At 63.1% G+C, this 456056-nt stretch carries 429 protein-coding genes, 2 tRNA genes, 13 pseudogenes and 1 riboswitch; of the genes and pseudogenes, 208 read left to right on the top strand and 236 right to left on the bottom strand.

The annotated features are described in order from the left end of the window. Positions 1 to 84: 84 nt before the first annotated feature. Both V1280_RS36800 and V1280_RS36795 read right to left on the bottom strand, forming a co-directional pair. A complete protein-coding gene (locus V1280_RS36800) occupies positions 85 to 768 on the bottom strand; it encodes an aspartate/glutamate racemase family protein (protein ID WP_334535525.1) in 684 nt (227 codons plus the stop codon). Between the two features lie 12 nt (positions 769 to 780). After that, entirely contained in the window at positions 781 to 2463 is a 1683-nt protein-coding gene (locus tag V1280_RS36795) for a methyl-accepting chemotaxis protein (protein WP_334535524.1), read from the bottom strand. A gap of 298 nt (positions 2464 to 2761) precedes the next feature. On the opposite strand from V1280_RS36795, the gene V1280_RS36790 reads away from it, so the two are divergent. After that, entirely contained in the window at positions 2762 to 3262 is a 501-nt protein-coding gene (locus tag V1280_RS36790; protein ID WP_334535523.1) for a hypothetical protein, read from the top strand. A gap of 12 nt (positions 3263 to 3274) precedes the next feature. Further along, complete coding sequence (locus tag V1280_RS36785; RefSeq protein WP_334535522.1) at positions 3275 to 3682, top strand: hypothetical protein; 408 nt, start codon at positions 3275 to 3277, stop codon at positions 3680 to 3682. Between the two features lie 3 nt (positions 3683 to 3685). On the opposite strand, the gene V1280_RS36780 is transcribed toward V1280_RS36785, so the two are convergent. Continuing rightward, complete coding sequence (locus tag V1280_RS36780) at positions 3686 to 4285, bottom strand: TetR/AcrR family transcriptional regulator (RefSeq protein WP_334535521.1); 600 nt, start codon at positions 4283 to 4285, stop codon at positions 3686 to 3688. A gap of 165 nt (positions 4286 to 4450) precedes the next feature. Here V1280_RS36780 and V1280_RS36775 point away from each other — a divergent pair, with 165 nt between their 5' ends. The 3 genes from V1280_RS36775 (at position 4451) to V1280_RS36765 (ending at position 5696) form a co-directional block, all read left to right on the top strand. Further along, positions 4451 to 4828 carry a tautomerase family protein gene (locus tag V1280_RS36775; protein ID WP_334535520.1) on the top strand — a complete coding sequence of 126 codons (378 nt, stop codon included), beginning with the start codon at positions 4451 to 4453 and terminating at the stop codon, positions 4826 to 4828. Between the two features lie 102 nt (positions 4829 to 4930). Next, complete coding sequence (locus V1280_RS36770) at positions 4931 to 5299, top strand: hypothetical protein (RefSeq protein ID WP_334535519.1); 369 nt, start codon at positions 4931 to 4933, stop codon at positions 5297 to 5299. 1 nt (position 5300) lies between these two features. Then, complete coding sequence (locus V1280_RS36765) at positions 5301 to 5696, top strand: GFA family protein (protein ID WP_334535518.1); 396 nt, start codon at positions 5301 to 5303, stop codon at positions 5694 to 5696. A 3-nt stretch (positions 5697 to 5699) separates the two neighbouring features. On the opposite strand, the gene V1280_RS36760 is transcribed toward V1280_RS36765, so the two are convergent. Genes V1280_RS36760 through V1280_RS36750 form a run of 3 tightly spaced genes read right to left on the bottom strand, consistent with a single transcriptional unit; the run spans position 5700 to position 9035 of the window. Further along, a complete protein-coding gene (locus V1280_RS36760; protein WP_334535517.1) occupies positions 5700 to 6569 on the bottom strand; it encodes an urea carboxylase-associated family protein in 870 nt (289 codons plus the stop codon). Between the two features lie 45 nt (positions 6570 to 6614). Continuing rightward, positions 6615 to 7541 (bottom strand): CobW family GTP-binding protein, encoded by a 927-nt coding sequence (locus V1280_RS36755; RefSeq protein ID WP_334535516.1) that lies wholly within the window; start codon positions 7539 to 7541, stop codon positions 6615 to 6617. A gap of 3 nt (positions 7542 to 7544) precedes the next feature. Continuing rightward, a complete protein-coding gene (locus V1280_RS36750; RefSeq protein WP_334535515.1) occupies positions 7545 to 9035 on the bottom strand; it encodes an amidohydrolase family protein in 1491 nt (496 codons plus the stop codon). Positions 9036 to 9394: 359 nt separating this feature from the next. Here V1280_RS36750 and V1280_RS36745 point away from each other — a divergent pair, with 359 nt between their 5' ends. Genes V1280_RS36745 through V1280_RS36735 form a run of 3 tightly spaced genes read left to right on the top strand, consistent with a single transcriptional unit; the run spans position 9395 to position 13062 of the window. Next, positions 9395 to 9943, top strand: a complete 549-nt coding sequence (locus tag V1280_RS36745) for a sugar dehydrogenase complex small subunit (RefSeq protein ID WP_334535514.1) — start codon at positions 9395 to 9397, stop codon at positions 9941 to 9943. 33 nt (positions 9944 to 9976) lie between these two features. After that, complete coding sequence (locus V1280_RS36740) at positions 9977 to 11623, top strand: GMC family oxidoreductase (protein ID WP_334535513.1); 1647 nt, start codon at positions 9977 to 9979, stop codon at positions 11621 to 11623. A 2-nt stretch (positions 11624 to 11625) separates the two neighbouring features. Continuing rightward, a complete protein-coding gene (locus V1280_RS36735; protein ID WP_334535512.1) occupies positions 11626 to 13062 on the top strand; it encodes a c-type cytochrome in 1437 nt (478 codons plus the stop codon). A 444-nt stretch (positions 13063 to 13506) separates the two neighbouring features. On the opposite strand, the gene V1280_RS36730 is transcribed toward V1280_RS36735, so the two are convergent. After that, on the bottom strand, positions 13507 to 14466 hold the full coding sequence (locus V1280_RS36730; protein WP_334535511.1) for an AraC family transcriptional regulator: 960 nt from the start codon (positions 14464 to 14466) through the stop codon (positions 13507 to 13509). A 133-nt stretch (positions 14467 to 14599) separates the two neighbouring features. Here V1280_RS36730 and V1280_RS36725 point away from each other — a divergent pair, with 133 nt between their 5' ends. Both V1280_RS36725 and V1280_RS36720 read left to right on the top strand, forming a co-directional pair. After that, on the top strand, positions 14600 to 15136 hold the full coding sequence (locus tag V1280_RS36725) for a carboxymuconolactone decarboxylase family protein (RefSeq protein WP_334535510.1): 537 nt from the start codon (positions 14600 to 14602) through the stop codon (positions 15134 to 15136). Positions 15137 to 15177: 41 nt separating this feature from the next. Then, on the top strand, positions 15178 to 15684 hold the full coding sequence (locus tag V1280_RS36720) for a YkgB family protein (protein WP_334535509.1): 507 nt from the start codon (positions 15178 to 15180) through the stop codon (positions 15682 to 15684). A 113-nt stretch (positions 15685 to 15797) separates the two neighbouring features. On the opposite strand, the gene V1280_RS36715 is transcribed toward V1280_RS36720, so the two are convergent. Further along, complete coding sequence (locus V1280_RS36715; RefSeq protein WP_334535508.1) at positions 15798 to 16331, bottom strand: 2'-5' RNA ligase family protein; 534 nt, start codon at positions 16329 to 16331, stop codon at positions 15798 to 15800. 278 nt (positions 16332 to 16609) lie between these two features. Next, positions 16610 to 17299: a hypothetical protein gene (locus V1280_RS36710; protein WP_334535507.1), complete on the bottom strand. Its 690-nt coding sequence runs from the start codon at positions 17297 to 17299 to the stop codon at positions 16610 to 16612. An 88-nt stretch (positions 17300 to 17387) separates the two neighbouring features. Here V1280_RS36710 and V1280_RS36705 point away from each other — a divergent pair, with 88 nt between their 5' ends. The 4 genes from V1280_RS36705 to V1280_RS36690 all read left to right on the top strand — a co-directional run bounded on the left by V1280_RS36705 (position 17388) and on the right by V1280_RS36690 (position 21652). Then, positions 17388 to 18275: a hypothetical protein gene (locus V1280_RS36705; protein ID WP_334535506.1), complete on the top strand. Its 888-nt coding sequence runs from the start codon at positions 17388 to 17390 to the stop codon at positions 18273 to 18275. Between the two features lie 189 nt (positions 18276 to 18464). Then, positions 18465 to 18635, top strand: coding sequence for a hypothetical protein (locus V1280_RS36700; protein ID WP_334535505.1), 171 nt, complete (start codon positions 18465 to 18467; stop codon positions 18633 to 18635). A gap of 272 nt (positions 18636 to 18907) precedes the next feature. Beyond that, positions 18908 to 19990, top strand: coding sequence for a serine hydrolase domain-containing protein (locus tag V1280_RS36695; RefSeq protein ID WP_334535504.1), 1083 nt, complete (start codon positions 18908 to 18910; stop codon positions 19988 to 19990). A gap of 135 nt (positions 19991 to 20125) precedes the next feature. Beyond that, positions 20126 to 21652 (top strand): ABC transporter substrate-binding protein, encoded by a 1527-nt coding sequence (locus V1280_RS36690; RefSeq protein WP_334535503.1) that lies wholly within the window; start codon positions 20126 to 20128, stop codon positions 21650 to 21652. 15 nt (positions 21653 to 21667) lie between these two features. Here the strand turns inward: V1280_RS36690 and V1280_RS36685 are convergent, their stop codons facing one another. The 6 genes from V1280_RS36685 to V1280_RS36660 form a co-directional block, all read right to left on the bottom strand. Continuing rightward, complete coding sequence (locus V1280_RS36685; RefSeq protein ID WP_334535502.1) at positions 21668 to 22624, bottom strand: ABC transporter ATP-binding protein; 957 nt, start codon at positions 22622 to 22624, stop codon at positions 21668 to 21670. Then, the gene (locus V1280_RS36680) at positions 22621 to 23613 is read right to left on the bottom strand and encodes an ABC transporter ATP-binding protein (protein WP_334535501.1); all 993 of its coding nucleotides are present in this window, start codon (positions 23611 to 23613) and stop codon (positions 22621 to 22623) included. Before V1280_RS36680 ends, V1280_RS36685 begins: the two co-directional genes overlap by 4 nt. Then, on the bottom strand, positions 23610 to 24485 hold the full coding sequence (locus tag V1280_RS36675) for an ABC transporter permease (RefSeq protein ID WP_334535500.1): 876 nt from the start codon (positions 24483 to 24485) through the stop codon (positions 23610 to 23612). The genes V1280_RS36680 and V1280_RS36675 overlap by 4 nt, the downstream gene beginning before the upstream one ends. Further along, on the bottom strand, positions 24482 to 25396 hold the full coding sequence (locus tag V1280_RS36670; RefSeq protein WP_085403748.1) for an ABC transporter permease: 915 nt from the start codon (positions 25394 to 25396) through the stop codon (positions 24482 to 24484). Before V1280_RS36670 ends, V1280_RS36675 begins: the two co-directional genes overlap by 4 nt. Positions 25397 to 25662: 266 nt before the next feature. Beyond that, positions 25663 to 26541, bottom strand: a complete 879-nt coding sequence (locus V1280_RS36665) for a hypothetical protein (protein WP_334535499.1) — start codon at positions 26539 to 26541, stop codon at positions 25663 to 25665. A 16-nt stretch (positions 26542 to 26557) separates the two neighbouring features. Then, positions 26558 to 27472 carry a polysaccharide deacetylase family protein gene (locus tag V1280_RS36660; RefSeq protein ID WP_334535498.1) on the bottom strand — a complete coding sequence of 305 codons (915 nt, stop codon included), beginning with the start codon at positions 27470 to 27472 and terminating at the stop codon, positions 26558 to 26560. 1012 nt (positions 27473 to 28484) lie between these two features. Here V1280_RS36660 and V1280_RS36655 point away from each other — a divergent pair. From V1280_RS36655 to V1280_RS36640, 4 genes are all read left to right on the top strand, one after another. Next, a complete protein-coding gene (locus tag V1280_RS36655; RefSeq protein WP_334535497.1) occupies positions 28485 to 29543 on the top strand; it encodes an ABC transporter substrate-binding protein in 1059 nt (352 codons plus the stop codon). 47 nt (positions 29544 to 29590) lie between these two features. Continuing rightward, positions 29591 to 30487, top strand: a complete 897-nt coding sequence (locus tag V1280_RS36650; RefSeq protein WP_334535496.1) for an ABC transporter permease — start codon at positions 29591 to 29593, stop codon at positions 30485 to 30487. Further along, positions 30477 to 31304, top strand: coding sequence for an ABC transporter ATP-binding protein (locus V1280_RS36645; RefSeq protein ID WP_334535495.1), 828 nt, complete (start codon positions 30477 to 30479; stop codon positions 31302 to 31304). Before V1280_RS36650 ends, V1280_RS36645 begins: the two co-directional genes overlap by 11 nt. Before the next feature lie 61 nt (positions 31305 to 31365). Then, positions 31366 to 32904, top strand: a complete 1539-nt coding sequence (locus V1280_RS36640; RefSeq protein WP_334535494.1) for an amidohydrolase family protein — start codon at positions 31366 to 31368, stop codon at positions 32902 to 32904. Between the two features lie 104 nt (positions 32905 to 33008). Here the strand turns inward: V1280_RS36640 and V1280_RS36635 are convergent. The 8 genes and pseudogenes from V1280_RS36635 to bamA form a co-directional block, all read right to left on the bottom strand. Further along, a pseudogene (locus V1280_RS36635) lies at positions 33009 to 33481 on the bottom strand (phosphoglycerate dehydrogenase); the annotation flags it as partial. A gap of 714 nt (positions 33482 to 34195) precedes the next feature. Further along, complete coding sequence (locus V1280_RS36630) at positions 34196 to 35671, bottom strand: multicopper oxidase family protein (protein ID WP_334535493.1); 1476 nt, start codon at positions 35669 to 35671, stop codon at positions 34196 to 34198. Positions 35672 to 36241: 570 nt separating this feature from the next. Then, positions 36242 to 36733, bottom strand: a complete 492-nt coding sequence (locus V1280_RS36625) for a heme-binding protein (protein WP_334535492.1) — start codon at positions 36731 to 36733, stop codon at positions 36242 to 36244. A 72-nt stretch (positions 36734 to 36805) separates the two neighbouring features. After that, entirely contained in the window at positions 36806 to 37138 is a 333-nt protein-coding gene (locus tag V1280_RS36620; protein WP_334535491.1) for a cytochrome c, read from the bottom strand. A gap of 13 nt (positions 37139 to 37151) precedes the next feature. Then, positions 37152 to 38389, bottom strand: a pseudogene (locus V1280_RS36615) (molybdopterin-dependent oxidoreductase). Between the two features lie 448 nt (positions 38390 to 38837). After that, positions 38838 to 39341 carry a hypothetical protein gene (locus V1280_RS36610; protein ID WP_334535490.1) on the bottom strand — a complete coding sequence of 168 codons (504 nt, stop codon included), beginning with the start codon at positions 39339 to 39341 and terminating at the stop codon, positions 38838 to 38840. A gap of 237 nt (positions 39342 to 39578) precedes the next feature. Next, positions 39579 to 40532, bottom strand: a complete 954-nt coding sequence (locus tag V1280_RS36605) for a hydrogen peroxide-inducible genes activator (RefSeq protein ID WP_334535489.1) — start codon at positions 40530 to 40532, stop codon at positions 39579 to 39581. A gap of 2433 nt (positions 40533 to 42965) precedes the next feature. Continuing rightward, complete coding sequence (gene bamA, locus V1280_RS36600) at positions 42966 to 45242, bottom strand: outer membrane protein assembly factor BamA (protein WP_334535488.1); 2277 nt, start codon at positions 45240 to 45242, stop codon at positions 42966 to 42968. Positions 45243 to 45546: 304 nt separating this feature from the next. On the opposite strand from bamA, the gene V1280_RS36595 reads away from it, so the two are divergent. Both V1280_RS36595 and V1280_RS36590 read left to right on the top strand, forming a co-directional pair. Further along, positions 45547 to 46599, top strand: coding sequence for a hypothetical protein (locus V1280_RS36595; protein ID WP_334535487.1), 1053 nt, complete (start codon positions 45547 to 45549; stop codon positions 46597 to 46599). Positions 46600 to 47160: 561 nt separating this feature from the next. Next, positions 47161 to 47343: pseudogene (locus V1280_RS36590) on the top strand (catalase); the annotation flags it as partial. A gap of 203 nt (positions 47344 to 47546) precedes the next feature. On the opposite strand, the gene V1280_RS36585 reads toward V1280_RS36590, so the two are convergent. From V1280_RS36585 to V1280_RS36570, 4 genes are read right to left on the bottom strand one after another with little or no spacing between them, the layout of a single operon-like run. Continuing rightward, a complete protein-coding gene (locus tag V1280_RS36585) occupies positions 47547 to 48677 on the bottom strand; it encodes a M24 family metallopeptidase (protein WP_334535486.1) in 1131 nt (376 codons plus the stop codon). A 38-nt stretch (positions 48678 to 48715) separates the two neighbouring features. Next, on the bottom strand, positions 48716 to 50350 hold the full coding sequence (locus V1280_RS36580) for an amino acid ABC transporter permease/ATP-binding protein (RefSeq protein ID WP_334535485.1): 1635 nt from the start codon (positions 50348 to 50350) through the stop codon (positions 48716 to 48718). A gap of 24 nt (positions 50351 to 50374) precedes the next feature. After that, positions 50375 to 51646, bottom strand: coding sequence for a M20 family metallopeptidase (locus V1280_RS36575; RefSeq protein WP_334535484.1), 1272 nt, complete (start codon positions 51644 to 51646; stop codon positions 50375 to 50377). 49 nt (positions 51647 to 51695) lie between these two features. After that, on the bottom strand, positions 51696 to 52436 hold the full coding sequence (locus tag V1280_RS36570) for an ABC transporter substrate-binding protein (RefSeq protein WP_334535483.1): 741 nt from the start codon (positions 52434 to 52436) through the stop codon (positions 51696 to 51698). 258 nt (positions 52437 to 52694) lie between these two features. Between V1280_RS36570 and V1280_RS46935 the strand changes: the two are divergent. Together V1280_RS46935 and V1280_RS36560 are read left to right on the top strand one after the other, a co-directional pair. After that, positions 52695 to 52820 (top strand): annotated as a pseudogene (locus tag V1280_RS46935) (LysR family transcriptional regulator); the annotation flags it as partial. Positions 52821 to 52922: 102 nt separating this feature from the next. Next, a complete protein-coding gene (locus tag V1280_RS36560) occupies positions 52923 to 53627 on the top strand; it encodes a substrate-binding domain-containing protein (protein WP_334535481.1) in 705 nt (234 codons plus the stop codon). A 218-nt stretch (positions 53628 to 53845) separates the two neighbouring features. On the opposite strand, the gene V1280_RS36555 is transcribed toward V1280_RS36560, so the two are convergent. The 3 genes from V1280_RS36555 to V1280_RS36545 all read right to left on the bottom strand — a co-directional run bounded on the left by V1280_RS36555 (position 53846) and on the right by V1280_RS36545 (position 56128). Beyond that, a complete protein-coding gene (locus tag V1280_RS36555) occupies positions 53846 to 54340 on the bottom strand; it encodes a hypothetical protein (RefSeq protein WP_334535480.1) in 495 nt (164 codons plus the stop codon). A 180-nt stretch (positions 54341 to 54520) separates the two neighbouring features. After that, entirely contained in the window at positions 54521 to 54694 is a 174-nt protein-coding gene (locus V1280_RS36550; RefSeq protein WP_334535479.1) for a hypothetical protein, read from the bottom strand. Between the two features lie 471 nt (positions 54695 to 55165). Continuing rightward, positions 55166 to 56128 carry a GlxA family transcriptional regulator gene (locus V1280_RS36545; protein WP_334538498.1) on the bottom strand — a complete coding sequence of 321 codons (963 nt, stop codon included), beginning with the start codon at positions 56126 to 56128 and terminating at the stop codon, positions 55166 to 55168. A 101-nt stretch (positions 56129 to 56229) separates the two neighbouring features. On the opposite strand from V1280_RS36545, the gene V1280_RS36540 reads away from it, so the two are divergent. The 8 genes and pseudogenes from V1280_RS36540 to V1280_RS36505 all read left to right on the top strand — a co-directional run bounded on the left by V1280_RS36540 (position 56230) and on the right by V1280_RS36505 (position 63803). Beyond that, the gene (locus tag V1280_RS36540; RefSeq protein WP_334535478.1) at positions 56230 to 56997 is read left to right on the top strand and encodes a DUF899 family protein; all 768 of its coding nucleotides are present in this window, start codon (positions 56230 to 56232) and stop codon (positions 56995 to 56997) included. A gap of 182 nt (positions 56998 to 57179) precedes the next feature. Then, positions 57180 to 57650 (top strand): annotated as a pseudogene (locus V1280_RS36535) (hypothetical protein); the annotation flags it as partial. Between the two features lie 110 nt (positions 57651 to 57760). Further along, a complete protein-coding gene (locus V1280_RS36530; protein WP_334535477.1) occupies positions 57761 to 58174 on the top strand; it encodes a tautomerase family protein in 414 nt (137 codons plus the stop codon). Then, a complete protein-coding gene (locus V1280_RS36525) occupies positions 58146 to 59720 on the top strand; it encodes an MFS transporter (RefSeq protein WP_334535476.1) in 1575 nt (524 codons plus the stop codon). Before V1280_RS36530 ends, V1280_RS36525 begins: the two co-directional genes overlap by 29 nt. Positions 59721 to 59736: 16 nt before the next feature. Next, positions 59737 to 61803, top strand: a complete 2067-nt coding sequence (locus tag V1280_RS36520) for an FUSC family protein (protein WP_334535475.1) — start codon at positions 59737 to 59739, stop codon at positions 61801 to 61803. Then, positions 61800 to 62003 carry a DUF1656 domain-containing protein gene (locus tag V1280_RS36515; RefSeq protein WP_334535474.1) on the top strand — a complete coding sequence of 68 codons (204 nt, stop codon included), beginning with the start codon at positions 61800 to 61802 and terminating at the stop codon, positions 62001 to 62003. Before V1280_RS36520 ends, V1280_RS36515 begins: the two co-directional genes overlap by 4 nt. 7 nt (positions 62004 to 62010) lie before the next feature. Continuing rightward, on the top strand, positions 62011 to 62952 hold the full coding sequence (locus V1280_RS36510) for an HlyD family secretion protein (RefSeq protein WP_334535473.1): 942 nt from the start codon (positions 62011 to 62013) through the stop codon (positions 62950 to 62952). Between the two features lie 56 nt (positions 62953 to 63008). Beyond that, positions 63009 to 63803 carry an IclR family transcriptional regulator gene (locus V1280_RS36505; protein WP_334535472.1) on the top strand — a complete coding sequence of 265 codons (795 nt, stop codon included), beginning with the start codon at positions 63009 to 63011 and terminating at the stop codon, positions 63801 to 63803. Here V1280_RS36505 and V1280_RS36500 read toward each other — a convergent pair. The 5 genes from V1280_RS36500 to V1280_RS36480 all read right to left on the bottom strand — a co-directional run bounded on the left by V1280_RS36500 (position 63800) and on the right by V1280_RS36480 (position 69377). Further along, a complete protein-coding gene (locus tag V1280_RS36500; protein WP_334535471.1) occupies positions 63800 to 64756 on the bottom strand; it encodes a C-terminal binding protein in 957 nt (318 codons plus the stop codon). The two genes, V1280_RS36505 and V1280_RS36500, sit on opposite strands and share 4 nt — an antisense overlap. Continuing rightward, positions 64753 to 65493, bottom strand: a complete 741-nt coding sequence (locus V1280_RS36495; protein ID WP_334535470.1) for a fumarylacetoacetate hydrolase family protein — start codon at positions 65491 to 65493, stop codon at positions 64753 to 64755. The genes V1280_RS36500 and V1280_RS36495 overlap by 4 nt, the downstream gene beginning before the upstream one ends. Positions 65494 to 65611: 118 nt before the next feature. Further along, positions 65612 to 66430 carry an alpha/beta fold hydrolase gene (locus V1280_RS36490; RefSeq protein ID WP_334535469.1) on the bottom strand — a complete coding sequence of 273 codons (819 nt, stop codon included), beginning with the start codon at positions 66428 to 66430 and terminating at the stop codon, positions 65612 to 65614. A gap of 169 nt (positions 66431 to 66599) precedes the next feature. Further along, positions 66600 to 67343: an N-acyl homoserine lactonase family protein gene (locus V1280_RS36485; RefSeq protein ID WP_334535468.1), complete on the bottom strand. Its 744-nt coding sequence runs from the start codon at positions 67341 to 67343 to the stop codon at positions 66600 to 66602. Between the two features lie 1143 nt (positions 67344 to 68486). Then, positions 68487 to 69377 (bottom strand): AraC family transcriptional regulator, encoded by an 891-nt coding sequence (locus V1280_RS36480; RefSeq protein ID WP_334535467.1) that lies wholly within the window; start codon positions 69375 to 69377, stop codon positions 68487 to 68489. 72 nt (positions 69378 to 69449) lie between these two features. Between V1280_RS36480 and V1280_RS36475 the strand changes: the two genes are divergently transcribed. Beyond that, positions 69450 to 70661, top strand: coding sequence for an aldo/keto reductase (locus V1280_RS36475; protein WP_334535466.1), 1212 nt, complete (start codon positions 69450 to 69452; stop codon positions 70659 to 70661). Positions 70662 to 70958: 297 nt separating this feature from the next. On the opposite strand, the pseudogene V1280_RS36470 reads toward V1280_RS36475, so the two are convergent. From V1280_RS36470 to V1280_RS36450, 5 genes and pseudogenes are all read right to left on the bottom strand, one after another. Further along, positions 70959 to 71288 (bottom strand): annotated as a pseudogene (locus V1280_RS36470) (SDR family oxidoreductase); the annotation flags it as partial. 43 nt (positions 71289 to 71331) lie between these two features. Then, positions 71332 to 72963, bottom strand: a complete 1632-nt coding sequence (locus V1280_RS36465) for a GMC family oxidoreductase (protein ID WP_334535465.1) — start codon at positions 72961 to 72963, stop codon at positions 71332 to 71334. Between the two features lie 130 nt (positions 72964 to 73093). Then, a pseudogene (locus V1280_RS36460) lies at positions 73094 to 74451 on the bottom strand (aldehyde dehydrogenase family protein). A 54-nt stretch (positions 74452 to 74505) separates the two neighbouring features. Further along, a complete protein-coding gene (locus V1280_RS36455; protein ID WP_334535464.1) occupies positions 74506 to 75285 on the bottom strand; it encodes a glutathione S-transferase family protein in 780 nt (259 codons plus the stop codon). Between the two features lie 185 nt (positions 75286 to 75470). Beyond that, positions 75471 to 76352, bottom strand: a complete 882-nt coding sequence (locus V1280_RS36450) for a LysR family transcriptional regulator (protein WP_334535463.1) — start codon at positions 76350 to 76352, stop codon at positions 75471 to 75473. A gap of 93 nt (positions 76353 to 76445) precedes the next feature. On the opposite strand from V1280_RS36450, the gene V1280_RS36445 reads away from it, so the two are divergent. From V1280_RS36445 to V1280_RS36420, 6 genes are all read left to right on the top strand, one after another. Further along, on the top strand, positions 76446 to 77585 hold the full coding sequence (locus V1280_RS36445) for a Gfo/Idh/MocA family protein (RefSeq protein ID WP_334535462.1): 1140 nt from the start codon (positions 76446 to 76448) through the stop codon (positions 77583 to 77585). A 137-nt stretch (positions 77586 to 77722) separates the two neighbouring features. Further along, a complete protein-coding gene (locus V1280_RS36440; protein ID WP_334535461.1) occupies positions 77723 to 78724 on the top strand; it encodes a quinone oxidoreductase family protein in 1002 nt (333 codons plus the stop codon). A gap of 85 nt (positions 78725 to 78809) precedes the next feature. Continuing rightward, positions 78810 to 79427 (top strand): nitroreductase family protein, encoded by a 618-nt coding sequence (locus V1280_RS36435; protein ID WP_334535460.1) that lies wholly within the window; start codon positions 78810 to 78812, stop codon positions 79425 to 79427. 154 nt (positions 79428 to 79581) lie between these two features. Continuing rightward, positions 79582 to 80031, top strand: coding sequence for a carboxymuconolactone decarboxylase family protein (locus V1280_RS36430; RefSeq protein WP_074824414.1), 450 nt, complete (start codon positions 79582 to 79584; stop codon positions 80029 to 80031). A 165-nt stretch (positions 80032 to 80196) separates the two neighbouring features. Next, positions 80197 to 80532, top strand: coding sequence for an antibiotic biosynthesis monooxygenase family protein (locus tag V1280_RS36425; protein ID WP_334535459.1), 336 nt, complete (start codon positions 80197 to 80199; stop codon positions 80530 to 80532). A 376-nt stretch (positions 80533 to 80908) separates the two neighbouring features. After that, positions 80909 to 81334 (top strand): YybH family protein, encoded by a 426-nt coding sequence (locus V1280_RS36420; RefSeq protein ID WP_334535458.1) that lies wholly within the window; start codon positions 80909 to 80911, stop codon positions 81332 to 81334. A gap of 374 nt (positions 81335 to 81708) precedes the next feature. On the opposite strand, the gene V1280_RS36415 is transcribed toward V1280_RS36420, so the two are convergent. From V1280_RS36415 to V1280_RS36405, 3 genes are all read right to left on the bottom strand, one after another. Beyond that, complete coding sequence (locus V1280_RS36415; protein ID WP_334535457.1) at positions 81709 to 82128, bottom strand: hypothetical protein; 420 nt, start codon at positions 82126 to 82128, stop codon at positions 81709 to 81711. A 115-nt stretch (positions 82129 to 82243) separates the two neighbouring features. Continuing rightward, the gene (locus V1280_RS36410; protein WP_334535456.1) at positions 82244 to 82753 is read right to left on the bottom strand and encodes a DUF2147 domain-containing protein; all 510 of its coding nucleotides are present in this window, start codon (positions 82751 to 82753) and stop codon (positions 82244 to 82246) included. A gap of 25 nt (positions 82754 to 82778) precedes the next feature. Continuing rightward, positions 82779 to 83891 carry an NADP-dependent oxidoreductase gene (locus V1280_RS36405; protein ID WP_334535455.1) on the bottom strand — a complete coding sequence of 371 codons (1113 nt, stop codon included), beginning with the start codon at positions 83889 to 83891 and terminating at the stop codon, positions 82779 to 82781. On the opposite strand from V1280_RS36405, the gene V1280_RS36400 reads away from it, so the two are divergent. Together V1280_RS36400 and V1280_RS36395 are read left to right on the top strand one after the other, a co-directional pair. Continuing rightward, positions 83869 to 84294 carry a MerR family transcriptional regulator gene (locus V1280_RS36400; RefSeq protein ID WP_334535454.1) on the top strand — a complete coding sequence of 142 codons (426 nt, stop codon included), beginning with the start codon at positions 83869 to 83871 and terminating at the stop codon, positions 84292 to 84294. The genes V1280_RS36405 and V1280_RS36400 overlap by 23 nt on opposite strands. A 190-nt stretch (positions 84295 to 84484) precedes the next feature. Next, the gene (locus V1280_RS36395) at positions 84485 to 85330 is read left to right on the top strand and encodes an SDR family NAD(P)-dependent oxidoreductase (RefSeq protein WP_334535453.1); all 846 of its coding nucleotides are present in this window, start codon (positions 84485 to 84487) and stop codon (positions 85328 to 85330) included. Between the two features lie 81 nt (positions 85331 to 85411). Here the strand turns inward: V1280_RS36395 and V1280_RS36390 are convergent, their stop codons facing one another. From V1280_RS36390 to V1280_RS36370, 5 genes are all read right to left on the bottom strand, one after another. After that, the gene (locus tag V1280_RS36390; protein ID WP_334538497.1) at positions 85412 to 86638 is read right to left on the bottom strand and encodes an amidase; all 1227 of its coding nucleotides are present in this window, start codon (positions 86636 to 86638) and stop codon (positions 85412 to 85414) included. Positions 86639 to 86764: 126 nt separating this feature from the next. Beyond that, entirely contained in the window at positions 86765 to 88060 is a 1296-nt protein-coding gene (gene dctA / locus V1280_RS36385; protein WP_334535452.1) for a C4-dicarboxylate transporter DctA, read from the bottom strand. 65 nt (positions 88061 to 88125) lie between these two features. Next, complete coding sequence (locus tag V1280_RS36380; RefSeq protein WP_334535451.1) at positions 88126 to 89370, bottom strand: NAD(P)/FAD-dependent oxidoreductase; 1245 nt, start codon at positions 89368 to 89370, stop codon at positions 88126 to 88128. A 5-nt stretch (positions 89371 to 89375) separates the two neighbouring features. Next, entirely contained in the window at positions 89376 to 89699 is a 324-nt protein-coding gene (locus V1280_RS36375; protein ID WP_334535450.1) for a 2Fe-2S iron-sulfur cluster-binding protein, read from the bottom strand. Positions 89700 to 89720: 21 nt separating this feature from the next. Then, positions 89721 to 91037 carry a (Fe-S)-binding protein gene (locus V1280_RS36370; RefSeq protein ID WP_334535449.1) on the bottom strand — a complete coding sequence of 439 codons (1317 nt, stop codon included), beginning with the start codon at positions 91035 to 91037 and terminating at the stop codon, positions 89721 to 89723. A 104-nt stretch (positions 91038 to 91141) separates the two neighbouring features. Here V1280_RS36370 and V1280_RS36365 point away from each other — a divergent pair, with 104 nt between their 5' ends. After that, complete coding sequence (locus V1280_RS36365) at positions 91142 to 92104, top strand: LysR family transcriptional regulator (RefSeq protein WP_334535448.1); 963 nt, start codon at positions 91142 to 91144, stop codon at positions 92102 to 92104. A 691-nt stretch (positions 92105 to 92795) separates the two neighbouring features. Here V1280_RS36365 and V1280_RS36360 read toward each other — a convergent pair. Continuing rightward, the gene (locus V1280_RS36360; protein ID WP_334535447.1) at positions 92796 to 95903 is read right to left on the bottom strand and encodes an efflux RND transporter permease subunit; all 3108 of its coding nucleotides are present in this window, start codon (positions 95901 to 95903) and stop codon (positions 92796 to 92798) included. Between the two features lie 11 nt (positions 95904 to 95914). Beyond that, positions 95915 to 97153 (bottom strand): efflux RND transporter periplasmic adaptor subunit, encoded by a 1239-nt coding sequence (locus tag V1280_RS36355; RefSeq protein ID WP_334535446.1) that lies wholly within the window; start codon positions 97151 to 97153, stop codon positions 95915 to 95917. Between the two features lie 248 nt (positions 97154 to 97401). Between V1280_RS36355 and V1280_RS36350 the strand changes: the two genes are divergently transcribed. Together V1280_RS36350 and V1280_RS36345 are read left to right on the top strand one after the other, a co-directional pair. Continuing rightward, positions 97402 to 98058: a response regulator transcription factor gene (locus tag V1280_RS36350; protein WP_334535445.1), complete on the top strand. Its 657-nt coding sequence runs from the start codon at positions 97402 to 97404 to the stop codon at positions 98056 to 98058. Positions 98059 to 98202: 144 nt separating this feature from the next. Beyond that, positions 98203 to 99396 carry an ATP-binding protein gene (locus tag V1280_RS36345; protein WP_334535444.1) on the top strand — a complete coding sequence of 398 codons (1194 nt, stop codon included), beginning with the start codon at positions 98203 to 98205 and terminating at the stop codon, positions 99394 to 99396. Between the two features lie 338 nt (positions 99397 to 99734). Here the strand turns inward: V1280_RS36345 and V1280_RS36340 are convergent, their stop codons facing one another. The 7 genes and pseudogenes from V1280_RS36340 to V1280_RS36310 form a co-directional block, all read right to left on the bottom strand. Further along, positions 99735 to 100334: a LabA-like NYN domain-containing protein gene (locus V1280_RS36340; RefSeq protein WP_334538496.1), complete on the bottom strand. Its 600-nt coding sequence runs from the start codon at positions 100332 to 100334 to the stop codon at positions 99735 to 99737. 240 nt (positions 100335 to 100574) lie between these two features. Next, positions 100575 to 103771 (bottom strand): annotated as a pseudogene (locus V1280_RS36335) (efflux RND transporter permease subunit). A gap of 19 nt (positions 103772 to 103790) precedes the next feature. Continuing rightward, on the bottom strand, positions 103791 to 104954 hold the full coding sequence (locus tag V1280_RS36330) for an efflux RND transporter periplasmic adaptor subunit (protein WP_334535443.1): 1164 nt from the start codon (positions 104952 to 104954) through the stop codon (positions 103791 to 103793). A gap of 195 nt (positions 104955 to 105149) precedes the next feature. Further along, positions 105150 to 106163, bottom strand: a complete 1014-nt coding sequence (locus V1280_RS36325) for a zinc-binding alcohol dehydrogenase family protein (protein WP_334535442.1) — start codon at positions 106161 to 106163, stop codon at positions 105150 to 105152. Beyond that, on the bottom strand, positions 106160 to 107194 hold the full coding sequence (locus tag V1280_RS36320; RefSeq protein WP_334535441.1) for an LLM class flavin-dependent oxidoreductase: 1035 nt from the start codon (positions 107192 to 107194) through the stop codon (positions 106160 to 106162). Before V1280_RS36320 ends, V1280_RS36325 begins: the two co-directional genes overlap by 4 nt. Positions 107195 to 107305: 111 nt before the next feature. Next, on the bottom strand, positions 107306 to 107575 hold the full coding sequence (locus tag V1280_RS36315; protein WP_334535440.1) for a hypothetical protein: 270 nt from the start codon (positions 107573 to 107575) through the stop codon (positions 107306 to 107308). Between the two features lie 23 nt (positions 107576 to 107598). Further along, positions 107599 to 107826, bottom strand: a complete 228-nt coding sequence (locus V1280_RS36310) for a hypothetical protein (protein ID WP_334535439.1) — start codon at positions 107824 to 107826, stop codon at positions 107599 to 107601. 307 nt (positions 107827 to 108133) lie between these two features. Between V1280_RS36310 and V1280_RS36305 the strand changes: the two genes are divergently transcribed. Further along, positions 108134 to 108562: a MerR family transcriptional regulator gene (locus tag V1280_RS36305; RefSeq protein WP_334535438.1), complete on the top strand. Its 429-nt coding sequence runs from the start codon at positions 108134 to 108136 to the stop codon at positions 108560 to 108562. Positions 108563 to 109186: 624 nt separating this feature from the next. Continuing rightward, on the top strand, positions 109187 to 110113 hold the full coding sequence (locus V1280_RS36300) for a LysR family transcriptional regulator (RefSeq protein ID WP_334535437.1): 927 nt from the start codon (positions 109187 to 109189) through the stop codon (positions 110111 to 110113). Here the strand turns inward: V1280_RS36300 and V1280_RS36295 are convergent. The 4 genes and pseudogenes from V1280_RS36295 to V1280_RS36280 all read right to left on the bottom strand — a co-directional run bounded on the left by V1280_RS36295 (position 110097) and on the right by V1280_RS36280 (position 113158). After that, positions 110097 to 111197 (bottom strand): Gfo/Idh/MocA family protein, encoded by a 1101-nt coding sequence (locus V1280_RS36295; RefSeq protein ID WP_334535436.1) that lies wholly within the window; start codon positions 111195 to 111197, stop codon positions 110097 to 110099. The two genes, V1280_RS36300 and V1280_RS36295, sit on opposite strands and share 17 nt — an antisense overlap. Positions 111198 to 111629: 432 nt before the next feature. Continuing rightward, positions 111630 to 112145 (bottom strand): annotated as a pseudogene (locus V1280_RS36290) (IS66 family transposase zinc-finger binding domain-containing protein); the annotation flags it as partial. A gap of 536 nt (positions 112146 to 112681) precedes the next feature. Next, positions 112682 to 112756: transfer RNA gene (locus V1280_RS36285), tRNA-Glu, on the bottom strand. 57 nt (positions 112757 to 112813) lie between these two features. After that, entirely contained in the window at positions 112814 to 113158 is a 345-nt protein-coding gene (locus V1280_RS36280; protein WP_334535435.1) for a hypothetical protein, read from the bottom strand. Between V1280_RS36280 and V1280_RS36275 the strand changes: the two genes are divergently transcribed. The 3 genes from V1280_RS36275 to V1280_RS36265 all read left to right on the top strand — a co-directional run bounded on the left by V1280_RS36275 (position 113157) and on the right by V1280_RS36265 (position 115813). Continuing rightward, positions 113157 to 114164, top strand: a complete 1008-nt coding sequence (locus V1280_RS36275) for an RluA family pseudouridine synthase (protein ID WP_334535434.1) — start codon at positions 113157 to 113159, stop codon at positions 114162 to 114164. The genes V1280_RS36280 and V1280_RS36275 overlap by 2 nt on opposite strands. Positions 114165 to 114383: 219 nt before the next feature. Then, positions 114384 to 115283, top strand: coding sequence for an RNA polymerase sigma factor RpoH (rpoH, locus tag V1280_RS36270; protein ID WP_148741962.1), 900 nt, complete (start codon positions 114384 to 114386; stop codon positions 115281 to 115283). A 188-nt stretch (positions 115284 to 115471) separates the two neighbouring features. Next, the gene (locus V1280_RS36265; RefSeq protein ID WP_334535433.1) at positions 115472 to 115813 is read left to right on the top strand and encodes a hypothetical protein; all 342 of its coding nucleotides are present in this window, start codon (positions 115472 to 115474) and stop codon (positions 115811 to 115813) included. Positions 115814 to 115936: 123 nt separating this feature from the next. Here the strand turns inward: V1280_RS36265 and V1280_RS36260 are convergent, their stop codons facing one another. The 4 genes from V1280_RS36260 to V1280_RS36245 all read right to left on the bottom strand — a co-directional run bounded on the left by V1280_RS36260 (position 115937) and on the right by V1280_RS36245 (position 119436). After that, positions 115937 to 116560, bottom strand: a complete 624-nt coding sequence (locus tag V1280_RS36260; protein WP_334535432.1) for a peptidoglycan recognition protein family protein — start codon at positions 116558 to 116560, stop codon at positions 115937 to 115939. A 34-nt stretch (positions 116561 to 116594) separates the two neighbouring features. Next, on the bottom strand, positions 116595 to 117797 hold the full coding sequence (locus V1280_RS36255) for a GGDEF domain-containing protein (RefSeq protein ID WP_334535431.1): 1203 nt from the start codon (positions 117795 to 117797) through the stop codon (positions 116595 to 116597). A gap of 583 nt (positions 117798 to 118380) precedes the next feature. Next, positions 118381 to 118992: a LysE family translocator gene (locus V1280_RS36250; protein ID WP_334535430.1), complete on the bottom strand. Its 612-nt coding sequence runs from the start codon at positions 118990 to 118992 to the stop codon at positions 118381 to 118383. A 69-nt stretch (positions 118993 to 119061) separates the two neighbouring features. After that, positions 119062 to 119436 carry a response regulator gene (locus V1280_RS36245; protein ID WP_334535429.1) on the bottom strand — a complete coding sequence of 125 codons (375 nt, stop codon included), beginning with the start codon at positions 119434 to 119436 and terminating at the stop codon, positions 119062 to 119064. A 120-nt stretch (positions 119437 to 119556) separates the two neighbouring features. On the opposite strand from V1280_RS36245, the gene V1280_RS36240 reads away from it, so the two are divergent. Beyond that, complete coding sequence (locus V1280_RS36240; protein WP_334535428.1) at positions 119557 to 120399, top strand: SDR family NAD(P)-dependent oxidoreductase; 843 nt, start codon at positions 119557 to 119559, stop codon at positions 120397 to 120399. 145 nt (positions 120400 to 120544) lie between these two features. Here V1280_RS36240 and V1280_RS36235 read toward each other — a convergent pair whose 3' ends face one another. Then, positions 120545 to 121351: a lytic murein transglycosylase gene (locus V1280_RS36235; RefSeq protein WP_334535427.1), complete on the bottom strand. Its 807-nt coding sequence runs from the start codon at positions 121349 to 121351 to the stop codon at positions 120545 to 120547. A 744-nt stretch (positions 121352 to 122095) separates the two neighbouring features. Between V1280_RS36235 and V1280_RS36230 the strand changes: the two genes are divergently transcribed. Next, positions 122096 to 122332, top strand: coding sequence for a hypothetical protein (locus V1280_RS36230; RefSeq protein WP_027534326.1), 237 nt, complete (start codon positions 122096 to 122098; stop codon positions 122330 to 122332). A 13-nt stretch (positions 122333 to 122345) separates the two neighbouring features. Here the strand turns inward: V1280_RS36230 and V1280_RS36225 are convergent, their stop codons facing one another. Continuing rightward, a complete protein-coding gene (locus tag V1280_RS36225; protein ID WP_334535426.1) occupies positions 122346 to 122723 on the bottom strand; it encodes a thiol-disulfide oxidoreductase DCC family protein in 378 nt (125 codons plus the stop codon). Positions 122724 to 122828: 105 nt separating this feature from the next. On the opposite strand from V1280_RS36225, the gene V1280_RS36220 reads away from it, so the two are divergent. Continuing rightward, a complete protein-coding gene (locus tag V1280_RS36220) occupies positions 122829 to 125342 on the top strand; it encodes a DEAD/DEAH box helicase family protein (RefSeq protein WP_334535425.1) in 2514 nt (837 codons plus the stop codon). A 59-nt stretch (positions 125343 to 125401) separates the two neighbouring features. On the opposite strand, the gene rpoD is transcribed toward V1280_RS36220, so the two are convergent. Together rpoD and dnaG are read right to left on the bottom strand one after the other, a co-directional pair. Then, positions 125402 to 127552, bottom strand: coding sequence for an RNA polymerase sigma factor RpoD (gene rpoD / locus V1280_RS36215; RefSeq protein ID WP_334535424.1), 2151 nt, complete (start codon positions 127550 to 127552; stop codon positions 125402 to 125404). A 379-nt stretch (positions 127553 to 127931) separates the two neighbouring features. Next, a complete protein-coding gene (dnaG, locus tag V1280_RS36210; protein WP_334535423.1) occupies positions 127932 to 129971 on the bottom strand; it encodes a DNA primase in 2040 nt (679 codons plus the stop codon). Between the two features lie 304 nt (positions 129972 to 130275). Here dnaG and V1280_RS36205 point away from each other — a divergent pair, with 304 nt between their 5' ends. Next, positions 130276 to 130839, top strand: a complete 564-nt coding sequence (locus V1280_RS36205) for a chlorite dismutase family protein (protein ID WP_334535422.1) — start codon at positions 130276 to 130278, stop codon at positions 130837 to 130839. A 194-nt stretch (positions 130840 to 131033) separates the two neighbouring features. Here V1280_RS36205 and V1280_RS36200 read toward each other — a convergent pair whose 3' ends face one another. After that, positions 131034 to 131432: a gamma-glutamylcyclotransferase family protein gene (locus V1280_RS36200; protein ID WP_334535421.1), complete on the bottom strand. Its 399-nt coding sequence runs from the start codon at positions 131430 to 131432 to the stop codon at positions 131034 to 131036. A 181-nt stretch (positions 131433 to 131613) separates the two neighbouring features. Continuing rightward, complete coding sequence (locus V1280_RS36195) at positions 131614 to 132525, bottom strand: transglutaminase family protein (protein ID WP_334535420.1); 912 nt, start codon at positions 132523 to 132525, stop codon at positions 131614 to 131616. 93 nt (positions 132526 to 132618) lie between these two features. Between V1280_RS36195 and V1280_RS36190 the strand changes: the two genes are divergently transcribed. Continuing rightward, a complete protein-coding gene (locus tag V1280_RS36190) occupies positions 132619 to 133425 on the top strand; it encodes an N-formylglutamate amidohydrolase (RefSeq protein ID WP_334535419.1) in 807 nt (268 codons plus the stop codon). A gap of 49 nt (positions 133426 to 133474) precedes the next feature. On the opposite strand, the gene V1280_RS36185 is transcribed toward V1280_RS36190, so the two are convergent. Genes V1280_RS36185 through V1280_RS36175 form a run of 3 tightly spaced genes read right to left on the bottom strand, consistent with a single transcriptional unit; the run spans position 133475 to position 136136 of the window. Next, the gene (locus tag V1280_RS36185; RefSeq protein WP_334538495.1) at positions 133475 to 134092 is read right to left on the bottom strand and encodes a LysE family translocator; all 618 of its coding nucleotides are present in this window, start codon (positions 134090 to 134092) and stop codon (positions 133475 to 133477) included. Between the two features lie 50 nt (positions 134093 to 134142). Further along, positions 134143 to 134688 carry a hypothetical protein gene (locus tag V1280_RS36180; protein WP_334535418.1) on the bottom strand — a complete coding sequence of 182 codons (546 nt, stop codon included), beginning with the start codon at positions 134686 to 134688 and terminating at the stop codon, positions 134143 to 134145. Between the two features lie 2 nt (positions 134689 to 134690). Further along, on the bottom strand, positions 134691 to 136136 hold the full coding sequence (locus V1280_RS36175; RefSeq protein ID WP_334535417.1) for an LVIVD repeat-containing protein: 1446 nt from the start codon (positions 136134 to 136136) through the stop codon (positions 134691 to 134693). Between the two features lie 116 nt (positions 136137 to 136252). Between V1280_RS36175 and V1280_RS36170 the strand changes: the two genes are divergently transcribed. The 3 genes from V1280_RS36170 to V1280_RS36160 are packed head-to-tail and all read left to right on the top strand — an operon-like array spanning position 136253 to position 137539. Next, entirely contained in the window at positions 136253 to 136567 is a 315-nt protein-coding gene (locus V1280_RS36170) for an ArsR/SmtB family transcription factor (RefSeq protein WP_334535416.1), read from the top strand. Continuing rightward, positions 136560 to 137030 carry an SRPBCC family protein gene (locus V1280_RS36165; RefSeq protein WP_334535415.1) on the top strand — a complete coding sequence of 157 codons (471 nt, stop codon included), beginning with the start codon at positions 136560 to 136562 and terminating at the stop codon, positions 137028 to 137030. Before V1280_RS36170 ends, V1280_RS36165 begins: the two co-directional genes overlap by 8 nt. Continuing rightward, positions 137027 to 137539, top strand: coding sequence for an SRPBCC family protein (locus tag V1280_RS36160; RefSeq protein ID WP_334535414.1), 513 nt, complete (start codon positions 137027 to 137029; stop codon positions 137537 to 137539). The genes V1280_RS36165 and V1280_RS36160 overlap by 4 nt, the downstream gene beginning before the upstream one ends. 18 nt (positions 137540 to 137557) lie before the next feature. Here the strand turns inward: V1280_RS36160 and V1280_RS36155 are convergent, their stop codons facing one another. Then, complete coding sequence (locus V1280_RS36155; RefSeq protein WP_334535413.1) at positions 137558 to 137737, bottom strand: hypothetical protein; 180 nt, start codon at positions 137735 to 137737, stop codon at positions 137558 to 137560. 429 nt (positions 137738 to 138166) lie between these two features. Here V1280_RS36155 and V1280_RS36150 point away from each other — a divergent pair, with 429 nt between their 5' ends. Then, complete coding sequence (locus V1280_RS36150; RefSeq protein WP_334535412.1) at positions 138167 to 140395, top strand: ATP-binding protein; 2229 nt, start codon at positions 138167 to 138169, stop codon at positions 140393 to 140395. A gap of 12 nt (positions 140396 to 140407) precedes the next feature. On the opposite strand, the gene V1280_RS36145 is transcribed toward V1280_RS36150, so the two are convergent. The 3 genes from V1280_RS36145 to V1280_RS36135 all read right to left on the bottom strand — a co-directional run bounded on the left by V1280_RS36145 (position 140408) and on the right by V1280_RS36135 (position 143890). Continuing rightward, positions 140408 to 142018, bottom strand: coding sequence for an acyl-CoA synthetase (locus tag V1280_RS36145; RefSeq protein ID WP_334535411.1), 1611 nt, complete (start codon positions 142016 to 142018; stop codon positions 140408 to 140410). 3 nt (positions 142019 to 142021) lie between these two features. After that, positions 142022 to 143161 (bottom strand): epoxide hydrolase family protein, encoded by a 1140-nt coding sequence (locus tag V1280_RS36140; protein ID WP_334535410.1) that lies wholly within the window; start codon positions 143159 to 143161, stop codon positions 142022 to 142024. Positions 143162 to 143434: 273 nt separating this feature from the next. Beyond that, positions 143435 to 143890 (bottom strand): GatB/YqeY domain-containing protein, encoded by a 456-nt coding sequence (locus V1280_RS36135; RefSeq protein ID WP_148770881.1) that lies wholly within the window; start codon positions 143888 to 143890, stop codon positions 143435 to 143437. Positions 143891 to 144114: 224 nt separating this feature from the next. On the opposite strand from V1280_RS36135, the gene carA reads away from it, so the two are divergent. Both carA and V1280_RS36125 read left to right on the top strand, forming a co-directional pair. Beyond that, a complete protein-coding gene (gene carA / locus V1280_RS36130; RefSeq protein ID WP_334535409.1) occupies positions 144115 to 145305 on the top strand; it encodes a glutamine-hydrolyzing carbamoyl-phosphate synthase small subunit in 1191 nt (396 codons plus the stop codon). A 127-nt stretch (positions 145306 to 145432) separates the two neighbouring features. Then, entirely contained in the window at positions 145433 to 145954 is a 522-nt protein-coding gene (locus tag V1280_RS36125; RefSeq protein WP_334535408.1) for a cupin domain-containing protein, read from the top strand. A 125-nt stretch (positions 145955 to 146079) separates the two neighbouring features. On the opposite strand, the gene V1280_RS36120 is transcribed toward V1280_RS36125, so the two are convergent. Next, a complete protein-coding gene (locus V1280_RS36120) occupies positions 146080 to 146604 on the bottom strand; it encodes a Dps family protein (RefSeq protein WP_148770884.1) in 525 nt (174 codons plus the stop codon). Between the two features lie 104 nt (positions 146605 to 146708). Between V1280_RS36120 and V1280_RS36115 the strand changes: the two genes are divergently transcribed. After that, a complete protein-coding gene (locus tag V1280_RS36115; RefSeq protein ID WP_334535407.1) occupies positions 146709 to 147410 on the top strand; it encodes a class I SAM-dependent methyltransferase in 702 nt (233 codons plus the stop codon). Positions 147411 to 147665: 255 nt separating this feature from the next. Here V1280_RS36115 and V1280_RS36110 read toward each other — a convergent pair whose 3' ends face one another. Further along, on the bottom strand, positions 147666 to 148037 hold the full coding sequence (locus V1280_RS36110; protein ID WP_334535406.1) for an ArsR/SmtB family transcription factor: 372 nt from the start codon (positions 148035 to 148037) through the stop codon (positions 147666 to 147668). A 112-nt stretch (positions 148038 to 148149) separates the two neighbouring features. Here V1280_RS36110 and V1280_RS36105 point away from each other — a divergent pair, with 112 nt between their 5' ends. From V1280_RS36105 to V1280_RS36090, 4 genes are all read left to right on the top strand, one after another. After that, a complete protein-coding gene (locus V1280_RS36105) occupies positions 148150 to 149319 on the top strand; it encodes an MFS transporter (protein WP_334535405.1) in 1170 nt (389 codons plus the stop codon). 144 nt (positions 149320 to 149463) lie between these two features. Further along, positions 149464 to 152928 (top strand): carbamoyl-phosphate synthase large subunit, encoded by a 3465-nt coding sequence (gene carB, locus V1280_RS36100; protein WP_334535404.1) that lies wholly within the window; start codon positions 149464 to 149466, stop codon positions 152926 to 152928. Positions 152929 to 153153: 225 nt separating this feature from the next. Next, complete coding sequence (gene greA, locus V1280_RS36095) at positions 153154 to 153627, top strand: transcription elongation factor GreA (RefSeq protein WP_027534300.1); 474 nt, start codon at positions 153154 to 153156, stop codon at positions 153625 to 153627. A 134-nt stretch (positions 153628 to 153761) separates the two neighbouring features. After that, complete coding sequence (locus tag V1280_RS36090; RefSeq protein WP_442895263.1) at positions 153762 to 154157, top strand: DoxX family protein; 396 nt, start codon at positions 153762 to 153764, stop codon at positions 154155 to 154157. Between the two features lie 3 nt (positions 154158 to 154160). Here the strand turns inward: V1280_RS36090 and V1280_RS36085 are convergent, their stop codons facing one another. Further along, positions 154161 to 154640: an Lrp/AsnC family transcriptional regulator gene (locus V1280_RS36085; protein ID WP_027534298.1), complete on the bottom strand. Its 480-nt coding sequence runs from the start codon at positions 154638 to 154640 to the stop codon at positions 154161 to 154163. Between the two features lie 266 nt (positions 154641 to 154906). Between V1280_RS36085 and trxB the strand changes: the two genes are divergently transcribed. The 5 genes from trxB to V1280_RS36060 all read left to right on the top strand — a co-directional run bounded on the left by trxB (position 154907) and on the right by V1280_RS36060 (position 158912). Next, complete coding sequence (trxB, locus tag V1280_RS36080; RefSeq protein ID WP_334535402.1) at positions 154907 to 155872, top strand: thioredoxin-disulfide reductase; 966 nt, start codon at positions 154907 to 154909, stop codon at positions 155870 to 155872. Positions 155873 to 155877: 5 nt separating this feature from the next. Further along, positions 155878 to 156801 carry a LysR family transcriptional regulator gene (locus V1280_RS36075; RefSeq protein WP_187436649.1) on the top strand — a complete coding sequence of 308 codons (924 nt, stop codon included), beginning with the start codon at positions 155878 to 155880 and terminating at the stop codon, positions 156799 to 156801. Between the two features lie 448 nt (positions 156802 to 157249). Beyond that, positions 157250 to 158158 (top strand): 4-hydroxy-tetrahydrodipicolinate synthase family protein, encoded by a 909-nt coding sequence (locus V1280_RS36070; protein WP_334535401.1) that lies wholly within the window; start codon positions 157250 to 157252, stop codon positions 158156 to 158158. A gap of 329 nt (positions 158159 to 158487) precedes the next feature. Next, a complete protein-coding gene (locus tag V1280_RS36065) occupies positions 158488 to 158634 on the top strand; it encodes a hypothetical protein (RefSeq protein ID WP_187434883.1) in 147 nt (48 codons plus the stop codon). 131 nt (positions 158635 to 158765) lie between these two features. Then, the gene (locus tag V1280_RS36060) at positions 158766 to 158912 is read left to right on the top strand and encodes a hypothetical protein (RefSeq protein ID WP_254134304.1); all 147 of its coding nucleotides are present in this window, start codon (positions 158766 to 158768) and stop codon (positions 158910 to 158912) included. A gap of 74 nt (positions 158913 to 158986) precedes the next feature. On the opposite strand, the gene V1280_RS36055 is transcribed toward V1280_RS36060, so the two are convergent. Together V1280_RS36055 and V1280_RS36050 are read right to left on the bottom strand one after the other, a co-directional pair. Next, entirely contained in the window at positions 158987 to 159664 is a 678-nt protein-coding gene (locus V1280_RS36055; protein ID WP_008135848.1) for a ParA family protein, read from the bottom strand. A gap of 398 nt (positions 159665 to 160062) precedes the next feature. Further along, positions 160063 to 160401: a hypothetical protein gene (locus V1280_RS36050; protein WP_334535400.1), complete on the bottom strand. Its 339-nt coding sequence runs from the start codon at positions 160399 to 160401 to the stop codon at positions 160063 to 160065. A 298-nt stretch (positions 160402 to 160699) separates the two neighbouring features. Between V1280_RS36050 and V1280_RS36045 the strand changes: the two genes are divergently transcribed. From V1280_RS36045 to V1280_RS36030, 4 genes are all read left to right on the top strand, one after another. Further along, positions 160700 to 161644: an AEC family transporter gene (locus V1280_RS36045; protein ID WP_334535399.1), complete on the top strand. Its 945-nt coding sequence runs from the start codon at positions 160700 to 160702 to the stop codon at positions 161642 to 161644. A 203-nt stretch (positions 161645 to 161847) separates the two neighbouring features. Beyond that, on the top strand, positions 161848 to 162588 hold the full coding sequence (locus V1280_RS36040) for an outer membrane protein (RefSeq protein WP_334535398.1): 741 nt from the start codon (positions 161848 to 161850) through the stop codon (positions 162586 to 162588). 305 nt (positions 162589 to 162893) lie between these two features. Beyond that, positions 162894 to 163901, top strand: a complete 1008-nt coding sequence (locus V1280_RS36035) for an SHOCT domain-containing protein (RefSeq protein ID WP_334535397.1) — start codon at positions 162894 to 162896, stop codon at positions 163899 to 163901. Between the two features lie 294 nt (positions 163902 to 164195). Further along, a complete protein-coding gene (locus V1280_RS36030) occupies positions 164196 to 164366 on the top strand; it encodes a hypothetical protein (RefSeq protein ID WP_334535396.1) in 171 nt (56 codons plus the stop codon). Between the two features lie 46 nt (positions 164367 to 164412). Here the strand turns inward: V1280_RS36030 and V1280_RS36025 are convergent, their stop codons facing one another. Continuing rightward, positions 164413 to 164583 carry a hypothetical protein gene (locus tag V1280_RS36025; RefSeq protein ID WP_334535395.1) on the bottom strand — a complete coding sequence of 57 codons (171 nt, stop codon included), beginning with the start codon at positions 164581 to 164583 and terminating at the stop codon, positions 164413 to 164415. Positions 164584 to 165024: 441 nt separating this feature from the next. Here V1280_RS36025 and istA point away from each other — a divergent pair, with 441 nt between their 5' ends. Both istA and istB read left to right on the top strand, forming a co-directional pair. After that, positions 165025 to 166563 (top strand): IS21 family transposase, encoded by a 1539-nt coding sequence (gene istA, locus V1280_RS36020; protein WP_334538124.1) that lies wholly within the window; start codon positions 165025 to 165027, stop codon positions 166561 to 166563. An 11-nt stretch (positions 166564 to 166574) separates the two neighbouring features. Next, positions 166575 to 167318 (top strand): IS21-like element helper ATPase IstB, encoded by a 744-nt coding sequence (gene istB, locus V1280_RS36015; protein WP_334518610.1) that lies wholly within the window; start codon positions 166575 to 166577, stop codon positions 167316 to 167318. 174 nt (positions 167319 to 167492) lie between these two features. Here the strand turns inward: istB and tenA are convergent, their stop codons facing one another. From tenA to V1280_RS35990, 5 genes are all read right to left on the bottom strand, one after another. Further along, a complete protein-coding gene (gene tenA, locus V1280_RS36010) occupies positions 167493 to 168218 on the bottom strand; it encodes a thiaminase II (protein ID WP_334535394.1) in 726 nt (241 codons plus the stop codon). Positions 168219 to 168539: 321 nt separating this feature from the next. Then, on the bottom strand, positions 168540 to 170030 hold the full coding sequence (locus V1280_RS36005; protein ID WP_334535393.1) for a hypothetical protein: 1491 nt from the start codon (positions 170028 to 170030) through the stop codon (positions 168540 to 168542). A 117-nt stretch (positions 170031 to 170147) separates the two neighbouring features. Beyond that, a complete protein-coding gene (locus tag V1280_RS36000) occupies positions 170148 to 171581 on the bottom strand; it encodes a chromosomal replication initiator DnaA (RefSeq protein WP_334535392.1) in 1434 nt (477 codons plus the stop codon). Between the two features lie 146 nt (positions 171582 to 171727). Next, a tRNA-His gene (locus tag V1280_RS35995) sits at positions 171728 to 171804 on the bottom strand. Between the two features lie 292 nt (positions 171805 to 172096). After that, the gene (locus V1280_RS35990) at positions 172097 to 172528 is read right to left on the bottom strand and encodes a phasin (RefSeq protein ID WP_334535391.1); all 432 of its coding nucleotides are present in this window, start codon (positions 172526 to 172528) and stop codon (positions 172097 to 172099) included. Between the two features lie 660 nt (positions 172529 to 173188). Here V1280_RS35990 and V1280_RS35985 point away from each other — a divergent pair. Beyond that, positions 173189 to 176503: a PAS domain-containing protein gene (locus tag V1280_RS35985; RefSeq protein WP_334535390.1), complete on the top strand. Its 3315-nt coding sequence runs from the start codon at positions 173189 to 173191 to the stop codon at positions 176501 to 176503. A gap of 10 nt (positions 176504 to 176513) precedes the next feature. On the opposite strand, the gene V1280_RS35980 is transcribed toward V1280_RS35985, so the two are convergent. The 14 genes from V1280_RS35980 to V1280_RS35915 form a co-directional block, all read right to left on the bottom strand. Next, on the bottom strand, positions 176514 to 176885 hold the full coding sequence (locus V1280_RS35980) for a DUF1127 domain-containing protein (protein WP_334535389.1): 372 nt from the start codon (positions 176883 to 176885) through the stop codon (positions 176514 to 176516). Positions 176886 to 176946: 61 nt separating this feature from the next. Then, positions 176947 to 178512 (bottom strand): FAD-dependent oxidoreductase, encoded by a 1566-nt coding sequence (locus V1280_RS35975; protein ID WP_334535388.1) that lies wholly within the window; start codon positions 178510 to 178512, stop codon positions 176947 to 176949. Positions 178513 to 178832: 320 nt separating this feature from the next. Continuing rightward, positions 178833 to 179060 (bottom strand): hypothetical protein, encoded by a 228-nt coding sequence (locus V1280_RS35970; protein ID WP_442895262.1) that lies wholly within the window; start codon positions 179058 to 179060, stop codon positions 178833 to 178835. Between the two features lie 293 nt (positions 179061 to 179353). After that, positions 179354 to 180526, bottom strand: a complete 1173-nt coding sequence (locus V1280_RS35965) for a thiolase family protein (RefSeq protein ID WP_334535387.1) — start codon at positions 180524 to 180526, stop codon at positions 179354 to 179356. A gap of 211 nt (positions 180527 to 180737) precedes the next feature. Then, positions 180738 to 182327: a phosphoglycerate dehydrogenase gene (gene serA, locus V1280_RS35960; protein ID WP_334535386.1), complete on the bottom strand. Its 1590-nt coding sequence runs from the start codon at positions 182325 to 182327 to the stop codon at positions 180738 to 180740. Between the two features lie 170 nt (positions 182328 to 182497). Further along, complete coding sequence (locus tag V1280_RS35955) at positions 182498 to 183670, bottom strand: phosphoserine transaminase (RefSeq protein ID WP_334535385.1); 1173 nt, start codon at positions 183668 to 183670, stop codon at positions 182498 to 182500. Positions 183671 to 183749: 79 nt separating this feature from the next. Further along, positions 183750 to 183941 (bottom strand): hypothetical protein, encoded by a 192-nt coding sequence (locus V1280_RS35950; RefSeq protein ID WP_334535384.1) that lies wholly within the window; start codon positions 183939 to 183941, stop codon positions 183750 to 183752. Between the two features lie 173 nt (positions 183942 to 184114). Further along, entirely contained in the window at positions 184115 to 184579 is a 465-nt protein-coding gene (locus V1280_RS35945; protein WP_334535383.1) for a GNAT family N-acetyltransferase, read from the bottom strand. Positions 184580 to 184598: 19 nt separating this feature from the next. After that, positions 184599 to 185189 (bottom strand): glutathione S-transferase family protein, encoded by a 591-nt coding sequence (locus V1280_RS35940; protein ID WP_334535382.1) that lies wholly within the window; start codon positions 185187 to 185189, stop codon positions 184599 to 184601. Between the two features lie 66 nt (positions 185190 to 185255). Next, positions 185256 to 186092 (bottom strand): outer membrane protein, encoded by an 837-nt coding sequence (locus V1280_RS35935; RefSeq protein WP_334535381.1) that lies wholly within the window; start codon positions 186090 to 186092, stop codon positions 185256 to 185258. 232 nt (positions 186093 to 186324) lie between these two features. Next, positions 186325 to 187173 carry an outer membrane protein gene (locus V1280_RS35930; protein WP_334535380.1) on the bottom strand — a complete coding sequence of 283 codons (849 nt, stop codon included), beginning with the start codon at positions 187171 to 187173 and terminating at the stop codon, positions 186325 to 186327. Positions 187174 to 187503: 330 nt separating this feature from the next. Beyond that, positions 187504 to 188748 carry an MFS transporter gene (locus tag V1280_RS35925; RefSeq protein ID WP_334535379.1) on the bottom strand — a complete coding sequence of 415 codons (1245 nt, stop codon included), beginning with the start codon at positions 188746 to 188748 and terminating at the stop codon, positions 187504 to 187506. Positions 188749 to 189009: 261 nt separating this feature from the next. After that, entirely contained in the window at positions 189010 to 190356 is a 1347-nt protein-coding gene (gene glmM / locus V1280_RS35920; protein WP_334535378.1) for a phosphoglucosamine mutase, read from the bottom strand. A gap of 222 nt (positions 190357 to 190578) precedes the next feature. After that, a complete protein-coding gene (locus V1280_RS35915; protein WP_334535377.1) occupies positions 190579 to 190746 on the bottom strand; it encodes a hypothetical protein in 168 nt (55 codons plus the stop codon). A gap of 119 nt (positions 190747 to 190865) precedes the next feature. Between V1280_RS35915 and V1280_RS35910 the strand changes: the two genes are divergently transcribed. After that, the gene (locus V1280_RS35910) at positions 190866 to 192005 is read left to right on the top strand and encodes an alpha-hydroxy acid oxidase (protein WP_334535376.1); all 1140 of its coding nucleotides are present in this window, start codon (positions 190866 to 190868) and stop codon (positions 192003 to 192005) included. A gap of 195 nt (positions 192006 to 192200) precedes the next feature. Here the strand turns inward: V1280_RS35910 and V1280_RS35905 are convergent, their stop codons facing one another. From V1280_RS35905 to V1280_RS35865, 9 genes are all read right to left on the bottom strand, one after another. Continuing rightward, the gene (locus tag V1280_RS35905) at positions 192201 to 192830 is read right to left on the bottom strand and encodes a hypothetical protein (RefSeq protein ID WP_334535375.1); all 630 of its coding nucleotides are present in this window, start codon (positions 192828 to 192830) and stop codon (positions 192201 to 192203) included. A 76-nt stretch (positions 192831 to 192906) separates the two neighbouring features. Beyond that, positions 192907 to 193533, bottom strand: a complete 627-nt coding sequence (locus V1280_RS35900) for a hypothetical protein (RefSeq protein WP_334535374.1) — start codon at positions 193531 to 193533, stop codon at positions 192907 to 192909. A gap of 56 nt (positions 193534 to 193589) precedes the next feature. Next, positions 193590 to 194423 carry a shikimate dehydrogenase gene (locus V1280_RS35895; RefSeq protein WP_334535373.1) on the bottom strand — a complete coding sequence of 278 codons (834 nt, stop codon included), beginning with the start codon at positions 194421 to 194423 and terminating at the stop codon, positions 193590 to 193592. Positions 194424 to 194483: 60 nt separating this feature from the next. Continuing rightward, positions 194484 to 195128 (bottom strand): YoaK family protein, encoded by a 645-nt coding sequence (locus V1280_RS35890; protein WP_334535372.1) that lies wholly within the window; start codon positions 195126 to 195128, stop codon positions 194484 to 194486. Positions 195129 to 195198: 70 nt separating this feature from the next. Further along, positions 195199 to 196956 carry a SulP family inorganic anion transporter gene (locus V1280_RS35885; RefSeq protein ID WP_334535371.1) on the bottom strand — a complete coding sequence of 586 codons (1758 nt, stop codon included), beginning with the start codon at positions 196954 to 196956 and terminating at the stop codon, positions 195199 to 195201. Between the two features lie 87 nt (positions 196957 to 197043). Further along, on the bottom strand, positions 197044 to 197316 hold the full coding sequence (locus tag V1280_RS35880; RefSeq protein WP_200296043.1) for a helix-turn-helix domain-containing protein: 273 nt from the start codon (positions 197314 to 197316) through the stop codon (positions 197044 to 197046). 299 nt (positions 197317 to 197615) lie between these two features. Continuing rightward, positions 197616 to 199664, bottom strand: coding sequence for an elongation factor G (locus V1280_RS35875; protein ID WP_334535370.1), 2049 nt, complete (start codon positions 199662 to 199664; stop codon positions 197616 to 197618). 294 nt (positions 199665 to 199958) lie between these two features. Then, the gene (locus V1280_RS35870; protein ID WP_334535369.1) at positions 199959 to 200438 is read right to left on the bottom strand and encodes a DUF992 domain-containing protein; all 480 of its coding nucleotides are present in this window, start codon (positions 200436 to 200438) and stop codon (positions 199959 to 199961) included. Between the two features lie 302 nt (positions 200439 to 200740). Further along, positions 200741 to 201943, bottom strand: a complete 1203-nt coding sequence (locus V1280_RS35865) for a pyridoxal phosphate-dependent aminotransferase (protein ID WP_334535368.1) — start codon at positions 201941 to 201943, stop codon at positions 200741 to 200743. Between the two features lie 540 nt (positions 201944 to 202483). On the opposite strand from V1280_RS35865, the gene V1280_RS35860 reads away from it, so the two are divergent. From V1280_RS35860 to V1280_RS35835, 6 genes are all read left to right on the top strand, one after another. Next, a complete protein-coding gene (locus V1280_RS35860; RefSeq protein ID WP_334535367.1) occupies positions 202484 to 203134 on the top strand; it encodes a glutathione S-transferase family protein in 651 nt (216 codons plus the stop codon). Positions 203135 to 203289: 155 nt separating this feature from the next. Beyond that, positions 203290 to 203466 (top strand): hypothetical protein, encoded by a 177-nt coding sequence (locus V1280_RS35855; RefSeq protein WP_271613688.1) that lies wholly within the window; start codon positions 203290 to 203292, stop codon positions 203464 to 203466. A 73-nt stretch (positions 203467 to 203539) separates the two neighbouring features. Continuing rightward, a complete protein-coding gene (locus V1280_RS35850) occupies positions 203540 to 203713 on the top strand; it encodes a hypothetical protein (protein WP_334535366.1) in 174 nt (57 codons plus the stop codon). 129 nt (positions 203714 to 203842) lie between these two features. Then, entirely contained in the window at positions 203843 to 204655 is an 813-nt protein-coding gene (locus V1280_RS35845) for a PAS-domain containing protein (RefSeq protein WP_334535365.1), read from the top strand. A 74-nt stretch (positions 204656 to 204729) separates the two neighbouring features. Further along, complete coding sequence (locus V1280_RS35840; protein WP_334535364.1) at positions 204730 to 205185, top strand: GNAT family N-acetyltransferase; 456 nt, start codon at positions 204730 to 204732, stop codon at positions 205183 to 205185. 259 nt (positions 205186 to 205444) lie between these two features. Further along, positions 205445 to 206386, top strand: a complete 942-nt coding sequence (locus V1280_RS35835) for an aldo/keto reductase (protein ID WP_334535363.1) — start codon at positions 205445 to 205447, stop codon at positions 206384 to 206386. A gap of 16 nt (positions 206387 to 206402) precedes the next feature. On the opposite strand, the gene V1280_RS35830 is transcribed toward V1280_RS35835, so the two are convergent. From V1280_RS35830 to V1280_RS35820, 3 genes are all read right to left on the bottom strand, one after another. Next, on the bottom strand, positions 206403 to 206726 hold the full coding sequence (locus V1280_RS35830; protein WP_148775608.1) for an antibiotic biosynthesis monooxygenase family protein: 324 nt from the start codon (positions 206724 to 206726) through the stop codon (positions 206403 to 206405). Positions 206727 to 206876: 150 nt separating this feature from the next. Beyond that, a complete protein-coding gene (locus tag V1280_RS35825) occupies positions 206877 to 208094 on the bottom strand; it encodes a DUF1501 domain-containing protein (RefSeq protein ID WP_334538494.1) in 1218 nt (405 codons plus the stop codon). A gap of 2 nt (positions 208095 to 208096) precedes the next feature. Then, entirely contained in the window at positions 208097 to 209680 is a 1584-nt protein-coding gene (locus V1280_RS35820) for a DUF1800 domain-containing protein (RefSeq protein WP_334535362.1), read from the bottom strand. Positions 209681 to 209794: 114 nt separating this feature from the next. On the opposite strand from V1280_RS35820, the gene V1280_RS35815 reads away from it, so the two are divergent. Further along, positions 209795 to 210016, top strand: coding sequence for a cysteine-rich CWC family protein (locus V1280_RS35815; RefSeq protein ID WP_334535361.1), 222 nt, complete (start codon positions 209795 to 209797; stop codon positions 210014 to 210016). Between the two features lie 63 nt (positions 210017 to 210079). On the opposite strand, the gene V1280_RS35810 is transcribed toward V1280_RS35815, so the two are convergent. From V1280_RS35810 to V1280_RS35800, 3 genes and pseudogenes are all read right to left on the bottom strand, one after another. Next, positions 210080 to 210778 (bottom strand): glutathione S-transferase family protein, encoded by a 699-nt coding sequence (locus V1280_RS35810; RefSeq protein ID WP_334535360.1) that lies wholly within the window; start codon positions 210776 to 210778, stop codon positions 210080 to 210082. Positions 210779 to 210889: 111 nt separating this feature from the next. After that, positions 210890 to 211120 carry a hypothetical protein gene (locus V1280_RS35805; RefSeq protein ID WP_334535359.1) on the bottom strand — a complete coding sequence of 77 codons (231 nt, stop codon included), beginning with the start codon at positions 211118 to 211120 and terminating at the stop codon, positions 210890 to 210892. Beyond that, positions 211117 to 211896: pseudogene (locus V1280_RS35800) on the bottom strand (TSUP family transporter). Before V1280_RS35800 ends, V1280_RS35805 begins: the two are co-directional and overlap by 4 nt. 314 nt (positions 211897 to 212210) lie before the next feature. On the opposite strand from V1280_RS35800, the gene V1280_RS35795 reads away from it, so the two are divergent. From V1280_RS35795 to V1280_RS35775, 5 genes are all read left to right on the top strand, one after another. Then, positions 212211 to 213125, top strand: coding sequence for a LysR substrate-binding domain-containing protein (locus V1280_RS35795; RefSeq protein ID WP_334535358.1), 915 nt, complete (start codon positions 212211 to 212213; stop codon positions 213123 to 213125). Between the two features lie 307 nt (positions 213126 to 213432). Continuing rightward, a complete protein-coding gene (locus tag V1280_RS35790) occupies positions 213433 to 213660 on the top strand; it encodes a hypothetical protein (RefSeq protein WP_027534256.1) in 228 nt (75 codons plus the stop codon). Positions 213661 to 213699: 39 nt separating this feature from the next. After that, positions 213700 to 213930: a hypothetical protein gene (locus V1280_RS35785; RefSeq protein WP_334535357.1), complete on the top strand. Its 231-nt coding sequence runs from the start codon at positions 213700 to 213702 to the stop codon at positions 213928 to 213930. A 108-nt stretch (positions 213931 to 214038) separates the two neighbouring features. Further along, positions 214039 to 217035: an excinuclease ABC subunit UvrB gene (uvrB, locus tag V1280_RS35780; RefSeq protein ID WP_334535356.1), complete on the top strand. Its 2997-nt coding sequence runs from the start codon at positions 214039 to 214041 to the stop codon at positions 217033 to 217035. A 50-nt stretch (positions 217036 to 217085) separates the two neighbouring features. Next, positions 217086 to 218012 (top strand): HNH endonuclease, encoded by a 927-nt coding sequence (locus V1280_RS35775; protein ID WP_334535355.1) that lies wholly within the window; start codon positions 217086 to 217088, stop codon positions 218010 to 218012. 67 nt (positions 218013 to 218079) lie between these two features. On the opposite strand, the gene V1280_RS35770 is transcribed toward V1280_RS35775, so the two are convergent. Together V1280_RS35770 and V1280_RS35765 are read right to left on the bottom strand one after the other, a co-directional pair. Further along, entirely contained in the window at positions 218080 to 218466 is a 387-nt protein-coding gene (locus tag V1280_RS35770) for a hypothetical protein (RefSeq protein WP_334535354.1), read from the bottom strand. 249 nt (positions 218467 to 218715) lie between these two features. After that, the gene (locus V1280_RS35765) at positions 218716 to 218952 is read right to left on the bottom strand and encodes a hypothetical protein (RefSeq protein ID WP_334535353.1); all 237 of its coding nucleotides are present in this window, start codon (positions 218950 to 218952) and stop codon (positions 218716 to 218718) included. A 156-nt stretch (positions 218953 to 219108) separates the two neighbouring features. On the opposite strand from V1280_RS35765, the gene V1280_RS35760 reads away from it, so the two are divergent. The 5 genes from V1280_RS35760 (at position 219109) to V1280_RS35740 (ending at position 222039) form a co-directional block, all read left to right on the top strand. Beyond that, positions 219109 to 219384 carry a hypothetical protein gene (locus V1280_RS35760; protein WP_334538493.1) on the top strand — a complete coding sequence of 92 codons (276 nt, stop codon included), beginning with the start codon at positions 219109 to 219111 and terminating at the stop codon, positions 219382 to 219384. 196 nt (positions 219385 to 219580) lie between these two features. Next, entirely contained in the window at positions 219581 to 220021 is a 441-nt protein-coding gene (locus V1280_RS35755; protein ID WP_334535352.1) for a nuclear transport factor 2 family protein, read from the top strand. A 213-nt stretch (positions 220022 to 220234) separates the two neighbouring features. Then, complete coding sequence (locus V1280_RS35750) at positions 220235 to 221152, top strand: hypothetical protein (RefSeq protein WP_334535351.1); 918 nt, start codon at positions 220235 to 220237, stop codon at positions 221150 to 221152. 173 nt (positions 221153 to 221325) lie between these two features. Then, positions 221326 to 221754: a hypothetical protein gene (locus V1280_RS35745; RefSeq protein ID WP_334535350.1), complete on the top strand. Its 429-nt coding sequence runs from the start codon at positions 221326 to 221328 to the stop codon at positions 221752 to 221754. Positions 221755 to 221901: 147 nt separating this feature from the next. Then, positions 221902 to 222039, top strand: a complete 138-nt coding sequence (locus V1280_RS35740; protein ID WP_187437467.1) for a hypothetical protein — start codon at positions 221902 to 221904, stop codon at positions 222037 to 222039. Positions 222040 to 222104: 65 nt separating this feature from the next. Here V1280_RS35740 and V1280_RS35735 read toward each other — a convergent pair whose 3' ends face one another. The 3 genes from V1280_RS35735 to V1280_RS35725 form a co-directional block, all read right to left on the bottom strand. Then, positions 222105 to 222251, bottom strand: coding sequence for a hypothetical protein (locus V1280_RS35735; RefSeq protein ID WP_027534250.1), 147 nt, complete (start codon positions 222249 to 222251; stop codon positions 222105 to 222107). 201 nt (positions 222252 to 222452) lie between these two features. Further along, the gene (locus tag V1280_RS35730; protein WP_334535349.1) at positions 222453 to 222932 is read right to left on the bottom strand and encodes a MaoC family dehydratase; all 480 of its coding nucleotides are present in this window, start codon (positions 222930 to 222932) and stop codon (positions 222453 to 222455) included. Then, positions 222932 to 223384 (bottom strand): MaoC family dehydratase, encoded by a 453-nt coding sequence (locus V1280_RS35725; RefSeq protein WP_334535348.1) that lies wholly within the window; start codon positions 223382 to 223384, stop codon positions 222932 to 222934. The genes V1280_RS35730 and V1280_RS35725 overlap by 1 nt, the downstream gene beginning before the upstream one ends. 157 nt (positions 223385 to 223541) lie before the next feature. Between V1280_RS35725 and V1280_RS35720 the strand changes: the two genes are divergently transcribed. Beyond that, positions 223542 to 223838 carry a DUF4282 domain-containing protein gene (locus V1280_RS35720; RefSeq protein WP_027534247.1) on the top strand — a complete coding sequence of 99 codons (297 nt, stop codon included), beginning with the start codon at positions 223542 to 223544 and terminating at the stop codon, positions 223836 to 223838. 130 nt (positions 223839 to 223968) lie between these two features. Here V1280_RS35720 and ychF read toward each other — a convergent pair whose 3' ends face one another. The 4 genes from ychF to V1280_RS35700 all read right to left on the bottom strand — a co-directional run bounded on the left by ychF (position 223969) and on the right by V1280_RS35700 (position 227048). Next, a complete protein-coding gene (gene ychF, locus V1280_RS35715; protein WP_334535347.1) occupies positions 223969 to 225066 on the bottom strand; it encodes a redox-regulated ATPase YchF in 1098 nt (365 codons plus the stop codon). Between the two features lie 5 nt (positions 225067 to 225071). Further along, the gene (pth, locus tag V1280_RS35710) at positions 225072 to 225677 is read right to left on the bottom strand and encodes an aminoacyl-tRNA hydrolase (protein WP_334535346.1); all 606 of its coding nucleotides are present in this window, start codon (positions 225675 to 225677) and stop codon (positions 225072 to 225074) included. Between the two features lie 58 nt (positions 225678 to 225735). Continuing rightward, positions 225736 to 226476, bottom strand: a complete 741-nt coding sequence (locus tag V1280_RS35705; RefSeq protein ID WP_334535345.1) for a 50S ribosomal protein L25/general stress protein Ctc — start codon at positions 226474 to 226476, stop codon at positions 225736 to 225738. A gap of 320 nt (positions 226477 to 226796) precedes the next feature. Next, positions 226797 to 227048 (bottom strand): accessory factor UbiK family protein, encoded by a 252-nt coding sequence (locus V1280_RS35700; protein ID WP_148777675.1) that lies wholly within the window; start codon positions 227046 to 227048, stop codon positions 226797 to 226799. 184 nt (positions 227049 to 227232) lie between these two features. Here V1280_RS35700 and V1280_RS35695 point away from each other — a divergent pair, with 184 nt between their 5' ends. From V1280_RS35695 to V1280_RS35660, 8 genes are all read left to right on the top strand, one after another. Beyond that, positions 227233 to 227964 (top strand): dienelactone hydrolase family protein, encoded by a 732-nt coding sequence (locus tag V1280_RS35695; protein ID WP_334535344.1) that lies wholly within the window; start codon positions 227233 to 227235, stop codon positions 227962 to 227964. A gap of 209 nt (positions 227965 to 228173) precedes the next feature. Continuing rightward, entirely contained in the window at positions 228174 to 229019 is an 846-nt protein-coding gene (gene lgt, locus V1280_RS35690; protein ID WP_334535343.1) for a prolipoprotein diacylglyceryl transferase, read from the top strand. A 20-nt stretch (positions 229020 to 229039) separates the two neighbouring features. After that, entirely contained in the window at positions 229040 to 230158 is a 1119-nt protein-coding gene (locus V1280_RS35685) for a class I SAM-dependent methyltransferase (protein WP_334535342.1), read from the top strand. Continuing rightward, positions 230158 to 230925 (top strand): peptidoglycan editing factor PgeF, encoded by a 768-nt coding sequence (gene pgeF / locus V1280_RS35680; protein WP_334535341.1) that lies wholly within the window; start codon positions 230158 to 230160, stop codon positions 230923 to 230925. Before V1280_RS35685 ends, pgeF begins: the two co-directional genes overlap by 1 nt. Before the next feature lie 243 nt (positions 230926 to 231168). Beyond that, positions 231169 to 231798 carry a hypothetical protein gene (locus V1280_RS35675; RefSeq protein WP_334535340.1) on the top strand — a complete coding sequence of 210 codons (630 nt, stop codon included), beginning with the start codon at positions 231169 to 231171 and terminating at the stop codon, positions 231796 to 231798. 194 nt (positions 231799 to 231992) lie between these two features. Beyond that, entirely contained in the window at positions 231993 to 232946 is a 954-nt protein-coding gene (locus V1280_RS35670; RefSeq protein ID WP_334535339.1) for a ribose-phosphate pyrophosphokinase, read from the top strand. A 207-nt stretch (positions 232947 to 233153) separates the two neighbouring features. Continuing rightward, on the top strand, positions 233154 to 234182 hold the full coding sequence (locus V1280_RS35665) for a putative zinc-binding metallopeptidase (RefSeq protein ID WP_334535338.1): 1029 nt from the start codon (positions 233154 to 233156) through the stop codon (positions 234180 to 234182). Further along, the gene (locus V1280_RS35660; protein ID WP_334535337.1) at positions 234179 to 235213 is read left to right on the top strand and encodes a D-alanine--D-alanine ligase family protein; all 1035 of its coding nucleotides are present in this window, start codon (positions 234179 to 234181) and stop codon (positions 235211 to 235213) included. The genes V1280_RS35665 and V1280_RS35660 overlap by 4 nt, the downstream gene beginning before the upstream one ends. 8 nt (positions 235214 to 235221) lie before the next feature. Here V1280_RS35660 and V1280_RS35655 read toward each other — a convergent pair whose 3' ends face one another. Next, positions 235222 to 236307 carry a serine hydrolase domain-containing protein gene (locus V1280_RS35655; RefSeq protein ID WP_334535336.1) on the bottom strand — a complete coding sequence of 362 codons (1086 nt, stop codon included), beginning with the start codon at positions 236305 to 236307 and terminating at the stop codon, positions 235222 to 235224. A 129-nt stretch (positions 236308 to 236436) separates the two neighbouring features. Between V1280_RS35655 and V1280_RS35650 the strand changes: the two genes are divergently transcribed. Together V1280_RS35650 and V1280_RS35645 are read left to right on the top strand one after the other, a co-directional pair. Next, a complete protein-coding gene (locus V1280_RS35650; RefSeq protein WP_334535335.1) occupies positions 236437 to 236766 on the top strand; it encodes a PadR family transcriptional regulator in 330 nt (109 codons plus the stop codon). After that, positions 236763 to 237335, top strand: coding sequence for a DUF1700 domain-containing protein (locus V1280_RS35645; RefSeq protein ID WP_334535334.1), 573 nt, complete (start codon positions 236763 to 236765; stop codon positions 237333 to 237335). The genes V1280_RS35650 and V1280_RS35645 overlap by 4 nt, the downstream gene beginning before the upstream one ends. A 110-nt stretch (positions 237336 to 237445) precedes the next feature. On the opposite strand, the gene V1280_RS35640 is transcribed toward V1280_RS35645, so the two are convergent. From V1280_RS35640 to V1280_RS35600, 9 genes are all read right to left on the bottom strand, one after another. Continuing rightward, positions 237446 to 237904 carry an SRPBCC family protein gene (locus V1280_RS35640; RefSeq protein WP_334535333.1) on the bottom strand — a complete coding sequence of 153 codons (459 nt, stop codon included), beginning with the start codon at positions 237902 to 237904 and terminating at the stop codon, positions 237446 to 237448. Between the two features lie 10 nt (positions 237905 to 237914). Further along, positions 237915 to 238754, bottom strand: coding sequence for an XdhC family protein (locus V1280_RS35635; RefSeq protein WP_334535332.1), 840 nt, complete (start codon positions 238752 to 238754; stop codon positions 237915 to 237917). An 11-nt stretch (positions 238755 to 238765) separates the two neighbouring features. Next, positions 238766 to 239974, bottom strand: coding sequence for a vWA domain-containing protein (locus V1280_RS35630; RefSeq protein ID WP_334535331.1), 1209 nt, complete (start codon positions 239972 to 239974; stop codon positions 238766 to 238768). Next, on the bottom strand, positions 239971 to 240837 hold the full coding sequence (locus V1280_RS35625) for an AAA family ATPase (protein WP_334535329.1): 867 nt from the start codon (positions 240835 to 240837) through the stop codon (positions 239971 to 239973). Before V1280_RS35625 ends, V1280_RS35630 begins: the two co-directional genes overlap by 4 nt. 108 nt (positions 240838 to 240945) lie before the next feature. Next, a complete protein-coding gene (locus tag V1280_RS35620; RefSeq protein WP_334535327.1) occupies positions 240946 to 243366 on the bottom strand; it encodes an aerobic carbon-monoxide dehydrogenase large subunit in 2421 nt (806 codons plus the stop codon). Then, positions 243363 to 243863 (bottom strand): (2Fe-2S)-binding protein, encoded by a 501-nt coding sequence (locus V1280_RS35615; protein ID WP_334535325.1) that lies wholly within the window; start codon positions 243861 to 243863, stop codon positions 243363 to 243365. Before V1280_RS35615 ends, V1280_RS35620 begins: the two co-directional genes overlap by 4 nt. Positions 243864 to 243875: 12 nt before the next feature. Beyond that, a complete protein-coding gene (locus V1280_RS35610) occupies positions 243876 to 244739 on the bottom strand; it encodes an FAD binding domain-containing protein (RefSeq protein ID WP_334538491.1) in 864 nt (287 codons plus the stop codon). Between the two features lie 331 nt (positions 244740 to 245070). Then, positions 245071 to 246258, bottom strand: coding sequence for an MHYT domain-containing protein (locus tag V1280_RS35605; RefSeq protein WP_334538490.1), 1188 nt, complete (start codon positions 246256 to 246258; stop codon positions 245071 to 245073). A 101-nt stretch (positions 246259 to 246359) separates the two neighbouring features. Next, the gene (locus tag V1280_RS35600; protein ID WP_334535323.1) at positions 246360 to 246920 is read right to left on the bottom strand and encodes a 6,7-dimethyl-8-ribityllumazine synthase; all 561 of its coding nucleotides are present in this window, start codon (positions 246918 to 246920) and stop codon (positions 246360 to 246362) included. Between the two features lie 74 nt (positions 246921 to 246994). Then, a riboswitch (FMN riboswitch) is annotated at positions 246995 to 247152 on the bottom strand. 435 nt (positions 247153 to 247587) lie between these two features. Here V1280_RS35600 and V1280_RS35595 point away from each other — a divergent pair. Beyond that, complete coding sequence (locus tag V1280_RS35595) at positions 247588 to 248088, top strand: YbjN domain-containing protein (protein WP_148777657.1); 501 nt, start codon at positions 247588 to 247590, stop codon at positions 248086 to 248088. Between the two features lie 183 nt (positions 248089 to 248271). Next, positions 248272 to 249096: a pyrroline-5-carboxylate reductase gene (gene proC / locus V1280_RS35590; protein WP_334535320.1), complete on the top strand. Its 825-nt coding sequence runs from the start codon at positions 248272 to 248274 to the stop codon at positions 249094 to 249096. A 114-nt stretch (positions 249097 to 249210) separates the two neighbouring features. On the opposite strand, the gene V1280_RS35585 is transcribed toward proC, so the two are convergent. The 5 genes from V1280_RS35585 to V1280_RS35565 all read right to left on the bottom strand — a co-directional run bounded on the left by V1280_RS35585 (position 249211) and on the right by V1280_RS35565 (position 254219). Next, positions 249211 to 249603, bottom strand: coding sequence for a thioesterase family protein (locus tag V1280_RS35585; RefSeq protein ID WP_334538489.1), 393 nt, complete (start codon positions 249601 to 249603; stop codon positions 249211 to 249213). Positions 249604 to 249960: 357 nt separating this feature from the next. After that, positions 249961 to 251010 carry an IS110 family transposase gene (locus V1280_RS35580; RefSeq protein ID WP_334520477.1) on the bottom strand — a complete coding sequence of 350 codons (1050 nt, stop codon included), beginning with the start codon at positions 251008 to 251010 and terminating at the stop codon, positions 249961 to 249963. 196 nt (positions 251011 to 251206) lie between these two features. Next, a complete protein-coding gene (locus tag V1280_RS35575; RefSeq protein ID WP_283813012.1) occupies positions 251207 to 251461 on the bottom strand; it encodes a tautomerase family protein in 255 nt (84 codons plus the stop codon). 67 nt (positions 251462 to 251528) lie between these two features. Next, positions 251529 to 253049: a histidine--tRNA ligase gene (gene hisS, locus V1280_RS35570; RefSeq protein ID WP_334535317.1), complete on the bottom strand. Its 1521-nt coding sequence runs from the start codon at positions 253047 to 253049 to the stop codon at positions 251529 to 251531. An 87-nt stretch (positions 253050 to 253136) separates the two neighbouring features. After that, on the bottom strand, positions 253137 to 254219 hold the full coding sequence (locus tag V1280_RS35565) for a branched-chain amino acid aminotransferase (RefSeq protein WP_334535315.1): 1083 nt from the start codon (positions 254217 to 254219) through the stop codon (positions 253137 to 253139). Positions 254220 to 254558: 339 nt separating this feature from the next. On the opposite strand from V1280_RS35565, the gene V1280_RS35560 reads away from it, so the two are divergent. Genes V1280_RS35560 through V1280_RS35550 form a run of 3 tightly spaced genes read left to right on the top strand, consistent with a single transcriptional unit; the run spans position 254559 to position 257231 of the window. Continuing rightward, positions 254559 to 255098 (top strand): MarR family winged helix-turn-helix transcriptional regulator, encoded by a 540-nt coding sequence (locus V1280_RS35560; RefSeq protein WP_442895185.1) that lies wholly within the window; start codon positions 254559 to 254561, stop codon positions 255096 to 255098. Further along, on the top strand, positions 255095 to 255826 hold the full coding sequence (locus V1280_RS35555) for a response regulator (RefSeq protein WP_148777651.1): 732 nt from the start codon (positions 255095 to 255097) through the stop codon (positions 255824 to 255826). Before V1280_RS35560 ends, V1280_RS35555 begins: the two co-directional genes overlap by 4 nt. 19 nt (positions 255827 to 255845) lie before the next feature. After that, entirely contained in the window at positions 255846 to 257231 is a 1386-nt protein-coding gene (locus V1280_RS35550) for an ATP-binding protein (protein ID WP_334535311.1), read from the top strand. A gap of 185 nt (positions 257232 to 257416) precedes the next feature. Here the strand turns inward: V1280_RS35550 and V1280_RS35545 are convergent, their stop codons facing one another. Both V1280_RS35545 and V1280_RS35540 read right to left on the bottom strand, forming a co-directional pair. Next, positions 257417 to 257947 (bottom strand): DUF3617 domain-containing protein, encoded by a 531-nt coding sequence (locus V1280_RS35545; RefSeq protein WP_334535309.1) that lies wholly within the window; start codon positions 257945 to 257947, stop codon positions 257417 to 257419. Positions 257948 to 258015: 68 nt separating this feature from the next. Further along, the gene (locus V1280_RS35540) at positions 258016 to 258309 is read right to left on the bottom strand and encodes a hypothetical protein (protein WP_334535307.1); all 294 of its coding nucleotides are present in this window, start codon (positions 258307 to 258309) and stop codon (positions 258016 to 258018) included. A 182-nt stretch (positions 258310 to 258491) separates the two neighbouring features. Here V1280_RS35540 and V1280_RS35535 point away from each other — a divergent pair, with 182 nt between their 5' ends. The 4 genes from V1280_RS35535 (at position 258492) to V1280_RS35520 (ending at position 261159) form a co-directional block, all read left to right on the top strand. Beyond that, positions 258492 to 258956 (top strand): hypothetical protein, encoded by a 465-nt coding sequence (locus V1280_RS35535; protein WP_334535305.1) that lies wholly within the window; start codon positions 258492 to 258494, stop codon positions 258954 to 258956. 107 nt (positions 258957 to 259063) lie between these two features. Then, positions 259064 to 259777, top strand: a complete 714-nt coding sequence (locus V1280_RS35530; protein WP_334535303.1) for a ribonuclease T2 — start codon at positions 259064 to 259066, stop codon at positions 259775 to 259777. A 53-nt stretch (positions 259778 to 259830) separates the two neighbouring features. Then, positions 259831 to 260691 carry a 23S rRNA (adenine(2030)-N(6))-methyltransferase RlmJ gene (locus V1280_RS35525; RefSeq protein WP_334535301.1) on the top strand — a complete coding sequence of 287 codons (861 nt, stop codon included), beginning with the start codon at positions 259831 to 259833 and terminating at the stop codon, positions 260689 to 260691. 252 nt (positions 260692 to 260943) lie between these two features. After that, positions 260944 to 261159, top strand: coding sequence for a cold-shock protein (locus V1280_RS35520; RefSeq protein WP_027534220.1), 216 nt, complete (start codon positions 260944 to 260946; stop codon positions 261157 to 261159). An 86-nt stretch (positions 261160 to 261245) separates the two neighbouring features. Here V1280_RS35520 and V1280_RS35515 read toward each other — a convergent pair whose 3' ends face one another. Further along, complete coding sequence (locus tag V1280_RS35515) at positions 261246 to 261869, bottom strand: outer membrane protein (protein WP_187437463.1); 624 nt, start codon at positions 261867 to 261869, stop codon at positions 261246 to 261248. A 252-nt stretch (positions 261870 to 262121) separates the two neighbouring features. Here V1280_RS35515 and uvrC point away from each other — a divergent pair, with 252 nt between their 5' ends. The 9 genes from uvrC (at position 262122) to V1280_RS35470 (ending at position 270902) form a co-directional block, all read left to right on the top strand. Continuing rightward, positions 262122 to 264209 (top strand): excinuclease ABC subunit UvrC, encoded by a 2088-nt coding sequence (uvrC, locus tag V1280_RS35510; protein WP_334535296.1) that lies wholly within the window; start codon positions 262122 to 262124, stop codon positions 264207 to 264209. Between the two features lie 94 nt (positions 264210 to 264303). Continuing rightward, the gene (gene pgsA, locus V1280_RS35505) at positions 264304 to 264921 is read left to right on the top strand and encodes a CDP-diacylglycerol--glycerol-3-phosphate 3-phosphatidyltransferase (RefSeq protein WP_148777642.1); all 618 of its coding nucleotides are present in this window, start codon (positions 264304 to 264306) and stop codon (positions 264919 to 264921) included. Then, positions 264918 to 265169: a molybdopterin converting factor subunit 1 gene (gene moaD, locus V1280_RS35500; RefSeq protein ID WP_334535294.1), complete on the top strand. Its 252-nt coding sequence runs from the start codon at positions 264918 to 264920 to the stop codon at positions 265167 to 265169. Before pgsA ends, moaD begins: the two co-directional genes overlap by 4 nt. Before the next feature lie 3 nt (positions 265170 to 265172). After that, positions 265173 to 265655 (top strand): molybdenum cofactor biosynthesis protein MoaE, encoded by a 483-nt coding sequence (locus V1280_RS35495; protein ID WP_334535292.1) that lies wholly within the window; start codon positions 265173 to 265175, stop codon positions 265653 to 265655. A gap of 27 nt (positions 265656 to 265682) precedes the next feature. Then, on the top strand, positions 265683 to 266642 hold the full coding sequence (gene prmB / locus V1280_RS35490; protein ID WP_334535290.1) for a 50S ribosomal protein L3 N(5)-glutamine methyltransferase: 960 nt from the start codon (positions 265683 to 265685) through the stop codon (positions 266640 to 266642). 79 nt (positions 266643 to 266721) lie between these two features. Beyond that, on the top strand, positions 266722 to 267309 hold the full coding sequence (locus tag V1280_RS35485) for a phage holin family protein (protein WP_334535288.1): 588 nt from the start codon (positions 266722 to 266724) through the stop codon (positions 267307 to 267309). Continuing rightward, positions 267309 to 268349 carry a YihY/virulence factor BrkB family protein gene (locus tag V1280_RS35480; protein ID WP_334538488.1) on the top strand — a complete coding sequence of 347 codons (1041 nt, stop codon included), beginning with the start codon at positions 267309 to 267311 and terminating at the stop codon, positions 268347 to 268349. Before V1280_RS35485 ends, V1280_RS35480 begins: the two co-directional genes overlap by 1 nt. Positions 268350 to 268544: 195 nt before the next feature. Beyond that, positions 268545 to 270032 (top strand): EAL domain-containing protein, encoded by a 1488-nt coding sequence (locus V1280_RS35475; RefSeq protein WP_334535286.1) that lies wholly within the window; start codon positions 268545 to 268547, stop codon positions 270030 to 270032. A gap of 15 nt (positions 270033 to 270047) precedes the next feature. Further along, positions 270048 to 270902, top strand: a complete 855-nt coding sequence (locus tag V1280_RS35470) for a TIGR01459 family HAD-type hydrolase (RefSeq protein ID WP_334535284.1) — start codon at positions 270048 to 270050, stop codon at positions 270900 to 270902. A 64-nt stretch (positions 270903 to 270966) separates the two neighbouring features. Here the strand turns inward: V1280_RS35470 and V1280_RS35465 are convergent, their stop codons facing one another. After that, positions 270967 to 271362, bottom strand: a complete 396-nt coding sequence (locus V1280_RS35465) for a response regulator (RefSeq protein WP_007596883.1) — start codon at positions 271360 to 271362, stop codon at positions 270967 to 270969. 228 nt (positions 271363 to 271590) lie between these two features. On the opposite strand from V1280_RS35465, the gene V1280_RS35460 reads away from it, so the two are divergent. The 7 genes from V1280_RS35460 to arfB all read left to right on the top strand — a co-directional run bounded on the left by V1280_RS35460 (position 271591) and on the right by arfB (position 280624). Next, positions 271591 to 272562 (top strand): bifunctional riboflavin kinase/FAD synthetase, encoded by a 972-nt coding sequence (locus V1280_RS35460; protein WP_334535283.1) that lies wholly within the window; start codon positions 271591 to 271593, stop codon positions 272560 to 272562. Positions 272563 to 272778: 216 nt separating this feature from the next. Next, complete coding sequence (gene ileS / locus V1280_RS35455) at positions 272779 to 275787, top strand: isoleucine--tRNA ligase (RefSeq protein ID WP_334535282.1); 3009 nt, start codon at positions 272779 to 272781, stop codon at positions 275785 to 275787. A gap of 10 nt (positions 275788 to 275797) precedes the next feature. Further along, positions 275798 to 276292 (top strand): signal peptidase II, encoded by a 495-nt coding sequence (gene lspA / locus V1280_RS35450; RefSeq protein WP_334535281.1) that lies wholly within the window; start codon positions 275798 to 275800, stop codon positions 276290 to 276292. 110 nt (positions 276293 to 276402) lie between these two features. Then, positions 276403 to 277134 carry a hypothetical protein gene (locus tag V1280_RS35445; protein WP_334535280.1) on the top strand — a complete coding sequence of 244 codons (732 nt, stop codon included), beginning with the start codon at positions 276403 to 276405 and terminating at the stop codon, positions 277132 to 277134. Between the two features lie 193 nt (positions 277135 to 277327). Further along, positions 277328 to 278722, top strand: coding sequence for a M16 family metallopeptidase (locus V1280_RS35440; protein ID WP_334535279.1), 1395 nt, complete (start codon positions 277328 to 277330; stop codon positions 278720 to 278722). Then, positions 278719 to 280092 (top strand): M16 family metallopeptidase, encoded by a 1374-nt coding sequence (locus tag V1280_RS35435; protein ID WP_334535278.1) that lies wholly within the window; start codon positions 278719 to 278721, stop codon positions 280090 to 280092. The genes V1280_RS35440 and V1280_RS35435 overlap by 4 nt, the downstream gene beginning before the upstream one ends. 115 nt (positions 280093 to 280207) lie before the next feature. Beyond that, the gene (arfB, locus tag V1280_RS35430; protein ID WP_334535277.1) at positions 280208 to 280624 is read left to right on the top strand and encodes an alternative ribosome rescue aminoacyl-tRNA hydrolase ArfB; all 417 of its coding nucleotides are present in this window, start codon (positions 280208 to 280210) and stop codon (positions 280622 to 280624) included. A gap of 164 nt (positions 280625 to 280788) precedes the next feature. On the opposite strand, the gene V1280_RS35425 is transcribed toward arfB, so the two are convergent. Then, positions 280789 to 281097, bottom strand: a complete 309-nt coding sequence (locus V1280_RS35425) for a hypothetical protein (RefSeq protein ID WP_334535276.1) — start codon at positions 281095 to 281097, stop codon at positions 280789 to 280791. A 306-nt stretch (positions 281098 to 281403) separates the two neighbouring features. Here V1280_RS35425 and V1280_RS35420 point away from each other — a divergent pair, with 306 nt between their 5' ends. From V1280_RS35420 to V1280_RS35405, 4 genes are read left to right on the top strand one after another with little or no spacing between them, the layout of a single operon-like run. Continuing rightward, positions 281404 to 281790: a c-type cytochrome gene (locus V1280_RS35420; RefSeq protein WP_334535275.1), complete on the top strand. Its 387-nt coding sequence runs from the start codon at positions 281404 to 281406 to the stop codon at positions 281788 to 281790. Beyond that, positions 281791 to 282186, top strand: coding sequence for a VOC family protein (locus tag V1280_RS35415; protein WP_334535274.1), 396 nt, complete (start codon positions 281791 to 281793; stop codon positions 282184 to 282186). A gap of 37 nt (positions 282187 to 282223) precedes the next feature. Then, positions 282224 to 282772 (top strand): gluconate 2-dehydrogenase subunit 3 family protein, encoded by a 549-nt coding sequence (locus V1280_RS35410; RefSeq protein WP_334535273.1) that lies wholly within the window; start codon positions 282224 to 282226, stop codon positions 282770 to 282772. Between the two features lie 28 nt (positions 282773 to 282800). Next, positions 282801 to 284369 (top strand): GMC family oxidoreductase, encoded by a 1569-nt coding sequence (locus V1280_RS35405; RefSeq protein WP_334535272.1) that lies wholly within the window; start codon positions 282801 to 282803, stop codon positions 284367 to 284369. 213 nt (positions 284370 to 284582) lie between these two features. On the opposite strand, the gene V1280_RS35400 is transcribed toward V1280_RS35405, so the two are convergent. Next, positions 284583 to 284900 carry a ribbon-helix-helix domain-containing protein gene (locus tag V1280_RS35400; RefSeq protein ID WP_148777622.1) on the bottom strand — a complete coding sequence of 106 codons (318 nt, stop codon included), beginning with the start codon at positions 284898 to 284900 and terminating at the stop codon, positions 284583 to 284585. A gap of 242 nt (positions 284901 to 285142) precedes the next feature. On the opposite strand from V1280_RS35400, the gene mutL reads away from it, so the two are divergent. Beyond that, the gene (mutL, locus tag V1280_RS35395) at positions 285143 to 286948 is read left to right on the top strand and encodes a DNA mismatch repair endonuclease MutL (protein WP_334535271.1); all 1806 of its coding nucleotides are present in this window, start codon (positions 285143 to 285145) and stop codon (positions 286946 to 286948) included. A 106-nt stretch (positions 286949 to 287054) separates the two neighbouring features. Here the strand turns inward: mutL and rsmD are convergent, their stop codons facing one another. Together rsmD and V1280_RS35385 are read right to left on the bottom strand one after the other, a co-directional pair. Further along, positions 287055 to 287609 (bottom strand): 16S rRNA (guanine(966)-N(2))-methyltransferase RsmD, encoded by a 555-nt coding sequence (gene rsmD, locus V1280_RS35390; RefSeq protein ID WP_334535270.1) that lies wholly within the window; start codon positions 287607 to 287609, stop codon positions 287055 to 287057. A gap of 2 nt (positions 287610 to 287611) precedes the next feature. Next, entirely contained in the window at positions 287612 to 289648 is a 2037-nt protein-coding gene (locus tag V1280_RS35385; protein ID WP_334535269.1) for a pseudouridine synthase, read from the bottom strand. 119 nt (positions 289649 to 289767) lie between these two features. On the opposite strand from V1280_RS35385, the gene V1280_RS35380 reads away from it, so the two are divergent. Further along, complete coding sequence (locus V1280_RS35380; protein WP_092230031.1) at positions 289768 to 290226, top strand: nucleoside deaminase; 459 nt, start codon at positions 289768 to 289770, stop codon at positions 290224 to 290226. On the opposite strand, the gene V1280_RS35375 is transcribed toward V1280_RS35380, so the two are convergent. Continuing rightward, positions 290223 to 291128, bottom strand: a complete 906-nt coding sequence (locus V1280_RS35375; protein ID WP_334535268.1) for an alpha/beta fold hydrolase — start codon at positions 291126 to 291128, stop codon at positions 290223 to 290225. The genes V1280_RS35380 and V1280_RS35375 overlap by 4 nt on opposite strands. Positions 291129 to 291261: 133 nt before the next feature. Continuing rightward, entirely contained in the window at positions 291262 to 292545 is a 1284-nt protein-coding gene (gene purD / locus V1280_RS35370; protein WP_334535267.1) for a phosphoribosylamine--glycine ligase, read from the bottom strand. A 329-nt stretch (positions 292546 to 292874) separates the two neighbouring features. Between purD and V1280_RS35365 the strand changes: the two genes are divergently transcribed. From V1280_RS35365 to V1280_RS35355, 3 genes are all read left to right on the top strand, one after another. Beyond that, positions 292875 to 293165 (top strand): hypothetical protein, encoded by a 291-nt coding sequence (locus tag V1280_RS35365; RefSeq protein WP_334535266.1) that lies wholly within the window; start codon positions 292875 to 292877, stop codon positions 293163 to 293165. Positions 293166 to 293197: 32 nt separating this feature from the next. Then, positions 293198 to 293812, top strand: coding sequence for a GIY-YIG nuclease family protein (locus tag V1280_RS35360; RefSeq protein ID WP_334535265.1), 615 nt, complete (start codon positions 293198 to 293200; stop codon positions 293810 to 293812). A gap of 220 nt (positions 293813 to 294032) precedes the next feature. Next, positions 294033 to 295466: a HEPN domain-containing protein gene (locus tag V1280_RS35355; RefSeq protein ID WP_334535264.1), complete on the top strand. Its 1434-nt coding sequence runs from the start codon at positions 294033 to 294035 to the stop codon at positions 295464 to 295466. A gap of 1118 nt (positions 295467 to 296584) precedes the next feature. On the opposite strand, the gene V1280_RS35350 is transcribed toward V1280_RS35355, so the two are convergent. The 5 genes from V1280_RS35350 to V1280_RS35330 form a co-directional block, all read right to left on the bottom strand. Next, complete coding sequence (locus V1280_RS35350; RefSeq protein WP_334535263.1) at positions 296585 to 297301, bottom strand: AbiU2 domain-containing protein; 717 nt, start codon at positions 297299 to 297301, stop codon at positions 296585 to 296587. A gap of 142 nt (positions 297302 to 297443) precedes the next feature. Continuing rightward, complete coding sequence (locus tag V1280_RS35345; protein WP_334535262.1) at positions 297444 to 297743, bottom strand: winged helix-turn-helix domain-containing protein; 300 nt, start codon at positions 297741 to 297743, stop codon at positions 297444 to 297446. A gap of 3 nt (positions 297744 to 297746) precedes the next feature. Next, a complete protein-coding gene (locus V1280_RS35340; RefSeq protein WP_334535261.1) occupies positions 297747 to 298301 on the bottom strand; it encodes a hypothetical protein in 555 nt (184 codons plus the stop codon). Between the two features lie 11 nt (positions 298302 to 298312). Further along, positions 298313 to 298906, bottom strand: a complete 594-nt coding sequence (locus tag V1280_RS35335; RefSeq protein ID WP_334535260.1) for an inner membrane-spanning protein YciB — start codon at positions 298904 to 298906, stop codon at positions 298313 to 298315. Between the two features lie 354 nt (positions 298907 to 299260). Continuing rightward, positions 299261 to 300271 (bottom strand): alpha/beta hydrolase, encoded by a 1011-nt coding sequence (locus tag V1280_RS35330; protein ID WP_334535259.1) that lies wholly within the window; start codon positions 300269 to 300271, stop codon positions 299261 to 299263. Positions 300272 to 300410: 139 nt separating this feature from the next. On the opposite strand from V1280_RS35330, the gene xseA reads away from it, so the two are divergent. Further along, entirely contained in the window at positions 300411 to 302033 is a 1623-nt protein-coding gene (gene xseA / locus V1280_RS35325) for an exodeoxyribonuclease VII large subunit (RefSeq protein ID WP_334535258.1), read from the top strand. 269 nt (positions 302034 to 302302) lie between these two features. Here xseA and V1280_RS35320 read toward each other — a convergent pair whose 3' ends face one another. Beyond that, entirely contained in the window at positions 302303 to 302452 is a 150-nt protein-coding gene (locus V1280_RS35320) for a hypothetical protein (RefSeq protein WP_334535257.1), read from the bottom strand. A gap of 202 nt (positions 302453 to 302654) precedes the next feature. Further along, entirely contained in the window at positions 302655 to 303482 is an 828-nt protein-coding gene (locus V1280_RS35315) for a dienelactone hydrolase family protein (RefSeq protein ID WP_334535256.1), read from the bottom strand. Between the two features lie 182 nt (positions 303483 to 303664). Here V1280_RS35315 and V1280_RS35310 point away from each other — a divergent pair, with 182 nt between their 5' ends. Continuing rightward, complete coding sequence (locus V1280_RS35310; RefSeq protein WP_334535255.1) at positions 303665 to 303892, top strand: DUF2093 domain-containing protein; 228 nt, start codon at positions 303665 to 303667, stop codon at positions 303890 to 303892. A gap of 16 nt (positions 303893 to 303908) precedes the next feature. Here the strand turns inward: V1280_RS35310 and V1280_RS35305 are convergent, their stop codons facing one another. From V1280_RS35305 to V1280_RS35275, 7 genes are all read right to left on the bottom strand, one after another. Next, entirely contained in the window at positions 303909 to 304208 is a 300-nt protein-coding gene (locus V1280_RS35305) for a hypothetical protein (protein ID WP_334535254.1), read from the bottom strand. A 181-nt stretch (positions 304209 to 304389) separates the two neighbouring features. Further along, complete coding sequence (lpxK, locus tag V1280_RS35300; protein ID WP_334535253.1) at positions 304390 to 305406, bottom strand: tetraacyldisaccharide 4'-kinase; 1017 nt, start codon at positions 305404 to 305406, stop codon at positions 304390 to 304392. Continuing rightward, positions 305399 to 306727: a 3-deoxy-D-manno-octulosonic acid transferase gene (locus tag V1280_RS35295; protein WP_442895184.1), complete on the bottom strand. Its 1329-nt coding sequence runs from the start codon at positions 306725 to 306727 to the stop codon at positions 305399 to 305401. Before V1280_RS35295 ends, lpxK begins: the two co-directional genes overlap by 8 nt. Then, positions 306720 to 307433, bottom strand: coding sequence for a lysophospholipid acyltransferase family protein (locus tag V1280_RS35290; RefSeq protein ID WP_334535251.1), 714 nt, complete (start codon positions 307431 to 307433; stop codon positions 306720 to 306722). The genes V1280_RS35295 and V1280_RS35290 overlap by 8 nt, the downstream gene beginning before the upstream one ends. Further along, entirely contained in the window at positions 307430 to 307675 is a 246-nt protein-coding gene (locus tag V1280_RS35285; RefSeq protein ID WP_148776277.1) for a DUF4170 domain-containing protein, read from the bottom strand. Before V1280_RS35285 ends, V1280_RS35290 begins: the two co-directional genes overlap by 4 nt. Positions 307676 to 307732: 57 nt before the next feature. Then, complete coding sequence (locus tag V1280_RS35280; protein ID WP_334535250.1) at positions 307733 to 308545, bottom strand: inositol monophosphatase family protein; 813 nt, start codon at positions 308543 to 308545, stop codon at positions 307733 to 307735. Further along, positions 308532 to 309935, bottom strand: coding sequence for a TldD/PmbA family protein (locus tag V1280_RS35275; protein WP_334535249.1), 1404 nt, complete (start codon positions 309933 to 309935; stop codon positions 308532 to 308534). Before V1280_RS35275 ends, V1280_RS35280 begins: the two co-directional genes overlap by 14 nt. Positions 309936 to 310214: 279 nt before the next feature. On the opposite strand from V1280_RS35275, the gene V1280_RS35270 reads away from it, so the two are divergent. Then, entirely contained in the window at positions 310215 to 310733 is a 519-nt protein-coding gene (locus tag V1280_RS35270; protein WP_334535248.1) for a DUF6101 family protein, read from the top strand. Between the two features lie 115 nt (positions 310734 to 310848). Here V1280_RS35270 and ubiA read toward each other — a convergent pair whose 3' ends face one another. Beyond that, the gene (gene ubiA / locus V1280_RS35265; protein WP_334535247.1) at positions 310849 to 311781 is read right to left on the bottom strand and encodes a 4-hydroxybenzoate octaprenyltransferase; all 933 of its coding nucleotides are present in this window, start codon (positions 311779 to 311781) and stop codon (positions 310849 to 310851) included. Next, positions 311778 to 312437 (bottom strand): hypothetical protein, encoded by a 660-nt coding sequence (locus tag V1280_RS35260; RefSeq protein ID WP_334535246.1) that lies wholly within the window; start codon positions 312435 to 312437, stop codon positions 311778 to 311780. Before V1280_RS35260 ends, ubiA begins: the two co-directional genes overlap by 4 nt. Positions 312438 to 312648: 211 nt before the next feature. Here V1280_RS35260 and V1280_RS35255 point away from each other — a divergent pair, with 211 nt between their 5' ends. Continuing rightward, on the top strand, positions 312649 to 313404 hold the full coding sequence (locus V1280_RS35255; RefSeq protein ID WP_334535245.1) for a 16S rRNA (uracil(1498)-N(3))-methyltransferase: 756 nt from the start codon (positions 312649 to 312651) through the stop codon (positions 313402 to 313404). A gap of 117 nt (positions 313405 to 313521) precedes the next feature. Here the strand turns inward: V1280_RS35255 and V1280_RS35250 are convergent, their stop codons facing one another. Together V1280_RS35250 and V1280_RS35245 are read right to left on the bottom strand one after the other, a co-directional pair. Further along, positions 313522 to 314466 carry a helix-turn-helix domain-containing protein gene (locus V1280_RS35250; RefSeq protein ID WP_334535244.1) on the bottom strand — a complete coding sequence of 315 codons (945 nt, stop codon included), beginning with the start codon at positions 314464 to 314466 and terminating at the stop codon, positions 313522 to 313524. A 73-nt stretch (positions 314467 to 314539) separates the two neighbouring features. Beyond that, positions 314540 to 315046 carry a hypothetical protein gene (locus tag V1280_RS35245; RefSeq protein ID WP_334535243.1) on the bottom strand — a complete coding sequence of 169 codons (507 nt, stop codon included), beginning with the start codon at positions 315044 to 315046 and terminating at the stop codon, positions 314540 to 314542. 285 nt (positions 315047 to 315331) lie between these two features. On the opposite strand from V1280_RS35245, the gene V1280_RS35240 reads away from it, so the two are divergent. The 6 genes from V1280_RS35240 to V1280_RS35215 all read left to right on the top strand — a co-directional run bounded on the left by V1280_RS35240 (position 315332) and on the right by V1280_RS35215 (position 320879). Next, positions 315332 to 315556, top strand: coding sequence for a hypothetical protein (locus tag V1280_RS35240; RefSeq protein ID WP_334535242.1), 225 nt, complete (start codon positions 315332 to 315334; stop codon positions 315554 to 315556). A gap of 263 nt (positions 315557 to 315819) precedes the next feature. Next, positions 315820 to 316971 (top strand): ATP phosphoribosyltransferase regulatory subunit, encoded by a 1152-nt coding sequence (locus V1280_RS35235; protein ID WP_334535241.1) that lies wholly within the window; start codon positions 315820 to 315822, stop codon positions 316969 to 316971. Positions 316972 to 316974: 3 nt separating this feature from the next. Continuing rightward, positions 316975 to 317952, top strand: coding sequence for an ATP phosphoribosyltransferase (gene hisG, locus V1280_RS35230; protein WP_334535240.1), 978 nt, complete (start codon positions 316975 to 316977; stop codon positions 317950 to 317952). A gap of 86 nt (positions 317953 to 318038) precedes the next feature. Then, positions 318039 to 319085: a glycosyltransferase family 2 protein gene (locus V1280_RS35225; RefSeq protein ID WP_334535239.1), complete on the top strand. Its 1047-nt coding sequence runs from the start codon at positions 318039 to 318041 to the stop codon at positions 319083 to 319085. Beyond that, the gene (locus V1280_RS35220; RefSeq protein ID WP_334535238.1) at positions 319082 to 319927 is read left to right on the top strand and encodes a ChbG/HpnK family deacetylase; all 846 of its coding nucleotides are present in this window, start codon (positions 319082 to 319084) and stop codon (positions 319925 to 319927) included. The genes V1280_RS35225 and V1280_RS35220 overlap by 4 nt, the downstream gene beginning before the upstream one ends. A 127-nt stretch (positions 319928 to 320054) precedes the next feature. Then, positions 320055 to 320879 carry a DUF2076 domain-containing protein gene (locus tag V1280_RS35215; protein ID WP_334535237.1) on the top strand — a complete coding sequence of 275 codons (825 nt, stop codon included), beginning with the start codon at positions 320055 to 320057 and terminating at the stop codon, positions 320877 to 320879. Between the two features lie 464 nt (positions 320880 to 321343). On the opposite strand, the gene V1280_RS35210 is transcribed toward V1280_RS35215, so the two are convergent. Next, positions 321344 to 322141, bottom strand: a complete 798-nt coding sequence (locus V1280_RS35210) for a L,D-transpeptidase family protein (protein WP_334535236.1) — start codon at positions 322139 to 322141, stop codon at positions 321344 to 321346. A 312-nt stretch (positions 322142 to 322453) separates the two neighbouring features. On the opposite strand from V1280_RS35210, the gene V1280_RS35205 reads away from it, so the two are divergent. Next, positions 322454 to 323233, top strand: a complete 780-nt coding sequence (locus V1280_RS35205; RefSeq protein ID WP_334535235.1) for a protein phosphatase CheZ — start codon at positions 322454 to 322456, stop codon at positions 323231 to 323233. Positions 323234 to 323486: 253 nt separating this feature from the next. On the opposite strand, the gene V1280_RS35200 is transcribed toward V1280_RS35205, so the two are convergent. Continuing rightward, positions 323487 to 324008: a hypothetical protein gene (locus V1280_RS35200; RefSeq protein ID WP_334535234.1), complete on the bottom strand. Its 522-nt coding sequence runs from the start codon at positions 324006 to 324008 to the stop codon at positions 323487 to 323489. A 319-nt stretch (positions 324009 to 324327) separates the two neighbouring features. Here V1280_RS35200 and V1280_RS35195 point away from each other — a divergent pair, with 319 nt between their 5' ends. From V1280_RS35195 to V1280_RS35185, 3 genes are all read left to right on the top strand, one after another. Then, a complete protein-coding gene (locus tag V1280_RS35195) occupies positions 324328 to 324624 on the top strand; it encodes a co-chaperone GroES (RefSeq protein WP_045003881.1) in 297 nt (98 codons plus the stop codon). Positions 324625 to 324741: 117 nt separating this feature from the next. Then, on the top strand, positions 324742 to 326370 hold the full coding sequence (groL, locus tag V1280_RS35190) for a chaperonin GroEL (protein ID WP_334535233.1): 1629 nt from the start codon (positions 324742 to 324744) through the stop codon (positions 326368 to 326370). A 136-nt stretch (positions 326371 to 326506) separates the two neighbouring features. Further along, complete coding sequence (locus V1280_RS35185; RefSeq protein ID WP_334535232.1) at positions 326507 to 327718, top strand: hypothetical protein; 1212 nt, start codon at positions 326507 to 326509, stop codon at positions 327716 to 327718. 134 nt (positions 327719 to 327852) lie between these two features. On the opposite strand, the gene V1280_RS35180 is transcribed toward V1280_RS35185, so the two are convergent. Together V1280_RS35180 and V1280_RS35175 are read right to left on the bottom strand one after the other, a co-directional pair. Further along, complete coding sequence (locus V1280_RS35180) at positions 327853 to 328251, bottom strand: META domain-containing protein (protein WP_148776319.1); 399 nt, start codon at positions 328249 to 328251, stop codon at positions 327853 to 327855. 136 nt (positions 328252 to 328387) lie between these two features. Continuing rightward, positions 328388 to 330052 carry an L-lactate permease gene (locus tag V1280_RS35175; protein ID WP_334535229.1) on the bottom strand — a complete coding sequence of 555 codons (1665 nt, stop codon included), beginning with the start codon at positions 330050 to 330052 and terminating at the stop codon, positions 328388 to 328390. Positions 330053 to 330367: 315 nt separating this feature from the next. Between V1280_RS35175 and V1280_RS35170 the strand changes: the two genes are divergently transcribed. Then, positions 330368 to 332131 carry an ABC transporter ATP-binding protein/permease gene (locus V1280_RS35170; protein WP_334535227.1) on the top strand — a complete coding sequence of 588 codons (1764 nt, stop codon included), beginning with the start codon at positions 330368 to 330370 and terminating at the stop codon, positions 332129 to 332131. Between the two features lie 208 nt (positions 332132 to 332339). Here V1280_RS35170 and V1280_RS35165 read toward each other — a convergent pair whose 3' ends face one another. From V1280_RS35165 to V1280_RS35145, 5 genes are all read right to left on the bottom strand, one after another. After that, positions 332340 to 333344, bottom strand: coding sequence for a TorF family putative porin (locus V1280_RS35165; RefSeq protein WP_334535225.1), 1005 nt, complete (start codon positions 333342 to 333344; stop codon positions 332340 to 332342). Positions 333345 to 333797: 453 nt separating this feature from the next. Further along, positions 333798 to 334166, bottom strand: a complete 369-nt coding sequence (locus V1280_RS35160) for a histone (protein WP_334535223.1) — start codon at positions 334164 to 334166, stop codon at positions 333798 to 333800. 68 nt (positions 334167 to 334234) lie between these two features. Further along, positions 334235 to 335557: a glycolate oxidase subunit GlcF gene (gene glcF, locus V1280_RS35155; RefSeq protein ID WP_334535221.1), complete on the bottom strand. Its 1323-nt coding sequence runs from the start codon at positions 335555 to 335557 to the stop codon at positions 334235 to 334237. Continuing rightward, on the bottom strand, positions 335558 to 336793 hold the full coding sequence (locus V1280_RS35150) for an FAD-binding protein (RefSeq protein ID WP_334535220.1): 1236 nt from the start codon (positions 336791 to 336793) through the stop codon (positions 335558 to 335560). A gap of 33 nt (positions 336794 to 336826) precedes the next feature. Next, positions 336827 to 337516, bottom strand: a complete 690-nt coding sequence (locus V1280_RS35145) for an ArsR/SmtB family transcription factor (protein WP_334535219.1) — start codon at positions 337514 to 337516, stop codon at positions 336827 to 336829. Positions 337517 to 337837: 321 nt separating this feature from the next. Between V1280_RS35145 and V1280_RS35140 the strand changes: the two genes are divergently transcribed. Continuing rightward, positions 337838 to 338173, top strand: a complete 336-nt coding sequence (locus V1280_RS35140) for a putative quinol monooxygenase (protein ID WP_334535218.1) — start codon at positions 337838 to 337840, stop codon at positions 338171 to 338173. 48 nt (positions 338174 to 338221) lie between these two features. Here the strand turns inward: V1280_RS35140 and V1280_RS35135 are convergent, their stop codons facing one another. Further along, positions 338222 to 339385, bottom strand: a complete 1164-nt coding sequence (locus V1280_RS35135) for an acyltransferase family protein (RefSeq protein WP_334535216.1) — start codon at positions 339383 to 339385, stop codon at positions 338222 to 338224. 18 nt (positions 339386 to 339403) lie between these two features. Then, positions 339404 to 340897: an FAD-linked oxidase C-terminal domain-containing protein gene (locus tag V1280_RS35130; protein WP_334535214.1), complete on the bottom strand. Its 1494-nt coding sequence runs from the start codon at positions 340895 to 340897 to the stop codon at positions 339404 to 339406. 253 nt (positions 340898 to 341150) lie between these two features. On the opposite strand from V1280_RS35130, the gene cycA reads away from it, so the two are divergent. The 3 genes from cycA to V1280_RS35115 all read left to right on the top strand — a co-directional run bounded on the left by cycA (position 341151) and on the right by V1280_RS35115 (position 342282). Further along, complete coding sequence (cycA, locus tag V1280_RS35125) at positions 341151 to 341546, top strand: cytochrome c-550 CycA (protein WP_334535212.1); 396 nt, start codon at positions 341151 to 341153, stop codon at positions 341544 to 341546. Between the two features lie 118 nt (positions 341547 to 341664). Continuing rightward, the gene (locus tag V1280_RS35120; protein WP_334535210.1) at positions 341665 to 341961 is read left to right on the top strand and encodes a type II toxin-antitoxin system RelE/ParE family toxin; all 297 of its coding nucleotides are present in this window, start codon (positions 341665 to 341667) and stop codon (positions 341959 to 341961) included. Between the two features lie 9 nt (positions 341962 to 341970). Beyond that, a complete protein-coding gene (locus tag V1280_RS35115) occupies positions 341971 to 342282 on the top strand; it encodes a HigA family addiction module antitoxin (protein WP_334535208.1) in 312 nt (103 codons plus the stop codon). On the opposite strand, the gene V1280_RS35110 is transcribed toward V1280_RS35115, so the two are convergent. Beyond that, the gene (locus V1280_RS35110) at positions 342279 to 343235 is read right to left on the bottom strand and encodes an alpha/beta fold hydrolase (protein ID WP_334535206.1); all 957 of its coding nucleotides are present in this window, start codon (positions 343233 to 343235) and stop codon (positions 342279 to 342281) included. The two genes, V1280_RS35115 and V1280_RS35110, sit on opposite strands and share 4 nt — an antisense overlap. Positions 343236 to 343566: 331 nt before the next feature. On the opposite strand from V1280_RS35110, the gene V1280_RS35105 reads away from it, so the two are divergent. Continuing rightward, the gene (locus tag V1280_RS35105; RefSeq protein ID WP_334535204.1) at positions 343567 to 343749 is read left to right on the top strand and encodes a hypothetical protein; all 183 of its coding nucleotides are present in this window, start codon (positions 343567 to 343569) and stop codon (positions 343747 to 343749) included. Between the two features lie 63 nt (positions 343750 to 343812). Here the strand turns inward: V1280_RS35105 and glf are convergent, their stop codons facing one another. After that, positions 343813 to 345018 (bottom strand): UDP-galactopyranose mutase, encoded by a 1206-nt coding sequence (gene glf, locus V1280_RS35100; protein WP_334535203.1) that lies wholly within the window; start codon positions 345016 to 345018, stop codon positions 343813 to 343815. Positions 345019 to 345227: 209 nt separating this feature from the next. Between glf and V1280_RS35095 the strand changes: the two genes are divergently transcribed. After that, entirely contained in the window at positions 345228 to 346469 is a 1242-nt protein-coding gene (locus V1280_RS35095) for a hypothetical protein (protein WP_334535202.1), read from the top strand. A gap of 6 nt (positions 346470 to 346475) precedes the next feature. On the opposite strand, the gene V1280_RS35090 is transcribed toward V1280_RS35095, so the two are convergent. The 3 genes from V1280_RS35090 to ykgO form a co-directional block, all read right to left on the bottom strand. Beyond that, positions 346476 to 346736, bottom strand: coding sequence for a hypothetical protein (locus V1280_RS35090; RefSeq protein WP_334535201.1), 261 nt, complete (start codon positions 346734 to 346736; stop codon positions 346476 to 346478). A 125-nt stretch (positions 346737 to 346861) separates the two neighbouring features. Beyond that, complete coding sequence (locus tag V1280_RS35085) at positions 346862 to 347500, bottom strand: tetratricopeptide repeat protein (RefSeq protein WP_334535199.1); 639 nt, start codon at positions 347498 to 347500, stop codon at positions 346862 to 346864. A 108-nt stretch (positions 347501 to 347608) separates the two neighbouring features. Then, positions 347609 to 347734: a type B 50S ribosomal protein L36 gene (gene ykgO / locus V1280_RS35080; RefSeq protein WP_006611362.1), complete on the bottom strand. Its 126-nt coding sequence runs from the start codon at positions 347732 to 347734 to the stop codon at positions 347609 to 347611. A 297-nt stretch (positions 347735 to 348031) separates the two neighbouring features. On the opposite strand from ykgO, the gene V1280_RS35075 reads away from it, so the two are divergent. Further along, entirely contained in the window at positions 348032 to 348916 is an 885-nt protein-coding gene (locus tag V1280_RS35075; RefSeq protein WP_334535197.1) for an amidohydrolase family protein, read from the top strand. 143 nt (positions 348917 to 349059) lie between these two features. Here the strand turns inward: V1280_RS35075 and V1280_RS35070 are convergent, their stop codons facing one another. Genes V1280_RS35070 through V1280_RS35050 form a run of 5 tightly spaced genes read right to left on the bottom strand, consistent with a single transcriptional unit; the run spans position 349060 to position 355269 of the window. Continuing rightward, positions 349060 to 349431 (bottom strand): hypothetical protein, encoded by a 372-nt coding sequence (locus tag V1280_RS35070; RefSeq protein ID WP_334535195.1) that lies wholly within the window; start codon positions 349429 to 349431, stop codon positions 349060 to 349062. Further along, positions 349428 to 352631 carry an efflux RND transporter permease subunit gene (locus V1280_RS35065; protein WP_334535193.1) on the bottom strand — a complete coding sequence of 1068 codons (3204 nt, stop codon included), beginning with the start codon at positions 352629 to 352631 and terminating at the stop codon, positions 349428 to 349430. Before V1280_RS35065 ends, V1280_RS35070 begins: the two co-directional genes overlap by 4 nt. Then, on the bottom strand, positions 352624 to 353580 hold the full coding sequence (gene ihpB / locus V1280_RS35060; RefSeq protein ID WP_334535191.1) for a divalent metal ion exporter adaptor subunit IhpB: 957 nt from the start codon (positions 353578 to 353580) through the stop codon (positions 352624 to 352626). The genes V1280_RS35065 and ihpB overlap by 8 nt, the downstream gene beginning before the upstream one ends. Then, entirely contained in the window at positions 353577 to 354848 is a 1272-nt protein-coding gene (ihpA, locus tag V1280_RS35055) for a divalent metal ion exporter subunit IhpA (protein ID WP_334535189.1), read from the bottom strand. Before ihpA ends, ihpB begins: the two co-directional genes overlap by 4 nt. Before the next feature lie 55 nt (positions 354849 to 354903). Further along, a complete protein-coding gene (locus V1280_RS35050) occupies positions 354904 to 355269 on the bottom strand; it encodes a hypothetical protein (RefSeq protein ID WP_334535187.1) in 366 nt (121 codons plus the stop codon). Between the two features lie 160 nt (positions 355270 to 355429). Here V1280_RS35050 and V1280_RS35045 point away from each other — a divergent pair, with 160 nt between their 5' ends. Continuing rightward, complete coding sequence (locus V1280_RS35045) at positions 355430 to 356014, top strand: amidohydrolase family protein (RefSeq protein ID WP_334535185.1); 585 nt, start codon at positions 355430 to 355432, stop codon at positions 356012 to 356014. A gap of 57 nt (positions 356015 to 356071) precedes the next feature. Here V1280_RS35045 and V1280_RS35040 read toward each other — a convergent pair whose 3' ends face one another. Beyond that, the gene (locus V1280_RS35040; RefSeq protein WP_334535183.1) at positions 356072 to 356419 is read right to left on the bottom strand and encodes a MerR family transcriptional regulator; all 348 of its coding nucleotides are present in this window, start codon (positions 356417 to 356419) and stop codon (positions 356072 to 356074) included. Positions 356420 to 356503: 84 nt separating this feature from the next. On the opposite strand from V1280_RS35040, the gene V1280_RS35035 reads away from it, so the two are divergent. Then, positions 356504 to 357514 carry a zinc-dependent alcohol dehydrogenase family protein gene (locus V1280_RS35035; RefSeq protein WP_334535181.1) on the top strand — a complete coding sequence of 337 codons (1011 nt, stop codon included), beginning with the start codon at positions 356504 to 356506 and terminating at the stop codon, positions 357512 to 357514. A gap of 9 nt (positions 357515 to 357523) precedes the next feature. Here the strand turns inward: V1280_RS35035 and V1280_RS35030 are convergent, their stop codons facing one another. Together V1280_RS35030 and V1280_RS35025 are read right to left on the bottom strand one after the other, a co-directional pair. Next, entirely contained in the window at positions 357524 to 358102 is a 579-nt protein-coding gene (locus tag V1280_RS35030; RefSeq protein WP_334535178.1) for a hypothetical protein, read from the bottom strand. 71 nt (positions 358103 to 358173) lie between these two features. Then, positions 358174 to 358770: a superoxide dismutase gene (locus V1280_RS35025; RefSeq protein WP_334538486.1), complete on the bottom strand. Its 597-nt coding sequence runs from the start codon at positions 358768 to 358770 to the stop codon at positions 358174 to 358176. A gap of 535 nt (positions 358771 to 359305) precedes the next feature. Here V1280_RS35025 and V1280_RS35020 point away from each other — a divergent pair. Next, positions 359306 to 360046 (top strand): haloacid dehalogenase type II, encoded by a 741-nt coding sequence (locus V1280_RS35020; RefSeq protein ID WP_334535177.1) that lies wholly within the window; start codon positions 359306 to 359308, stop codon positions 360044 to 360046. A gap of 21 nt (positions 360047 to 360067) precedes the next feature. Continuing rightward, positions 360068 to 360535: a YbaK/EbsC family protein gene (locus tag V1280_RS35015; protein ID WP_148776362.1), complete on the top strand. Its 468-nt coding sequence runs from the start codon at positions 360068 to 360070 to the stop codon at positions 360533 to 360535. 108 nt (positions 360536 to 360643) lie between these two features. On the opposite strand, the gene V1280_RS35010 is transcribed toward V1280_RS35015, so the two are convergent. Continuing rightward, a complete protein-coding gene (locus tag V1280_RS35010) occupies positions 360644 to 360868 on the bottom strand; it encodes a hypothetical protein (RefSeq protein WP_334535173.1) in 225 nt (74 codons plus the stop codon). A gap of 164 nt (positions 360869 to 361032) precedes the next feature. On the opposite strand from V1280_RS35010, the gene V1280_RS35005 reads away from it, so the two are divergent. Beyond that, positions 361033 to 361866 (top strand): adenylate/guanylate cyclase domain-containing protein, encoded by an 834-nt coding sequence (locus V1280_RS35005; protein WP_334535171.1) that lies wholly within the window; start codon positions 361033 to 361035, stop codon positions 361864 to 361866. An 89-nt stretch (positions 361867 to 361955) separates the two neighbouring features. Here V1280_RS35005 and V1280_RS35000 read toward each other — a convergent pair whose 3' ends face one another. Both V1280_RS35000 and V1280_RS34995 read right to left on the bottom strand, forming a co-directional pair. Continuing rightward, positions 361956 to 362315, bottom strand: coding sequence for a hypothetical protein (locus V1280_RS35000; protein ID WP_334535169.1), 360 nt, complete (start codon positions 362313 to 362315; stop codon positions 361956 to 361958). A 97-nt stretch (positions 362316 to 362412) separates the two neighbouring features. Next, on the bottom strand, positions 362413 to 363399 hold the full coding sequence (locus V1280_RS34995; protein ID WP_334535167.1) for a tripartite tricarboxylate transporter substrate binding protein: 987 nt from the start codon (positions 363397 to 363399) through the stop codon (positions 362413 to 362415). Positions 363400 to 363546: 147 nt separating this feature from the next. Here V1280_RS34995 and V1280_RS34990 point away from each other — a divergent pair, with 147 nt between their 5' ends. Next, positions 363547 to 363804: a hypothetical protein gene (locus V1280_RS34990; protein WP_334535165.1), complete on the top strand. Its 258-nt coding sequence runs from the start codon at positions 363547 to 363549 to the stop codon at positions 363802 to 363804. A 111-nt stretch (positions 363805 to 363915) separates the two neighbouring features. Here the strand turns inward: V1280_RS34990 and V1280_RS34985 are convergent, their stop codons facing one another. Both V1280_RS34985 and V1280_RS34980 read right to left on the bottom strand, forming a co-directional pair. Beyond that, positions 363916 to 364437, bottom strand: coding sequence for an REP-associated tyrosine transposase (locus V1280_RS34985; protein ID WP_334535162.1), 522 nt, complete (start codon positions 364435 to 364437; stop codon positions 363916 to 363918). 130 nt (positions 364438 to 364567) lie between these two features. Next, positions 364568 to 365506 carry a LysR family transcriptional regulator gene (locus V1280_RS34980; RefSeq protein ID WP_334535160.1) on the bottom strand — a complete coding sequence of 313 codons (939 nt, stop codon included), beginning with the start codon at positions 365504 to 365506 and terminating at the stop codon, positions 364568 to 364570. Between the two features lie 119 nt (positions 365507 to 365625). Here V1280_RS34980 and V1280_RS34975 point away from each other — a divergent pair, with 119 nt between their 5' ends. From V1280_RS34975 to V1280_RS34965, 3 genes are all read left to right on the top strand, one after another. Further along, entirely contained in the window at positions 365626 to 366324 is a 699-nt protein-coding gene (locus V1280_RS34975) for a pirin family protein (RefSeq protein WP_334535158.1), read from the top strand. Between the two features lie 46 nt (positions 366325 to 366370). Then, a complete protein-coding gene (wrbA, locus tag V1280_RS34970) occupies positions 366371 to 366970 on the top strand; it encodes an NAD(P)H:quinone oxidoreductase (RefSeq protein WP_334535156.1) in 600 nt (199 codons plus the stop codon). A gap of 123 nt (positions 366971 to 367093) precedes the next feature. After that, the gene (locus V1280_RS34965; protein WP_334535155.1) at positions 367094 to 367228 is read left to right on the top strand and encodes a hypothetical protein; all 135 of its coding nucleotides are present in this window, start codon (positions 367094 to 367096) and stop codon (positions 367226 to 367228) included. 3 nt (positions 367229 to 367231) lie between these two features. Here the strand turns inward: V1280_RS34965 and V1280_RS34960 are convergent, their stop codons facing one another. From V1280_RS34960 to V1280_RS34945, 4 genes are all read right to left on the bottom strand, one after another. Beyond that, positions 367232 to 368116, bottom strand: coding sequence for a protein-L-isoaspartate O-methyltransferase family protein (locus tag V1280_RS34960; protein ID WP_334535153.1), 885 nt, complete (start codon positions 368114 to 368116; stop codon positions 367232 to 367234). An 82-nt stretch (positions 368117 to 368198) separates the two neighbouring features. Further along, entirely contained in the window at positions 368199 to 369344 is a 1146-nt protein-coding gene (locus tag V1280_RS34955) for a GNAT family N-acetyltransferase (RefSeq protein WP_334535151.1), read from the bottom strand. Positions 369345 to 369497: 153 nt separating this feature from the next. Beyond that, complete coding sequence (locus V1280_RS34950; RefSeq protein WP_334535149.1) at positions 369498 to 370850, bottom strand: O-antigen ligase family protein; 1353 nt, start codon at positions 370848 to 370850, stop codon at positions 369498 to 369500. Positions 370851 to 370890: 40 nt separating this feature from the next. Then, on the bottom strand, positions 370891 to 371958 hold the full coding sequence (locus V1280_RS34945) for a glycosyltransferase family 1 protein (RefSeq protein WP_334535147.1): 1068 nt from the start codon (positions 371956 to 371958) through the stop codon (positions 370891 to 370893). A gap of 308 nt (positions 371959 to 372266) precedes the next feature. On the opposite strand from V1280_RS34945, the gene V1280_RS34940 reads away from it, so the two are divergent. Further along, the gene (locus tag V1280_RS34940; protein WP_334538485.1) at positions 372267 to 373172 is read left to right on the top strand and encodes a glycosyltransferase; all 906 of its coding nucleotides are present in this window, start codon (positions 372267 to 372269) and stop codon (positions 373170 to 373172) included. Between the two features lie 18 nt (positions 373173 to 373190). On the opposite strand, the gene V1280_RS34935 is transcribed toward V1280_RS34940, so the two are convergent. Then, complete coding sequence (locus V1280_RS34935; protein WP_334535145.1) at positions 373191 to 374219, bottom strand: glycosyltransferase family 2 protein; 1029 nt, start codon at positions 374217 to 374219, stop codon at positions 373191 to 373193. Between the two features lie 411 nt (positions 374220 to 374630). Between V1280_RS34935 and V1280_RS34930 the strand changes: the two genes are divergently transcribed. The 5 genes from V1280_RS34930 (at position 374631) to V1280_RS34910 (ending at position 380179) form a co-directional block, all read left to right on the top strand. Beyond that, entirely contained in the window at positions 374631 to 375191 is a 561-nt protein-coding gene (locus V1280_RS34930; RefSeq protein ID WP_334535143.1) for an acyltransferase, read from the top strand. Positions 375192 to 375512: 321 nt separating this feature from the next. After that, positions 375513 to 377807, top strand: coding sequence for a GumC family protein (locus V1280_RS34925; RefSeq protein WP_334535142.1), 2295 nt, complete (start codon positions 375513 to 375515; stop codon positions 377805 to 377807). Further along, a complete protein-coding gene (locus V1280_RS34920) occupies positions 377800 to 378606 on the top strand; it encodes a WecB/TagA/CpsF family glycosyltransferase (RefSeq protein ID WP_334535140.1) in 807 nt (268 codons plus the stop codon). Before V1280_RS34925 ends, V1280_RS34920 begins: the two co-directional genes overlap by 8 nt. 15 nt (positions 378607 to 378621) lie before the next feature. Beyond that, positions 378622 to 379614 (top strand): UDP-glucose 4-epimerase GalE, encoded by a 993-nt coding sequence (galE, locus tag V1280_RS34915; RefSeq protein WP_334535138.1) that lies wholly within the window; start codon positions 378622 to 378624, stop codon positions 379612 to 379614. 223 nt (positions 379615 to 379837) lie between these two features. Continuing rightward, positions 379838 to 380179, top strand: coding sequence for a hypothetical protein (locus tag V1280_RS34910; protein ID WP_334535137.1), 342 nt, complete (start codon positions 379838 to 379840; stop codon positions 380177 to 380179). On the opposite strand, the gene V1280_RS34905 is transcribed toward V1280_RS34910, so the two are convergent. After that, positions 380153 to 383719 carry a bifunctional diguanylate cyclase/phosphodiesterase gene (locus V1280_RS34905; protein WP_334535135.1) on the bottom strand — a complete coding sequence of 1189 codons (3567 nt, stop codon included), beginning with the start codon at positions 383717 to 383719 and terminating at the stop codon, positions 380153 to 380155. The genes V1280_RS34910 and V1280_RS34905 overlap by 27 nt on opposite strands. A 292-nt stretch (positions 383720 to 384011) precedes the next feature. Here V1280_RS34905 and V1280_RS34900 point away from each other — a divergent pair, with 292 nt between their 5' ends. Genes V1280_RS34900 through V1280_RS34890 form a run of 3 tightly spaced genes read left to right on the top strand, consistent with a single transcriptional unit; the run spans position 384012 to position 387253 of the window. Further along, on the top strand, positions 384012 to 385064 hold the full coding sequence (locus tag V1280_RS34900) for an Ldh family oxidoreductase (protein WP_334535133.1): 1053 nt from the start codon (positions 384012 to 384014) through the stop codon (positions 385062 to 385064). Positions 385065 to 385084: 20 nt separating this feature from the next. Continuing rightward, positions 385085 to 386452, top strand: coding sequence for an LLM class flavin-dependent oxidoreductase (locus tag V1280_RS34895; RefSeq protein ID WP_334535131.1), 1368 nt, complete (start codon positions 385085 to 385087; stop codon positions 386450 to 386452). A gap of 15 nt (positions 386453 to 386467) precedes the next feature. Next, a complete protein-coding gene (locus tag V1280_RS34890) occupies positions 386468 to 387253 on the top strand; it encodes a fumarylacetoacetate hydrolase family protein (RefSeq protein WP_334535129.1) in 786 nt (261 codons plus the stop codon). A gap of 1 nt (position 387254) precedes the next feature. Here V1280_RS34890 and V1280_RS34885 read toward each other — a convergent pair whose 3' ends face one another. Beyond that, positions 387255 to 388175, bottom strand: coding sequence for a LysR family transcriptional regulator (locus V1280_RS34885; protein WP_334535127.1), 921 nt, complete (start codon positions 388173 to 388175; stop codon positions 387255 to 387257). Positions 388176 to 388263: 88 nt separating this feature from the next. On the opposite strand from V1280_RS34885, the gene V1280_RS34880 reads away from it, so the two are divergent. After that, the gene (locus tag V1280_RS34880; RefSeq protein ID WP_334535125.1) at positions 388264 to 388662 is read left to right on the top strand and encodes a hypothetical protein; all 399 of its coding nucleotides are present in this window, start codon (positions 388264 to 388266) and stop codon (positions 388660 to 388662) included. 57 nt (positions 388663 to 388719) lie between these two features. Then, positions 388720 to 389223, top strand: coding sequence for a hypothetical protein (locus V1280_RS34875; RefSeq protein ID WP_334535123.1), 504 nt, complete (start codon positions 388720 to 388722; stop codon positions 389221 to 389223). Positions 389224 to 389374: 151 nt separating this feature from the next. On the opposite strand, the gene V1280_RS34870 is transcribed toward V1280_RS34875, so the two are convergent. Further along, on the bottom strand, positions 389375 to 389830 hold the full coding sequence (locus V1280_RS34870; RefSeq protein WP_334535121.1) for an Lrp/AsnC family transcriptional regulator: 456 nt from the start codon (positions 389828 to 389830) through the stop codon (positions 389375 to 389377). A gap of 153 nt (positions 389831 to 389983) precedes the next feature. On the opposite strand from V1280_RS34870, the gene V1280_RS34865 reads away from it, so the two are divergent. Together V1280_RS34865 and iaaH are read left to right on the top strand one after the other, a co-directional pair. Then, a complete protein-coding gene (locus V1280_RS34865) occupies positions 389984 to 393433 on the top strand; it encodes an indolepyruvate ferredoxin oxidoreductase family protein (protein ID WP_334535119.1) in 3450 nt (1149 codons plus the stop codon). A gap of 75 nt (positions 393434 to 393508) precedes the next feature. After that, positions 393509 to 394933: an indoleacetamide hydrolase gene (gene iaaH / locus V1280_RS34860; RefSeq protein ID WP_334535117.1), complete on the top strand. Its 1425-nt coding sequence runs from the start codon at positions 393509 to 393511 to the stop codon at positions 394931 to 394933. Positions 394934 to 395066: 133 nt separating this feature from the next. Here the strand turns inward: iaaH and V1280_RS34855 are convergent, their stop codons facing one another. Next, positions 395067 to 395975 carry a LysR family transcriptional regulator gene (locus V1280_RS34855; RefSeq protein WP_334535115.1) on the bottom strand — a complete coding sequence of 303 codons (909 nt, stop codon included), beginning with the start codon at positions 395973 to 395975 and terminating at the stop codon, positions 395067 to 395069. Between the two features lie 306 nt (positions 395976 to 396281). Between V1280_RS34855 and V1280_RS34850 the strand changes: the two genes are divergently transcribed. The 3 genes from V1280_RS34850 to V1280_RS34840 all read left to right on the top strand — a co-directional run bounded on the left by V1280_RS34850 (position 396282) and on the right by V1280_RS34840 (position 399692). Beyond that, positions 396282 to 397466, top strand: coding sequence for an HlyD family secretion protein (locus V1280_RS34850; protein ID WP_334535113.1), 1185 nt, complete (start codon positions 396282 to 396284; stop codon positions 397464 to 397466). A 117-nt stretch (positions 397467 to 397583) separates the two neighbouring features. Next, a complete protein-coding gene (locus tag V1280_RS34845) occupies positions 397584 to 399203 on the top strand; it encodes an MDR family MFS transporter (protein WP_334535111.1) in 1620 nt (539 codons plus the stop codon). 27 nt (positions 399204 to 399230) lie between these two features. Then, complete coding sequence (locus tag V1280_RS34840) at positions 399231 to 399692, top strand: carboxymuconolactone decarboxylase family protein (RefSeq protein WP_334535109.1); 462 nt, start codon at positions 399231 to 399233, stop codon at positions 399690 to 399692. 128 nt (positions 399693 to 399820) lie between these two features. Here V1280_RS34840 and V1280_RS34835 read toward each other — a convergent pair whose 3' ends face one another. The 6 genes from V1280_RS34835 to V1280_RS34810 all read right to left on the bottom strand — a co-directional run bounded on the left by V1280_RS34835 (position 399821) and on the right by V1280_RS34810 (position 405561). Continuing rightward, positions 399821 to 400681, bottom strand: a complete 861-nt coding sequence (locus tag V1280_RS34835; RefSeq protein ID WP_334535107.1) for a D-amino-acid transaminase — start codon at positions 400679 to 400681, stop codon at positions 399821 to 399823. Between the two features lie 182 nt (positions 400682 to 400863). Beyond that, complete coding sequence (locus tag V1280_RS34830) at positions 400864 to 401595, bottom strand: amino acid ABC transporter ATP-binding protein (protein WP_334535105.1); 732 nt, start codon at positions 401593 to 401595, stop codon at positions 400864 to 400866. A gap of 12 nt (positions 401596 to 401607) precedes the next feature. Beyond that, positions 401608 to 402300: an amino acid ABC transporter permease gene (locus tag V1280_RS34825; RefSeq protein WP_334535104.1), complete on the bottom strand. Its 693-nt coding sequence runs from the start codon at positions 402298 to 402300 to the stop codon at positions 401608 to 401610. 4 nt (positions 402301 to 402304) lie between these two features. Beyond that, on the bottom strand, positions 402305 to 403036 hold the full coding sequence (locus V1280_RS34820; RefSeq protein ID WP_334535102.1) for an amino acid ABC transporter permease: 732 nt from the start codon (positions 403034 to 403036) through the stop codon (positions 402305 to 402307). Between the two features lie 129 nt (positions 403037 to 403165). Further along, positions 403166 to 404077: an amino acid ABC transporter substrate-binding protein gene (locus tag V1280_RS34815; protein WP_334535100.1), complete on the bottom strand. Its 912-nt coding sequence runs from the start codon at positions 404075 to 404077 to the stop codon at positions 403166 to 403168. A gap of 98 nt (positions 404078 to 404175) precedes the next feature. Further along, positions 404176 to 405561, bottom strand: a complete 1386-nt coding sequence (locus tag V1280_RS34810; RefSeq protein ID WP_334535098.1) for a M20 family metallopeptidase — start codon at positions 405559 to 405561, stop codon at positions 404176 to 404178. Between the two features lie 254 nt (positions 405562 to 405815). Between V1280_RS34810 and V1280_RS34805 the strand changes: the two genes are divergently transcribed. Then, on the top strand, positions 405816 to 407195 hold the full coding sequence (locus V1280_RS34805; protein WP_334535096.1) for an LLM class flavin-dependent oxidoreductase: 1380 nt from the start codon (positions 405816 to 405818) through the stop codon (positions 407193 to 407195). Positions 407196 to 407302: 107 nt separating this feature from the next. After that, positions 407303 to 408721, top strand: coding sequence for an IS1182 family transposase (locus V1280_RS34800; RefSeq protein ID WP_334535094.1), 1419 nt, complete (start codon positions 407303 to 407305; stop codon positions 408719 to 408721). A gap of 187 nt (positions 408722 to 408908) precedes the next feature. On the opposite strand, the gene V1280_RS34795 is transcribed toward V1280_RS34800, so the two are convergent. Then, the gene (locus V1280_RS34795; protein WP_334535092.1) at positions 408909 to 410570 is read right to left on the bottom strand and encodes a thiamine pyrophosphate-binding protein; all 1662 of its coding nucleotides are present in this window, start codon (positions 410568 to 410570) and stop codon (positions 408909 to 408911) included. Positions 410571 to 410715: 145 nt separating this feature from the next. Here V1280_RS34795 and V1280_RS34790 point away from each other — a divergent pair, with 145 nt between their 5' ends. Beyond that, the gene (locus V1280_RS34790) at positions 410716 to 411144 is read left to right on the top strand and encodes a TfoX/Sxy family protein (RefSeq protein ID WP_334535090.1); all 429 of its coding nucleotides are present in this window, start codon (positions 410716 to 410718) and stop codon (positions 411142 to 411144) included. Here V1280_RS34790 and V1280_RS34785 read toward each other — a convergent pair. The 3 genes from V1280_RS34785 to V1280_RS34775 form a co-directional block, all read right to left on the bottom strand. Further along, entirely contained in the window at positions 411098 to 411604 is a 507-nt protein-coding gene (locus V1280_RS34785) for a GFA family protein (RefSeq protein WP_334535088.1), read from the bottom strand. The genes V1280_RS34790 and V1280_RS34785 overlap by 47 nt on opposite strands. Positions 411605 to 411733: 129 nt before the next feature. Beyond that, on the bottom strand, positions 411734 to 412861 hold the full coding sequence (locus tag V1280_RS34780) for an alkene reductase (protein ID WP_334535086.1): 1128 nt from the start codon (positions 412859 to 412861) through the stop codon (positions 411734 to 411736). Positions 412862 to 412981: 120 nt separating this feature from the next. After that, on the bottom strand, positions 412982 to 414478 hold the full coding sequence (locus V1280_RS34775) for an aldehyde dehydrogenase family protein (protein ID WP_334535084.1): 1497 nt from the start codon (positions 414476 to 414478) through the stop codon (positions 412982 to 412984). 187 nt (positions 414479 to 414665) lie between these two features. Between V1280_RS34775 and V1280_RS34770 the strand changes: the two genes are divergently transcribed. Then, positions 414666 to 415511, top strand: a complete 846-nt coding sequence (locus V1280_RS34770) for an SDR family NAD(P)-dependent oxidoreductase (protein ID WP_334535082.1) — start codon at positions 414666 to 414668, stop codon at positions 415509 to 415511. Positions 415512 to 415520: 9 nt separating this feature from the next. Here the strand turns inward: V1280_RS34770 and V1280_RS34765 are convergent, their stop codons facing one another. Next, a complete protein-coding gene (locus V1280_RS34765; RefSeq protein ID WP_334535080.1) occupies positions 415521 to 417218 on the bottom strand; it encodes a S53 family peptidase in 1698 nt (565 codons plus the stop codon). Positions 417219 to 417384: 166 nt separating this feature from the next. Here V1280_RS34765 and V1280_RS34760 point away from each other — a divergent pair, with 166 nt between their 5' ends. Then, positions 417385 to 418944, top strand: a complete 1560-nt coding sequence (locus tag V1280_RS34760) for a flavin monoamine oxidase family protein (protein WP_334535078.1) — start codon at positions 417385 to 417387, stop codon at positions 418942 to 418944. Between the two features lie 5 nt (positions 418945 to 418949). On the opposite strand, the gene V1280_RS34755 is transcribed toward V1280_RS34760, so the two are convergent. The 6 genes and pseudogenes from V1280_RS34755 to V1280_RS34730 form a co-directional block, all read right to left on the bottom strand. Further along, entirely contained in the window at positions 418950 to 419156 is a 207-nt protein-coding gene (locus V1280_RS34755) for a hypothetical protein (RefSeq protein ID WP_014491844.1), read from the bottom strand. A 72-nt stretch (positions 419157 to 419228) separates the two neighbouring features. Then, positions 419229 to 419642 (bottom strand): Rieske (2Fe-2S) protein, encoded by a 414-nt coding sequence (locus V1280_RS34750; RefSeq protein WP_334535075.1) that lies wholly within the window; start codon positions 419640 to 419642, stop codon positions 419229 to 419231. A gap of 5 nt (positions 419643 to 419647) precedes the next feature. Further along, positions 419648 to 420760 (bottom strand): amidohydrolase family protein, encoded by a 1113-nt coding sequence (locus V1280_RS34745; RefSeq protein WP_334535074.1) that lies wholly within the window; start codon positions 420758 to 420760, stop codon positions 419648 to 419650. Positions 420761 to 420775: 15 nt separating this feature from the next. Further along, positions 420776 to 421838 (bottom strand): annotated as a pseudogene (locus V1280_RS34740) (amidohydrolase family protein). Positions 421839 to 422080: 242 nt separating this feature from the next. Next, positions 422081 to 422356, bottom strand: coding sequence for a YiaA/YiaB family inner membrane protein (locus V1280_RS34735; RefSeq protein WP_148778873.1), 276 nt, complete (start codon positions 422354 to 422356; stop codon positions 422081 to 422083). Between the two features lie 40 nt (positions 422357 to 422396). Next, positions 422397 to 423092: a PspA/IM30 family protein gene (locus V1280_RS34730; protein WP_334535071.1), complete on the bottom strand. Its 696-nt coding sequence runs from the start codon at positions 423090 to 423092 to the stop codon at positions 422397 to 422399. Between the two features lie 103 nt (positions 423093 to 423195). Here V1280_RS34730 and V1280_RS34725 point away from each other — a divergent pair, with 103 nt between their 5' ends. Together V1280_RS34725 and hydA are read left to right on the top strand one after the other, a co-directional pair. Next, positions 423196 to 423804: a TetR/AcrR family transcriptional regulator gene (locus V1280_RS34725; protein WP_334535069.1), complete on the top strand. Its 609-nt coding sequence runs from the start codon at positions 423196 to 423198 to the stop codon at positions 423802 to 423804. A gap of 114 nt (positions 423805 to 423918) precedes the next feature. Then, a complete protein-coding gene (hydA, locus tag V1280_RS34720; RefSeq protein ID WP_334535067.1) occupies positions 423919 to 425373 on the top strand; it encodes a dihydropyrimidinase in 1455 nt (484 codons plus the stop codon). 3 nt (positions 425374 to 425376) lie between these two features. On the opposite strand, the gene V1280_RS34715 is transcribed toward hydA, so the two are convergent. Further along, positions 425377 to 426054, bottom strand: a complete 678-nt coding sequence (locus V1280_RS34715) for a peroxiredoxin-like family protein (RefSeq protein WP_334535065.1) — start codon at positions 426052 to 426054, stop codon at positions 425377 to 425379. Between the two features lie 97 nt (positions 426055 to 426151). Between V1280_RS34715 and V1280_RS34710 the strand changes: the two genes are divergently transcribed. Then, complete coding sequence (locus V1280_RS34710) at positions 426152 to 427033, top strand: LysR family transcriptional regulator (protein WP_334535063.1); 882 nt, start codon at positions 426152 to 426154, stop codon at positions 427031 to 427033. An 87-nt stretch (positions 427034 to 427120) separates the two neighbouring features. Continuing rightward, entirely contained in the window at positions 427121 to 428743 is a 1623-nt protein-coding gene (locus V1280_RS34705) for an ABC transporter substrate-binding protein (protein WP_334535061.1), read from the top strand. On the opposite strand, the gene V1280_RS34700 is transcribed toward V1280_RS34705, so the two are convergent. After that, on the bottom strand, positions 428740 to 430083 hold the full coding sequence (locus V1280_RS34700; protein WP_334535059.1) for a glycoside hydrolase family 3 N-terminal domain-containing protein: 1344 nt from the start codon (positions 430081 to 430083) through the stop codon (positions 428740 to 428742). The two genes, V1280_RS34705 and V1280_RS34700, sit on opposite strands and share 4 nt — an antisense overlap. A gap of 189 nt (positions 430084 to 430272) precedes the next feature. On the opposite strand from V1280_RS34700, the gene V1280_RS34695 reads away from it, so the two are divergent. The 3 genes from V1280_RS34695 to V1280_RS34685 are packed head-to-tail and all read left to right on the top strand — an operon-like array spanning position 430273 to position 434072. Further along, on the top strand, positions 430273 to 431772 hold the full coding sequence (locus V1280_RS34695; RefSeq protein ID WP_334535058.1) for a DUF4153 domain-containing protein: 1500 nt from the start codon (positions 430273 to 430275) through the stop codon (positions 431770 to 431772). A gap of 12 nt (positions 431773 to 431784) precedes the next feature. Next, positions 431785 to 432489 carry a response regulator transcription factor gene (locus tag V1280_RS34690; RefSeq protein ID WP_334535057.1) on the top strand — a complete coding sequence of 235 codons (705 nt, stop codon included), beginning with the start codon at positions 431785 to 431787 and terminating at the stop codon, positions 432487 to 432489. Beyond that, positions 432486 to 434072, top strand: a complete 1587-nt coding sequence (locus V1280_RS34685; protein ID WP_334535056.1) for an ATP-binding protein — start codon at positions 432486 to 432488, stop codon at positions 434070 to 434072. The genes V1280_RS34690 and V1280_RS34685 overlap by 4 nt, the downstream gene beginning before the upstream one ends. On the opposite strand, the gene V1280_RS34680 is transcribed toward V1280_RS34685, so the two are convergent. Further along, on the bottom strand, positions 434069 to 434209 hold the full coding sequence (locus tag V1280_RS34680; protein ID WP_187435070.1) for a hypothetical protein: 141 nt from the start codon (positions 434207 to 434209) through the stop codon (positions 434069 to 434071). The genes V1280_RS34685 and V1280_RS34680 overlap by 4 nt on opposite strands. Positions 434210 to 434483: 274 nt before the next feature. Here V1280_RS34680 and V1280_RS34675 point away from each other — a divergent pair, with 274 nt between their 5' ends. From V1280_RS34675 to V1280_RS34665, 3 genes are all read left to right on the top strand, one after another. Continuing rightward, the gene (locus V1280_RS34675; RefSeq protein ID WP_334535054.1) at positions 434484 to 434903 is read left to right on the top strand and encodes a DUF3606 domain-containing protein; all 420 of its coding nucleotides are present in this window, start codon (positions 434484 to 434486) and stop codon (positions 434901 to 434903) included. Between the two features lie 444 nt (positions 434904 to 435347). Then, the gene (locus tag V1280_RS34670; RefSeq protein WP_334535052.1) at positions 435348 to 436922 is read left to right on the top strand and encodes a S53 family peptidase; all 1575 of its coding nucleotides are present in this window, start codon (positions 435348 to 435350) and stop codon (positions 436920 to 436922) included. A 274-nt stretch (positions 436923 to 437196) separates the two neighbouring features. Beyond that, complete coding sequence (locus V1280_RS34665) at positions 437197 to 438021, top strand: hypothetical protein (RefSeq protein ID WP_334535050.1); 825 nt, start codon at positions 437197 to 437199, stop codon at positions 438019 to 438021. 204 nt (positions 438022 to 438225) lie between these two features. Here V1280_RS34665 and tnpC read toward each other — a convergent pair whose 3' ends face one another. The 3 genes from tnpC to tnpA form a co-directional block, all read right to left on the bottom strand. Next, entirely contained in the window at positions 438226 to 439815 is a 1590-nt protein-coding gene (gene tnpC, locus V1280_RS34660; protein ID WP_334518647.1) for an IS66 family transposase, read from the bottom strand. A 69-nt stretch (positions 439816 to 439884) separates the two neighbouring features. Next, positions 439885 to 440238, bottom strand: coding sequence for an IS66 family insertion sequence element accessory protein TnpB (tnpB, locus tag V1280_RS34655; RefSeq protein WP_027545641.1), 354 nt, complete (start codon positions 440236 to 440238; stop codon positions 439885 to 439887). Further along, a complete protein-coding gene (gene tnpA, locus V1280_RS34650; RefSeq protein WP_334518652.1) occupies positions 440235 to 440657 on the bottom strand; it encodes an IS66-like element accessory protein TnpA in 423 nt (140 codons plus the stop codon). The genes tnpB and tnpA overlap by 4 nt, the downstream gene beginning before the upstream one ends. Before the next feature lie 85 nt (positions 440658 to 440742). Between tnpA and V1280_RS34645 the strand changes: the two are divergent. The 6 genes and pseudogenes from V1280_RS34645 to V1280_RS46925 all read left to right on the top strand — a co-directional run bounded on the left by V1280_RS34645 (position 440743) and on the right by V1280_RS46925 (position 446451). Then, positions 440743 to 442192 (top strand): annotated as a pseudogene (locus V1280_RS34645) (IS1182 family transposase). Positions 442193 to 442525: 333 nt separating this feature from the next. After that, positions 442526 to 443089: a GNAT family N-acetyltransferase gene (locus tag V1280_RS34640; protein ID WP_334525129.1), complete on the top strand. Its 564-nt coding sequence runs from the start codon at positions 442526 to 442528 to the stop codon at positions 443087 to 443089. Between the two features lie 553 nt (positions 443090 to 443642). After that, the gene (locus V1280_RS34635; RefSeq protein WP_334535048.1) at positions 443643 to 444155 is read left to right on the top strand and encodes a GNAT family N-acetyltransferase; all 513 of its coding nucleotides are present in this window, start codon (positions 443643 to 443645) and stop codon (positions 444153 to 444155) included. Between the two features lie 359 nt (positions 444156 to 444514). After that, entirely contained in the window at positions 444515 to 444862 is a 348-nt protein-coding gene (locus V1280_RS34630; protein WP_334535046.1) for a hypothetical protein, read from the top strand. Between the two features lie 254 nt (positions 444863 to 445116). Beyond that, a pseudogene (locus tag V1280_RS46930) lies at positions 445117 to 446103 on the top strand (serine hydrolase domain-containing protein); the annotation flags it as partial. A 78-nt stretch (positions 446104 to 446181) separates the two neighbouring features. Next, positions 446182 to 446451: a DUF3471 domain-containing protein gene (locus tag V1280_RS46925; protein WP_442895261.1), complete on the top strand. Its 270-nt coding sequence runs from the start codon at positions 446182 to 446184 to the stop codon at positions 446449 to 446451. Positions 446452 to 446722: 271 nt separating this feature from the next. Here V1280_RS46925 and V1280_RS34615 read toward each other — a convergent pair whose 3' ends face one another. The 3 genes from V1280_RS34615 to V1280_RS34605 form a co-directional block, all read right to left on the bottom strand. Further along, positions 446723 to 448159, bottom strand: a complete 1437-nt coding sequence (locus tag V1280_RS34615) for an IS1182 family transposase (RefSeq protein ID WP_334535040.1) — start codon at positions 448157 to 448159, stop codon at positions 446723 to 446725. Between the two features lie 122 nt (positions 448160 to 448281). Further along, entirely contained in the window at positions 448282 to 448803 is a 522-nt protein-coding gene (locus tag V1280_RS34610; protein ID WP_334535038.1) for an HD domain-containing protein, read from the bottom strand. Positions 448804 to 449012: 209 nt separating this feature from the next. Continuing rightward, a complete protein-coding gene (locus V1280_RS34605) occupies positions 449013 to 450020 on the bottom strand; it encodes a hypothetical protein (RefSeq protein ID WP_334535036.1) in 1008 nt (335 codons plus the stop codon). 603 nt (positions 450021 to 450623) lie between these two features. Here V1280_RS34605 and V1280_RS34600 point away from each other — a divergent pair. Next, positions 450624 to 452015 carry a hypothetical protein gene (locus V1280_RS34600; protein WP_334535035.1) on the top strand — a complete coding sequence of 464 codons (1392 nt, stop codon included), beginning with the start codon at positions 450624 to 450626 and terminating at the stop codon, positions 452013 to 452015. A gap of 190 nt (positions 452016 to 452205) precedes the next feature. Here V1280_RS34600 and V1280_RS34595 read toward each other — a convergent pair whose 3' ends face one another. Continuing rightward, a complete protein-coding gene (locus V1280_RS34595; RefSeq protein ID WP_334535033.1) occupies positions 452206 to 452622 on the bottom strand; it encodes a hypothetical protein in 417 nt (138 codons plus the stop codon). 531 nt (positions 452623 to 453153) lie between these two features. On the opposite strand from V1280_RS34595, the gene V1280_RS34590 reads away from it, so the two are divergent. Then, on the top strand, positions 453154 to 454353 hold the full coding sequence (locus V1280_RS34590; protein ID WP_334535031.1) for an MFS transporter: 1200 nt from the start codon (positions 453154 to 453156) through the stop codon (positions 454351 to 454353). Between the two features lie 296 nt (positions 454354 to 454649). Here V1280_RS34590 and V1280_RS34585 read toward each other — a convergent pair whose 3' ends face one another. After that, positions 454650 to 455831, bottom strand: a complete 1182-nt coding sequence (locus tag V1280_RS34585) for a sterol desaturase family protein (protein WP_334535029.1) — start codon at positions 455829 to 455831, stop codon at positions 454650 to 454652. Positions 455832 to 456056 lie beyond the last annotated feature (225 nt).

Raw genomic sequence — 456056 nt, 5'->3', positions numbered from 1 at the left:
TTCGATGATCCTGCTTCTTCACTTTAACCGCAGTCGTCAAGGGAGAGGAAGCGGTCGCCGGGGTAGCTCCCGCGGGCCGGAATATCAGTCGGCCGGTCGCGCTTCGATGAGGCGAATAATCCGCATCACGGCAGACGGGATCGGCGCGATGACGGGCACGGTGAACATCGGTTGCAGTTCGCGCGCGGCTTCGCCGAGCGGACCGCCACCGATGATGATAGCCTCGGCACCGTCCTGCGCGATGCAGGCCTCGACGGCGCCGGCGAGCGCAGCACGCAGCCGCCCGGGATCGCGCACCAACTCTTGCGGTTCGCCGTCGGCGAAGCGGGTACCGGTGTAGCGGGATCGCAATCCCAACGCGACCGGTAGCGCGTCGATCCTCGCCTTCAGCAGCGGTGTCGTCGTCGCGACGCCGAAGCGGCGGCCGCCTTCAGCGGCTTCCAGCATCGAGGACTCGCCGATGCCGACCGCGGGCAGCCTCGTCGCCGACTTGATCCCCGCGAGGCCGGGATCGCCGAACGCCGAGACGATGATGCCGTCGCAGGGGCTCCGATGTGCGAGCGCGATCTCTTCGACCTCGGGCGCGGCAGTGTCGAGCGCGTCGGGTGTCACGATCATCGCGGGCGCGCGCGTCGCCGTGACACCGACGATGTCGAAGCCATCGCTGGCGACAGACGCCGCAATCGCGACCATCATTGCGGTGGTCGCCTCAAGACTGTTCGGATTGATCAGCAGGATACGCGCGCGGCGATCGGAGTTTTGACCCATCCCGCTGCTATACTAGGCCGCCCGCACGCCTGCAACGAAAGTGCTGACCTCGTTCTCCAGCGATTGCAGCTTCTCGGTCAGGCGTCCGCTCGACTGCAGTACGAGGCCCGCGGCCTGGCCGGTCTCCGCCGTCGCATCGGTGACGCCGGAGATGTTTTGCGAGACCTGGTCGGTGCCGGAGGCTGCTTCCTGCACGCTGTGCGCAATGGCCTGCGTCGCGGCGCCCTGCTCTTCGACCGCAGCCGCGATCGACGAGGAGATCTCGTTGACCTCCATGATGGTCTTGCGAATGTTGTCGATGTTGCCGACGACCTGGTTGGTTTCGGCCTGTATCGCGGTGATCTGTGCGCCGATCTCGTCGGTCGCCTTCGCGGTCTGGCTCGCCAGCGATTTCACCTCGCTCGCGACCACGGCAAAACCCCGGCCGGCTTCGCCTGCGCGCGCCGCTTCGATGGTGGCGTTGAGCGCGAGCAGGTTGGTCTGCGAGGCGATCTGGTTGATGAGGTCGATGACCTCGCCGATCTTGTGGGCAGCGGCGGCCAGCCCCTGCACGGTGTCGTTGGTGCGCTGGCCATCGGCGGCGGCCTTGTCGGCCACGGCAGCTGCCTGCGCGACGCGCTGGCTGATCTCGGTGATCGAGGACGACAGCTGGCCGGCGGCGGAGGCCACCGTCTGCACATTGCTCGAGGCCTGCTGGCAGGCCGTGGCGACGAAGCTCGCGCGATCGGTCGCCTTGTTCGCGGTCTCCGACATGCCCTTTGCTGCCTGCTGCATGGCGCGCGCCTCGTTGAAGACGTCGCGGACGACGGCCTGGACGCTCGCCTCGAACTTACCGGCGAGATCGGTCATGGTCTTGCGCTTCTCGTCGTCGGCACGCTGCTTCGATTCCTGCTGCTCGGCGTGCATCCGGCCCACGGCCGATGCATTGTCCTTGAACACGGCGAGCGCCTTGGCGAGCCCACCGACCTCGTTGCTGAGGTTGGTGTAGGGCACTTCGAAGGCGCTGTCGCCTGCGGCGAGACGCTCGGTCAGGCCGGTGATTTTCGCGAGCGGCCTGGTCACGCTGCGGCCGATCACGAAGGAGCAGCCGAGCACGAGCACGAACACCACAAGGCACACCAGGCCGAACGTCATCGCGTCCTGGCGGAAGACGGCGTCGACATCGTCGAGATAGATTCCGGTGCCGACGATCCAGCCCCAGGGCGCAAAGCCCTTCACATAGGAAATCTTGGCAACGGGCTGGTCGAAGCCGGGCTTCGGCCAGAGATAGCTATAAAAGCCCGCGCCCTGCGTTTTGACGACGTCAACGAAGCCCGAGAACAGGCGGTTGCCCGTGGGGTCCTTCATGTCGGAGAGATCCTTGCCGTCAAGCTCGGGCTTGATCGGATGCATGATCATCTTCGCGGCCATGTCGTTGAGCCAGAAATACTCCACCTTGTCGTAACGCAGGCTTTTGATCTCTGCGATCGCAGCCGCCTGCGCCTGCTCGCGCGTGAGTTTGCCCTCGCTCTCGAGCTTCTGCTGGTGCGTCAGAATGCCGTAGACGACGTCGACCATCTGCAAAATCTTGGCCTGGCGGTCCGCGACCATCTGGCTGCGCAATGTCGAGAGCGCGATCGGCGCCAGCGCGATCATGCCGAGGAGGCTGATGCCGACAATGAGGACCAGCTTGAAACTGATGCGGGAGAAAATCATCGGTGCTCACAAAATTGGCGGGGCTGATATGCCATTTTATCCTGATCGTCTTAGCAAAGCCTTAAGCATTCGGGTTCCCGAACTCCGCAAAAGGTGCCCGGAAGCTGCCAGGGCTGGTTCGTCCCAAGCGCACTTTGGAATTCGTCGACATTTTGCGACTGCATTGGAATGGCTCCAAAGACCGAGCGTCCAATGCTTGCGCGTTTCTAGAAGACCTCGATATCGGCCTTGCCGGCGTTGACTTGCACGTGCCCCTGCAGAACGATCGGCGCAAAGCATAGCCATTTGCAGAGGCGCCATGTATCAATCGACAGACACTAGGACGCTCGATCTCCCGGCGCTGAGCGCGGCGGAGCGGCTCTTCATCTGGGGATTTCGCGCGAAGGCGCGAAGCGGGACCGCCGTTCCGACGGCGGCCGACATCCAGCAGGTCTACGACCATTTTCGCGTCGGCGACGCCGTACCGTCGCTGGACTCGATCATCGAGATCTTTGCTTGCACCGCGCATACGGCCATCGAAGTTCATTGCCCCACTTGCCCGAAGATGTCGGAGAGCGAGCACGGGATTTTGCACGCGATCGCAGCGGCGCAACAGGAGCGCATCGATATCGCGCGCGAGCAATTCGAGAGCTGGCTGCCTCCGGTCGGCGCGGATTGGGCGATCGCGCCTATCAGGGGACTTGCGACGATCTTCCGCGTAGCCGGTCTCATCCTGCCGGATCGACACATCAGGACTCCCGGCGTTGCGCAGACGATGGCGATGAAGAGCTGGTTCGTCGGAAGCCCCACATTGCACTGACGAGATCGTGTCATGACCCAGGATGCGCGCTGCTCGAGCGTCGAAGGCTGCGATGATTTTTGCCGCACGGCGCTCTCGCTGTTCCGGTTCATTGGGGCCGCCTATGCGACCGGCGCGTCCGATTGCTGGGAGGCCGCGTATCGCTTCGCCGACGAGGCGCCCGGCATTGCCGACAGTCCGTTGCTGGTCGCCCGCGTTGCCGCGCTGGTCAGAATCTTGCGCAGCGGACGCCCCTGCAATCTGTGCTTCATGCCGCCGTCTTGCCGGCGGCTGTCAAAGGACGAGGCGGAATTGATGCGGCTCCTGGCCGTCGCGCGTCGCAGGGAGCCAGGCGAACTCAAGTCCGCCGTCGGCCGGCTCGTCGGGATCGAGCAGGAGAGCGCGGCCACGCAGGCCGTCAACGCGCTTGCGTTCTGCTGAGGCCTAGCGAACGCCCTTGCCGAGCACGAGGTCGATAGCGTGGGCGGCGATCTTGCGCAGCTGGGGCTCGTCACCGAAGGCGCGTTCAAGCACGGCAAGACCGCGCGTCACCGCGATAATGTGCAGCGCTGCGGCCGCCGGATTGCCGCTGAACTCGCCGCGCTCGGCCCCTGCCGACAATGTCTCCTCAACCAGCGCGGTGATGCGCGACACCAGGTTCGCAAAAGCTCTCCGCGCGTCTTCGTCGAGCCCCTCGCCTTTGGCGGCGCCGAGCTCCATCAGCCCCCGCGTCGTCGGACAGCCGCGCGGCGGCGAGCCGGAACGGAAGTTGGTGATGGTCAGGTCGAAGAACGCGGTGAGGCGTTTACGCAATGAGCCCGCGCCGAGCGCCTTCTGCAGGGCGGCGAGATAGTCGCCGGCGTAGCGCTCATAGGCCAGGAGGAACAGCGCCTCCTTGCTGCCGAAGGCATTGTAGAGACTGCCGCGCTGAACGCCGGCATCGCGGGCGATGTCCGACAGCGAGGTGCCGCGCACGCCCTTGCGCCAGAACTGGTCGAATGCGATGCGCAGGACGTCGTCGTGATCGAATTCGCGCGGCCTCACATCATGCTCCTTGTCAGCGGTGTATTTGACACGATGTCAAAAACGTGCTTTCTGGACATCGTGTCAAAAACTAGCTGGGATTGATAGCCCGTTTCGTCAATGAGCCGAACCGCCGGTGCGGATGATGCGCCTTGGCGGTCGCGCCCGCTCGCAAAGGGACACGCGATGCCTCTGCTTCATATCTCGATGCGCGCCGGCAAGCCGGAAGCTTATCGAAACGCTATCCTCGACGGCCTCTACCGGGCCATGCGCGAGGCGCTCAACGTGCCCGAGGGCGACGAGTTCATGACCATCAGCGAGCATGAGCCCGCAAATTTCCGCTGCGGCAACGCCTACGGCGTCAAGCGAAGCGACGATGCCGTGCTGATCCAGATCACCGTGTTCGCCTCACGCACCCCTGAGCAGAAGAAGGCGCTGTATCGGCGGATCGCGGAGCTGCTCTGCGACAATCCCGGGATCCAGCCGGCGGACGTGTTCGTGAATGTGCTCGACGCCCCGGCGGAAAACTGGTCCGTCGGCCACGGCCTCGCGCAATTCGCGTGAGTTTGCGGGACCTGCCGACGCCCTCTTGAGAATTGCCGGCGGGAAGGGTCTGATAGGCTGCGGAGTGAACCTCCGCCGAGCCGAACCCGGGACCTGAACCGCATGACCATGTCGGTCGAGCAATTGTGGAGCCTGCCGGAGACCGCGCTGGTCGGCGCCTATGCGGAGGCGCGGCGCCGCTACGCGGAGAAGAAGTTCGAGCGCGACACCCAGCGGGCGCGGCTGGAATGGATGCGCGCAAAGCTTTTCGTCAACACGCCGGGCAATGTGACCGAGCGCAAGATGGCGGTTGATGTCTCCGAGGAGCTGGCGCGCAAGGGTCAGGAGGTGCGCGAGATGACGCGCGATCTCGACATGCTGAAGGTCGACGTCGACGTGATCGACACCATGATCCGGCTGCGCGGCTCGCAAGGCGTTCCCCCGGTCCATGCGGAAGAAGCCGAGAAGCCGGCCGAGCCGGAGGGGGAGTGAGATGGCTGCATTCCGTGGAAGCTGTTTGTGTGGCGAGGTCGCCTTCGAGGTCGAGGGTCCGTTCGATCGTTTCCTCAACTGCCATTGCTCGCGCTGCCGTAAGGCGACCGGGACCGCACATGCTTGCGAGGTGATCGTCAAAGCGAGCGCGCTGCGTTGGCTACGCGGCGAAGCATCCGTCACGCGCTTCGATCTGCCCAATGCGCGTAGCTTTGCCACCGCGTTCTGCAAAATCTGCGGCAGCCCGATGCCGCATCTGACACGCAGCGGGCGCGAGGCGATCATCCATGCCGGCGCGTTCGACGGGCCGCTCGGCGCTACACCCGACCGTCACGTCCAGTGGACGTCACGCGCGGAGTGGTATGTGCACAGGGATGGGCTGCCGGTGGAGGATTGAGGCTCAGCTTCCTGCATGCACGCCGTGGTGACGGTGATACGCACTCGGCGTCGGCCAGGTCCAACCCGTCAGCGTCGCTCGTTCCGGTTCGAAGATTTCGATCTTGAGCGGGTGGCATGCCGCAGCATCGCTGGAATGGGTTGCGCTACAGTCTCCACCGGGACAGGCCGACAGCGCTCCGAGCAGATCGATCTCTGCGAAGAACTCGATGAAGTCGCCGGGACGGACGGGGCTTGCCTTCATGAAATATTGGTGTGTGTCTTTGGTGAAGCCGGTGCACATGAAGACATTGAGCACGTCGTGGACGTGATGCTCGACCGCGCGTGGCTCCATCTTCAGCTCAGTGGCAAGCGCGCGGGACAGATTGGAATGGCAGCAGAAATCATAGCTGCCGCCGTTCAGCATCAGATTAGTGTAGGGATCGCAGCGCGTGCCGATGACGTCGTGAATTCCGGCGCCGTCCGCGTCGAAACCGTACCAGCCGAGCGTGTCGTGACTGATGGTCGCCATCGGCCGAAGATAGGGCATATTGCTCCAGAGCCGGTCGCCGACGCCGACATGCGTGCCATGGATCGCCCGCGTCTTGCCGCTGAAAAAACGCTCGGAGAGATCGTCTGCATTCCAGAGATTGAGATCGCCAACCTGCGGACCTTCGATGCCGACGATGCGGAAGAACTGGCCGCGCGCCACGCGAAATGGTCTGGCGTCGCGGGGCGGCACGATGAGCTCGTGCGTCTTGACCATCGTGCGGCGGGCTTGCTCGAGCGCGGCCAGGTCGGGCCTGGGCATTGTGCCGGCCGGGTAGACGATGGCCGGTTTGGCGGCGCGGCGTGAGGCGGCATCAGTGGGTGAGGGTGGGATTTTGGATGACATGTCAGGCTCATTCCCTGTGACTGCGATCCATCCTATCGCCTCATCTCATCCACTCGCAACGCACCCCTCCATAATTCCGTCGAGCTCGGCTTTCGATAGCACCCCAAGCTCAGCGATGAAGACGATGCGCGCCCGTGGCACGCCCGGTGTCGGCGCATCACCCGGCGCCAGCGTCGCGCGGCCGCCGGCGAACTGAAACACCATCTGGCGCCCCGGCTGTTCGATCGTTTCGAACAGGCCTTTTGCGCGCGCAAGCTTCGGCGCCAGCTTGCCGATCGCCTGCTGCAGGCGCGGCAGCGAGAGCGGCTGGTCCGAGGTCCAGCTCAGCGTCTCGAAGCGCTCTTCTGCCGGCCGTTTCGGCCCCGGCTCGCGCGGTGCCGGTGCGCGATCGCTCGCAGGAAACAGCAGCGCGGACGGAATGGCGCCATGCCTCGCATCGACCACCACGGCGGGCACACGCTGCGCGCGAATGGCTTCGCGCATTCGCCCTCCCGCCCCCTCGTCCGCCAGATCCAGCTTGCTAAGCGCCACGATGTCGGCGACGCGCAGCTGCGAACGCATCAGCGCGTCATCCAGGGCCGACGCCGGTGTCGCCGCGTCCATCACGCAAAGCACCGTCTCCAGCGGTGCCTCGCGCAGGATCACCGGATCCATCAAATTGCGGACGATGTCGGCGGGATCGGCGACGCCGCTGGTTTCGATCACGATGTATTCCGGCTTCGGGTCACGCCGTAGCAAGGTCGAGAGCGTGCGCAACAGATCGCCTTCGAGCGAGCAGCAGATGCAGCCATTGGCAAGGCTCACCACGCCGTCGCTCGCGCCCGCGATCAGCTCCGCATCGATGTTGATCGCGCCGAAATCATTGACAATTGCGGCGATCCGCCGTCCGTCCGCATTTGCCAGCAGATGGTTGACGACCGTGGTCTTGCCCGCCCCCAAAAAGCCCGTCACCAGGAGAACGGGGACCGGCATCGGTCAGCTCCCGACGACGGGGCGGCGCACGGGACGGCCGGGCCGCGCCGCGACGTCAAGCACGCCGTCAGTGATCAGCGGTTGGCCGCTGACGACGAGATGACGGACGCCTTCGGACGGACGGTTCATCGCGGTGAAGGTCGCGCGATCCGACAGCTTCTCGTAGTCGAACACCACGATGTCGGCATCGGCGTCCTTCGTAAGCCTGCCCTTGGCGCGCATCGCTGGCGTGCTCTGCGACAGGATCTCTGCGGGGATCAGCGCGCATTTGCGCATGCCTTCGAGCAGCGAGACGGCTCTGCGTTCGCGCACCCATTCGCGGATGAATTTTGTGAAGCAGCCGGCCGAGCGCGGATGCGAAGTGGCGTCATCCGGCAGCGGCCAGGCATCGCCGGTGTAGGTCTTGCCGTCCGACGTCGTCCACGGCATTGCGTCGGATGCGATCGCGCCGCCGGGATAGAGCACCGACATGTCGAGGAGATCGCGGTGATGCGCATTGTTCTCGGTGTCGAGGATGTGCCAGAGCACCAGCGAGGACGGCTCCTCGGCCTGGGCCTTGAGCAGCTCCTCGCGGTCGTGGAAGCGATAGCCGTCGGTCACGCGCTGCACGGAATCATAGCCGGTGCCGTTGCGCTCGACGAATTGGGGATCGCTGAAGAAGGCCGCCGCGAGCACGGTCGAGCCGGTGCCGTAGGGGTAGGCTTCGACCGTGATCGGCAGGCCCTGCGCCTGCGCCTTCTCGACCAGAACGCGACAGCGCTCGATGTCGGTCTTGCTCGACGAATTGAAATGGCAGATGTGCATGTGCGCGCCGGTGGCACCGGCATAGCCGATCAGGCGGATATAGGCCTCCGCCGCGCTCTCAGGGTCGATGCGCGACATGTAGGCGACGTGGGTGAAGGTCGGCACGTCCTGCTTGGCCGCGAGCTGGCACACCGCGGTCAGCTCCTGCACACCGGCGCCCGGGGCATAGGCGTTCAAGATGCCGATGCCGATGCCGCCCTCGTTCAGGCCGCGTCCAAGGCGGTCGAGGATTCCCGCCACCTCTGCATCGGTCGCAACGTTGTCCATCCAGCGGCGGTCGCGCATCGCATTGCCGAACGCTTCCAGCGAGCTTTCCGCATTGGAGCCCGTCATCGCGCCGATGCGCGCAAAGGCCCAGTTGGTGGCAGCGCCGTAGTTCAGCACCCGGCCTCGCCTCGCCTGGCGCTCGTACCAGGAGCCGACCGGCAGCACGCCGGCCTCGAGATCGAGCGTCGTCGTCACGCCGTCAAACGCCTGCATGCGGTCGGCGGGGATCGACTGGCCATGGGCGTGCAAATCGATAAAGCCGGGCGCGACCACGAGCCCGGTCGCATCGATCACCCGCTCGGCGCCGCCGAGCGAGGAGCCGACGGCGGCGATCTTGCCGTCCATCACCGCCACGTCGCCAATGGCGTCCATTCCGCTCGCCGGATCCACCACCCGGCCGCCAGAGATCACCAAACCGCTCATATCGTCACTCCGAAAAGCTGATGCCAGAGCCTCCAAAGGCCCGGCAGCAGCTTCGGAGGCACGTCGACCGCGCATGGGCCGTATCTATTGCCATAGAGGCAGATTTTCCCGCCCGGGACCACCTCCATCGATGCCGACGCATCATGCGTATTGCTGCGGTCGAACGCTCGGGACCTGTTCAGCCTGACCCTGCAATGACCGGTCGATGCTGCAATCACAGCGACCCATGCGTCACGGCGGAGTGGCCTCGACGTCGTATTATTGTCAGTATGCACGTTTATCCAACACGGCATCTGCATTGTTCAATACGGCACCTGGCGCCGTTGGGTTATGATGGGTTCGGAACAACGGAGCAGCCCATGCCCGACCGTTATCGTGATGACTGCCCCACAGCTTTCAGTCTCGCGCGCCGCGAGCTTCTGCTGGGCGGGTTGTCCCTGGCCGGCGGTTTTGCGGCTCTCCCGATGCTGCCGCCCGTCGCCGCGGCGGCTTCGTGGTCGCAGCAGTCCGAGGCCCAGTTCATGGAAATCTCGTCGCTGCTGGTTCAGCATCGCCTCGACGAGCAGGTCGGCAGGCGCATCGGCGCCGCGATGAGCACATTGAATCCTTCGCTGTCGGAGCAAATGGCCGGGCTCCTCGCCATTGCAAAGAACAAGAACGCGCGGATTGTCGAGGACTTTTTCCCCGACGTGCCGCAGGGGCCGCTCAAGGAGACCGCGCTTGCGATCATTTCGGCCTGGTACCTTGGCGTCGTCAGCGATGCCCCCGATGCTGAAGTGTTCGCCCTTGAGTATGCGCTCATGTATGGGCCGACGAAGGACGTCATGACCATTCCGTCCTATGCGATCTCGGGTCCAAATGGGTGGACCTCGGACGCCCCGCCATTGGACCGCATGCCGGAATTTTGACGACCGCATCCTGGCGCAGATGGGGGGCCCCATATGGCAAGTACCGATAGCGCAGATGTCGTGGTGGTGGGAACGGGTGTCGTCGGGTGTCTGATCGCAGAACAAGCGCTCGATGCCGGCTTGTCCGTGCTGATGCTCGAGGCGGGCCCTCGTGTCGATCGCTGGCGCATTGTCGAGAATTACCGAAACCTTCCGCCGGGCATGCGGCTGTTTCACTGGGACGCGCCCTACCCTCCAAAACCATGGGCACCACATCTTGAAACGCGGACGCCCAAGGAGGCGGAGCAATATCTGCAATTGGAAGGACCGAACGCCCGCGCCTACCTTCAAGGCTATGTGCGCTATGCCGGCGGTGCGACCTGGCACTGGGCAGGCATCTGCTGGCGGTTGACGCCCGAGGACATGCGCCTGAAGAGCCTCTACGGCGTCGGCCGGGACTGGCCATTCGCTCACGACATCATCGAACCCTATTATGCGCGCGCCGAATATGCGCTTGGCGTATGCGGCCCCACCGATCCCGCCATGCAATGGCCGCCGAACGTAAAGCGCTCCAGGCCCTATCCGATGGGGCCTACTCCGTTCGGTCCCGGTGAGCATCGTCTCACTGAAGTCGCAGCCAGTATGGGGTTGATGAACATCCCCGCACCACAGGCGCGCAACAGCGGCGTTGCCTATAACGGACGCCCAGCGTGTTGCGGCAACAACAACTGCTTTCCCGTCTGCCCGATCGCTGCCAAATACGACGCAGCGACTGCGTTGCCGAAAATCGAGGCCAAAGGCGGCAGGATTCTTGCCAACGCCGTCGTCTATCGAATCGAGACAGGCGACAAGAAGGCGGTCGAAGCCGTTCACTATTTCGATCCCGACAAGGGCACTCACAGGATCACCGCCAAGGTCTTCGTGATCGCCTGCAACGGCATCGAGACGCCAAAGCTCCTGCTGTTTTCGAAAGACGATCGCAATCCCAATGGTGTCGCGAACAGCTCCGACCAGGTCGGGCGCAACATGATGGATCAGCCCAAGCTGATCGCCGATCTGGAGCTTGCGGAGCCGCTTTGGACCGGCGTGGGGCCGGTTCAAAGCAGCAGCATCATGAACACGACGCAGGGAGAATTCCGCAGCAGCCATGCCGGCGCGCTGCTGCGCATGGAGAACTTCGCCCGCAGCCCGCTCGGAGCGGCGGCCGCTCTGAAAAAAGGACTCGTCGGCAAGGCTCTGGATACCGAGATTCGACGACTTTCCGCCTGCACCGCGAGGCTGACCGTCGAGCACGAACCGCTGCCCTGGCCGGACAACCGATTGACGCTGTCGGACAAGAAGGACTGGCTCGGCATCAACAAGCCGAACATCTACTATGATGTCAGCGACTATGTGCGCCGAAGCGCCAAAGACTACACCGTTCCGCTGCTGCAAAGGCTGGCGGACGGGCTCGGCGCGACCAGTTTCAAGCTGTCGCCCGAGTTTCTCAACAGCGACCACATCATGGGCGGCTGCATCATGGGGGCCGATCCCACGACATCGGTGGTTGATGCCGACTGTCGCGCGCATGACCACCACAACCTGTTTTTGCCCGGCGGCGGCGCGATGCCCAGCGGAACGGCGTCGAACAGCACGCTCACCATGGCGGCGCTGGCGCTGAAGGCAGCCGACGCGATCGTCGATCAACTGAGGCATGGCTGATCATGTCCCGCGCCGGTCATCGCATCTGTGCGCTTCTCATCCTTTTCGCCGGCTCTCTCATGGCAGGTGCTTCATCTGCGGCGGAGCAAATTGATCCGCCCGCCGACAAGGCCACGATCGAGCGCGGCGCGTATCTGGCCATTGCCGCCGATTGTGCCGCCTGCCACACCGCTCCGGGCGGCAAGCCCTTTGCCGGCGGGCTACCGATCGGCACGCCGCTCGGCACCATCTATTCCACGAACATCACTCCGTCCGCAGAGTTCGGGATCGGACGATACACGGCAGATGAATTTGCCCGGGCGCTTCGCCGCGGGATCCGCCGCGACGGGGCGCAGCTCTATCCCGCGATGCCCTATACGTCCTACGCCAAGTTCACGGATGACGACGCGCGCGCGCTCTACGCCTATTTCACGAAGGGCGTGCAGCCGGTCGACGTGCGGGCACCTGTGACCGCGCTGCCGTTTCCGATGAACATCCGCCTGTCGATGATGGTCTGGAATTTCCTGTTCCTCGACAGCAACGTCTATGCGCCGGATCCGCGACAATCGGCGGAGTGGAATCGCGGCGCCTATCTGGCACAGGGCGCGGCGCATTGCGGCACCTGTCATACACCGCGCGGATTCCTGATGCAGGAGGAGGCGAGCCGCGCGTTGGCGGGCGCCCAGGTCGGACCGTGGTACGCGCCGAACGTCACCTCGGATCCCGCGACCGGAATCGGAAGTTGGACCAGGGAAGAGCTTGCGGCATTTTTGCGCACCGGACGCCTGCCCGGAAAGGCACAGGCGGCGGGAAGCATGGGCGAGGCTGTCGAACACAGCTTCCAGCACCTGTCGGCCGCGGACCTCGACGCCGTCGCCACCTATGTGAAGAGCGTACCACCCGTCCAGGATGCGGCAAGCGGCTCCCGGTTCAGCGCGGGCAGGATGTTCTCTGAACTCAGCGTGCTGCGCGGACGCAACCCCATCAGTTCCAACAATGACGCCAATCCCACCGGAGCCCAGCTCTTTCAAGGCAATTGCGCCTCCTGCCATGCGGCCGAAGGGCAAGGCAGCAAGGACGGCTACTATCCGAGCCTTTTCCACAACTCCGCCACAGGGGCGAAAAACCCGGCGAACCTGATTGCCGCCATCCTGTATGGGGTGGACCGCACGGTATCGGGGAGACAAGCCTTCATGCCTGGCTTCGGCGGCCATCCGACCGATTCCAACCAACTCAGCAACCGCGATATCGCCGTGCTGGGGACCTACGTGCTCACCCATTACGGAGCGGGCGATACCACAATCACCGAACAACAAGTTTCCGAGGCGAGGCGCGGCGGGCCTTCCTCCCCGCTGCTGCCGCTCGCCCGCGGGGGCCTTGCGGCCGGAGCGGTCCTGCTCGTTCTTGGCGTTGCCTTTCTCATCTTCAGGAGGCGTAAGGCTGTGGTTCAGAAGGCGTAGGCTTTCTGCGCTGAGCTGCGAGGCAGCGGCGTCGCTCGATCGAATTTGCAGGCACATTGTGCGCATGCGCTCGTACTCTCGCGGCTTGTTTTGCCCGAGCTATGCTTTGCGGTTCACACCCTCTCCCAGGAAAGGGCGCAGGGAAGACCGGTCGCCGGCTGGCACCCATAAAGCCCCCATGCGAAAATGATGCACACGCAATGCACAGGGGACGTACGGGGCAACCGAAACTCGGCCTTCCCTGCGCGATGGTCTGACGGCTTATGCTCGCTCTCCCCGGAGACGAATTCCTTTTGCCTCCGTCGCGATCGCGAAATTCACGCCACCGCGCCGGTTGACGCAAGTGACGCCTTCGCAAAGGCTTGACCGTAGCGACGACGGCCAGGACCACACGGTTTCGCCGTACGCGAGCTTCCGACTGCTCGCAGGTGCGGCCGAACCGGATCAGGCTGCAGGCCTTTCGGGAGCCTCCCCGCTGAGTCCCTGGCTTTTGCGCCACTGAGCCGGCGTGATGCCCATGTGCCTCTTGAAGGCGCGCTGGAACGCGGCTTCGGATTGATATCCGACAATCTCCGCGACGGCGCCGGTCGAAAGCGAAGATTTCCTCAGCTCATTCGCCGCGAGCGCCATCCGGATGTCGGTCAGGAGATCGGCGGCTGAGCGCCCAAGCTTCTCCTGGAATTGCCGCGCGAGCGTCGCGCGCGACATGCCGCACAGACGCGCCAGCTCGGGCAACGACCATGCGCGCGCCGGCTCGTTGAACAGGGCGGCCACCGCCGGCGCGAGACGGGGATGACCGGCCAGGGCAAGCAGACCGCGTGGCGCGTCGTCGGTGAGGCTGGCGAGCCGCAGCACCAGCGCGAACATCGCGCCCGACAGCGCGTTCAACATCGCGCGGCCGCCGAGACGATCGTCTGCGGACTCGCGGCGCATCAGGGCGACGAGGCTGTCGAGTTGCCCCGCCGTGTCTCTGTCGCCAGCGTCGGCTCTGGCATGCACGACGAGGCGCGGCGGCAAATAGCTGCGCAGCAGGCGGTCGTGCGGCGGCGCGATGGCGAAATGTCCGCACAACAGATCGAGCCGTTCCCCCGAGCCGGGATTCTCGCTGATCGTGAAATTGAGAGACGCGCGGTTGCGCGCCCGCAGCGGCGCGGCCCCGCTGCCGTCGTGCATGACGTGTCGGGGATTGCCGGGAAGCAGCAGGATGTGGCCGGGCTCGAGTTTCAGCGGCCGCCCCCCCGCCGGATCGTCCAGCATCGCCGAGCCGGCAAGCACGGCGTGATACGGAATTTCATTCGGCTCGCCCGGCCCCTGGTCGATGCGCCATGGCGCCCCATAGGCGCAGCGCAGGTCGAGCCGACCGCGCACGGGCATCATCTCGAACAGCCGGCTCAGCCAATCCATCGCGGTCTCCCAAGCTCACCTCATGTCGAGACGTTTGAGCATATAATCGAGATTTACTGACATTCAAAGTATCAATTCGGGACCCTATTGTCGCTCCGCAATCGTTCACCAACCCAAACCAAGGAGTGCCAACATGTCCCGTCTTTCCGTCCCCCATCTCGACTCCGCAACCGGCGCGACCGCTGAAATCTATGGTCAGATCAAGAAGGCGATCGGCAGCGTGCCCAACACCTTTGCCGCGATCGGCGCCCACGGGCCGGACGCGCTCAAGGCCGTCCTGCTCGCCGACAGCGTGCTCGCTTCGGGTTCGCTATCGAAGCGCGACCAGGAAACCATCAAGCTCGTCATCTCCGAGGTCGCCGGTTGCGACTATTGCGTGGCCGCGCACAGCCTGCTCGGCAAGCTCGCGGGACTGAAGCCCGACGAGTTGAAGAATGTCCGCGAGCGCCGCGCGACCGGCGATGACAAGCGCGACGCGCTGATCCGCTTCGTCCGCAAGCTCGCACAATCCAGCGGCACGGTCAGCGACGCGGATTTCGCCGCGATCAAGGCTGCCGGCTACACCGATGCGCAGCTCGTCGAGATCAGCCTGGCCTTCGCGACAACCGCCTTCACCAACGTGTTCAACCGCATCAACGACACCGAGATCGACTTCCCCGCGGTCGCATGAGCGACGCGTCAAGTCCGATCATCGACAAAAGGATCATGACCATGACTACGATTGCCAGCACTACGCAAAATCCGTTTGTCAGCGCGCTGCAAAAGTCCGGCCTGCTCGCGGAGGATCTCGATTACCACGTCGTTCGAGCCTCGATGGTGATCATGTTTCTCTTCTTCGGTTACCAGAAATGGTTCCCGTATGAATTCGAGCGACTGGTCCCGTTCATCAGCAACGGGCCGCTGATCTGGTGGCTCTATCCCGTCTTCGGTCACGCCGGCGCCAGCTATTTCCTCGGCGCTTCGGAATGGACGTTTGGGACGCTGCTGCTCGCCGGCTTCTGGAGCAGGCGGCTCGGTGTCCTCGGCGCCCTCGGCTCGACCGGCACCTTCATCGCGACGGTCACGATCATTCCGTTCATGCCGGACGGCTGGGACGTCGCTGCGGGAGGATTCCCCGCGATGACCGGCAACGTCCCCTTCCTGATGAAGGACGTCGTTCTGCTGGCGGTGTCGTTCTATCTGCTGAGGCAGGATGTGGTTCGGCTGATCCGCGAATGAGGTTTGGGATCGACGTGTAAAACCTCCGGACCCAAGGGCCCGGAGGTCGCATGCTGGACGAGCCGTCGCTCAGTTCTGCCCGTGAATGGTGATGTTGACGAAGCAACAACCAACTACAACGCCAATCTCCGCTCGGCGACAATCCGCACAGGCGGAAACACAACGCAATCCACCACGTCGAACATCACTTCGATGCTGCGATCGAACGCCCGCGCAAAGGCAATGGCATCGTTGCGCAGCTCGTCGGCGATGTCCGTACCGAGCGTACAATGCGGGATCCATGCGCCCGGCCGGTAATGAGGACGACAATGTGCTGGGTCGATTGTCGCGCTGACAAGGCCATGGATGCGAGCCAGAGCCTCGTCGACCGCCGGCTCCGCCCAGAGGACAAGCGGAGAACCTTCGAACCAGCGAATTCGCTTGAACTGGATGAGCAATTGCGTTTCGCCAGCTACGGCTGCCAGCATGGCGTCCCACGCGGCCTTTTCGTCGATCGCGGGCCCGTCGTAGATCGCAAATGTAAAATGCGGCCGGTAGCCGAGCGCACGCATCGACGGCTCGGCCTCGAACGCGCCGACCTGATCCCACAGCCGCTCGATCTCGCCCGCTGACCTGTTGTCGGCTCGGATGTTGATCGCCAATGCCACAGACTCACCCCGCGGGTGGAACAATCAAATCGAGATCGAGGGGGATGGAGGACAATTTCGCCAAATGGTGCACCGGTCAGAACAAAACTGCGAATTCTTATACTCTAGAAATTGCCAAATAATTCAAAAAGGCGTCCACCCGCCGCCGTTGGCCCCCTGGCCGAGTCCCTTCGCTCACGCCAAGTTACATCGCACGCCTCAATCAGGCCGTGCTCGTATTTCCGGGACTGGCAGCATCGCCGAAGAATGCACGGGGATGAGCGATTGCAGGGCCATTACTACGCATCTTCCAAGGCGTGTGGCTCGACCAGCAGGCCCTGTCGTTCGTAACGTCGGCGAGTTCTGCTGAAGCGCACCACGACAGCATATCGGGTACTGTTCGCCTTCACGCGCCGCGTGAGGAGGGCATCGCCCGCCGGCAGAAACTCGAGATCATCGAGGCCAGCACAGCGCAGGCACGCGGGACCGGGAGTCTCCATTATCAGAAGATCGCCCGTGCCGCCGCACCGATGGCATGTCCACTCCGTTTTCAATGGTTGGACGACCACCAGTTCCGGTGCACGGCTTGCTTTATCCGCCAGGCGCTCGCGCTTAGCCTTGGAGAGCTCGGGCGACACCCAATGAGTCCGATAGGATGCCTCGATCCCGGGATCTCCGCTTCGGCTGAAGCGCAGTTCACGGCGTTGCGGCGTACGATCGACATATGCGGTCGGGCTCGCGAGTAGTCCTCTCGATATCGCCCATGACCGGAATATGGACGTTGCCTCCGAGATGCGGGGTAGACTGGATTGAACGTCTTGTTCCAGGCAATCGGTCTGTCCGCGGCGCCAGCGTTCCACCGCTCCATCATCAAGCCACCCGATCCCGGTAAGGATGTCGATGGCGCTCACAAAGTGCCGGGCCGCAAGTGCCCTTTCGGCTGCTTTGGCGACGCGATCGCCAAGTGGAACCCGATTCTTCCGGCTCATTGCAACTCTCAACACCGTTCCAATCAACGCCAAGCCCCAACCCCCGGTACCGGGACCGGCTCGGCGATTGCACCAAGGATCGGGCACATTGAAGAGTTTCGCAACAGTTCAACATGCAGGTCCAGGATTCGGCTCGCCCCGGCCAAATTCCTCGGAATGCGGCCGGTATACTGTTGATCCGGCGGGGTTGCTGTTTCACGAATCGATCCGCAGCGACTACGATGACGAGAGCTGGCGGTCCAACCTCCGGGAGCATTTTATGGCCCTTCCTCTCGCCCAACAACAGTCGATCTTTGCGTGGGGCGACGACATGCCTTCGACGCGCGAGGACATCCTCGCCCGCTACCTTCATTTTCGGGAAATCTCCAAGAGAATCCACGAGGAAGCTCTCAAGTGCATATCAGGCGACGCGCTGCTGAATCACGCGCGTCGACTCGGATTGGCACAAGGAAAGACGTTGCTTCTCGATGACATGGACGAGATGTACTTCGTCTACGACCTTGCCATTTACACCGCACCGGCGGATCGTTTGCGGGCCATCGACCGCTATGCGAAATCGGCCGGGTTCGAGGCGCAGTCCGACGAAGGGCTGATGCTGGACGCAATGCGCAGGTCGCAGTTTGCAATACTCCTGATCGAGCAACGTCACGACGCGGTGGGTCTGATCGCCACGGACATTCTCCGCCAATCGAAAGTATGGCTGCTCGACGTCGGGATTGAGAGTTCGATGGACGATGGAGAATTGATTGCCACCAGGCTGCTCACGCCCGGGCCCTTCTCGATGACCGCCGGCGTCATGGTGCCGTTCGAGATCGAAATGCTCGAGCAGATTTGCATGCTGCTGCCGCAGCGCATCGGCAACGGCAGGTTGAGCCGAGCAGCGGACGACAGGCGCTTCGCCGAAGCCGTCTACAAAGTGGCGCTCGCGGACGGCATCATGGATCGCATTGCCTATCTGGATCCTGCGGTGGAGTAGAGGAGGATCGCAGACACGGCTGGATTCGGCGGCTGTGGCGCTCCCTAGGGGAATCGAAGTGGAGAATTGGATGAGGGCGTCATCCGACGAAACCGGCGCACGATCTGTTGGGACACTTAGAACCCCCGCGGACACGCATTTGTGAGCACTCGGCTTAGCTTACGATTTCGCGGGGGTCATATGGAGCCGATGTCGATCGATTGGCGCGGCGGCGCCGCATCGTCCTGGCCTACCGCCGTCGAACTCTCGGCGAGCGTCATCCTCGCCCCGGGATTGCTTTTGCGTGAGCTTGAGAATGCCAAGTTAGTCTTGCAGCGCAAGGTATTGTCATGGCCACCGGTCTTGCGCGCGCAGACCTGAGCCGCTTCACCGGACGGTAGGCAATTACAGTGGGATGGTGTAGGCGTCAGGACACACTTCGGCGGGCGTTTTGCTCAATTCGTTGAAGCTGGAGATCGGTGACCGCGCTCCTGAAGAATCCTGGTTGAAAGAAAGTCATGACCTCCTGTCGTTCCAGCCTCCATGGACCAACCAATCAACCTGACCAGGATGCGAGTCTGACTACGGCCTATTACCCTGATGCGACGTGGCAGCACAGAACGCCCTCGGAGTCGGGTGTCAGTCCCAACCTCTTGAAGCGCGCGATCGATTTTGCAGTCGCCGGAGAGACGAAGGCCCCTCGTGACCTGGTGATGAACCATTATCAAACCTTTGGCCGCGAACCGTTCGGCTACGCGATCGGGCCGATCCGGGACCGGGGAGATCCGACTGGAATCATCATTCACAAGGGCTACATCGTGGCCGAATGGGGAGAACCGCTGAGGGTCGACATGACTCACAGCGTGACCAAGAGCTTCCTTTCCAGCGTCGTCGGAATTGCCGTCGAGCGGGGCATGGTCAAAAGCATCCACGACGTCGTACGGGATTATGTCCCACCGGTGCAGCTCTACACCCCGTCTTCGACCACCAACAAATCGGACCGGCTCAACGCGTCGGATCTGCTGTTCCCGTTTGAATCGCCGCACAACCGCACGATCACCTGGGACGATCTGTTGCGACAGACCAGCGACTGGGAAGGCACGCTATGGGGCAAGCCGGACTGGGCGGATCGGCCTGGCGACAATCCGGCGGAATGGGGGACGTTGCCGCGCAACAAGCCGGGCACATTTTACAAATACAACGACACCCGCACGAACGTGATGGCACTCGCAGCCCTCAACGTCTGGCGGCGCCCGCTGCCACAGGTTCTGAAGGAAAACATCATGGATCCGATCGGCGCCTCCAGCACCTGGCGCTGGTTCGGCTACGAGAATTCCTGGGTCGTTCTGGATGGCACCGTAATGCAGTCGGTGACCGGCGGCGGGCACTGGGGCGGAGGCATGTTTATCAATGCCTACGACATGGCTCGCTTCGGCTACCTCACGCTGCGTCGCGGCAAGTGGAAAGATTGTCAATTGCTCTCGGAGCAATGGATCGATCAGGCACGCACGCCTACCAAGCCGGAGCCGATCTACGGGTATATGAACTGGTTTCTGAACACTGACCGGAAGCGCTGGCCAAGTGCTCCGGCCACCGCTTTTGCCCACGTCGGCAACGGCACCAACATAGTCTATGTCGATCAGGAGCACGATCTCGTGGCCGTGGTTCGCTGGATCGATCCTGAGGCCATCGACGGTTTCCTGAAGCGGTTGCTGGCGGCCGTCGACCAGGGATAGAGGGCGCCATCGCTCGGCAAAGACCGCCGTGGCGGCAGGAGCCGCAGCGAGGACGATGGCATGCGGGTTGCTTCTATTCCGCGACGCGTATGTTCCTGCGTCGTCTGCTTCTTTTCGGAGTTGGGAGGACAATAAATGCGATCGGATACCTGGCTCCGCGGCCTGCTGCTGGCCGCCTGCACGACACTGGCAATGGCGGCCCCGGCGCGGGCGCAAAAATCGGCTGACACACTGCGCATCACTTGGCGCGATGCCATTCCCGATGTCGACCCGTACTATAATTCGCAGCGCACCGGCATGGTCGTGGCATTCCACGCTTTCGATTGTCTGGTGTATCGCGATCCCGTCACCATGGAGATGAAGCCTGCATTGGCTACGTCGTGGAAGCAGGTCGATGCCACCACAATCGACTTCACCCTGCGCGAGGGCGTGACGTTTCAGAACGGCGACCCGTTTACCGCGGACGATGTGGTCTACACGATCAACGATATCATCCACGACAAGCAGGTCGCAATCCCGGCCTATTACATATCCTATGCCGGCGCCGAGAAGATCGACGACTTTCACGTGCGCCTCAAGCTGACCGGTGTGTCGCCGGCCGTGATGGAATATTTGGCGATGGTCACGCCCATCTGGCCGAAGGCCTATCGCGAGAAAATCGGTGCCGATGCCTACGCCCGGGCTCCGATCGGCACCGGCCCCTACAAGATCACCAAAGTCGACGGCACCACCGAGATCGATATGGAGCGGTATGACGGCTACTACGCCGGCAGCCCCAAGGGCCGGCCTGCCATCCGTTATATCAAGATCCACGAAGTGCCCGATGCCACGACTGAACTGACCGAACTCCTCGGCGGAAAAGCCGACTGGATATGGGGCTATAATGCCGATCAGTTCTCGAATATCGCGCGGATGCCAAATCTGGAGGCGGTGCGGTTCGGCACCATGCGGGTCCATTTCATGACGGTCGACGGCGCCGGCCGTTCCGGCGCCGACAATCCGCTGACCAAGCTGAAGGTGCGGCAGGCGGTCATCTCGGCCATCGACCGCGGTACGATGGCCAAGCAGCTGATCCAGGGCGATTCGCAGGTCATCGACACGCCGTGTTTCCCCAGCCAGTTCGGCTGTGACGTATCGGCGGCCGTGAAATATCCATACGACCCGGCCAAGGCCAAGCAGCTTCTGACCGAGGCCGGCTATCCCAACGGCTTCGATACCGAACTCGTGTCCTATGCAACACCGCAGGTCGGCGCGGCCGTGCAGAACTATCTCAAGGCCGTCGGCATCAACCTGCGCATCCAGCAGTTGCAGATCGGCGCTGCCATCCAGTTGGCAGAAGCGGGCAAGGCGCCGTTGTATTCGGGGAGTTGGGGCAGCAATTCCGTCAACGATACCTCGGCGTTCATGCCCTATTGGCTCGGCGGCGGATTGAACGATTACGCGCGCGACGCCGATGTGCAAAAGCTGTTGAAACAGGCCGGAACCAGCATTGATCCGGAGGAGCGTCGCAAAGCCTTTGGCGAGGCGATCCACCTCGCCACGGAACGCGTTGATTTCGTGCCGCTGTTCAGCGACGTCCGCTACGTCGCATTTTCAAAGCAGCTGAATTTCCAGGGCTTCCCGGACGACGTGCCGCGTTTCTATCTGTCGACCTGGAAATAGCGACGGGCGCCTGCCCTATGACGGGATTGCCAGCAGACATTCGACCAGACGGCCATCCTTGCGGATGTTGTCCGGCATCGTAGCGGCGCATTTCGCCAATGCGCTCGGGCAACGCGGGTGGAAACGGCAGCCCGGCGGGATATTGGTGGGATCCGGGTAGGCATCGCCCAGGCCGACATCGGGAATGCCGAGAGCCGGATCCGGTGTCAGCACGGAGGCCAGCAGCGCCTGTGTGTAGGGATGCGTTGGGGTGCCGAACAGCTCCTGCGCCGGCGCCTGCTCGACGATCCGGCCGAGGTACATCACCGCAACTTCGGTGGCGATGTACTCCACCACCGCCAGGTTGTGGCTGATGAAGAGATAGGTCAGTCCGAGCTCCCGCCGCAATTCCGCCAGCAGATTGAGAATCTGCGCCTGCACGGAAACATCCAGCGCGCTGGTGGGCTCGTCGCACACCACGATGCGCGGATGCAGCACGAGGGCACGCGCGATGGCCACACGCTGCCGCTGGCCGCCGGAGAGCTGGCCCGGCATGCGCTCGGCCATCTCGCTGGAAATCCCAACGCGCGCCAGCATCTCCATGACGCGATCGACCTGCTGCGCCTTCGGCAGATTGCCCTGGGAGGCCAGCGGCAGGCCAACGATGTCGCGAATGCGCTGGCGCGGGTTGAGCGAGGAGTATGGGTCCTGGAACACGGGCTGGATCAGTCGGGCACGTTCGCGCCGATCCATTCCGATCAGGCTGCGTCCATCCACCAGAATCTCGCCCGAAGTTGGCGGCAACAGACCCATGATGAGCCGGGCAAGCGTTGACTTGCCGCAGCCTGACTCGCCGACCACCCCCAGCACATCGCCCGCTGGGAGCGAGAACGTCACCCCATCGACCGCGCGCACCGGACGACGGGCACCGGCCATGCGGCTGCGCTGCCGGAATTCGCGGTACACGTTCCGAACTTCGATCGCATGGGTCATGCCGCAGCAGCCCGCTTCCAATCCGGCGGCAGCCGGCAGCGATAGCAATGATCACCGCCGGCGTCGCGCAGCGGCACGCTCTCGGCGCATTCCGGCGCAGCCAACGTACAGCGGTCACGAAATCCGCAACCCACGACGCCCACCGCTATGCGAGGTACCACGCCTGGGATGTTGCCCAGCGGCTCGCCCGTCCGCGTCATGCCGGGCACGGGAATGCAGTCCAATAGCCCGCGTGTGTAGGGGTGCGTGGGCGCGGCGAACACCTCGGCCACCGTACCGGTTTCGACCACCTCGCCCGCATACATCACCGAGACTCGCTGCGCCATCCGCGCCACCACGCCGAGATCGTGCGTAATCAGCAGCAATGCCAACCCCAACTCCTGCTGCAGCTTCTGCAGCAGCCGCAGGATCTGCGCCTGTACCGTCACATCGAGAGCCGTTGTCGGTTCGTCGGCGATCAGCAACTCCGGATCGCACATCAGCGCCATGGCGATCATCACCCGCTGGCGCAGGCCGCCGGAGAGCTGGTGGGGATATTGCCCGAGGCGCATCCCCGGAGCGGTAATGCCCACGCGCGCCAGCAACTCGGCCGCCCTGTCCATGGCCTGCCGCCGTGTCGCCCCACGATGGCGTTCAAACACCTCGGACATCTGCGATCCGATCGTATAGGCCGGGTTCAGGCTCGTCATCGGTTCCTGGAAGATCATCGCCATCTTGTCGCCGCGCAGCCGTGCAGTCTGCCGCTCGGACATGCCCAACAGATCCTGCCCCTGAAAGCGGAGGTGATCGGCGGAGCGGGCGATCCCACGCGGCAGCAGGTTCATCACCGATAGCGCGGTAACGGATTTGCCGCAGCCGGACTCGCCGACCAGGCAATGCGTTTCGCCGCGCGCCACCACCAGCGTCACGCCCCGCACGGCTTCGGTCTGCCCGAAGGAGACGCGCAGATTGGCGACGCTGAGAACCGGGTCCGGTACGACGGGTGTCATCGCCGCATATCCGCCCCGAGCAAGTCGCGCAGTCCGTCGCCCAGCAGGTTGATGCCGAGCACGAGCACGAACAGCGTGACCCCGGGGGTCATGATCACCCACGGGCTGAAGAACATGTATTCCTTGGCTTCGGCGATCATCAGCCCCCAGCTCGGCAAGGGCGGCGGCACGCCGAGACCGAGAAATGACAGGGCCGCCTCAAGCAGGATCGCCAACGCCATTTCCAGCGTTGCCACCACCACCAGATGATTGGCGATATTGGGAAGCACCTCGCGCAACAGAATATGCAGGCGCGATGCACCGGCAGCCTGGGCGGCGGCGATGTAATCGAGGTTGCGCACCTGCATTGCGGTGGTACGTGCCACCACGGCGAAACGGTCCCACAGCAACAGCCCGAGCGTCAGAATCACCACCACAAGCGAACTGCCAACCAGCGCCACCACCGTCAACGCCACCAGGATCAGCGGGATCGACAGGCGGCAGGTGATCAGGAACATCACGACGTCGTCGGTCCGCCCGCCATAAAACCCACCGATGATTCCCAGCGTGATGCCGATCAGGCCGGATGTGATGACGGTCAGCGCGCCGATCAGCATGGAAATGCGCGCGCCATAGATCAGGCGCGACAGGTAATCGCGCCCGATCTGATCCGTGCCCAGCAGATGCTCCGGTAGGCTGCCGTCCATCCACACCGGCGGGATGAGGCGCAGGTTGAGGTTTTGAGCGAACGGATCATGCGGCGTCAGATAGGGTGCGAAAATCGCGACCAGCACCGCAGTGCCCACGATCACCGCGCCCAGGAGCGTGGCGAGGTGACGAAAGGCAGGTAACCGTCGGCGGCCCGGCCGGGCTTGTGCGATCAAAACACTCATCCGCGCAGTCTTGGGTCGAGCAGCGCATTCATCATGTCCGCCAGCAAGGTCAGCACGATGTAGATGACCGCCAGGAACAGCACGACGGCCTGCACCACCGGGAAATCATTTTTGGTGATGGATTCCCAGGCCAGATAGCCGACGCCCGGCAGTGCGAACACCGACTCAATCACCACGGACCCTCCCAACATGAAGCCAAGCTGCACGGCCGCGATCGACACGACAGGCATCGCCGCATTGCGCAAGGCGTGCTTGAGAATGATCTTGGGCCGGCTTAACCCCTTCGCGCGCGCGGTGCGAATATAATCCGCTGCCAATGCGTCGATCATTCCTGAGCGGGTCAGGCGCATCAGCGCCGGGATCGCCGAAAATGCCAACACGATCCCCGGCATGATGTAGCCCTGCCATGTCTCGACGCCGGAAATAGGCAGCCATTGCAACTCCAGTCCCAGCAGGACGATCATGACCAGTCCGAACCAGAATCCGGGCATCGCCTGTCCCAGCAGGGCCACCAACATGATGCCTCGGTCCATCGCCGAGCCCTCTCGCACCGCCGCCAGAATGCCGAGCGGCAGAGCGACCAACAGCGCGATAGAAAGGCCGGTCAGGCCAAGCGTCAGAGTGACTGGCAATCGGTCGCGGATCAGTCCCCATACCGGGACGTGGTAGAGGAAGGATCGGCCGAGATCGCCCTCGGCAGCGTGGCCGGCCCAATCGAGAAACTGCACCACTAAGGGCCGGTCGAGGCCATAATTACGGGTAATGATCGCGATGTCGGCTGCACTGGCGTTCGGACCTGCGATAGACGCGGCCAAGTCGCCGGAAAGGCGAGTCAAGATGAAGCTGACGACCAGAACGGTGAGACACACCAAGGCGGCCAGCCACAGTCTGCGGACGATAAGCAAGATCATAGTGGAGGACTACGATAGCGTGCGGGTCGCTGCAAGTTCTGATATAGAATCCTTAGCAACGGCGACATCCGCATCTGCCAATTGTTTTCTGCTTATCCACGCAACGTGCTCGCCAATTTGCCCAAAGCAGCAACGACCAGCGCTCTCGCTGTGTACGAGCTAAGAAGTTCATTGCGTTTGAATTGAAGCAGATCTCTAACTGGAGGTACGCCATAACTATTGCCTGCCGCGAATTGGGACTGAACTCTTTAGCGGAGGAAAACGCCTTAACGATACGGCTGCCGCAGCGGGTTGGCTTTAGCTGGCTGCAGCCGCAGCCGCGTGATCCGACTCGGATTGGTTTCTGCGAGAAGGATATCGCCGTCGGGCGTCCCGGAGATGCCGTGCGCGCCATTGAGAATCGGCCGACAGCGGCCGAGCCGCTCGCCTTTGGGGCCGACCTTCTGCAGGCTCGGCACCATGTCGCTGACGTAGGCGCAGCCCTCATCATCGCCCCAGATTGCGACGGGCTGGTAGAACTCACCCCAGGTTTCGAGGTGCTTGCCCTCGCGGTCGAAGACCTGCACGCGGTTCGAGCTGCGGTCGACCACGACGACACGGCCGTCCGCAAAGGTCCAGATCGCATGCGGCCAGCCGAACTGACCATCGCCCGACCCGTGGCTGCCCCAGCTTGCGATCAGAGCGCCGGCAGTATCGAAGCGATGGACCCGGCTCGCAGCGTAGCCGTCCGAGACATAGATCTCGCCCCAAGCCGAGACATGCACGTCAGTCGGATGGTTGAAGGGCGCAAGCGGTACACCGCGTTGGCCTAACCCGCCGAGCCGTTCGCCCGCTGGCGAGCATGTGATCACCTCATGCATGTCGCGGTCGACCGCGAGGATGCGCCCCGTGGCGTCGGCCGTCAGCATGTGGGAATCGGCGATCAGATCGCCGCCCCAACCCCTGAGATAGGCGCCGTCGGGCGCCAGCTCGATCACACGCGGGTCGTTGGGATGCACCAACGGATCGTGCCGCAGCATCACGAAGACATGCCCGCGCGGATCGACGGCGACGTCGGTAACAAAGCCCGTGTTCAGCGGCCAGGAGCCGAAGGGACGCTCGACGCGATAGAGCCTGTCTCCGAGTTCAACGATCAGTTCATGCATGGCCAAGGCTTTTCCTTCAGGCAAGTTTACCGGCGAAAGGATGCGTTGCTGCCCAGTGCCGGGCAATGTCTAGCCGCCGCGTCACCCATACCCCTTGATGGCCCTGGACATAGTCGAGGAAGCGCGCGAGGCCGGCCGCGCGCGCCGGATGGCCGATCAGGCGCATATGCAAGCCGACCGACATCATCTTCGGCTGCGTTGCGCCTTCCGCGTAAAGCATGTCGAAGGCGTCCTTATGCCACGCGAAATAATCGGCCGACGTGCCAAAGAAGCCGGAGCCGAACTTGCCATCATTGTTGACGAGCGAATAGGGAACGACCAGATGCGGCTTGCCGTCGACGACCTTCCAATAGGGCAATTCGTCGTCGTACGCGTCGGAATCATAGAGAAAGCCACCCTCCTCTACCACCAGCCGGCGCGTGTTCACGCTCGGCCCATAACGGCAATACCAGCCGAGCGGTCGCTCCCCGACCGTCGCCTTGAGCGAGGCGATCGCCTTGGCGATGTGCTCGCGCTCGTCCTCCTCGCTCAATTCATAATGCTTGATCCAACGCCAGCCATGGCTGCAGACGTCGAAGCCCGAGGCTCTGATCGACGCCGCTGCCTCGGGATTGCGTTCGATCGCGAGCGCGCAGCCGAACACAGTCAGCGGCAGGCCGCGCTCCTGGAAAAGTCGTATCAGCCTCCAGAAACCGACGCGGCTGCCATAGGCGAACATGCCTTCGCCGGCGAGATCGCGCCCTTTGACGCCTGCCGGCAAGCCGGACGACTCGGTCAGGCCGATCTCGGTATAGCCTTCGCCGTCCTGCACGGACGGCTCCGAGCCCTCCTCGTAATTCATCACGAAATTGATGGCCACGCGCGCGCCGGCCGGCCATTTGGGATCGGGCGGGTTCGCGCCGTAGCCGATCAGGTCGCGGTCATAGGTCATTGCCAGTCTCCGGGTCTTGGAAGGTCGTGAGGTTCGGAATTTTATACGCTCATGCGTTTCGTCAGCCCGATCAGCCAGTCCATGACGATGACCAGCACCAGCGTCGTCAGGATATCGTCTGTCCCCAGGTCGTCTACGCGAAGCGGCCAAGTCAGCCCAGCGCCATGATGCCGGCCAGCACGCTGAACAGCAGCGCCAGCGAGACCACAGACCACCATCGACTGCTGCCAGATCAGCGCCGGCAGCGGTCCGTGACGGCATCGGCCGCTCCTATTCTGCTGCAGCGAACAATGAGCGGCAGTCGATGGCAAGCTTTTCTGGCGGAGCCTTGATCAAGCGCTCCTCGATCGCGCTTAAGTGATTTTCGTGGCGGCGACAGCGCCGGTCACATTGCCTTTCTCGATCACGTCGATCAAGGCTGCACGCCACGGTGTTCGCGATCGAGTAGAGCGCTTTCAAGCGACCCTTGGATCCGGGAGTGAAAAGCAGTTCTCGTCTGCACCACGCGCGTTGTGGTGCGGCGACGCAATCGGAGCGCGGCAAACCGCCGCTACGCTGGATCGTGCTCGCGACGCTGTGGACGCGGCCTTCGGGTGGAACAACCATTGTCGACGGCTCGATTGTCTGCCTAGAAAATCGCCAACGAATTGCTGCGTGCGAACAAATCTTCAGCAACGACAGGTCGGCTCGCGACCGGCCATAGTCCAAGGCTTGCGGGAATCAACAGCTTATCCGGCTGGCACACATCGTGCTTCGCTCACGGTAGCGCAGCATCGTTCCGGCGATCGCTCCAGGTTGGCGTGCCACGCACTGTAAAGTTCATGCGATGATCGCATCCCGCTACCGGCTTGGCGTGCGCGCGCCGAGCCACCACAAAACTTCATATCAGAGGCGGCTTGGGCGCATTGCGCACAAGCATCTCCACACGATTGGAAGCCTCGCGCGCGCAGAGTTCCACTGCGGCGTCGTCCCATTTCCGATGCAACAACCGTCACAACGGAGGGAGTAATCCATGTGCGATCGAACCGGCTGCATGCACCCACCGAACTTCCGAACGATGGACTTCAGCCGCCGCAAGGTGCTCAAAGCTGCGGCGGCGACCACGCTGACGATGGCCGTCGGTGGCGGCTTGATGGGCGCGGCTCACGCGGCGGCGAACACCCTCAAGTCCACCCATGGCACCGGCTTCTGCAATCTCAATATCTTCCTGTCTCACGCCTTGCAGACTGCGAAGGATGACGGCGTCGAGATACAATTCATCAACACGCCGACATTTGCCGAACAGGTCACGTTCCTCGGCATCGGTCAGGTCGATGTCGGCCTCATGCCATACACGAGCTTCATGGCGCTGTACGATGCCGGCGCTCCGGTCAAGATCGTCGCTGGGGGCGGCATTGAGGGCTGCGTGATCGTTTCGCAACCCGGACTGGACAGCCCAGAGAAGCTGAAGGGCAAGACGCTCGGCACCTTCCAGCTCGATACGCTAGAGGTCATGCCTTACGACTTCCTCAAGAAGCACGGCGTCAGTTTCAAGGACATCAAAGTCCGTTATATGGGAACCACCCCGGAGGCGGTCGAGGCATTCAAGGCGGGCGCGCTCGACTGGATCTGCACCATCGAGCCCTATGGCACCGCGCTGCTAAACGACGTCAAGGGCTCGCACAAGCTCACCGACGGCACCGACATCTATGGCAAGGGCTATACCGACTGCGTGCTGGCGTGCCGCTCCGACCTGATCAAGCAGAATCCCGCCGGACTCAAGGCCCTCATCAAAGGCATGATGAAGGCGCAGGCGATGGCCGAAACGAAACCGGAGGAAACTCTCACCCAATTGGTCGGCGCCTATTACAAGACCTCGATGGAGAACGCCAGAATCGCGATGGGCAAACAGCCGGCGGTGGTCGACGCACGCAGCCAGACCCAGTTCATCCTCGACCGCACCGACTCGCTGGTAGAGATGGGTTACATCAAGAATAAGCCCGGCCGTGACGCGATCGACTGGACCCTGCTCGAACAGGTCATCGCCGAGAACAAGGAGCTCTACGCTAGTCTCAAATACAAGTCGGGATGAGCGGACCGGTGACCGACGTCGCCCACCCACCGGAAGGAGTAGCTGGCATGGCCGGCGCCAATGCGTCGCAGCGGCCTCGCCGATTCGTGCTGCCGGAGGCGGTCATCCGCGCCGCCCCGCGCATCTGCTGGGCGCTGACGTCGGTCGGCCTGTTCGCCGGGATCTGGGAACTGCTCTGGCTGTGCGGGGTGACGGACCCGAAACTGCTGCCACCGCCTCATATCTTTCTCGGCAACTTCCCCGAGCAGGCCAAGTTCTTCAATACGGCGCAACGCTGGCAGATCGGCGTCGGCCTCAACACCGGGCCATCCGCCGGCATGGCGCTCGTGATCACCGTGCTGGCGTCGGCGGCGCGGGTGTTCGCGGGATTGCTGATTGCGTCGGCCCTGTCGATCAGCATCGGCGTGGCGGTGCGGTATTTTCTCGTGGTGGAGAAGCTCGCCCTGCCGACCATCACGCTGCTGTCGCCGGTGTCGCCGATCGCTTGGCTTCCGGTCGCGATCTTCGTGTTCGGCATCGGCAACGCGCCGGCGATCTTCATGGTCGTGGTCGCGCTGTTCTTCCACATGGTGCTGGCCACCGTCAGCCAGATCGACGGCGTCAATCGCAACCTGATCAATGTCGCGCGCACCATGGGTGCGTCGAAATGGCAGATCTACAGCCGGGTCATCGTGCCGGCGATCCTGCCGGGCCTGCTGATGGTCCTGCGTCTCAATATGTTCGGTGCCTGGATGGTGGTGCTGGTCGCCGAATCCACGGGCGTCGGATATGGCCTCGGGCAGGTGATCATGCTGGCGCGCAACACCTTCAATCCCTCGCTGGTGTTCTTCACCATCGCGCTCATCGGTCTGCTCGGTTTCTGTTCCGACTCGCTGATGCGGCTGCTGCAACGAAAGATCCTGTATTGGGTGCCCGAGACGACGGGGGTGCTGCGTGGTCTCTAAAGCGTTCAAGCCGATCTCATCCCAGGACGCCGTGGTCTGCCGCAACGTCAGCAAGGTGTGGGCGGAAGGCACCAAGCGGGCGCATGTCGCATTAAGCGACGTGGACCTCGACGTGACGCCCGGCGAGTTCATCGTCCTGCTGGGTCCCTCCGGCTGCGGCAAGAGCACTCTGCTCTATCTGATCGCCGGCCTGGAACGGGAATCCGGCGGCGAGGTCTGGTCGTTCGGGGATCGCGTCGTCGGTCCGTCGCCCGAGCGCAGCCTGATTTTCCAGGAGACCTCGCTGTTTCCATGGCTCACCGTGGGGCAGAATGCGAGCTTCGGCCTCTCTATCCGCGGCGACAGCGCTGGGGCCCGTAGGACCGCGGCGCGCGAGGTGCTCGCCCGCGTCGGCCTGACCGAGGCGATCGATAAGCGGCCCGACGAACTGTCCGGCGGCATGCGCCAGCGCGTGGCCGTCGCACGCGCGCTGGCGATGCGGCCCAAGGTACTCTTGATGGATGAGCCGTTTGCGGCGCTCGACGTGCAGACGCGGGCCAAGATGCAGGACTTCCTGCTCGACGTCTGGCGCGACAGCGGCGCGTCGGTTCTGTTCGTCACCCATCACATCGATGAGGCAGTGGCGCTCGCAGATCGGGTCGTAGTGTTCACGTCACGTCCAGGCCGCATCAAGACGATCGTGCCGGTCGATATCCCGCGCCCGCGGGATCCGTTTTCCTCCGAAGCCGAACTGCTGCGCCGGCAACTGACCGAGCTGATGCGTGACGAGGTCGATCGCGCCTTCGCTGAGCAGGAAGCGCTTGCCGCCACTGCCTGACTAAAACGATCTGACCAAGTCCTACCCCGCACGTCGTCCGCGCCAAATCCGGAGCACCGCCATGTCCGCCTCCCTCATTCGCAGCCGTGCCATCATCGCCCAGGCGCTGGATCGCCAGACTTGGCAACAGATCGACGACGGCGCCGTGCTGCAGGAGGATGGCGTCATCGCCGCGGTCGGCACCTACGCGGACCTGCGCAAGCGCTATCCGAACACGGCCGTGATCGGCAGCGGCAACGAGATCATGCTGCCGGGCTTCGTCAACGGCCACCATCACGTCGGACTGACCCCGGTGCAGCTCGGCTCGCCCGACATGCCGCTGGAATTGTGGTTCATCACCCGCATGGTGACGCGCAATCTCAACATCTATCTCGACACGCTCTATTCGGCGTTCGAGATGATCGCATCCGGCATCACCACGGTGCAGCACATCCACGGCTGGATGCCGGGCACGCTCAGTGAGGTGGAAGCGAAGGCCGAACAGGTCGTCCGCGCCTACGAGGATATCGGCATGCGGGTGTCCTATTGTTACGCGGTGCGCGATCAGAACCGGCTAGTTTATCAGGCCGACGATGCGTTTGTCGCGAGCCTGCCGAAGGAGCTGCAGGGACCGATGAAGCGCTGGTTCGAGCGTTTCAAGCTCGGTCTCGACGACGCGATGGGCATGTTCGAATCGATGTACGCCCGCCACAATAACAAGCCGAGGGTGAAGATCCAGCTTGCGCCCGCGAACTTGCACTGGTGCTCCGACAAGGCGCTGACCTTGCTGTCGCAGACGTCGAAGAAATACCAGGTGCCGATGCACATGCACCTGCTCGAGACCTCGATGCAGAAGCAATATGCCTGGTCGCGCGGCGGCTGCACCGCGGTCGAATACATCGACCGCTTCGATATGCTCGGCCCGCACATGACGCTGGGCCACGGCGTCTGGCTCAGCGAAAAGGACATCGCGCGCATAGCGGAGGCCGGTGCGTGTGTGTGTCACAACTGCTCCTCCAATTTCCGGCTTCGCTCCGGCATCGCGGCGCTCAACCACTTCGAGGCCAAAGGGATCAACACCGCGATCGGTCTCGACGAAGCCGGCATTAACGACGACCGAGACATGCTGCAGGAGATGCGGCTGGTGCTGCGCGCCCATCGTGTGCCGGGCATCGGTGACGAGGTTCCCACCATGGCGCAGGTGTTCCGGATGGCGAGCATCGGCGGCGCGAGGACCACCGGATTTGGTGAACAGATCGGGACGATCGCGGAGGGCAAAGCCGCCGATCTATCCCTAATCGACTGGAAGCAGATTTCCTATCCGTATCTCGATGAGGAGATGCCGATGCTCGACGCGGTGATTCAGCGCGCCAAGACCGACGGCGTGCGCACCGTCATGTGCAACGGCGAAGTGATCTACGACAATGGCCGCTTCACGCGGGTCGATCGCGAGAACGCGCTCAAGACACTGCATGACGAACTGCAGCACGCGCTGAGCGATGATGAGGTCGAACGGCGCAATCTCTCCAAGGCGCTGCTGCCGCATGTGAAGAAGTTCTACACCGGCTATGTCGATCCCGCGAAACACGAGCCGTTCTACCGGCAGAGCTCGCGAATCTGACGCGGGAATCAACAGGCGTTTGCCCAAGCTGCCATGGTTCACGAAACTGCTAACGTTGGTTGTGGTACCCGGGGACTCCATTGTATGATTGCTTATAACAGACGAACACCGAGCATCTTGCCCCTGACCTCATGGCTGTCGGTCGCGGACTTGTCCCATTGGCCATCATGCGCGGCGTTGGATCGCGAGACGATCCGGCGCAGCAGAAAGACGATCTCGCCGATGACGAGCTCCGCGACGCTTCGGGTATTGGAGAAAGGCGCATTGAAAACGGGAATCCCGTTCCGCCTGGAGGTTTCGACATCAACCCGGTTGGTGCCTACGCTGAAGCAGCCGATGGCGATGAGCCGGTCCGCCGCCTCGAGAATGTCTGCGGTGATCTGCGTGCGTGAGCGGATACCGAGTGCACACCCCTGATGGCTTCCTTCAGCGCTTCCCCATCGAGGGCATTCGACAAGCGCGTCACGCTGGAATAGCCCGCGGTCGTCATCGTGTGCACGGCACTGTCATTCACGCCTTCGAGAAGCAGAACCCGAATCTTGTCTTTGGAGAGCGAGAATTGCGAAGGATACTGGATTTCTATCACAATAGCGATGTCCTGAAGAGATGTGTCAAATGCCGGCTGTCGTGTTCGGGGCGGAAACCCAACTCCGCTCGAAGCTGCATTTGCTGGTTACGATTCTATTCGATTTCAGAGTGCACATGCGGAGAGCCTGCTGCGCAGCATTTAACCGTCAACTCGTAACCGATTTCGCCCTTTTCGATTGCGAATCCGGTTGGCCATCGCTGGCCACTCCTTGGGGCTTCCCGTGTTGCGTACGCTTTCCTTGTGTACATGCTGTCGCCACTACCCCGGCGCAGCGGCTGGGCGTATTTTTCGCTCTGCTCACCCAACCGTATCAGCCTTCCCCGAAAGGGTTGTCGGGTCGGCCTGCGCATTGTCCTTTTCGAGGCTTGCGAGGCGTTCACTCGCGTTGCGGCCTGCACACTCGCGCTATCACCAATTCGTGACACGCTAACCGAAGGCTTCAGCCATTTCGTCTCCTCCATGACTGCTCCGGTTGCTTCCGGCTGGAGCGGTTGCCGGGTGGGCCTCGCACCCACTGGAAAGCGCCGCCTTTCCACGGCGCACACCCAACTCGGACATCGGCCCGATTGATGCTCGCGTCGAATAGATGGCCGTTTGCCGACTCAAGAATCAAGGAGTGCTGCGGCACTGCTTTCCGCGGCCGGCTTGCTTGGATTGCTTGTGGCCGTATCTCTCAGTTGACCGTTCATGGGACGTGTAGCGTCAGATGATCGCGGGGTAGCGAACCTCGGTCATCATGCCTGTCATCATGTGGTACAGGTTGTGGCAGTGAAACGCCCAACGGCCGGGATTGTCTGCGTCGAAGGCGATGGTGACGCTGCCCATCGGCGGCACCAGGACGGTGTCGCGCACGGCACCTGCGAGTTGGGCACCGTTTATCGCAACCACCTGGAAGGCGTGGCCGTGCAGATGCATCGGATGCGCCATCATCGTGTGATTCACCATTTCGATCGCCACACGCTGACCGTGGGCGATCAACAGCGGGGTTACGTTGGGCCAGTATTCGCCATTTATGGACCAGGCGAGGGTCACGCGGTGCGTCACGTCGGACGCGCGGGACGCCAGCGGGATGACCGCTTCGAGGCGACGTTCAAGCGAGAGATCGACCGGCGGCGCATTTTCTCCGGCCTCCGCAGCGAGGCGCGACACCACCGCGCCAGACGCTACAAGGACGATTCCCGTGCGTGCCCGCTTGCCCTCGACCTGGGCGAAGATTGGATAGGCACCGTTCCCCGGAAGATCAATCAGCACGTCAAGCCGCTGCGCCATGGCAAGCGGGAGACGGCTGCCGCGCGCCGGTCGAACAGGATGGCCGTCGACAGCGACGACGGTGCCGCTGAGCGCACCGAGATCGATCCAGAACTGCGTCGCTGACGCACCGTTGATCAACCGCAGCCGCACGCGACCGCGCGGTTCGGTGCGGATGACCTCCGGATCGGAGAACGTGCGGTCATTGGCGAGGAACGCGTCATAGTCGATGTCGTTCAGGTCCATCGCGGGGCCGGGCCCCATGTTAATGGCTCCCATAGTCTCCGAGTTCATGGCGTCCATGCTCCCCGAATCCATGTTCATGCTGTTGCCCATCGGCATCGCGCTCTGACCGCCGTTGGACTTGGTAAGTCCGGCGAGCAACTCGTCCGGCATTTGGAAGCTGAAATCATGCAGCATCAACACCACCTCCTGCCGGTCGGCGCGCATGTCCTCGGGGCTGCGCACGATCAGCGGCGCCGTCATCAGGTTCTGTTCCTGCATGCCCTGATGGGAGTGCATCCAGTACGTGCCGGCGATCGGCACGTAATCATAGGAGCGGATCTCGCCCTCAGGGATAGGCGGCGATTGCGGCCAGGGAAAGCCGTCCTGCCTCCAGGGTGGCAACTGGCCGTGCCAGTGTACAAGGGTGGATGTACCCGCCTGATTAGCAAGATCGACGTGAAAGCGCTCGCCTGGCGAGAGCGTGATGCCAGGGTTTCCGTTCGGCCCGACGAGGCCGAAGACTCGGGCCGGTTTGCCGTTGACGGCGAGAGTTCTGGTGCCCGCAGTAAGGCGAAACCCGGCGGCGTGGGGCTCGGTCGCGGCAGCAGCCCGCTCTTTCGTCAGGAAGATCGTGCCGGCGATGGCAACGCCGGACGCAAGGATCTGCCGGCGGGTCAGGCCCGTGGGCCTTTCATTCTCTTTCATTGCAGCTTACCCATTTCGTTCACGTTCGGACACTAGTCGAGACCCCACACATAGCGGATGAGCCTCTCGTATGGCCCGCCAGTCTGCCGAGAAGGGCCGCTTGGCCTTGCCCTCCGAAGGCGAAGGTCACACGTTCAGCTCGTGCGGGCAGCGTAATTGTCGCCATCGCCCCCATCTCCGCCCGTAGCCCAAACGGACCCGGCGCAAAGCGGTTGTAGGCGAACTCGTTCGTAATCGCGGAAGTCGCCAGATGGTTCAACGCCGTATACCGTCCCATTGCTCGAGCACCGCACCATCATTGGCATGTTCCTGCTTGTCGATAGCTCGATTTTCGACGACATCAGATCGATCGACAAGACGCAGGTCTCCGGAGCGCCTGACTACGCGCTCGCGTATTCGAGGTTGATTCTTCCCGCCCATTTGGTTGAAAAACGCATCCCTGGTTCTAGGATCGACCATCTCGACCGTTGCGACCTATCCGAGCGTCGCAGCTCATTCGGCGGCACACGCTCTAACTCACGAGCGCATCGTCTTCCACGCCGACAGGGGCCACACGAACAGTCATTCCAATCACCTACGCTGACCCGTCCTCGGTGAGGGACTCAGCGCCGCCGCTGCGGTGTTCGCGATTTCGGCGTCAGTCTCCTTGCTCAGGCCGGCGATACCTACTGCGCCCACGACTGCGCCATTGACACGGATCGGCATGCCGCCGCGCAGCACCGGGATGCCGGCAGTGACGAAGGCCGTGCGGCCCTGGTCTATGCTATCCTCGATCTCTGCCGTCGACCGTTGTAGCCGCGCCGCCGTTCGTGCCTTCTCGATGGCGAGGTCCGCACTTGCTGGGCGAACGCCATCCATCCGCTGGAAAGAAAGCAAATCCCCGGCAGGATCGACCACTGCAATTGCTGAGGGCGCACTGCGCTGCTGCGCGCGCTCCTTCGCTGCTTGCAGGATCGTTTGGGCTCCGTCTTGATCGAGAGCTATTATGTCGATGGTTTGGGCCCGAACTGACAAGCAGAGGACCGTCGCCAAGATACCAACGCTGATTCCAAGTTTCGTCATTGCGAGCTGACTCCGACCGGTTAGAGTTCAGCGGCGCGAGGGCACTATCGCTGAGGGCTTGCGTTGCCAGACCTATGAAGTGCCTTTGGTACGAACGAGATAATCAACAATCGCCTTGGCGTCGTCAGGGCTGATCGGAGCCTTGTAGGCCCTGAACATCTTGTTGACGACTTCTTGCCAGGCTTCCCTGGACAACGAGGGCTGATTCAGCACGTGGTCGGCAGAGTGGCAGGCGAGACAGTTGTTGTTGATCGCATCAGATCCAAGACCGGCGGGAAACATCGCGTCGCTGGTGGGGACATCCAGCTTGAGCGACTTCAACGTGGTGATCGTTGCAGCGTGGCCGGGATGTGACAACAGAACGAGACCGAGACCAGTGGCCATCGCCAGAATAGCACGGAGCATTCCTGATTCCTCCTCAGGCCGCGACCACATGGGTCGTTTCAACAGTATTGTAGATGTAGCCGGCCGGATTCCAGATCTTGAAATCGGGCTGCGCCTCGTTTTTGATGTTGCTGCAACGAACCATCAGGGTGTGCGCGCCGCGAGCAGGCAGCGTAAATTGCGTCTGCCATTGCCGAAAGCCGTATTTCCCCAGGTCGGCACCGAGTTGGGTGGGCTGCCAGCTCGTGCCGCCATCGATCGAGAAGTCGACGCGGGCAACGCCGCAATCGCCGCCGAAGGCGATACCCCGCGCCGAAACCGGCGCCCCCGCCGGCAGGCCGTCGCCGTTACGGATGTTGGTGATGAACGACCGCGGAACATTGCGGGTCACCGGCACCAAGTTGAAACCGGTCTCGCCAGGCTTGACGTTGTTGTGCGGCGTCTCGGGCACGCGATAGCCAGTCGCCGTCCAGTAATTGGTGTCGGGCTGATCGAGCACTTCGATGTCGTTCAACATCTTGATCCAGTAGACTCCGCACCAACCGGGCACAACTAGCCGCAGCGGAAATCCGTTCAGCAAGGGAAGCTGCTCGCCGTTCATGGCGAAAGCGATCATCACCTCGCCGTCGCGAGCGTGATCGATGGTGAGCGACTCAAAAACTTCGGTGCACCCTCCATCACCGGCTCATCGAGGCCGCCGAAGCGGACCTGAATGGCGCCGGCCTTTACACCCGCCCGGTCAAGCACATCCTTGAGACGTACCCCCGTCCAGATCGCGTTGCTCATCGAACCATCTGCCCATTGAGCTCCGGCGACGCGTGGGACAGCGTATATGCGCGAATTGCCTGCGCATTGGTTGACCGCGGCGATGTCGAATCTTGGCAATCCCTCTAAAATATCCCTGAGCGACAACGAGAGGGTCTGTTTGACCTGGCCGCGCACCGTCAGACGAAAGCTATCCACATCGATGTCGCCTGGAAAATTCGCCCAGTGCCAGCTAACATAGTGCTGGTCGTTTGGGGTGAATACGCCCTTGTCGAAGACTTCGAAGGGCGTCTCAAGCCATGGCGGACTCGTACGCTGCAAGATCATTCGGCCCTTTTGCGGATAGGATGTAGTGATTACCCGCGTGCTCGGACCGCCAGGCACGCGCAGATCGACCGTCTCTTGCGCTAACGCCGACGAGGACATTAGTGCCAGGCTCGCAATCCCCATTCCAGCCAGCACGCGCCGTCGCGTCAGCCCCGATGGTCGCACGCCGTGATCCTGCATCAGCTGCTCCTGACCTTTGCCCTTGTGGTAGGGCCGAACCTGATGCGTGGCGTCAGACTTGACGCACAACTTCAGCCGGCCGGAGTGTTCGCACTGCATGCAGGGCCCGCCTGCCGCACGGTTTTTCGTCTGCCATGAACGCAAGCCAAGCGCCTCATTTTCCGGATGTAGGAAGGAACGCGCACTATGCTCATCACGCTTGAGTGTTCGGCGACGACTGCTGAACGGATGCCCGGAAAACGTTCGTGAAAACTCTAATCTTGAACTTGCGCGCGCGAGCTCGGCTACGTGATTGCGGAGATGTGTCGGGTCGCGGCGACGAAGTATCCACCTGCCGCTAAAAACTGACCTCAGCGCGGGACCGCGCTGAGGTCTTCTCATGGCAATCGACGCTTAGGCAGTCGATTGACGTTTCAGACCACGAACAACATCGATAAGCGACGGTCGATCAACCGCATATCTTGCGGGGTTGCAGACGCCAGCCATGCGCAGTATGCACCCGCCGCCGAAGAACGTGGCAACTGCCGTCATCGTAGTAAGAATCGTCGTAAGTGTAGTACGGATAGTCGTAAGCGTAATCGTCCCAGGAGCCATACGGCCAGTAGCCGTAGTGGTGGTGCCCGTAGTCGCGGCCATTAAATCCTCGAACGACGGGACCGGGGCCAAAACCATGGATACCGCCATTGTTGGATCCGCGAACCATGGGTCCGGGGCCAAATCCGTAAAGTCCTCCGGCGAAAGCGCCACTATGGAAGCCGCCGCCGCCAAAGCCGCCCATGCCTCCTCCGTGGAAGCCACCGCCACCGGCAAAGCCGCCGCCACCATGTCCACCTCCGCCTCCGCCTCCGCCTCCACCTCCACCGCCACCACCGCGCGCCTGTGCACCCGTCGCGAGCAGAGAGCCGGCAAGGAGGGCAATTGCCAATACCATCATCGTCTTTTGTCCAGTCATGAATCTTTCCTTTCGACGCGCAGAACCATCAGTGATCATCGTGCTTTTCGCCCCAGCCCTCATGTGGTCGCGCGACTCCGAATAGCTAACGGGAACTTTCGAAGGCAGTAATCGGAGCAGCCGATGGCACTGTCATCAGCGCAGAAATGGATGATGCTGATCAGTCGCGCAGGTTCGAGGATACGGACCGACGCTCCTGACAGGCGTTGCCGTCATGGGCGGCTACTGACGCGCGGCTTAGCGCGCTGTTAATGCTTCAGTGTCCCGGTCAGATGCAAATGCCCTCTTGGTAACATTCAGACACTTTCGGATTAGATTCCCGAGCATCCTGAATTCGACGCTACGCGAGGATGTCGGCCGCCAAGCCAAGACCAAGGTCCGGAACGGCTTGTCTGGAGAAAGCGGCCGAAGCACAACATTGCGAGTTGAAGCAAGTTCTGAATCCACCGCAATCTGGGGCATTAGCGTGACACCAAGTTCAGCGGCCACCATCTGGACAAGCATTCGCAGGCTAGTCGCTTGGAAGACCTCATTGCGAACCGGATCCGCGATCCGGCATGCCTGCAGTGAATGGCTGCGCAGGCAATGTCCATCCTCGATCAGGAGCAACTGCTCGTGCGCAAGGTCATCACGGCTCACCGCCTTGTGATGGCAAAGAGGATGGTTGCGCGGCATCGCTACGACGATTGGATCTTGCACGATTTCCATCCGCTCGACGTCCCCAAGGTCATAAGGAATTGCCACCAACAAAATGTCGAGCTCTCCTCCAGCGAGCTTGTCCAGCAGCACCGCAGTCGGTGCCTCCCGCACGTACAGCTTGAGATTCGGCAGCGCGGTGCCCAGATGCGACAGCAGCGAGGGCAGAACATACGGCCCGACTGTCGGGATTACCCCGAACCGGAGCGGCCCGGACAATGGCTCCTGCGCGTTGCGAGCCAACCCGACCAGTTCTTCGGCGTCGACCAGGAGACGCTGGGCACGCGTCGCGATCTCTTTTCCCAAGGGCGTCAGCATCACGCGGCGATGGCAGCGCTCAAACAGCGCTATGCCCAGCCGTGCCTCGAGTTCCTTGATTCCTCCGCTCAACGTCGATTGCGTGACGGCACAGCTTTCCGCAGCGCGGCCGAAATGGCATTGCTCGGCAACGGCACACAGAAAGCGGAGCTGTTGAAGACTGGGCAGGATAGCCATCGGCATATTCAATGAAGCTGTGGATCTTTATCCATTGGACCAATGGCAAAGAAGGGCGGGCCCTCCGCGCACACACACGACATAAGAACCAGCAGCTGACCCTTCCATGGTCCGGTGCCTATAAATCAATCGCTTGCGAACATCTCACCATCCGGTGAAGCACTGTGAAACATCGTCAACATGCGGCCGCGAGCACGCTGGAAGAGTTCACGAAGCATATTCGCGAGGAAAGCGATCGCTGGAGCGCGGTCATCCGCGCCAATGATATCAAGCTTGACTGGGCGGGCGCCGAATATGCAAGTCCATCGCCATAGTCGAGATCAGGCCGCCGCCAGGCTCATCGCGTTCGCGAACGGGATGCGCGTTGCACCAACCATCTACATTGCTGCCGAGTTGTGGATTGTGGACTCATGAAGCGGTAAACGAGTCTGGTGCTTGCAGACCGGTGTGCTCGGCGATCTGGCGCGACCCAAGCCGAATCCTGCCCCGTAGCCATCAAGAGAGTGTGTCGAACTAACGATCGGTCTGGACCCCGAGGACGCGGTCTCGATCGAGCCCGTGGCAAGATCGTCGAGCTTGGCATGCTCAGGCTCACCTATTTGTTCGACAGCCGGATGGGTCGGCTCATCGACGCGTTCAGCTGGTTCAATCTTCAATCGGCCACCGATTGCCCGGAGCGGGCTCGACGCAAGACGATCCGGACTGGACCAAGCACTCGCCCTTCGAACTCAAGGACGAGCTCAAGCGGCGCGGCCATTGCTCGAGCGACGGTGCCGACGGCAGACCACGGTCCTGGTTCATCGACGTTGGGAGCGCCCAAGCCGCAGAAATCAAATACCTAGAGAAGACCACCTATCAGCGCGAGTTCGAGCCTCGAATGCAGATTTTGACTGCCTTCGACCGCTTCTCCTACCAGGACCTATGGGAACAAGGTCTATCGATCAGTTCCGATGTCCGTAGCCTTCGCCGATCCATCCCAAGCAAGATTGCGCGAACGTTGTGGTCGTACCGCGCTCCATGCACGCCGATAGGGCCTTGAGAAACGGCGGCTGATCTTCCTTTTCGGTGAAGTATTCGGCAGCTCCGTTTATCACAAGCTGCTCATGCCGATGACATTTGGGCAACAATGGCGACGGATTTTCCTGCGCGCATAGCATCCGACAGATGGGCCGCTCACAGCTGTCCGTCCATGTCAGAATGCATCTTTGAACCGTGCGACATAGTCGGGGCTCCCGTAGACCCACATAGGCTCGTCGCATTGGCTTGGGCCGTGGTCGGTCATACAAGCAGCGCTCCAAGGCGGAGCCGCAACCTCGCGCCCCACGGTTTCGAATGCCTGAGGGGGAATGCCGCCTTCGCGCGCTCGCGCCTGGCCTTCGTGCGTTCGCGCTTGAATGGTGGCCGGCGTAGCTAGTGGGGCGACGAGTAGCAGTGCTGCCAGAAAATAGTTCATCCTCATCGTTCGGTCCTCGTTTGCGAATGGCTCGTCTCTCTTCGTCGTCAACACGAAATTTTCGTAGCGCTCGAAATCGGATCATCGAGTGACTTCCTGCGGTAATCAGAAAATAGCGACGATCCATGGACCGGCCACTAAATTTGCTTTTAAACCACTTGGCGCGAACAGCCGTGACGAAAGCTGCTGCGCTGCCATATCGGGCGCGTATCGCGAGCCCGCGCACGCGAGGCGCCAGCTCGTAGCAGCCTTCACGATCAGTCAATTTTGTTTGAAGCCAATGAGCACCCCGCAGAATACGCAGACTAACACTCAATTTTTGTTGGCTCGGCCGGATTGCGGATCTACATCGAGGCCACGTACATCGAGCAACCAATTAGCCACAACATAAGATCCACGTTCGTGGCAACGTTCTGCTCGCGATTGTAACGTGATCATCGCAGTCGTCGGCGTGGCTGGCATCCTCAACAAGGTGGGCCCGGCTAATGAATCGCAGGGCAGCACCAGCCCGCAGAGGATCACGGCTGCGGCATTGTCGAGGGCTCACGCAATCGAATTTCCATCAGAGCCGCGTTCCGAACGGCGCTAACGATGGAGTTTCGGCATGGAAAAGCTTTCCGTTCCCTGCATCGCTCTTACGTTGCCATATCGACCACCGCGGCGTTTGCCCGCGGCGTATGGGAGGGCACGGCATAGGATGTCGCCTATGTCGATGACGGGGGGCGCCTACGGCACCAGCCCGCCACACCCAGCACCACTCATCGGGCACAGCGCTTTCATCGCATGGCGGAGGCCCCCATGAAAGGACCACTGCTTGGCACCAATCCCGCTATCAATCGTGAAGATGCGAAGGTCGATAAAATGATAAACTCGATCTGCCGGAGCTGCTGATCCCTGCGGAAATGTCGGCACTCACCATTATTGACGCCGCCAATCAGTTTACGCATTTGACCAAGGCGCGAGGCCGCATTCAATTCCCGTCAGAATCCTCCAGCAGTGAAGCCAAAGGGCTGAACCACGTCATAGGCGGCCTTTGTGACCGACACGGCATAGCTCGCTGTAAGCGAGCCGAATGGCGAGGCCCAGGTCAGCCCGACGCCGACGGACGAGCGGATGACATTCTTGTTGGCGACCTGTAACGCGGTTCCGCCGACCGTGTTCGCGCCGCTATAGCCAAAGACGCTGCCAGCATCGACGAAGGCCGACGCCCTGAGGCCGTATTCGTTTGGCACGCCAGGGATTCCGCTTTGCAGCTCCGCCGTCGTCGCCCAGTACATGCTACCGCCGACATTGTCCATCGTGGTGCCGGGCGTTAGGTCGCGCGGACCGAAGCCATTGGTCGCAAATCCGCGGACCATGGTAGGCCCGCCGAAGAAACTGTTCATCAGCGGCACCTGCTGTCCGCCCCAACCGGTGATGTACCCGCCTTGGGCGCGGACCAGGCCGCCGACGTCGCTGCTGAGCGACTGGTAGTAGCGCACGTCCTCGGCGGTCCGCAGGAATTTGACATCGCCGCCGAGGCCGGCAAGATCCTGGCTAAGTTGCGACTTGATTCCACTGGTCGGATTCTTGGCATCGTCGAGCGTACTGTATGTTGTCGTGCTGCCGATCGACGAAACCCAAGCCGGACCGTACGCCGCGGCCTGTTGGATGGCCAATGAGGGTGGCAAGCCTGAGTTGGTCGCGCCAAGCGTAATATCCTGATTGTAGACCGAGTAACGCCACTGCACGCCAAGCTGCTCGGTGATCGGCGTACCGATCTGAAACGTGCCGCCATAACTGGTGCTGTTGTAGGACTGATAGCTGGTCACGTCGGTCTGCCGGCCGAACAATTCGATCCCCGCCGAAACCTTGGTACCGAGGAAATAGGGCTCTGAAGCCGTCAGGTCGATCCCGCGTGCATACTGCCCATACGTCACCGAAGCCTGGACATTGTTTCCGGTACCATGGAAATTGCGATCGCTCGCCTTCACCTGGACAAGAGCGCCGTCAGTCGTCGAGTACCCGCCGGAAATGTTGAAGTCGCCGGTCGACTCGTCGACGGCTTCAACATCCAGGACAACGCGATCCGGTGCAGAGCCCGGCCGGTTCGAGATCTTGACCGTCTTGAAATAGTTCAGGCTCTTCAGTCGACGCTCGGCACGATCGATCAGTGTCTTGTTGTAGGCATCGCCTTCGGCGATATCGAATTCGCGCCGGATCACGTAATCACGGGTGCGCGCGTTGCCATGTATTTCGATGCGCTCGACATAGGTGCGCGGTCCCTGATCGATCACGAATGCGACATCGATCCGTTGCGCGGCAGCAACGCGAGTGACGCGCGGCGCGGCTTGGGCAAAGGGGTAGCCCAGTCTCGCCAGCTCGACTGCGAGATTCTCGCTGCTCTTGTCGAGCGCGTTGCCGTCGAACACTGCGCCAGTGTGCGCCAATGGCAATCCGCGAAGTCTTTCCGGGGCAAGTCCCGGGACGTTGCAGACGACGCTGACGTCCCCGAAATGATAGAGCGATCCTTCCTCGATGACGAAGGTCACTGCGAATCCTTTGGCTGTGGGATCGTATTCGGCTCGGGCCGATGGCACACTGGCATCGGCATACCCCTTGCCGCGGTAGAATAGCCGCAGTTGCTCCTGGTCCTGGGCTATGCGATCGGGATCATATGCGTCCGCGCCGGTCAGGAAGCTCAACATGTTTGTGGCCGACGTCTTGATCACGGCACTGAGCTGTCGTTGGCCGAAAACATGGTTGCCCGTGAAGTTAATCTGCCGCACTGGCGTTTTGACGCCTTCGGTGATCCCATAGACGAGGTCGACCCGACCGTTGCCGCGGTCGATGATTTCCGGCGTCACACGAACATCGTCACGTCCGACGTGCCGGTAGGCCTCCAGGATGCGGCCGACATCCGCTTGCACCGAAGCACGTTGCAAGCTGCCGCGCGGCCTGGATTCTATCGCTGCGGCAAGATCAGCATCCTTTACCTTCCTATTGCCTTCAAAGGCAACGCGATCGAGCACCGGTGCTTCGGTTACGTGCACGGCCAGCCGTTCGCCGACGCGCTCGATCGAGACCTTGTCGAACAGTCCTGTTGCGACCAGCCCCTTCAATGCCGCGTCGCGCGCAGCCTCGTCGAACCGCCGGTCGGGCGCGGCATGAAAATAGGAGCGAATGGTATCGGCTTCGATCCGTTGATTGCCCTCAACGGTGATTGAGCCCTGTAACGACAATGCGGTCCCGGCTGCGGCCGCCGACGCGGCGACCATTCCGACCGCGAGGGCAACCCACCAGCCCGTCATGCGCGGCCGAGACAATCGCCAATGTTGCATGATGCGTTTGGTCTTTATGTCCTACCGGCTCTCGCCGACTGGCCGTGATCGAATTGCTCGCGCGGGGCAAAAGAATGTCTTACGCAAGGTCAGTTGCTGGCAGGATTGGCCCTGGGTGCCACAATTTCAACGCCTCACCTTAATCTACGCATTCTCAGAATTGTCGTAATGGTCGCCTCATGCTTTGGGACCGAGACGCTCGCGCTGCGCGGGCCGCATGCGCCAACGCAAGGAGCATCACATGCGTTTTGCAGCTCTCATCGCCGCCTCGCTCATGCTGATTGAGCCGGCGCTCGCGGAGAAGACGCTAGACATCGATCCTCGCGCTTCGCTCGCCGTGGTCCAGCAGTGGATCTACAACTACCGCGCCAAACCCGACTACGCCCACATTCCAGCGGCCGTGCGCGTGCTCTTCCATTCGCAAAGCTTCAAGGAGCCGGAGAATTCCGGCATTTATCTCGGGTTCATCGCGGGCGCGATCGGCTCCGATCCGGCAAGGGCCGAACAGCTCATCGAAAGTTTCTTTCCCATACCGCCGGAAGATGAGTGGGTGATCGTCCGCGCTATCGCCTATTCGGGACTGCCCGACTGGCGAAACATATTGCGCCGGCTTGAGCCGCGGATACCCGAGCGCAGCGTGATGATCGACGGCTATCTCTCCGGTAAACTGCCGATTTTGACCGCGATTCCGTTGGAAGAGGCAAAGCCCGGCATGCTCGACAAGCTGCGGGGCGCGTTCGCTCGAAATCCCTTTTCCAAAGATGAGAAGAAATTGAACACCACCCTGACGTATGCCGGCAATCAAGACCTGCTGGACACCTTATGGGGATATTATTTCGCGACTGGGTCTCACCTGCCGGTTCAGCGCATCATCCAGATGCTGCCCTGGAGCAAAGGCCGCGACACCGTCGACAAGCTGACGGTCGGCAGCCTCGCGCGCTATACGCTGGCAAGCTATGCGATCCGTGATGCCAGCTTGCGCGACTATCTGCGCAGCGAACTGGTTACGCAACCGGCATCGATCAGGGGCCCCCTTGCAGAGGTGGTCGAGGCCGCCGATACAGTGGAAATAGGGGCGTTGCGCAAGGATGCCTTGGCTGCTGTCGATGAGCTCAAGATCAAAGGCTCGGACAGCCGGCGTGACCTGGACTTCTGGGGGCAGCTTGGTGTGGGCGCGGTGGCCTTGGGCTGTGTTTCGGCGGCGGCGCTGGGGCAGGTTGCGGTTGGGATCCCGTGCGTGATCGGCGGCTCGGCCTCGCAAGGCTTGTTGCAATTCTGGGAGAAGCAGCAGTGATCGATAAGACGCAATCACTCAACGTCTCCTTACGAACGGTCACTCTCGAATATATCGTACATTACGAAACCGTCCAATCTCTTGCCCCTGCCGCTGGATGGTTCTGATCAGTGCCTGCGCTTTTCATTTCGTCCTGCCTGCACCGGCAGGCGCCGTTCTTGCCAGGCAGAAATTGGCAAATGTCTACCTGTGACAACTCCGAAACAACGCAGTCGCTTCTACAGAAATTGGGGACGAGTTTGGCGTCAGAGAAACGCCACTACAATTCTGCCGCGGACCTCGGGCCCGGAGAGTCGATAGAGCGTCCGATAAACCCGTCGGCCGTAGCTCAACTTCTGACGATTGACGCAAAGCCGGCGCAATCGCAGCAAGAGAGCCAAAGTTATTGCGAAACCAATGGATACATTTCAGTTCGTCGCCGGCCTCTCGCCAGTGCAATTCTGTCAACGGACAATGTTGCGAACGGAGTAGCGCTGGTGAACCGCGGCAGCTCTTGCCGATATCTCTGTCACGCATGGCACGAGCGTCTGTAGCCAAACGGCCTAAATCTAGGAGAATTGAATGAACAATGATACCAAACGTCCGCCGACAGCGCATGCAGCCGGCGCGCCGGTCACGGTCAATCTTAACATCCGGACCGCTGGGCCGCGCGGGCCGGCGCTGTTGCAGGACGTGTGGCCGAGCGAGAAGCTCCCCCATTTCGCACGCCAAGTGATTCCCGAGAGCCGCATACACGCCAAGGGCCCGATCCCTCACCCCGGCGGCCCGTGCGTATGGCTGCCATGCTCACCGCCTCAGGTGTCCAGGCCTCTACAGCATGTGGCCAGTAAGCACCTGCGCAACCCTCTTTTCCTTCTCGTACTTCCCTAGGCTGACACACGCTTGTTGAGGGAGACACCGGCTTGCACAGCCGGTGAAGAATTACTGCTGGCCTGCTGCTTGGAGCCTCATACGCACGAGAAAATCTCGTCGGTCGGGAACTTGTCTGAGATCAGTTCCGGACCGTTCGGACCGATCAACAGCATATCCTGGATGTGCCAATGGTTGATGTGGGGCTCCATCGCGATCACCATACCCTCTTCCAGCAGCCGCGGATTGTCGCGCGAGATCACCGGCTCCTGCTGATGCCACCACGCGCCAACGCTATGACCGGCAAGCATCGACTTATACACCATGCCCTTGGCGGCGAACCGCTCCACGACGAAGCGGTAGACCTCACCCGCAGTCTTTCCCGGCACCAGCTGTTCGTTGGCGGCGTGATAGATGTCGCGGATGACGGCGTATTCGCGGCGCTGCTCCTCCGACGGCTTGCCGACCACGGCACAGCGTGATTGGTGGCCAGGATAGCCTTTCACGTAGGTCACATAGTCGGTCCGGATCGCGTCGCCAGCGGCAAAGGCAAAATCGCTCTCGCCGCCATAGGAAATCGTGTTGCGCGAGGAATTGAGAATGCCGTGGGTAAATTCCGACCCGTGCGAGAGGCAATAGGCCATCAACGCGGCGTGCAGATCCCGCTCGCGCATGCCGGGCCGCACGGTCGGGAAACACGCAAGATAAGCATCGTCGAGCATGTCGGCCCCAAGTTTGAAGCGCGCGAGCTCCGCCTTGGTCTTCACGGCCCGGACATGATCCATTACAGCGACGCAATCTGATGTGCGCATCTTCGGCAGCTTGTTGCGTAACGCCTCCCAATCAGCCGCGCTGATGAAGTTGGTCTCGAATCCGACCTTGCCATCGGTGAGCCCCATATCGCCGAGGGTCTTGGCGAGACGCTCGATCGGCGGCTCGGTGTAACCTTCATAGACGTCGAAATGCTCGACAAAGGAATCGCGCTCCGGCAGATCCTTGGCGATCGCGTTGACGACGATGCGCGGCTCTCCCTTCCGCGGCCAGACCAGATAGACGCCGCGCGGCGAGTCCGCGAGATCGAGGTGCCGCGCCAATGTGCCTGGATAGGCGAAGCCGGTAAGATAGGTGAAATTGATGCCGGCGCGCGCGACGATGGCATCCAATCCTTGCGCATCCATCTCCCTCTCCAGCCGAGCGAGCTGCACGAAATCCTTGGCGGCGGCCTTCATTTTTGTTCTCCTGGTAAGAAATTGCTTTGCAACGCGGCTCAACGCGGCTCAACCAGCCTGAGAAAGCGTTGGGTGCGTTCTTGGGTCGGATGATCCAGTACCTGCTCAGGCGAGCCGTGCTCGACCACCACGCCCTCGTCCATGAAGATCACGCGGTCGGCGACCTCGCGCGCGAACCGCACTTCATGCGTCACGATCATCATGGTCATGCCGGCTTCGGCGAGCCGCCTGATTGCGGCCAGCACCTCGCCGACCAGTTCTGGATCGAGCGCGGAGGTCGGCTCATCGAACAGCATCAGCCGCGGCGAGATCGCGAGCGCGCGCGCGATCGCAACCCGTTGCTGCTGGCCGCCGGACAGCCGATGCGGCAGATGATCTGCGTGGGCGGCAAGGCCGACCGCGTTCAACAGGCTGAGGCCGAGCGCGCGCATCTTGTCCGCGGGCTCGCCATAGACCCGCATCGGGGCCTCCACGATGTTTTCCAGCGCGGTCAAATGATCGAACAGATTGAAATGCTGGAATACCATGCCGATCCGCGCATCTGCGCGCGCCTTAGCGAGATTGCGGGTCGGCGCCAAGCCGCCCCCGGGCTGTCTGGCATAGCCGACATATTTGCCGTCGACGGTGATCTCGCCCCAATCGAGCGGCTCCAGATGATTGACGAGCCGCAGCAGCGTGCTCTTGCCTGAACCGCTCGGCCCCATCAGGACTACCACTTCCCCGCGCTTGATGGTCAGATCGACGCCGCGGAGAATTGCGCGGCTCCCGTAGGATTTCTGCACGTTCTGCAGGACAACGAACGCCTCGTCCCGGGTTGCCTCGGACGGTCCCGCCTTGACAGCGTCGGTCCACGCCGTGGGCGACACAGCGGACTGCGCCAGGGCCTTGGCTTCACGCTTCCGATCGGCGCTGAAATTGCGTTCGAGATAAAACTGCGCGATCGCGACTGCGCTGGTCAGCACGAGGTAGAGAATGCCGGCGGCCGCGAACACGGTGAAAAACTTGAAGTTTTGGCCAACGATCTGCTGCGCGCGGAACGTCAGCTCGTTGACGAAGATTACAGAGGCAATCGAGGTGCCTTTGATCAGCGAGATCACCTGATTGGCCATCGCCGGCAGGATCGCGCGCATCGCTTGTGGCAGTATGATTCGGCGCATGGTGAGGAACGCCCCCATGCCGAAAGACGCCGCAGCCAAGGTCTGCTTGCGGTCGACGGAGAGAATGCCGCCACGGATGATCTCGGCGCAGAACGCGGCCTCGTTCAGGGTGAAGCCGAGCAACGCCGTCGTAAAACTGTCGAGCCGGATGCCGACCGCCGGCAACGCGTCGTAGAGAAACACCAGTTGCAGGATCAGCGGAGTTCCGCGCATGAACCAAATGTAGAGCCACCCGGCCCCGCGCACTGGCGCCAACGGCGAAAGGCGCATCAGCGCCAGGCCGAGGCCCAGCCCGATGCCGCCGACCATCGCAAGCGCTGCGATCTTCAGGGCGTTGACCGCGCCCTCGAGCAGGAAAGCCGAGAAGACGTAGCCCAGCACTTCCATGACCGGCTCGGGCAGCATCCCTGCGTGGAGGCCGGCGGCTGCCGCCACCAGCGCAACCAGAACTGCCAGCCCGGCCAAGGCGGTAGGACCGGAGACCAGTTTCTTCTCGGCGGCGATCGCCTCACTCATCGCGCTCATCCCGTTCCTAGATCATTATCCGGAGAGTTTGACCGTCGCATGCGCGACGGCCTGCGCCGCCGCTACCAGATCGGACAACAGCACCCGCTCATCTGCCGTCGGCCATTCCTTGTAGATGCGGATATCGCCGGGACCATATTGCACGGTCGGGATGCCGAAAGCCGCGATGATGTTGCCGTCGCCGACATTGCCGAGCCGGCCCCAGCCACCGATCACAGCCGGCGCCCCGGAGGCGCGCATTTGTCCCTCGGCCAAAGTCGTCACCAGCGCATGGTCGGACGAACACGCCATCGGCTCCTGACACCAGCCATTCTCGGTGCCCTTGGCTGGCAGCTCGAACGAATAATTGAACGCCGGATGCTCGCGCTTGATGCCTTCGAGTAGCCGCGTCAGATCAGCTGCCACACTCTGCATGGTTTGACCCGGCACCGTACGGAATTGCAACAAGAGCTCGGCCTGCTTGCTGTGTAGACCGGACAGGTTCCTCTGGTAGTAGTGCTCCTTATGGAAGGTGTCGAATGTGTGGGTCGGAAATCCCGGCAACTCCGGATGCGACGTGAAGCTCATCCAACTACCTTCCGGAATCGGATCGAGGCTCGGTCCTATTCGGCGGATCACCTCGCAGAGCTGCTCGATCGGATTCCAGTATTGAGCCTTGGCTTCCGCGCTGTAGCGGAAGAACAGTTCCGGCGCCTCGACGCGAATGCGCACCATGAGGATGCCGACGCAGACGTTGGCGATGGTGTTGTTGGAATGCTCCATGTTGATGCAGAGATCGGCGCTGATGCCGCTCTTCAGCAGTGCCCGCGTGCCGGCGCCGCCGAGCTTGTGCGCGACGACGGGACACAGTAGCACATCGCCTTTCAGGCGCGTGCCGGACTTGATCACCGCCTCCAAGCCACAGAAAGCCGCGGTCAGTCCGCCTTTGTCGTCGTGGGCGCCCATGCCCCAAACCCAGCCATCCTCGAACTTGGCGCCATAGGGATCGACCGACCATCCGGGCATTTCGACGCCAGGATCCATGTGCCCATTGAGCATGAGGGACGATCCACCGCCGGTCCCGCGTAAAATGCCGACCGGCTGCCGGCTCTTCGATGCCGAATTGAACGGATGTTGGACCTCCATCATCATGACGTCGAGACCGATGTCGGTCATCCGCTCCGCCAGATGATCGGCAATTGCGTGTTCTTCGAATGCGGAGCTCGGAATCCGCAGCAACGCCTGTTCGATCTCCAGCACGCGCGCGGGATCGACGTGCTTCTGCACGCTCGTCAGTTCAGTGGTCATAAGTTTGGTCCGCTTAGGTCACACATCTGATCGGCACATACCGATCGGATCACTCGGTCAGTACGGTGGGGTCTGTCGTCAGGCTGTAGTCCACCTGGTATTTCTCGTAGATCGCCTTCTCGGTACCGTTGGCGCGGATCGTCGCGAGTCCATCCTTGATCGCCTTGACGAGGTCAGGGTTGCCTTTCGCGATGCCAACCGAAATCTTGGCCCCGGTGACGACGTCGAACGCGCTCTGCACCTTGTCCGGGCTGGAGGCGATCATGCTGTCGCCGACGAACTTGTTGACCGCCGCGAGGTCGGCGCGCCCGCTCTGCACCAGGCGCAGGCTGCTCGGCATGTCCTGCGACAGGATAATCGTCACGGCGGACTTACCGGCCGCGGTGCATTTGGCGTTTGCCTCGCGCAGCATCGCTTCCTGCGTGGTGCCGAGCTGGGTGGTCGCGGTCAACCCGCAGAGATCGTCCAGCGTGTGGGCGTTCTTAGGGTTGCCCTTTGCGACGAGCATTCCGGTCGCGGCATTCATGTAAACGACGAAGTCAAGCTTTTTAGCCCGCTCGGCCGTGTAGAGCAGGGTGTCCCACATGATATCGACCTGGCCGGACATCGCCGCCGGGATCAGGCCCGACCAGGTGCCGATGGTGAAATCGATGGGCACGCCGACGCAAGCGAATGTGGCGCGGGCGAGATCGGCATCGAGCCCGATCAGCTTGGTCAGATCCTTCGGGTCGCGCTGGCTGAACGGCACGCTCTCGCCATCCTGGCCGATCTTGATGGTCTTGCCGGCCAATCCAGGATACTTCGACGCCAGCTTCGTGGGCTCGCAGGCCGTATCGTCAGCATGGGCCGGCGCCGGGCGAACTGCGCAAAGAAGCGCCAGAGCAAGCACAAAAATTGCGCCTAGTGGCTGCAATCTATGCAGACTACGCATGGATAGGATTTCCCTTATCGCAAAAATTGGCCCGACTTCTCGGATATTGTTCGCGTCACACTACGATTACAAATGAAAGATGGACATTCAATTCATGCGCGTATTTTATGATTTAGAATGGATTCACGTCACCTCGAAACGCTTTTGTGGGTCGTGCGGCTCGGCGGCATCGGCGCCGCCGCGCAACACCTCAACCTTACTCAGCCGGCCGTCACCCGGCGCATCCAGGAGCTCGAGCGCGAGCTCGGCGCCAGAGTCCTGCAGCGGCAGGGCCGCAACGTCGCTTTGACTGCGTTGGGCCAGAGCTGTCTGGAGCGCGCCGAGCGCGTTCTCTCGGAAGTCGCGATGATGAAGGCGGCCGCCGGCCAAGACGCTGAAGTCGGCACCATCCGTGTCGGCGTGGTCGAGAGCATCGCGCTAACCTGGTTTCAAAGTTTCGTCGCTCGAATCGAGCAGCGATTTCCGAAAGTGCGTCTCGAGATCGACGCCGATCTTGCGGGCGGCCTCGCAGCCAAACTCACCCGGCGTCAGATCGACATTGCGCTATTGCCAGGTCCGGTCGATCTGTTGGGCGCGATTCGCGTTTCACTTGGGAGTTGCGCCTTGAAATGGCTTGGCCACCCTCGATTTTGCCCGGCGGATCGCAATCTCACGGCTGCCGCACTTGCGGAGCTTCCGACTATCGGCATGCCACAAGACGCAAGCGTCTATCATTTGATGGTCAATTGGTTCGAGGAGGCCGGCCTCAGCCCTCGCTTCATCCATCGCTGCAACAGCTTCAGCGTGATGTCACTCCTCGTTAGGCGAGGGATTGGGATCAGCCTGCTTCCAGCAGACCTTTTCACGGAAGACCTTGCTGCCGGTGCACTCAAGATTTTGCTCGAGAACTCTAGCGCGAAGGATATGGAATACTCGGCGGCCTATCTGCGAGCAAGCGACAATCCTCTGGTACCGCAACTGGCAGCGCTCGCACGCGAGGAAAGCTGGTTCGTTGGGACGAAGCGAGGCCGGGGCGATCAGCGCATCGCGAGCACCATATCCCGCTTCTAGCTCCAGCTAAGTGCGCGTGCCTCGAATTTTGAAACCTCATCTACCGGTGGAGAGGGCACTCTTGGTCGCTTATTCACAATGAACGGCCGCTTGCAGCCAGACGCGGCCGTTCCGAGAAATCAGCTTTTGACCCGGAGCGCGCACGGCTGCGCCGCTCTGGAGATAAAATTGGTTTAGAGCGACCGAGGCCGATTCAGCGGGAACGATGGCTCGGTGAATCAGATTTCGCAGTCGGCTGGACCCAAAGCCTTAAGCAAGCCACCAAACGCGCCTAGCCGGCAAGGTTCGGTGTTGCCGGCAGCCTTTCGCCGTTCGGTAGTTGTGGTTCGCTTGACCTCGGCTTTCTTTGGCTTCGACTTCGGAGAAGGGGCGGTGGTGACCTTCTTCGGCTTGGGATCGTGCCGATGGGGGTTCATCATCCTCGGCGGCTCCGATGGACCGACACTGGTGCCTTCCGGCGAAGAATTGCGTTCGTCGACGAGAGCAGGCTGCGCTGGTGTCTCGATGCTCGCAGCGGCCACTTCAAGTCGATCACCCTTTTCAAGTCGATCAGCCTTGGCCAACGCACCGCGTGGCTCGGAAATGCCTGCGGCTATCTCGGCAACGGGCCGGACAGGCACTGCTGCACTCCGCGCTGGAGTTTTGAGTTCCATTGCCGCAAGCACTCCCACACCCAGTGGGATGAGGAGGCCCAACAACATCATTCTCAGCATGATGCCTCCGGCTTGGATTGGCGCCGGTTAGAATTCTCCGATCTAATGAGGCAACTTGGCGGCGGCCGACCTGACAACGAGTCCCACGTGCAGAGCGTTTGCCGACAGGGTTAATAGCCGCTCCAGAAAATCCGCATTGCTTGGACCGCGGAACAGGGTTTGGTCAGGTTTGGTCGCGGGTCATCGCGATCGTCTTGAAGTCTTGTCGAGCTTGCTGTCGTACTGCCCGTCCTTGCACTTGGCGTCATCGACTTCAAAGCAGCCGCTGCCCTCGGTTTCCTCTTCCATCTTGCCGTCCGTGCAGCCGAGGACTTCCAGAGCAACCTTGATCTTCTCAGCCTCCCCCGGTGTCACGGGTGTGTCAGCAAGCGCGAAAGTGCTGCTTGCAAGTGCAGTAGCGAAAGCCCGGTGCTCCTGCGGATGATTGAAGGTCGCACCTGGCTGAAATCAGCCTTCGGGCGAATGCCCGCTTCGCGCCAACACCGGACGTCCCCATAACGACGCGAATGACCCCAACCGGACATTAGGCCGGCCGCAAACCGGCCTTCCCCACCTCCTCAAAGTGAGAACCGCACGATCGGACCGTGCTTTTCTTGAACAGCTTCCTCTCGCAGAGAATTTGGATTCGGCGGCCACAATTCATCGCCGCACTCGGCGGCATGGCCGCGTGCGGCGCGGGCTGCCCTGCGGCTCGCCGGTTGGCTTTCGGTCTTCTTCGTCGCCCTTGGCCTTCGCGCTCGTGGTTTGCGGCCATACCGTCAAGCGCCGTGTGCGCGAGCGTCCGGCGGCAGTAGGTTGCTGCTCATCTCCTGTCGGATCATCGGTTCAGGGTTCTGCGAGCTCTCTTTCCTTGATGGACACATATCCGCGCGACTGGCGCCGGATCACCTGCGGCGGTTGGCCGTAGGCGCGGAGAAAGGCGCGTCGCATTTGGTTGCGATCCCCGAATCCGGTCAGTTGCGCGACAACGTCAAGGGTGTGGTTGGTGTCTTCCATCAGCGCGCGCGCCCCCTCTAGGCGGAGGTTCTCGACAGCCTTCGCCGGTGTCTGTCCGGTTTCGGCCTGGAAGGCGCGGCTGAACTGGCGTGGTGAGAGATGCGCGACCTCGGCAAGATCGTCCACGCCCAGCCGTCCGGCAAGATTGCGTCGGGCATAGGTGAGCACAGTCTGAATCCGGTCCGATTTCGGTTCCAGTTCGAGGAGCGAGGAGAACTGCGACTGGCCGCCGGCTCGGCGATGGTACAGCACAAGCCTGCGCGCAACTATGCGCGCCGCTTCCATGCCAAGATCCTCTTCGATCAGAGCAAGCGCAAGATCGATGCCGGCGGTCATGCCGGCTGAAGTCCATACCGGTCCGTCAGCGATGAAGATCCGGTCCTCTTCGACCCGCACATTGGGATAGCGGGCCCGAAGCTCGCCAGCACGATCCCAATGGGTTGTTGCACGCCGCCCGTCGAGAAGTCCTGCCTCCGCGAGGACAAACGCCCCGTGGCAGGTTGCAACGATCCGGCGGCAATGCGACCGCGCATGGCGGATGAAGTCGATCATCTCGGGCGATGCATCCTCCGTGCTCGCACCTACGATGATGAGGTCGTAGGGTTCCGCGGCAAACGGCTCGGTCAACACCTGGAAGCCGAGTGAGGTGCGCACCGGCCCGCCATGCTTGGACAGCATTCGAATGTCGTAGACGGGTTCCGCTGCTTGCCGATTGGCGATCTCGAACGGAGCGGTAAGGGCGAAGCCCATCGACTGATAGCTGGGGGAGATGATGAAGCCGACCTTACGCATCATGCCTCCGCATGTCCGAAATTGACGCTTATATGACGTTTCGGTCGCCGCTTGGCAAGCCTACGCAGGGGTTGTCGAAGATTGGCAGAAGGACTGAAACAATGGCTCTCAAGGGCAAACCACGCGACATGAACAAGTGGCGGGAAGTGCTCCTAGACCCGAATGTCCATTTCCCCGGCGAGTCGAGCGAATACCGGCGCGCACGCAACGAGCTGTTGGAGGCGGAGGCAGAACTCAAGCGGCTGAACGAGCAGGTCACCGCCAAGCGTCGGGCACTGCCGGCGGGCGGCCTCGTCAGGGAGGACTACGTCTTCGAGGCCGCGGCCGATGGCAGCAAGGTGAGGCTCTCGGAGTTGTTCGCACCGGGCAAGAACTCGCTGGTCATCTACAACATGATGTTCCCGCGCTGGTCGGAAGACCAACGAGCGGGAGCCCCGGGGGGCAAGACAGCCGAGCTGCCGCTTGTCGAGCAGCCGTGCCCGTCATGCACATCGGTCGTCGACGGGCTCGAGGGTGCTGCTTTTCATCTCGCCGAGCGGACCAACCTCGTCGTGATCGCGAAGGCAAGCCCCGATCGCCTCCGCACCTACGCACAAGAACGCGGTTGGCGAAACCTGCGGCTGCTGTCCTCGCGCAACAACACCTTCAACCGCGACTACCATGCGGAAACACCGGACGGCGTCCAACTCGCGGTCTTGAACGTGTTCTCACGCGACAAGGACGGGATCCGCCACCACTGGGCGAGCGAGGGGACGTTCAAGCGCGGCGATACGAGCCCCATCGACCCGGTCTGGCCAATCTACGGCATTCTCGATTTGACGCGCGAGGGACGCGGAGACAACGCTGCCTACCCCAACCTGCAGTACTAGGAAGTTCTCGAATTCTCATGAAGCAGACACAGACGATATTTTGACGAGCCATGGCATGGATTCCATTTCTCGTGCTGAGCGGCGCGCCCGCCGAACGCTCACGGTCTGCGGGCAGTTAGGTATCAGTTTGGCATCGCTTGAGTTGGTCAGATTCAGTTGGACGGTTTGAGAGTGCAATGGTCATGAAGTGCCTTAGGGCGTTATTCGCGACGATTACCCTCCTCACAAGAATTGGAGCAGTCAATGCGACGGTTCGGATTGTGGATGACCCTGGCGGCCGGATCGGAACCTACGTCGACAGATATGAGGGCGTGCGAGTCTCGGCCGAGAGGGTGATCATCGACGGTTATTGTGCCTCGGCTTGCACTATCGTTCTCGGTGCGATTCCTTATGACAGGATATGCGTGACGTCCCGCGCCCGGCTCGGATTTCACGCCGCCTGGAATCCCGGACCTAACGGTCGCAGGATAACCAATCCCGAAGCAACGCAGAGCCTGTACTCCATGTATCCATTTGAGGTCCAGCACTGGATCGACCAACGCGGAGGGCTGACCTCGCACCTGATTTTCCTGGGCGTCCGCGAGCTCGCGGCTATGTATCGGCCATGCCTTATCGATCCCCACGTTTCTTCGAGCTCAGTCGGTCCAATATCTGCCAGGAGCGAACTTGATAGCTTTTCACAACTGCCTCGGGCCGTGTCCTTGTTTTCGGACGCGGCGCCAAGCGTCGCGCTGAATAGGCTAGCAGAATCAGGAGAAAAGATATGCCTCTCGTTCGAATCGATGTCCGTAAAGGCAAGGATGCAGCCTACCGCCAGAAGATCGGTCGCATCATCTATGACGCGCTTGTCAGCGTCGGCGTTCCGGAAAAAGACCGCTTCCAAATCATTGCTGAGCACGAAGCTGACGCCTTCCAGTTCGATCCCGAATATCTCGGCATCCAGCGCAGTGCAGATCTCGTGATTATCCAGATTACCTGGAATGAAGGCCGGACGACGGCGCAAAAGCAAACGCTCTACAAGGCCATCGCCGACGGCCTTCACGCAACTGTCGGACTCCGGCGCGAGGACGTCTTGATCAACCTCATCGAGGTCAAGAAGGAGAACTGGTCCTTCGGCAATGGTATCGCTACGTACGCAGAGACATCCGATGTATCGAACCGCCTCTTCGCTCGGTAGCTTGCGCGCAGCCGACCGCCATGCGCTGCTCGTGCTGATCTGCACTTCAGCGCCTTCTTTCATGATACAGCTCGACGCGAACATCGTCTCCGTGTCGCTACCGGCAATAGCTCGTTCTCTGGGCGCGAGCTTTGCCGGGATCGAGTGGGTGATCACGGCCTATATACTCAGCTTTGCGTCGCTCTTACTGCCGGCAGGAACACTGGCGGACCGCTTCGGTCGCAAGAGGCTGCTGATCCTTGGCCTGTCGGTGTTCACCTTCGCCTCGTTTCTCTGTGGGTCCGCACCGAATCTCACAGTCCTCATCATCGCCCGCGCGCTACAGGGTGCAGGCGCCGCCATGCAACTCAGTGCGGCACTCGCAACCCTCTCGCATGAGTTCCAGGGAGAAGCCCGTGCGCGGGCTTTTTCCTTTTGGGGATCGGTGGTCGGGATCGGCGCCGCCTTGGGCCCTGTCGTCGGGGGCCTGATCACCCAGAGTTTCGGCTGGGAATGGGCCTTCTATATCAATCTTCCTATCGGCGCGACTTTGATCGCGTTGATCATCCGTGTCATCGAGTCCTCCAGAGACCCCGACGCCATGCAGCTCGATCTGCCCGGCGTGGCCTGTTTCAGTGGCGGGCTTTTCTTGACGACGCTCGCGCTTATCGGAGGCAACCACCGCGGCTGGACCGATCCATGGATCCTTGGCGAAGGCGTGGGCGCGGTGATTCTCTTCGTCCTTTTCATTCTCGTCGAGCGCAACCAGGCCCGCCCGATGCTTGACCTCTCCTACTTCCGCAAACCGACCTACATCGGCGCCAACCTGGCACAGTTCTCCTTTTCGGCCGGAATGCTGACAATGCTGACCTTCATTCCGATCTTTCTTCAAAGCGGCCTCGGTTATGCCTCTGCGAGCTCAGGACTAATGATGCTGCCGATGGTTATTCCAATGTTCATCGTGCCGCGCGTCGTCACGCATTTTCTCGCGCACCGGTTTTCCGGTCGAGATCTTCTGACCGCCGGCTTGTCGTTGGTTTGCCTCGGCCTCTTCGCGCTTGCGCTGGCTGTACGGGACGTAGCGTATGGCCCATTGATCGGTGGGATGGTGATTGCTGGGGTCGGAGCAGGCCTGCTCAATGGTGAAACGACCAAGGTCGGAATGACGGTCGTTCCAAAGGAGCGCTCTGGGATGGCCTCGGGCATTTCGGGCACGGTGCGTTTCACTGGTCTCGTCGTCGGTATCGCCGCGTTGGGAGCGGTACTTTACAGTCGCGTCACCTTGGCCGTGGCTGAGGCGCTTCCCAAGGTCTCTTCTGCCGATCGAGCGACTTTTGTCCACGACATAACGGCGGGCAATCTTTCCGGGGCGACTCTTGCCGGTCACGACGCCTTGAGTTTCAGAGCGCTCGCCACGGTGAGCTTTGCAAGCGGCTATCACGCGCTCTTTTTAGCTGGCGCACTGTTCATGCTGATTTCGACAATTTTGACTTGGCGTTTGGTGAGTCCGGCTGAGACGCCGCCGATCCCGCCTTCATCAGCGCCGCCACAGTCAAAACCCCAGTAAGTCCAGCGAGATCCCCATGACAGATCGGAGTGTGTTAACGGCAGAAGGCAGCACGGCCGTCAGATCACATGTGACGCTGGCAAACGCAGCGCGAGCCGCGGGCCCTCCGCTGCTGTTCGGTTTCAGGCTGTGGGCTTCGGTTTGTCTTGCTCTCTTCGTTGCGTTTTGGCTAGAGCTCGACAATCCCTATTGGGCGGGCGCCTCCGCAGCGATCGTGTGTCAGCCATATCTCGGGGCGTCGCTGCGCAAGTCACGCTACCGCATCATCGGCACTCTCGTGGGAGCTACGATGATCGTCGTGCTGACGGCCTGGTTTCCCCAGAACCGCATCGGCTTTCTCGTCGGACTTGCGGCGTGGGGCGGGGTTTGCGCCTTCGCTGCCACCCTGTTCCGCAACTTCGCCTCCTACGCGGCAGCACTTGCTGGGTACACCGCGGCGCTAATAGGGGCCGGCACACTTGGCGCAACAGGTGGCGCGAGCAGCGAGGTGTTCATGCTGGCCGTTATCCGCGCCAGCGAAATCTGGATCGGCATCCTTTGTGCTGGCGCCATCCTCGCCCTAACTGATTTCGGCGGCGCTGCGGAAAGGCTTGCGGGAATGTTTGCGGCCGTATCTACCGAGACCGCGGCTCGATTCGGGGCCACTTTGAGACTTGCCGGATCGGATTCCGGGGATGCGCAGCAGCCGGCCAGACGAGAGCTCATTCGACAGGTCACCGCGCTTAACTCGATGATCGACGAGGCGATCGGAGAATTCTCAACAATTCGCTATCACTCGCCCGTTCTGCATGGCGCTATCGACGGGCTGTTTGCCTCGCTCGCTGCCTGGCGCAGTATTGCAGCGCGGCTCATCAAAATGCCGCCGGAGGTCGCAGACGAAGAAGGCAATGCGATTCTGGGCTGCATTCCAGAAGAAATGCGTTTCGCGCTGCCAGCAGGCCAGGCGACATTCTGGATGGACGATCCCATCGGCTCGCGTCGCCGTTGCGAGGCCGCAGTTCGGACGCTCATTGCCATGCCGGCCAGCACAGCCTCCCTGCAGCTGCTTGCCGATCAGACCACAAATGTTCTAGTGGGGTTTGCAGCGGTGCTCGAGGCGACGGCTTTGCTGGTTGCCGACCCAGCGCGCCCGCGTTCTCGCCGTCGCGGCTTCAAAATCTATGTTCCCGATTGGCTGCCTTCCCTCGTCAGTGCCGGCCGCGCATTCGTAGCGATCGGAGCGGCCGAGCTATTCTGGGTCCTCACCGCCTGGCCAGACGGCAGCTTGGCAATCGTCTTCGTCGCAGTTGCGGTTCTGTTGCTTTCGCCCCGAGCCGAACTGGCCTACGCTGACGCCATCGCATTCATGCTCGGCACAACGGCGGGTATTGCTATTGCAGCGGCGATCAAGTTCGCCCTGCTGCCTGGGCTCGAGTCGTTCCCTGCCTTCTGCACAGCCTTGGCTGCTTTTCTGATACCGGTCGGTACTGCGATGGCTGCAACTCGGCAGCATCCCGCTTGGGTCATATGCACCATTATCTCTGTGACCGCGCTCCAGCCTACGAACGAGATGATCTACGACACAGCGCAATTCTACAACTCTGCACTAGGAATCTTCGTGGGCTTTGCGGCGGCGCCTCTGTCGTTTCTACTTGTCCCGCCGCTATCTCCGTCGTTCCGAACCAAGCGGCTCCTTAATTTAACGTTGCGCGACCTGCGTCGCCTTGCGATGAACCGTCTTTCAGCAAGCGCTGACGACTGGCAGGGCCGCACATCCAGCCGGCTCGCCGCATTGCCGGATCAGGCTGGGCCTTTGGAGCGGATGCAGCTTTTGGCAGCGGACCTTGTGGGGACTGAGATTATCCATCTTGGTCATGACACGGCAGCGCTCGATTTGCCGATGCAGTTCGATGCCGCACTGCAGACATTTGCGGAGGGAAATAGCGCCGCCGCAATTGCTCAACTCACCCGGCTGGATCATCACCTGGCCTCAACTGAACAGGTCGACACTCAGTTCGTCGCACGAACTCGTGGCCGTATCCTTGGCATCTGCGACGCCCTCGCCGACCACCGTGCCTACTTCGATACAGGACCCTCTGCTTGAAGTTTTTCGAGATCAACCTACTCGGCGTCTACTTTGCGCCCATGTCGATGCTGATGCTCTCAGCTTGGCTGGCGACACTCGCGTTGCTGAGGGTGGCCGGCCGATACGGGTTGCTGCGTCATGTCTGGCACCCGGCACTGTTCGTCCTTGCTATGTATATAATCGCGTTGTCGTCAATGGTACTTGTCATAGCTCGCTGAGGTTGGCATGTCACACGCTGAAGCAAAATCGGCAGTAACCAAGAGCGTCGACTTTCGCGGCAAGGCGCAACGGTGGCGCGTCAAAATCGTTTCGGTGTTCATTACGCTCGCCACAGTTGGCATTGCCATCGTGCTGGGCCGCGCGATGTGGGACGCGTATATGGTTGCACCTTGGACGCGCGACAGCATGGTCCGCGCCTATGTCGTCACGATGGCGCCAGAGGTATCAGGGCGTATTTTGGAGATGCCAGTGCTCGACAATCAGTTCGTGCACAAGGGCGATGTGCTGATGGTCATCGACCCGACCGACTACAGGATCGCTTTCGACCTTGCAGAAGCAGGCGTGCTGCAGGCCAAGGCCACCGCCGAAAATGCACAGACCATGGCGGAGCGCCGGCGCAAGCTGAGCGATCTAGCGGAGACCGTCGAAGACAGGCAGACCCACGACGCGATCGCATTGGCAACCCATGCGCAACATCGACAGGCTGTTGCCCAATTGGATCGGGCGAAGGTCAATCTGCAGCGTACAGAGATCCACTCGCCGGTGAATGGATGGATAACCAATCTCCTTGCGCAGCAGGGAGATTATGCCAACGTTGGACAGAACGTAATCTCTGTTGTCGATGCCGATTCCTATTGGGTGGACGCCTATTTCGAGGAAACGCAACTTGCATCCATCCGCGACGGCGATCCCGTCAAGATCAAGTTGATGGGAAATACCCAGATCATTACCGGCGAGGTCGTTGGCGTCGCGCGCGGCATCAACGTCTCAAACGCGCTACCTAACCAGCAAGGTCTTGCCATGGTCAACCCGATCTTCACCTGGGTGCGCTTGGCGCAGCGCGTGCCGGTGCGCATACGGCTTAAATGCGTGCCTGATGGCGTACGCCTGGTCGCTGGCTTGACTGCAACGGTGCAGGTTGACCTGCGTTCTCGGCCTTCTAAATGATGGCCGAAATGGATGGACCGAGATGCAAGCTCCTCGCGAAGATGGTGGAGATTACAATGAGACAACGGCTTCTGGGTTCAGTGTTGCATGCCGGCGCGGCTCTGGATCTCTTTGCGACGGAACAACATGAATGGGGCACGACGGAAATTGCCGAAGCCTTGGCGCTTCCCAAATCCTCCGCGCACGCGCTGTTGGCCTCTCTCACCGAGATCGGTTTGCTCGAACGGACGCCGGATCGCCGCTTCCGTCTTGGACACAAGTTGCTCGGGTTCGGCGAAACCGTGCTGGCCGGGAGCGAGGTTTTCAACGCCGTGCGCGACATGTTGAACGAGCTGATGCAGCGGCTGGGCCGGTCGGTCTATCTGGCGGTTCGCGACGGTCAGCATGTGGTCTACATCAACCGAATGCAGGGCCCGAGTTCCGTACCGGCGTCTCTTGGTAGCGCCGGGCCGACACTACCGATGCACGCGAGTGCCGCCGGGAAGATCCTGTTCGCACACGCGCCAGAGGCGCAAATGAGGCGGATTCTGGATGGCCGCAGGCTCGAACAATTGACCCGAAGAACCATTACCAACGAGAGCACTCTGGTCGCCGAACTGAAAGCGGTGCGGCGGCAGGGATACGCGTTGAGTGAGGGCGAATATGTCTCCGAGCTCTTTTGCGTTGCCGTACCAATTCATAACCGCGATAACGAGGTTGTCGCGGCAATCGGGATCGGTGCAACGGCCGCCGACTTCGAGATGAACAGGGAGAAAATGGTTCGCGAAGTTATGCGCGCCGCTCAGATCGCCTCGCGCGAGCAAGGCTGGCGGCCCAGTCGGACCGCCGAGGTTGACCGGCGGCTGGGCTAGATCGTGTTGACCGGATAATCTGGTGCACGGCCTTCCAACACCGCGCGGATCTGTTCCGCTGCCTTGCGCTGGAGTTCAACGAGCGCCTGCTCCGAGTAGAACGCCAGATGGGGCGTAACAACGAGGTTGGGCACTTCACCAATTGGGGTGGAACCCGCTACGGGTGGTTCAGTTTCGAGGACGTCAAGGCCGGCACCACCGAGAGTCCCGTCGCGGAGTGCTGTGACGACCGCCTCGTAATCGACGAGCCCGCCGCGCGACGTATTCACCAGCATAGCGCCAGGTCGCATGGTTGCCAGACGCTCAGCATTGACCATGTGCCGGGTCTTCGAGGTCAGTGGCGCATGAAGCGAGACCACGTCCGACTCTTTGAACAGAGTATCGAGGTCGACGGCGCGAGCGCCTCCAGTCCGAACCGCTTCGTCGGACAGAAACGGATCGGAGACGATAATTTCGTAGCCAAGCGCCGTTGCACGATGGGCAAGAGCCCGGGCGATGCGGCCGAACCCGACCAAGCCAAGTGTCTGACCACGCTGGCGGTGAAGCGGTCGAAGCGATTTCACGTCCCAGCCGCCGCCGCGGGTCTGATCCAGACCGCGGATGATGCCGCGCGTGAATGCCAGGATCAGCGCCAAGCCGTGATCGGCAACCTCCTCGATACAATAATCCGGGACGTTCGTGACCTGGATGCCGCGCGAGGTCGCGACTTCCAAGGGGATCGTGTCAACCCCGATGCCATAGCGCGCTATGATCCGGCAGTTCCTCATGGCCTCGACGATGTTGGCGGAGAGCGGCCGGTAGCAGTTCAGCACCGCGTCCGCGTCCCGAGCCAATTCCAACAGCTCGGCATCTTTGACTGAACCGGCTTCCCGTAGCGTACCGATGCCCTCGAGGACTGCGTTTTCGGGATCGAGATTCGGAAAAACATGGTCCGTAACGAGAACCGTCTTCATGAACGAGATTCCTCGGTGGTGAGCGTGTTGGTCAGGACGCCAAGGCCGGCAATGCCGATCGCGACTTCGTCGCCCGGCTTCAGCCAAATCGGTGTCCTGTGACCCATCAGGACGCCTTCCGGTGTGCCGGTGATGATAACATCGCCCGCCTTCAGCGTGGCGTACCGGCTGAGGAAAGCGATGATCTCGGCAACGCTGAAGATCATGTCGCTCGTCGACGAGAGCTGGCGGACCTCACCATTGACTCGGCACTGGATCCTGAGGGCCTGCGGGTCCGGGATCTCGTCGGTTGTGACGAGAATTGGGCCTAGTGGCAGAAACCCGTCGAGCATTTTGCCGATCATCCACTGGCTGGTGGCGAGTTGGGCGCTGCGAGCAGAGAGATCATTGGCGCAGCAATACCCTGCGACGGAGTCCAACGCCTGATCGACCGACACGTCACGTGCCTCGCGGCCGATTATCACCCCGAGTTCGGCTTCGTAGTCATACTTGAAGTCGACGGTGGGGAGGGCGATGCGGTCGCCGGAGGCGCTCAGGCTATTTGCGAACTTTCCGAAGATCACCGGCGTTGTGGGGATCGGCATGTTGGCCTCGACCGCATGGCGGCGATAATTGAGCCCAACGCAGATGATCTTCTCAGGCGCCACGACGACCGGGGCAAGGCGCAAGCTCTCCATCGGGACGAGCGGACTGGCTGGCGCCCCGAACTTCGCGGCAAGCGCCGAGATGTCGCTCAAGGCGACGGGTGCCGATCCCTGCCAAAGGTCCGAGGCTGCGAGATCCTCGACGCCGCCGTCATGAACGAGACCAGCTTGGATGCCTTTTGAATCATAAAAATTGACGAGTTTCATGGTTTCACCCGCCCCATCCGCGAAGGAACTCGCGCAGTTCCTGATTCACGCGTTCCGGCTGTTCTTCTTGTGGGAGATGCCCGCACTCGGGGATGGCGACGCCGCGCACGTTGCGGGCCAACCCCTTCCAGACCTCCAGTACATCAAAGGCTTTGCCGACGAGTTCGAAGTCGGAGCCCCAGATTGCCAGCACCGGACAGTCGATCAGATTGTCCTCATCCTCGGTGTCCTGCTTCAGATCGACCGGCCCTGCGCGATAGTCGTTGAATGCTCCCCGTAGGGCACCAGGCTGGGAGTAGGCGCGGACATACTCGGCGACGGCAGCCTCCTCGATCGCACCGGGGTTGTAGCACCACGTGCTGTAGAAATGACGGAGGAAGATCTCCTCCCGTCCTTGGATCAGCGCTTCGGGCAGATGCGGGACCTGTTGGAAGTAGAAGAACCAATAGAGCTTCGCGAGCTTCGCGTCCGTCGCATTGAAGACGACCCGGGTCGGGATGTTGTCCAGCACTGCGAGGCGATTGACCATGCCCCGGTGATCTTTAGCGAAGCGCGTCGCGACCCGAGCGCCACGATCGTGGCCGACGAGTGCAATACGCTCATAGCCGAGAAGAGCGGCGACCTGCCGGATGTCTTCCGCCATGGTCCGCTTATCGTAGCCGATGTCGGGCTTGTCGGTGTCGCCGTACCCGCGCAGATCGGGCATGATTACGTGGTAATCGCGGGCCAGATCGGGCCACTGCTTCCGCCACGCGTGCCAGGTCTCGGGGTAGCCGTGAAGCAGGACGACGGGTGCGCCCTCTCCGGCTTCTGCGACATGCATTCGGATCCCGTTAACGGCAATCGTGTGACGCCTTAGAGTCGGTGTCATCTCGGTACTCACCTTATGAAAGGGGTCGGAACATGGACGGAACGCCTCGCTTCGAAGAGGACTTGTTGCCACTCAAACGCAACTGCACGCTGCAAGCGCTTGACCCGCCCCAACCGGAGCCTTAGTCCCAGAACTCGCCGTTCTGCGGCAGCTTCGCGAAATCGCTGGCGTCGTGGCAGAGGAACATTGGCACGCCGCTCCGCTCTAACTGTTTCATACGCATCCGCGTCATCGACATAGCGCTCGTGCTCCAGTCCCAAGGCATAGGAACCAAGCTGTCGAACCCGCTGCGCTGGTGGCCGGTATCGGCAGCCATACAGATGCGACCTCGGTTCGGCAGGTTGACGATCAGAACCTGATGGCCGGGAGCGTGACCGGACGTCTTCAGCAGACGCAGGGTGCCGTCCTCAAACAGGTCGAAGTCACCATCGATTTCGAGAATGTTGAGCTTCCGGATATCTCGGAAGTCGTTCTGGCAATAGACCGGGCTGGTCCAGGAGTCCGGCCACATAGCGTAGCGGATCTCATCGCGTTGAACGACGTGGACGGCGTCAGGAAAATACGACATGCCGCCAGCATGATCGAGGTGCAGGTGCGAGTAGAGCACGTAGCGCACCTCCTTCGGCTTGATTCCCAATTTCTCCAATTGGGCGTCAATAGCGTGCTCACGCTTGAATGCGTGCGGACCAAAGGCGGTGGCGACGTTTGCGCCCCAATAGGCGTCTCGCCGGTCCGGATCCGCAACCACACCATTGATGCCTGTATCCCACAGCACAACGCCATAGGTCGGATGGACGATCACGGCCGCGGTCGTGGGAATTTCCAGGTGGCCTGGTGCGAATGCGACCAGGAGGTTGGCGTCCACGCTAAGCGGTCCAACGTTCATCGCGCTCATTCGAAGACTAGTCATATTCCCTCTGAACTTATCTGCGCTGGCGATGCGCGAAGCATCTGTCGGTTCGAGCTTGGGGTGCGCCGCCCGGACCTTTCACGGAGCGAGCGACATGCCTGAGGCTCGAGAGCCTTCCTACAATGCATCGACGGGGCCGGTCTCACCGACGTTCGGCATTGCCGAACATCGGCGAAATAAAATCCGCTCTTCAATTCTCAAAGTCGGTTGCGCCAGAGAATGGATGTATCGGCGATCAGCCTATCGTCGGTGCGGAACTCCGGCGCTTGATGTTGAAAGGCTGCGCCTGTCGGAAATCAAATCCGGACATACTCGTGATGCAGTCCGCCGAGGAATGGGCGACAAACAATACGCCCTGCCCTTTTTACGGTCCGCGATAGAGGCGCATCCTTGTCCAAGGCCAAGTGCGTGCGGGTCTCATATTGTAGCGAGCGCAAGATTTCAGAACCGGCGCAGATGTGCCTCGTCCAGGACAACGATGTGGTCCACACACTCACGCCGGATCGGTCCGATCAGCCGCTCGGCAAGGTCGTTCTGCCAGGGTGAGGCCCGTGCAATAGGCTTTGAATGTCCATGGCACGCGATCGGTGTGTGACCACGGCGCCGCAGATCTGATCGTGGTCTCGCTTGGAGGATTTCTGGGTCGTCGCGACGACGCGTCACCTATTCACCAATGTCCGCTTTGCGCCACAAGGGGCCATTCCTTAAAAGTGAGCCGGACGCGACAAAACACGGCATGCACTTCGATCATAAGAAGCAAATGCACTGAGGCTGAGTCACGGTGATGGTCCAGGCGACAAGGATTGATATTGATTCGGAATCCAGAATGCGCCGAAAGCGTTGCAGCGTCTGATTGCCGGCGAGGACTTCGGAAGCGGCTCGTGAAAGTTGCCGATGCAGCTGCCTAGGAGTCGACCGCGACAATGCACACTCACCAACTTCGGGCCGCACGCGCAGCTGACTAGGCGTCGCCGCGCTCATCAACTTGCTGCAGCTAGGTGTGGCCATGACCGTATGGCGGTCATGACGGCACTGGAAAGCCGCAAGTTCGCCGACGGTCCTCGCGGAACTCCGCATGATGGAAGCCGAGCGACTGGTTCAATGAGCCGCGTCGCTCAATTCTTTTGAGCGGCGCAGGCGTTCTCCATCCTGGCCGGGCGGCGCGCCAAACAGCCGCCGATACTCGCGGCTGAATTGCGAGGGGCTGTCATACCCCACGGCAAAGCCGACGGCGGCGACGTCCTGCGATGATAACAAGAGCCGGGAGCGGGCTTCCTGCAAGCGTATCTGCTTCTGAAACTGGAGGGGGCTCAACGATGTCACCCCGAGAAAATGACGGTGGAAGGATGTGAGGCTCATGCCGGCCATGTTCGCCAGATCCTCGATCCGGACGGTTTCGGCATGGTGGTCCCGAATCCACCGGATGGCCCGGCCGATCTGCGTCATGCGGCTGTCAGCAAGGCCAAGTTGGCGTACCATTGCGCCCTGCGCGCCGTTGATCAGTCGCCAGAGGATTTCGCGCTCGATGGCCGGTGCCAGGACCGCAACGTCCTCCGGCCGATCCAGCAGCCGAAGGAGCCGGACGATCGGATCGAGCAAGTCGTCCGTCAGGTCGCTCACGGCAATGCCTGGCGGCTCGGTCTTGACCTTTCGCGGCGCGCTCGTTTCCAGCAAGAGCGCGGCGATCACGTCGGGTTTCAGCTTCAGGCCGAAACCGAGAAACGGCTCTGTAGCGCTGGCCTGCACGACGGACCCGCTCAACGGCAGATCGACCGAGAAGATGAGATACTGACCGGCGGCATAATCGAAAACCTGATTGCCCAGCACAACGCGCTTCGCGCCCTGCGCCACGAGCCCGAAAGTTGGTTCAGCCAGCAAGGCCGGCTCAGCCATATACGCGAAAGGCGGCGTCGGCAGATTCGACGCCGCAACCATGATGATGGGGAGAAGCCGGTGTGCTTGCGGCGCCTCCGCATGGCGGGCGATCAACGCCCTTAATTCCTTCATGAGAGGGGCATTTGATTTCAAGTTTTCCCCGTTCGCACACAATGGGGCGGATACATGATACTGCGCATTTTGGAAGGATTATGCAAGAGGCTGGCAGCTTCAATCTACCGCCTGGGTCTCCGGAATGGTTCGATGAAAGAGAAAGCGGCGGATTACCGCCCACCATTCTTCACATCCCAGGAGATCGATATGTCGCTCAATTCCTTCATTACGCTGGGCCGTTCCGGACTGCGCGTGAGCCCACTTTGCCTTGGGAGCATGACGTTTGGCGAAGACCTGGGATGGGGCGCCAGTGTCGCGGACTCGGAAACCATGATTGCCACCTATCTGGAGCGCGGCGGCAATTTCATCGACACCGCCAACGTCTATACCAACGGCCATTCTGAGAAGATCATCGGCGACTTCTTCGCAAAGAAGGGAAACCGCGATCGCGTCGTGATCGGCACAAAATTCTGTTGCAGCCTGTTCGAGGGCGATCCGAACGGCGGCGGAGCGGGCCGAAAGGCACTGATACAACAATGCGAGGCGTCGCTACGGCGCCTCCAGACCGACTATATCGACATCTACTGGCTGCATATCTGGGATCGCACCGCACCGATCGAGGAAACCTTGCGCGGGCTCGACGACCTCGTGGCCTCGGGCAAGGTCCGCTACATCGGCTTTTCTAATCTTCCGGCCTGGAAGGTCTCCGAAGCGCAGACCATTGCGCATTTCCGGGGCTGGGCGCCGATCATTGCCATGCAGCTGGAATATTCGCTGCTGGAGCGCACTGCTGAGGGCGAGTTGTTCCCGATGGCACAGGAGTTGGGCATCGGCATCATGCCTTGGTCGCCGCTCAAGCACGGCTTCCTGTCGGGCAAGTTCCGCCGCGAGAACGCCGGTTCAGTCGATACCAAGCGGACCGCGATGGGCGTTCCAAGTGAGACGGATTATCTGGTCATTGACGCGCTCTGCGCCGTGGCCGAGGAGGTTGGCGCAACAGCCGCCGCCGTCGCGCTGGCATGGGTGTGGAGCCGCCCAGGCGTCGAATCGACGTTGATCGGCGCGCGCCGACCGGACCAGCTTCAGGCGAACCTAGCTGCACTCGACCTGATCCTGACGGATGCGCAAATGGCTCAGCTCAACGAGGTGTCGAAACCAGTGCTCAATTTCCCGGCCGACATCAACGACCATGTGGCGCCCATGTTTGGCTTCCCGGGCACCACGATCGACGGGCACACCGCGCCCGCGTCACCCATGCTGTCGGCAAGCGCAAATCGCTACTGAGCAACACGCCGATCGAATGTCATGGAACGTTCATCTGCGATGTGTCGCGAACATTGAAGCAGCGACGGCGAGTGTGTCGCTGAAGCCTATAATCCGCCCGGCGCACAACGATTACGCCGTTGACGAAAGCGCTGTGGGTAGCTCCAGCAAGCGAGAGCTTAAGCTAATCCACCTTTTGAAAGGAGACTCAAAGTCGCTTTGCGGCACTAACGTCGACGATTTGCGAACGGCCGCTTCGCGCCACAAGCGGCCGTTTCCCGATTTCAGCTTGACAGAGAGGGATCACCTAAGACCACCTCACCCCGCGATAGTGCCGCCGCCATCCACCACCACAGTCGAACCTGTCGAGAACGGGGTGGATGCCAAGTACAATACCGCGTTCGCAACATCGGAAGATTCTCCGATGCGCCGGATCGGCAATCGCTCAGATGCGCTGGCAAACATTGCCTCGCGTTCGGTTTTTGCCATGCCGGCCCACAATGGAGTCACGACCATTCCGGGCGAGACTGCGTTCACTCTGATCGGAGCGAGCTCAAGAGCCAGGCCGCGCGCCAGCGCCTCGAGTGCGGCGTTGACGGCGCCTTGCAGAACGGTATTCGCCGACGGGCGAACACTGCGGAAGCCGGAGTCCGAAAATCCTGGGCGGAGCTTCTAGGGCTAAGGCGTCCGGTTACTGCGCGGCGGCAACACGCCCTGTGTAGGTCCCAGTCAGAAGATCGACGCCCTTGTCGGCGACCGCCATGACGGTGGCGTTCGTGTTGGCGCTGATGATCCTGGGCATAATGGAGGCGTCCATGACCCGAAGGCCGTCTATCCGCCTGACCCGCAAGTCGGGCGTGACCACGGTCGCGGGGTCTTCCGCCCTGCCCATTCGGCAGGTGCCGACCGGGTGAAAGTTGCTCTGCGTCGTCGCTTTCATGTATTCCACGAGCTCAGCGTCGCCCGTTATCGCCTGGCCTGGGGACAGTTCTTCTTCCACGATGTCGACGAACGGCGCCGTTGCAACGATCGTCCGGAGATATTTCAGCGCTTTCAGTAGCCGTCGTGTGTCTTCCGGATCGCTCATCCAATTCGGATCAACCTGCGCGTCCTCCTCTGGAAGCGCCGACTTCAAGCGAACGGACCCGTAGGAAAGCGGACGAACCAGATTGGCCAGAAGCGTAACCGCGTTGCGCGGACTGGCCGTCAGTGTTGGCCACATCAAACCAATGCAATAGATTTGGATATCGGGCGGCCCGGCGGGATCGTCCAAATTGACGAACGCCATCGTCTCGGATCCCGTTGAGGCGATAGGGCCGGTGCCAAAGGCATAATACTGAATGACATTTCGGATCAGCTTTATCCCTGCGTCTTCGCCGAAATAACCAAACGGGCCTTTCGTCGACAGCGACAGAAAGACCTCGTTATGATCTTGCAGGTTCTGGCCGACGCCCGGCAGATCGGCGATGATCGGGATGCCGAATTGGGCCAGGTGATCAGCGGGGCCGATCCCTGAGAGTATCAGAAGCTTGGGCGTGGCAAACGCCCCGGCCGTCAAGACGACCTCATGCTTCGCCTTCGCCTGATGGACTTTCCCATCTTTGACGTATTCGACTCCGATAGCCCGGTGACCGTCGAACAGCAGCCGATTGGCCCTCGCCTCGGTGACCAGGGTCAAGCGCTCGTCCCCGATGACCGGTTTCAAGAACGAGTCCGCCGAGCTCCGTCGTTTCCCTTTAAAGGTCGTCGACTGTTCGTACCCCACTCCATGCAACTCACCGCCGGTGAAATCGTCGGTAAAAGGGACGTTCAATTTCTGAAGCGTCCGGACGAAGATGTTGGCGGCCTCCGAGATGTAGGCGGGATCGGACACCTTAAGAGGCCCGTCTCCGCTGTGCGCGGCGTTCTCTAGCCTGACGTTGCCCTCCTGCTTGCGGAAGTAGGGGACCAGGTCGTCCCAGCCCCAGCCCGCATCGCCGGATAACGTGTTCCAACGGTCATAGTCGTCCTTGGAGCCGCGAGCGTAGGTCATGGCGTTGACCGAGCTTCCCCCGCCAACGACGTTCCCTTGCATAATGTCGACGGCTCGCCCCTCGAGCGCGGGCTGGGGCGTCGAAGTGTAGCGCTTGATGTAGGGCGATTTGCCGAACACGATTTTGACGGCGCCAGCGGGCATGTGGATCAGCATATTGTCGTCAAGCGGCCCGGCCTCCAAAAGCAACACCATCGCCCCATGGTCTTTGACCAAGCGGCTGGCCACGACGCAGCCGGCGCTGCCTGCTCCCACTACGATGTAGTCAAAGGTATCGGACACTGAGGTCATTTGGTTTTCTCCTGGTCGATCTCCCGGCCGCTTCAATGGCTGGCGCGAGGGACGGCTGAAATAGGGGGATTTGGCGTTGGCGTGAACCGATAGGACGGTTGCAGTTCACGCCAAATCGCAGATATGGACCTCAGGTCTTGGCTGAAATCACGCGCAAGTAACAATATTCCTTCAGGCCTTCGGCGCCATACTGCACGCCAAAGCCCGAGTCCTTGTTACCGCCGAACGGCACGTTCGGATTTACGACCAAGTGCTGGTTGATCCAAACGGTCCCAGCGACCTCAGAGGACCGAAGTTTTCGAGCTTCACGTAGTCGGCGTGGGGGGACGGGTTGTCGAGGATCGTGACTGGAAAGAAGTTGCCTTTCCCTTCGATCTCATCGCCGCGGTAAAGAACGGCGACGCCATCTTTTTGAATGGCCGCCCAAGTCGCCTGCAGCCGCAGGAGTTGCGCCCGGTTTTGGATGGGCCCGATCGTGGTGGCGGGATCGAATCCATCACCCAGGACTTGCTCGGCGGCAAATTTAGAGAGCGCCGCGGCCACTTCGTCGTAGCGGCTTTCATGCACCAACAGCCGCTTGATCGTGATGCAGCCCCGACCGTTTACCAAGAACATCCCCCAGAAAATGGGAGCGATCGCCGCATCAACGTCGACGTCCGGCAGCACGATACCGGCGTCATTGCCGCCCAACTCGAGGGTCAGGTGCTTCAGCGTCTGGGAGGCGGACTCGAAAACCCGCCGGCCGGTCTGAGTGGAGCCCGTGAACGAGATCTTGTCGGCTTCAGGGTGGGACGTCATCCAGGGGCCGACATTGTCGCCTCCAGTCACCACGTTCAGGATGCCTACGGGGAGAATGTCCCGCACCAGTTCCGCGACGCGCAACACGGTCAGCGGTGTGTAGAAAGACGGCTTCAGGACGACTGTGTTGCCCGCGATCAGGGCGGGAACGACCTTGTCGTACGACAGAAGTAACGGGAGATTCCAGGGACTGATGGCCGCGACGACGCCGAGGGGCGCATAGTGCCGGGTGACCCGGCCAACGCCCGATTGGGTGGTTTCCACGTCGGGAAGGCTTTGCGCGAGAACGCCCGGCGCGAAGTCATCCAAAACAGCCGCGACTTCCCACAAGGCCAGGCTTCTCGGGCGCCCCCCCTCGGCCATGAGGAGGGTGACGAGCTCTTCACGATGCGCTTTGACATTCTCGAACGCCTTCTCGAGGATCGATCGTCGCGCCTCCCAGGTCAGTTTGCTCCACGAGGAAAAGGCTCGGCGGGCGGCCGCGAACGCTGCATCCATTCCGTCGCGCTCAATGTCGGGCACTTCGGCGAGCAGCTCGCCAGTGGCGGGATCAAGAACATCCAGGGTGTTGCGAGCACCGACACTCTTTCCGTCGATCAGGTTTGTAAAAATGCCGCGGACGCCGGCGGCGGCGAGAGCGTTCTCGCGAAGCGCAGACACGGAGTCAGCCGGAACGGATTGCTCGACCATGAGCGTGTTTCCTTCAAATAAAAGCCAGGACTCCGCAAACTCTAGGCAATAGACCTAGAAGTCGCGATCGAGGTCGGGGAAGAACTCGGTAAGCAAATTGCCGATGTACTGCGTGAGATTCGGGAGGCTTCGGGCGTAGTCGGTCAGCCTGGGATGCATCTCGCGGAGCTGATAGACCAGGATGGTCATTCCGAAGACGACCGCGTCAAAAGACGTCGGCCGGTCGGTCCCGAGAAGATACCGATTTTCGCCCAGAATTTCGGCGACGGCCGCGAGGTCCTTGGACGCCTTGTCCACGATTTCGTCGGGCGTATAACGCGCGATGCCCTGCTTGTAGGTGCGGTCTTCCATGTCGTCCCGCAGCCCCTGAAGGCCGGGGCCCATTCCGCCGAAGGCATGCTCGAAGAACCAGTCCGAACCTTCTTGATCATAGAACTCGTAGATCAGCGCGATCCAATAGAGGTGGTCCTCCAGCGTACGCTGGACGAGGTGGCCGACAGCGCGCTGATGGTCGCTCAAACCGGCGTCGGGATCTGGAAAGGCGGTCTTCAGGAAGCCGACGACCAGATCGGAATCGGCGACTTTCACGCCATCGACCGTGATGAAAGGCACCTTTCCACGCGGCGCATTGCCAACGCCCTGCTCGGCGACGGGTTCGAAGGGGATTCCTTGGAAACGAAGATGAGCTGTCAGCTTCCCAGAAAAAGGCGACAGCGTCGGGACCCTGCGCGCGACGTCGGGATCGAAAATGCCGAAGCGGTGCAGAGTCATGACAGTCGACGGTCCAAAATGGACCTTATCGTACGGATTCACATGGACGGGGATCTTCTTCATCACGGGCGTCCTTCATCTCGATTCACGCTCACAGCCGTGAGCAGACCAGACCGAAGGCAGCGGCTCCGCCCGTCGTTTCTGGTGCACGTGGATATCGCGCATTGTCGAGACGATGATAATCGGATGAATGTCGACAGGACTTTTCGGGATTTGCGAGCAATGTCGTTAAAGCGGCACCGGAAAGGTCAGTCCGCGACCAGATTCTTCGCCAGGAAATCGATGAACGTTCGCACACGCAGACTGGAGAGGCTGCCTGCGGTGACAGCGTACAGATTGGCGTCGGAAGTCACGAACCTGTCGAGAGCGGTGACAAGTGCGCCAGAGGCAAGCTCCTTGCGGATATCCAAATCGTTTCGCATGACGACGCCGTGGCCGTCGAGCGCCCATTGGCGAAGAACGCCGCCATCGTTGGCAACGCGATTGCCCGCAACGCGAACCGTGACCGGTCGTCCCTCAATGGTGAAAGACCACGAAGAAAAGGTCGATCCAGGGCGCGGGTGGACGAGGCAATTGTGCGCGGCCAGGTCATCCGGGTGATTGGGTGCAGCATGGTTTGCCCAATAGGATGGCGCGGCGCACACCACGCGGCGCCCCCGAAGCATCAGTCGAGCCTTGAGAGCCGAATCCGCCAAGGGGCCATTGCGGAGTGCCAAGTCAATGTCCTGCTCCACGAGATCGACGACACCATCGGACAAGTGCAGCGCAATTTGTACGGCGGGGTGTAAGTCGAGGAAGTGATCGATCAGGGGCGCTACTTCGGTCCGGCCAAAATCTTGCGTGGCCGTCATCCGGATTGGGCCGCGCAAGGGCCCATCCTGAACCCCGGCGATGGATGCGTCCCAGTCTGCCAAGAGCTTTCTGGCGTCGGCGAGAAAACGTCGCCCCTCGAACGTGAAGCTCAATCTGCGGGTCGATCGCGTGATCAGACTAACACGCGCCTGCTCTTCCAACTGCTGAAGCGCGACCGTCACCGTTGAGGTCGAAACAGACGCTTGGCGGGCGGCGGCTGAAAAGCTGCCGGTCTCAGCTATGGTTACGTACAGGCGGAGGGCTTCCAGGGTGTCCATTTCTCGCAAATCCCGAAAGGTCCAATCGAGAATAGCCTAATTATCAACGAGACAAAAGCAATCGATATTGGCTTCAACAAGCAGGAGAAGCCCATGTCCACCTCATCAATGATAGCCGACAGTCGTGCCCCCTCTGCCGACCACACGAACATCCGTGTTGGCCTGATCGGCATCGGAAACTGGGCTTTGAACGGCCCCGTTCGCGTGCTCAGCCTTATGCCGCAATATGAAATGGCGGCTGTCTACAGCCAGCGTCGCGACGCCGCGCAATCGGCTGCGGACACCTTCGGTATCAGGCATGTCGTCGGATCGATCGATGAATTGGTTCGCCATCCAGACATCGACATCGTCCTCGTGCTCACGACAGGTCCGCAGCACGAGGAAGCGGTACGCGCAGCGATCGCTGCGGGGAAGACCGTGTACTGCGAGTGGCCCTTGACGCCGGACTCGAAGACCTCGGCTGAACTGGTCGACCTTGCGGCAAAAGCTGGTGTGCAAACCATTCTCGGCACCCAACGCCGGTTCGCCCCAGGGCTACGCTATCTGAAGGATCTTCTCGGCGGTGGCTACGTCGGTCGTGTGCGCTCGGTCAGGATGCATGTGACGGTGAGCAGTTTCGGCAAAAATCGCAGCAAGGCGATTCGTTGGAGCGCCTTCCCCGAAAATTTCATGGGCGTTACCTCAATTTTCGGCGCGCACTTGATGGACCCGCTCTTCTCGATCGTAGGCCGTCCGACTGAAATCTCGGCCGTTTCTGTCAACCAGTGGCCGGAAATCACAATCGTCGAAACGGGCGAGGAGATCAGCACGAAGGTTCCGGATCAATTGCTGCTGCAAGGCATCCTCGCAAGCGGAGCCGTGTTCGCCGTCCATATCGAGGGCGGGAAGCATCATGGCACCGGCGTTCAGATCGATATCACGGGCGATGATGGTGACCTGCGGATCACCAACACCTCGGCGTTCGGGGACGTGGGCGAAGAATATAATCTATTCGGTGCCCGCGTAGCGGACACCAAGATGGCGCCACTCGCAATGCCAGCATCGTACAACTGGTTGCCGCCCTCTGATCTTCCTAGCGGCGTGCTGGAGCTCGCCGATCTCTTCGAGGTTCATGCCCGCGATCTCGCAAGCGGCTCGCGAACCGTGCCCAGCTTCGAGGACGCCCTCTTCATGCAGCGGCTGCTTGAACAGGCAGCGGTCTCGTCAGCCAACGGACATCGCATCAAGCTTTAGACGCTGCCGCGGCCGGTCCTCCGCCTTGGGGCAAATCACACCGGCCGCGACCATCCTCCACCAACTGCCGGGTAACATTCGCGCCGCTCTGCGAGCAGGCGAACGATGATCGCTGGCGCTTTGAAAGGCGAAATGTCATGCCAACCACCGCGCGAGTCGCCCGTATTCACGAATATGGTCCTCCCGAAGTCCTGAGGTTCGAGGACATCGTCGTGGGTGAACCGGGCGACGATGAAGCATTGATCCGCAACACCGTCATAGGTCTCAACTTCGTCGACGTTTATTATCGTAGAGGTACTCTTCCGGTCCCTGCCTTTCCAGCGATCATCGGCGACGAGGCCGCCGGAGTAGTCGAAGCCGTTGGCAAAAACGTCAAGAACGTCAGCGTGGGTGACCGCGTCGTCTATGGCGATATCGCATTTGGCGCCTACGCTACGGCCCGCTTGCATCCCGCAGACCGGCTTGTCCGCATTCCGGCAGGTGTTTCAGACGACCAGGCAGCTAGTGCCTTTCTAAAGGGGCTCACCGCTCGCTATCTGCTCAAAGAGGTGCTCGAGCTCCGACCCGGTGACACCGTTCTGTATCATGCAGCAGCGGGCGGTGTAGGCCAGATTTTCGTTCAATGGGCGAAAGCACTTGGCCTGAAGGTGATCGGCACAGTGTCCAGCGACGCTAAGGCGAAGCTTGCACGTCATGCCGGCTGCGACCACGTCATCAATTATTCCTCCAAAGACTTCGTCGCTGAAGCGCTCGCGTTCACCGCAGGCAATGGCGTGGCAGCTGTTTTCGACTCCGTCGGGGCGGACACGTTCCGTGGGTCGCTGGCAGTTCTCAGGCCGCGCGGAATGCTTGTGCAATTCGGGAAGGCGTCTGGGTTCCCGGCCCCGGTGGACCCATTCGAGTTGGCACCACGCGCGCTTTATCTGACGTGGCCCATTCTCCCTCACTATACGTCCACTGCAGAAGATCTGGCGATCGCCGCAGCCGACCTATTCGACGCAATCGCGACGGGAATTCTCAAGGTCGATCCGAGCAATCTTTATCCGTTCAGCCAGCTAATCGAAGCTCACCATGATCTCGAAGAGCGCCGAACCACCGGCGCGGCAGTGCTGCGTGTGACGGCCGCCGATCTCCCTTGATCAAATCTCATGCGCTGCAACGTCCGAAGACGCCCGCGGCCCCGATCCACGAAACAATGCTCAACTAAAGGAAAGGAATATTGCGATGAATACCTCTGTGATTGAAGCGATCGAGCGCCAGAAAACCACCAACCTTTACGATGCGTCGAAAAGCATTCCCGACGATGAAATTCGTGAGCTGGTGCGCCTGGCGACATTCTCGCCGACCGCGTTCCACCTGCAGAATTGGCGCTTTATAGCGGTGCGGTCGCCGGAAGCCAAAGCAAGGCTGCGGGCGGTTGCGGCTGATCAGCCCAAGGTTACCGAAGCTGCCGTCACTTTCATCATGGTCGGTGAACTGGCCGTGGCTGACGTGATGGCTGATCGACTGGCGGGCTCGGTTGCGGCAGGTTTCATGCCTGTCGAGATGGTGCCGGGCTGGGAAGCCGCAGCAAAATCGCTTTACTTCGAGAAGCCTCAGACCCAGCGCGATGAGGCAATTCGATCGGCGACCTTTGGCGCAAGCGGACTGATTCACGCCGCGCAGGCGATGGGTCTGGGCACTACGCCGATGATCGGGTTTGATCCGGTCGGCGTGTCACGTGAGTTTAGTCTCAGCGATAATGAGGTCCCGGCACTCCTCGTTGCCGTCGGCTATCCGACGGAGGCGAATTGGCCGCAGAAGCCGCGTCGGCCGATTTCGGACGTGCTCGCGTTCGCGTAACTCTTCTAACCAGCGCCGGTCGCGTTTCACACCCGCCTCGTCGAACTCTCGGGAGATCGGTTGTGTGGTGAATCCACCCCTTTCATCCGCCGCCAGAACCGGTTGGTCCGCCCTAAACGCTGGCGTTATCTAACTCGACCTTGAGGAATATCCCATGACCCAACGTTTGAACTACACCACCATTGCGCCGGTCGGCGTAAAGGCCCTTGGCGGGGTTTACGCCTATATCGCGCAATCGAATTTGCCCGCTCAGCTCGTCAATCAGGTCTATCTGCGCGTCTCGCAGATCAACGGCTGTGCCTATTGCATCGACATGCATTCTCGCGACCTGCTTAAGGGCGGCTTGGCCGTCGAAAAGCTGGTGCTCGTCCCAGCCTGGCGCGAGGCAGGCTCTCTGTTCGACTCACGCGAACGTGCGGCTCTGGCTTGGGCTGAAACAGTCACGCGCGTCGCCGACACCGCTATACCGGATGGTGAATTCGAGTCTGCGTCGGCGGCGTTCTCTGAAAAGGAACTGGCCGACCTGACGATCGCGATCGGGCTGATGAATGCCTATAACCGGCTGGCAATCGGATTCCGCAACCCACCCAAGGCAGCTACTTAAATGTGAACGAAGCACGCCGACGGGCCGCCCATCCGGCGACCGAGGCTGGTTTCGCACGGAGCTTCAGCTCAGGCCACAAGACGGGAAGCCTCGATATGCTGTCCGGTCACCCACCAGCAGCGTACTCCGGCCTTATCTCGACCCCTCTCTGAAGGAAGCGACAAAATGACCACGATTTCTACGAAAAGCGACGTAATGACCCTGATCAACATGTTCACGGTTGAACCGGCAAATCAGCGACGGCTCGTTGAACTTCTAACCGGAGCCACGGAGGTTTCAGTGCGTCGGGCGCCGGGCTTTGTTTCTGCCAGCCTCCATCGCAGCACTGACGGGACGAAGGTCACGATGTATGCACAATGGCGGAGCATCGAAGATTATCAGGCGATGCGTCAGGATCCTGCCCCGCTTCCGTTTCTTCAGGAAGCGCTCACGATCGCCAAGTTTGAACCCGGCGTCTACGAAGTCGTGCGAACCTTCACTCCCGCCGGCGAGCCGAATTGAAGCGACTACGGTTTTGTCCGCTTTGCGCCAAGACCGGTCCTCCTTGCGAAGTCGCGTTTTTCACCCAACGAGGAGGTCAAGCAATAAGGGAAAGCTCTTCTTCGGCAGGCCGGCAAACTGCGAGACCTCATCGGCACACCAGTTCGGACGAACCCATCGTGGCAATTGAGCAATCTCCGCGAGAAATGGACGATGAATTCGTTGGCCACTCTCGTCGCTCCTATCCTACTTGGCAAGCTGGGCGAGGCGCTGTGTTGCCGCGGTTCGTCAATGTTATTGACGGTAATTCCCCGGAATTGCCGTTGCTCCAAACGCGGTCTGGGATGCGGCATTCAACGCATCCACTTCGACGTCAAGATCAGGATGGGAGATAATCATGCGCAGCGCAGCACTGGTGATTGCATTCGTGATCACGTTGACCGCACCGGCTTCGGCTCAGAAGGCCGAGATTGAAGCGATTAACACGAAATGGATTGAATTGTTCAACAAGGGCGACTTCTCCGGGATTGCGTCACTCTACAGCACTGATGCGACCGCTTTCCCACCCGGTTCTGCGATGGTACACGGCCAAGCGGCCATCGAGACAATGTGGAAAGGCATGGCGGAACAAGTTAGCGATCCGAAGCTCACAACCATTGACGTTAAGCCGCTTGGCCCCTCCGCGGCACGCGAGATCGGGACCTTCGTCCTGAAGACTAAGGGAGCGACACCGCAGGAAGTGACTGGAAAGTATGTCGTGGTTTGGGAAAAGGTCGGAAATGACTGGAAGCTCACCACCGACATATGGAACGAGGGCAAATAGGCATCTCTCGTTTTTAGGTCCGCTTTGCTCCAGAAGGGGCCATTCCATAACCGCTCATTCCGCGAATTGAACAAGGCCTGCGGACTGCAGCGAGTCGGCGCGTAGGCCATGAACGGATCGTACGATGCGCTCGCTTGTCCGCTCCGCTTCTTTCCGGAAGTGGCTCAACTTCAACACCGTATCTTCTGGCAATGGAGAAAGCGCCCGTCTCTGGTCTTGCCGCAGTAAGGCTCATCACCATCAACAGACAATGAGCACCGATCGCATTCATCGTCCCCCTAGCACGTCGATGCCAGATGGATGTTAGTTCAGAGTGACCTTCGGAAGCACCATCACGATTCCGATTTGACGCGCAATAAAGGACACGAAGATCGCTACTTTGCTGCAATCAGCGTTGCCCGTTTTAGGTACAAAAATCGGTACATACATAACAGAAGTAAAATTGCCCCGCCTCGTCCCAAATCGGCGTAGAGGTAAGCCGGATTTTTGGTCATGTTGAACGCTATTACTCCGGTGAAAAGCATATTGACAGAAATCCACAGAACGAAAACGACCGCGACGGACAACTCTTTATGTATCAAGTAGGCGACAAGACCAGACATCAGACCCAATGTGATGAATAGTTTGCCGTACAATTGGGTGACCGAAAGCAGCGCAACGTTCGAGCTCACATCACCTAGCTGTAGTGCATTCCCGATAAATGACGGATTAGCAAAGAGAATACACCCGTACACGATCTGAAACGCGGCACTCAAAAGTACTGCAAGCATCAACAAATATTTGAAAATCCGCACGTCTCGTCTCCGCAACACACTGATCGATAAGTACGGGCGTATCTGCCGACAGCTGACCATCAGTCATTGGGCTCCGTCAGATCGCCGGCGATAAGGCATATTTTATTGACTGAAGTTATTGGGAACGGACCCAAGTTTGGGTTCTGCAAAAGACCCCCATCACGCATCCAGTTACTGACAGTGAGTTTTTTCCTGTGACTACAAGCCGTCCGGAATAGCTCTTTCCGTCTCTCGGGTTGTAAAGCTGGCCTTCAAAACCGTCTGCCGTCGGAGTTGGCGCCTGAAGGATCATCAAGCCTTCCAGCGGTCGTGTTCTTAATCTCAGATCCGGGTTGTTTGCATCGACGGCACCTTTTGTGGCGTTGACGATAGATCCACAGTACCCGCGGCTACAGCGACTGATACGAACGGTCGAGCCCTGATCCTGCGTCAGCCAGATACCAGACAGATCACCGTCTGTTTGAGCGTTCGCGTTGCCAGATGTCGCAATTCCGATAACCAGCGCCAAACAAGCTGCCGTCATGCTTGAGACAAGTCCCATGGGGTCTACTCCTTCCTCTTCACGAGTTCGCGTGCGGGCGGGCCGGGCGTCGACGTTGTAGGCGCGCTGACGGGCGTTGATCATCCCCGCGTTCATTCTAAATGGACGCTTACGGTCGAGAGGACGAAATTCGTTGGATGACGACGACCTTCCCTTTAGCGCGACCGGTCTCAACGTAAGCGAGGGCCTCGGCGATTTTGGCGAAGGGATAGGTTTTGTCGATGATGACCCGAAGGTGACCTTGTTCGATCGGGTCCGCGAGCAGAGCCAGATCGCTCCCGCTCGGATGCATGAATAGGAATCTGTAGCCGACGCCCGCGCGCCGCGCCCGCTGCCTGACGCCGTAGCTCATGGCCCAGAAGGCTCCGGCCAGAATTCTGCGACCGCCGAGATCCTGCCGCGCGGTCTGCGGCTCCGGAACGGCGGCGACCGAGACGATCCTGGTCCCGGGCTTCATGATCTTGAACATCCGGTCCAAGGTCTCGCCCCCGATCAGATCAAAGCCCGCGTCGAAGTCCTTTCCGAACCTTGAGAGATCGTCGCTCGCATAGTCGATCACCTCATCAGCCCCGAGCGAGCGCACCAAGGCCTCTCCCCGCTTCGAAGCGGTCGTCGTCACATACGCGCCCAGCCATTTGGCGATCTGGATCGCGAACGTGCCGACGCCGCCGGCACCGCCCGAAATGAAGACCTTCTGCCCCGGCTTCACGCCGAGTTCGTCCCTCAAGGCCTGGAGCGCGGTCAGCGCCGCAAGGGGCACGCCCGCCGCTTCCTCGAAATCCATATTGGAGGGTATATGGGCGGCGCTGTCTTCACCGACAGCTGCCTGTTCTGCGAAGGCGCCCAGCCGATCCTTCTCGACCCGGGCGAACACCCGATCGCCGGCGGAGAACCGTGTGACCTGATCGCCGACAGCGACCACCTCGCCTGCGAACTCATTGCCGAGCACCTGGGGAAGCTTCAGCCGATAAACGGGCCGCAGCTTTCCTTGCCGAAATCCGATGTCCACCGGATTCAGACCCGCCGCGCGCACGTTGACGAGGATGTCACGCGGCCGAAGCTTTGGTTCTGGGAACTCCATCAACGCACCGGGCCGCCGTATCGCGTGAGGACGTATGCAAGCATTCGTTTTTCGCTCCTGGACTGCCTCGTCCGTAACATTTAAGTTAGGTTGAGGGTCAAGCGGCATTAGAGAAATCATGCAAATCGGAGTACTGGCCAAACGCACCGGGCTCACCGCGTCCCGGATTCGCTTCTACGAAGCCCAAGGCCTGATCAGCGTCGACCGGCGGGCCAACGGCTATCGGATCTATTCGCCCGCTGCGCTCGTGGCGCTGAACATCATCACCAGCGCCCAAGACGCCGGCTTCACCCTCGAAGAAATTCGCCGCCTCATGCCCGGTGACCTGTCCGGCGGCTACGATGGAGCTTTGCTCGACGCCCTGCGGAAAAAGGTCGACGACATCAGCGCGATGGAAAAGCGCCTGGCGCGGACGCGATTGCAGATCGAGGCCTTGATCGCTGATGTTGAGAACAGGCCTGAGGGGTTGACCTGTGAAGCGAACATCGACCGCGTTCTGAAGCAGTTCAAGGACCCGCAGCGGACGCAGGCCTTGGACAGGTGACGGATTGCGTTAGACCGGCATGGTCGGCGCCGCGAATGTCGATCGCACGTTCTCCGATTTGGCCGATTTCGCCATTACCGCTTGACCCTCAACCACACTTAAAGGTTAGGGCTGTGGCGATCAGTGTTCACACCGCAGGCTGCGCGGCGGGACGAACAAGCCAGGGACGAACATGTCTAAGACAGTTGTGGTGACCGGTGCGTCGACCGGTATCGGCTTTGCGACCAGCGTGGCCCTAGCCAAAGCGGGCTACGACGTCTTCGCTGGGGTGCGCTCAGAGGCCGCGAGCGAGCTGCTGCGCAAGGCCTCGGCCTCGACGCGGGGCAAGATCACTCCCATCACCCTGGAGGTCACCGATGCGGCCTCCGTCGCCGCCGCGGCCGCGCAGGTGAAGGCGGCGCTCGGCGGCGAATCGCTGTTCGGCCTGGTCAACAACGCCGGCATCGGCCTGGGCGGACCCTTGCTCTATCAGCCGATCAACGAAATCCAACAGGTGTTTGATGTCAACGTCATCGGTCTGCTGCGCGTGACCCAGGCCTTCGCCCCGCTGCTGGCGGCGACGCCGGCCAGCCAGACGCGGCCCGGCCGGGTGATCAACATGAGCTCGATGGCCGGCAAGCTCGGCGCGCCTTTCGTCGGCGCCTACGTCGGTTCCAAACACGCGGTGGAAGGGCTGTCGGAATCGCTGCGGCGCGAGCTGATGGTGTTCGGGATCGACGTGATCATCATCGGCCCGGGGGCGGTGGTCACCGCCATCTGGGACAAGGTCGAGGCCACCGATATCGGCTATCTCGCGGGCACCGCCTACGAGGGGCCGGCGAAACGGGTCAACGATTATTTCATCAAGACCGGCCGCCAAGGACTGAAGCCCGAACGGCTGGGCGCTGTGGTGCTCATGGCGCTGACCGTCGACAAGCCGAAGACCCGCTACGCCGTAGTCAGGAACGCCCTGTTCAACTGGACCGTGCCGCGGCTGCTGCCCAAGCGGGCGGTGGACCGCATCTTCGCCAAGAAGCTGGGTCTGACGCCTCGATAACCCTAGCGCGGTTCGTCAACGCGTCGACGACGATCAATAGCACCACCCTACTCCGAGGTCACCGCCCTCCGCGGAGTGTGATCACGTCCACTCCAAATCCAAAGCTGCGAACTTCGCAGCAATTCGGTGCGCCAACGCGAGTAGCTGACGGTCAGTACCGGGAGGTGTGATCAACGAAAGTCCATGTGGTGCATGGGACCTGCGCAAGAACGGAAGCGTCACCTGAGGACATCCACCAAGTCCTGCCATACAAAGAAGGCGCATGGCATGCCGCCGATAGGCCTCAAGCGTCTCCATGGAAGCGGACCGCAGCGGGGCTGCACCGGGAACGGTGGGAATCACAATCACTTGTGTCCGCCGCCAGGTTCGCTCCAGTTGGCGGCGAATATCGTCGCGCAGAGCCGCTGCGGCCGAGACCTGCTCGGCGGTCACGCTTCGAGCGGCTTTCATCCTCTCCGCGATGCCGGGCCCGAGCGCGGGTGTTGCGATCTCCAGCCAGTCCTTCAGCTGCGCCCAGACCTCCGCCAGCTGCAATGTCCGGAACGTCTCGAACCAGATGTCGAGCCCCCGTTCGCTCACTTCTCCGTCCTCAAGCCGGATGTTTGGGGACACGAGACCGGAAATCTGAACGCGGTGCGATGGGTCACACGCTTCCGGGATACTCCACGCCTCGAGATCCCAGTGGATTACCGATGATTCAAGACCGAGTTGGTCAGGCGGCAACAACACGTCTCCCACCCGTTCCAGTATTCCAGGCTCGCGCGCGCACCATCCGACGACGTCGAAGGAGGGCGCAAGTGCGCATACCCCAGTGGTCGACACTACGCCATGGGTGGGGCGAAAGCCGAACAGACCGCAGAAGCTCGCGGGAGCACGGATGGAGCCGGCCGTATCCGTTCCGAGCGCGAAGTCGCAGAGCCCTGCGGCGACAGCCGCTGCCGACCCGCAGGATGAACCTCCCGTCAGGCGATCGGGCGCAGCGCTGTTGAGCGGAGCGCCATAGTGGTGATTTACGCCGCTGAGACTGAAGGCCAGTTCGTCGGAGATGGTCTTGCCCACCACGCGCGCACCGCGAGAGAGCACACGCTCGACGGCCCAGGCATGCGCTGTTGCCGGCGGATGGGTTTGCGCCCAGACAGGATTGCCGAAGCCCGCTGTTGCTCCCGCAATATCGAAGACATCTTTGACGCCACAGGTTAGGCCATCCAACGGTCCCGAGCCTGTGGGATCGATATGAAGACGCGTTCCCGGCATGAAAGCGCCGACGGGATCATCCCTACGAGGAAGGGGTGGCGTGATGGGAGACATCATCAATCCTGCAGGAGGCCAACAACTCGATGCCCAGCGCGTTTCGCGGCGCGCTTGTTTTTGGGCCGATCAGATCCGGAATCGAAGCCCCCGGAACTCTGGAAGCGAGAACTCGATGACCGGCGCTCACACGTCCGGCGCCAAGGCTTGCATCATGGCCTTGTCGTCCAGTTCTCCTTGCCAGCGCGACACGACGAGCGTTGCGAGCGCATTGCCGATGGTATTGGTTACCGCGCGGGCCTCGTTCATGAAGCGGTCGACCCCAAGAAGTAGCGCGAGCCCGGCGACAGGAAGCGTGTGAGTAGTGGCCAGCGTGGCCGCAAGGGCGATGAAAGCGGCCCCGGCCACACCTGCGGATCCTTTGGATGTCACAAGCATGACGGCAAGCAGGGCGATCTGATCTGTTAGCGACAGAGTGGTGTTCGTCGCTTGCGATATGAACAACGCCGCAAGGCTCAGATAGATCGCACTGCCGTCCGGGTTGAAGGTGATACCCGCAGGCATCACCAGCCCGACGATAGGCTTGGGACATCCCGCGCGCTCCAGCTTCTCCATGAGTTGCGGCAGCACGCTCTCAGATGAACAGGTGCCAAGAACGATGGCGATTTCGGCCTGGATATAGCGCAGGAATTTCAGCATCGGCACACGAGCAATGCGCGCCACTGCTCCTAGTACAAACACAACGAAGAACGCTGACGTTAGATACATGCAGGCCACAAGCAGCGCAAGATTGACAACGGAACTGATCCCGTATTTCCCGATCGTGAAGGCAAGGGCGCCAAACGCGCCAATCGGAGCGAGCCGCATGACAATGCGCATCACGCCGAAAAACCCGTGGAGTGCGCTGTCCATCGCATCGACGGCCGGCTGAGCGAATTTGCCGCTCAGAGAAAGCCCGACACCAAAGAGGACGGCAAAAATCAGGACTGGTAATATCTCTCCCTTGGACATGGCCCAAAGGATATTTTCCGGCACCAGTGTGAAGATCGTGTCGGCAAGTGTCGTAGAGCTTTTCTGAAATGTAGCGATCGATGCGGTATCAATCTTGGAGACGTCAACATTAAATCCTGCGCCAGGCTGAACGAGATTGCCGACGATTAGCCCAATCGCCAGAGCCATCGTCGAGATTACTTCGAAATAGAGGATCGTCTTAATTCCAACCGCACCGAGCCGTTTAATGTCGGTCATTCGGGCAACACCGACGGTGATGGTCAGAAAAATGATCGGGATAAGCACCATCTTGACGCAGCGAATGAAGAAATCGCCGAATATCTTCATCTCCGTACCCAGCGCTGGGAGATACCATCCTAGCGCTATGCCAAATATCGCAGCGGTAACGACCTGGAAATAGATTGAACTCCAGACGCGTGGCGGACTCTTCTTTGGCGCTATGACCAGACCTTCGCTCAGAGAGATGGACATCTATTGTTCCTCAGTTATCTGGAAGACTTGGAGGTCTCGTTCGGCCTTTAGGCCTTTCGCCAACTTCAGTTATTTGCGGTCTGCGAAGGCGCTCGGAAAAGAGAGGCCAGGTCGAACTTGGGATCTTCGGCCTGTTGCGGCCGGATCGGGACACGTGCGCCCAAGAGGCGCCGGGTGATTACGTGCTCTGCTGGAGAATTCAATGTTTCGACGCTGGCAAGTCGGTCATCCTGAAAGGAAAATATCGAGAAGGATCGGTCATTTTTGGAGCGCCGCACGACCCGGTCGGCGCATTGCGGGACAAGCCCAACGATTTGCAGCTTGTCATCTGCCTGATCGCTCCAGAACCAAGGGACGGCGAAATATGAAGTCCGAACACCGGCAAGGCGTTTGGCGACGTGCTTGGCCTGATCGGCCGCATTCTGAACAGAGGTGAGCACGATAGCGCGGGAGGCTTCGCAAAGTGGAAATTGCGCGCAATCTCCGATCGCACTAATTCGCGGATCCGACGTCAGAAGATCGCGGTTGACGATGATTCCGATGCCCGTCCGAAGGTCAGCTTGCTTCGCAAGCTCGAGTCTCGGCGTGACGCCGACGGCTTCGACCACGAGGTCCGCATCGATCTGCACGCCGTTGGATAGGGTCAGAACACAGCCCAGCGAGCTATGGCGCCGGATGTCGGTCACGCCGACATCGAGGATGATCTTTGCGCCGCGCAGGCGGTGCCGATCGCCAAGATAACGGGATACGTCGCGCGACGTCGACCGTTCCAGCACTCTCGCAGCCCGATCAACGACCACCACCTCTTTACCAAGAGCCACCACGGCTGCCGCGAGCTCCATTCCGATGAAGCCTGCACCGGTGATAGCTACGCGGCGCGCGTGCGGCAACGCGCCGCGCAGGCGCTCGGCCGATTGCAGGTCATTGAGATTGGCAAGGTTTAAACCTTCCGCCACGGCGAGCCGGTTGGGCTGTGCGCCAAGGGCGAGTACAACATGATCGCACCGTATCTCGTCGCCTCGGTCCAAAAGCAACGCCAGTCGCGTTTGATCTATTTCTTTTACCCTCGCGCGAACGACATCGATCTTGGCGCTCACGAATGCATCCGGCGAACGCAGAGGCGTACTCAAGCCGCGCTGCAAGAAGGATTTGGACAGAGGTGGTCGCTGGTAGGGCAAAGTATCCTCGCCATTGATCAGCGTGATCGACCCGTCGAAGCCGTGAAGGCGAAGCGCAAATGCTGCCTCGGTACCGGCATGGCCGGCACCGATAATAGCGATACTCCCCAACGTTCCCGGATTAATGCCCATCCGCACTAGAACTGCGTTGCCGGGATTTCGACGAACAACCCGGACAAGTCGGGCGTGATAGCAATCTGGCAGGCGAACCGGCTGTTGGACCTGCGCTCCCCCGCCACCACCTCGAGCATGCTGCTCTCCGCTTCCGAGGGGGCCGGCAGGACCGCGCTGGCAGGCGCCGTGAGGTAAACATGGCAGGTGCCACAGGAAAGGGCACCGCCACACTCGGCCTCAATGCCGTGGATCGCATGATTGCGTGCAACGGCCATGAGGCTCTCGCCGATCTCAGCCTCGCATTCGCGATCGGTTCCCTGCGGAGTCCTGAAAACAATCCGTGTCATAATTGACCTGCTGTTTGGGTGTTAGGCAATTTCCCGGATCGCTCCTTGGAGCACCTTTGCCCCGAGCAGGTCGGCAATGAGGGCGTCCCGGGCTTCATCGGCATTGAGGCCGTGTTCGGCCAAGAGCGGCGCACTGTTCTGCAGCGCCTCATCTACGGACGCTGCGAGCGCCAGCTTCTTGTAGGTATCTTCCACGCGGATGCCGATGCATTCGCCGATGATCTCGACCACATTGACGATTTCGAAGGAAACATCGTTCTCGAACTTGCAGAGCTCCCGATGGCATCCGTGAAAAATGGTTGCGAGAGTGGTGATGCCCGCGCGCGCCGCCGCCTCGAATTCCTCCGCACGCAGGCTTTCCTTGAACTTCGGAGTGACGTTCAGATAGGTGGACATCAGTCCAGCCCGCGGCACGTCGAGGTGCACGAGCTCGATGCCTGAAATCTCGCTCAGCAACCGCTCGACTGCGCGCAAGACATCGGGTGTTCCGGGTCGCTCGTTGATGGCGACCCGCTTGCGGATGTCGTGCTTGAAGAGTGGCCTCAGCTTGTCGAGATTGCGCTCGAGAAAAACGAAGAACGGAGTCAGGCCGGCATCAACGCGCCCCGTCATGAGCCGGTGCGCGGGCAAGATGACGTCCTCGAACTGTAACTGGCAGCTCGGGCACCACGACAGGTTGGTAGTCGCCTGCTGGGCCTCGATTTGGCTCAGTGCGGCCAGGCCGGCACGCCCTGCGGTTTCGCCATCACCCGCTCGAAATTGGTTGATGCCGCAGCAGGCGCTCGAACCACCAAGGATCTCGCAGGACAAGCCCATCGCCTGCAGGATTTCGACACACAACAGGACAATGTGCGGTGTCTTCCCTACATTGCAACCAATATAGAATGCGATGTCGGGCTTGCATTCGTCCGTGACGGGCTTAGGCGTCGGCTGAAGCCGGGCAACTGTGTTCTGATCCACTTGAAGCCTGGACAGAATCCGCAGCGACTTGGCGACAGTGCGGAAGGAAGCGGCTCCGTTCTTCCGAACGGCATCGCCGTCACGGCGACGGACATTCGCGTAATTCGCCATTTTCACAAGAAAGAGCGGGTCCACCCCGTAGTCACAGGCGTCGCGGCAGAAGGCGCTGCTTGAGCATGCGCCAGCCCAGCGTTGCGCGGCTTCGTTGCCATCGCCCCCGCGTATCAGATCGATAATGCCGCCGAGTACGTCCTTCGGATCGGTCTCGGAGAGGCCGATAGACCCCTTCATTGGGCAGACTTCGAAACACTTGCCGCAGCCAACACACGCGGAGGCCACGTCTTGCATGCGCGTGTCGAGAGCCTCGATGAAATCCATTGGTCTGTTACTCCATCGGGCTGCCGACCCATTGGGCCGAACATGGAGTGCCTCGTCGTGTCTGCGGAATTGCCAAAGAGCGAATGGAGATATAAGAGAACGTTATGTCTACGCGAGACGATGCATTGCGGATGCGGCTGGGGCGTTCCCTGAAGCTTCGTGATCTCCACACTCTGACCGTGGTCGCCGAGCTCGGCAGCATGGCCAAGGCGGCGGCGTTTCTGTCGGTCACTCAGCCTGCCGTCTCGCAGGCGATCGCCGACTTGGAGCGTTTCGCGGGCATTCGTCTGCTCGATCGAGGCCCGCGCGGCGTGGTGCTCACCGTGGCGGGAGAAGCGATGGTCGCCCGCGGGCGTCAGGCGCTTGATACCCTCGACCTGGGCATGCGCGACATCGCGTTCCTGACGGATGGTGGCCGTGGCATCGTGCGCGTCGGTGCCGACATGGCGTTCATCGCCGGAGGCCTCCTGGCCGACATTATCACGCATTTGCGCAGCCGCTATCCCGGAATATCCGTGCATGTCTTCGAGACCAGCATGCGCGTTTCAGGGACTGAATACCGTGAACTCATGGAACGCGGCGTAGACGTTCTGCTGGGGCGGCGCTCACGCGAGGACATAGATAGCGAGTTGCTCATCGAGCACCTGATGGAGGAGAAGCTCAAGGTCGTAGTGAGCTCAACTCATCCTCTGGCAATGCGAGACCGGGTCGACTGGACGGACTTGACGGGAGAGTCCTGGATCCTGGCGGCCACCGACAGCATTGCCCGCACCATCCTGGAGGATGAATTCAGGCAGCGTGGCCTGACGGTGCCGGATGCAGCGATAGCGACCTATTCCATGCAACTGCGCTTGCAACTCCTCGGAACCGGAGGCTACGTCACCGTTATGACGGAATACTCTTTTCGCCATGGCGCCGATCGTTGGGGGTTGCACGCGCTACCGCTCGAATGTTCACAGCGCCTTCCGGTGGTAATCCAAAGACTGAGGCACAGGTTGCCGACGCCAGTGGTTGAGAGGTTCCTGCGATCGGCACGCACCGTCATCCTGGGATCGTTGCGCGGTTGATGAGGCAACCGCGTGAGCCGACGAGGACAAGTCGCAAGCTTGTCGCGGGTTCGCGAAAATCGCTATCAATACTGATTGCAAATCACGACCCATGATGTCTGCGTACACTCAGACCTCATCAAACCGCGCGTGAAGGCTGATCGCTCGCTGGTCTTCGACCAACCTTCCCATCATGGGTTCGTTGCGACCACAGTGAAGCGGGTGCTTCTGGAATGCACGGTGTCGCTCATTGATCAGGCGGTGAGCGGGAAAAGCCGATGCCAGCGGCCGTGCGTCGAACATCCCTTTGACTGTGAGACGAGATGTATCCTCCGGCGCGTCTGACGAAGGTCTGGTGGAGCCCGCTGATCCCGCCGCCGAAGCTCGACAGGTCGGGGCATTCCAGAAGCGAGTAGTCGAGATGGATGGCGTCCGAGTGGGGATCGTAGGTGGCGAAGTAGTGACCTGCCCTCGCCTGCGGTCCGCACGCGGACAGGACACGTTCCCTGACCTCGCGCGGCAGCCGGGCGATCCGATCTGTGCTCCACACCGGGTCGGCAGGCGGGACCGGCGAGGCGTGGGCCGCACACGCCCATCCGAAAACCAGCAGCCACGTGAACCAGGTTACAATTCGTATCATCGCGTATCACTTCCCGCTCGGTGAGGTCAGAGAGTTTTTCATGGCATGATCTCGTTATGATTGGTCGCAAGTTCACTCTGCAGGCTGGAGCGCATAGGGCGCGTCACCTGCAGCCGGGCGAACGGAAGGCCGCGCCGGACAGAACCAGGAATAGAGGGCGGGGAGCACCAGCAAGGTGAGCAACGTCGCGCTGATCAGGCCTCCGATGACCACGGTCGCGAGCGGGCGCTGCACTTCGGCGCCGGAGTTCATCGAAACCGCCATCGGCAAGAAGCCGAGGCTGGCTACGGTCGCCGTCATCAGCACCGGGCGTAGCCGCGTCATGGCCGCCTGCCTGGCCGCCGCAGCGGCGGCGAGTCCCTCCTTGCGCCGCTCCTCCATGTAACTGACCATCACGACGCCGTTTAAAATCGCGATTCCGAACAAGGCGATGAAACCGATCGCGGCCGAGATGCTGAACGGCATGCCGCGCAGCGCGAGCGCGAAGATTCCGCCCACGGCCGCAAACGGCACGTTGAAGAAAATCAGCGTCGCGAGCCGCGCGCTGCCGAACATCAGATAGAGCAGTAGGAAGATGACGGCGAGCGCCACGGGCACGACGGTCGACAACCGCGCCATGCCCTGCTGCAGATCCTGGAAACTGCCACCCCACGAGATCGTATAGCCCGGCGGCAGGCGGACTTGGGCCGCGACCGCCTGTTGCGCGTCGGTCACGAAGCTGGCGAGCGGTCGCGCGCGTACATTGGCCTGCACCTTGATGATGCGCCTGCCTTCCTCGCGCTCGATCTGCGCGGGGCCGGGCTCCCAGCGGATATCGGCCAGATCGCCGAGGGCAGCAGAGACCCCGGCGCCGTTGTTCACGCGCAGCGCCCGGATATGGTCGATGCTGTCGCGGTCCTGCGGAGCGAGCCGGACGCGGATATTGTACCGCTCGTCGCCGTCCTTCATGGTGCCGACGGTGCGCCCGCCCAGCGCTTCGACGAGGTCGAGCACCTGGGTCGCATTGAACCCGCGTCGCGCGATCTCGCCGCGATCCACGATGACGCGGAGATACGGCTGACCAACCGTCTGTTTTGCCTGCACGTCGGCCGCGCCGGGAACGGCCGAGACCACACGCGCCACCTGGTCGGCGAGGTCGCGGAGTGTTGCCGTGTCGGTCCCGTGGATGACGATGGCGAGGTCGGCCATCACACCCTGCAAGAGATCGTCCATGCGCATCTCGATCGGTTGCGCCCAGCTTTGCGTAATGCCGGGCACACTCTGATCCAGTGCCTCCTTGTACGCTTCGATCAGCCCGGCCTCGGTCTGCGCGGTGCGCCATTCCGATTTTGGCTTGAGAATGATGAAGGTGTCGCTTTGCTCGACCCCCATCGGGTCTGTCGGGATCTCCGAACTGCCACCGAGCGTGGTCACGCTCTGCACCTCGGGGAATATCTTCAGCGTCTTCTCCACCATGGTCTGAGTGGCGACCGCGGATTCGAGCGAGATGCCGGGCAGCTTGGTGGTCGTTACGGTGAGAGCGCCCTCCTCCAAACGCGGCAGGAACTCTGCGCCAAGACGGGAGCCGGTCAAGAGCGCACCGCCCAGCATCACGGTCGCCACCAGAATGGTGATTCCGGGATGGCGCATCGTTTTCGCGAGCACTGGCGCGTAACTGCTCCGAGCCACGCCAATGATGCGACTGTCCCGCTCGGCGACCGGCCTGCGCAAGAAGAAGGAAGCGAGCACCGGCATCAGCGTGAGCGTCAGCGCCAGCGACGCGGCCAGCGCGAACATCACGGTGAGCGCCATCGGGCGAAACATCTTGCCCTCGACGCCCTGCAGGCTGAGGATCGGCAAATAGATCAGAGTGATGATCGCGACCGCAAAGGCGACCGGGCGCGCCACGTCGTGCGCGGCCTCGCGCACCACCTGCTCGGCCGGGAGAGATGGCGCCTCCGCACGACGGCGCACGATGTTTTCGATCATCACCACCGCGCCGTCGACCAGGAGGCCGAAATCGATGGCGCCGAGGCTCATCAGGTTGCCCGACAGCCCAGTGAAGTACATCGCAGTGACGGCGGCCAGCATCGAGAGCGGGATGGCCAGTGCCACAATGAGGGCGGCGCGAAAATTGCCCAGCAACAACAACAGGACCGTGATGACCAGGAGAGCGCCTTCGGCCAGGTTGTGGGCCACCGTCTGCAGGACGCGGTCGATCAGATCGGCGCGATTGTAGTAGGGCACGATGCTGACACCAGGCGGCAAAGTCTTGTTGATCTGTTCAACGGCGGCGCCTAGCCGCTGCGCGACCACGCGCGTGTTCTCGCCCAGCGTCATCAGAGCGACGCCCACCACGGCCTGGCCGTCGCCTTGGCTCGTCACCGCACCGAGCCGCGGCATCGGCGCCTCTACCACCTCGGCGACGTTCTTGATGTACAGCGGCGAACCGCCGGCCGCGGTGCGCAGGACGATATTGCCGATGTCGCCGATGGATTCCAGCAGTCCTTCGCCGCGGATGACAGCCTGCTCGCCGTTGCGCGCGATCGTCGCACCGCCGGCCGCGCGGTTGTTCTGCGCCACCGCGTTGTAGACCTCCTCGACGGACATCCCAAAGCGCGTCAACGCGCTCTGGGAGACTCGGACCTCGTAGGTCTTGAGCTCGCCGCCGTTGACGTTGACCTCGGTGATGCCCGGGACCAGCTTGAGCTGCGGTGAGACCTGCCAATCCAGGATCGAGCGCAACTGCATGAGCGAGTAGTTCTTGCCCTCGACCCTGAACTGGTAAATCTCGGAGAGCCCGTCGGAGAGTGGCCCGAGCCGCGGTGTCCCGGCTTCTGGCGGCAGCGCTGTCTGGCTCAGCCGCTGCGCAACCAGCGTGCGGTCGGTCAGGATGTCGCCGCCGTCGGCGAATTTCACATAGATGACGGACAGCCCATAGCGCGAGATCGACCGGTAGCTCGTCATGCCCGGGAGGCCCTGCAAGGCCAACTCGATTGGCAAGGTGATCGAACGCTCCACGTCAGGCGGGGCCAAACCCGGTGCCTGGGTCGTCACCAGCACCTGCAGCGGTGAGATGTCCGGGTCGGCATCGAACGGCAGGCGTTGCATGCTCAAGAGGCCAGCAGCGACAAGCCCGGCGATGAGGATGAGGACGAGCATACGGTTGCCGAGGGCGGCATCGACGATCCTGTTGATCACGGTGATGTCTCCTAGCCCTGGTCCGGAATGGTGGACTGCATCAGAGCCGCCTTGAGCCAATAGCTGCCCTCGCCGACGACTGCGGTGCCAGCCGCAAGCCCGCTCGTGATCTGGGTCTTTCCGTTTGCGACCGGGCCGGTGCGAACCGCACGCCAGGCGAACTGGCGATCACCTGTCGGAATGAACACGACGCTCTGCCCGTTGACTTCCTGCAGGCTTTCGCTCGGCACCAAGACAGCGTTGCCGCCCTGTGGTGAGAGGATGTTGACGGTGGCGAACATATTGACGCGCATCGCGCCGTCCGGGTTGGGGATCTCGCAGCGCACCTTGGCCATCCCCGTCGTCGTCTCGATCTGGTCGGGGATGTAGGTGACACGGCCGGTAAAAACGCGACCTGGAAAGGCACGCACTCTCACCTCGACCGCATCGCCCACCTTGACTGCGCCGAGATCCCTCTCCGCTACGTCGGCCTGGACCCAGACGGTCGAGAGGTCCGACACGGTCAATATCGACGCCGCCGGATCGATGATCTCCCCTTTCGCCACAGAGACCGAATCAACCACGCCGGCGAATGGCGCGACAATGGCGCCCCGCGAGCCGAGCTTCGGCTGATCGCTGGAAGGGTCTGCGTCTGCGGTGGCGGCCCGCATCGGCAAGAGCCGCGCCTCTTCCTCCTGGTACTGCTGCAACACGGCCTGCTTGGTGCGGAGATCGGCTTCCATGGTGGCAACGGTGGCGCGCCGAGCCTCGACCTCGGCCTGCGTCACGAGGTCGTTGCGAATAAGGCTTGTCGCGCGGTCGTAAGCAGCATTTGCGGCCCTGAGTTGCGCTTGTGCCTGACTGAGCGCCGCCTCGGCGCTCAGAACCCTGCTGTGGGCGGCACTGAGGTCGAAATTGTCGAGGACCGCCAACCGCTGACCCGCTACGACCCGATCGCCGGCGTTTACGTCGAGCGCTTCGATCCGGCCGCGCGCAACGGGCCTGATGCGGGCAAGATGGAGCTGATCGTAGCCGACGCTACCCGTCGCCGACACGGCACGAACCAGCGGACCGGACTTCGCCTGCTCGATCTGCAATTGCAGGTTCGCGAGCTTCGGTTCGGAGAGAGTAATTGTGGCTGGCAGCTCCGGATCGGCGGCGACCGCCGCCGGGGCACTCACGGGCGCCGCGGTCGAGGCGGACGGCAACGAACGGCCCACCGCAAATCCTGCGGTCAAGGCGATCGCGACCGTCGCGACGCTGAGGAGCAATCGGCGCTTCGTAAGCGGCAATACCCGACGAAGAGGCAACGGCCCATGACCGGCCTCCGACCCATTGATCGCGAAAGCGTGAGCTGTGCGTGATAGGCTTGTGTGCATCATTTTCCGCTCCGAAGAAAACCGTTGGCCGGGATCGTTAGCGGGCTTTTCTGACGCCGGCCTGAAGACTATCTCCATGACGTTCAGGTTGGCTTCAGCTTTCTCCTTCAACTACCTTTCATGAGCATCGTGAGCGAACCATGCGAGTCTTGCTGATTGAGGACGAGCCGCATCTCGGATCGGCTGTGCAGGAGCATGTTCGTGCGGCGGGACATGCCGTCGACTGGTTCGAGCGGCTGGAGCCGGCGGAGCACGCGGCGCGTACAGTCTCCTATGACGCACTGCTGCTTGATCTGCACCTGCCCGACGGGCGCGGCCTGGATTTCCTGCGCAAGCTTCGCCGCCGCGGTGACGCGCTGCCGGTCGTCATCCTCACCGCGCGCGATTTGGTCAGTGACCGGATCGAGGGGCTTAAAGCGGGCGCCGACGATTACATCGTCAAGCCTTTCGATCTCGACGAAGTGAATGCACGTCTGGAGGCCGTCGGCCGCCGGTATTTCGGCAAGTCAGTGCCGGTCGTTCAGGTCGGTCCGGTGGAACTGGAGTGGGAATCGAAAGTCGCGCGGTTGGACGGGCGACCTGTCGAACTGAGCGCGCGGGAGTGGGCCGTCATCGAAGTGCTGGGCCGACGGCGGCAATCGACGGTCTCGAAAGAGCAAATCGAGGATGCGCTGTACGCATTCGGCGAGGAGATCGAAAGCAACACCATCGAGGTCTATGTCAGCCGCATTCGCCGCAAGCTCGGGCGGGATTTCATCCGCACGATACGCGGTCTCGGTTATCGCTTGGGAGACTAAGACGTGGCAGGCAGGAGTCTGGTAACGCGCCTGATTTGGCTGTTGTGCTCGTCGATGGCGGGACTGTGGCTGCTGGGCAGCGTCACCGCAGGCATGCTCACGGTATTCGAGATCAATGAACGGCTCGATGATGCGATCGAGGAAGTGGCGCAGCGGCTGCTCCCGGCCACCTACGATGCCGTGCGGCAGCCGCAGGCCATGCAGCAGATGGCTCGGCAACTCGTCACGACGTTGGATCCCAAGGCCCTGGCGTATCAGATCATCGGTCCGACCGGCGAAATCGTCATGCGCTCCGACAATGCGCCTGAGGCGCCGTTTCAGGTCCGGCGCCAGGCTGGCTTTCATGACACCCCGCGCTACCGGGTCTATGCTCAGCCCGCAGCTGCGGACGGCTACTTCATCGAGGTCGCCGAGCCTGCGATGCACCGCTCCGAAGCCCTATGGCGAGCCGTCGGGCTCACCGTCGGACCGCTGCTGCTGTTCTTGCCATTGTCCTGGTTTTTGATCCGCTGGGCGGTGTTTCGGAGTATGAGCTCCTTGGACCGGTTGCGCTGGGAGATCGGTCATCGCGACGGCTCCAATCTATCGCTGATCCCCGATATGGGCCTGCCGACCGAACTCGCTCCAATCCTTGCAGCCGTGAATCGGCTGCTGGAGCGGCTGGGGCGTGCGCTGGCGGCGGAACGCCAGTTCGCTGCGAACAGCGCGCACGAGCTGCGGACGCCAATCGCTGCCGTGTTGGCGCAGATGCAATTACTCTCGGCGCAACTCGCCGGCACGCAGCACGCAGAACGTGCGGTGCGTATCGTCAACCAAATAAAAGGGCTAAGCAGTCTTGCCGAGAAGCTGCTGCAACTATCGCGGACCGGCGCAGGAGTCGGGATGCAGCAGGATCCCGTCGATATATTGACTGTCCTGCAAGTGCTGGTCGATGAGTTTCGCCGACACGAGGGCGTGGGAGACAGACTGATCGTCACCGCGGAATGCCAGGACGAATTCATCGTGCAGGGGGAATTGGACATTCTCGGCATCACGCTCCGCAACCTGATCGAGAATGCCATCCGTTACGGCGCGTCCGACGAGCCGATCGAGATCGTTGTCGAGCGCGGCCGACAAATTCGGCTGCTCAATGGCGGCGCCGTCATTTCCTCCGAGACCCTCGAAGCTCTGAAGAAACCTTTCGTTCGCGGATCATCGATCGGCGCCGGCGGCGGTCTCGGGCTCGCCATTGTTGATAGCGTCATGAAGCAGATTGGTGGCAGCCTGACGCTCATTTCCCCTGTCATAGGCCGTGGCAGCGGCTTCGAGGCTCGCCTCGTTTTCCCTGAACCGACTTGAAGTCTCTCCGGGCCTCGTATTCATAGCCCGCGATTCCTAGTCTCGAGCGGGCTTAGCGGCGTCGCGGCTCCTTTCCGGGCGCTGGGGCCTCGACCGTCTTCACCCCAGCCATAGAGATAATGCGCGGCGACATGCGACCTCGGCGTCCGCCTGGAAAATCATTGCGAATCGCCCCAATGAAAATTTCATATTTGCACGCCGGCTTCTGAAATAAATTCATCAATGTCTCCGTCAGAAACCGTCGTGGCGGTGATGCTGTCGCGGTAGAACTCGTTCGGATCGATCGCGGTCAGTCAAAGCTCTCGAATGCTTGAGCAGCTCTCCGTTCGGAATTCACGCTAATTCGTTGAGCTCTCGCGCTGCGCAAGCTGCGGCGAGTATTGGCGCTGGTCGCGCCGCGCGGGGCGTGCGGCAGGGTCGCGGACGATGAAGGGCTGCAGCTCGACGATGTCGATGAACTCGTCGGCCTGGCGGCGGAGCTCATCTGCAACCATCGGGGACTGGCTCGCAAGTGTTGAGACTACTGTGACGCGGACGCCGCGACGCTGCACCGCTTCAGCCAAGATGCGGAAATCGCCGTCCCCCGAGAAAAGGACCAATTGGTCGATATGCTCCGCCAGCTCCATCGCATGGACGGCTAGTTCTATCCCCATGTCCCCTTTTTGCTTTCGGCGCCCCATTGCATCGATGAATTCTTTTGCCGGCTTCGTAACGACACTGTAGCCGTTGTAGTTCAACCAATCGATAAGGGGACGTATTGATGAGAATTCCTGATCCTCGATAATCGTCGTATAGTAATGGGCGCGGACTAGCGTCCCCCAACTCTCGAATTCGTTCAGCAGCCGCTTGTAGTCGATGTCGAAACCAAGCGCCTTGGCGGTCGCATGGAGATTAGCGCCATCTATAAACAACGCGAGTTTTTTGGGCGGACGTGACATCGCGGATTCCTGCAGTGGGCCTTTATCGAGATCGGCCAATTTCTTTAGATCTCGACCGGATCAGTGAGAGAGAACGAAACCCATGGTTTGCCGGCCCTCCATCATTGGGCGGAGGGCAGCAGTGTGAAAACCTCAAATCCATTTCGTACATCACTGAGCAGAATTCACTAATGAACCGCAGACCTTCCATCTTAATCGGAGCGACTGCGATATTCACGGCCGCCCACGCGCTTGTCGGCTTCACCCGTGCGAGAGACTGGCCTTGCCGTGCTGGATCAACTTGCGGCCAGATAGCTTGCGCAGGCCAACATAGAACACCGGCGTCAGGAAAAGGCCAAACAGGGTAACCCCGATCATGCCGGCGAACACGGTAACGCCGGTCGCCGAGCGCACCTCGGCACCAGCGCCATGCGAGAGAACCAACGGAATCGTGCCGGCGCAACCAGCGCCATCGAGAGAACCACGGATGTGCCGGCGATAAAGGCCACTGAAGTCATCACGATGGGCCGCAGCCGCAGCCGGCAAGCTTCGAGCGCGGCCTCGACGATGCCCTTGCCCTGGAATTCGAGTTCACGCGCAAATTCCACGATCAGGATCGCGTTCTTGCAAGCGAGGCCCATCAGCACGACGAGCCCGACCTGGACGAAGGTGTTGTTGTCGCTACCGTAGAGCTTCACGCCGGCCAAGGCCGAGAGCAAGCACATCGGAACGATCAGGATCACCGCGAGGGGGAGTACCCAGCTCTCATAGAGAGCCGCCAGTACCAGGAAAGCAAGCAGAACCGAGACGGGGAATACCAGCAGCGCGGCATTGCCTTGGGTAGCTTCCTGGAAGCTAAGGTCACTCCACTCGATGGTCATGCCGTTGGGCAACACCCGCCGGGCAAGCTCGGCCATCGTGCCCATCGCTTGCGCCGAGGACAGCATGGCCGGATTGGCCTCGCCGATGAAATCGGCCGCCGGATAGCCGTTGTAGCGCAGCACCGGATCTGGGCCGTAGGTCTGACTGATCTTCACCATCGAGCCGATCGGGACCATCTCGCCCTTGTCGTTACGCGTCTTCAGGTTTGCAATGTCCTCCACGCGCTTGCGGAAGTCGCCGTCGGCTTGCGCATAGACGCGCCAAGTGCGGCCGAACAGGTTGAAGTCGTTGACATAGGACGAGCCGAGATAGACCTGGAGTGTCTCGAATAGGTTGGTCAGCGCCACGCCCTGCGCCTTGGCCTTGACGCGATCAACCTGGATATCGAGTTGTGGCACGTTGGACTGGTAGCCAACGAAGGGAAAGCCCATGCCTGGCGTCTTCACCGCCGCAGATTGCAGGGCGTTGGCCGCTTGCTGGAGCGCGCCGAAGCCCGCGCCCGCACGGTCTTCGACGAACAGCGAATAGCCCGCGCCTTGGCCGAGGCCGAGGACCGGCGGCGGGTTCAGCACGAAGGCAAAGCCTTCCTTGATCTGGGCGATCTTGGCCTGGATGTCGGCGGCGATCTCCTTGGCGCTGCGGTGGCGTTCGTTGAACGGCTTCAAGATCGGAAAGGCGACGGCATAATTCGGCGTATTGGTTTGCTGTGTTGGGTTGAAACCGGTCAGGCCGATCACGTGGGCAACGCCCTCCGTGCCGAGCGCGATGTCCTTCATCTTTTGCAGCACGGCATCGGAGCGCTCCAGCGAGGAACCCTCGGGCAGCTTCACGCCGGCGATCAGATAGAGCTTGTCCTGGGTCGGAATGAAGCCCCGTGGCACGGCATTGAACATCAGCCCGGTGCCGGCCAACAGCACCACATAGACGATGAACACCACACCGCGTCGACCGAGCGTGCGCGAAACGGCGCCCTCGTACCGATCCGAGCTCGCTCTGAAGAAGCTGTTGAACGGCCGGAACAACCAGCCGAGCAGGCGGTCGATGAGGCGCGAAAGCATATCCCTCGGCGCATCGTGCGAATGCAGCAATTTGGCGGCGAGCGCTGGCGACAAGGTTAGCGAATTGATCGCCGAGATCACGGTCGAGATCGCGATGGTCACTGCGAACTGCTTGTAGAAGGTGCCGGTGACGCCGGTCAGGAACGCCATCGGCACGAACACCGCACACAGTACGAGCGCGATCGCGACGATTGGCCCGGATACTTCGGTCATCGCCTGGTGCGCGGCCTCAAGCGGCGAGAGACCTCCCTCGATATTGCGCTCGACATTCTCGACCACCACAATCGCGTCATCGACCACGATGCCGATCGCGAGCACCAGCCCGAACAGCGAGAGCGTATTAATAGAAAAGCCAAGTAGATAGAGCACTGCGAAAGTGCCGACGACCGACACCGGCACCGCGATCAATGGAATGATCGAGGCGCGCCAGGTTTGCAAGAACAGGACGACTACCAGCACGACCAGCGCGATCGCCTCGAACAGCGTGTGAACGACAGCCGCGATCGATTCTCGTACGAAGATCGTGGCATCATAATCCGATCGGTAGCTCACGCCGGGTGGGAACTGCTTGGTGAGTTCGTCCATCTTTGCGATGACCGCGTCCCGTGTCGCCAGCGCGTTGGCGCCGGGCGCCTGGAATACACCGATGATCGACGTGTTGAAATTGTCGAGCTGGCCACGGAGGGTGTAGTCGCTCGCGCCGAGCTCGATGCGCGCAACGTCCGAAAGCCGCACGACCTCGCCGTTCGATCCGGTTTTCAGCACGACATCGCCGAATTCTTGCGCCGTGCGCAGGCGGCCCTGCGCGTTGATCGCAATCAGGAAATCGCTGCCGCCTTTGATCGGTTCGGCGCCGAGCTGGCCGGCCGAGACCTGGATGTTCTGCTCCTGGATGGCGCGCACCACATCGCCCGCGGTCATGTTGCGCGAAGCGATATTGTCCGGATTGAGCCAGATGCGCATCGCATAGTCGCCGCCACCGAACAGCCGTATCTGGCCGACGCCGGGAATGCGCGCGAGCTGATCCTTGACCCGGATATTGGCGTAGTTGCGCAGGTAAAGCGGGTCATACTTGGTGTCCGAAATCAGCGTGATCAACGTGAGGAAAGCCGGCGACTGCTTCTGCGTGGTCACCCCGAGGCTGACTACTTCCGACGGCAGGCGCGACAGCGCCTGGGAAACGCGGTTCTGCACGTCCACCTGCGCTTTGTTCGGATCGGTGCCGGGGGCGAAGGTGATCGTCATCTGCAGCACGCCGTCTGACCCCGCTACCGACTTCATGTACATCATGTTCTCGACGCCGTTGATCTGCTCCTCCAGCGGAGACGACACGGTCTCAGCGATAACCTTCGGGTTGGCGCCCGGATAGGTCGCCTGCACGACGACGGTGGGCGGAACGACGTCGGGATATTCGCTGATCGGCAAAAGCGGGATCGCGATCGCACCGGCGACGAAGATCACGATCGACAGTACCGCCGCGAAGATCGGGCGATCGATGAAAAACCTTGAGAGGTGCACGGATGCGTCTCCTTACGGGTTACGACTGGGGCCGGATGCTCATCGCAACTAGGTTGGGTTTGACCTTGGTGTCCGGTGCGAAGATCTTCTGGAGACCGGCAACAATGACCTTGTCGTTCGCATCGAGGCCTGACTGCACCACCCGCAAACCGTCATGAACGCTGCCAAGCATGATGTCCTTGCGCTTGGCCTTGTCTTCCGTTCCAAGGACATAGACGTATTTGCGATCCTGATCGGTCATGATGGCCTTGTCGTCGATCAGCATCGCGATGTATTCGGCGCGCCCTTCGAGCTGCACGCGCGCATAGAGGCCGGGCACGAACACGCCGTCAGGGTTCGGCACCGTCGCGCGCACGTTGATCGTACCGGTCGCCGCATCGACCTGGTTGTTGACGAAATTCACCGTGCCCGAATGCGGAAAACCGGTTTCGCTGGCGAGGCCCACCCGCACCGGGTTGTCCGAGTTGGCGCGTTCGCCCTTACGGGCGAGTTCGCGATAGCGCAGGAAGGACTGCTCGTCCGGCTGGAAATAGACATGGACTGGGTTCTGCGACACGACGCTCGTGAGCACGGTCTGGTCGGCCTGGACGAGGTTGCCGAGCGTCAGCAGCGCGCGGCTGACTCTGCCGGCAATCGGCGATCGCACCTCGGTGAAGTCGAGGTTGAGCTTGGCGGTGGACAGCGCCGCTTCGGCTGCATGCACGTCGGCGTTGGTCTGTCCCAGTGCTGCGCTCCGTGTGTCGTAGGTGTCGATCGAGATCGCGCCGGTCTTGATCAGCGATTCCGCGCGCTTGTTCTGCGCCTCCGCGAGCTGCGTCGATGCGCGGGCGCGTTCGAGCTGGGCCACCGCGGCGTCATAGCTGGCGCGGTAGGGACGCGGATCGATCACGAACAGAAGGTCGCCCGCCTTGATCATGTCGCCCTCCTTGAAGGCGATGCGGTCGATATAGCCGCTGACGCGCGGACGTATGTCGACCGCGCCGATGGCCGCGATCCGCCCGGTGAATTCGTCCCACTGGCGTACGGATTTGGTCACGATCTGGGCGGCATCGACCTCGGGCGGCGGAGGCGGGGCTTCCGCCTGGCTGTTGCTGCAAGCAGCGATGGCGGTGGCCATGACCACCATGGCAATGGCGGAAAGGCCCGCACGCAGTGACGGGAGCGAGTAATGGCGGTACGGCACGAGTGTCCTCTTGACTGGCAGCGACTTCTCAATATTGAAGTTAGCTTCAACTTCAATATTAGGCAAGAGAAAGCTTTTTAAGCCGATGCACTTTCGTCGAAAGGACTGAGCCACGCCGCGACCAGACGTAGACGCGTAGGATGGGTTTTGCTTTGTTCAACCCGTCCTACGGACTTGCAATGACGGGGCCGAGCCCTACCACCCCTCAAGCACAATCTTGCCGCGCGACTTGCCGCTCTCCAGCAGCGCATGGGCGCGTCTCAGGTTGGCGGCATTGATGGTGCCGAAGGTCTGGTCCCGCGTCGTGCGCAGCACGCCCTTGTCGATGAGATCGGCGACGTCGTTGAGCAGATGATTTTGGGCGATCATGTCGGGCGTCTCGAACGAGGAGCGGGTCATCATCGCTTCCCAGTGGATCGAGATCGCCTTGCCCTTGAACATGCCGACGCTGAACTCGGCCGGGCTGTCGATCAGGCCGAACTTGCCCTGCGGCGCCATGAAATCGGCGATCGCCTTGTAGTGCTGATCGGTCGCTGTGAGGCTTGCAACAAGCGCGACCGGTGACAGCTTCAGTTTCTCAATCTGTTCCTTCATAGGCCTGGCATGATCGATCACCGTGTGCGCGCCGAGCCCGAGACACCATTTTTGCGATTCGGGCCGCGTCGCGGTAGCAACCACCGTGAGTCCGGTCAGCCGGCGGGCGAACTGGATCAGGATCGAGCCGACCCCGCCGGCGCCGCCGGTGATCAGAAGCGTCCGCGGATCGAGGCTCTTGCCGGGCACCGCGCCGAGCCGGTCGAACAGGAGCTCCCAGGCGGTGATCGTGGTCAGGGGCAGGGCTGCGGCCTGCGCGAAGGACAGCGCCTTCGGCTTCTTGCCGACGATGCGCTCATCGACTAGATGAAACTCAGAATTGGTGCCCTGGCGCTGGATCGAGCCGGCGTAGAAGACCTCGTCGCCCGGCTTGAACAGCGAGACCTCGGGACCGACGGCGTCCACGATTCCGGCCGCATCGTAGCCCAGAATCTTGATCTGGCCCTGCGGCGGCTCGGCGCGCTTGCGCACCTTGTAGTCAGCCGGGTTGACCGAGACCGCCTTCACGGCAACCCGGATATCACGGCCGGTCGGTTCCGGCTTAGGCGCCTCGAAATCGATCAGAGCGTCCGCAGCGTCGATGGGAAGCGATTTCTTGTATCCGATGGCCTTCATGGCTGGTCTTCTTTGAGCTGAAAACTGCCACCCAACTGCCCGCTTATGACAGCGCCAGCTGCGTCGGCGATGAGCTTGAAGGAGCGCAGCCGCAATGCTTGGTCGTAGACGTCGGATACGACGATGAGCTCGTCGGCGTCCGTCTCGGCGACCAGCTTCGCGATGCCGTCACGCACCGTCTCCGGAGAACCCACGATGGAACGCGCGAGCATGCGCATTGCCTGCGCCTTCTCCGTCGGAGACCAAAAGGTTTCGATGTCGTCGATCGGCGGTTGGCTCAGCCCGCGCGCGCCACGAAAAATGCTGGCAAACGACATTTGTTGTGTCGTCGCTAAACGCCGCGCCTCGGAGTCGGTCGGGGCGGCGATGATGTTGACACCCACCATCGCATAAGGCCGGTCGAGCTGTTCTGATGGCTGGAAGGCGGCACGATAGATCTGAAGCGCCGGGATAAGCAACTCCGGCGCAAAATGCGAGGCAAAGGCATAGGGCAAGCCGAGTTCCGCCGCCAGCATCGCCCCGAAATTGCTGGAGCCCAGAATCCAGAGCGGCACATTCGTGCCGGCCGCCGGTACGGCCTGGATGCGCTGGTCCGGGCCAGCCGCGGCGAGAAACGCCTGCAGCTCTAGCACGTCCTGGGGAAAGTGCTCGGCGACTTCCGGCGAGCGCCGAAGCGCGCGCAGCGTGAGCTGATCGGTTCCGGGCGCGCGGCCGAGACCGAGGTCGATGCGGCCAGGAAACAGCCGCTCCAGCGTCCCGAACTGCTCGGCGATCACATAGGGGGAATGGTTGGGCAGCATGATGCCGCCGGCGCCAACCCGGATGGTCTTCGAACCTGCCGCTATATGGGCAATGACAATGGAGGTTGCTGCGCTGGCGATGCCCGGCATGTTGTGATGCTCCGCCACCCATATCCGACGATAGCCCCATCTCTCGGCATGCGCCGCCAGGTCTCGGGCGTTATCGAGCGCGCCGCGCGCGCCGGTCTCCACGGTGACGCGAACCAGTTCGAGAATGGACAATGCTGTCATGGTCGGTTCCCCAACTAGCGGATTTCTATTCGGCGGCAGGCCATGAATGCTTCAGCAGCCCTGCTCGTTCGGGAGCGGACTGCCGCGCTAATTCGACGATGCGCAGCTCGGTCATAGCAGCCCCACCGGCCACGCGAGACCGAAGGCAGCGGCGCCAACGGCGACGAGATTGGCGATGACAATGATGAGGGCATAGAGCGCAGGAGATGGCAGCATCTTCTTCATCGGCAGCGTGATCTCAACGGGATCGATCGTCGGCGTGAGCGGCCTTTCCCATCGTCCGGGCTCCAATTCGGTGAAGCCGTACTTGCGCAGCATCTTGCGGAGACCGGCGACGGCCTTCGCGGCCGCCCACCGCTGGAGAAAGTCTTCGACCAACATCGATAGTCGGTATCCGAGCATCCTCAGAGCAGCCCCACCAAATGCAGGAGGCCCCATACACCGGCGGCAGCGGCGATGAAGCCACCGAGGAGGATGATGAGAGCGTAGAGGGGAGCGGAATCGGATAGGCGGTAGCTCACGCCTTCGGGCTTCCACCGCTGGAGAATGTCTTCGACCAACGCGAGACCGAACGCAGCGGCGCCAACGACGACGAGGTTGGCGATGACATAGAGGACGGGGAGCGGCCTCATTAGAGGAGGCCGAGCAGGAGTAGGACCAAACAGCATGTAGAGACGGCCATGACGCCCAAGGCGACCAGAATGATAAGAGCGTGGAGGAGATCGGAATCGGGATCGGATAGGCGGTAGGTCACGCCTTCGGGCTTCTTATGCATGACATTCACCTCGGCTTGGTGGGGATCGGCGACACTAGCAGCGATATCCAAAAGCTAAAGCTAGCTTCAACTTTAAACAAAAGCAAGGGGAACGTTTGCGCCGATGCGCTTTTGTGGTACTGACGAATTTACCGCCAGTGCATTAAACGGGGTCTTTGCAGTCCATGGATCTTCCCACCCGCTCGCGAGCGAACTCCACCGTCCAGTACGTGTGCCCGGAATGGACTTGGCCCGCCGATGAGTTGATCCACATCCGCGAGATGTCCGAGCGCAGCTCCGTGCCGGCATCGTCGCTGCGTTACTACGAGAAGCTCGGCTTGATCACGTCCGAACGCGAGACGAGCGGGAGCCAGCGCCGCTACAGCAAATCGACCTTTTACAAGATCATCTTGATCACGCTGGCGCAGAGTGCGGGCTTCAATCTCGATGAAATCGCTGAGCAACTGAGAAACCTGCCGGATATCCATCCGTTACCGCCGAAGGTCTGGGGACCGCTGCACAAGATTTGGGAGCGGCGCATCGATCAGCGCGTCGCCGAGCTTAAGCAATTGAAGATCAATTTGAGACGCTGCACGCGCGACGCGTCGCGCTGAGCGCACCATCGGCCACGAGGGATCTCGCAAGGTCTTCAGCAAGATTCGACCTTCATGCTTACTCGAACTCCGCCGTTACTCTGCTTGGAGCGCATTGTGCTCCCCGAGAGCGCGCGGGGATTGGGCTCCTGCGTCTTCTCCAACTTGATAAGAACGAGCAGGTGGTGGATCGGGGGGCACATTCGATCCACCACCCGCCCCGGCCCGTCTCCGACACAGGCTGACGCTAGCAAGCAGGAGGCACGGGGCCGAGCCGGTAACGAAAATGAAGCTCCAGATCAGGATCTTGCGGCGGCTGAGGTCAGGCATAAACAGGCTGTTGCCTACGAACGCGCAAAGGACGAGCGCGAGGGCGCCGGTAATGGCACCGGCAATACCAAGGGTCCGGCGGGATTGCTGCAAGCTCCATGATAGTCATCACTAGACCTCTCTCTGTTGGATCGGACAGCATCGCGCCGAAGAACCAACTCGGAATGTGCATGGCGATGGGGAACACCATTTACGTCTCCCGTCGTGAGGACGGTTTACTCGCAACAAACATGGGCTGGTGATGAGAAGTTCTGGATGGAGCATTGAGTTGCATTTCAGAATGCCCTCCCTCTTGCCTGAGAAAGGAATTCAACAATGAATCGCGGCGACCTGAATGACCTGAATACCTTTCTCACCATCGCAGAACATCTCAGTTTCCGCGCGGCAGCAGCTCAGCTCGGGGTGACCTCATCTGCTCTCAGCCATTCGATACGGCAGCTTGAAGGACGTCTTGGCGCACGACTTTTGCATCGAACGACTCGGAGCGTTTCGCTCACGGATTCCGGCAATCGCCTCCTGGAAAGCTTGCGACCTGGGATGGCGCAAATCTCGAGTGCACTGGAGGAATTAAAGGGGGAGCGCGATCGTCCTTCTGGACGCTTGCGGATCTATGCCCAACCATGGGCCGTCCCCACAGTGATCGCACCGATGTGGCAACACTTCCTTTCATGTTACCCCGGCGTGCATCTGGACCTCCTCGTTGGGTCGGAGCCGTCGATCGATATCGTTGCGAGCGGTTTGGACGCTGGCCTTGCGGTTCGCGAGCGCGTGCCTGTTGAAATGACCGCAATCCGCGCGTCGGCGCCGATGAGGGCAGCCGTCGTTGCCAGTCCGGACTATCTCGCAAAGCACGCGGCGCCCAACACACCAGACGACCTATTATCGCACCAGTGCGTCCAGTATCGTAATGTAGGCGAGATCTGGCGCTGGAGATTTGAGCAGAACGGTACTGCGAAGCGTGTTTCTGTCCGTGGAAGCATGACAGTCAACGACACAGACGCTGCGATTCGCGCTGCGCTCGACGGTCTTGGAATCGTCTACACCCTCGACGTTTTGGTCGAACCGTTCCTGCGCAGCGGGCAACTCGTGCGGGTTCTGGCAGACTGGTCGCCGAACATGGAGGGTGTATATCTCTACTATAACGGCCGGCGGCAGCTTTCAGCCGCATTGCGCGCGTTCATCAACATCATCCGACCGTCCGCAGGGCGCCAGGATTGCAGGTGCGTCAAGAATCCGCTTTAACAACCTTTTGGCGCACCCCTCCTTCGGCGGAACGCCTTACAGCCTCGACAAGGCTGGAATTGTGGAGTGCCTCACGAAATCCCGGTGTTCTGTATGTCCCTTCATTCAGGTCGCGGGCAAGTTGAGCGTAGACCTCCCCCACATTGATTGCCGTCTCCATGACGTTGTCGGAGACAGCTGGCGCGTCGGGTTCTGCGAATGCAACGCTTGACCTCAATTTGAGATCCCCGATCTGAACTCCGCCGGGGTGAGAGCTGGTCAGGCTCAGCCATCCGTCAGAGCCCCTGACTTCGACGCCGAAGCGAACATTGTCTGACGGCATTCCAGCCTCGATCTCGGCCGTGAATGCGGCACCTGAGGCCGTCTTGCCCAGGATGCCAACGTAGTCAGCAGTTTCACGCATGCTCTCTACCCCGGTCTCTATCAGCCTCACGATTGGCCACCGGATCTCAGCGCGAGCGTCGACTTCGATGATCTTTCCCAGGACCGCTTCCACCAGATCTAACGTATGACCTCCAGCGATGGTGAGCAGGTTCGCGCCGGAGGAACGCTTGATATAATATTCTTGTGTAACCGGCATCTCTGGCCCGAACGCAAAGGTCTGGGATACGATTCTGGCGTTTAGCGGACGTCCAATTTTCCCCGAGGAAACCAACTCCGCCGCGCGTCGGACGGCCGGATTGAGCCGGCCCTGCAATCCGATTGCCGTGTGGAGCGAGTGTGTCGCATTCACAATCTCTTCAGCTTCCGCGACGCTGCGTCCGAGGGGCGCCTCGCAGTAGACCGCCTTGCCCGCCTCCAGCGCCGCCAGGACGAGTTCGCGGTGTGCGGGCACGGCCACCGCCACGGTAACGATATCGATCCGATCATCACGGATCATCGCGAAGGGGTCGCTATACCAGCGATCAGCGCCGAAGGCTTTGGCCGCCTCCCGTGCGCTCTGCTCGTTGCGCGTTGCCACAGCCGCGAGCCTCAGACCCTGCAGATCATTAATCGCCGGAACGTGCGACACCTTCGCCCAGCTCGTTTTCGTGTCCGCGCCGATGACACCGACACGGATCTCCCTCTGAGTAGCAGCTTCCACTGATTTTCTCCCACTTATGCAAGCCCCCAAACCTCGTCTCTACTCAAGGGACCGCTTTTGTAGTGCTGAGAAATTTCGGATGGACTGATGAGCCACATTTCGCAGTCTTTCTGCTAAGAAATCGCACACGGCTGCTCGCGGTGCCGCTGCCGGTCAGTTCACGGCTCATAGCGTCCTAGTGCGCGGGGTAGACGCGAGTTGTGAGCGATAGGGCTGCACGCCAGTTGGAAGGCGGATCGCCCCGTGGCCGGTTCTGCTTCTGCCCACGGCCTGCGCCGAGCTTATCCGCGCGAGACGCAGGAGATGGTGTTTGACGTGTTATTCGGCATGGGGTCCGGACGCCGATTGACGTCCTAAGTAGTTGATTGATCTCGAAAGTGGAGGGCGATTGGGTGCCGATTACCCCGAATACGGGGTCCTTATTCCATGCCGAAACACAGCCGGCGGCTGGGTGATCGCTTCGCAGGCCCGACAGACGAGCTTCTCGCGCACGTGCTGGATCACTTTCCACTGGCGCGGAACGAGCTCCAGCGTCTCAGTCACGTCCTCGCCGATCTTGCGCAACCGGCTATCGCCGCAGCATGGGCAGGTCGCAGGCACCGGATAGACAAGGCGTTCCCGCGGCAAATGCTCCGGCAGCGGCCGGCGGGCTGGCTTGCGGCGCTCGAACGATGGCACCACAATCTTCTCGGCTGCCATCTGCGCCGCGGTCTCGGCTTGCGCCGCGTTCTCCTCCAGGTCGGCGAGCTGTAGCTCGAGCTGGTCCAGCAATGCGCCTCGCTCGGAGGACTGCCCGAACTGCTCGTGCCGCAGCTTCTTGATCGTGAGCTTGAGCTTCTCGATTAGCAGTGTCCGTGCCTGAGCTTCCGCCTCCGCGGCCAAGCGGGCCACTCGCTCGGCGCGCAGCATCGCCTTCAGGGTGGTCACATCGTCGGGGGAGAGAATCATCGGCGCCCATCGCCGACCAGAGAATCACAAGACGCGGTCTCTGTCCGGACTGCTGGTCGCGCCGTCGATTCAAATCACAGCGATCAGCCGGCCGCCTGCGGCCGTCACGTGTGTTGCGGCATCCGCCAGTCAGGTGAGCCGCTGGGCGAATGGCATCGTGCTCGGTTCTGCGGCATTCGGAGCGGATAGACTGACTTGTGACTGTTGTCCGCCAGTTTTCTCTCGTCGATTATATCTCACGTGGCCCCCCCTATTGGCACAAAGCTCGACTGGACAAGGGTTGATTGTGCGACGAGCAACGTCAATGCGAGCATCTGAGGGCGCTCGCGTACAACAGCGCAGGTCAGCGGCGGTTTGAATAGTTCCGGATACCAAGGGCGACGAGGAAATTTTTCGCGAATGCGCCAGCCACAGTGAGGCATCGCGCCGAGGCTAGTCTGCTAATGTCGGCAGCAAATTCCGCAAGCGCTCGCCGCTGTTCACCAGCGTCTTGTTCAACGAACGCGGCTAATGGCTACCTAAGTGCCTGAGTTTGCTGGCGCTCCCTAGGGGAATCGAACCCCTGTTTCAGCCTTGAGAGGGCCGCGTCCTAACCGCTAGACGAAGGGAGCGTGAGGGCTAGCCAATAACCTCGAAATTTGTCCGCCGCAAGGACCCGAACCGTCCTTTTAAGGCTCATTGGCAAATTTCAGCTTTCCGGCCGGCTTGAGCGTGTGTGCGTCGAAGGTCCGGATCTCGGTGACGCCGGCGATATCCAGCGTGACCACGAGCCGGTCGCCGGCCACGCCGGTGGCGACGATTCTGGCGCTCTTCGGCAGGGTGGCGATGACGTCACCCACGGGTTCGGGCGCCCTTCCCTCCGACTTGAAAAGGCGGTAGCCCACCGCGATCAGGACGGCGCAGATGGCCAGCGCCGAGGTCAACCCCGCGATCAGCATCATCCGCCGCACCCGCGCGAACAGCGCGGCCTGCTCGGGGGTCGGTTCGGGAACAGCGGTATCAGACGTCGTCATGGATAGCTCAGGCTCAGCGCAAAGGTTGGAGGTCACGGTCGAAGGCGACGAGGGCTCGGCCCGGCTCGACCGCGTGCTGGCGGCCCGCCTTCCCGACCTGTCGCGATCAAGGCTGAAAGCCCTGATTCTGGCGGGCGCGGTGAGCCTGAAGGCCTCCGCGGTCCGCGACCCCGCTTATCACGTCGCATCCGGCGATACGATCATAATCGACGTGCCGGAAGCGGCCCCGCCGGAGCCCAAGGGCGAAGATATCGCCCTCGATATCGTGTTCGAGGACGACGACATCATCGTCATCAACAAGCCGAAGGGGCTGGTGGTGCACCCCGCCGCCGGGCACGAGACAGGGACCTTGGTCAATGCGCTGATCGCCCATTGCGGCACCTCGCTGTCGGGCATCGGCGGAGTGCGTCGGCCGGGCATCGTGCACCGGCTGGACAAGGACACGACCGGACTGATGGTGGTCGCCAAGAACGACCTGGCGCACGCCTCGCTCACCGCCCAGTTCGCCGACCACGGCCGCACCGGACCGATGCGGCGCGGCTATATGGCGTTCGCCTGGGGGCTGCCGGGCCGGCATCGGGGCACGGTCGACGCGCCGATCGACCGCCACCCGCATGCGCGGGAGAAGATGGCGGTGCGCCAGGGCGGCCGCGAGGCGGTGACGCATTGGGAGCTGCTCGAGAGTTTTGCGGGCCGCGACGGCAAGCCGATCGCCGGGCTGCTGGCCTGCGAGCTCGAGACCGGGCGCACCCACCAGATCCGCGTCCACCTCGCCCATATCGGCCACCCCCTGATGGGCGACGCGGTCTACGGCCCGCATTTCAAGACCAAGGCCAACCAGCTCGGGCCGGAGTCGCAAGCCGCTTTAACGGCGCTTGGCCGTCAGGCCCTGCATGCTTATTTGCTGGTACTTGAGCACCCCCAAACCGGAGAACTTCTTCACTGGGAGGCCGGCCTGCCGGAGGATTTGCTTCTCCTGGAGCGCGCTCTGAAAGCGGCGCTATGACGCAGGGGCTTTGAGAAAACCCTTACCTTACAAAAAGTTATAGCTGCCACACGGGGACGTGACGTCAGCAATCCTTCCCTTTTTGACCCCCGATGGGGTATATTGCGCCTGCGTTGGAAATGACCAACGCGGAACATCGCAGCTACGGCCGGCTTTAACCAAGCGGTCGTCTGCCTGGCCCGCCGCTATCGGGGGCCTGAACCTTTGGAGGGCTTAACAATGGCCCGTACCGCTGCTTTGCCGGTCCTCAATGGAGAATCCGGGCTCTCTCGCTACCTCGGCGAAATCCGCAAGTTCCCGATGCTGGAACCCCAGCAGGAATACATGCTCGCCAAGCGTTGGCGCGAACACGATGATCGCGACGCCGCACATCAGCTCGTCACCAGCCATCTCCGGCTCGTGGCCAAGATCGCCATGGGCTATCGCGGCTACGGCTTGCCGATCTCCGAGGTCGTCTCGGAAGGCAATGTCGGCCTGATGCAGGCGGTGAAGCGTTTCGAGCCCGAAAAGGGCTTCCGCCTCGCCACCTACGCGATGTGGTGGATCAAGGCGTCGATTCAAGAGTACATCCTGCGTTCCTGGTCGCTCGTGAAGATGGGCACCACCGCGAACCAGAAGAAGCTGTTCTTCAACCTGCGCAAGGCGAAGAGCAAGATTTCCGCACTGGACGAAGGCGATCTCCGCCCCGACCAGGTGAAGATCATTGCCAAGCGCCTCGGCGTCACCGATCAGGACGTGATCGACATGAACCGCCGCCTCGGTGGCGACGCGTCGCTCAACGCTCCGATCCGCGACGACGGCGAAGCCGGCGAATGGCAGGACTGGCTGGTCGACAATTCGCCCAACCAGGAAGCCATGCTGGCCGAGCACGAGGAGTATGATCACCGCCGCGACGCCCTGAACGGCGCCATGGGCGTGCTCAACCCGCGCGAACGCCGCATCTTCGAGGCCCGTCGCCTCGCCGATGAGCCGATGACGTTGGAAGACCTTGCTGCCGAGTTCGGCGTGTCGCGTGAGCGCGTCCGCCAGATCGAGGTCCGCGCCTTCGAGAAGGTGCAGTCCGCGGTCAAGGGCACGATCGCAAGGGCCGAACAGGCCGCGCTGGAAGCCGCGCACTAAGCGCAGCCTTCCGCGGCCCACGAATTGGCGGATCGACAAGAGACAAAAAGCCGGCGGCAACGCCGGCTTTTTTGTTGTGTGTGAGCTGCAGCATGGTCGCAGGATGCGCCGGCGGGGCATCTTGAACGCACGCGAGGGGTCAGCCGACCCAATATCATCGGGCCACATCCAGAGAACGGACACACACAGTGTCGATCATCCTGCAATCCACCGTCGGCGGCTTCTCCGCCCAGTTCATGCGCAAGCTGCCGCTGGTCGAGCAGGCCATGCGCGACCACGGCCTCGATCCCAGCGAGTTCGTGATCTCCAAGGACTATGCCTCGACCGCGACGATCCCGATCATGGGGCCGTTCTTCTTTAATTACAGCGTGTATTTCGGCGAGGAGACATTCACCGTCACCGAGCCGAACGACATGGTGTTCCTGGACTACTTCTTCAAACGCGTGCTGGCCGCAGACGGGCCGCCGGAATTGCCGGAGCAACCGGGATTGATCCGGCGCTTGTTCGGCTGGATGGCCCAGCCGGTGTAGGCTCTTACTGTCATTCCGGGGCGCGCCTCTTTGGCGCGAGCCCGGAATCCATCAAGCCTCAGCGTTGGTGGATGAATGGATTCCGGGCTCGCGCTACGCGCGCCCCGGAATGACAGCAGAGGCCTACTCCCCCCAGGTCCTTGCCAACGTCGCGAGCCAGCAGCCTTCGCAGTAGCGGGCGTCCTTGAAGTCAATCCAGTTGTGGGCGTAGACGTGGTCGAGCGGGATGCCGTAACGCGCGCGCAGCACCTGCACCAGGATCTTCCAGGCCGCGACCTGTGCCGCGGTCGGGCCGATCGTGACATCGGGATAATTGCCGGCGAACTCGACGCCGATCGAATTGTCGCGCACGACCTGATGATAGGTGACCGTGTTGTCGACATATTTGTTGTCGTTGCGGTTGGCGCCGTCGGTGTGGGTCGGCACCAGATTGTCCGCGACCGACCAGTAGACCGTGCCGTCGGTCTCGACCCAGACCATCACGCCGCGCCGGGTCGGGTTCTTGAACTGCTCTTGCGCGCCGCCGCGCGCTGAGCCGGTCGGCCCTTCGGTCTGGTGCACGATGATGTTGCGCCAAGCATGGGCGTTGACGACATCGCCCCATGGCGCAAGCCAGACGATCTTGAGGCCGGGAATGTCGGGCGTGCCGGTGCTGCGCGCGAGCTTTGTGAGCTCGGCGTCCATTGCGGCGGCGGGAGCGATCAGGAGAGCGGCGAGAACGGCCGCGACAAGGCGGGACAGCATCACGGGGATCCAACAACGGACCCGAGCGTAGCAGGGTCTACGCGAATTTGCGCGCGGCTTCGACCGGCTCGGGCGAGAGCGGCGGCGCCGGATCATAGAGCGCAAAGTCGTTCTTGCCGTTCTTCTTGGCGGCATAGAGGGCGTGGTCGGCATACGCAATCAGCCGGTCCGGGAATTGGCCGATGCTGCGGTCCCATTCCGCAACGCCGATCGAGATCGCGATCGGGATGTCCTTGCCCGTGCAGACGGCGGCGTCCTGGCGGCAGACCTCGAGCACGCGGCGGGCGATCAGCGCGCCTTCGCGCAAGGAGGAGGACGGCAGCACGACGCAGAATTCGTCGCCGCCGGTGCGGGCCAGCATGTCGCCGGGCCTGAGCCGCGTCTGCGCCATCAGGGTGAAGTGCTGGAGGCAGGCATCGCCCGCGGCATGGCCATGGGTGTCGTTGATGGCCTTGAAGCCGTCGAGGTCGATCACCAGCAGCGAGAACGGCTCGCCGCTGCGCTCCGAGCGGGCGCATTCCTCGGACAGCCGCTGCAACAGATGGCGGCGGTTGGCTACTCCCGTGAGATCGTCGAGCAGCGCGAGGTCGGCGACCTCGTTGCGCAAGCGGTCCATCGCCATCAGCAGGAAGCCGAAATTGAGCGTCATCGACAGGAAGAGCAGCACCAGCACCATGACGGCGTGAGTCTGACCGCCCGCCCTCGCCGAGAAATCGTAACCGAGCAGATTGCCGACCGCGCGTATCACGAAGATCCCGATGATGGCGAGGATCACGATGCCGGACAGCCGCGCACCTGGACTGATGCGGCCCTCGGGCGGCGACAACAACAGACGCAGCGACAGCACCAGCGGCAGGCCTTGCCCAACCGTGTAGCAGAGCATGCGCAGCTGCACCTGGTCGAAACCGACCATGAAGAAAACGACGCCGGCGAGGCTCAGGATCCCCGTCACGACCATGAGGCGCAGATGCACCGGCCGGTCATAGAAGCGCTGAATACCCATCGCGGCGAGGCAGCTCGCCGCGATGATGCCGGCGGCGCCGAACAGCAGTGGTGCGGGAGAATCGACGAACAGGTGGACGAGCGCCGTCATCGCGCCGGCGGCGCCGACGAAGGCCGATGCCATCCAGTACCGCGCGGCCTCGAATTTCGGATAGGAGCGCGTCACATAGGCCCAGATCAGGCCGAGCGCCGAGAAGTTGACGACGAAGACCGTCCAAAGCGTCGGTACGTTCAGCATGACGCAAGCAGCACGCGCAGCGCCCCGCCCCCTGTCCCTGGCAGAAGTTCGTCCATGACCCGTCCCCGTGTTCTTGCGGAAGATCATGCGCGGTTGCGCTTAACGGAACCTCACTGCGATCGCCGAAAGCGCGCCCTTGGTTTTGGATTCATGAACGGCCCGTCTCGCTTATCAGATCGTTAGGCACGTCACCGGCGTGCATCGCAATCGCGTCGACACGTGTCGCGATGCGGCTTCGCGGACCAAAATCACCCAAAAACGCATCTGAGCTGTGGATAACGTAATGACACAGATGTGACAGCGCGGGGCATAGACGCGCGAATCTGCTGAGTTTGTCAGCGAGGATGTTGCGAGGCTGGCCCTCCGCCGAGCGATCCTCGTGTCGCGTTTCACCATTAACCCTTAAGAGGATCCTATGGCTAAGAAAGCGAAGAAGGCGAAGAAGGCGACGAAGAAAAAGGCCAAGAAGGCTGCGAAGAAGAAGTAACGCAGCTTCTTTTGATTTCGCCCGGGTGGGGCCTCGCTCCGCCCGGGCTCCGGGCAAGACTGAAGGTGGCGGGCGCGAGGCCCGCTTTTTTATTGCCTACCGCTCGGCGAACGCGAGCTTGGCGCCTAACAGGGCAAAGCCGGCGGCAAAGGAGCGGCGCAGCCAGGCCATCACGCCGGGACGGGAGATGACGCGCTCGCGCACGGACGCCGCGCAGAGGCCGTAGATGACGAACACCACGAAGGTCATGGCCATGAAGGCGCCGCTCAATTCCAGCATCCGCGCCAGCACGGAAGCCTCGTCCGCCGCGATGAACTGCGGCAGGAAGGCGAGGAAGAAGATCGAAAGCTTTGGGTTGAGGATGTTGATCAGGAAGCCGGTGACGATGACCCGGCCGCTGGAGCGCTCCTTGATCTCGCCGTCGACCGCAAGCGCACCGGTTTCGCGCAGCGCCTGCCAGGACATATAGAGCAGATAGGCCACGCCGCACCATTTCAGCGCGGCAAAGGCGAGCGCGCTGGTGTGCAGCACGGCGGCAAGCCCGAGCATCGCCGCGATCATGTGCGGCACGATCCCCAGCGTGCAGCCGAACGCCGCCGCCACGCTGGCGCGCGAGCCGCGCGTGAGTGCGGCGGCCAGGGTATAAAGGACGCCGGTGCCGGGCGACGCCACGACGATGAGCGAGGTGAGCAGGAAGGACCAGGACATGCCTCGTCCCTACCACCCCTGACGCTTGCCGAGAAGTCACGACACGGTCAGCCCGCGCCGCAACGCGCCTCAGTTCAGCTGGGCGATCTCGGCTTCCCGCAACACATCGAGCGGCGCCCACGGCTTGGCCCAGAACTTTGCGCCGTCAGGCAAGGGCTGCATCAGGGGGCGGCCCGAGGTCACGACGACGTCGAGCTTCGGGTTGCGGTCCTTGGCGACGTGGGCGAGCTCGACGCCGTTCATGCGACCGGCGAGCTGCACGTCGGTCAGCATCAGGCAGAGCGCGCCGGCGTTCTTGTCCAGCACACGCTCGGCAGCTTCCGCACTCTCACACTGGATGACGTGATACCCACTCTCCTCTAGCAGAAGACAGAGCATCTCCCGCTGCATGGCATCGTCCTCAACGATCAACGCGGTCGCTGGATAGGTTTGGGGCTGTCCCATCTGGCTGCTCCAATGCTCGCTTCCGCTTCAAGTGAGTTAAGGCGGCGAGGGGTGATATCGTTCGGTTCCATACTGAAAATATGTACATTGAAGTTCCAATTGGGATTGAGGGAGCCAACCATGACTGCGATACGCGGCGCCGCCGCCATCACCGGAGCGGCGAGCGGCATCGGCCGTGCGCTGGCGATCGAGCTGGCAAGCCGCGGCTGCGACCTCGCGCTCGCCGACCGCGACGACGGGGGCTTGAAGAGCCTCGCTGCCGAGATCGGCCAAGGAAACGACAAAGCGCGCAAGATCAGCCTGCATCGCGTCGATGTCAGCGCGCCCGGTGAGATCGCGCAATTCGCGCGCGAGGCGATCGCAGCGCATCTCGCGCTCAACATCCTCGTCAACAATGCCGGTGTGGCGCTGCTTGGACAATTCGAGGAGATCGACCAGGCCCAGATGGACTGGCTGTTCGACATCAATTTCTGGGGCGTGGTGCACGGCACCCGCGCCTTCCTGCCCCACCTGAAGACGCGCCCCGAGGCGCATATCGTCAACGTCTCCTCGATCTTCGGCATCATCGCGCCACCGGGACAATCGGCCTATGCGGCCGCCAAATTCGCGGTGCGCGGCTTCTCCGAGAGCGTGCGGCATGAGCTTGCGATCGCGGGCAGCCCGGTCAGATTGTCGGTGGTGCATCCCGGCGGCGTCGCCACGAGCATCGTGCGTTCCTCGCGTACCGGCGTTGGCGTCACCGACAACGCCCGCCGCGCGCAGATGATCGACCGGTTCGAGACCGCCGCGCGGACCACGCCGAAGGACGCAGCGCTGCGCATCATCAGGGGCGTCGAGCGAAACGAGCCGCGCATCCTGATCGGCAACGACGCTGGGTTCATGGACATCCTGCAGCGCTTCCGCCCGGGCACGTACTGGGCGCCGCTGCAGCGGCGGCTGGAGAAGATGGCGAAGGGGAAGTGAGTGTGGGGACGCGATGGCGTCACCTCATCCTCCGCTGCCGTAGGGTGGGCAAAGCGGAGCGTGCCCACGCATTTTCCGAGATCGAGAGAGGTGGTGGGCACGGCGCAAGTGCGCCTTTGCCCACCCTACGGGTTCTGCGCCCGCCCTACTGCCCCACCAGCCGGTCCGCAAAATACGCGATCGTCTTTCGATAAATCACCGCCCTGTTCCACTCGCGCATCGCGTCGAAATTGGCCGAGCCTTCGTCATAGGGCTGGCCCATCTTGAAGCCGTTGGAGTGCAGCAGATTCGCGGTCGAGGCGAGCACGTCGGGGACGCTGTGGCGGAGGTCGACATGGCCGTCGCCGTCGAAATCGACGCCGTATTTGATGTAGGACGACGGCAGGAACTGGGTCTGGCCGATCTCGCCGGCATAGGCGCCGATGAGGTCGCGCAGCGGCAGGTCGCCGCGCTGGACGATCTTGAGCGCGGCAAGCAGCTCGCCCTGGAACAGCTCGGTGCGGCGGCAATCATGCGCGAGCGTGGCAAGCGTGCGGATCACTGGGAGCTTGCCGATGTCGCCCTTGCCGAAATCGCTCTCCAGGCCCCAGATCGCGACCAGGATCTGCCGGGGCACGCCGAACTGCTGCTCGATGCGTGACAGCAGCGCGGCATGACGCTGCAGCAGCGCGCGGCCGCCATTGATGCGGCCGGGGCCGACGCGGGTCGAGACATACTGCTCGAAGCTTTTGTTGAAGGTGTAGCGCTGGCGCCGGTCGAAGGCGAGCACGGCGCCATCCTGGGTGATGCCGCCAAACGCTGCGCTGGTCACGCCCGCCGAAACGCCGGCTCCTTGCGCCTCCGCCGTCATGCCGGCGACAAAACTGTTGAAGTCACCGCCGCAACGCGCGGCCTCGGCCGACCCGCCGGCCAGGCAAACGATGGAAGCGACGGCGAGAGCGTATCTCAACATGCGGGAAAATCCTTGGAAACCATGCGCGGAAGGCGGCGGACGATCATGCCCGGGAACTGGATTCGCGTCAAAGCGGACACGGAACCGATCATATCGGTGCCCGCTCAACTGCGCCGAAACAAAAACCGAAAAACAACCCCATGCACAGTAGGAGCACGGCGACGATCGTTGCTATTTTTCCGAATCGAGTTGACCCGTCGGGCAAAACAGGGGTATGGTACCAACATCACAGACTCCGGTCGTTGGCGCCTGCCCGCACCGCATCCGGCGAGCGTCATGCGATCCACCATCATGCCCGACGACACGGACATCCCGCTGCGCACGGTCAATCCCGGCAACCGCGCGCGTTCTCGCTGCGTTGCGAGAGCGCGGTGAGATGAACAAACTATTTTAGAGATCCAAGCATCTGCTTTTCGAAATTGCACGAACCCGTGATGCCGTCAGTTGCATATCTGATGCGCTTGCTGCAACATCAGCACCACGACGATTTATCTTGCCACCACAGAGCGCGAGCTATAGCATTCTATCTCAGGTTGTTGCCCCGCCAGCCCCGGGCAACGCTGAAGACCAACAATAAGCGGCGGGCTTATCGGCCCGCCGTTTATTGAGGGTGAGGGTCACATCGGACCTTGCGGGACGCCTGGCAAACAGGTCGCCGAACGATTGCACAGAAAGCTGCTGGATTGACGCCGGCGGCTGTCGAAGTCATTTGACTGCGGCGCCCTTATCGACGACAAGCCCGCCATGGCCAAAAAACCTGGAACCAATCCCAAAGGCGAATTCGCCTTTTTCAACGTCTTCTATGAAGACGGCTCCCAACGCTCCAACCGGCGCGTACCCTCGGAGCTGCTCGGCGGCCTCGATGGCGATGAGCCCGCCCGTGCCTTCATCATGGAGCAGGACCGCGAGATCGCCGAGAAGTCCGGCCGCCCGCCGCTCGAGATCAAGAGCCTCGACCGGGTCGGGGCGAAGAAGAAGTAGGACGACGGGGCGTTCACCAGCGCCCGCTCCACTTATTCCAGGCAAACAATAGATCGGCAAACCGATCATAGAAGAACCGCGTGAACGGCAGCGCCACGCGATTACCCAGTAGTGTCGCGAGCCACCCCTCCCCCGGCGTCAGCCGCCACAGCTCGATCGCAACATCCGCACCGACGATGAGCCGGCCAGCCTCATCCGTCGCATGCAGGCGGCGCCTGATGTCGTCGAGCGAGGCGCCAAAGTGCGCGAGTGCATCCGGCTGCTCGTTGATGTCAGTGAATTCGACCGTGCCTGCGCGCACCAGCGTCAGCAGCTTATTGCGCTGCCAGTCGATGCCGGCGTCACAGACGGGGCAGCGGGTGTTGTAGTAGACGGTAAGATGCTTGGTCACTGGATACCAACTCCCCCTAAGGTAGCATCCCATTCATTGTCGACCTAAAATTATGTTTTGGTTATACCGACAGCAAGCAAATCTAGGTAGAAGATCGAGGAAACGATGATAGATTTCAATAATTTAAGAAAGCCCGACGCAAGGACAACGCCGACCGATCCTCGCGAGATATTTAAGAGGCGACCGTCCGGTGAAGGCGTCGCCAACGATTTGTGGCGAGGTCAAGCCGAAGCGCTTGAGGGTTGGTTCAAAGATCAAAAAGATGAAACTCTTATCCTGCTCAATACCGGGGCTGGAAAAACGATCATCGGACTCTTGATCGCACAAAGCCTGGTAGCTCAGGGAACCAAAAATGTCGTCTACGTATGCAGTACCATCGACCTCATCAAGCAAACTGCGGCCGAAGCGGCGAAGCTAGGAATTCCTGTAACTATCCGGGCGGAAGGTGACTTTGACAACGACCTGTTTAGTCAAGGAAAAGCCTTCTGTATTGCAACCTATCCAGCTCTATTCTTTGGCTTCCGGGCGAATAAGCCCGGAGCTCTTATTTTTGATGACGCGCACGTTGCAGGAAAGTCGATACGGGACGTCTTTACGTTATCGATTACAAAGAAGGGTCACTCGCAGCTATACGCTGAATTGAGGGAATTTTTGAGGCCCATTTTCACTGACTACCATCAGAAAATGGAGTTTGAAGCGGCGATCCGAGAGAACGAAGAGTCAGGAACAATCCTACTTAGCCCACCGTGCGCCACATTCGACATGGCGGGCAAACTCTCGTCGGTAATCAACCCTCATATCAATGAAAAGGATCGATCCCTCTTCTTTCCATGGCCATTTGTCAGAGACCATCTGAAGTACTGTGGTGTCTTTGTGGGGCGCGGAACAGTTGAAATCACCCCACCATTTCTTCCTACCCTCACGCTCCCCGCCTTTAGCCGAGACGTGAAGCGGGTGTATCTTTCGGCGACAATCAATTCGAGAGCCGACTTCACGAGAGTCTTCGGCCACAAGCCTGATAAGACAATTGCCCCCGATGTGGATGCCGGAGACGGAGAACGCCTGTTCGTCTTTGCCAGCAAGTTCGAAAGCAGCTCTGTTGACAAGGCCATCGTGCGCAATATGGCGGAGCAATCCAAGGTTCTAATTGGCGCACCAAGTCGACATCGCGGAAAGCAATGGGATTTCGCGATCCAACCAACCACAAAAACGTTTAGGAACGACCTAGACCGCTTTCGACGACAAACCACCGGGGCCTTTGTACTCGCGGGACGGTTCGATGGCATCGATTTGCCCGGTGCCCAATGCAGATCAATGGTCGTGGACGGCTTGCCGTCTGGCAGTAACCTGATCGAGCAGTATCTTTTTGAGAAGCTGCAAATGGATCAATTGCGTTCCAATACGTTGAGCGTTCGCATTACGCAGCTCCTCGGACGCATCATCCGCGGAAGACAGGACTTCGGATTCTTCATAGTCGCGGATCGTCCGCTTGAGAATTGGCTCAAGAATGAACGGAATCGGGCTCAACTCCCTGAACTGCTCAGGCGACAGCTATTCTTAAGCGAAGCTATTGAAGATCAAGTTCCAGGTAAGCACACCAAGAAATCAATAATCGACACGATGAACAAGGTGATTAGTCGTGATGCAGGTTGGGTAAATTATTATCGAGACAACATCAACGATATGGACGTTCCGAAAGGGAAATTGCAGGAAAACGAGCAGAACAACTTGGTCCTGGAGAAAGCAGGAAAGAGCGAAGTCAGATTTATGACGAAGCTCTGGGACAACGATCCCGAAGGTGCAGCCAAGGACCTCGAAGAAGAGATTCGAGAGGTCGCGATAGTCGATCCCATGTTAGCCGGATGGTATTCCATTTGGGCGGGCGTCGCCTACTACGCCGCAAACAAGACTGATGCAGCTTACGACTTGTTCGACGAAGCTCGTCGCAGAATCGGAAGAAACCTACCTCTGCCTCGCAGGGCCGTGAGCGAGATTGAGAAGAAAACGGATCCACAGACTCTGATGGAGGAAGCGGTTCGACAAATTGTGCTAACGGATCTCGCCAAAATAAACGACAGAATTGCCAAAGCGCGCATCCTCGCAAAGAATGCTTTCTCGAATGCAGCACCCCACAAGCAATGCGAAGAAGCGGTCAGGGCGATCGGCGCGACGCTGGGATTTGTATCAACCAGGCCTTGTACCGATCACGGAAAGGGACCTGACAACCTTTGGTTGGACTCTCACAGCAAGCAGATGATTGCTTTTGAGCTCAAGACTGACAAGACTGTGCAAAGCACTTTATCGAAGGATGACGTTGGCCAAGGTCACAATCACATCGAGTGGCTGAAGACTCATTATCCTAACACCAAGCTTCATGGCCTGATCTTTCTTACCGATGCGCAAAAAGTATCCGACAAGAGTGACCCTTCGGAAATGATGTACTTCGGGACACAGGCCCAGCTCCTCAAGGTGTGGGAGGAGTTCTTTACAGCAATCGATAGAATTAAGACCCTTTCTCCAATGGAGAAGCTGGCCGAAGCAGACAAAGTGGGGACTCTGCCGGAATGGAATCCAGAGGGTATATTTCGGCGACTAATTGCAAAAAGCTGCAAATCTTAATCAGCGAAAAAACGGCGGTGCTTTACAGCCCGCCGTTTTCGTTTCGATGGATACCTGGATCAATTATCCAAGAAGCTCCGCAGCTTCCTTGACCTCGACGGATGCTTCAGCTTGCGCAGTGCCTTCGCCTCGATCTGGCGAATACGCTCGCGCGTCACCGAGAACTGCTGGCCGACTTCTTCCAGCGTGTGGTCGGTGTTCATGCCGATGCCGAAGCGCATGCGCAGCACGCGCTCTTCGCGCGGGGTGAGCGAGGCGAGCACGCGCGTGGTGGTCTCGCGCAGGTTCGACTGGATCGCGGCGTCGATCGGGAGGATCGCGTTCTTGTCCTCGATGAAATCGCCGAGATGCGAATCCTCTTCGTCACCGACGGGGGTTTCGAGCGAGAGCGGCTCCTTCGCGATCTTGAGGACTTTTCGCACTTTCTCCAGCGGCATGCCGAGCTTTTCGGCCAATTCCTCTGGCGTCGGTTCGCGGCCGATCTCGTTGAGCATCTGGCGGCTGGTGCGCACGATCTTGTTGATCGTCTCGATCATGTGCACGGGAATGCGGATGGTGCGCGCCTGGTCGGCGATCGAGCGGGTGATCGCCTGCCGGATCCACCACGTCGCGTAGGTCGAGAACTTGTAGCCGCGGCGATACTCGAACTTGTCGACGGCCTTCATCAGGCCGATGTTGCCTTCCTGGATCAGGTCGAGGAATTGCAGGCCGCGGTTGGTGTACTTCTTGGCGATCGAGATCACGAGACGGAGGTTGGCTTCCACCATCTCCTTCTTGGCCTGGCGGGCTTCGCGCTCGCCCTTCTGCACGGAGTGCACGATCTTGCGGAACTCGACGATCTCGAGGCCGGTCAGCGCAGCCAGCTGATGCACCTCGTGACGGAGGTCCTTGATCCGGTCCTTCTCGTGATGGACGAAATTCTTCCAGCCTTTTGCGGAAAGTTTCGAGACGCGGTTGAGCCAGCGCGGATCGAGCTCCGAGCCGGTGTAGTTGCGCAGGAAATCCTCGCGCGCGACGCCGTGGCTGTCGGCGAGGCGCATCAGGCGGCCCTCATGCGAGACGAGGCGCTTGTTGATGTCGTAGAGCTGCTCGACCAGTGAATCGATACGCGCCTGGTTCAGGCGCAGCGACTTCACCTCGACGATGATCTCGTCCTTCAGCTTCTTGTACTTGCGCTCCTGGTGCGGCGAGAGCGACTCGTTCTGGAGCTGGTTCTGGATGTCCTGCTCCTGAAGCTTGCGCAGCTTCTTGTAGCTGTCGGCGATCTTGTCGAAGATCTCGACCACCTTCGGCTTGAGCTCGGCCTCGATGGCCGCGAGCGACATCTGGTTCTCGAACTCGTCGTCCTCGTCCATGTCGGCTTCGGCCGCGGACTCCGCAGGATCCTTCTCGGCTTCGCCGGCATTTCCGCCGGGGGCGGGCTGCGCGGCGCGGAACGGGGTCGGCGCCGGAGGCGCGGCGGGCGGCGCGACATGCGCGGGCGCACCCACGGCCGCTGCAGCCTGGACGCCTTCGGCCGGGGCTTCGCCGTTCTCGCCATTGGGACCGGCGATCATCGCCGTGTTCATGCCGGCTTTGGCATCGGGGCCGGCATAGGTCGCTTCGAGATCGATGATGTCGCGAAGGAAGATCTTTCCTTCGTTGAGCTCGTCGCGCCAGATGATGATGGCCTGGAAGGTCAGCGGGCTTTCGCAGAGGCCCGCGATCATTGCCTCGCGGCCAGCCTCGATGCGCTTCGCAATCGCGATTTCGCCTTCGCGGGAGAGCAGCTCGACCGTGCCCATCTCGCGCAGATACATGCGCACGGGGTCGTCGGTGCGCTCGCCCGGCTCGCTCTTCTTGACCTCGGTGACGGCCTTCTGGGTGACCTCGACGAGCTCGTTGTCGGTCTCGTCCTCGCCGCCCTCGTCCTTGTCTTCTTCGCCTTCGCTATCGTCGGCTTCAGTGACGTTGATGCCCATGTCCGAGAGCATGGACATGATGTCCTCGATCTGCTCGGGCGAGGTCTGGTCGGACGGCAAAACTTCATTGAGCTGATCGAAGGTCACGAAGCCGCGCTTCTTGGCCTGCTTGATCATCTTCTTCACTGCCGCATCGGACAGATCGAGCAAGGGAGACGGCGCGTCCTGGGAGTCCTTCTCCGGCGCGTCCGCTGCCTTGTCGTCTTTTTCCTTGTCCTTCGCCTGCAGCGTCTTTGCCTTGGTGGCCATCCATTGCTCCTAAACGCGCTTCATACGGAAGGCCGATCGGCCCGCCCGCCTGAATTCACTTGAACCTGTTGCTCGACGCTCTCGCTTCGTCAGATCTCGACACGGAAAGGGCGGCGCGAACATCCGATCGCCACCCCGACCCTTCTCTCGCCGGATTTGCCTAACGCTTCGTGAGCCTCTTTGTCGCAGCGGATGCAGGTGAAGTGCCAACAGCTATTGCGCGGATTCATTCCTGACGCGTCTGTTCTGCCTGCGGCCGCCTGGGGGCCAAAGTGCTACAAGACCGTTAAGCCTCGATTAACCCTGTTTTTGCCGCCAAACCTTGGATTTGGCGAGTCTTTTAGCGGTTCCGGCCCTAGCCGTCCGCATGATTCTTTCATCACACGCTCTTCTGGAACCGGCCCGACAGCTCGCCAAAACCCTCGATCAGGGCCTCGGTGCCGTCGACCTCGGCCAGCCGAGCCTTCACATCACGCAGCCACGCCAAATTGGCCTCGCTGGGGTCCTCCCCCAAGGCCAGCTCGGCGTCTTTCAACTCTCTAAGTAGTGAATGGTATTGCCGATGCAAGACAACGAGCTGGTGCCACGTGGCAAGAACGTCATCCCGAGCCGCGCCCTCGCGGGCGCCCCACACTGCCGCAGTGGTGATGCCACCCTCAACCCTTTGAAGAAGCTGTGCAAATCCGCCCTTTTCGATATCGGCCCGCATCTTTTCAGCCTGCTCGCCGGGGTCCGGTGAGTGGTGATGATCGTTGGCGAAAGCGGCGATGATGCCGGCCCTGAGCTTGTGGGCCTCGGGGTGGGCGAATTCCAGCGCCATCACCTCTTCAAGGTACTCATGCAGCAGCCAGGGGTGATTGATCAGGCTTTGCAGGATCAGGGCCTCGCGGCGGGAGATAGCGCTGCGCTGGCCCCGCATGATCGGGCTTGCCGCGAGCTGGGGGCTCGCTGCCTGATAGGGGCCGGAGGGGAGCGGCGCCGGGCCGGGCGGGCCGCGGCGGCCTCCACCAAAGCCCTGGCCGAATGCATGGCCGAATCCCTGGCCACCGAATCGATTCGCTTGTCCCCCGCCGCGGGGCTGGAACGGGCGACCGCCGCCCTGGCGAAAATTACCCCGGCCGGCATAGCCGCCGCGCCCGCCATCGGGCGAGAAGGTGCGCTGCAGCCGCTCGACGAACTCGTCGCGATAATAGCGCCGCACCACCTCGTCGCGGATGCCGTTGGACAATTCCTTGATGCGTGCTTCCAGCGCGGCGCGGCGCTCGGGGGTTGCAAAATTGCCGCCTTCGAGCTCACGCGACCAGATCATGTCGGCGAGCGGGCGCGCTGCCGCGATCACTTCCTCGATCGCGCCACGGCCGCCGGAGCGCGCGAGATCATCGGGGTCCTGCCCCTCCGGCAGCAGCGCAAAGCGCAGGCTCTTGCCTGGCGCGAGAAAAGGCAGCGCGAGGTCGGCAGCGCGATACGCAGCCTTCTGTCCGGCGCGGTCGCCGTCGAAGCAGAGGATCGGCTCGTCCGCCATCTTCCACAGCAGCGCGAGCTGGTTTTCGGTCAACGCAGTGCCGAGCGGCGCGACGGCACCGGCGAAACCCGCAGTGACCATGGCGATGACGTCGACATAGCCTTCGACCACGATCAGCGATGCCCCGTCATGGGTGGCTTTGCGCGCGGTCTGGTGATTGTAGAGATTGTCGCCCTTGTGGAAGAGCGGCGTCTCCGGCGAGTTCAGATACTTTGCCGGAACGTCCTTCTCCAGCGCGCGTCCGCCGAAGGCGATGACGCGGCCACGCACATCCGTGATCGGAAACATCACGCGATCGCGGAAACGGTCGTAGGGCACGGGGATATCGTCGCCGGCCACCAGAAGCCCGGTCTCGACCATGTCCTCGACGGAGACGCCGAGCTTGCCGAGATGCTCCTTCAGCGCGAAGCGCTCGGGTGGTGGCGGCGCATAGCCCAGCCGAAACTGCAATTGCGTCGCCGGCGAGATCGCGCGGTCGGCAAGATAGCCGCGCGCTTTCGCACCGACGCGCGAGGCCAATGTCTCGGAGAAAAACTTGGCCGCAAGCTCCATCACGTCATGCAGCGTGCGGCGGCGCTGCTCGTGCCGCGCCGCATCCGGCGTCACCGCCGGCAGCGGCAGGCCGGCCATGCTGGCGAGCCGCTCGACGGCCTCGGCAAACGGCAGGCCGTCGGTCTCCATCACGAAGTTGATGATGTCGCCGTGCTTGCCGGAGGAGAAGTCGTGGTAAAAACCCTTCTGGTCGTTGACGTAGAAGGACGGCGTCTTCTCCTGCTGGAACGGCGACAGCCCCTTCCACTCCCGCCCCGCCTTCTTCAGCTTGACGCGCTTGCCCACGACCTCGGAGACCGAAAGCCGGGCACGCAGCTCGTCAAGGAATTGGGGCGTGAAGCGCATGGCCATTGGCTGTGTGTAGCGCGAACCAGGGTGAGTCGGGCGAAAGATCAGGGATATAGGTGCGGGCGACCTAAAAGTCAGGTTTGTCAGGATTATCCGGGTTATTCGACCTATGCACAGGGTCCTCTCACCGTCACCCTGAGGTGCTCGCCCCTTCGGCGAGCCTCGAAGGGCGACGGCCCGGCTGCATCGGGGCCGATTCATCCTTCGAGGCTCACACTGCTTTGCAGTGTGAGCGCCTCAGGATGACGGGGCGGGCACAAGAGCCACTTGAACCCCGCCCGGTTCCACGCTTCCATAGGCCATGTTCAGGACCTTTCGGGGTGGCCATAGCGGGGGCTGGCGCGTGACCTCGCTGTCATCCGTGACGGGCGAGCCCCTGCCCTTCGTGCCGGCGCTGTCGGTCAACGACAGCGACGCCGTCTCGTTGCCGCTGGTGCCCTCGCGCAATGCGTGGCGGCTGGTCGGTGTGCCCAGCAGCTTGCGCTACACCGAGCGGCCCGAGAAGCAGGAGCTGATGAGCGTGCAGGCTGGCCTCGGCAGGCTGGAGGCAACCAGCGCGGCGCTGATCCCGATCCGCAAATCGCAGGCCTGGTGGGAACTGACGCAGGAGGAGCGCCGCAAGATATTTGAAGACAAGTCGCACCACATCGCCAGCAGCCTTCGTTTTCTGCCCGCTATCGCGCGCCAGCTCTATCACTGCCGCGACCTCGGCGAGCCCTTCGATTTCCTGACCTGGTTCGAGTTCGCACCCGCGGACGCCTCGCTGTTCGAGGAGCTGGTCGGAATGCTCAGACAAACCGAGGAATGGACCTATGTCGAGCGCGAGGTGGATGTCCGCATGGTGAAGGAAGTGCTGTCGGCCTAGTGGTCGAACTGCCAGCCACGATGAAGGTGCGCTCCCTCGCCCCGTTCTTACGGGGAGAGGGTTGGGGTGAGGGGCCTCTATCCACAAAGACGGCGAGAGATGGATTCGCTGAGAGCCCCCCTCACCCGGATTGCATCTGCGATGCAATCCGACCTCTCCCCGCAAGCGGGGCGAGGTGAAGCAAACAGCCGCCGTCAATGATCCAGGAAGCGACCGGACTCGATGTGCGGCAGGTCCGTTACCGGCCAGTTGTAGACATAGGTCCAGGCCGGCGCCGTCGCGCCGTCTGCGCCGGTCACGTCGATCAGCTGGCGCAGATATTCCGTCGGCTGCGGAAAGCCTTCGCCACAGGCTTCGTACATGTCGAGCTCGCGCAGGAGCTCGTCGCCAGCGCGCAAGTGGAAGAGTTCGCCGTGCGCGACATCGGATGAGGCGTCGGACAGCAGCAATCCCGGATAGTGCTTCACCAGCACAAGCCGGCCGCGGCAGCTCGCCTCGCCGAGGAAATCCGCATGCTGCGCCAGCAGCCGCGCCATCGGATGGTCGAAGCCGCGCATCAGGGTGCCGTAGACGAAGAGACGATCGGAGGCCATGGGGCTCTATAGCTGTGAATGATGCGGAACGACAGAGCTGCATATTCGCTGTCGTCCTGGCGAAGGCCAGGACCCATAGCCACCGAGCGCCGAAACGGGCACTCTGTTGGCCACATCACGTGCCACACAAACAGTCGGGGTAATGGATCCTGGCTTTCGCCAGAACGATGGCGGTGGGTGTCTACAAAACCTCCGCTTCCAGCTCCTCGCCGCTCCGCTGCTCGTCCGAGACCACCCTGATGCTGACGTCCATGACGTCGAAGGCATCCTGGGTGCCGACATAGATGCCGTGCAGCGGGATGGCCTGGCGCGGATCGCGGGCGACCGCAACGCGGATGAGGTCGCGGGTGCCGACGATGCCATTGGTCGGATCGAACTCGATCCAGCCCGCGCTCGGCAGATAGACCTGCACCCAGGCATGGGTCGCGCCGCCGCCGACATGGTGCTGTGCGATGTCTTCGGGCACGAAGATGTAGCCGGAGACGAAGCGCGCGGCGATGCCGAGCCGGCGTAGCGCCTCGATCATGAACAGCGCATAGTCGCGGCAGGTGCCGGTGCCCCACTGCAACGTATCGAACGGGGCTTGCGTGCCGGGCTCATGACGCCTGCGGTATTTGAACTGCTTGCGGATGGCGTGCGTGATGCGGCTCAAGATCGTGAAGGTCGGCGACGGCGCGTCATCGTCGAGAAAGCTGCGCGCCCATTCCGCGATCTTGCCGTCGGGATCGGGATATTGCGGCGTGATGTACTGGACGAGATCGGGCAATTCCGCGTCATGATAGACGAAGGGATAGAAGTAGGCGGGATCGTCCGGCGTCAACGCGAATTCTTCCACCGGGTTGTGTTCGACGGTGACGTGCCAGTCGAAGGTCAGCTTATCCGCGCGCGCGTCGAAATCAGCGATCGCGACCGAATTGCCGAACACGTCGTGGATCCAGCGCAGCGACATCGGCTCCGGCGAGATCTCGAGCCGGGAGTCGAGCACGCGCAGATCGTGGCCGTTGCTTGGACGCAGCATGAATCTGTGCTCACCGAAGGCGACGGGACGGTTGTAGCGATATTCGGTCTTGTGATGAATCGTCAGCAGCGGCATCGTCGGGAGATCATGGTGATTTTGGGCAGACCCATTGTGAATGATTCTTTGCCCAATTTCCGGGGGCGACTGCTTTTTCCATAGGTAATCAGGATGGCTTTCAACACAGCCGAGGCGACGGATCAACTCCTGGGACAAGGCGATATTCCGCCAGTGCATGAGGTGAATGCAAAGGGCACATCGCCCTTCCTGCTCACATCGGACCATTACGGCCGCATTCTGCCAAGTGCGCTCGGCGATCTCGGCGTCTCGCAAAGCGAGCTTGTCAGGCACATCGCCTGGGACATCGGCATCGCCGGCGTGGCCGAGCGGATGGCGGAGATGCTGGATGCCCATCTGATCGCACAGCGATATTCGCGGCTCGTGATCGACTGCAACCGCTCGCCTGGCGTGGCGAGCTCGATCCCCGTGATATCGGAGGCAACTACGATCCCGCGCAACGAGGGCATTTCGGACGGCGAGCGCGCGGCGCGGCGGCGCGAGATTTTTGAGCCCTATCATCACCGCATCAATGCTGCGATCGACAACCGGATCCACGCCAAGCGGCCGACGGTACTGGTGTCGCTGCACAGTTTTACGCCTGTTTATGCCGGCGTCGCGCGGCCCTGGCACATTGGCGCGCTCTACAATCGCGACAGGGTGCTCTCACAGCTGCTGCTGAACCATCTGCGGGCCGAAGGCGATCTCGTCGTCGGCGACAACGAGCCCTATGCGGTGAGCGATCTCAGCGACTACACCATCCCCGTCCACGGCGAAGCCCGCGGCCTCGTCAACACCGGCATCGAGATCCGCCAGGACCTGATCGCAGACCAATCCGGCCAGCAGCAATGGGCGGAGCGGCTGGCGCGGATTTTTGCGGAGATCGAGATGGAGTTGAAGCCGGAGCTGTTGGCCGACTAGCCTCGCGTCGCCACGAACAGCGCGAGCGCGGCACAACCGGATTGTCCGCTCATTTGGCCCGGATCAATGCCAGCCAGATGCCGCCGCCGATCATGAAGCCACCGGAGACGCGCGACACCATGCGGGTGCGGCGCGCCGAGAAAAAGCCGCGGACTTGACCGGCAAGCAGCGCGTAGATCCCGTCCGTCAAGCCGGCAAGCACCATGAAGGTTAATCCGAGCACCAGGACCTGCGACAGGTGATCCTTGCTCATGTCCATGAATTGCGGAATGAACGCGCCGAAGAACACCAGCAGCTTCGGGTTCGACAACGCCACGATAAAGCCTTGTAGAAGAAAGCCGCCGCGAGGGGGCGACGGAGGCTCATCAGCGGAGACGCCCTCAACCGGAGAGCGGATCAGCTTGAAGCCGAGCCAGACCAGATAGGCCGCGCCCGCAAAGCGCACCCAGTTGAACCAATAGCCCATCGTCGCCATCAGCGTGGTGAGGCCCACCGCAAGGACACCAATCACGATCAGCAGCCCGACCTGCACGCCGAGAATGTTGGTCAGCGCCGCGCGGGTGCCGTGGCGTAGGCCGTTGGCAATGACGAGGGTGACGATCGGGCCCGGCAGCAGCGCGAGCGCAATGCAGGCGGCAACGAAGGCGAGATAGGCTTGCATGGACATCATGATGAGGACTCAAGCTGGGGGCGTTTGCCTGTATTAATGCATGGCACTTACTTCCCGTCCAGCGCCGCTGTCACCCATGCTTTCATCTCCTGCGTCTCCAGGAATGCGAGCGCCGCATGCTGCATCGCGTTGGCGTCGCCCCGCCCTTGCGCCGCCGCGACAAAGAGATCGCAGCGCCGCGAGACGGCAATGCCGACCGCGGCATGGCTCGCACCGTCATAGATGGCGAGATCATAGCGCCGCGCACGACCGTGCATCTCGCCGACATGTACCGCCTGGCCCGGCGCGGTCGCCGCAAAGCGCGGGGTGATCAGATCGATATCGGCGACGCGATCGACCTCGTCGTCATCGGCGACGCCGCTGTCGCAATTGCAGAAGCCGCGCTTGGCACGGATGTAGAGCTCGGCGCCGTCGCAGGCGCCTCCCTCGCAGCGAAACGCACGGCCCGCGGGCCAGCCGTCGCGCGGGAACGGCCAGGCGAGCTCGCGCCAATGCGCCGATGTCGGCGCGGGCGACTGCCCGAGCTGATAGGCGCCGACGCCGGATCCGCCGAGCACGGCAAGGACGAGTGCGATCGTCGCCGCCGATCGCATCGTCAGTTCTTCGGCAAGCCGGCGACGGCGCGTGCCGTCCCGGTCAGCTCGAGAATGTGCAAGCCGGTGTTGGCGCGGTCGACGATGTAGATGTAGCCGCGATCGTCGGTCTCGACATTGTTGGTCTGGATCGCGACCTTGCAGCGCTCACCGCCCTCGACCGGAATGCAGCGCTTGTCGGTCGCCGGCGTGATCGCAGGAATGAAATAGCCGACTTCCCTGGGATGATAGGGATCGCGGATGTCGAGCGCGCGCACGCCGGCATTGAAGAAGGCGATGAAAGCCATCTTCTTGTAGTAGACCGGCGCCATGCTCTCGTTCGAGGAATGCGAGCCGAAGCGGCCGCCGCGCTGGCAGAATTGCCCGCTCGCCTCCGGCACGGTGTAGCTCGATATCATCATCGGCCGCGTTTCGGTGGTGACGTCGGCGAACCACACCATCTGCCGCGCCTCGCCGCATTCGTTCAAGATCGCCTCGTCGACGATCATGACGATGTCGCGGGTCTTGCCGTCCTTGTCCTCGGCGAATTCCGCAACGGGCATGTCGAGCATCGGAAACGTGGTGTGCGCGCCGTTGAACGCAGACATCGGCATCCGCGAGATCTCGGGAAGGCGCAGATTGTCCGGCGTCGGCTCCTTCGGTCCGTTCAGAAGCTTCTCGCGATCGACGATCTGCAAAATGCCGCCCTTATTGGTGCCGTAACCGAAATAGACGCGGTTGCCATTGGGCCCGGTCGAGATCGGCCCATGCAGCTCGGTCGGCACCGCACCGGTCGATCCGGGCTCCTGGCCGGGCAGGCCGAAGTCGCGGATTTTTTGCGGATGGGCCGGATCGGAGAGATCATAGATCTGTGTCATCCGCCGTGTGCGCCAGTCCGGCGCCCCCGAGACGAGATAGGCGATGCCGGTGTCGCATTCCCACCAGCTCTTGTGCGTGTCCTTCAAGCCACTGAGGCGCGTGATCAGCGCGGGATTGGCGGGATCGGCCACGTTCCAGATCTCATGCGCCTCGCTGCCAAAGGTGCGCAGCATGTAAACCGCATTGGGATCGCCCTTCGGCAAAGTCTTGCCGTCGCACACGCGCACCATCTGCGCGCCACCAGATTCATATTTGCCCTCCTGTCCCGGCAGGTGCCTGAGATATTTGGGATGCGCGGGATCGGTGACATCGACGATCGAGGTGCCGTTCGGCTCCGCCTGGCCCGTCATCGGATTGACGGGCGCCGGCACGTCATCGGTGCCGCCGTGGTGTCCGATATAGGCGATCCAGCGGTCGCCCTGGTGATGGATGGTCGGCTGATAGGCGCTGCGCGCCTGCAAATCGTTGGTGCCCACCAGCTTCATGTTGGACGCCTCAGGCGCCGCACCGATGGTCTGCTTCTGGGCGTGAACAAAGGTGCTGCCGGCGAAAAGGACGAGGGCGGCAGCAGTCAGGACGCAACGGAACATCAAAGTCCTCCCGGAACCAATCTGCGTTGGCTGAGATTCAAGGCTAGCATAGCCATTTGTGCGCGCCAAAGACATCGTCTTGACATGCAACCATTTAGTTGCCTATTATCGCTGCCATGGATGAGGTCTTCAAAGCGCTCGCCGATGCATCGCGACGGTCGCTGCTGGACAGGCTTCACGCCAGGAACGGCCAGACCTTGAACGAGCTTTGCGAAGGCCTGGAGATGACGCGCCAGGCGGTGACAAAACACATGGTCATCCTGGAAGAGGCCAATCTGGTCACGACCATCAAACATGGCCGCGAGAAGCTGCACTATCTCAATCCGGTGCCGATCCACCAGATCGGCGAACGCTGGATCAGGAAATTCGAACGCGGCAAGCTCGCCGCGCTCAGCGAGTTGAAACGCCAGTTGGAGAAGCGTGATGAGTAAGCCGCAATTCGTCTATGTCACTTACATCGAGACCACGCCGGAAAAGCTGTGGGAGGCGCTGACGTCGAGCGCGTTCACGCGGCAATACTGGTTCGGCGCCGAAGTTCGCTCCGACTGGACGGTCGGCTCGCCCTTTGCGCTCACGCTCGACGGCGAAATCACCGATTCCGGCGAAATCCTCGAGGCCGATCCGCCGCGGCGCCTGTCCTACAGCTTCAAGCACCACAAATATGAAGAGCTGCGCGGCGAGCCGATCTCGCGCGTCGTCTTCACCATCGAACCCTTTGGCTCGCTCGTGCGTTTGACCGTGTTGCATGACGGCTTCGTCGAGGGCGGCAAGTATCTCGGCGCCGTCTCCAATGGCTGGCCGGCGATCCTGTCCCAGCTCAAGAGCCTGCTGGAGACTGGCAAGCTGCTCGGCATTCCGCGCGCGGCGCTCAACAAGGGGTTCGACGCCAAATGAATCTCGACCAATTCAAACCGCTGACGGTCTACATCATCTACATTGCCTCCACGCCGGAGAAGGTGTGGGAGGCGCTGACCTCGGCCGAGTTCAGCCGAAAGTATTTTTCCGGCTTTGCAGTGGAGATGCAGCCGAAGCTCGGCGGCAGCTTCATCGTGCGTGCGCCCGATGGTTCGGAGCACATCTCCGGCGAAGTGTTCGAATACGATCCGCCGAGGAAGCTGACGGTGACGTGGAACGTCAACTGGCCCGACCTCGTCGCCAAGCTCGGCACCACGCTCGTCACCTACGAGATCGAGCCAGCCGGTGAAGCCGTCCGCCTCACCATGAGCGAACGCCACGACCGCGAGCTCAGCGACGACATCCTCTCCGGCGGCCGCACCGGCTGGCCCGCGATCCTGTCGGGGCTGAAGAGTTTGCTGGAAACAGGGAAGGCGCCGCAGATCAAGATGACACCGCCAGCGCGGATGCTGGCGGCGTTGAAGGCGATGGGGATCAATACGCCGTAGCGGCCAGAATTTGCGGCCTCAATACTTTTTCTTCACCACCGGCGGATGAATCTCGTCGATCTTGCGACGGCAATCCCCTTCCGAGCCGTGCGGGCCCGAGACGAAGGTCCCGCTGACCTTGATCGCGTACCAGCCCGACTCGACGCCGAGCCGCAGCGCTTCTTCTGTCTTGACGTGCCGTGGGGAGAGAGTTTGCATCAGGTGCTTTCGGTTGGCGTTCGATCTCATATCGAAGCGCAGTGGAATCTTTCAGGTATCCGTCGTGATCAGCAGGCTCCGCGGGTGCGAGGTATGAGCTGTTTCACATCGCCCGCGTATAGTCGTGGCGCCGCGTGTGCGCAGAGACGACTGTTCTTTCCGACATTGGCGCACCGTGCGCGCAATCACGGCAATTAGCTATCGTTTTCTCGCCCCCGCCGGACTTTTGAAGCGCCGAATGCCGCTGTCGACGAAGCGTGCAGGCCGAGCAGGGACGGCGGGACGATTGTGGCGACGCCGCAATGCACGCGCAGCGAAATCTTGACCATCGGTACGATTTTCCAGCCGGTGCCTATGGACTGCGCAGACGATCGTGCCGCAAATTGTACCTCCGAACAAACACGCGCGAAGAGCGGACCCGCCCGACCGATGAGCCTGCGTACCCGGTTACTGATCCTCGTCATCGCGGCCATGCTGGTGCCGGCGAGCCTCGTTGGCTTGCGCTTCGTGCAAAACCGGACCAGCGAGATCAACGCGGCCCTGGCCAATCTGGCCGCATCCGCCGACGACATCGCGAGCGATCTGAACGAGAAGATCCAGGGCACCGCGCAGCTTCACTACGGCCTCGCCCGCGCCCGCGACCTCGACACGCGCGACAAGGCGGCATGCTCGGCGTTTCTGTCGGACGTGCGTGAAGAATATCCGCAGTTCACGGGCATCCTGACCATCGATCCCGATGGCAGCCTGTTCTGCGACTCGCTCCGGACCAATCGCACGCTCGATCTCAATGATCGTGCCTATTTCAAGCAGGCGAAGGTCTCGCAGGGTGTCGTCGCGGTGGAGCCGGTGTTCGGTCGCCTGACCGGATTATCTGTGCTCCAGATCGCCTACCCCGTGCGATCGGATGCGGGCGCGCTGAAATTCGTGCTGCTCGCTTCGTTCAACCTGAACAAATTCGCGGAATTTCACGACAAGCGTTTGCTCGCCGAGAAGGAGATCCTGTTCGTCGACAGCAAAGGGACTGTCCTTGTCGCCCCCAAGGGCAGCGGCTGGAGTGAGCCCGTCGGCGCGTCGATCGCTGGGTCCGACCTGTTCCGCTTCGCGGCAACGCCGGATGGCGAAGCGTCGCGAGAGGTCACCGATCGCCAGGGCCGCACACAGGTCTGGGCCGTCGCCCGTTCGCCGTCGATCCGCAAGGCCGGCCTCACCATCATGGTCGGACGCTCCAAGGACGGACTGGTCGCGGCGGCGAACCGCCGGCTCTACGAGGACATGGCGATCCTCGCGGTGGCCTCGCTGCTGCTGCTGGCCGGCATCTGGATCCTCGCGACCGTCAGCGTCGGGCGCCAGGTCGGACGGCTTGCCGCAATGGCAAAGCGACTCGGGCTTGGCGATCTCAGCGCGCGCATTCCACCGCCGCATCCGAGCGGCGAGCTCGGCGGATTGATGGCCCTGCTCAACGGCACCGCCGAGTCGCTGGAGCAGCAACGCGCCGCCATCGCCGACCTCAGCCACAAGCTCAGCCAGTCCCAGAAGATGGAAGCCATGGGCCAGCTCACCGGCGGCGTGGCGCACGATTTCAACAATCTCCTGACCGTCATTCTCGGCAACTCCGAGCATCTCGCCGACAGGCTGGCAGGCAACAAGGAATTGCAACGGATCGCCAGCGATATCGCGACCGCCGCCGAGCGCGGCTCCGACCTGACACGCAGCCTGCTCGCCTTCGCGCGCAAGCAGCCGCTTCGGCCTAGAGAGATCGACATTGCCGAGAAGGTCGTCGGCATGGAGCAGCTGTTGCGCCGGTCGCTCGGCGAGCACATCGAATGCAGCTTCGCGTTTGGAACCGATTTGTGGCTGACCAGTGTTGATCCCGGCCAACTGGCAACCGCCCTGCTCAATCTCGTGCTCAACGCGCGCGACGCGATGCCTGACGGCGGCAGACTGACGGTCGAGGTGCGCAACAACTCGCTCGGTCAGTCCGACCTCGACGTCAACGGCGAGCCGCGCCCCGGCGACTACGTCATGGTGGCCGTGACCGATAGCGGCTGCGGCATGGCAGCCGATGTCGCCAGCCGCGCGTTCGAGCCGTTCTTCACCACCAAGGAGGTCGGCAAGGGCACCGGGCTCGGCCTGAGCATGGTCTACGGGTTTGCGCAACAGTCCGGCGGTCTCGTGCAGTTGCAGTCCGAACCGGGGCAAGGCAGCGTCGTCAGGCTGTTCTTCCCGCGCATCGCGGCGACGCTGAATGAGGAGACGGCTCCTGCGGAACAGATCATCGCCCCCGACGGAAGTGAGACCGTTCTCGTCGTCGAGGACGACGACATGGTGCGGGCCTATGTCGAGAGCGAACTGCGGACGCTGGGCTACCGCGTCATCGCCACCTCGAACGGGCCGGCGGCGCTGGAGCTGCTGCGCCAGCCGGACGAGATCCATCTGCTGTTCACCGACGTCGTGATGCCCGGTGGCATGTTCGGTCCGGAGCTTGCGCGGCAAGCAACTGCCTTACGGCCCGATCTCAAAGTGCTCTTCACCTCCGGCTACAGCCAAAATCCCGTCAAGACGCCCGACGGGGTCGACGCCCGCATTCTGACAAAGCCGTTCAAGCGGCAGGATCTTGCCGCGATGCTGCGGTCCGCGTTATCGGCGCCGTCGCGCTAGAGGACTATCGCGTCAACCCCTCGCCCGCAACTCGCGCCGGAGCACCTTGCCGGTCGCCGTCATCGGCAAGGTCTCGGCGAATTCGACGAAGCGCGGATATTCGTGCGCTGCGAGCTGCACTTTCACGAATTCCTGGATTTCGCGCGCCAGTGTATCGCCCGCAGCAAAGCCCGGGCGCAGCACGATCCAGGCCTTGATCGATTCCGTGCGGATCGGATCGGGAATGCCGACCACGGCGGCCATCGCCACCGACGGGTGCTTCATCAGTGTATGCTCGATCTCGGACGGGCCGACGCGATAGCCGGCGGTGGTGATGACGTCGTCCTCGCGGCTGACGTACCAGAAATAGCCGTCCTCATCCTGCACGCCGAGATCACCGGTGAGCAGGAATTCGCCGGCATATTTCTTCGCCGTCGCTTCGGGATTGCGCCAGTATTCGAGCATGGTCACGGGGCACGGCTGGCGCACGCCGATGATGCCGCGCTGCCCGCGTGGCTGCTCCTCGCCCTTGTCGTTGACGATGCGGACATCAAAACCCGGCGTCGCCTTGCCCATCGAGCCGGGGCGGATCGGAAACAGGTTCGAATTGCTGCCGATCACGAGATTGCACTCGGTTTGGCCGAATACTTCATGGGCGTCGACGCCAAAGGTCTCGCGCACCCAGCCGAGCAACTCGCCGCCGAGCGATTCACCGCCGGTAAAGATGCTGCGCAGCTTGACGCCCGAATGTTTCACGCCGGCCTGTCGCATCAGCTTCAGCGCCGTCGGCGGCAGGAAGACATTGCGGACACCGAGATCGGCCATCATCTGCATCGCCGCCTGCGGCTCGAATTTTCGCGCGCGATGACCGACCAGGGGAATGCCGTGATACCAGAACGCGAACAGGCCATTGACGAGCCCGCCGATCCAGGCCCAGTCCGCCGGCGTCCACATGAGATCGCCGGGCCTGGGCAGGAAGTTGTGGCACATCTCGACATTCGGCAGGTGACCGAGCACGACGCGGTGCGCATGCAGCGCGCCCTTCGGATTGCCGGTCGTGCCTGACGTGTAGATGATCAGCGCGGGGTCGTCAGCTGAGGTGTCGACCGTCGCAAAGTCCTCCGAGGCGGTTTCGATCGCCGACCAGAACGGTTTTGCGCCGGCGTGGACGGCGCCGCTTGTGACATAGATGTCTTGCAGGTAGGGCAACCGGTCGCGGACCTTTGTGAGCTTTTCCCAGCCGGCCTCATCGGTGATGATGGCTCTTGCTTGTGAATTCGACAGGCGGAATTCCAGCGCGTCCTCGCCGAACAACGCGAACAGTGGGATCGAGATCATTCCCGAACGAAAGGCGGCGAGATGCGCGATCGGCAATTCCAGTGACTGCGAAAGGAACACGGCGACACGATCGCCGCGCGCGAGCCCATCGGTCTTCAGCACATTGGCAAAGCGCCGCGACATCTCCGCGACCTCGTCGAAGGAGGTGCGCGTGGTGGCGCCGTTCTCGTCGACATAGACCAGCGCGAGACGACCGGTGCCATCGGCGTGGCGATCGCAGCACGCCTCCGCCATGTTGAAGCGCGCCGGGATATCCCAGCGGAAATTTTGATAGAGCTCGTCGTAGGTCTTGGCTTCGGTCAGCATGATTCAGCGCACCGTCGCAAAGAATTTCCTGACGTCGCGCACGAACAGCTCCGGCTGCTCGAATGCGGCAAAGTGCCCGCCCTTCTCCATCTCGCTCCAATGCGTGATGTTGTGGAAGTTCGGCTCCATCCAGCGCCGCACCGGCGTAATGATCTCCTTGGGGAATACCGCCACCCCCGTCGGCACGGTCACTTTGGGCGTCGTCCGGCGCTTGCCAAAGCTTTCCCAATAGAGCCGCGCCGACGATGTCGCCGTCTCGGTCGTCCAATAGAGCATGACGTTGTCGAGCAGCTCGTCCTTGTCAAAAATGTTCTCGGGGTGGCCGTCGCAATCGGTCCAGGCCCAGAACTTTTCCAGGATCCAGGCGGCCTGCCCGCTCGGCGAATCCGTCAAGCCGTAGCCGAGCGTCTGCGGTCGCGTCGATTGCTGCTTGGAGTAGCCGGAGTCGAGATCGACATAATGCTTGAGCCCCGCCAGCGCACGCTTCTCTTCCGCCGTCGGCTCGCCCTCGACCTTCGGCGCCGCGTTGAAGGCCAGCGTGATGTGGATGCCGGCGCAATGCTCCGCGTCCTGCCCACCGAGCGAGGTCGTCACCGCCGAGCCCCAGTCGCCGCCTTGCGCGCCGTAACGCGCGTAACCCAGCCGGTCCATCAGCTTCGCCCAGGTCGCCGCGATGCGGTCGACGCCCCAGCCGGTGGTCGCAGGCTTGGCAGAGAAGCCGAAGCCCGGCAGCGAGGGGCAGATCACATGAAAGGCGTCCGCGGGATTGCCGCCATGCGCGACCGGATCGACCAGCGGCGCGATCACCTTCTGGAATTCGACGATCGAGCCGGGCCAACCATGGGTGATGATCAGCGGCAGCGCGTTCGCTTCTTTCGAGCGCACATGCAGGAAGTGGATGTCGAGCCCGTCGATCTCGGTGGTGAACTGATCGAAGCGATTGAGTTTTGCTTCACGCGCGCGCCAGTCGTAACCGTCGGCCCAATAGGCGCAGATCTCCCGGATCCATTTCAGCGGCGCGCCCTGGCTCCAGTCATCGACCAGCTCCGCCTCCGGCCAGCGCGTGCGGGCGAGGCGTGATTTGAGGTCGGCGAGGATATCGTCGCTGATGGCGATGCGGAACGGCTTGATCGCGGCGGTCATCGGTTAGCTCCCGATTGTTTATGCCGGGAGAGTAGACCGAACTTATCCGGCAACAAAGGTCCACCTTCTCCCCTTGCGGGAGAAGGTGGCGTAGGCGGCCTTCGGCCGCCGTTCTTAAGAACGCCGAAGCAAAGCTTCGGCTATGGCGCCGGATGAGGGGTATCTCTCCGCGAACCGAATTGCGAGAGACGTACTCGTGGAGAGATACCCCTCACCCGTCTCGCCGCTTCGCGGCGAGCCACCCTCTCCCGCAAGGGGAGAGGGGAAGACGGCTCAGCCCGTCAGCGCCGCCTTCACCAGGCCGCTGGCCTTGCCGAAATCCATCTGCCCGGCGTACTTCGCCCGCAACGCCGCGATCACCTTGCCCATGTCCTTCATGCCGGCGGCGCCGGTCTCGGTGATGGCGTCCGCGATCGCCTTCTTCACCTCGTCGTCCGACATCTGCTTCGGCAAGTACGCCGAGATGACCGCGATCTCTTCCCGCTCCTGCGCGGCGAGCTCGGCGCGGCCACCCTTGTCGTAGAGCTCGACCGACTCCTGGCGCTGCTTGATCATCTTCTGGAAGACGCCGAGCAAATCGGCATCCGACAGCGGCGGCTTGCCGTTGCCGCGCGCCTCGATGTCGGCGTTCTTGATGGTCGAGTTGACCATGCGCAGCGTGGACAGCTTGCGCTCGTTCTTGGCCTTCATGGCCTCCTTGACCGCATTGTTGATGTCGTCGCGCAGCATGACCGTGATCCTCTCAATCCGTTGCGCCTGATCTAAGCCGTTTGCGGGAAAGAGGCCATACCGGGCCCACGGTTGATTGTTTCCGATCCGGCTGCCGAAACTGCGCAAAAATTACCCTTTCCAGCTTAAGTGCCTGAGGGGACCTGTCAAATATGCAAAAACGCATGTGAATCCGGCGTTTCCCGCTTTGACGGGCGCGCGTCGGGGGCTTATGAAGCGGGCTCATGACACAACATGAAAACGATACCGCTTGGCCGGACCATAAACCGACCGCGCTCCTCGTGCTCGCCGATGGCACGGTGCTCGAAGGCTTTGGTCTCGGCGCCGAAGGCCACGCCGTCGGTGAAGTCTGCTTCAACACCGCGATGACCGGCTATGAGGAGATCCTCACCGATCCCTCCTATGCCGGCCAGCTCATCACCTTCACCTTCCCGCATATCGGCAATGTCGGTACCAATGAGGAAGATATCGAGACGGTGAACATGGCCGCGACGCCCGGCGCGCGCGGCGTGATCCTGCGCACCGCGATCACCAACCCCTCGAATTACCGCGCCACCAAGCATCTCGACCAGTGGCTGAAGGCGCGCGGCATCATTGGCCTTTCCGGCATCGACACGCGCGCGTTGACTGCGCTGATCCGCTCGAAGGGCATGCCCAACGCCGTGATCGCGCACGCCAAGGACGGCGAGTTCGATTTGCATGGCATGAAGGAAGAAGCGCGCGAATGGCCCGGCCTCGAGGGCATGGACCTCGTGCCGATGGTCACAAGCGGCCAACGCTTCACCTGGGACGAGACGCCCTGGCTGTGGGACAAGGGTTTTGGCCGCCAGGACAAGGCCGAGTTCAACGTCGTCGCCATCGACTACGGCATCAAGCGCAACATTTTGCGCCTGCTCGCCGGCGTCGGCTGCAAGGTGACGGTGGTGCCGGCGACGACCTCGTCCGAAGACATTCTGGCGATGAAGCCGGACGGCGTATTCCTGTCGAACGGCCCGGGCGATCCGGCCGCGACCGGGAAATACGCCGTACCCGTGATCCAGGACGTGATCAAGTCGGGCACGCCGACCTTCGGAATCTGCCTCGGCCATCAGATGCTCGGCCTCGCCGTCGGCGCGAAGACCAAGAAGATGCATCAGGGCCATCACGGCGCCAATCATCCCGTGAAGGACGAGACCACCGGCAAGGTCGAGATCACCTCGATGAACCATGGTTTCGCCGTGGACGAGAACACGCTGCCGAAGGGCGCAACGCAAACCCACATCTCGCTGTTCGACGGATCCAATTGCGGCATCCAGCTCGACGGCAGGCCGGTGTTCTCGGTGCAGTATCATCCCGAGGCGTCGCCGGGTCCGCGCGACTCGCACTATCTGTTCCAGCGCTTTGCCGATCTGATGCGGCAGAAGAAGAGCGCGTAAGGCTCCGCTCTCTCGCAACCTGCTTTGACGACATCGAGCCCGGGGCCTTGTCCCGGGCTTTTTCGTCAAGGGAACGCCGCCTCACGCCGCTCGTTGATCTCTGCTACGATTGTGCAGGAGCCCTGCCATGTCCGTCGTCCGCGATTATGCCGAACCGCTCGCCATCGTGTTCGAGGATGACGGGCTGGTGCCGAACAACATTCTCCCCTTTCTGGTCTACCAGGGCGCGCTGAAGCTCGATCCGAAGCGTCCCGAGGAGACCATCGAAAACCTGTTCGAAACCAACAATTGGGGCGGCACATGGCGCAACGGCGTCTACGATTACCTGCACTACCACGCGACAGTGCATGAGGTGCTCGGCGTCGCGCGCGGCCATGCCCGCGTTCGCTTCGGCGGCGATCACGGCAAGGAGCTCGACATCAAGGCCGGGGATGTCGCAATCCTGCCGGCCGGCATCGGACATCAGTGCATGAATGCGAGCGGTGATTTCTGCGTGATCGGCGCCTATCCGCCGGGATCAAAGATGGAGATCACGCGGGCCACACCGGAGAATCACGCCAAGGCGTTGAAGACGATTCCAAAGGTCGCGCGGCCGCCGGCCGATCCGGTGACGGGCAAGCACGGCGCATTGATGCGGCTGTGGCGGTAGTCACAACAACGGTGCCGTAGGGTGGGCAAAGCGAAGCGTGCCCACCAATCGATTTGAATTGTGAGAATAGATGGTGGGCACGGCGCGCAAGAGCGCGCCTTTGCCCACCCTACGGCACCGTGCCCTTACGCCTCGTTGCCGCCTTCCTGGCGCGTCGCCTCGAACAGGAACCAGGTGCGACGCTCGGTCTCGTCGATGAAGTTTTCGAGGATGCTGGCGCTGGCGACGTCGCCGGCGTCGTCGCAGACCTCGTGCGCTTTGCGCATTGCCGCGGCGACATGCTTGTTGTCCTGCATCAACTCACGCAGCATTTCGCGCGGCGGCACGTAGTCCTCGTTATTGTCCTTGATGGTCTGGAGCTTTGCGATCTGGCCGATCGATTTCACCGTGGCGCCGCCGATCTTGCGGACGCGCTCGGCAAGCTGGTCGGTGGTGGCAAAAATCTGGTCCGACTGCTCGTCGAGCAGCAGATGGTAATCGCGGAAATGCCGGCCGCTGATGTGCCAGTGGAAATTCTTGGTCTTGAGGTACAGCGCGAAGGCGTCGGCCAGAAGCACGTTGAGCGCCTCCGAGACCTTGTTGACCGCCTGGGGCTGGAGATCGGTGGGGGTGTCGAGGTCGGGAGAGACCTTGCTAGGGGCTTTGCTCACGGGAAACCTTCCTGTTAGGACGCGGACATTGACGGCGCGCCGTCGCACCCCTAACGCAAGGCGGGCAGCGCGGTTCCAACACAGGAACCGCTGGGCGGGATACCATGGACGATTGGATCGATTATTACGACTCGACGCATACGATCTATGTCAGCAAGCTGCATCGCGATTTGCACTTCCAGATCATCGCGCGGGACATCATCGGCTACATCACCTCGCCGGAGGCGACCGTGCTGGACTATGCCTGCGGCGAGGCGCTGTCAGCGAGCCAGGTGGCGGCTGCCTGCGGCCAGTTGATCCTGGCCGAGCCCGCACCCGGCGTGCGCGGCCGGCTGATCGCGCGGTTTGCGCCCAACACCAGGATCCGCGTCCGCTCGCTCGACGACGTCCGCAAGATGCAGCAACAGTCCATCGATCTCGTCGTGATGAACTCGGTCGCACAATACATGACGGCGGAGGAGCTCGATGCCGCACTCCTCAATGTCCGGCGCATCCTGAAACCGTCCGGCAAGCTGGTGCTCGGCGATATCCTGCAGCCGCATGTCGGCATGGGCCGGGACGTGACGGCGTTGCTCTCCTTCGGCTTGCGTCACGGCTTCCTGAAGGACGCGCTGATCGGGTTGGTCAGCACCGCGCTGTCAGATTACCGTCATCTGCGCTCGCGCATCGGGCTGAAGCGCTACAGCGAGGACGAGATCACGGCCAAGCTGAAGGCGGCGGGCTTCGCCAGCCAACGCGCCGACACCAATATCGGCCACAACCGCTGGCGCATGACATTCATCGCGCGGCCGCCTCTGGTCCGTTAAGTTCCTTTCGCGCGTTAAGCATAACGATTGGCTGAGGTGGCTTGTCGCAGCTCGATCGGCAATGATCGCCGCGGCCCGGTGGCGGAAGCGTCTACGCGAGAGCAGTGCATCGCTCTTCATCCTGGTTCAAATCCAGGCCGGGTCTCCAGCCTTCGCTGGCTCCGCCAGCTTCGGCTAGGCAAGCCCTGTCGTAGCGAAGGCTGCCTCGGCGAAGCCCGAAGGGCGAAGACGGGCACGCTTCGACGGATCCCAATCTCACCCCGCCTCCACCACATCGCACTCCGCAACAAGCTGAAGCCTGTCCGCGTCCTTCGCCGCTGACTTGAGCACGGCATCGAGCAGCCCGGGAAAACGCGCCTCGAGATCCTCGCGACGCAGCCGCATGAAGCGGTTCGTGCCCGCCACGCGCGTCTGCATCAGCCCGCAATCGCGCAGCTTTGCGAAGTGATAGGCGAGGTTCGACTTGCCGGAGAGGCCGTTGAAGTCGCCGCAGCGGAGCTCGCTGCTGACACGTTCCTGCTGGGCGAGCTGATACACGATCGCCAACCGGATCGGATCGCTCAGACAATCCAGAACCAGCGGCAGCTCGATCTGCTCGCGGGTGGGGTGGGGAGGTGTGCGGCTCATGATCCCTGAATCATAGCGATGCGGCCGTAATGTTCAATAGTTCTTGAACCAATTGACTCCCAGACAGTCGTATTCGATAGTTCAATAAACATTGAACATAGGATTATATGCAATGAGCGTGTTCTGGCTGGCCCTGGGGGCCTTTGCGATCGGCACAGAAAGCTTTGTCATTGCTGGGCTTTTGCCGTCGATCGCCAGCGACCTCTCGATTTCGGTCTCGGCCGCCGGCCAATTGGTCACCGCCTACGCCCTCACCTACGCCGTGGGCTCGCCGATCCTGGCGGTGACGCTGAACAACATCGACCGCCGCACCGTGCTGGCGCTCGCGCTCGTGACCTTCATCGCCGGAAACCTCGCCGCGATGGTTGCATCCAACTACGCCCTGCTGCTGGCCTCGCGCATGCTGATGGCGCTGGGCTCCGGACTGTGCATGCCGACGGCGCTAGCCGTCTCGGTCGCCGTCGCCTCGCCGGAACGGCGCGGTCGTGCGGTGGCGCTCGTCACCTCGGGCCTCACGGTCGCGACCGTCGTCGGCGTGCCCCTCGGCAATCTCGTTGGCAGCTGGCTGGGCTGGCGCGCGACCTTCGCCATGGTTGCGATGATCGGCGCTGCTGCGCTCGCCGGCCTGCTGCTCGGCCTGCCTCGCGGCCTGCCGCGCAACACGGCCTCGCTCGGCGAAAGGTTGGCGGTGGCGCGTCACAGCAATGTCGTGATCGCGCTTCTGATCACGATTTTATGGGCGCTTGGCGGCTTCACCGTGTTCACCTATTTCGCGGTCCCGTTGCGCGGCCTCGGCTTCGACGCCTCGCAGATCAGCCTTGCCCTGCTGGTGTTCGGCGGCGCAGCCGCGATCGGGAATATGCTTGGCGGCGTCCTGGCCGACCGGCTCGGCACGATGGCCACCGCGGCGCTCGGGCTCACCGGCATGGCGAGCGCGCTGATCCTGCATTCGCTCGTCCTGAAACTGCTGCCGGGGCAGGCACATTACGCGGTGCTGGGCGCGATCTTCCTCTGGGGTCTCTCGGGCTGGGCGTTCTATCCGGCCCAGATCGCCAGCATCATCCGGATCGAGCCGCAGGCCTCGATGATCGCGCTCTCGCTCAACGCCTCCGCCATGTATCTCGGCTTCGCCATCGGCGGGGCCCTGGGCGGGGCCGTGCTGGCCACCCTCTCGCCAAACGACCTCGGCTGGATCGGCGGAACGAGCGTTGCCGCCTCGCTTCTGGTGCATCTCGCCCGTGGCTGGCAGGCGCGGCTGAAACCCGTCAAAATTGCCGGTTGATGGGGCGTTTTTCGGGGTTTCGCCGCCCCGAAAACTGGTCTAAGACCCACCCGCGCGCGAGGGAGACCCCCGCGCTCTCGCCAAATGGGGACGCGCGGCAAGCGCGCCCTTTTTTTGTGCCCGAATTCCAGCCCGCGAGCGGTGATGCCTAAACGAACCGACATCTCGACCATCCTGATCATCGGCGCCGGTCCCATCGTGATCGGCCAGGCCTGCGAGTTCGACTATTCGGGCACGCAGGCGGTGAAGACGTTGAAGGAAGAGGGCTATCGCATCGTCCTCGTCAATTCCAATCCGGCCACGATCATGACCGATCCGGAATTGGCGGATGCGACCTATATCGAGCCGATCACGCCAGAGATCGTCGCCAAGATCATCGAGAAGGAACGTCACGTCATTCCCGGCGGCTTCGCGCTGCTGCCGACCATGGGCGGACAGACCGCGCTGAACTGCGCGCTGTCGCTGCGCCGGCAGGGCACGCTGGACAAGTTCGACGTCGAGATGATCGGCGCGACGGCCGATGCCATCGACAAGGCCGAGGATCGCCAGCTGTTCCGCGAGGCCATGACCAGGATCGGGCTCGAGACGCCGAAGTCGCGGCTCGCCAATGCGTCCGAACTGAAGAAGTCGTTCCGCGACAAGTATCAGGCCGAGCGCGCCAAGGCGACCGGTGCGGCGCTCGAAGAGCTCGAGCGGCAGTGGACGCTCGGCGAAGGCGACCGCCGCAAGCGCTACCAGGAATATGCGCTCGGACAGGCCATGATGGCGCTGTCCGAGATCGGCCTGCCCGCGATCATCCGTCCCTCCTTCACCATGGGCGGCACCGGCGGCGGCATCGCCTACAACAAGGAAGAGTTCCTCGACATCATCGAGCGCGGTCTTGACGCGTCCCCCACCAACGAAGTCCTGATCGAGGAATCCGTCCTCGGCTGGAAAGAGTTCGAGATGGAGGTGGTGCGCGACAAGAAGGACAATTGCATCATCGTCTGCTCGATCGAGAATTTCGATCCGATGGGCGTGCACACCGGCGACTCCATCACGGTCGCTCCGGCGCTGACGCTCACGGACAAGGAATATCAGATCATGCGCGACGCCTCGCTGGCGGTGCTGCGCGAGATCGGCGTCGAGACCGGCGGCTCCAACGTGCAGTTCGGCGTCAATCCGGAAGACGGCCGCATGGTCGTGATCGAGATGAATCCGCGCGTGTCGCGTTCATCCGCGCTGGCCTCGAAGGCCACCGGCTTCCCGATCGCCAAGGTCGCGGCCAAGCTCGCGATCGGCTACACGCTCGACGAAATCGCCAACGACATCACCGGCGGCGCGACGCCGGCCTCGTTCGAGCCGACGATCGATTACGTGGTGACCAAGATCCCACGCTTCGCCTTCGAGAAATTCCCGGGTGCATCGACCACGCTGACGACGTCGATGAAGTCGGTCGGCGAGGTCATGGCGATCGGCCGCACCTTCCAGGAGAGCCTGCAGAAGGCGCTGCGCGGGCTCGAGACCGGGCTGACCGGCCTCGACGAGATCGAGATCGAAGGCCTCGGCCGCGACGACGACAAGAATGCGATCCGCGCCGCGCTCGGTACGCCGACGCCGAACCGTATTCTCCAGGTCGCGCAGGCCATGCGGCTCGGCTGGTCGAACGAGGACATCTTCAACTCCTGCAAGATCGACCCTTGGTTCCTCGGCGAGATGCGCGGCATCGTCGACATGGAGGAGAAGGTCAGGAAGCACGGCCTGCCCGGCAATGCCTTCGGCATGCGTACGCTCAAGGCCATGGGTTTTTCGGACGCGCGCCTAGCGGTGCTCGCCGAGACGACGGAGGCCGAGTTGACGGCCAAGCGTCACGCGCTCGGCGTCCGTCCGGTCTACAAGCGCATCGACACCTGCGCGGCCGAATTCGCCTCGCCCACCGCCTACATGTACTCGACCTACGAATCGCCGTTTGCAGGCAGCGTCGCCGACGAGAGCTCGCCGTCGGACAAGAAGAAGGTCATCATCCTCGGTGGCGGCCCGAACCGTATCGGACAGGGCATCGAGTTCGACTATTGCTGCTGTCACGCCTGCTTCGCGCTGCATGACGCCGGCTACGAATCCATCATGGTCAACTGCAACCCGGAAACGGTGTCGACCGACTACGACACCGCGGATCGACTCTATTTCGAGCCGCTCACCGCCGAGGACGTGCTGGAGATCATCGCGAAGGAGCGCAGCAACGGCACGCTGCATGGCGTCATCGTGCAGTTCGGCGGCCAGACTCCGCTCAAGCTCGCGCATGCGCTGGAAGCCGCCGAAGTGCCGATCCTCGGCACCTCACCCGATGCCATCGACCTCGCCGAAGACCGCGACCGCTTCAAGCGCGTGCTCGACAAGCTGCGGCTGAAGCAGCCGAAGAACGGCATCGCCTATTCGGTCGAGCAGGCCCGCCTGGTCGCGACCGATCTCGGCCTGCCGCTGGTGGTGCGCCCGTCCTATGTGCTCGGCGGCCGCGCGATGCAGATCATCCGCGAAGAGAACCAGCTCAGCGACTATCTGCTCGGCACGCTGCCGGAGCTGGTGCCGGCCGACGTCAAGGCGCGCTACCCGAACGACAAGACCGGGCAGATCAACACCGTGCTCGGCAAGAACCCGCTGCTGTTTGACCGCTATCTGTCCGATGCCACCGAGATCGACGTCGACTGCCTCTGTGACGGCAAGGACACCTTCATCGTCGGCATCATGGAGCACATCGAGGAAGCCGGCATCCATTCCGGCGATAGTGCCTGCTCGCTGCCGCCGCACTCGCTCGAGCCTGAGATGATCGAGGAGCTGGAGCGGCAGACGCGCGAACTCGCGCTCGGCCTCGACGTCGTCGGCCTGATGAACGTGCAATACGCGATCAAGGACGGCGAGATCTACGTGCTCGAAGTCAATCCGCGCGCCTCGCGCACGGTGCCGTTCGTCGCCAAGGTGGTCGGCACGCCGGTCGCAAAGATCGCGGCGCGCATCATGGCCGGCGAGAAGCTCGCTGACTTCAAGCTGAAGAAGGCCGACTTCAAGCATGTCGGCGTGAAGGAATCGGTGTTTCCGTTCGCCCGCTTCCCCGGCGTCGACACGGTGCTCGGTCCGGAGATGCGCTCGACCGGCGAGGTCATGGGCATCGATCGCTCCTTCGCGGTCGCCTTCGCCAAGAGCCAGCTCGGCGGTGGCACGCGGGTGCCGCGCAAGGGCACGGTGTTCGTCTCGGTGCGCGAGAGCGACAAGACCCGCATCGCGGAGGCCGTGCGCGAATTGCATTCGCTCGGCTTCAAGGTGCTGGCGACCTCCGGCACGGCGCGCTTCCTGACCGACGAAGGCATCCCGACCGAGAAGGTGAACAAGGTGCTGGAAGGGCGGCCGCATATCGTTGACGCCATCACCAACGGAGACGTCCAGCTGGTCTTCAACACCACCGAAGGCCCGCAGGCGCTTGCCGACAGCCGATCGCTGCGGCGCGCGGCCCTCTTGCATAAAGTGCCGTATTACACCACTCTTTCCGGGGCCGTGGCGGCCGCGCAGGGCATCCGCGCCTACCTTGGCGGAGACCTTGAGGTTCGTACCCTGCAGAGCTACTTTTCGGAAACCTGATCGCGAGCGGAGGGCCAGGCCTTGAAGGTTAAGCCGTCCGCTAAGTGATTGGCAAAGAAGCCACAATGGCCGGAGGAACTGTCCGGCCATGTGGTTGTTCTGTTCCGGCGCCAGACCCACATAACGCTCCGGCGGCGGCATGTTCAGCCCCCGGACATACTGACGAATCAAGGTTGGCGCGCCCTCCGTTTTTGCAGGGCGCGCGACTGAAGGACGAGAGAAGAGATGGAAAAGGTTCCGATGACAGCGGGCGGCTTTGCCGCACTCGGGGAAGAATTGAAGAAGCGCCAGTCTGAGGACCGTCCGCGCATTATCGAGCATATCGCCGAGGCGCGTTCGCACGGCGATCTGTCCGAGAACGCGGAATACCATGCCGCGAAGGAAGAGCAGTCTCACAATGAAGGCCGCATCGCCGAGCTCGAGGACAAGCTCGCGCGCGCCGACATCATCGATATTTCCAAGCTCTCCGGCGACACCATCAAGTTCGGCGCCACCGTGACGTTGGTGGACGAGGACACCGAGAAGAAGGCGGTGTGGCAGATCGTCGGCGAGGTCGAGGCCGACGCCAAGAAGGGCCGCATCTCCATCACCTCGCCGCTGGCGCGCGCGCTGATCGGCAAGAAGAAGGGCTCGACCGTCGAGGTCAACGCCCCCGGCGGCGCCAAGGCGTATGAGATCACCAAGGTGGAGTGGCGGTAATCCACTCCGCACAGCTGCCTGAAAAGCCGCGCTCCGCGCGGCTTTTTCTGTTTCGCAATGTGTCCAGCGCGCGATTGTGAACCGCACTGTCCTCCGTCATGCTCGGCGCTGCCGTCCGAGCAAGGGAGGACACGATGGACATCGATCGCATCGCCGCGCAAAGCCAGCCTTATCTGCTCAGCCTGTTCCGCTTCATCACCGGGCTACTGTTGTTTCACTATGGCGTAGCCAAACTGTTCAAGTTTCCGCCGGTGGAGATGTTTTCCGAGGTCACGCCGTTGTCGCTGTGGGGCGTTGCCGGCATGTTCGAATTCGTGCTCGGCGGCCTGCTGATGATCGGCCTCTTCACGCGACTGGCTGCCTTCATCCTGTCCGGTGAGATGGCCTTCGCCTATTTCATCGAGCACCTGCCGCACAGTTTCTTTCCCGTCGTCAACGACGGCGCGCTGGCGATCGTACTGTGCTTCGCGTGCCTCTTTTTCGCAGCCGCCGGCAGCGGTCCGATCAGTGTGGATGCGATGCGGCGGTGACTCCTACCGCCGTCCCTTTACGTCGAGCGGCACGGCCGCCTCATACTTCGAATTGTGCAGCACCAGCGAGGTCCGCACGTTGCGCACGTGGGGCGCGGCGGTCAGGTGCGTCACAAAATCCTGGAAGGTCGCCATGTCGGGCGCGACGCATTTCAGGATGAAATCGACCTCGCCGGACAGCATCCAGCACTCCCGCACCAGCGGCTCGGCGCGCACGAATTCCTCGAAGGCGCGCAAATCGGCTTCCGCCTGGCTGGACAGGTGCACGGCGGCGAACACCGTGACGTCGAAGCCGAGCTTTCGCGCGTCCAGCAGTCCGCGGTAGCCGTGGATGTAGCCCTCCTCCTCCAGCGCCCGGACGCGGCGCAGGCATGGCGGGGGGGAGATCCCGACCCGTTTGGCGAGCTCGACATTGGTGATTCGGCCGTCGGCCTGGATCTCGGCGAGAATTTTGAGGTCGATCTCGTCTAGGTTCCGCGACACGTGATTGGAACTCCTGGCCTTACGGCGGTATCGGGTGGGTCTGTCGCAATCCTCATAGCCCAATCCGAGTCAACTGAGCAATTTTATTGCGCGTGCAGCGCAATCGACTTTTGTTCCTTGTTGGAAAAATCCGCCGACAGGGAATGCAATTCTTGCATAGCTCACCAGAAGGCTTAGATTAGCTCTGATATTTCAGCGCCTCCGCGAGGCCTCCCGGCACGTTCCGCGCCCGCGCTGCAATCCCCCGGTGAAAGGCGTCCGTGAATATGTCCGCTCCTGTTCATGCAAAGGTCGTCATTATTGGCTCCGGGCCCGCGGGCTACACCGCGGCGATCTACGCCGCGCGCGCGATGCTCGAGCCGATCCTGATCCAGGGCATGCAGGCTGGCGGCCAGCTCACCATCACCACCGATGTCGAGAACTATCCGGGCTTCGCCGACGTGATCCAGGGCCCCTGGCTGATGGAACAGATGGAGAAGCAGGCGGTCCATGTCGGCACCAGGATCGTCACCGACCTGGTCACCAAGCTGGACACGACGCAGCGGCCGTTCCGCCTGACCTGCGACTCGGGCGACGTCTATCTCGCCGAAACCGTGATCCTCGCGACCGGCGCGCAGGCGCGCTGGCTCGGGCTGCCCTCCGAGGCGAAATTCCAGGGCGGCGGCGTGTCGGCCTGCGCCACCTGCGACGGCTTCTTCTACCGCAACAAGGACGTCGTGGTGGTCGGCGGCGGCAATACCGCGGTCGAGGAGGCCCTGTACCTGACCAACCATGCCTCCCAGGTCACCATCGTGCATCGCCGCGATCACTTCCGCGCCGAGCGCATCCTGCAGGAGCGCCTGTTCAAGCACCCGAAGATCAAGGTGGTCTGGGACTCCGCCGTCGACGAGATCTGCGGCACCGAGAACCCGAACAAGGTCACCCATGTGCGCCTGAAGAACGTCAAGACCGGTGCGCTTTCGGACGTGAAGACCGACGGCGTCTTTGTTGCCATCGGCCATGCGCCGGCGACCGAGCTCGTGAAAGACCAGGTCAAGCTGAAACGGTCGGGCTATGTCGAGGTCGCCCCGAACTCGACCGCGACCTCGGTGCCCGGCCTGTTCGCCGCCGGCGACGTCGCTGACGAAACCTATCGCCAGGCCGTCACGGCCGCCGGCCTCGGCTGCATGGCAGCCCTCGAGGCCGAACGTTTCTTGGCCCTGCGCGCCAGCGAGCGCGCGGCAGCGGAATAACGATCATGCCTCGAACACGCGACGGATTTACGGATATGGATTGGGACAAGCTGAAGGTGTTTCACGCGGCGGCGGAAGCGGGCAGCTTCACGCATGCGGGAGAGCAGCTCGGCCTGTCGCAATCGGCAGTCTCACGCCAGGTCTCGGCGCTGGAGCAGGAGCTCTCGGTCTCGCTGTTCCACCGCCACGCCCGCGGCCTGATCCTCACCGAGCAGGGCGATCTCCTGTTCCGCACCGCGCATGACGTGTTCATGCAACTGCAGGCGGCGCGCGCGAAACTGACCGACAGCCGCGAGCGGCCGAGCGGCGATCTCAAGATCACCACCACGCCCGGCGTCGGCATCAACTGGCTGATCCCGCGGCTCGGCGAATTCACCGCGCTCTATCCGGAGATCCGGATCTCGCTGATCGTCACCGACGAGGAACTCGACCTGTCGATGCGCGAGGCGGACGTTGCGATCCGCACCCGCAAGCCGACGCAGCCGGATCTCATCCAGCGCAAGCTCTTCGCGATGGGCTTCCACGCCTATTGCTCGCCTGACTACATCAAGCGCTTCGGCACGCCGCGGACGCTGGAGGAGCTCGACTCCCACCGCATCATCACGCTGTCCGACGGCAACTTCGCGCCGCATTTGCAGAATCGCAACTGGCTGATCGAAGCCGGTCGCAACGGCTCGGGTCCGCGCGAAGCGTATTTCAAGGTCAACAACATCCTTGGCCTGGTGCGCGCCTGTCAGCAGGGTCTCGGTATCGCGGCACTTCCGGATTATCTGATCGAAGAACAGAGCCGCCTCGTACAACTGTTCGGCGAATCGGATTCGATCCAGCTCGATACGTATTTCGTCTATCCGGAAGAGCTGAAGACGGTCGCGCGCGTGCAGGTGTTCCGCGACTTCGTGGTGAGCAAGGCGCAGCGCTGGCCGTCCTGATTTCCGCATGTCTGACATGCGGCCTCGGCTGTTGCTGCATGCCGCGGGTCAAGCCCATAATGTTTACACGCTGAGCCTTCGCGTTGCGCATTTGTCCCCCTCCTCCAGTGGCGCGGGAGTTCAGTAATCCCTCTTGGAAGGTGATTGTGTCGGCCTCACGTGGCCAATACCTAAGCCGGGCCTTCGGGTCCGGCTTTTTTTCTGCCCAATTCGGCTTTCGCCTTCCGCGTGTATTGACAGTTTTGGGCATACCCCGCATCATTTCCAAATGATCACGAAGTCGTGCGCAATCGTCTCGAAAAAAGGCCCCCACCCGGGGACCTCGGATTTTTGCGCGCGCTAATCACCGCTTCGTCATCGCAAGCAAATCCCGAAAACCCCGCCGCCTGGACGGGGTTTTTTCATGTGCCCTCCGTCTCAGGTTTTTCCTTGAGAAGGAGATAACAACATGACCGATTTGCGAACCCATATGCATGGGCTCTGGTTGCCGCTGGTGACGCCGTTTCGCGATGGCCGTCTCGACGAGACATCGCTGCGGCGGCTGACGCGGCACTACTGCACGCAAGGCATCGACGGCTTCATCCTGGGCGCGACCTCGGGCGAAGGCATGACGCTGCGCGACGCCGAGCTGGAACGCCTCGTCGCCATCGTTCGCGACGAGATGGCGGCCGGCCGCCGGACGTTGCCGATTGGCCTTGGCCTTTCGGGCGCGGACACCTCGCGGATGAAGGAGCGGCTGGATGAGACCGCGGACTGGCCGATCGACTTCTATCTGATCGCGAGCCCCTATTACGTGCGGCCGTCGCAGCGCGGCATCCTCGCGCATTTCGAAGCGCTGGCCGATCACGCCGCCTGGCCGCTCGCGCTCTACAACATCCCCTATCGCTGCGCCGTCGGCATCACCAACCAGACCCTGCTGCGGCTTGCCGAGCATCCCAATATCATCGGCCTGAAGGATTGCGGCGCGAGCCGTGAGCAGTCAATCGCGCTGCTGCGCGACCGGCCGCAGGGCTTTCGCGTGCTGACCGGCGAGGACGGCAACTATTTCGAGGCGCTCAGCGACGGCGCCGACGGCGGCATTTTGCTGTCGGCGCATCTCGAGACCGCAACCTTCGCCGCCGTGCATGCCGAGCTGAAGCGCGGCAACCCGGATGCGGCAGAGGCGCGCTGGCACGAGGTCGCCGAGCTGACGCGGCTGCTCTTCACTGAACCGAGCCCGGCGCCGGCTAAGTACTGGCTGTGGCGATGCGGCCTGATCGACAGCCCCGAGGTGCGCCTGCCGATGGTGGAAGTGAGCAGCGAGCTCGCGGCCACGATTGATCGCGAGATCGAGCGGCGGATGAGAGTCGCGGCGTAAGCCCGCTCGTCCTTCTCCCCTTGCGGGAGAAGGTGGCATAGGCGGCCTTCGGCCGCCGTTCTTAAGAACGCCGAAGCAAAGCTTCGGCTATGGCGCCGGATGAGGGGTATCTGTCGACTGACAAACTGCGCGTGAGGAAAGAGACCCCTCACCCGTCTCGCCGCTCCGCGGCGAGCCACCCTCTCCCGCAAGGGGAGAGGGAAAGACGCGCACCGCTTGGTTAACCGCGCGCGAACTCCGTTCGCACCTGCCGCATGAGGCATCCACGCCTCGTTTACGCAATCGCGCCTATCGTTTCCCTGCAAAGTCTTCAAACAGGGGGAATGACCATGGGGCAACGCGTTCGCCCGACCGCGGCGGAAATCTTCGCGCCTGCCGATCTTTTGCAGGGAATCCTGGTGGTGTCGTCGTTCGGCTTCTGGGCCGTGATGCTCGGCCTGATGCCGGTGCTGCTGTTTCGGGTCTGGCTCGCTTGACGAGGGGAGGTCGCGGGATGGTTAACCCGTGGTGACAAATGCGCTCAAAATGCAAGCGCGCCAGCGGCCCGGAATTTTAAAACATCCCGCGTATCGTTCGACCCATAAGCGAAGAAATCGCGGGGGCGATCTTGAACAATCAGAATGATGCGGCGTCGCATTACGACGCCGGACAGCAGGGCTTTTCCACCGAAGACATCATCTGGGCCGTCGGCATCTGGTCGGTGATCCTGACGCTGTCGCCGGTCATCGTGTTCTACATGCTGATGGTGGCTTAGCCTTCATCCTCACCCTACAAACGCAAAACGCGCGGACCTCCGCGCGTTTGTCGTCCGGGGAATGATTGATGAAATTATGCCGCCTGCTTGTGCATTGCGCCGGATGCCGACGCCGTGCCGCGAATGGCTTTCACTGAACGCTCGATCGCCGCCCACAGCCTTCCGATTTCCTGAGCTGCACGGCTCTCGGCCTGATACTCGCGCGCGCCTTCGCCGTGGCTGAGGGCCATCAGCAAATCCGAACGGTTGGTGATCTGACCGCCCCACACCGGAGCGCGGAATTTTGCCAGCGCCTCGCGGGCGATGGTGACGATCGGGCTTTCGGATTCGTCGCGACGCGCCGGAGCACCGTTGAGCACGACCGCGTAGGGCTTGCGCGCCGCGCGGCACATCTGGATGGTTTCCTGCACCGCGTTGACGTCGAACACGCCGGGCCGTGCCGGGATGACCACCATCGTCGCGTTCTTGATGGCGTCGTCGACCACGGCCGAGAGATTCGGCGGCGTGTCGATCAACACCCATTCGTAGCCGTCGCGCTTGGCAGCGGAGACGATGCCGCTGACCGAGTTCACCGCCGCCTTGATCGGCGGCTCGTTGGTGCCACGCAGCTTGTGCCACAGCGTGAGCGAACCTTGCGGATCCGCATCCACAAGCATCACCTGCTTGCTCGCCTTGATCTGCGCAGCAAGATGTGCAGCCAGGGTACTCTTGCCCGAGCCGCCTTTACGCGATGCAAAAACAATAACGTTCATACCTCTGGCCTCCAGATTGACCCCAGGCTACGAAAATGAATCACCGCGCTGATTCGTGAAAGATAAATTTATCGAGAGTTGACTCAGAGCCACTAAATAACAGGACGTGTTGGCTTTGAGTCACACTGCTGCGTGCGACGACAGACACGAACCGTCATGAATCGCTGTTCACGCGGCCATTCGCGCGTTTTCCGGGCCATTTCAAGAGGAAGAGCGGACGACAACCTCGCCGCGCAAATCCTCACGCGGTTTTTCCCGTTGCGCGTGGTCGCAATCGCTGCAGGCGCCCGCGCGGCCTGCGCGAACAAAACGAGTCCGGTGGCTGTCGCAAGGCTGATGCCCGTGAGTCACTTTGACGCGCAAGGGGTCGAGAGGGTCGTGAAAGGGGACGCGAGCGCCTAGCCGTCGTCGGTCTTTTTCTTTTTCTTCGGTTTTGTCTTTTTCGCCACGACCGGCTTGATGTTGGTAGGCGCACCGGCGCGGACCTCGCCCGGCTCCGGCCCGCGGCGGAAGAACACCGCGCATTGCGGCGACAGCTGCGCCTTCTTCCGGATCATGCAGGCGGTGATGGCATCGACATTCGGGACAAACTCGCCGCACAGGCCCATCGCATCGGGCGTGCAGGCCTGCTGCTGCTCGGGCGTGTAGGCAAAGCCGGTGCCCGGCTGGACCACAACGGCGAGCCCAAGCGAGAGGCCTGCGGCAGCCAAGGATGTCTTCAAGCGAAACGCCGGCATCGATTCCCCCAAATGTCGAGTCGGGTGGAGTGTGGGTGAACGGGCGTTCGTTGGCAACGAGGCGTGAAGCGAAAGGTCGGGAGCTGTGCGGTCTCGGCAACAGGGCGGCCACTCCGGCCCCAAATCGCCAAAACAACCCCATGCACAGTAGCCCGGGCCCTGGCCGGCCTTGCGAATTCTCACGGCCTTACGGATTTTACGAATTTCCTTTGACACGTCGGGCAAAACACCGGCATGATGGCATGATCGAGAGCTGCGTGGGGTGGTCGGCCTAATCTCCCCGTGAGGGGAGGACCGCATGGCCACCGTGTTGATCGTCGCGCCGGTGTTTGCGCTGATCGCGACCGGCTATGCGTCGGTGCTGTTTCGCTTCGTCTCCGAGGGCGCGCACAAGGGCATCTCCGAATTCGCCTTCAGCATCGCGATCCCCGCGCTGCTGTTTCGCACCATCGTCGTCTCGGAATTCCCCGACGTCAGCCCGTGGCGGATGTGGGGCGCCTATTACGGCGCGCTCGCCCTGACCTGGATCGCGGCGCTGATGATCTCGGCATTCATGCGTGAACGGCGGGAAGACCGCGAGGATGGCGTGGTGTTCGCGATCGGCTCGGTCTACGGCAACATCGTGATGCTCGGCATTCCGCTGACGCTCTCCGCGCTCGGCAACGAGGCCGCGGGCCCGATGTCGCTGATCCTGTCGGTGAACACGCCGCTGCTCTGGCTCTGCGGCATTTTGCAAATGGAGCTGGTCAGCCGCAAGCGGACCGGCTCGCCCTTCGCGATCATCCGGCCCGTGCTCGCAGATCTCTCGCGCAATCCGCTGATGCTGGGGATCGGTTTCGGCGTGGTCTGGCGTCTTGCCGGACTCGGCCTCAACCCCGTTGTCGACAAGACGGTCGAGCTGCTCGCGCAGGCGGGATCGCCGGCAGCCCTGATCGCGCTCGGCATCAATCTGTTCCGCTTCGAGGTGAAGGGCGAGATGCGAAGCGTCGCCGCGATGAGCGCATTAAAACTGCTGGCGATGCCGGCGGTGGCGTTCGCGATGGCAAAGCTGTTGAACCTGCCGCCGATCGTGACAGGCGTCGTCGTGCTGTTCGCGGCGATGCCGACCGGCGCGAATGCGTACATCTTCGCGGTTCAGTATCAGCGGCTGGTGAACCCGGTCTCGGGCGCGGTGGTGCTGTGCACGCTGCTGGCGGCGGCGACGTTGCCGGTGGTGGTGATGGTGGTGGCGGGGGTGAGGTAGGGCTCGTTATTTCTGTACAGCGCGGACGCTATGCTGCTTGTCGTGCATTACAGTTCCGGTTGCGGAACCGAAATTTCGGCGAAAGCGTAATTTCACAATAAGCGACAATTCGGTCACAGCCACCGAGCGTCACGCTTGATAGGCTCCGAATTGGAATAGGAATTTGGAATTTCGGAAGGCTTTTAACGCGCGAGGGGGACCCCATGAAGCGCTTTGCAATTTCAGTACTTCTCTCCTTGATCGGAACGTCGGCTTTCGCCGCCGACATGGCGGTCAAGGCACCGCCCCCACCGCCCCCGCCGATCGCGACCTGGACGGGCTTCTACCTCGGCATCAACGGGGGATGGGGCTGGGGCACCACCAGACACACCGATGATTTCGGCGTGACGTCGGGTAATTTTTCCACGAACGGCGGCGTGGCCGGCGGCACCTACGGCTTCAACTGGCAGGTCAACCAGTTCGTCATCGGCTTCGAAGGCGATTTCGACTGGGCCGACATCAAGGGCACGTTCACCAGCCCCCTGCTGTGCAGCATCAACGGCGGCACGACCTGCTTCACCACGCTGCGAAACTTGGGCACCGATCGCCTGCGCGTCGGCTATGACGTCAATGGCTGGCTGCTCTACGGCACGGCCGGTGTCGGATACGGCGAGGTCAAGTCCGGACAGAACCCGTGCGGCCTGACCGCGTTCGGCGGATTCAGCTGCAACACGTCATGGCGCACCGGCTGGGTCGCCGGCGGCGGCGTCGAGAAGATGTTCGCGCCGCACTGGTCGGCCAAGCTCGAATATCTGCACTACGATCTCGGCACCAGCATCGGCTATACACCGACGCTCATCGGCGGCGCCGTCAACGTGCGCACGCTCGAGCGCGGCGACATGGTGCGCGCCGGCATCAACTACAGATTCGATTGGCCGGGTGGACCGGTGGTCGCGAGGTACTGACCGCACGATGCGGTACGACGAAAGCCCCGGCTTGGCCGGGGCTTTTGCGTTTTGGGGGAGGCTCCTGGCGGGTGGGCGGCGCGGGGTTCGTGCACTGTCACAGTAACTCCGTAATTCCAATCAACCCGTGCGGACATAGGCAGTTCGCGAAATGAGCATAACGCGGTCCTGGGCGGCGTTCCCGCGGGATCACCGAAGGCGACTTGCGAGCTTGACCCGATGTTCCTTTCGTCGGTGTCAGGGGTGTGATAGGTCCTGCAACTCTCCCGGTTCGGCGACGAACGCGCGTTCAGTAAGGGTCGATCATGCAGCAGTTGACGGACGAAGGTCGGCGGATCGTCGATGATGTGGCGCGTCGGCACGGATTTTCGAGTGACGCTGTGCTGTGCATGCTTCTGGCCGTTTCGGCCGGATACGGCAACCAGGCCCAATTCAATCATCCGGAATTCGGCGGCATGGGCCAATGGTCGATGGGCGGGATGATCATGATCAGCGACATGTTCAACAACTACCTGAAAGGCCGCGTCGATTCACTGTGCCAGGAGTTGTCCAGCCTGATCCAGGGACAACCGCTGTTCCAGATGCCCGCCCAAAGCCAGAGCCAGTCTCAAGGCGGCGGCTGGCAAGGCCAGTCCGGAGGCAGCCACCAGCAGCAGAGCAACGGCTACGGCGGCAGCGGCGCGAGCCTTTTCGTGCCCGCAGCATCGAGCAATTGGTGGCCCGTTGATCTCGGCATGGCCGGTTCGACGGGCGGTCAAAACAATCTGCGCTATGCCTACTTTCCTGCCGCACGGCGGCTGGCCGTCGACATCAATGGTCAGGTGTCGGTTTACGATACGGGCCAGCACCAGATCGGCGGTTTTTCGCAACAGCAAAGTGGCGATCAGTCGATCACCTTCACCAGTCAGTTCGGGCTGGTGCGCGTGGCCGACCTGCCACGGATCAACCCAGTAAATACGGGTGCCGCTCCGCAGCAGCCCCATGCCAGCCAACCCGAACCTTCGATGCAGCAAGCGCCTTGGGTGCAACCCGAGCCTCAGCCAGCGCCTTGGGTGCAGCCGGCGGCTTCAGCGCAGCCGACGGCTTCGGTGCAGGCGGCGCCTTGGGTGCAGCCCGCGCAGAGCGCGCCGGCGCCAGCGCCGACACCGACGCCGACAATGGCGAGTTCGCCACCGAACCAATTCGGCCCGCCGCACGCTCAGCACGACGAAATCGTTTCGCTGCTTGAAAAGCTCGCCGACCTGCACAAGAAGTGCATTCTTACGGACAGCGAGTTCGAGTCAAAGAAGGCGGAATTGCTCAGCCGGCTCTAGGCTCCTTTGCGCCGACGCACCGACGATCATCGGCGGCGCCGTCAACGTGCGCACGCTCGAGCGCGGCGACATGGTGCGGGCCGGCATCAACTACAGATTCGATTGGCCGGGTGGACTGGTGGTCGCGAGGTACTGACCGCAAAGAGATGCGGTGAGGCCAGAGCCCCGGCTTGGCCGGGGCTTTTCGCGTTTTGGGAATGCGGGCACGCGGACTGCCTATTTTTCCCGAACGTTGGAACGAAAGGACCCCGATTGTGCTTCTGAATTGAAAGCTGTCTTGAGGAAGAGGGAACGATGAGCGCCTGGCCCCAGATCGCGAGTGCGACGACGACGATTGCATTTTCGATCAGCCTTTTCCTTGCCTCGCAGATGTACGTGACGTCTCGCGTATCCGCGGCTGAATCCGCGCCCCTGCACGTGCTGAAGCTGCGAAACGTGGAGTATCGCGCGCTGCACGGTCATTGAGCCGGCACGCCGCTGGCCATATCACTGACGGCGGAGAGTGATCAGCTCAGGCTGCCCAATCCATGATCGCGTCAATGAAAGTGCGGGCCTGGCGGATCGCATCCAGTCGGGTTGCACAGACACCGACCGAGATTGTCCGGCCCTTTCCGACGGTCCACTGCCAACCGGACAAATAGCGCAATTCAACGATCGAAAAGCTTACGCCGCGATGTTCCACGGAGGACCTCCGCTGACATGTTGCTGTGCGAGAAGACTACGCGAAATGACGAATGTGGTCTAGCAGGGGCGGCCGACAGACGTGGTTTCGGCTAGGCTTCAGGAATCGTGACGGAAGTTCGGCCCGACAGATCGAGGAGGCCCGTCATCGCAATTTGACAACGTTCAGGTCATGAGCCTGACGACTGCCGAAAGAGCTATTGAACACGCTGGCCCGCGCGCCAGGCCATCTCCCAGAATGCTGATTCCGCTCGATGTCGCCCACCTTTCCGGAATGATCTCGCCCACCGTTCCGATTTGATGTCGCCCACCATTCCGAGATGATCTCGCCCACCATTCCGGGATGATGTCGCCCGGGGTGACGAGGCCTCTTCTGGCTCCGATACGGTCCCGCCTTTCGGCTTTGCGAAGGGGGACCTGGATGCCGACGGAGAGGCTTGCGATGCGCCACGTGCGCGAAGTGATCAGATTGAAGTCGGCTGGGATGCCGACCCGCGAGATTGCGCGGCGGTTGGGGACGGCGCCTTCGACGGTGCGGTTGACGATCCGCCGGTTCGAGGCGGCGGGGCTGACCTGGCCGTTGCCAGACGACGTCACCGACACGGTGCTGGAGGCCCGGCTGTTCGCCAGCGCCGGAGCCGGTCCGGGCACCCGGCGGGGCCATCGGCGGCAGGCCGAGCCGGACTGGGCGGCGGTGCATCGCGAGCTCAAGCGCAAGCACGTGACGCTGTCGATTGTGTGGGAGGAGTACATCGCGGGCGAACCCGGCGGGTATCGCTATTCGCGGTTCTGCGAGCTCTACCGGGCCTGGGAAGGCCGGCTGTCGGTGACGATGCGCCAGTCGCATGCGGCCGGCGACAAGCTGTTCGTCGACTATGCCGGCGACGGCGTGCCGGTGGTGATCGACCGGTTCACCGGCGAACGGCGCACCGCGCAGATCTTCGTCGCAGTGCTCGGCGCATCGAGCTTCACCTACGCGCAGGCGACCTGGACGCAGGGCCTCGCCGACTGGATCAGCGGGCACGTCGGCGCCTTCGAGGCGATCGGCGGCGTGCCGGCACTGCTGGTGCCGGACAACACCAAGGTCGCGGTGATCAAGGCCTGCCTCTACGATCCGCAGATCAACCGCAGCTACGCCGATATGGCGGCGCATTACGGCACCGCCATTCTGCCGGCGAGGCCGCGACGGCCACGGGACAAGGCCAAGGTCGAGCAGGCGGTCCTCATGGTCGAGCGCTGGCTGCTCGGACGGCTGCGCCACCGGATCTTCCACAGCCTCGCCGAGGTCAACGCGGCGATCGCCGAGTTAATGACCCGGCTCAACGAGGAGCGGCCGATCCGGCGGCTCGGCGTCACTCGCCGCAAGCTGCTGGAGGAGATCGACCGGCCGGCACTCCAGGCCTTGCCGGAGAGCCCTTACGTGTTCGCTGAGTGGCGGATCTGCCGGGTCAGCATCGATTATCACGTCGAGATCGAGGCGCATTATTACAGCGTTCCGCATCGCTTCGTCCGCGCCGAGGTCGAGGTGCGCTTCACGGCCCGCACCGTCGAGATATTCCACAAGGGTGAGCGGATCGCCGCGCATCAGCGCATGAGCGGCAACCACAAGCACACGACCGTGCCGGAGCACATGGCATCCAGTCATCGGCGCTACGCCGGCTGGACCATCGAGCGCATCCGCAAGGACGCAGCCTCGATCGGGCCGGCGACCGCGGCGCTGTGCGACCTGATCCTCGACGAGCGCGCGCATCCGGAACAGGGCTTCCGCGCCTGTCTCGGCATCATCCGGCTCGCCCGATCCTACGGGCACGAGCGGCTCGATGCCGCCGCCATGCGGGCGATCGATATCGGCGCGCGCACCTACGGCTCGGTCAAATCGATCCTCGCCAACAATCTCGATCGGCGTCCTTCACCCAAGCGCTCCGCGGACGACGCGCCGATCCTTCATCCCAACATCCGCGGGCCGCGCTACTACAATTAGGAGATCTCATCTTGCTTACCCATCCGACCCTCGATCAGCTCCACGCGCTCGGCCTTCACGGCATGGCCAAGGCCTTCGCCGACATCGAAGCCGGCGGCGACGCCGCAAGCCTCGGCCACGCCGAATGGCTCGCGCTCCTGCTCGAACGCGAAGCGTCATTGCGACGCGACAAGCGGCTGTCGAAGCGGCTGCAATACGCCAAGCTGCGCCAGGAGGCCTGCGTCGAAGACATCGACTACCGCACTCCACGCGGCCTCGACCGCAGCCTGCTGACGATGCTGGTCGAAGGCCGCTGGATCGATGACCACGCCAACCTGCTGATCTGCGGGCCCTCCGGCGTCGGCAAAAGCTGGCTCGCCTCAGCGCTCGGCAACAAGGCCTGCCGCGACAATCGCTCCGTGCTCTATCAGCGCGTCCCGCGACTGTTCAGCGATCTGGCCTTGGCGCGCGGTGACGGCCGCCACCCCCGCCTGCTGCGCGCGCTCGGCCGCGTCGATCTCCTCATCCTCGACGACTGGGGCCTCGAGCCGCTCGACGCCGCGGCCCGCCACGACCTCCTGGAGATCCTCGAGGACCGCTACGGCCACCGCTCCACCATCGTCACCAGCCAGCTTCCCGTCGATCAATGGCACGCGCTGATCGGCGACCCCACCTACGCCGACGCCGTTCTCGACCGCCTGGTCCATAACGCCCACCGGATCGATCTCAATGGCGAGAGCCTGCGGCGAACCCGTAAGCCCGGCCGAAAGGCCTGAGCCCGTGGCCCTGTGGACATGCCGCTGCGCTTGGACAACGCGAAGGGCGTTGCCCACATGCCCACAGCAGGAGCAGCAAAAAACAAGTCCTTCGAGCCGCGATTCAAGATTGACCACGCGGCTTCGCCGATGCCAGAAACCAGACAGCCAGAACGCCTCGCGCCCCGGGCGACATCAAATCGGAATGGTGGGCGAGATCATCTCGGAATCCTGGGCGAGATCAAATCGGTACACCCGGGCGAGATCATCGGAATCCGCATCCCAGAAGTCTGCCTCGAGTCGGGTGGCTTCCTTGAAGATCGCAATCAGTTCTGCCTCGCGGGCCGGCGTGGCGTAGAGATCGGCGAGATGCTCCATGTGTGCCCGCGCTTTGGCAGCGACCTCCTGGTACGGCACGCCGGCGTACTCGGCGATCCAGACGCGGTAGGCGTTCGCTGCAGCGTCAGCATCGGGTCGCGAGGCAAGCCGCATTGCGATCTCCGCGTACCCGATCACGCATGGGGCAAGCGCCACCTTCAGTGCCAGCAGGTCGCCGCGCACTCCCGCGTCGAGCACGTAGCGCGTGTAGGCCAGCATCTCGGCCGCCGGGGGAGCCTGTTCGAGGTCGGTCGGCGATAGACCCCAATCGGCACAGAGCTTCACATGCAGGTTCATCTCGACATCGAGGATGGCCGACAGGCCGGCCGCCGCTTCCCGCATGTCAGCAAGTCTTGGCGACTTGTAGACCGCGAGCGCGTACGCGCGAGCAAACTCGATGAGGAACAAATAGTCCTGAACGAGGTAGTGACGAAACGCCGCTTCGGGGAGCGAGCCGTCTGCCAATCCGTTCGTGAAGGGATGCTCGGTGTAAGCCCGCCACTCAACGGACGCTTCTGTCTTGAGACGCTCGAAGAAACTCACGATCTTTCTGGCCTGGCTTGCTTTTCCATGAACGTGCTGGGCTCGCTACCGATATCGCATTGCGAACCAAGGAGCTACGGGGACTGCGCACGAAATTGGCTTTGGGCAGCGTTGCGGATAGGGGTCTGCCCGCGCGGGGAGTTTGGTGCACTGTCACCATCATTCACGCCATCGAACTAGTGGCGCAGACGGGATCGCCGGCCGCGATGAGTGAGAAGCTGAGCATCCGGTGGTGGCGCGGGTGAGGCAAGTCGAGCGTGTGCCAATGCGTACCAAACGCGCCGCGCAAGTGCGCAAGCGGTTTTGAGCGAAAGCACCACTTCAGTCAGCTCTTTCCTCCTGCCCCCTCACCAATCCCAGGAGCCGACGAAACTCCTCATCTTTCGAGTCGCTCTTCCAAAAATTGATGAATTGGCAAACTACTTGAAGATTGCCCGCCTCGTAGTGACCGTCGCTATCGATGCGATCCAGCGATGGCGAGAGGTTCTTGTCTGAATTCAAACCAACGAATTCAAATGGGATTCCAGTCAAGGCACAGCGGTTATCCTGCAGATCAAGTAAAGATGCGATAAGCTTCTCTAAAGCAGACGGTGTCATCCGCAGTTCTTTGTTCTTCAGAATTCGTTGGACACTTTGACCGTTAGCGTTCCTAGCCGTACTTTCGGCTGACAGGCGCATTTCAATGATGGATCTTTCGCGCCCGCCAAGGATGCGTCCATCGTCTCTGGCGCCCTCCCCTTTCGCTATTTGGCCTTCCGATTCACGCCTTAGGAGCGTCGAAAAAATCCAGCAAAAGGTGTGCGCGTCAATTAGGCGGATATCTCTCAGACCAGCGGCTCTCTCAATAAGCGGCCGCAACGAAGAGAGCGTCTGATTGTAAGTCGAATAATTTTCCCAGCCGCACTGCATCATGGTCGAAAAGTAGATGCTGAGCGCTCGAAATGCGCGATCGAAGCTGGTTGTCTGAATCGGCATAAATCGATTCATATCTTTAAGAAAGAACAGATAGGCCAACAACGAGTATTTGCGAGCGGTCAGATCGCTTAACTGATCGAACGTGGCTCCTTCATCAGAGTTACCTCGATAGAGTCCGAAAAGTAGGCCTTCGATGTCACGGCGCAGCTTCGGCTTCGCCCGCGCTTCCAACAACTCCCGGTGGTCGCGATTGGCATGACCGTAGCGGTTTTGCCAAAACACAAGATTATTCACGAGGTTCCGGCTACTGTCCTGTATCTCAATAGCCTCGATCGTGCGCTCCAATATCTCGCCGGAGCCGATACTCTCTTCGGACCATTCTTCCGCTCGAAGCAATCCGAGAGCATGATCGCGAAGGCGCGGTTTATAGCCTTCCCAGACGGCAGCAAGCCCTTCGTCAAATCCCCTGAAAGGATGATGGGACTTCGCCGTGACGAGTCTCTGGAAGCGTGCATACGCTTCTTTGAACGCAGACGGATCAATGGCCGCAGAATTGATCGGCCGAGAACCGCTTCCGGAAGCATACCAATCAAGAGACCTGTCCAAAGCGCCAAGACTATCGACTTCGACACGGAGTGTGGTAGGCGCCCGAAGTGGTAAAAGCCGCCCGTTGATATTGGAGTTTCCGTTCGAGGGATTATCCATCAGGCGTACACCATCAAGCTTTGGTGGCGCCGGCGGCTGGAACCAAATGCGTGTCTCGTTGGCCTCGCGATGAAGGGCCAGCACTTTCCCAGTTGGCGTTAGGAAGCCGATCACATAATCGGTGGGAGGCTTGGATGGCTCGCCCAGACGTGCCCTAAGGGTCGCTTCAGCGTCTGCAATTGCGAGAGGCATTCACAATCTCCTACTAGCAATACTCGGCCGACATCAGCTTCGGCTTTCCATTCCCATGAGGCGCAAGGCGTCTCTTTCAGGAGACTTTTCTCTCACCATCGAGCTATCAAAGCGTTCTTACTTTCGCTTGCTGGCTGAGAGTCTTGGTCTCGCATCGACCACCACAATCTCAGACGCGCGTTCGCCGCCCTTAAGTCGCTCTTCTCGAATTTTTCTGATCTCATTGACCTTGTTGCCCCCGTCTCCGTAGTCAATCACAACAAACACTGCGAAATCGGTTTGCGAAGCCGTTTTGTAAAATTCCAGCTGCTTTTCGTAACCGTGCACAACGGTGCCGCCGGATCGCTTCATCTCAACTAAGACGCGTGCCCGATAGCCACTCGAAAACTTGAAGTCGATGGGTCCGCCACCCATGTTTGCTTCAGGTGAGATATCCACGTCGTTTGCCTTACAAAAACAATCTGCGATCGCGTAATAGATAAGTTGAGAAGCCCGTTCTTTCTTCGGGCTTCCGTTCACCCACAATTCTTCCCAGAGGTTACCGGCCTCCACGTGACGTCTAAACAGCTCAATGGTGTCATTGACCACACGTAGTATCTCGTGCGCTCCGAGTTTGAGATTATACGCAGCGGCTCGCTTAAGATCAGGTAGACCGTTTGTGAGAATGTCTTTGAGCCGATAATAGCCAAGCGCATCCAAATTGGGGTCGTAGTTGCTTACATTGCCTTTTACGGCAGCCAAGAAGAAATCAAAGTCGGCTGCAGACCCTAACGCAGCGGCACGCAGCGCAGACTTGCGCTCTGCCACTGTCGGCTCGGCAATGCCTCCCAGGAGTCGGTTCACGCGCTCTCGGATGCGCGCGTTTTCCATCGCGGCCCGCTCAATGTCCGACCAATCATTTGCGATTGGCAAGTCGCGCACGATGTCGGTCGGCACGAGGACGATGGGGACCTGCTTGCCTTTGTCGTTCACATATTTCGGCAACTTATGAGTGGGACAAATGTCAAACGAGAAGAGTGGTACCCCATTCACTTGACAGAAAGTCTCTGTGATCTTGGCTAGGTCATCCATGATTACCGTAGTTGTCATATCGCTGATTGTGTCAGGCCCCACATCCTCCTCAAAGAAGCCCATCAGAGAGACCATTTCCGGATCACTTGCGCCCAGCGTGATCACCTCCTTGCTCGTTCGGAGGATCGCTTCGCGAATTAGCTCTGGCCTCGAATTTCCTGATCGGCCAGTTCCACCGTAACCAAGCCCATTCTCAGGCGGTTCGCTTAAATCAAGCTGTCGTCGAGCGCCTTTCCATGCTGCGTCACCTTCAGCTTGGGAGATTGCAAGCATGCGCACCAATATCTCGAAGTGCTTGCGAAATCGCTCGACTGCGCTCGTTGCGATAACTTGGTTTCCGGATTTCGCTAAGAGGACCGGGTCTATGAACAGCGGTATGTCAACATCCACGAATGGATCGATGAGTCCGGCTGCCGCCAATGCTTGCGGCTGAACTTTGAAGTAGTTGGAAAAGAGAGTTGGATTATGCACGCGAGCCATAATAACGGAACTCTAACTCGCGTTCTGATTGAGTCCAAATGATACTTTCGCCGTGATTTACACGACGAAAACGCACAAACTCGTTTGTGCCCCGCAAACTAATGGAGGCGAACAGAGCAGCTTAAGGGCTAAACGGTTGATTAGGCTGGTACAGTTGGGTGGGCTCGAACCACCGACCTCCTGTTCCACAGACAGGCGCTCTAACCAACTGAGCTACAACTGCATCCTTGCGAGCCGCCCGGGGGCGCCTTGGGAAGGCCGGTCACCGAGGGGGCTGGACGGGGCGGAAACTAGGTGCAACGGGCGTTTTTGGCAAGGCCGCAAAACCCGTTATTTGCCCCTCTTTAGCGCGATGAAATCCTTAGATTTGATCGGCTTTGCGTGCTCCCGGGAGGCCTGAACCCCTCACCCGGCTCGCATCTTCGATGCGATCCGACCTCTCCCTGCGGGAGAGGTGAAAAAACCCGGGCCCTTGAGGCCCGGGTTTCGCAAACTCGAACGATCCGCCGTTTTGATCAGGCGGCGGGGTAGAGCTTCGAGGCGGAGGCCTTGATCGGCTCGGCGGTCGCGCTGGCGGCGCGCTGGGCGATCTCGACCAGCTCCTTGGCCTGGGCCTGGAAGGTCTCGAGCTGGGTCTTGGCGTGGCCGGTCCAGAGCTGGAACGCGTCGGTCGGCGACTTCACGCCGAGCAGTTCCTGGGTGAAATCCAGATGGGCCGTGGTGTTGGCCTTGGCGAATTCCATCAGCTTGGCGGTGTACTCGTTGGCGCCCTTCTGGGCGGACGCGAACACGGCCTCGACGGTGCCGTTGTGGGTCTCGGCGGCGTCCTTGAACTTGGCGTAGTTCTCGCGGGCCTGCGAAACGCCCTTTTCGGCGAACGCACGCACCTGCTCGGGAACCTCGAACGGAATGATCGAGGCAGAAAACGGATCAGTCGCACCTGTCATGGTTGGTCCCTCACGAAAATGAAAAATGGAGTGAGCCTTCTGGCGCGCCCGCCGACCCAATCGGGGCCATTTTTTCTTGAAGACTGGCGGGTACGAAAGACTGGAAAACGCAGAACAAACGAGATGGCTCGTCCGGCGCCCAGCACTATCGCTGCCTAACATGTCAACATTGTGCACCGCAATGTGATGCAGGGGTGGGCTGCGAAATTTAATCTCGGGGAGGATGAGGTTCCCGGGGCGGGGAACCGGGGGTTGAGGGGGTGCCCACCACGAAGACGGTCTGCTCCCTCTCCCGCTTGCTTGCGGGGGAGGGTCGGGGTGGGGGTCGTGCCGCATCGGGATACTCCCGATGAGGAGAGAGCCCCCACCCGGCGCTTCGCGCCGACCTCCCCCGCAAGCGGGAGAGGTTAGAGCGAGCCTGCGGCCCGATCAGTTCAAGCCAAGGGACATCTCACACGACGATCGGTCCCCACTCGAATCCTGCGGATGCGCCCGGGCTGCGGCTTGCGGGGCTGGGGGGATTAAGGTTATCGCGGCTTTAGGACGTGCCCGTTAAGCTCCGGCCGTGGACCTGCCCGCGCCCGCGGGCGATACTAACCCTTTCTTAAGGCTGTCATTCCCGGCAGCCCGACGTGAAGCGTGCGAGATACAGCCGGTCGGATGAGGAATTCGGATTTCCAGTTGCGAGGCGTCGGCGATCCGCGGCTGTCCGTGCATGCGACCTCTCCGCTGCCGGCCTGGCTCTGGTCGCCCGATGGCAGCCGCGTGCTGTGGGCCAATGCGGTCGGCGCCAGGTTTTTTGGCGCGGCCAATGCGGCGGCGCTCGCGGGAAAGATTTTTGGACCGGCCGATCCCCATCGCCGCCAGGTCACCCGGCTGGCCCACCGGCTGCCGGCGAACGGCGCCATCAGGCTCGAACGGCTGCGTGGCTTCGGCGCCCGGCTCGGCACGCTGATGACCTGCGGCTGCGCGCGGCTTTCCTTTGCCGATGGCAGCTCTGGCGTGCTCGTCACCGCGATGGACCCCGCCTTGCGCACCATGTCGCTGGTCGAACGGCTGCATCGCCTGGTCGACGGCGCGGCCGTGCCGATGGCGGCGTTCGCGCCTGATGGCATGTTCGCCGGCGCCAGCGAAGCCGCGCGCGCCCTGCTCGGCTTTCGCGATCTCGGCGAGGCCGGCCTCGAACAGGCGCGCAGCGATGCACTGGCGCGAGGCCGCGTCGAGCTGCCGATCGGCATCGGCAAGATGGTGCTACAACGGGTCGGCACCGGGGCCGATGTCGGCCTCGTTGCGCTGATTGAGCCGGCGGTCGCGCAAGCCGCGCCGGTGGCCGAGAGCGCGCCGGAGATCGCGGCTGAAGTGGCGGCGGCCCCTGCCCCCGAAGCGGTCGCGCCCGCGCCGCAGGCAGCCGAGACGCCGCCCGCGGACGAGCCTGCCGCGGGGATCGACCTGTTCGACGCCTTTGCCGACCTGGACGAGACGCCAGCCGAGACGATTGACGCCGCACCGGAAACACCGGTTGAAAACCCGCCCGTAGCCATCGTGCCGCCGCAAGCCGCGCCGATCACGACCGCCATGGTCGAGCCGCCCGCAACCGCGGAGACACCGCGCCAGCATCCGCTGCGATTCCTGTGGCAGATGGATGCGGAGGGGCGCTTTGTGCTGGCGTCAGCCGAGTTCGTCCGCCTGATGGGCGCGCACACCGCTTCCGGCTTCGGCCGGCCCTGGCGCGAGATCGCCGACGAATTTGCGCTCGATCCGGACGGGCGCGTGGCGCAGGCGCTGGCAAGCCACGACACCTGGGCCGGGATCACCGTGAACTGGCCGGCCGATGGCGGCGAGCATCTGCCGGTCGAGCTTGCGGGCCTGCCCGTCTACGACCGTGAGCGCAACTTTGCAGGCTTCAAGGGTTTTGGCGTCTGCCGCGATCTCGACGGCCTCAACAGGCTCGATGCGCTGCGGCGGTACGAGCTGTTTGCCGAGCCGCGAGCCGCGCAGCGCCTGTCTTCAGATGTGGTCGAGCCTGAGCCTGAACCGGAGGCGCCGCCTCCGGTCGAGGCTCCGCCGCCGCCTGAGCCTGAACCGCCGACTGCAACTGAACCGCCCGCACTTTTCATCGAAGCGAATTCACACCTAACCGATCCGGAAACGCCAGTGGAAACGCCTCCGAATGTCGTGCCGTTCCGCGCACCCGGTGATCCCCGGTCAGTTGACCAGAGATCGCCGACGCTGACGCCGGTCGAGAACAGCGCGTTCAACGAGCTCGCGCGGCAATTGTCCGAGCGGCTCGAACGCGAGCGCGAACAGATTGCGTCGGTTGCGACCGAGCCGCCGGCCGAAGAGATCACGCAGGACGCACCGGCGCCGGAGCCTGAAGCGCCGCCGGCCGCGGCCGAATGGCTGACCGAGCCCGCACCGCCCGCGCACGGCCACAGCACGCGCGACCGCGCGCTGCTCGATCTGGTGCCGACGGGCATGCTGATCTACCGGCTCGATCGCCTGCTCTACGCCAATCCCGCCTTCCTCACGCGCATGGGCTATGCCAGCCTTACCGCGCTGGAAAATGCCGGCGGGCTGGATGCGCTCTATGTCGAGCCGGGCGTCTCCGCCGCGAGCAGCACATCGCAAGGAGGCACGCCGGTGACGATCAGCGCTGCGATCGCCAATGGCGAGCAGCCGCTCGCGACCACCGAAGCGCATCTGCACACCATCGACTGGGACGGCGCCAGCGCGCATGCGCTGATCTGCGCATTGCCCAATCCTGCACCTGTCGTGGCCATGCCTGTGGTCGTTGCGCCCGTGATGACAGAGCCGGTAGTGGTGATCCCCGATCTGCCGGAGGACGAGGCCGAACTCGAGGCCGGCGATGCCGAAGCGGAAGATCTCGCTGCGATCCTCGACACCACGGCCGAGGGCATCGTGATGTTCGATGCCGAAGGCAACATCCACGCCTGCAACCGCAGCGCCGAGGCGCTGTTCGGCTATGACGGCGAGGCGCTGATGCAGCAGAATCTGGTGACGCTGTTCGCGCCCGAGAGCCAGCAGATCGTCGTCGACTATCTCGACAGCGTGAAGAGCGAGGACATCGCGAGCCTGCTCGATCACGGCCGCGAGGTGCTGGGCCGCGAGAAGAACGGCGGCGTGCTTCCGCTCGCCATGATCATGGGCCGCACGCGGCCCGACGGCCCGAATTTCTTTGCCGTGTTCCGCGACCTCTCGCATGCGAAGAAGGGCGAGAGCGAGCTGACGCAGGCGCGACGCCTGGTCGACGGCGCCGCCAATGCCAAGGCCGACATGCTGGCGCGGATCAGCCACGAGATCCGCACGCCGCTCAACGCCATCATCGGCTTCGCCGAGGTGATGATCTCCGAGCGTTTTGGCTCGCTCGGCAACGAACGTTATGGCGAGTACATGAAGGACATCCGCGCCTCCGGCGAGCGCGTGATCACCATCATCGACGATCTCTTAGAGCTGTCGCGAATCGAGACCGGCAAGCTCGATCTCGTCTTCGCCAACCTCAGCCTCAACGACCTCGTCGAGGCCTGCGTCACCGTGATGCAGCCGCAGGCCAACCGCGAGCGCATCATCATCCGCACCTCGCTCGGGCATGCGCTGCCGCAGGTCACGGCCGATGCGCGCGCGCTGCGGCAGGTCACGATGAATCTGATCTCGAACTCGATCAGGCTTGCCAGCGCCGGCGGCCAGGTCATCGTCTCGACCGCGCTGAACGATCGCGGCGACATCGCGCTCCGCATCCGCGACACCGGCCACGGCCTGACCGAGAGGGAAGTCGCTGCCGCCATGGAGCCGTTCCGCACCCCGCCGCCGGGTGACGCCGCAGACAATTCGGCGCTCAGCCTGTCGCTGACCAAAGCGCTGGTCGAAGCCAACCGCGCCCAGTTCAACATCAAGAGCGCGGCGAATTCCGGCACGCTGATCGAAGTGACGTTCGCGCCGGTGGTGGCAAGGGCGTGAGGCGCAGACATCAGTCGACGGATCGGACCCCCCGCGGGTCGAACCCCTGGTGCATGGCGACGTAGTCAATCTCGCCGCGCGTGGTGCCGATATCCATGAGCTCCCTGTCACTCAGGTTGCACAGGGCGGCCTGCACCCTCTCGCGGCTGCGCCATTTTACAAAAGCACGCCAATATTGCCTGAAGAAATGGGAAACGTACCGCCGCCTCGTGGCGGTCCGTCGCAGTCCTGTTGCACCATAGGTTATGCTCATCACAGCATCTCCTCTGAGGTGTTTCTTGTCATCGGATGATGTGCCAGGCCGCGCGAGAAAATGCTCGACATCCGGCTGGCCCTTGAATGGTATCGCAGGTGCAGCATTGCCCTGTGTGAACAGGTTCACATTCTCCACGCGGCTTTTTGCGCCGCCGTGCTTTTTCGCAATCCTTCGAAGGCGTCTCAGGTCAGCATGTCGCTCCGCGCGTGCCGCCGATGTCCGGGGCTTCGCCGAACCATCGCGCCGCAGCCCGGGCAGCCTCTTCAGCATCGACCGCGCCGTCACTGGCCCATGCCACAATGCCGTCGGGGCGCACCAGCACGGCGCTCAGGCCGAGCCGATCCTTCACGTCAGCAGCGACATAGGTGATCCGATCGCCCCAGCGATCTGCAGGCGCCTGAAGCGGCGCGCGCGCGTCGAAATCCAGTAACAGGCCTGTCGCGCTCCTGAGGATCACTCCAAGCATCGTTCCGTCACGCCATTCGAAATCTGGAGCACTTCGACCCATGAGCGGATGGCTGCCGCCAAGATCGTAGCGCAGCGAAACGCCGCGCACGCGCTCGGCGAAATAGGTCGCGCCGTCGCGGGTCTCGATGAGATCGCGCATGATGGCCTGCAGCGCGCGGGTGCCCGGCGTCGGCCGCATGATCGCGACCTGCGCGCGCGACCAGTCGAGGATTTTCGCGCCGACGGGATGGCGCTCGTGCGAATAGGTGTCGAGGAGATTCTTCGGTGCGTGGCCGCGGATCGTCGCGGCCAGCTTCCAGCCGAGATTCATGGCATCGCCGAGACCGAGATTGAGGCCCTGGCCGCCCAGCGGCGAATGAGTGTGCGCGGCGTCGCCCGCGAGCAGCACGCGTCCTTTGCCGTAGGCCGTCACCTGACGCGCCCGATCCGTCCAGGTGGCGGCAAGCCGTAGCGCGGCGATGGTGACGTCCGTGCAGGAAACGCGGCGCAAGACGTCCTGCATATGCTCGCGCGTGATCGGCGCAGTCCGGTGGAAAGCACCGCCGTCGAAATCGACCATCGCGATCGTCCCGGGCTGCGCAAAAGTGTACATGCCGGTGGGTGTGTAGTTGCGGCCTGGGCTTAGTTTCTGCGGATCGGCCAGCTCGACCTCGATGGAATAGCCGGTGAATTCGGGATCGGTGCCAGCGAAGTCGAATCCACAAGCTTTCCGCACCGTGCTGCGGCCGCCGTCGCAACCGACAAGCCAGCGTCCGCGAAAGGTTTCGCCGGCCGCCTGCACGGTTACGTCGTCGTCCGACGCGGCAATAGCAGTGACGCCGAAGCCGCGCCGGATCTCGACGCCCATGCTGCATGCGCGCGTGGCCAAAACGGTTTCGAGCGTTTCCATGTCGACGGCGACGCTGGCATCGGCCGGCGTCGGCAGGCGCCAAGGCCATTTTTCGGCGTCGACGTTGTCCTGATAGAACTGGAGGCCGGCGAAATGACCGGCGGGTTTTCGCGTCCGCTGCATCCAGTGCGCGGCACTCTTGATCGCGCCTGAGCGCACGCGCTGCGCGGTCAAAATCTCGTCCAGCAGGCCGCGCCGGTGAAAGGCTTCCGTTGTGGGAAGCGAAAGACCGCGCAGGCCGAACGGGAGCTGTTTCAGCGTCGAATGCGGGTCGTGCGCCTGCTCCAGCACCAGCACCGAGAGACCGGCGAGCCGCAGCTCGCCCGCGAGGAACAGGCCGACGGGGCCGGCACCGGCAATGACGACGTCATAGAGAGTTTTGGATTGAGTTGGCATGAGACGCTCCTGTGGTCGATGTTCGACCGGAGCGTTCCCAGCGCTGCGAGACTCACACGGACGAACAATTGAGCGCCTGCGTGGCGCTGCGATGTTCGTCGCGGGGATCTCGTGCACAAGGCCAAAGACCAGAGCTTTCGTTACCGAAAGGATTTGGGCTTACCAGACCAAATCTGCCTTTTCCGACGGGGCCTATATAGTTTCGCAGGCATGGATGCGCAACGAGAAATGCACGGCGCCCGCCGCGCGGTACTGTTCGCATTCAAGGCGCCGCCGCCGAGCTCCGCCTTCGGCGACGCGGCAGTTCCTTGCCGGCTCACCTACCGCTTGGCAGGCGGGCCGCTCTTGTTGCCGGGCAGGCCCTTGACGTTCGAGGAATCCTGCTCCTGGACCGACTGGTTTTGGGAACTCGAGCCGACGGTCCCCGTTTGCGCGGGCGGGCCGTTCTTGTTGCCCGGGGCGCCTGCGATCCCTGCCCCTGAATTCTGTGCACTGGGAGAGGTGGCAACCCCACCTGTCGTGTCGGCGCGATTGCGATCTCCCGGCATGTTCGCGGCTGCGCCGGGCTTGTCCTGCTCGCCGACATAACCCGAGGCGCCGGAGTTCTGTGTCTTGATGCCCTTGTCGGCCTCACTTTGCATGTTGGGGTTCGGCGCGGCCTGCTGCGCAATCGCTGGCCCGGCGATGAGCGGGACCATCATAAGGATTGCTGCCATTGTTGTGCGCATGAGCATTCTCCTCCATCTGCCCCATCGCGCTTAACTCCTGGCGAGACAAAGATTTCCAAACAAAAAAAAGGCACGGCTCGCGCCGTGCCCTTTCGTGTTCCTGCCGCTTCGCCTCAGCTGTAGATCTCGAACAGGCCGGCGCCGCCCTGGCCGCCGCCGATGCACATGGTCACGACGCCCCACTTGGCCTTGCGGCGGGCGCCTTCCTGCAGCAGATGGCCGGTGAGACGGGCGCCGGTCATGCCGAAGGGATGGCCGATCGCGATCGAGCCGCCGTTGACGTTGTACTTGTCGGGATCGATGCCGAGCTTGTCGCGCGAATAGAGGCACTGGCTGGCGAAGGCCTCGTTGAGCTCCCAGAGATCGATGTCGTCGATCTTCAGGCCGTGACGCTTCAACAGTTTCGGCACGGCGAAGATCGGGCCGATGCCCATCTCGTCGGGCTCGCAGCCCGCGGCTGCCCAGGCGACGAAGCGGCCGAGCGGCTTGAGGCCGCGCTTCTCGGCATCCTTGGCTTCCATCAGCACCACGGCGGCGGCGCCGTCGGAGAGCTGGCTGGCATTGCCGGCGGTGACGAACTTGCCCGGGCCCTTCACCGGCTCGAGTTTTGCCAACCCTTCCAGCGTGGTCTCGGGACGATTGCACTCGTCGCGATCGACGACGTAGTCGACGATGCTCTCGGCCTTGGTCGCCTTGTCGACCACCTTCATCTTCGTCTTCATCGGGACGATTTCGTCCTTGAACTTGTTGGCCTGCTGGGCCGCGGCCATGCGGCGCTGCGACTCCAGCGAATATTCGTCCTGATATTCGCGGCTGAGCTTGTAGCGCTCGGCGACGATGTCGGCGGTGTCGATCATCGCCATGAAGATATCAGGCGCGGTCTTGAGCAATTCCGGATCGACCCATTCCTTCGGCGAACCGCCGCCCGGAATCGAGATGCTCTCGACGCCGCCGGCGACGATGCAGTCGGCTCCGTCCGAGCGGATCGAGTTGGCGGCCATCGCGATCGTCTGCAGACCCGACGAGCAGAAGCGGTTCACCGACACGCCGCCGGTCGACTTCGGGAGACCAGCGAGCAGCGCGGCCTGGCGGCCGATATTCGGCGCGCCATGGGCGCAATTGCCGAGATAGCAATCCTCGACATAATCCTTGTCGACGCCGGCGCGGTCGACCGCGTGGTGGATGGCGTGGGCCGCGAGCGACATCGGCGGCGTGATGTTGAACCCGCCACGGCCGGATTTTGCCAGGCCCGTGCGCGCATAGGAAACGATGACGGCTTCACGCATTGTTTTCTCCCTTTCGAACATTGGTACGGAGGCGTTAGTTCAAGGCGTTCTCGGCCGCCATTGGTACACAAAGTTCGGCAGCCTTGGGAGAAATAAAGCGCCGCGCTGCATCAACAAAAACGCCGCCCTTGCGAGAAGGGCGGCGTTGTTCCGCACGTCGGAATATATGATGGCCGTCATTCCGTGGGGCGCGCGCGCCCCGCGGACGCCCTCAGAACGTCAGCGCCTTGACCTGCTTGACCTGCGGCAGCGCCTGCACCTTGGCGAGCAGATCGGCCGGCACCGCGCCGTCGACCTCGATCAGCGCGATGGCATCAGAGCCCGGCGCAACGCGGCCGAGATGGAAGGTCGCGATGTTGATCTTGGCGTCGCCGAGCAGGCTCGCGAACTTGCCGATGAAACCCGGCTTGTCCTCGTTGGTCACATAGATCATCGACTTGCCGAACTCGGCGTCGACGCGGATGCCCTTGACGTCAACGAGGCGCGGCTTGCCGTCGTGATAGACGGTGCCGGAGACCGAGCGCTCCTGGCGTTCGGTCGCGACCGTGACGGTGATCAGGCTTTCGTAGTCGCTCTGGGCGGCGCGGACGATCTCGTCCACCACCATGCCGCGCTCCTTGGCCACGACGGGGGCGGACACCACGTTGACCTCGCCCAGCATCGGCCGCAGCAGGCCCGACAGCACCGCCGAGGTGATCGCCTTGATCTTCATCTCGGCGACGTGGCCCTCATAGGTGATCTCGACCTTGAGGATGCCGCTTTCGGTGAGCTGGCCGGCGAACGAGCCGAGCTTCTCGGCGAGCGCGATGAACGGCTTCAGCTTCGGCGCTTCTTCCGCGGTGATGGAGGGGAAGTTGACGGCGTTCGAGATCGCGCCGGTGAGCAGGTAGTCCGACATCTGCTCGGCGACCTGCAGCGCGACGTTCTCCTGCGCTTCCGTGGTGGAGGCGCCGAGATGCGGCGTGCATATCACGTTGGGATGGCCGAACAGCACGTTGGTATTCGCGGGCTCCTCGACGAACACGTCGAAGGCGGCGCCGGCAATGTGCTTGGAGTTGAGCGCATCGACCACCGCCTGCTCGTCGACGAGACCGCCGCGGGCACAGTTGATCAGGCGCACGCCCTTCTTCATCTTCGCGATCGCGGCCGCATCGATGATGTTCCTGGTCTTCTCGGTCAGCGGCGTGTGCAGCGTGATGAAGTCGGCGCGCTTCAAGAGATCATCGAGCTCGACCTTCTCGACGCCGATGTCCCTTGCGCGCTCCGGCGACAGGAAGGGGTCGAACGCGACCACCTTCATGCGCAGGCCGAGCGCGCGATCGGCGACGATCGAGCCGATATTGCCACAGCCGACCACGCCGAGCACCTTGCCGGTGATCTCGACACCCATGAAGCGGTTCTTCTCCCACTTGCCGGCCTGGGTCGAGGCGTCGGCCTGCGGGATCTCGCGCGCCAGCGCCAGCATGAGCGTGATGGCGTGCTCGGCGGTCGTGATCGAATTGCCGAACGGCGTGTTCATCACGATGATGCCCTTGGCCGTGGCGGCGGGAATCTCGACATTGTCGACGCCGATGCCGGCGCGGCCGATCACCTTGAGGTTGGTGGCCTTCTCCAGGATCTTCGCGGTGGCCTTGGTCGCGGAGCGGATCGCGAGGCCGTCGTAATTGCCGATGATCTCGGCGAGCTTGTCCTTGTCCTTGCCGAGGTTGGGCTGGAAGTCGACCTCGACGCCGCGGTCCTTGAAGATCTGCACGGCAGCGGGCGAGAGCGCGTCGGAAATGAGAACTTTGGGTTTGGTCATGGGAATGTGTCCTTCACACCCTCCCCTGGAGGGGGAGGGTCGGCGCGTAGCGCCGGGGTGGGGTGAAAGCTGCAAACTCGAAATTCGCCAGTGCGCCGTGTGGAGAGATCACCCCACCCCGCCGCACCTGGCGGTGCGTCGACCCTCCCCCTCCAGGGGAGGGTAAGAACTCAGGCCGCCTTGGCGAGCTGCGCCTTGGTCTCGGCAAAAGCCCAGTCGATCCACTGCGTCAGCAGCTCGACGTCCTTGGCCTCGACGGTGGCGCCGCACCAGATGCGCAGGCCCGCCGGCGCATCGCGGTAGTAGGCGAAGTCGTAGCCGGCGCCTTCCTTCTCGACGAGAGCAACGAGCTTCTTCGAAAACTCGGCCTGCGCGTCTTCCGAGAGCGAGGTGAGCGCGGGATCGGTGAACTTCAGGCACACCGAGGTGTTGGAGCGGATCGCGGCGTCCTTTGCCAGGAAGTCGATCCAGGGCGTCTTCGCCTTCCAGTCGGCCAGCACCCTGGTGTTGGCGTCGGCGCGCGCGATCAGCGCCTTGAGGCCGCCGATCGACTTGGCCCAATTCAGCGCATCGAGATAGTCCTCGACGCAGAGCATCGACGGCGTGTTGATGGTCTCGCCGACGAAGATGCCTTCGTTGATCTTGCCGCCCTTGGTCATGCGGAAGATCTTCGGCAGCGGCCAGGCCGGCTTGTAGGTCTCGAGCCGTTCCACCGCACGCGGCGACAGGATCAGCATGCCGTGCGCGGCTTCGCCGCCGAGCGCCTTCTGCCAGGAGAAGGTGACGACGTCGAGCTTGGCCCAATCGAGGGCTTGCGCAAACGCGGCGGAGGTCGCGTCGCAAATGGTCAGGCCTTCGCGGGTCGCGCTGATCCAGTCGGCGTTCGGCACGCGGACGCCGGAGGTGGTGCCGTTCCAGGTGAAGACGACGTCGCTCTTGGGATCGACCTTCGAAAGGTCGGGAATTTCACCGTAAGCCGCGTTCAGCTTGGTGACGTCCTTGAGCTTCAATTCCTTGACGATGTCGCTGACCCAGCCCTCGCCGAAGGATTCCCAGGCGAGCGTGGTGACCGGCTGTGCCCCGAGCAGCGACCACAGGGCCATCTCGACCGCGCCGGTATCGGACGCCGGCACGATGCCGATGCGATAATCGGCCGGCACTTCAAGCACTTCGCGCGTCAGATCGATCGCGAGCTTGAGCTTGGTCTTGCCGACCTTCGCGCGATGCGAACGGCCGAGCGCTGCGTCCTTGAGATTTTGGGCATTCCAGCCGGGGCGCTTGGCGCAGGGGCCGGAGGAGAAATGCGGCACGTTGGGCCGCGAAGCGGGCTTCGCTACAGTCATGATCTACCCTTCCAGATAGTAAGCCTCCCGTTGGGGGGAGGTGTCCCGCCGCGGCTGATACGGGAATCGGCAAGACCAGTCAAGGAAGTTCCGGCGTGTCACGCTGGAGTGATGGCTCCTCCGGCACGATATCGGGGGATGCAACCGGGGCGAGCGCGTTCAGCAAGTCCGTGGCCTCGCTGATCAATTGCGCGGCGCGACGGCGGCTGCCGACTTTCAAAATGCACTTGTCATTGGCCTGCACAACGTAATCGTTGCCGACCTTGATCATGGAATAGCTTGTCATTGAAATCCCCGAACCGACCGAGCCCGGTGTCCTGACGTTGCGTAGCACCCTTCGTTCCGCAATCAACGTGAACGAGCAAGGGGTAGTTTATCAGCTCTTAAGATGAACGAATGCGTGATCCGATTTGGCAGCTTGCGCAACGGCTGCGGCGAGCTGCCTCAAAAGCGGACAGTCATGCCGGCGTGGCTCGATGAAAATCCGAGACGCTTGTAGAAGCGCTGCGCGTCGACTCGGCTCGCATGCGTCAGCAGTTCGACCAGGTTGCAGCCGCGCGCTTTGGCTTCCGTGATCGCCCATTGCACCAACTGCTCGCCGATGCCGCGGCTGCGGCAATCAGCGGCAACGCGGACATCCTCGAGCAGGCCGCGCATGCCGCCTTGCGAGCTGATGCCCGCGAGCACCGCGAGCTGCAGGCAGCCGACCACCCTGCCCTCGCTCTCGGCAACCACGAGCGTGAGATTTTGGTCGCGCTCGACCCGCTCGAACGCCTGATAGTAGACGGCCGGAAGCGGATCCTCGACGCGCTCGCGGGCGCGGCCGAGATGATCGTCGGCGAGCATCGCCACGATCGCGGGGACGTCCTCGCGGCGCGCGGGACGGATAGAGACGGACTGATCGTTCATACGGGAAACTCCAGGACTCTCAGCGCGCCGGCGGCAGATCGAGATAAGCCTCGGCCTCAGCGATCCAGCGGCGAATGGCGGCATAGCGGCCGAGATCAAAACCGCCTTCATGCGCGAGGCGGGTATAGGCGAGCAGCGAGACGTCGGCGAGCGAGGCCTCATCGCCCGCAAAGAAGCTGACAGCGGCGAGATGCGCCTCCATGCGGTCGAGCGCCGCATAGCCGCGCTTGACCTTGTCAGGATCGAGCTCGGAGGCATCCTTGCCGAGATAGACCAGCTGGAAGCGGCACACCGCGATGTAGGGCTCGTGGCTATACTGCTCCCAGAACAGCCATTCGTCCATCTTGGCGGCAGCAAAGGCGTCGCGCGGAACGAGCGCGCTGTCGCGGGCGAGATAGCGGATGATCGCGTTGGACTGCGCCAGCGTGCGGCCGTCGTCGAATTCTATGGTCGGCACCTGGCCGGCGCCGTTCATCTTCAGGAATTGCGGCGTGCGCGTCTCGCCCTTGCGCGTGTCGATCTCGATCCAGCGATAGGGCAATGCGAGCTTGTCGCAGACCCACTTCACCTTCAGACAATTGCCGGAATTGCTATCGCCGTAAATCTGCATCGCTGCCGCCCCGCATCTGGCGACAGAGCATCAGGACGTAGCCAACCTGTCAACCGCGACGCAGCGTCAGAACTTGTAGCCAAGGCCGACGCGGGCATTGTTCAGCGTCACCGAGGTGTTCATGACGGGCGAGAACTTCACGTATTCGTATTCCACGCGCGCGAACAGACCCTCCCAGATGCAGTACTCGACGCCGAGGCCGGCGACCCAGCCCACCGCGAAGGCGTTGGTCCTGCGCTGGATCTGCGTCTGCGACTGCGCCGGAACGGCCTGCGGCGATCCGAACGTGGTCGTCGTCACCACGACGCCGAGGCCGTTAGTGACCGAATTCGTCACATCCTGGCGCAAATCTACATTGCTCGTCACCGAGCGAGAGACGTCCATTCGGCCGACGGCAGCGCCGGCGAAGGCATAAGGCATGAAATCGCCGCCGTCCCAGCCGACGCGGCCGCGCAGCGAGATCATGTCCTTGACCTTCGCCGCGGCGGCGCCGGTCAATGTCACGTCGTAATTGTCGGTGACGTTCGCGGCATGCGTATCGCCGGGCGGATTGACGATCGTGAGCGAGTTGCTACCCGACGTCGAAGCGGCGAGGTTGTTGAAATAGCTGTAGGTGCCCTCGAGACCGAGAATGGCATCGTACCATTGCCAGTTGCGGCCGACGAAGGCGCCGAAATTCGTGCTCTGCGTGTTGGTCTTGTTCATGAGCGACCAGCTCGCGGTCGGCTGCTGCAGCACGCTGTCGCGGAAGATGAAGTTGGTCAGGCCGACGACGCTCTGGCTGAAATCGGTCGCGTTGGTCGTGTAGCCGCCATTGACGCCGACATAGGCGCCATCCCAATTGTGGGACGTCTTGGACAGGCCGTCGGTGAAGCCCCCGCGCAGGACGGGCAGATCCGGCATGTCGGCCGCGTGTGCGGCGGACACAGATCCCAAAGCCGCCACCACCAACCAAAGCCCACGCATTGCAACGCTCCATCGAACTCGAACTTTCGCTCGTGATCATGGCTCGTTAACCTTAACCAATGGTTGCGCCGGAGGCTTTCGTCGCCGAAAGGCCATGAAAAATACGCAAAGCAAAACGGCGCGGGATGATCCCGCGCCGTTAAGAGACATTAAGCGATGGAGCTGACGATCAGCCCTTGGTGACGAGCGGCGGCGGCGCATAGGCCGGCGGGCTGTTGAGCTCCCAGCGCACGCCGAGCTTGACGTCGTGCGAGGTGATGTCCTTGAACTTGAAGACGTTATTGGTGGTCGCGCCGGTGAAGTCCGACAGGATGCCGGTCTGGCCTTCGCCGAGATTGACATAACTATAGGCGAGCTCGAGGACCAAGTTCGGATTGACCTTGTAGGCGAGACCCGCATGGGCAGCCCAGGCGAAATTCCACTTCGAACCCGTCGGAGCGGTGGCAAAGCTCGCGGTCGAGAACGGAAGATTGTTGATGCCCGTATCGGAGAAGTTCGCGATCGAAACCCGCGCCGTACCAACGCCAGCACCGACGAACGGGGTAATGCACCACCAAGTACCGAGGTCAACATAGGCGTTCGCCAGGAACAGCAATTCGGACTTGCTGGCGCTGTAATTGTCGATGCCATTGTAAGGCACACCGCCCGCAGTACCGGTGAAACGATCGGTCGCCTTGAAGTTGGCGTTGCCGCGATACTGTCCGGTCACGTCGGCGCGGAACCAGTTGTTGAAGCGGTAGCCGGCGCCGAGGCCGTAGATGCCGCCAGTATCGAAGGACGATTGCTGGTTGAACGAGGTAAGCTGCGAGTAAGCCGACTCGCGGGTATAGTGGAGATCACTCGTCTTCTGATTGCTGAAGCCGATGTCGCCGCGCAGATACCAGCCGCCGAAATCTGCGGGCGGGGCGGGCGGCGCGTACATGGGGGGCGGGGCCGCGATCGGCATATCGGCGGCGAACGCCATCGACGAGATCAGTGATGCCGCACCCGCGGCAAGGAGAGACTTAACGCTACGCATTGGCTTCGTCCTTATGGCCGGTGAGACAAAATGCAGATGCCTCACGTTCTGGAAACTCACAGGCGGGACGATCGCACCAAATGTTTAAGCGCCACTTAACCCTAATTTTTAAGGTTGATTTTTTCTCACTGCACACGCGGATGCGGCGCAAGCGTTGCAAAATTGCGGCAGCTGTAGCTCCCGCTCCGATAAAATCGGAACGGAAGCTCCAGCTTCTTGTTTTGACGCGTTTTCTTGACGCGAACCGGCGTCCACTTCGCTGGAAAACGCTTTGGGCGCGCCGCAATTGCTAACGATTGATGAAGCCGCACGGCGGCAAAAGAGAATTTGTTAACGCGCGTGCCGCGGCAGTTTCGGCAGGAACACGGCAAGCAGGCCGATCGCCGGCAGATAGGCGCAGACCTGATAGACGAACTCGATCGAGGTGTGGTCGGCGAGCTTGCCGAGCACGGCCGCGCCCAGGCCGCCGATACCGAAGGCGACGCCGAAGAACACGCCGGAGATCATGCCGAAGCGATGCGGCACCAGCTCCTGCGCGAACACGATGATCGACGACGTCGTCGAGGAGATGATGAGGCCGATGATGACGGTGAGTACCGCGCTTGCGGTGAGCCCGGCATAGGGCAGCGCCAGCGTGAACGGCAGCGCGCCGAGGATCGAGATCCAGATCACGATCTTGCGGCCGAAGCGATCCCCGAGCGGTCCGCCGAGAAATGCACCGACTGCGTTCGCCGCCAGGAAGATGAAGAGGTACATTTGGGCGGCCTGCGTCGACACGTTGAAACGGTCGATCAGGTAGAAGATGTAGTAGCTCGACAGGCTCGAGACGTAGAGCTGTTTTGAGAACAACAGCGCGACGAGCACGGCAAGCGCGACCGCGACGCGTCGCGAGCTCGGCGCGTCAGGATGAGCCTGAATCGGCGCGGCCTTCTTTGCCTTGATCTGCGGCTCGTACCAGCGGCCGATGCGCCAGAGGATGACGATGGCGAGGAACGCGATCGAAGAGAACCAGGCGATACTGCCCTGCCCGAACGGCACGACGATCAGCGCGGCGAGCACCGGGCCCATCGACGTGCCAAAGCTGCCGCCGAGCTGAAACACCGATTGCGCAAATCCGTAACGACCGCCGGAGGCGAGCCGCGCGATGCGCGCCGACTCGGGGTGAAACACCGCCGAGCCGAGACCGACCAGGGCTGCGGCAATCAGGATGACGAGATATTGGTGCGCGGCGCTGAGCAGCAGCAGGCCGAAGAAGGTCGAGGCCATGCCGATCGACAGCGAGTAAGGCTGCGCCTTCTTGTCGGTGTAGTGGCCGACCACCGGCTGGAGCAGCGACGCCGTGAACTGGAACGCCAGCGTGATCATGCCGATCTGCGCGAAGTCGAGCGCGTAGGTGTCCTTCAGGATCGGATACACCGAGGCGATCAGCGACTGCATGGTGTCGTTGAGGAAGTGCGAGAAGCTGATGCCGGCGAGCACGATGTAGGCCGGCCCTGCGGACGCGGCGGGTGTGATGCCGGCCACGACGACCGGCTCGGTCAGCGTTTCCGCAGGTACGACGACAGGCTTGTTCAATGGAGCATCCCGGCAGGCGCGGCAGATTGCCGCGAATTGCCTAACTACGATGCTGGAAGCGGCCGAACCATTGCCAATCGTCGATAGCTGGGATGCGTGAGTTTGGCCCTCTCCCCTTGTGGGAGAGGGTGGATCGCCGCGCAGCGGCGAGACGGGTGAGGGGTATCTCTCCGCTCGACGCATTGCCAGTTGTGTACGCGGAAAGATACCCCTCATCCGGCGCTTCGCGCCACCTTCTCCCACAAGGGGAGAAGGAAGAGTCTAAGCCGCTGCGGCTTGTCCCAGCGCGGAGACGATGGTGTCGACGACGTCCTCGACCAGGACACGGTCCTCGCCCTCGCCCATGACGCGGATCACGGGCTCGGTGCCGGAGGAGCGGATCAGGAGGCGGCCGTGGCCGTTGAGCCGCTTCTCGCCGTCGGAGATCGCCGACTTCACCTCGGAATCGTCGAGCGGCTTGCCGCCCTTGTGGCGGACGTTCTTGAGTATCTGCGGCAGCGGGTCGAAACGATGGCAGACTTCCGACACCGGCCGGCGCAGCTTCTGCACCACGGCCAGCACCTGCAGTGCGGCCACAAAACCGTCGCCGGTGGTGGCGTAGTCGGACAGGATGATGTGGCCGGACTGCTCGCCGCCGAGATTGTAGCCGCCGCTCAGCATCTGCTCGAGCACGTAGCGATCGCCGACCGGCGTGCGCACGAGATCGAGCCCCTGCCCTTTCAGGAAGCGCTCGAGGCCGAGATTGGACATCACGGTCGCGACGATGCCCGGACGCGACAGCCGTCCGTCTTCCTTCCAGCTCTGCGCGATCACCGCCAGCAGCTGGTCGCCGTCGACGACATGACCGCGCTCGTCGACCAGGATGACGCGGTCCGCGTCGCCGTCGAGCGCAATGCCGATATCGGCGCGCATCTCGCGCACCTTCCGCGACAACGCTTCCGGCGAAGTCGAGCCGCATTCCTTGTTGATGTTGAAGCCGTCGGGCTCGACGCCGATCGGCACCACGTCGGCGCCCAATTCCCACAGCGCTTCCGGCACCACCTTGTAGGCGGCGCCATTGGCGCAGTCGATCACGACGCGCAGGCCGTCGAGCGAGAGATCGCGCGGCAGCGTGCGCTTGGCGAATTCGATGTAGCGGTCATGCACGCCGTCGATACGGCGGGCGCGGCCCAGGCTCGCACTTTGCGCGAGCCTCTTCTCGATCGGCTCGTCGAGCAGCAGCTCGATCTGCTTCTCGACGTCGTCGGAGAGCTTGAAGCCCTGCGGGCCGAACAGCTTGATGCCGTTGTCCTCGAACAGATTATGCGAAGCCGAGATCATGACGCCGAGATCGGCGCGCATCGATTTGGTGAGCATCGCCACCGCCGGCGTCGGCATCGGGCCGACCAGCAGCACGTCCATGCCGACCGAGGTGAAGCCAGCGACCATCGCGTATTCGATCATGTAGCCGGACAGGCGGGTGTCCTTGCCGATCACGACCCGGTGGCGATGGTCACCGCGCTGAAACGCGAGGCCCGCGGCCTGGCCGACCTTGAGCGCGAGCTCCGGCGTGATCAGTCCGTTGGCGCGGCCCCGAATCCCGTCCGTCCCGAAATATTTGCGGCTCATATCGTCCCCCACGCAACAACCAGGGATCCCCACGACAACTACCGGATGCCTTATACGGCTCCGCCATCCCTGATTACGCAAGGGTCTTATAAAGCGTTCGCGGCTAACTTGGCTTCAAAAAATATGATGAATCATTACGGAACCGGGGCTGGCTTCGCCCTGGTAACTTATTGTTAACATTATATTTCCTGCTGAAGTGCGGTGCTGAGCGGGAATTCCGGGCTAATCCGATCGCTTCACATGGCCGTCCGCGCGGCTCGGCGCCGGCTGGGTGACGTTGACGGGATCGGAGCCCGGAAAGGTCTCTTCCAGACCCTCCTCCAGAGCGTCTTCGAGGTCCTTCTTTTCCTTGATCTCTTCCGGCGAAGGTCCTTTGTGCGGCTTGGTCATGGCGCCCCTCCTCCAAACGATTTGGCTGTGCATCCAACCATGCTAGATGACCCCGAAACCTTCCGATGCAAGACTCTTGAATATAAGCCTCTTGATACAAGACGGGCCGGGGAACGTTCATGAAGCACATCACCTGTATCGACGATCTGCGCGCGCTGCATAAGCGCCGCGTGCCGAAGGCGTTCTTCGACTATTGCGACCGCGGCTCCTACGCCGAGGAGACGCTGCGCGCCAATCGCGAGGACATGCAGGCGATCAAGTTCCGCCAGCGCATCCTGGTCGACGTCTCCAGGCGCGACACCTCGACCACGATCCTCGGCGAGCAATCGACCATGCCGCTGATCCTGGCGCCGGTCGGCCTGCTCGGCATGCAGCATGGCGACGGCGAGATCCACGCCTGCCGCGCGGCGCAGGCCGCGGGCATCCCATTCACGCAGTCGACCATGTCGATCTGCTCGATCGAGGACATCGCGGCCGCCGTCGAGAAGCCGTTCTGGTTCCAGCTCTACGTCATGAAGGACCGCGGCTTCATCAAGGAGCTGGTCCAGCGCGCGATCGCGGCGAAGTGCAGCGCGCTCGTGCTCACCGTCGATCTCCAGGTGATCGGACAGCGCCATGCCGACATCAAGAACGGCATGACCATCCCGCCGGAATGGTCGCTGTCGAAGTTCATCGATTTCGCCACCAAGCCGGCGTGGGTGTCGGGCGTGCTCCAGGGCAAGCGCCGCACCTTCGGCAACATCGCCGGGCACGTGAAGAACACCGAGGACCTCAACCGCCTCGCGGAGTGGACCGCGTCGCAGTTCGACACCTCGCTGAACTGGAAGGACGTCGAATGGATCCGGAGCATCTGGCCGGGCAAGCTCATCATCAAGGGCATTTTGGACGTCGAGGACGCCGAGGAAGCCGCCAAGACCGGCGCGCAGGCGCTGGTGGTGTCGAACCATGGCGGCCGTCAGCTCGACGGCGCGCCGTCCTCGATCGAGGTGCTGCCCGAGATTGCCGACGCCGTCGGGTCGAGGATGGAGATCATGTTCGACGGCGGCATCCGCTCCGGCCAGGACGTGATGCGCGCGCTCGCGCTCGGCGCGAAGTCCTGCATGATCGGCCGCGCTTATGCGTACGGCCTGGGTGCCGGCGGCCAGGCCGGCGTCGCCAAGGCGATCGACATCATCCAGAAAGAGCTGCTCACGACCATGGGCCTGTGCGGCGTCAACCGCATCGACGAGATCGACGATCACATTATTGCGGTGCCGTAGGCAAGCTGCCGCCACAAACTCCGCAGTCGTCCCGGCGAAGGCCGGGACCCATAACCACAGGGAGTGGTTTGGCGAAGACTGGTAGTTGTCGTCCAGTCTTCGTGCGGTACTGATACCAGCGACTATCGATAGATCACGCGGTATGGGTCCCGGCCTGCGCCGGGACGACACCGAAGATGTTGCAACACACTTGCCTCACATCGGCGGCGTCACGCCGTCGCGGCCGACATTGACGCGGTTCGCTTCCAGCGTGCCGTCATCCTTCTTCGCCGCGCCGAAAATGATCAGCTTGGCGCCGGGCTTGATCTCGGACTTGTCGCTGGCGACGAAGGTGACGATCGGGGTGTCCGGCGGCACCACGACTTTCTTCTCGCCGTCCTTGTACTTTACCGTGATGTCCTGGCCGTCAGTGCCCTTGACCGTCTGCGCCACGGTGGCGTTGGTCATGGTCGAATTGGCGCGGGCATCCCATGGGCGAAAACCTTCGGCGGCGCCGCGCTGGTTCTCCGGGAAGATATGGACGGCGATGGCCTTCTGCGTGCCGTCGGGCTCGGGCATGGCGGTGACGCCGATATAGGAGCCCTCCTTGATCTCGGAGAGCTGCGTCTTCACCACGGCGAACACGGCGACGTTGTCGGTCATCTTCACTTTCACGTCAGCGCCCTCACGCGTCTTGATGCCGAGCGTGTTGCCGTCGACGTTTTCAATGGTGCCGCGGATGCGGACCATCGACGTCTGCTGCTGGGCCGAGACGGTTGATACGGCGATAAAGGTGGCGAATGCGGCCACGGCGGCGCGTGGCATCCAGTTGGTCAGTGTCGGCATAGCTTGTCCCTTCGGGCAGGTTGCGGCGATCACACGGCAAACACCGCGTGACTGCCGCTATTCCCTGAATCCCTGATCACATCGGCGGGGTCAGGCCATCGCGGCCGACACTGACGCGATCGGTCTCGAACGAGCCGTCCGGCAATGGCTTCATGAAGGCGATGATTTTCGCACCCGCTTTCAGATCGGATTTGTCGCCAGGCACATAGGTCACCACCGGCGTCATATCCGAGACGAAAACCTTCTTTTCGCCATCCTTGTATTTCACGAGCAAAGTATGGCCGTCGTTGCCGACCACGCTTTCCGAGACCGTGGCGTTGGTCATGCTGGAGTTTGGCTTCAGATCATAGGGCCGCGAGCCTTCACCGGTGCCGCGCATGCTCTCAGGAAACACGTGCACCTCGACGGCATTGTTGCCACCATCCGGTCCCGGCACGGTGGTGGCGCCGACGAAGGAGCCGACCTTGATGTCCGCGAGCGAAATTTTGGTGATACCAGCCACGCGCAGGTCGGATGCGATGTGGAGCTTGACGTCCTCACCGCTGCGCGACTTGACCAGCAGGGTGTCGCCCTCGACGCTCTCGATCGTGCCACGCACGCGGGTCGGCACCGGCGCCTTTTGCGCGACGGCAGCAAAGGTGGAAGCAGCCACCATCGCAACAGCGATGAGCGGACGCGTGAAATTGGCACGTTGGATCGTCATGATTGTCTCCGATTGTCCCCACGGATAGTGAACGCCACAGACGGCGCACTATTCTCTCAAGTCTTTGTGAGATCGGCCTCGACCAGCGCGCGCAGTTCCGCGGTCACCTCAGGCCTCCGGCCGAACCACAGCTCGAAGCCGCGCACGGCCTGGTGGAGGAGCATGCCGAGCCCGTCGGCGGTCTTCAGCCCGCGGGCCCTTGCGGCCGCAAGCAGCGGCGTCACCAGCGGGACATAGACGAGGTCGGCGACCACGGCCCCTTGCGGCAGCCGCGTCACATCGACCTCGAGCGCAGGCTGGCCATGCATGCCGAGCGAGGTGGTGTTCACGAGAAGTTTTGCCCGCGGCAGGACGTCGTTGATCCCCTCCCAGGCCAACGGATGCACGTTCGGCCCGAATTCCGCGGCCAGCGCCTCGGCCCGCGCCAGGGTGCGGTTGGCGAGATGGACCCGGCCCAAGCCGCGCTCGAGCAGGCCGAACACGATCGCGCGCGAGGAACCGCCGGCCCCCAGCACCAGTGCTTCGTCCGCCTTGTCCCAATCGGGCGCGCTGGCATCGAGATTGCCGAGAAATCCCTCGACATCGGTATTGGTCGAGCGCAGCTCACCGTCGGCAAACCACAGCGTGTTGGCGGCGCCCACGGCCCTGGCACGCGCATCGGGGGTCGACAGCGCCAGCACGCCGACCTTGTGCGGAATGGTGACATTGGCGCCGACAAAACCGCGCAGCGACAGCCGCAGCACGAAATCGCGCAAATCCTCGGGCGGAACGGCCTCGATGACATAGCCGCCCGCGATGCCGAGCGTGCGCAGCCAATAATGATGGATCAGCGGCGAGCGCGAATGCGCGGCCGGCCATCCGATCAAGCAGGCTGCGGGAGCCTTGGTCACGATCTCGTCCCCAAAAATGAGAGTGTGGGAGGCGATCCATTTCGCGTCCGGCAGGCGCTGTCAAGCGCGCGGGCGCCGCATCACGGCAGTGATGATCGCGGCCATCGCCAGCGCCGCGCCGGCGGCAAACCAGATTGCCGCGAGATTGATCCATGCATAGGCGAGCGCGCCGGCCGCGGAGCCCGCAACCAGCGCCGCCCACATCAGCAGGTTCGGCGCCCAGCTCCAGCGCGGACCGCCGGTCAGGCTGACCGCGAGGAGCTGGCCGGCCTTGACCAGCGCGCCCGTGACATAGGTGAGGCCGAGGCCGGCCCCGCCGTCGATCTGGAACACGGCATTCTCCAGACCCATCGCGAGCACAATGCATGCGATCGCGAGGTTGGACAGGCCGTAGGCGTGGCAGAGCGCGGCCGCTGCAAGCAGCACGGCTTCGATCAGGAGCAGCCCGGGCTGCCGCTCGGCGCCGCCGCCAAGCACCACGAGGCTGCCGGCTGCTGCGCCCGCGACGAACAGCGCGATCAGGCCGAGCGCGCCGGCGGCCTGCCACCACTGCGCCTCCGCAAGGCTGACGCCGAGGCGCGTGGAGTTGCCGCTCATGAACGAGACGAACAGGCCGCCGAGATGCAGGAAGCCGATGCCGTCGACATAACCCGCAAGCCCGCTGAGCGCGCAAGCCAGCACAATGTTGCGACGCGAGTCCAGCATCCCCCATGCACCATCGCCGTGACGTCGCGACAGTGTCGAACAAATCGGCCGGCTTGAGAAGGGTGCGTGGCTAGCCGACGGGTTCGTCGACCGCGGACGCATTCACGCCGGGGGCTGCCTTGATGTCGGCGACCGCGCGCTCGATCGTCTCGCGATAGCGCGCCAGCGGCGGAGTTACGCCGTGGGTCAGCAGCGCGCGGCGGACGGCGGGCGACGCCCCGGTGATGAACAGCCTGATGCCCTGGCGGTGAGATTTGGCGGCGACGCGGCCGAGCACGTTCGCCGCCGTGGAATCCAGGAATGGCACCGCCGCGAAATCGACCACCAGCGCCTTGCGCTTGTCGGCGATGCCGTCGAGCACGCCTCCGATTGCGGACGCCGCACCGAAGAAGAACGCGCCGGTGATGCGATAGACCAGCACGTCGCGATCCACCGCGAGCCCGGAATCGTAGCGCACGCGCTCGCCATTGCCGTCATCGGGGCGATCGTCCGCCACCAGGGGCGAGCGCTCCTCGATGCCGGTCATCTCCGCCATGCGATGGATGAACAGCACCGCGCCGAGCGCGAAGCCGACCAATATGCCTTCGGTCAGATCGCGGAAGATGGTGAGCAGGAAGGTTGCGAGCAGCACGACGGCGTCGCCCCATGAGGAGCGCAGCAGCGTCGCGAATTCCTGCTTCTCCGCCATGGTCCAGGCCACGACGACGAGCACGGCGGCAAGCGCGGCGAGCGGGATGTAGCTCGCCAGCGGCGCCGCGATCACCATGAACAGCAGCAGAAAGACGGAGTGCAGCATGCCCGCCAGCGGCCCGCGCGCACCGGCGCGGATATTGGTCGCGGTGCGCGCGATCAGGCCGGTGACGCAGATGCCGCCGAACAGCGCCGCGCCGATATTGGCGGCACCTTGCGCCACCAGCTCGCAATTGGAGCGGTGACGGCGCCCGGTCATGCCGTCGGCGACCACCGCCGACAGCAGCGATTCGATCGCGGCCAGCAGCGCGAACGAGATCGCATCCGGCAGCACCGCTTTCGCCTTCGCAAGCGAGAACGCCGGCAGCACCGGCGACGGCAATTCGCGCGGGATGCCGCCGAAACGACTGCCGATGGTTTCAATCGGCAGCGACAGCACGGCTGTCGCGATGGCCGCGAGCACGACTGCGATCAGGATGCCGGGCCAGGACGGCCGCAAGCGCCGCAAGGCTGCAATGATGGCAATGCTGACGACGGCGACCACAATTGCGGAGGGATTGATGGTGTTCAGGCCACCCGCGAGCGCGACGAGTTTCGGCACGAACTCGCTCGGCTCTTTCCCCGCCAGCGTGATGCCCGAGAGATCGCGCAGCTGGCTTGCGAAGATGATCACGGCGATGCCGGCGGTGAAGCCGACCGTGACGGGATAGGGAATGAACTTGATGTAGGTGCCGATCCGCAGCAGGCCAGCGGCGATCAGGACCACGCCCGCCATCATCGTGGCGAGGATGACGCCGTCAACGCCGTGCCGCTCCGCCGTCACCGCGACCAGCACGATGAAGGCGCCCGCGGGGCCGCCGATCTGGAAGCGGCTGCCGCCGAGCAGCGACACGATGAAGCCGCCGACAACCGCAGTGTAGAGCCCGCGGTCCGGTGTCACGCCCGAGGCGATGGCGATCGCCATCGACAGCGGCAGCGCGACGATTGCAACGGTCAATCCCGCAAACACGTCGGCGCGGAAATCCGACAAGCCATAACCTTCGCGCCAGACGGTCACGAGCTTTGGCAGATAGAGTTCGGTAAAGGTCGGCTGACGAAGCTGGTGCAGCTTGCCTGCGTGTTCGCCCGTGATGCTCATGCCCACAATGCTCCGATGCATCGTGCGGCCGCGTACTGGGGCGCGACGGTGCGTTAGTTCATGCTCTCGAGCACGATCATCCGCAGATCATGCTCCCACCTTGCGCGGCGGCCCCGGCTCTCTCAGCCGAACGCCCCGCCCGCCGCTGTCGCTGCGGGCCTGTTCGCCGATCAGCTCGACGCCGGCCCGGTCGAACGCCTCGACCACCTTGATCAAGGTCTCGACCACGCCGCGCACGTTGCCGGTAGAGGCCTCCATCCGCTGGATGGTCGGCAGCGACACGCCGGCAAGCTCGGCCAGGGTTTTCTGGTCGATGCCAAGCAGCGCGCGGGCTGCCCGCATCTGGAATGACGTGATCACCTAGGCCTCACGTGTCAGCGGTTATAAGTGATGTATGGAGCCTTACACAATGATGTAAAATACATCATCTGAGGTCTGAGGCAAGGGAAGTTCGTCTTGCGAGCCCATTTGTCTCCACCGTCATTGCGAGGAGCGAAGCGACGAAGCAATCCAGAATCCTTCCGCGGAAAGACTCTGGATTGCTTCGCTTCGCTCGCAATGACGCTTGGAGAGGGCATCGCCTCGCATCACCCTCTCCCCGTCAGAACGGGGAGAGGGTGTGAGAGAGTGGCGCGTCCCTCACTGTGCGAGAGACAGACTCACGCCGCGTGCTGATGCGCGGCGATGATCTGGTCGGCGGCGCGGCCCGTGACTTCGGCCATGTGGTCGAACTGACGGGTGAAGCTGCCGGCGCCTGCCGTGGCCGAGCGCAGCTCGACGATGAGCTCGCCGATCTCGGCTTCCGGCATCATGGCGCGGACGCAGTCCCAGCCGCTCCAGCCGTCGCGGGTGTCGAAGCCGAGGATCTGGCCGCGCCGCGCCGACAGGATCGCGTTGATCTTGGCGGTGGCATCGGTCGGACAGACGATCTCGACCACGTGGATCGGCTCCAGCAGCACCGACTGGCATTGCGGCAGGCCTTCGTTGAGCCCGACCCGCGCCGCCGTGCGGAAGGCGAGGTCGGAGGAGTCGACGCTGTGATAGGAGCCGTCGGTCAACGTCACCTGCAGATCGGTGACGGGGAAACCGAGCGGGCCGCGTGTCAGCCCGTCGACAACGCCCTCTTCCACCGCGCCGATATAGTTGCGCGGTACCGCGCCGCCGACCACCTTCTCGGTGAACTTGAAGCCCTCGCCGCGCGGCAGCGGCTTGATGTCGAGCACGACATCGCCGAATTGGCCGTGACCGCCGGATTGCTTCTTGTGGCGGCCGCGCTGGACGATCGGCTTGCGGATGGTCTCCCGGTAGCCGATCGCAGGTGGATGCGAGGAGATCTTGACGCCGAAGCGATCGCGCAACCGCTCGCTGGCGACACGCAGATGCATCTCGCCTTGGCCCCACAGCACGGTGTCGTGGGTCTGGGGGTTCTGCACGACGACGAGTGACGGATCCTCCTCGTGCAGCCGCATCAACGCCTGGCCGAGCTTGACGTCGTCCTTGCGGTCGGTGGCAGCAACCGAAATTGCGAGCACCGGCGGCGTCGGTTCTGCGGCCGCCAATCCAGCGGGCGGCGCCTTGCCGCTCGACACCGTATCGCCGGTCTTGATCGGATCGAGCTTGGCGAGCGCCACGGTGTCACCGGCTTCGGCCGACGCACGCTTGCTCTCGTAAGCGCCGTTGACGGCGAGGATGCCGGAAATACGGCTGGCACCGCCGGAGGCGGATTGCAGCGTGGCACCGTCGTCGAGATGGCCGGCGAGCAGCCGCGTCAGCGACAGTTTTCCGCCGTGCTGCGAGTGCAGCGTCTTGAAGACGAAGCCGAGCGCGTCCTTACTCTCGGGTGCGCCGAGACGTTTTGCGGTCTCCGCAATGCCGGGCGCCTCGTGGCGCAACGCCTTCATCAGACGCAGCACGCCGTTTTCGCGCGCGGCAGCACCGAGCAGTACGGGGCAGATCAGTCCCTCGCGCAGTTCGCGGGCAAGATCGTCGAACACGGCATCGCGCGGTGGCTGAATGTCCTCCAGCAACTGCTCCATCAGTGCGTCATCGTGATCGGCGAGCTTCTCCAGCATCGAGAAGCGGGCCTCCTTCTCGCGATCGAGATCGCCGCCTTCGAGCTCGATCACTTCGGAGGCCTTGTGCTCGCGATAGACGAACGCTCGTTCCAGTGCGAGATCCACAAAGCCCTCGATCAGCTCGCCCTTCCAGATCGGGATCTGGCGCAGCACCAGCGGCACGCGCGAGGCCGGTTGCAGGGTCGCGAGCGTCTCGCGGATGCGCTTGTTGGCGCGGTCGATCTTGTTGAGGAACAGGAAACGCGGGATCTTCAGCTCCTCCAGCTCGCGCAGGATGATCTGAAGCTGCGGCAGCTTCTTCTCGTCGGCCTCGCAGACCACGATCGCGGCGTCGACGGCAGGAAGCGCGGCGCGCATATCGTGGGCGAACTCGACGGAACCTGGACAATCCAGGAAGGTGTAGCTGTCGCCCATAAAACTCGTGGTGGCGGCAGTCAGGCCAACACTCATCTTGTGATGACGGGCCTCAGGCGTGGCGTCGCCGACGGAAGTTCCGGCATCGACGCTGCCGGCGCGCGGGATTGCGCCCGTTCGCGCCAGGATCGCTTCGAGAAGTGTGGTTTTACCGCTTTGGAATGGGCCCACCAGCGCAATGCACCGTGGACCTCGGGGACTTCTGACGTCTTGTCCCATTCGCCGCCTCCTTGGTGTGGAGCTCGGCCCATGATTGGGTCGGCAAACGCAGATGCTCTGCCCGTCCCCGAGATTTGGCAAGCGTCAAACGTCGCTGCGGTGCGTCGTCGGTTAGACCAAGTCTAGCGGCCCGGTGTTCCACCTCTCCCCAGCGGGGAGAGGTCGGATTGCGCAGCAATCCGGGTGAGGGGCCGCAGCATTCGGTGGGACTGTAACCCCTCACCCGGATCGCATCTTCGATGCGATCCGACCTCTCCCTTCGGGAGAGGTGAGGGCGAGCACCACCGTCGGGAATTAACGGCCCGGACGAAGTTCCAGGCTTTCAAGACCGGCCGCAACGTTGAGGCCGACCTGGCCCTGCACGCTGAGCGGCTGGAGCGCGATCGAATTGTTGGAGCCGCCGACCAGCACGTTGCCGCCGAGACCGACGCCGACCGAGGCGCTGCCCTGCGCACCGCCATAATTGCCGGAGAGATCGCCGGGGCCGAGCCGGTTGACCGGCGCGAACACGCCCCAGGCGAGCGCCGTCTCCTGGGTGATGCCGAGGTCGATACCGACTTTGCGGATCGTCGCGACATAGCGGTCGTCGGGCACGCCATCGACGCGCAAGACGCAGCCGAGATTGGTCACCGATCCCACCACGAAGCCGACGCTGGCGCCGCCGCGGCATTCGAGCACGCCGACCTGCACCAACCGCGACTGCGCGCTGGCGCTTACGACGGAGGCAACGAGGCTAGCGGCAGTGAGTCCGGCAAGGAGGAGTGAGCGGCGCATGAAATATCTCCGGCTATGAATGTGATGCGAGCAGGAAGGGCGCGGCACGAAGCCGCGCGACGTTCTATGCCACAGGAGTTCTGCGCGTGCCAGATCACATGGGCCGTGAATTGACGCGCTGTCTTCCCTTCTCCCCTTGCGGGAGAAGGTGGCGCGAAGCGCCGGATGAGGGGTTCTCTCCGCAAATTCAAGTGAGAGTTAGACTCGGGGAGGGAAACCCCTCACCCGTCTCGCCGCTTCGCGGCGATCCACCCTCTCCCGCAAGGGGAGAGGGCGACATCGCATGCCGCAATAGCACGAACTTACCGCAGATTACCGCAGAAGCGCTGGATGCGCTTGCAGGCGTCTTCGAGGTCCGAGGTCTTGGTCGCGTAGGAGATGCGGAACGCCGGGCCGAGGCCGAAGGCTGAACCCTGCACCACGGCGACGCCTTCGGTCTCCAGCAGCTCGGTGACGAACTGCTCGTCGTTACCGATCACATTGCCCGACGGAGCGGTCTTGCCGATCGTGCCGGCGCAGGACGGATAGACATAGAATGCACCTTCCGGGCGCGGGCACTCGATGCCCTTGGCCTGGTTGAGCATGGAGACGACGAGATCGCGGCGCTCCTTGAACACCTTGTTGTTGGCGGCGATGAAATCCTGCGGACCGTTCAGCGCTTCCACCGACGCCCACTGCGAGATCGAGGACGGGTTCGAGGTCGACTGCGACTGAATGGTCGACATCGCCTTGATCAGCTGCGCGGGACCACCGGCGTAACCGATGCGCCAGCCGGTCATGCAATAGGCTTTCGACACGCCGTTCACGGTGAGCGTGCGGTCGTAGAGGCTGGGCTCGACCTGCGCAACAGTGGTGAACTGGAAGTCGTCATAGACGAGGTGCTCGTACATGTCGTCGGTCATCACCCACACATGCGGATGCTTGACCAGCACGTCGGTGAGCGCCTTCAACTCGGCGCGCGTATAGGCCGCGCCGGTCGGGTTCGACGGCGAGCACAGGATCACCCATTTGGTCTTCGGCGTGATCGCGCGATCGAGCGCTTCGGCCTGGAGCTTGAAGCCAGCCGCGGCGGTGCAGACCACCGGCACCGGCTCGCCGCCGGCGAGCGCCACCATCTCGGGATAGCTGACCCAATAGGGCGCCGGGATGATCACCTCGTCGCCCGGATTGATGGTCGCCATCAACGCGTTGTAGAGCACCTGCTTGCCGCCGGTGCCGACGATGATCTGGTTCGGCTTGTAGACGACGCCGTTCTCGCGCTGAAACTTCGCGATGATCGCGTCCTTCAGCTCGGGGATGCCGTCGACCGCGGTGTACTTGGTCTTGCCGGATTCGATGGCGTGGATCGCCGCCAGCTTGATGTTGGCGGGCGTGTCGAAGTCGGGCTCGCCGGCGCCGAGGCCGATGACGTTGCGGCCCGCCGCTTTCAGCGCGCGTGCTTTATCCGTGACCGCGATGGTCGCGGACGGCTTCACACGGTCGAGCGCAGCAGCAAGGAAGGCCATCGTCATCTCCTGACAAGCGTCGTGAACCCTTTGGCCTCACGACTCCAATTGTGGGAATGGCGACACCCTAAAACGTGTGCCGCTGCACCGCAAGAAACTTCGCCCGATCTCGGAAAAGTTTACGGGGTTTGGAGCGTTTCAAGGCTGATTTCCCGCAATTTTCCGTAACTTTGCCGGGCAAACCGCTCATATCCGGCAAGGCTTGTCCTCGGAGCAATTTTGCGCCGCTCGGGCGCCACAAGACTGACGGTGAACTGACGCGCAAGGCCTGCGACCGATCGTCAACCGGCGGTGATTTCGCGACCCGTCACCGCCTCGCACACGATCGCGCGAAGCGATGCGTCGTGCACGTTGACGCAAGCGTGATCTGATTTGCAGCGTTGCACGAACATGATCTTCCGCAGCGTTGCAGTGCGGTAGGGTTTTCGAGTTTTTCTATGGGGCAGCCCTTGCGGCGGATTCGCATCGGCATCATTGTTTAGCCGCGGTGCGGGGCAACAAGCGCCGAACCTTCCCGTCCCTCGGAATCGAACTCCCAGAATGTACAAGCTCTATTCGATGCAACGCTCGGGCAACAGCTACAAGGTCCGCCTTGCGCTGGCGCTGTTGAACGTGCCCTACGAACCCATCGAGGTGGACATTCTGCGCGGCGAGAGCAAGACGCCGGACTTCCTGGCGAAGAACCCGTCCGGACAGGTGCCGCTGCTCGAGGTCGGCGACGATCGGTATCTCGCCGAGTCCAACGCCATCCTGTGGTACGTCGCCGTCGGCACGCCGCTGGCGCCGGAGAACCGGATCGATCGCGCCGAGGCGCTGCAATGGATGTTCTTCGAGCAGCACGCGCTCGAGCCCAATATCGGTGCCGCCTATTTCTGGCTGTCGCTGGTCAAGGGCGGTCGCGACCTGCAGACCCACGCGCTGGAGGACTGGATGGAGCGCGGCTATGGCGCGCTCCAGGTGATGGAAAACCACCTCCAGACCAACGCCTATTTCGCCGCCCGCCAGCTCACGGTCGCCGACATCGCGCTGTACGGCTACACCCACCTCGCCGACCGCTGCGATTTCGACCTGGCGCCCTTCCCGGCAATCCGGGACTGGCTGAAGCGGGTCGGGGCGGCGCCCGGTTTCGTGGCGATGGACTGGCGCCCCGCCGACATCGACGACACCGCCAGCATCGCGGCGGGGGCCTGAAAACCGGTGCGGCGTTAAGGAATAGCGGGCATTGCGTTAACCTTTGCCCTATTCCCGCCGTTTTCGGTGTAATTGCCGCCCCATTGTTGCCCGCAGAAATTGTGAAGTTGTTCGGCGTCGTGGGTGATTCGCTCGCACGTTGAAGGATTTAGACCATGATTCGGGCGTCCGGCACGGTCGGCTTTCAGGGCCAAACCGATACCGTCTCGTCTTCCCGGCTGACCAACGCGGTCGCGGCCTCGCTCGCCGTCGCCGCCCTCTCCCTGTGCCTGATCGTCACCCTCACGGTGCTGTCGACCAAGGCGACCATGGCGATGGGCTTGCCGGTCTGATCCCCGTTTCATCCTGGATGGCCTTCAAGGTGCCGCGCGGCCCCGCGCCGACCAGCATCGCGACGGGTCAGTGATGAAATCACCTGTGGTCATCGTTGCAATCACCCTGACTGCGGCCATCCTGGTCGCGGCGTCGCTTTTGATTTTCGTCGGCACCCGCAAGGGCCCGGGGACCAAGGGCCCGGGGACGTCGACGTGGATTGCGCCCGCGCTGCAGCAGCGCATCGGGCATGCCCAATTGGTCTAAAATCATCAGAAAGCTTTGAGCGCTCACGCAAGCGTCCCTTAAGCGCACCGCACGAAATCGGATTGCGCTTGCGCAACCATCGGTCAGTCTGACGGCCTTATCTCGTTCAGGGAGGAATGAGCGAGGCCCATGCGGTTCGGATGGCGTGCCATTTCCGGTCCCGTGCTGACGGCAGCGATCGCACTGCTGGCGATCCTGCTCGACCGTCATGCTCCCGCTCTGTCGCTTGCACCGCTGTTCGTCGGCATCGTGGCGTTGGCCGGCTCGCTCTCGGGCTTTACGTCTGCGCTCGGCAGCGCGGCCATCGCCGTGATCGGCGCGACGTTGCTCGCGCTCAGCCACCGAACCGCGCCCGGCTTTGACGTGACCGATCTCGCGCCGCTCGGCCTGCTCGCGCTCACGACCGCCGGCACCGCGGGCATAACAGGGCTGATGCGCGAGCGCCTGCTCGATGCCTTTGCCACTGAGCGGCACAACCACGCCGCTGCGGCACGGCTGTCGGCGGCGCTCGACCAGGTCGATATCGGCATCGTCCTGCTCGATGCCGAAACCCGCGCCCAATTCATCAACCGCGCCTTCCGCGATTATTTCGCGCTGCCGGACGAGAAGGCCGACGACAAGCCGCCCTTCATCGCGCTGATGTATCACGGCCGCGACACCGGCGCATTCGAGCTGCCGGAGGAAGAACTCGGCGTCTTCATCGCGCAGCGCATGGAGATGGTGCGGATCGGCGACGCCACGCCGATCAATATCAATTTGCGCAATGGCGAGGTGCTGCGTTTCGTCTGCACCGCGCTTCCCGACGGCGGCCGCATGCTGAGCTACACGCCGGTGACCGACCTCGTGCGCCACACCGACGCGCCGGCGCGCGCCGACTATTATCGCGCACTGCGCGATCCGACGGGGCGCAATCTGATCCGGTATCTGCGCGTTGCGGAGTGATGCGCGACATCGCAATTGATCGATGCGCCCTTCATCACGTATGAAGGACACCTCATCGACCGTGGATTTCCCAGATGTCGCTCACCATTCGCTCCGTCACCCGGCAGGATTACGATCAATGGCTGCCGCTGTGGGACGGCTACAACGCCTTCTACGGCCGCTCCGGTCCCACCGCGCTCGCGCCCGAGATCACGCGCGTGACGTGGCAGCGCTTCTTCGATGCCTACGAGCCGGTGCATGGGCTGGTCGCCGAGAGCGACGGTCGCCTGCTCGGCATGACGAACTATCTGTTCCATCGCAGCACCACCGCGATCGAGCCGTCGTGCTATCTGCAGGATCTGTTCACGCTGGAACCTTCGCGCGGCAAGGGCGTCGCCTCAGCGCTCATCTATGGCGTCTATGAGCGCGCAAAACTCGCGGGATCGCCGCGGGTCTACTGGCAGACGCACGAGACCAACGTCACGGCGCAGAGCCTGTACGACAAGGTCGCGGAACGCTCCGGCTTCATCGTCTATCGCAAGATCTTCTGATCCGGCTGCAATGGCCCTGTGGATAACTCCGCCTGTCACCGGCTCGTAACACACCGGGATTAAGTTGCAGTTGCGTCTGATCAGGCCCCCCGTCACCGATCAAGCGCCCCAAGCGGTCCCCGTCAGTCGCCGCGTCTGACTGGGGCCGCATTTTTTTGTCCGCGGTTCCTTTCAGCATGGCAGCAACGCAGCCAGCCGCTTGCCGGTGCGGCGCACCGCGGTCACAATGGGCGCCTGCTCTTTTCTGACAGGATTCCCCATGGAAATTCGTAATCTCGGCGGCTCCGGCCTGCGCGTGTCCGCAGTCGGGCTCGGCTGCAACAATTTCGGCCAGCGCACCGATCTGGAGACGTCGCGCAAGGTGATTCACCGCGCGATCGATCTCGGTATCACGCTGTTCGATACCGCCGACATCTACGCCGGCCAGGGCGGCTCGGAGACGGTGCTCGGCACCGTGCTCGGCGACCGCCGCAAGGACATCGTGCTCGCCACCAAATATTCCAAGCCGATGGCGGCCGACGGCACCAAGCAGGGCGCCTCGCGCCGCTACATCATGAACGCGGTCGAGGCCAGCCTGACGCGGCTCAAGACCGACTACATCGATCTCTACCAGCAGCATGATTACGATCCGCTGACATCGCTGGAGGAGACGCTCCGCGCGCTCGACGATCTCGTCCGCCAGGGCAAGGTGCGCTACATCGGCCATTCCAATTTTCCGGCGTGGCGCATCGCGGAGGCCGAGTTCACCGCGCGCGCGATGAATGTCAGCCGCTTCGTCTCGGCGCAGGACGAGTACAGCCTCGTCGTCCGCGACATCGAAAAGGATTTGCTGCCCGCAGCCCAGGAATACAAGCTCGGCCTGCTGCCGTTCTTCCCGCTGGCGAGCGGCCTGCTGACCGGCAAATACCAGCGTGGCGCAGCCGCCCCCGCTGATACCCGCTTCGGCAAGGCGCCGGCGCTTCGCGACCGCTACGTCACGCCGCGCAACGAGGACATCGTCGAGAAGCTCCAGGCCTTTGCGAAGGCCCGCGGCCATTCGATGCTCGAGCTCGCCTTCTCCTGGCTGGCCGCGCGCCCGCAGGTCTCGAGCGTTATCGCCGGCGCCACCCGCGTCGAGCAGGTCGAGCAGAACGTCAAGGCGATCGCCTGGCAGCTCAGCGCGGACGATCTCGCCGAGATCAATGGGATCACGAAGGGCTGATCTTTGCGGCGCGGCGCTACTTGGCCCCGCGTCCGACGGTCTGCTTGACCTCAAAACCTTCGAACTGGGGGTGGCCGAGATAGAGCGGCTTGTTGTCGCCGGCGCGGGCATGCGCCGCGCGGAACGCCTCCGACTTGGTCCAGGCCTCGAACGCTGCGTGGTTCGCCCACACGGTATGCGAGGCGTAGAGCGTGTGGTCCTCGAGCTCGGGCCCTTTCAGCAGATGGAATTCGACGAAGCCCGGCACCTTGTCCAGATGCGTGTCGCGCGACGCCCAGACCTGCTCGAAGGCGGCTTCGGAGCCTTTGGTGACGCGGAAGCGGTTCATGGCGATGTACATGACTTGTCTCTCCTGATGCTCAGGCAATTATCTCGTCATTCCGGGACGCGCCGCAAGGCGCGGGCCCGGAATCCATTTAGCGGCAAAGTCTGCGGATGAATGGATTCCGGGCTCGCGCTACGCGCGCCCCGGAATGACGGCGGTTGTGGGTTAGGCCACCAGTCCCTTCATTGGCCGTGCTCCCGCGCTGTCCGGGAACACCGTCTCCGCCAGCACGCGATCCGACAGGCCGAACTGGCCCTGCAGCACGCCCTTGATCACGGAGCGGAGATCCGTGGTGGGCTTGAGGTCGCGGGCCTCAAAGAGGTTGGCGGGCTTGAGGCCGGGCCAGTCGGAGATGACACGACCGCCTTTCACCGCGCCGCCGGCGAGCAGCGCGATGGTGCCGGTGCCGTGATCGGTGCCGTCGGTGCCGTTGATGCGCGCGGTGCGGCCGAATTCGGTGGCGACGACCACGACGGTGTCGCGCCAGCGATCGCCGAGGCCGCTTTCGAATTCGGCGAGCGCGCCGTCGAGGCCGCCGAGCAGGAAGGCGAGACGCCCCACAGGGCCGCCTTCATTGGCATGCGTGTCCCAGCCGTCGAAGGCGAGTGCGGCGATGCGCGGACCATCATCGGCGGCCATCAGCTTTGCGGCGCCGCGCGCGACCTGCCGCATCTGCGCAACCTGATTGCCGGGCTTCGGCTTCATGTCGTCGCCGGATGCCGCTTTTTCCAATTGCAGACCTTGCGACAGCGCCGAGGCCAAAGCGGGATCGCGGTGACGGTAGAGATCGACCAGCCGCATCGCGGTGTCGTCGTCGGCTTGCGGCAGCGCGACCGGCGCCCAGCCGACCGTCGGCGCGTTGCCGCGCAGCACCAGCGGCGTGGTCGGGCCGACCGCAAGTCCGCTCGAGACGCGCTCGCCGCGCGGCAGCACTTCGAGCGCGCGGTTGAGCCAGCCGGACTGCACGCGGCCCGGGCCGGCATAGCCGCTCTCGAGCACATCCTGGCCATCGAAATGCGAGCGATCGCGATACGGCGTCGCCACCGCATGAATCACCGCGGCATGCTGCGCGCGATACATCCGCGCAAATTCCGGCATCGCCGGATGCAGGCCGAAGAAGCTGTCGAGCATCAGCGCGGGATGCGCGCCATCCGCCGTGAGCGCGATCGAGCCGTGCAGGCCGGCATAATCGGGATCACCGATCGGCGCGACGGTCGCGAGCCCGTCGAGCGCACCGCGCAGGATCACCACGACCAGCCGGGGATCGCGCCCATCGGCCGCGCGCGCGAATTTCGGCAAATAGGCCCAGGCCGCAAAGGAGACGCCGCCGAGCAAGAGTCCGCGACGCGAGGTGAGGAGCCGGTTTTCGACGCAGTCGATCATCATCATCTCCTCTGCATTTCCGGCGACATCAGGAGCAGCGCCAGCGCCTGCTGGCGCGATTCCGCGCGCTCGATGGTTTTGCGCGTCTCGGTTGACGCCGCATCGGCCGCAGCGAATTCCAGCAAGTCGAGCGGATCGATGTTGGGCCCGAGCCGCGCGCCCATCTGCGAGGCGATGTCGAGCCGGAGCTTCATGCCTTCGGGCGCGGCCCAGGCCGCGGACGTGTCGGGGAAACCGTTCGGTCCGGCCGGTGTCCACAAGGGCTGGCCGAGCAGGTTCAGATTGCCGAGATAACCACCGGGATCCTCCGGCACGCGCGCCAGCAGCCGGCCGCTCGCGACCAGGAAATCGTAAGGCGAGCGCATCTTGGTCAGCGGCGCCTGCCAGGCCTCATTGGAATCGACCAAAGCTGTGGCAAGCGCCTTCAGATCGCCGTCGGTCTTGATGAAGACATCGCGCAACCGCGCAACCAGCGCGGGCGGCGGATCGTCGGCAACGAAATGCCGGACGAATTTGATGGCGATGAAATTCGCGGTCGAGGGATGGCGCGCAATGTCGGCGAGCGCGGCCTCGCCCTGCGCCAGGCCGGTCGCTTCATAAGTCTTGCCGAGCAGCTGTTGCGGCCCGGGCTGGTGCGCATTGGCATTGAAGGCGAACGAGCCGGGCGCGCCGAGCTGGCCCTGCCGGCCGGCGAAGGTCCAGCCCGTGATGATCCGCGCGAGCGAGGTGACGTCCTCCTGCGTATAGCCGCCGCCGACGCCGAGCGTATGCAGCTCCATGATCTCGCGCGCGAGATTTTCGTTCAGCCCGCGCTTGCGGTTCTGGCCCGCGCGTGAATCCGGTCCCAGCGATTGCTGGTTGTCGAGAAAGAAAAGCATCGCCGGATGCTGCTCGACCGCCTTGAGCATATCGGCGAAGCGCCCGAGCACATGCGGGCGGATCGCCTCGCGCTCGAACGCGCCGGCCCACATTCGCGCCAGCTCGCCCTTGCTCGCGGAGATGCAGAAATGGTTGGACCAGAACACGACCAGACGCTCGGTGAAGCCGCAATCGACCATCATCGCGCGCTGCAACCGCGCCAAGGCCTCTGCGCGAAAGGTCTTCTGGATCACGTTGAGCGGCTGCGGCGCCTGCTTTGCAGCAGCCGGCGCGACGGCATTGGGCTGCATGCCGTCAGGCTTCATCGTCGTATCAGTGGGCTTGTTGTCGGCAGCAGGTTTGGCCTCGGCCATCTGGCCTGCGATCTCGGTCATCACCGTGTTGAGCGAGAGATTGCGCCGCAATTGATTATCGGGCTTCGGGTCGGCAGGCGTCTGCGGCGCCGGCGCTTCGGTTTGCGTACCAGCCTTGGCCGCCTCGCGCGCCTGCTTGACCTGGTCCTGATAGGCGAACGCGGCCTGGCCGAGCTGCGGCGTCGATTGCAGGCCCGGCGCCTCCAGCACCGTGCCATAGGGACGCGCCAGTTCCGCTTTCACAAAACCCCGGGGATCGGAGGCCGCATTGATGAGATCGCCGGAGGCCCCGCCGCGGGCGCCGAAGCCGAAGCGGTTCAGCGCGACGAGGGCGGCTTGCGAATCGCGGGCCATCGATTTGTCCTCCGCGCGGTGCCAACCGCTTCCCTGGTCTGTGCGCGACGCCTAATATACCGCAGCCGGAGATGAACCCGACATGAAAATGACGGCCAGGTTTTTTCGCAAATCATGACAAATCCGAAAGAAATCGAGCTCACGCAACCGGCCCCGCGCCGCCTCGCCTGTTCCCGATGCGGCACCGAATTCGGCTGCGACCTCTCGGGCAAGTGCTGGTGCGCGGAGGAGACGGCAAAGCTGCCGATGCCGATCAAGGGCGAGGATTGCCTGTGCCGGGAGTGTTTGCGGAAGGCGGCGGCGGCGGCGCGTAGCCCGGATGGAGCGCAAGCGTAATCCGGGAGTCGTTCCGCAGGCACCGGCCCCGGATTTCGCTGCGCTCCATCCGGGCTACGAAGCTTAGACTGGATGCCCCGGCGATGTCCGCGCCATGCCGTCAAACGCATCGAGCAGCTTTTCGCGCCAGGCGTAAACCGGATCATCCGCTTCCAGCAGCCTGAACGGGCTCACCGCGCGCGCCCACTGGAAGCCGCCGAACACGATGTAGTCGGCATAGTTCGGCGCGCTGCCGCCGATGAAGGGCTGCTTCTTCAGCGTCTGCCGCATCACTTCGAGCGATTTGCGGAATGCGACCACGCCGGTGTCGCGGCTGGACATGATCTCTTCGAGGCTCTTGCCGCCGAAACGCGCCTCGCGCGACTGGCGGAAATAGGCGGCATCAACCTCGGCCAGGTTCTTCGGAATGTCGGCGATGATCAGGGGAAAAATGCCGCCGACGATCGCGATGTCGCCCCACGCATTGAGCATGCGCGCCATGGCGCGGCCGCCCTCGCCGCCGAACAGCGACGGCCGATCCGGAAAATGGTCTTCGAGATAATTCGCGATCGCCCAGGAATCCACCACCGGCCTGTCGTGATGCAACAGCACCGGCACCTTTTCCGAGCCATGCGGCGCGATCGTGCTCTTCTCGGTGAATCGCCAGGGCAGCGATTCCGCCGTCAGCCCCTTATGCGCCAGCGCCATCCGCGTGCGCCAGCAATACGGGCTGAAGGGGCGCGAGGCATCGGTGCCGACGAGTTCGTAGAGTTTGAGCGACATGGTGGGTTCCGTCATTGCGAGCGCAGCGAAGCAATCCAGTCTGCCGCTGCGGAGACATTCTGGATTGCTTCGCTTGCGCTCGCAATGACGTTGTTGAGGCAGAAGAGCGTATCACCGCCCGTTGGTTCGCAGCAGCCTTTCGCCGTCTTCCGTCATCGCGATGATCAGCCCGATGCCAGGCAGCGTCTCGCGCGCGACAAAACCGCGGTCGGCGGCGTCCTCCCAGATGGTGAGGCGCGGGCACGAGGTTTTCCAGATCGAGATCACCTCGGCATAGGCGCGCGGCTCGCGCGCGATCCATTCGACGAAATCCAGCACCAGCGGGTCGGCCTTACAGCTCATTGCAAACCTCCCTTGTCGAAGGCAGCCGCGACCTCCGTACGAACCAGCAGCCAGCCGCCATAGGCGATGTAGTAGCAGGCGATGGTAGTGATCAGCTTGTTCGACCAGGCGATGAACTGCTGGTCGGTCATGGCTTCGAGCAGGCGCCGCGCCAGCGTGGTCCCAAGCATCGAGGCTGCGATCGCGACGCCCGCGAGCACGGGATCGAGCGTGGCGGCCTGGTCGATGATTCCGCCGAAATAGATCAGTTTTGTGAAATGGCTGACGAGCTGGCACATCGCCTTCGTCGCGACCTTCTCGCGCCGGCCGAAATCGCCGCCCAGGAAGAAAGTGTCGAGCAGCGGGCCGGAGACGCCGGTCATCAGCATCAGGCCCATGCAGATCGTGCCATAGACGGTGCCCTGCCAGAGGCGGTCCGGATCGGGCTTGATATTCGCCGGCAGCAGCCGTGCCATGAACGGCGTGGCGCCGAGCAGCAGCAGCGCCATCGGCTTGTCCGGCACGTAGCGGGTGAGCGACCAGGCCGCCAGCGCGATGGCAGCGCCGACCATGTAGTTCGCGACCGGCCGCCAGCGGATATGTGCGCGTCACAGCAGCGCGCGCCAGCCATTCGAGGCCATCTGCGTGATCGCATGCAGCACCATCGCGGTCGGCAGCGGCATCAAGGCCAGCAGCACGCCGATCAGGATCAGCCCGCCCGCCATGCCGAACAGCCCCGACAGGAACGCGGTGCCGACCATCAGCAATCCAAGGGCAGCGATCATGATTGATGTCACGAGGTCTCCGGTGGTGGATACGGCAAGGTAAGGGACGCAACGCTGTTTCACTCCCTCGCCCGTTCTTACGGGGAGAGGGTGGGGTGAGGGGCCGCATCCGCAATCACCGTGGTAGTTGGACTCGCGGAGAGTCCCCCTCACCCGGAATTTGCTCTCGCAAATTCCGGCCTCTCCCCGCACGCGGGGAGAGGCGAAGAGCACCGCCTCCGCCGCAACAAATCAGCATGAATTACGCTGATGTTTGTGCCTCGCTTGCCGCGTCGGCGCAACTGAGTTATCTTGGCCTGGCATCAGCTTTCCTGAGGGTCTTGCATTTGCGGCGGCTGCTCTTTCTCAACGGCATCAAGGCATTCGAGGCGGCGGCGCGCACCGGCAGCTTTGCCGCGGCCGGCATCGAGCTGAGCGTGTCGGCGGCCGCCGTCAGCCGCATGGTGCATCTGCTGGAAGAGCGGCTCGGCGTCGCGCTGTTCGAGCGCAAGGCCAACAAGCTGGTGCTGACGCAGGCAGGCCGCGCCTATCAGAGCGGGCTGACGCCGATCTTCGATGCGCTCGCAAGCCTCACCGCGCAGGTGACGGCGCCGTCCGGCGTCCGCGTGCTCACCATCGGTGTCGGACATACGTTTGCGATGCGCTGGCTGATCCCGCGGCTGTCGGAGTTTCGCAGCGAGGAGCCCGACATCGAGGTTCGCTTCACCACCGGAGGCGCCGAGGTGCCGTTCGGCGAGGACTGGAGCTGCGGCATCAAGCTCGGCACCGGCGACTGGCCGGGGCTGGTGGCCGAGCCGCTGTTCGCCGGCGACCTCACGCCGGTCTGCGTGCCCCGTCTCGCCTCCGGCCTCAAGCGCCCGGCCGATCTCAAGGGCCCGAGCCTGATCCGCGTCACCCATTCAACCGAGGACTGGCCGATCTGGCTGAAAGCCGCCGGCCTGCCCCGCATCAACGCGCGCGGGCCGGAGTTCCAGTTCTACGGCCAGGCGCTTCAGGCCGCCGCCGACGGACTCGGCATCGCCATGGGCATCCGGCCCTATATCGACGACGACCTCGCCGCCGGACGTCTGATCGCGCCGTTCGACCTCTCGGTGCCCAAGGGCATGCGCTGGTACCTGCTCTACCGCAGCTTTCAGACCGAGCACCGCGATTTTGCCGCGTTCCGCCGCTGGATCATGCGTTCCGCGGCGGAACCCGCAGCCCGGCCGCGGCGGGTCGGACGGACTTCGGCTCGGAACTGAGCGCTCAAGATGAATCTTGGTTGAATTCGGTGCGGGCCGAGAAGTCGGTCCACCTCTCCCGCTTGCGGGGGAGGTCGGCGCGAAGCGCCGGGTGGGGGCTCTCTCCACATTGAGGCTATCGCTTGCGGCGACACCCCCACCCCCGCCCTCCCCCGCAAGCGGGAGAGGGAGCGCACCAACTGCGCGGAAACGAGTTTCCATCACCCTTTCGGGTGAAAAAGCCGGCTGCTTGTGAACGACTTCACATTTCGAAATCGGCAAATGTGGTCCTCTAACCCTCCGACAAGAGAGTATTTGGGGACTACCAATGACGACCCTCTACGACGGCTTTGACATCGAATCCTTCGAAGCTGGCAAGGGACTGTGGCACGCCCGGATCCGGCGCGCCGATTTCAGCCCGGTTGCCATCGACGGCGTGCTGTTTCCGGCCATGGAAGTCGGCTTCGCCTGGCCCGATCCCGACGCCGCGATCGCGGACGCCAAGCATCACATCGATCGCTTCCGCCGCCGTGCCGACGACAGCGACGACGAATAGACCCATCGACAGCGCGGCGTAACAGGGGGACACCGGTTCATGTCAGTCATCGACTTCGAAGACGCTCCGCAGCCGAGAATCTATTCGCGCAAGGTGCTGGCGAAATGCCCGGAATGCGACGGCGATCTCACGGTGCTCCGCGTGATCGGCGGCCGCGCCGGGTGCGAGTACTGGACCATGCGCTGCACCGATTGCGGCGGGATCTATCTCGACATCCTCGAACCGCGCCTGACGGTCGTGGACGGCGACGGACCGCTGTCGGCGGCATAGTCGCAAGATCACTGAACCAGGGCCTGCTGCCAACCTGCTGTCAGCAGCCTGCGCACGGGACGGACTTTCACCCTTTTCTGGGCGGCGGACTCGTCCCATATTCCGGGCATGGCGAAGAAACCTGCTCCCCCCAAATCCCCGAAATCCAAAGCACCTAACTCGAAGGCCCATCGGCCTGATGTGCAGCCGATCGGGCCGGCGCTGGCCGAACTGCTCAATCCCGCGATCAATCGCGGCGATGCCGGGCTTGGATCGGGCACCGGGCTGCAGCCGCCGCCGGACAATTCGCGCGACCGCCGCGCCGGAGGCGAGGCCGCCGCGCATCGGGCGCGCGCCTCGACGCCCAAAGACCTTCAAAAGCAGTTTCCGCAGGATAGTGCATCGGGCAGCGCGACTCGTGGCTTACCCCTCTCCCCGGCCCTCCCCCGCAAGGGGGGAGGGAGCGGAGAGGCTGGTGCGTTTGAAGAGGCGCCGCAGGCCAATTACGGAACAGCGGCGACCATCCCGACGCTCGATCCCGAACTGGCCCGCCAGCTCGGCCTTCCCACCGAGGAGGACGACGCCGAGGCGCTGGCGCGTCCGCCGCGCAACAAGATGGAGGCGCTCGGCGTCAAGGCGACCGCCGAGGCACTGGAGTCGCTGATCCGCGAGGGCCGGCCGGAGTTCCGCAGGGATGACGGCTCCACGAAAGTGTGGACCCCGCATCGCCCGCCGCGCCCGGAAAAGTCCGAAGGCGGCGTGCGCTTCGAGATCAAGTCGGAATACGAGCCGCGCGGCGACCAGCCGACCGCGATCGCCGAGCTCGTCGAGGGCATCCAGCGCAACGACCGTTCGCAGGTGCTGCTCGGCGTCACCGGCTCGGGCAAGACCTACACCATGGCCAAGGTGATCGAGGCGACGCAGCGGCCCGCCATCATCCTGGCGCCGAACAAGACGCTCGCCGCCCAGCTCTACGGCGAGTTCAAAAGCTTCTTCCCCGACAACGCGGTCGAGTATTTCGTCTCGTATTACGACTACTACCAGCCGGAAGCGTATGTCCCGCGCACCGACACCTATATCGAGAAGGACTCCTCGATCAACGAGCAGATCGACCGCATGCGCCACTCGGCGACGCGCGCGCTGCTCGAACGCGACGACGTCATCATCGTCGCGTCGGTGTCCTGCATCTACGGTATCGGCTCGGTCGAGACCTACACCGCGATGACCTTTGCGCTGAAGAAGGGCGAGCGCATCGACCAGCGCCAGCTCATCGCCGACCTCGTCGCGCTCCAGTACAAGCGCACCCAAGCCGATTTCACCCGCGGCACGTTTCGCGTGCGCGGCGACGTCATCGACATCTTCCCGGCCCACTATGAAGACCGCGCCTGGCGCGTCAATTTGTTCGGCGACACCATCGAGACCATCGAGGAATTCGATCCACTCACCGGCCACAAGCAGGACGAGCTCGAATTCATCAAGATGTACGCCAATTCGCACTACGTGACGCCGCGCCCGACGCTGGTGCAGGCGATCAAGTCGATCAAGTCCGAATTGAAGATGCGGCTCGACCAGCTGCACGACCAGGGCCGCCTGCTGGAGGCGCAACGGCTGGAACAGCGCACCACCTTCGATCTCGAGATGATGGAGGCGACGGGCAGCTGCGCTGGCATCGAAAACTATTCGCGCTACCTCACCGGGCGCCTGCCCGGCGAGCCGCCGCCGACGCTGTTCGAATATGTCCCCGACAACGCGCTGGTGTTCGCCGACGAAAGCCACGTCACCGTGCCGCAGATCGGCGGCATGTTCCGCGGCGACTTCCGCCGCAAGGCGACGCTGGCGGAATACGGCTTCCGTCTCCCCTCCTGCATGGACAATCGGCCGCTGCGCTTCGAGGAATGGGACATGATGCGGCCTCAGACGGTCGCGGTGTCGGCGACGCCGAGTGCCTGGGAGCTGAACGAGAGCGGCGGCGTGTTCGTCGAGCAGGTCATTCGCCCGACCGGCTTGATCGATCCGCCCGTTAATATCCGTCCTGCCCGCACCCAGGTCGACGATCTCGTCGGCGAGGTGCGCGCCACGGCGCAGGCCGGCTATCGCTCGCTGATCACCGTGCTGACAAAGCGCATGGCGGAGGACCTCACCGAATATCTGCACGAGCAGGGCATTCGCGTGCGCTACATGCACTCTGACATCGACACCATCGAGCGCATCGAGATCATCCGCGATTTGCGTCTCGGCGCCTTCGACGCGCTGGTCGGCATCAACCTCTTGCGCGAAGGCCTCGACATTCCCGAATGCGCGCTGGTTGCCATTCTCGATGCCGACAAGGAAGGTTTTCTGCGCAGCGAAACATCCTTGATCCAGACCATCGGCCGCGCCGCGCGCAACGTCGACGGCAAGGTGATCCTCTATGCGGACCAGATGACGGGCTCGATGGAGCGCGCCATCGCCGAGACCAACCGCCGCCGCGAAAAACAGGTCGAGTACAACACGGAGCACGGCATCACGCCGGCGAGCGTGAAGAAGAACATCGGCGACATCCTCAACTCCGTCTACGAGCGCGACCACGTGCTGGTCGAGGTCGGCGGTCACGACATGACCGACGACGTCATCTCGATCGGCCACAACTTTGAAGCCGTGCTCGCCGATCTCGAAACCCGCATGCGCGAAGCGGCAGCCGATCTGAACTTCGAGGAAGCCGCCCGCCTGCGCGACGAAGTCAAGCGCCTGCGCGCCACCGAGCTCGCGGTGGTCGACGACCCCACCGTCAAGCAGCGTACCGTTACAGGCAAGGCCGGCGCCTATGCGGGAGCGAAGAAATACGGCGACGCCGCCAACCTGCCCGTCAGCGCCATGAAGAAAAAGACCGTGAGCTCGGCGCTGAAGGCGAGCGGCGGTGGAGCCGCCGGCAGCGGCTCGAAGGTGCACAAGCCGCATCTCGACGAGATGCATGGGCCGGAGTCGTTGCCCTATCGCGAGAGCCAGACGCTGCCGTCAAAGCCGTTCGGCGGAAACAGCCGGATCATCCAGCCGACGGATTCGCGGCAGTCGGGGCCGGAGTTCGGGCCCGCGCCGAAGTCGACGGGCGGGATGCCGGGGCACAGGGGTGGGTGGAAGAAGAGGTAGGGGCACTGGCAGACAACAACCCCTTGTGATTATGCTGACAGGGGGCATGCATGATCAACCTTTTCATCGCCAACACGGACAATTCATGGTTTGACTTCCTCTCCTCTGAAGGAAGTTTGCCAGAGGTCAATTTTTGGTCGCCGGGCGAACAGGGCTTCAAGGCGCTTCATCCAGGCGAGCTTCTTGTCTTTCGTTTGAAGAGCCCACGCAACAAGGTGGGTGGCTTCGGCGTCTTTAGCAGCCACTCTTCTCTCCCAATTCAGATGGCTTGGGAAACGTTTGGCAGGGCAAACGGTGTTTTCTCCTTAGAGGCATTGCGCAACACCATTGCTCGGCTGCGACCCAACGTGGCCGTCGCCCCTTCAACCAATATTGGCGCTACCGTCTTGGTTGAGCCTGTATTCCTGCCCGAGCATCTTTGGTTTGACCTCCCAGCATCATGGTCCTCAAGCATTCAGCGTGGAAAACGCTACTCAACAGAGGACATCGAAGGTCGGCAACTTTGGGATCACCTCCTAGATTCGGCAAGACTGGCCGCGACGACCAACGTCGCAGGATTCCCGTCTCATGAACAAGCACGTTTCGGTGCTCCCACCTTGATTACGCCGCGACTTGGACAAGGCGCATTTAGAGTAGCGGTCACTGAGGCGTATGGCAGGCAATGCGCAATCACGAATGGCAAGGTCCTTCCTGCCTTAGACGCTGCACATATAAAGCCGTATTCAGAGGGAGGGCACCATGCGAAGTCGAATGGCATCTTATTGCGGAAAGATATCCATTCGGTGTTCGACGCCGGCTATGTGACTATCAGGGAAGATCTCACCTTTGCCGTCAGCAACAAGGTGAAGGAAATCTTCAACAACGGCGAAGAGTATCTTCGATTGCACGGCCGCTCGTTGAGACTCCCGGACAACATTGTGGATCGGCCGGACTTGGATTTACTTAGATGGCACAACAAGGAGCGCTATCTGGGCTAGCCATTGAATAAGCGGCTTTGGCCTCGAACTCGGACGTCAAATTGACTTCACGTAACAAGCCGCTCCCTCACCCCACGCTCGCCGTCACCACCGCCATCACCGACAGCAGCAACACGATGGTCACGAGTTGGAGCGAGGCGACCGGGTGGGTGCGCCATTCGGTGATCTTGTCGGAGAGCGACAGCGTGCAATCGAAGAATTTTGGTTCGTAGACGGTCTTGCAGAAGGCGGGAAAGCTCGACCCGAGCGTGACCGCAACGGTCGCATGAACCAGCGAAGCGAAGCCGACGAAGATGGCGACGCCGGGGTCGCCGACGAGATCGTGGTTGCCGCACAGTTTGAGCAGCAGCGCCGCGGCGGCGAAGGTCGGGAAGCTCTGCAGGATCGCGGTCAGCGCAAAGCCTTCGAGCGCATTGCGCAGGCGGGACTTTCTTGCGGCGGCGGTGACGGCCATGGCACGTCTCCCTGATGACAGGCGGATGATGTTAGCCGCGATGTCAAAAGCGAGATGTGAGCTGGCTCACGCGGTGATGGTCACCTCGCCCCGCTTGCGGGGAGAAGTCGAAATCCGCGCTTCGCGGATTTCGGGTGAGGGGGTACAGGTCTCTCCACCATCTCATCCGTGGAGAGAACCCCTCACCCCAACCCTCTCCCCGTGAGAACGGGGCGAGGGAGCAGACCGCCAACGCCGATAGAGTAATGCTTACAGCTTGCCCTGCCCGTTCACCTGGCTCTGCTGTTGCTGCTGCTTGTCCTGCTCCTTGGCATGGTGGCGGCCGTAGAGGCAGCCGGCGGCGGCGCCGAGCACGCCGTGATGGCCGGCATAATGGCCGGCGACACCGCCGACGACGGCGCCCTTGATGCAGCCCTTGGCGTTGGCGGCGGAGGTCGCGCCCAGCATGAGCAGTGCGGCAGTGACGGCGATGAGCGGGGATTTCATGATCGATGTCTCCGGATCCGGTGTCGCCGTCTCAACGGGCCTGGGTCGCTCCCGGTTCCAGCGCTTGCTTGGGTGAAGAAAGCCCGTTGAACCTCCCTCGCCGTTTCCCAGACCCAATCCCTTGGCGTCGTGCACGCCGGCTGGGTATGGATGCCGATGAAAGTCGCGTTGCTTGCAATCTTGGGGCTGTTCCTGGGGGCGTTGGGCGGAGCCGCGCTCGGCATCGGGGCCGGGCTCGCCTGGGTCGAGATCGCGCAGACCACGAGCTTCGAAGGCTATAGCGGCATGCTGGTGTTCTTCACCTTCATTCCGCTCGGGGCGGCCATCGGCGGGGTCGGCGGCGCGCTGTTGTTCGGCCTGCTCGCCATGCGCGACGACGCGATTGCGATCGAGCGGGCCCCCGCAGCGGAACCGGCGCGGAGCCAAGACTGATCGAACACCAGTAAAATTACGGGGTTCTATTGTAAATCTCACATTTCGCGCTCACTTGTGCATTGCAAAAATGTGAATTGCGTTTTGGCCGAAATGCCCTATTTGTTTGTGTACTAATGAATTAGCAACCCACAGCACCTACTGTGCATGGGGTTGTTTTCCGTTTTTCTGCAAGCCAGTTTCAGGACGCCCCAAAATGACAGAGCACAGCCTCTGGCGTTTCTCGCGTGCGTTGCACCGCGCGATCAACGACCGGCATTTCGAGGACATCGAGGCCCTGATCGACGAGGACGTCGAGTGGGCGATCTATGGCCCGATCGACATGTTTCCGTTCCTCGGCGCGCGCCAGGGCAAGGCGGCCGTGCTCCAGGTCATCCGCCAGCTCGCCGACAATTTCCACGTCCGCCGCTTCGAGCGCGAGAGCATCATGCTGGGCGTCGATTCCGCGTCCTCGATGCTGCGCTATTCGCTGACGGCGCTGGATTCCGACAAGCCGATCAGCTTGCGCGTGGCGCAGTTCGCCCAGTTCAAAGCGGACCGGCTCATCAGCATGCGGGTGCTGATCGATACTTTCGACCTGGTCGAGCAGGCACTCGGCCGCGCCATTCATCTGCCAAAGATGACCAGCGTCGGCTGAGGGGGACACCAACGGGCTCCGCAATCCGGGACCGATCGATTGATGCTCCCGCGACGCGTTCCGGCCTCCAGCCCCGCCGGACGCCGTCGTGGAGATGCTCGTCATCGGGCGCGTGCGCTTTGCGCGCGGCCCGTTGGTTCGTCATTCTGGGCGCCACAATTTTGCAACGATAGCGCCGCATCCTGTGGGCGAACTGGGCTTGCGGGCAAGGCAATGGAATTCACGACAGGTTTTGGCTGGATCAGGCTGCCGCTGGCGGCTGCGTTCATTTTCGGCTCGGTGCTGGCGGCCTCAGCCCAGATCATCCCGCCCTTCTCCCCTCCCCCCGGCACGACTGCGCCTGACGAGGACGCCGACGCCGCTGAGACCGCCGATGTCAACGACCCCGACGTGCTCAAGGGTATCGACGTCGACAAGCTCGACTGGAGCCAGCTCGCCATCGACGCCGGCACGCTCAACGACCTCATCGCCGCCAAGAAGCGCGCGCAGGCCGCCGCCAGGGACGGGATGGACTGGTCGACCAACGCCAATGCCAACGGCTCCTCGGGGGTGAAGGTGAAGCAGTCGGTGTCGTCGTTCTGGGACACTCGAATCGGCGCCGACATGACGGTGGCGAAAGAGCCGACCACGATGTCGGAGCTGATGGCGCAGAAGGCCGCCAATGGCGGCAACCTGCCGCAATCCTCCGGCAGCGCCTGGGCGGCCGCGACCGCGCCGGGCGCGGGCCCCGTCTGGGACAAGACTGCGGTCGAAGCCCGCGTCGATCCCGGCGCCGAGCAGAGCAAGCTCGGGGCGTCGCTGACCAAATCGGTGCCGCTGTCGACCGATTATTCGCTGACGCTCCAGAACGGCTACAGCGTCAACCAGCAAGGCAGCACGGCGCTGCCCGGCGTCGTCGGCCACGTCAGCCGCAATTACGAGACCGAGCAGTCCGCCAAGGTCGAGATCACCGGCACCGGCACCAGCGTCACCGCCGGCCAGACCATGTCGACCAACGACGACAAATGGCTGCGCAAGTTCGGCGCCGAGCAGAAGCTGTTCGATAACGTCACCGTCTCGGGCTCCGTCGGCGAAACCTCGCAAGGCGCGATCAACAAGAGCCTGACCGCGGGCTTCAAGAAGAGCTGGTGAGCCTTCTTTAAGAGTGTCGTAACCATACGCCACGGCAAAACCCCCGAATGGTCCGCCCTTGCCGCAACTCGGCCCCGTTCCGGTCAAAATCGGACGCCCTGATGCACCGGCCTGACACACGTCGTCGTGCGGGGGACACTCGCGCTGCGCTCAACGCGAATAGGGGAATAACGATGAACGCCATGCGTCCGGAAAAGACCGAGACCACCGCCGAGACCGAGACGGTCGACACCAACCTCGCCGCCGTGACGGAAGTCGAAGCCGGCATCCGCGATTTCGTCCGCAACGACATCGCGTATCTGCGCCGGCCGGCCGCGGCCACCACCACCGATGCGCCGCCACTCGATCCGAGCGCGGAAGCCACCGTCACCAACGTCAACTCGCTGATCCAGCGCGTTGCCGGCACCTCGCTCGCCGAGATCGAAAATTTGATCTCCGAGCTCGAGAGCCTGCGCGACCTGCTCCATGCCGAAGGCCAGCGCGTCCAGCGCGAGATCTCGGGCTACGCCCAGCTCAGCCAGGCCGCGATGAAGTCGACCCGCATGATCGCCGACAACGTATCGCAGTGGAAGCGCGCCGCCGACGGCCTGCGCAACAGCTGATCATTCGTACAAGCATCACCAGCCGCCGCGTTCCGCAAGGGGCGCGGCGGTTTTGATTTCGGGTGCCGCTCTTGAACCCGCCACCCATCCCCGGCGACCAATGCCAAGCGCCCGCAGCCTTTGCGGCCGGGCTCGGGGACATTTCAGATGGAAAGCATTCGGCCCGATAACACGGACCCGATACCGCTGCGGCCTGCGCCGAACCAGTTCGGGACCATCATGCTGCGCTTTGTCGGGCTGCTGGCGGTTGCGATCGCGATCTTGGCGTTCGTCTATAGCCGCTGAGGCCGGAGGCCGCCTCGCGGCCCCGGGCGGAGGCCACTTCGTGGCCCCGCGGAGTTAACGAGCGCTTAACGGCTCGCGTCGACGCTCGAGGCTTCCAGGGTGTAGGCGCCGTCGGCGTAACCCTTCACCACCATGCCGGCCACCAGCATCACGGCCAGCGTCGCGGTAGCGAAGATAAATCCGACCAGCTTGAGTGCGCCGCGGTCTGCCATTGTTCTCGTCCCCTGTCCTCTGCCCAGTTCGTTCAAATAGACAGCGACAGGTTCATAATTGGTTAGCAACTCGATGGTTCCGGCAACTGCTTCGCAGGGACCCGCCATCTCGAAAAGGCTTATGGCAGTGGCCTGGAATCGCGTCCATAGCGCGCGGGCAACACTCGCGCGTTGTTTTCGGCCGTTCATCCTGGAACTGGTCTAAGCGCCCTTCCGCATCGGCACGAAGGCCGAAGCGGTGATGGAATAGACCTCCTCGCCGCGCTGGTTGGTGCCGGTGGTGCGGGCGGTCAGGATGCCCCAGCCGGGGCGCGAGGCAGAGGTACGCTTGTCGATGACGGCGTTCGCATAGCTGATGGTGTCGCCGGCCAGCACCGGCTTGATCCAGCGCAGGTCGCGAAAACCCGGCGACGGCCCCCACACCGCGACCTCCTCGCCGCGCGCCGCGGCCTCCCGCGCCAGACGCTGGCCGTCCGCGACAAGCAGGCTCATGCAGGCCGAGCCGACATGCCAGCCGGACGCGGCGAGCCCGCCGAACAGCGAGTTCTTGCCCTCCTCCTCGTCGAGGTGGAAGCGCTGCGGATCGAACTTTGCGGCGAACGTCTTGATGGACTCCGCCGTGAACGTATAGGCGCCGATCTCGCGGCGATGGCCGATCTCGATCTCCTCGAAGAATGGCATCAGACCGCCCCCGCGCGCCGCGCGATCAGGATCGGCGAGGTCATCTCGCACAACGCTTCGCCCCTGGCGTTACGCATCGTGCATTTGAACTTGACGATGCCGAGGTTCGGCCTGCTCTTCGAGGTCCGCGCCTCCACGACGTCGACGTCGAGCATGAGGTCGTCGCCGGGCCGAAGCGGGGACAACCAGCGCACCTCATCGACGCCAGGAGATCCCAGCGACGCGGCGCGGGTAATAAAACCGTCGGCCATCATCCGCATCATCAGCGAGCAGAGGTGCCAGCCCGAGCCGGACAGGCCGCGCAGCATGCTTTTGCTGGCGGCCTCCTCGTCCAGGTGCATCGGTTGCGGATCGAACTCGGCGGCGAAAGCCAGGATCTCGTCGCGGGTGACATGGCGCGGGCCGAACGTTCCATACCGGCCGGTCGGGAAATCTTCGAAGGTCAGGGTCATCTTGGGAATGCTTTGTGAATGACAGATTGTGGCCGCACTTTGCGGCAATCTCAACCCGCCGGCCCGCATGGCTCGTGCTACATTCGGCGAGTCGGGCCGGACCTGCCTCATTGTCGGATTGACGCAGCCGGGGGCGCCATTTGCCCGGGGGAGAGAGATGTTTTCATTCAGCGATCTGTTTCAATGGGACCGCTTCATCACGCCGACGATCATCAAGACCTTCTACTGGCTGGTGATCGGCGTGATCTGCCTGTTCGGACTCTCCGGAATCTTCGCCGGCCTCACCGCGATGGCGATCAGCCCATTCGCCGGCTTCCTGGTCGTGCTGGAGTCGATCGCGGGCGTCGTCGTCGGTGTGGTGTTCTCGCGCATCGCCGCGGAATTAATCCTGATCGTGTTCCGCATCAACGAGCATCTCGGCGCGATCCGGGATCAGGGCGGCGGGGTGCGGTAGCTCGTCATTGCGAGGAGCCCGCGACAAAATTGCGAAGCAATTTTGCGCTGGCGACGAAGCAATCCAGACTGTCACCGCGGAAACAGTCTGGATTGCTTCGCTTCGCTCGCAATGACGAGGAGGAAAGATCTTACGTATTGAACCGGAAATGCATCACGTCGCCGTCGGCGACGACGTATTCCTTGCCTTCGAGGCGCAGCTTGCCGGCATCGCGGGCGCCGGCTTCACCGTTCAGCGCGACGTAATCCTCATACGCAATGGTCTCGGCGCGGATGAAGCCTTTTTCGAAGTCGGTGTGGATCACACCGGCAGCGCCCGGTGCCTTGGTGCCGCGATAGATGGTCCAGGCGCGCGCTTCCTTCGGGCCCACCGTGAAATAGGTGATGAGGTCGAGCAACGTGTAGCCGGCGCGGATCAGGCGATCGAGGCCGGCCTCTTCGAGGCCCAGCGTTTCCAGGAAGTCGGCGCGCTCGTCGCGCGAGATGGTGGCGATCTCGGATTCGATCTTCGCTGAGATGACGACGGCGATGGCGCCTTCCTTGGCAGCCTGGTCCTGCACCGCCTGCGAGAACGAATTGCCGGTCGCAGCCGAGCCTTCCTCGACGTTGCAGACATAGAGCACGGGCTTCGACGACAGCAGGCCAAGCATGCCGAAGGCACGCTCCTCCTCGGCCTTGCGCTCGACAAGGCGCGCGGGCTTGCCTTCGCGCAACAGCACCAGCGTGCGGTTGACGAGGTCGAGCTGCTCCTTGGCGTCCTTGTCGTTGCCCTTGGCCTTCTTGCTGAGGTTGTCGACGCGCTTCTCGAGGCTGTCGAGGTCGGCGAGCATCAACTCGGTCTCGATGGTCTCGATGTCGGCGAGCGGCGCGATCTTGCCCTCGACATGGGTGATGTCGGAATCCTCGAAGCAGCGCACGACATGCGCGATGGCGTCGACCTCGCGGATGTTGGCCAGGAACTGGTTGCCGAGGCCTTCACCCTTGGAGGCGCCGCGCACGAGGCCCGCGATGTCGACGAAGGTCAGCCGGGTCGGAATGATCTGGGCCGATTTGGCGATCGCCGACAGCTTGTCGAGCCGCGGATCGGGCACCGCGACCTCGCCGACATTCGGCTCGATGGTGCAGAACGGATAGTTCGCGGCCTGCGCCGCGGCCGTCTCGGTCAGCGCATTGAACAAGGTCGACTTGCCGACATTGGGCAATCCGACGATTCCGCATTTGAATCCCACGAGCGTTATTCCTTGCCGTTCTCGTCCTTGGTCAAAAATCCCTTCGCCTGCATCGCGAGATGCACCCTGTTGGCGAAGGTCGCGTCCGTGCCTTTGACGATCAGTGCGGCATGCTCGGCCACCGCATCGCAGAGCGTCGTCACCCAGTCGTTGTCGGTCTTGGCGAAGTCCGACAGCACATGGCCGTGCACCATCTCCTTGACGCCGGGATGACCGATGCCGAGCCGGACCCGGCGGTACTCGTTGCCGATATGGGCCGAGATCGAGCGCAAGCCATTATGCCCGGCGATGCCGCCGCCGATCTTCACCCGCACTTTGCCCGGCGGCAGTTCGAGCTCGTCGTGAAACACCGTGGTGTCGCCCGGCGCGATCTTGAAGAAGCTCGCCGCCTCCTGAACGCTGCGGCCGGAATCGTTCATATAGGTCGTCGGCTTGAGCAGGATCACGCGCTCAGTGCCGAGCGTGCCTTCCGAGGTCTCGCCCTGAAAGCGACGGCGCCATGGTGCGAAACCATGACGCCGCGCAATCTCGTCGACGGCCATGAAGCCGATATTGTGCCGGTTACGTGCGTATTTCGCGCCGGGATTGCCGAGCCCAACAAAGAGTCGCATGACGCGGCGCGCCCCTGGCTCGGCGCGCGATCAGAGACCGCGCGCCAGCTATGAGAGATTACTTCTTCTTGTCGCCGCCGGCCGGAGCCTTGGCAGCAGGAGCCTTGGCAGCTGCCGCCGGAGCAGCTGCACCCGCAGCCGGAGCAGCACCTGCCGCCGGAGCAGCTGCACCAGCCGCCGGAGCCGCGCCACCAGCAGCAGCCGCAGCCGCGGCCTTCTGCTCTTCGGCGTAGCCGGACGGCGGCACGATGGTGACGAGGGTCGCGTCCGCGGAGGTCAGCGCCTTCACGCCGGCCGGCAGCTTTACGTCCGACAGATGCAGCGAGTGACCGATTTCGAGCGAGCCGACGTCAACCTCGATGAACTGCGGAATGTTCTCGACACCGCACTCGAGCTCGATCGCGTGGGCGACGATGTTGACAGCGCCGCCGCGCTTCACGCCGGGCGAACCTTCCGCCTTCACCACGTGCAGAGGCACGCTGATGCGGATGGTGGCGCCTTCGCCGAGCCGCATGAAGTCGACATGGATCGGGAAGTCCTTGACCGGATCGAGGTGGTAGTCGCGCGGAATCACGCGGTGCTTCTGGCCTTCGAGGTCGATGTCGACCAGCGTGGTCAGGAACCGGCCGGCGAGGATGCGCGTGCGCAGTTCGCGATCATCAACCGAAATCGGGAGCGGGGGCTGCTTGTTACCATAGATCACTCCGGGCACTTTCCCGGCGCGACGCTCAGCCCGGGCGGCCCCCTTGCCGCTCTTCGGACGTGCGGTCGCCTTCAATTCCTTGACGGTCGTCGCCATAGTCTAAGTCCTTGTTTTTGCAAAAGTTAATGGGCCGCAGCGCGGCCCATGGCATCATTCGCAGCAAGCCTCCAGGGGTGCGGGGGCCACGAACTGCCGGGCTTTTACCCGGAAGATGCAGAAATGACAAGGAGAATGGGCTGTGGGGGCGAGTTCCCCACCCTCCCCTGGAGGGGCAGGGTCGGCGCGTAGCGCCGGGGTGGGGTGACGGTCCATCCATTGAAGCGGTGCCCGAGTGGAGAGATCACCCCACCCCGCAGCGCATTCCGCTGCGCTCCATACGCTGCGACCCTCCCCTCCAGGGGAGGGTAAGAGGACCCCTACCCGCCGAGCTTGGCTTCCAGCGCCGCGATGCGGGCCTTCAGGGCCTCGTTCTCCTCGCGGGCGAGGCGGGCCATGTCCTTGACGACCTCGAACTCCTCGCGCTTGACCAGGTCCATGTCGCGCAGGAATTTTTCGGCCTGGTTGCGCAGCACCGTGTCGAACTCACGCTTGGCGCCCTGGGCCGCGCCGGCGGCGTCGTTCATCAAGCGGCCGATCTCGTCGAAAAACCGGTTGGTGGTCTGCGTCATGTCGGTCTCCTGATCGGTCTTTTGGCGGCCTGCGATAAACTTTGCGCGAACAGCGGATAAGACAATGGCAATCCGCGGAGGCCGGTTCAAGGGCCGCGCGGCGGTATCCTTGTCATGCCCCGGTTTCCTTGCAATCGTATTCAACGTCCCTGCATAACAAGAATCACAAGGCGGAACGCAAGACATGATCGAGCAGCAGATCGCAATTCCCACCAAGGACGGCCACACCGCCACCTTCATCGTCCATCCCGAGCGCGGCGGACCGTTCCCGGTCATCCTGTTCTACATGGACGCGCCCGCGATCCGCGAAGAGCTGCGCGACATGGCGCGCCGGCTCGCCACCGCAGGCTATTACGTGATGCTGCCGAACCTCTATTACCGCTCGGGCGTAATGGAGCTCGGTGCGCTGCCGGCCGATCCGAACGCGCCGGAGCGCAAGCGCATGTTCGCGCTGATGGGCTCGCTCACGATTCCCATGATCATGGACGACACGCGCGCACTGCTCACCTATGCCGAAGGCCAGACGGCCGCGAACACCAAAATCATCGGCACCGTCGGCTATTGCATGAGCGGCCGCTACGCCGTCAACGCCGCCACGCATTTCCCCGATCGCGTCAAGGCGGCCGCCTCGGTCTACGGCACCCAGCTTGCGACGGACCAGGACGACAGCCCGCATCTCGCGGCAAGTAAGACCAAGGCCGAGCTCTATTTCGCCTGCGCCGAGACCGACATCTATGCGCCGACCGAGATCATCGAGAAGGTCAAGCAGGGCATGAGTGGTGCCAAAGCCGAGGTCGAGATCTATCCCGGCACCCATCACGGCTTCGCCTTTCCCAAGCGTCCGGTCTATGACCGCGACGCTGCCGAACGGCATTGGGAGCGCCTGCTGGCGCTCTACCGCCGCAATCTTGTGTGAGCAGAATGGATCAGTCTATCCGCGAACTCGGTGCACCTCTCCCGCTTGCGGGGGAGGTCGGCGCGAAGCGCCGGGTGGGGGTTCTCTCCTCACGGAGATTGTCTCGATCGCGGAGATACCCCCTCCCCGACCCTCCCCCGCAAGCGGGAGAGGGGGCGCAGCTCCGTCGGGGCGGCAGCTTGCCCATCACTCTCTAGAAGCAAGGCGCGATGCCCTTTCTGCTCATCGACTTTCCGTCCTTCAACCCGATCGCGGTCGCGATCGGGCCGTTCGCCATCCGCTGGTACGCGCTGGCCTATATCGGCGGCATCGTCATCGGCTGGCTCTACGCGCGCTCGCTGCTGAAGAACGAGCGGCTGTGGGGCGGGCCCGCGCCGATGTCGCTGGTGCAGATCGACGACTTCATTCTCTGGGTCACGCTCGGCATCATCCTGGGTGGCCGCACCGGCTACGTGCTGTTCTACAATTTGCCCTTCTTCATCGATCATCCCACCGCGATCTTCCGGCTGTGGGAGGGCGGCATGTCGTTCCACGGGGGCTTCCTCGGCTGTGTCGTCGCCGTGATGTGGTTTGCCTATCGCAACGGCATCTCGATCCTGTCGCTCGGCGACATCACGACCGCAGTCGCCCCGATCGGGCTATTGCTCGGGCGCATCGCCAATTTCATCAACGGCGAATTGTGGGGCCGCGCCACCGATGCAAGCCTGCCCTGGGCCATGATCTTCCCCAACGATCCCACACACCTGCCCCGCCACCCCAGCCAGCTCTATGAAGCCGGCATGGAGGGCGTTCTGCTATTCGCGGTGCTCGCGATCGCGATCCGCCTCGGCGCGTTGAAGCGACCCGGCATGATCCTCGGCGCCTTCATCCTGATCTATGGCCTGACCCGCATCGCCGGGGAGCATTTTCGCGAGCCGGACGTCCAGCTCGGCTTCCTCTGGGGCGGATTAACCATGGGCATGCTGCTGTCGATCCCGATGCTTATCGTCGGCGGTATACTTATTGTATGGGCTGTCAGGCGCGGCGCGCCGAGGCCCGCCGAGGCCATTCGTTAAATTCATTTCGAGAAGACCACGTGACCGAACAGCCACTGCTCAACGAGATCAAGGCGCTGATCAAATCCTCAGGCCCCATGCCGGTCTGGCGGTACATGGAATCGTGCCTGATGCATCCGCGCTACGGCTATTACGTCTCGCGCGATCCATTGGGCCGGGAAGGCGACTTCACCACCGCGCCCGAAGTCAGCCAGATGTTCGGCGAGTTGCTGGGATTGTGGAGTGCCTCGGTCTGGAAGCAGATGGGCTCGCCGCAGTTCCTGCGGCTGATCGAGATCGGCCCCGGCCGCGGCACCATGATGGCGGACGCGCTGCGCGCGCTTCGCGTGCTGCCGCCGCTCTATCAAGGGCTCAGCATTCATCTGGTCGAGGTCAATCCGGTCCTGCGCGAGCGGCAGCAGGCGACATTGTCGGGCGTGCGCAACAACATCGCCTGGCATGACAGCATCGACGAGGTTCCTGAAGGCCCGAGCATCATCCTCGCCAACGAATATTTCGACGTGCTGCCGATCCACCAGATGGTGAAGCTGGAGGATGGCTGGCACGAGCGCGTGATCGAGATCGACCCCAACGGCAAGCTTCAGTTCGGCGCGGCTTCCGAGCCGACGCCGCGCTTCGACGTATTGCTGCCGCCTCTGGTGCGCGCAGCGCCGGTCGGCGCCGTGTTCGAATGGCGACCCGATTCCGAGATCATGAAGCTCGCCACGCGGGTGCGCGACCAGGACGGCGCGGCGCTGATCATCGATTACGGCCATCTGCGCAGCGATGCCGGCGACACCTTCCAGGCCATCGCACGTCACAGCTTCACTGATCCGCTGAAGGCGCCGGGCCAGGCCGACGCCACCGCCCATGTCGACTTCCAGGCACTGGCGCGCGCGGCCGAGGATGTCGGCGCCCGCGTGCACGGGCCGGTGACGCAAGGCGATTTCCTCAAACGTGTCGGCATCGACACCCGCGCGGCCGCGCTGATGCAGAAGGCGACGCCGGAGGTGGCCACCGACATTTCCGTGGCGCTGAAGCGGCTGACCGACACCGGGCGCAGTGGCATGGGCGCGATGTTCAAGGTGCTAGGCATCTCCGAGCCGCGGCTGACAAACCTTGCGGGCCTCAGCGATCTCGAACAGGCCGGAGGCCATTGATGACCCTCACTTCGTCGCTGCTGTCGGCGGTGCCCGGCCTGCGCCATTCCTTCTTCACGCGTGAAGGCGGTGTCTCGAACGGCATCTATGCGGCGCTGAATGGCGGGCTCGGCTCCAACGACGATCAGGCTCTTGTTGCAGAGAACCGCCGCCGCATGGCCGAGCATGTCGGCGTTGCGCCGGAGCGCTTCCTCAGCCTGCATCAGATCCATTCGCCCGACGTCCGCGTCGCCGATGCGCCCTGGCCAAGCGGCCCGCGGCCGAAGGGCGATGCGCTGGTCACGAAAACGCCCGGCATCGCGCTCGGCGTCTCCACCGCCGATTGCGGACCGGTGCTGTTCGTCGATCCCAACGCGGGTGTGATCGGCGGCGCGCATGCCGGCTGGAAGGGCGCGCTCACGGGCGTCCTGGAATCCACGATTCTAGCGATGGAAAAGCTCGGCGCCACCCGCAGCGGCATCATCGCCGCGATCGGCCCGTTGATCCGGCAGGACAGCTACGAGGTCGGCAACGAGTTCGTCGCGCGCTTCATCGAGGCGGAGGCGGACAACGCTGTGTTCTTCATCCCGTCGGTGCGCGAGGGTCACGCGATGTTCGACCTCGCCGGCTTCATCCGCAAGCGGCTGGAAGCCGCCGGCATTTTGATGATCGACGATCTTGGCATCGACACTTACGCCGACGAGCGCTTCTTCAGCTATCGCCGTTCAGTTCATCGCAAGGAGCCGGATTACGGCCGCCATATTCACGCGATCGCGCTGGAAGGGTGAACACACCGGCAACATTGCGTCATTCCGGGGCTCGCGAAGCGAGAACCCGGAATCCATCGCGCACCGGTTGACGCGGAGAAATGGATTCCGGGTTCGCGCCATCCAAGTCGGCTATAGCCGACTTGGATCTTCAGATTTGCCGAACTCGGGTAAACCGAGTTCGGAGGCGCGCCCCGGAATGACAGTGCGTTGTGTCGCCTCTGCCCTAGACCTTAATCGATTTTAACGATATCGCTGCCCTCAATGAGGGAAGCGTCATCCATCTTGCGCCGCGCGGGCTCGCGCGTGTTGGCGGTCATGCTATTGGCAGCGGCGACCGCGCTGGCCGGCTGCGCCGGCGGCAACGCCCCCGCCAATTCCTACGCGATGGCGCCAAGCGCCGGCTCCGGAACGACGGTCGCCTTCGAATCGATCGACGGGCCGCCGCCGCAGGTGTTCGACCGCATGGTCGGCGTGCTCGACAGCGAATCCAAGCTTCGCAGTCTGTCCGTGGTCTCCCGCGAGGGGACGGCTGCCTACCGCGTGCGCAGCTACCTCTCCGCCCAGGTGGTCCGCGGCAAGACCGTGATCGCCTGGGTCTGGGACGTCTATGACGCCAACCAGCAGCGGGCGCTGCGCCTCTCCGGCGAGGAACCGACGACAGCCAAGGCCGGCCGGGACGCGACGCGTGACCCTTGGCAGGCCGCCGATGACCTTGTGCTGCGGAAGATCGCCCAGGCCGGATTCAGCGGACTTTCCAATATGATCAGCGGAACGCCGGCAGACGCGCCGGGCTCGATTCCCGGCCTGCGCGGCCCGGCCGTGGCAAGCGTGACGCCGGAGGCTCCGGCGCCGGAGATGCCGGCCTCGGCGCTCGGCTATGCCCAGCAATAACCACCGCGAAACCACGGGCTCAGTTACCGGCCAAGCCGTTGGCCCGACTCAGGATTTTCAGAGGGAAAACGTAGCATCCCGGGTTGCCATTGCAGGCTTCGGCCTGATATTTCCTCGCCCGTCGTAACCGTGCTGTCAGTGGGTATTCTCTGATGTTGAACGTCGTATCCAGCAAAGCGCGGGAGGAAGCGTCCATGTCGGCCAAGAACGGCTCCATCAAGCTTGTCGCCGGCAACTCCAATCCGGCCCTCGCGCAGGCCATCGCGCAGGGCCTCGACGTGCCGCTGACCAAAGCGGTGGTCCGGCGTTTCGCCGACATGGAGATCTTCGTCGAGGTCCAGGAGAACATCCGCGGCTCGGATGCCTTCATCATCCAGTCGACCTCGTTTCCGGCGAACGACAATCTGATGGAGCTGCTGATCATCACTGACGCGCTGCGCCGCTCCTCGGCGCGCCGCATCACCGCAGTGATCCCCTATTTCGGCTACGCCAGGCAGGACCGCCGCTCCGGCTCGCGCACGCCCATCTCGGCCAAGCTCGTCGCCAATCTGATCACCCATGCCGGCGTCGACCGCGTCATGACGCTCGACCTGCATGCCGGCCAGATCCAGGGCTTCTTCGATATCCCGACCGACAATTTGTTCGCTGCCCCCGTGATGGTGCGCGACATCCGCGAACGTTTCGACCTCGGCAAGGTGATGGTGGTTTCGCCCGACGTCGGCGGCGTGGCTCGCGCCCGCGGCCTCGCCAAGCGCATCAACACCCCGCTCGCGATCGTCGACAAACGCCGCGAACGTCCGGGTGAATCCGAGGTCATGAACGTGATCGGCGACGTCTCCGGTTACAGCTGTATCCTGGTCGACGACATCGTCGATTCCGGCGGCACGCTGGTGAACGCGGCCGATGCGCTGATCGCCAAGGGCGCCAAGGACGTCTACGCCTACATCACCCACGGCGTGCTCTCCGGCGGCGCGGCCGCCCGTATCGCCGGCTCGAAGCTGAAAGAGCTCGTCATCACCGACTCGATCCTGGCGACGGAAGCGGTGACCAAGGCGCCGAACATCCGCACGCTGCCGATCGCGAGCCTGATCTCGGACGCGATCGCGCGCACCGCGGCGGAAGAGTCGGTCTCGAGCCTGTTCGACTGAGTTTTCCGATCCCGGAAGGTCTCGTAGGGTGGGCAAAGGCGCGACGCGCCGTGCCCACCTTTTCTTTTTGGTGGGCACGCTTCGCTTTGCCCACCCTACGGCCTCGGCGCCCTGGGCCACAGCATGCCCCCGCACCCGCGGGTTGTTGCCAACCGCCGCCCATGACATCATCCGGATTCCGAGTCATCTCTGCCCTCTGGATACCTGATGCCGCGCCGGAAATTTGCTTGGGAAAAACTGTCGGATGACGAGTTGCTCAAGCAGCGCCTCTCCAGCCTGAGGGTTACGGTCGAAGGCACCTGGCTCGAAGACTGCGTTGGCACGCTTCACGAAGAGCTCGAAGAGCGAGGCATCCGGCTGCGGCCGCACACGTGGATATCGAGCGAATGGTTCAGTCCGGGAGATGTCCCCGGCATCGCGCTCCCCTTCTATCTCGCCCATCCCCGCCTGATGAAGCTCGAGAAGAAGATGATGTTCGACGTCGAGGGCGGAACCTGGCGCGAGTGCATGGCCATCCTCCGTCACGAGGCGGGCCATGCGCTGCAGCACGGCTACCAACTGCAGCGCCGGCGGCGCTGGCAGCAGCTGTTCGGTCCGTCGTCAAAGCACTATCCGCGCTACTACCGGCCCAACCCGGCAAGCCGGCGCTACGTCCAGCATCTCCGTCTCTGGTACGCGCAGAGCCACCCGGACGAGGACTTTGCCGAAACCTTTGCGGTCTGGCTGCGGCCGCGCTCGAACTGGCGGACGCGATATGCCGGCTGGCCGGCGCTGAAGAAGCTCGAATATGTCGACGAGCTGATGGGCGAGATTGCGGGAAAGCGGCCGCTGATCACGACGCGGGAACGTGTCGATCCATTGAGCAAGCTCAGCCAGACGCTCGAGGACCACTACAAGAAGAAGCAGGCTTTCTACGCCTTCACGCCACCGAAGACTTACGACCGCGACCTCTCCCGGCTGTTTTCCGCCGATCCCCGGCATCATCGCTCCCAACCGGCTTCGAGCCTGATCAGGCGACATCGTGCCCAGATCAGGCAGTTGGTCGCGCGATGGACAGGCGAGAACCAGCTTACGCTCGATGCCGTGCTTGACGACATGATCTCCCGCTGCCGCGAGCTCGATCTGCGCGCGGTGGGCCCTGAACCGAAGCTCGTTCTCGATTTCACAGTCCTCGTGACCGCCAAGACGATGCACGCGCTGTTTGGCCCGTCTCGGCGCAAATGGATCGCGCTATGAGACGATTCCGTATTCTCGTGCTGATGCATCCGGACTTCCTGCCTCCGGATTCGACCGACGGATACACCCCGCAGGAGATCAACAACTGGAAAACGGAATACGACGTCGTGAGCACTTTGCGCGCGGCTGGGCATGAGGTCCGCGCACTCGGCGCGCAGGAGGAAATCAGGCCGATCCGCGAAGCGATCGAGGAGTTCAAGCCGCACGTGGTTTTCACGCTGCTGGAGGAATTCCACAACAACGTTGCCTACGACCAGCACATCGCCAGCTATCTCGAGCTGATGAAGGTCCCCTATACCGGGTGCAATCCGCGCGGCCTGATCCTGGCACGCGGCAAGGATTTGTCGAAGACGCTGGTGCATCACCGCCGGATCGCAGCACCGGCCTTCGCCGTCTTCCCGATGCGCCGCAAGGTGAAACGCCCGACACGTCTCGCGCTGCCGCTGATCGTCAAGAGCCTGAACATGGATGGATCCTTCGGCATCTCGCAGGCATCGATCGTCGATACCGACGAGAAGCTGGCCGAACGGGTCGCCTTCATCCACGAGCGGATCGAATCCGCCGCCATCGCCGAGCAGTTCATCGAGGGGCGGGAGCTGTATGTCGGCGTGCTCGGCAACAACCGGCTGCGCGTCCTGCCGGTCTGGGAGCTGAAATTCGGCAGCATGGGCGGACGCAGCTCGCGCCACATCGCGACCGAAAAGGCCAAGCACGACACCGACTACCAGGAGCGTGTCGGTATCGTCGACGGGCCAGCGAAGGACCTTGCGCCCGAAGTCACCGCGCGCATCCAGCGTGCCGCGAAACGCATCTACCGGGCGCTTGGTCTCGACGGCTACGCGCGCATCGATTTCCGTCTCGCCGCGGACGGCACGCCGTATTTCATCGAAGCCAACCCAAATCCGGAAATCGCCAAGAGCCAGGAGTTCGCCACGGCGGCTCAACATGACGGGCTCAAATACAGGGAGCTCCTGCATCGCATCCTGACCCTCGGGATCAGCCGCGCCAAAGCGGGCGTGTCTCTGGGGTAAGAACGGATTCAGGCAAAGCCCGGCAGCACCACGTCCTTCATGAGCGCGAGCATCACTTCGGTCTGCTCCCGGCCTGATCGCTGATAGTTTCCGCAGTGGATCACCACGATGAGATCGCGCGCCGGCATCACGAACAGATATTGGCCGCCCCAGCCGACACCGCCGAACCAATGCAGGGGTTGCGCCGTGGCGAAATCGCCCATGTACCAGTGATAGCCGTAATCGCGGCCAAAGCGGGTCGGGACGACCGGTGTGGTCACGCGCTTCACCCAGTCGGACGGAACGACCTGTCGACCGTCCCATTTGCCGTCGGCCAGCATGAGCTGACCGATCTTGACGAGGTCGCGTGGCAGGAGACGCGCCCCTGACGCCGCACGCGGTTCGCCGTCACGGCCAACGGTCCAGTCGGACGGGCCAAAGCCCAGGGGATCGAACAGCACGCGGCGGCAATAGGCCGGCAGGGCTTCGCCGGTGCCCCTGGCAATGAGCCGGCCGAGCAGCGCGGTCGCGCCGCCGCAATAGGTCCACTTCGCGCCGGGCGGGCCTGCGATCGGACGTTCGAGAATGAACCGATAGCGGTCGGGCGCGGCTTCCATCGCCGTCTCGGCGTTGCGTGGATCGCCGTAGACGATCGCAAGCTCGTCCCATTCGAAGCCGAGCGTCATCGAAAGCACATGGTGGATCGTGATCTTGTCACGGCCGGGCTGCGCGGCGAGATCGGCATATTCCGGAAACTGCGCGTAGAGCTTGGCATCCGGCGGCGGCACCTTGCCTTCCGCGAGCGCAATGCCATAGGCGAAACCGACGACGCTCTTGGAGACAGAGCGCAGATCGTGCAGCACGTCGGGGCCAAAGACGACGTCGCCGAGCGGAACGCCCAAGCGCTCGTCTGCGCCCCGCCCGTAATGCTCGAACACGAGCTTGCCGCCCTGATTGACCAGGAACGCATGCAGACCGGGCACCTTTCCGGCCTGAATGAGCCCGGCGAGGCGCTCCGCGGTATCGGACGATGCGGCAATCGCGGGCATAGCCCGCGGAAGGACGATGCTCGCGCCGAGGCCAGCCAGCAGATGACGACGGTTGAGATAAGCCATGGTCGATTTCCTCCGGAATGGGTATACGGGTTACCTTGCAATACTCTGTACCTTTCAATACTCCGTACCTTGCAATACATAGTACCTTGCTATATAAGCTCCCTCGAAAGCGGTGTAGTCAAGGAGGAAATGGCCGACTCGACGAATCAGGTTCAGCTCAAGAAGGGTGCGCTGGAGCTCTGCGTGCTCGCTCTGCTCGCGCGCGGCGAGAGCTATGCCTATGAGATCGCGAGTACGCTGTCGGCCGGCGTCGGCATGGGTGAAGGAACGATCTATCCGTTGATGCGGCGGATGCAGGATGACGGGCTGGTCGACACCCGTCTCGAGGAATCCAATAGTGGCCCGCCGCGCAAATATTATCGGCTGACGGCCGCCGGCCGCGCCGCCTTCACCGCGCAGAAGCGCGAATGGCGAAGTTTTTCGGATGCCGTGGACAGGCTGCTCGGAGATTCCAAATGAACCGCGCCGACTTCCTTCACATCCTCGGCGATGGGCTCACGGGACTGCCAGCGGCCGAGATCGACGACATCCTGGCCGACTACGCCGCCCATTTCGAGGAGGCCCGCGCCTCGGGCCGGACGGAGCAAGAGGTCGCCTCCGCACTTGGCGACCCCAGACGGCTGGCACGCGAGCTGCGCGCCGAGACGGGATTGCGGCGGTGGGAGAACCATCACTCCTTCCGCAACTCCACTGCCGCGCTGTTTGCGCTCAGTGGCCTCGCGGTGGTCGACATCGTCCTGCTGCTGCCGCTGCTGCTTGTCGTGCTTCTCATCCTGCTCGTGATCGCCTTCGTGATGTGCGTGCTCGGGATCGTCGGCATCGGCTTGCTGATCAGCGTCTACAAGCATTTTGGCGACGGACGGATCGTCGAGCTGATCCTGCGCGGGCTCGCAGGCGTCGCGCTGGTGACCACAGGCGCGGGGTTCGCTGCATTGCTGGCGCTGGGACTCAATACGGCAGTCCGGTGGCTCGGCGGCTACGCGCGGCTGCATTACCGGCTGCTCAAGCCGGAGCGGACCGAAGCCTGACTGCCACACGGACGGTGCCGTAGGGTGGGCAAAGGCGCAACGCGCCGTGCCCACCGTTTTTTATGCGATGAAGGTGGTGGGCACGCTTCGCTTTGCCCACCCTACGAGACCTATTGCGCGTCTGCCTTCGTGCTCACCACGTCGGCAAACGATCTGAAAAACTCTCCCGCGAGCTTCGTCGCGGTCGAGTTGATCAGACGCGCACCCAGCTGCGCGAGCTTGCCGCCGATCTGGGCGTCGACCTCGTAGTGCAGCACCGTGACATCGACGCCCTCGGACTCCAGCCGCACCAGTGCGCCACCCTTGGCGAAGCCGGCGACGCCGCCGGAGCCCTCGCCCGAGATGCGGTAGGAGTTGGGCGGATCGAAATCGGACAGGGTCACCTTGCCGCTGAATGTCGCCTTCACCGGGCCGACCTTGAAGACCACCGTGGCGGTCATCTCGTTCGGCGCGGTCACGTTGAGCGATTGGCAGCCGGGGATACACTGCTTCAGCACAGCGGGATCGTTCAGCGCCGCCCACACCTGTTCACGCGAGGCTGGAATACGCTGGCTGTCGTTCATCTGCATGATCGGTGTCTCACTCTCTGCTGGCTGGATGATTGGCGGCGCGCTGGCCGCGGCGCCGTTCCACGGTGATCTCGGCGAGGATCGACATTGCGATCTCCTCCGGCGTGATGGCACCGAGATCGAGCCCGGCCGGCGCCTTGAAATCATCGATCGTCGCAGTGCTGGCGCCTTCCGCAAGGAGCTTTGCGCGCAGCGATGCCATCTTGCGGCGGCTGCCGACAAAGGCGTGATAACAGGCTTTGGTCGCGACCGCCGCACGCAGGGCGGCTTCGTCGCCCTTGCCTTGTGTCGAGACCACGACGAAGCGTTTGGCGTCGTTCAGCTCGCCGAGCTGGTAGCCGTCAATGATCGCATCGGCATCCGGCTGCGCGGTGAGATCGGCGGCGGGCGCGGCGAGCGTGACGTGGTAGCCGAGCACGCGCGCCTGCGCCGCGAGCGACAGCGCCACCGGGCTTGCACCGAGAATGACCAGCGAGGGATGCGGCAGCACCGGCTCGACAAAAATATCCATGGTGCCCTTGCTCGGGCACATGTTGCTGGCGAAGCGAACACCGTCGCGGCTCTCGCCCGCGCTGACGCCGAGCTCGGCCAGCAGGTTCTCCGGCTGCACCGAGACCATGCGCGGTTCGCCGTCGGCGAGCGCCTCGCGCGCCGCCTTCAGCACCGCACCTTTGGCGCAGCCGCCGCCGATCCAACCCGCGACGATGGTGCCGTCGGCCGCGATGATCGCCTTGGCGCCAGCCTTCGCCGCGGTCACCGACACCGTCCGCACCACCGTCGCGAGCACGAAGGCGCGCTCGGCGGCCTTCATCTGCGCCACAAGATCCAGCACCTCGACATGAGCGGTCATCGCAGCATCCCTCAGAGCCTGGCCAGATAGGGTTCGAGCGCGCGCAGGCTTTGCAGCGAATTCGCGGGCGCATAGAGATCGACATGCGGCAGCGCCGCCTTGATGCCCCGCGCTTCAGGCGTATAGCCTTCCCACGCCATCATCGGGTTGAGCCAGACGATGCGGCGGCAGCGGCGATGCAGCGCCGCCATTTCGCGGCCGAGCAAAGCGGCGTCGCCGGTCTCGTAGCCATCTGACACGATCATCACGCAGCTGCGCGAATGGATGACGCGCGCGGCGTGCCAGCGGTTGAAGGTTTGTAAGGACTCGCCGATTTTCGTGCCGCCGCCTGCGCCCTGCGCCATGATCGAGAGCCGATCGAGCGCGCGGCCGGCGTCCCTCTCCTTCATTGCATCGGAGACATAGGCGAGGCGCGTGTGGAACAAAAACGCCTCGGCCTCGCGGAACTGGTCGAGCACGCCGTGGATGAAGCGCAGGAAGACGGAAGTGTACATGCTCATCGAGCCCGAGGCGTCGAGCAGCACGATCAGCCGCAGCGGCTTGTCCTTGCACTGGCGCTTCACGAGCGCGATCGGCACACCGCCATGGCTGATGTTGCGATGAATGGTGCGGCGGAGATCGAGCCGATAGCCCCGCCGGCGCGCCAGATCGCGCCGGGTCAGCCGCGTACGCATCGCCTTCGCGAGTTGCGCCGCAGCCTCATGGGCCTGCGCGACCTGATCGGGATCGCCGAGCTTTCGGAAATCGACCTTAGCAAGATTGTCGGCGCGCGAGGCGCCTTCCATGCGGCCCTCGCCAGAGCGGCCATCCGGCGCATCATCCGAGGAGGGAAGCTGGTCGGTGGCCGATCGGCTGCCGCCCCGCTCGGCCGCGGTGTCTTGCAAGCTCTTCAGCGACGGATTGCTTGCTCCCGGCGCCGAACCGATGGTGCGAGAGCGCGAGCGCACGCGCTTGCCCAGCCAAAACGCATCGAACAGCCCGTCGAACTTGTCCCAGTCGGATTTGCGCGCCGAAAACAGATGCTTGAACGCGGCGCGCAACAGGCCCGGCCGCGCCGCATAGCCCGCCGACATCAGCGTCGCCGCATCCTGCCCTTCGGCGAGCCCGACGCGAAAGCCTGCATCGCGCAAGGTACGCAGGAAAGCGGCAAGCTTCGCCGAGACGAGGCGGGAGACCTCATTGAGGTCGTCATAACCGGGGCTGGAACCGCAGCAGCTCATGCAACCCTCCCCAGCAGGCGCTGCGTCACCTCGGGCGTGACACGGGCGCGATCCTCGTGGGTCTTGAGCAGGCAGACCAGCGTCTCGTGCACGGTCTCGGGCGCGTCGTGGAGATCGCGGACGTCGAGACCGACCAGCGCCGCCGCCCAGTCCAGCGTTTCCGCGACGCCAGGCACTTTACGCAGCTCCTCCTTGCGCACGCCTTCGACCATGCGCGCAATCTGGAGCGACAGCGACGGGCTCGCACCCGCGACGCGCGCCAGGATGATGCGGGTTTCCCGATCGACGTCGGGATAGTCGACATAATGATAGAGGCAGCGCCGGCGCAACGCGTCGGAGAGCTCGCGCGTGCCGTTCGAGGTCAGCACCACATGCGGGATGGTGATGGCGGGAATGGTGCCAAGCTCGGGGATCGAGACCTGGAAATCGGACAGCAGCTCCAGCAGGAACGCCTCGAACTCGTCGTCGGCGCGGTCGATCTCGTCGATCAGCAACACCGGTGCCTTCGGCCGGCGGATCGCGGCGAGCAAGGGACGCTCCAGCAGATATTTTTCCGAGAACACCTGATCCTCGATGCTGTCGGTGCCGCGATGGGCCTGGATCGCCAGCAATTGGCGCTGGTAGTTCCACTCGTAGAGCGCGGAGGACTGGTCGAGCCCCTCATAGCATTGCAGCCGGATCAGCTCGGTCGCATGCACTTTTGCGAGCGCCTTCGCCACCTCAGTCTTGCCGACGCCCGCCTCGCCTTCGAGCAGCAGCGGACGCCGCAGCAATTGCATCAGCGAGACCGCAGTCGCGAGGTCCGCATCGGCGATGTAACCCGATGCAGCCAAAGCTTGCGCGATCTCGTCACGGCCTTTCATGATTCCACTCTCTCCTCGTCATTGCGAGGAGCGAAGCGACGAAGCAATCCAGACTGCTTCCGCGGTGAGATACTGGATTGCTTCGCTTCGCTCGCAATGACGGTCACACTACGCCACCGCGCCCAGATCCTTCGCCGCCTTCCAGTTGCGCCAGAAGTCGTGCGGCATCTGGATGTGCGTGCTGCCCAGGAACGAGAATGCGTCATTCACAGCGTTGGAGAAGGCCGGCACGCCGCCGACATTCGGGCTTTCGCCGACGCCCTTGGCGCCGATCGGGTGGTGCGGCGACGGGGTGACGGTGAAGTCGGTCTCCCAATGCGGCGTCTCGACCGCGGTCGGCATGAAGAAGTCCATGAACGAGCCGGTGACGACGTTGCCGACCTCGTCGTAGCGGATCTCCTGGCCCATCGCGATCGCGAAGGCTTCGGTGAGGCCGCCATGCACCTGGCCCTCGATGATCATCGGGTTGATACGGGTGCCGCAATCGTCGAGCGCGTAGAAGCGCCGGACCTTGTACACGCCGGTATCGACGTCGATGTCCATCACGCAGAGATAAGCACCGAACGGATAGGTCATGTTGGGTGGATCGTAGTAGCTCACCGCTTCCAGCCCCGGCTCCATGCCCGGCGGCACGGAGTTGTACGCCGCCCAGCAGATATCCTTCATCGACATGAATTTCTCCGGCAGACCCCTGACCCGGAAACCGTCGATGTCGAATTCGAGATCGTCCTCGTGGACCTCAAGCTTGTAGGCCGCGATCATCTGCGCCTTGGCCTTGATCTTTCGCGCAGCCATGGCGATCGCGGCGCCCGCCACCGGCGTCGAGCGCGAACCGTAGGTGCCCAGCCCATAAGGCGCGGTGTCGGTGTTGCCCTCCTCGACCATGATGTTATCAGCGGAAATGCCGATCTCGGTTGCGATGATCTGGGCCCATGTGGTCTCGTGGCCCTGGCCCTGGCTCTTGGAACCGACCCGCGCGATGCCGGCTCCGGTTGGGTGCATGCGGATCTCGCAGGAGTCGAACATGGCAATGCCGAGAATGTCGCAATTCTTCGACGGACCGGCGCCGACGATCTCGGTGAAGAAGGAGATGCCGAGGCCCATGATGTCGCGGGTCTCGCCGCGGGCGAACGCGGCCCGCTTCTCCGCCTGCTCCTTGCGGAGCGCAGCGTAGCCGGTGGTCTCCATCATCTTGCGCATGGCGGTGTGGTAGTCGCCGGAATCGTATTCCCAACCGAGTGCCGAGTGATACGGGAACTGCTCCGGCTTGATGAAGTTTTTCAGCCGCAGCTCCGCCGGATCCATGTTGAGCTTCTGCGCCAGAATATCCATGGCGCGCTCGATGCAATAGGCGGCCTCCGTGACGCGGAACGAGCAACGGTAGGCGACGCCGCCGGGTGCCTTGTTGGTGTAGACGCCGTCCACCGCGAGGTGCGCGGTCGGGAAGTCATAGGAGCCGGTGACGATGTTGAAGAAGCCGGCCGGCCATTTTGACGGGTCGGCGCAGGCGTCGAACGCGCCGTGATCGGCGAGCACGTGGACACGCAAGCCGGTGACCTTGCCGTCCTTTGTCGCGGCGATCTCGGTGGTCATGTGATAGTCGCGCGCGAACGAGGTCGCAGTCAGGTTCTCGATACGGTCCTCGACCCATTTCACCGGCTTGCCGGTGACGATGGAGGCCACCGCCGCACAGATATAGCCGGGATAGGCGCCAACCTTGTTGCCAAAACCGCCGCCGATGTCGGGGGCGATGACGTGGATCTTGTGCTCCGGCAGCTTTGCGATCAGCGCCACCACGGTGCGGATCACGTGCGGGGCCTGGAACGTGCCGTAGATCGTCAGCTCGCCCTTGATCTTGTCGAAGGAGCAGACACACTGGCAGGTCTCCAGCGGCGACGGATGGGTGCGGTGATAGGAGATCATCTCCTTGATCGTGACCTCCGCCTTCCTGAAGGCGGCGTCTGTGAGATCCTTATCGCCGACGGTCCACTCGAAGATGTGGTTGTCGTGCTTGCGCGGACCATGCGCGCCGGACATCTTGCCGACGAGGTCCTCGCGCAGCACCGGCGCATCCGCATTCATCGCTTTGAAAGGATCGACCAATGGCGGCAGCGGCTCGTATTCGACGATCACCGCGTTGATGCCGTCATCGGCCGCATAGCGGTCGGTGGCGACGACGAAGGCGACCTCCTGGTTCTGGAACAGCACCTTGCCGTCGGCCAGCACCATCTGCACGTCGCCGGCCAAGGTCGGCATCCAGGCGAGGTTGACGGTCTTCAGCGTCTCGGCGGTGATGACCGCGAGCACGCCGGGGACCTTCAGCGCTGCGCTGTCGTCGATTTTCTTGACGCGGGCATGCGGATGCGGCGAGCGGACGAAGTCGCCATGCAGCATGCCGGGCAGCTTGACGTCGTCGACGTAATTTCCCCTGCCTTGCGTGAAGCGGATGTCCTCGACGCGCTTGCGCTTGCAGCCCATGCCTTCGAGTGCGGCGGTGCGTTGTTCCCGCGTGGGAGTGAGGTCGTTCATTCTGCGGCCTCCTGGAATTCGACGCCGTTGATCTTGGCGCTGGCGTATTGAATGGCTTTGACGATGTTCTGGTAGCCGGTGCAGCGGCAGATGTTGCCGGAGATGCCCATCCGGATTTCCGGCTCGCTCGGCGAGGGATTTTCCTTCAAGAGGCGATGCGCGCGGACAATCATGCCGGGCGTGCAGAAGCCGCATTGCAGGCCGTGCATCATGCGAAAACCTTCCTGCAGCGCCGACAGCGTGCCGTCGGCATTGGCGATGCCTTCGATCGTGGTGATGTCACTTCCCTGGGCCTGCACCGCGAACATGGTGCAGGACTTCACCGACATGCCGTCGATATCGACGGTGCAGGCGCCGCAATGCGTTGTCTCGCAGCCGATATGGGTGCCGGTCATCTGCAGATTTTCGCGGATGAAGTGCACAAGCAGCGTGCGCGGCTCGACGAGGCCTTCGACCTCGGCGCCGTTCACCTTCATGGTCACGTGTGTTTTGGCCATTGGTCCCCTCCCTTACTTCGCGACAGAAGCGGCGCGTTGCAGCGCCCGCGTCACCATGATGCCGCCGACATGTTTGCGGTATTCGACGGGACCGCGGGCATCCGCGGCCGGCGCCATGATCGCTTCGGCCGCGGCGGCCGCCTTCTTCAGCGTCGCCGCATCGAGGCTGGTACCGATCACGGCCTTGGCGGCGTCAGCGGCGAGCAGCGGCGTCTCATGGACATTGGTGAGACCAATCGAACAGGTCGCGACCTTGCCGCCGGACATGGTCAGCACGACAGCGGCTGCCGCGGTGGCGTAGTCGCCAACCTTGCGCTTGAGCTTTTCGTAGGCGTAGCCGTGACCGGCCGCCGGCACGGGGACCGAGATCGAGGTCAGGATCTCGCCGGGCTCGAGCGCGGTGAAATAGGCGCCCTGATAGAAGTCCGCGGCGGCGACGTCACGGGCTCCGCCGGCGCCTTCGAGGCGATAGCTCGCCCCCAGCGTCATCATCAGCGCCGGCATGTCGTTGCCGGGATCGCCATTGGCGACATTGCCGCCGATCGTGCCGCGGTAGCGCACCTGCGGATCGGCGATCAGCAGCGCCGCCTCATGCAGGATCGGCATCGACTTTGCGACCTCGTCGGAGGCCAGCAACTCGTGCTGAGTGGTCATCGCGCCGATGACGAGATTGTTGCCGTTACGGCTGATGCCCTTCAGGGCGGCGATGCCATGCAGATCGATCAGATGGGCGGGGGTGGCAAGCCGAAGCTTCATCATCGGCACCAGACTGTGCCCGCCGGCCAGCGGCCGCGCATCCTCGCCGAGGTCGGACAAGAGTTTGACGGCGTCGGCGACACTCGCCGGCCGGTGATAGCTGAATGAGCCCGGGATCATCATCTCCTCCTCGTCGTCCTTTGCGCGTGACGGCGCCGACGTTGGAGGGGACGGTCACTCCCGGCGGAGCGGCCCGCAATCATTCGGGCACGGAACAGCGGATTTCGCACGAATTGCGGGTGGAAGCGCACGAATTGCGTCAGGGGCGGCGACGTATGGCGCTTGTCTTCACCTCTCCCCGCCTGCGGGAGAGGTCGGATTGCATCGCAAGATGCAATCCGGGTGAGGGGGTACAGGTCTCACGACGATCGCCCGTGTGGATGGAGGCCCCTCACCCCACCCTCTCCCCGTAAGAACGGGGCGAGGGAGTGAGAGAGCGGAGTTCGGTAACCTACGCCTGCCGCCTGTTCACCAGCCCCAATCTCGCCTTGACCTCGGCGATCTTGGCGCGGCTCACCGGCACCCGGTGCGGCGATGGGCCGTCGAGCTCGAGCACGGCGCCGTCGCCCTCCTTGCGGACCAGCGCGACATGGGGGATCGCGACGATATGGCTGCGGTGCACACGCAAGAATAGCGAGGGATCGAGCTGCGCCTCGGCCTCGGAGATCGACCAGGGGCACATCCGCTCCCGCGTGCCGTCATGGACGCGGGTGTAATGCGCATCGGCGCGCACGCTGCGGACATTGGCCGTCTCGATGAAGTGCGTCCCGTCGGCGCTCTCGACCGGCAGCCGGGGAACCGGCGCTCGCGGCGGCTGACCGAGGCCGCCGAGCGGCGCCATTGGCCGCGGAGGGGCGGCGGATACCACGGCCGGCGCGACCGACGGAGCAACCGGATCAACGGCGACAGGAGCCGAAGCCTGTCGCCGTTGATCGGGAACGAGCGACAGCAAGAAGCCGGCAGCAATGACGAAGCACAGCACAGCCACGATGATCGACAGGATTTGTTGCGACGCGGCAAGGCCGCCGCCGGCATGGTGATGCGCCGTGCCGGTCAGCGGCTCGAAATGCATGCCCAGCATCGCGGTGTAATGCATGCCGGAGACGGCCATACCGAAAACGATCGAGCTGACAATCAGCCGAACGCCTTCCTGCTGCGCCAGGAACGCGCGCAGGCCGCCATAGGCCGTGACGATGGCCACGACGACCGACAGAAGAACCATGATCGGGTCGTGCACGATGCCGAACGGGCCAGCCAGCCCGTGGATCCCGACATAATGCATGCTCGCAATGCCGGCACCGAGCAGCACCGCCGACGAAGCCACGCGCTTCAAGCTCGGCTCGCCGATCGAGACAAAGAAAAGCGAGATGCCGACCACCAGCGCGCAGATCAGGAACGAGATGATGGTGGGAAGAACGAGATAGACCGTGTCCGGCGGCAGCGGCGCGGCCAGCATGCCGACGAAATGCATGGTCCAGATGCCGACGGCCAGAAACACAGCCGCCCCCGCAAGCAGAACGCGGTTGCTGACGCCGGGCGTGTTGCGGATGCGAGCAGCAAGCGCAAAGCCGGTATAGCCACCCAGACTCGCGATCGCCACAGAGAGCGCGACGAGATAGGGATCGTGTCCTTCGAACATGATCTTGTCGGCCGCCCGTCTCCACGGCACGGCCTCCTCCCGCCGCCGACTTTATAGGGACGGCGGCGGGATTGACAATCAGCGGCGTGTGAAGGGGCGGCTCACACAATTCCCGCCGCGACCTGGCCGCGCAGGCGCTCCAGGCCGTGCAACGTCTCCGCACAGGCGGCCGCGACCTCGACGCCCTTGATCGCAAAGTGCCTGCGGAAGAAATCGTAGTGCACTTCGGTCTCGTGGAATTGCTGCGGCGTCAGCACAGCGGAGAACACCGGCACCTCGGTGCGGAGCTGCACGTCCATCAGCGCCTTGATCACGGTGTCGGCGACGAATTCGTGGCGATAGATGCCACCGTCAACGACAAGGCCGGCCGCGACGATCGCGGTGTAGCGCCGCGTCTTGGCGAGGACCTGCGCATGCAGCGGGATCTCGAACGAGCCCGGCACCTCGAACACGTCGACATGGGTGAGATGGCGCGCCTCGGCCTCCTTGATGAAGGCGATGCGGGCTTCCTCGACCACGTCGCGGTGCCAGCAGGCCTGCACGAAGGCCACCCGCTGCGGCTTTGCAAAACGCGGATGCTCGGTCGCCGGCGGATCAACTGGAACCGGCGGCTGGGTTGTCTGGGACGTTTCGGTTTGGGGATCTTGCAACATCTGATTCATGGCTTTCCTTCAAAGGACCAGAATCAGGGCACACGGAACGACAAACAGCCGCATCCTACGATGCGTCTGCCACCGACCGTTCTCTTTCATCCGGACTTTAACCGTCGGCTTCGGAGTTGCACCGAATCTGCTGACCCTTCCCTTCGGCAAAGCTTTGGGGAAGGCGCTCGCGGGCTTGGGCCTTGCGACCCTTACCGCCGGTGGGGACTTTCACCCCGCCCTGAGAACATCGGCCGTCCGGAATGAACGGCCTGAACGGAAATATGACGCTGGTTCGGGGCCGCAGCAAGCGTGTTCCGCAGCAAAAAACTGCATGGTCCCATGCCGCTATGGCGGGCCGGCCCTCGCGGGGCGGAATTAACGATTGGTGCGCGGTCCGGGAGTCCGACTCCGATTTGTTCCTTTCGTTAATAATTGTGGCCGAGATGAGCTGTGGACGAACGAGTCCTGGCTTGTGGACGGACTCGGGACCCGGTTGCGCAGATTCCGCAAATCACATCAGTTGATCCGCGACAAGCCCGCGCTGATCACGGGATCGCAACAGCGACTCCGAGGAGATCGCAGAAAGCGACTCCGAGGGGATCTCCTTAGCGATATCTAAGGGAGCGCGCGCCGGACCAACCGCGTGCGTATCAAAGACAACAAAAAGGCAAGAGGTCGAGACGGCATGTCCCTGCTCGAAGGCGCTATCGATTCCAAAAGCCATCCGCTCGCGGTGGTCGAGGATATCGCTGCCAGCAACAACTGGCCGTTCGAACGCTCCGGCGAAGACGAACTCACCATTGTCTCCAAGGGACAATGGACCGACTACCAGATCTCGTTCACCTGGATGGGCGAGATCGAAGCGCTGCATCTGGCCTGCGCATTCGACATGAAGATTCCGGTCGCGCGCCGCGGCGAAGTGCAGCGGCTCGTCGCCGCGATCAACGAGCAATTGTGGATCGGCCATTTCGACCTGTGGAGCAACACCGGCATGATCATGCACCGCCAGGCGCTGGTGCTGCCGGGTGGGCTGACCGCCTCGACCGCGCAATGCGAAGCCATGCTCGCCGGCGCCATCCATGCCTGCGAACGCTATTTTCCGGCGTTCCAGTTCGTGGTGTGGGCAGGCAAGACCACCGCGCAGGCGATGGACGCGGCGATGTTCGATACGGTGGGCGAAGCGTAGGGCCGCGCCCGAAACGGTGAGGGACGGACAACGCTTTCCTCATCGTCGTCCTGGCGAAAGCCTGGACCCATACCGCGTGATTTCTCCATGTCGCGCGACGCTTGTTGCCAACACCTCCATCCACTAGAACCCCTTGGGGTAATGGGTCCTGGCTTTCGCCAGGACGACGGATTGGCAACAGCGATGGCGAACAACACTCTCCAAAACATCACCGGAACCATCCTCCTCGCCGGCGCCGGCAAGATGGGCGGTGCGATGCTGACCGGATGGCTGGCGGGCGGACTCGATCCGCGCCGCGTCGCGGTGGTCGATCCTTTCATCTCTCCCGAGATCACCGCGCTGGCCGCCAAGGGCGTCGCGCTCAATCCGGATGTGAAGGCGGCAGGCCACGTCGAGACGATGGTCGTCGCGGTGAAGCCGCAGATGTTCCGCGAGGCCGGCACCAAGCTGAAATCGTTCGTCTCGGAAAAAACCTCCGTGGTCTCGATCATGGCGGGCACCACGATCGCCTCGCTCGAAGAGATCTGCGGCGGCGCCGCGGTGCGCGCGATGCCGAACACGCCGGCCGCGATCGGCCGCGGCATCACGGTGGCCGTTGCTGCGAAGAACGTCAGCGCCGGCCAGCGTGCGGTCGCCGATGCCTTGCTGCGCGCCACCGGCTCGGTCGAATGGGTCGAGGATGAAGGCCTGATGGATGCGGTGACCGCCGTCTCTGGCTCGGGCCCCGCCTATGTGTTCCTGCTCGCCGAAGAACTCGCGCGCGCCGGCGTCGAAGCGGGACTGCCCGAGGCACTCGCGACAAAGCTCGCGCGTGAAACGGTCGCGGGCTCCGGCGAGCTGCTGCACCAGTCGGATCTTCCCTCCAGCACGCTGCGCCAGAACGTTACCTCACCCGGCGGCACCACCGCCGCGGCGCTCGGCGTGCTGATGGGCGAGCCCGGCCTGCGCGACCTGATGATCCGCGCGATCGCGGCGGCGACGAAGCGGTCGAAGGAGCTCGCGAAGTAAACAGGTGCCGTAGGGTGGGCAAAGCGAAGCGTGCCCACGGTCTGTATCCATCACGAAGGAATGGTGGGCACGGCGCTTCGCGACTTTGCGCACCCTACGGTACCGAGCCCGCCGCTACGCGCCCAACCGCTTGTTGAACGTCTCGACATTCACGAGCCCGCGCGCGTGGCGGCCTTCGCCGAGCTTGCGCGTGCCCTCGAAGGCCTCGACCTCGAAGCGGATGACGCGGCGCTCGACGGCGATCACTTTCGCAGTGGTCCGCACCGTCGCGCCGACCAAGGCTGCGGCGAGATGGCGGATGTCGACCTCGGTGCCGACCGTGACCCAGCCCGGCTGAAGCGCGGAGCGGATCGCATCGCCCGACGTCATCTCCATTTCCAGAATCATCATCGGCGTCGCATAGATCATCGGCATGCCGGGCACGAAATGCCCGACCGTCCGCTCGGCCGGCACCACCAGCGTGCGCTCGGCGCTCATGCCGATTTTGATGAAGTCGCGTGCGTCCATGGTCATTCAAACTCCGCTGTCGTCCCGGACAAGCGCAGCCTTGGCAACGCGTAGCGTTGTCCAGGGCGGAGCGCCGATCCGGGACCCATATGTGGACGGCCCCCGTGGCACAAGAGCTTTGTGATGTTTGATCGGATCGCTTGCATCCATATGTCCGGCCTATTGATGCGGCTTGTCGGAGGACCGCTGGCCAAGATGGTTTTCGCGACACGAGTTCCAATCAACCACGCGACCTTGTTCGGCCAATGGGTCCCACGGATTTACTCGCATCTCGAACGATCGATCGCACCATCTCCTCTGCTCTTGCAGCTCCGGTTCGGCCGGTGGGCTAACCCGCCGGCCGGCCGAATCTCTCGATCACACGGCGGCGGCCGTTTGGGCCTCGGTTCGCGCCTCACGCCGCGCGCTGTCGTAGTGTTCTCCCGTCGTCATCAGCTTCCAGGCGATGCGGGCCATCTTGTTGGCTAGCGCCACCGCCGCCAGCTTCGGTGTCTTGCGCTTCAAAAGCTCGATCAGCCAGCTCGGCCCACGAGCTTTCGATTTGGCTATCTTGACCACCGAGGTTGCTCCAACCACCAGCAGCTGACGCAAGGTCTCATCGCCTGCACGGGTTATCTTGCCGAGCCTGGTCTTTCCCGCGGTGGAATGGTCCTTTGGGGTCAGGCCGAGCCAGGCGGCAAACAGCCGCCCCGAGCGGAAGGCATGTGGATCGGGCGCCTTCATCACCAGCGCTGCGGCGGTGACCGGACCAATCCCCGGGATCTGCGCCAGGCGCCGGCTCATGGCATCGGCACGGTGCCAGGAGAGAAGCTTAGCCTCGATGGCCTTCAGCTCGCCCTGCACCTGCTCATATTGGCGGGCAAGCATTGCAAACAGCTCCCGGGCCAGCGCCGGCACGCCTTTGTCCTGCCCGATCGCTGTCAGGAACGCGGCGAGCTTGTCCAGCCCCTTGGCCGCGATCAGACCGAACTCCGCCGCATGCCCGCGGATCATGTTGGAGAGTTGCGTGCGACGTGCGACCAATTGCTCTCGGACGCCCAGCAGCATCAGCGCGGCCTGCTGCTCGGCCGTCTTCACCGGCACATACCGCATCCGCGGCCGGCTTGCGGCCTCGCACAGCCCGTCCGCATCGCGCCCGTCGTTCTTGTTGCGCGGTATATAGGGCTTCACCAGCTGCGGTGCGATCAGCTTGACCGTGTGTCCCAGCTTGCCAAGCTCTCGCGCCAGGTGATGAGCCGCCCCGCAGGCCTCGATCACCACCACCGTCGGCGGCAGCTTGGCAAAGAAATCCAGCATCGCCTTGCGGCTAAGCCGCTTGCGCAACACGACCTGCTCAGACGCATCAACGCCATGCAGCTGAAAAATATACTTCGACGTATCCATCCCAATGCGGATAATCTGGTTCACGGACGGCTCCTGTGAATGAGTTTCTGACAACCTCATTCTGGCACACTGATGCCGTAGGGGGCCGTCCACACCATCAACCACAGGGAGAAGTTTGGCGAAGACTCGGAGTTACCAGTTCGCGCCCACAACCGCTCCCTGGGGTTATGGGTCCCGGCGTTCGCCGGGACGACAGCTGTGATCGGCGCTACAGCGCTGCCTACTTCTTCGCAGCCGCCGCGCGCTCCACAAAGGTCTTGCCGCCCTTCATCTTGTGGCGGAGGGGCGCTTCGTTGATCTGGATGACGACGGCATCGGCGTCGACGCCGAGATTCTTCACCAGCGCCTGCGTGATGTCGCGCATCATGCCGGCCTTCTGCTCGTCGGTGCGGCCTTCGGCCATGCTGACGGTGATCTCAGGCATTGTCGTCTCCCTACTGCTGTCGCGATGACCGGGTACACCCCGATCGTTCATGAAGGTGCGCATCAAACAGGACGTGGATGCCCGGGACAAGCCCGGGCAGGACGGCCCGCCGGAATGGCTATCCCCACGTTACGTCATGGCGCGCGAGGACCTCGCGCACTTTTGAAACGAGGTCGGCCTCGCTGCACGAGAACTGCGCGGGGCGCGTCTCGCGCCATTCCTGGTTGGAGGCGATCGCGGCAGCCGCCTTGGCGCCTTCGACCAGGTCCTTGATCTGCAGCTCGCCGCGCGCCTTTTCATCCGAACCCTGGATGATCACGCAGGGTGAGTTGCGGCGGTCGGCATATTTGAGCTGGTTGCCCATGTTCTTGGGATTGCCGAGATAGAGCTCGGCGCGGATGCCGGCGGTGCGCAAGCTCGCCACCATCTTCTGATAGTCGGCGACGCGGTCGCGGTCGAACACCGTGACCACGACGGGGCCGACTTCGGGGCGCGTATCGAGCTTGCCGAGCAAGGTCAGCGCAGCTTGCAGCCGCGACACGCCGATCGAGAAACCGGTCGCCGGCACCGGCTCGCCGCGGAAGCGGGAGACCAGGCCGTCGTAACGTCCGCCGCCGCCGACGGAGCCGAAGCGCACGGGGCGGCCCTTCTCGTCCTTGGTGTCGAGCAGAAGTTCGACCTCATAGACGGGGCCGGTGTAGTATTCGAGGCCGCGCACGACGGACGGATCGATCTTGATGCGGTCGACGCCGTAACCCGACGCCGTGACCAGCTTGGCAATCTCTTCCAGCTCGCTCACGCCGGCTTGACCAATTTCGCTCTTGGCGAGGTAGGTTTCTGCCGCCGCAATGGCCTCTTTCCAATCATCGCGTGGCTTGGTGATGGCGAGAACGACGTCAGCCTCCTCCGCACTCAGATTGGCGCCTTTCGTGAAGTCGCCCTTGCCTTCTTCGCCGCCATCCCATCGTCCGGCGCCAAGCAATTTGCGCACTTCGTCGGCGGAAAACTTGTCGAGCTTGTCGATGGCGCGCAGCACGGTCAGCCTGCGGCCCGCGTTCTCCTCACCCGCAAGCCCGATGGCTTCTAGAACACCGTCGAGCACCTTGCGGTTGTTCACCTTCACCACGTACTGGCCGCGCGCGACGCCAAGCGCTTCCATCGTGTCGGCTGCCATCATGCAGATCTCGGCATCCGCTGCCGGCGTGGCCGAGCCGACTGTGTCGGCGTCGAATTGCATGAACTGGCGGAAGCGGCCGGGGCCGGGCTTCTCGTTGCGGAAGACGTAGCCGACGCGATAGCTGCGATAGGGCAGGACCAGACCGTCGGTGCCGTAGCGCTCTCCGACATAGCGCGCGAGCGGCGCGGTCAGATCGTAGCGGAGCGAGATCCACTGCTCGTCGTCGTCCTGGAACGAGAACACGCCCTCGTTGGGGCGGTCCTGGTCGGGCAGGAATTTGCCGAGCGCGTCGGTGTATTCCATCGCCGGCGTCTCCACCGGCTCGAACCCGTAGAGCTCGTAGACGGCGCGGATCTTCTCGACCATCTCGCGCGTCGCCCGGATCGCGGCGGGATCGCGATCCTCGAGCCCGCGCGGCAGGCGCGCCTTCAGTTTCTGGGGTTTTTTGGGTTTTTCGGCCATGCGGGCGTTTACCAGCCGACGCGCGATGCGGCAACCGCAGTCTCAGCCCCCCTCCCCGCAAGCGGGAAGAAGGGAAGAGATCGAGCCTCAAAACACCTTGCGGATCCAGCTGTGCGGATCGTTGGTGCGGCCGTACTGGATGTCGACGAGCTGCTTGCGCAGGCCCATGGCGACGGGGCCGGCGGCACCGCCGCCGATCTCGAAATCGTCGCTGACCGAGCGCACCTTGCCGATCGGCGAGATCACGGCGGCGGTGCCGCAGGCGAAGGCCTCCTTCAGCCTGCCGCTGGCCGCATCCTTGCGCCACTGGTCGAGCGAGTACGGCTCCTCGCGCACGGTCTTCCCGGCATCGCGGGCGAGCGCAATGATGGAGTCGCGGGTGATGCCGGGCAGGATGGTGCCGAGCGGCGGCGTCGACAGCGAGCCGTCGTCGAACACGAAGAACACGTTCATGCCGCCGAGCTCCTCGACGTAGCGGCGCTCGACCGCATCGAGGAAGACGACCTGATCGCAGCCGTGCTGGATCGCTTCCGCCTGCGCGCGCAGGCTCGCCGCGTAATTGCCGCCGCATTTGACGGCGCCGGTGCCACCGACCGCTGCCCGCGTGTAATTCTCGGAGACCCAGATCGAGACCGGCGCGGGGCCGCCCTTGAAATAGGAGCCGACCGGCGAAGCGATCACCGCAAAGATGTATTCCGACGACGGCTTGACGCCGAGGAAGGTCTCGCTCGCGATCATGAAGGGGCGCAGATAAAGGCTGCCCTCGCCGCCCGGCATCCAGGCGCGATCGATGCGCACGACCTGCTCGACCGCCTCGATGAAGACGTCCTCGGGGACCTGCGCCATCGCCATGCGATCGGCGGAGTCCTTGAAGCGGCGCGCATTGGCCTCGGGGCGGAACAGGTTCACGCCGCCGTCGTCGCGCTTGTAGGCCTTCAGGCCCTCAAAGATTTCCTGGGCGTAGTGCAGGACGGCGCCGGCCGGATCGATCTGGAAATTGGCGCGCGCCTCGACGCGCGCCTCGTACCAGCCGCCCTTGGCCTGGTTGTAGCGGACCACCGCCATGTGGTCGGTGAAGACGCGTCCGAAGCCGGGGTCGACCAGCTTGGCGACCCGGTCCTTCTCAGGAGTCGGATTGGATGCGGGCTGGATGTCGAATTTCATGCTCATGTCCTTGCCTCCCGCTGCCGGTAGCGGCGCTGTTCTGGCGCCCGCCTGCCCGCTTTCGGGCCCGGCTGGCTTGATGTGGTTTCTGGCCGAACCACCGCCAGCCTTGTTACGGCCGGTTTCCGTGGCCAGCATGTTCGTCGAGGACATGCTTTTGCGGAAGGCGGAAGTCCAGTATGTTTTGCCGAAATGCCGCTCGACAATCGCACGGTAGATCTGCGTCGGCCGTCGCCGCCTGTCCGGCTCACTCCGGCCGCTCTCAGAAATGCCACCCGACGCGAAACGACCTAAAATTTCGTGCGGGCTGATCGTTTTGTAACATTGAACCCAAGATACGTCAATATGCCTGACATAAATTTCGCGACTCCCCCTCAAGACGCTGCCGAGCCACGGCCGGCGGCAGGCGATGGAGGCAATTTGCGCTGGGATATCATCGAGCTGCTGTTCTTCGCCTATCGCGATTTCGTCGGCGATCCCGACCACGAGCTGGAGGCTTTCGGCTTCGGCCGGGCCCATCACCGGGTCATGCACTTCGTCTACCGCTATCCAGGCCTGAAGGTCGCCGACCTGCTCGACGTCCTGCGCATCACAAAACAGTCGCTCGGCCGGGTGCTCAAGCAGCTCCTGGACGAGGACTATATCGTGCAGAAGACCGGCGACAATGACCGCCGCCAGCGTCTGCTCTACGCGACGCCGAAGGGCGAGGCACTGGTGCAGAAGCTCGCCGGCCTGCAGACCACGCGCATCACCAAGGCGCTCGCCGAGCTGGCGCCGCAGGATGCCGAGACCGTCAAGCGCTTCCTGCGCGCGATGATCGACCGCGACGATCCGGACAAGGTGCTGGAGACGATCTTCGCCACCAATCAAGATTCAAAGGAGTGACCGTGCCGCTCGCTGCCACGCTCGCCCGCCCGCCGGTGCAACCGGCCGACGACGCCCCGCATCTGCTGCTGGTCGACGACGACCGCCGCATCCGCGATCTCCTGTCGCGCTTTCTCGCGGCCGAAGGCTATCGCGTCACCACCGCTTCGAGCGCGGGTGATGCGCGGTCAAAGCTTCTGGGCCTGCATTTCGACCTGCTCATCCTCGACGTCATGATGCCCGGCGAGACCGGCTTCGATCTCGCCCGGTTCATCCGCACATCCTCCTCGGTGCCGATCGTGATGCTGACGGCACGCCATGAAGCCGAGGCCCGCATCGAGGGCCTTCAGATCGGCGCCGACGATTACGTGGCAAAGCCGTTCGAGCCGCGCGAGCTGGCGCTGCGCATCAACAACATCCTCAAGCGCGCCGCGCCGCCGGTCCAGGCCGTGGCGGTGGAGAAGATCGTTTTCGGTCCCTACGTCTACCATCTGGAGCGCGGCGAATTGCGCCAGGGCGAGGAGGTCATCCACCTCACCGACCGCGAGCGCGAGATGCTGCGGATTCTTTCGGAGACGCCGGGCGAGACCATTCCGCGCAGTGCGCTGACCGGCAATGGCAGCGTCAACGAGCGCGCGGTCGACGTGCAGATCAACCGCCTGCGGCGCAAGATCGAGACCGATCCCGCCAATCCGCTGTTTCTGCAGGCGGTGCGCGGAATCGGCTACCGGCTGGTAGCCTCGCCATAAATCAAGTGAAGCGCGACCGATGAGCACGATCGATACCGGCCTGACGCTGCTACGAAGCGCCGCCGGGCGCGTCTCGGCCGCCAATGGCTGGATGGGCAACGCGTTCAAGGGCTGGATGCCGACCGGCCTCTATGCGCGCGCGCTGCTGATCATGATCGTGCCGATGGTGATCCTGCAGACCGTGGTCGCCTTCGTGTTCATGGAGCGCCACTGGAATACGGTAACGCGGCGCCTGTCGCAGGCCGTGGTGCAGGACGTCGCCAGCCTCATTGACGTCTACAAAGGCTATCCGCAGGACAAGGACCGCGCGCAGCTGCGCCGCATCGCCGAGCGCATGCAGCTGGTGGTCGATTTTCTTCCCGTCGGCGACATGCCGCCGCCGGGACCAAAACCGTTTTTCTCGCTGCTCGACCAGACGCTGTCGGTGCAGCTCGGCCGCCAGATCGGACGCTCGTTCTGGATCGACACGGTCGGCCGTTCCAACCTCGTCGAGATCCGCATCCAGCTCGACGATGCCGTGATGCGCGTGTTCGCGCAGCGCAGCGCCGCCTACGCCTCGAACTCGGAAATCTTCCTGTTCTGGATGGTCGGCACGTCCTCGATCCTGCTGATCGTGTCGGTGCTGTTCCTGCGCAACCAGATCAAGCCGATCCTGCGGCTTGCGGACGCCGCGGAAAGTTTCGGCAAGGGCCGCGAGGCGCCGAACTTCAGGCCCCGCGGCGCGCGCGAGGTGCGGCGCGCGGCGGGCGCCTTCCTCGAGATGAAGTCGCGCATCGAACGCGCGATGGAGCAGCGCACCGCGATGCTCGCCGGCGTCAGCCACGATCTGCGCACCATCCTGACCCGCTTCAAGCTCGAGCTGGAGCTGATCGGCGACAGTCCCGAGCTCGAGGGCATGCGCAAGGACGTCGACGAGATGTCGATGATGCTGGAGGACTACCTTGCGTTCGCCCGCGGCGATTCCGGCGAGCAGTCGCAGCCGACCGATATGGCGCAGGCGCTCGAGGAGCTGCGCAGCGACGCCGAACGCCACGGCCACACCGCGACCGTGACGTTCAGCGGTCTGCCCGTGGTCACGGTGAAGCCGGCCTCGTTCAAGCGTTGCCTCGCCAACCTCGTCACCAATGCCGCGCGCTACGGCCAGGCCATCGCCATCTCGGGCCAGCGCGATCACCGCTATCTCACCGTCACGGTCGACGACGACGGTCCCGGCATTCCCGTGCATTTGCGCGAGGAGGTATTCAAGCCGTTCCTGCGGCTGGACAACGCCCGCAACCAGGACGAAGGCGGCACCGGCCTCGGGCTTGCGATCGCCCGCGACATCGCCCGCTCGCATGGCGGCGACATCACGCTCGGCGACAGCCCGATGGGCGGCTTAAGGGCGAGCGTGCGGATTCCGGTGTAGCTCCTTCTTACCTCGCCCCGCTTGCTGGGTCCGCTTGCTGGGAGAGGTCGGATCGCTCTTGCGATCCGGGTGAGGGGGTACAGGTCCCTCGACGATCCCGCGTTTGGAGAGAGGCCCCTCACCCCAACCCTCTCCCCGCAAGAGCGGGGCGAGGGAGCGCACCGATTTCGCGGCGACGCCCCCGCTTACTTCGGCAGCAGCGCCTTCAGCTTGTCGACGTCGCGCACATTCATCTTGAAGCCGCCGGGCATCACGATGTCGCCGGGCTTCTGGTCCGGCTTGCATGCGCCGAGCCATTTCGCTTCGAGCGTCATGGTGGAGTCGCGCCCCGCGGCACCGACCGCGCCACCTTGCGCATGCGACGAGGTCTTCACCGTGTAGGCCGAATTGAAATCGCCAGTGATCTCGGCATGCGAGGTCGTGGACATGCCGGCGACGCTGCACTCGGAATCACTGACATAGCCGGTCGCGGTTTTCTTGATGTCCTGCTTGGAGCAGACCTGCTTGGCCATCGGCGAGATGTTGTTGTTCATCTCCTTGTCGACGGCCTCGTCGGTGCAGTGCTGCATGGTCATTTCCGGCATCGCCGAGCCGGTCCTGACCATCTTCAATTCCCAGAGACCGGCCTTGCGCACCGGCAGGTCGTCGGCGAAGGCACTCCCCACCGAGAATACGAGGCAAACGGCTGATCCGAGCAAAGCAAGCTTGCGCGTCATGCGAGAGACTCCCGGCTGAGATGCCCTAGCTTTCTCTTTGGCGTGACCTTTGTCGTTCCGAAAACGCCTCAGTACAGCGTGCGGATCGGCCGGTCGGCCGCACCATAGGGCACCCAGCGGCACGAGAACGAGATGTAGCCGCCCTCATAGGCCTGCACCGCGAGGAATTTCGCCACCTTGCCATAGCGCGCGCAGTGATCGACCGCGACCTGGCGCGCATCGGTCTGGGTCGCCATGGAATAGGCGATGATGCCGCCGGTGTCGTTGCCCTTGAAGGGCGGCACCGGAAAGATGTCGGCGCGCGCCGACTGGCTCGCCATAATTCCCAAGGCAAGAAGGCCCGCGGCCGCAATGATTCGCATTCCCGTCACTCCGATTGATGGAGGGTAGTTTACGGTGCCTGCGCGGCGGTGGAAAGAACGGAAGGCCTGTAGACTGCGACGTTGTGATCAAGTCCTGGCCAAGTGTTGCCGCGCTGCACTTGACCTCCCCCGCCCTTCGCGGCACCGTCCGACCTTCGCAGATCATGCTGTCTGGATTGCCCATGCGCGCCTCGACCTCCCTGAAATCGCTTCGTTTTGCCGCCGTTCTCGGCCTCATGTTCGGAGCGCTGTCGCTCAGTGAGGCCAGGGCCGCCAATCCGCTGGAGTTGAATTTCTGGCTGAGCGGGCCGCGTTATGACGGCAATGTCGCCGATTGCGACAAGGCGCTGCCGACGATCGCGAGCCAGTTCTCCGAGAAGGAAAGCTCGTTCTGGAATTCGCCTTTGAAGATCGAGGGCTTCACCGCCGTCCACGAGACCGCCTTTCGGCCCTGGGCGTCCGACAACATTCCGCGCCGCTACTGCACCGGCGAGGCCATGCTCAATGACGGCAAGATGCGCAGGGTGCACTTCTCGATCGTCGAGGACGGCGGCTTTGCCGGTTACGGCCAGGGCGTCGAATGGTGCGTGGTCGGGCTCGATCGCAACTGGGCCTACAATCCGGCCTGCCGCGCCGCCAAGCCTTAAGTCGAAAAGCCCTGATTCGGGCCGATAGACGATCGCTCGAATTTTGTTCTTGAAATGTTCTTGTTGCCTGCTAGGCTGATTGCACAGTCTAGTTGAGGGGCGTCGTCATGTTTCATTCCAGATTGCATTCGTTCTCCCGCCTGATGATCTCGCTGACCCTCCCCCTGATTCTTGCCGCCGGGCTGATCTCGCTGGCCGGCGGCGCGAAGGCGCAGGACAAACGGCAGAACGCGCCCGGCGAGTTCGATTTCTATGTGCTGTCGCTGTCCTGGTCGCCGTCCTTCTGCGAGGAGGCGGCCGAGCGCGGTCGCGGTGGCGGGCGCTCGAACATCCAGTGCGAGGGGCGGCCCTATTCCTTCGTGGTGCACGGGCTGTGGCCGCAATACGAGAACGGCTTCCCTGAATATTGCCAGCGGCCGTCGCCGCGGCTGAACCGCAACATCGTCTCTTCGATGCTCGATTTGATGCCGGCGCCGGGGCTGATCTTCAACGAATGGGACAAGCACGGCACCTGCTCCGGGCTGACCGACCGCAACTATTTCGAGACGATCCGGAAGGCGCGCGCCGCGATCAAGATCCCGGCCGACTATCTCGACCTGTCACAGGCCAAGACAGTAGCGCCGGGCGAGGTGGAAGAAGCCTTCATCAAGGCCAATCCGGGCCTGAGCAACGCCGCCGTCTCGGTCACCTGCAACCGCACCCGGCTCTCCGAGGTCCGCATCTGCCTCAGCAAGGACTTGCAATTCCGCGCCTGCGAAGAACTCGACCGCCGCGCCTGCCGCCGCGACCAGGTGACGATGCCGCCGATCAGGGGCGGGTAGTTCAGGCTCTCGTGCCTCTTTGCTCAGGCCATCGCGTGGCGTAGTGCTCTTGCATGAACTATCGCCACGCCTTTCACGCCGGCAACTTCGCCGATGTCATCAAGCACATCGTGCTGGCGCGCATCCTGACCTATTTGCAGGACAAGCCGGCCGCCTTCCGCGTCATCGACACCCATGCGGGTGCGGGCCTCTATGATCTCGACAGCGATGAGGCGCGCCGCAGCGGCGAGTGGCTGACGGGGATCGCGCGGCTGATGCAGGCGCGCCTCACGAACGAGACAGTCGCACTGACCAAGCCGTACATGGACATCGTTCGCGCCTTCAATCCGAAGGGCGAGCTCAAGCTCTATCCGGGTTCGCCCTTGATCGCGCGCGGCCTGATGCGGCCGCAGGACCGGCTCGTGGCGTGTGAGCTCGAGCCGAAGGCGCGCAAGGCGTTGATCGAATTGTTGCGGCGCGACGAACAGGCCCGTGTGGTCGATCTCGACGGCTGGGTGGCGCTGCCGGCGTTCGTGCCGCCGAAGGAGCGGCGCGGCCTCGTGCTGATCGACCCGCCGTTCGAGGCGAAAGACGAATTCGAAAGACTCGGCGAGGCTTTCTCCACCGCGTTCGCAAAATGGCCAACCGGTATCTATGTAATCTGGTACCCCGCCAAGAGCCGGCGCGCCACCGACACACTGGCGCAACTCGTGGCGCGGACCGCGGCCGCAGCAAAGACCCCGGGAAAATGTCTGCGGCTCGAATTCAGCGCCGCACCACAGCTTGACGGCGCGGCGCTCACCTCAGCCGGGCTCCTGATCGTCAATCCACCCTACACGTTGCAAAGCGAACTCAAGACGATCCTGCACGAGCTGGAAATGCCGCTCGGCCAGGGTGGTCCTGCCAGATTCCGATTAGAGGTGCCGAGGCCGTAACACTCCGGCATTCTTGGGAAAAAGATGCAGTAGCGGTAGTCAATCTGCAAAGAACCGTATTATGCTGTTTGCGTGACTGGCTTTACGTTCCGCTTCCGCGAATGGTTGCGGCGGAGTGAAGGCCTAAGAAAGATCCAGTCGGACCGAAGGGTCTGCCCAAGGATGGCCAGCTCTCCCGGGCTTCGTGATGCCCGGTCATGTCGCGACGCGCGTCTGCGTTGCGACGGAGGAGCAATGAGGGGGAGTTTCCCGATGGCCAATACGGGAACGGTTAAGTTCTTCAACGGCGAGCGCGGCTACGGCTTTATCAAGCCGGACGACGGCGGTCGCGATGTCTTCGTTCACATCACCGCGGTGGAGCGGGCGGGACTGAAGGACCTTGCCGAAGGACAGCGTATCACATTTGAAGTCGAACCGGACAAGAAAGGGAAGGGGCCGAAGGCGGTCAATTTAGTGATCCTTTCCTAGCGGACCTGACTCAAAAAATTCGGCGCAAAAAAAGTCCGGCCGCGAGCGGCCGGGAGGCTGTTGTCCGGTATTTTCTTATTTGGCTATCAGAAGTGATAGTTCACGCCTGCGCGAACAACGCTGGCGCTATAGCCGTTTGACACGCCTGTAATTGCGAACTGGCTCGACGACAGATCGATGTAGAGATATTCGAGCTTCGCGCTCCAGTTCGGCGCGAAGCCGACTTCCGCGCCGACGCCGGCGGTCCAGCCGGCGGTGGTGTGCGATTCCGTCCAGCCGAAGGTCTGCGCGCGCAGCTCGCCGAAGGCGAGGCCCGCGGTGCCGTAGAACAGGATGTTGTTGAAGGCATAGCCGGCGCGGCCGCGCAGCGTGCCGAACCAGGGATTGGAGAACTTCCACGGCGCGAAAGTGTCGTCGGCGCCGGCTGCCTGGATGTCGCCCTCGACACCGAACACCCACGGGCCGTTCTGGAAATTGTAGCCGGCCTGCACGCCGCCGACGAAGCCGGAGGGCTTTGCGGGATTGTTGCTCACCGAGCCCCATTCATAGCCGAGATTGGCGCCGAGATACGGGCCGGCCCAGCTATAGCCATTGAGCGGCTGATTGACCGTATAGGGCGCACGCTGCCCGTAACTGAGATCGGCGGCCTCTGCCGAAGCCGCCCAGCCGGCTGCAACCAACGCGGCTGCGCCCACAACGAGCCCCTTCATCACACACTCCAACGCAACTTGCCGCAACCGGGTGCGAGGCCTGCGTCGCAGCGCAAGACCAAAACGCATGGTTACGGAACCACCACTTTTTCGCGTAAGATTTATCGAGAGTTTTAAGTAAAAGGGCTGTTAAGACCCGTTACCGCGCTGTTAACAGACTTAAGGAAGCGTTACCGGGAACTGCGCCACCATCCTGTGCGTGCGGCACGGCCGGAACTTCAAATCGGCTCCCCCAGCACTTAAATTCGCACCATGGTTCACGATTCCACCGACAATCCGGACGACGCACGCGCGCGCAAATCGCAGCGTGTCGCGACCGCCGATGCCCGGCCCCAGGAGACGTCGGGCGAGGCATCGCGCGAGACGGCGCCGCCCGACCTCGATCCCGCCACCACGGGTGGCGATGACGAGGACGATGCGCGGCTGCCGGATATTCTGGAAGAGAGCGGCGCGATCGGCGAAGAGCCGCTGGCGACCGGTCACGAGGCGATCGAGCGCGCGGTCCGGCTCGCGCCCACCTCCCCCGGCGTCTATCGCATGCTCAGCGCCAATGCCGACGTGCTCTATGTCGGCAAGGCCAAGAACGTCAAAAAGCGCCTGTCCAACTACGCGCGCCAGAGTGCGCCGCTGCCGGCGCGCATCCTGCGCATGATCGCGGCCACGGTGACCGTGGAGATCGTCTCGACCATCACCGAGACCGAAGCGCTGCTGCTGGAAGCCAACCTCATCAAGCAGCTGCGGCCGCGCTTCAACGTGCAGCTGCGCGACGATAAATCGTTTCCCTACATCCTGATCACCGGCGACCATTGGGCGCCGCAGATCCTGAAGCACCGCGGCGCGCAGACCCGGCCCGGGCGCTATTTCGGCCCGTTCGCCTCCGCCGGCGCCGTCAACCGCACCATCACGGCCTTGCAGCGCGCGTTCCTGATCCGCTCCTGCACGGACTCCTTCTTCGAGAGCCGCTCGCGGCCCTGCCTGCTCTACCAGATCCGCCGCTGCGCCGGCCCCTGCACCCGCGAGATCGACTTCCCCGGCTATACGACGCTGGTGCGCGAGGCGACCGACTTCCTGTCCGGCAAGAGCCAGGCGGTGAAGCAGGAGCTCGCAGGCGAGATGGAGAAGGCTTCCGGCGAGCTCGAATTCGAGAGCGCGGCGCTCTATCGTGATCGCCTCGCCGCGCTGTCGGCGATCCAGTCGCAGCAGGGCATCAACCCGCGCACGGTGGAAGAAGCCGACGTGTTCGCCATCCACCAGGACGGCGGCTTCTCCTGCGTCGAAGTGTTCTTCTTCCGCACCGGCCAGAATTGGGGCAACCGCGCCTATTTCCCGCGCGCGGAGAAAACGTACACGCCGGAGGAAGTGCTGGGGTCCTTCCTCGCCCAGTTCTACGACGACAAGCCGCCGCCGAAGACCATCCTGCTCTCGCACGAGATCGAGGAGAGCGAGCTGCTCGCCAACGCGCTGTCGATCAAGGCCGGCCACAAGGTCGAGGTCATCACGCCCAAGCGCGGCGAGAAGAAGGAGCTCGTCACCCACGCGCTGACCAATGCGCGCGAGGCGCTCGGCCGCAAGCTCGCGGATACAGCGACCCAAAGCCGCCTGCTCGACGCCATAGCCACGACGCTGAGCCTGCCGCATGCGCCCAAGCGCATCGAGGTCTACGACAACAGCCATATCCAGGGCACCAATGCCGTCGGCGCCATGATCGTCGCCGGCCCCGATGGCTTCGTCAAAAACCAGTACCGCAAGTTCAACATCAAGTCGGAAGGGATCACGCCGGGTGACGACTTCGCCATGATGCGCGAGGTGCTGGAGCGTCGCTTCAAGCGCCTGATCAATCCGCCGGAAGAGAGTGCCACCAAGGCCAAGGACGACGACTTCCCGCAATGGCCGGATCTCGTCATCATCGACGGCGGCCGCGGCCAGCTTAACGCCGTCCGGGAGATCTTCACCAATCTCGGCCTGACCCAGGTGTCGCTGATGTCGGTTGCCAAGGGGCCGGACCGGGATGCCGGCCGCGAGACCCTGTTCATGCCGGAGCGCGAGGCGATCAAGCTGGAGCCGCGCGACCCCGTGCTCTATTTCATCCAGCGCCTGCGGGACGAGGCCCATCGCTTCGTCATCGGCTCGCACCGCAAGCTGCGCAAGAAGGATATCCGCGAGGCCGGTTTGCAGGAGATTCCGGGCATTGGCCCGTCGCGCAAACGTGCCTTGCTGCACCATTTCGGAACCCTGAAGGAGATCGAACGCGCCTCGATCGTCGATCTCGGCAAGGTTCCTGGGGTGAGCGCCGAGAGCGCCCGCAGGATATTCGACTATTTCCATTCCCAGCCGGGGTGAACTAAAGGGGCTGTAGTCATATGGTCGTCGCATCCCGCCCCCCAATAAGGGACGGACGGTTGACCTTCAGGCTTGAGCGGTATTGGTAGGACGGATGAACATCGCCACGACACGAGGGACCACCAGCCGCGCGATGTCCCTCCCGAACATCCTGACCTATGGCCGGATCGCCGCGATCCCGGTCGTGGTCGGATGCATCTATGCGCAGTCGATCATGGACTACCCGCTGTGGCTGCGCTGGGTCGCCGTCGCGATCTTCATCGGCGCCGCGGTGACGGACTATCTCGACGGCTATTACGCGCGGATCTGGAATCAGCAATCGGCGTTCGGCCGGATGCTCGACCCGATCGCCGACAAGCTGCTGGTCGCCTCCTGCCTCCTGATGCTGGCCGCCGACGGGATCATCCATGGCTGGTCGCTGTGGGCCGCCATCGTGATCCTGTGCCGCGAGATCCTGGTTTCGGGCTTGCGCGAATACCTCGCCGCGCTCCGTGTCAGCGTGCCCGTCACCAAGCTCGCCAAGTGGAAGACCACGGTTCAGCTCGTCGCCATCGGTTTCCTGCTCGCCGGTCCCGCCGGCGACGAGGTCATTCCCATGGTCTCGCTGATCGGCCTCGTCCTGCTGTGGGCCTCGGCGATCCTGACCATGTACACCGGCTACGATTATTTCCGCGCCGGCATCCATCACCTCATCAAGGAGGATGAGGGATGAAGGTGAAGTACTTCGCCTGGGTGCGCGAGCGCGTCGGCAAGGCCGAGGAGACGATCGAGCCGCCCGCGACGGTGCGGACCGTCGAGGAGCTGATCGCCTGGCTGTCCGGCCAGAGTGAGGCTTATGCCTATGCGTTCGAGAGGCCGAAGGTGATCCGCACCGCGATCGACCACGCCCACGTCAAGGCGGACGCTGCGATCGCGGGCGCCCGCGAGATCGCGTTCTTTCCGCCGATGACCGGCGGCTAGGCCATGACCTCTTCCGTCACCAGCTGCCCCGTCGCCATCCGCATCCAGGAAGACGATTTCGATATCGCGCGCGAGATCGCGCTCCTGACCGAGAGCCGCACCGATATCGGCGCGGTCGTCAGCTTCTCCGGCATCTGTCGCGCCGACGAGGACAGTTCGAAAATCGCGGCGCTCACGCTCGAGCATTATCCGGGCATGGCCGAGGAAGAAATCAAGCGCCATGTCGACGAGGCCATTTCGCGCTGGCCGCTCAACGGCGTCACGGTCATCCATCGTGTCGGGCGGTTCATGCCCGGCCAGAACATCGTGCTGGTGCTGACGGCGTCGCAACACCGCAAAGCGGCATTCGAGGCGGCCGAGTTTTTGATGGACTATCTCAAGACCAGCGCACCGTTCTGGAAGAAGGAAGAGAGCGCCACCGGCACCGGCTGGGTCGAGGCCCACGCCCGTGACGACGAGGCCGCCGCACGCTGGACCCGATCTTGATGGCAAGATCCTGATGGCAAAATCCTGATGGCACGAGCTGTGAGAAAGACCACGCGCGTCCGCGCCGTGCCAAAACTTGCGAAGGTCGGCCGCGGCGAGCTGCTCACCCTGATCGATTTCGTCCGCTATGCGGTCAGCCGCTTCGTCGAGGCGAAACTTGCCTTTGCCCACGGCACGACCGATCCGGTCGCGGAAGCCGTCTTCCTGGTCTGCGAGGCCCTGCACCTGCATCCCGACCAGTTCGAAATTTTTGGCCATGCCTGCGTCACCGCCGCGGAAGGCAAGACCTTGCTCGACCTCGTCCACAAGCGCGTGACGACGCGCAAGCCGACCGCGTATCTCGTCAACAAGATCTACATGCGCGGCCTGCCCTTCTATGTCGACGAGCGTGTCATCGTTCCGCGTTCCTTCATCGGCGAGCTCCTGGAGTCGCATTTCGGCGGCGACGGCGAGGTGGGTTCGCTGATCGACGATCCCACGGCCGTCGAGCGCGTGCTCGATCTCTGCACGGGATCGGGATGCCTCGCGATCCTCGCCGCCTATCATTTCCCGAATGCCATGGTTGATGCCGTCGACATCTCCAAGGGTGCGCTGGAAGTCGCCGCGCGCAATGTCGGGGAACACGGGCTGGATGAGCGGATCACGCTCCATCGCGGCGATCTGTTCGCGCCGCTCGGCGCCAGCAAATACGATCTGATCATCACCAACCCGCCTTACGTCGACGCGGAAGGCATGACGGCGCTGCCGCCGGAATGCCGGGCCGAGCCGAAGCTCGCCTTCGACGGCGGCCTGGACGGCCTCGACGTGGTCCGCCGTATCCTGCACGAAGCGCCCAACCATCTCACGCCGGACGGCGGCCTCCTTTGCGAAATCGGCCGCGGCCGCGAGCTGGTCGACGAGGCCTTTCCGGAACTGCCGCTGCTCTGGCTCGACACCGAGGAGTCCGAGGGCGAGGTGTTCTGGATCGCCGCCGCCGATCTCGGCTGATCGAGCGCGCCCGGCGGAACAAGTCAAATTCGGCCACGTTCATCCCCCGACCAATGTCTCGCTCTCGGAGGATGTCCGCATGCTCGCGCCATCGGGCGAATTGCTGCGCGCCGGCATGGCGCTGAAACTCAACCATCTCAAGCGCGCGGCGCAATCCTATCTGCGCGACCGCACCAGCCAGACCACGGGACGCGTAACGTCCTACGCGGTCGCGGCGGGACTGTTCGCAGTGGCCGGGCTGTTCCTGATTGCAGCCTTCTTTGTCGGCCTGATTGCGCTCTACCGCTGGATCGCCATCACCTACGGACAATTCTGGGGCTTTGGCGCTGTCGCAGCCGTGCTGCTGGTGCTGGCCGCAGCCTGCGCCGGGGTGGCGACGGCGCAAATGAACCGTCGGTCCCGGCCGATCGTGCCGCTCGCCAGCCGCATGCGGGTGGCGATCGCCACGCCGCGAATTCCGCGCGGCACGGTCAAGCAGGCCTTGAAGGAGGTCGCTACGACAATTCCGCTGGCACCGCTCGCACCAGGTGAACGTGGCCATGGCGGCAACAATTCGCCAACGCGCACCAACCGCCCCGTGCAACTTGGCCTGATGCTCGCGGCTCTCACCTTGGTCGGCTTCACTGCGGCGCGCCGGCGGCGCTCCGCCCGCAGACTGGATGCATGATGCCGGCGCGGCAGACCGAGCAGCTCGATAGCTGGCTGTTGGTCGCCGCCACGGCCGTCTTCGTGCTGACCGCGGAACGTTATTTTCAGGAAGCCCGCTCGCTCCGATCGGGGCCTTCGCATTCGCCGGAAACAAGCGTCGCACATGTAGCGATGCAGCCCGTCCGCCGCTCGAAAAGTCCGTTCAAAATCCCCTGGGCGGGCTGGAAGGACGTCCTTGGACGTACCTATCGGCGCATCGACGACGATCGCCTGCTCGCAACCGCCGGCGGCGTGGTGTTCTTCGGGCTGCTCGCAATCTTTCCGGCTGTAACCGCACTCGTCTCGTCCTACGGACTGTTCGCCGACCCCTCGACCATCAGCGACAATCTCCAGACGCTCGCGATGATGCTGCCCCAGGGCACGTTCGAGATCGTCGAGGACCAGGTCGCGCGGGTGGTGTCGAAGGGCAACACGGCGCTGGGCGCCACCTTTGCGTTCGGCCTCGTGCTGGCGGTCTGGAGTGCCAATGCGGGGGTCAAATCCATCTTCGACGCCCTCAACGTCGCCTATGAGACGCGCGAGAAGCGCGGCTTCATCAAGCTGAACCTGATGTCCCTGAGCTTCACGGTCGCCGGCATCGCCGCGCTCCTGCTGATGGTGTCCGCCGTGGTCGCCTTCCCGCTGGCGCTCGATCATCTCGGCATCGCGCCCGAGAGCAAGCTGATCGTCGCGCTGGCGCGGTGGCCGCTGCTGTTCGTGATCCTGCTCGCGGCGCTCGCCATGCTCTATCGCTTCGCGCCGAGCCGGGACGCGCCGCGCTGGCAATGGCTGAGCATCGGCGCAGTGACGGCCGCCCTGCTCTGGATCGCCGGCTCGGCGCTGCTGTCCTGGTATCTCTCCGCCTTCGCCAATTACAGCGCGACCTATGGCTCGCTCGGGGCTGCGATCGGCTTGATGATGTGGATGTGGATGTCGGCAATCGTGGTCATGTTCGGGGCGGAGCTGAACTCCGAAATCGAACGGCAGAGCCTCCGGGATGCGGCGGAAGCGACGCCCTAAAGCACCCGCGGCGAGCACAGCCGCAAAGGCTTTCGCCGGGCTGGCCTGACATGAGTCTGAACGAGGCCGCTATCCCCTCGAATCAACAATGATGTTAGGGTGACGCGGCTTGGGGAGCATGAGGCACGACGGGTGCGAATTGCAGCCCGTGTTTTCCCGGGTGAGGCAGTCAGCTCTTGAGGCGTAACGCGCGGCATGATTCGCATTTCGACGATCTTCATCGCCATCTGCATGGTTCTGGTCGCGGCCTCGCTCGGGCTCGTGCTCTACGCGGTCGCCGGCATCAGCGGAACCGAATCCGCGATCGTGGCGCTGACCGCGTTGACCTTCCTGATCCTCTACAACGCGGTCTCGATGCGGCTGCGCGACCGCAGCGACGTCGGCGGCCAGATCGCCGACCTCTCCCGCGGCACCGCCGACCTCGCCCGCCAGGTGGCCGAGTTCGGCCGCCGGCTCGCCGCGATCGAGGGCCGCATCGCCTCGTCCAATTCGACCAATTCCGATCGTGTCCAGTCGGTGGTCGGCGAGATCAACGAGCTCGGTGGGCTGGTCAGGCAGCTTGCCGCCACGGTGTCGACCCATGAGGACCTGCTCGCCGGTCACGCGCCGGCGCCGGCCCCCGCTCCGGTCGCCAGGCTGGAGCCGGAAGCGCCGTTTGACCTGATTGCGCCCTTCGAGGAGCGGTCGGCCGCGCCTCCCCCACTTCCCGCGTCGCCGCCGCGGCCAAAGCCTCCGGTCGCCCAGACCCAGACCGGCAATGCCGTTTCGACGGTCAACGGCCGCAACCAGACCCAGATGCTGACGACGCTGCGCAACGCCATCGACGAGAACCGCATCGACATCTTCCTGCAGCCGATGGTGACGCTGCCGCAGCGCAAGGTCCGCTTCTACGAGGCCGTGACCCGGGTGCGCGACGAGCGCGAGCAGCTGATTGCTGCGGAAGAGTTCATCAGCATCGCCGAGGCCTCCGGGCTGATCGGACGCATCGACAACATGGTGTTGCTGCGCTGCGTCCAGGTATTGCGCCGGCTGATGGTGCGCAACAAGGATGTCGGTGTGTTCTGCAACGTCGCGGCCTCGACGCTCGGCAATTCCACCACCTTCGCGCAATGCCTCGACTTCCTCGAGGCCAACCGGGCGCTCGCGCCATCGCTGGTGCTGGAGTTCAAGCAGTCGACCTTCCGCGGCCTCGGCCCCGCAGAGACCGAGAATCTCGCGGCGCTCGCGCAGCGCGGCTTCCGTTTCTCGATCGACCATGTCACCGACTTGCGGATCGAGCCGCGCGAGCTCGCCGACCGCGGCGTGCGCTTCATCAAGGTCCCGGCTTCGCTCCTGCTCGACCCGAAGCAGGCGTCGACCTCGGACATTCACCCCTCCGACCTGTCCGACCTGCTCGGCCGCTTCGGCATCGATTTGATCGCGGAGCGGATCGAGGGCGAGCGCGCGGTGGTCGACCTGCTCGACTATGACGTGCGGTTCGGCCAGGGCTTTTTGTTCGCGCCGCCCCGGCCATTGCGGCCCGAGGGGGCATCTGCTACCGGCGGGGCCGCGTCGAACCCGACGCAGGACATTCAGGGATCCAATGGCTCCGGAACACCCAGCCCAAGCGCAACATCAGCTGCGGCGCCTGCCGCCCCGTCATCGCGCATCACCGGCAACGCGGCGCTGGCGCGCCGCATCTGATCGGCCGCACGCATCATGACCACGCTGCATTTCGCCCAAAGCCTGCGCGAGCTCGTGGGCGGGGTCGACGTCGTGCTCAGCGACATCTGGGGCGTCGTCCATAACGGACTGGAATCCTTCCCCGAGGCCTGCGAGGCGCTGCACACCTATCGCAGCCATGGCGGTACGGTGATCCTGATCACCAACGCGCCGCGCCCGGCCGACTCCGTGCAGCGGCAATTGCGCAAGCTCGGTGTCGCCGACGAGACCTATGACGCGATCGTCTCCTCGGGCGATCTGACGCGGCTCTATGTCGCCGAGCACCCCGGACGAAAAATGTTCTGGCTCGGCCCGGAGCGCGACAACTCGATCTATCGCGGCCTCGATGCGAAGACCGCGCCTCTCGAAGAGGCCGACTACATCGTCTGCACCGGTCTCTACGACGACGAGACCGAGACCGCGGAAGACTATCGCGGCATGATGCTGAAGGCGCGCGAGCGCAAGCTGCCTCTGGTCTGCGCCAACCCCGATATCGTGGTCGAGCGCGGCGATCGGCTGATCTATTGCGCCGGCGCGATTGCCGAGTTGTACCGCGAGCTTGGCGGCGAGGTGATCTTCTACGGCAAGCCGCACCGGCCGATCTACGAGCGCGCGATGCGGCTGGCCGGCGAACGCCAGGGCCACCCGATCGACCGGAAAAAGGTGCTGGCGATCGGCGATTCCGTCCGCACCGACCTGACCGGGGCGCGTGAATTCGGCATCGACTGCCTGTTCGTCACCCGCGGCATCCATGCCGAGGAGTTCGAGGGCCTCGACCAGCTCGATCCCAAGTCAGTGACGGAATTGTTCGGCCACCCGCCGAAGGCGCTGATGCGCGAATTGAAGTGGTGAGCAACGCAGAAAGCCCGGGACGAGCGCCCGGGCTTTCCAAATTCAGGATGGCTTGATCGCGCGCTTACGCGCTCGCCATATCCGGGAAGACCGCCTCGATCTTGGTCTTCAGCGTCGCCGCATTGAACGGCTTGACGATGTAGTTGTTCACGCCGGCCTTCTTGGCCGCGATCACGTTCTCGGTCTTCGATTCCGCCGTGATCATGATGAACGGCGTGGTGGCGAGGTTGGGATCTGCCCGCACTTCGCGCAGCAGGTCGTAACCCGTCATCGGCTCCATGTTCCAATCGGAAATCACGAGCCCGTACTTCTTGCCGCGCATCTTGTTCAGCGCTGCCGAACCGTCGCTGGCATCATCGATATTCTCGAAGCCAAGCTGCTTCAGGAGATTCCTGATGATACGGATCATGGTGCTGTAGTCGTCCACCACCAGAACCGACATCGACAAATCAACCGCCATCTCGACTCCCCCAACGCAAACCCAGGAAACATTACAATCGGACCTGCCGGGCCGTAGCCCGCGGTTCCACGTTTCAAGGACTAGCACCAAGGCGTTAAACAGCGCGTTAACTGGGGCGGCCTTCGAAAGATTGAATCGTGTTCAGTGGGGCCCTCCCCTCCCGCTTGACTTCATCGGCCGGGTCACGCCACGGTCCCGGCCGGTCCCGCCGGCTCGAGAATTCCCCTGATGGCTCCGCAATTTACCGTTATCCGCGATACCACGCCGGATTCCGCGATCCTGAAGGGGGCGGTGGTCGCCATGGGCAATTTCGACGGGGTCCATCTGGGCCACCGGGCTGTCATCGCCGCAGCCCTGGAAATGGGCCGACTGCATGGCCGCCCTGCGCTGGCGCTGACCTTCGAGCCGCATCCGCGCCGGTTTTTCAGCCCCAACACCCCGCAATTTCGCCTGACGGACGAACGCGCCAAGCTGCGGCTTCTGGCCGGGACCGGGCTTGCCGGTGCCGTGGTCATGACCTTCGACAAGGCGCGCGCCGGGACCACCGCGCAGGACTTCATTCACCATGAGCTGATCGGGCGCCTCGGCGTCAGCGGCATCGCGGTCGGCTACGACTTCCATTTCGGCAAAGGACGCGTCGGCTCGCCCGGCCTTTTGGTCAACGAGGCCCCCCGGCTGGGCATCGAGGTCGACGTACAGCCGCATGTCGATATCGACGAGCGGCCGGTCTCCTCCAGTGCGATCCGGATCGCACTCGCCGAGGGGCAGCTCGACGAGGCCACCACCATGCTGGGCGCGCCCTGGTTCATCACCGGCGAAGTCATTCATGGCGAGAAGCGCGGCCGCGACCTCGGCTATCCCACCGCCAACATCCGGCTCGATGCCAATTGCGGCCTGAAGCACGGCATCTATGCCGTGCGGGTCGGCCGCGGTCCTGAGCGTCTGAACGGGGTGGCGAGCTTCGGCCGTCGGCCGACCTTTGATAATGGCGCGCCGCTGCTCGAAATCTTCCTGTTCGACTTCAAGGGCGACCTTTACGGGCAGGCGCTGGACTGCGCCTTTGTCGGCTTCATCCGCGAGGAGCTGAAATTCAACGATATCGATGCCCTGATCCGCCAGATGGACGACGATTCCGCCCGCGCCCGCGCCATGCTGGCCGCAGCTCCGGACGCGTTTCCACGGCTCGGGACCGTCGATTGAGGGCTCAGGGCCGGCCCGGACCTTTGCGCTTCTACCTTTTGCGCTTCCCTTGGCCCCCTGCTATGGAGAGCCCATGTTTGCGCGGCGCATCATAGGGATTAGCGGCCCGGCTTCCGCCTGAGCCTAAAGGCTCGGCGCAAGACCGGGATTTGGTCGTTTCACCCCGCGATTCCGCATCGCCATCCGTTCCCGCGCCATTCCGAGCCAGTCAGCCTCATGTCCGAAAAGCCGCAGAAGTCCCAAAATTCCGAAGTCAAAGACTATTCGAAAACCCTGTTCCTGCCGCAGACCGAATTCCCGATGCGCGCCGGCCTGCCGCAGCGCGAGCCGGAGATCCTGAAATACTGGAACGACATCGGCCTCTACGACAAGCTGCGCCGGGAAGCCGAGGGACGCGCCAAATTCGTGCTGCATGACGGACCGCCCTACGCCAACGGCAACATCCATATCGGGCACGCGCTGAACAAGATCCTCAAGGACGTCGTAACCAAGAGCCAGCAGATGCTTGGCTTCGACTCCAACTACGTGCCCGGCTGGGACTGCCACGGCCTGCCGATCGAGTGGAAGATCGAAGAGGAGAACTACCGCTCGAAGGGCAAGCAGAAGCCCGATTTCCGCGACTCCGCCGCGATGGTGGCATTCCGCAAGGAGTGCCGTGCCTATGCGACGCACTGGATCAACGTGCAGCGCGAGGAGTTCAAGCGGCTCGGCATCATCGGCGACTGGGATCATCCCTATCAGACGATGAGCTACCCGGCCGAAGCGCAGATCGCCCGCGAGCTGATGAAGTTCGCCGCCAACGGCACGCTGTATCGCGGCTCCAAGCCGGTGATGTGGAGCGTGGTCGAGAAGACCGCGCTCGCCGAAGCCGAGGTCGAGTACGAGGATTATACCTCCGACATGGTCTGGGTGAAATTCCCGGTCACCTCGCCCGCGCATGGCGCGCTCGCTTCCGCAAGCATCGTGATCTGGACCACCACGCCCTGGACGCTGCCCGGCAACCGCGCGATCGCGTTCTCGCCGAAGATCGCCTACGGCCTCTACAAGGTGACGGAGGCCGCAGCGGACAATTGGGCGAAGACCGGCGATCTCCTGATCCTGGCCGACGCGCTGGCCGCAGAGGTCTTCAAGCAGGCACGCGTTACGGCCTTCGAGAAGGTGCGCGACATTCCCGGCGACACGCTGGACGCAGTCGAATGCGCCCATCCCTTGCGCGGTCTCGACGGCGGTTACGAGTTCATCGTGCCGCTGCTCGCCGGCGAGCATGTCACCGACGATACCGGCACCGGCTTCGTGCACACCGCGCCGAGCCACGGCCGCGAAGACTTCGACGTCTGGACGGCCAATACCCGCGAGCTCGACGCACGCGGCATCTCGACCGCGATCCCCTACACCGTCGACGAGAACGGCGCCTACACCGCGCAGGCCCCCGGCTTCACCGGCAAGCGCGTGCTCAACGACAAGGGCGAGAAGGGCGACGCCAACGAGGCCGTGATCAAGGCGCTGATCGAGGCCGGCAAGCTCTTGGCGCGCGGCCGCCTCAAGCACCAATATCCGCATTCCTGGCGCTCGAAGAAGCCGGTGATCTTCCGCAACACGCCGCAATGGTTCATCGCGATGGACAAGGACATCAGCGAGAACGGCCATGCGAAGAAGGGCGACACGCTGCGCGCCCGCGCGCTGCATGCGATCTCGGTGACGCAGTGGGTGCCGCCGTCGGGCGAGAACCGCATCAACGGCATGATAGCCAACCGTCCGGACTGGGTGATCTCGCGTCAGCGCGCCTGGGGCGTTCCGATCGCCGTGTTCGTGCGCGAGAACAGCGATGGCTCGGCCGAGATCCTGCAGGACGAGATCATCAATCAGCGCATCACCGAGGCCTTCGTCGAGGAAGGCGCCGACGCCTGGTACATGGACGGCGCCCGCGAACGCTTCCTCGGGTCCCGCGCGAGCGAAGACTGGAAGAAGGTCGACGACATCTGCGACGTCTGGTTCGACTCCGGCTCCACGCACGCCTTCGTGCTCGAGGATCGCCAAAACTTCCCGCAGCTCGGCAACATCGTCCGCAAGATCGACGGCGGCCAGGACACCGTGATGTATCTGGAAGGCAGCGATCAGCATCGCGGCTGGTTCCACTCCTCGCTGCTGGAAAGCGCCGGCACGCGCGGCCGCGCACCCTACGACGTCGTGCTCACCCACGGCTTCACGCTCGACGAGAACGGTCGCAAGATGTCGAAGTCGCTCGGCAATACCGTCGAGCCGCAGAAGGTGATCAAGGATTCGGGTGCGGACATTCTGCGCCTGTGGGTCTGCGCCACCGACTATGCCGATGACCAGCGCATCGGCCCGGAGATCCTGAAGAACACCATCGAGACCTATCGCAAGCTGCGCAATACGGCGCGCTGGATGCTTGGAACGCTGCATCACTTCAAGCCGAGCGAGAAGGTCGCCCATGCCGACATGCCCGAGCTCGAACGGCTGATGCTGCACGAACTGGCCGGCCATGCCGAGACCATCCGCAAGGCCTATGCCGCATTCGACTACAAGACCGTCGTCGCAAGCCTCTCGGCCTTCATGAACTCCGATCTGTCGGCGTTCTACTTCGATATCCGGAAGGATACGCTGTATTGCGATCCGCCGTCCTCGGTGGCGCGCAAGGCGGCGCTCACCACGATTGACATCCTGTGCGACGCGATCCTGAAATGGCTCGCCCCGATCCTGAGCTTCACGACCGACGAAGCCTGGCGGATGTTCCGTCCGGAGACCGCGCCTTCCATCCATTTGACGCTGTTCCCGGAAGGCCTCGAAAAGCTCCGTGACGACAAGCTCGCCGCGAAGTGGGAGACCATCCGCAACGTCCGCCGCGTCGTCACCGGCGCCCTCGAACTTGAACGTGCCGCCAAGAACATCGGCTCCTCGCTCGAGGCCTCGCCCGTGATCTATGTCGCCGACCGCGACATGCTGGCGACCTTGTTCGACACTGATCTCGCCGAGATCTGCATCACCTCGAACTACGAGGTGCGTGAGGGCGAGGCGCCGGCTTCCGCGTTCCGTCTCGATGCCGTGCCCGGCGTCGCGGTCGTGGTGGAGAAGGCCGTCGGCACCAAATGCGCGCGCTCCTGGAAGATCTCGCCGACCGTGGGGGAAGACCCTGAATATCCCGACGTCACCCCGCGCGACGCCAAGGCGCTGCGCGAATGGAAGGCGTTGGGCGTGAGCGTCTGATCGGCCTGCCATGACCCCGCTCCGCGCCGGCATCCTCGCGGCATTGGTCACGCTCGTGGCCGATCAGGCCTCAAAGCTCTGGCTGCTGAACGGGTTCGACCTTGCCCGCCGCGGCGTGGTGAAGGTGACGCCGTTCTTCGACCTGGTGCTGGCCTGGAACATCGGGATCAGCTTCGGCTGGCTCCAGAACGACGGTCAGGCCGCGCAGCTCGCGCTGATGGCGGTGAAGGTCATCGCGGTGATTGCGCTCGCGATCTGGATGGCGCGGTCGCAGACCCGGCTCGCCACGATGGCCCTGGGACTGATCATCGGCGGCGCCATCGGCAACGGCATCGACCGCCTGGCGTATGGCGCGGTGGTCGATTTCGCCCTGTTCCACATCGAAATCGGCGGAAATATCTATAATTGGTACGTTTTCAACCTGGCAGATGTGGCCATCGTTGCTGGGGTCGCGGCCCTATTGTATGATTCCTTCCTGGGGGTACCCGCCGCAAAAGCGCCCTGATCCCGGCCGATACGGACCGGAGGCGGAACCTTGCTTGGCGAGGGGTGGTCGCGCGAGCCGCGGCAAGACCGGCATCATCAAGACTGCCACATTATGGAACAGGTACAGGCATGCGCAGCTCCGAGACCAGCGGTTCGATCGGCCGAGACGCCCGGCGGGGATTTTGGCTGGCGCTGAAATTGTCAGCCGCAGCCCTCGGCATCGGCCTCGTCATGTCGGCAGGCCCGGTCCGCGCCGGTGACGATGGCGACGATGACGACGACATGACCTTCGAAGAGAAGCTCATCGACAATCTGATGTCCGGCCTCGGCGGCAAGAGCATGGAAAAGAAGGGCATCGAGTACCGCGAGCGCTCGCCGCTGGTGGTGCCGCCCAAGCTCGACCTGCCACCGCCCGCCGGCGCTGAGGCCAAGGACGCGCCGAACTGGCCGAAGGATCCCGACGAGAAGCGCCGCAAGGAGGCCATCGCTGCGCGGAAGAAGGCGGGCAACAAGCAAGCGGAATACTTGCAAAACGCCCGCCCGCTGTCGCCGGCCGAATTGGACGCCCACAGGACGGCCGGCCCCGACAAGACCATCAATGATCCGATCCAGCCTGGCTCCAACACCAATCACCCGACGATGAGCCCGGCCGAGCTCGGTTACACCGGCGGCCTGTTCAAGATGTTTTCGAACAACAAGGACGAGAGCAAGCAATTCACGGCCGAGCCGCCGCGCCAGTCTCTGACCGAGCCGCCGCCGGGATATCAGACGCCTTCGTCGAACTATGCCTATGGTACCGGCGAGGATAAGTCGCGGCGGACCTATTTCGACGTCAGGTCGGGTAAGGAAAAGGAGCAATAGGCTCCTTGCCCATCGCACGCAGGCGTGGACCCGCCGCAATCGTCCGGTGTAGGCGGGACGCGGCAGATGACCTATTTTTAAGTACAACTTGACCGCGTTCTCTGCTTCGTGACCCGAAGCTCAAAGCCGCGCGGTGTAGCATGCCGTGCTTTCACGCCCGGACATCAGGGTCCGGGCTTTCACAAGGATCGTGATGTCCTCACACCGATCGGTTGCCTGCCTCTTCGCCGCGCTGCTCTCGACATCTGCTTTATCCGTCGGCAGCGCACACGCCCAGACGACGGTCACGTCTGCGCCGCCCGCCAGCTTCACGCTCAGCAATGGCCTCCAGGTCGTGGTGATCCCCGACCACCGCACACCCGTGGTCACGGAGATGATCTGGTACAAGGTCGGTTCGGCCGACGAGACGCCGGGCAAATCCGGCCTCGCCCATTTCCTCGAGCATCTGATGTTCAAGGGCACGGAGAAGCACCCGGTCGGCGAATTCTCGCAGACCGTACTCCGCGTCGGCGGCAACGAGAACGCCTCGACCTCGGTCGACTACACCAACTACTACCAGCGCGTGCCGCGCGAGCAATTGCCGAGCATGATGGAGTTCGAGGCCGACCGCATGACCGGCCTGATCCTCAAGAACGAGAATGTGTTGCCCGAGCGCGACGTCGTGCTCGAAGAGTACAACATGCGCGTCGCCAACAGCCCGGACGCGCGCCTCAACGAGCAGGTCATGGCCGCGCTCTACCTCAACCATCCCTATGGCCGGCCGGTGATCGGCTGGCACCAGGAGATCGAGAAGCTCAATCGCGAGGACGCACTCGCCTTCTATCGCCGCTTCTACGCGCCGAACAACGCGATCCTGGTGATCGCCGGCGACGTCGAGGCCGCCGACGTGCGCCCGCTGGTCGAACGCAATTTCGGCCCGATCCCGGCCCAGCCCGCGATCCCCGCGCAGCGCATCCGCCCGCAGGAGCCGGAGCCGGCGGCACCGCGCACCGTCACGCTGTCCGACCCGCGCGTCGAACAGCCGAGCCTTCGCCGCTTTTACCTGGTGCCCTCGGCGACGACGGCCGCGGCCGGCGAGAGCGCCGCGCTCGACGTGCTGGCGCAGTTGATGGGTAGCGGCAGCAACTCCTATCTCTACCGCGCGCTCGTCGTCGACAAGCCGCTCGCGGTCTCCGCCAGCGCCAGCTATTCCAGCACCTCGCTCGACCCGACCCAGTTCATGGTCTCGGCATCGCCGAAATCCGGTGTCGCCTTCGCAGACATCGAGCAGGTCATCGACGGCGTCATCGCGGACGTCATTGCGAACCCGATCCGCGCCGAGGATCTCGAGCGGGTCAAGACCCAGCTCATCGCGGAGGCGATCTACGCCCAGGACAATCAGGCGGTGCTGGCGCGCTGGTATGGCGGCGCACTGACCACGGGCCTGTCGATCGAAGACATCCGAAGCTGGCCGGACCGCATCCGCGCCGTCACCGCCGAGCAGGTCCGTGAAGCCGCGCAAAGATGGCTCGAGAAGAAGCGCTCGGTGACCGGCTATCTGATCAAGGACACCAGCACCGCTACCAAGCGCGAGGAGAAGCGTTCGTGACCCATCCCTTCCTTCGTGCACGTCAGTTCGCACTGTCCGTCGCCACCGGCGCGGCACTCGCGCTTGCCTCGATCTCGCCCTCGCAGGCGGCAGCAAAGATCCAGCACCTGGTCTCGCCGGGCGGTATCGAGGCCTGGTTCGTCCAGGACGCGACCGTGCCGCTGATCGCCATGGAATATTCCTTTGCCGGCGGCTCGGCGCAGGATCCCAAGGACAAGCCGGGCGTCGCCAATCTGGTCGGCGACCTCCTCGACGAGGGCTCCGGTGATCTCGACTCCAAGACGTTCCATGAGCGGCTCGACCGCCGCGCCATCGAGCTTTCCTTCAGCGCGACCCGCGATACTTTCCGCGGCAGCCTGCGCATGCTCCGCGACAACAAGGACGAGGCTTTCGACCTGTTGCGCTCATCGCTGACCTCCCCGCACTTCGACACCGCCGACGTCGAGCGCATCCGCTCGCAGGTCATCTCGGGCCTGCGCCGCGACACCACCAACCCGAGCTCGCTCGCGAGCCGCAAATTCCTGGAGATGGCGTTCGGCGATCACCCTTACGGGCAGCAGACCACCGGCACGCTGGAGAGCGTTCCGACCATTACGGTTGCCGACATGAAGGATTACGTCGGGCGCAACCTTGCCAAGGACACGCTCAAGATCGCCGTGGTCGGCGACGTCGATCCGGTCACCCTCGGCAAGCTGCTCGACCACACATTTGGCAGCCTGCCTGCCAAGGCCACTCTGACGCCGGTCCCAGACGTCGAGGCAGCCAAGCCGCCGCAGCGCGCCTTCGTACCGCTCGACGTGCCGCAGACCGTGATCACCTTTGGCGGTCCCGGCGTCAAGCGCAGCGATCCGAACTTCATGGCGGCCTATGTCGTCAACCATATCCTCGGCGGCGGGGGCCTGTCCTCGCGGCTCTATCGCGAGGTGCGCGAAAAGCGCGGGCTGGCCTATTCCGTGTTCGAATCGCTGCTCTGGATGGAGCATTCGGCGGTCTTCATCGGCAACACCGGCACCCGTGCCGACCGCGCCGGCGACACCATGGATGCCATCGAGAAGGAAGTGCGCCGCATCGCCGACGAGGGCCCGACGCAGAAGGAGCTCGACGAGGCCAAGTCCTACCTCAAGGGCTCGCAGATGCTGGCGCTCGACACCTCCTCCAAGCTCGCGCAGGCGCTGCTGCAATATCAGCAGGACAAGCTGCCGATCGACTATATCGAGAAGCGCAACGGCATTGTCGACGCGGTGACGCTGGACGACGCCAAGGCCGCCGCCAAGCGGCTCTGGGGCCAGGGGCTTTTGACCGTCATCGTCGGCCGCGCCCCGCAGGCCGCCGCACAACCGGCCGCCGCACCGGCGACCAAGTCGAACTGACATCACCTGACGTTTCCTGAAATGGCCGGGCTCGCCCGGCCATTTGCGTTTCCAGATGCACCATTGCCGAAAATGGGCGTCCGCGATATGTCCGGACGTCACGAATGGTGCCATCATGCTGCGGATATCCCGCGATCTCGTCATCGACGAGGACGACATCGAGATCGCCTTTGTCCGCGCCTCCGGCCCGGGCGGGCAGAACGTCAACAAGGTGTCGACCTCGGCCCAGCTGCGCTTCGACACGCGCAAGCTGACCATCCCGGAGGATGCGACGATCCGGCTTGCCCGCATCGCCGGCCAGCGCATGACCAAGGACGGCGTGATCGTGATCCACGCCCAGCGCTTCCGCACCCAGGAACGTAACCGGCAGGACGCCACCGACCGACTCGTCGAGATCCTGAGCGAAGCCATGATCCGGCCGACGCCGCGCCGCGCGACGCGGCCGACCTTTGCCTCCAAGCAACGCCGGCTGGACGGCAAGAAGCGCCGCAGCGACGTCAAGTCCAAGCGCGGGCGCGGTTTCGACGACTAGAGCCTTTCCCGTTCCGATGGAATCGGAACGGGGCTCTAGATTCTTGTTTCGACGCGTTTTCTTGACGCGAACCGGTATCCACTTCGCTCGAAAACGCTCTAGCAGGCACAGCAAAAGAACTCCGGCCGCAGGGCGACCGGAGTTCTGCCGTTTCACTCCATTGGCTAGTAGCGCTTGCCCATGGCTGCACCGCCCGTCGCCGAATCGTCGGCGGTCCCTTTGTGCGCAGCACTGCCTGTGGTGCCAACCGTGCCCCTGGTGCCCTTCGTCGGCTTCATGCCCGTCGTCTCGCCCGCCACGCCCGGCTGGGCGCTCATCTCCTCGTCGCCGCTGCCCATCGTGCTGCCTTGCATGGGTTTGCTTTGCACGGTGCCGCCAGGCCTGGCGCCAGACGACGTACCTTGCGCGAGAACGGGTGTCACAATGAGGGCCGAGAGGGCGCATGCGATTGCAGAGGTCTTCACCAACTTCATCCATTTCTCCTGGATCTTCGCGATGATCGGTTCGGCGGCTTGATGCGCCGTCCGCCTGAGCCGGACCAGTTCATCGCGCTGAGAGCTCGAACGGCGCGACCGCGATGCAATCCGCCTCGTGTGGTGATCGTTTAGGGATTTGACGGCGGTTTCGCGGAATTGTGCTCCGCATATGCGGCAGCGCGGAACAACGCGCGTCACAAGCGTCTCTGCTCGCACCGAAACAGCCCGCTACTACCACCGCATGTTTTGCGCCGCCTAGAGTTTGCGCACGCTGAATGTGACGTGGATAGGCGAGTCTTGGCGATGCGCGCAGTCATGCTGGGATTGTGCACCGCGATGGTGCTGATGGCGCGTGTTGCTGACGCGCAGATGCCATTGCCGGCCGCGAAGCCGCCGGATGGTGCGACGCTGTTCAAGCAGCAATGCGCGGTGTGCCATACTACCAATCTGTCGGAACCGATGCGGCAGGGTCCGCCGCTGGTGAAGATCGTGGGGCGGACCGCCGGCAAGATCGAGGGCTTTCATTACTCTGACAGCCTCGCGAAAGCAGATTTCACCTGGGACGAATCCAGGCTCGATGCCTGGCTGACGAATCCGCAAGCCGTCATTCCCGGCGTGATCATGGCCTATCGCCAGGGTAAGCCGGAGACGCGCGCCGCCATCATCGCCTATCTCAAGGAACTGAACTGAATGGCCAAGCCTGTCCATTCCATGATCCGCGTGCTCGATGAAGCGCGTTCGCTCGACTTCTACCAGCGCGCTTTCGGCCTCGAAGTCACAGATCATCTGAAGTTTTCAGACTTTGCGCTGATCTATCTGCGTCATCCCTCCTCACCTTTCGAGGTCGAGCTGACGGTCAATTTCGATCGCAAGGAACTATACCAGCTCGGCGACGGCTACGGCCATCTCGCCGTGGTGGTCGAGGATCTCGATGCCGAGCATGCCCGCTTCGCACGCGAGCAGCTCGCACCGGGGCCGCTGCGCGACTTCAAGCACGACGGCAAGACGCTGGCGCGCTTCTTCTTCGTCAGCGATCCCGATGGCTACAAGATCGAAGTGATCCAGCGGGGCGGACGCTTCAACTAACCAAAACATAAAATCCAAAAAATGTACGGAGGAACCCATGAGAGAAGTCGATCGTCGAAGCAAGCACAGCCGCCGTGTCTTTCTCAAGGGCGCGGCAACCGCCGTGCCGGTCGTGGCTGTCGCGACCAGCCTCAGTGCCAGTATCGAGGACGCCTGGGCCGATGAGGCCGGCACACTTTCGCCCGCGACGATGAAGACGCTGCTGAAGGTCGCGCGCGACATCTATCCGCACGACGTTCTCGGCGACAGCTACTACATCGCCGCGATCAAGCCGTGGGACGACAAGGCGGCGAAGGACGCCTCCGTCAAGGCTCTCATCAGCGACGGCATCGCCAGGCTCGATCAGAACGCGAGGGATCGGCACAAGGCACCCTATGCCGAAGTGCCCTGGGAAGCCGATCGCGTGGTGCTCCTGAAGGAGATCGAGCAAAGCGACTTCTTCCAGAAGGTGCGCGGCGACCTCGTCGTCTCCCTCTACAACCAGAAAGAAGTCTGGCCGCGGTTCGGCTACGAGGGCTCCTCCGCCGAGCACGGCGGCTACATCAACCGCGGCTTTGCCGACATCGACTGGCTGCCGAAAGCTTAAGGCCACCCAACGGTTCAGGAGAACGCATATGGCAAAATTCGATCTGAACGATAACAGCGTTGTGGTGATCGTCGGCTCCGGCGCCGGCGGCGGCACGCTGGGCAACGAGCTCGCGCAGAAGGGCGTCAAGGTCGTCATCCTCGAGGCCGGTCCGCGCATCGAGAATCAGGACTTCATCAACGACGAATGGGACAGCTTCACGCAGCTCGCATGGACCGATGCCCGCACCACGTCGGGAACGTGGCGCGTCGCCAAGGATTTTTCGGGCCTGCCCGCCTGGATCGTCAAGGCGGTCGGCGGCTCGACGATCCACTGGGCCGGCGCCTCGCTGCGCTTCGACGAGCACGAGTTCAGGATCAAGAGCACCTACGGCAACATTCCCGGTGCAAATCTTTTGGACTGGCCGGTGACGCTCGCCGAGATGGAGCCATGGTACGCCAAGGCCGAGAACAAGATGGGCGTGACCCGCACCAACGGCATTCCCGGACTTCCCGGCAACAACAATTTCCGGGTGCTGGAGGCCGGTGCGAAGAAGCTCGGCTACAAGACCGTGCACACCGGCAACATGGCGATCAACAGCCAGCCGCGCGACGGACGCGGGTCCTGCCAGCAGATCGGCTTCTGCTTCCAGGGCTGCAAATCCGGCGCGAAATGGTCGACGCTCTACACCGAGATCCCCAAGGGCGAGTCGACCGGAAATCTGGAGGTCCGCCCCGGCAGCATGGTGGTCAAGATCGAGCACGACGCGAGCGGCAAGGTCATCGGCGTGGTCTATGCCGACGAGACCGGGGCAATGCAACGCCAGAAGGCGCGGATCGTCGCGGTCGCAGGCAATTCGATCGAGAGCCCGCGGCTGCTGCTCAACAGCGCGTCCAGCATGTTCCCCGATGGCCTCGGCAACTCGAGCGGCCAGGTCGGCCGCAACTACATGCGCCACATGACCGGCAGCGTCTACGGCGTGTTCGAGAAGTCGGTGCACATGTATCGCGGCACCACCATGGCCGGCATTATCCGCGACGAGGCGCCTAACAATCCGAAACGCGGCTTCGTCGGCGGCTATGAGATGGAGACGCTGTCGCTCGGACTGCCCTTCATGGCCGCGTTCCTCAATCCCGGCTCATGGGGCCGGCCGTTCACCGCTGCGATCGACGGCTATCCGCGGATGGCCGGCATGTGGCTGGTCGGCGAGGACATGCCGCAGGAGACCAATCGCATCACGCTTGATCCAACCGTGAAGGACAAGTTCGGCCAGCCGGTGGCGAGCGTGCATTACGACGATCATCCCAACGACCTCGCGATGCGGGCTCACGCCTACAAGCAGGGTGCGGCGGTCTATGACGCGGTCGGCGCGACCGTGACCTATCCGACGCCGCCTTATCCAAGCACGCACAATCTCGGCTCCAACCGGATGAGCGAGAAGCCGCGCGACGGCGTCGTCAACAAGTTCGGTCAGAGCCACGACGTCAAGAATTTGTTCGTCTCCGACGGCAGCCAGTTCACCAGCGGCGCAGCCTGCAACCCGACGCTGACCATTGTCGCACTCGCAATCCGGCAGGCGGATTACATTGCGGGGGCGATGCAGAAGAGGGAGATTTGATCGTCGTCACACGGGACGACTTGAGGAGAGATTGCGTCTCCGCACTCAGGTGTCGTCCCGGCGAAAGCCGGGACCCATAACCACAGGGAGAAGTGTGACGAAGATTGGTCGTTCGGTACGCCGATCAACCACACTCGATGGATTCCGCGGTATGGGTCCCGGCGTTCGCCGGGACGACATCGAGAATGTGGATTCGGGCTCGCGCTTAGCCAGCTATTCGGCCGCGTCCAGAATCGGCGCAACAGTCGCCTTGAACTCCTGCACCTGCGCCACGCTCCTGGAACGATAGATCAGGCATGAACACCGCAGCAGCGAGGCGAAATTGTTGACCTCGCCGTGGTGGTCGAGCACCTCGTTGTAGAGCGTGGTCAGGAACTTGCCGAGGCTCATGCTCTCCTTGGCCGCGATCTCCTCCAGCGTGTCCCAGAACGCCATTTCCAGCCGGATCGAGGTGCAGTGCCCGCCGATCCGCAAGCTACGGGTCTGGGATTCATAGTCGCGTTGGGGCTGGTGCGCGAAGAGATGGCACATGGCGTCCTCCCGTCCTGTTGCCGTTTTTTCACGATGCTACACCGCGGCCCGGCACCTCACAATCAAGACTGAGCGAGGACCACGGCCGACGCGCGATTTGCTCGAACGTCCAATGGCTTCAAGACGATAGTCCACACTTCTCCCCAGACGGCCACGATCCTGTTGCTTGGTGCATGCTTTTGACGCAACACGGCATAGAATAGCGCACCCAGCGAATCCCAGATCGAGCCCAGATCACGTTCATGCCCGTCCGTCAGCTGCCAGAGCAGGTCGTCAACCGAATCGCCGCCGGCGAGGTGGTCGAGCGCCCGGCCAGCGTGGTCAAGGAACTCGTCGAGAACGCGATCGATGCCGGCGCGAGCCGGATCGACGTCTTCACCGATGGCGGCGGGCGGCGGCGGATCGGCATCACCGATGACGGCAGTGGCATGACGGCGAAGGATCTCGCGCTTGCAGTCGAGCGCCATGCCACGTCCAAGCTCGACGACGAGGATTTGCTCCAGATCCGCACCCTCGGGTTCCGCGGCGAGGCGCTGCCCTCGATCGGCTCGGTCGCGCGGCTCTCCATCACCACGCGGCATGCCAGCGAGCCGCATGCCTGGGCGCTCACTGTCGAAGGCGGCGAGAAATCCGAGATCATGCCGGCCGCGCTCGCGCACGGCACCCGCGTCGAGGTCAACGACCTCTTCTACGCGACGCCGGCACGGCTGAAATTTCTCAAGACCGACCGTACCGAGGCGGAAGCGATCCGCGAAATCGTGAGGCGCCTCGCCATGGCGCGACCCGATGTCGCCTTCACGCTCGCGGGCGAGGAGCGCGCGCCGGTGACCTGGGCCGCGGCGCTGCCCGGCGCCGCCGGGCGCCTGACGCGGCTCGGCGACATCCTCGGCGCGGAGTTCCGCAGCCATGCCTTCGAGGTCCACGCCGAGCGCGAGGGCGTCGTCGTCGCAGGCTATGCGGCCGCGCCCGCGCTGACCAAGGCCAACGCGCTCGGGCAATATCTCTTCGTCAACGGCCGTCCGGTGCGCGACAAGCTGATCCTCGGCGCTGTGCGCGGGGCTTATGCCGACTATCTGCCGCGCGACCGGCATCCGGTGCTGGCGCTGTTCGTCACGCTGGATCCACGGGAGGTCGACGCCAACGTGCATCCGGCCAAGACCGAGGTGCGCTTCCGCAACGCCGGCCTCGTGCGTGCGCTGATCGTGCACGGGCTGAAGGAAGGCCTTGCCCGCGAGGGCCGGCGCACCGCCGCCAACAGCGGCGAGAGCGCGCTGTCGTCGTTCCGCTCGGCCTTCACGCCGCCGCGCCCCGCAAGCTGGGACTGGCGAGCTTCGCCATCCGCGCCGATGCCGTCATTCGACGGCGCGGCGGCGCCCGCCTTCGCCGAGCGTGCGCAGGCTGCGTTCAATGTCGGCGCACCGAGTGCCGACGTGCGGTTCGACCCGCAACCCGTTGCCGATCTCGTCGACCGTCCGCTTGGTGCTGCGCGGACGCAGCTCCACGAGACCTATATCGTCTCGCAGACCCGCGACGGTCTCATCATCGTCGACCAGCACGCCGCGCATGAGCGCATCGTCTACGAGCGGTTGAAAGCCTCGCTCGCCGAAAACGGCGTGCAGCGGCAGATCCTCCTGATCCCCGAGATCGTCGAGATGGACGAGGCCACGGTGGAGCGACTGCTCGAACGCACCGACGAGCTTGGCTCGTTTGGCCTTGCCATCGAATCCTTCGGCCCCGGTGCGGTCGCGGTGCGCGAGACGCCGTCACTGCTGGGCAAGACCAATGCCGGCGGGCTGTTGCGCGATCTCTCCGAGCACATGGCCGAATGGGACGAGGCGCTGCCGCTGGAGCGCCGCCTGATGCACGTCGCCGCCACCATGGCCTGCCACGGCTCGGTACGCGCGGGCCGAAGGCTGCGGCCGGAAGAGATGAACGCGCTGCTCCGCGAGATGGAGGAGACGCCGAACTCCGGCCAGTGCAATCACGGCCGGCCAACCTATGTCGAGCTGAAGCTCGCCGATGTGGAGAAGCTGTTCGGGCGGAGATGAAGGTGCCGTAGGGTCGGCAAAGCGAAGCGTGCCCACCAGTTCTCGCGATCACGAAAAGATGGTGGGCACGGCGCTTTGCGCCTTTGCCCACCCTACGGCAGCGAGACTAGGGCCTCTTCAGAAACACGAACTCCGTGTCGTCATACGCCCGCCGCTCCAGCTCCTCGTACCCCTCCGGCGTCGCGAACTGCGCGGCCTTCGCTTCTTCCACCACCAGCAGCGCGCCCGGCGTCAGCCAGCCGCCATCGCGCAAGGACGCGAGCGCCTTCTCCGCAAAGCCCTTGCCGTAGGGCGGGTCAAGAAACACCAGCGAGAACGGCTCGACGGGATGCGCAGGGCCGAGATCGGTCGCATCGCGGCGATAGACTTTTGTGACACCGCCGAGGCCGAGCGACTCGACATTGTTACGCAGCAACGCGCGCGCCTCGGCGCCGTTGTCCACGAACAGCGTGAACTTCGCACCGCGCGAGGACGCCTCGATGCCGAGCGCGCCCGTGCCGGCGAAGAGATCGAGCACGCGCGCGTCCTCGACCGGATTATCATAGGCGTGCACGAGAATGTTGAACACGGACTCGCGCAGCCGATCCGCCGTGGGGCGGATGTCACGTGAAGACGGTGAGGCCAGATTGCGCCCCTTCAAACGACCGCCGACGACGCGCAACCCTAGTCCTCCTTCGGCGTCAGATCGCGCTTGCCGTGATAGCCGCGCTTGGGACGGCGCGGCGGGCCGTAGCCGCTGGCTTCGGCCTCGTTGCGCTCGCGCGCTTCCTCGCTGCCGGTGCGCTGCACCAGCACGCGGCGACCCTTGCGGTCAGCGATCACGTCGCGCTTGGACGTCTTCTTCTCGCCCGACGCATCGCCCTCGCCTGACGATTTCTGCGGCACGTCGAACTGAGCGCCCGATTTCTCGATCACCTTGTCGCCGAGCTGCTCACGCAGCACACGCGCCCGGATCTCCTCGACCTGGCCTTCGGGCACCTCGCCGAGTTGGAACGGGCCGTAGGAGACGCGGATCAGCCGATTCACCTCGAGGCCGAGATGGGCGCAGACGTTGCGCACCTCGCGGTTCTTGCCTTCGCGGATCGCGAACACCAGCCAGACATTGGCACCCTGGTCGCGCTCCAGCGTCGCCTCGATCGGACCGTATTTCACGCCCTCGACCTCGATGCCTTCCTTGAGCTGGTCGAGTTGCGCCTGGGTGACGTCGCCATGGGCGCGAACACGATAGCGCCGCAGCCAGCCGGTGTCCGGCAGCTCGAGCGTACGTGCGAGGCCGCCGTCATTGGTGAGCAGCAGGAGGCCTTCGGTGTTGAAGTCGAGCCGGCCGATCGAGATCAGGCGCGGCAGACCTTCGGGCAGATTGTCGAACACGGTCGGGCGGCCTTCCGGGTCGTCATGCGTCGTCATCAGCCCGCGCGGCTTGTGGTAGAGGAACAGCCGCGTGCGCTCGCGCTCCGGCAACGGCTTGCCGTCGACCAGAACGACGTCGTTCTTCGTGATGTCGAGCGCCGGCGAGTTGATCACGCGACCATTGACGGTGACGCGGCCCTGCGTGACCATCTCCTCGGCATCGCGGCGCGAAGCCAGCCCCGCGCGCGCCAGCGCCTTGGCGATGCGCTCGCCGGCCTTCTTCGGCTTCGGCGCCTCTTCGCGACGCGGGCGGCCTTCGAAATCCCGCTCGCGCGCGCGATAGGCGCCACGGCCGCCGAAAGCCGGACGCTTCTCGAAGATCCGGCTCTCGTCCTCGTTCTCACGGCGCGGCCGATCGCCAAAGCGGCCTTCGTTGCGCGGATGCTCGTGCCAGTCGGAGCGGCCTTCAGAGCGCTCGCGCGGACGATCGAATTTCGGGCGGTCCTCACGCGGGCGGTCGAACTTGGGCCGATCGCGGAACGGACGATCACCGGATGTGCGGTCGTCGCGCGAACGCGAGAAGCGCGGACGGTCCTCACCGCCGCCTTCGCGCTTCTGCCAGGGCTTGTCTTCGCTGCGGTCACGCCCGCCGAAATCCTTGCGGGGACCTTTGCTGAAGTCCTTGCGCGGTGGCCGATCGCCACGCGGACGATCATCGCGCTTCTGCCACGGCTTTGAATCGCTGCGCTCACCGCGATCACGTGGACGGTCACTGCGATCCGGCGCGCCCCGCGAAAACTTCCGCTCGCCGTCGAACTTGCGCTCCGGACGGTCACCACGCGGCGCATACGGCCGCTTGTCGCCGAACTTCTTGTCGCCGAAGCGACCGGCGGGACGCGCATCGTCGCGATCACGGTTGCGCGGCGGACGGTCGTCGCGCCCGGAGAACGGACGGTCACCGCGCGGCTTGAACGGCCGCTTCTCGCCATCGCGCGACGGACGATCGGAAAACGGACGGTCGCCACGCGGCTTGAAGCTGCGCTCACCGCGGCCCTCACCGCCGCGCTCGTCGCGCTTGAAGCGGGGACGGTCGGAAAAATCGCGGCGCGGAGCATCGCCCTCTTCCCGGCGGCGGAACGACGGACGGCTGTCGCGGTCGCCACGGGGCGGACGGCTATCGCGATCGCCGCGGGGTGGACGCTTGTCGCCGTCGCCCTTGGGCTCGAAGCCGCGCTTGGCGAATTTCTTGTCGGGACCGCGCGGCTTGCCGCTGCGGCCGCCCTTCGATGGTCCCTTGGGGGGCCCTCGCCGGCCGCGAGAATCGTTGTCTTTGTCGCTGTCGCGAGGCATGAATAATCTCACTCAGGGGGTGGCCGATGAGCATTGTGCGCGCTCGTTTCGAGCCGCATGCTCAGGCAAATTCGGTAAGCACTTCTGCTGAAGGCGCAGCTACTAGCAGGTTTCTTCGGATGATACGAGGCTTGAAAGCCCCCTCTTTCATGGATTTGGCGCTTAAAACGGCCGAAAACGCCGGAAAGGCGGGCGAAGTTCCGATCGGGTGCGTGGTGGTCCGCAACTACGAGGTCATCGCCACCGCCGCCAACCGGACGCTGACCGATTACGACCCTACGGGACACGCCGAGATCATTGCGCTGCGCGAGGCGGCCAAGAAAATCGGCAGCGAGCGCCTGGTCGACTGCGACCTCTACGTGACGCTGGAGCCCTGCACCATGTGTGCGGGCGCGATCTCCTTTGCAAGGGTCCGCCGGCTCTATTACGGCGCCGCCGACCCCAAGGGCGGCGCGGTCGAGTCCGGCGTGCGGTTCTTCGCCTCGCCAACCTGCCACCACGCCCCGGATGTCTATTCCGGGGTCGGCGAGAGCGAGGCGGCGCGGCTGCTCAAGGAGTTCTTTCGCGAGCGGCGTTAACCACCTGCGAAGAACGCCCGCAGCGCCTTGGCGGTGATGTCGGGGTTCTCCTCGGTGAGGAAGTGGCCGGAGTCCACCGGCTGGCCTCCGACGTTCGTCGCCCATTGCTTCCAGATATCGAGCGGGGTCGCTGCGGCCTGGGCGATGCCGACGCCGCCCCACAGCGCGAGCATGGGCACGGTGATCTTCTTACCGGAATCGAAATCGGCCTTGTCGAGATCGTAGTCGATGTAGGCGCCGGCGCGGTAATCCTCGCACATCGCATGCACGCGGGCGGGATCGCGGAACGGGGCGATGTAGTGCGCGAGAGCGCGCGCGTCGATCGCGTCGAGCGTCTTCGACTTGGTCTGGCTCGCCATCTTGAAGCGCAGGAAGAACTCGCCTTGGCCTGAGATCAGCGTCTCCGGCAGCGGCGCGGGCTGGGCGAGAAACGTCCAGTGATAGATCTTCAGCGCGTAGGCGCGGTTCATCCGCTCCCAGTAATTATAGGTCGGCAGGATATCGAGCACGGCGAGTTTCGACAGCCGGCCGGGATGGTCGAGCGCCAGCCGATACGACACCCGGCCGCCGCGGTCGTGACCGGCGAGCGCGAAGCGGACGTGGCCGAGGCTCTCCATCGCCTCCACCATGGCCTTGGCCATCGCGCGCTTGCTGTAGGGAAGATGCTGCGCATCGCTCTCGGGCATGTCGGACCAGCCATAGCCCGGCAGGTCGGCGATGATCAGCGTGAACTGGTCGGCCAATTGCGGCGCGACGCGGTGCCACATCACATGGGTCTCGGAGAAGCCGTGCAGCAGCAACAGCGGCGGTCCCTTGCCGCCGACGCGGGCGAAGATGCGGCCGAACGAGGTGTTGATCCATTCGGAGGCGAAGCCGGGATAGAGATCGGCGAGATCGGACATGAGTTTCATCACCTCAGAACAAGGATGTCGAAAACAACCCCATGCACAGTAGCTAAGTTCAACCCCTGCCTGCACATTTTCGGAGTGCCGACGGGCGCGGCCGGTCATTGCGCGCCGAGCCGAAAAACCGCTGTCAGCCCCGTGCCTTCTCCGCTTCCACCGCCTGCCAGCCGATGTCGCGGCGGCAAAAACCGTCCGGCCAGTTGATGCGGTCGACGGCCTGATAGGCGCGCGCCTGCGCCTCGGTCACGGTTGCCCCGAGCGCGCAGACATTGAGCACGCGGCCGCCATTGGCGAGGATGGCGCCGTCCTTCGCGACCGTACCGGCGTGGAAGATCTCGACGGTGTTGACCCCTGCCGCATCATCGAGCCCCTCGATGCGCGTGCCCTTCTGGTAGTCGCCGGGATAGCCCTTCGCGGCCATCACCACGGTCAGCGCGGATTCCGGATACCAGCGCAGGTCAAAGTTCTTCAGCTGGCCATCACATGACGCGAGGAACGCGGGCACGATGTCCGACATCATGCGCAGCATCAGCACCTGGCACTCGGGATCACCGAAGCGGACGTTGAACTCGAACAGCTTTGGGCCCTGCGTCGTCAGCATGATGCCGGCATAGAGAATGCCGCGGAACGGCGTGCCGCGCTGCTTCATGCCGGCCACCGTCGGCAAAATGATTTTCGCCATGATCGCGTCGTGGATCGCGGGCGTCACCAAAGGCGTCGGCGAATAGGCGCCCATGCCGCCGGTGTTCGGGCCGAGATCGTGGTCGAACACGCGCTTGTGGTCCTGCGCGGAGGCGAGCGGAATGGCGGTCTCGCCGTCGCACAGCGCGAAGAAGCTGATCTCGCGGCCCGGCAGAAACTCCTCGATCACCACCTCGGTGCCGGCCTCGCCAAACGCGCCCTCGAACATCATGGCGATGGCGTCCTCGGCCTCGCGCACGGTCTTGGCGACGACGACGCCCTTGCCGGCGGCAAGCCCATCGGCCTTCACCACGATCGGCGCGCCCTGGCTCTGGACGTAAGCGCGCGCGTCATTGGCATTGGTGAAGCGCTTGTAGGCGCCGGTCGGAATGCCGAATTCCGTGCACAGCGCCTTGGTAAAACCCTTGGAGCTTTCGAGCTGGGCCGGGATCTTGTTCGGCCCGAACGCCTTGATGCCGGCGGCGGTGAGATCATCGACGATACCGTCCGCCAGCGGCGTCTCCGGGCCGACCACCACCAGCTCGACCGCATTGGTCTTGCAGAAGGCGATCACGGCGGCATGGTCGGCAACATCGAGCGCCACGCATTCCGCCTCGCGCGCGATGCCGGCATTGCCGGGCGCGCACCAGAATTTGGTCACCAGGGGAGAGGCTGCGATTTTCCACGCCAGGGCATGTTCGCGGCCGCCGGAACCAAGCAGAAGAATGTGCATCGAAGGCTCGAAATGAGGGGTTTTGCTGGGGGCCGAGGTCGCACGAATCGAGGTGGGGCTCAAGGGGAAACGGCCCACCCTCCCGTCATTCCGGGGCGCGGCTAAGCCGCGAGCTCGGAATCCCACAGGCCGCGCTATGTGCAGAACCGTTGGCGACGCTCCGGAAGTTATCTCCGCTTTCGGCCGAAAGACGAACATTGCCGACGCTGAACGCTGCAACGAACGTTAGATCAATTTTGTAACAGCCCACCTCTTAACCTTCCACGAGCGTTTTTTAATCCATACGATTCTTAGTTGCATGACTAAGCACGGTTGTGGGAAGTTAGGGCATGGGCAAGAGGGTTGAGAAGGTCAAGGCGGGCTTCGGCGATCAAGCCAAGCAGTTTTACTATGCGAACTTGGGCGCTACGGCTGCCTGTCTGTTCGACTACTTAGTCTTAGGCCACCAATGGTCACTGCTAACGCTGGCAATCTTGATCTTGATAATCAATGGTTTCGCGCTCTGGCAGCGCCACCATGATCTTGACGATGCCTTACGAGGCGATGCGGAGGAAGAGGCCGCAGAGGCGCAGAGTGAAGCGCTGCGCGACGCTAGGCTGCGCGCAAAGGGGCTTCAATAATTTGAAATGGAAGCGAAGCAGAAGGAAATTGGATGGCAGATATTGTGTACATCCTAACGAACGAAGCCATGCCGGGCTTGATCAAGATCGGCTGCACCAACATTGATTTGGCAACACGCATTAAGCAGTTGTATTCGACCGGCGTGCCGCTTCCGTTTGAGCTTTTTTACGCCTGTGAAGTCAGCAACGGGCTAACAGTTGAAGGCAAGCTTCACGACGCGTTTGGTGATCACCGTATGAGCAAGGGCCGGGAGTTCTTTCGTTTAGCCCCCGAGCGAGCTAAGGCCGCTCTTTCTCTCGCACAGATCAGGGAGGTCAAGCTAGGGGACGAAATATTCGAGACAAATGAAATCAAGGCAGAGGTCGAGGCCGCTAAACGTCGAAGCAAATTCCGCCTCTCGATGATAGGAATTTTGCCGGGCACCGAATTGCAGCTTGCGAAAGACCCCAAGATCATTTGCACGACCGTGGACGATGGAAACAAGGTAGACTATCTGGGCGATACTACGTCGCTGTCGGATGCCGCGCTTCAAGCGCACAATGCCCTTGGTGATGATTGGCCGTCAGTTTCAGGCCCGTGGGCTTGGAGTTACAAAGGCCAACGCTTGGATGATCTGCGGCGACAAATCGAGGACAAGGCCGATTGACAGCGCGCGAGATGCAGTAGGGCAACGCCGATCCAAACCAATTTTGTGCACTGTCACCGTTACTCCCGTACTTATCCCTCTGAAAATTCAGCCGTGCCCGTCGCCTTCAGACGTCGTGAAGCGGTGGCGCAATTGCCATGGCAGAATGAGCTGCCGCAGGCATAGGAAGTCGCCGAAACCGGTTTAGTGCACTGTCACCGTAATGAAGGGGAGATGACCGATGACTGACATAGACATGAGCGAGACGCTCGAAATCGTGGGGTCATGGTTTCTGCCCGACACACCGGCCCGTCGCGTCGCTGGGACGTTCTCGTTGAAACCTGAACGAATCGAGCTAGAGCTTGCCGACTCGCTTCGCCCATTGCAGAGCGGTCCTATTAGAGCAGAGGTAGTGCGCTATCCTGTTGTCCATGGAATCACGCGGAAGCAGGAAGCTGTTTCGCTATTTCAGTGTACGCGAGCTAGGTACTCGCTGACTTTCGCAAGTGGCGGCATCGGCCAGCCTGAAACCCTCTGGAGCCACCTCGCAGTCGTAGGGGGATGGCTGACTGAACAGCAGGTTTATCCCGAACTTAGATGTCGGATACCGGGGCTTCAGGTGTGGCTATCGCCGCAAGTAATCCATGCCATCAAAGATGAAGAAGGCTACGCATTCCGCGTCAAGAACGTGCCAACGGAGACATTCGCGATACCGAGCATCGATGCCGAACTTGATTTCGAGCTGACGGCTGTCGGCTCGCCCGGACACTCCAAAGCCACCATTGTTGCCTCTGCTTGGCTGAATATTCGACCAAGGGAACCAAGGCCACTGAATTGGTTCTTGGATCAGCTTTCGACCGCAACTAGCTTACTCGCCTTCCTTGCTGAGGAACCAATGCCGCCTGATCGGATCGAGCTGAAGGTGGAGCAGCGTGGTGTGACTCTATCCCTACTAGTGCCGAGGCCATCAGTTAAGTACTGTGACCATGGAAACCAACATGATTTCTTTGTAAGTCGGGCGCGCTTGGGAGACGGTCTCGGACCGATTTTGGCGAACTGGTTCGAGCTATTTCAGCGCGTCCAATTGCCGATCGACCTGGCCTTGAGCACGATGGCTTCCGATGACTTATGGCTCCACGTCCGATTTCTGTCCCTGCTACAAGCTCTTGAAGGACTGCATCGTGCATTGTTCCCGGGTAACTACATGGAGCCTGATCAATACGAACCTGTCAAAGAGGTTTTGGTAAAGGCCATCCCGAGCAATTTACACACAGATCATCGCGCCGCTCTGAAAAGCCGTATTCGGTATGGGAACGAAATTTCCTTAGCCAAGCGGCTAAAACGGCTGGCGGAAGTTCTTCCGGTTACCCTCCGCACTCGAATTCTTGGAAGCAACGACGTTCCACGAAGCTGGGTAGACACACGCAACTACTACACGCATTGGGATGAAGCTCTGCGCTCAGATATCTTAAGCGGACAGGCAATGTACGATGCTTGCGCGCGCCTCACTATCTTTCTAAGAACGCTCTATCTACACAAAATTGGAATATCGTCGGATGCGCTTGAGGCTGCTCTGGGCGGGTTGAGCGGGGGTGCACAGCACCTCGCGCAACTAAACTCGGCTGCCCAAGGGCCGCTAACGTACGGCACGGTGCAAGCCGCGCCGGAGCCATAAAGCTCTAGGTGCGAGATAGGTTTCGAGGCGGGTTGCCCAACATCCCCATTTGAAATTACGGTGACAGTGTACTAAATTCCAAAGCATCAGTTGATATAGTTTAGTGCACTGTCACCGTAACCCCGTTATAGCGTGGAGCTAGGCTAGCCCGTAGGATGGGTTGAGCCCTTGCGAAACCCATCACACGTGTCTCTCGGAGCGCCTGTAAAGCTAGCCGACCGAACGCCATCCGCGATTCATCGTCACTTGCAATCGGATGACAGCCGCGAAGACGGAGAGCAAGATTGGGAAAGCGATGGGTTTCGCAATGGCTCAACCCATCCTACGAACTTAACAAGTGCTTCCGATGCAGATTTGATCGCATTCTCGGTAGGGCGTGGGAATAATCACCTGAGTTGGATAATACCACGCTTGCACAGCGGGATTGCCGGTACACTTTCGCGCTAGCCCAAAGCATTCTGGCTGGGTGTGACCATTTACGATGTTCCATCGTTCTCCCGCGTCGGCGGCGATACAATTGGTAAAGGCTCCGGGGCCCGGCCCCTCGTCATCAGCCTTCGAGACATATGTCAGATAAAGAAAAGCAAGAATCATAAGCGTTAGCCGCATTGGCGTTGTCCGTTGGTCATTGATCTAGACAGGTGACTTGCCATTCGGCTGCCCCGCAGGCCCCTCCACTTATCGGCCCATTTACTATGGCTGGGTTCGTGTATGAACGGGCCCGTCGCTGGCCGTTCTGGATAATCGTGCAGTACTCTTGTGCTTTAGCGTTAATGTCTGTGCCGCATGGAACCCACACGACTGTATAACCCCGGCTGCCACCCCAACGGCATCCGGTCTCGTGCATGCAAAAGCCCCACCTGGTTTCCGCAAAAGCGGAGTCCGTTCCAAAGACCGAAGCGGCGAGGAACGCTATTGCAGATGCGCGCAACATAGGCACCTCCCTCAGCTAGATGATACTAGCGAATGCAACCAGGAAGTTGGAGCAACCTTGCTGACGCGATTTGCAATTTTGCAATCTTTGGCGATGCGGGCTTGGAGATGCTTGTGACTTAAAACCTTTCCGGGAATTGCGGTCACAGTGCTGGACCGTAATCCCGCCAGCGGGCGGAGGCCCTTCAACGAAGGGCTACGAACTTACAGCCGGTCCACAACGCCTCAGCATTTTTCTGATCTATTCTTTGCGAGTTCCCAATCGAGAAGCTCGTGCCATTCACCCAGCAGTATAGATTTTCGAGAATTGGTATCGAGGCATCCATCACTTTGGTTTCGTCCCCGTACTTCATTGGCTGTACAGGTCCGTTCTTCTCACGGCGTGTTGCTTCGAGGGAGTGCGCGAGGTACTTGTCGCGAACGTTCATGATCGAGGCTAACCGCTCTGATCTAAGAACTGAGCGGGCGTCTGCGATTGCGTGCAGTAGCTCGGTCCGAGCCTGCGATGCGCGCTCTTCCGCGAACTGCTGGTCTCTCCGGTCTGGGTGCTGGCTGCGCGTTTCCTCAGCCAGCATCTCGATGAGCTCATCATCGTCAATCAGCGCGACGACGGTCGGAATGTTCTCCTTGTCAAGATCGACACCGTCCCAGATCGCGCAAAGACGCACGATCTCGATCTGGTACATGCTGCGCTGAAATATCCTGAACGCGTTCGCTGCATAGGATCGTGGAATTTGGGACGCCAGCACCGGCGAGAACACCACGAACGAATTGTTTGCGTGCAGTTCGACCACATAGAGGAAGTGATCGAGCACCTTCTTCATTTTGGCTTTGGCAAGCCGGAGCCGGTCTGGCTTCGGGAGACGAGCAATCGCCTTCTCGGGATCGTTGCGTTTCGACATGTTGCTATGAAGGGCTAAGCCCAGAAGGCCAGCAACAGAGCCGTGCAGCTTATCCCCGCGTTTTTGGTCCGTCCGTCGCTACCTTGCGCCTAGCGCCCCGAAACGGCGGCAGAAAAGAGAACGCCTTGAAAGACGTTCGCCGCTACACCTGCTTCCCCGCAATGATCTCCTGCAATGTCGCCACATGCCGCGCGAAGGCGCCGCGGCCCGCCGCGGTGGCAGTCACCGTCGTCTGCGGCTTCTTCCCCACGAAGGCCTTCTCCACCGAAACGTAGCCGGCCTTGGCCAGGGTCTCGATATGGGCGCCGAGATTGCCGTCGGTAGCGCCGGTCAATTTCTTCAGCCTGGAGAATTCCAGGCCTGCGGCCCCCGGAAGCGCGTTCAGCGCGGCCATGATCTTGAGCCGCAGCGGCTGGTGGATGATGTCGTCGAGCTCGGCCATCGACTAGCTCCGTCGCATCCAGAGGCCGCCGACGATCAGGCCGGCGCCGTTGACGACGGCCATCCACGGCAGGAAGGCATCGCCGGTGACGAAGAAATAACCGACCAGTGTGAGCGCGGTGATCGCGAGCGCGATCACGATGAAGGCGCGGCCGAACCACAGGCCCGCAAGCGCGTAGAACAGCATGAAATAGATGGTCCAGAACGCGCCCTGCTGGCGCGGCGTGAAGTGGCCGAGGACGTGCGCGCAGAGGAAGCCGAAGGCGACGAACATCAGGAAGGCGAGCAGTATTCGCATGTCGAAGCTGCGAACGCCGGTCGAAGCCCGGTTCGCCGCGCTGATCGCGAACGAGCCGGCGATGCCGAGGACGTAGAGCGCGATCCAGTAGTACTGCGCTCCGCGCGGCCACAGCCAGGTGGCGATGTTGGCGGCGAACACCAGTCCGCCCCACAGGATCATCATCTGGCTGGCAAGGTCGTAGACCCGCGATTGCCGGACGCGATGGACCATGTCGTCGATATCGGCGAGCGCCTCGGCTGCCTGCTTGCTGTCGATCATGTCGGCCTCCATCAACCCGGCATCGGCGCAGCATCGCGCGGACGGTCGCCGGCAAGGCGTCGTTTACGCGCAACGCCAATGGTGCGCATGGCCGTGTAGCCGATCAGGAACATCAAGACCTTGCTGACGATGCCATAGACCGACATGGTCATCGACCAGGTCCCGACATCGAAATTGAGGGCCACGATCACGTTGAGCGCCGCGGAGAAGAACATCAGGCCCGACCAGGCATAGCCGACAATGATTGCGATATCTGGCACCAGCTCGATCGCAATCGGCGGCAGATAGCGGTTCATCCACCCGCGCTTCAGCATCACGATGCCGACGATAATGTAGATGACGCTCGGCTTGATCATCATGAATCGCGGATCGTTGGTGATCAGCGTGACGGTGCCGGCACCGAGCACCAGAAACAGGCTCATCCACTGCATGGTGTCGATCGGCTTGCGGCGCGCCAATTGCCAGCCGATCTGGGCCAAGCCCAACACCATGCCGAGCACGACCGACAGGGTCACGTTGTGTGTCAGCAGATAAAGCGCGAGAAAAAACAGCGTTGCCGCCATGTCGAGAAGCAGCAGTTTTCCGGCTTCGAACAGGTTCTTCATGGCTGTCTCCACGGCTTGTCACCAACGGCAGGGCAATCGCGTATACTTTCAAGGGGACTGTCGCGGGCTTGCTCCGCCTCTCCCGCTTGCGGGAGAGGCCGACGCGCTCGCAGAGCGCGGCGGGTGAGGGCTCTCGCCGCGCAGGGACATTCTCCGCAATCCGCGACAATCCCGACGCGGAGACACCCCCACCCCAGCCCTCCCCCGCAAGCGGGAGAGGGAGCACCAGTGCCGATGCCGCTGCCTCGTGCACTCCATATGCGATTGCCCTGCGCAAGCGGGGGAGGGAGCTCAGCGCCAATGCCGCCGCATCGTGCACCCCATATGCGATTACCCTCCCAGCAACAGGGCGCTTCATGACTGCCCGCTCCCGCGCGTCGCCACGTCCTCGGCGATCGCATTGACCGCCTTCGGATTGGTGACCATGCCCATGTGGTTGACGCCCTCGATCAGTTTGACGTCGACGGAGGGTTTGATGGCCTGCACGGTCTCGGCATATTTGTCGGAGATCATCATCTCGTCCTCGGCACCGCCGAAGATCGTCATCGGATGCGTCACCGCCGGCAGATCGAGGCGATAGCCGTGCGTGGCGAAATTGCGCATCAGGCGGTCGGAATAGGTCGGGGTCAGAATCCGCTCCGAATTCGGCGGCACGGCGAAGGCGAGCACCGGAAGCTGCGCGCAGCAGTCGATGCCGAGCTTGCGAAGGGCGGCCAGCGCGAAGAAACGCGGCAGGTCGGCATTGGCCCAGCCGCCGGAATGCGGCTTGTTGGTCGGCGCGTCGTAGCCGAGATAGGGCGCGACCAGCACCGTGCGGACGAACAAGTCCTGGACGATCGGCGTCGCGGCGACGCGCAGCGAGAAGCCGGCGCCGGCGGAATGACCGATCAGGGTGAGCGGCAGATCGGGCGCACTCTTGCGGACATGGGCGACGAAGTCGACGAGATCATCCTCGAGCTGGCCGACATAACCGATGTCGCCACGGGTGCCGGAGGCGCCGTGGCCGCGCGTGTCGAGCGCCCAGGTCTCGACGCCATGCGCCGCGATGGCCGCGGTCAGGGCGTGATTGACCGTGGCGGAGGAGCCGGACGAACCATGGATGAAGATCGCACCACGATCAGTGGCTGTCCCCTTCGGTGCGTAGTGGCGGAAGCCGAGCCAGGTGCCGTCGCGCGCCTGAAAGCGCTCGAGCGGCGGCAAGGTGGACCAGTCGATGCCTTTGGCGGAATCCGAGGCGGAGCGCAGCTCCGCCGGCCGCTCCAGCGGCGTCGCGATCAGGGCGGTCAACAGCAGGGCCGCGGCGCCAACGGTGCACAGACCCCATTTCAGCAAGCTCAGAGCACCTCGCAGTAACTGCATCGCCATGGCGCAAACTCCGTTGATCCGACTACGTACAGATAACTCTGTATTACAGAGTACTCTCTTGGTCAATCCCCGGATTGGCGCGGCGCTGCGAAAATCCTTAACGTCGGGTCTGACCCCAAAATGCCGAATCGTTTTGCCGATGCCGCCTGCGGAACTTTTGAACAACGCGCCCGAATTCACCGTCTCCGAGCTTTCGCAGTCCCTGAAGCGGACGGTGGAGGACACTTATGGCCATGTCCGGGTCCGCGGTGAGATCTCGGGTTTCCGCGGCGCGCATTCCTCCGGCCATTGCTATTTCGCGCTCAAGGACGAGAGCGCCAAGATCGAGGCGGTGATCTGGAAGGGCGTGCACGGCCGCATGCGCTTCAAGCCCCAGGAGGGGCTCGAGGTCATCGCCACCGGCAAGCTCACGACCTATCCGGGTTCGTCAAAGTACCAGATCGTCATCGAGGCACTGGAGCCGGCCGGCATCGGCGCGCTGATGGCGCTGATGGAGGAGCGCAAGAAGAAGCTCGCCGCCGAAGGCCTGTTCGACGAAGCGCGAAAACAGCTGCTGCCGTGGCTGCCGGAGGTGATCGGCGTGGTGACCTCGCCGACCGGCGCCGTGATCCGCGACATCCTGCACCGGCTCGAGGACCGCTTCCCCCGTCACGTGCTGGTGTGGCCGGTGAAGGTTCAGGGCGAAGGCTCGGCCGAGCAGGTTGCGGCTGCGATCCGCGGCTTCAACGCGATTGCCCCGGGCGGCAAGATTCCGCGGCCCGACGTGCTCATCGTCGCGCGCGGCGGCGGCTCGCTGGAGGATCTCTGGTCGTTCAACGAGGAGATCGTGGTCCGCGCGGCCGCCGAGAGCATGATCCCGCTGATTTCGGCGGTCGGCCACGAGACCGACATCACGCTGATCGATTTCGTCGCCGACAAGCGCGCGCCGACGCCGACGGCGGCGGCCGAAATGGCGGTGCCGGTGCGCAGCGATCTGTTCGTCGAGGTCGCCGATCTCGCGCGGCGCACGCGCGCCTATTGGCAGCGTGCGCACGAGAGCCGCCGCAACGAATTGCGTGCCGCCGCGCGCGCGCTGCCTGCGGCGGGCGATCTGCTCGCGATCCCGCGGCAGCGGCTGGATTCGGCAGGCGCATCGCTGCCGCGCGGGCTGAAGGCCAACACGCATGCGCATTTCCGCAGGTTCACGGCGGCAAGTTCGAAGCTGACGCTGCGGGTGCTGCACGGCCAGATTTCGCAGGCCGATCACCGGCTCACCGTGTGCGGCGAACGGCTTGGCCTGTCCGCACGCTCGCTCCTGCGCCGGCGGCGCGATCGCTTCGCCGGACTTGAAGTGCGCCTGCGCGCCTCAAAACTTTCCAACGCGCAGGCGCAGCGCAACGCGATTGCCCGCCAGCGCGAGCGCACGCACCGTCTTGCCGAGCGCGCCAACCGCGCGCTGGTCACCTTGCTGCAGCGGTTCGATGCCCGCGTCGAGAACAGCGGCAAGCTGCTCTCCGCCCTGTCCTATCGCGGCGTGCTCGCCCGCGGCTTTGCGCTGGTGCGCGATGAGGCCGGGCATCCGCTGCATTCGGCTGATACGGTGGGGCCCGGCGCACGCGTCGAGATCGAGTTCGCGGATGGACGCGTCGGCGCGACGGCGGATGCCGATCGGCCGGCGCCTGTGGCCAAGCGCGCGCCGGCGCAAGCAAAGGCGGCCGCGCAAGACGCCAAGCCCGCGCCGAAGCGCGTGGGCAAGCCGGTGGATCAGGGCAGTTTGTTTTAGGGCTCTCTGTCATTCCCCGCGAAAGCGGGGAATCCAGTACGCCGCGGCTTCTCGGTCAATCACAGACGTCTCGGAGTACTGGATCGCCCGGTCCTGATGCGCAATTGCGCATAAGGCCGGGCGATGACACCGGAGAGGATGGCGAAGGCGCGCTCTCACCCCGTCATTGCGAGCGTAGCGAAGCAATCCAGAATCTTTCCGCGGAGAGACTCTGGATTGCTTCGTCGCAAGTGCTCCTCGCAATGACGATGTGGAGGCAGCCTCGCCTCTCAGCGGCAGGACAACCCCGCGTCGATCGTGGTCCAGAAGCCGCAATGTTCCGGCGCGACTATTGGTGCGCCGGCGTGGGCTTCGAACAGGAAGACCACCACGGTGAAGACGACCAGTGCGAACGAGAAGAGAGCGAGGCGATTGCGCATGAGAGATGCGTTTAGCCGACATCATGGTCGAACTAAGGCACCGACATCGGCTGAAAGCGGTGTGATGCGCGAGCCGTAGTTTTTCGGTCGGCCCCGCTTTGAGACGTGTAGCCCGGATGGAGCGTAGCGCAATCCGGGATCGTGCCGCGCGTTGAGACCTTCCCGGATTTCGCTGCGCTCCATCCGGGCTACGGGACCAACGCTATCGCGCCAGCCACTCCGCGACTTCCTTCTGCGACGCCGCGCGCGCTTCGGAATCGGTGCCGAGATGGCCATGCTCGGGCACGGCGGCATCGGCGCTGCTGGCAGCCGCGTGCAGCGGCGTGTTGGCGCGGTCGAAATCGTGATAGGCGCCGGGATAGACCACGATGCGCGCGAGCGCGCTGCGGCCGTGCGCGCCATCCACCATCTGGCGGCAGGCCGGCGGCGACGAGACGTCGTCATTGGCGCCGATCAGCACCAAGGTCGGCACCCGCGTGCTCCAGCCGAGACCGGCGGAGATGCGGCAATCCGGATAGAACGCGATCGCGGCGCGGAACTCCGGTCCCGCATCGCGCGCCACGCTCTGCGGACGCACCGCCCAGAGCAGCGCGCTGGCGCCGTTGGCCCAGCCGATCAGGCTGACACGGTCGCGCGCGACCCAGCTCTGCTTCATCAGCCAGGCGCGCGATGCCGCGATGTCGGTGACGCGCTCGCGCCGCGCCTTGACGTGCATCTCCTTGACGCGGCATTGCGGCCCGAGCTCGCGCGAGCCGTAGCTGTCAGGCCACAGCACCGCATTGCCGGCCTTGAGCAGGCGCTCGGCCCAGTCGCGATAGCGCGGCTGCACCGAATCGGAATGGCTGCCGAGGCCGCCGCAGCCGTGCAGCGCGATCACGGTCGGAAACGGCCCCTCGCCTTCGGGCTTGAACAATTGCGCATGCAGCACGCCGGAGGACAGCGGAATCTCGACCTGCGCAGGTGCAGGCGCCGGCGCGGCATGCGCGGCCGACATCAGCGTCAGGAACAGGGCGGTCAGTCGAAGGCGCATCGAACTCTGTCGCAGGAGGTGCCGGACGGGCTCAAGGACTATCATGCGCAAACGGCGGCAAAACATCACAAACCGGTGGGTTTACCGGGCGGACAAGCCACCCTATCTATGCTACATCCCGTCCAACACATCGTGCCCTGCAAGGTTCTCCAAACAGGGCCCTTCCACGGAGAGTTTCGACCGTGCTGAACAAGTTCGGCCCTTCGGGCCATGGCGAAGCGCAAGTGCAATATCTCGACGGCGATTTCCGCGTGATCTCGCCGGGGACCTATGTGCGCTGCGCGATCACCGACACGCGGATCCCGCTCGACGAACTGAAATACTGGAGCGTGGATCTGCAGGAAGCCTACGCCACACCCACGGCCGTGCTGCAGCGGCATTTTCCCAACGCGCCGAAGCCGCAATCGTGAGGCCTCACCCGGGCGGCTATTCCTGCTCGGGACCATCCGTGCCCACGCAAGTCTTGATCGCACTCTTGCGCGCTTCGCCGACCAGCTTCTGATCGATCGCCTGCTTCAGGCAATCGAGCCGCGCCTGCGCCATGCAGAGCTGCATCTGGTCGCGCTTGTCCTGCCCCTTCAGATTTTGCGTCGCGCCGAGACACGTCACGCGCTTGGTCGCGGGAACCGGCACCGTGGCGGTCGGAGCCGGCGTCGTTTGTGCAAACGCCGGCGCAACAATCAGACACACAAGGCTGGCGGCAATGGCCGCGAGAGGCAGTTTCATCGCATTCTCCAGGATCGCGTAAGATCGATAGAGGTATTGCGATGAATGTCGGCTGAATGGCGAGATGCCGTAGGGTGGGCAAAGCGCAGCGTGCCCACCACCTGTCTCCGAATGCAACAGATGGTGGGCACGGCGCAAGAGCGCCTTTGCCCACCCTACGAGAGCAGCGCCAACGGCGAGATCAGCGCGCGCTGAACCGCCGCTCGCGGGCCTTGTAGAGATGGTCGCTGATGACGCGGCGGAGCGTGGCGAGATCCCCGAACTCGAGCTGCACCGCGAACGGCACGATCCCATCGGGCACGCCATCACGACCGCGCAGGCGTGAAAAATCTTTTTCCGTCGTCACCAGGATGAGCTGCTCGCGTCGGGCGTCGGCTGCGAGCGCCAAGAGCTCGTCTCGCGAAAACATGTGGTGATCGGCGAAGGGGCGCGTGCGCGCGACCTCGATGCCGCAGGCTGCCAAGCTGCGGAAGAAGCGCTCGGGATCGCCGATGCCGGCGAAAGCCAAAACCCGCTTGCCGAAGAGTTGCGCGACCGCGGCCGCGTCCGGCTTCAGGCGTGCACGCAGCACCGGCTTGCCGCGCGCGGAAATCTCCGATGCGACATCGTCCGCAGCATGGCCATCGCCGATCAGCACCAGTGCGTCGGTGCGCGAAAGCTGCCCCTTCAGCGGCGCGCGCAGGGGACCGGCCGGAAACACCTTGCCGTTGCCGATGCCGCGCTCGCTGTCGATCACGATCAGCGAGGCGTCCTTCAACAGAACCGGGTTCTGGAAGCCGTCGTCCATCAGGATCACGGTGGCGCCTTGCGATTTCGCCAGCGCGACGCCGTCGAGGCGGTCGCGTGCGACGGCGACGGGGACGTCGCGCACCATCATCAGCGGCTCGTCGCCGATATCGGCGGCGCTGTGACGTTCGCGATCGACCATCACCGGGCCGTGCAGGCGTCCGCCATAGCCGCGGCTGAGCACCACAGGTGTCTCGCCGAGCTCGCGCAGCAGCTTGGTCAGCGCCAGCACGGTCGGCGTCTTGCCGGCGCCGCCGACATGGTAATTGCCGACGCAGAGCACGGGGATGCCGGCGTCAAATCCCCGGCGCGCCATGCGGCGCGCGGTGATGGCGCCATAGAGCGCACCCAATGGGCTGAGGAGATGCGACTTCGGGGAACGCGGCCGGTACCAGAAGGCCGGCTCACGCATTGGCGGCTCCCATCTCGATCCGCAACTGCATCAGATACGGCTCGAGCGCCGTCATCGTGCGATCGAGCGCGCCGCCGAGCTCGTCAACCACGCCCGTGCCGGCGCGCTGCATCCTGTCGCGCACGGTCGGCTCGGCCAGCAACAGGCCGAGCTGCTTGACCAGCGCCTCCTGCGTGTCGGCCTGGCGCGCACCGCCGCGGCCATCGAGCGCCTCATAGACATCGGCGAAATTGAAGACGTTCGGACCATGGACGATCGCAGCACCGAGCTTGATCGCCTCGATCGGATTCTGCCCGCCATGACGGATCAGCGATCCGCCCATGAACACGATCGGCGAGAGGCGGTAGAACAGGCCGAGCTCACCCATGGTGTCGGCGACATAAACGTCGGTGGTAGCCGAGAGCTGCTCGTCGCGCGAGCGCAAGGCGGGCTTCAGGCCCGACGCCGTGATCAGACCTGATATCGACGAGCCGCGATCGGGATGCCGCGGCACGATCACGGTCAGAAGCTGCGGGAAGAAGCCGACGAGGTTGCGATGCGCAGCGACCAGCATCTCGTCCTCGCCGGGATGGGTCGAGGCCGCGACGATGATCGGCCGCCCGCGCGTCATCGCCATCAGCCGTTCGAGCTTTGCGGGATCGGCCGGCGGCGCCGGCACGTCGAGCTTGAGATTGCCCGTGGTGACGACGTCGCGGCTGCCGAGCGTGGAGAAACGCTCGGCATCGGTCTTCGACTGCGCCAGGCAGATGTCGAAGCGCGACAGCAGCGCCGAGATGGTGCCATGCATCCGCCGCCAGCGCGGGAAGGAGCGCGGCGACATCCGCCCGTTGATCAGCACCATCGGCACCCGGCGCGCAGCACCCGCCAGAATCAGGTTCGGCCACAAATCGGATTCGATGAACAGCGCCAGCGACGGCTTCCAATGGTCGAGGAAGCGCGCGACATAGCGCGGGGAATCATACGGCACGTATTGATGGATGACGTCGGGCGGGAAACGTTTTGCAACAACCGCAGCAGAGGTGACGGTGCCCGAGGTGAGCAGGATACGCAAATTGAGGTCGCGCAAGCGCTCGATCAGCGCGGCCGCGGCCAAGACCTCGCCGACGCTGGCGCCGTGGATCCACACCAGCGGACCATGCGGGCGCACGTCCTGGCTGAGCCCCCGCCGCTCGCCGACGCGCTCCGGGTCTTCCTTGCCCTGCTTCAGCCGCCGCTTGATCAGCGCAGGCGCCAGCGGCAGCAGGCCCGTGGCCAGGCGCTGATACATCCGCAGCGTCATTGGCAGGGACTTGGGCAGCGCATGGGGCAGCGAATTAGCCATCTGCAGGTCCCGGGCGACCGAGTTGCGCATAGGCGCGACGGGTGGCTTCGTTCAGCGTGTCTTCCAGTTCCTGCCGCAGCGTTTCCATGGTGGCGGCATCGGCATCCGGCGGCACGTGGATTTCCTTGATGCCGACCAGCGCGCCCCGCCCGAACGGCAGGTTGATGGTGGTGCGGTCCCAGTTCTTGAGCCGGATGAAGCGGCTGGTCGCCATCGCAAAAGGCATGATCGGCCGCCCCGATTCCCGTGCCAGCATGATGATGCCGAGGCCGGCCACGCGCGAGCGCTTGGGGACATCGGCGGTCAGCGCGACATTACAGCCGTCTTGGAGCGTGTACACCATTTCCCTGAAGGCGCCGATGCCGCCCTTGCGGTGGAACGCGCCGCCGTGATCCCCGGAACCCCTGATCAGGCCGATGCCGAGCCGCTCGACGGCGATCGCATTGAACTCGCCGTCGCGATGCCGGGAGATCAGAACCTTGGCCCGGTAGGACTCCTTGGTCTTGATGAACGGGGTGAGGAAATGCTGGCCGTGCCAGAATGCGAAGATCGCCGGGATCTGCGGCTCGACGATGTCATAGACATCGGCCGGATCGAACGTGAATGTGTTGGTCCGCCAGACCAGACGCAGATATTCGGCCGCCAGGACCCCGACGGCACGCTGAAACCAGCTGCTTCGCAGCGTATTGCGAAGCAGTTTTTTCAACGCGCCTTCGTTTCTTGGGTAGGGTCGAGCAGCCGGTGGAGATGGACGATGAAATAGCGCATCTGCGCATTGTCGACCGTGCTCTGCGCCTTGGCGCGCCAGGCGACGTGGGCGGATGCGTAGTTCGGATAGAGGCCGACGACCTCGACGTCATCGAGGTTCTTGAAGGTGTTGTGCTCGAGATCGAGCAGCTCACCACCGATGACGAGATGGAGCAGTTGTTGCGGGGCACTATCTGACATGGGTTCTCCTAGCGGGCTGCCCGGCAAAGCAGTGTTCGAAAAGCATAACGGACGCGCTCAGGGCAAGGGACGATTTCGAAAATGCGCGACAATGCTCGCATGACGATCGCGTCCCGCTGCCACCAGCACCCCGTGCGTCACTTCCCGACGATTATAGAGGATGGGATCTCCGGAGAGGTCGCTCATCCTACCATCCGCTTCCTGCACGATCAAATCGGCCGCCGCAAGGTCCCAATCATGACTATTGCCGCCCGCAAAAGCCGCATCCAGCCCGCCATTGGCGACCCGGCAGAGCCGAAGCGCCAGCGAACCGATTCGCGGATGCAGCTTGATGTCGCCGCCGCCTGTATTGAGTCGCTCGACCATCGGCTTCGGGCCGGCGACCCGGGCGAAGTCGAACGCGGTCCCGCCCGTCGCCCGGACCGGCTTGCCGTTGAGCGTTGTGCCCTGGCCGCGAACGGCGAAAAAGAACTCGTTGCTAACAGGCGCGAACACCGCGGCCAGCACCGGTGACGCGCCCTCGACCAGCGCGACGCTGACGCACCATTCGTCATGGCCGTTGAGATAGTTGCGGGTGCCGTCGATGGGATCGACAATCCAGGTCAGCCGCCGCGACAGCCGCGTCGCATCGTCGGCGCTCTCCTCCGACAACCAGCCATAGTCGGGCGTGGCGCCGCGCAGGCGTGCTTCCAGGAGGTCGTTGACGGCGATGTCGGCTTCCGAGACCGGCGAGGATGCGCCCTTGGTCCACTTCTTCAGCTCGGTGCGGAACATCGACTGCGCGAGGCGACCTGCCTCCCGCACCGTGTCTTGCAGCAGCGCCACGTCGCGCGTCAGAACGTTTGCGTCGAGACTGTCAGCGTCCGCCAAGCGTCAGTCCTTCGATGCGCACCGTCGGCGCATTGATGCCGTAGCGGAACTCGAGATTGTTGGCCGGCTGCATCGACTTGAAGATCTCGAACAGATGGCCCGCTATCGTCACCTCGCTGACGGGATAGGTGAGTTCGCCGTTCTCGATCCAGAAGCCGGAGGCGCCGCGGCTGTAATCCCCAGTGACGCCGTTGACGCCCGAGCCGATCAGGTCGGTGACGTAGAAGCCCTGCTTGATGTCGGCGATCAGCTCAGTGGGCGTCGGGATGCCGGGTTCGAGATGCAGATTGTAAGGCCCGGGCGATGGCGAGGACGACACGCCGCGATGGGCGTGGCCGGTGGTGGTGAGCCCGAGCTCGCGCGCGGTGGCGCAATCGAGCAGCCAGGTCGTCAGCACGCCCTCATCGATCAGCGCGGTCTTCTTCACGGCGACGCCCTCGGCGTCGAACGTCTGCGAGCGCAGGCCGCGCTTGCGCAGGGGATCGTCGATGATGCGGATGTTTTTCGCAAACAGCTGCTGGCCGAGCTTGTCCTTGAGGAAGCTGGTCTTGCGCGCGATCGAGGCGCCGTTGATGGCGCCGACGACGTGACCGACCAGCGAGCCCGCGACGCGCGGATCGAACACGACCGGCACCTTGCAGGTCTCGACCTTGCGCGGATTGTAGCGCGCCACGGTGCGCTCGCCGGCGGAGCGGCCGACCACTTCGGGCGACAGCAAATCAGCACCGTGCGGCGCCGCGGTGAAGTCGTAGTCGCGCTCCATGGAGGTCCCTTCGCCGACGATCGCGGTCGCCGAGATGCCCTGGCTCGAGCGCAGGTAAGAGCCGTGGAAGCCGGTCGAGGTGACGAGCACCATGCCGCCCATGCCGGCAGAGGCCGACGCGCCACCGGATTTCGACACGCCCTTGACGGCGAGCGCGGCGGCCTCGGCTTCGAGCGCACGGCGCTCGAGCTCTGATGTCGCGGGCACATCGGGATCGAGCAGGTCGAGATCGGGGAAGTCGCGCGCGAGCAGCGCGGGATCGGCGAGGCCGACATATTTGTCTGACGGAGCGACCCTCGCCATCGCGACCGCGCGTTCGGCAAGCTTGGTCACGGCATCGCCGCTGGCGTCATTGGTGGAGACCACGGCCTGGCGCTGGCCGACCAGCACGCGCAAGCCGACATCATCGCCCTCGGACCGCTCGGATTCCTCGACGCGGCCGTCGCGCACCTCGACGCCTTGCGAGATGCCGCGCACCGCGACCGCATCGGCCGCATCCGCGCCGGCGCGCTTCGCCGCCTCGACCAGACGCTGCGCGAGATCGGAGAGCGCGGACTGATCGAACAGGTCGCGATTGGACTTTGAAGAGCCCTGGGGCGAAAGCGTCGAGCTTGGTGAAGGGTTCACAAACGAAATCCTGTTGGGGCGCGGGAGGTTTCGGGGCGAGACGGGGCCCTGAACACCAGATGTGCCCAAATGGTGCGGACTTCAAGCATTATCAGCCTGCAAAAGGCTCAGATTCGCGAGGCTTGCGCAACGTCTCGTCAATCATGCGTGCCAAGGTCTTGTCAATCATGGCGGGTGGTGACGCTGGATTAACCAGCCTTTTTAAGCGGTTTCGGAAACGGGCGCGCTAAGGTCCTCGCATCGACCGGGAACATAATCCTGGCGGGGAGAACTAAAGCCGTGAGGCGTCAAACAGCAATCAGCGGGGCCGCTCCCGCAGGGTCGAGCCGTAATCTGCGGCTCGACCCTCTTTCCCTTCCGGTCCGCTTCGATGCGCACGATCCGCGCGCCGACGGCTACACAAGGCAAATCGAGCTTCATCGCGAACGTGTCGTGCTGCGCCGTGCCGTTCGCGGCATGCAGATGGCGATCAACGTGCGCGTCAGCGACTTCACCGGCGTCGCGCTACGCGGCAATGACGAGGCGCAGACCCTCGTCCTGGTGCATCGCGATCCCTCACTCTCCGTTCCGCTGCTGGTCAGTGCCGATGGCGACGATCTCGCCGAAGCCTGGGCCGTGTGGAGCGAAATCTTTGCGCTGCCGCAGCTCGACGAAGGTGCCCGCAAGCCGGCACCGCGCCGCCGTCGCCGCAACGCGATCCGCGACCGCCGTCCGAAATTTCTGATCTGCCGTCGCACCGCCATGACGCGCGAACTGCCGATTCATCGCGCAGAACGCGAGATCATCGCACGGAACTAAGCGGTACTCACGGTGCCGTAGGGTGGGCAAAGCGACAGCGTGCCCACCTTTTCCATCGAAATCATTGAGAGATCGTGGGCACGGCGCAAGTGCGCCTTTGCCCACCTTACGAGAGCTAACCCGCCCGCAGCGCCGCGTCAGCCAGCAATCCCGCAAACAGCAGCGCCCCCGCGTACTTGTTCGAATAGAACAGCCGCTTGCACAAGTCCGGGTCGTCGATCCGGAGCCGCATGATTTGCGAAGCCAAATGCGCGGCGAAAGCCGCAAGCCCGATCCAGGCCGGCCAGCGCGCATCGCCTGAGGCGAGTGCGACACCGATCAGCATCACCGATAACCCGTAGAACAGGATCAGCGCCTGTTGCGTATGTGCGCCGAACAGGCGCGCGGTGGACTTGATGCCGATCAGAGCGTCGTCCTCGGCATCCTGATGCGCATAGATGGTGTCATAGCCGATCACCCAGGAAATCGCGCCAGCGTAGAGCACCAGTGCGGTGACGTCGATGCGTCCGAAGGTGACGGCGAAGCCCATCAGCGCGCCCCAGGAGAAGGCGAGCCCGAGCACGATTTGCGGCCACCAGGTGATGCGCTTCATGAAGGGATAGATCGCAACGATCAGAAGCGAGGCGATGCCGGTCAGGACCGCGAAGCGGTTGAACTGCAGCAGCACCACGAGCCCGATCAGGGCCTGCGCGACCATGAAGGCCAGCGCCTGCTTCGTTGTTACCTGCCCCGACGGCAGCGGCCGCGAGCGGGTGCGCTCGACCTTGTCGTCGAGGTCCCGGTCGGTGATGTCGTTCCAGGTGCAGCCGGCGCCGCGCATCACGAAGGCGCCGATGAAGAACAGCACGATGACAAGCGGCAGGCGATGGACATCATGCGCCATGCCGCTCGCGAGCGCGGCCGACCACCAGCACGGCATCAAGAGTAGCCAGGAGCCGATCGGACGATCGAAGCGGGACAAGCGCAGATAGGGCCGCGCCCATTGCGGCGCGAGCGTATCGACCCAGTTGCCGGTGGAATCGGCAACGCGGGCGGATGTGTCGCTCATCGGGTAAGGACGTTGCCGTTGAGCGTGTCGAAGGTGCTGCCGCCCTTCTTGCCGGAATTGGCTTCCGGCGCCGAGCCTGAACCCACCACTTCGCTCAGCGACGGGCCGGCCGGACCGCGCGGCTGGTTCTGCATCTGCTGCGCAACGCCGCAGACCTTCGTCGCCATGGCCTCGGTGTTCTTGTGGCTGTCCTTCATCTGGGCACCGACGTTCGGCGGGATTCCGCATTTGGCGGCGTGAGCCTCGATGTATTTGATCATCTTGGACTCAGACTGGCTGAAATTACGGATCAGCTTGCAGGCTTCGTCCGGCGGCGCATGACGAGCGCCCGCGGCCTGGATCAGCTTGCCGCGCTTCTCTGCTTCCTCCCGGAGCGGCATGAAGGCCTTCATGCAGTCCTCGCCGGGACCGCCTTGCGTCGGCGGCGCCGCGCTGAATGCGCCGGCACCCCCGATCGGGGCCGCGCCGTTGGTCGGGAACGAAGCTTGCGGCGCACCGCCGACGGAGGCGACCGGTGCCGAACCGTTCACGGGCGGAAACGCGGAATCGGGTGCGGACTGGCCCGGCAGCGGAGCCGGGAACCCCTGGGCGTAGGCACCAGCAGTCCCCATGGTGAGCATGGCGGCAGTGATCGGAACCATCAAACGACGGATCATCAAGATAGTCTCTCCGGCAGGAGCTTACGGGGTTCGGCGACTTCCCAATTGAAGCGCAACCAGCGTGCTCACCATTTTACGATTCCCGCCGGCGCTTAACAACCCGTCGAATAGGGCAGGAGCGCGGCGCGCCGACGCACCAATTCGGCAATATTTACCCCTGAATCGGCTGCTTTCGGTTAAGAACGGCGGCAAATTGGACTTTTGATCAATGCCCTCCCACGATTTTCGCGCCCCCCGCCTGTTCGTCGAGCTCCCGCTGGCGCAGGACGCCAGGGTTCCGCTCGACCGTGACCAGAGCAACTACCTCGGCAATGTGCTGCGGTTGGCCGCCGGGGCCGAGGTTTTGGCTTTCAACGGCCGCGACGGCGAATGGCAGGCCGCGATCGAAGGCCGCAAGCGCCCCGACAACCTCGTCATCCTCCAGCAAGTCCGCCCCCAGGACCGGTTGCCCGACCTCGCTTACGTCTTCGCGCCGCTCAAGCATGCCCGGCTCGATTACACGGTCCAGAAGGCCGTGGAGATGGGCGCCGCGATCCTGCAACCGGTCCAGACCCGGTTCACCCAGGCCTCCCGTGTCAACACCGAGCGCATGCGCGCCAATGTCATCGAGGCCGCCGAGCAATGCGGGATCCTGAGCCTCGCCACCGTGGCCGAACCCGCGCCGCTGGAGCGCTACCTCAGCCAGCGCCCCGCCGACCGCCTGCTGGTGTTCTGCGACGAGGCGGCCGAGGTCGAGAATCCCATCCAGAGCCTGCGACAGGCGCGCGCATCCGGGCACGGTATCGACGTCCTGATCGGCCCCGAGGGCGGCTTCGCCGATGAAGAGCGGGCCCTGCTGCTGCGCCAGCCCCGGATCCTGCGGCTGGCGCTGGGCCCGCGGATCCTGCGGGCCGACACGGCCGCCGTGGCGGCGCTGGCGCTGGTGCAGGCCGTGCTGGGCGATTGGGGCGGCACACGCGATTAGGTCGCGCTATCCGGTCTAGAGCCTTCCCCGTTCCGATGGGATCGGAACGGGGCTCTAGATTCTTGTTTTGACGCGTTTTCTTGACGCGAACCGGTACCCACTTCGCTCGAAAACGCTCTAGCTGTGCTCCCGCACGGATCGATGCAGGGTCTCGGACGGCAACTCGCCGAACGCTGCCCTGTAACTCGCCGCGAACTCGCTCAAATGCCAGAAACCGTGGGCGATGGCGCAGGCCTTCACGCTGCGCCGTCCCGGGCCGGTGCGCAGCTGCCGGCGCACCGACCAGAGACGCAGCACCCGGCTATAGCGATGCGGGCTCATGCCGCAGATGGCCTGCGTCGCACTCTGCAGGGTCCGAACCGACACTCCGACCCGCTCGGCCATTTCGGTCGTCTTGAGCCAGATCGTCAGGTCGTGCCGGATCAATTTCTCCATGTCGGCGACGATCCGCAGATAGCTCTCGGTCGTGGCGTGCACAGACCTGCTGTCCACACTGGTCTGGATGGCGCCGTCGATCGCGCTGAGCAGGGACTGTTCGACAGCCGCTCGCGACGTCGGCTCGTTCAGGAAGTCCGGATCATTGGCGGCGGTTTCAAGCGTTGCCGAGATCAGGCCCCGCAGGGAGGCGAGGACGTCCGATGCCGGGCTCAACAAATGATAGCCATCCAGTCGCGACCAGGGCTCGCACGCGGGCGGCGTGAAGTAGACGACACCGATCAGACGTCCGACCGGCTCATAGACCAGGCAATCGGACGCGCCCTTCAGAATGACGATCGAACTGCCGATTGACTGCCCATTGATGCGGGTCGAGGTCACATGATCCATCGGCACCACCACGGCGGCGGCATGCGCCAGCTGGTAACCGCGAATGATCCGCGGGAACGTCCTCACCAGCGACAGGCTCAGGGTTGGCAGGCTGAGCCGCGCGCGCATGATCGCAGTCGACCCGGCAGCCAACGGCATGCTGGACGCACCGGCATATCTCTCACTGTCGCCGAAATGATCGATGTCATACGACTGCAGCTCGAGCGCCGAGGATGGCTTGAGCCCCTGGAACGACAACAAGCGCTCCGCAGCGCTTTTTTGAACTCCATCGCGAGCAATGTTGAGATGGCTTTGATCCATGTCCTGCCGCTTACTTCGCCTTCTTCGTCGCCACGACGACCTTGGCGGCACTCAGATCATCCGGCCCGTTGATGCCGGCGCGCTTGAGATCGCGAAGCAGCTTCGTCAGCAGCAGCATGTTGGTCTTCTGTAGCTCGTGGTTGTTGCCAAACTTGAATGCGTTCTGCTCGGTCACGATCAGCCCGGCCTTGGTCTCGGCGAGAATCTTCCGCCTCTTCAATCCCGCCACGCGACGGCGAACCGTCTCCAGCGGCAGGCTGAGGAAGCGAGAGAGTGCCGCGCGGGACACGCCCTGCTTGATCGTATCCGGCTCGACCGTGTGAATGCTGGAAAACTCCTCGTCCAGCGACGGATCGTTCATCACATTGATGACGTTCGCATTGAGAATCGCGTGAACGATCAGAAGGTCCATCGGATCAAATTGGTCGTAGTTCCGGAACATCTCGCTGATCGAAAACAGCATATAGGCCAGCGTGTGTCGCGAGACCGTCCGGATGATATCAGAAGCATTGCGCATGAATCAGAAACCAACATTCATCTTGTAAACGAAGGCAGCAGCGAGCGTCTCATCCGCCATACCCAAAATGAGTATGCGACGACTTGTCAGCCGCACTCAATCTCTCATTGTGATCTCAGGGGACAGGCGGGTCGAGTCGCGAACGCGGGATAGCTCTGCGACTGGTCACCAGGCGGAGCTTCGGCAGGTCTGCCAAATCGGTGGCGGCCGAAACGCTCATGCACAACGACCGCATCTGTTCTTGAATATGCCTGCTCCATTCAGCCGGCGATCGCGCAGGACACCATGGCCATGGACGACAATGCTGTATCGGACATGCTGCGGCGCGAGGAATTGTGGCTTATCAAATCATTCCTGAGCATCACGGACCCAAGCAAAAGGCAGAGAGTTCTGAAACTGGCGGAGCAGCTCGCGGAAGACGCCGCATCCGATCCAGCGGGACTTGCCTTCGCCTCGATCCAGGCATCACCGGCGGAAACGCCCAAAGACGCCCCTGCTCGAACTGAATGAACGCGACGTTGCTTTATCACTGTCGGCAGGCCAGAGTTTTGCTCTAGGTATTTTTTTACCTGTTACCTGCTATTGCCTGGGCGGGCGATGCGGTTGGCGGCAGATCCAGGCCGGATCGTCCGGACGTCTCCAAAGTCGTTAAGCGATTGATCCTTTGGAGGTCGAAACCGTTTTCCGGCCATGCTAAGGGCTGCGCCAATTCCTGTGCCTCCCTTTTGGCCTCCCCTTGCCTGCCCGGTTCCACCGGGACGATGGACCCCGAGATGACCGCGACTGCCACCTCGAATGCTGCCGGCTCCGCCGCCTGGGCGGATACGCTGCTGTTGTCGTTTGCGCAGGCCGGCTACGTCAGGGCCGAGCCCGGCATCCTGCAACCGGCCGAGCCATTCCTCGACCTGTCCGGCGAGGACATCCGCAAAAGCCTCTATCTGACGACGGACCTGTCCGGCGAAGAGCTCTGCCTGCGCCCCGACCTGACGATCCCCGTGGCGCGCGACTATCTCGCCTCCAGCCGCGCCGGCCAGCCGGCCGGGTTCAGCTATCTGGGTCCCGTGTTCCGCTACCGCAGCGGACAGGCCAGTGAATTCCTCCAGGCCGGGATCGAGTCGTTCGGGCGCCAGGATCGCGCTGCCGCGGATGCCGAGACGCTGGCGCTGGCGTTGGAGGCGACCGCCGCTTTCGGCGTGCGCGACGTCGAAATCCGCACCGGCGACGTCGCGCTGTTCAACGCATTGCTCGACGCGCTCGACCTTTATCCGGTCTGGCGCCGCCGCCTGGTCAAGGACTTCCATCGCAAGATCAGCCTGGAGCAGGATCTGGAAGGGCTGGCCCGCACCACCGCAACCACGCGCAGCGAATATGAGGGCGTGCTGGCCGCGCTCGCGGGCTCCGATCGCAAGGCGGCGCTGGCCTTCGTCACCGATCTGATGTCGATCGCCGGCACCACCAATGTCGGTGGCCGCACCACGGCCGAGATCGCCGACCGCTTCCTCGAACAGTCGACGCTGAAGGGCGGCGCGCTGCCGCGCGAGGCGATCAATGTGCTGAAGCGCTTCCTGTCGATCTCAGGCAATCCGGACGATGCAATTGCCGCGCTGCGCGCGCTGACCGCTGACGCAAAGCTCGACCTTGCCGGCGCAATCGACCAGTTCGAGAGCCGGATCGGCTTCATGGCGGCGCGCGGCATCGACGTGAAGACCACGCGCTTCTCGACCGCGTTCGGGCGTGGCCTCGATTACTACACCGGCTTCGAATTCGAGCTGCACCACAAGGGCAACGGTGCCGAGCCGCTGGTTGCCGGCGGCCGCTATGATGGACTGATGACCCAGCTCGGATCGCCGGCGCCGATCCCGGCCGTCGGCTTCTCGGTCTGGGTGGACGCGCTGACCAGGATCGGCCGCAAGGTGGGAGCTTAAGTCATGAGCGCGCCATTCGTTCTGGCCGTTCCCTCCAAGGGTCGCCTCCAGGAAAACACCGAGGCCTTCTTCGCCCGTGCAGGGCTCAAGCTGTCGAAGGCCGGCGGTGCCCGCGACTATCGCGGCACGCTTGCAGGCCTCGACAATGTCGAGGTCGCCTATCTCTCGGCCAGCGAGATCGCATCGCAGCTCTCCCGCGGCTTCGCGCATCTCGGTGTCACCGGCGAAGACCTGGTGCGCGAGAATATCGCCGACGCCGACAAGCAGGTGTCGCTGATCGACGGGCTCGGCTTCGGCTATGCCGACGTCGTGGTCGCGGTGCCGCAGGCCTGGATCGACGTCCGCACCATGGCGGATCTCGACGACGTCACCACCGGCTTCCGCGAGCAGCATCACATGCGGATGCGGGTCGCGACCAAGTTCGTCAACCTCACCCGCGCCTTCTTCCAGAGCCACGGCATCACCGATTACCGCATCGTCGAGAGCGCAGGTGCGACCGAGGGCGCGCCGGCGGCCGGCAGCGCCGAGCTGATCGTCGACATCACCACGACAGGCGCGACGCTCGCCGCCAATGGCTTGCGGGTGCTCGACGACGGCGTGATCCTGCGCAGCCAGGCCAATCTGGTCGCCTCGAAGGAGGCCGACTGGTCGCCGCAGGCCCGCGAGACCGCCCGCGTCATCCTCGACCACATCGCCGCACGGGCCCGGGCCAACAAATACCGCGAGGTCCGGACCCGCTTCCGGCAATGCGACACGGCCCTGCTCACCGAGGCCCACAGCCGGTTCGGCGTCGAGGCTCCGTTCGGCGGACCGACCTCGTCGGGCATGCTCACGCTGCACTGCCCACCCGGGCAGCTTTATGCGCTTGCGAGCTTCCTGCGCGAACATGGCGCCGAGACCGTCTCGGTGGTCTCGCTCGACTACGTGTTCGACCGGGAGAACCCGCTGTTCGCCAAGCTCGAAGCGTTCCTGCGACGGTGAGCCTCAGGTCCGTTCAGCGTAGCGACAGCAAGCAGCAGCTACCATATGCTGTTGAGATGATTTCGACGCCTCTGGAACCTTGATCGATGATGCTGGGCTCTGACGTTTCCGCCCTGACCACCACCGCAGCGAGTGCCGCCGCGAAGGGGCTGTCGATTGTCGTCCCCGTCTATAACGAGGCGGCGGGCCTCTCCGTCCTGCACCAGCGCATCTGCGATATCGGCAAGACCTTGCGGCAACGCTACCGCCTTGCCTGCGAGGTCGTTTATGTCGACGACGGCAGCGCGGACGCGACGCTGTCGATCGCCCGTTCGCTGCCGGCCGACGCGATCGACGTCCAGGTGGTGTCGCTGTCGCGCAATTTCGGCAAGGAGGCGGCGCTGATGGCCGGCCTCGACCACGCGCGCCTCGGCGCGGTCATGTTCATAGATGGTGACGGCCAGCACCCGCCGGCGCTCGTCGAGCAGCTCGTTCGGCACTGGATCGAGGACGGCTATGACGTCGTCTATACCGCCAAGGCGCATCGCGATAACGAGCCCTTCCTGCGCCGCGTCGCGGGGCGCGGCTTCTACGCGCTGATCAACTGGGGCGCGCGGCAGAAGATCCCGGAAGACGCCGGCGACTTCCGCTTGCTGTCGCCGCGCGCGGTCGCGGCACTCAGGCAGCTGCCGGAGCGCAACCGCTTCTTCAAGGGTCTCGCGAGCTGGATCGGCTTCCGCCAGATCCGCGTCGATTACGAGCCGGCGGCGCGTATCCATGGCGTGACAACCTTCAGTGCCGCGCGTCTGCTGGGTCTGTCGATCGAAGGCGTGACATCGTTCTCGGTCGCACCGCTGCGCTTCGCCAGCCTGCTCGGCGTGATCCTCGCCGGCGGCGCCTTCCTGTTCGGCCTCTCGATCCTCTGGGAGGTCTGGACCACCGGCAAGCAGGTGCCCGGCTATCCTTCGCTCGTGATCGGCCTGATGACGATCGGCGGCGTGCAGCTCATCATGATCGGCATCGTCGGCGAATATATCGGCAAGATCCTCTCGGAGCTCAAGGCGCGTCCGATCTACTTCGTCGCCGAGCACAGCGAAAAGCATTTTGAAGCCGACAAGGCCGGCGACGCATCCAACAGGACCGCAGCCGAATGAGTGCGGCGGCAGCGCCGCCACCGATCTGGCTCTGCGCCGACGATTACGGCATCAGCCCGGGTGTCAATCGCGCCATCCGCGACCTGATCGAGCGCGGCCGCCTCAACGCGACCTCGGTGATGATGGTGGGCCCCGCGATCGAGCGTGGCGAGGTCGATACGCTCCAGGCCGCAGCGAAGACCAGCCCGCGCTGCGCGATCGGATTGCACGTGACGCTGTCGGCACCGTTCCGCCCCCTCACCATGCATTTCCGGCCGCTCGACGGCGACATGTTCATGGCCTTTCCAAAACTGCTGCGCGCCGGATTGATGCGACGGCTCGATCGCGAATTTTTCCGCAACGAGGTGCGAGCGCAGCTCGCCGCTTTCGCGGAAGCCTTCGGCCGCGCGCCCGATTTCGTCGACGGCCACCAGCATGTGCAGCTGTTTCCGCAAGTGCGCGACGGTTTCGTCGATGCCGTCAGCGAGGCGGCGCCACATGCGTGGGTGCGCCAGGGCGGACGCGACCTGCCGCTGGCGCAGCGGCTGGCGTCACCAAAGGCAATGGTGCTCGATGTCCTCAGCGCACAATTCCGCCGCCGCGCGGTGCGCGCCGGTCTTGCGTTCAATCCCGCCTTTGCCGGCGCCTATGATTTTACACGCGCGGCCGATTTCGGCGAATTGATGCGGCAGTTCCTGGAAGGTCTCCCCGAGGGCGGCCTCGTGATGTGCCATCCCGGCTTCGTCGACGAGGTCCTCACCGGCCTCGACCCGATGACGGATGTCAGGGAACGCGAGCATGCCTATCTCGCCAGCGACGCCTTCGCGCAGCTTCTCGCGGCCAGCCACGTGACATTGGGATGAAACCGGCGAAAGCTGGGGTCGCGGGGCAGTCTGTCGCATACCGAAATTTAATCCGGCCGCCACTGTTGGGGCCACAATGGAACCCTACATCCCGCTTGCGCTTGTTTTCGCGCGAGGGAGACAGACCATGACGCCGCAGGAACGCCAACTCGTCGACGAGCTTTTCGACCGGCTTTCGAAACTGGAGAATGCACCGCGCGATCCCGACGCGATCGCCGCGATTTCGGACGGCTTACGCAAGGCGCCGGGCGCAGTCTATGCGCTGGTGCAGACCACGCTGTTGCAGGACGAAGCGCTCAAGCGCGCCCATAACCGCATCACCGAGCTGGAAGCGGCCCACGCGCCGGAGCAGCCGCAGTCCGGCGGCTTCCTCGACACCATGCGCGACACCCTGTTCGGCGCGAGCCCGTCGCGCGGCTCGGTTCCGAACGTGCCGCCGCGTGACTCCCGGCCGGTCTGGAACAGCGGCCAGGCGATGCAGCAGGCCCAGCCGGGCTACGGCCAGCCGCCTTACGGTCAGGCCTACGGGCAAGGCCAGGGTTATGGTCAAGGCTACGGCGCCCCGCCGCCGGTCGGCGGCGGCGGCTCGTTCCTGGGCACGGCAGCGGCGGCCGCGGCCGGCGTGGTCGGCGGCTCGCTGCTGCTCTCCAGCATCCGCGGCATGATGGGTGGCGGATCGCATCAGGCTTTTGGCGACACCAATGCGCTGGGCGACCGCAGCCCGTGGGCTGGCGACCAGTCCGGCGGCTCGCTCGCCCGCGATGCCGGCCTCAATGACATCGGGTCGAACCGGGATTCGCACCAGGATTCCCGTCAAGGCTTCGCCGACCAGGCGTCGAACGACGACCAGAACAACAACGATCAGAACTACGGTGACGATCACGACGACAATCTGGACACGGCCGATAACAGCGATTTCGGCAACGACGACGGCGGCAGCGACTACGCCTGAGCAAGTCAGATCCGCGAAGCAAAACGGCCGCTCATTGAGCGGCCGTCGTGTTTCAAAGGGCTCCAAAGCGGGAGCATGATCCTTTTGGAAAGCCGCTTCCTGCTTTTCCGGATCATGCTCTCGTGAGGTCAGCCGCCCCAGTGTTGGCTTTGGTAGGGATCGCTGTATCCGACCGGTGCCGAGTACGGGGCCGCGTAGGGAACATAGGCAAAGCCCGCAGCCGCACGCGGCGTGATTTGGGGGGCGAAAGTTTGTGTGGCACGCGCGGCATGCCGCTTATGATTTGCCGTCCCGGCACTGGCCGAGGCGGTCAGGGCGACAAGGATACCCAAGGCCAAGATCGCACGCATCGCAATTGCTCCTGTTGAGTTGCCATGCGTAGGTAGGCTTCGGCCCTTGCCGCACCAATCCGCCACCCCTTCACGATCGCTCACATCCCCGGCATCAAAGCATGCCGCAGGCCCTCACATCACCACGACCTTGGTGCCGACATTGACGCGGCCGTAGAGGTCGATGACGTCCTCGTTGCGCATGCGGATGCAGCCGGAGGAGACGTTGGTGCCGATGGTCCAGGGCTCGTTGGAGCCGTGGATGCGGTAGAGCGTGGAGCCCAGATACATCGCGCGCGCGCCGAGCGGGTTTTCCGGGCCGCCCTCCATGTGCCGCGGCAGATCGGGACGGCGGGCGATCATTTCCGCAGGCGGCGTCCAATCCGGCCATTCGCGTTTGGCCGTGATCGACTTCACGCCGCTCCAGGTGAAACCCTCGCGTCCGACGCCGATGCCGTAACGCATCGCCCGGCCATTGCCCTCGACGAGATAGAGAAACTTGTTGTTGGAATCGACCACGATCGTGCCGGCACTTTCCTTGCCGCTATAGTCAACAGATTGTTTCTCGAATTTCGGATCGAACGGACGCTGCCGCGGATCGATTGCCTCCTGCTGGAGACCACTCTGCATCTGCGGCTCGCCCATCGGCGGCAGGCGGCGCGGATCGTTGTAGCCGGGCTGCTGCTGATAGATCGACTGCTGCGGCGCATAGGCCGGGCCGCGGCCGGGCCCGTCGCCGAACAGGAACTCGATGAAGCCGCCGCCCATGTTGGCATTGGAGGCGACACGCACCGGCGCCGGCGGGACCTGCGGCTGGTAGAGCACCGCGGGCGGATCGTTCGGCACCGTATTGTCGAAGGCGCTGGCGCGATCGGCGCCGACAATGAAGGCGCAAGCGCTGCCGAGCAGCGCGACAGACATTTTCTTGAACATCGACGTACTCTGTACTGTTTCGTCTAGTTGCATTCGCCGCCGAACGCGTTGACTGATCCGCGTCCTCGACGTGGTCAATAAAGAGCAAACTCCGTTTCGTTTGGTAAACGTATCGGGCGTTTCGATTCACCACGTCGCGATCGGCGCGGCAATTTGGCGATCAGCGTTTATTTTCGATGAAGGGCCGGGCCTCATGGTTAATCGCCCGTTTGCATGCCGTCGCGCGCAGCCGCACAACAGTTCCCGCTGTGAACCTCGTGTTAAATTGCTTCTGCCTACAAAGACGCGTGAGTGAGGTGGGGGGAGTTCTTGATGGCTATTCACCGCAAACGTTTTCGTGTCGAAGAGGCTATTGTCGGCGAGATGCCCAGCCCCGAAATGATTGAGGAGGCTGCGCCGATGCATAGCGAGATCATGGCCGAGCTGCGCGCGATCCGCGCACAGATGGCAAAGGGCTCGGTGCCCCTGACTGGCAGCGCGGCCATGGCGGCGATCGACGCCTCAACGGCCCAGGAGCTTTCCGACGCACGCACGATGCTCGAGACGTACCGGGCGCAGATCGAGCAGTGCGAAAAGCTGAAGATCGAGCTCGACCTGATCCACGACGCCATCGACCGCACCAAGCGCGAAATCGCGACGCTGCACGGCAAGAGCTTTGACGGCGCGGAGATGGCCAAGGTCAATGGCGAGCTCGGCGCGGTCGTCGGCGGCACCGAACAGGCGACCCAGCAAATTCTCGAAGCGGCCGAGTCGATCGACCAGTCGGCATCGGCGCTCGGCAAGGTCGATTCGGTCGACCAGCAGAAGCGCCTCGCCGACGACATCCAGGAACGCGTCATCTCGATCTTCGAAGCCTGCAACTTCCAGGACCTGACCGGCCAGCGCATCAGCAAGGTCATGACCACGATGAAGTTCATCGAGCAGCACATCAATGCGATGATGGACATCTGGGGCGGCGTCGACGCGATCAAGTCCCACGTCCAGCCGCAGGTCGACACCCGCAGCGATGACGACAAGCTGCTCAACGGCCCGAAGCTCGCCGGCGACGTCGGCCACGCCTCGCAGGACGACATCGACGCGCTGTTCGACTAAGCGAACGCGACAGAAAGACAGAGAGACAAACAAAACGCCGGCGCGAGCCGGCGTTTCTTGTTTTTGAAGTTGCTGCTGCGATCTTTCTACCTTCTCCCCTTGCGGGAGAAGGTGGCGCGAAGCGCCGGATGAGGGGTTGCCTCCACGAATTCAGATAAGAGTTAGATTCGGGGAGAGAGACCCCTCACCCGTCTCGCCGCTTTGCGGCGAGCCACCCTCTCCCGCAAGGGGAGAGGGGAAGTAGCTCCGACCCTCACGCCCTCGGCGCGCAGCGGACGTAGACCATGTTGCCGTAGCGGGTGGCGGCGTCCTTGTCGACGAAGCGGGTGATCATGACGCGGCCGTCGAAGGAGACGATCTCGCGATCCTGCTCGCCCGGCGTCGGGCCGGAGGGGCCGATATAATTCTTGCCGCCCGGCGAGCCCTTCAACCGCAGTTCCTGCGGCGTGGCCTGGTCGGCGAGATGCATGACCACGCCGCCGGAGGTGCCGGCGCCGATCACGTAGGGATTTTTGCACTGGGCCCGCGCGGCCGCCTCGGTGCGGGCGCGGTCGGCCGGGTTCTGGAACGAGGCAAGGCCCCAGCGGCCGACGATCTCGTCGGCGCGGATCGAGGCCGGCATTTCCGGCGCGACGCCGGGCTCCGTCTCGACCGCCGGCTGGGACGAGGAGAAGGACGGCAGGCTCAAGCCGCCGCCGCAGGCGCCGAGCAGCAACGCCAGGCAAGAGGCGGCCGCCAGATTGGCAACCGTGCGCGCGTGAGCTGAACTGATCATGGCATTCCCCCGAACAAGACCATGGCCGCATCCCTCCCGCAGCCAAGCGCAAAACCGCAGCCGTAGCAATGACGTCCTAATATACGCCCGCGCCGGAATCGAGTTTCCGTAAACACCATCCTATATCCGCCTCACCAATCGCTTAACCACCTTTGCTTGACAGGATCGCAGCCAAGCCATATTCCCACGCGCACTATTAGCACTCGGAAAGACCGATTGCTAAGCGCGCCGTTCGATCCTCGGGCAGAGGATGGACGGCAGCGCTGCCCCCACCCACTTCCGCTGCTTTCGGAAAAGCGAGCCTCCAAAGGGAAACGTCATGGCTAAGTCCAAATTTCGTCCGCTGCATGACCGTGTCGTGGTCAAACGTATCGACGCCGAGGCAAAGACCAAGGGCGGCATCATCATCCCCGACACCGCCAAGGAAAAGCCGTCCCAGGGCGAAATCGTCGCCGTCGGCCCCGGCGGCCGCGACGAGGCTGGCAAGCTGATCCCGATCGACCTCAAGGTCGGCGACCGCGTGCTGTTCGGCAAGTGGTCGGGCACCGAGGTCAAGATCGACAACGAAGATCTCCTGATCATGAAGGAGTCGGACATCATGGGCGTAATGGCCTAAGGCCAGACGCCTGAACGGCCGCTGAATGCCATGCCCGGATCAAGTGATCCGGGCATCCATCGTTCCGCCGCACAGCATCAAACAAGACACATCACGTAACACGAGGGACTGCAGACCATGGCTGCCAAGGACGTCAAGTTTTCCGGAGACGCGCGCGATCGCATGCTGCGCGGCGTCGACATTCTCGCCAACGCCGTCAAGGTGACGCTCGGCCCCAAGGGCCGCAACGTCGTCATCGAGAAGAGCTTCGGCGCGCCCCGCATCACCAAGGACGGCGTCACCGTCGCCAAGGAGATCGAGCTCGAGGACAAGTTCGAGAACATGGGCGCCCAGATGGTGCGTGAGGTCGCCTCCAAGACCAACGACCTCGCCGGCGACGGCACCACCACCGCGACCGTGCTGGCCCAGGCCATCGTGCGCGAAGGCGCCAAGGCGGTTGCCGCCGGCATGAACCCGATGGACCTCAAGCGCGGCATCGACATCGCGGTTGCCGCCGTGATCAAGGACATCGAGAAGCGCGCCAAGCCGGTTGCCGCCTCCTCCGAGGTCGCCCAGGTCGGCACCATCTCGGCCAACGGCGACGCCGCCATCGGCAAGATGATCGCCCAGGCGATGCAGAAGGTCGGTAACGAGGGCGTCATCACCGTCGAGGAGAACAAGTCGCTCGACACCGAAGTCGACATCGTCGAGGGCATGAAGTTCGACCGCGGCTATCTGTCGCCCTACTTCGTCACCAACCCCGAGAAGATGACCGCCGAGCTCGAGGACGCCTACATCCTCCTGCACGAGAAGAAGCTCTCCGGCCTGCAGGCCATGCTGCCGGTGCTGGAAGCCGTGGTGCAATCGGGCAAGCCGCTCGTCATCATCGCCGAGGACGTCGAGGGCGAGGCGCTGGCGACCCTGGTCGTCAACCGCCTGCGTGGCGGCCTCAAGGTCGCCGCCGTCAAGGCGCCGGGCTTCGGAGATCGCCGCAAGGCCATGCTGGAAGACCTCGCAATCCTGACCGGCGGTCAGCTGATCTCCGAAGACCTCGGCATGAAGCTCGAGAACGTCACGGTGAAGATGCTGGGACGTGCGGGCAAAGTGGTGATCGACAAGGAGAACACCACGATCGTCAAGGGCGCCGGCAAGAAGCCGGAGATCGAGGCCCGCGTCGGCCAGATCAAGGCCCAGATCGAGGAGACCACCTCGGACTACGACCGTGAGAAGCTCCAGGAGCGTCTCGCCAAGCTGGCCGGCGGCGTCGCGGTGATCCGCGTCGGCGGCGCGACCGAGATCGAGGTCAAGGAGAAGAAGGACCGCGTCGAGGACGCGCTCAACGCCACCCGCGCCGCGGTGCAGGAAGGCATCGTCCCCGGCGGCGGCGTCACGCTGCTGCGCGCCAAGAAGGCGGTCGGGCGTCTCACCAACGCCAATGCCGACGTGCAGGCCGGCATCAACATCGTGCTGAAGGCGCTGGAAGCTCCGATCCGCCAGATCTCGGAGAATGCCGGCGTGGAGGGCTCGATCGTTGTCGGCAGGATCCTCGAGAACAAGTCCGAGACCTTCGGCTTCGACGCCCAGACCGAGGAATATGTCGACATGATCGAGAAGGGCATCATCGATCCCGCCAAGGTGGTGCGCACCGCGCTGCAGGACGCCTCCTCCGTGGCCGGCCTGCTGGTGACCACCGAGGCGATGGTCGCTGAAGCTCCGAAGAAGGAAGCCCCGCCCGCAGCGGGCGGCGGCGGCATGGGCGGCTTCTGAGCCCATCCTCATCTGACAGTGTTGCGAAGGCCGCCTCCGGGCGGCCTTCTTTTTTGCCGACACTGGCCTGCGCTTCAACCGGCGGCCAAAACCCACTACGGTGGCGCCCGATTCTAGTCGTTCGAGGATTTCGTCGATGCGCGCGCTTCTGGTTTGTTCGACAGCCCTTTTGGCCGCCCTGCTCGCAGTATCGCCTGAGGTCGCCTCAGCCCAGATGAAGCTGTCGCCGAAGGCCACAGCGCCCGGCGGCATGGAGACGCGCTATTTCACCTCGATCGACGGCCTGATGGACGGCAATGCCGACGTGATCCTGAAGGAGACGCGGCAGGGCAAAACGGTCACCGCGGCGGTGCTCGACGTCTGCTATCCCGCCGCCAAGAACTCCGACCGCAAGGACCGCTTCGTCGTCAATCTCCAGATCGCGGGCCAGACGCTGACCGGCACGACGCAAAGCCTCGGCGCGAAGGCGCCGGTCACCGTCAAGCTCACGCGCAAGCCGACCGGCGACACTTTCGAGTTCCGCGGCCAGATCGGCATCGGCCAGACCGTGACCGAAGTGACCTCGCCCGACAATGCCGATCTCAGCGAGAAGGAATTTCTGGACAACCAGACCACCGACGACGGCATCACGCCCCAGCCGAAGGATTTTACAGAAGTCTCGCCGGAGGCGATCGCGGTCAAGGTCAAGCTGGATAACGCGACCGACTTCCTGAAGAGCCTCAAGGGCCAGGACGTCGAGGTGACGCTGGCAAGTCTCTCCGTCGGCTGCGACGCGCTGCGCGCCGGCGAGCAGACCATCAACATGTCGGTCGATCCGGAGCGCTCAGCCGCGCTGCTCGCGAAATTCAAGGCGATGCCGGGTGTCACCGCTGCCGGCTGGACCGCTGGACTCGCCGAGATGGAACGTACCGTCCGCATCCCCGCCGTCGACTGGCGCGACGGCGACAAGATCAACCGCGACAAGCTCGCCACTGCAATTGCCGGCGTGCTGAGCAAGACGCTCGCGGCCAAGCCGGCCTCGCAGAGCTTCGACGCCGCCACCGGCAAGCTCAAGCTCGTCTTCAAGCGGCCGAACCAGGATTTCCCGGCGCTCGAGCTCACCGACACGATCGAGGTCTCGGGCCTCGTCTCCGCCGACAAGCCGGGGACCACCGACAAGCTGATTGTCTGGATCGGCAGTCCCTCGACCACGACCGCCGATGAGAGCAGCGGCGCGAAGCTCAATTTGTCGGATGAGGCGACGGCCGATGAAGAAGGCGACCAGCCCGACGACAACGGCTCGATCGAGGCACTCGCCAAGGAGCTGAAGGGCCAGCGCTGGGACGCCGACAAGTCGGTGTGGAAGTAGGCTCACACAACAACTCGCAGTCATCGCCCGGCTTGACCGGGCGATCCAGTATTCCGAGACGATTGTGATTGAACCGAAAAGCTGCGGCGTACTGGGTGCCCCGGTCAAGCCGGGGCACGACAAAGAGCCAGACGCTAATTCCCGTTGGCGCGGAAGCGCAGCGGCTTCGGGCCGATCAGCGTGAGCACGTCGCCCTGGCGCTTCCAGGTCTCGACGGCGGCGAGCGCGGCGACGAGATCGTCATCGGCCTGGGCCCTGGCCGGCGGACAGGACCGATCCTGAATTGCGCCGGGAACGAAAATCACGGTGTTGCCGGCCACCGAAAACTGGCCCTTGCCGCCCTTGCACCAGAGCTCGAGCACAACCTCGCCATTGTCACCGATCTCAAGGTTCGGAATGCGTTTCGAGCCGGGTTGGGGCACGGCCTCCAGCGTCATCTCGGTGCCGAAGGGAAAGCCCTCTTCCGCACGCGCCACGGCGGACATCACGAGCAACGCAGCCGCCGCGCACACCATCTGCTTCAACGATACCATGAGACCTCTCGACCGACCTGATTTGCCGGGTCTTCTATAAGACGGCGAAGCCTTTGAGAAGGTTCGTCGATTCGAGACACAAAAATCCCCGCGGGACGATCCCGCGGGGATTTTCACTGATGCCGGACGTCGCCTGCTACTTCAGGACGAGCTCCGTGAACGGATAGACATAGGCTTGCAACGTCACGAACACACCGACGAGGCAGGCCAGCACGATCGAGTGCCAGAACACAAAGCGCAGGATCGTGCCTTCGTGGCCGTACCAATTGGTCGCGGTGGAAGCGACGACGATCGATTGTGCGTCGATCATCTTGCCCATCACGCCGCCGGACGAGTTCGCCGCCGCCATCAGGATCGGCGACAGGCCGAGCTGCTGGGAGGTGATCTTCTGGAGGTTGCCGAACAGGATGTTCGACGACGTATCCGATCCGGTCAGCGCCACGCCGAGCCAGCCGAGCAGCGTGCCGAAGAAGGGATAGAGCACGCCGGTTGCGGCAAAGGCGAGACCCAGTGTCGCGTCGACGCCGGAAAGGCGCGTCAGCGTGCCGATCGCGAGCATGGCCGAGATCGTGATCAGCGAGATCGCGCAGAGCCGGATGGTGCGGCCATATTCAACCAGCAGCCTGCCGGGACCGACGCCCATCAGGAAGCCGGAGATGATCGCCGCAATCAGCATGCCGCTGCCGGTAAAGGACAGATAGGTGAAGGCGAACACCGCGCCTTCCTTGGTCGGCCCTGGCGCGACCGGCGGCATCTTGTTGATCATCTGGTGCAGCTCGGGGACGGCGTAGTTCCAGGTGAAGATCCCGTTCGCCCAGGTCTTGAAGGCACCGTTGCCCCAGATCAGCATCACGACGCAAACGATGATCCACGGCAACAACGCGCTGAACAGCTCGCTCTGCGTCAGCGGCGTCTTGTCCAGCGGCTTTGCGGTCGCCATCGTCGCCGCCGATTCATCACGCCCGCGCAGCGCCGGCGACAGCCAGAGCTGCTTCGGCTGCCAGACCTTCAGGAACAGGATCAGAGCACCCATCGAGATCAGCGACGCACCGATGTCGACGATCCAGGGATTGACGTAGTTCGAGATCACGAATTGCGGGACCGCGAACGTCACGCCGGTGACGAGGATCGCCGGCCAGACGTCCTTCATGCCCTTCCAGCCCGCGAACGCCCACACCACCCAGAACGGCACGATCAGCGAGAACAGCGGCAATTGCCGTCCAACCATCGCGCCGAGGATGTAGGGATCGAGCCCGGTGACGGAGGCGAGGCCCTGGATCGGCGTGCCCAGCGCGCCGAAGGCGACTGGCGCGGTGTTGGCGATCAGCGACAGGCCGGAGGCCGCAAGCGGCGAGAAGCCGAGGCCGATCAGCACGGCGCCGGTGATCGCCACCGGCGTGCCGAAGCCCGAGGCGCCCTCGAAGAAGGCGCCGAACGAAAACGCGATCAGCAGCAATTGCAGCCGCCGGTCCTCGGTGACGCCGCCGACCGCGCGCTTCAAGAGTTCGAACCGCCCGGTCGTCACCGTCACCTGGTAGAGGAAGATGACGTTGAGAACGATCCAGCCGATCGGGAAGAAGCCGGTCACGATGCCGAGGATCGAGGCGCGGATCGACATGTTCACCGGCATGGTGAAAACGAAAATCGTGATCAGGTTGGTCACGATCACGGCGATGACGGCTGCGATGTGAGCCTGAACGCGCCCGCTCGCGATCAGGACCAGCAGCGTAACGACGGGTATCGCCGCCGCGATCGTCGACAGCACGGGGCTGTGCAGCGGATCATAGATTTGATTCCACATGGTCTTCCTCCCCCACGCGTTTATGTGGCAGGCCAGCCGGCGTGGACGGCGAACCTGCTTGACGTTGGAAGCGACAACCCCCGAGTTGGACGCGAATTCCTCGCGAGAGCCGCGGTTCCCGCCTGCTCACAAGCTCGCGAAAATCTGGAGGCCCCCACCCCACGCCGTTGTGCCCATGCTAGGGTTGCAAGCTGCGGCTAGCCAACGCAAATTGCAGAACTTGCGACTTTAGTCTAAGCGCGCACCCGTTTTCTGCCATGTCCTCAGCCGGTTGGCTCCGGGCCGCTGTGCATATCCCTCAGGAGATCCCACTCTGTGAAGAACATCAGCGCCACGCTCGCGACCGTCTGGCGAATCGCCGGCCCGTATTTCCGATCGGAGGACAAATGGGCCGGCCGCGGCCTGCTCGGTGTCGTCGTCGCAATGGAGCTGGCGCTCGTCGCGATCAATGTGCTGCTCAATCAGTGGCAGAACCGGTTCTACAGCGCACTCCAGGCCTACGATCTGAATGAGTTCGTCATGCAGGTCTGGATCTTCCTCGGCCTTGCCTTCACCTACGTCGCGCTGGCCGTTTACAAGCTCTACCTGAACCAGTGGTTGCAGATCCGCTGGCGGCGATGGATGACGCAGCACTATCTCGGCGAATGGCTCGACGGCGCCACGCATTACCGCATGCAGCTGAAGGGCGATGCCGCCGATAACCCGGACCAGCGTCTCACCGAGGACGTCACGAACTTCGTCGAGCAAACGCTCGTCCTCGGTCTCGGCCTGCTGTCGTCCATCGTGACCCTGGCGTCGTTCATCGTCATCCTCTGGGGTCTGTCCAACAGAGCGCCCCTGCACATTTACGGCACCGATATCGTCATCCCGGGTTTCCTGGTCTGGTGCGCGCTGGCCTACGCGCTCCTGGGTACGGCACTGACGCACTGGATCGGCGCGCCGCTCATCAATCTTTATTTCGAGAAGCAGCGCTACGAAGCCGACTTCCGCTTCAACCTGATCCGCGTGCGCGAAAATGCGGAGCAGATTGCACTCTTGAAAGGAGAGAGCGCAGAGCGAGGTCATCTTCTCCTGCGTTTCGGCTACGTCATCGGCAACTGGTATGCGATCATGAGCCGGACCAAGCGCCTCACCGCCTTCACGGCGAGCTATGGTCAGGCTGCGACGATCTTTCCCTATGTGGTGGTCGCACCGGCCTACTTCGCCAAGAGTATCCAGCTCGGCGACATGATGCAGACCGGCTCGGCCTTTGGCCAGGTGCAGGATGCACTGTCGTTCTTCGTCACGGCCTATCGAACGATAGCGGAATGGCGCGCGATCGTCGCGCGTCTCGACGGCTTCGAGATGTCGGTTGAGACGGCAGCAAACCTGCCGGCGCATGAGGCGACAATCGAGCTCAAGGCGGCGGGCGGCAGCCGCAATATCGACCTCGAGAAGCTCTGCGTGTATCTCCCCAACGGCACGCCGCTGGTCGCTGCCGATGGCTTCGCCATCCAGGCGCCGGAGCGCGTGCTCGTGACCGGGCCATCGGGCTCCGGCAAGTCGACCCTGTTCCGCGCCATCGCCGGCATCTGGCCGTTCGGCACCGGCACCATCGCCATCCCCGCGCAGGCGAAGCTGATGATGCTGCCGCAACGCCCCTATTTCCCGGTCGGCGCGCTGGGTGACGCCGTGATTTATCCCGCAACACCCGGCACATTCCAGACAGCCCAGATCCGTGACGCTGTGATCGCCGTCGGCCTGCCCGACCTCGCCGAACGGCTGGGCGAGGACGGTCACTGGAACCGGATGCTGTCGCTCGGCGAGCAGCAGCGCCTCGGGCTCGCCCGCGCGCTGCTGCATGGGCCGGACTATCTCTTCCTCGACGAGGCCACCGCCTCGCTCGACGAGCCGTCCGAGGCGCGGCTCTACCGGCTGCTGGCGGAGAAGCTGCCGCAGGCCACCATCGTCTCGATCGGCCATCGCGCGACGCTCGATGCCTTCCACACCCGCAAGGTGACAATGGTGAAAGACGGCGCGATCCATGTGCTGGGCGATGGCGGCGCACCGGCCGAGCCGGAGCCGACCGCAGCGCGCTGAATTGGAGCTCTGAACCTTCGCCGCCGTCATGCCCGGGCTTGTCTCGAGCATCCACGTTCTTCGTTCCGCGCAGCCAAGACGTGGATGGCCGAGACAAGCCCGGCCATGACGACCTTGTGGAGCGGCCGTCAACGATCCAACTAGCTACCCCAAAACAAAAGGGCGGCAGGTTGCTCTGCCGCCCTCGTTAGTCGTCTCGGGACAAAACTTACTTCAGGTTGCTCATCGCCGTCAGGTCGAAGGAGAGCTTGGCGATACCGGCCGAGCCGCACCAGTTCGAGCCGGCGCCGCCCGGATTGATCGCGGTCACGTTGGTGGTGCCGGTGGCGTTGAAGGCGCTGGTGAAGGCGTTGCAATCACCCTTGTTCAGGTCGGTGCCGGAGTAGCGCAGGTCCAGCGTGAACACCTTGTAGGTGAAGCCGACGCCGATGTTCCAGGTGTTGTAGTCCTTGTAGGGAATGCCGTTGGCATAGATCGTTCCGGGGATGCCATAGAAGGCGTCCGAGGTGCCCAGCCACTGCCGGCCGAACTCACCCGAGACATACATGCCGAAGCCGGAAGCGCCGAACGTCGTGCTCGGCGCGGTCCACTTCGCCGTCAACGAAGCATAGTTGCCCCAGGCGCCCGAGTTCAGGAAGTTCGGCGAGTAGTACTCGTTCACGCCGACCGACCAGTTGTCGTTGATGGTGTAATTCAGCTTGCCGTAGACTTCGAAGAAGCTGACGTCCTTCTTCATGACGTTGCCGTCGGCGAGGAAAATGGTCGTGGTGCTGACGCCGCACACGCCGCCGCCAGGAATGCCGCCGGTGAGCACGTTGTCCGCACAGCTTCCGCCCGGGTACAAATAGCCCCAGACACCGATGTCGAAGGCAAAGGCGCCGAAGGTCGGGCGGATACCGCCGTAGACGTCGACTTCAGCCGCAGCACGGTTGGCGAAGGAGATGCTCTCCGCGGACACGCCGGCGTACAGCTGGAGGTCCTTGGTGACGTTGTAGCGCGGCTCGAAATAAGCGGCGACCGACGGCTTGTGGTTCGACTGGGTCACGCCGCGGAAGATGTAGTCGCTCATGATCGCGCCGCCGAAGGCGATATCCCAGGGATCAAAGGCGGGCGGCGGCGGAGCCTTCAGTGCCTTCACATGCAGATCTGCCGCGAAAGCCGAACCCGTCGTCACCATTGCCAGCGCCGTTGCCAACAAAGCCACTTTCTTCATTTCGATCCCCATCACCAGTTCTAGACCCCGGTCGAGTTCCGGAAGCCCCCCGGGACACCCGACCTGATTGCAAATTCCGTTACCACCGCAATCTGGATTGAGGGATGTGAACCGTGAAGCAAAAAACACGGGCATCTGCCGACTTTTTGGGCGTTCTGACGATTCCACGAAAGGTTGTCAGCCGGTGTTGCTTCTCGATCACATTATTTTCACTCCAAAGTGCACAGATCCGTCCGGGATACTACGTAGGTCCGCCACGCCGTGGCACGGGTGCTACGAATCAGGTGACTCAAAAAAGGGCAGCCTCCGGCAGCCGGAGCGGCGATGCAAAAAGGCCGCAGCGTCGCCGCTGCGGCCTTCCTGCTATCGATCGTGGCCGGCGAGACGGACCGGGCCTTTGGCCTGAGCCTGGCTCTAGCCTTGGGCCCGACCCTTTGGACCCAACCCTGGGACCTAACCCTGCCCTTCGGCCGGCGTCGGTTCCGCAGAAGACGAAGGCATCGCCCAGCTCGTCTCGGCGGCAGGCTCAGGTGCCGGCGCTGCCACGGGAGCTGCGGGCTTCGGCGCGGGAGCTGCCTTCGCCTTCTTCGGTGCTGCTGGCTTGGCCGCCTTCTTCGGTGCCGCCGTCTTCACGGCCTTCTTGGCCGCAGCCTTCTTTGCCGTCTTCTTGGCGGCCTTCTTCGGCGCAGCCTTCTTGGCCAATTTCTTCGCGGCCTTCTTGGCGGACTTCTTCGCCGCCTTCTTCTTCATCGCCTTCTTCGCCGCTACAACCTTCTTGGCCTTTTTGGCCTTCTTGCTTTTTTTCTTACTCGCTTTCGCCATCGTGGTCCTCCTGTTGCCGCCGAACAATGGTCGATCGGGCTCCTTCGGCCGTCACCCCGGGACGAAGCTCAGCGCGACAAATTCAATGCCGGCCGCGCCCCGCCCGTAGCCCAATCGAGAAGCTCAATCGTGTGTACGACCGGAACTGACGTGCCACTGGCAATCTGCACCATGCAGCCGATATTGCCCGCGGCAATCATGTCCGGCTTGACGCTCGCGATGTTGGCGACCTTGCGATCGCGCAACCGGCCCGCAAGCTCAGGCTGGAGAATGTTGTAGGTCCCCGCCGAACCGCAACACAAATGGCTCTCCGGGACATCTTTCACCACGAATCCATTCTTGGAAAGCAATTCTTTCGGAAGGCCCGTGATTTTCTGCCCGTGCTGCAACGAACACGCTGAGTGATAGGCGACGACGATGTTGTCCTGTCGCGTGGTGGGTTCGAGTCCAAGGCCGGCGATGTACTCAGTGATGTCCTTCGCAAGTGCGGACACCTTCGCCGCATCGGCTGCGAACGCGCCGTCCTCGCGCAGCAGATAGCCGTAGTCCTTGATCACCGTGCCGCAGCCGGACGCCGTCACCAGGATGGCGTCGAGCCCCTCGCCGGCCGCTTCCCTCTGCCACGCCGTGACGTTGGCGCGGGCCCGGCCCAGCGCATCATCGTCGTGACCGAGGTGATGGGTGAGCGCGCCGCAGCATTGCTCGTCCCTGACGAGGACGACCTCGATGCCGTGACGGGTCAGCAGGCTGATAGCGGCCTGGTTGATGCGCGGCGCCAGCACCTGCTGGGCGCAGCCCTGGAGCAGCGCGACCCGGCCGCGCTTCTTGCCAAGCGCTGCGAACACGCTGCCCGGAAGCGCGCCCGGGGCCGGCAGCCGGCCTGGGGCCAGCGCCAGCATCGCCTTGAGGCGCTGGATCAGGCCGGGCGTGGCCGAGGGCCGCGGGGTCGGCAGGAAGACGGCAAAGGGCCGGGCCAGCTGTGCCAGCCGCATGCTGATGCGAAACCGCCGCGGGTCGGGCAGGACGAAGGCCAGCACCTGGCGCAACAGCCGCTCGGTGAGCGGCCGCTGATAACGCTGCTCGATCCTGACACGGGCCTGATCGACGAGATGCATGTAGTTCACCCCCGAGGGGCAGGTCGTCATGCAGGACAGGCACGACAGGCAGCGGTCGACATGCTTGACCACCTCGGCCGTCGGCGCCTGGTCCTTCTCCAGCATCTCCTTGATCAGATAGATGCGGCCGCGCGGGCTATCGAGCTCGTCGCCGAGCAGCACGTAGGTCGGGCAGGTCGCGGTGCAGAAGCCGCAATGAACGCAGGCGCGCAGGATCTTGTCGGCTTCCGCGATGTCGGGGTCGGCGAGTTGCGCGAGTGAGAATTCGGTCTTCATTCAGCAAGCGCCCCGCGTCAGCCGTCCCCGGTTCAAAATCGACTTCGGATCGAAACTGGCGCGGACCCGTTCGCTCAGGGCGGCGACACCCGGGGCTTGCGGATGGAACACGTCGACGCTGCGCCTGACGTCCTCGGCGGCCCGGATCAGCGTGGCATGCCCGCCGAACGCATGGGTCCGCTGGCGCACGGCCGGGGCATGCGCGTCGGCCTTCGGCGGCAACGCAGCCCAGATCAGCCCGCCGCCCCAGTCGTAGATGACGTCGCCGCCGGTCTCGCGCGCCAATTGCGTGCCGAGCGCCGCGCCAGACGCCGGCGGACAGACGATCCGCCACACCGGCCAGGCGCCGAGCGCGCCGCTGGCCGCGAACGGGAGCACATCGCGGATGGTGGCCCACAGCGCAGATGACGCGGCGTCCTCGATCAGGGTGGCGGTTCCGAACGGCGCCAGCAATTCGCGCAGGGAGCCGGCGCGATGGGCGGCGGAGGCCGTGATGCCCTCGAGCCGCAGCACCGTCAGCGCCTCGCCCTGGCCGGCGATATCGCCAAGCCCATCGGTCCTGGCGCGGAAGGCCGATTTCGGCAGATGCGCGGCGGCGGAGACGTCGAAGGGCGAACCGAGCGCCGCGGTCATCGCCTTGTTGGCGACGGCATCATCCAGCCCGCGCAGCAGCAGCGTTCGCTCGGCTTCGGGCTTTGGCATCACCTTGAGCGTGACCTCGGTCATAACAGAAAGCGTGCCCCAGGAGCCCGAAAGCAGCTTGCAGAGGTCGTAACCCGTGACGTTCTTCACCACCTTGCCGCCGGTCTTGAAGCTGTCGCCGAAGCCGGAGACGGCATGCGCCCCCAGGAGATGGTCGCGCGCCCCGCCCGCCTTGATCCGGCGCGGGCCGGCGAGGCCTGCCGCGATCATACCGCCGATGGTCCCGAGCGCGGGCGTGCCGAGCAGCGGCGCGGTGTTGATCGGCTCGAAGGCGAATTGCTGGTTCTTGGCATCGATCAGCGACAACACGTCGGCCAGCGGCGCGCCGGCCTGGAGCGTCACGATCAATTCATTGGGCTCGTAGGAGATGACCGCATTCAGCGCGGAGACGTCGAGCACGGCGTTGGTCGCCATCGCGTGCCCGATGCTGCGCTTGCTGCCATGACCGATGATCTCGAGCGGCTGCTCATTGGCAATCGCCGCGCGCACCACCTCTTCGACGTCTTTGGCGTCTCTGACCCTGAGCGTATCCACGCGTCTAGCGGGTAACGATATTTGGTCCCAAAATCAAATGCGGACACCGAACAGGGAGCGGAATGCGTCAAGCCCGGCATCGGTGATCTCGACGGAGCGCCCCTGCGGCCGGCGGCGGATCCAGTCCCGCTGGAACGCCAGCTCGGCGAGCGCCGCCCCTGCCCGCCCGGCCAGATGCGGCCGGCGTTCGCTCCAGTCGAGACAGGGCCGGCACGGCACCCGCCGGTGCCGCGCCGACGGGCGGAGATCGAGACCGAAACTGCCGAGGAACGCCGTGCCCGCTTCCGTCAGCTCGCCAACCTCCTGGTCGAGAACCAGATAGTCGCGCTCCCGCAGCGCGTCAGCGAGGGCGACACCGAGCTCGCCCGCGAGGTGATCGTAGCAGGTCCGGGCTCGCCGCATCGCGGCATCGATCCGCGCCGGCGGCCGCGAACTTGGCGGACCGGTCACGGCAACCGTCATCATGCCCTCCAGGATCTGCGCGACCAGCGGTGTGGCCAACCGGTACAACCGGCGCGGTCCCCGTCGCTCGACCTTCAGAAGCGCGTGCTGCACCAGCCGGCCGAGATGCCAGCTCGCCGTCTGCGGCGTGACGCCGGCAACCAGCGCCAGCTCGCCCGCGGTCTGCGCACGTCCGTCCATCAGTCGCGACAGGATCAGAGCCCGGCCGGGATCGGCGATCAGGGCCGCCAGGTCGGCGAGCTCGCGTGCGATGGTCGGCATGGCCGGCTCCGGCATGTGACGAAAACCCATCCTGCTTGTCGCACAGGACATCGCCGTAACGCTTCGATCACGATCGAAATGTTCACGACATCGACACTTCGACCGCCGGCGAACCCAACAGGCAGGCCATCGCGACATGGTCGCAGCGATCGCGATCGAGACGAACCAATGGAGGCACAGATGGAGCGATCGACACATCCACGGCCAGCGCCGCGCGCACGTGAAGCGTTCAGCCGCAGGTCGGTGATCGCCGTCCTGGCGATCTATCTCTCGCCATGGACGGCGGCGTCATCTCAGGCACAGGAGCAAGGAGCAAAGACAATGAACCACTATGCAACACAGAAATCGATCAGCGACGCCGTCGACGGCGGCGGCCTGCTCGTGGTCGCACAATGGGAGGCCAAGCCCGGCGAGGCCGACAGGATCGCCGCCATCCTCGACCGCTTCCTGCCGGAGGCGCAGCGCGAGGACGGCGTCAAGCTGTTCCTGATCTCGCGGGCTACGGACAATCCTGCGCAGTTCCTGTTCTACGAACTGTTCCGCGACGAAGCCGCGTTCAAGGCGCACCAGGAGAGCGCGCATTTCAAGACCTACATCGCCGGACAGGCGCTGCCGCTGCTGACAAAGCGTGAGCGCGCGCAGTACGGGATGCTGTAGGAACCCGTTCGCACGCCGCGGTTCAGACCGGACCGCGGCGTCGCGCGACTAGATGATCGCGCGCAGCGGCGATTTGCGCAGGATCAACGCCGAGACGGCGAGGCTGCCGATCGCGGCCAGCATGGTCAGCAGCAACGCCTTCGTGAGTGCGAACAGCGGCAGCGCGTGCAGCAGCAGGGCTAAGCCGATCAGGATCGGCGGATGGATCAGGTAAACGCCGAAGGCGTTGTCCGAGAGCCATTTGGCGACCGGCCCCTGCGTATCGAAATAGCGGCGGTAGACGGCCAGCATCACGAGGCCCATGCCGACGCAGACCAGCGCCTCCCACAGGCACTTCCCGGCGCTGACGAAGTTGAAGCCGCCTGCATAGAGCGCCGTGTCGCCGTGCAATCCGCCCCCGAACAGCACAAGCGCTGCAAACAACGGCACCGAGAGGGACAACGCGAGCAGTCCCCAGTGGGTGCAGGAACGTTCCGCAACCCCAAGCATCCAATTGCCGCGATAGCCGAGGCTACCGGCCGCAAACATGAGAATGTATTGCGGGAGATCGCCGGGGTGAACGTTGAGCACGGAAGCATCGGCATGGGTCGCGATGCGAACGGCAAAAGTGGTTGCCGCCATCGCCGCAACAAACAGGATAATCCCGGTGCCGTGCAGCGCGAGCTGCGGTTCGCACCATCCGGTGCGGCGGATCAGGCCATACAGCAGCGAGACGAGCAGCAGCACTGCGCAGAACCACATCGGCCCCGTCTCGGAGAGCCACTCGCCGTCTTTCAGATGAATCAGCCACTGATGGCCGAAACCACCGTTGCCCCAGGTCCAGGACAGAAAATACTGCGTCAGCGGGCCGATCACCAACATGTGGAGCAAGGTCGGCAGACCGAGCCTGACCAACCGATCACGCGCAAATCTCGAAAATCCTTTCCGATCGAAGGCGCCGGCGGCGAAATAGCCGGCGACGAAAAACAGCGCCGCCATGAAGAAGGCCTGCAGGAAGCTCTGATAGATGCCGAAGAACAAGGCCGTACCAAAGCCGGTTTCCTGCCGGTCGACATAGTACCAATTGCCGAACGGAGAGTAGGTGTCGGCCGCGTGCATGCTCAGCACGAGAACGATCATCGACCAGCGGATGTTGTCGACGAACAGCAGCCGCGACTTCGCCGCCGGCGTGGCCGACGTTTCGTTCGTGGCATTGACCGACACCTCCGCCATGCCCCAGATATCCGGCCGTCAGAACCGCGGGATGTCCGGAAACGCCACCTTGCCCGCGTGGACATGCATGCGGCCGAGCTCGGCGCAGCGGTGCAGGGTCGGAAACACTTTTCCGGGGTTGAGCAGACCCTGCGAGTCGAAGGCGCATTTCAGCCGCTGCTGCTGGTTGAGGTCGACCTCGCTGAACATCTCCGGCATCAGATCGCGCTTCTCGATGCCGACGCCGTGCTCGCCGGTGAGCACGCCGCCGAACTCGACGCAGGCGCGCAGGATGTCGGCGCCGAAGGCTTCGGCGCGTTCGATCTCGCCGGGCTTGTTGGCATCGTAGAGGATCAGCGGATGCAGATTGCCGTCGCCGGCGTGGAACACGTTGGCGCAGCCGAGCTGGTATTTTTCCGAGAGCTCGCGGATTCGGGCGAGCGCCTTTGGCAGCGCGCCGCGCGGGATGGTGCCGTCCATGCAGAGATAGTCGGGCGAGATGCGCCCGACCGCGGGGAACGCGGCCTTGCGGCCAGCCCAGAACAGATTGCGCTCGGCCTCCGAGGTCGAGATCTGGCAGGTGGTCGAGCCGCAAGCATTGGCAATCGTCTCGACGCGCGTGATCAGCTCGTCGACCTCGATCTTGGGACCGTCGAGCTCGATGATGAGCAGCGCTTCGACATCGAGCGGATAGCCGGCATGAACGAAGGCCTCGGCGGCGTGGATCGCGGGCTTGTCCATCATCTCCATGCCGCCAGGAATGATCCCGGCGCCGATGATGCGCGCCACGCATTCGCCGGCCGCCTCGACCTGCGCAAAGCCGACCATCAGCGCGCGCGCCGTCTCCGGCTTCTGCAGGATGCGCACGGTGATCTCGGTGATGACGCCGAGCAGACCTTCCGATCCTGTGATCACGCCCATCAGATCATAGCCGGCGTTCTCCGCCGACTTGCCGCCGATGCGCAAAATCTCGCCGCTCATCAGGACAATCTCGCAGCCGAGCACGTTGTTGGTGGTCATGCCGTATTTCAGACAATGCACGCCGCCGGAATTTTCCGCGACATTGCCGCCGATCGAGCAGGCGATCTGCGAGGACGGATCGGGCGCGTAATAGAAGCCGGCATGCGCGACCGCCTCGCTGATCGCGAGATTGGTGACGCCGGGCTCGGTGACGACGACGCGATTGTCGAAATCGATCTCGCGGATGCGCTTGAACTTGCCGAGGCCCAGCAGCACGCCGTCCTCCAGCGGCAGCGCGCCACCGGACAAGGACGTGCCGGAGCCGCGCGGCACCACCTTGATGCCGTGGGCGGCACAATATTTCAGGACGAGCGAGACCTGCTCGGTGGTGTCGGGCAGCACCACGACCATCGGCGGTTGCCGATAGGCGGTCAGCCCGTCGGATTCATAGGCCCGCATCTCGGCCGCGCTGTCGATCACGCCCTCGCCGGGCACGATTGCGCGCAATGCAGCAACGATCTCCGCGCGGCGCGCGAGCACCGCCTGGTCGCTCGCAGGCATCATGATGGCCATGCTTTATCCTTCCGGCTCACGCCGCGTGATCGATTTGTCGCGACAAATCAACCACGTCCGCGGCCGTTTGGGTAGGCCATCCCCGAGTCGGAGCAACGATCTTCCGGCGAGTTCGCTCTGGGACAAGTAGGAAATCAAGAAACCTGTCATGGTTTCGTGGCTTGTCCAAGCCGAGCGGGCCGTGCCAAAACCGGCAGGGTTCGACGATCGCCGACCGAATAAGACCCACTGGGAAAGAGACGAAGAGCACCCTATGAAAAAACTGACTTTTGGCGCGCTGATGATCCTCACCGTCACTGCCACGGCCTCCAGCGCGATGGCGCAGGATGCCGCGGCCGGCAAATCGTCGTTCAACAAATGCCTGGCCTGCCACGCCATCGGCGAAGGCGCCAAGAACAAGGTCGGCCCCGAGCTCAACGGCCTCGACGGCCGCAAGTCGGGCACCGCGCCCGACTACAATTACTCGGATGCGAACAAGAATTCCGGCATCACCTGGAACGAGGCGCTGTTCAAGGAATACATCAAGGATCCGAAGGCCAAGATCCCCGGTACCAAGATGGCGTTCGCCGGCATCAAGAACGAGACCGAGATCAACAATCTCTGGACCTACGTGTCGCAGTTCGACAAGGACGGGAAGATCAAGCAGTAAGCAGGCAAACGGCGGCGCCTTCTCAGCTAAGGCGCCGTCCTGAAGAAGCGCCGCCGGCCATGGGCCCTTGCTTATGTACCATCATGTGGTACAATGCCTCAATCGGCGGAGCTTGTTGATGATCTCGGGTTTCCGTGACGAATGGCTGCGCGCGTTCTTCGTTGACGACGTCAGATCAAGACGGATTCCTGCAGATCTCGAGGATAGACTTTTTCGCAAGCTTCAGATGCTCGACGACGCGACGTCGGACCAGGACCTACGCGTGCCCCCAAGCAATCATTTCGAGAAGCTGCGCGGCAATCTTGCGGGACTACACTCGATTCGCATCAACAAGCAATGGCGGCTGGTCTTTCGATGGTCCAGCACCCGAGGAGAGGCCGAAGACGTCTATTTGGACGATCACAGCTACAGATAGGCGGATCGCATGCTGATGACCAAGCGCAAGCCGGCAACGGTCGGGCAAATTCTGACCGAGGAATTCATGGGGCCCCTTGGCCTGACCCAGGGGGCCCTCGCCACGGCCATGGGCGTGCAGCGCAAACACGTCAACGAGCTTTGTAACGACCGTCGGAACGTGACCGCTGCCACCGCCCTTATTCTCGCACGTGTCTTTGGCAATAGCCCGGACTTCTGGCTGAACGTTCAGCGCCGCACTGATCTTTGGGAGGCGATGAATTCGCCCAGCGAGCGCAAAAGGATCGAGCGCGCCAAGCCTCTCGCCGATAAGGCTGCCTAGCCGCCGACCGCGTTTGCGGAAGCGATCTTCCCGATCATCGTCTCGATCTCCGTCTTCACGAGGTCCGGCACCCCGTTCTGTACCATGTGGCCGAGATCGGGCAGCACGATCAGCTTTGCGTTCGGCACCGTCGCTGCGAATGGGCGCGCATGGATGTCGGTCTTCACCGTCTTGTCGGGCGCGCCGGCGATGATCGTAACCGGCGCCCTGATCTCGCCGTAGCGCGCGACTTGTGCGGCGACGGCCTCCTTCAGCGTCACCAGATCATAGGCGTTGGCGATGAATTCGCGCGGACGCAGCAACAGCGGCGTCGCGGACTCCTTCACGAACCCGTCCGGCATCGTCTGCGGCAGGAAAACGTTGCGCGCGCCGGACGCGGCGACGAAATAGCCCAGTGGCAACGTGATGGTGTAGGCGAGCAGCGGGCCGATCACCGGCGTTGCGATGATCTCGTTGTAGCGGCCGACGCCGCCGCGCCAGGGATGGGTCACCGGCGCCAGCATCACGAGGCCGGCGACGCGGCTCGCATGATCGAGCGCCAATCGCGCGCCGAGTGCGCCGCTCCAGGAATGCACGACGAAGACCGCACGATCGACCCCGAGCTTGCCGAGCGCCGCGTCGATCATCCGCGCCTGGATGTCCGGCGTCGAATCCTGCCGGCGCGCGCGCGTGCTCCAGCCGTGGCCGGGACGGTCGATCAGGATGACGCGATGCTGCTTCGCCAGGAGCTCGCCAAGCGGATGCCGCATCACTTCGAGGTTGGAGCTCGCGCCATGCAGCATCACGATCGGCAGGCCCGCATCGCGCGGGCCGATGTCGACGACGTGGAGCACAGCGCCATCGACCTCGATCATCCGGCCCTGCGGCGGATAGGCGCGCTGCACGGCGACAATTCCGGCCTGCGTGACCAGCGCCAGCAGCACCAGCGCCGTCACCGCTGACATCGCGATCATGGAGAGAGTCCGGGCAATCCAGGGCACATCGCAGTTACGGGTTAGGCGGGCGGCAGTTTCGCGCAAGGCAGCTCAGCACTTCCACCGGAAACGCCGGCCTGTGGATATGTGCATAACTACTGAGCTAAAAAACTCAATGGAATCAATAGCTATATGCGGTGCCTCACAAGCCTCAGACCAGCTTCATCCAGTCGTCATCGCAGCTTCCTTATAATCGCCACGGTCGGTTCCGTCTCTAGACGCGGGTGGGCGCCGATCCTCCTCGCAGCAACCTCAGGGGATGCAGGAAAGACCGGCAAGATTGTCCTGGTTTGAACCGGAGGATTTTTCGATGAGCTTGAGATCGAACGATACCGCAATCGACGAGATCGTCGCGAGCTGCAACGGCGACCTGCGCGGTGCCGTGCGGGCGCTGCTCCTGATCAACGAGCATCTCGAGGCGGAGCTCGCAAAGGCCTATGCCGCCGCCGCCGATCATGGTCTCGCGGAACGCGGCGGCAGCGTCCTGCACTAGGCCCAACCGGCCTCTGTTTACAGGATGAGAGCCGTCTTTCCGTCCCGCGTAAAGTCGGTCCGCTCAGCCCGCCATCGCCGCAAGTGAAGGCAGGCCTCGCCCCGCGAGGAACGCCGCGACCTCAGTCTCGAAGGTCTTGAGCGCCGCGCCGATCGCCTGGTGCATATCGAGATATTTATAGGAGCCGAGGCGACCGCCGAAGATGACGTTCGGACGCTTCTCCATCATCATGCGGTAACCGGACAGGATGGCCCGGTCGGCGGCGGTGTTGATCGGGTAGTAGGGCTCGTCGTCGCGGCCGGCGAAGCGGGAAAATTCGCGATAGATCGTGGTCTTCGGCTCCCGGTAGTCGCGTTCGGGATGCAGATGCCTGAATTCGTGGATTCGGGTGAAGGGAACGTCCGCGTCGGCGTAGTTGATGACCGAAGTGCCCTGCAAGTCAGGGACGTCATGCACCTCGCGCGCGAAGTCGACGGTGCGCCAGCCGAGCTCGCCACAGCGATAGCGGAAGAAGCGGTCGATCGGCCCGGTATAGATCACGAGCTGCTCGGGGCGGATCTGATCGGCGATATCGAAATAATCGACGCCGAGACGGAGCTCGATATTTGGTGACTTGAGCATGCGCTGGAAAATCGCGGTGTAGCCGTCGACCGGCATGCCCTCGTAGCGATCGGCGAAATAGCGGTCGTCGAAATTGAGCCGCACCGGCAGGCGGCCGATGATATCGGCCGAGAGCTCGCTCGGCTCGGTCTGCCACTGCTTCTGCGTATAGCCGCGGATGAGAAGGTCGTAGAGGGTACGGCCGACGGAAGCGATCGCCTTGTCCTCCAGGTTCTGGGCGGCGCTCGCGCCATGGACGTGTACATGGGCGTGACCATGGGCGTCGGCCTCGGCCGCAATCACGAGCTTCGCCTCTTGCGGCGTCATGGCACGGCCGAACGCGGCAGAGATGGTCGCCAGATTGATCGGCATGGAATAGAGCTGCCCGCGCGCCACCGTGAAGACGCGATGTCGGTAGCTGGTGAATTCGGTGAAGCGCTGCAGATAGCGCCAGACCGTTTCCGAGTTGGTGTGAAAGATATGCGTGCCGTAGCGATGCACCTCGATGCCGCTGTCGGGGTCAATCTCCGAATAGGCGTTGCCGCCGATATGAGCGCGCCGGTCGACCACGCAGACTTTCCGCCCGAGCTCGTTTGCCACCCGCTCGGCGATCGTCGCGCCGAAGAAGCCGGCGCCCACAACCACGACGTCGAAGCCATCAAGCTGCATGCGTTCCTCACCCTGTCGGCGTCGCAAGCGCACAAATCCGTGGCCGACGAGGCTTCAACGGCGAGGGACGCCGGCTCAGGCGGAATAATTGCACGCCGCGCCAACAATTCGTGAGCCCGGGACGGGCACCCCGGATCGTTCAACGGTCAGGGCGCGGCGGCGGTGCGATCGACAAGCCGGGCGACGCCATTGCTCGGAGACCGTCGACCATGTCCGTGATCTGCATCCTGTCAGCGACCAACAGCGCTTATCAATCGGTTCGCGGCATCCTCTTGATGGCGGGGGCCGAGCTCGACCGGCTCGGCCATGAGGTGAAGATCCTCGATCTGGAGGCACCCGATACGCCGGCACGGATGGAAGCCCTGCTGCCGCGGCGCGACGAGATGATGGCGCTCGTGATGTCGGGAATCGGCCTCGAGATCTACGCCAGGGAGGGCAAGCTGCTCTGGGACGCGGCGCAGATCCCCGTGTTCAACTGGAACTGCGATCACCCCTCCTATTTCGTGCGCCGCCACCGGTTGGACAGTCCTTACGTCGTCCACGGCTACGTGTTTCCGGATCATGCCGCGTTCAACCGTGACCATCTGCACGCCAATGGCGCGGCGTTCGGGGCCCATATCGGCATTCCCGATCCCGGCTTCTTCGGCGCCCTGCCGGCCGACAAGCGCAACGGCCGGATCGTCTTCGCCAAGTCCGACTGGAATCCGGCCAAACTCGAGCGCTCCTGGCGCAAGGCGTTGCCACCAAAATTGTTCGCCATCCTGTTCGATGCGATCGCTGCTGCGCGCGGCAAGACCTGCTCCGCCTTTCCCGAGATCATCTGCAACGTGGCTGCCGAGCATCTCGTCCATCTCACGCCCGGCGGTGATGTCTTCAATGCGATCCTGACCCGCCTCGACAATTACACGCGGGCGGTACGCGCCCGTGAGGTAGGCGCGGTGCTGTCCAAATACCCGGTGGATTTCATCGGCGGCGGCTGGGAGGATTTCCAGGCCGAGACGCGTCACGCCCGTCTCCTCGGCGCCATGCCGTTCGACACGCTGCGCGAAACGCTCGGAACCTATCTCGGCGCGGCCTCGCTCAATCCGAATGTCGATCTCTCGGTGCATGACCGCGTGTTCTTCGCGCTCGGCGCTTCGACCGTGCCGATCTTCGATGCCAACAGCTTCTCGCAGGCGAATTTCCCGCGCCTCTCGCGCTTCGGCTTCGGCCACGATGCCGACAGTATCGCCGCAGCCGTCGAGGCCGTGCTCGATGATCCCCTGGCTGCGCAGGCGGCGACCGCTGCGACGCTCGCCGAGACCTATCCACGTCTCTCCATGCAGCGCTCGGTGCAGGACATTTGCGAGATCACGATGCAGATGGCGGGCAAGCCCGGCGCGAGATTGATTCCCGCGGCGCCCTCGCCGGCGAGCTATTGGACCAGGGAGCGCTCGACGGCGGCAGCCTGAGTTGGCTCAGCCTGCGCCGTCTTCGGCTTTTTGCTCGTCGGGCGTGAGCGCGGGACAGGCGCGGATGGTCGAGCGTGCAAGCTTGGCATCGTCCTTGGATTTGTAAGGGCCATCGCCGAACCAGATGTCGCCGTCGATGACCGGATTGCTGGTCACGATGTTGCATTTGCCGGTGGCGCGATTGCCGACCACCCAGAACAGTCCGTCGGCGAGGCTCATCGTTCCCGACGCCAACAGCAAGCTGCAAGCAAAGATCAAACGCTTCATGGCTTTTGCTCCTGCCATGCAGGTAGACCTGCGGCGGCGGCGACAATAGTCCTTGCGAGATTGCGGATCCGATCGTGGTTAATCGCCACGCGCCGCAACCGCTCGAAAGATGATCGAGTTATCGGCTAGATGTCGCGGCCTTCGACCTTCTCGGTCAAAGCCTTCACCTGATCGGGGATCTTCTCGAGGTGCGGATTGACGGCGAGCGCCTTGCGATAGGCCTCGAGCGCGCGCTTCTCGTCACCGACGTCCTGCATGATCATGCCGAGCCCTGCGAGCGCGCCGAAATGACGGGGCTCGCGGGTCAGCACCTCACGGATGTCGGCGAGCGAGCGGGCATAATCGTTCTGCATGTAATAGAGCGTGGCGCGCCGGTTCCAGGCTTCGATGTAATCGGGCCTGAGCTTGATGACCGAATCCAGCAGCTTGATCGCGACCTCGATCTTCTTCGCATCGACGGCCGCCTTGGCCCGCGCCATCAACAATGCTGCGGTGTCGCTCGGGGTCTGGAGCCAGATCGCCCAGATCCGCGCCTCGACATGCTTGGCGCTGTCTTCGTCAGGAGCAGCCTTCAGCGCGCCGAACAGGAAATCGAGGTTCTTGGTGCGCTCGGCCTTGGGCAGCTTGGCCGGCGCTTCCGGCAGCTTCTTCTGCTGTTTCGCCGGCGGAGCCGGATCATCCTGCGCCAGCGCCGGCGCAAGGCCCGCCGTTCCGAGAACCAGGGCCAGACACAGCGTACGCGCGAAAGGGAATCTCACTGCCATCGCCGAAGTCTAAACGCGTAAAGCCGCCCTTGCAAAGCAGGGCGGCGTCAAACTCGTGTGAGACCGTGGTCTTGCGGGGGGCGCGCGTAAAGGCGACCGCGAGGGCAATCAGCCCTGGCGAGCCTTGAAGCGGCGCTGCACCTTGTTGATCACATAGACCCGGCCCTTGCGGCGGACCAGGCGGTTGGCGCGATGGCGACCGCGCAGCGACTTCAACGAGTTACGGACCTTCATGGCAGAATCCTGAACGTTCGAAAGGCCGTGTTCGGCACTACCGTTTCGGCACGCGCGAATGTGGCAAAATGAGATCTTTCCCGCTGGCGGACCGACCGCCCGGGACGGGGCGGTTCTTAAGGCATGGCGGCAGGTCATGTCAATGTTAACTGCCCGGTTCCGAACCGGCAAATTCGTGAAAACAACCCCATGCACAGTAGAAACGGCCGGATCGGCCCGATCTACCAGGCTGATAAGCTGCCTTGCCAAATTCGTTATATCATATAATCAATTTGGCAACCCGTCGGGAGGACACCAATGCCGAAGCTGAAGCTGCCTGATATCGACGATGTCGTCGCCATCGACATCCACACCCATGCCGAAGAACCCTGCGGCACCCATCCCGACGACGGCTATGACGATTTCCAGGCGCAGATGGCGGACTATTTCAAGTCGCCGCACAAGCATCCGCCGACCGTGCCGGAGACCGCGGCCTACTACCGCTCCAAGAACATCGCCGCCGTGATCTTCCCGGTCGATGCCGAACGCGAGACCGGCTTCCGCCGCTACAAGAATGAAGAGATGCTGGAGATCGCCTCCGACCATCTCGACGTCCTCATCCCCTTCGTCTCGATCGACCCGCACAAGGGCAAGCTCGGGGTGCGCGAGGCGCGCAAGCTGATCGAGGACTACGGCGTGCGCGGCTTCAAATTCCATCCGACCATGCAGGGTTTTTACGCCAACGACCGCATGGCCTATCCGCTCTACGAAGAGATCAACAATGGCGGCGCGATCGCGCTCTTCCACACCGGACAGACCGGCGTCGGCTCGGGCATGCCGGGCGGCATGGGCATGCGGCTGAAATATTCCAACCCGATGTACATGGACGACGTCGCGGCTGACTTCCCCGACCTCAAGATCATCCTCGCCCACCCCTCCTTCCCCTGGCAGGAAGAGGCGCTGTCGGTCGCGACCCACAAGCCGAACGTCTATATCGACCTCTCCGGCTGGTCGCCGAAATATTTCCCGCCGATCCTGGTCCGCTATATCAACTCGATCCTGCAGGACAAGATGCTGTTCGGCTCGGACTGGCCGGTGATCACGCCGGACCGCTGGCTGTCGGACTTCGCCAAGATCGACATCCGCGACGAGATCCGGCCGAAAGTGTTGAAGGCCAACGCAAGAAAGATTCTGGGGATCTAGCCTCAGCGCAAGAGGGCTTCGGGTAATCGAAGCCCTCTTGCTCAATTTTTGATTCGACCTCACATCGTCGTTGAAGGGCTGGAATGTCGTCGCACCCAGGCCGACGATTGCCGCGGTCCGCTGTTCAGTGCGGGCCTGGCTTACTACTGTTTGAACTTCACTTGACCCGACTTGCCCTCGGCGGTCTTGATCGTGAGCGTGATGGTCGTACCAGGTCCGATGGAGTTCTTGGCATCTCCCTTCAGGGAGTTTGTGCCTGAAGGCGCGAGCTGTACGGTCTCACGTCCGGCACCGCCAACGATGAGGATCGCGCCCGAGAAGCCCTTGGTCGAAACCGGGTTCGGCTTGAACGGCTCCCACACGTTGATGGTCACGGTGTTGCCCGAGGTCAGCAGTTCGGCGTCAATGCCGGCCACGTCGAGCATCAGGCCGCCGTTGGGGCCCTTTTCGTAGTCCTCGGCGCCAGCAGTGCCGGCGAACATCAGGGCTGCGATAAGCGCGAACACGAATCTCATGGCGTTGCTCCACTTGGTTGCGACAGTGTCGGTTTCCGCTTCTCTTCCCGCCGGAACAGAACGTAGAGGGCCGGCAGCACCAGAAGCGTCAGTATGGTCGACGAAATGATCCCGCCGATGACGACGGTGGCGAGGGGCCGCTGCACCTCGGCGCCGGCGCCGGTCGCAACCGCCATCGGCACGAAGCCGAACGAGGCGACGAGCGCGGTCATGAGGACGGGCCGCAAGCGCGTAAGGGCGCCCTGCCGCACGGCATCCGCAATCGCGAGGCCTTCCCTTCGCAGCTTTTCGATGAACGTGATGATCACCAGGCCGTTCAGCACGGCAACGCCGGAAAGAGCGATGAAGCCGACGCCCGCGCTGATCGAAAGCGGGATGCCCCTAAGCAGCAGCGCTCCGACTCCGCCCGTCAAGGCGAGCGGTACGCCGCTGAAGACCAGGATGGCGTCAGGCATGGACCGGAGACTGAGGAACAGCAACGCGAAGATGAGAAACAGGGCGAGCGGAACGACAACCATCAGGCGCTGTGTGGCGGAGACGAGTTGCTCGAATTGGCCGCCCCATCCGATCCAGTATCCGGCCGGCAGTTTCACTTGCCTTGCCACCCGGTCCTGGGCCTCGGCGACGAACGAGCCGAGATCGCGCCCCCTCACGTTTGCAGTGACGACGATCCTGCGCTTGCCATCCTCGCGGCTGATCTGGTTCGGTCCCGGCACCAGGTCGATCTGGGCGATCTCCGACAACGGGACGTACCGAATCTGGGCGAGCGGAGTATTCCCCCACAATGCCGCGGTCGTTTTCGTCGGGTTATCGAGCGCCGGCAGCGGCACCGGTAGCGAACGGATGGCGTCGACGTCCGAGCGCTGGCCTTCCGGCAGCCTGACAACGACATCGAACCGACGATCCCCTTCGAAGGTGCGGCCAGCGTTCTTGCCGCCCACTGCGATCTCGACCAGGTTCTGCACGTCGGCGACGTTGATCCCGTAGCGCGACAACGCCTGGCGATCCACCTTGACGGTCAGGACGGAGAGCCCTTGAACTTGCTCGCTTTTGACATCGGCCGCGCCCAGCACCTTTTGCAGGATGGCCTGCACCTGCGCGGCGGCTCTCACCAGAACATCGAGATCGTCGCCGAATATCTTCACGCCGACATCGCTGCGGACCCCCGAGACGAGCTCGTTCATGCGCTGCTGGATCGGCTGGGATATCCCGTAGGCGTTGCCCGGAACGTCCGCCAGCGCCTCCTGAACATCCGCCACGATTGCTGCTTTCGTCTTGCGCGGGTCCGGCCATTGTTCCCGCGGCTTCAGCATCACGTAGGCGTCCGCTCCCGAGACCGGCATCGGATCCACCGCGACCTCCGCCGTGCCGGTTCGCGCGAACACGATCTGCACCTCGGGCAGCTTGAGCAACCGCTTTTCGACCATCTCCTGCATCTCAACCGACTGCGTGAGACTGGTGCCGGGGATACGCAGCACCTCCATCGAGATATCGCCCTCGTCGAGGCTCGGAATGAATTCGCCGCCCATGCTGGTGGCGGCGATAGCGCAGAGGCCGATCAGCAGGACTGCGACAACGGCAACTTCCAACCTGTGCCGGATCGCCCCGTCCAGCAACGGACGGTAGAGCGAGCGGGCGGCCCTCATCAGGACATTCTCGCGCTCTGACACGCTGCCAGTGACGAGAATCGCGACAGCCGCTGGCACGAACGTCAGCGTAAGAACGCTCGCGCCGGCCAACGCCATGAGCACCGTCAGGGCCATCGGCGTGAACATCTTCCCCTCGACGCCCGTCAGCGTCAGGATGGGAAGGTAAACCGCGGCGATGATGAAGGTCCCGAACAGGCTGGGATGGATCACTTCCCTCGATGCGGCCAGAATGGTCGCAAAGCGTTCTTCCCGCTCTAAAGGCCGCCCGAGGCGGTGCTGCGCGGCGGCGAGAAGCCGCAAGCAGTTCTCCACGATAATGACGGCGCCATCTACGATGATGCCGAAATCGATGGCGCCCAGGCTCATCAGGTTGGCGCTGACCTTGTTTCCCACCATGCCGGTGATGGCGAACAGCATCGAGAGCGGGATGACGCAGGCGGTCGCGACGGCCGCCCTGAAGTTACCCAGAATCAGGAACAGTACGACCACGACCAGGAGCGCGCCCTCGACGAGGTTGGTCCGGACGGTCGCAATGGTCGCCTCGACCAATCGCGTCCGGTCGTAGAGGGTGCGCGTGACGACACCGTCCGGCAGCGATCGAGCTATGTCCTGGAGCTTTGCGTCGACCCGCCGGGCGACGGCACGACTGTTTTCGCCGATCAGCAGCATCGCGGTGCCGAGCACCGCTTCCTGTCCGTTGACCGTCCCCGCGCCGGTGCGCAGATCCCTACCTTCCGTGACTTCGGCTACATCGGATATCCGAACGGGAACGCCGTTGCGCGAACCGATGACGATCTGCCTGATTTCGTCGATCTCGCTCACCTGTCCGGGGACACGGACGAGATATTGTTCGCCATTGTGCTCGATGTAGCCGGCGCCGACATTGGCATTGTTCGCCGCCAATGCATTCATGACGTCTCGAAAGCCGAGCTTGTAGGCCATCAGTTGCGCGGGATCCGGCAAGACGTGGATCTGCCTCTCGAAGCCGCCGATGGTGTTGATCTCGCTCAGGCCCGGCACCGGCCTCAACTGCGGCCTGATGATCCAGTCCTGGATCGTCCTCAAATCGGTCGGGCTAAACGATTCTCCCGTCGGTTTGCGGGCCTCCGGTTTGGCTTCGACCGTGTACATGTAGATTTCGCCCAAACCCGTCGAGACCGGTCCCATGGCAGTCTCGATGCCTTGGGGAAGCTGGTCCTTGACCTGCTGGATGCGCTCATTGACAAGCTGCCTTGCGAAGTAGATGTCGGTCCCGTCTCTGAATATGATGGTGACCTGACTTATGCCGTAGCGAGACAGCGAACGCGTATTCTCCAGAAGCGGCAGTCCTCCCATCGCCGTCTCCAGCGGAAAGGTGATGCGCTGCTCGACTTCCAGCGGCGAATACCCGGGGGCGCGGCTGTTGATCTGAACCTGCACGTTGGTGATATCCGGAACCGCATCGATCGGAAGACGCGCGAAATTCCAGACTCCCAAGAGGCCCATCGCCAACGCGGCCAGCATGACGAGCCATCGATAGCGGATCGAGAACGACAGGATCGCGTCAATCATTGTCGGCCGCTCCCTTCGCCATCTCCGACTTCAGGATGAAGCTGTTGCGGGCAGCATAGGGGTCTCCCTGCAGCACGCCGAAAGTGATCTCAACGAACTCCGGATCGCGCTGGCCGATTTCGACGTCCCGCGGCTCGAATTTTTCGCCGTTGCGCACGAAGACGACGGCTCGGTTTTCGACCGACTGCAGCGCCGACGACTTTACGGCGACATCGACCTTTCTCTCCGACAGGCTCAGACGGCCGGTTATGAAAAGGCCGGGACGCAAGCGCTGATCGCCATTCTCCACGACCGCGCGGGCCAGCGCGCTCTGGGTATCGCTGCTGCCGACCGGCGACAGATACGAAATCTTGGCCGCGATCGCCGGCCGCGCGTCCGCCGGATCGATGAGCACCTGATCGCCGACGTGGACCTTGCCTATGTCGCGTCGGTAGACCGAGAAATCGACCCAGACGGTCGACAGGTCCGCGATCACGAACGCCGGCTTCTGCTCGGATGCGTATTCGCCGAGGGTGGTCTGTCTGTCGATGACCGTTCCGGCGAGCACCGCCTTGAGTTCGTAGGGCGTAAGGCTTTGGTTGCTTTCAACGATCGCGAGCACGTCGCCTTTCTGCACCCGGTCGCCGATCCGTTTGCGCACCTCCCTCACGATGCCCGGAAAGCGGGGCGTGATCTGGACCAGCGATTCCTGGTTGGGCTGGACCATTCCGTTCAACTGCAGGCTATCGTGCAGAACCGCAGGGGATGCGGTCGCAAGCTCGATACCTGCGGCGGCGACCTTGGCGTTGCTCATGGTGACGCCTTCCGAAGCTTCCTCCTTCTCCGCCTTCTGGTTCTTCTCCGTCGCCGCACTGTGTGTGGTTGCAGGCGTCATCATCCGATAGCCGCCGTAGATTAATCCGGCGGCGACAAGGATGAATGCAAGGTGTCCGATCGTCCTGGAAATCATCGTGAGCTCTCGCGGGCGAGCGAAAAGGGATTACCGACGAGCCCTTCGATGGTCGCGACGGCGATGTGGAAGTTCTGCAGCGCCTCCTGCTCGCGCAGCCGGGCCTGAGCCACGCTGGCCTGGGCGTCGAGCACTTCGAGGAGCGTGTAGCGGCCCTGGCCGTACCCCTCCGAAATGGCCTCCGCGGCCTGTTGCGCCTTTGGAATAGCGCTTTCACGCAGGACGGCCAGTTCACGCAGCGAACCCTGCAGCGAATCGTAGGCGCGGCCTGCGACGACAATCAGGGTGTTGCGATTTGCCTCCCGCTCCGCCTTCGTCTTTGCCAGACTTTCTTGAGCCGAAAGAATGTTGCCCTGGTTCTGATCGAAGACCGGGATCGGCACCGAGAGGGTCAATCGGACCGCATCGTCGTTCGTCGCGTTGAAGTGCCGCCACCCGGCGGCGACGCTGACGTCGGGATATGGCCTCAGCCGAGCCAGCAGGAGTTCGGCGTTCCGCTGGGCGTAGACGGCGGTCCAACGCACCAATTGCGGGTTCGCATCGATCGCGGCCACCACCGACTGGAACGAAGGCGGCCGCCCCGCGGCGTCGAGACGCCCCGAGACTGCCCCGAATTTGGGTGCCGTGTCTCCCATCAGGACGGCCAGTTCGCGCCGTGCGCTCGCGAGCGTAGCTCTGACCCGTTCGCGATCCGCTTTCACAAGGGCCGAGGCAACCTCCGCCCGTCCGGTTTCTGCTGGCGAAGACGCGCCGGCCTCGACGCGCCGCTGGAGGAGCGGAGTCAGCCGGTCGATTGCGCCGATCTGCTCGTCGAGTATTTGGATCCGCCGCTGCGCACCGAGCACGTTCAGGAAGGCGATGGCAGTTTCGGAGAGCACCTCCAGCCGGACCGCAGTCCGCTGGATCGCCGCCACCTCGATGCCGGCTTGCCCCGCCGCGATGCGCGCCTCCCGCTTTCCGAACCATTCAAAGGCTTGGCTGATCTGGAGCGTGGTCTCCGCCGATTTCGTCCCGCGGTAGATACGCGTCCCGAAGGAATCGTCCTGTTCGTACGAAACCGCTGGGTTGATCAGGGCCCCTGCCTGGATGCGTTGGCCGGTGGCGACGCCAACGTCGCGGTCGGCAGCGATCAAACGTGGGCTGGCGGCAAGCGCGCGCGACAGCGCGGCCCTCATCGTGAGGGTCTGCGAGTAAGACGGGCCTGCCAGCCACGGGCTGGCCAGAAACGCCACCGCGCACGCAAGGCGCGTGGCTGACTTGACGAACATGAAGAGCTACCTGACGAACCAATCAATCGAGCGCTGATGCGCTCCGAAGACGCGTTCAGGCTAGTCCTTTGGGCGGCGGCGTATCCAGCGCGGGATAATCTTCCAGAAGGAACGTCGGCGTCGTGAAGGCCAGAGCTATCGGCTCTGCCGGCGGCTCCGCTACCAGCACCGGAGCCGGTAGCAACAGAGGCACGCAGGTGTAGCAATGATCGACCACTGTGACGGATTTCTTGGTGCCCTGGTCGACTTTGTCCGGCGCAATATCCACGCCGACCTGACCGGTAATCTCAAGCGTCTCCTCGGCGCAGGAAATCTCGCCGCCGATCCCGACGACCACATAAGCCATCGTCAGGAACGCGGTCAGAATCCCGCGTAGAGCAGATACCGCCGAACGCGATCTATGGCCGGTTTTTCGCCTCATGCGCCCACGGATAACAAGGATCAGCAGGTAAAACTATCATAAACTTGGCGCTCTTGGGTGGTTGGCAGCCAGCTGCGATGCTGACCCAATCGTTCAGGTTCGCAAGCTTGCGCCGCTGCCTGTTAATTGCAACGTCTCGCTAAAGGCGTTCGATGTCGTGATGCCGGCCCCCCGCTCGACGTCGCACAAGGGCAAGCTCGGCGTGCGCGAGGCGCGCAAGCTGATCGAGGAATACGGGGTGCGCGGCTTCAAATTCCATCCGACCATGCAGGGTTTTTACGCCAACGACCGCATGGCCTATCCGCTCTACGAAGAGATCAACAATGGCGGCGCGATCGCGCTGTTCCACACCGGACAGACCGGCGTCGGCTCGGGCATGCCCGGCGGCATGGGCATGCGGCTGAAATATTCCAACCCGATGTACATGGACGACGTGGCGGCTGACTTCCCCGACCTCAAGATCATCCTCGCCCATCCCTCCTTCCCCTGGCAGGAAGAGGCGCTGTCGGTCGCGACCCACAAGCCGAACGTCTATATCGACCTCTCCGGCTGGTCGCCGAAATATTTCCCGCCGATCCTGGTCCGCTATATCAACTCGATCCTGCAGGACAAGATGCTGTTCGGCTCGGACTGGCCGGTGATCACGCCGGACCGCTGGCTGTCGGATTTTGCCAAGATCGAGATCCGCGACGAGATCCGGCCGAAAGTGTTGAAGGCCAACGCAAGGAAGATTCTGGGGATCTAGCCGCGTCCTCACGACGTCCGCCCACAGCCAAGGGCGGACGTTGGCGCGTCAGCGCGATCAGTTCACGCTTGCCAGATAGCCGGCCAGGATCGTCCGGCTCTGGCTGAGTGTCTCGATGCGTTCGTCGATCAGGCCGACCTGCTGGGCGAGTATTCGTCGCAACTCTTTGCACGGCGTGAAGGCTGGATCGTTGTTCCGCACGCACGGAAGCAATTGCTGGATCGTCTCGAGCGTCATCCCGGCTGAGCCAAGCATTTTGATCCGCCGAACCGTCTCCTCCTCCGCCGGGCCATAGTCGCGATAACCGGAACCGGTCCGCTGCGGCGCCAGCAGCCCTTCGCCTTCGTAATAACGCAGCATCCGGACGCTGACCCCCGTCCTCCGGGAGAGTTCGCCAATTTTCATCTGAAAACCCCTTGACCCTGACAGCGCTGTCAGACCCTACAGACTGCGCTCATCCAAGTCATGCCGCTTGTGAAGGGTGCAACGATGAAAGCCTACCATTTGAATGGCCATGCCGGTCGCGGCCGTCTTGTGCGCGTCGATCTCGGCAAGCCTGAACCCGCCGACAGGGAAGTTCGCATCCGTGTCGAAGCGGCTAGTCTCAACTACCGCGACCTCCTCATCCTCGACCGTGCGGGCCAAGGCGGGCTCGACGGCCGCGTGCCGCTCAGCGACGGCGCAGGCGTCATTGACGCCATCGGCGCCGACGTCCTGCAATGGCGGGTCGGCGACCGCGTTGTCGCGTCGTTCTTTCGCGATTGGGTCTCCGGGCCTTTCAAGGCCAGCTACGTTGCGTCATCTCTCGGCGGCGACAAGACGGACGGCATGCTGGCAGAGTATGTCGTGCTGCCGGCAACCGCGCTCGTCGCCGTGCCGGCACATCTATCCGCGGTCGAAGCGGCGACCCTCCCCTGCGCCGGCGTCACGGCCTGGCACGGCCTCATCGCGCGCGGCGGAATGGGCCAGGGCGACACGCTGCTCGTCCAGGGAACGGGCGGTGTCGCACTGTTCGGACTTCAATTCGCAGCGGCGCTCGGAGCGCGCGCGATTGTGATCTCCTCCTCGGATGAAAAGCTTACCCGCGCCAAGACGCTGGGCGGCTCGATCCTCATCAACTACCGCGACACGCCCGACTGGGATGTCGCCCTGATGAAGGCGACGGATGGCGCAGGCGCCAGTCATATCCTCGAACTCGGCGGTCCCGGTACCTATGACCGATCGCTGCGATCGGTCGCTTCAGGCGGCAAGATCATTCAAATCGGTGTCTTGACCGGGTTCGGCCCGAAGCCCGACCTCGCGCGCCTCCAGTGGGAGAATGCCGACATCATCGGTGTCACCGTCGGATCGGTCGCACATTTCGCCGCGATGAATCGGCTCCTGACCGAACATGCGATTCACCCGATCGTGGATCGCATCTACGGTTTCGACGAAGTCCCTGAAGCCTATGCTCACCTGCGGAGCGGCTCACATTTCGGCAAGGTCGTCGTGAAGCTTTAGAAGCAGACGTCATGTCAGGTCGTCGAATACGGTGACGCTGTCGGCCTTGGTCCACAAGCCGATCATGCCGGCGTCCCTGATCGATTCGTCCTCGACCTCGAACATCGGCCTGCCGTCATACGTCACCTTGAATAGCGTTCCCGCGAATTCGCAACGTAGGGAATGCCATTGACCTGATGGCACCGATACCTTGACGCCATAGCCGCCTTTCCGGCCGACGATATCGAGCGCGCTGCGAACACCCTTGATCGTCTTGTAGAGCACAACATTGTCTTCAAGCGCGTTGGCCCGCACGACATAGTAGTTGTCGGCATCCTTTGCGCGCCAGACAATACCAGCCGCACGATCCTCGGAGCCTGCGATCGCCTTGAACTTGACCTCGACGAACCCGTCCAGGACGCTGGTGCCGTTCCTGAGCGCCACTGGAAACGTCGCCTGACCGGATTGTTTCAGGACGTTCGGCTTGCTTGGCGCCGTCGACTCCACCTCGACCGTCCATTTGGGCTGGCCACGACCCGTCATCGTCAGAGTCCAGCCTTCGGGCGCTGCGCCGGTTGCTGCGTTGTCAAAATTTACAGTTTCCGCCATCGCGTTTCCTTCCACCAACAATAGGAACAACGTCGCCCCCAAGAGCGCTACGCTCATTTTTTGCACGACGTCTAAGCTTCCCGCCTGTATTGATCGTACAGTGTTGCAGCGTTGTCCCATTTGATCGCTTCCATGTAGATGTCGACATATTTCGCGGCCGCGGCGCCATAATCCATGTGATAGGCGTGCTCATACATGTCGAGCACCAGCACGGGGCGTCCGCCGGCCAGCGTCGTCGTGTGGTCGGCGGCCCACTGATTGACCAGCCGCTTGTCGCGCGGCGAGTAGGAAAGAATCACCCAGCCGGAGCCGCCGCCTTCGGCCTTGCCCATGGCCGAGAACTCCGCGCGCCACCGATCCATGCTGCCGAAATCGCGCGCGATCGCGTCGGCAAGTGGTGTGCTCGGCCTACCGGCACCGCCGAGCCCGTCGAAATAGATTTCGTGGAGGATCATCGAGTTTGACGCAACGAGTTCCTCGCGCTTCAGGCCGTTGATGACGAAGTTCGGAGCTTTCGCGAAGTCGAGCTCGGCGAGTTGCGTTCCGATCGCGTTGAGTCGCTTTACGGCGCCGACATAGTTGTTCTCGTAGTGGCTGACGAGCACCTTCTCCGAGATGCCGGCAATGGATTTCGGATCGAACGGCATCGGCTTGGGCTGGTATGTCATTGGCTTGGCTCCTGTTGGCTGATTGGCTTGCGCAAGGGCTTGCGTCCCCGCGAGTATTGCGGTCGATGCCGCGGCGGCGCCCACGCCCCTGATGAAGTCTCGGCGGTCGGTATTCGTGGTCATGGAGTCCTCCACTTGATCGTCGTCCCCAACGTGCCCCGTGTGCTCGCTAGCTCTTGGTGCTCGCCGTCTTGTCGAGTGCGCAAATAGACCGCGCGGTCCTCGTCGATACGGACATCGACGAGGGCCGGCGCTCTGGCGGCACCAATTGACGGGACAATTTCTCTGATGAGATCGAGATGAAAGAAGACATGCAGCGTCCTTGGTGACCAGGACGCGATACTTGGGCATGTCGCCTCGCGGGGAGATCGCAAATCCCCGTGCCCCAAATTAAACGCCTGCCGGCGACAGTGTCAATCTGCTGCGCGAGGTCGACGGGGTGACGATTTTTTGAAGAAGGTTCCGATCTTGTCGCGCACCGGGCCGTTTCGGTATTGTCCGTGCGCCCCCGCAAAGATCCCAAAGGAGCGGTCAATTGAGCCTCAAAGCCGTCGTCTTCGATGCCTACGGAACGCTCTACGACATCCAGTCGGTCGCGGAGATCACCGAGGACGCATTTCCGGGCTATGGCGAGATCATCACGCAGGTCTGGCGGATCAAGCAGCTCGAATACACCTGGTTGCGCTCGCTGATGCGGCGCTACCAGGATTTTTCTGCCGTCACGCGCGACTCGCTGGCCTATACGCTGCGCGCGCTCGGGCTTGCCTACGAGAACGAGGCCTTCGAGCGCGTCATCGAAAAATATCTGCATCTCGATCTCTATTCCGATGCGACCGCAGCACTCGCGGCGCTGAAGCCGCGCAAGCTTGCCATCCTCTCCAATGGCAGCCCGGACATGCTGAATGCACTGGTGCGCAACTCCGGCCTCGACCGCCTGCTCGATGCCACGATCAGCGTCGATGCGAAGAAGATCTTCAAGCCGAGCCCGCAGGCCTATGAGCTGATCGGCGAGGTGCTCGGCACCACGCCTGAAGAAGTCCTGTTCGTCTCCTCCAATCCCTGGGACGTCGCCGGCGCAAAATCGTTCGGGCTCAACGTCGCCTGGATCGAACGCGTGACGCCGGAGGCCATGGCGCTGGCTTGCGTCGAGAACGAACTCGTGGCACCGCTGACGATGTTCAAGGCGATCCGCACCCAGATGGACGAGCTCGGCTTTGCGCCGGACTATCGTGTCCGTTCGCTTTCGGAGCTGCCCGCAATCGCCACCCGCCCGTAAGTCCTCGATGAGCTGACTGGAATGAGCCTGGAATCCGTTCGCGCCTTCTTCGCCGAGAAAGCCCCCGACATCACAGTGATGGAATCCCCGATCAGCTCGGCGACCGTGACGCTGGCCGCCGAAGCCTATGGCGTCGAGCCCGGTATGATCGCCAAGACGCTGTCCCTGCGCGTCGGCGAGCGCGTGATCCTGATCGTCGCGGCCGGCACCTCACGCATGGACAACAAGAAGGTCAAGGCTGCCTTCGGCGGCAAGCCGAAGATGCTGGGGCTGGAAGAGGTCGCCGAGATCACCGGCCACGAGGTCGGCGGCGTCTGCCCGTTCGGGCTGAAATCACCGCTGCCGGTCTATTGCGACATCTCGCTGAAGGCATACGACGTCGTGGTGCCGGCTGCAGGCTCGACCCACAGCGCCGTGCGCATCACGCCCGAGCGGATGGCCGAGCTGACCGCGGCCGAATGGGTGGACGTCTGCGAGCACAGGCCGTAACTCGGGCACGTGTACACTTTGATAGCGCTGTTGGCGGTAGCGCCAACTGAAGCGATGAGCCAACAATGCTTATGTAGCGACAGGTCCGAAGTTCAGGTGACCTCACATCTAGCCGCCCCAGCCGCAGTAGGGACGGCAGCGATAGCCACGATGCGAATGGCCCCAGCCCCAGTGCCAGTGCCCCCAGCCGAAACGCGCTTGCACCAGGTCGCTCTCCTGCACCATCGACTTGGCGGCGCCGGACAAAGGAGTGACCGGAGCAGCCATTGCAGGTACGCCGAGCAATATCGCGCCAATCACGAAAAGTGCAGCAGGAATTTTGGTCATGGACATGACATTCCTCCGATCCACAGCTTCCGACCACAATCAACTTGGCTGACGGCAATTCGTTGCACGGTTATGACGGTTTCGGGACGGGACGGCCGGTCGCTGAACCGCGATGGCGCCAGATGTGATGCCTGATGCATTTGCCGGTCAGGAAGGCTACGATAGGGACCATGACCGACGACAAGGTGAAACGACGCCTGACCACCGTGCTGTGCGCTGATGTGTACGGCTATTCCCGCCTCATGGAGGCGGACGAGACGAGGACGCTGGAAACGCTTCGCCGTTACCGCGCTGCCATTGCGGGATTGGTGGAGCGTCATGACGGTCGCATCGTGAATACCTGGGGCGATGCTGTGATCGCCGAGTTCGCCAGCGTGGTCGAGGCGGTGCAATGCGCGGTCGAGATTCAGCAGGAAATTTCCAATCAGGATTCGGACCCGCCTGACGCGAACCCGATGCGGTTTCGCATCGGCATCAACCTCGGCGATGTGATGGTTGATGGTTCCGACATCTATGGTGACGGGGTCAATATCGCGTCGCGGCTGCAAGAACTCGCCGATCCCGGCGGCGTCGTGATCTCAAGCTCCGTCTACGATCAGGTGCACAACAAACTATCCGTTGGCTTCGACTGTCTCGGCCAGCGCCCCATGAAGAACATTGCTCCCCTGACCAGCTATCGGGTGACCATGAGCGGCCGACCTGCCCCGCAAAAGAGCTTCGCGGTCAACGAAAGCCCAACTCGCCGGGAGGAAGCAGGTCACCTGCAGATGGGCGACAGGCACGTGCCATCCTCGTGGATGGGTGTCGTCTCGGGTTGGCTGGCAAAGCTGCCCCGACCGGTTGCAGTGGCCCTCACAGTTTCGGGCTTTCTGATTCTGATCAATCTTTTCACGAACGCGCACAAGATCTGGTTCCATTGGCCAGTCGCAGCAATACTCTTCGGTGTCCTCATGCGGACAGCTCTCGGACATCGACCTGAGTCGGACAGCAAGGGGGAGCGCTGAACGAGACGGTACGACCGCGTCTTCGCGCTGGCCGCTGCTCGCCTTGCGCTAACGCGGCCCTTCGGGTCCGGAGCATGCCCTAGGTAGCACTAATCGTCGTCATCGTCATAAGGCCGCGGCTGCGCCTGCGGAGGCGGCGGTGGCACATTGTTGTAGCGAGGCTGCGGTGCAGCCCGATTGCGCGGGACCGCCTGCGGCTGCTGCGGCATCTGATTGTTGGACTGGAACACCGCACGGCAGCCGCTGGAGAGCTGCGGGGTGTTTTGCCGCAGGCAAGCGGTGATGCGGCTCACGTCCGGAATCTGATCGCTGCACAGGCGCCAGACATCCGGTGTGCAGGCCATCTGCTGCTCCATGGTTCCGCGATATTCTTCGGCGGACGCAACGCTCTGCGCGACGATGCCGCCAATCGCAAGCGCCACACCCAGCGCAATCCGCTCTGTTCGCATGATCCCAATTCCTTCTCGAATCTCTCGATTTGTCTTCAATCAATGAGACGCAGTCAGGTTCTGGCCCAACAAAAAAATGTGAAAACTCCCCCGGAACTTACTCGACCCGGCCGATCTTCTGGACCGCTGCGATCAGCCGCGCGCTGTCGGTCGCCACGAAATCGGAGAACGCCGGCGCATCCTGATAGGCAACCAGGCTGCCCGAGGCCTCGAAGGTCTTGAGCACGTCAGGGCTCGACATCACCTGCGCCATCGCCTCGCGCAGGCGGCTCGCGATCGGCGCAGGAAGGGAGCTCTGCGCAAACAACCCGGCCCAGATGTACATCTCGACATCCTTGTAGCCGAGCTCCTGGAAGGTCGGCACGTCAGGAAAGCTCGAGACCCGCTGCGCGCCGCAATTGCCGAGCACGCGCAGCTTGCCGTCATCGACCTGCGGCTTCAGCGTGCCGGGCGCTGCCGCGATGGCCTGCACGGTGCCGCTGAGCAGCGCCGTCAAGGCCGGGCCTGCGCCGCGGAACGGCACATGCAGCAATTTGATGCCGGCGCTGTTGGCGAACATCTCCATGGCCACATGCAGCGTGCCGTAAGGCCCGGATGAACCATAGGTGATCTGGCCCGGGCGCTTCTTCGCATCCTCGACAAAATCCTGCGCGGTCTTCCATGGTGCCGAGGCCGGCACCGCGAGCAGCGTGGGATCGGCGAGCACGCGCGCGATCGGCATGAACTGCGACACCTCATAGGCGACGGGACGGTCGAACAGCCGGTCCGCTTCGGGCAGCACCGCGAGCGAGGACAATGTCATCAGCAGCGTGTAGCCGTCGGGCTCGGCGCGTGCCGCCGCGGCATTGCCGACCGATCCGCCGGCCCCGCCGGCGCGGTTGTCGACGATGACGGACTTGCCGAGAATCCGCTCCAGCGCCTGCGCGACGGGACGTGCCGCAAGATCGGCCTGGCCGCCGGCCGGGAACGGCACGATCATGGTGATGTTGCGGACGGGATAGGCTTGCGCGTAGGCCTGCTCTGGTAACGCGGCCCGCAACAACGGCAATGCGGCAACGGCGCGCAAGACGTCACGTCGGTCCATGGCAGCCCCCTCCCCCTTATTTTCTTGTTTCAGCTCCAGCCTAGCGCGGCGACCGGCAAGAACAAGCTGTTTACGAACTATTGACCATGTTCGGCCCGCACCGGAACGCATCCCTGCACCCGCTGTTGCCCTCCCAGGGAGTGAGCGATGCGGAATCTTGCGACCATCGACGTCGCCCTGGACGAGATGCTGGTGAACCTCGCAGCGATCGTCCTGCGGCTCTCAAAGCCTGAAGTGACGCGAACGCCCGAAGCGCGGCGTGCCCTGGCCCAATCGGTTCATCAATACGCAGTGTGCGCCGCGCGCTCGAACGACCCGCGCGTGCATGAATTGAAGACGCAGCTGGATGAGACGGTGAAGCCGAGCCTGCGCATTGTCGCGATCGACGGCGTGAAGGTGTCCTAGCGAGAGGTGGTGGGCACGGCGCAAGAGCGCCTTTGCCCACCCTACGAGAGTCGTTCAGGACCATCGACCAGCGAGGTTTCGTAGGGTGGGCAAAGCGAAGCGTGCCCACGATCACTCGCCGAACTGCCCCGGAACGTCCCGCATATCCCCTCCCCAATCTACGGGAAGCGTCCCTTGCTCCACATAGCGATGGAAGCTGCTGAGCGACCAATCGCGCACCCGGGTGACGAGGCCGTGCTTCACTGGATTGAAATGAATGTAATCAACGTGCCGCTCCAAATCCGCGTCATCGCGAATTGCGTGCTCCCAATAGCGGCGCTGCCAGATGCCTTTTTCTCGCTTCTTCAATTTGCTCATTGAAGGCGGCTCAGCCTCCAGGCCTCGCGAAAAGCCGGCTTTGATGAGATTCCAACGTGATGAAAAGTCGACGTCGTGGTCCGGAAGCGACCAAATCGCGTGGAGGTGGTCGGGCAGGATGCAAATAGCGACTGTCTCAAATGGCTGGCGTTGAAAGACTGTTCGGTAGATTCGCCTCAGGCGATCAGCTTGATCGACGAGCAGCGTGCTCGACCGATCTGCGAGCACAACGGTGAAGAAGAACAGCCTGCCCTGTGCGCGCCGATATCGAGACACCTGTGATCCTCTCAGGCAAAGGCGTGGGCACGCTTCGCTTTGCCCACCCTACGATAGCTTGCTCGGACGATAGACTAGCGAGGTCTCGTAGGGTGGGCAAAGGCGCGCAGCGCCGTGCCCACCAAACTATCTACGACCCCGTCTTCCCACCCTTCTTCGGCCGCGGCTTGCACGTGCCCGGCAGCTTCGCGGCGAGAAAATCGCCAAGCACTTCGACGCGGGCGGGGCGCGGGCCACCGGGCGGGGTCACCAAGTGCACGGCGCCTTCGGCCTGTTTCCAGTCCTTCAGGATCACTTCGACGGCGCCGGAGGAGATGGCATCGCCGACGATGAATTCAGGCAGCTCGGCAATGCCGAGGCCGGCAATCAGCGACGGCATTATGGCTTCGCCATTGTTGACGCGAAGCAGGCCGCCGGGGCGGACGTTCGCCTGCTCGCCGGCGGAATTGGTGTAGTGCCAGACGTTCGGCGTCGAGAGATAGGCGTAGCTGAAGCATTTGTGCTCGGCGAGGTGCATCGGATGCGTCGGCCGGCCGTTCTTCTTGAGGTAGGACGGCGCCGCCACCGTGAAGCGCGGCATGGTGAAGAGCCGGCGCGCGATCAGTGAGGAATCCGGCAGCCGCGCGATCCGCACCGCCATGTCAAAGCCTTCGCCGATCAGATCGATGGTCGCGTCGCTCAAGTGAAGATCGACCGAGACCTCCGGATAGGTTTCGAAAAACTCCGGCAGCAGCGGCGCCACCGCCTTGATGCCGAACGTCATGGGCACGGCGAGCCGCACCAGGCCGCGCGGCGCCACCGATTGCGCCAGCGCCTCGTTCTCGGCCGCCTCGCCGTCGGCGAGCAGGCGCGTCGCGCGGTCGGCGAGCTTGTGGCCGGCATCGGTCAGCGCCAGCCGGCGCGAGGTGCGGTTGAACAGGCGGGCGCCGAGCCGCTCTTCCAGGCGGGTCACGGCCTTCGACACCGTCGCCTTGGACATCGTGAGCTCGCCTGCTGCCCCCGCAAACGACCGTAACTCCACGACTTTTGCGAAAATCGCGAGCGCCTCGAAATCGGGGAGTTTGGCCATGGGGTCAATCCGTCAGGTCCATTTCAGGAAACAATGTGTTTCGACAGTTTCTATTTCTATACCACAGGCAGAGGCTTATCCAAGGGTCATCAGGCATTCAGGAATGGGGAACCACTTCCATGATCGAACTCAGACCTTACGCAAAACTCGCCGGCGCCGATCACGGCTGGCTCAAGGCCAAGCATCATTTCTCGTTCGCAAGCCATTATGACCCGAGCAACATGGGCCACGGCGCCTTGCGGGTGTGGAACGACGACGAGATCGCGCCGAACACCGGCTTTCCCGCCCATCCCCACGCCAACATGGAAATCATCACCTATGTGCGCGAAGGCGCGATCACCCATCAGGATAGCCTCGGCAACGAGGGCCGCACTGAAGCGGGCGACGTGCAGGTGATGAGCGCCGGCAGCGGCATCCGCCACTCCGAGTACAATCTCGAACCGACCAAGACGCGGATCTTCCAGATCTGGATCGAGCCGACCTCTCGCGGCGGTCAGCCGACCTGGGGCTCAAAACCGTTTCCGAAGTCGGATCGCTCCGGCAAGCTCGTCACCATTGCGAGCGGCATCGAAGGCGACACCGACGCGCTGCCGATCCGCGCCGATGCGCGGGTGCTCGCCACCACGCTGAAGGCCGGCGAGAGCGCGGAGTACGAACCCGAGAGGTCACGGAACCTCTATCTGGTGCCGGCAGCCGGTGCAGTCGAGATCAACGGCGTGCGCGTCAACGCCCGCGACGGCGCCGCGATCCGCGACGAGGCCAGGCTGAAGATCACGGCGCTCGAAGACTCCGAGCTCGTGCTCGTCGACGCCGCGTAACAATCCAAGCAACCCATCATCCCACTCGATCCCAACGGAGACCACCATGACCAAAGTTCTCGTTCTCTATTATTCCGCCTATGGCCATATCGAAGCGATGGCCAATGCCGTCGCCGAAGGCGCACGCGAGGCCGGCGCGACCGTCGACATCAAGCGCGTGCCCGAGCTGGTGCCGGCCGAGGTCGCAAAGGCCTCGTATTACAAGGTCGACCAGGCCGCCCCTGTTGCCAAGATCGAAGACCTCGCCAATTACGACGCGATCATCGTCGGTACCGGCACCCGCTTCGGCCGCATGTCCTCGCAGATGGCCAACTTCCTCGACCAGGCCGGCGGCCTCTGGATGAAGGGCGCACTGCACGGCAAGGTCGGCGGCGCCTTCACGGCAACCGCGACCCAGCATGGCGGCCAGGAGACGACGCTGTTCTCGATCATCACCAACCTCCTGCATTTCGGCATGACGGTGGTCGGCCTGAACTACGGCTTCGCCGGCCAGATGAAGCTCGATGAAGTCACCGGCGGTTCGCCGTACGGCGCCACCACGATCACCGGCGGCGACGGCAGCCGCCAGCCCAGCGCCAACGAGCTCGCCGGCGCGCGTTATCAGGGGCGCCAGATCGCCGAGACCGCCAAGAAGCTGCACGGTTAAGCTTAAGCTCTAAAACCAGCTGCATGGCTGATGCGACGCGGGCGGCATTCTCTGACGGGAATGCCGCCCCATCTATGTCTGCAGGAATGACAGGGCTTACGACACGCAGGACTTACGACACGAATGGCTTTCGAACTTCTCTTGATCGCGCAGATGATCCGCAGGCCGGTCCAGGCGCTTGCGCGCCGCTGGTACTGCCGCAGCCTGTTCCGCGCCTCGCGCGGCCGGTTTCACTGCGCCGAATGCACGGGATCCTGACCGTCACGCCTGCGTGATGTCGCCGTGCGCCGGGATGCTGACCGCCGGAGTAGATGCAGGCGCAGTTGAAAGCCACCAGCCGTCGCCGGCAAACCAGCAGGTCTCGTCGGGCACATCCGCTCGCCGCAACGACTGCACGCTCTCCCATCCCTTCGCGAACGCCTCGGCCAATCGCTTGCCGGCATCCGCATCCTGAAGTCCCGCGCAGCCGATGAACTGGGCCCGGCTCAGGAATTTGGCGGGCCACGCGGCCCCCTGCTCCGGGCGCGTGATCATCAACATGCCGCCGAGCATGCCCTCCGGCGCCAGCGGAAACACCAGCCGGCCTCCGGGGCGCAACGCCGCGAGCCATTCTGTCGCCGGCTGCGCCGCGCCGGCGCAGACATAAATCACGTCGACATCGGGCAGATCGGACGCGATGCCCGAGCGTTCGCGCAGCTCGACCGTGGCAATGCCTTTCAGATTATCGCGCGCAAGCGCCGCCAGGCGTTCGTCGATCTCGTAGGCATAGACGCGACCGTTGGGCCCGACGAGTTCGGCGAGGATGGCGGTGTAATAGCCGGTGCCCGCGCCGATCTGCAGCACGGTCTCGCCTTCCCTGACGCCGGTGCCACTGAGCCAGTAAGCGTGTGCACCCGGCATGCCGATGTTGACGCCGCGCGCGGGATCGAGTGCCAGCAGCGCGTTTTGATAGAGGAAGGCTGGATCGTCGTCGGGCGTCACGACGTAAGCGTGGCCGCCGAACGAAATTGACCACGGGCCGGGGCCGGCGAAAGGTTCGCGCCTCACGGTACGAAAAGCCTGCTCGAGACGAGGGTCTGTTGCCTTGGCCGCAGCGCAGATCAGTTGCGCATAGAATGCGCGAAATTTGGCCGAACGATCGTCCATGTCGCCTCCGGGTTGCGGAGATGACGATAGCACAACGATTGCGATATTCGAGTGACCCTGCAAGGCGCGAGCGTCGACCGCTCTAGCGCGTGCCCTTGCCCATCGCCCGCGCCGCGAAGGCGGCGAGCCTCGGATGGCGGCGCAAGCCCTGGGCGGTGTGGTCGCGCAGCATATAAGGCAGCCCGCGCCAGGACAGCGCGACACTGACATCGGTCAGCGGCACCGGCTCGGCGCCGAAGCGGCGCTTGTAATCGTGATTGCCGATGCTGAGATCGAAGCGCCGCACGCCCTGCGCATGCAGCGCCGCCATGGTGCGCTCGGTCACGAGCAGCCCCGGCGAGCAATTCGCCCATTGCTTGCCGGCATGGCCGATCCGCAGCAGATAATAGGTCGCGCCGTATCTGACGCCGAGCGTGGTCGCGACGATGCCCTCGTCGCAGACCAGCGCCGAGATCACCGCATAACCTTCCGCAACGCCCTGCCGGGCCACATCACGATAGAAGCGGGCATGGGCCTCGTCGTTGAGGACGAAGCGCGAGCCGAGCTGCTGCATGCGCTCCTGCTGCTGGATGTCCATGACGTCGAGGAGCTCGTACGCGCGGGCAATTTCGGTGGCGATCTCGAACCGCGCACTGGCATGGCGGCTGAACACGCGCCAGCAGCGCGGCATCTGCATGCGCTTGATCGAGGCCTGATAGTCCGCATAGTCGTCGCCGGTCAGCACGAGGTTGCCGTTGAGCGAGCAGGAGCCGAGCCGGCCGAGCGACACCAGCGGGTTCGGCTTGGCGCCGACATAGGCCGGCAACTTCTTCAGGCGCAGCAGGTCGAATCCATCGGGCAAGGCGCGCAAGGCATCCACCAGCGCCGTGCCGATCGCCTGCGCGCCGGTAGCATCGAAGGTCGCATCGCAGGCCAGGATCGGGGCGTTGTAGTCGGAGACACCGAGATCGGCAAACTCGACGACGCGGATGCCGCGCCTGACATGGCTGAACATCGGCACCATCGCGATGTCCTTGCTGGTCGCCGTATCGGTGATGATCGCGATCAGCGGCGCGACGACATGAAAGGCGTCGTACCAGGCACCTAGCCAGTAACCATGCTGGAATGCAGTGCGATGGCCCGCACCCAGGCGCAACGCGGCCTGTCGCCAGTCACGCAGGAAATCGACTGAGATTCCCGACGTGCTGGACACCCGACCTTCTAGTTGTTCGACGCTGAGAAACGCCATTGCGGGGCATATAGTTACAATACGTGTCCAGATAGATTATGTTTTGTCGCAGACCACAAGTTACGTCGCTGCTTATCGTTAAGCCAATACCGGCAGCTCGCGTACGCGTTGTGTCTCATGTGCCGATATGAAACGCACGGCTGCGACAAGCTGTCAGCGATCGGGTTCCATTTGCGCGACGCATTGGAACCTGGCGAGGAAATGCAACCCGGCGACCGCGAGCGCGAACATGAACCAGACTGGGTTCTGCCGCTCGAGCAGGAAGGTCTCGGTCGTCCCGAAATACAGGCCGAACAGCCAGATGGTCAGGAACAGCTTGCCCAGCGCGTTGCTACGGCTGTGGGTCTGGACCTGCTGGAAATTGCGCAGCGGCGCAACCACGAAGATGAGGACGACGAGCAGCAGGCCCGGCAGGCCGATGGTGACGGCGAGATCGAGATAGCTGTTGTGGCTGTGCGCCGCGCTCACCGCCCATTCCGATCCCTGGATGGTCTTCCCCTCCGCCGCGCCGTCCCAGAACGCCGCATAACCATGACCGGTGATAGGCTTTTCAGCGACGGCCGAGAGCGCGAACTCCCAGACCTCGGCACGGCCGGTGAAGCTGGGATCGATTGGAAGCGCCCGCGTGATGCTGCCGAGCACCGGGCTCATGACGCTGCCGACCGTCAGCAGATTCATCACGATCAGCGGCGCGAAGCAGAGGATCCGCTTCAGCCACAGGCTCCGCGTCACGTAGACCAGCGATGCCAGAGCATAGATCGCAAGGCACAGCACCGACGACGTCTTGCCGCCGGTGAAGATCAGGAAGATGCCGGCCAGCAGCGCGATAGCAGGCCCCATCACGAAGGAGCCCACGGCCGACAGGTAAATGCCGACATAGACCAGGATGGTCATGACCGGCGAGGCGATGTTCTTGTGGCCAAAACTGCCGCGCCAGTCGCCGGCAAGCTGCGGCTCGGTGATGTCGAGCGCGCTGTGGATCGAATATGCCGGAGCGAACAAGACGCCGAGAAAGCACACCGCCAGCAGCACCAGCGCGGCGCCGCCAAGGCACCGATTGAAGCTCCGCGGTGTCGGCGGCAGCAGCGGCAGCAGGACGGCAAGCGTGGTTGCGCTGGCGGCGAGCACCAAGCGCTGGATCGAGATCTCGCGGCTCTCGGAAAATGCGAGATCGATCAGCATCCATCCGATCAGGCAGAGATGCAGCGGCGTGACCAGGCTTCTGAGCGAGGGCGCGTCGGTGGTGAGGGTGAACAGCACCGCGACCACGGCCAGCAATCCGAACGAGATGTAGGTCGTCGCCAATCGTCCGCTGACGACGGTGGCGACGTCGGGGTTGCGCAGGTCTGGAAACGGATCGAGCGTTATCAGGACCAGAAGCAGGGCGGCGACGGCAACAAGACAGCGCGCCGCGTTCACGACGTCGAGCCTTGCCAGCACGGCGCGCAGCGCATGGTCGAGCGAGCGGGCCTCGACGTCAGTCATGTCTGCGGCGCTGCGATCCATGCCTCAAGGCCTGACGGGACGATGGGGGGTCGTCCGAGGTCTAGCCCATCCCCGTTAACCATCCGTCAACCAGCACGTCGGAAGCGGCAGGAACCCGACTCTGCCGTGCGACGCTGCGCGCGATCTCGTAATATTGCAGCGCGCGCTGCTCCAGCGTCAGGTTGTCCAGAATGTAGCCGCGAGGATCGAATTTGCCCGCGGTGCAGCCGGCCCAGAAATCGGTCCAGCGGTCCTCGAAGCCGGCGCGGTCCGTGAATTTGAGCCCGCAGCGATCGTCCCAATAGGGCACCGACGACACCGGCTCGAACCGCACCCGGTGCGGATAATAGTCGGGATCGGGCCACGGACCGCCGGGATCCCAGGCCAATACCGGCACGCCGCTGGACAGCGCCTGCTGATAGGCAATTCCCTGGCTCTCGTTCCGGCACAGGAAGATCATCGCGCGCGATTGCGCCAGCGCGGACTGGTAGTCTTCCTCCTTGTAGCTGCCGTAACGCAGCTCGGTGAACGAGCGGCCTTCCCTGATCAGCCGCGCGCGAACCGGCTCGACCAGCTCCGGCATGTAACGGTCGCGGTCCAGGCTGATCTTGTCGTAGAGCAGGACATCGACGGTCTTGTCGCGCGGGCGCGACGGCGCCCACAAATCAGTGTCGATGCCGACGGGCCAGGCTTCCGTCTCAGGCCAATGGGCCCGGTACATCTCCGCATACCACGGACCGGGCACCAGGAATTTCCGGACTGGAAGCCGCCTGAACAGGTCAGGATCGTCCAACGGATGATTATAGGCACAAACGCCAAGCAGGATCGGGTTCTTCCATGCAAACTTGTCGAGCAGGAAGGCGCGGCCGATGATGCAGGCGACTTCCTCGGGATGCTGCGCGATGTAGCCGTAGTCGTTGACGCGATAGCGGATGCCGAGCCGGTCGAGCCCTGCACAGAGATTGAGGAACACGCGCAGCTGCCCGCTCATCCGCGGCTCACCGAACAACATCCTGCGCGCCATGCGCCGCAGATGCCGGTCGCCGGGAAACCAGCGATCGTCCTTGTCCTCGTAGAACAGGTTGAGGATCATGTCGTCGGGATCGTAGTCGAATGTCTTTGCGGGCACTGGATCCATCCGCGGCAATCAGGTCTGCATTCTCGCACGAGACCGGCTGCCGCACCTCTCGAAAGCAGTGACAGACTTAACGCCACAGGGTTTAACGCTAATCTACGAAACCGGCGACGCGACGGCCTTCGCAACAACAATTTGATCGTTATATGGGTATCATCCGCGACGACCAGAGCTGTTGCCGCCTTCGCCTGGTTAACAGATCCTTAAACACGACGAGCCTTCGCTTGACCCTTGGCTTGACCCTCACCGACGCCACGCTCGATGCACCGGTCGCCGCGCCCGCGGCGACGGATGCGCGTGCGATGTCGCCTGTGGTTTCTGTCGTCATTCCTGCGAAGAATGCCGCGGCCTATATCGGCGAAACCATCGCAAGCGCGCTGGCGCAAGCCGACGTCTCCGAGGTGATCGTCGTCGATGACGGCTCGACCGATGACACTGTGGCGATCGTCCGGGCCATCTGCGATCCACGGCTGTGCCTGATCATGAACGACGCCAGCGGCGTGTCGGCTGCACGAAATCTCGGCGCACGAGGCGCGCGCGGGGACTGGCTGATGTTCCTTGATGCCGATGATCGCCTGCGCGCCGATGCTGTGACGACACTACTGACGGCGGCGAAGGCCGCGCCGCGCGCGGTGCTGGTCTATGGCGACTACAACACGATCGACAGCGTGGGACAGGCGATCGGCCGCCGCGGCCTCCTGAAGGGACGTCTCAAGCCGTCCGGTAACGTGCTGGAGCGGCTCGCCGGCGGCAATTTCATCGTCAACGGCGGCATCATGCTGATCCGCAGTGAGGCCTTCCGCACCGCCGGCGGCTTCGACGTCTCGCTCCGCTATTGCGAGGACTGGCATTGCTGGTGCCGCCTCGCTGCAACAGGCGAGTTCGCCTATGTGCCGAAACTCCTGCTCGACTACCGCCTGCACACGGCCAATACCATGAACGCCGCGGTGCGGACGCCGCAGGATTTCTTCCCGGCGGTCGCGCGGGTGTTCGACGATGAATTGATCCTCGGCAAGCTGCCGCCTAGCGCAGCGCCCCGTTTGCGGCAGGCCGCCGAAATCCATCTGGTGACCTATGCGGCGACCCAGGCCGTCCGGTTCGAGAGATATCGCGCGGCGCTTGCCTATCTCGGCATGGTGGGACGACGCTCGCTCAAGGCGATGCCGCGGTCCGCGGTCAAGATCGCCCTGTCTTATTTCGGCATCTAGCGGTTCGGTGCAAACGCGTCAGGAAGCGATCTTCGAGGCCTCATAGGGCTTCGGATCGTAACCGAACGCCGCGAGCATCGATCCGACGGCCATCAGCACGGGGTGGATTGCGACGACCGCCTGCGATGACGCCAGCAGGCGAGCCGAGCGCACCAGCGACAACGGCAACCGTCCCAATGCCTGTGCAAACAAGCGCATCCGCACCGCCGCACTCCGCGCAGCCTTGACCTGCACACGGTAGTTGATCACCCCGAGGCGCAGGCTGCGCTTTGCAATCCAGGCGGGATTGCTGCGGCTTTGCGGCACGGTCTCGGTGATGACGGCTTCCGCCGTCCAGTGGAAATTCAGGCCGGCGTCGCGGCTGCGGTTGAAGAAATCGCAATCACCGCCGCCGAGAAAATTGAAGCGCGGATCGAAGGCCGGACTGCCGAGCCGATCGAACGCGGCGCGCGTGATCAGGCAATTGCCGCAGCCATAGATCAGCGGCACGGCACCGGTGTAGTCGTAGGCGGGACAGAAGACAGGATGACGCGCGAGCCAGGGCTGGCTGTCATCGTCAAACACCGGCAGCACCGGCCCGCCGACAATGTCGGCACCGGTCGCCTCCGCAGTGCGAACCATCAGCTCGAGCCAATCGGGCGAAGCGATCTCGTCGTCATCGATCATCAGGAAGCGGGTCGCGGCGGGAAACAGCGCCTGCGCCGTCTCGAACGCGGCGTTGATCGCCTGGCAATTGCCCTGCCGCTTCTCGACCAGGCAGATGCCCTGGAGCTTGCCGGACGCGAGATACTCCGCGGCCACCGGCGCGCTCGCGCGCCCCGCCGCGTCGTTCTCGACCATCACCACCGCGAAGGAGCGCGGAGTGCGCTGGTCGACGAGCGAGTCCAGCGTCAACCGCAGATGCTGCGGGCGGCGGAAGCAGGGAATGCAGACAACGATGCCGACCGAGAGATCAATGACGCGCGAGCTCGCCGCGATCTCCCGGTTGGAGTCGCGCACGGCATCCGAGACCCGGCTGGCGGACAAATCTGTCGGGATCAGCGTCATGGTCGTCTAGATGGCTGAGACATATTGAAAAAGCCTTGCGCCCATTGTCTCTGGGCGACACGTCCGCGCGAGACAGATACGTCCCAAAATGAACGGCCTGCTTCGGCGCTCAAACTGCACCGCGACGCTATCGTCCTCGCTATGACGCGTCCTATCATGCGCTTAACCCTTTCGCATGTCTTCCCTGCGAATTCCTGCACGCGTGGTCCTGCAATTTGCAGTCCATCACCCACCAACGGCGCAACATGGACAAAGCTGTAGTTAACGCAAGTTCGAATTAACCCGGCCGTAAGCACCGCGGTCGGTCAAGGCACGCGGCATCGGATTTGCTCATCGCGTATTTATGCGCGGATGCCAGGCTCGGCACGACATGAGAGGCGCGAGGCGCCGCAGGGATCAGGAGCGAACGTGGTGCCCAAGATCGAGAACCCGGTGCTGCGGGCCGGTGCGCTCCTGTTCTTCGCCTGTCGGCGCGCCTGGCTGACGGTGCGGTACGGGCGCCGGCTCCAGCTCGGACCCGGGATCGTGTTCAAGGGTCGGCTGGTGCTCGGTCGCGGGGTCCGGGTGTCGATCGGTGCGAACTGCCGGATTGGCAAGCGCGTGCTCATCACCGGGCGCGGCCAGGTGACGGTCGGCAACGACACCTTGCTCAACGGCTGCTGGATCGGCTGCGAGCAGAGGGTCGACATCGGGTCGTTCTGCCTGATCAGCGACTGCGACATCGTCGACACGGACTTTCACAACCTTCCCCCGCGGCTTCGGCACGAGCCTGCGGTTGCTCGGGCCATCGCGCCAGTGCACATCGGGGACAACGTGTGGGTGGGCGCGCGCTCGATCGTGCTCAAGGGAGTGACGATCGGCGACGACTCGGTCGTGGGCGCCGGAGCGGTGGTGCGTGAGGACGTCGCCCCGCGCGTGGTCGTCGCGGGGAATCCGGCGGCTGTCGTCAAGAAGTTCTGCGACGACGAATAGGCAAGCACGAATAGGCAGGCATCTTGCTGACTGTACCAGAACGCTTCCGTGGACCATCATTTGCCGAGCGCGCGCACCGCTTGGCACGCATGGTAACGAAACTTTAAGCACTGGGGGCCGTGGTGACACCAAAGCGGCACTACGACGCGGCAAATGGCGGCCTGCGCTTAAACGCTTTGTTTGCCATTTCGGTGAATAGTCCCTCAATGAGTATGGTTAATTTTCCCTGTTGCGTTGATTGCGCACCTATATCCCCGGTGCGAGGCGTAAAGCGAAGAGTAACCCCTCAGCCCGCGGCCGTTGGAATGAAAGCTGGGGACTATGCTTGACTATAACCAGCCGATCGACCGGGCCAGAGATCCGACCAGATCGGAGGCCCCGCAGCGGACATCCGAGGCCAGCTTCAACGTGCTGGAGCTCGTCAGCCTGCTATGGCGGCGCAAGATCGCGATCGCCTCCGCGGCACTGATCGGCGCGTGCCTCGCCGTCACCGTCGGCAAGAGCCTGACGCCCCGCTACACCGCGACCGCCCAGCTTTATGTCGACCCGCGCGAGCTTCAGCTCGTCGATCGCGAGCTTACGCCGCGCGCCCAGGACGTCTCCGGCATGTCCATGGTGGTGGAGAGCCAGGCACGCCTGATCACCTCCAACAGCGTGCTGCTGCAGCTGATCCAGCAGGCCAATCTCGACAAGGATCCCGAATTCGGCGGCGGCGGTGACGGCAGGAGCCTGATGACGTCGCTGCTGGGCCTGATCGGCCTCCAGCCCCGGGCGCCCTCTGCCGCCGATATCAAGGACGTACAGCTCGCAGCACTCGAGGCGCTGAACAAGCACATCACGATCCGAAAGACCGAGAAGAGCTTTATCGTCGACATCGAAGTCTGGTCGACCGATCCGGCGAAGGCGGCGATGCTCGCCAACACGCTGACCAACACCTTTCTGACGGACTCGCGCAATTCGCAGGCGCTAGCCGCACGGCGCGCCACCAGTGAATTGTCCGGCCGGCTGAAGGAGCTGCGCGAACGGCTGCGCAACGCCGAAACGGCGCTTGCCTCCTACAAGGCACAGAACAATTTCGTCGGCACCCAGGACTCGCTGATCTCCGATCAGCAACTCTCCAACAGCAACCAGCGGCTGTCCGCAGCCCGCGCGGCGACGATGGACGCACAGGCGCGACTTGACCAGATCGAGGCGAACAAGCGGACCGCTGCGGATGCGGGTGCCATTCCCGAAGCGCTGCAATCGCCGACGATCGCGAACCTGCGCGCGCAATATGCCGACGCCCGCAAGAAATATGCGGAGCAGACCGCCGAGCTCGGCCCGCGCCACCCGGCATTGCGCCAGACCGAAAAGCAGGTCGAGGATCTCAAGCGCACCATCAGCGAGGAGATCGAGCGCTTTGCCCAGTCCGCCAAGAACGATCTGACCCGTGCCCGCGACTATGAGGCGTCGCTCAACCGGGCGCTGGAAGTGCAGAAGCGGCAGAGCGTGCAGCTCAGCCAGGCCGCCGTGCGCCTGCGCGAGCTCGAGCGCGAGGCCGAAGCCAGCCGCGATGTCTATCAATCCTTCCTCAAGCGCTCGCGCGAGACCGAGGAGCAGGAAACGCTCAACACCTCGGCGGCCCGCGTTATCGGCGAAGCAACCGTGCCGCAGCGGCGCTCGTTCCCGCCTGCAATGAGCCTGTTCGCGATGATCGGCTTCATCTTTGGCGCGCTGGCCGCCGCCTCCTGGTTCATCGCGGCCGAGCAGCTGTTCAACGGCGCGACGGCCCCCCAACCGACCCGCCGCGCGCGCACGCCAGCGCCGGATGCCTCGAAACCCCAGGTGGAAGCCGACGTGCCCCCGCCCGCGCTTGCGCTGGTCGAGAAACCGCTGATCGCCCGCCTTCAGGAAGCCGACGTGATCCGCACGCTCGGCGCCATTCTCGCCACCGGCAGCGGCGTCGATCTGACCCGCGTCGGCTGGCCGACGCTGCGCCCCGGATTTCCGCTGACGACGTTGCTCAACGCCTTGCGCGACATGCGGGCGGCGATGGTTCGTCGTGCCGGCGGCAAGACCATGCCGGTGATGGCACTGGTCGGCGCCGGCGACACCACCGGGCGCAGCGTGACCGCGCTGAATTTCGCGCTCGCAGCCGCGCGCGACGGCAGCCGCGTGCTGATGATCGACGCCGACCATCAGGCGCACGCTCTCTCGAACAGGATTAATCGTCCCGGCAGGAGCGAGCCAAGCAAGCTTGGCTGGCTGTCGATCGGCAGCAAGGCCGCGCGCGAGACCAAGACCGTCAACGGCATCTCGGTGCTGCCGGCGGGCGAGAGCGATGCCGCTAAGGCTGCTGACGCCATCCGCAAGGCAATCTCACAGGCGCGTTCGGCCGGCGGCTATGACCTCGTCATTCTCGACGGCCCTGCGATGCCGCTCTCTGCCGCCGGTCGCAAGCTGCTCGACAGCGCCGACGCGCTGGTGGCGGTGCTGCCGACCAGCCTCGACATCAACGACAGCATGGAAGAGATTCTGGCCGCACTCGGCGGCGCCCAGCGCAGGCTCGTCGGCGTGGTGCTCGACGAGCTCGCTCCCGCAACCCAAACGCGCCAACGAGGCAGACAATATGCTTGAGCGCCGCGTCAATCTGGACGGTCGGGCCGCGACCGCCGAGGTGCCACGGATCACCGTCGGCGGCCTTCGCATGGCCGCACTCGATCTGGAAGCCACCGCCGATTTCATGATCGAGGCGACCGATCCGCGTCATCGTATCGGCCGCCCGCTGTATCTGACGTCGGCCAATGGCGAGGTGCTGGCACGCTGCTCGACCGAGCCGCAAACCGAACGCCTGTTCCGCGCCGCCGATCTGATCAATGCCGACGGCCAGCCGCTGGTGGCGGCCTCGAAGCTGCAGTCCTGGTTTCCGCTGCCGGAGCGCGTTGCCACCACGGACCTGTTCCATGTCGTCGCGCGCAAGGCGGAAGTGGCCGGCCGCACCTTCTACATGCTCGGCGCCAGCGAGGAAGAGAACGACGCGGCGGTCAGACGGGTCCAGAACTTGTATCCGAAGCTGAGGATCGTCGGGCACAGCCACGGTTATCTCCGCGGCGACGCGCTGCGCGCCAAGGTCGAGGAGATCAATGCTCTCGCCCCGGATTGCCTGTGGGTCGCGCTCGGCGTGCCTTCTGAACAGGCCTTCGTCGAGGAATACATGCCGCTGCTGACCAATGTCGGCGTCATCAAGACATCGGGCGGCCTGTTCAACTTCCTGTCGGGCAGCCGCTCGCGCGCACCGCAATGGATGCAGCGGATCGGACTCGAATGGGCCTGGCGTACCTGGCTCGAGCCGCGCCGCCTGCTCTGGCGCTATTTGACCACCAACCCCCGCGCGATCTATCTTCTCTTCAGCCGCAACCGGCCCTTCAATCGCTGAGAGGAGTGGAACGCCATGAATGACCGGCCGACTGTCCTCGTCACAGGGGGCGCGGGCTATATTGGCTCGCATGCCTGCCGCGCCCTTTCCGCTGCCGGCTATCGGCCCGTCGTGTACGACAATCTCACCACAGGTCATCGCAGCTTCGTGGCCGGGGAGCTGGTGACGGGCGATCTGCTCGACGGCGCGACGCTGGCGCGCGCCTTTTCCGACCACAAAATAACGGCGGTGATGCATTTTGCGGCGGCGAGCCTGGTCGGCGAGTCCATGACCGACCCGCAGAAATATTACATCAACAACGTCCAGGGCACGCTGTCGCTGCTCCAGGCGATGCGCAACGCCGGCTGCCACCGCATCGTGTTCTCTTCGTCCGGCGCCGTCTATGGCAACGCCGATTCCAAGGCGCTGCCGGAGGACTTTCCCTGCGCGCCGATCAACCCCTACGGCGCGTCGAAGTGGATGATTGAGCGCATGCTCGCCGATTACCGCGCGGCCTACGGCTTCGGCGCGTTCTGCCTGCGCTATTTCAATGCCAGCGGCGCCGATCCCGCCGGCGGCATCGGCGAATTGCGTGACAACGAGACGCATCTCATCCCGCGCGCCATGATGGCGCTGCAGGGTCATGTCGAATTCGCCGTGTTCGGCGACGACTACGACACGCCCGACGGCACCGCGATCCGCGACTACATCCACGTCACCGATCTCGCTGCTGCACATGTCGCGGCGTTGAAGCTGCTGGAAACGGGACATGCCGGCGGCAGCTTCAATCTGGGAACCGGCTCGGGCTTCTCGGTGCGCGAGATCCTCACCGCCATCAGGCAGGAGACCGGGCGCGAGGTGCCGCACACCGTCAAGCCCCGCCGCGCCGGCGATCCCACCTATCTCGTCGCCGACCCCTCGGCTGCGCGAAAGGTGCTGGACTTCGTGCCGCGCCATTCCGACCTGTCGACCGTGATCCGCACCGCCTGGGCCTGGCACCAGAGGGCACATCCGCTCAAGTCGCGTTAAGCGCTCATATTGCGCCTTGCCGACCGGGGCCCCGAGCGACTAGAGTGTCGATCACAGACGGTGTCGGCAACTTTTTCGGCCGCCCTATGTGCTTATGTCGCCGCCGACGGAGCGGCACGCGAGGCTCGGCCAATAGCGCGAGCCGTTCCTTATTTACAGCGAAGCAAGCTCGAATCGGCGCATCGCCTGCTTTCAGGCGCGGCCCCAGAAAGCCCCGGAACGTATGCATCAGGCCGCGAGCCTGCAATTCGACCGCGTGATGGACGAGCTTGTCCTCTGGCACGCTGTGCCCGAGGACGAACGCTCACCGGCGCCAGCATGGTGGTGGGGACCTACGATGGCGGTGTGCGAAAGACACGAGCTGATGCCACACGCATGGTGTTGTGAACTCGGCCTGGGCGACGGCTCAAGCTTTGCCGAAGGTGCGCAGGCCCTTTTCACGCTGTTCGCCGAGCAAACCTCGCTGTCTTGGCCGGACGCCTTTCCGCGCAAAGCGGGGATCAAGGAAGACGACGTCCGCGAACTGCAGCCATTGCCGTCAGACGACAGCGCGTTTCAGCCGTAACGCCGCGGATTTGTCCACGGCCGGATCCGCCTCCGGCTGGAGCGGCGGCGCGACCGACAGCTCCACCGGCCGCAGCAATTCGGCCATCTGCTTCGCCGGCAGCGGTTTCGCGATCAGGAAACCTTGCATCTCGTCGCAGCCATGGGTGCGCAGGAAGGCCTCCTGCTCGGCGTTCTCGACGCCCTCGGCGACCACGGTCATGCCGAGCGCCTTACCCATGCTGATGATCGCCTGCGCGATCGCCTGGTCTTCCGAATCCTGCGGCAGATCACGCACGAAGGAGCGGTCGATCTTGATGGTGTCGATCGGGAAGTGCTTCATCAGCGACATCGACGAATAGCCGGTGCCGAAATCGTCGATGGCGAGCCGGATGCCGCGGCTCTGAATCGCGTCGAGCACTTTCAGCGCACGACCGACATTGCGCATCATCATGCTTTCGGTGACCTCGAGCTGGAGCAGCACCGGCGACATGCCGGAGGCCGCCAGGGCCTCGTCGACGTCCTGCAGCAGATGCTCGTCGGCAAACTGCCGCGGCGACAGGTTGACCGCCATCGACACCGGCAACAGGCCACGGCGCTGCCAGGCCATCGCCTGCGCGCAGGCTTCCTTCACCACCCAACGGCCGATCGGCACGATCAGACCGGTCTCTTCGGCAAGCGGAATGAACTGCGCCGGCGAGATATTGCCGAGATCGGGATGGCTCCAGCGTAACAGCGCTTCCACGCCGGTGATCTGGCCGGTCTCCATGTCGACCTTGGGCTGGTAGTTCAACGAGAACTGCTCGCGCTCCAGCGCCCGGCGCAGCGCGCTCTCGAGCGACAGCCGCTCGATCGACTGCGTCTTCACTTCCTTGGAGAAGAAGCGATAGCCGTTCTTGCCGTCTTCCTTGGCGAGATACATCGCCATGTCGGCGTTCTTGGTCAGTGTTTGCGCGTCGGCGCCGTTGGCCGGATACATCGCGATGCCGATCGACGCGGTGGTGTGGCACTCGTGGCCGGCGAGCTCCATGGGCTCGGCGAGCGCCGTCAACAGCCCGGTGGCGATGTGCTGGACGTCGTCGATCTCGCCGCACTGGTCGAGGATCACCACGAACTCGTCGCCGCCGAGACGCGCCACGACGTCGCTTGCCCGCAGCGCGCCGCGCAAGCGGGTCGCCACCTCGAGCAGCAGCAAGTCGCCGGCCTCATGGCCCAGCGAATCGTTGATGACCTTGAAGCGGTCGAGGTCGATAAACAGCACCGCGAAACGGTGATCATGGCGTTGCGCCGCGTCGATCGCCTCGCGCAGCAGCCCGTTGAAGGTCTCGCGGTTCGGCAGGTCGGTCAGGCTGTCATGCGACGCGAGATATTCGATGCGTTCGTCCGCCTCGTTCTTCTCGTCGGCGCGATCGAAATTCTCCATCGCGAAGGAGACGTTGCCGGCGAGACGCTGCAACAGCTCGACGAACTCGGTGGTGAAGGTCTCCTGCTCGGTCGACATGTAGATCATGACGCCGACCGGCCTGTCGTGCGTGATCAGCGGGAACGCCGCGCCGGAGCGCGCGCCGTCGCCCTGCAGCACGGCGTGGAAGGCGCTGACACGGTTGTCGTTGACATAGTCGTTGCTGACACAGGGCTGCCGGGTGCGAAACGCGGTGCCGCTCATGCCGCGGCCTTCGGGCCGGTCGGCATCGATGGAGAGACGAACGTTCCGCGTGGTCTCGGCCGACGGTCCTGCGGCCGCGACGATTTCGAGCTGGTCGCTGTCGGCGCTGGCGACCGCAATGGTCGTCGAAGTGAACTTGCCGCCGGTGGACGCGGCCTGACACACGAGCTCAAACAGCTCGGCGCGCGACTTGGCGCGCACGATCGCCTCGTTGGTGGCGCTCAGCGCCGCGAACATGCGCGTCAGGCGCTCCTTCTGCGCCTCGGCCCGGGCCCGTTCCTCGGCCCGGTCGAAATTGTCGAGCGCAAAGGAGACGTTCGCCTGCAATCGCTGCAAGAGCTCGACGAATTCGGGGGTGAAGGTACCGCGCTGGAACGAGTGGAAGAGGAAGGCACCCTCGACCCGGTCGCCGTTGAAGAGCGGCAAGGCCGCCGCCGATGCGATACCGTCCCGACGCGCGCCCTGGCGCCACGGCTTCATGCGCGGGTCCGCCCACAGATCATTGCTGACGCAGGGCTCCCGCGTACGGAACGCGGTGCCGGTCAATCCCCGTCCCTCCGGAACCTTGTCGGTCGTCGCAAGCTTGAAGCGGCGCACTTGCTCCTTGTTCGGACCGTAGCTGGCAACCACGCGGAGCAGCTCGGCATCGCGATCGACGAGCGCAATCGACGTCGACGCGAACTTGGCACCCTGCACCGTCGCCTCGCACACCAGGTCGAACAGTTCGCCGCGCGAGCGCGCCCGCAGGATGGCTTCGTTGGTGGCGCTGAGCGCCGCATACATGCGCGCGAGGCGGTCCTCCTCCTCGGCAATCCGGGCCTTCTCCGTTTCGCGGTCGAAATTCTCCAGCGCGAAGGAGACGTTCTCCGTCATGCGAAGCAGCAGCGCGACGACCTCCTCGTCGTTCGCCCATGATTTGCTAACGAACGAGAACAGCACGCCGACGCTGGCCCCGCGCTTGACCAGCGGCGCAACCATGCAAGCCACCGCCCCGGCATCGACGTTCGCCTGCTCCCACGCCGTTCCCTTGATTCGATTGGCGAGGTCGTCCTCGACGATCAGTCGTTGCGTCCGGAATGCCTCGCCGACAATACCTCTGCCGTGCGGATTCTCCGGATCGATCGAATAGTGAGCCTGTCTGATCAGATCGAGGTTCTGGCCGGTCGCAGCGACCGGCTTCAGCCAGTGCGAGTCCGGCTCACGCAGCAGAACGAAGGTGGCGAGCGACTTGGCGCAGTAGACGGCGGCATCGCAGACGCGCTGGCACAGTTCCAGCTCGGTCCTGGCGTGCAGGATGGCCTCGTTGGTCGCGCTGATGGCGCCGAACATGCGGTTGAGGCGTCGTGTCGCCCGCTCGCCGTCCTGCCGCGCGGTCTCGCGTTCGAAATTCTCCAGTGCATAGGAAATGTTGGCCGACATGCGCTCGAACAGCGACACCATCTGCTCGGTCAACGAGCCGGCCTCGCTACGGGTTACGAACAGCACGCCGACGCTCTTGCCGTTGCACAGCAGCGGCAGCGCCGCCGCGGCGCCGATATTCGCCCTGGCCGCGCCCTCACGCCACGCCAGCGAGCGCGCATCGTTCAAATAGTCATTGCTGATGCAGAGCTTCTGGCTGCGAAACGCCTCGCCGCCGACACCCGAGCCCTCGGGCGCGCCAGCTTCGGTGGTGATCTTGATCGCGCGCAGACGCGCCACGTCGTCACCGCGCCCTGCGGCAAAGCGCAAGTGCTGGCCATCCGGCTCCACCAGGAACACGGCGACAGCCATGAAATCCCCGCTCGAAAACCCGGCGTCGCAGACCATCTGGTACAGCGCGTCCGGCGATTTCGCGTAGAGGATCGCTTCATTGATGGCGCTCAACGCCGCAAAGGTGCGCGCGAGTGTCGTCGGCACGATCTTAACTCCCGGGCATTTCTGCCGATTTATCCCGAGTGCTCTATGAACGGGGATCGCCTAAGTGGTCGTTATTGCGCGCTGGAAACCGCCGATCACAGTGAACGAGCTACGAATGACGCGCGCGAAATGATCGGGAATACCGCCGCGCGGCAGGAATTGGCGGCCAAAGGCGCGCTCTCTTTACGAATTTGCAGCCCTGTATTGGTTTACGGGAGATTGATATCGGCGTGGGGCTTTGAGACGATGGCTCCCAACAACGCCCACCAAGGGCGAGACCTGAGGGAACGCCATGCCCATCGTCAAGGCCGACCGCCTCACGCGCGTCAGCGCTGCTTTGCTCCGTGCCGCCGGAGCCTCCGAGGAAGAAGCCGACGCTGTTGCCGTCGGCTGCGTCAACGCCAATCTCGCCGGCCATGATTCCCACGGCGTGATCGCGGTTCCGACCTATATCGATCGTATCAAGGCCGGACACATCGTCCCCGGCGCCAAATGGACCATCGTCCAGGAATCGCCGACCACGACCGTGATCGACGGCCATTGGGGTTTTGGCTTCCACGTCAACGCCAAGGCGATGGCGCTGACGATCGAAAAGGCGAAGACGGCGAACGTCGCCGCCTGCACCGTGTTCCGGCAGAGCCATGTCGGCCGCCTCGCGGCCTACCCGCTGATGGCGATGCGCGAAGGCATGATCGGGATTGCCACTGCCGATTCCGGCCGCTCGCCAAAACACGTCGCGCCGTTCGGCGGCAAGGAGGCGCGGCTCGGCACCAACCCGATCTCGATCGCGGTGCCGTCCGATCTCGAGGCGCCGTTCTATCTGGACATGGCGACGTCCGCAGTCGCGGCCGGCAAGATCCAGCTCGCGGTCGCCCGCGGCGAGGAGATTCCAACCGGATGGATCATCGATGCCGAGGGCCGGCACACCACCGATCCCACGCAGTATCGCAAGGGCGGCGCGCTGCTGCCGCTCGGCGGCACCGAAGGTTACAAAGGTAGCGGTCTCGCGGCCATGGTCGAGGTGCTGTGCGGCCTGCTCACCGGATTGGGATTCGGCGTCGAGCCAACCGGGAGGCACAATGACGGATGCTTCATGGCGGTGTTCAACGTCGCCGCCTTCCGCCCGCTGAAGGAATTCAAGCGCGAGGTCGCCGAGTTCGCGCAGTACCTGAAATCGACGCCGCCGTCCGCAGGCAGCCAAGGCGTCTACTATCCCGGCGAGATCGAGGGCGTGCGCGAGCAGCAACGCCTGTGCGACGGCATCGAGGTCGAGGATGCGACCTGGGAGAAATTGCGCACGCTCGCGCGCGACTACAGGCTCGACACCGTCCTCGATCTGGCCTGAGGCAATTCGGAGAACGCAGCATGAATCGGCAGATGGTCCTGGTCGGCTTCCTTCAGGCGCAGAACTGCACGAACTTGCCGAGCTCGTGGCGGCATCCGGACTCGCGCGCCGATTCGATGTCGGCGGATTATTACCAGGAGATCGCGCGGATTCTCGAAGCCGGCAAGTTCCACATGGCGTTCTTCGACGATCGTCTCGCCATGCCGGACCGCTATGGCAACGACCACGCCCACACCGTCGAATACGGCATCCGTTGCGTGAAGATGGATCCACTGATCGTGCTGACCACCATGGGCTTGGTCACCGACAGGCTCGGGCTGGGAGCGACCTGCTCCACCACCTATTACGAGCCCTTCGACGTCGCCCGCCGTTTTGCCACGCTCGATCTGATGTCGGGCGGGCGCGCGGGCTGGAACGTCGTGACCTCGCTCAACGACGGTGAAGCCCTCAACATGGGGCGCGACTCCCATCCCGAACACGATTCGCGCTATGACAAGGCCGACGAGTTCATGGAGGTCGTGCTCGGCCATTGGGACACGTGGGAAGATGGCGCGCTCATCATGGACAAGACGAGCGGCCGCTTTGCCGATCCAACCAAGGTGAAGCGACTCGATCACAAGGGCGCAGCGTTCAAGTCGCGCGGGCCGTTCACGGTGCCGCGCTCGGACCAGGGCCATCCCGTCATCATCCAGGCCGGCGCGTCCGGCCGCGGCCAGCGCTTTGCCGGCCGATGGGGCGAGGTGATCTTTACGGCCGCGCGCAATCTGCAGGGCGGCAAGGACGGCTACGCCGCCGTGCGCAACGAGGCCGCGAAAGCCGGCCGCGATCCCGATCAGATGTTCCTCTGCAATCTGACGACGCCGGTTTGCGCCGCGACCAAGGCTGAGGCCGAGGACAAGATGGCGCTGATCAACAAGCTGCCGCTCGAGATCGACGCGCTGTCGCTGCTCGCCGAAGCGCTCAATTACGACTTCGCCTCCAAGGATCTCGACGCGCCGCTGACGACGGACGAGCTCAAAAGCATGCAGGGCATTCTGGGCATCCGCGACGGCGTGCTGAAGAACTCCGGCAAGAGCAATCCGAGTGCGCGTGACTTCGTCACCTTCTCCGGCCGCGGCCAGGTGCACGACGCCATGGTCGGCGGGCCTAAGGAGATCGCAGACAAGTTAGAGGAAATGTTCGTCGAGCGCGGCTGCGATGGCTTTGTCATCGCGGCGACCTATGTGCCCGGCTCCTACGCGGACTTCGTGCAGCATATCGTGCCGGAATTGCAGCGGCGCGGGCTGTTCCAGAAGGAGTATCGCGGCAAGACATTGCGGGACAATCTCGGGCTGAAACGGCCGGCCGCCGGGGCCTGGAAACTACAGCCGCGCGACGCCGCGGAATAACAACGAGGACAAGACATGCGCTGGCTGAAATTCACCGCCTCCGGCAAGACGTCCTGGGGCCTTGTCGAGGGCAATCAAGTCGTCGCGGTCGACGGCGATCCGTTCAGTGAATGGCAGCGGACCTCGCGCACGCATCCGCTTTCGCAGGTCAAGATCGAGCTACCGCTGATCCCGCGCACCTTCTATTGCGTCGGCCTGAACTACCTGAAGCATCTGAAAGAAGCCGCCGACAAGCGCGGCGAGGTACCGGCAGTGCCTGAGCGGCCCGAGATCGGCTATCGCGCGCAGAACGCGCTGATCGCGCATGACGAGGATGTCGTGATCCCGTCTTTCGCGACGGAAAAGATCCATTACGAGGGCGAGCTTGCCGTCGTCATCGGCAAGAAGGTGAAGCACCTGACGGCTGAGAACGCGATGGATTGCGTGTTCGGCTACACCATCGGCAACGACGTCAGCGAACGCTCCTGGCAGAAGGCCGACCGCAGCCTGTGGCGCTCGAAGAATGCCGACACGTTCAAGCCGATGGGCCCGTGGATCGAGACCGAGGCCGATCTTGCGACGATGGAAACGATCGTCCGCGTCAACGGCAAGGAGACCAACCGCTTCCGTACCAACGACATGATCTTCGGCGTGGTGCCGTTCCTGGTCGAGCTGACCAGATATTTCACGCTGTGGCCAGGCGACGTGATCTGGATGGGCACGGACGGAGCATCACCGGATATCAAACACGGCGACGTCGTGGAGATCGACATCACCGGCGTCGGGACGTTGCGGAACAGGTTTGTGTGGGAGGGTCGGTAAATCAGCTCGAGCCGCCCGATCGGCCCTTCACATGGTCGATGAAGGCTCGCAACTTCGGCATGATTTGTCGATGGCCGGGATAGTAGAGAAACACACCCGGCGTCATCGGTACAAATTGCTCCAGCACAGGAACGAGTTTTCCCGTCCTCATGGCGTCTGCGGCCAGCGGGCCGGGCACTTGCGCAAGTCCGACGCCCTCGACCGCAGCTCCGACCAATGTGGGAAAGTCGTTGGCGATGAAAGGTCCCGAAACGGCGATCTCGATCGAACGACCGTTGTCGTTGACCGACCATGATGCGAGCGCGCCGCTCGATCGTCGCAATCTCAAGCACGCGTGCTGGCGCAAATCATCGGGACGCCGGGGCCGGCCGCGCCCGGCGAGGTAAGTCGGGCTGCCCACGATCACGAAAGGCAGCGCCTTTGTCAGGCGTACCGCGACCATGTCCGGGGAGATGAACTGCCCCATTCTGATGCCGGCATCAAAGCCCCCGGCTGCGAGATCGACCAGTTCTTCGCTTGCGGCAAGCTCCACCTCAATCTCGGGAAATGCCTGGCAGAACGACGCCACCAGTGGCTCCAGCAGGATTGGCACGACCGAGCGCGGTACGGTGAGACGCAACAGCCCGGCCGGCCGCTGTCCAAGTTCACGCGCAGCCCCGCTGGCCGCGACGAGCTCCTCGAAGGCAGGCCTAGCGCGCGCAAGGAACCGTTCGCCGGCTTCGGTCAGACCAACGCTACGGGTCGTACGGATGAAGAGCGCCGCGCCCACGCGCGCCTCAAGCGTCCGGACCGCCTGACTGATCGCCGACGGCGTGACCCCGAGCTCAGCGGCCGCCCGACGAAAACTGCGGTGCTGGGCGACACTCAGGAACGCCTCGACGCCGTCGAGCGCCCCCTGCCTGACTGTGAAGTTCTGCTTCATAGCCCGTCAACATTATCGCGAATAGTCGCTCACGGAAAGACGCCTTACATCCGGATTGCAACTGAGCCGCACGGGAGAAGCGAAACCGATGAAGGCAATCCGCAACGCCGCCCTGGCCCTCACCCTCTCACTGACAGGTGTCACCATGACCGATCCATCCCTTGCTCAAGCACAAGCACCGTCACCCACGACCACGGGCGTGTTGGTCATCCTGACCGTCAAGGCAGGCATCGCGCGCGAGCAGGTCATGGCCGTCATGCCTGATGAAGTCAGGCAGACAGTGCAGCTCTATCTCAACGGAAAAGTCCGCGAATGGTATTCGCGGTCCGATGGGCGCGGCGCCGTCTTTCTGCTGGACGTCAAGGATGTCGCCGAAGGGCACGCGATCATGGATGCCCTGCCACTCGCCAAACAGGATCTCATCGACCACGAATACATCGCGGTCGGCCCGCTCATGCCGCTCGGCCTGCTCATGACCAAACCCTGACCGGCCGCTGGCCTCGACCTCATCCGACCGGACGAATCATCATAAGGACATTCGAACGTGCCACCGGGCTTCAACCTTCCATTTGTCCTTAGCGTCGCTGGCGCCTTCCTGACAAGCGCGGTGGTGGCCTCCGTCTATGTTTGGCCTCTCCTTCGTACGATGCCGCGCTATGACGCCCTGAGACTTCTCGCAGCCTTCCATGCGTTCCGCTTCCTGGGGATGAACTTCATGATCGCTGGATTCGTCTCCTCGGAGTTGAGCGCGGATTTCGCCAGCGAAGTCGGATGGGGAGATCTCATCGCCGCCACTCTGGCACTCATCTCAATGGCGGCGCTGTCCTGGCGATGGTCGATCGCCGTTCCGATAGTCTGGATCTTCAACATCTGGGGTACGCTCGATCTGCTCAATGCGTACTACGTGGGCGCGACGAAGATTCAGAATCCCGGCCTGTTCGGCGCCGGCATTTATATCCCGGCCCTTTATGTGCCTCTGCTGCTGGTCAGCCACGTCCTCGTCTTCATGATTCTGTTGAGGCCCGGATCGGAAGAACAGACCCCGTGATGGACCGCAACGGGCGCGCGAATAAAGTCCTCTCAAAAAGGGAGCGCCGTAGGGTGGGCAAAGCGAAGCGTGCCCACCACCTTCATCATCGAGGCAGGATGGTGGGCACGGCGCTACGCGCCTTTGCCCACCCTACGAGACTTCCCGAGTCTCAGAAAGGCAGCGCCACGCTTGTCTTGATCTCCTTCAGCACGACATTGCTGCGGACGTAGCGGATGCCGGGGATGCGGAACATGAACTCGTCGAGGAAGTGGTTGTAGGCCGCCATGTCCTGCACGACGACGCGCAGATGATAATCGGCGTCGCCCGTCGTCGCAAAACACTCCAGCACCTCGCGGCGCGTGGTGACGCGGGACACGAACTCATCGACGAATTTGGCATCGTGCCGCTCCAGCGACACGTGAAGGATGGCCGACATCGCAAATCCCGCCTGCTCGCGCGCAACCAGCGCCGCATAGCCGCGAATGACGCCGCTGTCCTCCAGCGCACGCACCCGGCGCCAGCAGGCCGAGGTCGACATGCCGACCTCGTCGGCGAGCTGCTGGTTGGTGGCGCGGCCGTCCTTCTGGAGGTGGGCGAGAATCCGCGTGTCCTGGTCTTCAATCATCGAGAACCCTCAAATCGATTAAATCTACCAAAATTATGCAACATATGCAAAATTCTACCGTTTCTGCGTTCTAATCGGGATAAATAGGTAAGACCTACCAGCGCGCCAAGCCTAACCTTCGCCTATCCGGCAGGATGCCGCGCGAGGTCCGATATGGACGCCATTCCTTCACTCGACGCCTACGAACTCTCCGACCGTTACGACCGCGGGGAGGGTCGCGTCTTCCTCACCGGCACGCAGGCGATCGTCCGCATCGCGCTCGACCAGATCAGGCGCGACCGCACCGCGGGGCTCAACACCGCCGGCTTCATCTCCGGCTATCGCGGCTCACCGCTCGGCGGCGTTGATCTCGAACTGTGGCGCATCCAGCAGCGATTGAAGCAGGACCGCATCGAATTCCTACCCGCCGTGAACGAGGACCTCGCGGCAACCGCCGTGCTCGGCTCGCAGCAGGTCGAGACCCAGGCCGAACGCGAGGTCGATGGCGTGTTCGGGCTCTGGTACGGCAAGGGCCCCGGCGTCGATCGCTCCGGCGATGCGCTCAAGCACGGCAATGCCTACGGCTCGTCGCCGCATGGCGGCGTGCTGGTGGTCGCCGGCGACGACCATGGCTGCGTGTCGTCCTCGATGCCGCACCAGTCCGACGTCGCCTTCATGAGCTGGTTCATGCCGACGCTGCACCCCGCAAGCGTCAGCGAATATCTGGAGTTCGGCGAATATGGCTACGCGCTGAGCCGCTTCTCCGGCATGTGGGTCGGCTTCAAGGCGATCTCGGAGATCGTCGAGTCAGGCGCATCCGTCGCGCTGCGCCCACCGCGCCTGTTCCGCACGCCCGACTTCACCCCGCCGCCGGGCGGACTGCACTATCGCTGGCCCGATCTGCCGGGCCCGCAGATCGAGGAGCGGCTGGAAGCGAAAAAGCACGCGGTCTATGCCTTCGCCAAGGCCAATCCGATCGACCGCCATATCTACGACATTCCAAACGCCACCTACGGCATCGTCACCACCGGCAAGGCGCATCTCGATCTGATGGAAGCGCTGCGGCTGATGGGCCTCGATGAAGCCGCCTGCCGCAGCATCGGCATCGACATCTACAAGGTCGGCATGGTCTGGCCGCTGGCGCTGCATGACGCCATGGATTTCGTGAAGGGCAAGCGCGAGATCCTCGTGGTCGAGGAGAAGCGCGGCATCATCGAGAGCCAGTTCAAGGAATATTTTTACGACTATCCCGGCGCGAAACCCGAGCGAATGGTCGGCAAGCACGACGAAACCGGCGCGCGGCTGATCTCCTGGATCGGCGAATTGTCGCCGCGCGCGTTGGCGTCCGTGCTCGCCCGCCGGCTCGATCCGATGTTTCCGGGGCTCAATCTTGCCGCGCGTGCCGCAGCACTCCTGCCGGAGGCCGAGCGCACGATCAATGTGTCGGGCGCGACGCGCACGCCCTATTTCTGCTCCGGCTGTCCGCACAACATTTCGACAAAAGTGCCCGAGGGCTCAAAAGCGTTGGCCGGCATCGGCTGCCATTTCATGGCGAGCTGGATGGACCGCGAGACCTCGTCGCTGATCCAGATGGGCGGCGAAGGCGTGAACTGGGCCGCATCGTCGCGGTTCACCGGCCACAAGCACGTCTTCCAGAATCTCGGCGAAGGCACCTACTACCATTCCGGCTCGATGGCGATCCGGCAGGCGATCGCTGCCAAGGCCAACATCACCTACAAGATCCTGTTCAATGATGCCGTGGCGATGACCGGTGGCCAGCCGGTCGACGGTCCGATCAGCGTGCATGCCATCGCGCACAGCGTCCGTGCCGAAGGCGTGGCCCGCATCGCGCTGGTGTCGGACGATCCCGCGCAATTCCTGCCCGCGGATTTGCCCAGCGGCGTCACCATTCATCCGCGCGAGGAGATGGACGCCGTGCAGCGCGAGCTGCGCGACGTCAACGGCGTCTCCGTGCTGATCTACCAGCAAACCTGCGCGACAGAGAAGCGGCGCCGGCGCAAGCGCGGACAGATGGCCGATCCCAAGCGCTTTGCCTACATCAACGATCTCGTCTGCGAAGGCTGCGGCGACTGCTCGGTCGAGTCCAACTGCCTCAGCGTCGAACCGAAGGAGACGCCCTTCGGCCGCAAGCGTCAGATCAATCTGTCGGCGTGCAACAAGGATTTCTCCTGCCTCAACGGCTTTTGCCCGAGCTTTGTCACCGTCGAAGGCGCGACGCGCCGGAAGAAGGGCGCCAGCCAGATCGATGCAATCGGTCGCGCGGCCACGCTCTCCCTCCCCGCCCCCGCCGCGCTCGATCGTCCCTACGATCTCCTCGTGACCGGCGTCGGCGGCACCGGCGTGATCACGGTCGGCGCGCTGATCGGGATGGCCGCGCATCTGGAGCGCCGCGGCGTCTCGGTGTTGGATTTTACCGGCTTTGCGCAGAAGTTTGGCCCGGTGCTGAGCTTCATCCGCCTCGCCTCAAGTCCCGAGGCGCTGCACCAGGTCCGCATCGACCAGGGTGCGGCCGATGCGCTGATCGGCTGCGACCTCGTCGTCAGCTCCTCGCCGAAGGCGTCCGGCACCTATCGCCACGGCACACGCGCTGCAATCAACACCGCGGAGATGCCGACCGGCGACGTCGTCCGCTTCCGCGACGCCGATCTCGCTTCCCCCGCCCGCCTGCGCGCGATCCGGCACGTCATCGGCAGTGACAATCTCGACTGCATCAACGCCAATGCACTGGCCGAGCACCTGCTCGGCGACGCCGTCTATGCCAACATCATCATGCTGGGCTTTGCCTGGCAGCGCGGGCTGGTGCCGGTTTCGCTATCGGCGCTGCTGCGCGCGATCGAGCTCAACGGCGTCACGGTCGAACGCAACAAGCAGGCTTTTGCCTGGGGTCGGATCGCCGCGGCCGATCCGGACCTTTTGCCGAAAGCGAACGAGGCTCCCAAGGCCGAGACGCTCGACCAACTCATCGCCCGGCGCGCCGATTTCCTCACCGCCTATCAGGATGGGGCTTTTGCGGCACGCTACCGGGCGCTCATCGAAAAAGTTCGTGCTGCCGAAGCCGCCCTCAACAGCGAGGCCCTGAGCGAGGCCGTCGCCCGCGCCCTCTTCAAGCTGATGGCCTACAAGGATGAATATGAGGTCGCGCGCCTGCACATGCAGACCGGCTTTCTCGACGAGCTGAAGCGCGAGTTTGAGGATGGCTTCAGCGTCCAGTATCATCTCGCTCCACCGTTCCTGCCATCCAAGCACGACGCACGCGGCCGCCCGCGCAAGCGCACTTTCGGCCAGTGGATCCAGATGCCGCTCGCAGTGCTGGCGCGGCTCAAGGTGCTGCGCGGAACGCGGTTCGATCCGTTCGGCTACACGGCCGAGCGACGCACTGAGCGCGAGCTGATCGGCTGGTATGAAGGCGTCATCGCGCAAATTCTGGACCGGCTCGAAACGGCGAATCTGCCCGACCTCATCGCCATCGCCAAAGCCCCGATGGACATCCGCGGCTACGGCCCGGTGAAGGACATCGCGATCGCGAAGGTGAAGCCCGAGGTCGAGCGGCTGCTCGCCGCTCTGGCCAAATCTTCATCGGCAAGGGTGCGCGCCACCGGTTGACGCGACGCCACCGAGGCTTCAGCCTCGCGGGTTGAAGAGGCTCCCACATGGAGTCCTGCAATCGGGTGGCGCATCATGAATTTCGACGAGTTGACCCTGACCCAGGCCGCGGCCGAGCTCGCCGCCGGAAAAATAACGAGCCACGCCCTCACCTCCGAGGCGCTTGCCCGTGCCAAGGCCAACGCCGATTTGAACGCCTTCGTCACCCTGGATGAGGAAGGTGCCCTCAGGGCCGCCGTCGCGTTCGACACGCAGGGCGCAGGCGCCGGGAACAGACCGCTCGGCGGCGTCCCTATCGTGATCAAGGACAATATCGAGGTGGCCGGACTGCCCTGCACCGCCGGAACGCCGGGGCTGAAGACCTTCATTCCAGGCGCTGACGCACCTGTCGTGGCGAAGTTGCGCGCCGCGGGCGCCGTCATCATCGGCAAGACCAACATGCACGAGCTTGCTTTCGGCATCTCCGGCTACAACACCGCGTTCAAGACCGGTGCCGAATACGGCGTCCGCAACGCCTATGACCGCGCTCTGATCGCCGGCGGCTCCTCTTCCGGAACGGGTGCGGCAATCGGCGCCCGGATCGTGGCGGGCGGGCTCGGCACCGATACCGGCGGATCGGTGCGCGTGCCCGGCGCATTGAACGGTTGTGCCTCGCTGCGGCCGACCGTCGGCCGCTATCCGCAAGCCGGCATCGCGCCGATCTCGCACACCCGCGACACCGCAGGGCCGATGGCCGCCACCATGGCGGATGTCGCGCTGCTCGATCGGGTCATTGCAGGTGGCGATGCGGTTCAGCCAGCCGATCTGAGCAAGGTTCGTCTCGGTCTCGTGACGAGCATGCTGACGAATCTCGACGGAGACACGGAAGCCGCGTTCCACGCCGCGCTCGGTCGATTAGAGGCGCAAGGCGTGACCGTGATCGACATCGAAATGGCGGAGCTGGCCCAGCTTAACGGTCAGGTCGGATTTCCGGTTGCGCTCTACGAGGCCTATGACGACATGGTCGCCTATCTCAAGCACACTGGCACTGGTGTGACCATTGACGCGATGGTCGCGCAAATCGCGAGCGCCGACGTCAAGGGCACCTATGAGGGGCTGGTGCTGCCGCGCAAATTGCCGGCGCCCGACGGCAGCTTTGTCGATGCGAAGCCACTTTACGATCTCGCCATCAATGTCGCGAGGCCGGCGCTTCAGGCGCTCTACCAGCAGACTTTTGCAGGCAACCGGCTCGACGCCATTACCTTCCCGACCACGCCGCGGGTTGCGATTGCCTCCAATCCGGAGTCGAGCAGTCTCGAGAATTTCGGCCTGTTCATCCAGAACACCGACCCCGGCAGCAATGCCGGTATTCCCGGCATCCAGATTCCGATTGCGCTGGGCGCTACGAGCAAATTGCCGATTGGACTGGAACTCGACGGCCCCGCGGGCAGCGACGAACGGCTGCTTGCGATCGGGATGGCGCTTGATGCTGTGTTTGGGCGGCTTCCTGCGCCACGCTGACGCGATCGTAGGGTGGGCAAAGCGGAGCGTGCCCACCACTTTTGCCCGTTAGAGAAAGATGGTGGGCACGGCGCGTTGCGCCTTTGCCCACCCTACGGCACTTTGCCCACCTTACGGCACCGTCGGCTTGGCTTCACGAATACGGATTGATCAGCTTCTGCTGCTCGGCACTGTGCTGCACGAGCATGTCGATGAAGGTCCGGACCTTCGCCGACAGATGATGCTTGTGCGGGTAGACGGCGTTCATCGACATCTCGACCGGACGATATTCCGGTAACAGGCGGACCAGCCGGCCGGCATCGAGATCGTCGCCAACCAGGAATCCGGCCGCCAGACTGACGCCCGCGCCCTGCAACGCCGCCTCACGCAGGGCCTCGCCGCTATTGGTGATCAGATTGCCCGACACGCGCACCGAGGCGGGCATGCCCTTGCGATCGAAGAAGCGCCATTCGTCGAAGGGGTAGTTGATGTGGCGCACGCAATTATGCCCGGCAAGCTCCTCGAGCGTCTGCACGCGTCCATGCGCCTCGATATAGGAATGCGAGCAGCACAACACGTGCCGCCAGGTCGCAAGGCTCCGCACGATCAGGCTGGAGTCGGGCGGCGCGATCATGCGCAATGCGAGATCAAAGCCTTCCTCGATCAGGTCGACATTGGTCTCGCCCATGCGCAGGTCGACCTTGACCTCCGGATAGGTCGCGAGGAATTCGGCCATCACGGGCGCGACGAACGGGACCATGTGGGTGGCGGTGTGGATGCGCAGCGTGCCGCGCGGCGTCGATTGCAGCGCGCCGGCAATGTCGTCGGCCTGTTCGAGATCGGCGAGGATCTGGGTCGAGCGGTCGTAATAGGCCTTGCCGATCTCAGTGAGGCTCACCTTTCGCGTGGTGCGGTTGAGCAGCCGCACGCCGAGCCGGTCCTCCAGCGCCTGGACGTGGTTGCTCACCATCGTCGTCGACATGTTGAGGCGGCGCGCGGCGGCGGAGAAACCGCCGTTTTCGACCACGCGGACGAAGGCGGTAAGGCTGGTGAAGCGGTCCATGGCTGCCTGATTATCCGCTTTTGATCAACAATTGCTGGGGATTCGCCCCGATTATCCATCAGATCATACACATGGTCGCATCCCACTAGCAGCTTCGAATGCAACGGGACGCATGCGTTAGCAGCAATCGCTCGACGGACACGGCAATCGCTCTGGGGCAGTCACGAGCCCGATTCAGTAAGACCCTCACGAGCAAAGGCAGCGCCTTCGACTGTCCACCCCTGATGGATAATGCTTCCCGAATTTCGCCAATTATCACTCACTCCAGAAAGAACGATAGTCTCAGCCAGCCGATAGGAGACTGCTATGTCCGAGATGCCCCGAACCGATACTTTCGAGCAAGCAACTGAAATTATTCATGATTATCCAAAGGCTCCGGCGACTGTCCCGAGCCGGAAGAATATGGTCCGGCGCGCGGCATTGGTGCTCGCGCTCCTCGCTGGCACGGCAACGATCGCCTATTACGGAGACGACTATTGGACCGACGGCCGCTACCTCGAGACCACCGACGACGCCTATGTGAAGGCAGACTCCACGATCATCGCACCAAAGGTCTCCGGCTATATCGCGAACGTGCTGGTCGGCGACAACGAGAAGGTCGGGGCTGGCCAGCTGCTGGCCAAAATCGACGACCGCGACTTCAAGGCGGCGCTTGGCCAGGCCCGCGCCGATGTGGCTGCGGCCGAAGCTTCGGTTCACAACCTCGATGCCCAGCTGGAACTCCAGCAACCGATCATCGAGCAGAGCACGGCTGACGTCACGGCAGCAGACGCCAATCTGAAATTCGCGCAAGAGGAGCGCGCCCGCTACGATGACCTCATGAAGTCGGGCTCCGGCACGATCCAGCGGGCGCAGCAGACCGACGCGGCGCTCCGGGCCAGCAACGCGCAATTGCAGCACGCCAAGTCGGGCCTGGTGGCCGCGCAGCGCAAGGTCGACGTGCTGACCACCCAGCGTGCGCAGGCCACAGCGCAGCTCGATCACGCCCGCGCGGTCGCGGACCAGGCTGGGCTGAACCTGTCCTACACCGAGATCACCGCACCGGTCGACGGCACCGTCGGCGCCCGCAGCTTGCGCGTCGGTCAGTATGTGCAGGCCGGCACGCAATTGATGGCGGTGGTGCCGCTCGATGCTGTGTATGTAGTCGCGAATTTCAAGGAGACCCAGCTCACGCATGTGCGCGCCGGCCAGCCGGTCGAGCTGATCGTCGACAGCTTTCGCAAGCAGACGCTCCACGGCCATGTCGACAGCCTGTCGCCGGCAAGCGGACTTGAATTCGCGCTGCTGCCGCCGGACAACGCCACCGGCAACTTCACCAAGATCGTGCAGCGCGTGCCGGTGAAGATCGTGCTCGACGATCACAGCCTGACCGGCCTGCTGCGGCCCGGCATGTCGGCGGTGCCGACGGTCGACACCAAGGCGACCGTGGTGGCCGAGCGCGAAACGGCGAAGCGTGTTGCTGAAAATACGTCTCGCCCGAACGGCGGCTGACGCCGCGGGATCCCGGCGAGATTATCAAATCCTGCCGGATGATCCTTCCCGGACTTACCCGACCATCGAAATCACCCGTCCAACGCATCCTGTCTCCGTAACCGAGACGAGGCTTCCATGAGCACGCTTCAACCGCCCCTCAACGCCGCTTCCGCCGCCAATCTGCCCGCTCCGCAAGCTGCTCCCGCCACACCGGCCGTCTCCGCCAAAACCTGGATCGCGGTGATCGGCGCCACGCTCGGCGCCTTCATGGCGGTGCTGAACATCCAGATCGTCAACGCCTCGCTCGCCGACATCCAGGGCGCGATCGGCGCCGGCATCGATGACGGCGGCTGGATCTCGACCTCCTATCTGATCGCCGAGATCGTGGTGATCCCGCTCTCCGGCTGGCTCGCCCAAGTGTTCTCGATCCGAATTTATCTTCTCACAAACGCAGTTCTATTCCTGCTGCTCTCCGCCGCCTGCGCGCTGGCGCAGGACCTGCCGCAGATGATCGTGCTGCGCGCCGTGCAGGGTTTCACCGGCGGCGTGCTGATCCCGATGGCCTTCACGCTGATCATCACACTGCTGCCGCGCGCCAAGCAGCCGGTGGGCCTTGCGCTGTTCGCGTTGTCGGCGACATTTGCGCCGGCGATCGGCCCGACCATCGGCGGCTATCTCACCGAGAATTTCGGCTGGCAGTACATTTTCTACGTCAACCTCGCGCCCGGTGCGATCATGGTCGGCATGCTCTGGTACGCGCTCGACGCCAAGCCGATGAAGCTGTCGCAGCTCGCGGAGGGCGACTGGGCCGGCATCATCACCATGGCGATCGGCCTCTCCGCGCTGCAGACGGTGCTGGAGGAAGGCAACAAGGACGACTGGTTCGGTTCGCCCTTCATCGTCAAGCTCAGCGTGATCGCGGCCGTGGCGCTCACCGTCTTCCTGATCATCGAGCTCACGGTGAAGAAGCCGCTGTTGAACCTGCGCCTGCTGGTCCGCCGCAATTTCGGCTTCGGCATGCTCGCCAATTTCCTGCTCGGCGTCGCGCTCTATGGTTCGGTGTTCATCCTCCCGCAATACCTGTCGCGCATCCAGGGCTACAATTCCGAGCAGATCGGCATGGTGCTGGCCTGGACCGGATTGCCGCAGCTACTGCTGATTCCGCTGGTGCCGCGCCTGATGCAGAAATTCGATGCGCGGATCATCATCGGCATCGGCTTCGTGCTGTTCGCCGGCTCCAACTTCATGAACATCTACATGACGAACGACTATGGCTCGGACCAGTTGCTGTGGCCCAACGTCGTCCGCGCGATCGGCCAGGCGCTGGTGCTGGCACCGCTGTCGGCGGTGGCAACCGCCGGCATCGAGGCGGAGAATGCCGGCTCGGCCTCCGGCCTGTTCAACATGATGCGCAACCTCGGCGGCGCCGTCGGCATCGCGCTGCTGCAGACCGTGCTGACCAAGCGCGAGCAGTATCACTCCAACGTGCTGATGCAGTCCGTCTCGGTGTTCGAGCAGGCCACCCGCACCCGGCTGGAGCAGCTCACGCAATATTTCATCAATCACGGCGTGCTCGACCGCGCCGATGCCGCGCATCGCGCCTATGTCGCGATCGGTCATGTCGTGCAGAAGCAGGCTTACATCTTCGCTTTCAGCGACACCTTCTATCTGCTCGGCCTGGCGCTGATCGTCGCCTTCATCGCCTCCCTCTTCCTGAAGAAGCCCGGCCATGTCTCGGCCGGCGGCGCCCACTGACCTCAACCCCAAACAAGGAGAACGACCATGAAGCCCCGCATGAATTTCTACCAGGCCGCCCCCGACACGATGAAGGCGCTGATGGCGCTGGAAGAGCAGATCCAGTCGACGGGATTGGAGAAATCGCTGATCGAGCTGGTCAAGATCCGGGCCTCAGAGATCAACGGCTGCGCCTTCTGCATCAACATGCACACCGAGGATGCCCGCAAGCGCGGCGAGACCGAGCAGCGCATCTATCTGCTCAACGCCTGGCGCGAATCCCCGCTCTATACCGATCGCGAGCGCGCCGCGCTGGCCTGGACCGAGGCGGTGACGCTGATCGCGGAAACACGCGCACCGGACGACGTTTACGAAGAGGTCCGCGGACAATTCTCCGACGCGGAGACGGTGAACCTGACCATGCTGATCGGCGCCATCAACGCCTGGAACAGGCTGGCGATCGCGTTCCGCGCGGTTCATCCGGTGAAGGTGAAGGCGTCGGTGGCGTAGGCCGCAGCATAGGTCCCGTAGGGTGGGCAAAGCGAAAGCGTGCCCACGACTTTTCAGCTAACGGTAGAGAAGACGTGGGCACGGCGCAAGCGCGCCTTTGCCCACCATACGATAGCTGAGTATGCGGCTTAAACCGCAGTCGCTTTGGCGAACTCGACATAGATCTCGCGAAGCCGCGCGGCAAGCGGGCCCGGCTTGCCGTCGCCCACCTTCTTGCCGTCGATCGCGACCACCGGCTGCACGAACAGCGAAGCGGACGTCGCGAAGGCTTCCTTTGCGGCCAGCGCCTCTTCCACCGTGAAGGAACGCTCTTCGACGCGGAGCTGGCGCTCTTCGGCGAGTGCGACGACGGCCTTGCGGGTGCAGCCCGGAAGGATCGCGTTGGAGTTCTTGCGGGTGACGATGACGTCGTCCTTGGTGAGGATGAATGCCGACGACGAGCCACCTTCGGTGACGTAGCCGTCCTGGAGCATCCAGGCTTCGCCGGCACCGGCTTCGGCAGCCGCCTGCTTCGCCAGCACCTGCGCCAGCAGCGCCACGCTCTTGATGTCGCGCCGTTCCCAGCGGATGTCAGGCACCGTGATCACGTTGATGCCGGTCTTGGCGGACGCTGCGTTGATGATGTCCTTTTCGGAGGTGAACATCACCAGGCTCGACTTGACGTCGCCCTTGGGGAAAGCGAAGTCGCGGCCCTTGTCGGCGCCGCGCGTGACCTGGAGATAGACAAGGCCGGACACGACCTTGTTGCGGGCGATCAGCTCCTTCTGGATCTCGGTGATGCGCTCGACCGTCTCCGGCAGCTTCAAGCTGATCTCGCCGACCGAGCGCTCCAGCCGCGCCAGATGCGAGGCGTTGTCGACCAGCTTGCCCTCGAGCACGGCCGAGACCTCGTAGATGCCGTCGGCAAACAGGAAGCCGCGGTCGAGCACCGAGATCTTCGCGTCCGAGAGCGGGACGAATGAGCCGTTGACGTAGGCGGTCGAATCCAAGGCAGGTCTCCAGAAAACGGGGATTTAACGGGCTTATACGCCAGATGGGGGGAGCGATCACCCCTCTATTCGTCATTCCGGGGCGGCGCGAAGCGACGAGCCCGGAATCCATTTCTCACCGGTTATGCTGCCCAATGGATTCCGGGCCTGGCCCTTCGGGCCATCCCGGAATGACAGAGAAGTTAGTGCGACAAAATCTTCGACAGGAACTTCTGCGCGCGGTCGCTGCGGGGCTTGCCGAAGAAATCGTCCTTCGGGGCGTCCTCGACGATCTCGCCGCGGTCCATGAAGATCACGCGGTTGGCGACCTTGCGGGCAAAGCCCATCTCGTGGGTCACGACCATCATGGTCATGCCCTCATGGGCGAGGTCGACCATAACGTCGAGCACCTCGCTCACCATCTCGGGGTCGAGCGCCGAGGTCGGCTCGTCGAACAGCATCACGATCGGATCCATCGCGAGCGCGCGCGCGATCGCGACACGCTGCTGCTGGCCACCGGAAAGCTGTGCCGGAAACTTCTGCGCCTGTTCCTTCAGGCCGACGCGCTCCAGCAGTGCCATTCCCTTCGCCACGGCCTTGTCGGACGACCGGCCCAGCACCTTCTGCTGAGCGAGACAAAGATTGTCGATGATCTTCAGATGCGGGAACAGCTCGAAATGCTGGAACACCATTCCGACGCGCGAGCGCAGTTTCGGCAGATTGGTCTTGGGATCGTTGACCTTGGTGCCATCGACCGAGATGTCGCCGCTCTGGAACGGCTCCAGCGCGTTGACGCATTTGATCAGGGTCGACTTGCCCGAGCCGGAAGGTCCGCAGACCACGACGACCTCGCCCTTGGTGACGCTGGTGGTGCAGTCGGTCAGCACCTGGAAGGTCGGGCTGTACCATTTGTTGACGTGGCTGATTTCGATCATGACCGACTTGCTCTAGCGGATGATGGCGATGCGCGCCTGGAGGCGGCGGACGCCGAAGGACGCGATACAGGAAATGGTGAAGTAGACGACGGCGGCAAACAGGTACATCTCGACCAGACGGCCGTCGCGCTGCGCGACCTTGCTGGCCGCACCGAGGAAATCGGTGATCGACAGCACGTAGACCAGCGAGGTGTCCTGGAACAGCACGATGGTCTGCGTGATCAGCACCGGCAGCATGTTGCGGAACGCCTGCGGCAGCACGACGTAGCGCATGGTCTGCGCGTAGGTCAGGCCGAGCGCGTTGGCGGCGGCCGGCTGTCCCCGCGAGATCGACTGGATGCCGGCGCGCATGATCTCGGAGAAGTACGCTGCCTCGAACATGATGAAGGTGATGAGCGAGGAGGCGAACGCGCCGACGCTGATCGGCCGCGAGGCGCCGGTCACCCACTGTCCGATGTAGGGCACCAGAAAGTAGAACCAGAAGATCACCAGCACCAGCGGCAGCGAGCGCATGAAGTCGACATAGAAGCCGGCGATGCGCCCGAGCGTCTTGTAGCCGGACAGCCGCATCAGCGCGATCGCCGTGCCGAAGACGAGCCCGCCAAGTGCTGCGAGCCCCGTCAGCATCAGCGTGAAGGTCATGCCCTCGTAGAACAGATAGGGCAGCGCGCGGATGATGACGCCGAAATCGAAATTGCTGAACATGGCGCTATTTCCCCGTGATGTAGCCGGGGATCGCAACGTAGCGCTCGAGGAAGCGCATGGCGGTCACGACGACGGCGTTGACGAGGAGATAGAGGAGCGTGGCGGCGGTAAAGGCCTCGAACACCTGGAACGAGAATTCCTGCATCGAGCGCGCCTGTCCGGTCAGCTCTAAGAGGCCGATGGTGATGGCGACCGCCGTGTTCTTGATGGTGTTGAGGAACTCGGAGGTCAGCGGCGGCAGGATGATCCGGAACGCCATCGGCAGCAGCACATAACGATAGCCCTGCACCGTGGTCAGCCCGAGCGCGGTCGCCGCCATCTTCTGTCCGCGCGGCAGCGAGCCGATGCCGGCTTGCAATTGCACCGCGACGCGCGCCGACATGAAGAAGCCGACACCGATCGCGGCCGTCCAGAACGGCGCGTTCGGCAGTTGCTTCAGCCAGGTGCCGGCCGACTTCGGCAGCAATTCCGGCAGCACGAAGAACCACAGGAACAACTGCACCAGCAGCGGCATGTTGCGGAAGAACTCGACCCAACAGAAGCCGAACCAGGAGGCCGCCTTGGACGGCAGCGTCCGCATCACGCCGACAATTGACCCGAAGGCCAGCGCGATGATCCAGGCGAGCACGGCCGTCTTCAGAGTCAGCGCCAGTCCCGACCACAGCATGTCGAGATAGGTGCCGGTCCCCATCGGGTTCGGCTCGAAGAAAATTCCCCAGTTCCAATGGTAGTTCACGTGTCCCCCGCGCGAACGCGCCAATCACAGATGTCTTAAGATAGGTCTTGGCCGCCTATGCAAATGTCCGGCCACTCTGCTGTCAAGAGTGGCCGGACATGATCTCGATCCGGGGATCGAGGTTATATCCTACTTATAGTCGTCCGGGTTCGGCGAGTCCGAAGGTTTTGCGAACTCGTTCTTCAGCTCGGTCGAAATCGGCGTGTTGAGGTTGAGACCCTTCGGCGGGATCTTGGCCGTGAACCATTTGTCGTAGATCTTCTGGGCCTCGCCGGAGGTGTAGAGCGCAGCGGTTGCGGCATCGATCACCTTCTTGAACGGCGCGTCGTCCTTGCGCAGCATGATGCCGTAGGGCTCGGGCTTGGAGAACGCATCCTTTGAGATGACGTAGTCGTCCGGCGTCTTCGAGCCGGCAACGAGGCTCGCGAGCAGAACGTCGTCCATCACGAAGGCGACCGCGCGGTCGGTTTCGACCATCAGGAAGGCCTCGGCGTGGTCCTTGGCCGGAATGATGTTGGCGCCGAGGCTCTTGGCGACATTGGCCTCGGTGAGCTGCTTGATGTTGGTGGTGCCGGCGGTGGAGACCACCGTCTTGCCCTTGAGATCCTCGATCGACTTCAGGCCGCTCGACTTCTTGAAGACGTAGCGGCTGGCAGTCAGATAGTGGGTGTTGGTGAAGGCGACCTGCTTCTGCCGCTCGGCATTGTTGGTGGTCGAGCCGCATTCGAGGTCGATGGTGCCGTTCGCCATCAGCGGGATACGGGTCGCCGAGGTCACCGGATTGAGCTTCACCTCGAGCTTGTCGAGCTTGAGCTCCTTCTTCACGGCGTCGACGATCTTGTAGCAGATGTCCATCGCGAACCCGACGGGCTTCTGGTTGTCGTCGAGATAGGAGAACGGAATCGAGGAATCGCGGAAGCCGAGCGTGATGGCGCCGGTGTCCTTGATGTTCTTCAGGGTGCCGGTCAACTCCTCGGCGCCGGCCTGGCTGACGACAAAGGTCGCGGCGAGCGCAAGGCCGATGTGACGGAAATGTTTCACTTTTTCTCCCCTTTCAGGATGATGCGGCCGGATGCAAGCACATCTCGGCCCGGATTAGAATGTGACTTTCGGCTGGATGCCGGCTCAGGTTAATGGCCTCAGGTCAGCGGCTTTGGTAATTCGCCGAGATCCCAGAACAGCCCGGCCATCACCGTCAAGGCCTCTTCGGTCAATGGCAGCAGGATGTGCTCATTGGGCGCATGCTGGGAACATCCGGGATAGGAGTGCGGGACCCAGATCGTCGGCAGGCCCAGAATCTCGGAAAACACGTCGTTCGGCAGCGAGCCGCCGAAGTTCGGCAGCACCGCCGGCGCTTTGCCGGTGGTGTTTTGGACTGAATCCGCCGCCCATTTGATCCAGGGGCTGTCGAAATCGGTCCGCGAGGCGGCAAAGCTCTGAGCCGCCCGCACCTCGACCATCGGAAAGCCCTTTGCGACCAGATGGGCGCGGACGGCGTCGATCAGGCCATCGACCTTGGTGCCGACCACGAAGCGCAGTTGCAGCACGGCATTGGCGTGGCCCGGAATGGCGTTCGCCGGCTTCCCGATATTGCCCGACGACATCGCCAGAACTTCCAGCGTGTTCCAGGCATAGAGCCGCTCGGCCGCGGACAGGCCGTCCTCGCCCCAGTTCTCCGCAAGCGCCGGCTCATCCTCGGTCGGCACCACCTGCACATCGGCGAGGTAGCTGCGGATCTGGTTGGTGAGCCGCGGCGGCTTCAGGGCGTCGAGCTGGAGCCGGCCGTGGCCGTCGACCAGCGTCGAAATCGCGTTGACGAGAATGGTCGCGGGGTTGGCGAGCACGCCGCCCCAATTGCCGGAATGATGGCCGCCGTCGCGCAAATTCACGTCGAGATGGATGCGGATGCCACCACGGCAGCCCAGGAACAGCGTCGGCCGATCGGCCGACAGCCGCGGCCCGTCGGAGGCCATGAACAGATCGGCCTTCAGCGCGTCGCGGTTGAGGTCGCAGACCTTGCCGAGATCAGGCGAGCCGATCTCCTCGCCCATCTCGACGATGAATTTGGCATTGAACCCGAGCTTGCCGCCACGGGCCTCGCGCACCGCGCGGAGCGCGGCCATGTTGATGCTGTGCTGGCCTTTGTTATCCGCGGTGCCGCGGCCGTACAGGCGAATGCCTGCCGCTGTCGTGCGCCAGGGATCGCGGCCGTCGCGCCATTCGCCCTCCATGCCGTCGACGACGTCGCCATGGCCATAGATCAGCACGGTCGGCGCTGAGGCGCTCTCGTGATGTTCGGCAAACAGGAACGGCGCCTTGCCGCTCGGGGATTCCACCAGGCGGCTGGTGAAATCGAGCGCGGCGAAAGCCGGCACCATCTCCTGTTCCAGATAGGCGCGCAGCTCGGGGCCGCGCGACGGATTCTGGCTTTCGGTCTTGAAGCCGACGCGGCGGTCGAGTTCGGCGAGGAACGCACCGGATTTGAAGTCGTCCCGGGCGCGGGCGATGGCGTCGGCTCTGGTCATTGCTTTCGTTTTCAAGGTTTCGAAGCGGGAGAGCGTAGCGGGCTACACTGGGCCTCGAAAGTGGCGGGGACTTGGACAGCTCTTGGGTCGTTCTTGCGATTTCGTTCTTGCTCTCTTGAGATTGGCTTGCCAAGGGCGGGAGCCCGCTGATTTTGGCCTTGCCAAGGTCGCGCTATATGCAAGAACGTCGCCAAGTTGGGGCGCACGTCTATCATTCGAAGAGCGCTCAGTACAGGGCGCCGGGGGGGACCAGCATGGCCAAGCAGATCAGGCTCAACGCATTTGCTATGAATTGCGTCGCGCATCAATCACCGGGCCTGTGGACCCATCCGCGCGACCGCACCGCCGAATATAACCGCCTGCCCTACTGGATCGACCTCGCCAAGACGCTGGAACGCGGCCGTTTCGACGGACTGTTTCTGGCCGACGTGCTCGGCGTCTACGACGTCTATGGCAATAGCCCTGACGCAGCCTTGCGCAATGCAGCACAGACGCCGTCGAACGAGCCCCTGCTGCTGCTGTCGGCGATGGCCGCGGTCACCAAGAACCTGGGCTTCGGCGTCACCAGCAATCTCTCGTTCGAGCCGCCCTACCCGTTCGCGCGGCGGATGTCGACGCTCGACCATCTGACCGAGGGTCGGATCGGCTGGAACGTCGTCACCGGCTATCTCGACAGCGCCGCGCGCGGCGCCGGCAAGGAGAAGCAGACCGGGCACGACGACCGCTACGACATCGCCGACGAATATATGGAAGTCGTCTACAAGCTCTGGGAGGGAAGCTGGGAGGACGATGCCGTGCTGCGGGACCGCAAGCGCGGCATCTTCACCGATCCCTCGAAAGTCCATCGCGTCAATCATGAGAGTGCGAACTATCGCATCAACAACACCATCCATCTCAGCGAACCATCGCCGCAACGCACGCCGGTGCTGTACCAGGCCGGCACCTCGCCGCGCGGCCGTCAATTCGCGGCCAAGCATGCCGAATGCGTGTTCATGTCGGGACCGTCGGCCAAGATCATTGCGCCCCGGGTCTCCGCGATCCGCCAGGAGGCCGCCGCATTCGGCCGCAACCCGGCTGAGATCCTCATGTTCAACATGATGACGATCATCCTCGGCAACACCGAGGCCGAAGCGGCGGCGAAATATGCCGACTACCGGTCGCATATCAGCCCCGAGGGCGCGCTCGCCCTGATGTCGGGATGGACCGGCATCGACTTCTCCGGCTACGAGCTCGACCAGCAGGTCCGTCACGTCCAGAACGATGCCGGCCGCAGCGCACTGGACAACGTCACCCGCGGCGATCCCGATCGCGTCTGGACCGTGCGCGACGTCATCGAACATGTCGGCATCGGCGGCGCCGGCCCGGTCGTGGTGGGCACGCCCGAAAGCGTCGCTGACAAGATCGAGGATTGGTTCGAGAAGACCGACGTCGACGGCCTCAACGTTGCCTTTGCGATCTCGCCCGGAGATTTCGAGGACATTGCCGACATGCTGGTGCCGGAGCTGACCAAGCGCGGACGATACAAGCCCGAATATGCGAAGGGCACGCTGCGGGAGAAGCTGTTCGGCGACGGGCGCGCGCGGTTAGATGCACCGCATCCTGCGGCTGGGTATCGGGTGGGGAAGAAGGGGTAAGACTCGCTGCCAAACCCTCGGTGTCGTCCCGGCGAAGCAGGCTGTGTGAAAACCCAGCGAGTTATGGTGTTTTGGGTTTGGCTTGATTCGAGGCGATGATGGCGCACGTGACGGGACAATCGCGATACCAGACGACGCTTTTTCCGGAGGTTCTGGACGAAGCTGTGGGCCGGGACGATCCGGTTCGGGTGATCGACGCGTTTGTCGCGGGGCTCGAGTTGGAGCAGCTCGGATTTTCCAAGGCTATTGCGGAGGAGATGGGACGACCGCCCTACGCGCCGGGCGACCTGTTGAAACTGTATATTTATGGGTACTTGCACCGGGTGCGGGCGAGCCGTCGGCTGGAGGCGGAGACGCGGCGCAACATTCAGGTGATGTGGCTGCTCAACCGTCTGACGCCGTCGTTCAAGACGATAGCGGACTTCCGCAAGGACCATGCAGAAGCGATCGTGAAGGTATGCCGCGCCTTCATTCGGTTCTGCGGGGAGCAGTCGCTGTTCGGGGCGGAGTTGCTGGCGATCGACGGGACCAAGATCGCGGCGGTGGCGAGCCGCAAGCAGGTGGTGACGCCGCAACGTATCGCGAAGATGAACGCGGCGATCGACCGCCGGATTGCGGATTATCTGGCGTCGATGGACGACGCCGACCGGACGGAGGCGGGCTCGGTCGGCAAGCCTGTCGATGTTGCGGCTGCGATCGAAGCTCTCAAGGCGCAAAAGGATCAACTACAAGCTCAGGCGCAAGATCTGGCGGCGCGCGGGCTCAAGCAGGAGGTCATGACCGAGCCGGAAGCACGGTTGATGCGCACGCCGCACGGCCACGCGGTCGCCTACAATGCGCAGACCGTGGTCGATGCCGAGCACAAGCTGATCGTGGCGTTCGATCTGACGAACGAGGGCAACGACCTGCAGCAGCTCCATCCGATGGCGGTGCAGGGCAAGGCTGCGGTCGAGGCCGACGAGATCACGGTCGTGGCCGACACCGGCTATTCGAACGGCGAACATGGGGCGCTCTGCGAGCAGGACAGGATCACCGCGATCGTGCCGCGGCCAGAGGTGGTCAATCCGAAGGGCCCCCAATACTTCAGCCGGGATCGGTTCAGCTACGACCATGAGAGCGACACCTGGCGCTGTCCGGCCGGGGAGACGCTGAGCCTGTTCAAGACTTCGCAGACCCAGCAGCAGAAGGAATACGCCAGCCGGGCGTGCGGCGCCTGCGCGCTCAAGGCGCAGTGCACGAACGCTGCGCGGCGGGTGATCGTGCGTCATTTTTACGAGGATGAGCGTGAAGCGATGCACCGGCGGGCCGTCGCCGATCCGAGCTGGATGACGCATCGGCGGGAGACCGTCGAACATCCGTTCGGAACCATGAAATGGCTGATGGCCGGTCCGCGCTTCCTGGTGAAGGGGTTGAAAAAGGCAAAGGCCGAGTTCGCCCTGGGTGTCCTCTGCTACAATCTCAAGCGGGTGGCCAACATCCTCGGCGTGCCGGCCTTGCTGGGAGCGTTGGCACCATCTGCGGCCTGACAGGGGTACTTTTGCCTCCCGCTCAATCGTCCCAGCTTCCAGCGCGACTTCTCGCACGGCCTGGAACGCCGGGACCCATAACCACAGGGAGCGGTTTGGCGAAGACTGGTCGTTCGGGATCAGCACCATCCGCAACCGATAAATCACGCGGTATGGGTCCCGGCGTTCGCCGGGGACGACAGCGGAGTTACACCTTCCCGTCCACCGTCACCTCGATCAGCTTGGTCCCCGGCCGGCCAAACGCCGACGCCAGCGTCGCCTTCAGCTCACGGGGATCGCTGATCCTAATCGCCTCGCAGCCGAGTGCCTTCGCCACGCCGGCGAAATCCACGGGCGGATCGGCAAAGTCCATGCCGACGTAATTGTCATCGCCATGGAAGGCGAGCAGGCGCTGCTTGATGATGCGGTAGCCGCCATTGTTGGCGATGACGACGTTGAGCGGCAGCTTGTGATGTGCGGCGGTCCAGAGCGCCTGGATCGAATACATCGCACTGCCGTCGCCGGAGAAGCACACGACGGGCCGATCCGGATTGGCGATGCTGGCGCCGACTGACGCCGGCAGGCCCCAGCCGATGCCGCCCGAGGCAAGGCCGTGATAGCCATAGCGGTCGCGATGCGGCCGCAGCGCCGTGATCTGGCGGCTGGAGGTGAGGCCCTCGTCGACAAGGATGGCATGGTCGGGCATCGCCTCGACCATTTGCAACACGAGATAGTCGGGATCGATCGGCGCACGTCCCGCGCTCTTGCCGATCTGCTCGACCAGCGCGGCGCGGCGCGCGGTCCAGTTCTTCGGCGCGAGTTCGGCGAGGCGCTGCCTGGCGCGGCTCGCGAGTGCGGCACCGCCCATCTCTTTGAGCACCGGGATCAGCGCGCGCAGCGTTTCCTTCACATCCGCCTTCAGCGCGATCTCGGCGCCGTAATTCTTGGCGATCTCCCAATCGACCAGGCCGATCTGGACGATGCCGAGTCCATCCGGCAGCGCGTCGACTTCGCTGTAGACCGACATCCGCAAGGGATCGCCGCCGAGCGCGACCAGGAGGTCGTACGGCGCCAGCGTATCGCGTGCGACCTTCTGCACGCGGGCCAGCGAACCGACGAAGCTCGGGCTTTCGGAGAGGAAGTGCGAACCATAGGGCGTCGAGGATTGGTAGGCGGCCGCACCGAGCAACTCGGCGAGTTCGGCCGCCTCCTTCAGCGCATCGCTCTTGACCACCTCGTCCATGGTGACGATCACCGGACGCTCGGCCTTCAGCAGCCGCGCTGCAAAGGCCCTGAGCGCTTCGTCCGTCGGCTTTACGCGCGCGTCGATGCGCGTGGAGCGGCCCAGATCGATACCGGCCTCGCTATTGAGGATGTCGCCGGGCAGCGAGATGAACACCGGCCCGGTCGGCGGCGTCATTGCGACCTTGGCGGCGCGGCGCACGATACGCGGCAAATCCTCCAGCCGCGTCACCTCGACCGCCCATTTCACCAGCGGCTCGGCCATGCGCACCAGCGGGCCATAAAGCACCGGCTCCATCAGGCCGTGGCCCCGCTCCTGCTGGCCCGCGGTGAGGATCATCGGCGTGCCCGTGAACTGGGCGTTGTAGAGCGAGCCCATCGCGTTGCCGAGGCCGGGCGCGACATGGACGTTGCAGGCGACGAGCTTGCCGGAGGCGCGGCTGTAGCCATCCGCGATCGCCACCACCAGGCTCTCCTGCATCGCCATCACATAGGTGAGATCGGGATGGTCCTTCAGCGCATGCATGATCGGCAGCTCGGTGGTGCCGGGATTGCCGAACAGGTGCGTGATGCCCTCGTCCTTGAGCAGCGCGAGAAAGGCGGAACGGCCGGTGATCTTGTGCTTCATGTTTCCTCCAGGCCTCGCGGGCGATGCCGCGAGGCGACGCGCATGATGGCCGAAGTCGCGGGATGCGCGCAAGGAAGCGCGCTCATGGCTGCCTTGCGCGCGCGACGAGAAGCTGGAAGGATAGGCCAAAGCCGGAGGGACCGTCATGGCCTACGACGAAGGCACCGCCGCACGGGTTCGCAAGTTGCTGGCGGGCCAACGCCACGTCGCGGAAAAGAAGATGATGGGCGGGCTCTGTTTCATGGTGGACAACGTCATGTGCTGCACCATCAGCGGCCGCGGCGGCATGCTGTTTCGCGTCGGCCCCGCGGCGCATGCGCGGATGCTGAAGGAGCCACACACGAGTCCGATGGAAATGCGCGGGCGCATCATGACCGGGTTCGTGCGGGTCTCTGATGAGGGCACGCGATCCGATGCCGGGCTCAATATCTGGGTGAAGCGCGCGCTCGATTTCGTGGCGACGATGCCGGCCAAGCCACCAGCAAAGAAGGCTGTGCAGCGCACGGCGGCGTCGGTCAACGCGAAGGCTAAAGTGCCTCCTCGCGGCCGAGCTCGAACGGATCCTCGCCGCTAGCGCGCTTCTTCTTTTTCGAGCGCTGCCAGACCACGCCGGGAAAGCCCTTCAACGGCACCAGCGGCTCGCCGGTATAGGCCCATTCCTGCAACTCCTCGATCGCGATGTGATAGAGCGGCTGGCGCCCGGTGCGATCCTTGAAGAGCGCGCGCGGGATGTTGACCATGTGCGGGCCGCGCGGGCGCTCATAGGCGATCGGCGTGCCGCAATGCGAACAGAAGCTGCGCGCAGTCTTTGTCGCCTTGTCCTCGTAGCGGGTCAGCGCGGTCTTGCCGGAGATGATGCGAAAGCGCTTCTTCCAGCTGCCGACATAGGTGGCGTAGGCAGCACCATGAGCACGGCGACTGGCGGCGGAATGATCGTGCCAGGCCCATCGTGCCGGGATGTCGATCTCGAAGGTGACTTTGCCACAGAGGCACTGGCCGGTGGCGGTTCCTGCGGTGGCTGCGGCCTTGGCCATGATGCCTCCTCCATCGTCATTGCGAGCGCAGCGAAGCAATCCAGAGTCCCTCCGCGGAAAGATTCTGGATTGCTTCGCTGCGCTCGCAATGACGGAGTTTGTGGTGTCCGTCCGGGCTGCGAAGAACGACTACGCCGGCGTCAGCTCGTCATACACCGGATAATCCGTATATCCCTTCTCCTCGCCGCCATAGAACGTCGCGCGGTTGTACGGCGTGACCGGATAGTCGTGCTCCAGGCGCCGCGGCAGATCGGGGTTGGAGATGAAGATGCGGCCGAAGGCGATGATATCGGCGTGGCCGTCGGCGATCGCCGAGTTCGCGGTCTCGCCGGTAAACCCGCCGGCGGTCATCAGCACGCCGCTGTAGTGCGGACGGAACAGCACCATCGCGGACGGCACATTCTCCCAGTGGACGTCGGCCCGACCGGCGCCGCTGGAGCGCGGCTCGATGAAGTGCAGATAGGCAAGACCGAGCTTGTCGAGCGTCTTCACCACGTGGGTGTAGAGCGGCATCGGGTCGGGCTCGCCGGAATCGTTGGCGATGCCATGCGGCGACAGGCGCACGCCGACGCGATTGGCGCCCCAGACGTCGATCGCGGCCTGCGTCACTTCCATCAGAAGCCGCGCGCGGTTCTCGATTCCGCCACCATACTGATCGGTGCGCTGGTTGCTGCGCGACTGCAAGAACTGCTCGAGCAGATAGCCGTTGGCGCCGTGGATCTCGACGCCGTCGAAGCCAGCGGCGAGCGCGTTCTTCGCACCCTGCCGGAACGCCTCGACCACGCCCTTGACCTCGTCCGTCTCCAGCGCGCGCGGCGTCTCGTAGTCAGAAATCTTGCCGTCGGCGGTCATCGCCTTCATGCCTTCGGCCTTGATCGCGATCGCCGAAGCCGAGACCGGCAGCTCGCCGCCATGAAAGGAGGAATGCGAGACGCGGCCGACATGCCAGAGCTGGAGGAAGATGATGCCGCCCTTGGCATGCACGGCATCCGTCACCTTGCGCCAGCCGGCGACCTGCGCCTCCGAATAGATGCCGGGCGTCGCCGGATTGCCGCGGCCGTGCGAGAGCACGGGCGAAGCTTCAGCGATCAGCAGACCGCCGGGCGTGGCGCGCTGGCCGTAATATTCGGCATTGAGCGGCCGCGGCGAAAAGCTCTCGCGCTCGGCGCGCATGCGCGTCAGCGGCGCCATCGCGACGCGATGCGCGAGCTTGTACGGACCGACCTGCAACGGTCTAAACAACGCCTCGAATTTCATGCGGACCCCGGATGTCTATGAAAGGATGCGGATCATATAGCGAGGGGCGGCCGCCGGAAAAGGCGCCGCCCCCACTAAAAGCAGATATTCCCTCCCGCGGAACGCGAGAGAGAACAGTTATTACGCGGTCTTGATCCAGACGGCCTTCACGTTGAGATATTCCTCGACATGCTGCTTGCCGGATTCACGACCATAGCCGCTCATCTTGTAGCCGCCGAACGGCACGGCGGGGTCCATCGCCTGGTAGCAATTCACCCACACCGAACCGGCGCGCAACCGTTTCGCGACCGCATGCGCCTTGGTGACGTCACGCGTCCACAGGCCGGAGCCGAGGCCGAATGTGGTGTTGTTGGCGCGCTTGACCAGCTCGTCCATGTCCTTGAACGCGATCGCGGAGATGACGGGACCGAATATCTCTTCCTGCGCGATGCGCATGTTGTCCTGGACGCCCGCAAACACGGTCGGCGAGACGAAGAAGCCCTTCGACAGCGCCCCTTCGGTGACGCGGCCGCCGCCGGCGAGCGCTCGCGCGCCTTCCTTCTGGCCGATGTCGAGATAGCTGGTGACGCGCTCGAGCTGCTGCTCCGACACCAGCGGGCCGATCTGGGTGTTGGGATCAAGGCCGTTGCCGACCTGCAGCTTCTTACCGAATTCGGCGACGCGGCCGACGAACTCTTCGTAGATCGGCTGCTCGACGAACAGGCGCGTACCGGCGCTGCAGATCTGGCCCGAATTGGCGAACACCGCCATTGCGGCGCCGGGCACGGCGGCATCGAGATCCGCGTCGGCAAACACGATGTCCGGCGACTTGCCGCCGAGCTCGAGCGACACGCGTTTGAGGTTGCCGGCCGAGGCACGGATGATCGACTGGCCCGTGACATGGGAGCCGGTGAAGGCGACCTTGTCGACGTCATGATGCGAAGCGAGTGCCGCGCCCGCGGTCTCACCATAGCCGGGCACGACGTTGACGACGCCGGGCGGAATGCCGGCTTCCATCGCGAGCTCGGCGATGCGCAGCGAGGTCAGCGGCGCTTCCTCGGCCGGCTTGAGCACCACGGTGCAGCCGGTCGCGATCGCCGGCCCAATCTTCCAGAGCGTCGCGGTGAGCGGACCGTTCCAGGGAATGATGGCGCCAACGACACCGACCGGCTCCTTCAGCGTGTAGGAGAAGATTTCGCCGGGCAGCGAGTTCTCGATGGTCTCGCCATGGATCGCGGTGGTCTGGCCAGCGTAGTAGCGCAGCATGCCGACGGCGCGCAGGCGATAGGCGCGGGTACGGCTGAGCGGTGCGCCCATGTCGAGTGTGTCGAGCTGCGACAATTCGTCGAAATTCTTCTCGACGAGGTCGGCGAGCTTGAGCAGGAGGTTCTGCCGCTCGAACGGCTTGACCTTGCTCCAGGGTCCCTCGAAAGCGCGGCGGGCCGCCGCAACGGCACGATCGATGTCTTCCTTGTCGCCCTCGGCAACAGTTGCGAGCAGTTCGCCGGTGGCAGGGTTATGGGTCTCGAAGCGCTTGCCGGACGCGGCATCCACCCATTTCCCGTCGATCAGCATCTGCTTGTAGGACCCGTTGGCGAACGGATGGCGCGTGATCGGAATAGCCTGCGACACAGCCATGGCTGCACTCCCTAGGTAGGTGATTGATTGGGTTCGATCTGGGCGGGATCGTTAGGTCAAACAGAATACAGCGGCGCCGGAGGGGCGTAAAGTCAGCGTGGAACGAAGCCCTGCCATGCCGACTTGTGCAGGGTCGCACGAGCGCCATGTTATAGCCGAGTGCAACGCCCCTTTCTGGAGAATAGCCATGCCGCATCCTGTCATCGCCAAGGGCAACGTCGCCGTGATCACCGGGGGTGCATCCGGCATCGGTCTTGCCGCCGCTGCAGCGTTTGCGCGTGCCGGAATGAAGGTGTGCATCGCCGATGTCGACGAAGGCGGGCTGGCGGAGGCCGCAACAAAATTGTCATCCGTTACGGCTGCCACAAATGTGATGACATCGGTTGTCGATGTCAGCCGGGCCGAAAACGTGACGGAACTGGAACGCGCCGTGGGCGCGCATTTCGGCGGCACGGATTTGCTCATGAACAATGCCGGCATTCAGCCGGGCAGCACCCTGTTCGGCGAGCCCGACAATTGGCAGCGCATCATTGGCGTCAACATGTGGGGCATCATCAACGGCGCGCGCATCTTCGCACCCAACATGATCGCGCGCGGCAAGGCCGGCCTGATCATCAACACCGGTTCCAAGCAGGGCATCACCACCCCGCCCGGCGATCCCGCCTACAACGTCTCCAAGGCCGGCGTGAAGGCTTTTACGGAAGCGCTCCAGCACGAGTTGCGCAACACGAAAGACTGCCACATCACCGCGCATCTGCTGATCCCCGGCTTCGTCTTCACCGGGCTCACCGCCAAGGGCCGCACCGAAAAGCCGGCCGGCGCCTGGACGCCGGAGCAGACGGTCGATTTCATGATCGCGCGGCTTGAGGCCGGCGATTTCTACATCCTCTGCCCGGATAACGACGTGCCGCGCGCGCTCGACGAGAAGCGCATGCTCTGGGCCGCCGGCGATATCGTCGAGAACCGCCCGCCGCTGTCGCGCTGGCATCCGGATTACGCGGATGCGTTCAAGAAATTCGTCGATCGGAGTTAGCCCGGGCGATCAGCTCAGCGCAAGCAGGAGCGCGGTGCCGATCGGCACGCCCCAGCCGGACACCGCATCGAACCCACGCCTCGCTTCATATCCGACGCCCGGCTTTGGCCTGGATACGTTATGGCCGATGGTGATGTCGTAGCAGACGAGATCTCCTGTCGGCCGGCCAAGCGGCGATTTGCGATAAAGCAATGGCGCGAGGAAGCGCTGCCGTTTCTCCGGCGGCAGAAGCGCATTGACGCGAGCAATGAGCGCGGCCAGGAGCGGCGCAGACGCGCTGGTCCCACCGCCATAATCCGGTTTGCCGCGGAAGATCATCGCGTAGCCGGGTGGGCCGGCAAGCGCCGCAATATCGGGCACAATGCGCCCCCACTGACCGGAGCCGTTCAGGGAAGCAATATCGAGTCCGCGCTGCCACGCAGGCCGACGAAATACCTCACTGACTCCTCCACCTGTTGCGCCGCCTCCGCCTTTCATGCGGCGCCCTGGCGTCTCCCACCACACTTGCTCCGTGACCTCACCGCCGAGACGCGTGATCATGGTGCCACCGACCGCGAGAACGAATGGGCTGCAGCTCGGAAAATCCACATGGGCGGCGCCGTCCGTCTCCTCGTCGCCGGCGCCATCATCGCCGGAGGCGCCGCAGATCGTGATGCCCAGCGCGGCAGCCGCCTGGAGCCGCTCGTTGATGGCCGTACGTGCTGCCGGCGACCAGTCACTGGAATCCTCTGCTGACCCCCAGCTTATCGACAGTGCCACCGGCCTGTCCTTGATCACGCGGTTCAATAAATCGACCCAGCCCTTCTGATCGAAAGTCGCAAAATAGACGGACAGCTTGGCACCGGGAGCCAGGCCTGCAGCCACCTCGACGTCCATCATCACTTCGCCGGTGTCGTCCAGCGCGTCCTGACGATCGTCCGTTGGCAATTGCTCGATCTGCCTACGGTTGCGCACCGGCCAGTTGATCGAGACGATCTCGACCTTGGGCCTCTTGCGACCGAACGTTTTGCAGTGGAGCGCGAGGTCCCCGGCAAAATACCCGCCACCGAACTCGGCAATCGCGATCTTCTGGCCGGCGGCATCCCCGGGCGGAAAATGATACAGCGCTTCCAGGGACGACGGGCTGAGCGGCGTCAAACCAGCACCGATCCTCGCCCTGCTCCGCCACATGACACGCCGCTGGCCGAATCCGATCAACGCAGTGACGATGTTCTTCAGCGAAGCGGGAATCTTGTAATCGTCCTCCCGATCGCGGAATTGACCTTGATCCTCGCTCCAATAGACGCCGAGGCGCGGCTGAAACGCCTTCTCCATCTGCGCGACGGTCCCGCTCACGCGCATGCTGCGCGTCTCGAGCGACACTTCCTCGATCTTGAGCTCGAATTTGCGCAGAACCTGGGACACCTTGTCGGCGTCGCTCTTCGAGGCACTGTATCTTGCCTTGAATTGGGCTCGCGACAACGCTCGACCTCCGAGCTTGTCGGCGTCCGGCAATTTGGGTCCACGCAATGTCAGCGTGATCTCGACGTGCTGACGCGGATTCTCGTCGTGCAGACGCCTGGCCCCCGCGGTGGGTGGGCGCGCGCTACCGGACACGACGACAGGGCGCGTTGCCGCACTTGCCGATCCAGCCTTGTCGTTACGCTTTGCTGCTTTGCGATTGGCGGCCGCCCGGCGGCCGGTACGCGCCTTAGCCTTTGATGCCATATCCGAGCTCCCGCTCTCGACACGACCAAAGGTTGCAGGTTATCGTCGATCCTCGGACCCGTCAAATCTGAGGCCCGACCGGCAATTTTCGCCGCTCGCCCAAGACCGGTCCTCGACGGTCCGAGATTGTTTTTCGATTTTTGATTTCGATCTGAGGATTTCAATCATGCGCTCGATTTACGCACGGCTCAATCGCCGCTACGGCAGGAAGTTCATCGGCTTCGACCGTCAGAAGCTGGTCAGCTCGACGCTTGCCAACGCAATGGTCGTCACGGCGGCCACACCACCCCGCGACATGCCACGCCCGGCGCGGGCGGCACCACGTCCGCGTGTCACGATCGTCGGAGCTGGGCTTGGCGGCCTGATGGCCGGCTACACGCTCGCGCATTGCTGCGACGTGACGATTTTCGAGGCGCGCGAGCGCGTCGGCGGCCGCGTCTGGAGCAAGAACAAGGCGAGCGGCGTGGTCGAGGCGGGCGGCGAGCTGATCGGCTACAATCATCCGCTGTGGCTGGCCCTGGCGCGCCAATTCCGGCTGGGACTCTCGCTGTTCACGCTGGATTCGAATTTCGATGCGCTCGATCTAGATATGCCGATCTATCTCGACAGTCGAAAGATCTCGAATCCGTTCGCGCTCAAGACCCTGTTCGAGCAGATGGAGGCGGCCTTCGGGCGGATGGCAAGGCGCGCGCGGCACGTGCACAAGCACGCCCCCTGGCTCACGTCCGACGCCGACGCGCTGGACCAGCAATCCATGGCGGACTGGATTCGGGACGAACATTGCTCGCGTCTCGCCAAGCTTGCGATGAAGGAGCAGTTCAGCAACGACGCGGGTCAGCCGGTCGAACGGCAAAGCCTGCTCGCCAATTTCGCGGTGGTCCATGGCGGCGCACTCAAGGGACACCCGGCCGCCTTTTTCACCCAGACAGAGACGCTACGCTGCTCGGAGGGCAATCAATCGCTGGCCGAGCACCTCGCCGAGGAAATCAGGAAGGTCGGAGGGGTGGTCCATCTGTCCACGCCTGTCGTCGCGATCGACATCGACAAGGAGGGCGTGACGATCACGCCGGAGGGGGCGGCTTCCCATCTCGCCGACTACGTCGTGCTTGCGATTCCGCCGAGCCTGTGGCCGGGCGGGCGTTTCGCCAAGATCGAGATCACGCCGCAACTCACGCCCGACCATTACATCTCGATGGGGACGGCCGTGAAATACCTCAGTCCGGTCAAGCGACGTTTCTGGATCGACCATGGGCTGGCGCCGGCCGCGTCCTCGAGCCGCTTCGGCGTCACATGGGAAGGCACCGACAACCAGATCGCGCCGCGCGGCCGCGAGGTCGAGCTCAGCCTGTTCGCCGGCAGCAAACCGGCGCAGCAGGCCATTCGACAATGGGAGCGCGGCGGCAAGACCGCTGTCGATGCCTTCTACGCCTCGCGGATCGGCCAGGTCTATCGCGGCTATGAGGACAATCTGTCCCAGCCGCCGGACTTCATTGCGTGGCCCGCCGATCCCTGGACCGGTGCCGGCTATTCCTGCCCCGCGCCCGGCGAAGTCACGCGCGCCGGGCCGCTGCTCAACAGCGCATTTCACAAGCGGATGTATTTTGCCGGTGAGCACACCTGCTTTGCCTATTACGGCTACATGGAGGGCGCGTTGCAGTCCGGCCTGAAGGCAGGTTCAGCGATCCTGAGGGCGACCAAACGCACGGGCCGGCAGCGGGCGGCCTGAGCGCCTTACAGGGTCTCTTGCTGGTGCCCGCAATTCTTGCAGGCGAATTTGACGCGGCTCTGGCCTTTTTCCGCCTGAACCCGGTTTGGCGCGCCGCACTTGCCGCAGACGGCCTCGATGCGGGTCGAGCCCTGCTTGACGACGATGGTCTTCTTTTCCATCGATTCGCGGATCAGGCGCTCGGCCTCCTCACGCAGGGATTGTTTCGACAAAGCTCGTCTCCGCCTCTGAAAGCGCGAGAGCCATATCGCACTTGCGTTCGAATCTCAATCGGCAATGCCGGCTCAGATCTCGACAATCACATAGCTGTCTTCGACATGCACCGGGAACGTCTCGGCGACATATGGGCCCTTCTGCAATTCGTCGCCGCGTTCCACCGCAACCGGATAGGACCGGATCTTGACCCGTTTCGGATCGAACCAGGACTGGCCGTTGCGCATGTCGAATTCCCAGCCGTGCCAGGGACAGCGCAGCATCTCGCCGACGCGCGAGCGCTCATAGATGCCGGGCTCGGGCGAGGTCAGCCGCGCCACGCAAGCCGCTTTCTCCAGCGGCGCGCCTTCGTGCGGGCAGCGGTTCAACAGCGCGAAGAACTCGCCATTGACGTGGAACACGACGATATCGCGGCCGGCGATATCGACGACCTTGTTGCCGCCGGGCGGGATCTCTGAGGTCGACGCGACGATGTGACGGGCCATGTTGATCAGAACTTGTAGACCGCACGGGCATTGGTGCTGAAGATCATCTTGCGCTCAGCCTCCGTGAGCGGCGTCTTGAAGGCGAAGCGCGGATCGTCGAAATCCCAGTGCGGATAGTCCGACGAGAACAAGAGGCGATCGATGCCGACCCATTCGATCAGCGAGCGCAGATGCCGGGCCTCGTCGGGCTCGTCAACCGGCTGCGTCGTGAACCAGAAGTGCTCGCGGACATATTCGGACGGCTTGCGCCTGAGATTCGGCACTTCGCTGCGGAAGCGCTCGAAGTGCTGATCCATCCGCCACACCGCCGACGGGACCCAGCCGAAGCCGCCCTCGATGAAGACGATCTTCAGTTTCGGAAAACGCTCGAGCACGCCCTCGATGACGAGGCTTGCGAGCTGCGCCGCGATGGTGTGGGCGTTCGAATGGTGCTCCTCTACATAATAGGACGGCCAGCCGCCGCCGGTCGGCGCGTGGCCGCCATAGCCGCCCGTGTGAATGCCGAGCGGGAGGTCGAGCGCCTCGGCTCGTTCGTAGATCGGCCAGTAGCGGCGGCGGCCAAGCGGCTCGTTGGCGCGCGGCGAGACATTGATCTGGATGTATTCGCCGATCCTGGTACAGCGCTCGATCTCGGCGATCGCCAGATCCGTGCCGTCCTGCCCGACCAGGATCGACGCCTTCAGGCGCGGATCGCGGTGCGACCAGAACGCCAGCTGCCAGTCGTTGATGGCGCGCTGGATCGCCGCGCCGAATTCCAGGTTCTGCTGCGAGAAGATGAAGAGATCGAGCACCTGCAGGATCCCGAACTCGACATCGAGCGGATCGAGATACTGCTTCTGCATGAAGGCAAGGTCGGAACCGGGCGGCCCTCCGGTCGGCGGCCAGGCATCGCGCCGCGCGATCAGCGGCGAGGACCGCGGATAGGGCGTCGTGAAGAGATAGGGCGTGCGCAGATGGCTGCCATACTCCTTCAGATGTTGCTGCCAGCGTTTCGGCAGGAATTCGTCGAGATCGTCGAGCGAATGCAGGCTCGGATGCACGTCGCAATCGACGATGCGCAGTCGCGAGGCGGCGGGTTTCTCGTCGTCGCGCAGCGGACGGTCGATGACTTCACTCATGCGAACCTCCAAAATTCAGTTGATCGATAGCCGCGGAAACGTCTCCAGCGGATTGTCGACGCACATCTTGTCGATAATGCTCTTCGGCAGATGCGGCGGGATCGGATCGTCGCCGTCGAACTGCCAGTGCGGATAGTCGGACGCGAACAGGAACATCTTGTCGGAGCCGATCTGGTCGATGATCTCCTCAACGCCTTTGGCGTCGCCGGGCGCATCGAACGGCTGCATGGTGACGCGAAAATTGTCGCGGATGATTGCGGCGGGCTCGCGCTCGACCCAGGGCACCTCGACGCGGACGCCACGCCAGGTCTTGTTGGCGCGCCACATGAAGGCCGGCAGCCAGCTCACGCCGGACTCCATCAGCACGACCTTGAGATCGGGATATTTGCCGAACACGCCCTCATAGATCAGGCTCAGGATCTGCGCCTGAAACGCCTGTGCCTCGACAAAGTAATATTCGTAGCGGTGCGAGGGCCAGCCGGCTGAGCTCGGCGCCTGCCGATATTGCGTGCCGGCATGGATCGCGAGCGGCAGCTTGTATTTCTCCGCAAGCTGATAGACCGGCCAGAAATGCCGCCGGCCCAGCAGCGTCTCACCCTGCGCCAGCACCAGGATGGAGACGAAGCGATTGTCGCTCGCGCGACGCTCGATCTCTTCAATGGCGAGATCCGGCGCCTGCATCGGCACCACGATGGAGGCGCGCAGGCGCGGGTCGCGCGAAAGCCATTCGGCGGCAATCCAGTCGTTGATCGCCTTGCAGAAGTCCGCCGCCATATAGGCATCGAAGACGGCCTGAGCGCCGTAGAGCACGTTGAGGATCGCGTGGCTCGCGCCCAATTGGTCGAAGGCGCCTTTCTGCACCATCGCCAGATCAGAGCCGGGGCTTCGTGCCATTGGTCGGCCGCCAGTCCGAGCGGCCCGAAAACGGCATGCTTGGTGGGTAAGAGGTGAGGTCGAGGCCGTCGATAGCACGGCTCACCACCTGCTCTTTCCAGTGATCACTGAGATAAGGAAGCAGCGTCGTGCGCGTGCCACCAACCGCCGGGTGGATGTCGCAGTCGATCCGCGTCACCGCCATGATGCTTCCTCGCGCCGTCTTTATTGGCGACGTTTTTCGCGCCGCTTTCGCAGAGTGCTCCGGGCCAAGCCGGTGCGCAAGGGCACAGGCCTGCGTGATCCGTCATGGCTCGGTTGCATTTCGCAGGCGCGATATAAAGCGCTTCGATCATCGCTTGCAGCTATAGCGCTGCGCAGGCGGCGGATGCTTTCGCATCCACCGCCCTATGTCGAAGATGGCGTCGCCCTTCGATGCGTCTCGCCTCAAGCGGCTTTGGAGACTTCCATCAGCAGCCGCTCGGCCTTGGCATCTTCGATCCGGTTCACAAGCCGGCTGCTTTCGTGATTGTCGCGCACGGTCTTCGTCAAAGTGATGCAGGTCTGGATCAGCATCACGATGCCCATGGTCAGATAGCCCTTCATCCAGAGGTCGATCGGCAGGAAGAAGATGCCGATGGCGACAAGGAACGCGGAGGCTGCGAAAGACGCGTAAGTGAAGGTCACCCAGGCGCCGCTGTGGGGTTGGCCGTTCTGGTTCATGATCGTCTCCTGTTGGTTTGATTGATGATTGGGTTTGAGTTCAGGCAGTCGGCATGCGCTTGGACTTCAACCGCGCCAGCACATCGTCCGCGGTTGTCTTGAGCCGGGGACCAAAGCCCTGCTCGGCTAGTCGTTCGGCGGTCGCGAGCGGACCGGTGGCCGCATCGAGTTCGACCAGCGCGTCATCGGCGGCCTGGGCTTCAAGCTGCCGCTCGCGCAGCCGCCTCAGGGTGCTCTCCGCTTCCGGCAGCGTGGATTCGTAAGGGCGAGCCGCTTCGATGCCGCTGCGGCGAAGCGAGCGCACCGCTTCCGAGGCGCGGGCGACACGGCGGCCGCGATCGAGCTCGGTGATGCGGGCCTGCGCAGTTGCGACGTGCCGCTTCAGCCGGGCGATCTCGGTCGCGAACAATGCACGCGCCGTCAGCGCCGCATCGCGGTCGGCCTCGAGGCCGGCGATGGCTTCGGCCGCCTCCTTGGCGAGATCCTCGCGGCCACCATCGAGCGCCGCGACCGCGCGGATCTCGAGATCGGCGATGCGGGCGACGGTCGCCTCGAGCTTGCGGTCCTCCTGCTGGTCCTGGGCGATGGCCAGCGCCAGCGTCCGCTTGCTGCGCTCGACGGCCGCGGCCGCATCGCGCATCTGCTGGTCGAGGATCAGAAGGGCCGTGCGGTCCTCCAGCTCCTCGCCGGCGGCGGCCACGCTGCCGCGGAAAAGTGTCACGACGGTCTTGAACATTGCTTGCTCCCTGTTATGAGCGTTGCTCACGAACGATTAGTAGCAGCAATCTTGAACATCGTTCAAGAAATATTTGAGCATCGCTCATGATCTTGGTTAGCGAATGACTAAGGCCTTGGAACGTCGGGAGAAACAGCGGGCGGACCTGATTCTGTCAGCCGAGCGGATGATCGCGACCCGTGGCTTGGCCGGCCTGAAAACCCGCGATTTGGCCCGCGAGATCGGCTGCGCCAATGGTGCGGTCTACAATCTCGTTGCCGATGTGGACGAGCTGGTCCTGCGCGTCGGCTCGCGCACGCTGCTCCGGCTCGACGACGCGCTCAGCGCGGCGGTGCGCGCCGGCAATCCATCGCCAAAGGAGACGCTGGTCCGCATCGCAATTGCCTATTGCGATTTCGCCGCAGAAAATCTCCAGCTCTGGCGCGCCCTGTTCGAGCACCGCATGGAGACCGAGAAGGCCCTGCCCGACTGGTCGGTCGATGACCAGTTGCAGTTGTTTCGCCACATCTACCAGCCGCTCGCTGCGCTGTTGCCAAGGCGGGATGCGGAGGAACTCGGCATCACTGCACGCAGCCTGTTCTCGGCCGTGCATGGCATGGTGGCACTGGGACTTGAGCAAAGGCTGGTCGCGGTTCCCCTGCCGGCGCTGCGCAAGGAGATCGCGAGCCTCGTACGCGCGATGATCGACGGGCTAGTTGCGCAGGCGGCGTAGCGGCCGAGAATACGCAGCGAAGCCGGCGGCTGGCTAAAATTTCGCCTGTCGCATCGCGGCCGACACGCTTAGCTTTCGCAGCGTCCTGTCCCCCCTGCTCTTCCCGGAGTTCCCATGTCCCTCCTCATCCGCGGCGGCACCGTCGTCAATCATGATCATTCGCGCCGCGCGGACGTGCTGATCGAGGGCGACACCATCGTCGCGGTCGGCGCAGCGATCGCGGCGCCAACGGGGGCGGAGATCATCGACGCCGGCGGCGCCTATGTCATTCCGGGCGGGATCGATCCGCACACCCATCTCGAAATGCCGTTCATGGGCACCGTCACCGCTGACGATTTCGAATCCGGCACCAAGGCGGCGCTGACGGGCGGCACCACCATGGTGGTGGATTTCTGCCTGCCCGATCCCGGCCAGTCGATGCTCGCGGCCTATCAGGAATGGCGGCACAAATCCGAGAAGGCGGCGACCGATTACGGCTTCCACATGGCGGTGACGTCGTGGTCGAAGCAGATCTATGACGAGATGGAGACCGTGGTCAAAACCTACGGCATCAACACGTTCAAGCATTTCATGGCCTACAAGGGCGCCTTGATGGTGAACGATGACGAGCTCTACAACTCGTTCGCGCGCTGCGCCCATCTCGGCGCGATGCCGGTCGTGCATGCGGAGAATGGTGATGTCGTTGCCTTGATGCAGGAGGCGCTGATCGAACGCGGCGTCACCGGCCCCGAGGGCCACGCCTATTCACGACCGCCGGAGGTCGAGGGCGAAGCCACCAACCGCGCTATCATGATCGCTGATATGACCGGCACGCCGGTCTATATCGTGCACACGAGCTGCCGCGAGGCGCATGAGGCGATCGCGCGAGCGCGGGCCGCGGGAAAACGCGTCTATGGCGAGCCGCTGATCCAGCATTTGCTGCTCGATGAGCGCGAATATCGGAACAAGGACTGGAATCATTCCGCGCAACGCGTGATGTCGCCGCCGTTCCGCGACAAGTCGCACCAGGACAGCCTGTGGGCCGGCCTGCAATCAGGCTCGCTGCAAGTGGTCGCGACCGATCACTGCGCGTTCACCACCGAGCAGAAGCGGTTCGGCCTCGGCGACTTCAGGAAGATTCCGAACGGCACCGGCGGCCTGGAAGATCGCCTCGCGCTGCTATGGACCGCGGGCGTCGCCACGGGGCGGCTGACGAAGGAGGAATTCGTCGCAGTGACTTCGGCGAACATCGCCCGCATCCTCAACATCTATCCGCGCAAGGGCGCGGTCGCCGTCGGTTCGGATGCCGACATCGTGGTGTGGGATCCCAGGGCGACGAAGACGATCAACGCGAAGCGGCAGATGAGCCGGATCGACTACAACGTATTCGAAGGCTTTGCCTGCACCGGCGGGCCCGCCGCGACGCTCTCGCGCGGTCGTATCGTGTGGAAGGATGGCGATCTACGTGCAGAGGCGGGCGACGGACATTATGTCGAGCGGCCGGCCTTCTCACCGGTGCATGTCGCCAATTCGACCTGGAAAGAGCTGACCACCCCGCGCGCAGTGCCACGCGGAGCGGTGACGCCGTAACAATCAGGCCGCCTTGCCCGCCCGCAGCCGGTCAAGCACCGGCAGGAGTTCGGACGGATCGGGCCGGTGCGTGTAGTCCGGATTCACTTCCGCGTAGGCGATGATGCCGTCGCGGCCAATGACGTAGCGTGCGGGCATCGGCAGCACCCAGGCCGGATTGTCGTTGAACGTCGGCAGGTCGTTCTTGAAGGACTTGTAGAGCGAGACGAGTTCGCCCGGGAGAGCGAAACGAATGCCGAAGGCATCGGCGACCTCGCTCCTGACGTCGCTCAGGATCGGAAACGACAGGTTGTTGTCGCGCTCGGACTTGCGGTTGTTCGGCGCGGTCTGCGGCGAGATTGCAACGAGGCTGGCGCCGCGCGAAGCGATGTCCGGCAGCGCTTCCTGGAGCGCCTGGAGCTCGAGGTTGCAATAAGGGCACCAGACTCCGCGGTAGAACGACACGACGAGCGGTCCCTTCGCGAGCAGGTCGCGCGAGGACACAGGCTTGCCGTCGGGGTCCTTCAGAATGAATTCCGGCGCGGCGTCGCCGGCCTTCTTCGCGCGCTGGGCCTGGCCGCTCGCGATCAGTTCCGCGGTGGCGCGGTGCATGGTGTCCAGCGCTTCCTTGGTTGGCTTGAGCGGGAAGCGACCGCCTTCGAAATCGGCTTTGAGGGCGTCGAGTTTATCTTGCAGGGCCATGAGAAGCTCCATCGGTTGCTGTTGGCCCGCCCTATCTGGAGCATTTGAGAACGAAGGGGTATATGGTCGTTTCGGAGAACATTTATTTGGATTTCAGATGAGTGACCGATTGCAGGAATTGGCCGTCTTTGTCCGGGCAGCCGAGAGCGGCAGCTTTTCCAAGGCCGCGCGCGAACTCGGCCTGTCGCAGCCCTCCGTGTCGCGCATCATCGGCGAATTGGAGACCCGGCTCGGCGTCAAGCTGCTGCTGCGGACCACGCGCCGCATCACCGTCACCGATGCGGGCGCGCTGTTCCTCACCCGCGCGCGCGAATTGCTGGCCGACCTCGAGGACGCCGAAGACGCCGCGCGCGGAGTCGACTCCCTGCGCGGAACGCTGCGCATCACCATGCCCATCGTCTACGGCACCAGGCACATCATTCCGCGCCTGCCGAGATTCCTCAAGCTGCATCCGCTGCTGCGCGTCGAGCTGTCTGTCGCCGACGAACGGCACGACCTCGTCGCAGACGGCACCGACGTCGCCATTCGTCTCGGCCCGCTCGACGACTCCGACTTTGGCGCACGAAAGCTTGCGACCCTGCCGCGCTTTCTCGCCGCCGCCCCATCCTATCTTGCCGAACGCGGCACGCCGAAGACACCGGCCGATCTCGCCTCGCATGACTGCATCTTCGGCCCAGGCCTGTTTGGCCGCACCACCTGGTCATTCACCCGCAGCGGCACGGAGACCTCGGTCGATGTCCGCGGCCGCATCACCACCGATTCCGGTCCCGGCGTGTTCGCAAGCGTGCTCGCTGGGCTCGGCATCGCGATGACGTCACCCGTGATGGCTGATCCCGAGATCGCGGCGGGCGCGCTGGTGCCGCTGTTGAAGAGTTACAAACTCGCGCCGGTCGACGTGTACGCGGTGTTCCCGGCGGGTCCGCGTCCCTCGACCAAGGTGCGCGCGCTGGTCGACTTCCTGGCCGAGGAGTTGAGATAGGCAAGGTGCGGATGCGACGCCATGAAGCGCATCCGATGGCATGCGCTTTGCCTCTTTGAACAGCAAACCGCTCTCAAGGAGGCATCGATGAGCCCATCCTCTTTCGATCCGAGCCGCCGCAGCGTCATGCTCGGCGGCCTCGGCGTTGCCGGGATGGCGGCGATCGCGCCGTCCTTCGCGTGGGCACAGGGGCGCGCGGAGACGCTGCTGGTGGTGCAAGAGCTGGGACCGAACTCGCTCGACATGCAGGGCGTCGGCTCCAACCAGACCGTGAACGGCCTGTCCTGGAATTGCTACGACCGCCTGCTCTCCTACGCCTCGAAGACATTCCCGGATGGCACGTTGTCTTACGACCGCGAGAAGCTCGCGCCCGAGCTCGCCGAGAGTTGGGAGGTTGCGGCCGACGGCATGTCCTGCACCTTCCATCTGCGAAAGGACGCCAAATTCCACGACGGCACGCCGGTCACCGCCAAAGACGTCAAATGGTCGTTCGATCGTGCGGTGAAGGTTGGCGGCTTTCCGACCTTCCAGATGTCGGCCGGATCGCTCGAAAAGCCCGAGCAGTTCGTTGTCGTGGACGACCACACCTTCCGCATCGACTATGTGCGGAAAGACAAGATGCTGTTGTTCAACGTCGCGGTCGTCGTGCCCTTCGTCATCAACGCCGAGCTCGCCAGGAAGAACGCGACGGCGGAAGATCCTTGGGCACTGGCCTGGCTGAAGAACAACGAGGCCGGTGGCGGCGCCTACAGGATCGAGAGCTGGAAGCCCGGCAGCGAAACTGTGCTGGCACGCTTCGACGACTGGAAGAGCGGGCCGCTGCCGAAAGTGAAGCGGGTGATCGCGCGCGACGTGCCGTCCGCCGGCACGCGCCGTGCGATGCTGGAGCGAGGCGATGCGGACTTGTCGAGCGGTTTTGCACCGCGCGATTTCGAGCAGATCATCAGGGAGGGCAAGGTCAAGGTTTCGGGCGTGCCGATCCCCAACGCGCTCTGGTACGTCGCGTTGAACACGGCAAGGCCGCCGTTCGACAATGCCAAGCTACGCCAGGCCATCGCCTGGGCGATGCCTTACGAGCAGATCCAGAGCAGTGCCTTCTTCGGGCGCGCCGTTCCGATGTATGGCGGGACGGCGGATGTCTCAAAGCCGGTGTGGCCGCAGCCGTCTCCCTATGTCACCGATCTCGACAAGGCCAAAGCCTTGATGAAGGAAGCAGGGTTCGAGTCCGGCCTGGAGACGACTTTGTCGCTCGACACCGGCACTGCGACCGTCGGCGAGCCCACGGCCATCCTGATCCAGGAAAATCTAGCCAGGATCGGCATCAAGGCGTCGATCGAAAAGATTCCCGGCGCGAACTGGCGCACCACGCTGAACAAGAAGGAGCTGCCGCTCGCGCTCAACCGCTTCAGCGGCTGGCTCGATTATCCCGAGTATTATTTCTACTGGAATTTCCACGGCAACAATTCGATCTTCAACATCTCCTCGTACCAGAACAAGGCGATGGACGCGCTGATCGACAAGGCGCGCTTCACCACGGACGCCGCCGAGTACGAGAAAACCGTGAAGGATTTCATCACACTCTGCATGAGCGACGTTCCCGTCATCCCGCTCAACCAGCCGATCCACGACGTCGCCATGCAGAAGGGCGTCACGGGGTACGAATTCTGGTTTCACCGCGAGCCGGACTACCGTCAGTTCGCAAAGGGCTAGTTCTTCTCAACGACGCGGACAGCGCCTGGGGCTGCTCGCGCCTGCTCGATCGAAAAACCCCTTTCCAACCGCGCCGCGCTCGCGCGCAGCATCGCCGCATCAAGCCTACCTTGCCGCGATCCGTCGAGCGCGCATCCAAATATCCGGTAGAACTGCGCGCCGTCATAGGCGACCAGCAGCAGATCGACGCCGGCGTTGATCGCCTCGACCACGGCCTTGCAGACGTCGTGCTGATAGGTCGCGCCCATCACGAGATCGTCGGTCATCACCAGGCCCTGGTAGCCCCATTTGTCACGGATGATCCCATCGACGACACGCTTTGAATGCGAGGCGGCATGGTCGGGATCGACGGCGGTGAGCGTGATGTGGCCAACCATGAGCGCGCTATGCGAGTGCGACAGCACTTCGCGGAACGGCAGCCAGTCCGTGGCTTCCAGCTCCCTGACCGGCGTATTGAGGTTGGCGCTGAAATGATGCGTGTCGGTGCGCACACGGCCGATGCCTGGAAAATGCTTCAGCGTCGCGCCGACGCCTGAGGCCTCCAGGCCGCTCACATAAGCGCTTGCGATCGTGCTGACGACAACGGGATCGGTGGCGATCGCGCGCTGGCCGATCAGCGTATGGAAATCGAGCCGATTGCGCCGAAGCGGCGGCTTGAGATCGAGCACCGGCGCGAGGTTGAGGTTGACGCCAAGACCGGCGAGCTCGCGGCCGTGGATACGGCCGAACTCTTCCGCTTTGGCCTGCTGGTCATCGGGAGCAAGCCCGGCGAGCGTCGCCAGCGCCGGCACCTTGGTCAGCGGCGGCGCGAGATGCCCGACGATGCCGCCCTCCTGATCCGCGGCGACGATCGGCGGCGGCAGGCCGGCCGCGCGCCGCTTGTCCTGGAGCGCCGCGATCTCGGCGCGCAGCGCGTCGACCGACCGGCCGCGGATGTTGTGGCGGGTGACGTAGACGCCGCCAATCAGTCCCTGCTCGGCGAGGCGCGCGACCTCAGGGAACGAGGAATAGCCGACCATGAAGTGGGGGCCGAGCTGACGCACCTCGGTCACGCTTGCGCTGAGCACATCGTGCTTGCGCAGCTCGAAGCTGAGATGCGCTACCGCCATCAGCATCGGCGGCAGGCACCAGAGCAAGATCAGGAGCTTGCCGGTCAGGCTGTGCCAGCGCCCGCGGCGAAGCAACAGGACGGCAACCGCGATGCTCGCGATCGCAAGCGCGACGTTTCCAACGCCGCGCATCGGGACCAGATAGGGATCGTTCTTGTTCGCGGCCGCGAATGCGAGGAGCGGCGCTAAAAGCCAGAGCAGGATGAGGCCGATACGGCGGAGGTATTGCATGATGCGTCACGTCCGAGGAGTGGCGAATGCTTCGCACCTATCAAAGCGATTTGCGCTGTGCGAGAGGCAATACCGCACCTGCACGAAATCTGCAAAAGACTCCTGAAACCGTGCAGACGTTGATCCCGGCTTCTGCACAAGAGCCGTGCAGATTTCGTGATGCCGCCCCTCACGAAAGGTCATCTGCACATGACGAGCCTGGCTTCGACGATCGCCGCGGACATCCAGCCAATCAGGCATTCCTCGATTCCGGCCAAGGTCGGCCTTGCATTGGCGCTGGCCGCGCTCGCGGACTGGCTGTTCTATGGCGAGCGGATCGGGCTGTCGCTCTCACTCTTCGCGATCGCAATCGCCGTGGTGTCGGTGCTGTTCAATCACGCCACACTGGACCTGCGTCGCGCTTGGACCAGCGCAGCCGTTCTCGTCGCAGGCCTGGTGCCGGCCGTCGAGGAGCTCAACCCGCTGTCGTGCCTGATCCTTGTCACCGCGCTGCTCATGGCCCTGCTGCTCGCGACCAATCCAGAGACGACCGAGCTCGTCGAACGCGCCCGTGCGCTGCGCAACTTCATCCTGCTTGGCCCGTTCAGGTTCTTCCCCGATGTCCTTCAGGTTTTCAACATGTCGGCGTTCACCCGCGGTATCGCACTCTGGCTGCTGCCAGCGGCGCTCGGCACCGTCTTCGTCGCCCTGTTCGCGGCGGCCAATCCGGTGATCGAGCAGTGGGTGTCTCTGCTCAATCCAAAAATCATCCTCGACTATGTCAGCATTCCGCGCTTGCTTTTCTGGACCATGATGCTGGCGCTGGTTTGGCCGTTCATTCATGTGCGCTGGCGGCGCAAGAAGGTCGTCACCGCTGATGTCGACGATGTCCCGGTGCCGCCGCCGCTCCAGCCCCTCGTCTCGGCCGAATTCCTGGGCCCGTCGACGATTCTGCGTTCGCTGGTCCTGTTCAATTTGCTGTTCGCGGCGCAGTCGATTCTCGACGGCCTCTATCTCTGGGGCCATGTGGCGTTGCCGGACAACATGACCTATGCCGCCTACGCCCATCGCGGCGCCTATCCGCTGATCGCAACCGCCCTGCTCGCTGCCGCTTTCGTGCTGGTCGCGATGCGTCCGGGCGGGCCGGCTGAGAAGTCGACGGTGATCCGTCCACTGGTTTATCTCTGGGTCGGGCAGAACGTCCTGCTGGTCGCCTCCTCCATCCTTCGGCTCGACCTTTACGTCGACATCTACATGCTGACCTACTGGCGCATCGCGGCCTTCATCTGGATGGGGCTGGTGGCGCTGGGGCTGATCCTGATCGTCGCCCGCATCGCACTCGACAGGTCCAACGGGTGGCTTGTCGGCGCCAACCTGATCGCGTTAACGATCGTGGTGTATACCTGCTCGCTGATGAACTTCGACGCGTTCATTGCCGACTATAATATTGCCCACAGCCGGGAAGTCTCGGGCAGAGGCATGCCGATCGATACCCGCTATCTCACGCAGATCGGACCACAGGCTTTACCGGCGATCGAGAGGATGATGCAGATTCGCGCCGACAGAACCCTTGTTGGATGCCACGATCGCCTTGTAGAAAGCCAGCACCTCGACATGGCCTGGCGGGCCTGGGGCTTTCGCACCTGGCGGCTGCAGCGCAGGCTCGATGCCGAAGCCAAAGGCCGGTCTGACGGTCAGCCGGCCGGGTGAGCGGAGAGACTTTTGGCGCATCGCATTCTCATCGTCGACGACGAAGGCCACATCCGTGAGGTCATCCGCGTCGCGCTGAAGAAGGCCGGCATGGACGTGATCGAGGCCCGCGACGGCAAGGAGGCGCTCAACCGCTTTGCCGCCGAAAAGCCCGATCTGATCGTGCTCGACATCGGCATGCCGGAGTTCGACGGTCTCGATGTCTGCCGCGAGGTCCGCAAGAATTCCGACGTGCCGATCCTGTTCCTGTCGGCGCGAGACGAGGAGATCGATCGCATCCTTGGCCTCGAGATCGGCGGCGACGACTATGTGACAAAGCCGTTCAGCCCGCGCGAGCTGGTGGCGCGGGTCAACGTTATCCTGCGCCGCCTCGCCCCCCGCAATGGCGAGGCCAAAGCCGGCCCTGCTGCGCTGTCGCAAGGCGGCCTCCTGATCGACCCCGAGCAGCACATGGCGTCCTTTGCCGGCACACCGCTGAAGCTGACCGCCATCGAGTTCGGCATTTTGCGCGCCTTCCTGACCCGGCCGACCTCGGTGTTCAACCGCGAGCAGCTGATGCGCGCGGCCTATCAGCTCAACATCCAGGTCTCCGACCGCACCATCGACAGCCACATCCGCAACATCCGCGCCAAGCTCGCTGCGCAGAATTGCGAGAACGTGATCGAGACCATCCACGGCGTCGGATTCAAGCTCGGCCGCTGCGAGACAGAGGCATGAGCGCGGCGCCCGATAAATGGCGGCCGTCGCTTGGGCTCGTGATCTTCGCGGTGCTGGCGACCGTTGCCGTGCTGCCGCTGGTCGGCCTGTTCTTCTTCCGCCTCTACGACAACCAGCTGATCCGCCAGACCCAGGCCGAGCTGATCGCACAGAGCCGCGTGCTCGCGACGATCTATGCGCAGGAGGTCGAAGCCCGGCTCGGCAGCGGCCTGACGCTCGGTCCCGAGGTGCCGCCGAACGTGCTGCCAGATCCCGGCGACCAGTTCACGCCGATCCGGCCTGCGCTCGATCTCACCGCCAATGATCTGTTGCGGCGGCGGCCGGATGCGCTGGCCCCGCCCCGGCCGGCGCAGCCCGCCTATGTCGAGATCGGCGCCAAGCTGACGCCGATCATCCGCGAGACGCAGAAAGTGACATTGGCGGGCTTTCGCATCCTCGATCCGCAGGGTGTGGTGATCGCCGGGCGGCAGGAGGTCGGGCAGTCCCTTGCCCATATCGAGGAAGTCGCGGATGCGTTGCGCGGGCAATACCGCGCCACCTTGCGCAATCGTGTGCCGGACAAGCCGCCGCCGCCGATCTATTCCTTCAGCCGCGGGCTTGGCGTGCACGTGTTCTCGGCGATGCCCGTGATCGTCAACAATCACGTTGCCGGGGTGATCTACACCACGCGGACGCCGAGCAACATCTTTGACCATCTCTACCAGGAGCGCGCAAAATTCGTGCTGGCGGGGCTTGCCGTGATCCTCGGCACCATCGCGATTGGCCTTGTGTTCTCTCGCACCATCACGCTGCCGATGCGCGAGTTGATCGATCGCGCCGCCAGGATTGGCCGCGGCGACCGCGAGGCGTTCAAGCCGCTGCGGCATTACGGCACGCGTGAGTTCGCGCAGCTCTCGCACAGCTTTCTCGGCATGGCCGAGCAGCTGGCGCAGCGGTCCGACTATATCGCGACGTTCTCGGCCCATCTGACCCATGAGCTGAAATCGCCGCTGACCTCGATCAAGGGCGCGGCCGAGCTGTTGCAGGATTCATTTCAGGGCAAGCCCGAAGGCCTGACGCCGGCCGAGCAGCGGACCTTCATCGCCAACATCCTGTCCGACACCCAGCGGCTGGAGGCGATGGCGCAGCGGCTGCGCGAGCTCGCCCGCGCAGAAAGCCTGCCGCAGAACGAGCGGACGGAGCTGGTGCCCGTGATCACCGACCTCCGGAGCCGGTTTCCGGCCATCTCCATCGAGGCCAGCGGCAGCCTGGAGCGTGCGATCGGCATGTCCGGCGAGAAGGCGCTGATCGTGCTGTCGCATCTCGCCGACAACGCGATGCGGCACAAGGCGAGATCAATCAGGCTTGAGGCGGTCGACGAGCGGACGACCTTGCTGCTGACGGTGAGCAATGACGGCGAGCCTATCTCGGCGCCAAATCGCGACAGGATCTTTGACGCGTTCTTCACGACCCGCCGCGATCAGGGCGGCACCGGGATGGGGCTTGCGATCGCCCGCGCGGTGATGGCGAGCCATGGCGGCTCGATCAGGCTCAAGCCCTCCGAGGAGGGCCCGGCCTTCGAGCTTCAGTTTCCGGCGGCCTAGATCGCAAACACCCAGGCGGCGACGATGGTGCCGATGGTGATCAGACCGGCGATGGTCCAGCCGGCGGCGTATTCCAATTCAGGATGACCGGTCGCCCGCATGATCTCTGCCGGATCGGCGGTATGCTTCTCTGCCATGACAGCCTCGCACGTGTTTCCCCGTGTCATGGATAAGTCGCTCCAGCCGCCATTAGGTTCCGTCACGGACGCGCGAAACGACAAAAAAGTCGAAAACAACCCCATGCACAGTAGAACGGCCACCTCGGCCCGAGACAGGGTCGCGTCGCGCAACCACTTGACGCGTCGGGACAAAAAGGCCGGCCCGCGCAATCGCCGCGCGGCCTGTCCCTTGCGTGCAAAATCGGATTGCATGCTAGACTGGATGCACGCGGGTCCAGGGCAGGAGAGAAGCATGGCCGACGACAAGACCAAGCGGGGCGGGGCAGACCGCAAGCTGATTGCGCTCACCGAGAGGTACGAAGTTGCCTACTGGTCGAAGAAATTCAAGGTGACGCCGGCCAAGCTGAAATACGCCGTCAGGAAGGTCGGCCACTCCGCGAGAAAGGTAGAAGAGTACATCAAGCTCCAGAAGCACCGCGCCGCCGACAAGAGCCGCATCGCGCTCGGCGAAGCCTATGAGGTCCGCTACTGGTCGAAGAAGTTCAAGATCACCCCGGCCAAGTTGAAGGCCGCCGTCGCCGCCGCCGGCCATTCTTCGAAGAAGGTCGAGGCGTATCTGACCGCCCAGAAGGCAGCAAAGAAAAAGGCGGCCAAGAAGACCGCGAAGAAGTCCGCGAAGAAAAAGAAGAAGACATCCGCTTCGCGGAAGTAGGCCAGCTGAAACGTCGGCCACGGGTCCTGCCGCCCAACACATCAGCCGGCGTGCATCGCGCCCTCGCGCACGCGCGGCGATTGTGACAATTCAACTGCGTGAGATCGCGATCTACGTCAGGTCGATTGGCTCACCGACGACGCGCGCCTCCGATAAATTGACGCGATTGTGAGACGCACGCGGCGCATCCCGATGTTAGGATGCATCACTACATTTTACTATTTTAGGTTTGGTCTACTGACGTGCCGGCGATTTTCTTGCCGGCACACGACTACTCATTTTCGAACACCTGAACCCTTTCGAACGAAGAGAACCACGTTCGCAATTCCCGCTTTCCAGCGCGCCAACCCCGTACAAGGAGGAAATACTATGTCCCCTAGTGCAACACCCCACATGGTCGCACTTCCCAACTCTGTCCATCAACTGCCGACAGGCTCGAAGGCAATGCGCCGAACCAACGGCCAGCGCTGGATCGAGCTGACGCTCGGCGTCAAGCGATCCGCCGATCTGCCTGATCTGTCCGACCTGGACAACAAGCTCCCCAAGGCGCGCAACTACATGACGCGCGACCAGCTCGAGAGCAAATACGGCTCCGATCCCAAGGCCCTCAAGTCGATCGAGGATTTTGCCAAGGCGCACAAGCTCGTCATCACCCGCAACGAGCCCGCCGCAGCAAGGCTCGGCATCGCAGGCACCGTCGACGACGTCAGCGACGCCTTCGGCGTCACGCTGTTCGACTATTCGCATCCGCATCTCGGCGACTTCCACGCCCGCACCGGCCCGGTGCACCTCCCGACCGAGGTCGGCGACGCCATCACCGGCGTGTTCGGCCTGAACAACCACCGTGTGCTCAGGCGCTCGCGCCATTCGGCACAGAGCGCGAAGCCGGATTTTGCCAGCGCTGTACGGCACTGGTTCGTTCCGACCGAGCTCGGCGCGATCTACAAATTCCCCCAGGTCGACGCCAGCAAGCAATGCATCGGCCTGCTCGAATTCGGCGGCGGCGTGGAGACCCCTGATGTCGCGGCCTATTTCAGCAAGATCGGCGTTCCCGCGCCGGAGGTTGCCGTCATCGCGGTTGACGGTGTCTCGACCGATCCGGCCGGCGATCCGGAGTCGACCGGTGAAGTGATGCTGGACGTCGATGTCGCCGGCGCGCTCGGCGGCGGCGCCAAGATCGCCACCTATTTCTCGACCTTCGACGAGAAGGGTCTGGTCGACTGCCTCGCCAAGGTCGTCAGCGACTCCGTCAACGACCCCTCCGTCGTCTCGATCAGCTGGGGCTGGGACGAGAACCAGGCCTTCAACAATGCCGGTGTGATCTGGTCACCGGCGGCGATCGATCACTGCAACCACAGCTTCCTCGCGGCGGCCCATCTCGGCATCACGTTCTGCGTATCCACCGGCGACGACGGCTCGGAAGCGCAGATGCAGGACGGCCGGGCGCATGTGAACTTCCCCGCAACCAGTCCTTACGTGCTGGCAGTGGGCGGAACGTCGTTGCACGCGCGCGCGAACGCCAAGAAGCAGGTGCAGATCACCGAGACCGTCTGGAACGACGGACCGGGAAGCGGCACCGGCGGCGGCGTCAGCGACATCACGCCGGTCCCGAGCTGGCAGAACGGCATCGTGCCGAAGTCGATCAATCCCGGGCACTTTGCCGGACGCGCGATCCCGGACGTTGCGGCCAACGCCGATCCGGCAACGGGTTATCTGACGATGTCAGGCGGCAAGCTCGGCATTGTCGGCGGCACCAGCGCATCCGCGCCGCTCTGGGCCAGCCTGATCGCCCGGATCAACGCCGCCAACGGTGCGCGATCCGGCAGTTTCAACGCCCTGCTCTATTCCAAGTTCGGTCCGGCCGGCGTGCTGCGCGACATCACCGTCGGCAACAATGACACCGACGGTTTGCTCGGCGGACAATACAAGGCGGGCCCGGGATGGGACGCCTGTACCGGCTGGGGCGTGCCTGATGGCGGCAAGCTCCTCACCGCGCTGCAGGGCGGTCCGGCGAGCTAGCCGGTCCGCGCTGGCGCAAGTCGGGCGATCGTCCGCCTGCGGGCTTCGCAGAGGACCCGGCCGCGTCCGTCCGATGCGGCCGGTCGCGTCTTGGGGGCGCCTGAATAGGCGTGAAAATCAAAAGCAACCGGCTCAGATCTCCGTTGGAGTCTGCTTGCCCCCCAACAGCGGTGCAATAGCAGACATGTCGGGAGGTCCGTTGCGGGCCAGACACGGACTTGGGCCCAAGGGCCTTTTCTATGGTGCTGTCACCTAGAAGGCGGAGCGCCGGACGATGGAAGAGTTGGCAAAACAACTTGGCATCACCACGGTCTACGCCACCGCGACGTATGCCTTTTTTCACTGGTTAGACGAAAACGCATCGGATGAAGCAAAGGCCGCGCTCGCGCGAACCATGAGGTGGAAAAAAGAGCAAGTCGCGTCAGTGTTGGTCGAAACGTTTGATCGGATATACACGTATCCGCTGTTGCGTTGGCGGGCATTCTTCCGGTCGCTGCTATTAACGACCGTAGTTTCGGTATTCTATTTATACGAGATAGGTAAAGTAGCGCCATGGAAGTGGGCAGCCGGGTCCAACGCTTGGCTACTTGATACTACTTTGAGATGGGAAATTTGGACGACAGGTTTGCTGCTCAACGTCTTCTCAGACTACCTGTCTCTGTTCGTGATCAGGCCATTGTTAGCCCGAAGCGGCACAAAACCAGTGATCGGCCTCGCCCTCGGCACTGTGAGCGGCGCAGTAATCGTGGTTGCAGCTACTAATCTACTGCGATTCTCTATTATATGGCTTCAATTTTGCCACGACGAATTTTTCCAAGCAGCCTGCGCCACCGAACCCCAAGCCCTTGATCAAATCGTGTCACAAGCGTTCCACGATCCGACCTTCGTATGGCCTGCGCTTGCGGTCTTCGTTTGGTTGCCGCTATTCGCACTCGGCATCCTGATCGTCCGCCTATTGACGCCTTCGTCTTGGATCGTCGGAAGAATGCAGTGGTTCCTAAAAGAGGGGAAGGAACATCCGTTAAAGGCGATTGGATATGTAGCAGCCGTTGTTGTCTTCCTTGGCACAGTTGCTGCGCGAGCGATCTTCAGCGCCTAAGCAGGTGGTCGCTCTAGGAGCGCCAAAATCGGCAGCGTGCGCAACCTGCTCGCCCGGTACTCGGATTGCGCACCTTCGGCGAATCATCCTCGCGCGATAGCTTTCGACGACCGCTACGGGTCCAGTCTGTGTAAAAACGCCATCGATGCTATGATTCTCTTGCTGAATCGGCGGGGGAAGTGATGTAAGCGCTCAGCCGGGACCCTATTGAGGCAGGCTTGACGTTTTGCGGAATCGCCACGGCATGAGGTCTTCGATTCTGCTATGGGGATGGCCGTCGATGATCGCCTCGAGTGTTTCGGCGATGTAGGCAGCCGGGTTGACGTCGTTGAGCTTGCAGGTGGCAACGATCGACGCCAGCAAGGCCCAATTTTCAGCCCCAATTTCATGGCCCGCGAAGAGCGCATTTTTTCTGGTCAGGCAGACTGGCCGGATGGCGTTCTCGACAGGGTTCGTGTCGAGCTCGAGGCGCCCGTCTTCGAGGAAGCGGGTCAGCCCTTGCCAGTGATTGAGCGCGTAGCGGATGTCCTCGGCGAGCGTCGAACCGCTGGAGATCATAGAAAGCTGTTTCTCAAACCACGGCTTTAAAGCAGCGATGAGGGGCGACGAATGCTCCTTGCGGGCGGCCAGCCGCGTGTCCGGCGATGCACCGCGTACCATGGCTTCAATGGCGTAAAGCTGCGCGATGTGCCGAACGGCGGCCTCGGCGATCGGCGATTTGCTGTTACGGGCCAATTTAACGAAGCGCCGGCGCAAATGGCTCCAGCAATGCACGAGCGTCCATGGCCCTTGCGGTCGAGCGACTTCGGTCAGCCGGTCATAACCGTCATAGGCATCGCATTGCAGGAAGCGTCCGCCAAAGCCGTCCAGGAACTGCTCCGCGAAGGCACCGCTGCGACCGGGGGCATATCGGAACAGCACGATCGGCGGACTTGGGCCGCTGTGGCCGCGGTCGTCGGAGACGATCGCCCAGAAGTAGCCCTTCTTCGTTTGGCCTCGCCCGGGATCGAGCACCGGCGCCGTGGTTTCGTCCATGAACAGACGATCCGCCATGGCCAGGCGGCGGCGCATGTGGTCCGCGATGGGCTGAAGATGGAAGCAGGCGCGGCCGGACCAGTTGCCCAGTGTTGCCCGATCAAGCCGGATCCCCTGGCGCGCATAGATCTCGGCCTGACGGTAAAACGGCGTATGGTCGCCAAACTTGGAGACGATCACGTGCGCAATGGCCGCTTCGGTCGGCAGCCCGCTGGGCACGACGTGCTCCGGTGCGTGCGCCTGCACGACAGGGCCCGAGCAGCGGCGACAGATGTATTTCGGGCGGCGCGTGACCAACACCCGCCATTGCGCCGGGATCACGTCGAGGCGTTTGCTGACGTCCTCGCCGATCTTCGTCATGGCGCCGCAACCGCACGGACAGAGCGTGCTCGCAGGCTCGATGATCCGTTCCACCCGCGGCAAATGGGCAGGCAAGCAGCCGCGATTGCGATGAGAACCTTGATCCGGCACGCTCCGCGATCGGCCCTTGATCACAGCCTCGGCTCTCTCCTGCGCGGCGTCCAGGATGCCTTGCGCGATCTCTACGTCTTCCAGCGGTAAGTGATACTGATCTGGCCGCAGCTTCTCGGACTTCGCGCCGAACTTCTCGCGTCGCAATTCGCCGAGGATGACCTCCAGCCGACGCCGCGCTTCCTCCGACGCCGCCAGCGCCCCCTGATGCTCGCTCAACGCCGCCTGCGTTTGCGCCAAAAGCGCTTTGAGTTGTTCATTTTCGTCGCGCAGCGCCGCGATGCTCATGCGCTATTTCGAGCACATCGCCGCCGCACGTGCCACATTCAAAATAGCTGCCGAGTCATTCTGCCGCAGCTATCCAGCCGCCTGGGGACGTCGCGCTTCTTCCGGGCGGACCAACCTCCAATCCAGCCCCTCGAACAGGGCTGCGAACATCGCCGGCGATATGCGCATCACGCCGTCTGCAATCGTTGGCCAAACGAACCTGCAACCTTCGAGACGCTTGTGCACTAACACCAGGCCCGTTCGATCCCAGACCAAAATCTTGATCCGGTCCGCTCGTTTCGATCGGAACACGAAGGCTGCGCCGCTGAACGGGTCGAGACGAAGCATCTCCTGCACCTTCGCCGCAAGCCCATCGTGGCCACAGCGGAAGTCGATCGGCCGCGTCGCGATGTAAATCTTCAGATCGGCACCGGCCGCGATCATCGTGACGCTCGCACTGCGCGGATCACCCGGGACAGCTGCTCGCCATCTATGGCTGTGTCCGTCCGCAGCACGACATCACCGATCGAGATCTCAAGCTTGATCGCCGGAACGTGACGCTCCTTCAACGCGCTTTCCACGACCAGCGGTGCGAATGTCGACTGCGATACCTCGCACGGCGCCAACATGCCTCGCTGTCGAAAGCGTCGTCGCCAATCGTAAATCTGCCAGCGCGTCGCTCCGTGCTTGCGCGCCACCTCGGACACCTGGGCGCCGGGTAGCAGACTCTCGGCGACGATCCGGGCTCTCTCAGCTTCCGAACGCACGCGGCGCCCCGATGGCCCTTCAAGAACCTCCAGCCGGCTCACCGCCCCCGCCGATGAGCCGTCCAAATGGACGTCCTTTTTGCTGTCCAATCCCATCCCAAACCTCCGTCCAAGCCGGAGGCTTCTTCGCACAGCTATCCCGATCCCGAAGCAAGGGTTCCGGCTAAGCGCTTACGAAGTGATGCGAGGTTTCGTTCAAGGGGCGGATCGCCAGCAGACGACGCTGTTGCCGGAATGCCTCGATGATTGGGTCGACGAGAGCAATTCGCGCGGTCGATGTGTTCGTGGATGCGTTGGATCTGCGCGACCTCGGGTTCGATGGCGTTGATCCTGCGGCGACCGGCCGGCCGGCGTACCATCCTTCGCCGATGCTCAAGCTCTACATTTACGGCTATCTCAACCGGGTCCAATCGAGCCGGCGGCTGAAGCGCGAGGCAGGCCGCAATCTCGAGGTGATGTGGCTGACCGGACGGCTCGCGCCGGATCACAAAACCATCGCCGATTTCCGCAAAGACAATGGCCCAGCGATCAGGAAGGTTTGCGCGCAATTCGTCGAGTTGTGCCGCAAGATGGGCCTGTTGACGAAGGCCAGCGTTGCCATCGACGGCAGCAAGTTCAAGGCCGTGAACAGTCGCGACAACAATTTCACGCAAGGCAAGATCCAGCGTCGCCAGAAGCAGATCGAAGAGAGCGTGGCGCGCTACATGAGCCAACTGGACACCGCCGACCGCCAGACTGCCGCAGGAGAAGAGCCGTCGGAAACGGTGCAACTGACCAAGACGCGGCTTAAGGAAAAGCTGGCGAAGCTCGAAGAAGAAGTGAAGCGACTGGCCGCGATTGAAAAGGCATTGCTCGCCTCGCCCGACAAGCAGATATCGCTGACCGATCCCGATTGCCGCTCGATGGCAACGAGCGGGCGCGGCTCAGGCATGGTCGCCTACAACGTACAAAGTGCCGTGGACACCACGAACCATCTGATTGTCGCGCACGAGGTCACCAACGTCGGCGCCGATAGATCGCAACTGGCGACGATGGCGCAGGCGGCGAAAGCCGCGCTGCGCAGCGATAATTTGGACGTCGTTGCCGATCGAGGCTACTTCAAAGGTGAAGAAATCCTGGCATGCGAACAGGCCGGGGTCGCGGTGACGCTACCCAAGCCGCAAACTTCGGGAGCCAAGTCGGCAGGCCGCTTTGGGAAACCTGATTTTGTCTATTTGGCCAAGGACGACGTCTATCGCTGCCCGGCCGGCGAGAAGCTGGCGCACCACTTCACCGCTGATGAAGATGGCCAGAAAATGCGGATTTACTTGACGAAGGCGTGCCGCACATGCCCGCTCAAGGATCAGTGCACGACGTCCAACGAGCGCCGCATCAAACGCTGGGAACACGAACACGTCGTCGAGGCCGCGCAGACCCGGCTCGATCGGAACCCGCAAGCCATGCGTGTACGCCGCCAAACCGTCGAGCATCCATTCGCCACACTGAAGATGCGAATGGGTGCAACACACTTTCTAATGAAGCGGTTGCCCAATGTCGCGACCGAAATGGCGCTGAACGTACTCAGCTACAATCTCACGCGTGTGCTGAACATCCTCGGCGTCGAGCCTTTGATGGAAGCCATGCGGGCGTGAGGCGCGGCAGCAGACTAAAGGGCGACACCGATGGCCGCCCTCCGTTGCATGGAGGTGATGCGGAGCCGCGTTTTTACACGGCCTGGGTCAGAATGCGAAGAACTCAACCAGAGCAAATCGCGTCCGCAGTGCCCCACTGAGCGGACCTTAACGAAGCTTGCCGCTACTTCGCTGATGGGCCACTTCCGGGCCTGACCTGCGCGTTCGATCTGTCGAGGTCCGTTGTGGGCTGTTCGCTTCACATTGACGGTGGGCAGGCCGCCCCTTCCGCTAAACAAACCCAAGAATATGCCCTAAGCTGGTATCGAAATGTTGGCCGCCAGAAGTGAGCGCATGATGCTGATAACCAAAGGAAGGAATTTCCCCTCGCTGTCCACAAAGCGCTTGGTGCTGCGCGCCATGACGCCTAGAGACGCCACCGCCTTCGGAGCACTCCTGTCGATTCCGGAAGTAACCCGTCATTCAAATTGGCCCGATAAACCCAGCAAAGTTCAAAGCGAACGGTATGCAAGGTGGATGGTTAAGCTTTACGCCTCCGGCAAGGGCTGCGCGTGGATCATCGAAGACCGAAAGTCAAAATCCCTCATTGGCGCGATCCGCTTCAATAGCTTTGAGAGAAAATGGAGTTCTGGCGAGATCGGGTACGAGCTAAACCCGGAATTTTGGGGAAAGGGCCTGATGTCCGAGGCGGTCTCCGTCACGGTGGCATGCGGTCACGAGACTTTTGGACTTAACCGCATTGAGGCTTGGACGCTTCCCGGAAACTCAGCGTCAGACCGGGTCCTGGAAAAATCCGGATTTCGATACGAGGGCACCCTTCGACAAAAGGCTTGGTTCAAAGGTGCGTATCATGATTTCCGAATGTTTGGGCGGATCGCCGGTGACCCACCGAATTGAATTGGTCGGTCGCAATTCGACGTGCTGACGTCCGTTCCGGGTCAATCGCGTCCGTGCGTACCCGAGTTCGGTCTTCCGGTCCACTCTCGGCACCGGACATGTCGCAGCAAAGCGCTAACTGACGCGATGGGCCACAAGCGGAAGTCACTGCATGGCTGAAATGAGAGAGGGGGCTTTTATCTCGGGCCTTCACAGGTGACGTTTTCGCCCCTTGCGATGAGCCTCATACGTTCCTGTTCTCCGGCAGCTATGGCGTCGCGATAGCTGCCACCCACAATGCCCGAGCGAACAGTGGGGGACTTTCCGGTCGCCTTTATAAGCCAGCGCCACGTATCTGGGCCCATGCCATAGGCGGATACTTGAAGGTCGTGTGGATCGAATTGTTGCATGACGCGAGTATGCAACAAAAGAGACTCATTTTCCAGCCGGACTTCCTCCTCGCGGCGCACAAAGAGCAGCGACGGGCCATGAGGAGATGTTGCCTGCGAAACGAACTTGCGACATCTACTCGGTGCCCGCTACGGTAGAGCCCACCGAAATAGAGAGCCTGCGCATGAGCGCTGCAATCCGACGCCTAGAGCCAAGCGACGCTGCGTCCTTCAAAGCAATCCGCCTGGAGGCGCTAAGAGCAAATCCAGAATTGTTACGGAGCAACTTTGAACTAGAGAACAAGCTTGACGTGGCATGGTTCGCAGGTCGTCTTCAAAACGCAGTTGTCATGGGGGCGTATCGGGACGGCGAACTGGTCGGGACAGCAGGTTTCTCTATCCAAGAAGGGCGGCCGAATGCTCATAAGGGCAGGTTGTGGGGCATGTTCGTCCGACCAAGTTCAAGAGAGCGCGGTATCGGGCGGCTGCTGTTAAACGCGGTGCTAGAGGCGGCTCGCGAGAATGTCGAACTCATCCAGCTGAGCGTCGTCCGAGAAAACCGGCCTGCCCGGCAACTCTACGAAAGCGTAGGGTTCCTAGAATATGGTGTGGAGACAAAAGCCTCAAAGTATGGCGAAAAGTACTACGACGAGGCACTCATGGCCCTCGACTTCGAGCGCCCGGCGGATTTCCCCTAAGGGTCATTCGCAACGGTTTAGCCCAGCTTCGGCGAGGCCCGGTCTACCCCTAGGTCCGGACGTGACGATGCGCCCGACGAACAGACGCGAAGGGTCGGAAGCGGAAGTTGTTGGAATAGATCAATCGGGATACCGTTTGCACCTACATGTCAGGATCGCGTGAGGCGGCGACGATGGGGCTAATCATTCTTACAGGTGCTTCGGGTTCGGGAAAAACGACCATCGCAGAAAGAATAGAGCAACAGGATGTGGGGCGCGCTCGCGTTTTCAGGTTTGATAGCATCGGGGTGCCGTCGCCAGAGGAGCGCATAGCGAAGTGGGGGCTCGGATCGGGGCCGGGAGGCGGATGGCAACGCGCGATGACCATCGAGTGGTTGGCCCGGATCGCGCGAGAACGCGGTTCTCTCCCAGTTCTATTCGAAGGCCAGATGCGCTTGTCGTTCATCGCGGAAGGGCTGGCAATTGCGGGAATTGCGGACGCTCGCATCGTGCTGGTGCACCGTGACGATGCAACACGAACGCAACGGCTGTGTCATGAACGCGAGCAACCGGAGTTGGCCAGCCCCGATATGATGAATTGGGCAAGATTTCTCCGGGGCGAGGCTGAGGCCGGTGGGTTTGAGTTGCTGGACACATCAGGGATTTCGCTCGACGAGAGCGTTGAATACGTTCGCGAGCGTCTCGGGATTTCGCCATTTCGCGGATAGTCCGTTATGGGTCACACTGCGACTTTGCGCACGCGTAACTGTTAGTCCGGTTTAGCCTGCAAACCTGACGCGACGGTCGCTCGCGCGATGATCAGCAGCTGGCCAGAGGCTGAAGGGCGGTCGCTCTCAAGTGTGAGTGGTTAGCCGGTCTAGGCCTTGTCGATTCACATCCTATTAATGTATGGTCAAATTCTGCAATCTACGATTTAGCGGAGCTGAGATTGATTTCTCGTCGAGGTTTTGTTCTTGGAGCGATGGCGAGCTCCGCCTTAGCGGACCAAGCACGAGCCGATCTAGCATCTCAGGACGAGGTCCTCGACATATTGCGCGAGCGCGTCGACCACACCCATCAGAGCGTGGGTATTGTCGCAGCCTCGTTCAATGCGGACCACGAGAAGATCATAACCTACGGCCACTCTGGTTCTGCCGTTGACCGGCTCGATGGCGACACCGTGTTTGAAATCGGTTCGATCACCAAGACATTTACGTCGCTTCTGCTGACGGAGATGGTCACCCAAGGTGAAGTTAAGCTCGATGATCCGGTCTCGGAATATCTGACCGGAAAAGCCAAAATGCCTTCCCGCAACGACAAACAGATCACTTTTCTCGATCTAGCGACACACACATCTGGCCTGCCGCGGCTTCCAAGCGGGATACCCGCCTCGGACGAAAATCCCTATTCGGCCTATTCAGTCGAGCAGCTGTATGAGTTTCTCTCGAACTACAAGCTGCTTTTTGACCCGGGCACGCACTACGACTATTCCAATCTCGGATTTGGCCTGCTCGGCCATGTGCTCGCACTGAGGGTCGGCAGAAGCTACGAAGATCTGCTCCTATAGCGCGTGTGCGAACCGCTCGGATTGCGTGATACGCGCATTCTGCTGAACAGTTCAATGCGCGAGCGCCTTGCCCAGGGCCATCTCTCAAATCTCGAGCCGACGTCGAACTGGGATTTGCCGACGCTCGCCGGTGCCGGTGCGCTGCGGTCGACGGCTAACGACCTAATCAAGTTTGTGAAGGCGACTTGCTTATCAGGAGCCAACGCCCCGCTTCGTCCGGCTATCGATATGTTGGTGCAGACCCGTCGTCCAACTAGTCTGCCGAATACGGAGGTGGGTCTCGGCGTTTTTATCCGGACCGGCAATAGTGACGAGATCATCTACAAGGAAGGCGAAACAGGAGGATATGCGTCGTTTGGTGGGTTCTCCACGAAACTGCGTTCTGGCGCTGTCGTTCTCTCGAATGCGACTAACCTCGTCAACGACATCGGATTTCGGCTAACCAATCCGGCCTACAAGCTTGCGCAATACCCGCCTCAGGTGAGTGTCGACGCTGCGGTGCTTGCGACCTACCAGGGCGTCTATCAGATGAGCCCTCGATTTGCGCTAACCATTCGAGCCGAGGGTGGACGGCTATTCGTGCGTGGAACGGGACAGCCCGAATTCGAACTATTTGCCGAGAGCGAGGACCGGTTTTTCATGCGCTTTGTTGATGCCCAGGGAATGTTTCTTCATGGCAAGGATGGAGCGGTTGATCGGCTGTTGTGGCACCAAAATGGAAGGTACACGTACTGCCCGCGTGTTTCTTGACGGGGCCTGCGTATTAGTCCGCTGTGGGTCAAAGGCTCCCCTCGGCAGCCAGCACGCCTTTGGTCGGGTCATCTCTCGGAAGTGGACATGGCCGCGCTCAGGGCTGAGGGTCAGCCACGGGCCCAGGCCGTGTGAAAATCCCGCAACTTGGGGCGCGCTTTGGCGCATTTCGCACCGCCTAGCTTCTAATTCGGTGGAATCGACTCCCTGTCATCTCAGTGGCAACCAGGAGCGTCATATAGACGCTGATTTGGTCGCGCAGAGTCCGGCCTCACGCCCGCATCGCCTCCAGCAATCCGCCTACGCCCACGATCATCATCACGCGCTTCATGTTGTAGGCGAGCACGTTGAGCGCCATTTCGGTGGCCACCTTTGGCAGCTTTTTCGTGAGAAAGTGCGTTGCCCCCATCCAACACTTCATCGTGCCGAACGGATGCTCCACTGTCTGACGGCGAACCCTCATTGCATTGGGGTTGTGGTCAAGCCGATTCTGAACTTTCTCCAGAACGACCTCGTGCTCCCAGCGTGAGATGCGGCGCTCGGGGCCTGTCGTGCACTGAGCTTTTAGCGCGCAGGTTTTGCAGGCGCTTGTCCAATAGCGGCGCAGTGTCTTTCCGTCCTCTACGTTCGTATAGTGATAAGTTAGCCGCTCGCCGGCGGGACAGCGATAGACATCGTCGGCGGCGACATAGACGAAGTCCTGTTTGCCGAAGCGGCCAGCAGCTTTGGCGCCCGAAGTCATCGGCTTCGGCAACGTCACCGTGATGTCGGCTTCCTCGCAGGCCCTGATCTCCTCACCATCGTAATAGCCGCGGTCTGCCACGACTTCGAGCGCCTCGACAGCCATCTCGCCGCGCGCCTGTCCGGCCATGTTGGCGAGTTGGTGGCGATCGGTGCCCACGTTAGTCACCTCGTGAGCCACGATGAGATGATGCTGCGTATCAACCGCAATTTGCACGTTGTAGCCAACGATGCCGGTGTCCTTGCCACTGGTCGCCATCGAGCGTGCGTCAGGATCGGTCAGCGAGATCTGCTTGTCCTCGCTCTTCATCATCTCCGCATTGATCGCATTGAGCCGGACAATCTCCTCCTTGAGCTTCTCGATCTTTCCATTCAATCGCTCAACCTTCGCCTCCGGCACCGCATCGCCGTGTCGATCGGCGGTCTCGAGCTGTGAGAGATACCGGGCGATGCTCTCGTCGATCCGCTCCAGACGCCGCTTCATCTTCGCCTCGGTGAAGTTCTTGTCCCGCGCATTGACGGCCTTGAACTTCGATCCATCGATGGCGACGCTCGCTGCAACAAGCAGATCAAGCTTGCGGCACAGCGCGACGAACTCGCGGCAGACCTCACGAATGGCCTTGCCATTGTCCTTGCGGAAATCCGCGATGGTCTTGAAGTCCGGCGTCAACTGCCCGGTCAACCAGACCATCTCGATATTGCGCTGGCATTCCCGCTCCAGGCGCCGGCTCGACGGAACCCGATTAAGATAGCCGTAGATGTACAGCTTGAGCATAACACCGGGGTGATAGCTGGGTCGGCCGGTATCGAGGGGCTGGACACCGACAAACCCGAGCTTATCGAGATCGAGACCGTCGACGAACACGTCGACCGCACGCACCGGGTTATCCTCGGTTACATAATCGTCGAGCGATGCCGGAAACATCGTGCTCTGCCCGCGATCCAACCCTTCAACAAAGCGCTTCATCAGATGCCCCGCAAAGTCACCGGGAATCTTATCGTGCGAATCACGGAAAACAGAGCGTTTTCACACGGCCTGGGCCATAAGCGGTCATGATGTCCCTGCCATCCGTGTGTCCGACGTAGACCTTATTGCCTCGGTGCAAGGGCAACGATCTCGACGATATAGTCAAAGGAAACTGCGTGCCTTTCTGAATATCTCTCGACAATATCGCTCAAATAGGAGCGGTCACCGAGTTGTCGGCGCAGCGCCGCGTAAGGTTTCGCGCGGTCCGTATCACCAAGCGCGACGCGTCCTAATCTCTCGTCAATGATGGCAATGGCATCCGCCACCTTCAGCATGTCGGCAAGCATCGTATCCGCCTGCACGCCTGTGCGATGATCGTGCGCGGCCATCGGATGCTGAGCCTCAACGGGAATGTTTTCGCCAAGCCAGCTGACCGTTAGTAGACCATGCTGGCTCCGGTTGTTGGATGTGTGGAAGTAATCGAGATCATGACGTAGGCCAACGACCTCCCAAAGATCAGCGGAGGCGGAAAAGCTCGGCGCAAGCTCCCGCATGATGTGGGCTACGAATCGCGAGTGGTTGGCTCTTTGCGTGTCGCCCAAGTACTGCTCGACCAAGAGATCTGCATCAATGACGCTCAGCATACGTCCCTTCCGGCCGGCCCAAGGCACTTTGTTTGCCGCCCCAAGTTTGCGCCAGGACGACCACCGTTCTCAAGGGGTTGCGAAGTCAGGAATGGGTCAATCGCGTCGGTCGGGCCGGAGCTCAACGACTTCCGGTTCACCCTCACGAGCCGACTTTCCCAGAGACGCGCCGTGCTTCGCCTTCGGGCCAGAAGCGACATAGCGCGGGATCAAATTGGACTCCTTTCAGGCTTTCTCACCGCATCCGCGAGGATGTGCGGAAGTACGTCCCGGCCGTGAGGTCCAATTTGACCAAGTGTCACGTTAAAGCGCTCCCATCCTACGTGTGTCGCGAAACCGGCGGCGGTCTCGATCTGCAAGGGAGTTGACAAAACGATAGTTGTTACTTCAGTGCGACGATAGACTATCGCGCCCCCAAGGTCAGAGATTTCCAGTCGATTAACGATTGGTGGTCCGGGTTGAAGGGACCAAGAGCGTTGAAAGAGTTCCGTGCCCTTCTGGATGTGTCCGTACGAAATCGTTGCAGCCGCTTCCTCAAGGCGACCATCATCCTCCATTAAACACTCGCCGTGATCAATGCGAGTCCGCACGCGATCTTCTAACATGTCGCTGCGGGCTAGAGGAAAGTCCGTTGGCCACCTTACAGCGAGGTTGAGATTTGGGCGGTCGGGACAACTTTCTCTCCGCTCGATCCAGAATGCCACTGGATTACCGTGGGCCGGGTCCACAGCAATTACCCGTGCCACAGTAGAATCGAAGAGAAGCCGTGCGCAAAGCGTCTCACAATACGGCCTTCGTCTTTGCCAATTATAATTTTCATCGATCACGAGACCGACGGTAGTGTCCGGAAGTACTATCGGTTTGTCTGGCTCGAAATCGGTTGCTCGCAGAAGCTGAGCAACACCCTGAGCCCGAATGTTGAAATGACGCGGTATGATTACCGCAGGTATAGCTACGATCGTGGCGCTGAAGACCGAGATAATGAAGCCAAGCAAGCCCGTTTGAACGAACATTGGTATTTGCCGGACAAGCGCTCGTGTGATCCACCAGAGCAGTGAGTACATGAAGAGCGAAGGCGCTAGCCACAAAAGAATGCCGGGAACAAGACCGACAAAGAGTCCAATCAGAACCGCAGATGGCCATGCAATCGCGATCAGCGATGCCAGGCCTAGTACACCGATATAGGTGGCAAAAGATCGGCTTATCGTAAAAACCATGATCAACTTATGGGCGAAAATGTCTTCCGAGCTGTTCAGAAGTATATTTAACAATAGATCAATTTGACCTGGGCATCGAATGTCCGCTTCGGGTCAAAAGTGTCGGTCCAGCGCTCCTCTGCAAACTTCCGGTCAACCCCTCTGAACCGACATGTCGCGGCACCGCTTCAACGGTAGCGAAGGCCAATTCCGGACTCATGCATCGCGGCAGTTGCGCGTCTTATTCGATCACCTCGTCGGCGCTCGCAAGAAATGACCGTGACCGGCACCCCAGACATACTCCCCAGCGTTAGCACCCAAGATTGTTGCTGAAGACGTCTTCAGAAATCGTGCATGCACTGCAGCAAAAAAACGTCAGCGAATCTGACTGCTTCCGACCAGCGCAAGTTAACTCATTGCTCAATCGCTTGTCGAAACGAAAGAATTGCGGTTGCCGAGCACCGCTCAAATTTCTCCATGGGGCTTCTCTTCCGCTTGCTCGCTCAGAGCGAAGGCTGTCGCGCGTCGTGTTCTGAAAATACAATTTTTGATTGACCGGCACTGTCTTCTTCGATTGGAATCCGCCCGGCTTGGGGGCGCGTCATGGAATAAGGGAGGGTTAGCATGTCTAGAAAATTGCGCGCCTATCTTTATGCGTCTGCGGCAGCCGGGCTATGGTCGGTTGCTTCCACGAGCTCGTTCGCCGCGCCATGCACCGGTCCGGGGGCGCCGACCACCACAGAGACGAAATGTCTGACGGCGATTCAGATCCCGGGCAACCCGCTGCAGTCGTTCGACATCAGCTGGGTCAATCCGAAGCGCGCCGAAATGTATTTCGCGGACCGATCCAATGCAGGGGTCGATGTCATCGATACTCAGACCCTCAAGTGGAAGCGGCTGCTCCCTGGCTTCAAGGGGGCTGTCCACAACCTCAACGGCACCGTCAACAACAACATTTCAGGACCGGACGGCGTCGTGAGCCACGGCCGCTGGCTCTACGCGGGCGACGGCAACAGCACCCTCAAGGTGTTTGATCTCGATGGAGCTTCGACGGCCGTGGTCAGCGTTTCGACCGGAGGAACCACGCGGCTGGACGAAATGGCCCTGACACCGAACGGCAAGCTGCTGGTCGCGGCCAATAACGCCGAGGATCCACCCTTCGCGACGCTGTTCACGGCAAACGGCAACGCCGCCAGGAACAGCGTCAGCATCATCGCCAGGATCACGGTTGATCAGGCGCTCATGCCCTCGGGCGCTGGGCTGTCGCTCGAGCAGCCTACCTGGGACCGGACGACGAGACGCTTCTTCAACTCGATTCCGATCATCGCCAACAACCCTGCCGGGTGCAATTACGGGCAGCTTTCCGGACCGATCACTTGCCACGGCGGCGTCCTCGTGATCGATCCGAAAACCGTGACGGGACCTATCACACAACTGGGTGCATTCAATCCGGCGACCAATACCGGCGTCATTGCGCTCAATGGCTGCTCGCCGAACGGGGCCACAGTCGGTCCGGACGCCAACATCCTGCTCGGCTGCACGCCGCAGAACAATCCGAACGACGTGATCCAATTGGTGATCAACGCGATCCACAAGAAGCAGATCCCCATCGCTGACATCACCGGGTCCGACGAGGTATGGTTCAACGCGGGCGACGACCGCTACTACACGGGGTCAAGTCGGAACTGCAAGGTGTTCCCGCCCCCCGGCGGCAATTGCGCCACCGCGAGCCAGCAGGCGGCCGTGCTCGGCGTGATCGACGCCAGATCGAACCGGCTGATCGAAACCGTCCCGCAAAGCTCCGGCTCGCATTCGGTGGCGGCCGATTCCAAGCGCAACCTGATCTTCGTCCCGCAGGCTGCGCCGGTTTCGGTTGTCATTGGCGGCGACACGACCCCTGTTGGAGCAGGCCTTTGCGGCCAAGCCACCAACGGATGCGTCGCGGTCTTCCAGCATAAGATCAGGGGCAAGGATGATGACGATGACGACGAGCGCGACGACGTCGCGCAAAACTGAGAACGCGACGCGACTGGACGATTCAGCTCATCGCGATCAGCGAACTCAGCGCCTCTGACATTGTCAAATGCACCACGACGAGAGGCCGGGCGGGCCCCGGCCTCTTTCGATGTAAGCCGATCCAGAATTCATTGCCGCGGCGGGAGAACCGCGACCGCGCCGTCGCGCTGGACCGCCAATCCGCGCGCCGTCAGTCGGTGCGCCGGACGTTTTTCGCAGGACGCGTCGTCGGCGCGTACATAGGCGCCAGCACCGCGTCCGACGAGGCCGCGCCCAGCACGATCACCTCGAGCCTGTCGCCGCGGGTCTCGATCACGTAATTGTACCTGTCGAGCACCCGCCCCACGACGCGGCGCAGCGGGCCCTCGAACGTCGCTGTCACACCGTCGCCTCCCGTGGCGCCGCGGTAGCGCAGCGCGAAGCGCTCACCCAGCGCCGCCAGGATCTCGGCGACGGTTGCGTCGTGCGCCTCGACGCGCACGTCGCCTGCCTGTCCGTGCACGCGGACCTCGGCACGGAGGGCATTGGTAGCAAGCGCCGCGAAGATAACCGCGGCGACCGTCACCGCGGAGGACGTGAGGCTTCGGATCGGCCGGATGACCCTCATCCAAAAACGCTAGCACCGGCCGCACGGGTGTCAACGCAGAAGGAAAGGAACGGGGCTGGGCGCGTCCCTCTGTGCGTTGGCAGGACCGCGCGCGCCAGTGATCCCGCGCCAGAAGTCTGTAGCGGACCGAGCGACGCAGCATGGCATACGCCTTCAAATCCTGGAGGTATGGTGCATCACGGCGAAGATGCGCGTTGATGTCGTGGATGGGTCAAAATGCGAAGAACTCACCTTGAGCAATTTTAGTCCGCCGTTCCTCAATAAGCTGACCTCAACGAGGTGCGCCGCCACTTCGGCAGATGGGCCAGAAGGCGACTTAGCTAAGCAGTATGATGAGGACAACTACGCATCTATGCCCGACTGAAGCGGCGACCGGGGCCCGAAGGCAGAAATTGGCCGACGTATGCCGATAACACCGATTGGATTTTTCATCCCGGCTGACCCGTCGTTTTCGATTTTTAAGCTCAAGATCCTTTGGTCAAGCCGAGATCGCGGCTTGCTTCGCGGGAGCTTCGACGTGACACTGGCCGGATGCAATCGTCGTATCCGGAGGCCCCCGTGGAATCGAAATGGCGAATTCTAGCGCTGCTTTTCACGGCGCGATGCGTCATGGGCATGCAGTTCGAAAGCGTCGGAGCGCTCGGCCCGCTGCTTCGAGCGGAGGGCCTCGATTATGCCCGGCTCGGCATCCTGGTCGGCGCCTATCTGGCGCCCAGCGTCCTAGTTGCGCTTCCTGGAGGAATAGTGGTCCAAAGGCTCGGCGAACGAACTACGCTTCTCCTGTGCGCGGCGCTGATGTCCGCCGGCGCCGTCGTCGATCTGTCGAGCGACTGGAACGCGCGCCTGCTGGCCAGAGTCATCGCGGGCACGGGCGGGGTGGTGTTTACCATCGCTGGCACCAAGATGATCGCCGATATGTTCGTTGGTAGGCAGTTCGGCCTTGCGATGGCGGCTCTCGCCGGCTCGTGGCCGTGCGGGATAGCGCTGGCGTTGATCGCGTTGCCGCCGATCGCGGACAAGTTCGGGCTGATCGGGGCGTCGGTAGCAATGATGATCCTGACCCTGATGGCGCTAATCCTATTGTTCGCGCTGCCGAAGCAGGCGCGACCGGCCGCGCCGTTGTCCGCGGCCTTCCCAAGCGCGGCCGTCACGGGCGCGGTGGCCATTGCAGGCTTCGTCGGTGGCACTGCCAACGCCACCTTCGCCAATGCGTTTGCGTTCGGTCCGTTGCTTCTCACCGAGAGGGGCTATACGGCCGAGATCGCCGCCTCTCACGTCAGCGTCGCGCTGTGGGTCACCATCGCGGCCATCCCAGTCGGCGGCGCGCTTGCGATCCGGCGAGGCCCCGGCATCTGGATCGCTGCCGCATCCCTGCTGCTCGCCGCGGTCGGGATGGCAGCCATTCCGGTGTCCGACCACGACGTTCTCATCTTCGCAGGATTGGGGCTGGTGGCGGGCCTATCCGGAGCGACGTTCGCCAGCCTGCCGTCATGGGCGCTTCCCGTCCAGGCGCGCGCGGTCGGAATGGGAATCTTCTTCTCCGCGTTCTACGGGAGCATGCTGGCATTGCCGCCGATCGCGGGCGTCTTCGCGCACCGCGCTGGCAGTGCGGGCATCGCCTTCGACGTCGCTGCGGTCGCTCTTTTTCTCGCCATGCCGTTGCTCGGGGGCTTCGCCGCGCTGGTTTCCGCGCCCCCGTCGGCTCCGGCGGTCGAGGAAGGCGCGACCTAGAGCCTTTCCCGTTCCGATGGAATCGGAACGGGGCTCTAGATTCTTGTTTTGACGCGTTTTCTTGACGCGAACCGGTATCCACTTCGCTCGAAAACGCTCTAAGGGCCGCGTTCAATCGGGGACCGCCTCAATCACGACTATGCCGGTCCCCGGCGAACCTTACGCCCATCATTTCGACCTGGAACGTGACGGGCTCGACCTTCTCAGGCACGGCGCCGGCGCTGGCCCTCCTTCCGGAGAACGAGCCCGGTCCGTCGCGACGGGGCCGCCTGGGTTTCGTTCCGGCCTCCGATCGGTCAGGCCGCCGCCGGGGCGGACCGTCGCTCGCGGCGAAGCGCGAGCAACCAGATTCCGGCGGCGAGCGCGCCCGCTGTCGCGACGGCGCGGGCCGCCGTCGGCAGCGGCAGGCCGAACCAGTCCGGCAACGCCATCGAGGCCAGCGCGAGCGCGCCCAGTCGCACCGTTTCGGCGGCGAAGGCGATCCGACTTCCTTCCATGACGCCGCCGATGGTCACGCATGAAACCAAGATGACAATGGAATAGGTGACGGAGACCTGCACCTGAAAGGCTTCGAAGCCGGAAAGGAAATGCAGAAGCATCACCATCGTGAGCGTATACTGGACCGCGCCGTAGGCGGCGACCGCCCGCGGCGTCTCGGGGTCGTAACGACGCACGACCGACGGATCCATAGGTTCCGGCGCCTGCATCCTTCCGAACCAGACGCCTAACTTGCCGGCGAGCCCGTGAGCCGCGCGGGTCTGCCTGATCAGATCCGCGTACACCTGAAGGTTGCTCCAGAGCGGGTTCAGGCTCCGCAGCGGTTTGCGGACTCCGTAGGCGATCTTTTCGCCATCGCGCTCGTCGACGAAGGTGCCGAACATCCGGTCCCAGAGGACGAAGATCCCGCCGTAGTTCCTGTCGATGCAGTAGTCGTTCTGACCGTGATGCACGCGATGGTTCGACGGAGTGACCAGGATGCGGTCGAGCACGCCGAGCCGGCCGATGAGTTCGGTGTGGACCCAATACTGGTACAGCAGATCGACCAGCCCGACGATGAGATACATCATCGGCGGCACGCCCAGCACGGCCATCGGCAGGTGAAAGATCCAGGTGAACAGCGCGGCGGTCGCGGGCTGCCGCAACGCGGTCGAAAGGTTGAAATATTCCGACGAATGATGGACCACATGGCTGCCCCAGAGCACGGGAATCTCGTGGCTGAAGCGGTGGTACCAGTAGTGAGAGAAGTCGTAGAGCAGCAACGCAGCGACCCAGGCCAGGACGCTGTCGCGGCTCCATTCGAAGATGTGGAAGGCCTGGTAGACCGCGACATAGAGGGCGACGTCGATGAGCTTGGCGAAGCCGCCGATGGCCTGGCTCAGTACGCCGTGGTGCAGGCTCGTGATGGCGTCGGGTACGTCGTATACCCCGCGACGCCCCATCCGCCACGCGATCGCCGCCTCGACGAGGATCGTGACCATGAAGACCGGAATCGCGAACATAAGAATTTTCACGTGGCGCCTCCCCTATTCCCTCACGGCGGAGTCATCGATGGCAGTCGCGGGAGGGTATGGTGGACGGGCGGATTCCGTCAATCCTTGGCGCATCGATCCTTGGAAGCCGACCAGGTTCTGGCAACCGGACGCCATGAGGAGACGTCTTAGGGCCTCTCATCGCTCGAATTGCACGCAAGTACGTCTCCAATC

It is taken from the genome of Bradyrhizobium sp. AZCC 2230, from assembly GCF_036924495.1.
In the GTDB taxonomy this organism is placed as follows: domain Bacteria; phylum Pseudomonadota; class Alphaproteobacteria; order Rhizobiales; family Xanthobacteraceae; genus Bradyrhizobium; species Bradyrhizobium rifense.
This window is presented reverse-complemented; position numbering and strand designations above follow the sequence as displayed.

Excerpts from the sequence above, each read along its gene's own strand:
- V1280_RS36655 (WP_334535497.1), top strand. The coding sequence starts at position 28,485 with ATGTGCGATCGAACCGGCTGCATGCACCCACCGAACTTCCGAACGATG.
- V1280_RS34955 (WP_334535151.1), bottom strand. The coding sequence starts at position 369,344 with ATGGCGTTTCTCAGCGTCGAACAACTAGAAGGTCGGGTGTCCAGCACG.
- trxB (WP_334535402.1), top strand. The coding sequence starts at position 154,907 with ATGTCCGCTCCTGTTCATGCAAAGGTCGTCATTATTGGCTCCGGGCCC.
- V1280_RS36305 (WP_334535438.1), top strand. The coding sequence starts at position 108,134 with ATGGATCTTCCCACCCGCTCGCGAGCGAACTCCACCGTCCAGTACGTG.
- V1280_RS36055 (WP_008135848.1), bottom strand. The coding sequence starts at position 159,664 with ATGAACGTTATTGTTTTTGCATCGCGTAAAGGCGGCTCGGGCAAGAGT.
- V1280_RS36160 (WP_334535414.1), top strand. The coding sequence starts at position 137,027 with ATGAATCTCGACCAATTCAAACCGCTGACGGTCTACATCATCTACATT.
- V1280_RS36545 (WP_334538498.1), bottom strand. The coding sequence starts at position 56,128 with ATGCGTAAGGTCGGCTTCATCATCTCCCCCAGCTATCAGTCGATGGGC.
- V1280_RS35220 (WP_334535238.1), top strand. The coding sequence starts at position 319,082 with ATGAGTGCGGCGGCAGCGCCGCCACCGATCTGGCTCTGCGCCGACGAT.
- V1280_RS35770 (WP_334535354.1), bottom strand. The coding sequence starts at position 218,466 with ATGGCCGTCACCGCCGCCGCAAGAAAGTCCCGCCTGCGCAATGCGCTC.
- V1280_RS34760 (WP_334535078.1), top strand. The coding sequence starts at position 417,385 with ATGCGCTCGATTTACGCACGGCTCAATCGCCGCTACGGCAGGAAGTTC.
- V1280_RS36740 (WP_334535513.1), top strand. The coding sequence starts at position 9,977 with ATGGCAAGTACCGATAGCGCAGATGTCGTGGTGGTGGGAACGGGTGTC.
- V1280_RS35730 (WP_334535349.1), bottom strand. The coding sequence starts at position 222,932 with ATGCCATTCTTCGAGGAGATCGAGATCGGCCATCGCCGCGAGATCGGC.
- V1280_RS36605 (WP_334535489.1), bottom strand. The coding sequence starts at position 40,532 with ATGGCTATCCTGCCCAGTCTTCAACAGCTCCGCTTTCTGTGTGCCGTT.
- V1280_RS34770 (WP_334535082.1), top strand. The coding sequence starts at position 414,666 with ATGCCGCATCCTGTCATCGCCAAGGGCAACGTCGCCGTGATCACCGGG.
- iaaH (WP_334535117.1), top strand. The coding sequence starts at position 393,509 with ATGAATTTCGACGAGTTGACCCTGACCCAGGCCGCGGCCGAGCTCGCC.
- V1280_RS34870 (WP_334535121.1), bottom strand. The coding sequence starts at position 389,830 with ATGATTGAAGACCAGGACACGCGGATTCTCGCCCACCTCCAGAAGGAC.
- V1280_RS35225 (WP_334535239.1), top strand. The coding sequence starts at position 318,039 with ATGATGCTGGGCTCTGACGTTTCCGCCCTGACCACCACCGCAGCGAGT.
- V1280_RS34685 (WP_334535056.1), top strand. The coding sequence starts at position 432,486 with ATGAGCGCGGCGCCCGATAAATGGCGGCCGTCGCTTGGGCTCGTGATC.
- V1280_RS35405 (WP_334535272.1), top strand. The coding sequence starts at position 282,801 with ATGGCAAAATTCGATCTGAACGATAACAGCGTTGTGGTGATCGTCGGC.
- V1280_RS36075 (WP_187436649.1), top strand. The coding sequence starts at position 155,878 with ATGCCTCGAACACGCGACGGATTTACGGATATGGATTGGGACAAGCTG.
- galE (WP_334535138.1), top strand. The coding sequence starts at position 378,622 with ATGAATGACCGGCCGACTGTCCTCGTCACAGGGGGCGCGGGCTATATT.
- V1280_RS35600 (WP_334535323.1), bottom strand. The coding sequence starts at position 246,920 with ATGAATCAGATGTTGCAAGATCCCCAAACCGAAACGTCCCAGACAACC.
- V1280_RS35040 (WP_334535183.1), bottom strand. The coding sequence starts at position 356,419 with ATGAAAATTGGCGAACTCTCCCGGAGGACGGGGGTCAGCGTCCGGATG.
- V1280_RS36105 (WP_334535405.1), top strand. The coding sequence starts at position 148,150 with ATGAGCGTGTTCTGGCTGGCCCTGGGGGCCTTTGCGATCGGCACAGAA.
- V1280_RS34705 (WP_334535061.1), top strand. The coding sequence starts at position 427,121 with ATGAGCCCATCCTCTTTCGATCCGAGCCGCCGCAGCGTCATGCTCGGC.
- V1280_RS35410 (WP_334535273.1), top strand. The coding sequence starts at position 282,224 with ATGAGAGAAGTCGATCGTCGAAGCAAGCACAGCCGCCGTGTCTTTCTC.
- V1280_RS36180 (WP_334535418.1), bottom strand. The coding sequence starts at position 134,688 with ATGCGATCGGCGGCGACGATCGCACTCGTCCTTGCCGTGCTCGGCGGA.
- V1280_RS36490 (WP_334535469.1), bottom strand. The coding sequence starts at position 66,430 with ATGCATGTCGCAGAAGCCGGAGAGGGCGCACCCGTCGTCCTGCTTCAC.
- V1280_RS35550 (WP_334535311.1), top strand. The coding sequence starts at position 255,846 with ATGAGCACGATCGATACCGGCCTGACGCTGCTACGAAGCGCCGCCGGG.
- V1280_RS35425 (WP_334535276.1), bottom strand. The coding sequence starts at position 281,097 with ATGAAGTTGGTGAAGACCTCTGCAATCGCATGCGCCCTCTCGGCCCTC.
- V1280_RS36050 (WP_334535400.1), bottom strand. The coding sequence starts at position 160,401 with ATGCCGGCGTTTCGCTTGAAGACATCCTTGGCTGCCGCAGGCCTCTCG.
- V1280_RS36145 (WP_334535411.1), bottom strand. The coding sequence starts at position 142,018 with ATGCTGACCGAAGCCAAGACCTACGACGAGCTCTATCAAAATTTCCGC.
- V1280_RS36665 (WP_334535499.1), bottom strand. The coding sequence starts at position 26,541 with ATGCATGAACTGATCGTTGAACTCGGAGACAGGCTCTATCGCGTCGAG.
- uvrC (WP_334535296.1), top strand. The coding sequence starts at position 262,122 with ATGGTTCACGATTCCACCGACAATCCGGACGACGCACGCGCGCGCAAA.
- tnpA (WP_334518652.1), bottom strand. The coding sequence starts at position 440,657 with ATGGGATTGGACAGCAAAAAGGACGTCCATTTGGACGGCTCATCGGCG.
- V1280_RS34960 (WP_334535153.1), bottom strand. The coding sequence starts at position 368,116 with ATGGACGATCGTTCGGCCAAATTTCGCGCATTCTATGCGCAACTGATC.
- V1280_RS36430 (WP_074824414.1), top strand. The coding sequence starts at position 79,582 with ATGACCCAACGTTTGAACTACACCACCATTGCGCCGGTCGGCGTAAAG.
- V1280_RS34700 (WP_334535059.1), bottom strand. The coding sequence starts at position 430,083 with ATGCAATACCTCCGCCGTATCGGCCTCATCCTGCTCTGGCTTTTAGCG.
- V1280_RS34585 (WP_334535029.1), bottom strand. The coding sequence starts at position 455,831 with ATGGTCACGATCCTCGTCGAGGCGGCGATCGCGTGGCGGATGGGGCGT.
- carB (WP_334535404.1), top strand. The coding sequence starts at position 149,464 with ATGCCTAAACGAACCGACATCTCGACCATCCTGATCATCGGCGCCGGT.
- V1280_RS35610 (WP_334538491.1), bottom strand. The coding sequence starts at position 244,739 with ATGATCCCGGGCTCATTCAGCTATCACCGGCCGGCGAGTGTCGCCGAC.
- V1280_RS35195 (WP_045003881.1), top strand. The coding sequence starts at position 324,328 with ATGGCTAAGTCCAAATTTCGTCCGCTGCATGACCGTGTCGTGGTCAAA.
- V1280_RS35615 (WP_334535325.1), bottom strand. The coding sequence starts at position 243,863 with ATGGCCAAAACACACGTGACCATGAAGGTGAACGGCGCCGAGGTCGAA.
- greA (WP_027534300.1), top strand. The coding sequence starts at position 153,154 with ATGGAAAAGGTTCCGATGACAGCGGGCGGCTTTGCCGCACTCGGGGAA.
- V1280_RS36245 (WP_334535429.1), bottom strand. The coding sequence starts at position 119,436 with ATGGGACAGCCCCAAACCTATCCAGCGACCGCGTTGATCGTTGAGGAC.
- V1280_RS36505 (WP_334535472.1), top strand. The coding sequence starts at position 63,009 with ATGAGACAACGGCTTCTGGGTTCAGTGTTGCATGCCGGCGCGGCTCTG.
- V1280_RS36710 (WP_334535507.1), bottom strand. The coding sequence starts at position 17,299 with ATGAGCCGGAAGAATCGGGTTCCACTTGGCGATCGCGTCGCCAAAGCA.
- V1280_RS34595 (WP_334535033.1), bottom strand. The coding sequence starts at position 452,622 with ATGAGGGTCATCCGGCCGATCCGAAGCCTCACGTCCTCCGCGGTGACG.
- V1280_RS35970 (WP_442895262.1), bottom strand. The coding sequence starts at position 179,060 with ATGCCGGGAGATCGCAATCGCGCCGACACGACAGGTGGGGTTGCCACC.
- V1280_RS36280 (WP_334535435.1), bottom strand. The coding sequence starts at position 113,158 with ATGACGACGTCTGATACCGCTGTTCCCGAACCGACCCCCGAGCAGGCC.
- V1280_RS36475 (WP_334535466.1), top strand. The coding sequence starts at position 69,450 with ATGATACTGCGCATTTTGGAAGGATTATGCAAGAGGCTGGCAGCTTCA.
- V1280_RS34795 (WP_334535092.1), bottom strand. The coding sequence starts at position 410,570 with ATGAAGCACAAGATCACCGGCCGTTCCGCCTTTCTCGCGCTGCTCAAG.
- V1280_RS35145 (WP_334535219.1), bottom strand. The coding sequence starts at position 337,516 with ATGCCGACCATCGCACGCGAGCTCGCCGACCTGGCGGCCCTGATCGCC.
- V1280_RS34610 (WP_334535038.1), bottom strand. The coding sequence starts at position 448,803 with ATGCTGAGCGTCATTGATGCAGATCTCTTGGTCGAGCAGTACTTGGGC.
- V1280_RS34920 (WP_334535140.1), top strand. The coding sequence starts at position 377,800 with ATGCTTGAGCGCCGCGTCAATCTGGACGGTCGGGCCGCGACCGCCGAG.
- istA (WP_334538124.1), top strand. The coding sequence starts at position 165,025 with ATGCGCCACGTGCGCGAAGTGATCAGATTGAAGTCGGCTGGGATGCCG.
- V1280_RS36185 (WP_334538495.1), bottom strand. The coding sequence starts at position 134,092 with ATGTCCATGCAAGCCTATCTCGCCTTCGTTGCCGCCTGCATTGCGCTC.
- V1280_RS35000 (WP_334535169.1), bottom strand. The coding sequence starts at position 362,315 with ATGCGAACAGAGCGGATTGCGCTGGGTGTGGCGCTTGCGATTGGCGGC.
- V1280_RS35595 (WP_148777657.1), top strand. The coding sequence starts at position 247,588 with ATGTCCCTGCTCGAAGGCGCTATCGATTCCAAAAGCCATCCGCTCGCG.
- V1280_RS36595 (WP_334535487.1), top strand. The coding sequence starts at position 45,547 with ATGCGTTTTGCAGCTCTCATCGCCGCCTCGCTCATGCTGATTGAGCCG.
- V1280_RS36190 (WP_334535419.1), top strand. The coding sequence starts at position 132,619 with ATGGCTTTCAACACAGCCGAGGCGACGGATCAACTCCTGGGACAAGGC.
- V1280_RS36070 (WP_334535401.1), top strand. The coding sequence starts at position 157,250 with ATGACCGATTTGCGAACCCATATGCATGGGCTCTGGTTGCCGCTGGTG.
- V1280_RS35045 (WP_334535185.1), top strand. The coding sequence starts at position 355,430 with ATGCCGGCCCCCCGCTCGACGTCGCACAAGGGCAAGCTCGGCGTGCGC.
- V1280_RS35005 (WP_334535171.1), top strand. The coding sequence starts at position 361,033 with ATGACCGACGACAAGGTGAAACGACGCCTGACCACCGTGCTGTGCGCT.
- tnpB (WP_027545641.1), bottom strand. The coding sequence starts at position 440,238 with ATGATCGCGGCCGGTGCCGATCTGAAGATTTACATCGCGACGCGGCCG.
- wrbA (WP_334535156.1), top strand. The coding sequence starts at position 366,371 with ATGACCAAAGTTCTCGTTCTCTATTATTCCGCCTATGGCCATATCGAA.
- V1280_RS35855 (WP_271613688.1), top strand. The coding sequence starts at position 203,290 with ATGATTCGGGCGTCCGGCACGGTCGGCTTTCAGGGCCAAACCGATACC.
- V1280_RS34935 (WP_334535145.1), bottom strand. The coding sequence starts at position 374,219 with ATGACGCTGATCCCGACAGATTTGTCCGCCAGCCGGGTCTCGGATGCC.
- V1280_RS35120 (WP_334535210.1), top strand. The coding sequence starts at position 341,665 with ATGATCTCGGGTTTCCGTGACGAATGGCTGCGCGCGTTCTTCGTTGAC.
- V1280_RS34885 (WP_334535127.1), bottom strand. The coding sequence starts at position 388,175 with ATGAAGCAGAACTTCACAGTCAGGCAGGGGGCGCTCGACGGCGTCGAG.
- V1280_RS36005 (WP_334535393.1), bottom strand. The coding sequence starts at position 170,030 with ATGCCTCTCGCAATTGCAGACGCTGAAGCGACCCTTAGGGCACGTCTG.
- arfB (WP_334535277.1), top strand. The coding sequence starts at position 280,208 with ATGCTGCGGATATCCCGCGATCTCGTCATCGACGAGGACGACATCGAG.
- V1280_RS35975 (WP_334535388.1), bottom strand. The coding sequence starts at position 178,512 with ATGCCAACTCAATCCAAAACTCTCTATGACGTCGTCATTGCCGGTGCC.
- V1280_RS36660 (WP_334535498.1), bottom strand. The coding sequence starts at position 27,472 with ATGACCTATGACCGCGACCTGATCGGCTACGGCGCGAACCCGCCCGAT.
- ubiA (WP_334535247.1), bottom strand. The coding sequence starts at position 311,781 with ATGAGCGACACATCCGCCCGCGTTGCCGATTCCACCGGCAACTGGGTC.
- V1280_RS36700 (WP_334535505.1), top strand. The coding sequence starts at position 18,465 with ATGTCGATCGATTGGCGCGGCGGCGCCGCATCGTCCTGGCCTACCGCC.
- V1280_RS35255 (WP_334535245.1), top strand. The coding sequence starts at position 312,649 with ATGCCCTCCCACGATTTTCGCGCCCCCCGCCTGTTCGTCGAGCTCCCG.
- V1280_RS36150 (WP_334535412.1), top strand. The coding sequence starts at position 138,167 with ATGAGCCTGCGTACCCGGTTACTGATCCTCGTCATCGCGGCCATGCTG.
- V1280_RS35805 (WP_334535359.1), bottom strand. The coding sequence starts at position 211,120 with ATGAGCTGTAAGGCCGACCCGCTGGTGCTGGATTTCGTCGAATGGATC.
- serA (WP_334535386.1), bottom strand. The coding sequence starts at position 182,327 with ATGACCAAACCCAAAGTTCTCATTTCCGACGCGCTCTCGCCCGCTGCC.
- V1280_RS35185 (WP_334535232.1), top strand. The coding sequence starts at position 326,507 with ATGCGCGCGCTTCTGGTTTGTTCGACAGCCCTTTTGGCCGCCCTGCTC.
- V1280_RS34635 (WP_334535048.1), top strand. The coding sequence starts at position 443,643 with ATGAGCGCTGCAATCCGACGCCTAGAGCCAAGCGACGCTGCGTCCTTC.
- V1280_RS36500 (WP_334535471.1), bottom strand. The coding sequence starts at position 64,756 with ATGAAGACGGTTCTCGTTACGGACCATGTTTTTCCGAATCTCGATCCC.
- V1280_RS36300 (WP_334535437.1), top strand. The coding sequence starts at position 109,187 with ATGAATCGCGGCGACCTGAATGACCTGAATACCTTTCTCACCATCGCA.
- purD (WP_334535267.1), bottom strand. The coding sequence starts at position 292,545 with ATGCACATTCTTCTGCTTGGTTCCGGCGGCCGCGAACATGCCCTGGCG.
- V1280_RS35885 (WP_334535371.1), bottom strand. The coding sequence starts at position 196,956 with ATGAGCATCACGGGCGAACACGCAGGCAAGCTGCACCAGCTTCGTCAG.
- V1280_RS35365 (WP_334535266.1), top strand. The coding sequence starts at position 292,875 with ATGGGCAAGAGGGTTGAGAAGGTCAAGGCGGGCTTCGGCGATCAAGCC.
- xseA (WP_334535258.1), top strand. The coding sequence starts at position 300,411 with ATGCCGCCTGCGGAACTTTTGAACAACGCGCCCGAATTCACCGTCTCC.
- V1280_RS35845 (WP_334535365.1), top strand. The coding sequence starts at position 203,843 with ATGCGGTTCGGATGGCGTGCCATTTCCGGTCCCGTGCTGACGGCAGCG.
- V1280_RS35605 (WP_334538490.1), bottom strand. The coding sequence starts at position 246,258 with ATGTTCGAAGGACACGATCCCTATCTCGTCGCGCTCTCTGTGGCGATC.
- V1280_RS34865 (WP_334535119.1), top strand. The coding sequence starts at position 389,984 with ATGGACGCCATTCCTTCACTCGACGCCTACGAACTCTCCGACCGTTAC.
- V1280_RS35830 (WP_148775608.1), bottom strand. The coding sequence starts at position 206,726 with ATGTACATCGCCATGAACCGCTTCCGCGTCACCAAAGGCTCCGAAGCC.
- V1280_RS36350 (WP_334535445.1), top strand. The coding sequence starts at position 97,402 with ATGCGAGTCTTGCTGATTGAGGACGAGCCGCATCTCGGATCGGCTGTG.
- V1280_RS36165 (WP_334535415.1), top strand. The coding sequence starts at position 136,560 with ATGAGTAAGCCGCAATTCGTCTATGTCACTTACATCGAGACCACGCCG.
- V1280_RS35345 (WP_334535262.1), bottom strand. The coding sequence starts at position 297,743 with ATGGCCGAGCTCGACGACATCATCCACCAGCCGCTGCGGCTCAAGATC.
- V1280_RS35575 (WP_283813012.1), bottom strand. The coding sequence starts at position 251,461 with ATGAACGATCGGGGTGTACCCGGTCATCGCGACAGCAGTAGGGAGACG.
- V1280_RS36750 (WP_334535515.1), bottom strand. The coding sequence starts at position 9,035 with ATGAGCGGTTTGGTGATCTCTGGCGGCCGGGTGGTGGATCCGGCGAGC.
- V1280_RS34735 (WP_148778873.1), bottom strand. The coding sequence starts at position 422,356 with ATGAACCAGAACGGCCAACCCCACAGCGGCGCCTGGGTGACCTTCACT.
- V1280_RS34825 (WP_334535104.1), bottom strand. The coding sequence starts at position 402,300 with ATGTTCAGCAATTTCGATTTCGGCGTCATCATCCGCGCGCTGCCCTAT.
- V1280_RS34600 (WP_334535035.1), top strand. The coding sequence starts at position 450,624 with ATGTCTAGAAAATTGCGCGCCTATCTTTATGCGTCTGCGGCAGCCGGG.
- V1280_RS36195 (WP_334535420.1), bottom strand. The coding sequence starts at position 132,525 with ATGCCGCTGCTGACGATTCATCACAAGACCGAATATCGCTACAACCGT.
- V1280_RS35910 (WP_334535376.1), top strand. The coding sequence starts at position 190,866 with ATGAAGCACATCACCTGTATCGACGATCTGCGCGCGCTGCATAAGCGC.
- V1280_RS35900 (WP_334535374.1), bottom strand. The coding sequence starts at position 193,533 with ATGACGATCCAACGTGCCAATTTCACGCGTCCGCTCATCGCTGTTGCG.
- V1280_RS34615 (WP_334535040.1), bottom strand. The coding sequence starts at position 448,159 with ATGAAGCGCTTTGTTGAAGGGTTGGATCGCGGGCAGAGCACGATGTTT.
- V1280_RS35075 (WP_334535197.1), top strand. The coding sequence starts at position 348,032 with ATGCCGAAGCTGAAGCTGCCTGATATCGACGATGTCGTCGCCATCGAC.
- V1280_RS34925 (WP_334535142.1), top strand. The coding sequence starts at position 375,513 with ATGCTTGACTATAACCAGCCGATCGACCGGGCCAGAGATCCGACCAGA.
- rpoH (WP_148741962.1), top strand. The coding sequence starts at position 114,384 with ATGGCCCGTACCGCTGCTTTGCCGGTCCTCAATGGAGAATCCGGGCTC.
- uvrB (WP_334535356.1), top strand. The coding sequence starts at position 214,039 with ATGGCGAAGAAACCTGCTCCCCCCAAATCCCCGAAATCCAAAGCACCT.
- V1280_RS36440 (WP_334535461.1), top strand. The coding sequence starts at position 77,723 with ATGCCAACCACCGCGCGAGTCGCCCGTATTCACGAATATGGTCCTCCC.
- V1280_RS35785 (WP_334535357.1), top strand. The coding sequence starts at position 213,700 with ATGTCAGTCATCGACTTCGAAGACGCTCCGCAGCCGAGAATCTATTCG.
- V1280_RS35945 (WP_334535383.1), bottom strand. The coding sequence starts at position 184,579 with ATGAACGATCAGTCCGTCTCTATCCGTCCCGCGCGCCGCGAGGACGTC.
- V1280_RS35775 (WP_334535355.1), top strand. The coding sequence starts at position 217,086 with ATGATCAACCTTTTCATCGCCAACACGGACAATTCATGGTTTGACTTC.
- V1280_RS36140 (WP_334535410.1), bottom strand. The coding sequence starts at position 143,161 with ATGACCGCCGCGATCAAGCCGTTCCGCATCGCCATCAGCGACGATATC.
- V1280_RS36175 (WP_334535417.1), bottom strand. The coding sequence starts at position 136,136 with ATGTTCCGTTGCGTCCTGACTGCTGCCGCCCTCGTCCTTTTCGCCGGC.
- V1280_RS36580 (WP_334535485.1), bottom strand. The coding sequence starts at position 50,350 with ATGAGTGAGGCGATCGCCGCCGAGAAGAAACTGGTCTCCGGTCCTACC.
- V1280_RS35010 (WP_334535173.1), bottom strand. The coding sequence starts at position 360,868 with ATGTCCATGACCAAAATTCCTGCTGCACTTTTCGTGATTGGCGCGATA.
- V1280_RS36380 (WP_334535451.1), bottom strand. The coding sequence starts at position 89,370 with ATGGGCATTAATCCGGGAACGTTGGGGAGTATCGCTATTATCGGTGCC.
- V1280_RS36530 (WP_334535477.1), top strand. The coding sequence starts at position 57,761 with ATGCCTCTCGTTCGAATCGATGTCCGTAAAGGCAAGGATGCAGCCTAC.
- V1280_RS35940 (WP_334535382.1), bottom strand. The coding sequence starts at position 185,189 with ATGCAGATTTACGGCGATAGCAATTCCGGCAATTGTCTGAAGGTGAAG.
- V1280_RS35990 (WP_334535391.1), bottom strand. The coding sequence starts at position 172,528 with ATGACAGGTGCGACTGATCCGTTTTCTGCCTCGATCATTCCGTTCGAG.
- V1280_RS35630 (WP_334535331.1), bottom strand. The coding sequence starts at position 239,974 with ATGAGCTGCTGCGGTTCCAGCCCCGGTTATGACGACCTCAATGAGGTC.
- V1280_RS35620 (WP_334535327.1), bottom strand. The coding sequence starts at position 243,366 with ATGAACGACCTCACTCCCACGCGGGAACAACGCACCGCCGCACTCGAA.
- lspA (WP_334535281.1), top strand. The coding sequence starts at position 275,798 with ATGACCCCGCTCCGCGCCGGCATCCTCGCGGCATTGGTCACGCTCGTG.
- ihpB (WP_334535191.1), bottom strand. The coding sequence starts at position 353,580 with ATGATTTCCAGGACGATCGGACACCTTGCATTCATCCTTGTCGCCGCC.
- carA (WP_334535409.1), top strand. The coding sequence starts at position 144,115 with ATGACACAACATGAAAACGATACCGCTTGGCCGGACCATAAACCGACC.
- V1280_RS35675 (WP_334535340.1), top strand. The coding sequence starts at position 231,169 with ATGAGGGAAGCGTCATCCATCTTGCGCCGCGCGGGCTCGCGCGTGTTG.
- V1280_RS34995 (WP_334535167.1), bottom strand. The coding sequence starts at position 363,399 with ATGGACCGACGTGACGTCTTGCGCGCCGTTGCCGCATTGCCGTTGTTG.
- proC (WP_334535320.1), top strand. The coding sequence starts at position 248,272 with ATGGCGAACAACACTCTCCAAAACATCACCGGAACCATCCTCCTCGCC.
- V1280_RS36800 (WP_334535525.1), bottom strand. The coding sequence starts at position 768 with ATGGGTCAAAACTCCGATCGCCGCGCGCGTATCCTGCTGATCAATCCG.
- V1280_RS35835 (WP_334535363.1), top strand. The coding sequence starts at position 205,445 with ATGGAAATTCGTAATCTCGGCGGCTCCGGCCTGCGCGTGTCCGCAGTC.
- V1280_RS34850 (WP_334535113.1), top strand. The coding sequence starts at position 396,282 with ATGTCCGAGATGCCCCGAACCGATACTTTCGAGCAAGCAACTGAAATT.
- V1280_RS36785 (WP_334535522.1), top strand. The coding sequence starts at position 3,275 with ATGACCCAGGATGCGCGCTGCTCGAGCGTCGAAGGCTGCGATGATTTT.
- V1280_RS36375 (WP_334535450.1), bottom strand. The coding sequence starts at position 89,699 with ATGACACGGATTGTTTTCAGGACTCCGCAGGGAACCGATCGCGAATGC.
- V1280_RS34745 (WP_334535074.1), bottom strand. The coding sequence starts at position 420,760 with ATGAGTGAAGTCATCGACCGTCCGCTGCGCGACGACGAGAAACCCGCC.
- V1280_RS34855 (WP_334535115.1), bottom strand. The coding sequence starts at position 395,975 with ATGGACCGCTTCACCAGCCTTACCGCCTTCGTCCGCGTGGTCGAAAAC.
- V1280_RS36040 (WP_334535398.1), top strand. The coding sequence starts at position 161,848 with ATGAAGCGCTTTGCAATTTCAGTACTTCTCTCCTTGATCGGAACGTCG.
- V1280_RS35215 (WP_334535237.1), top strand. The coding sequence starts at position 320,055 with ATGACGCCGCAGGAACGCCAACTCGTCGACGAGCTTTTCGACCGGCTT.
- V1280_RS35375 (WP_334535268.1), bottom strand. The coding sequence starts at position 291,128 with ATGTCCGATCTCGCCGATCTCTATCCCGGCTTCGCCTCCGAATGGATC.
- V1280_RS34590 (WP_334535031.1), top strand. The coding sequence starts at position 453,154 with ATGCAATCGTCGTATCCGGAGGCCCCCGTGGAATCGAAATGGCGAATT.
- V1280_RS36670 (WP_085403748.1), bottom strand. The coding sequence starts at position 25,396 with ATGATCTTGCTTATCGTCCGCAGACTGTGGCTGGCCGCCTTGGTGTGT.
- pgsA (WP_148777642.1), top strand. The coding sequence starts at position 264,304 with ATGAACATCGCCACGACACGAGGGACCACCAGCCGCGCGATGTCCCTC.
- V1280_RS34895 (WP_334535131.1), top strand. The coding sequence starts at position 385,085 with ATGAATCGGCAGATGGTCCTGGTCGGCTTCCTTCAGGCGCAGAACTGC.
- rpoD (WP_334535424.1), bottom strand. The coding sequence starts at position 127,552 with ATGGCCACCAAGGCAAAGACGCTGCAGGCGAAGGACAAGGAAAAAGAC.
- V1280_RS35495 (WP_334535292.1), top strand. The coding sequence starts at position 265,173 with ATGACCTCTTCCGTCACCAGCTGCCCCGTCGCCATCCGCATCCAGGAA.
- V1280_RS35635 (WP_334535332.1), bottom strand. The coding sequence starts at position 238,754 with ATGACCGCTCATGTCGAGGTGCTGGATCTTGTGGCGCAGATGAAGGCC.
- V1280_RS36510 (WP_334535473.1), top strand. The coding sequence starts at position 62,011 with ATGTCACACGCTGAAGCAAAATCGGCAGTAACCAAGAGCGTCGACTTT.
- V1280_RS35115 (WP_334535208.1), top strand. The coding sequence starts at position 341,971 with ATGCTGATGACCAAGCGCAAGCCGGCAACGGTCGGGCAAATTCTGACC.
- V1280_RS35105 (WP_334535204.1), top strand. The coding sequence starts at position 343,567 with ATGAGCTTGAGATCGAACGATACCGCAATCGACGAGATCGTCGCGAGC.
- V1280_RS35200 (WP_334535234.1), bottom strand. The coding sequence starts at position 324,008 with ATGATCAGTTCAGCTCACGCGCGCACGGTTGCCAATCTGGCGGCCGCC.
- ileS (WP_334535282.1), top strand. The coding sequence starts at position 272,779 with ATGTCCGAAAAGCCGCAGAAGTCCCAAAATTCCGAAGTCAAAGACTAT.
- V1280_RS35445 (WP_334535280.1), top strand. The coding sequence starts at position 276,403 with ATGCGCAGCTCCGAGACCAGCGGTTCGATCGGCCGAGACGCCCGGCGG.
- V1280_RS35665 (WP_334535338.1), top strand. The coding sequence starts at position 233,154 with ATGCCGCGCCGGAAATTTGCTTGGGAAAAACTGTCGGATGACGAGTTG.
- V1280_RS35515 (WP_187437463.1), bottom strand. The coding sequence starts at position 261,869 with ATGAAGGGGCTCGTTGTGGGCGCAGCCGCGTTGGTTGCAGCCGGCTGG.
- V1280_RS36790 (WP_334535523.1), top strand. The coding sequence starts at position 2,762 with ATGTATCAATCGACAGACACTAGGACGCTCGATCTCCCGGCGCTGAGC.
- V1280_RS35165 (WP_334535225.1), bottom strand. The coding sequence starts at position 333,344 with ATGAAGAAAGTGGCTTTGTTGGCAACGGCGCTGGCAATGGTGACGACG.
- V1280_RS34980 (WP_334535160.1), bottom strand. The coding sequence starts at position 365,506 with ATGGCCAAACTCCCCGATTTCGAGGCGCTCGCGATTTTCGCAAAAGTC.
- V1280_RS35815 (WP_334535361.1), top strand. The coding sequence starts at position 209,795 with ATGACAAATCCGAAAGAAATCGAGCTCACGCAACCGGCCCCGCGCCGC.
- V1280_RS35320 (WP_334535257.1), bottom strand. The coding sequence starts at position 302,452 with ATGCGCAATCGCCTCGCTCTCTTCTCGTTCGCACTGGTCGTCTTCACC.
- V1280_RS35160 (WP_334535223.1), bottom strand. The coding sequence starts at position 334,166 with ATGGCGAAAGCGAGTAAGAAAAAAAGCAAGAAGGCCAAAAAGGCCAAG.
- V1280_RS35460 (WP_334535283.1), top strand. The coding sequence starts at position 271,591 with ATGGCTCCGCAATTTACCGTTATCCGCGATACCACGCCGGATTCCGCG.
- V1280_RS35625 (WP_334535329.1), bottom strand. The coding sequence starts at position 240,837 with ATGAAAGGCCGTGACGAGATCGCGCAAGCTTTGGCTGCATCGGGTTAC.
- V1280_RS34670 (WP_334535052.1), top strand. The coding sequence starts at position 435,348 with ATGCGCCGAACCAACGGCCAGCGCTGGATCGAGCTGACGCTCGGCGTC.
- V1280_RS36435 (WP_334535460.1), top strand. The coding sequence starts at position 78,810 with ATGAATACCTCTGTGATTGAAGCGATCGAGCGCCAGAAAACCACCAAC.
- mutL (WP_334535271.1), top strand. The coding sequence starts at position 285,143 with ATGCCCGTCCGTCAGCTGCCAGAGCAGGTCGTCAACCGAATCGCCGCC.
- V1280_RS35585 (WP_334538489.1), bottom strand. The coding sequence starts at position 249,603 with ATGGACGCACGCGACTTCATCAAAATCGGCATGAGCGCCGAGCGCACG.
- V1280_RS36420 (WP_334535458.1), top strand. The coding sequence starts at position 80,909 with ATGCGCAGCGCAGCACTGGTGATTGCATTCGTGATCACGTTGACCGCA.
- V1280_RS36155 (WP_334535413.1), bottom strand. The coding sequence starts at position 137,737 with ATGCAAACTCTCTCCCCACGGCACGTCAAGACAGAAGAAGCGCTGCGG.
- V1280_RS35865 (WP_334535368.1), bottom strand. The coding sequence starts at position 201,943 with ATGGCCTTCCTTGCTGCTGCGCTCGACCGTGTGAAGCCGTCCGCGACC.
- V1280_RS35930 (WP_334535380.1), bottom strand. The coding sequence starts at position 187,173 with ATGCGTAGCGTTAAGTCTCTCCTTGCCGCGGGTGCGGCATCACTGATC.
- V1280_RS35860 (WP_334535367.1), top strand. The coding sequence starts at position 202,484 with ATGTACAAGCTCTATTCGATGCAACGCTCGGGCAACAGCTACAAGGTC.
- V1280_RS35240 (WP_334535242.1), top strand. The coding sequence starts at position 315,332 with ATGGCCATGGACGACAATGCTGTATCGGACATGCTGCGGCGCGAGGAA.
- V1280_RS35025 (WP_334538486.1), bottom strand. The coding sequence starts at position 358,770 with ATGACATACCAGCCCAAGCCGATGCCGTTCGATCCGAAATCCATTGCC.
- V1280_RS34810 (WP_334535098.1), bottom strand. The coding sequence starts at position 405,561 with ATGACCAGAGCCGACGCCATCGCCCGCGCCCGGGACGACTTCAAATCC.
- V1280_RS34630 (WP_334535046.1), top strand. The coding sequence starts at position 444,515 with ATGACCATCGAGTGGTTGGCCCGGATCGCGCGAGAACGCGGTTCTCTC.
- V1280_RS35205 (WP_334535235.1), top strand. The coding sequence starts at position 322,454 with ATGGCTATTCACCGCAAACGTTTTCGTGTCGAAGAGGCTATTGTCGGC.
- V1280_RS35850 (WP_334535366.1), top strand. The coding sequence starts at position 203,540 with ATGAAATCACCTGTGGTCATCGTTGCAATCACCCTGACTGCGGCCATC.
- V1280_RS36685 (WP_334535502.1), bottom strand. The coding sequence starts at position 22,624 with ATGACCCATGCGATCGAAGTTCGGAACGTGTACCGCGAATTCCGGCAG.
- V1280_RS35810 (WP_334535360.1), bottom strand. The coding sequence starts at position 210,778 with ATGTCGCTCAAACTCTACGAACTCGTCGGCACCGATGCCTCGCGCCCC.
- V1280_RS35475 (WP_334535286.1), top strand. The coding sequence starts at position 268,545 with ATGATTCGCATTTCGACGATCTTCATCGCCATCTGCATGGTTCTGGTC.
- V1280_RS34950 (WP_334535149.1), bottom strand. The coding sequence starts at position 370,850 with ATGGATCGCAGCGCCGCAGACATGACTGACGTCGAGGCCCGCTCGCTC.
- V1280_RS36775 (WP_334535520.1), top strand. The coding sequence starts at position 4,451 with ATGCCTCTGCTTCATATCTCGATGCGCGCCGGCAAGCCGGAAGCTTAT.
- V1280_RS34715 (WP_334535065.1), bottom strand. The coding sequence starts at position 426,054 with ATGGCCCTGCAAGATAAACTCGACGCCCTCAAAGCCGATTTCGAAGGC.
- V1280_RS36795 (WP_334535524.1), bottom strand. The coding sequence starts at position 2,463 with ATGATTTTCTCCCGCATCAGTTTCAAGCTGGTCCTCATTGTCGGCATC.
- glcF (WP_334535221.1), bottom strand. The coding sequence starts at position 335,557 with ATGAAGACCGAATTCTCACTCGCGCAACTCGCCGACCCCGACATCGCG.
- V1280_RS36455 (WP_334535464.1), bottom strand. The coding sequence starts at position 75,285 with ATGAAGAAGATCCCCGTCCATGTGAATCCGTACGATAAGGTCCATTTT.
- ykgO (WP_006611362.1), bottom strand. The coding sequence starts at position 347,734 with ATGAAGGTCCGTAACTCGTTGAAGTCGCTGCGCGGTCGCCATCGCGCC.
- V1280_RS35725 (WP_334535348.1), bottom strand. The coding sequence starts at position 223,384 with ATGACCCTGACCTTCGAAGATTTCCCGACCGGCCGGTATGGAACGTTC.
- V1280_RS36630 (WP_334535493.1), bottom strand. The coding sequence starts at position 35,671 with ATGAAAGAGAATGAAAGGCCCACGGGCCTGACCCGCCGGCAGATCCTT.
- V1280_RS35875 (WP_334535370.1), bottom strand. The coding sequence starts at position 199,664 with ATGGGACAAGACGTCAGAAGTCCCCGAGGTCCACGGTGCATTGCGCTG.
- V1280_RS34890 (WP_334535129.1), top strand. The coding sequence starts at position 386,468 with ATGCGCTGGCTGAAATTCACCGCCTCCGGCAAGACGTCCTGGGGCCTT.
- V1280_RS35695 (WP_334535344.1), top strand. The coding sequence starts at position 227,233 with ATGATCGAGCAGCAGATCGCAATTCCCACCAAGGACGGCCACACCGCC.
- V1280_RS34710 (WP_334535063.1), top strand. The coding sequence starts at position 426,152 with ATGAGTGACCGATTGCAGGAATTGGCCGTCTTTGTCCGGGCAGCCGAG.
- V1280_RS36035 (WP_334535397.1), top strand. The coding sequence starts at position 162,894 with ATGCAGCAGTTGACGGACGAAGGTCGGCGGATCGTCGATGATGTGGCG.
- V1280_RS35110 (WP_334535206.1), bottom strand. The coding sequence starts at position 343,235 with ATGATCGCGATGTCAGCGGTGACGGCGCTGGTGCTGCTGGCGCTGGTC.
- V1280_RS36725 (WP_334535510.1), top strand. The coding sequence starts at position 14,600 with ATGTCCCGTCTTTCCGTCCCCCATCTCGACTCCGCAACCGGCGCGACC.
- V1280_RS36255 (WP_334535431.1), bottom strand. The coding sequence starts at position 117,797 with ATGCTGAACGTACCGACGCTTTGGACGGTCTTCGTCGTCAACTTCTCG.
- V1280_RS35955 (WP_334535385.1), bottom strand. The coding sequence starts at position 183,670 with ATGACTGTAGCGAAGCCCGCTTCGCGGCCCAACGTGCCGCATTTCTCC.
- V1280_RS35870 (WP_334535369.1), bottom strand. The coding sequence starts at position 200,438 with ATGCGCCGCTCACTCCTCCTTGCCGGACTCACTGCCGCTAGCCTCGTT.
- V1280_RS34940 (WP_334538485.1), top strand. The coding sequence starts at position 372,267 with ATGTCGCCTGTGGTTTCTGTCGTCATTCCTGCGAAGAATGCCGCGGCC.
- V1280_RS34900 (WP_334535133.1), top strand. The coding sequence starts at position 384,012 with ATGCCCATCGTCAAGGCCGACCGCCTCACGCGCGTCAGCGCTGCTTTG.
- V1280_RS34965 (WP_334535155.1), top strand. The coding sequence starts at position 367,094 with ATGGCTTTCGAACTTCTCTTGATCGCGCAGATGATCCGCAGGCCGGTC.
- lpxK (WP_334535253.1), bottom strand. The coding sequence starts at position 305,406 with ATGCGTGAGCCGGCCTTCTGGTACCGGCCGCGTTCCCCGAAGTCGCAT.
- V1280_RS36250 (WP_334535430.1), bottom strand. The coding sequence starts at position 118,992 with ATGTCCTGGTCCTTCCTGCTCACCTCGCTCATCGTCGTGGCGTCGCCC.
- V1280_RS35210 (WP_334535236.1), bottom strand. The coding sequence starts at position 322,141 with ATGTTCAAGAAAATGTCTGTCGCGCTGCTCGGCAGCGCTTGCGCCTTC.
- V1280_RS34840 (WP_334535109.1), top strand. The coding sequence starts at position 399,231 with ATGAAGCCCCGCATGAATTTCTACCAGGCCGCCCCCGACACGATGAAG.
- V1280_RS35765 (WP_334535353.1), bottom strand. The coding sequence starts at position 218,952 with ATGAAATCCCCGCTCATCGCCGTCACTGCCGCACTGCTCATGCTGGGC.
- V1280_RS36340 (WP_334538496.1), bottom strand. The coding sequence starts at position 100,334 with ATGTCACGTCCGCCCAAAAAACTCGCGTTGTTTATAGATGGCGCTAAT.
- V1280_RS35415 (WP_334535274.1), top strand. The coding sequence starts at position 281,791 with ATGGCCAAGCCTGTCCATTCCATGATCCGCGTGCTCGATGAAGCGCGT.
- V1280_RS35915 (WP_334535377.1), bottom strand. The coding sequence starts at position 190,746 with ATGACCAAGCCGCACAAAGGACCTTCGCCGGAAGAGATCAAGGAAAAG.
- dnaG (WP_334535423.1), bottom strand. The coding sequence starts at position 129,971 with ATGCGCTTCACGCCCCAATTCCTTGACGAGCTGCGTGCCCGGCTTTCG.
- V1280_RS36205 (WP_334535422.1), top strand. The coding sequence starts at position 130,276 with ATGTTCAGGACCTTTCGGGGTGGCCATAGCGGGGGCTGGCGCGTGACC.
- V1280_RS36520 (WP_334535475.1), top strand. The coding sequence starts at position 59,737 with ATGACAGATCGGAGTGTGTTAACGGCAGAAGGCAGCACGGCCGTCAGA.
- V1280_RS35700 (WP_148777675.1), bottom strand. The coding sequence starts at position 227,048 with ATGACGCAGACCACCAACCGGTTTTTCGACGAGATCGGCCGCTTGATG.
- V1280_RS36525 (WP_334535476.1), top strand. The coding sequence starts at position 58,146 with ATGTATCGAACCGCCTCTTCGCTCGGTAGCTTGCGCGCAGCCGACCGC.
- V1280_RS36465 (WP_334535465.1), bottom strand. The coding sequence starts at position 72,963 with ATGACCTCAGTGTCCGATACCTTTGACTACATCGTAGTGGGAGCAGGC.
- V1280_RS35135 (WP_334535216.1), bottom strand. The coding sequence starts at position 339,385 with ATGGCGGAGGTGTCGGTCAATGCCACGAACGAAACGTCGGCCACGCCG.
- V1280_RS35330 (WP_334535259.1), bottom strand. The coding sequence starts at position 300,271 with ATGGCGATGCAGTTACTGCGAGGTGCTCTGAGCTTGCTGAAATGGGGT.
- V1280_RS35070 (WP_334535195.1), bottom strand. The coding sequence starts at position 349,431 with ATGAGATTCGTGTTCGCGCTTATCGCAGCCCTGATGTTCGCCGGCACT.
- V1280_RS35130 (WP_334535214.1), bottom strand. The coding sequence starts at position 340,897 with ATGGCCATCATGATGCCTGCGAGCGACCAGGCGGTGCTCGCGCGCCGC.
- hisS (WP_334535317.1), bottom strand. The coding sequence starts at position 253,049 with ATGGCCGAAAAACCCAAAAAACCCCAGAAACTGAAGGCGCGCCTGCCG.
- V1280_RS34750 (WP_334535075.1), bottom strand. The coding sequence starts at position 419,642 with ATGGCCCGTCACATCGTCGCGTCGACCTCAGAGATCCCGCCCGGCGGC.
- V1280_RS35470 (WP_334535284.1), top strand. The coding sequence starts at position 270,048 with ATGACCACGCTGCATTTCGCCCAAAGCCTGCGCGAGCTCGTGGGCGGG.
- V1280_RS36610 (WP_334535490.1), bottom strand. The coding sequence starts at position 39,341 with ATGACTGGACAAAAGACGATGATGGTATTGGCAATTGCCCTCCTTGCC.
- V1280_RS36400 (WP_334535454.1), top strand. The coding sequence starts at position 83,869 with ATGCAAATCGGAGTACTGGCCAAACGCACCGGGCTCACCGCGTCCCGG.
- V1280_RS36560 (WP_334535481.1), top strand. The coding sequence starts at position 52,923 with ATGATGAAGGCGGCCGCCGGCCAAGACGCTGAAGTCGGCACCATCCGT.
- V1280_RS35030 (WP_334535178.1), bottom strand. The coding sequence starts at position 358,102 with ATGGCGGAAACTGTAAATTTTGACAACGCAGCAACCGGCGCAGCGCCC.
- V1280_RS34975 (WP_334535158.1), top strand. The coding sequence starts at position 365,626 with ATGATCGAACTCAGACCTTACGCAAAACTCGCCGGCGCCGATCACGGC.
- V1280_RS36135 (WP_148770881.1), bottom strand. The coding sequence starts at position 143,890 with ATGCTGCGCGACGACATCAACAATGCGGTCAAGGAGGCCATGAAGGCC.
- V1280_RS35305 (WP_334535254.1), bottom strand. The coding sequence starts at position 304,208 with ATGAAACTGCCTCTCGCGGCCATTGCCGCCAGCCTTGTGTGTCTGATT.
- V1280_RS35420 (WP_334535275.1), top strand. The coding sequence starts at position 281,404 with ATGCGCGCAGTCATGCTGGGATTGTGCACCGCGATGGTGCTGATGGCG.
- V1280_RS36625 (WP_334535492.1), bottom strand. The coding sequence starts at position 36,733 with ATGACGAAACTTGGAATCAGCGTTGGTATCTTGGCGACGGTCCTCTGC.
- glmM (WP_334535378.1), bottom strand. The coding sequence starts at position 190,356 with ATGAGCCGCAAATATTTCGGGACGGACGGGATTCGGGGCCGCGCCAAC.
- V1280_RS34730 (WP_334535071.1), bottom strand. The coding sequence starts at position 423,092 with ATGTTCAAGACCGTCGTGACACTTTTCCGCGGCAGCGTGGCCGCCGCC.
- V1280_RS35015 (WP_148776362.1), top strand. The coding sequence starts at position 360,068 with ATGAGCCTGGAATCCGTTCGCGCCTTCTTCGCCGAGAAAGCCCCCGAC.
- V1280_RS36555 (WP_334535480.1), bottom strand. The coding sequence starts at position 54,340 with ATGCTGAGAATGATGTTGTTGGGCCTCCTCATCCCACTGGGTGTGGGA.
- V1280_RS35790 (WP_027534256.1), top strand. The coding sequence starts at position 213,433 with ATGACGACCCTCTACGACGGCTTTGACATCGAATCCTTCGAAGCTGGC.
- V1280_RS36240 (WP_334535428.1), top strand. The coding sequence starts at position 119,557 with ATGACTGCGATACGCGGCGCCGCCGCCATCACCGGAGCGGCGAGCGGC.
- V1280_RS35085 (WP_334535199.1), bottom strand. The coding sequence starts at position 347,500 with ATGGCAGTGAGATTCCCTTTCGCGCGTACGCTGTGTCTGGCCCTGGTT.
- V1280_RS35465 (WP_007596883.1), bottom strand. The coding sequence starts at position 271,362 with ATGGCGGTTGATTTGTCGATGTCGGTTCTGGTGGTGGACGACTACAGC.
- V1280_RS35760 (WP_334538493.1), top strand. The coding sequence starts at position 219,109 with ATGAAAGTCGCGTTGCTTGCAATCTTGGGGCTGTTCCTGGGGGCGTTG.
- V1280_RS34605 (WP_334535036.1), bottom strand. The coding sequence starts at position 450,020 with ATGGTTTTTACGATAAGCCGATCTTTTGCCACCTATATCGGTGTACTA.
- V1280_RS35520 (WP_027534220.1), top strand. The coding sequence starts at position 260,944 with ATGGCCAATACGGGAACGGTTAAGTTCTTCAACGGCGAGCGCGGCTAC.
- V1280_RS35175 (WP_334535229.1), bottom strand. The coding sequence starts at position 330,052 with ATGTGGAATCAAATCTATGATCCGCTGCACAGCCCCGTGCTGTCGACG.
- V1280_RS35705 (WP_334535345.1), bottom strand. The coding sequence starts at position 226,476 with ATGGCGACGACCGTCAAGGAATTGAAGGCGACCGCACGTCCGAAGAGC.
- V1280_RS34830 (WP_334535105.1), bottom strand. The coding sequence starts at position 401,595 with ATGATCGAAATCAGCCACGTCAACAAATGGTACAGCCCGACCTTCCAG.
- V1280_RS34845 (WP_334535111.1), top strand. The coding sequence starts at position 397,584 with ATGAGCACGCTTCAACCGCCCCTCAACGCCGCTTCCGCCGCCAATCTG.
- V1280_RS35935 (WP_334535381.1), bottom strand. The coding sequence starts at position 186,092 with ATGCCGGATCTGCCCGTCCTGCGCGGGGGCTTCACCGACGGCCTGTCC.
- V1280_RS36315 (WP_334535440.1), bottom strand. The coding sequence starts at position 107,575 with ATGTTGGTCGAAGACTTTCTCCAGCGGTGGGCGGCCGCGAAGGCCGTC.
- V1280_RS35560 (WP_442895185.1), top strand. The coding sequence starts at position 254,559 with ATGCCTGACATAAATTTCGCGACTCCCCCTCAAGACGCTGCCGAGCCA.
- V1280_RS34775 (WP_334535084.1), bottom strand. The coding sequence starts at position 414,478 with ATGGCTGTGTCGCAGGCTATTCCGATCACGCGCCATCCGTTCGCCAAC.
- V1280_RS36765 (WP_334535518.1), top strand. The coding sequence starts at position 5,301 with ATGGCTGCATTCCGTGGAAGCTGTTTGTGTGGCGAGGTCGCCTTCGAG.
- V1280_RS35530 (WP_334535303.1), top strand. The coding sequence starts at position 259,064 with ATGTTTCATTCCAGATTGCATTCGTTCTCCCGCCTGATGATCTCGCTG.
- V1280_RS35825 (WP_334538494.1), bottom strand. The coding sequence starts at position 208,094 with ATGATCGACTGCGTCGAAAACCGGCTCCTCACCTCGCGTCGCGGACTC.
- V1280_RS36745 (WP_334535514.1), top strand. The coding sequence starts at position 9,395 with ATGCCCGACCGTTATCGTGATGACTGCCCCACAGCTTTCAGTCTCGCG.
- V1280_RS35540 (WP_334535307.1), bottom strand. The coding sequence starts at position 258,309 with ATGCGAATCATTGCGGCCGCGGGCCTTCTTGCCTTGGGAATTATGGCG.
- V1280_RS35985 (WP_334535390.1), top strand. The coding sequence starts at position 173,189 with ATGAGGAATTCGGATTTCCAGTTGCGAGGCGTCGGCGATCCGCGGCTG.
- V1280_RS35545 (WP_334535309.1), bottom strand. The coding sequence starts at position 257,947 with ATGACGCGCAAGCTTGCTTTGCTCGGATCAGCCGTTTGCCTCGTATTC.
- V1280_RS35645 (WP_334535334.1), top strand. The coding sequence starts at position 236,763 with ATGAACCGCGCCGACTTCCTTCACATCCTCGGCGATGGGCTCACGGGA.
- V1280_RS35670 (WP_334535339.1), top strand. The coding sequence starts at position 231,993 with ATGTCGGCCAAGAACGGCTCCATCAAGCTTGTCGCCGGCAACTCCAAT.
- V1280_RS34725 (WP_334535069.1), top strand. The coding sequence starts at position 423,196 with ATGACTAAGGCCTTGGAACGTCGGGAGAAACAGCGGGCGGACCTGATT.
- V1280_RS35965 (WP_334535387.1), bottom strand. The coding sequence starts at position 180,526 with ATGCGTGAAGCCGTCATCGTTTCCTATGCGCGCACGGGCCTGGCAAAA.
- V1280_RS36680 (WP_334535501.1), bottom strand. The coding sequence starts at position 23,613 with ATGACACCCGTCGTACCGGACCCGGTTCTCAGCGTCGCCAATCTGCGC.
- hydA (WP_334535067.1), top strand. The coding sequence starts at position 423,919 with ATGTCCCTCCTCATCCGCGGCGGCACCGTCGTCAATCATGATCATTCG.
- V1280_RS36170 (WP_334535416.1), top strand. The coding sequence starts at position 136,253 with ATGGATGAGGTCTTCAAAGCGCTCGCCGATGCATCGCGACGGTCGCTG.
- V1280_RS35950 (WP_334535384.1), bottom strand. The coding sequence starts at position 183,941 with ATGATCAAGGTCGGCAACGATTACGTTGTGCAGGCCAATGACAAGTGC.
- V1280_RS35735 (WP_027534250.1), bottom strand. The coding sequence starts at position 222,251 with ATGGCAGACCGCGGCGCACTCAAGCTGGTCGGATTTATCTTCGCTACC.
- V1280_RS35335 (WP_334535260.1), bottom strand. The coding sequence starts at position 298,906 with ATGAAGAACCTGTTCGAAGCCGGAAAACTGCTGCTTCTCGACATGGCG.
- V1280_RS36640 (WP_334535494.1), top strand. The coding sequence starts at position 31,366 with ATGTCCGCCTCCCTCATTCGCAGCCGTGCCATCATCGCCCAGGCGCTG.
- pth (WP_334535346.1), bottom strand. The coding sequence starts at position 225,677 with ATGCGACTCTTTGTTGGGCTCGGCAATCCCGGCGCGAAATACGCACGT.
- V1280_RS35400 (WP_148777622.1), bottom strand. The coding sequence starts at position 284,900 with ATGTGCCATCTCTTCGCGCACCAGCCCCAACGCGACTATGAATCCCAG.
- V1280_RS36735 (WP_334535512.1), top strand. The coding sequence starts at position 11,626 with ATGTCCCGCGCCGGTCATCGCATCTGTGCGCTTCTCATCCTTTTCGCC.
- V1280_RS35035 (WP_334535181.1), top strand. The coding sequence starts at position 356,504 with ATGAAAGCCTACCATTTGAATGGCCATGCCGGTCGCGGCCGTCTTGTG.
- V1280_RS34790 (WP_334535090.1), top strand. The coding sequence starts at position 410,716 with ATGGCCTACGACGAAGGCACCGCCGCACGGGTTCGCAAGTTGCTGGCG.
- V1280_RS34765 (WP_334535080.1), bottom strand. The coding sequence starts at position 417,218 with ATGGCATCAAAGGCTAAGGCGCGTACCGGCCGCCGGGCGGCCGCCAAT.
- V1280_RS36000 (WP_334535392.1), bottom strand. The coding sequence starts at position 171,581 with ATGGCTCGCGTGCATAATCCAACTCTCTTTTCCAACTACTTCAAAGTT.
- V1280_RS34680 (WP_187435070.1), bottom strand. The coding sequence starts at position 434,209 with ATGGCAGAGAAGCATACCGCCGATCCGGCAGAGATCATGCGGGCGACC.
- V1280_RS36675 (WP_334535500.1), bottom strand. The coding sequence starts at position 24,485 with ATGAGTGTTTTGATCGCACAAGCCCGGCCGGGCCGCCGACGGTTACCT.
- V1280_RS34880 (WP_334535125.1), top strand. The coding sequence starts at position 388,264 with ATGAAGGCAATCCGCAACGCCGCCCTGGCCCTCACCCTCTCACTGACA.
- V1280_RS34640 (WP_334525129.1), top strand. The coding sequence starts at position 442,526 with ATGATGCTGATAACCAAAGGAAGGAATTTCCCCTCGCTGTCCACAAAG.
- V1280_RS35340 (WP_334535261.1), bottom strand. The coding sequence starts at position 298,301 with ATGATCGACAGCAAGCAGGCAGCCGAGGCGCTCGCCGATATCGACGAC.
- V1280_RS35720 (WP_027534247.1), top strand. The coding sequence starts at position 223,542 with ATGTTTTCATTCAGCGATCTGTTTCAATGGGACCGCTTCATCACGCCG.
- tnpC (WP_334518647.1), bottom strand. The coding sequence starts at position 439,815 with ATGAGCATCGCGGCGCTGCGCGACGAAAATGAACAACTCAAAGCGCTT.
- V1280_RS35750 (WP_334535351.1), top strand. The coding sequence starts at position 220,235 with ATGGAATTCACGACAGGTTTTGGCTGGATCAGGCTGCCGCTGGCGGCT.
- V1280_RS35245 (WP_334535243.1), bottom strand. The coding sequence starts at position 315,046 with ATGCGCAATGCTTCTGATATCATCCGGACGGTCTCGCGACACACGCTG.
- V1280_RS35285 (WP_148776277.1), bottom strand. The coding sequence starts at position 307,675 with ATGTCAGATAGTGCCCCGCAACAACTGCTCCATCTCGTCATCGGTGGT.
- V1280_RS36575 (WP_334535484.1), bottom strand. The coding sequence starts at position 51,646 with ATGACCACTGAACTGACGAGCGTGCAGAAGCACGTCGATCCCGCGCGC.
- V1280_RS36275 (WP_334535434.1), top strand. The coding sequence starts at position 113,157 with ATGGATAGCTCAGGCTCAGCGCAAAGGTTGGAGGTCACGGTCGAAGGC.
- V1280_RS36540 (WP_334535478.1), top strand. The coding sequence starts at position 56,230 with ATGGCTCTCAAGGGCAAACCACGCGACATGAACAAGTGGCGGGAAGTG.
- V1280_RS35295 (WP_442895184.1), bottom strand. The coding sequence starts at position 306,727 with ATGGCTAATTCGCTGCCCCATGCGCTGCCCAAGTCCCTGCCAATGACG.
- V1280_RS36065 (WP_187434883.1), top strand. The coding sequence starts at position 158,488 with ATGGGGCAACGCGTTCGCCCGACCGCGGCGGAAATCTTCGCGCCTGCC.
- V1280_RS36370 (WP_334535449.1), bottom strand. The coding sequence starts at position 91,037 with ATGGATTTCATCGAGGCTCTCGACACGCGCATGCAAGACGTGGCCTCC.
- V1280_RS36585 (WP_334535486.1), bottom strand. The coding sequence starts at position 48,677 with ATGAAGGCCGCCGCCAAGGATTTCGTGCAGCTCGCTCGGCTGGAGAGG.
- dctA (WP_334535452.1), bottom strand. The coding sequence starts at position 88,060 with ATGTCCATCTCTCTGAGCGAAGGTCTGGTCATAGCGCCAAAGAAGAGT.
- V1280_RS35840 (WP_334535364.1), top strand. The coding sequence starts at position 204,730 with ATGTCGCTCACCATTCGCTCCGTCACCCGGCAGGATTACGATCAATGG.
- V1280_RS36200 (WP_334535421.1), bottom strand. The coding sequence starts at position 131,432 with ATGGCCTCCGATCGTCTCTTCGTCTACGGCACCCTGATGCGCGGCTTC.
- V1280_RS34675 (WP_334535054.1), top strand. The coding sequence starts at position 434,484 with ATGGCCGACGACAAGACCAAGCGGGGCGGGGCAGACCGCAAGCTGATT.
- V1280_RS35485 (WP_334535288.1), top strand. The coding sequence starts at position 266,722 with ATGCTCGCGCCATCGGGCGAATTGCTGCGCGCCGGCATGGCGCTGAAA.
- V1280_RS35360 (WP_334535265.1), top strand. The coding sequence starts at position 293,198 with ATGGCAGATATTGTGTACATCCTAACGAACGAAGCCATGCCGGGCTTG.
- V1280_RS36110 (WP_334535406.1), bottom strand. The coding sequence starts at position 148,037 with ATGAGCCGCACACCTCCCCACCCCACCCGCGAGCAGATCGAGCTGCCG.
- prmB (WP_334535290.1), top strand. The coding sequence starts at position 265,683 with ATGGCACGAGCTGTGAGAAAGACCACGCGCGTCCGCGCCGTGCCAAAA.
- groL (WP_334535233.1), top strand. The coding sequence starts at position 324,742 with ATGGCTGCCAAGGACGTCAAGTTTTCCGGAGACGCGCGCGATCGCATG.
- V1280_RS36720 (WP_334535509.1), top strand. The coding sequence starts at position 15,178 with ATGACTACGATTGCCAGCACTACGCAAAATCCGTTTGTCAGCGCGCTG.
- cycA (WP_334535212.1), top strand. The coding sequence starts at position 341,151 with ATGAAAAAACTGACTTTTGGCGCGCTGATGATCCTCACCGTCACTGCC.
- V1280_RS36755 (WP_334535516.1), bottom strand. The coding sequence starts at position 7,541 with ATGCCGGTCCCCGTTCTCCTGGTGACGGGCTTTTTGGGGGCGGGCAAG.
- V1280_RS36390 (WP_334538497.1), bottom strand. The coding sequence starts at position 86,638 with ATGTCTCCCATCACGCCACCCCTTCCTCGTAGGGATGATCCCGTCGGC.
- V1280_RS36090 (WP_442895263.1), top strand. The coding sequence starts at position 153,762 with ATGGACATCGATCGCATCGCCGCGCAAAGCCAGCCTTATCTGCTCAGC.
- V1280_RS36770 (WP_334535519.1), top strand. The coding sequence starts at position 4,931 with ATGACCATGTCGGTCGAGCAATTGTGGAGCCTGCCGGAGACCGCGCTG.
- V1280_RS36760 (WP_334535517.1), bottom strand. The coding sequence starts at position 6,569 with ATGTCATCCAAAATCCCACCCTCACCCACTGATGCCGCCTCACGCCGC.
- V1280_RS35650 (WP_334535335.1), top strand. The coding sequence starts at position 236,437 with ATGGCCGACTCGACGAATCAGGTTCAGCTCAAGAAGGGTGCGCTGGAG.
- pgeF (WP_334535341.1), top strand. The coding sequence starts at position 230,158 with ATGACCCTCACTTCGTCGCTGCTGTCGGCGGTGCCCGGCCTGCGCCAT.
- V1280_RS36650 (WP_334535496.1), top strand. The coding sequence starts at position 29,591 with ATGGCCGGCGCCAATGCGTCGCAGCGGCCTCGCCGATTCGTGCTGCCG.
- V1280_RS34805 (WP_334535096.1), top strand. The coding sequence starts at position 405,816 with ATGGCCAAGCAGATCAGGCTCAACGCATTTGCTATGAATTGCGTCGCG.
- V1280_RS35820 (WP_334535362.1), bottom strand. The coding sequence starts at position 209,680 with ATGGCCCGCGATTCGCAAGCCGCCCTCGTCGCGCTGAACCGCTTCGGC.
- V1280_RS35315 (WP_334535256.1), bottom strand. The coding sequence starts at position 303,482 with ATGCGCCTTCGACTGACCGCCCTGTTCCTGACGCTGATGTCGGCCGCG.
- V1280_RS35565 (WP_334535315.1), bottom strand. The coding sequence starts at position 254,219 with ATGAGCATGAAATTCGACATCCAGCCCGCATCCAATCCGACTCCTGAG.
- V1280_RS35905 (WP_334535375.1), bottom strand. The coding sequence starts at position 192,830 with ATGCCGACACTGACCAACTGGATGCCACGCGCCGCCGTGGCCGCATTC.
- V1280_RS34695 (WP_334535058.1), top strand. The coding sequence starts at position 430,273 with ATGACGAGCCTGGCTTCGACGATCGCCGCGGACATCCAGCCAATCAGG.
- bamA (WP_334535488.1), bottom strand. The coding sequence starts at position 45,242 with ATGGTCGCCGCGTCGGCGGCCGCAGCCGGGACCGCATTGTCGTTACAG.
- V1280_RS36230 (WP_027534326.1), top strand. The coding sequence starts at position 122,096 with ATGGCCAAAAAACCTGGAACCAATCCCAAAGGCGAATTCGCCTTTTTC.
- lgt (WP_334535343.1), top strand. The coding sequence starts at position 228,174 with ATGCCCTTTCTGCTCATCGACTTTCCGTCCTTCAACCCGATCGCGGTC.
- V1280_RS35660 (WP_334535337.1), top strand. The coding sequence starts at position 234,179 with ATGAGACGATTCCGTATTCTCGTGCTGATGCATCCGGACTTCCTGCCT.
- V1280_RS36310 (WP_334535439.1), bottom strand. The coding sequence starts at position 107,826 with ATGAGGCCGCTCCCCGTCCTCTATGTCATCGCCAACCTCGTCGTCGTT.
- V1280_RS35440 (WP_334535279.1), top strand. The coding sequence starts at position 277,328 with ATGTCCTCACACCGATCGGTTGCCTGCCTCTTCGCCGCGCTGCTCTCG.
- V1280_RS36410 (WP_334535456.1), bottom strand. The coding sequence starts at position 82,753 with ATGATCAACGCCCGTCAGCGCGCCTACAACGTCGACGCCCGGCCCGCC.
- V1280_RS36730 (WP_334535511.1), bottom strand. The coding sequence starts at position 14,466 with ATGGATTGGCTGAGCCGGCTGTTCGAGATGATGCCCGTGCGCGGTCGG.
- hisG (WP_334535240.1), top strand. The coding sequence starts at position 316,975 with ATGAGCGCGCCATTCGTTCTGGCCGTTCCCTCCAAGGGTCGCCTCCAG.
- V1280_RS35065 (WP_334535193.1), bottom strand. The coding sequence starts at position 352,631 with ATGATTGACGCGATCCTGTCGTTCTCGATCCGCTATCGATGGCTCGTC.
- V1280_RS35140 (WP_334535218.1), top strand. The coding sequence starts at position 337,838 with ATGAACCACTATGCAACACAGAAATCGATCAGCGACGCCGTCGACGGC.
- V1280_RS35535 (WP_334535305.1), top strand. The coding sequence starts at position 258,492 with ATGCGCGCCTCGACCTCCCTGAAATCGCTTCGTTTTGCCGCCGTTCTC.
- V1280_RS36690 (WP_334535503.1), top strand. The coding sequence starts at position 20,126 with ATGCGATCGGATACCTGGCTCCGCGGCCTGCTGCTGGCCGCCTGCACG.
- V1280_RS35380 (WP_092230031.1), top strand. The coding sequence starts at position 289,768 with ATGATACGAGGCTTGAAAGCCCCCTCTTTCATGGATTTGGCGCTTAAA.
- V1280_RS36450 (WP_334535463.1), bottom strand. The coding sequence starts at position 76,352 with ATGGACACCCTGGAAGCCCTCCGCCTGTACGTAACCATAGCTGAGACC.
- V1280_RS35525 (WP_334535301.1), top strand. The coding sequence starts at position 259,831 with ATGAACTATCGCCACGCCTTTCACGCCGGCAACTTCGCCGATGTCATC.
- V1280_RS36325 (WP_334535442.1), bottom strand. The coding sequence starts at position 106,163 with ATGAAGGCCATCGGATACAAGAAATCGCTTCCCATCGACGCTGCGGAC.
- V1280_RS35350 (WP_334535263.1), bottom strand. The coding sequence starts at position 297,301 with ATGTCGAAACGCAACGATCCCGAGAAGGCGATTGCTCGTCTCCCGAAG.
- V1280_RS36030 (WP_334535396.1), top strand. The coding sequence starts at position 164,196 with ATGAGCGCCTGGCCCCAGATCGCGAGTGCGACGACGACGATTGCATTT.
- V1280_RS36445 (WP_334535462.1), top strand. The coding sequence starts at position 76,446 with ATGTCCACCTCATCAATGATAGCCGACAGTCGTGCCCCCTCTGCCGAC.
- V1280_RS34665 (WP_334535050.1), top strand. The coding sequence starts at position 437,197 with ATGGAAGAGTTGGCAAAACAACTTGGCATCACCACGGTCTACGCCACC.
- V1280_RS36235 (WP_334535427.1), bottom strand. The coding sequence starts at position 121,351 with ATGTTGAGATACGCTCTCGCCGTCGCTTCCATCGTTTGCCTGGCCGGC.
- glf (WP_334535203.1), bottom strand. The coding sequence starts at position 345,018 with ATGCAGCTTGATGGCTTCGACGTCGTGGTTGTGGGCGCCGGCTTCTTC.
- V1280_RS36365 (WP_334535448.1), top strand. The coding sequence starts at position 91,142 with ATGTCTACGCGAGACGATGCATTGCGGATGCGGCTGGGGCGTTCCCTG.
- V1280_RS35640 (WP_334535333.1), bottom strand. The coding sequence starts at position 237,904 with ATGCAGATGAACGACAGCCAGCGTATTCCAGCCTCGCGTGAACAGGTG.
- V1280_RS36220 (WP_334535425.1), top strand. The coding sequence starts at position 122,829 with ATGATAGATTTCAATAATTTAAGAAAGCCCGACGCAAGGACAACGCCG.
- V1280_RS35235 (WP_334535241.1), top strand. The coding sequence starts at position 315,820 with ATGACCGCGACTGCCACCTCGAATGCTGCCGGCTCCGCCGCCTGGGCG.
- V1280_RS36320 (WP_334535441.1), bottom strand. The coding sequence starts at position 107,194 with ATGACAGCATTGTCCATTCTCGAACTGGTTCGCGTCACCGTGGAGACC.
- V1280_RS35090 (WP_334535201.1), bottom strand. The coding sequence starts at position 346,736 with ATGAAGCGTTTGATCTTTGCTTGCAGCTTGCTGTTGGCGTCGGGAACG.
- V1280_RS34990 (WP_334535165.1), top strand. The coding sequence starts at position 363,547 with ATGCGGAATCTTGCGACCATCGACGTCGCCCTGGACGAGATGCTGGTG.
- V1280_RS34780 (WP_334535086.1), bottom strand. The coding sequence starts at position 412,861 with ATGAAATTCGAGGCGTTGTTTAGACCGTTGCAGGTCGGTCCGTACAAG.
- V1280_RS34785 (WP_334535088.1), bottom strand. The coding sequence starts at position 411,604 with ATGGCCAAGGCCGCAGCCACCGCAGGAACCGCCACCGGCCAGTGCCTC.
- V1280_RS34910 (WP_334535137.1), top strand. The coding sequence starts at position 379,838 with ATGCATCAGGCCGCGAGCCTGCAATTCGACCGCGTGATGGACGAGCTT.
- V1280_RS35260 (WP_334535246.1), bottom strand. The coding sequence starts at position 312,437 with ATGATCCGTCGTTTGATGGTTCCGATCACTGCCGCCATGCTCACCATG.
- V1280_RS35890 (WP_334535372.1), bottom strand. The coding sequence starts at position 195,128 with ATGCTGGACTCGCGTCGCAACATTGTGCTGGCTTGCGCGCTCAGCGGG.
- V1280_RS35755 (WP_334535352.1), top strand. The coding sequence starts at position 219,581 with ATGACAGAGCACAGCCTCTGGCGTTTCTCGCGTGCGTTGCACCGCGCG.
- moaD (WP_334535294.1), top strand. The coding sequence starts at position 264,918 with ATGAAGGTGAAGTACTTCGCCTGGGTGCGCGAGCGCGTCGGCAAGGCC.
- V1280_RS36620 (WP_334535491.1), bottom strand. The coding sequence starts at position 37,138 with ATGCTCCGTGCTATTCTGGCGATGGCCACTGGTCTCGGTCTCGTTCTG.
- V1280_RS35180 (WP_148776319.1), bottom strand. The coding sequence starts at position 328,251 with ATGGTATCGTTGAAGCAGATGGTGTGCGCGGCGGCTGCGTTGCTCGTG.
- ihpA (WP_334535189.1), bottom strand. The coding sequence starts at position 354,848 with ATGTTCGTCAAGTCAGCCACGCGCCTTGCGTGCGCGGTGGCGTTTCTG.
- V1280_RS35745 (WP_334535350.1), top strand. The coding sequence starts at position 221,326 with ATGAACGCCATGCGTCCGGAAAAGACCGAGACCACCGCCGAGACCGAG.
- V1280_RS35355 (WP_334535264.1), top strand. The coding sequence starts at position 294,033 with ATGACTGACATAGACATGAGCGAGACGCTCGAAATCGTGGGGTCATGG.
- V1280_RS35095 (WP_334535202.1), top strand. The coding sequence starts at position 345,228 with ATGTCCGTGATCTGCATCCTGTCAGCGACCAACAGCGCTTATCAATCG.
- V1280_RS35655 (WP_334535336.1), bottom strand. The coding sequence starts at position 236,307 with ATGGCTTATCTCAACCGTCGTCATCTGCTGGCTGGCCTCGGCGCGAGC.
- V1280_RS36045 (WP_334535399.1), top strand. The coding sequence starts at position 160,700 with ATGGCCACCGTGTTGATCGTCGCGCCGGTGTTTGCGCTGATCGCGACC.
- V1280_RS36115 (WP_334535407.1), top strand. The coding sequence starts at position 146,709 with ATGGACGATTGGATCGATTATTACGACTCGACGCATACGATCTATGTC.
- V1280_RS36125 (WP_334535408.1), top strand. The coding sequence starts at position 145,433 with ATGTCCGTCGTCCGCGATTATGCCGAACCGCTCGCCATCGTGTTCGAG.
- V1280_RS35385 (WP_334535269.1), bottom strand. The coding sequence starts at position 289,648 with ATGCCTCGCGACAGCGACAAAGACAACGATTCTCGCGGCCGGCGAGGG.
- V1280_RS35480 (WP_334538488.1), top strand. The coding sequence starts at position 267,309 with ATGCCGGCGCGGCAGACCGAGCAGCTCGATAGCTGGCTGTTGGTCGCC.
- V1280_RS36425 (WP_334535459.1), top strand. The coding sequence starts at position 80,197 with ATGACCACGATTTCTACGAAAAGCGACGTAATGACCCTGATCAACATG.
- V1280_RS35050 (WP_334535187.1), bottom strand. The coding sequence starts at position 355,269 with ATGAGGCGAAAAACCGGCCATAGATCGCGTTCGGCGGTATCTGCTCTA.
- V1280_RS35740 (WP_187437467.1), top strand. The coding sequence starts at position 221,902 with ATGGAAAGCATTCGGCCCGATAACACGGACCCGATACCGCTGCGGCCT.